The following is a 454247-nucleotide window of genomic DNA, read 5'->3' as shown; positions in this document are numbered from 1 at the left end:
CGAACCCAAAGGACCCTCGCCATGAACCGCATCAAGACCCTCGCCATCGCCGCCCTCGCCGTCGCCACCCTGTCGGTCGGCGTCGCCTCCCAGGCCGAAGCCGGCCCGTTCCACCGCCGCCACATCGGCTGGGGCGTCGGCGCCCTCGCCACCGGTCTCGTCGTCGGCGGCGCCATCGCCGCGGCCAACTCCCGGGCCTATGCCTCCGACTGCTACCTGACCCGCCGCTGGGTCGATGGCCCCTACGGCATGGAGCGCCGCACCGTCCGCGTCTGCGAGTGATCGGTCCCCATCATCCTCGCAACGCCAGCAGAACCCCGGTCGCAAGGCCGGGGTTCTCGCGTTCGTGAAGCCCGCCGCAATCTGTCAGCAGCCGCCGGTCGTAAGCCTCACAAGGGTCGACGGAACACCGCGACTGGGTCACATTGGCCATCCATCGTCCCAACCGCTTTTCCGAGTCGTCCCCGCGCGCCGCCGCCGTCGGGGCGCCGCCCCTTTCGTCCGGACCCATCCATTTCATGCTGCGCTATCTGGAAACCCGCATCGACCCGGTCGCCAATCCCCCGCATGGCGGGCCGCCCGCCGGCCTGCTCGCCTTTTTCTGGTATTTCATCGCCCAGGCGAAATGGCTCTTCGCCGCGCTCTTCGTCGTCGGCATGCTGGCGGCGGTGGTGGAGACCGCCATTCCCTATTTCATCGGCCGGCTGGTGGCGATCCTGACGGAGACGCCGCGCGAGACGCTGTTCGCCAGTGCCTGGCCAACCTTCGCCACCATGCTGGTGGTGGTCCTCGTGCTGCGGCCGCTGGTGCTGTTCCTGCAGCGGGCGATCTCCAACCACGGCATTTCCGGTCCGCTGAACACGCTGACCCGCTGGCAGAGCCACCATCACGTCATTCGCCAGTCCCTCGGCTTCTTCCAGAACGACTTTGCCGGGCGCATCGCCAATCACGTCATGCAGGCCGGCAGCGGCGTGAGGGAAACGGCGCTGGCCACCATGCGCTCGGTGCTGCACATCCTGTTCTACGGGGTGGCCGCGACGGGCCTGATGATGGCTCAGGACTGGCGCCTGGCGCTGCCCATCCTCGTCTGGTTCCTGCTCTATGTGACACTGCTGACGGCGCTCGTGCCGCGGCTGCGGGAAAAGGCGCGAACCGCCTCGGCCAAGCGCTCGGCGGTGACGGGCAAGGTGGTGGACGGCTACACCAACATCCAGACGGTGAAGCTCTTCGCGCGCACCGCGGACGAGGACCGCTACATCCGCGACAGCATGATGGAGATGAATTCGGCGTTCCTCGCCCAGCACCGCATCAACACGCTGTTCACGGTGCTGCTCAATCTCCTCAACGCCGCGCTGCTCGCCACGGTGGGGACGCTGGCCGTGGTGTTCTGGCAGGCGGGGCGGGTCGACATCGGCACGGTGGCCATGGTGCTGCCGCTCACCATCCAGATCATCAGCATGTCGGGCTGGGTGGCGGCGGAGATCCAGGGGATCTTCGAGAATGTCGGCGTGGTGCAGGAGAGCATGGGCTCGATCGCCCGGCCGCTGGCCATGCAGGACGCGCCGGGGGCCCGCCCGCTCGCCGTGGCCGGCGGCGAGATCGTCTTCGACCATGTGACGTTCGGCTACGGCCGCGCCGACCTGCCGGTGATCCGCGACCTGTCGCTGACCGTGCGGCCCGGCGAGAAGGTGGGCCTGGTCGGTCGCTCGGGGGCCGGCAAGTCGACGCTGGTCAACCTGCTGCTGCGCTTCCACGACGTGGAGAAGGGCGCCATCCGCGTCGACGGCCAGGACGTTCAGGCGGTCACTCAGGAGAGCCTCAGGCAGGCCATCTCGGTGGTGACGCAGGACACCTCGCTGCTGCACCGGTCCATCCGCGACAACATCATGTACGGCAAGGCCGGAGCCGACGAGGCGATGCTGGAGGCCGCGGCGGCGCGCGCCCATGCCGACGCCTTCATCCCGCTCCTGAAGGACATCAACGGACGGACCGGCTACGACGCCCATGTGGGCGAACGCGGCGTCAAGCTGTCGGGCGGCCAGCGCCAGCGCATCGCCATCGCCCGCGTCATCCTCAGGGACGCGCCCATCCTCATCCTGGACGAGGCAACGGCCGCCCTCGACAGCGAGGTGGAGGCGGCGATCCAGGACAGCCTCGGCGCGCTCATGGCCGGCAAGACGGTGATCGCCATCGCCCACCGCCTGTCGACGCTGCAGATCATGGATCGGCTGGTCGTGCTGGACGGCGGCCGGATCGTCGAGGAGGGAACGCACGAGGGCCTGTTGGCGAAGGGCGGGCTCTATGCCCAGCTCTGGGCGCGGCAGTCCGGCGGTTTCCTCGTCGAGCCGCGGCAGGCCGCCGAGTAGCGAGTCCGCTGCCGAAGCCTGCGGCAAATTGCTGCGCGCCAAAGGGCATCATGCCTTCCGCGCCATCAGATCGCCGCGCTGCCGTGGACAGCGCGCGAATCCGCGTTGACTTCCGCATCTGAAAACGCTCCGATCCCCGCTTCGCGCGCCGGAGGGACAATCCGGCCCGACCAGAGTGGCTCGCCCAGAACGTTTGCGAGGAGTGATTGCGATGAACGAGACCGAAATCCACGGCATGGTCGCCGAGGTGAAGGAGGGCAAGCTCTCCCGCCGCGGCTTCATGCAGCGCCTGGCTGCTTTCGGCGTCGCGGCGCCCACGGCCTGGCACATCCTCGACTTCCACGGCGTCGCCCAGGCCCAGTCGCTGACCGCCTACAAGCCGACCAAGGCCGGCGGCGGCGGGCCTCTGAAGATCCTGCTCTGGCAGGCGCCCACCCTGCTCAACCCGCACTTCGCGATCGGCACGAAGGACCAGGAAGGCTCGCGCGTCTTCTACGAGCCGCTGGCCGGCTGGGACAACGAGGGCAACCTCGTGCCCTTCCTCGCCGCCGAGATCCCGAGCCGCGAGAACGGCTCCGTCTCCGCCGACGGCCTCTCGGTCACCTGGAAGCTGAAGCCGAACGTCAAGTGGCACGACGGCAAGCCGTTCACGGCCGACGACTGCCTGTTCACGGCCGCCTATGCCGCCGACGCGGCGACGGCCGCCACCACGATCGGCACCTACAAGGACATCAAGGTCGAGAAGATCGACGACCTGACGATCAAGATCACCTTCCCGAAGCCGACCCCGTTCTGGGCCGACGCCTTCGTCGGCGCCGCCGGCATGATCCTGCCCAAGCACGTCTTCGAGCCGTTCAAGGGCGCCGCCTCGCGCGACGCGCCGGCCAACCTGAAGCCGGTCGGCACCAGCGCCTACAAGTTCATCGACTTCAAGCCGGGTGACATCCTGCGCGGCGAGCGCAACCCGGACTACCACATCCCGAACCAGCCGTTCTTCGACACGGTCGAGGTGAAGGGCGGCGGCGACGCCGTCTCGGCGGCCCGTGCGGTCATCCAGACGGGCGAGTTCGACTACGCCTGGAACATGCAGGTGGAGGACGAAATCCTCCTGCGCATGGAGCGCGGCGGCCGCGGCAAGGCCATTCCGGTCTCCAGCGGCAATATCGAGTTCATCATGCTGAACACGACCGATCCGTGGACCGAGGTCGACGGCGAGCGTTCCAGCGTGAAGACCAAGCATCCGACGCTGACCGATCCGGCCGTGCGCAAGGCGATCAACCTGCTGATCGACCGCGACTCGGTGCAGAAGTTCATCTACGGCCGCGGCGGCAAGGCGACGGCGAACTTCGTCAATGCCCCGCCGCGCTACGTCTCGCCGAACATGAAATACGAGTTCAGCATCGACAAGGCGAACAAGATCCTCGACGACGCCGGCTGGGTCCGGGGCGCCGACGGCATCCGCGCCAAGGACGGCAAGAAGCTGAAGTTCGTCTACCAGACCTCGATCAACGCCCCGCGCCAGAAAAACCAGGCGATCGTCAAGCAGGCCGCCCAGCGTGCCGGCATCGACATCGAGCTGAAGTCGGTGACGGCTTCGGTCTTCTTCTCCTCCGACGTCGCGAACCCGGATACCTATTCGAAGTTCTACTGCGACATCCAGATGTACACGACCACCATGCTCCAGCCTGACCCGGAGCGGTTCATGCTGCAGCTCGTCTCGTGGGAGATCGCCAACAAGGAGAACAAGTGGCAGGGGCGGAACATCTCGCGCTATTCCAGCAAGGAGGCGGACGAGGCCTTCCAGGAGGCGCAGAACTCGCTCGACCCGGCCCGCCGCACGGCGCTCTTCATCAAGATGAACGACATCTTCTGCGGCGAGAACATCCTCGTTCCGGTTCTCGCCCGCACCCGCATGGCGGCCTCCAGCAACAATCTGGTGGTTCAGCCCAGCGGCTGGGACCTGGACCTGTGGATGCTGAACGCGTGGTTCCGGCCCTGACGCCATCCGGCGTCAGGTCCCGCTCAAGAGGAACCAGGCACAGACTCCATGGGTACCTATCTCGTCAGGCGATTGCTCATCGCCCTTCCGAGCCTGCTCGGCATCAGCGTCGTGCTCTTCACGGTGCTGGCGCTGGCCCCCGGCGATCCCTTCGAGGAGATGGCCACCAACCCGAACATCCCTCCCGAAGTGCGTCTCGCACTTCGGGCGAAGTTCGGCATCGATGATCCGGTCTATATCCGCTACATCCGCTGGCTGACGGCGATGTTGCAGGGCGACTGGGGCTTCTCCTTCGCCAGCCGCGTCAACGTCGACACGCTGATCCTGCAACGCCTGCCTGCGACGATCTTCGTCATCGGCTCGTCGCAGATCCTGGCGCTGGCGATCGCCCTGCCGGTCGGCATCTATGCGGCGACGCGGCCCTATTCGATCTTCGACCAGATCGCCAACACCTTCGCCTTCATCGGCTTCTCGCTGCCGACCTTCTTCACCGGCCTGCTCTTCATCCTGGTCTTCTCGATCTGGCTGGATTGGCTCCCCTTCGTGTTCCGCACCGACATCGATGCGACGGGGTGGCGCTGGTACTGGGAGCAGATCAGGCAGGCCATCATGCCGGTCATGGTGCTCGGCCTGTTCCAGGCGGCCTCCTACACCCGCTACGTGCGCTCCGCCGTGCTCGACGTCATCCGTCTGGACTTCGTCACCACCGCGCGCGCCAAGGGGCTCGGCGAGAAGACCGTCGTCGTGCGCCACGTGGTGCGCAACGCGCTGATCCCCGTGGTCACGCTGGTCGCGCTGCAGATGCCCACCGTCTTCGGCGGCGCCATCGTCACCGAGCAGATCTTCCGCATCCCGGGCATCGGCTCGCTGCTGATCAGCGCCATCCTCGCCAACGACACCCCCGTCATCATGGCGGTGACCTTCGTCTTCGCCTGTCTCGTCGTGACCTTCAACCTGATTGCAGATGTCCTCTATGGCTGGCTCGACCCCCGCATCGCCTTCCGCTGATCCGGCGGTGGCCGAGATCGGAGCCGTCGTCACCGCCGAGCACGTCTCGCCGTGGGTCGACGCTTGGCGCAAGTTCCGTCGTCACAAGCTGGCGGTGGCGAGCAGCATCGCGCTGCTCACCATCATCGTGGCGGTGATCGTCGGACCCTGGCTGTGGCCGGTGTCCATCAACGACATCGATTTCACCGCCCGGCTCCAGCCCCCGTCCCGGGCCCATCCCTTCGGCACGGACGATCTCGGCCAGGACCTGCTGGCGCGCATGATCTATGGCGGGCGAATCTCGCTCGCCGTGGGTCTCGCCGCCATGTTGGTGGCCATCATCGTCGGCGTGATCATCGGCGCCATCGCGGGCATTTCCCGCGGCAGCGTCGACACGGCGCTGATGTGGCTGACGGACCTGTTCCTGTCGCTGCCGCAGCTTCCGCTGCTGCTGCTGATCATCTACCTGTTCCGCGACGCGCTGAAGGACATTTTCGGCGTCGAGATGGGCGTGTTCATCCTGATCGTCGTCGTCATCGGCGGCCTGAGATGGATGCCCGTGGCGCGCCTCGTCCGCGCCCAGTTCCTGTCGCTGCGCGAAAAGGAATTCGTCGAGGCGGCCCAGGCGCTCGGCGCCTCGAAGTCCCGTCAGGTGGTGCGGCACATCCTGCCGAACGCCATGGGGCCGGTCATCGTGGCGGCCACCATCGACGTCGCGGCGGCGATCATCGCGGAATCGACGCTGTCCTTCCTCGGCCTCGGCTTCCCGCCCGACATCCCGACCTGGGGACGCCTGCTGTTCGACGCCAAGGACTTCCTCGACTATGCGCCGCATTGGGCGCTGTTCCCGGGAGCCGCCATCTTCATCACCGTGCTGGCCATCAACTTCATCGGCGACGGCCTGCGCGACACCTTCGATCCGCGCCGGGTGCTCTAGCCCCCGAGCGACAGGGCAAACATGCCGGCCGCCGCGTTCCCGCGAGGGAGCGCGGCGGTCGTTGTTTCAGCCTCCCGCTGCGCCCTGGGTGTTGACGTAGAGCGCGTAAAGCCCGCGGCCCGTCGCCATGAACAGCCGGTTGCGGTGGCGCCCGCCGAAACAGACGTTGGCGCAGCGCTCGGGCAGGGCGATCCGCCCGATGGCCGTGCCGTCGGGCGCGAAGACCATGACGCCGTCGAGCTCGGGCGTGCCCATGCCCCAGCCGCACCACAGATTGCCGTCGATGTCGCAGCGGATGCCGTCGGGCGTGCCGCCGGGACCGGCATCGGCGAAGACGCGGCGATTGGCGATGGAGCGGCCGTCGGCGGCGACGTCGTAGGCGGCGATGAGCCGGTGCGGGGCGGCGCGCGACTCCACGAGGTAGAAGGTTTTCTCGTCCGGCGAAAAGCAGAGGCCGTTGGGGCCGGCGACACCCTCCGCGACGACGGCTATCTCCAGGCTCGCGGGATCGACCCGATAGACGTTCTGCGGCAGTTCGGGTTCCGCCACCGTGCCTTCGTAATGGCTGAGGAGGCCGAAGGCGGGATCGGTGAACCAGATCGAGCCGTCGGACTTCACCACCACGTCGTTGGGCGAGTTGAGGCGGCGGCTGTCGTAGTGGCTGGCGATGACGGTGAGGGAGCCGTCATATTCGGTGCGCACGACGCGGCGTCCGCCATGTTCGCAGGTGACGAGCCGGCCCTGCCGGTCGCGGGTGTTGCCATTGGCCTTGTTGCTGGGCGCGCGGAAAGGGGTGACGGCGCCGGTCTCCTCGTCCCACCTCAGGATGCGGTCGTTGGGAATGTCGCTGACCAGGAGGCAGCGCTGGTCGCCGATCCAGACCGGTCCCTCGCCCCAGCGCAGGCCGGTGGTGAGGCGTTCCACGGCGGCGTTGAACAGACGGTACTTGAGGAACCGCGGATCGAGAATCTCGATCGACGGATCCGGGTAAATGGGGCTCTGCTCCCACATGGCTGCGGCATCCTTTTCGGCGTTGTCTCCCGGCGCCACTGTCGAGCCGGGGCAGCAGCCGCGCAAGTCGGGCAGCGCAAGTCGGGCCGCGCAGCAAAAAGGGCGCCCGAGGGCGCCCTTTCGCTGATGCTACGCCGAAACAGGATCAGTCGATGACCTGCACGATGCGGCGGGTGCGCGGCTCGACGAGCACCGTGCGGTTGTTGACGACGGTGTAGCGGTACTCGGTCTGGCCGAAGCGGTCCGGAACCTCATAGTAGGTGACGCTCTCGGGCAGGGTGCGGCCGACGGCGACCTCGCCGTCATACTCGACCGACCGGTGGCGGCGCTCGACCACATACTCGCGGAACTGGGGACGGGTCGTCTCGGCGATGCCGCCGACGATCGCACCCGCCGCGCCGCCGACGACGGCGCCCACCGGGCCGCCGACGATCGCGCCGCCGACCGCGCCGGTCGCGGCGCCGGTGCCGACGCCCGGCGGAATGCCCTGCTCACGGGTCTGAGCGTGGGCGGGAAGGGCGAGGGCGAGGGCGAGGGAGCCCGCGAGGGCCGCGCCGATCAGCAGATGGTTCTTCATGATGTCCTCCGTAGAAGCTGCCGTGTTGGCATGGATGGACAACGCGTCTGCGTGATTTCCGTTCACCCGGGCCGATCACGGATCGTGACCGACTGCGACAGTTTGCCCGGACCCTCCGTCGTAAGACATGACGCGCTCGTCAGGTTTTGCATTGACTATGCGCGGCGCACCATGCAGCAATGCGCGCCAACGCACGGACAAAAGAACAGAGTGCATGGTGGGAACGACCGACGACATCATCCTCCAGACCCAGGGTCTGACGAAGGACTTCAAGGGCTTCACCGCAGTGAGCGAGGTCGACCTCGCGGTCCGGCGTGGGTCGATCCATGCGCTCATCGGGCCGAACGGCGCCGGCAAGACGACCTGCTTCAACCTCCTGACCAAGTTCCTCATCCCGACCCGCGGCACGATCACCTACAAGGGTGAGGACATCACCCGCGTGAAGCCGGCGGACATCGCCCGGCGGGGCCTCGTCCGCTCGTTCCAGATCTCCGCGGTCTTTCCGCATCTGACGGTGCTGGAGAACGTGCGCATCGCGCTGCAGCGCAAGCGCGGCGACAGTTTCGACTTCTGGAATTCCGAGCACGTGCTCAAGGAACTCGACGGCGAGGCGGCCCGCCTCGTGGAGGCCGTGGGCCTCGCCGAGTTCTCCCGCCATCAGGCGGTGGAGCTCTCCTACGGCCGCAAGCGGGCGCTCGAGATCGCCACCACCCTGGCGCTCGATCCCGAGATGATGCTGCTCGACGAACCGATGGCCGGCATGGGCCATGAGGACGTCGACCGGATCGCCGAGCTGATCCGCCGCGTCTCGGCCGACCGCACCATCCTCATGGTGGAACACAATCTCTCGGTCGTCGCCTCGCTGTCGGATCGCATCACGGTGCTGGCGCGCGGCAAGGTGCTGGCCGAGGGCGACTATGCCACCGTCTCGAAGGATCCGCGCGTGATCGAAGCCTATATCGGAGCCGGTCATGGCTGAGGCATTGGACATGACGCGCCCCGCCACCACCGCCCCGATGCTGGAAATCCGCGACCTGAACGCCTGGTACGGGGAATCCCACGTCCTGCACGGCGTCAACCTGGACGTCGCCGAGGGCGAGGTCGTGACGCTCCTCGGCCGCAACGGCGCTGGCAAGACGACGACGCTGAAGTCGATCATCGGCATCATCGGCAAGCGCACCGGCTCGATCCGCTTCCAGGGAGAGGAGACCGTGTCGATGTCGTCGCGCGCCATCGCGCGGCTCGGCATCGGCTACGTGCCGGAGGAGCGCGGCATCTTCTCCTCGCTCTCGGTGGAGGAGAACCTGATGCTGCCGCCGCAGGTGCGGCCCGGCGGCATGACGGTGGAGCAGATCTTCGAGCTCTTCCCCAACATCAAGGAACGTCTCACCAGCCAGGGCACCAAGCTCTCGGGAGGCGAGCAGCAGATGCTGGCGATTGCCCGCATCCTGCGCACGGGGGCGAAGTTCCTGCTGCTGGACGAGCCGACGGAGGGCCTCGCCCCCGTCATCATCGAGCAGATCGGCCGTACCATCGCGCGGTTGAAGCGCGAGGGCTTCACGATCATTCTCGTCGAGCAGAACTTTCGTTTCGCCCAGACGGTCGCCGACCGTCATTACCTGGTCGAGCAGGGCCGCGTGGTGGACATGATCCCGAACGCCGAGCTCGACCAGAACATCGACAAGCTGCACGCCCATCTGGGCGTGTGACCTGCGCAACAACAAGAAAAACCGACCCGAACGGACCCCTTTTGGAGGATACGACCATGACGACGTTTCGCATGAACCGCCGCTCCGTGCTTGCCGGCGCCGCGGCCACCGCTTTCACCGCGCGCTCCATGGCGCAGGCCCAGCAGCCTGTCTCCATCAAGATCGGCGTGCTGAACGACCGCTCCAGCATCTATGCCGACGTGACCGGCGAAGGCTCGGCTCTCGCCGCCCGCATGGCGGTGGAGGATTTCGGCGCCGCCGCCAAGGGCCTCAACGTCCAGATCGTTTCGGCCGACCACCAGAACAAGCCTGACGTCGGCGCCAACATCGCCCGCCAGTGGTACGACAACGACGCCGTCGACGTGATCGCCGACGTCCCGACCTCCTCGGTCGCTCTCGCCATCAACCAGATCACCCGCGAGAAGAACAAGGTCTTCATCAATTCCGGCGCCGCCACCTCGGACCTGACCGGCCCGCAGTGCTCGCCGAACACGCTGCACTGGACCTACGACACCTACATGCTGTCGCAGGGCACGGGCGGCGCGATGGTGAAGGCGGGCGGCGATACCTGGTTCTTCCTGACCGCCGACTACGCCTTCGGCCATGCGCTCGAGCGCGACACCACGGCCGTCGTCCAGAAGGCGGGCGGCCGCGTCGTCGGCGGCGTGCGCACGCCGTTCCCGTCGAGCGACTTCTCGTCCTTCCTGCTGCAGGCCCAGGCCTCGCGCGCCAAGGTCATCGGCCTCGCCAATGCCGGCGGCGACACGATCAACTCGATCAAGCAGGCGGCCGAGTTCGGCATCACCCAGGGCGGCCAGAAGCTCGCCGGCCTGCTGATGTTCATCAGCGACGTGCACGCCCTCGGCCTGCAGACGGCCCAGGGCCTGGTGCTCACCGAGTCCTTCTACTGGGACCTCAACGACGGCACCCGCGAGTTCTCGAAGCGCTTCGGCGCGCGTCACGGCGGCAAGATGCCGACGATGGTGCAGGCCGGCGTCTATTCCGGCGTGCTGCACTATCTGAAGGGCGCGGCGGCGACCAAGTCGAAGGATGCGGCCGGCGTCATCTCCTGGATGAAGGGCAACCCGACCAACGACCCGATCTTCGGCCCGGGCAGCGTGCGCGCCGACGGCCGCAAGATGCATCCGGCCTATCTGTTCGAGGTCAAGAAGCCCTCGGAGTCCAAGGGTCCCTGGGACTATTACAAGCTCGTGGCGACCCTGCCGGCCGAAGAGGCCTTCCGCCCGCTGACCGCCGGCGCCTGCCCGCTCGTTCGCGCCTGATCCAGTCCGCATCCGGGGCGCCGCACGGCGGCGCCCCGCTTCTCTCCGGGATTCGCAGTCCATGTTCGAGCTCATAGGCATTCCGCCCCAGGCCCTTTTCGGACAGCTCCTGCTGGGGCTGATCAACGGCTCGTTCTACGCGATCCTCAGTCTTGGCCTCGCCGTCATCTTCGGCCTCTTGAACATCATCAACTTCACCCACGGCGCGCAGTACATGATGGGCGCCTTCATCGCCTGGATGCTGCTCAACTGGGTGGGCATCGGCTACTGGCCCTCCCTGCTCCTGGCCCCCCTCGTGGCGGGCGTGTCGGGCGTCATCATCGAGCGGCTGTTTCTGCAGCGGCTCTACCACCTCGACCACCTCTACGGCCTCTTGCTGACCTTCGGCCTCGCCCTCATCATTCAGGGTCTGTTCCGCAACTATTTCGGCTCCTCCGGCCTGCCCTACCAGATCCCGGCGGAACTGCGCGGCGGCCAGAACCTCGGCTTCATGTTCCTGCCCAACTATCGCGGCTGGGTGGTCGTCGCCTCGCTCGTCGTCTGCCTGGCGACCTGGTTCGTCATCGAGAAGACCCGCCTCGGCGCCTATCTGCGCGCGGCGACCGAGAATCCGACGCTGACCCAGGCCTTCGGCATCAACGTGCCGCTGCTGATCACGCTCACCTACGGTTTCGGCGTCGGCCTCGCCGCCTTCGCCGGCGTGCTGGCGGCGCCGGTCTATTCGGTCAACCCCAACATGGGTGCCGACCTGATCATCGTCGTCTTCGCGGTGGTGGTCATCGGCGGCATGGGCTCGATCCTCGGCGCCATCGTCACCGGGTTCGGCCTCGGCATCATCGAGGGCCTGACCAAGGTCTTCTATCCGGAGGCTTCGGCCACCGTCATCTTCATCATCATGGCCATCGTGTTGCTCGTGAAGCCCGCCGGCCTCTTCGGGAGGACCGCCTGATGGCCGAGGTCACCATCGCCGCCCCCACGTCCGGCCCCGTCGCAGCCGAGAGCGCGGATCATTCGGCCCTCCATCGCATGCTGTTCATCGCCCTGGCGGCGGTGCTGGTGGTGCTGCCCTTCATCCCGGTGATCGGCTATCCGTTCTTCCTGATGAAGGTGCTGTGCTTCGCGCTCTTCGCCTGCGCCTTCAACCTGATGCTCGGCTATGGCGGCCTGCTCTCCTTCGGCCACGCCGCCTATTTCGGTTTCGCTTCCTACGTCGCCGCCTATACCGCCAAGCACTGGGGCCTGACGCCGGAGGTCTCGATCCTGCTCGGCACGGCCTCGGGCGCCGCCCTCGGCCTCGTCTTCGGCGCGCTGGCGATCCGCCGGCAGGGCATCTATTTCGCCATGATCACCCTCGCCCTGGCGCAGATGGTCTATTTCTTCTCGCTGCAGACCCCGGGATTCACGGGCGGCGAGGACGGCATCCAGGCGGTGCCGCGAAACAACCTGTTCGGCGTTCTGCCGCTCGGCAACGACACCATCACCTACTACTTCGTCGCCGTCATCTTCCTCGTCGGCGTGCTGCTGATCTACCGCATCATCCACTCGCCCTTCGGACAGGTGCTGAAGGCGATCCGCGACAACGAGGCGCGGGCCGTGTCGCTCGGCTACCGGGTCGCCCAGTACAAGCTCGCCGTCTTCGTCCTGTCGGCCTCGCTGGCAGGCCTCGCCGGCGCCACCAAGGCCATCGCGGTGCAGCTCGCCTCGCTCACCGACGTGCACTGGAGCATGTCGGGCGAGGTCGTGCTGATGACGCTGGTCGGCGGCATGGGCACGGTGTTCGGACCGATCATCGGCGCGGCGGTCATCATCTCGATGCAGAACTTCCTGGCCGGGCTCGGTGCCTGGGTGACGGTCGTGCAGGGCGTCATCTTCGTGGTCTGCGTGCTGGTCTTCCGCGAGGGCATCGTCGGCGTCATCGGCAAGTGGCTGAAGAAGCCGCTCTGACCGCTCGTTCGAAGCGAACGGGTGACATGGCTCCGCACCGCGTGCCGGCGGGCGGGAACGTGTCCTTGATGAACAACGTTAAGGCAAATGCCCCGACCTGCCTCGGCACGGTCGCGATTGCGCCGCCTTTGTTGGATGCGATACCGGTCTGAACCGCCGGTCCCGACCGGCGCGCACCTGACGATGTGGAGACGATCATGCACGCGATGAAACGCGCCCTGCTGGCGGGCACCATCCTGCCCGTCCTGGCGATCGGCCCAGGCTTCGGCGATACGCTGCGGCCCGAGGGCACGCTCCTCCTCGCGCAGATGCAGCCCCAGGGCGAGGGACAGGACCCGCGTCAGCGCCGGCCCGGCGGACCGCCGCCGCAGCAGGGCCGCCCGGCCGTGCAGCAGCCGCGCCCGCCCGTGGCGCCCGTACAGCAGCAGCCGCGCCCGCCGGTGCAGGCCGCCCCGCAGCGCCAGGCGCCCCCCATCCAGGCCGCGCCGCAGCGGCCGGCCCCGTCGTTCCAGCAGCGAGGCCCGGCCCAGGCGGCGCCGCAGCAGCAACCGCGTCCGCCCATGCAGGCGACGCCGCCGCAGCAGCCGCGCGTCGCGCCGCCCGCTGCCGTCCAGCAGCGCCCGCCGGTGGGCACGCCGCCCGGCCTGCGTCCGGGGCAGGGTCAGGGTCAGGGCCAGCCGCCCGCGGCACGCGGTGCCCAGCCCGGCTTCGGCGGCCGGCCGGCCGCCCCGCCTCCCGGTCTCGCCCAGCCGCAGCCCGGCCGCACGGCACCCCCTCCGGCCGCCACCGGCCAGCAGGCGACACCCCCCGCGGCCACCTCGCCCGTGCGGCCCGGCGGAACGCCCGGCGCCATCCGCCCCGCCGACGGTCGTCCGCCGTTCGGCGGAACGGCCCCGGGCCAGACGGCACAGCCTCCCGGTGGTCAGGCCACGCCCGGCCAGCCGGGCATCGGCCAGCGCGCGCCCGGCACCGTTCCCGGCCAGCCCGGCATCGGTCAGCGCGCGCCCGGCACCGTTCCCGGCCAGCCGCCGGTCGCCCAGCCCGGCACGGGTCAGCCGCCGACCCCGGGCCAGCCCGGCATCGGCCAGCGCGCGCCCGGCACGGTTCCCGGCCAGCCGCCGGTCGCCCAGCCCGGTACGGGCCAGCCGCCTACCCCGGGCCAGCCCGGCATCGGCCAGCGCGCGCCCGGCACCGTTCCCGGCCAGCCGCCGGTCGCCCAGCCCGGCACGGGTCAGCCGCCGACCCCCGGCCAGCCCGGCATCGGCCAGCGGCCCGGAATCGGTGGCCCCGGCCAGCCGCCGGTCGCCCAGCCCGGCACGGGCCAGCCGCCGACCCCCGGCCAGCCCGGCTTCGGCCAGCGGCCCGGAACCGGTGGCCCCGGTCAGCCGCCGGTCGCCCAGCCCGGCACGGGCCAGCCGCCGACCCCGGGCCAGCCCGGCTTCGGCCAGCGGCCCGGAACCGGTGGCCCCGGTCAGCCGCCGGTCGCCCAGCCCGGCACGGGCCAGCCGCCGACCCCGGGCCAGCCCGGCTTCGGCCAGCGGCCCGGAACCGGTGGCCCCGGTCAGCCGCCGGTCGCCCAGCCCGGCACGGGCCAGCCGCCGACCCCGGGCCAGCCCGGCTTCGGCCAGCGGCCCGGAACCGGTGGCCCCGGCCAGCCGCCCGGTGTCGGCGGCCCCGGAGGCTTCGCTGGCGGCCAGCCGCCGAGCGGTCCGCCCGAGCGTCGGCGCGGCTCCCGCATCGGCCCCGCCGGAGCGGCGGCCATCGGCCTCGGCGCCGGCGTCATCGGCGGCTTCATGCTCAATCAGGGCGCCCGCGCCGACGACGTCGGCGAGGTGCGCCAGCGGCGCCGCGAATTCACGCAGGACGGCGTGACCGTCATCCACGAGCCCGGCCGGACCATCGTCCGCGACGGCGAGGGCGTCTTCGTGCGTCACGACGAGACCGCGCGGTTCCGTGATCTGGGCGGTGATTTCCGCACCGAGCGCCGCGGCAACGAACTGGTGTCGATCTACGACCGCCCGGGCGGGATCCGGGTCATCACGGTCACCGACGAGCACGGCCAGCTCCTGCGGCGCATCCGCCGCTATCCGGACGGCCGCGAGGTCATCCTGATCGACAACTCGTTCAGGCCGCGTGCCCGCACCTTCGAGGAGCAGATCGTCGTTCTGCCGCCGCCGGAATATTCCATGCCGCCCGACCGCTACATCGTCGACGCCGACGAGGCTCCGCCGGAGGTGATCTACGAGGCGCTGACGGCGCCGCCGGTGCAGCGTCCGCCGCGGCGCTACACGCTGGACGAGGTGCGCTACAGCCCGACGGTGCGCGCCTATACGCGCAGCGTCGACCTCAACACGATCAACTTCGACACGGGATCGTGGGAGATCAAGCCGGACCAGATCCAGCGCCTCGACACCATCGCGGCGGCGCTCGGGCGGGCCATCACGGCCAACCCGAACGAGGTCTTCCTCATCGAGGGCCATACCGACGCGGTGGGCAACGACGTCGACAACCTGTCGTTGTCGGATCGCCGCGCCCAGGCCATCGCGACGGCGCTGACCCAGAGCTACAACATCCCGCCGGAGAACCTGACGACTCAAGGCTACGGCGAGCAGTATCTCAAAGTGCAGACGCAGGGGCCCTCGGCGGAGAACCGGCGCGTGACGCTGCGCCGGGTCACCGAGCTCCTCAACCAGCAGAACACCCAGGCGCCGCCGCAGTAACGGCGCGCCTGACGGCCACGACGAGCGGGCGCCGGCGGGCGCCCGTTTTCGTTTCAGGGGCGGTGGAGGTGGAGCCCGACCAGCGTCTCGCGGATCTGGAAGCCGAGGCGGGCATAGAGATTGGCGACGCCGACATTGGCGGCGGAGACGACGGTATCGACGCGGCGGATGCCCGCCTGTTTCAGGTGCAGCATGATCGCCGTCCAGAAGGGCAGGGCGAGAACCGCCTGATCCGGCTGCGTGCCGCCGAGGACGAGGTCGGCGGCGCCCTCCGCCGTGGTGAAGGCCATGAAGGCGGCGGGGCGGGGAGGTGGGCCGGTGACCAGCACCGTCGCCCGTCCGGCGAGGAGACCCTCCATCCAGTCGATCTGGCGGCGCGGGTTGACCGCGGGCGGGATGGCCGGGTCCTCGGCAAAACGGCCGAAGTTGAATGTCGCGGCGGCCTGGTCGAGGAGCGCGGGGTGATCCTCTGCGAGCGGCGCACGCAGCGCCAGTGGGCGGGTTCCGGCAGCGTCGAAGCGCGCGAGATTGGGATAGCGCAGGCGCAGGACGGTCTCGACATAGCGGAACCCGGCGGCCTGAAGCCGCGCGATCGCCTGGCGGCGGGCCGCATCGATCCGGGCCGTCACCAGGGCGGCGCCGCGCTCCTGGCAGGCGGCGTCGAGGGCGGCGAAAAGGTCGTCGTCATCCGTGCCGGCCCCGTTCTCGCAGGCGAGGGCGAGTTCGGTCACGTCCAGCGTCGGCCGGCCGAGGGCGCGGGCGTCCCAGGGCGTGTCCCTGAGCACGATCCGCCCGCCGCCGTCGCCACCGAGGGTGAGCGCCATGGTCAGAACGCGGTGCGGCGGAAGGCGGCCGGAAGATCGAGGACGATGTCGTCCGGGCCGAGGAGCCCTTCGGGCGGCGTCTGCATCAGGGCGAAGGCCTTGGGGGCCGGCGATGCGGCGCGGGGATCGCGGCGGCGGATGATGGCGGCGCGGATGCCCGGCGTCAGGCTTTCCAGCGTGTCGTCGGCGATCATGTCGTCGAGGACGAGGAGATGGCGCGCCTGGGCGCGGGCTTCGGCGACCAGGGTCTCGATGGCACAGAGGCCGGCGAGAACCGGCCGCATGTCCGGGTGGCAGCCGGGCTGCCCGTAGGCGCGCACGCGCCGGTCGAGATGGTAGGCATGGCTCCAGTTGCCGGCGTTGACGTGCAGGTTGATGGCCACCTGCATGCGCTTGATGGTGAAGTCCTGGAAGCGGCGGAGCAGCGGGGCCGACTGGACGGGGTCGGCGAGCGGGGCCGGCTCGATGAAGGAGGCGAAGAACTCGATGCCGCCGCGGAAGCGGTCCCAGCCGTCCATGGTCTCGCTGTTGCCGGAATGATTGACGCCGCCCTTCGAGATGGCGGTGACGCGGGCGAAGGGCTCCGGCGCGAAGAGCACTGAGCCGAGGGTGAGCGCCCGGGCGAGATGGGCGAAATAGTGGAAGACGAAGCCCGTCACCGGCTCGATGACGTCGTGCACCACGTCGGTGCGGATGATGAACCACTCGGGGAAGATGTGGTGGCCGAGGAGATAGTCGAGGCAAGCGGCGTGCTCGCCCTGCCGGAACAGGCGCTCGCCCGTGATCCGATAGAAGGTGCCTATCTCGGCGTTGTCGCGGGTCTCGTCAATGAGCATCCACGGCGCCTGAACCATGACGAGGTCGGGATCGGCGGCGAGGCGGCCGAGATAGTCGACGACGACGTCGGGCACCAGGAGGTCGTCGTCGCCGACCCAGATGGCGAACTGCCCGCGCGCCTGCCGCCAGGAATAGAGGAAGTTGCCGTAGGCGCCGATGTTCTCGCTCTGCCGGACCGAGCGGATGCGCGGGTCGGCCGCGGCCCAGCGCGCCACGATGGCGGCGGTGTCGTCGGTCGAGCAGTTGTCCGAGACGAGGATCTCGAAATCGATGCCGCGGGCGGTAAAGGCGTCGATGTGGTGGGTGAAGAAGCGGTCGAGATATTGCGCGCGGTTGTAGGTCGGCAGCGCGATGGTGACGAGCGGCCGCGCGGCGGGCTCGGCCTCCGTCCGCGACAGGTCTCGAGCGGCGCTGGCGGCCATGGGGCGGCTCCGGAGGGTCAGGCGGCGCGGCGGGCGTGCCGCTGGAGGATGGATTTCAGCGAGCGCGACACCCGCGCCGCGACGTCGCGGGTGACGTTGTAGCCGCTCGGCAGATTGATGCCGGTCGGCGAGACCGCATAGGCGACCGGGTTGCGCGTCGCGGCGCCGGCGGCCGAGGGCTGGCTGCGGAAGGCCGGCTGCCAGCTCAGCGGATAGAAGAAGGGGCGGGTGTCGATGCCCTCGGCGCCGAGTTCGGCGGCGATCTGCTGCTTGAGGAGGCCGAGCTTCGGGTCGAGGACGGCGGTGACCATCCAGTACGAGTTGAACACCTGGGCCGGCTCGGCATTGAGGGTCAGGCCGGGGGTCCCGGCGAGATCCTCGGCATAGAAGCGGAAGATGTCGCGCTTCCTGGCGATGAGTTCGTCGAGGCGCTCCATCTGGGCAATGCCCATGGCCGCCTGCATGGCCGACATCCGGTACTTGAAACCGACCTCCTCGGTGATGAGGGCGCGGGAGGTGGGATGGCGACCCTGGTCGCGCAGGATGTTGACGCGTTCGGCGAGGGCATCGTCGTCGGTGACGAGCATGCCGCCCTCGCCGGTGGTGACCGTCTTGGAGCCGTGGAAGGAGAAGACCGAGGCGCGGCCGAAGGCACCCGCCGGCTTGTCGCGGAAGCGCGAGCCGATGGCCTCCGCCGCATCCTCGATGAGGATGATTCCGGCGTCACGGGCGATGGCCTCGAGGCGGGCCCAGTCGGGCATGCCGCCATAGAGGTCGACGACGATGGCGGCCTTCGTCTTCTGCGTGATGGCGGCGGCGAGGCTCGCCGGCGACAGGCACCAGGAGACCGGGTCGATGTCGGCGAAGACGGGCGTGGCGCCGACCTGCACGACGGGGGAGGCGGTGGCGACCCAGGTGCATTCCGGCACGATCACCTCGTCGCCGGGGCCGATGCCGAGGCCGGCCAGCGCCAGGTGGATGGCGGAGGTGCAGTGGGCGAGGGAGATGGCGTGTTTCCGCCCCGTCTGCTCGGCCACCATGGCCTCGAAGCGCAGATTGTACTTGGCGTGGTTCTCGAACCAGGCGCTCCGGGCCGCCTCGGCGGTCAGGTCGATCTCGCGCTGGGTGATGGAGGGACCGGCGACGGGCACCCGCTCGCGCTTGACCGCCAGCGGGGCGGTGTCGCGCTCGCCGCGCCAGGTCAGGTCGGCGGCGAGGGCCCCGCCGTCGAGCAGGTGCTTCAGCCGCGCGAGGCGGACATAGCGCTGGCCGGTGAGGTCCTGGGGCGTGGTGCGGCCGGCGAGGGCGGCGACCAGCTCCTTGGCGCCGGAGGTGGCGGTGTGGAGGAAGCGGAAATCGGGGAAGGCACTCGCGAATTTGCCGAAGTCGACCCGGTAGGAGCGCGGGTCGATCGTGTTGCCCTCGGCGAAGGTCACCTTGGATCCCGGCACGGCCTCGGCGACGATGGTCGCGATGTCGCGGACGAGATGGTTCTCGTCGTTCTGGCCGATGTTGAAGGCGACGCCGCAGACCTTCGCCGCATCGGCGGCGAGGATGGCCGCGGCGGCGCGGGCGAGGTCGCGGACGTGGAGCAGCGGGCGCCAGGCGAGGCCGCTGGAGAGAAGCTTCACCTCGCCGGTGGACAGCGCTGACACGACGAGATTGTTGAGCACGAGATCGGTGCGCACCCGCGGCGAGAGCCCGTAGCAGGTGGCGTTGCGCATGAAGGTCGGCGCGAAGGTCGCGTCGGCGAGGGCGAGCAGGCCCTTTTCGCTCTCGACCTTGCTGGCGGCATAGGCGGTGAGCGGATTGACCGGCGCGGTCTCGTCGAGGAGCAGGTCGGGATTGCCGGCGCCGTAGATGGAGCAGGACGAGGCGAAGACGAAGCGGGCGACGCCGGCGGCCTTGGCGGCTTGCGCCAAAGCGATCGTCGCGTCGCGGTTGATGGCGGCGGTGAGTTCCGGGGCGAGGTCGCCCATCGGGTCGTTGGAGAGCGCGGCGAGGTGGAGGATCGCGTCGAAGCCGGCGAGATCGTCTGCCGTCACCTCGCGCACATCCCTCGCGATGGTGCGAACGGGATCGACCGGCACCATGCCCTCAGTGTGGCAGGGGGCGAAGAAGCCGGTGTCGAGGCCGGTGACCTCGTGACCCGCTTCCGCCAGGACGGCGGTCGCCACCGATCCGACATAGCCGGCATGGCCGGTGACCAGAACCTTCATCGCGCCCTCACGCCGCTGCCACGCTTCGGACCGGTTCATCGGTCCAGGTCTTCCAGGGAGCCCTGCCGCCGTCCCAGAGGCTCTGGAGCAGGCGCAGTTCACGCAGGGTGTCGACGCATTGCCAGAAGCCCTCGTGGCGATAGGCGCCGAGCTTGCCCTCGCGGGCGAGGCGTTCGTAGAGCGCCACCTCGAGCGAGCCTTCGTCGCCGTCGAGGGCGAGATAGTCGAAGACGCCCGGCTCGAAGACCGCGAAGCCGCCGTTGATCCAGCCCTCGCCGATCTGCGGCTTCTCGACGAAGCCGGCGACCTCGTCGCCGTCGAACCTCAGGCCGCCGAAGCGGGCCGGGGGGTGCACGGCGGTGATGGTGGCGAGGTGGCCCTGAGCGCGGTGCTGGTCGATGACGGCCTGCATCGGCACGTCGCAGACGCCGTCGCCATAGGTGACCAGGAAGGGCGCGCCGTCGAGATGGGGCTTGAGGCGCAGGATGCGCCCACCGGTGTTGGTGTCGAGGCCGGTGTTGACGATGCGGACGCGCCAGTTGTCGAAAGCGGGGCCCGAGCGGGTGACGCGGCCGCGGCGGGTGTCCACCGTCAGGTCGCCGGCCATGCGCACCTCGTCGAGGAAGAAGCGCTTGATGACGTCCGCCTTGTAGCCGCCGGCGATGATGAAGTCGTCGAAACCCTGCGCCGCATAGTGGCGCATGATGTGCCAGAGGATGGGGCGACCACCGATGTCGACCATCGGTTTCGGCTTCACGTCGGTCTCTTCCGAGATCCGCGTGCCGCGCCCCCCGGCAAGAATCACCACCCGCATCGACTGCCCCTGGTCCATCGTCGGCGCAGGATGGGCGGACATGGTAAACGACCGGTAAAGAGGGTGCCTCGCCCTGCGACCGTCAGGGCTGGACGGGGGCCGGGCTCCGGGCGGCGAGGGCGAGGGCCATCAGCTCGGCCTCCCGTTCCACCAGCAGCCGGGCGTGGTCGAGGGCGAGGGCGAAATCCTCCTCCAGGAGCGCGAACTGCATGCCGAGGATCAGCGGCCGGGCGCTGGGCATGGCCCCCAGGATCAGCTCCACCCTGGCGGCGAGATCGGCGTGGGAAATGGCGTCGAAGCCCTTCAGGAGCATCTCTTGCACGAGGAAGGCGATGCTCTTGCCGATGGTGTCGACCTCCTCGAGCCGCAGCAAGAGGCCGAGTTCGCGAGGGACGGGGACATCGGCGAGGGCGAGGGGCGCAGAACCGCCGGGCAAGTCGGCCATGAATCACCTGAAGTGTCTTCGGTGGAGATTTAAGTAATTTGTCAAGGTTAATAATCGGTAAACGCAGTATAGTTGCTGTGTCATTTACCATTAATTCCAGATCATTTCATGTAGCGAAAGAAAAAAGTCTTTTTTAATGGGCGCAGGACGACAGTTCCCGGGCCTTCGAGAATTGAAGGACCTCCCAGAATGCGGAGGCGTCATCGTCCACCCCTCAGAAGCAGGGGTCCCTAGGAAAGGGTACTACAATGTCTGACATCACCATCTCGCGCGGCGTCCGCTCGAACCTCCTCTCGCTCCAGAACATCGCGTCGCAGCGTGAGACGATCCAGGGGCGCCTCGCCTCGGGCAAGAAGGTCAACTCGGCCCTCGACAACCCGACCAACTTCTTCACTGCCGCTTCGCTGAACTCCCGTTCGAACGACCTCGGCGCGCTCTTGGACTCCATGTCCAACGGCATCAAGACCCTGGAAGCCGCCGACAACGGTCTGAAGTCGATCACCAAGACGGTCGAGTCGCTGCAGTCGGCCATCCGCCAGGCCCGTCAGGACAAGTCCTGGCAGGGCGAGAGCTACGCCTTCACCGCGACGTCCGGCACCGGCGACATCGTGTTCACGGGCGGCGCCGTCGGCACCACCGCGGTCACGGTCGCCGTCTCGGCCAACGCCACGGTCGACGACGTGGTCGCCTCGATCAACGGCAACTCGTCGCTGACGTCCAAGGTTCGCGCCTCGAACGACAACGGCAAGCTGCGCATCGAGAACCTGTCGACCTCGGACCTCACCGTCACCGACACGGCCGTCGCCACCACCGGCACCGGCGGCACGATCGGCGGCAACACGGTCCGCGCCGACCTCATCGAGCAGTTCAACGACCTGCGCCAGCAGCTCGACCGCACGGCGGAAGACGCCTCCTTCAACGGCATCAACCTGCTGCGCGGCGACGCCCTGTCGATCACGTTCAACGAGACGGGTTCGTCCTCGCTGAACATCCAGTCGAAGGACGGCGAGGCGATCAACGCGACCAACCTCGGCATCGACGCCCAGGCGACTTCGGTGGCCGACTCCGACACCAGCCTCGACGCGGTGCTGACGGACCTGTCGACGGCGCTCGGCTCGCTGCGGTCGCAGTCCTCGGCCTTCGGTTCGAACCTCTCCATGGTGCAGAACCGCCAGGACTTCACCAAGTCGATGATGAACACGCTGCGCGGCGGTGCGGACAACCTCACCCTCGCCGACCAGAACGAGGAAGGTGCCAACCTGCTCGCGCTCAACACCCGCGCGCAGCTCGCCACCTCGGCCCTGTCCTTCGCCTCTCAGGGCGACCAGCAGGTCCTCCAGTTCCTCCGCTGATCCCTCAGCCTTTCCACCTCGAAAGGGCGGCCTCCGGGCCGCCCTTTTTTCTTTGGGGCGCCGTTACGGCAGGCTGGCCGGACGCCCCGCATTTTAGTGCGACATTAAAACAATATTTTACGGCAACTGGACGGAAAATTAACGGTAACGGCCCATTGTGTCTCTCGCCTCCGAGGATCGGAGGTCCTTCCTGTTCGGAAGGTGCGTCAAGCCCCCGTGTGCTGGGGGACCCTAGAAAAGGGACACGAGTACCATGTCTGACATCACCATCTCGCGCGGCGTCCGCTCGAACCTCCTCGCATTGCAGAACATCGCCGCCGGCCGCGAGACCATCCAGAGTCGCCTCGCTTCGGGCAAGAAGGTCAACTCGGCCCTCGACAATCCGACCAACTTCTTCACGGCCTCTTCCCTCAACTCGCGCGGCAACGACCTCGGTGCTCTGCTGGACTCCATGTCCAACGGCATCAAGACTCTGGAAGCCGCCGACAACGGTCTGAAGTCGATCACCAAGACGGTGGAATCGCTGCAGTCCACCATCCGCCAGGCTCGTCAGGACAAGTCCTGGCAGGGTGAGAGCTACGCCTTCACCGCGACGTCCGGTACCGGCGACATCGTGTTCACGGGCGGTGCCGTCGGCACCACCGCGGTCACCGTCGCCGTCTCGGCCAATGCCTCGGTCGACGACGTCGTCGCCTCGATCAACGGCAACTCCTCGCTGACGTCCAAGGTTCGCGCCTCGAACGACAACGGCAAGCTGCGCATCGAGAACCTGTCGACCTCGGACCTCACCGTCACCGACACGGCCGTCGCCACCACCGGCACCGGCGGCACCATCGGCGGCAACACGGTCCGCGCCGACCTCATCGAGCAGTTCAACGACCTGCGCCAGCAGCTCGACCGGACCTCGGAGGACGCGTCCTTCAACGGCATCAACCTGCTGCGCGGCGACGCTCTCGCCATCACCTTCAACGAGACGGGATCCTCCTCGATCACCATCCAGTCGAAGGACGCCGAGGCGATCAATGCGACCAACCTCGGCATCGACACCCAGGCGACGTCGGTGGCCGACTCCGACGCCGATCTGGACGCGGTGCTGACCGACCTGTCGACGGCACTGGGCTCGCTGCGGTCGCAGTCCTCGGCCTTCGGTTCGAACCTCTCGGTGGTGCAGAACCGCCAGGACTTCACCAAGTCGATGATCAACACGCTGCGCGGCGGTGCGGACAACCTCACCCTCGCCGACCAGAACGAAGAGGGTGCGAACCTCCTCGCGCTCAACACGCGCGCGCAGCTCGCCACCTCGGCCCTGTCCTTCGCCTCGCAGGGCGACCAGCAGGTCCTCCAGTTCCTCCGCTGATCCCTCAGCCTTTCAAAGCTCCAAAGGGCGGCCTCCGGGCCGCCCTTTTTCGTTTCGCCCCGGGGGCGCACATGGTCCAACGGACCGTCAAGGATAACGTTGGGTAAGGAGACGTGGTAAAAAACTTCTGTCCGTATTCTCTTTTTTAACGATGTCCGTCGCAACATGCCCTCGCCTTCTAGAATTGAAGGCCCTCCCAGGATGTGGAGGTTGCGTATCGACCACCCCTCAGAAGCAGGGGTCCCTAGGAGAGGGCAGTATCCATGTCTGATATCACCATTTCGCGCGGCGTCCGCTCGAACCTTCTCGCGCTCCAGAACATTTCCTCGCTGCGTGAAACCATTCAGGGTCGCCTCGCCTCGGGCAAGAAGGTCAACTCGGCCCTCGACAACCCGACCAACTTCTTCACCGCGGCCGCCCTCAACTCGCGCGGCAACGACCTCGGTGCCCTGCTGGACTCCATGTCCAACGGCATCAAGACCCTGGAAGCCGCCGACAACGGTCTGAAGTCGATCACCAAGACGGTCGAGTCGCTGCAGTCGGCCATCCGCCAGGCCCGCCAGGACAAGTCCTGGAAGGGCGAGAGCTACGCCTTCACCGCCACGTCCGGTACCGGCGACATCGTGTTCACGGGCGGTGCCGTCGGCACCACCGCGGTCACCGTCGCCGTCTCGGCCAATGCCTCGGTCGACGACGTCGTCGCCTCGATCAACGGCAACTCGTCGCTGACGTCCAAGGTTCGCGCCTCGAACGACAACGGCAAGCTGCGCATCGAGAACCTGTCGACCTCGGACCTCACCGTCACCGACACTGCCGTCGCCACCACCGGCACCGGCGGCACCATCGGCGGCAACACCGTCCGGTCCGACCTGATCACCCAGTTCAACGACTTGCGCCAGCAGCTCGACCGCACGGCGGAAGACGCCTCCTTCAACGGCATCAACCTGCTGCGCGGCGACGCTCTCGCCATCACCTTCAACGAGACGGGATCCTCCTCGATCACCATCCAGTCGAAGAACGGCGAGGCGATCAACTCGACCAATCTCGGCATCGACGTCCAGTCCGCCGCGATCGCCGACTCCGACGCCAATCTGGACGCCATCCTGACGGACCTGTCGGCGGCGATGAGTTCGCTGCGGTCGCAGTCCTCGGCCTTCGGTTCGAACCTCTCGGTGGTGCAGAACCGCCAGGACTTCACCAAGTCGATGATCAACACGCTGCGCGGCGGTGCTGACAACCTCACCCTCGCCGACCAGAACGAGGAAGGCGCCAACCTGCTCGCGCTCAACACCCGCGCGCAGCTCGCCACCTCGGCCCTGTCCTTCGCCTCGCAGGGCGACCAGCAGGTCCTCCAGTTCCTCCGCTGATCCCTCCTCAGCCGGAGACATCGGAAGGGCGGCCCACGGGCCGCCCTTTTTTCTTTGGGGCGCCGCGTTAGAGCCCCGTTAACCATCTTCGCCAAAAGTGCGGCTGCAGATGGCCACGCACCGCGCGGCCCGCCCGCCCGTGGAGACCGCGATGGCCAGAGCCCTGGAATGGAGCCGTCCCCTCGACGAGCGGACGCTGCGCCACGCCGTCGACTATGCCACCAGTTCCGCCGAGGCGGCGCTCCGGCGCAACGAGGCCTCCATCGCGGTCAGGATCGCCCGCCAGCTCGGCCTCGCCCAGCCGGACGTCGCCGCCCATCGCGCGTTGCTCGACCGGGCGCTGGCGGCGCAGGGGGCGGCGGCCGATTTCGTCGCCCGCAACAGCGGCAGCAGCGACCCCGACACGGTGGACACGCTGGCGGCGGCGCATCTCTCCCTCGGGGACCTGATGACCGCCAGCCAGCTCTGGTTGTCGCTCGCGCGCAGCGATTCCAGCCGCGCCGACGCCTTCCTCAGTTTCGCCTGGTGCATGGCCCGGGCCGGCAATGTCGAAAACGCCGAACCGATCGTCGCGCATCTGTCGCGGCTGACCAGCCATCCGAAGATCGACGCGGTCGCCATGATGATCGCCATGGCGCGCATCGACTACGACGCGGCGCTCGCCCATGCGCAGAAGGCGCTGGCGGCGGACCCGGAGGCGCACGTCTGGCTGCCGCTCGGCCCGGTCTTCCGCAGCACGGGCGTGGCGAACGAAGCCTCCTTCGCTCTCGGCATGCGGCTCGAGGATCTCAGCGCCATCCTGCACTTGTATGAGGTTGGGCAGCACGTGCAGGCCGGCCGCAATCGCGAGGCGGTGGCGGGTGCCGACGTCGCTCTGGCTCTCGTTCCGGACGACCGCTGGGCGGCGATGTTCAAGATCATGGCGCTGATGGCCAGCGAGGACAAACTGGGAGCCGCCAAGGCGCAGGCCGATCTGGCCGCCGCCACCGGCGCACGTCTCGACGTGCTGACGCGGCTCGTCGATCTCCTCTTCGACGCCAGCGCCCACCAGCAGGTGGTCGATCTCGGCCGCATCGTGCGCGAGCGCCTGCCCCAGCACAGCGCGCTCCTCTCGACCATCGCGCACTCCGCCTCGCACGTGGTGGAGATGGACCTCGCCGCGGAAATTCTCGGCTCGCTGGAGCCGCTGGGCGAGACCATCGTCAAGGCGGGCCTGTCGCCCTTCATGGTGCTGGCCATGACCGACGACCCGGCGCTGCAGCGGATCGCCTCGGAACGGCGCGCGCGCATCCTTCCTGGGCCGACGGAGGCGCTGGATGTGCCGATGCCCGCGCCGCCGGCCCCGGGCGAGCGGCTGCGCATCGGCTACTTCTCCAACGACTTCCACAATCACGCGACCCTGAAGCTGCTCACCGAGGCGCTGGAACGCACCGACCGCAGCCGCTTCGAGGTGGTGGCCTATTCCTATGACGCTTTCCCGGAAGACGGAGAGCGCACGCGGCTCAAGGCGGCGGTCGATCGCTTCGAAGACGTCAACCTGCTGACGGAGACCGAGACCGCGAGCCTCATCCGCCGCGACGGCATCCACGTGCTCGTCGACCTCAAGGGCTATACGGGCGGCTCGCGGCTCAGCCTGCTGAAGTATCGCGCCGCGCCGATCCAGGTGAACTGGCTCGGCTATCCCGGCACCTATGGCCTCGCCGAGGCCGACTACATCATCGCCGACCCCTTCATCATCCCTCGCGGCGCCGAGGGCGACTATTCCGAGGCCGTGGTGCGGCTGCCGGACTGCTACCAGCCCAACCGGCGCAGCCGCACGGTGGTGGAGACGCCGACGCGGGAGATGGTCGGGCTGCCGGCGACCGGCTTCGTCTTCGCCTCGTTCAACCATGTCTATAAGGTCGGCGGCACGCTCTTCGCCGCCTGGATGGACATCCTGAAGGGCGTGCCCGGCTCGGTGCTCTGGCTCTTGTCGAAGGATCCGGTCATCGGCGAGCGCCTGCGCGCACGCGCGGAAGAGCACGGCGTCGATCCGACCCGGCTGGTCTTCGGGCCGGTGATGGACAACGAGTACCACCTCGCCCGCTACGGCCTCGTCGATCTCGCGCTCGACACCTTCCCCGTCGGCTCGCACACCACGGCGAGCGACGCCCTGTGGATGGGCGCGCCGCTCCTGGCGCTGTCCGGCCGCAGCTTCGTCTCCCGCGTCTCGGGCAGCATTTTGAGGGCGGCCGGCATGGGACAGCTCGTCGCCACCAGCTTCGACGAGTACAAGGCCAAGGCCGTCGCCATCGGCAACGATCCCGGCACGGCCAGGGCGCTGCGAGAGACGCTGGTGCGCGGCCGCGACAGCGTTCCGCTCTTCGACCCCGACCGCTTCGCCGAGCATCTCGGCCGCGCCTACGAGGGCATGGTCGAGATCTGGCGACGTGGCGAGGTGCCACACGCCTTTGACGTGACGTCGGTCGACGAGGCGCCGGCGCGGTCAGTGGAAGTCGCGTGATTTCGGCAGCACCCTGACGTCGCGCGGGTGGCGGCCGCCGCCACGCGGATATTGCGGCCGCGACACCTCGTCGGCGCGGGCGAGGCTGTCGCGCATCGGGTCCTCCGACAGGCGCTGGAGATCGGCCGTGCGGTCGATGATGTCCTCGGCCATGAGGTGGACGACGCCCTCGGGGCTGCGCTGCACCAGGCCCTCCACCATGAGCAGCCGCGCCCCCATGATGGCGCGGCGGAAGCGCTCCATCCGGCGGGCCCAGAGCACCACGTTGGTGATGCCCGTCTCGTCCTCCAGCGTGATGAAGACGGCGTTGCCCTTGCCCGGCCGCTGGCGGATGAGGACGACGCCCGCGACCCTCGCCCGCGCGCCGTTGGCGGCGGCGGTGATCTCCGCGCAGGTCGAGATGCCCTCGGCGGCGAGACGCGCGCGCAGGAACTGCAGCGGATGCGCCTTCAGCGACAGCCGCGCCGTCTGGTAGTCGGCGACGACGTGTTCCGAGAGCGGCATGGCGGGCAGCAGGGCGTCGGCCTCCTCGCCGAGCTCGCGGGCATCCGCCGCGGCGAAGAGCGGCAGCGGGCTGTCGTCGGGCAGGCGGCGTACCGCCCACAGCGCCTCGCGCCGGTCGAGGCCGAGGGAGCGGAAGGCGTCGGCATCGGCGAGGATGTGCAGCGCCCTTGCGGGCAGAGCGCAGCGGCGGGCGAGGTCCTCGATGCCGGCGAAAGGTCTTGAACGCGCCGCCACCAGCCTGTCGGCCCAGGCCTGGTGGAAGCCGTCGATCTGGCGGAAGCCGAGGCGCAGGGCGTGGCCGTCCCTGCCGGGTTCCAGGCCGTTGTCCCAGAGGCTGAAGTCGACGTCGACGGCGCGGACCTCGACGCCGTGCTCGCGCGCATCGCGGACGATCTGGGCCGGCGCGTAGAAGCCCATGGGCTGGGCGTTGAGAAGGGCGCAGGCGAAGATCGCGGGGTGGTGGCATTTGATCCAGGAGGAGATGTAGACGAGCTTGGCGAAGGAGGCGGCGTGGCTCTCGGGGAAGCCGTAGCTGCCGAAGCCCTTGATCTGGTCGAAACAGCGCTGGGCGAAGGCGGGGTCGTAGCCGCGCGCCACCATCCGTCCGGTCATCAGCGTCTCGAACCGGCCGATGGTGCCGACATTGCGGAAGGTCGCCATGGCGCGGCGCAGGCCGTTGGCTTCGTCTGCGGTGAATTTCGCCGCCACCATGGCGAGGCGCATGGCCTGTTCCTGGAACAGCGGCACGCCGCAGGTCTTGCTGAGCACCTGGTAGAGCTCGTCCGGCTCCCCGTGCCCCGGAGCCGGCGAGGGATAGACGACGGGCTCGATGCCCGCCCGCCGCTTCAGGTAGGGATGGACCATGTCGCCCTCGATGGGGCCCGGGCGGACGATGGCGACCTGGATGACGAGGTCGTAGAGATTGCGGGGCTTCAGCCGCGGCAGCATGTTGATCTGCGCCCGGCTCTCCACCTGGAAGACGCCGATGGAATCGCCGCGGCACAGCATGTCGTAGACGGCGGGGTCGCCCGGCGGCACGTTGAAGAGGTCGAGGTCCGGCCCGCCGGTGTCGCGCAGCAGGGCGAAGGCCTTGCGGATGCAGGTCAGCATGCCCAGCGCCAGCACGTCGACCTTCATCAGGCCGAGCGCGTCGATGTCGTCCTTGTCCCATTCGATAAAGGTGCGGTCGGGCATGGCGGCGGGGCCGATGGGCACCGTCTCGTCGAGCCGGGCGCCGGTCAGCACGAAGCCGCCGACATGCTGGGAGAGGTGGCGGGGAAAGCCGATGAGGCGCTCGGCGAGGCCGACGGCGCGGCGGATCAGCGGATTGGCCGGGTCGAGCCCGGCCTGACGGACGTAGTGGTCGCCGATGGCGGTGCCCCATGAGCCCCAGACCATGCCGGCGAGGCGGCCGGTGACGTCCTCGGTGAGGCCGAGGGCCTTGCCGACCTCGCGGATGGCGCTGCGCGGCCGGTAGCTGATGACGGTGGCGGCGATGCCGGCGCGCTCGCGGCCGTAGCGGGCATAGATGTGCTGGATGACCTCCTCGCGGCGCTCGTGCTCGAAGTCGACGTCGATGTCCGGCGGCTCGCGCCGTTCCGACGAGATGAAGCGGGCGAAGAGCAGGTCGTGGTCGTTGGGGTCCACCGCGGTGATGCCGAGCACGTAGCAGACGGCGGAATTGGCGGCGGAGCCGCGGCCCTGGCAGAGGATGCCCTTGTCCTCGGCGACGCGGACGATGTCGACGATGGTGAGGAAGTAGCGGGCATAGTCGAGGCTGGCGATGAGGGCGAGCTCCTCGGCGAGCAGCTTCTCGACCTTCGCCGGCACCGCGCCGCCGTAGCGGTGGACGGCGCGCTCCCAGGTGATCTTTTCCAGCCAGCCCTGGGGCGTCCAGCCCGGCGGCACGGGCTCCTCGGGATATTCGTATTTCAGCTCCGCCAGCGAGAACTCCATGCGCGCCAGCAGGTGCTGTGTCTCGGCGACGGCCTCGGGGCAGTCGCGGAACAGCCGCGCCATCTCCCGGCCCGGCTTCAGGTGGCGCTCGGCATTGGCGGCGAGGCGGAAGCCGGCCTCCTCAATGGTGACGCCCTCGCGGATGCAGGTGAGCACGTCCTGCAGGTCGCGCTGGGCGGGGTCGTGGTAGAGCACGTCGTTGACCGCGAGGAGCGGCACGCCCACCGCCTCGCCCAGGGCCTTGAGGCGGAAGAGGCGGCGGCGGTCCTCGCCGCTCCGGCCCATGGTGGCGCCGAGCCAGAGCTGGCCGGGGGCGGCCTCGTCGAGCACGCGCAGCGGCGCTTCGAGGCCCGCCTCGTCCTCGCCCGGCATCAGGATCAGCAGGAGGTCGCGGGTATCTGCGACGAGATCGTCGAGGGTGAGGCGGCAGTCGCCCTTGCCGCCGCGCAGGTTGCCGGTGGTGAGCAGGCGGCAGATGCGGCCCCAGCCGCGGCGGTTGGCCGGATAGGCGATGACCTCCGGCGATCCGTCGCAGAAGACGAAGCGGGTGCCGACGGCGAGGCGGAAGCGCTCCGCCGCTGCCTTGAAGGCCTCCGGCGAGAAGCCGAGGGCGCCGGCCTGGGGCATGTCGACCCAGACGAACTCGCCGGGCGAGGACCCCTCCTTGACCTTGTCCGGGGGGATGAGGCCGCCGGTGCGGATCTCCTTCAGGAAGGCGTGGGCGCGCACGACGCCGGCCACCGTGTTGCGGTCGGCGATGCCGATGCCGGAATGGCCGAGGGCGAGCGCGGTCAGCACCAGGTCGCGGGCGTGGGAGGCGCCGCGCAGGAAGGAGAAGTTGGTGTGGGTGGCGAGCTCGGCATAGGCCGTTTCAGGAAAGCTCATGGACACCTCATGCGAAGAGGCCATGGACGAACCAGCGCGGCGCGGTCGTCTCGGTGCCGTAGAGGCCCTGGCGGAAGACCCAGAAGCGGCGGCCCTCGCAGTCTTCGAGACAATAATAGTCGCGCGTCAGGGCGCTTTCGCCGTCGCGCCACCATTCGGTGGCGATGCGCTCGGGGCCTTCGGCGCGGGCGATCTGGTGGGTGGTGCGGCGCCAGTGGAAGGTGGCCGGCGGCCCGTCCGGCACCTCGGCCAGGGTCTCGATGGGCTGCGGCGGGTCGAAGAGCTGGAGCGGCCGGGTGAGGGGCCTGGCGGTGCGCATGACCGGCCAGGCCATGGTGGCGCCGACGGCGATGGCGGGGCGCATCGTCTCGGCGCGTTCGGGAATGTGGGAATGGCGGTCGACGAGGCGCACGACGCTGTCGCGGCCGAAGCGGGCGACAAGGCGGTCGATGAGGGCGACCGTCTCACGGTCGGCCTCGTCGCGGCCGTCGAGGCGGGCCTGGCGCTGCGCCTGCGCCTCCGTGCGCAGGACGGCGAGGCGGATGAGGTCGAAGCCGAAGCCGGGGTCGGTGGGGTCGTCGAGGAGGTGCATCTTCTCGGAGAAGAGACGGACGAGGGCCGCCCCGTCGCGGGTCGCCTCGCCCGTTTCCACGGCGATGCGGCGCACCACGCCGTCGGTGCGGAAGAAGCTCGCCTCGAACAGCCGCCCGCCCTCGCCGCGCTCCTCCAGCGTCGTGCCCGCCGTGCCGAGGATGAGGCCGAGGGCGCCGAGCAGGTCCTCGCGCCGGCCCACCGGCTCGGCGAAGCGGCGCTCGACCATGCAGGCGGCTACCGCGCGGCGCGGCGTCAGGCGGGTGTCCTCGCGGCCGGTGACGCGACGCAGCCGGGTCGTCAGCACAGCCCCGAAGCGGGCGACGAGGATGTCGCCCGGCCGTGCCGCGAGGTCGCCGATGGTCTTCAGCCCGGCACGGGTCAGGGCCAGGGCGACGGCGGGGTCGATGCCGAGGGCGATGACGGGCAGGGGCGCCACCGCGTCCCGCTCGCCGCCGGGGGGCACGCGCTCGCAGGTGGCGTAGCGCGCAAGGGCGGAGGCAGCCTCCGGCGTGCCGGCGATGGTGGCGCGCGCCGTCAGGCCTGCACCGGCGAGCCGACGCAGGAGATCGCTGCGCAGCGCCGCTTCCCCGCCGAAGAGATGGGCGCAGCCGGTGATGTCGAGCACGAAGCCCTCGGGCGGCTCCAGCGCCACCAGCGGCGTATAGCGGTCGGCGGCGTCGGCGAGGCGCTCCAGGAAGCGCTGGTCGGCGTCGCGGTCGTGCTCCATCGCCACCAGGGCAGGGATGCAGGCGCGAGCATCGGCGAGCTTCTGCCCCGGGGCGAGGCCGAGGGCGCGCGCTTTCGCATCCACCGCGGCGACGAGCAGGGCACCCCCCACCTTCTCGGTGAGGACGAGCGGGGCCTCATCCGGCCCGCCGGAGGGGGAGGGCGGGCGCTTGCGGCGCAACCGTTCGGTCGCCAGGAAGGGCATCCAGACGGCGAGGTAGCGCCGTCCGTTCGCGGAAGCGACGGTGTTCACGATCCCACTCCATGGGCCAGTCGCGGGGAGGAATGCCGGCCCGGTGGCGCAGCAGGGTGACGAGGAAGGCCGGCAGGCCCGGCAGGCCGCCCTCCGCCGCCTCCGAGGCCATGCCCCGCACCTGCCAGCGCGACTGGGCGGCGGAGGCTGAGGGCTCCGCGCCGGTGCGGGTGGCGACGACGGTGACGCCGCTTTCGGCGGCGGCCATGGACAAGCGTCGGCTGGCGGTGAGGTCGAGGATCTTCGGCGCGCCCCAGATTTCGGCGATGACGACGCCGACGGCGCCGCAGCGGGCGGCGTCGTGGGTCGCCTTCAGTGCCGCCTCCGCGTCCTTCGCCCGGACGAGGACGAGGCGGCCGGGATCGAGGCCGAGGGCGGCGATGCCGTGGCCGTAGGGGCGGCCGAACTCCTGGTCGAGCATGCGCTGGCGGATCCAGACGACGGGCGCGGAGGGCGCCGCGAGAATCCCCAGGGAGAGGGCGAAGCCGGTGGCAGCCGGGCCATGGGAGGGGCTCTCGGCGAAGACCTCGTGGAGAGCCGCCCGCGCCAGCCCGCCGCCCAGCGCGGCGTCGAGCCCGGCCGGACCGAGAGAGAAATGCGGCGACGCCGAGGGCAGGCCCCCCCGCTCGAGACGCGCAAGGGTGCCCTTCAGCGCCGCGAGGGTGTCGCGCCGCGCAGTCATGATTGTTCCTGTTTCGTTCTCTAAGAGAGAGACTCTGGGCGGGAGAGTCAAGGCGCCGGGATTCAACCGGGCCGCGAATGGGACAATCGGGAGCGGGGGGACCCGCGGTGCCGGCCGCGGGCCCTGCCGGGGCGGCTTCAGTGCAGGCGGAACTCGCTTCCCACGGCGCGCATCTCGCTCGGCCCGATCAGGTCCTTGTGCGCCACCGTCACCCGGTAGAGCTTGCCCTCCAGCTCGGCCTGCCAGAAGGCGAGGAAGCGCTTCAGTTCGGGAAAGCGGGGGGCGAGGTCATAGGCCTGCCAGACATATTCCTGGAGGATGGCCGGGTGGTCGGGAAGGCGGTAGAGAATGCCTGCCGTGGTCAGCCCGTAGCCCTCCATCTGGCGGGCGAAATCTGCCGATGCCATGCGTGAACCTCCTTTGCCGGATGACGAATCCCATCGCAACGCAACATCAGCGCCGAGGCAAGGGAAAAGTTCCATTTCATCATTGAAATCAGCCTGTTAGCACTCGTCTGAAAAAAGTGCTGACAGGGTCTTGCGGGCCCAAAAGCCCTTTCCTACCTCATCGCCCGGACGGGATGCCGGAGGCGCCGGGTGGTGACACGCGAGGCCCTCGCATCGGGTCCCGCCCATCCACATGCGATGATCAAGACCTGGAGGAACTCATGAAGTTTCGGCCACTGCATGACCGCGTCGTCGTCCGGCGCATCGACGCCGAGGAGAAGACCCGCGGCGGCATCATCATCCCCGACACCGCCAAGGAGAAGCCGCAGGAGGGCGAGGTGATCGCCGTCGGCCCGGGCGGGCGCAACGAGCGCGGCGAACTCGTGCCGCTGGACGTGAAGGCGGGCGACGTCGTGCTCTTCGGCAAGTGGTCCGGCACCGAGGTGAAGATCGACGGTGTCGACTACCTGATCATGAAGGAGAGCGACATCATGGGCATCGTCGAGGCTTCGGCGAACCTGAAGAAGGCCGCCTGAGCGGGGCCTTGTCCATCCATCAACCCTCAACGTCTCAATCCAAGGAGTGAGGAACCATGGCTGCGAAAGACGTGAAGTTTTCGCAGGACGCGCGCGAGAAGATGATCCGCGGCGTCGACATCCTGGCCAATGCGGTCAAGGTGACCCTCGGCCCCAAGGGCCGCAACGTCGTCATCGAGAAGAGCTTCGGCGCGCCGCGCATCACCAAGGACGGCGTCACCGTCGCCAAGGAGATCGAGCTTTCCGACAAGTTCGAGAACATGGGCGCGCAGATGGTGCGCGAGGTGGCGTCCAAGCAGAACGACGCGGCCGGTGACGGCACCACCACCGCCACCGTGCTCGCCCAGGCCATCGTCCGCGAGGGCGCCAAGTCGGTCGCCGCGGGCATGAACCCGATGGACCTGAAGCGCGGCATCGACCTCGCGGTAGAGACCGTCACCAAGGAGCTGGAGCGCAACTCCCGCAAGGTGACGAAGTCCGACGAGGTGGCGCAGGTCGGCACCATCTCAGCCAACGGTGACGCCTCCATCGGCAAAATGATCGCCGAGGCCATGCAGAAGGTCGGCAACGAGGGCGTCATCACGGTGGAGGAGGCCAAGAGCCTGGAGACCGAGCTCGACGTGGTCGAGGGCATGCAGTTCGACCGCGGCTACCTCTCCCCCTATTTCGTCACCAACACCGACAAGATGGTGGCCGAGCTCGAGGACCCCTACGTCCTCATCCACGAGAAGAAGCTGACCGGCCTGCAGGCCATGCTCCCCGTTCTGGAAGCCGTGGTGCAGACCGGCAAGCCGCTGCTGATCGTCGCCGAGGACGTGGAGGGCGAGGCTCTCGCCACCCTCGTCGTCAACAAGCTGCGCGGCGGCCTGAAGATCGCGGCAGTGAAGGCGCCGGGCTTCGGCGACCGCCGCAAGGCCATGCTCGAGGACATCGCCATCCTCACCGGCGGCACGGCGATCTCTGAAGACCTCGGCATCAAGCTGGAGAACGTCACCCTCAACATGCTCGGCCGCGCCAAGAAGGTCCGCATCGAGAAGGAGGCGACGACCATCGTCGACGGCGCCGGCTCCAGGAAGGACATCGACGCCCGCGTCGCCCAGATCAAGGCGCAGATCGAGGAGACGACCTCCGACTACGACCGCGAGAAGCTGCAGGAGCGCCTGGCCAAGCTCGCCGGCGGCGTCGCGGTGATCCGCGTCGGCGGCGCGACCGAGGTCGAGGTCAAGGAGAAGAAGGACCGCGTCGACGACGCGCTCAACGCCACCCGCGCGGCGGTGCTGGAAGGCATCCTGCCCGGCGGCGGCGTCGCCCTGCTGCGGGCCGCCAAGGCGCTGGAGGGCCTCAAGGGCGCCAACGACGACCAGCGCACCGGCATCGACATCGTCCGCAAGGCGCTGGAGGCTCCCATCCGCCAGATCGCCGAGAACGCAGGCGTCGAGGGCTCGATCGTCGTCGGCAAGGTCACCGACAAGGCCGACTACGCCCATGGCTACGACGCCCAGGGCGACACCTACGGCGACATGTTCGCCCTCGGCATCATCGATCCGACCAAGGTCGTGCGCACGGCGATCCAGGACGCGGCGTCCGTCGCGGGCCTGCTGATCACCACCGAGGCCATGGTCGCCGAGAAACCGAAGAAGGACGCGCCCGCCCCGGCCATGCCGGGCGGTGGGATGGACTTCTGACGAAGGCCATCGCCAGGCCGACACGGGGGCGTCGCGGGAGACCGCGGCGCCCTTTCGTTTCGCGGGAGGTGCGGGCAGGAGCAAAATGCCGCAGCCCTGCGCCACGTCTCCGCCCTGTTATGGCCTTGCTCTAGGAACGGTATCGCGTTCCAGTTTACCCCTCGCTTCCGGCCTGCGCCGCGACAGCCCCTCTGCCCCGGTTCGGAGCCGCCGCCAGTGATCGAAAGCCAGGACGTCGCCACGCGCCCGCAAGCCATGTCCGCGTCTTCGCCGCTGCGATGGCTGCGCATCGGCGCCCTGCTCGGAGGCTATGGCCTGATCCTCGTGCTCGGCCATTTCGCCGGCCGCTGGCTGCAGCAGCATCTCGGCTTCGACCCGATGAACCTGCAGGATCCCACCGCCCAGACGGTGCTCGTGGTCGGACTCGTGCTCTTCGTCGTCATGCTGGCCGTTCCCTTCGTGCCCGGCATCGAGGTGAGCCTGGCGCTCTTCGCCATCTTCGGCGCGGCGGTGGCGATGCCGGTCTACGTGGCCACGGTTGCCGCCCTGGTCCTCTCTTATGCCGCCGGCCGCTGCGTGCCGCTCGATCGGCTGGCCGCCTTCTTCGACTATGTCGGGCTGAGGCCGGCGAGCGAGATGGTGCGGCGGCTGGGCGCCATGACGCCGCAGCAACGGGTGGGGGCGCTGGCGGAGATCGCCCCGAACCGGATCGCCCGCCTGCTGGTGGACCATCGCGATCTCACCCTGGTCGCGGCCCTGAACATGCCGGGCAACGCCCTGATCGGCGGTGGCGGCGGCATCGCCCTCGTCGCCGGCATGAGCGGCATGTTCCGGCCGGACCGCTATCTCCTGGCCGTCGCGATCGCCGCCCTGCCGATCCCGCTGCTCATGGTGGCGGGCGGCCAGTTCCTGAAGTGAGCCGCGCCCTCCGGGCCACCGCCTCAATATTCGATTTCGGTGCCGATGCCGACCGCCGCGCGGCCGTCCGCCCCGAGCTCGGTCTGGATGCGGATGCGGCGGGTGAGGTCGATGTCGACGCCCACCGTGCTGTTCTCCGGCTTGGCGCCGGTCCGGATGCCGAGGCGGACACGCTCGTTGATGGCACGTGAGACGCCGACCGCCGGACCGGAAGCGCCCGTCGTGACGTCGAGATTGTCGACGCCGAGGGCGCGGCGCGTCGCCTCGAAGGCGTCCGAGCCGCCGCTTCCCGAGAGCACCGCCACCGCCTGGGCGAGCTGCACCGCCTGGAAGGGCGACAGGCCCGCCGCGGCGCGCTGGAACAGGAGGCGCGAGAGCACCTCGTCCTGCGGCAGGCTCGGCGTCGAGGAGAGCGTGAATTCCGGCTCGGTCGCCCGGCCGGTGATGCCGATGGAGGCGGTGATGTCGGTGGCCCGCGTCTCGGCGACGAAGTCGAGATCGGGCACCAGGTCGCCGCCGCCGAAGGTCAGGCGGCCGCGGGTGAAGTCGAGACGCTGGGTGAGCAGGGACAGCCGCCCCCGCCGAAGCTCGAAGGCGCCGTTGGCGCGGGCGTCGCGGGTGGTGCCGGCGAGCCGTAGCTGGCCGCCGAGCTCGGCGTCGATGCCGCGGCCGCGGACGAAGACGCGGCCCGGCGCGTCGAGGACGACGTCCAGCGTGGCGTTGAAGGGGGCGCCGCCGCGGCGGTTGGCCGCCGCCCGCTGACGGGCGATCTGGGCGAGACGGGCCCGCGTCTGGGGCGGCGGGCGGACGTGGCGGGCATCGCGCAGCGGTTCGACGGTGGAGGGCAGGCGGTCGGGCACGCGCACCTCGATGGTGGCGACGTCGATGCGCCCCGACAGTCGCGGCGTCGTCGCCAGCGGGCCGGACACCGCGAGGTTCAGGCTCGCGGTCAGCTGCACGATGTCGCTGGAGACGAGTTCGGCATTGCGCGCGGTGATGCGCAGGTCGGCCGGGAAGCCGCGCAGCGGGTCGGCGTCGATCCGTCCCGTGACCTGCACGGTGCCGCCGTTCTTCGCCCGGCCGGTCAGGCGCTCCACCACGATGTCGGTGCCACGCCCGGTGAAGCGGCCCTCGACGGCGGTGAAGGCGATGCCGTTGAGCGGGTCGGAGAAGGAGCCGCCGGACAGGGTGGCGGCGCCCTGGATGTCGGGGCTGGTGGCGGTGCCGCGCAGGGCGCCGTCGATGGCGAGGCGGCCGGTGATGCGCTGCCCGGAGCCGGCGATCTGGGCATTGGCGAGGGCGGCGTCGAGCGTGCCGCGCACGGTGACGTCGAGGGCGCCGGCCGGCGTCAGCGGCACGGAGCCGCCGAAGGTGAGGGCGATGGTGCGCCCGCCGGCGATGCGGGCGTCGATGGAAGCGCGCTCGCCCCGGGCCTCGCCGCGCGCCGTGATGTCGAGGGCCGGCACGCCGGCGTTGCGGGTGGCCGGCGCGCTGAAGCCGCGGACGGTGGCCTGGAACGGTCCGCGCGGCGCCGCGGCGGGGCCGCGCAGGGTGGCGCTCGCCTCCAGCGTGCCGCGCAGCCCGGTGCCCGGCATGAGGATGTCGGCGGCCGCCAGAGGCACGCGCCGCGCCGCGACGGTGGCGTCGAGCTCGGGACCGAAGGCCCCGGCGATCTCGATCTCACCCCCCTGCAGGGCGATGATCAGGCGCTCGGTGCGCACCTGACCGCCCTCGAAGGTCAGCGTCGCCGGACGGGCGAGGGCGATGCGCGCGCCGGATCGCGTCGCGGTGAAGGAGGCGAGGTCGAGGCGGTTGGGCGTGCCCGGCACGAGGCGGCCGGCGCTGGCGAGGGCGAAGCCGCGGGCACGGGCGGAGAGGGTGATGTCGGTGGCCTCGGGCGAGCCGGCGGCCTTCAGCTCGATGCGCTCGACGGTCTCGCCGGCGGCGACGAGACGGTCGATCGTCGCCTCGCCGTCGAGACGGGGGCGGCCGTAGAGATCCTCGGCGCGGAGGTCAGCCCGCAGGATGTTGAGGCTGGCGGCGCCGAAGACGAGGCGCTGGCCGTCGCTCTGGACGGTGACCGACTGCCGGCCGCCGGAGGCATCGGCGGTGACGGTGGCGCGCAGGCTGCCCGACAGGCGGGTCAGCACCAGGGGCGAGAGGTCGTCGAGATTGCCCGCCGTGACGGCGAGGCGGCCGGCGACGAGCCGATCCCCCCCGAGCCGGCCCTGGCCCTCGGCCGAGACCGAGCCGAGCCGGGCGTTCAGCCGGTCGAGAACCCAGGCGCTGCCCTCTTCCCGCGCGATGATGTCGGCGGTGAGCGGCTTGCCGTCGACGTCGCCGCCGGCGGTCACCGTGAAGGCGGGGGCCGAGCCGAGGGTGCGGGCGTCCACCACCAGCCGGAGGTCGCGGACCGGCCGGTTCATGGCGCGCAGGCTGGGCGCCGCGACGGTCAGGGCCACCGAGGGGTCGAGCATGTCGCCGGTGACGCGGGCGTCGGCCCGCGCGGCGCCGGCGAGCTGCCGGTCGACCTGCGACAGATCGGGCAGGGCGAGTGCCGCTCTGAGGTCGATACGCCCGTCGCCGAACGCGCCGTCGAGACCGGCGGTGACGTGGCGGCCGGCGAGCGTCACGCCTTCCAGCGTCATGACTTCGCGGCGGCGGATGATGGTGCCGGCCAGCGTCGCCTCGCGGCCGACGAGGCGGTCGGCGACGGGATCGCCGAGGCCGAGGCCGGTGGCGCGGCCGTTGAGCACGGCGCGGGTGAGCGCCAGGGACGGGTCGCCCGAGAGGGTCGCGGCGACATAGCCCTGCCCGGACAGGGGGCGGCCCGCGAGGCGGGACAAGGCGGCGAGGCGGAGGATGTCGGCCTGGGCCTGTCCCTCCAGGACCCGCCGGCCGGTGCGGCCGGTAAAGGCGAGGCGCAGGTTCGGCGAGGTGACCGAGAGGTCGGAGACCTCGGTGACCGCCTGTTCGTTGACGATGGCCCTGAGGGTCAGGACGGCGCGTCGGCCGATGGCTTCCGAGATGCCGCGGTCGGCGAGGGTGAGACCGTCGGCCTCTCCGTCCATGATGATGCGGTAGCGCGGCGAGCCCGGGCTTTCCGGCTCGGCGGAGAGCATGGCGGTGAGGCTGTCGACGGAGGCCGCCGGGGCCTGGAGCCCCTTCAGGTCGAGCTTGCCCTCGACGCGCGGCGCGTCGAGGGCGCCCATGGCGCTGGCGTCGAAGACGAGACGGGCGATGCGCGCGCCGCCGCGGGCGGTCGCGCCCTCGGTGTTGGGCAGGGCGCGGGCGCGGGCGGTGACGTTGAGCTCGTTGCGGGCGGTGAGATAGCCCTGCGCCGTCAGTTCGGCGAGCTGCGAGGCGAGGCGGAAGGCCTCGATGGCATAGCCGCCGTCGTCACCGAAGACGATGCGGCCCGACAGCCGGGTGTCGCCGGCGAAGACGGCGGAGACGGCGGCGGGGAACAGGCTCTCGATGCGGGCCTCGAGGTCGAGGCCGAGGCGGCGGATCTGGTCGTCGCGGGTGAGGACGGCCTCGCCGCGGGCGTTGACGTCGGGTCCGGCGTCGAAGCCGATGCGGCCGCGCCAGTTGTCGAGGTGACCGGCGCCGGCGACGTCGAGCTTGACCGGCGGCAGCCCCGGCAGGTTGGCGAGACGGGCGGCGATGCCCCCCGCCGGCTCGTCGTGCTGGAGCGACAGGTCGAGCTGCTGGGTGGCGGGAACGAAGGTGAGCTTCAGCGCCGACAGACCCGGCGCATCCACCCGGCGGATCTCCAGCGCGGCGTTGAGGCCTTCGGCCGGCGGGCCGAGGGAGGCGTTGCCGGTAGCGGTGAAGCGGGCGGCGACGCCGAGGACCGGCTCGCCGAGCCGGAACTCGCCGACCGCGAACTTGCCGATCTCCACCTTCAGCGGCAGTTCGGGCAGGAGCGGGCCGTCCGCCGCGGGCGGTGCGTTCGGATCGGCGACCGGCCGGCGCAGGAGCTCCACCGTGCCGATCTCGAGGTTCTGGATCTCGAGCCGGCGCGACAGCAGCGCCACGCGCCGCCAGATCAGGCGGATCGTGTCGATGCGCAGATAGACGCCCTGGCCGTCGGCGATGGTGACGTTGCGGATCAGCGCGTCGGAGGAGAGCGGGCCCTCGACGGCGCCGATGGTGACGGTCGAGCCCGGCGAGGAGAGCGTGCGCGAGATGAAGCCGGCGAGGACGCCCTGGTCCTCCTGGGCCTGCGGGCGCGTCGGGGCGAGCAGCACGCCGGCGACGACGAGGAGGGCGAGAAGGCAGAAGGCGGCGAAGGTGCGGGCGCGGGTCATCAGAAGGCCTGCCCGATGCTGACGTAGAAGGCATAGGGCCTCTCGCCCTGGCGGCGGGCGAGCGGCACCGCGACGTCGAAGCGGATGGGGCCGACGGCGGTGTAGTAGCGCAGGCCGAGGCCGGCGGCGTAGCGCAGCGGCGCCGAACCGTCGGGAACGGAGCCGGCATAGGCCTGGCCCATGTCGAAGAAGGGCACGATGCCGATGGTGTCGGTGAGCTTCACCCGCGCCTCGACGGAGGCCTCGAAGAGGCTCATGCCGCCGGTGACGATGCCGCCGAGCGTGCGGGGGCCGAGGCTCTTGTATTCGAAGCCGCGCACCGAGCCGCCGCCGCCGGCATAGAAGCGGCGCGAGGCGGGAATGGCGCCGATCGAGCCGCCGAGGATGGAGCCGAAGGCGACGCGGCCGGCGAGGATGGTGCGGGCGGCATCGTCGAGGGCGTAATAGGTCGAGGCCTGGATGCGGCTGATGACGAAGGCGTCGGGCGCGTCGCCGAAGCCGAGATAGGGCGTGACGGAGGCGGTGACGCGCACGCCGCGCGTCGGGTCGAGCGGCTTGTCGGTGGTGTCGTAGGAGGCGGCCAGCGGCAGTCCGAGCAGGCCGTAGTCGAAGCGGCCGAGCACGTCGGTGGAGCGGCCGATCTCGCCCTCGATGCCGGCGCGGACGTTGAAGCTGTCGGTGAAGCGGTGGCGGATCGCCGCCGTGCCGTTGACGACGTTGCTGGTGTAGAGCTCGGTCAGCTCGCGCTGGACGAAGGCGTCGACGAGCAGGTCGTTGCGCGTGCCCCAGAGCGCCGGCTTGAGGAAGGAGGCCGACAGGCGTCCGCCGATGTCGTCGGTGTTGAAGCCCCGCCGGTTGGAGCCGCCCGGCCAGTTCTGCGGGCCGGTGAAATAGAAGAGGTCGCCGTCGATGCGCAGGCGCTCGGCGCCGCCGAAGAGGTTGCGGTGGGCCCAGTAGGCCTTCAGGGCCGGACCGTCGATGGTCGAATAGCGCACGGAACCGCCGATGACCCGCAGGGGCCGCTCGGTGACCTCGACCTCCACGGGCAACTGGCCGTTGGCGTCGAGGGCGGTGCCCTCGCGCACGCGCACGCCGCCGATGGCCTCGATCCGCGCGACGGACCGGCGGATGTCGGCCATGGCGCGCCGCGAATAGGGGTCGCCGCGTTCGGCATAGATGAAGGAGCGCACCACGGCCGGGTCGACCTGCTTGGTGCCGGAGACGCCGATGCCGCCGATGCCGGCGCGGGCGCCCGGATCGACGAGGAGGGTCAGGTCGACGGTGCGGGCCGTGTGGTCGATGACCGGCGAGCGGCGGCCGACCTTGACGAAGGGGTGGCTGCGGTCGCGGAAATGGTCGGAGAGGGCGGCGGCCGCCTGGAGCACGTCGGCGGTGCGGGCGGGATCGCCGGGCGCGATGGTGACGACGCGCGGCGGCAGCTCGGCCGGATCGAAGGGCAGGTCGCTGCGCTGGTCGAGAACGGCCACTCGGTCGAAGCGGTAGAGCGGCCCCGGCTCGATCATCACCGCCACGGGAACCAGGGCGCGGCCGCGCAGGCTGTCGACCGTGGCGCGGACCGGGCCCGAGGCCGGCCTGTCGAGAGCGATGACCTGGCCGCCGACGACGATGGAGACGCGGGCGGCGTAATGGCCCGAGCCCCACAGGGCGTCGACGATGCGCGGGATGTCGGCCTCGGCGCGGCGCACCAGTTCGTCGCCGGTCTGCGGCGGCTCCTGGCGCAGGCGATAGAGGATGGAGACGTCGCGGACGGCGGTCAGGACGTCGGACTTGCCGTCCAGCCCCTGGACCTGCAGGTCGTAGGCGACCGCATTGGCGGTGACGGCGGGCTTGTCCTCGCCAAACAGGCCGAACGGATTGAAGGCACGGGCAGCCGTCGGCTGCGCCACGAGCGCGGCACCGACGAGAAAACCCATACCGATGCGGGATCGCTTCGTCCCGTCAGCCACCATTTCCGACCTTTCGGACGCGATACACAACGAAATTCCGGAGAAACGAAGGTCAGGTTCCCGCCGGCGTTGCGTCCGGGGAGACCTTACCCGTTCCTGGCGGGGGAAGTCGACCGTACGGACATGCCGTCGGGCGCGGTGCAACCGCGCATCGGACTGCTGCCATTCTCCCCCTCCCGCGGGCAGGCGGCAGCCCCTATGTTCCGCGCCATGAATAACATCATCAAGGTTGCCAATCTCTCAAAGCGCTACGCTTCCGGCTTCGAGGCGCTGAAGGGGATCGATCTCACCATCCGCAAGGGCGAGATCTTCGCGCTCCTCGGCCCCAACGGCGCCGGCAAGACGACGCTGATCTCCACCATCTGCGGCATCGTCCGGCCCTCCGAGGGCACGGTGACGGTCGGCGGCCACGACATCGCCGCCGACTACCGGGCCGCCCGCGCCATGATCGGCCTGGTGCCGCAGGAGCTGACCACCGATTCCTTCGAATCGGTCCGGGCCACCGTCACCTTCTCGCGCGGCCTGTTCGGCAAGCCGCCCGACCCCGGTCTCATCGAGCAGATTCTCCGCGACCTGTCCCTGTGGGACAAGAAGGACGCGAAGATCATGACGCTGTCGGGTGGCATGAAGCGGCGCGTGATGATTGCCAAGGCGCTGTCGCACGAGCCGGACGTGCTCTTCCTCGACGAGCCGACGGCGGGCGTCGACGTGGAGCTCCGGCGCGACATGTGGCAGCTCGTGGGAAGACTGCGCGAGCGCGGCGCGACGATCATCCTGACCACCCACTACATCGAGGAGGCCGAGGAGATGGCCGACCGGGTGGGCGTCATCTCCAAGGGCCAGATCATCCTGGTCGAGGAGAAGGCCGCGCTGATGGCCAAGCTCGGCAAGAAGCAGATGACGATCGAGCTGCAGAACCGCATCGAGGCGGTCCCCGAGGCCCTGTCGCCCTTCAATCTCGGCCTCGCCGACGGCGGCAATGCCCTCGTCTACACCTATGACAGCCAGGCCGAGCGCACCGGCATCACCGCCCTCCTGCAGGCGCTGGCGGAAGCGGGCCTCCGGCTGAAGGACCTCCACACGCGGCAGAGTTCGCTCGAGGAGATCTTCGTCAACCTCGTGAGCGACCGATGAACCTCCATGCGATCAAGGCCATCTACCTGTTCGAGATGGCGCGGACCTGGCGCACCCTGTGGCAGAGCATCGTCTCTCCCGTCATCTCCACGTCGCTCTATTTCGTCGTCTTCGGCGCGGCCATCGGCTCGCGCATGCAGGAGATCGACGGCGTCGCCTACGGCGCCTTCATCGTGCCGGGGCTGGTCATGCTCTCGCTGCTGACGCAGAGCATTTCCAACGCCTCGTTCGGCATCTACTTCCCGAAGTTCACCGGAACGATCTACGAGGTGCTGTCGGCGCCGATCTCCACCTGCGAGATCGTCGCCGGCTATGTCGGCGCGGCGGCGACGAAGTCGGTCATCCTCGGCCTGATCATCCTCGCCACGGCGGCGTTCTTCGTGCCGCTGCGCATCGAGCACCCGCTGTGGATGCTCGCCTTCCTGGTGCTGACCGCCGTGACCTTCAGCCTGTTCGGCTTCATCATCGGCATCTGGGCGGAGGGATTCGAACAGCTCCAGTTCGTGCCGATGCTGGTGGTGACGCCGCTGACCTTCCTCGGCGGCAGCTTCTATTCCATCGACATGCTGCCGCCGCTGTGGCGGACCATCAGCCTGTTCAACCCGGTGGTCTATCTGGTGAGCGGCTTCCGCTGGAGCTTCTTCGGCACGGCCGACGTCCATATCGGCGTCAGCGTCGCGATGACGCTGGTGTTCCTCGTGCTCTGCCTCGCCGGCATCGCCTGGATCTTCAGGACCGGCTACCGGCTGAAGGCCTGACCCCGGGGATCAGGCGCGGGCGATGGAGGAGAGCTTCTTCTCGTCGAGGACGCGCACGGCCTCCGGGACGATGAGGATGATGCCGTCGCGGGCGAGCTTGGTGAGCGTCCGGCTGACCGTCTCGATGGTGAGGCCGAGATAGTCGGCCATGTCGATGCGCTGCATCGGCAGCTGGATGGTGACCGAGGGCCCCTTGATGCGGGCCCAGCGCTCGCGCATGGCGACGAGGAAGGCGGCGACGCGCTCCTCGGCCGAGCGGCGGCCGATCAGCGTCATCTGTTCCTGCGCGATCACCAGTTCATGGGTGGCGAATTCGTGCAGCCGGCGCAGGAAATGCGGCTTGGCGGTGACGAGGCTGTCGAACTCGCGCCGGTCGAAGCGGCAGAGGGCGACGTCGTCGACGGCGTCGGCGGAGAAGCCGTAGCGGTTGTGCAGGGCGAGGCCCAGGAAATCGCCCGGCATGGCGAAGCCGATGATTTGGCGGCGGCCGTCGGAGAGGAGCTTGTAGAGGCGGACCACGCCCTCGGTGACGGAAAAGACCGATTCGGCCGCTTCGCCCTGGTGGATGAAGGTCGTCTTACCCTCGGCACGGGTGTGGTGGACGATGTGGTCCAGCTCGCCGAGCTCGTCGGCACCGAGCGCCGCGCAGACCGCGAGGGACCGGACCTTGCACGAGTCGCAGTAATTGTCGCCGGACTGTTTCCCGCACGCGTGGACCCGCGGCGGGGGCATCTCAATCGTTTCGGTCATGGCAGTGACCCTATGTGGGGGAACAAAGGCACTAACGTCATTTTTCATATTCACAAACTCATACACCCGAATTGATCCAGCGCAAGGACGGGACCTGAATGGCTTCTCATCCTCCGGATGTCCGTGCATTCTGGGAGCCTGCGCCTCGATGTTCAAAGGCCGCATCATCGAAGCGAACGAGGCCATGACCGTTTTCGGTCTGGTGCGTCTCTGTTACCCCGACATCGAGATCGACGCGTGGCGGCAGCACCTGGCGGGGCTGGGAACCGGCAAGCGCCGGCGCTCGGGCTGCGTGGTGGTCAACGACCAGCGCGGCTATGTGCACGCCGCCTGCCTCTATCGCGTCGCTCCCGACCCGCGCTCGGGAAGACGGCTGGAACTGTCCTATCTGTCGAAAGCGGAACTGCCGGCCAGCACCGCGCCCGACACGCTCTTCGACTTCGTGGACGAACTGGCGCGCGACGAGGGCTGCTCCAGCATCCTCATCGAGGATACCGCCAGCGGCGTGACGCCCGACAGGCTGGCGTCCTGGACCGACATCGACCGGGCGCTCGCGGCTCACAATTTCCGGCCGGGCTCCGTCGGGTTCGTCAAGACGGTCGAGCCGGTGGCATCCTGACCGGGCGCGGCGCGCGCCGAGTCGGGGATCGTGTCGTCGTCCATGATGGCCCGCCACGCCGCGCCGTCGAGATCGTCGTACTGGCCCGTCTTCAGGGACCAGAGGAAGGCTGCGAGGCCGAGCCCGCCGAGGCCCAGCGCCAGCGGAACCAGATAGACCAGAACGTCCATCGTTCATCTCCTCACAGCCGGCCGTGGCGCGCCCGGAGCGCGTTGGCGGTGACGATCACCGACGAGCCCGACATGGCGAGGGCAGCGATCAGCGGGGTGACCAGGCCGGCGATGGCGATGGGCACGGCGACGGCATTGTAGACCACCGCGATCCACAGGTTCTCCTTCATCAGCCGCAGGGCCGTGCGCGACACGGCGAGGGCATGGGCGACGGGCGCGAGCCGGTCGCCGAGGAAGACCGCGTCCGCGGCGGCCTGGGTCAGGTGGACGGCGGTGATCGGCGACATGGAGACATGGGCCCGGGCGAGGGCGGGCGCGTCATTGAGCCCGTCGCCGACCATCAGGACCCGGCGACCCGCCGTCTTCAGCGCGTCGAGGCGGGCGATCTTGTCGACGGGCTTCATGTCGCCCTGCGCGGCGGTGATGCTCAGGGCCTGCGCGACGGTGGCGACGGCCTCGGCCCGGTCGCCGGAGAGGATCTCCAGCTCGAACCCCGCCCGGCGCAGCGCCGCCGCGACCGCGACCGCGTCCGGCCGCAGCACCTGGCGGACGGCGAAGACATGGGCGGCATCGCCATGGCGGAAGGCGATGAGCGAGGCGTCGGGATGGGCGGCCGCGACCGCGGCGCCCTCCGTCTGAGCGTCGCAGAAGGCGAGGCTCCCGAGGCGGACATCGCGGCCGTCGACGAGGGCGCGCACGCCCTTGCCCGGTTCCTCCGTCGCCTCGTCGAGGGGTCGGGCATCGGGTACGGCGGCGGCGAGCGCCCGGGCGAGCGGGTGGTGGGAGGAGAGGGCGAGCCGGCCGGCGAGGGCGAAGGCCTCGTCGGAGAGGCCGGCCGGCCGGTCGAGGGCCGGGTCGGGCAGGGTGAGGGTGCCGGTCTTGTCAAAGACGACGGTGTCGACTTCGGCGAGCCGCTCCAGCGCGTCGCCGGACTGGAGCAGGACATGGGCCTTGAACAGGGCCCCGGAAGCGACGACCTGCACCGCGGGAATGGCGAGCCCGAGGGCGCAGGGGCAGGTGATGATCAGCACGGTGATGGCGATGATCAGGGCCGGCTGCCAGGCGAGGCCGGCGATGATCCAACCCACCAGGGTGGCGATGGCGGTGAGGTGCACCACCGGCGAATAGAGCGCTGCGGCGCGGTCGGCGAGGCGGCGGTAGGAGGAGCGCGCCTCGAGAGCGGTTTCCAAGAGCCGGCCGACCTCGTCGAGCAGGGTGCCGCGGGCGGCCGCCCGCACCTCCACCGTCAGGTTGCCGGAGGTGTTGAGGGTGCCGGCATAGACGGCGTCGCCGGGCCCGACCTCCTGCGGCAGGGTCTCGCCGGTGACCAGGCTCTGGTCGAGGGCCGAGCGGCCGGCGACGATGACGCCGTCCACCGCGACGCGCTCGCCGGGGCGGACGAGCACCGTCTCGCCGGCGGAGACCGCGGCGATGGGCACCTGGCGCAGGGTGCCGTCGGGCATGATCCTGACGGCCGTCTCGGCCCTGAGGGCGGCGATGTTGGCGGCGACGCTGCGGGTCTTGCGCCGCATCAGCTGCTCGAAATAGCGGCCGATGAGCAGGAAGAAGAGCAGCATCACCGCGCTGTCGAAATAGGCATGGGTGGCGTGGTGGGCGGTCTCCACCAGCGACATGCCGACCGCGAGGAGCACGCCGAGGGAGATCGGCACGTCCATGTTGAGCTGGCGGGCGGCGATGGCCATGCGCGCCGAGCGGAAGAACGGCCGGCCGGCATAGGCGACGGCCGGGACGGCGATGAGCGCCGAGAGCCAGTGGAAGAAGTCGCGCTGCTCCTGGGTGATGTCGCTGACGTTGCCCGACCAGACCGACACCGACAGCAGCATGATGTTCATCATGGCGAAGCCGGCGACGCCGAGGCACTGGAGCAGGAACCGCGCCTCGCGCGCCTCCTCGCCCTCGACGGCCTTGGGGTCGAAGGGGAAGGCGCGGAAGCCCATGGCGGCGAGGCGCTGGACGATGGCCTGCGGCGTGGTGGCGGCCTCGCGCCATTCGACGGTGAGGCGGCGGTGGGTGAGGTTGATGCGGGCGGTCTCGACGCCGGGCTCGCAGGCAAGGCCCTGTTCGATGACCGGCATGCAGGCGGCGCAGGTGATGCCGTCGACGGCGAAGTCCATGCGGGCCCGGCCGTCGCCAAGCGGCTCGACGAAGAGCGAGAGATCGGTGCCGGCGGACACCGGCGGGGGAGGGGCGGGCGCCGCGGCTTCGAGGCGCGACGGATCGGCGGTCAACGCGGCGGTCATGACGGCCTCAGGGCAGCATGACGCGGTTGCGCGACCGGTAGAGCGTCTCGCCGTCGCGCTCGACCTCGATGACGAGGTCGTGGGCGCCGGCGACGAGGCCTTCCGCCGTGCCGGTATAGAGTCCCGGTCCGGTGCGGACCACGTCGAAGCTGCGGTCGTTGGAGCGGCGGGCCGCATACTGGACCTGGGCCTTCACCGTGATGCGCTCCACCGGCGTGCCCTCGGGCTCGCGCACGGTGACGGTGACGGCGCCGATCCCGCTGGCGTCGCGGTCGACGCGAGCCTCCACCTTCCAGCCGCGCGCGTCGCGCAGGCGCGCGGCGGCGAGGTCGCGGTTGAAGCGCTGGCTCGCCCGGTAGGAGGAATCGGTGGTCAGGCCCGGCATGGTGTCGAGGGCGACCGAGAGCATCACCGCATTGACCGAGACGACCACGCCGAAGAAGGCGAGGAAGCCGAGGAAGACCATGCGGCCGGTGAGGCGGCGTTCGCGGGGCAGGGCAGGGGCGGCGGAACCGGACATCGGGGGGTCCTTCGGATCAGCGTGAGATGAAGTGGTCGGAGACGCTCACCTTCTCGCCCGAGCCGAGCTCGGTGATGCGGAAGGTGACGCGGCTCGATGCGGGCAGATCGGCCGGCTTGGCGGCGGTGACGTGGACGATGACCTCGCGGGTGGAGTCGGGGCCGACGTCGACCACCGGCCAGTCGCCGGAGGTCGTGGTGACGCCGACGGCGGTGAGCTTGGCGAGCGGCAGCTCGTCGACGGCGAGGACGAAGATCCGGTGCAGCGGCCGCTTGTTGAGGATCCGCACCGTGTAGCTGTTGCGCACCGAGCCGTCGGAGAGCTGGACGAAGAGCGGGTTGCGGTCGTGGAGCACCGAGAGATCGGTGAAGGAGCGGGTCATCAGCCCGTAGAGCATGACGAGGCCGACCGCCGCGATCATGGCGACGTAGAGCACCGTGCGGGTTCGGACGATGGGATAGACCTCGTCGAGGCCCTCGCGGCGGCGCTCGATGTTGACGTCGTTGTCGTAGGCGATGAGGCCGAGCGGCCGGTTCACCTTGGTCATGACGGAGTTGCAGGCGTCGATGCACAGGCCGCACTGGATGCAGCCGAGCTGGGCACCGTCGCGGATGTCGACGCCCGTCGGGCAGACCACCACGCACTGGCGGCAGTCGATGCAGTCGCCGGCCGGCTGCTCGGCCTGGCGCGCCTTGGCGGCGGCCTTGACCGACATGCGCGGCTCGCCGCGGTCGTAGCGATAGGTGACGTTCAGCGCGTACTGGTCGGTCAGCGCCGCCTGGATGCGGGGCCAGGGGCACATGTAGAGGCAGACCTGTTCCTTCATCAGGCCGGCGAGGGAATAGGTGGTGAAGGTGAGGATGCCGATCCAGACATAGGCGACCATCGGCGCCTGGAAGGTGGCGAGGTCCTTCACCAGGGTGGGCGCATCGGCGAAGTAGAGGACCCAGGCGCCGCCGGTCCACCAGGCGATCATCAGCCAGAGGACATGCTTGAGGATCTTGCGCCCCGCCTTCGCCGCCGACATCGGCTGGCTGTCGGCGATCATGCGCTCGCGCCGGTCGCCCTCGACCCAGCGCTCCACCGTGGTGAAGAGGTCGGTCCAGACCGTCTGCGGGCAGAGATAGCCGCACCAGACGCGGCCGGCGACCGCGTTCATCAGGAACAGGATGAGCGCGGCCATCACTAGGAGGCCGGTGAAATAGTAGATTTCCTGCGGCCAGATCTCGATGAAGAAGAAGTAGAAGCGGTTGTTGGCGATATCCACCAGCACCGCCTGGTCCGGCTGGTTGGGGCCGCGGTACCAGCGCACGAAGGGCAGGAAGTAGTAGACGCCGAGGCAGACGAAGAGGACCGCCCACTTGATGGTGCGCAGCCGCCCCTTGACGCTCTGCTGGTAGATCTCGCGCCGGCTCTCGTAAAGCGGCTCGTCCTCGGCGCCGACGGCATGGGGCTCCTCCACCTCGGCGGCGGACTTGCGGGCGGCAGGGCTGAGAAGGTCCGACATGGGGCGTCCCGGGGGGAAAGCATGCCACGCTGAGGCAGCATGACGGAACCATCTGCCAAACGGGCCGGGAAAGCCTTGACCTGCCTCAACAGGCAAGCTGGAAAAAGAAGAAGGTGCGCGCCGCTGCCACGGCGCGCACCCCCTATCCGCGCTGGACGAGGATCGGGCTTACTGCCCGCCACCCAACGCGTGGACGTAGACGGCGAGGGACTTCACCGTCGTCTCGTCGAGGCGGGTCACCCAGCCGGGCATGACGCCGCCGCGGCCCTGGGTGATCGTCTCGATGATGGTCTTCTCGTCCGAGCCGTAGAGATAGTTGCGGCTCGTCAGGTTGGGAGCGCCGAGGTCGCGGTTGCCGCGGCCGTCCTCGCCGTGGCAGGCGGCACAGTTGGCGATGAAGAGCTCCTTGCCCTTGGCGAGGTCGGCGTTCGGCCGGGTCGACTGGCCGGAGAGCGACCGGACGAAATTCGCCACGGTGACGATCTCGTCGGCCTTCAGGACCCCGTTCGGGCCGCCGAGGGGCGGCATCACGCCCTGGCGGGCACGATCGTCGCCGTTGCGGATGCCGAAGGCGATGGTCTGGTGGATGTCGCCGATGCCGCCGCCCCAGAGCCAGGTGTCGTCGCGCAGGTTCGGGAAGCTGCGCGAGCCGGTGGCCGAGAGGCCGTGGCAGGGCGCGCAATTGTCGCCGAAGGCGGCCTTGCCCTGGGCGAGGGCGAAGGTCAGCAGGGTCGGATCCTTGGAGATGTCCTCCAGCGGCGTGCGGGCGAGGGCGGCGGCCCGCTCGGCGCGCAGCGCCTTGAGGGCATCCAGCTCACGGGTCACGTCATGGCGCGAGGCATAGCCGAAGACGCCCTTGGTGTAGTTGGTCACCAGCGGCCAGGAGGGATAGACGACCCAGTAGCCGATGGACCAGACGATGGTGGCGTAGAAGATGTAGAGCCACCATTTCGGCAGGGGGGAGTTCAGCTCCTTGATCCCGTCCCACTCGTGGCCGGTGGTGCTGCGGCCTGTGGCGTGGTCGATTTCGGGTTGGACGGCCATGGTTCACTCCTCCCTCAGCGGGATCTTGGCGGCCTCGTCGAAGCGCGTCTTGTTGCGGGGCCAGAAGGCGTAGGCGGCGATCGCCAGGAACATGCCGACGAAGTAGAGGAGCCCGACGGTCTGGGCGAAGTTGGCAAGCGTGGAATAGGTGCTCATCGGATCCTCGCGGCTCAGCGGATGTTGGCGCTGGCGTCGTAGGTGCGGAAATTCACCATCGTGCCGAGCACCTGGAGATAGGCGACGAGGGCGTCCATCTCGGTGACCGTGCCGGCGGCGGCCGCAGTGGGATTGCCGCCGAAGGCGCGCGCCGTGGCGCCGGGATAGCGGGTCTGGAGGGCCTGCACGTCCGGGCTGTCCGGATTGACCTGCGCCCGCATGTCGGAGAGAGCGTTGGCGATCTGCTCCTGCGTGTAGGGCACGCCGCCGAGGCGGTTGGTGGCGAGATGGCCGGCGACCTGTTCCGGCCGGATCTCGTTCTGCGCCAGGAAGGCGTAGCCCGGCATGATCGACTGCGGGACGATCGAGCGGGGATTGGCGAGGTGAGCGACGTGCCACTCGTCCGAATACTTGCCGCCGACGCGGGCGAGATCGGGACCCGTGCGCTTGGAGCCCCACTGGAAGGGCTTGTCGTACATGCTCTCGGCGGCCAGCGAGTAGTGGCCGTAGCGCTCCACCTCGTCGCGCAGCGGGCGGATCATCTGGCTGTGGCAGTTGTAGCAGCCCTCGCGCACGTAGATGGTGCGGCCGGCCAGTTCCAGCGGGGTGTAGGGACGCACGCCCTCCACCTTCTCGATGGTGCTCCTGAGGTAGAAGAGCGGGGCGATCTCGACGAGGCCGCCGATGGCGACCACGACGAGGATGCCGACGGTGAGGATGATCGAGTTCTTCTCGAAGATGGCGTGCTTGTTCCAGAGCGACATGGTCTCTCTCCTCACTCGGCAGGCACGAGGGCGGGGGTCGCTTCAGGCTCTGCAGCCTCGCCCGCGCGCACCGTCATGATCAGGTTGTAGGCCATGATCAGCGAGCCGATGACGAACAGGGCGCCACCGAGAGCACGGATCACGTAGTAGGGGTGCATCGCGTCGACCGTCTCGATGAAGGAATATTCGAGGAAGCCGAGGGCGGTGTAGGCGCGCCACATCAGGCCCTGCATGATGCCGGCGACCCACATGGCGGAGATGTAGAAGACGATGCCGAGGGTCGAGACCCAGAAGTGCCATTCGACCAGCCGGTTCGAATAGAGCTGCTTCCTGTTCCACAGCCACGGGACGAGGCAGTAGACGGCGCCGAAGGAGATGTAGGCGACCCAGCCGAGCGCGCCGGAATGGACGTGGCCGATGGTCCAGTCGGTGTAGTGCGACAGGGAGTTGACCGCCTTGATGGACATGAGCGGACCCTCGAAGGTCGACATGCCGTAGAAGGCGAGCGAGACCACCATCATGCGCAGCACGGGGTCGGTGCGCAGCTTGTCCCAGGCGCCCGAGAGCGTCATCAGGCCGTTGATCATGCCGCCCCAGGAGGGCATCCACAGCATCACCGAGAAGGTCATGCCGAGGGTCTGGGCCCAGTCGGGCAGGGCGGTGTAGTGCAGGTGATGCGGGCCGGCCCAGATGTAGAGGAAGATCAGGGCCCAGAAGTGCACGATGGACAGGCGGTAGGAGTAGATCGGCCGCTCGGCCCGCTTCGGCACGAAGTAGTACATGATGGCGAGGAAGCCGGCGGTCAGGAAGAAGCCGACCGCGTTGTGGCCGTACCACCACTGGAACATGGCGTCCTGAACACCCGACCAGACGATGTAGCTCTTGGGCGAGAAGATCGAGACCGGGATCGCGGCGTTGTTGCCGAGATGGAGGACGGCGATGGTGACGATGAAGGCGAGGTAGAACCAGTTCGCCACGAAGATGTGGGGTTCCTTGCGCTTCCACAGGGTGGCGAGGAAGACGAGGAGATAGACGACCCAGACGACGGTGAGGAACAGGTCGGCGTACCACTCGGGCTCGGCGTATTCCTTGCCCTGGGTGATGCCGAGCAGGTAGCCCGTGCCGGCGATGACGATGAAGAAGTTGTAGCCGAGGATGACGAACCAGGGGGCGATCTCGCCGGCGAGGCGGGCCCGGCAGCTCTTCTGGACCACGTAGAACGAGGTCGCGAGCAGCACGTTGCCGCCGAAGGCGAAGATCACCGCCGAGGTGTGCAGCGGCCTCAGGCGGCCGAAATTGATCCAGGGCAGGTCGAAATTGAGTGCGGGCCAGGCGAGCTGGCTGGCGATGATGAGGCCCACCGTGAAGCCGGCGATGCCCCAGAACACGGCGGCCACCGTCGCGAACTGGACGGGCGCCATGTTGTAGTTCGGCTTGCCGTCGATCTCCTGCGGGATGGAGGCCGGACGCGCCATGTAGCGGTTGCCGAGGGCGAAGATCGCGCCGACCGAGCCGGCCGCGAAGAGATAGACGTGGAAGGAATAGGCCGGATCGACCGAGCCTGACGCGATGTACAGGCACAGGAGAGCGGTGGCGGCGAAGGCCACCATGCTGGTGATCTCCGGAACTGACAATGTCTTGTGGGCTTGACCCTGGCTCATCTCGTGCCCCTCGTCCTGCATGGCCGCAGGTCCGCCCAGACAGGCGATCCCGCATTGCACAGCACCTTTGGCAGGCGCAGCGGGGCGGACATTGATGTGCATCAAGACGTCGGGACGGGCGCCGGGCCGGTGGGGAATCGTTGATGTCGATCAACGCGCGGGCGGGGGCAACGGCGACAATTCCGGCTCAATGGCGGGCCTCTCCCCGCCTGTCCGGAGGTCCACCCCCATGACGTCCCCGACGACCGCTGCTGCCGCGGGCCGCGACTCATCTCCCGCCGCGCAGGTCATCCATCCGGCTTCGATGGGCAATATCGCCCTCGCCGAGAAGGCGGTCCCCCGCTACACGTCCTATCCCACCGCGCCGCATTTCACGCCGGCGGTGACCGCCGACACCTATCGCGACTGGCTCGGCAAGCTGTCGCCCTGCACCAGCCTGTCGCTCTACCTGCACGTCCCCTTCTGCGCCGCCATGTGCGCTTATTGCGGCTGCCACACCAAGGTGACCCGCCGCAGCGAGCCGGTGACGGCCTATCGCGACCATCTGCTCGCCGAGATCGACCTGGTGGCGCGGCTGACGCCGGCCCGCCAGGTTCGCCACCTGCATTGGGGTGGCGGCACGCCCTCCATGCTGGGCGAGGCCGGGCTGACCCTCATCGCCGACCGGCTGGCCCGGCGATTCCAGATCGGGTCGGAGGCGGAACACGCCATCGAGCTCGATCCGCGCCAGCTTGGCCGCGGCCTTGCGGCGGCGCTGAAGCGGGTGGGCGTGACGCGGGCGAGCCTCGGCGTGCAGGATCTCAATCCGCACGTGCAGCAGGCGATCGGCCGGGTCCAGCCGCTCGAGGTCGTGGCCGCGGCGGTGGAGGCGCTGCATGCCGCCGGCATCGACGCGCTGAGCTTCGACCTGATGTACGGCCTGCCGCACCAGAGCATGGCCGACCTGATGCGCACGATCGAGCTCGCGGCGGCGATGCGGCCGAGCCGCATCTCGCTGTTCGGCTATGCCCATGTGCCGTGGTTCAAGACCCACCAGCGCCTCATCGACGAGACCGCGCTGCCGGACGCGGTGGAGCGGTTCCGCCAGCAGACGGCGGCGCGGGAGGCGCTGCAGGCGCTCGGCTACGAGGCGATCGGCCTCGACCATTTCGCCCGGCCCGACGACGCCATGGCGGTCGCGGCGCGCGACCAGCGGCTGAAGCGCAACTTCCAGGGCTACACGACCGACGACGCCGAGGCGCTGATCGGCTTCGGCGCCTCGGCCATCGGCCGCCTGCCGCAGGGCTTCGTGCAGAACGCGCCGGATATCGGTGGCTACGAGCGGGCGGTGGCGGCCGGCGCACCGGCGACGGTGCGCGGCCTCGCCCTGTCGCTGGAGGACCGGGTGCGGGCGGATGCCATCGAGCGGCTGATGTGCGACTTCTCCGCCGATCTCGAGGCGGTTGCCCGCCGGCACGGGGTGGCGCGCGACTTCTTCGACCGCGACCTCGAACAGATGCGGCCGCTGGAGAGCGAGGGCCTCGTGTTGCGTTCGGACCGCACGGTCGTGGTCAGCGACGCGGGGCGCCCGCTGGTGCGTGTCGTCGCCTCGCTCTTCGACGCCCATCTCGCCAAGGCGGGCCGTCATTCCAGCGCCGTCTGAGCCGCCGGTTCCATCATGTCCCCCTCGTCCCTCACCTTCTTCGCCGGCGTCCTGATGGGCCTCGCCTCGAGCCTGCACTGCGCCGGCATGTGCGGCAGCATCGGCTCGGCCCTGATGCTGACGGTGCATCCGACCGGCGATGCGGCGCAGCGGGCGCGCACCCTGCTGCTCACCCAGTTCGGCCGGGTACTCGCCTATGCGGCGGCCGGCGGCATTCTCGGCACCTTCGGCTCCGGCATCGCCGGCGCCTTCGACCAGACGGCGGCCTATCGGGTGCTGCAATGGGCGAGCGCGGTGACCCTCGGCTGGATCGGCCTGTCGACGGCAGGGCTCATTCCCTCGCTCGTCGCCTTCGACCGGCTGGCGGCGCCCGTCGGCAACACGTTGATGACGCTGACCGCGCGCCATCCCGGCATCGGGGTCGGCGGCCCGGTGGCGCTCGGCGTCGTCTGGGGCTTCATGCCCTGCGCCATGGTCTACGGCGCGCTGTTCACCGCCATGCTGGCGGGCAGCGGCTTCGGCGGCGCGGGCCTGATGCTCGGCTTCGGCCTCGGCACCATTCCCGCGGTGATGGCCAGCGCCATGGGCGTCGCGACGCTGAAGGGGCTCGGCCGCAATCCGGCGGCCGCCATGGCGGTGGGCCTCGCCATCACCACTTTCGCGGTCGCCTCGGTGCTGATCGGGCCGGAGGGCGGCATCCTCTGCCTGCCGGCCCTGCGCTGACCTTTCCCTGCTTCATTTCGCCGGTTTGCGCCGCGGCCTGCGATGGCCGACACTGTCGCCATGGAGCCGCCCGTCGATCCCCGCCGCGGTGATGCCGAAGACGACGCTTCGAGCCCGGCCACCCGGTCCCTGATCAAGCTTGCCGGCTGGCTCTTCACCGAGATCAGCCTGCCCAAGCTCATCTTCGCATGGACCAGCCTCATGCTGGTGCCGGGGCTGCTGCTCGGCGCCGCACCGCTGGTGGTCACCGGCTGGGTGGACACGCTGTCGGGACGAATCACGGCGCTGGCGGGGTTCGGCTCGGTGCTGCTGCTCCTGCTGGTGGCGGTCGTCGGCTTCTTCGGCTGGCGGCCGCTGTACCGCTCGGCCGAACGCAGCTTCTGGTCGCTCAACGCCCTCGCCATCCAGCCGGGCTATGCCACCAGCCGCGAGGCGTTGCGCCATGTGGTCGAGCGCTTCTCCGCGCGCGCGGGCGAACCGGAGCGCCGCGCCCGCCTGCGCGCGCTCTCGGCGGTCGGCGCCGCGGCGCTGCTCGCCGTCCTCGCCGTCGGGGTCATCGTCCTCGTCTGGCCCTCGACCCGCTGGACGGCGGATTTCATCGACTTCGCCCGGCCGAACCGCCTCATCCGGCCGGCGCTCGCCAATGCCGTCGTCATCGTCGCCCTCTACATGGCGATCGCCTCGCTGAGCTGGGGCTATGCCGACGCCACCATGGCGACGCCGGAGGACCTCGGGGCCTTCGACCTGCCGGCGCCGGGCGGGCCGTCCTGGCGGGTGGTCCATCTCTCCGACCTGCACGTGGTCGGCGAGCGCTACGGCTTCCGCATCGAGAGCGGGCGGAGGGGACCGCGCGGCAACGGCCGGCTGGAGCGCATTCTCCAGCGGCTGGCGGCGATGCATGCCGAGGAGCCGATCGACCTCGTGATGGTGACCGGCGACGTCACCGATGCCGGCCGCTCGGCGGAATGGGCGGAGTTTCTCGACCGCGTCTGGCGCTATCCCGAGCTCGCCGAGCGCATGCTGCTGCTGCCCGGCAACCACGACCTCAACATCGTCGACCGCGCCAATCCCGCCCGGCTGGACGTGCCCTTCAGCCCGGTCAAGCAGCTCAGGCGCCTGCGCACCCTCTCCGCCATGGTGACGATCCAGGGCGAGCGGGTGCGCCTCGTCGACCGCGACCGCGGCGTGCTCGGCCACACGCTCGCCGCCGCGGCGGCCCGCAAGCAGCCTTTGATCCGGTCGCTGGCGGAGACGGCGAAGCTCGGCACCGCCGTGCAGTTCGCCACCTTCTGGGACAGCCTCTTTCCGCTGGTCATGCCGCCGAAGGACGACGAGGGGCTCGGCGTCATCCTGCTCAACTCCAACGCCGAGACGCATTTCTCCTTCACCAACGCGCTGGGCCTCGTCTCGCACGAGCAGGAGGCGGCGCTGGCCGCGGCGGTCCGCCAGTATCCGCGGGCGTCGTGGATCGTCGCGCTGCACCACCACGTCATCGAATATCCGCGTCCGGTGCGGGCCTTCTTCGAGCGGGTGGGGACGGCGCTGGTCAACGGGAGCTGGTTCGTCCGCCAGCTCGAGCCGCTGGGCGATCGGCTCGTGGTCATGCACGGCCACCGCCACGTCGACTGGATCGGGCGGTGCGGCAGCGTCAGGATCGTCTCGGCCCCCTCGCCGGTGATGATTGCCGACGAGATGGCGCCGAGCGTCTTCTACCTGCACCGGCTCTCCTCCGGCGCCGGCGTCCGCCTGAGGCTGGCGGAGCCCGAGAGAATCACCGTGCCGGCGGGGGCACCGGCTCTCGCACCGGTGCGGCAGGGGGCGGACGCGATGGGGTGGTTGAGCCTGCCCTAGCCGTCGGCCCGGGTCAGACGAACTGCACGGAGACGCTGCCGAGCGGGCCGAAATCGGCGTGCAGCGTGTCGCCCTTCGCCGCCCAGACCGGCCGGGTGAAGGAGCCGGACAGCATGAGGTGGCCGGGCTCCAGCACGGTGCCGAAGCGGCCGACCTTGTTGGCGAGCCAGGCGATGGCCATGGCCGGGTGGCCGAGGACGCCGGCGGCGAGGCCGGTCTCCTCGATCTCGGCGTTGCGGTAGAAGATGGCGCCGACCCAGCGCAGGTCCACCGCGTCGGGGCGCACCGGGCGGCCGCCGAGGACGATGCCGGCGGCGGCGCCGTTGTCGGCGACGGTGTCCTGAATCTTGCGCGGGTTCTGCACGCGGGCGTCGATGATCTCGATGGAGGGCACCACCCATTCGGTGGCGCGCAGCACGTCGACGAGGCCGATGCCGGGGCCCTTCAGCGGCTCCTTGAGGATGAAGGTCAGCTCCGGCTCGACGCGCGGCACGCAATAGTCCTCGAAACGGACCTTGGCGCCGTCGTTCAGCAGCATGGATTCGAGCAGGTGGCCGTAGTCCGGCTCGTCGATCTGCGAGGAGGCCTGCATGGCCTTGGAGGTCAGGCCGATCTTGTGGCCGATCAGGCGGTCGCCGCGGGCGATCTTGGTCTCGGTGACCAGCGAGGAGATGGCGTAGGAATCCGCGATCTGGATGTCCGGAAAGGTCTTGGTGAGCTGCAGGGCCGGGGTGCGGCACTCCTCGGCGGAGAGCAGGATTTCGGCCGCCTTGCGGCGATCGTCGTCGGAGAGCATGGGATCGGTCCTCGAGGTGGTCGGGCGGGCGCCGTCAGGCCTTCTCGGGGAAGAGGCCGGTGAGGACCTCGCCCGCGAGATTGAAGGCGGCGACGCCGCGGAACAGGGCGGCGACGGCGGCGGCGGCGTGGAGCTCATCCAGCGTCGCGCCCGCCTTGATCGCCGCCTTGGCGTGGTTGGTGGCGGCTTCCGACGTCTGGGTCAGCAGGATGGCGAAGGCCATGAGCTGGACCGTCTTCTGGTCCAGCGCATCGGGGGTGAGGGCAGCGATGCGCCAGTCCTCGATGGCGGCGACGACCCCGGGGTCGACGGCCATGCCGAGCTTCAGCCGCTTGGCGATGCGCGGCGGCGTGAAGCCGATCATGTCCTCGTAGCGCTTCTCCAGCTCGGCGAGGGTCGGAAGGTCGTCGCGGGTCTTGGCCATGGATGTCTCGCGGCTGAAGGGAGGGGAGGCCGTCGCCGTCACTGCGGCGTCAGACCGGCGGCCTTGACGATGGCCGACCACTTCTCGGTCTCGGCCTTGAGGAAGCGGCCGAAATCATCGCCGAAGACGGTTCCCGGCTCGGCGCCGAGTTCGGCGAACTTGGCGATGATGGCCGGCTCCTTGAGGACGGCGGCGGTGGTCTCGACCAGCACCTTCATGACGGCGGGCGGCGTGCCGGCGGGGGCGACGAGGCCGAACCAGGAGGAGGCCTCGAAACCGGCGACGCCGGCTTCGACCATGGTCGGCAGTTCCGGATAGAGCGAGGAGCGGGTGGCGCCGGCCACCGCGATCGCCCGGATCTTGCCGCCGGCGACCTGCGGGCGCACCGCCGGCATGTTGTCGAACATGAAGGGAATGTGGCCGGCGACGAGGTCGTTCATGGCCGGGGCGGCGCCGCGATAGGGCACGTGCTGGATGTTGATGCCGGCCAGCGACTTGAAGAGCTCGCCCGCCAGATGGTTGGTCGAGCCGGCGCCGGAGGAGCCGAAATGCAGCTTGCCCGGCTCGGCCTTGGCCAGCGCGATCAGCTCGGCGACCGTGGTGGCGCGGACCTGCGGATTGACGGCGAGCACGATCGGCACCGAGGCGGTGAGCGCAATCGGCGCGAAATCCTTCAGCGGATCGTAATTCATGCGCTGGAAGAGGGAGGGGTTGATGGCGAGCGGGCCGGGGGCGGCGAGCAGGAGCGAATAGCCGTCGGCGTCGGCACGGGCGATGGCCTCGCCACCGATATTGCCGCCGGCGCCGCCGCGGTTCTCGATGACGACGGGCTGCTTCCAGATTTCGGAGAGGCGCTGGCCGAGGATGCGGGCGATCACGTCGTTGGAGCCGCCGGCCGGGAAGGGCACGACGATACGGACGGCGCGGTCGGGGAAAGCGGCGGCGGGCAGGGCGCCGAGGGTGAGGGCGAAAAGCCCGGCCATGAGAGAAGCGAGCCAGCGGGTCATCGAGATCTCCTTCATAAGAATATCGATTATTATTGGATCATCGATTTTTATGGTACACCATGGGCCGGCCGGGTCAATGGCGCCGACGCGCCGGACCCCCAGGGCGGTTATCGCTCTGTAAATGACGTGAGGTGATGCATGGCCGCCCCTTCTGCCGCTGCGTCGGCGCCGAAATCCTGCCCGGGACCCGACCGGAATCCGCGCCGGCCGCGCTTCGCCGTGCCGCAGGGCGCCTGCGACACCCATGTCCACGTCTTCGGCCCGGCGGCGCAGTTCCCCTTCAGTCCGGCGCGCAGCTACACGCCCGAGGACTGCACGGTGGAGGATCTCTTCGCTCTGCATGAGGTGCTCGGCATCGACCGGGTCGTCATCGTCCACGGCGGCGCCCACGGCACCGACAACCGGGCGACGCTCGCCGCCCTCGACCGCGCGCCGGAGCGCATGCGCGGCGTCGCCGTCATTCCCTCGGGCCTGCCGCAGGCGGAGATCGAGGCCATGCACCGGCGCGGCATGCGCGGCTGCCGCATGTCGACCGTGGTGAGCGGCGGCGCGTCCTTCGAGCACCTGCCGCGCCTCGCCGCCGAGACGCGCGACTTCGGCTGGCACCTGGTGCTGCATTTCCACCGCGCGGAGGAACTGCTCGACGTGGAGCGGGAGCTGGTCGATTGCGGCAGCCCCTTCGTGCTCGACCACCTGGCGCGAATCACCGCTGCGGAGGGCGTCGGGTCAGAACCCTTCGCCGCGGTGCTGCGCCTTCTCGACACCAGCCGCTGCTGGGTGAAGCTCGCCAGCCTCTATCGCCTCTCCGCCGAGCCCTATCCGCACCGGGACATGCTGCCGCTGATCCACCGCGTCGTGGCGCATCGGCCGGACCGCATCCTGTGGGGCAGCAACTGGCCCCATCCGATCTGCCCGGTGCCCATGCCCAACGACGGCGACCTCGTCGATCTCATCCCGCTCTGGATTCTCGACGCGGATCACCGCAGGCTGGCGCTGGTCGACAACCCCGCGGCGCTCTATGGCTTCGCGCCCACCGACGACTGAGAGGCCGGCACGATGAGCCTTCGCGACGCGACGCCGACGTCTGCGGCGACCCTGACGACGACGCTGGCGGGGCAGTTGCGCGGCGCCATCATGCGCGGCGATTTCGAGCCGGGCTCCAAGCTCGTCCTCGACCGCATCCGCGCCCGCTACGGCGTCAGCCTCAGCCCGCTGCGCGAGGCGCTGTGCCGGCTGGAGAGCGAGGGGCTGGTGGAGGCCGAGGACCAGCGTGGCTACCGGGTCTCGCCCGTCTCTGCCGACAACCTGACCGAGGTCATCCGCCTCCGGGTGGAGCTCGAGGGCATGGCGGCGCGGGAGGCGATCCTTCACGGCGACGCCGCCTGGGAGGGGCGCATCCTCTCGGCGCTGCACCAGCTCGGTCGCTGCAAGCGCGGCGCGCGTTCGGTCGAGGAGCAGGAGGAGTGGGAGGCGCGGCACCGGGCCTTCCATGCCGAGCTGATCTCGGCCTGCCGCATGCCGCTGCTGCAGCAGTTCTGCGAGACGCTGCACGACCAGTCGGACCGCTACCGCCGCATCTTCCTGAAGGACCATGCGCCGGACCGGGACGTGCCGGCCGAGCATGCCGCCATTGCCGAAGCGATGATCGAGCGGCGCGCCGAGGACGCGGCGAAGCTGCTGCGCGAACATGTCGAGCGCACCGGTCGCAACATCCAGGCGGCGCTGCGCTCCCGCGCCTGAACCGCCTCAGGCGGCGACGGGTTTGAGGCCGAAGCCATGCCGGAGCAATTGCCAGCTCGCCGGGGCCGGGGAGCCGTCCGGATAGGCGCCGCCGGCCCGGCCGTCGAGGGTCGCGACCAGGCTCTCCTTGACCCCGAAGACCGCGTCGCTCTCCAGCCAGGGATCGCCGGGCATGAAGAGATGCGTCACCAGCGTCTCGTGGCCCGGCGCGGCGATGCGGAAATGGATGTGTGCGGGACGCATCGGGTGGCGCTTCGTCGCCTCCAGGAGCTGCCCGACGGGACCGTCATGGGGGATCGGATAGCTCGACGGCACGATGGTGCGGAAGCCGAAGCGCCCCTCGGCATCGGTGATGAAACGGGCGCGGAGAGAGGGCTCCTCGGTGCCCTTCTGGGCGTCGTAGAAGCCCTCGTCGTCGGAATGCCAGATGTCGACCGCGGCGCCTGCGATGGGCGCGCCGCCGGGCGAGGACACCGTGCCCTCGACGAAGAGGCGCTCGCCCGGCTCGTTCGCGGCGATGTCGGCGCCGTAGGGCGTGACGCGGTGCTCGCCGAGATAGAAGGGGCCGAGCACCGTCGTCTCGGTGGCGCCGTCCGGCATGCGGTGGTTGATGGCGTCCACCAGCATGGAGATGCCGAGCACGTCGGAGAGCAGGATGAACTCCTGCCGCTTGTCGTCGCACATGTGGCCGGTGCGGGTGAGGAAGCCGATGGCGGCGATCCATTCCGCCTCGGTCAGTTCCACCTCCTTCACGAAGGCATGGGCGTGGCGGACGAGGGCCTGGATCACCTGCTTCAGCCGGGGATCGTGGCACTCCGCGAAGCGGTTCACCACCTCGTCGGTCAGATTGTGTTCGTCGAAGGACAGCATGGCGGACCGTCAGCGCACGAGGATGGTCGAGAGGGGCGGGAAGATCGCGATGAGGAACAGCGCGATGCCCATTACCGTGACGTAGGGCATGGCACCCGCGAAGATGGTCTCGATCCCGACGCTGGGATCGCCCAGCGTCGCCTTGACGGTGAAGACCGAGATGCCGAAGGGCGGGGTCAACAGCCCCATCTCCACGGCGATGATGGTGACGATGCCGAAGTGGATGAGGTCGAAGCCCATGGCCGAGGCGATGGGCGCCCCGATGGGCACCATGATCAGCAGGATCGAGGTGGAATCCAGGATCATGCCCATGAGCAGGATGACCACGACGAAGGCGAAGAGGAAGCCGTAGGCGCCGAGGCCGAGATGCTGGACGAAGTCGCCGATGGCGTTGGGCACGCCGGCCATGGAGAGCATGCGCGAATAGAGGCTGGCGGCGATGAGCAGGAAGAGGATCGAGGCCGAGACGATGCCCGCCTCCTTCAGCACCCGCCAGAACTTCGGCCAGTCGAGACGGCGGCGGACGAGGGCGATGACGAGCGCGCCGGCGGCACCCACCGCACCCGCCTCGGTCGGCGTGAAGAAGCCGGTGTAGAGGCCGCCGAGGATGAGCACGACGAGGCAGGCGATGGGCACCGACTTCGCCAGCATCTCGCCGACCGGCATGGGTGGCACGTCTTCGACGTCGGAAGTGCCGGCATCGACGAAGATCTTGTGCGGCCAGACCGTGGCGTAGACCCAGATCATGACGGTGAAGCCGAGGGCGATGATGACGCCGGGAATGACGCCGGCGACGAACATCTTGCCGATCGAGACCTCGGAGAGGACGCCGTAGACGATCATCAGGAGGCTCGGCGGGATCAGCATGCCGAGGATGGAGGAGCCGGCGACCGTGCCGGAGGCGAAGCGCATGGTGTAGCCGTGGCGGACCATTTCCGGCACCGCCACCTTGGTGAAGACGGCCGCCGAGGCGATGGAGACGCCGGTGACCGCGGCGAAGACCGCGTTGGCCGCCACCGTCGCCATGCCGAGGCCGCCGCGGATACGGCGGAGCAGCGCCTGAGCGACCTCGAAGGTGTCCTTGCCGACGTCGGAGATCGACACCAGGAGCCCCATCAGCACGAAGAGCGGGATGGTGGCGAAGAGATAGTCCTGGATGCCCGAATAGGTGGCGAGCGCGGTGAAGCGGAAGGCGAGGTCGATGTTGTCGCGGATCAGCCAGACGCCGATGGCGCCGGTGCCGATGAGGGAGAGGCCGATGGGCAGGCCGAGGACGATGAGCGCCACCATGGCGCCGATGAGAACGAAACCGAGCGTGACGTCTTCCATGGGATCAGCCCCCGGCCGGTTTACGCCGGGCGCCGATCTCGGCGACGAACAGCATGATGTAGGCGAGGGCGCCCGCGACCCCGCCGAGAATGATGAGCCCGCGGAACGGCCAGGTCGGCACCGTGAAGAGGCCCTGGACGCCGAAGAATTCGCGGGAGGCGAGGGACGTCCACATGCCCGGCCAGGCGGCCCAGGCGACGAAGGCCATGACAGCGGCGCCGATGAGCAGGAACAGCGCCTCGACGGCACGCCCGACGGCGGGGGTGCGGTGCAGGACCCCGTCGATGAGGAAGTCGGCGCGGGTCATGCGCCTGGAATAGATCGTGGCGCCGATCTGCAGGAAGACGATGCCGACGATGGAATGGGCGGCGATCTCCGACACGCCGGTGATCGGCATGGAGAGGAAGGAGCGGCCGATCACGTCGGCGCAGATGAGCAGCATCAGGCCGAAGGTCCAGACCGTGCCGATGGCGGCGAGGGCGTCGAGCAGCATCCGGACGGGATCGAAGGGCTGGCGGGCCGCCTCGCGCTCGAGCGCCGCGACGTCGATGTCGTCGGCCATGGGGGTCTCCGGATGTCTGCGGACTGAAATGACGGGCGCCGGATGACCTCCGGCGCCCGGATGAGCGGATCAGGCGGAGGCTTCGCGGTCCCAATCGCGGCCCGGCGTGCCGCCGGCGGCGCGAATGGCGGCGAAGTAGGACTTCAGCACGTCGCGGGCGGCCGGGCCGGAGGTGTCGGCCCAGGTCTTGGCGATGTTGGGCAGGCCCGAGATCCAGCGCTTGCGCTCGGCGTCGGCCATGGTGGTGATGATCGAGCCCTTGGCGACCATCTCCTTCTCGGCCGCGTCGATGCGCGAGGAGACGTCCTCGATGTGCTTCTGGGTGGTGATCTTGCCGGCCTCCGCCACGGCCTTCTGGAAGGCGGCCGGCCAGCGGTCGTGGCGCTGCTTGTTGGCGGCGATGCCGCCGACATACATGGCGCCGACGTCGCATTTGCAGACGTATTTCGCCACCTCGTAGACGCGGGTCGGCAGGATGCCGACGAAGAAGGACAGGGCGCCTTCCGACACGCCGGTCTGGATGTCGGTGTAGTAGGTGGTGAGCGCCCCGTCGACCGGGGTGGCGCCGGTGCCGGTGAGCCAGTTGGCCGAGGTGCCGGGCGCCGAGATCTTGCGGTTCTTCAGGTCGTCGAGGGTGCGGACCGGGAAGGTCGACCAGATGTGGTAGGTGTCGGTGATGAACGAGGAGAGCGGCACCATGTTGAGGCCGTTCCAGTTCTGCTTGATGGCCGGAACCGTCTCGTTGAGCTTGTCGAAGGTGCGGGCGACGAGGCCGTGGTCGCCGGTGGTGAAGGGCGTGAAATAGCTGACGTTCTGGAGCGGCATGGTGGAGCCTTCCCAGAGCGTGCCGACGTAGCCGATGTCGGTGATGTTGTCGCGCACGGCCTCCATCGTGTCCTGGAACTTGTAGAGCGTGCCGCCATAGGACTCGCGCCAGTTGACGCGCACCTGGTTGCCGTTGTCGCGCAGATGCTTCTCGACCTCGGGCTGGAAGACGTTCTTCATCATCGCGACCCAGAAGTTCTGCACCGGGTGGCTCGCCGCGATGGTGACGTTGAGGCTCTGCTGCGCCGAGGCCTTGATGTTGAAGACGGGCAGGGTGGCGGCGCCGGCGGCGCCGGCCATGAATGTGCGCCTGGTGGTCGTCATCGTCGTTCCTTCCTTGGGGGCGGGGATCACGGGGATCCCCTGTTTCCTGGGTTGTTCTTGGCGGCCGGTTGGCCCGGCCTTTCACTTCGGGGAGCAGGCTAGCACCGCTTCCCCATGCTCATGCAATGGTTCCGAGCGCCCTCAGGATCCGGTCGGGAGTGAAGGGCTGGGCGAGGACCTTCGCGCCGAGGGGCGCGATGGCGTCGTTGATGGCGTTCATGATGGCGGCAGGCGCGCCGGCTGTGCCGGCCTCGCCCGCGCCCTTGGCGCCGAGGAGGGACTCCTTCGTCGGCGTCTCGACGTGGCCGACATGCATGTCGGGCATTTCGGCAGCCATGGGCACGAGATAGTCGGCAAGGGTGGTGGTGAGGAGCTGGCCGTCCTCGTTGTAGACGCAGTGCTCGTAGAGCGCGCCGCCGATGCCCTGGACGATGCCGCCGCGCACCTGTTCGTCGACGAGCATGGGGTTGATGACCCGGCCGCAGTCCTCGACGCACCAGTGCTCCAGCAGCTTCACCATGCCGGTTTCGACATCGACCTCCAGCCAGCTCGCCTGGATGCCGTTGGTGAAGGCGAAGGGATATTCCTTGGTGATGAAGTGCCGCGTCTGGACGAGCTCCCGGGCGAGGTCCTTGGGCAGCGTGTCGCCGCGGTAGTAGACGATGCGGCCGAGCTCGGCGAGCGGCATGCGTGCCTGTCCGGTCGCCTTGTCCACCACCTCGCCCATGACGATGTCGAGGCTCGCGCCTTGAGCCTGCAGCATGGCGCCGGCCACTTCGAGGATCTGCTCCTTCAGGGCGATGGCCGACTGCAGCGCCGCCTCGCCGCCGATGCCGGCGCCCCGGCAGGCCCAGGTGCCGCCGCCATAGGGGACGGTGCGGGTGTCGCCGGTGACGACCTTGACCTTCGAGACCGGCACGCCGACGCCGTGGGCGACGATCTGGGCGAGGATGGCTTCCGTGCCCTGGCCCTGTTCGGTGACGCCGGACATGGCGACGACCGACCCGTCGGGATCCATGCGCACGGTGCAGCCGTCCTGGGCCGAGATCTTGGCGCCGCCGATGCCGTACATGAAGGGCGAGGGGTTGGTCAGCTCGATGAAGCTGGCAAAGCCGAGGCCGCGATAGACGCCGCGCTTTCGCTGCTCGGCCTGGTCGGCGCGGATCTTGTCGACCGGCACCATCTCCAGGAGCTTGTCGAGCGAGGCGTGGTGCGACAGGCCCTCGAATTTCATGCCGGCCGGCGAGGTGCAGGGATAGGCGTCGTCGGGGATCAGGTTCTTCCGGCGGATGGCGACCTTGTCCATGCCGAGCGCCTCGGCCGCGAGGTCGACGAGACCCTCCGTCACGGTGGTGGCGATGGGGTGGCCGACGGCGCGGTACTGGCAGGTCGGCGCCTTGTTCTGCAGCACGACGGTGGTGGTGCAGCGGTAGTTGGCGAAGGCATAGGGGCCGCCACAGAGATTGACGACCTGGTTGCCCTCCACGGCGCTGGTGCGCGGATAGACCGAATAGGGGCCGATGCCGGTGAGATCGTCGATGTCGAAGGCGAGGAAGCGGCCCTCCGCATCGACGGCGAGGCGGCCGGTGATGCGGTGGTCGCGGGCGTGGATGTCGCTGCCGAAGGCCTCGAAGCGGTCGGCGATGAACTTCACCGGCCGGCCCATGATCTTCGACATGCAGGCGACCGCCATCTCGTCGGGATAGACGTGGACCTTGATGCCGTAGGAGCCGCCGACGTCCTTGCAGATGACGCGCACGTCGCTCTCGGCCATGCGCAGCTGCGTGGCGAAGACGTTCTGCATCATGTGCGGCGCCTGCGTCGAATGGTGGACGGTGAGCGTGCCGTCGGCGCGGTTGTAGTCGGCGATGATGGAGCGCGGCTCCAGCGTCACGCCGGTGTGGCGGCCGGTGTGAAAGGTCGCCTCGACGACCTTGTGGGCGGACGCGAAGGCGGCCGCGACGTCGCCGGTCTCGGCGGTGCGGGTGAAGACTAGGTTGTCGCCGAGCTCCGGGTGGATGACGACGGCGCCCGGCGCCAGCGCCGTCTCCATGTCGACCTGGGCCGGCAGCGACTCGAACTCCACGGCGAGGGCGGCCACGCCGTCCTCGGCCGCGGCGCGGGTTTCGGCGACGACCGCGACGACGGCCTCGCCCTGCCACGTCGCACGCTCGAGCGGCAGCGGATACTGCGGCGCCGACTTCATGCCCTTGAGGTGGGCGAGCACGGCCACCCAGGGGTCGCAGACCGCGGCGAGGTCGGCGGCGGTGAAGACGCGGACGACGCCCGGAACCTTCAGCGCCGCGCTCGTATCGATGGAGACGATGCGCGCATGGGCGTGCGGCGAGCGCAGGAAGGCGGCATGGACGAGCCGCGGCAGGGTCACGTCGTCGGTATAGGTGGCGCGGCCCTCGACCAGCTTGCGGGCGTTGGGGCGCGGCACGGCGCGGCCGATGTAGGAGTTCGGCAGGTCCTCGCGGGAGAGACCGAGGGACTTCGGCGTGACGATCTCGTTCATCGCACGGCCTCGCGGGTGCGGCGGGCCTTCAGGGTGTCCTCGACCGCGTCGACGATGGCCTGGTAGCCGGTGCAGCGGCAGTAGTTGCCGGAGATGTGCTCGCGAATCTCCTCGCGCGAGGCATTCGGGGCCTGCGTGAGAATGTCGGCGGCGGTGACCAGCATGCCCGGCGTGCAGTAGCCGCACTGGGCGGCGTTGCGGGCGACGAAGGCCTCCTGCAGATCGCGGATTTCGCCGCTGTCGGAGAGGCCCTCGATGGTCTCGACAACAGCGCCGTCGAGGCTCGCGGCGAGCACCAGGCAGCCGCGAACGGGTTCGCCGTCGACGCGGACGGTGCAGGCGCCGCAGACGCCGTGCTCGCAGGCGGTGTGGGCGCCGGTGAGGCCGAGTTCCGTGCGCAGGAAATCGACGAGATGCAGGCGGGTGTCAACGCTGCGGGCGACGCGTTCGCCGTTGACCGTCAGGGCGATGTCGATGCGGCGGTTCATGCGGCCTGCTCCGCCGGCGCGAGGAAGGACGAGAGCGCGCGGCCGGTGAGCACGCGGGCGAGGTGGCGCTTCAGTTCCGGTCCGCCGTGCAGGTCGCCCGGCGGGTCGAGGTCGTCCGCGAGGGCGGCCTTCGCGGCGGCGATGGACGTGCCGTCCAGCCGGCGGCCGGCGAGGGCGGCGGAGGCGCCCCGGGCGATCTCGGCCCCCGAGCCGACGCCGAAATAGACGAGGCGGGCGGCCTCCACCTGTCCGTTCGCCTGCATCGACAGAACGGCGGCGAGGCCCGCCATGGCGTAGTCGCCGGACCGGCGCGTCACCTCGACGATGGTCTGGCGGCTGGCGGGCGTCGCCATCGGAACCTCGACGGCGGCGATGATCTCGCCGGGCTGGAGGTCGGTGGAAAACAGGCCCTGGAAGAAGTCGGTGGCGGGAACCCGGCGCTCGCCGCCCTTGGAAGCGATGACGATGGTCGCGTCCAGCGCCACGACGCAGGCCGGCAGTTCGGCGGCGGGGTCTGCCAGCGCCAGGCTGCCGCCGATCGTGCCGCGGTTGCGGATGGCGGGATGGGCGATGAGCGGGGCGGCGGCGGCGAGGATCGGGGCGTGGGCGGCGACGAGCGGGTCACGGCCGAGGTCGGCGTGCCGCGTCAGCGCGCCGATGCGCAGGATGGAGCCGGCCACCGAGACGCCGCGCAGCGCCGCGATGCGGGTGATGTCGACGAGGCCGGAGGGTTCCGACAGGCGGAAGGACAGCGTCGCGAGCAGGCTCTGCCCGCCCGCCAGGATCTGCGCCTCGGGCCCGGCGGCGTCCAGCACCCGCCAGAGCTCGTCGAGGCTCTCGACGCGGGCATAGCCCATCGCCGGCCACTTCATGATACGTCTCCTCGCCTCGGCCGGCTGTCGTTGCCTTGCGGCGCAGCGGCTCGTATTCTTTAATTGGTCAAATGATCAACGACGCGGAGGCCGGGAGTCAAGTGCCTTTCCAGGACCGCCGCAGCGGGGAGGATCCATGATGGCGGACGACCTGGAGCTGACCGCGCGACGCCGGCGGCTGGCGCCGGAGGCCCGGCGTGAGCAGATTGTCGATGCGGCCGTCTGCTATTTCGCCGAGGTGGGGCTCGCCGGCACGACGCGCGACCTCGCCAAGCGTGCCGGCATCACCCAGGCGCTGCTCTACCAGTATTTCCGCAGCAAGGCGGACCTGCTCGAGGCCGTCTTCGCCCGCGTCTATCTCGACCGGATGGCGCCGCACTGGCCGGCCGTGCTGACGGACCGCTGCCGGCCGCTGCGCGAGCGCATGCTCAGCTTCTACGCCGAGTACACGGCCGCCATCTTCACCTACGAATGGATGCGCATCTTCATGGCGGCCGGCCTCGCCGGGGAGGCGCTCAACCGCCGCTATCTGGAACACGTGCGCGACGTGCTGCTGGCGCCGCTGATGGACGAGGTGCGCGCGGCGGCGCGGGGTGCGGCTCAGCCGGACATGGAGGACCTGTGGAACCTCCACGGCAGCATCGTCTATCTCGGCATCCGCCGGCACATCTACCATCTTCCGACGCCCGACGACGTCATGCCGGTGATCGAGCGGGCGATCGACCGCTTTCTCGCCGGCTTCGCCATCGGCGGGGCGCCATGACAGGCCGGACCCGATGACCACGCTCTTCGCCATCCATGCGCTCGACCGCGACGGCGCCTTGCCGGTGCGGCTCGCGCACTACGACGCCCACAAGGCCTTCCTCTCCGACACCTCGGCGCATGGCGTGCGCATCGTCATGTCCGGTCCGCTGATGAGCGACGACGGCGAAGCCATGATCGGCAGCCTGTTCCTCGTCGAGGCGCCGGACCGCTCCCATGTCGAGGCCTTCAACCGCGCAGACCCTTTCCACGCGGCCGGGATATGGCGGGCGGTGACGATCACGCGCTTCCTGCGCCGCCAGGGGTGAGGCGGCGCGCCGCCCTCAGCTGATCACGGAGGCGCTGGTGCGGCCGGTGAAGCGCGTCACGTCGGCCACCTGCGTGGCGATCTCCTGCACCTCGGCCAGCGCCTCGGCGGGGAGAAGACCGTGGTCGGCGCCGCGCGGGGCGAAGCGCTCGAGATAGACGCGCAGCGTCGCGCCGCGGGTGCCCGTGCCCGAGAGGCGATAGACGATGCGCGCCTCGTCGGCGACGATCTGCACGCCCTGTTTCGTTGCCGAGGACCCGTCGACCGGGTCGGTATAGGCGAAGTCGTTGGCATCGGTGACGGTGAGGCGGCCGGCGAGTTCGCCGGCCAGCGCCGGCAGCCTGCCGCGCAGGGTCGCCATCAGGTCCTCGGCGCCGGCGGTGTCGACCTCCTCAAAGTCGAGGCGCTGGTAGTAGTCGCGGCCATAGGCCTGCCAGTGGTCGCGCAGGACCTGGCCGACGGAGAGGCGTCGCTCCGCGAGGATGTTCAGCCACATCATGACGGCCCAGAGGCCATCCTTCTCGCGCACGTGGTTGGAGCCGGTGCCGGCGCTCTCCTCGCCGCAGATGGTGATGAGCCCGGCCTCGAGCAGGTTGGCGAAGAACTTCCAGCCCGTCGGGGTGACGTGGCAGTTCACGCCGAGGGCGGCGGCGACGCGGTCCAGCGCCCGGCTCGTCGGCATGGAGCGGGCGACGCCGGCGAGGCCGTCGCGATAGCCGGGGACCAGATGGGCATTGGCGGCGATCACCGCGAGGCTGTCGCTCGGCGAGACGACGAGGCCCCGGCCGATGATCAGGTTGCGGTCGCCGTCGCCGTCGGAGGCGGCGCCGAAATCGGCCTCCGACCGCCCGGCGACGAGGTCGACCAGGGCGGCGGCGTGGTGCGGGTTCGGGTCGGGATGCAGGCCGCCGAAATCGGGCATGGGCACCCGGTTCATCAGATGCGCCTCGGGCAGGCCGAGGCGGCGGTGGAAGAGCTCGGTGGCGTAGGGGCCGGTCACCGCGTTCATGGCGTCGAAGCGCATGGTGAAGCCGGAGCGGAAGAGCCCGGCGATGCGGTCGAAGTCGAAGAGGCCCTCCATCAGGCGGACGTAGTCGGCGACGCTGTCGATCACCTCGACCACGGTGGCGCGGATCTGGTGGCGGCCATCCTTCCCCAAGGGAATGTCGGGGATGTCGGCGATGGCGTAGCGCGCGCAGGTGCGCGTGCGCGCGTGGATGGCGTCGGACACCGCCAGCGGAATCGGCCCGCCGTGGGCGGCGTTGATCTTGATGCCGGAATCGCCCTCCGGGCCGCCGGGATTGTGGCTCGCCGAGAGGATGATGCCGGCCTTGGCCTTGCGAGCTCGGATCAGCGCCGATGCGGCCGGCGTCGACAGGAGGCCGCCGCGACCGACGACGACATGGCCGACCTCGTGCGCCACCGCCATCTTCAGGATGGTCTGGATGGCCTGATCGTTGAAGAACCGCCCGTCGCCGCCCACCACCAGCGTGGCGCCGGCGACGCCCAGCTCCTCGAAGGCGGACTGGATGAAGAGTGCGACGTAATGGGGCTGCATCATGTGGCCCGTCGGCTTGCGCAGGCCGGACGTGCCGAGGGTCTGGTCGAGATAGGGGCGGGCATCCACGGACTGGATCACGGAGGTCTCCAAGATGGCGGCAGACAGGAACGCGGCCGCCGCGCGGGGATACACCATTCCGCTACCGGCATGAACGGCTGCTGAAACGGGACGTCGGCAGCATCAACATCCGGCCGGGGTGTTGGGTTCCCGCGCGCTCAACCACGGCGCGTGATGCCATTCTGGCGTCCGCCGCGTTGCAGGATGGGAGGGCCCGGCGAGAGAGGAGACGGATATGCGCGTGATGGTGCTGGTGAAGGCGACCGAGGACAGCGAGAGGGGTTTTACCCCCTCGCCGTGGACGCTGGAGATGATGGCGGCCATGGGCCGCTTCAACGACGACCTTCAGGAGGCGGGCGTGCTGGTCGCGGGCGACGGCCTCAAGCCCTCGTCGGAAGGGCTGCGGGTGGCCTTCGACGGGCCGGAGCGCACGGTGACGGAGGGGCCCTTCGCCCCGGCCGGCGAACTCGTCGCCGGCTTCTGGCTGTGGTCGGTCCGCGACATGGACGAGGCCGTCGCCTGGGTGAAGCGTTGCCCCAATCCGATGCCGGGACCGAGCGTGATCGAAATCCGACCCCTTTACGAGGCGGCCGACTTCGGCGGGGCGGCCGGCGCCTGACCCTGGACCGCCCCGTGCGGCGCCGAGGGCCCGTGGCCGCGGGTCTTCCAGAGGGAGAAGACCACGCCGCCGGCGATGAGCGAGAGCGTCACGCCCAGCGAGATCGCGGGGTCGAGCTTGCCGACGATCTGGTTCCAGAAGATCTTGGCGCCGATGAAGACGAGCACGATGGCGAGGGCGTATTTCAGGTACTCGAAGCGGTGCACCATGGCGGCGAGGGCGAAATAGAGCGCCCTGAGGCCGAGGATCGCCATGATGTTGGCGGTGAAGACGATATAGGTGTCGGTGGTGATGGCGAAGATGGCCGGCACCGAGTCCACGGCGAAGACGAGGTCGGCGATGTTGATGACCACCAGGGCCAGGAACAGCGGCGTCGCGTAGCGCGCCATCTTGCCGGTCTCGGGATCCGGCTTGGTGACGAAGAAGTTGGCGCCGTGCAGCTCGGGGGTCATGCGCATGCGCTTCGACAGGAAGCGCACGACGGGGTTGGCGGACACGTCCTGCTCGCTCTCGCCCATCAGCAGCATCTTGATGCCGGTGGCGATGAGGAAGGCACCGAAGATGTAGAGCACCCACTCGTACTGCTGCACGAGCGCCGCGCCGAGCGCGATCATGATGCCGCGCAGCACGAGGACCGCCAGGATGCCCCAGAGCAGGGCGCGGTACTGGTATTTCGCGGGAATGGCGAAATAGCCGAAGATGATGGAGATGACGAAGACGTTGTCGATCGACAGCGCCTTTTCCAGCGCATAGCCGGTGAAATACTCGATGCCCGAGGTCGGGCCCATGGACCACCAGATCCAGATGCCGAAGACCACCGCGATGGCGATGTAGAAGGCCGAGAGGACGAGGCTCTCGGTGACGCCGAGCTCCTTGTCCTCCTTGTGCAGCACGCCGAGGTCGAAGACGAGAAGGGCGCCGACGAGGGCGAGGAAGATCAGCCAGAGCCAGGCGGGCTTGCCGAGAAAGTCGCCGGTCAGGAATGAGACGAGCAGTTCCATGAGGGAAACCTTTGCGTGAGGGCAGCCCGTGGCGCCGCGCGGGGCGTCCGGGCCGTCGTCGATGTCTGCCGATGCTTTGCCCGGCCCGGTCCGGGGCGCCGACGCGCCCGGAGGGCCGGATCGCCCGCGCCTCGCCTCAGTGGGAGAGGAGGACGGGCAGGGGCGGTCGCGACACGATGGTCCGCGTCGCGCCGCCGAGGATGAAGTCGCGCATGCGCGAATGGCCGTAGGCGCCCATGACGAGGAGCCCGAGGCCGTGGGTGGCGGCGTAGTCGCCGAGCACCTGGCCGATGGGACGGCCGGCGGCGGGCTCCGCGTCGATCACAGCCTCGATGCCGTGGCAGGCAAGGTGGCGTGCCAGGTCCGCCGGCGGCCGGCGGGCGGCGATGGCCTTCTCATCCGTCACGGTGACGATGCGGACCGTGCCGGCGGAGGCGAGGATCGGCAGGGCGTCGGCGACGGCGCGTGCCGCCGGGCGGCTGAAGTCCCAGGCGATGCCGACGGCGGCGAAGGGGGTGGCGTCCCGCGCCCGCGCTTCCGGGAAGACGAGGGCCGGGCGGCCCGAGCCGAAGATGACGCTCTCGGCGATCTGCTGCTGCCCGGTTTCCTCGCCGATGGCGATCATCGTGAGGTCGTGCGTCCGGGCGTGCTCCGACACCAGTGCGCCGAGCTGCGAGCGCTGGCCGGAATCGGTGACGTGACGGGCGGTGACGCCGGCCCGTCGCGCCGCCTCCTCGAACGCCGCGATGGTCGCCCGGGCGTCCGCCTCGCTCTTCCCCCGCTCCGCCGCCACCATGCCGGGCAGGTCGAGGAGGCTGTTGGCCAGAACGTTGCCGACATGGGGCAGTTCGACATGGACGGCGAGCGCCGTGGCCGACGCTCCGAGCGCGGCGGCGAAGCCCGTCGCCTGGTCGATGGCCGAAGCCGGTGTCGGCTCGGGATAGCTGTTCAGGGCGAACAGCAGGTCCTTGAAACCCATTGCGCAGTCCTCGCTCTCTCCCGGCGCCAGCGACCCGATGACGGGCCCTGCCGGAAGCGGGGGGAATATGGACTTGAACGATCATCGAAAAAAGCAGATTGTTTGCGTCGTTTTCATCGAAAAAATCTGCGTGTCGAGGGCGAGCCTCATGCTCAACTACAAGCAGCTCCACTATTTCTGGCGGGTGGCGAAGGCCGGGAGCATCGCCCGTGCGGCCGCCCAGCTCCGCCTCGCGCCGCAGACCATCAGCGCGCAGATCGGCACGCTGGAGGAGCAACTGGGCGCCAAGCTGTTCCGCCGGGTGGGGCGCGGTCTCGAGCTGACGCCGGCCGGGGACCTGACGCTGTCCTATGCCGACGAGATCTTCCAGATCGGTCGGGAGCTGGAGGCGAACCTGCGCAACCAGGCGGACAGCAAGGACATCCTGTTCCGGGTGGGGGTGGCTGACGTCGTGCCGAAATCCATCGCCTACCGGCTGCTGGCACCGGCGCTGGCGGGCGGCGCGCGGGTACGCCTCATCTGTCGCGAGGACAAGCTCGACCGCCTCTTCGCCGAGATCGCCACCCACAAGGTCGATCTGGTCATCGCCGACCGGCCGCTGCCCCATGCGCTTGGCGTCAAGGGCCACAGCCATTCCCTCGGCCGCACGGCGCTCGCCTTCTTCGCCACCGCCGATCTCGCCGCGCGCTACCAGCCGGGTTTCCCGCGCTCCCTGCACGGCGCGCCGATGCTGATCCCCGGCGACAGTTCCACCATCCAGATGGGGCTGACGCGCTGGTTCAGCGACCACCAGATCGAGCCGCGGATCGTCGGCGAGTTCGACGACAGCGCCCTGATGAAGGCCTTCGGCAAGGCCGGCACGGGCATCTTCCCGGCGCCGGCGATCCTCGCCGAGGAGATCGAGGAGCAGTTCGGAGCGACCATGATTGGCCGGGCCGAGGGCATCTGGACGCGGTATTACGCCATTTCGGTGGAGCGCAAGCTCAGCCACCCCGCCGTGCTGGCGATCAGCGAGGCGGCCCGCGCCGAGGAGGCCGGCTGAGCATCGCAGCGAATCGCATGCCGCAGGCGGCGCAAGGACCCGGCAGAAATTGCCGGCCGCTAGGCAGAAAATACCCATCTAACTATCTGAAAAAAAATAGCTTTTGGCGAAAATTCCGCGCCTGGTTTCGCGCCCTCGCCCGTTTGAGTATCAGGTGACACCCACGATCCGGGCGTCGCCGTTGGCCAGGGTGGGAGAATCGTCGTGTCTCTTGGGGCGGCATCTGTGGATCTGATGACCATCGGGGCACCGGTCATGACGGACGGTGACAGCGGAGAGAGAAAGGCCGGCATCCAGGCGATGCCGGCTTTCGTGCGTCCGCCCGATGCCGACGACCTGCTCCTGCGCCGCATCGGCTGCGGCGAGGAGGCGGCGTTCCGCGCCCTGGTGGAGCGTCACATCGACCGCGCCTATGCGCTGGCGCTGCGCATCCTGCAGAACGGCGCCGATGCCGAGGACGTGGTGCAGGAGACCCTGCTGAAGATCTGGAACAGCCGCGGATCGTGGGAGGAGGGCCGGGCCCGCTTCTCCACCTGGCTCTACCGGGTGGTGACCAACCGCTGCCTCGACATCCGGCGCCAGCCGCGGATGGAGGAGATGGAGGCCGCGCCCGAGGTTGCCGACGGCCAGCCCGACGCGCTCACCTCGCTCCACCGCCACGAGGTCAGCGACCTCCTCCAGAAGGCCATGGACCGCCTCCCGGACCAGCAGCGTGTGGCGATCATCCTGTCCTATTTCGACGACCTCGGGAACGCCGAGATCGCCGAGGTGATGGAGACGACGGTCTCCGCGGTGGAGTCCCTGCTCAAGCGCGGCCGCCAGGCGCTGCGCAAGTTGTTGAACAGGGCGGAACGCGATATCCGCCAGTCGTTTACCGACGATTAACCATAAACCTGTGGTCGAGCGTAAATCGTGCGCCTGAATTGGCGCGGGCCATCCGTTGAAGCTTCAGACGCGGACGGCCGCGTTGCAGCGCCTCGATGACGTGAGGCGTCGTGTAAGCCTTGCGAGGAGTACGACCTCATGCCCGTCATTTCGACGAACATCGCCGCCAATTCGGCCGTGCGTTACCTGAACGTGAATTCCGCCGACCAGACCTCGTCGCTGTCGAAGCTCGCCAGCGGCTCGCGCATCTCCCAGGCCTCCGACGACGCCGCCGGCCTCGCCATCTCGACGCGCATCACCTCCGACGTGACAACGCTGACCCAGGCCGCCACCAACGCCTCCCATGGTATCTCGGTGCTGCAGACCGCCGACGGCGGCGCCGCCAACATCTCCGACATCCTGCAGCGCATGAAGGCACTGGCCTCGCAGTCCGCCTCCGGCACCGTCACCGACAACGAGCGCGCCTATATCGACGCGGAGTTCTCGCAGCTGACGGAAGAAATCGACGGCATTTCCGAATCCACCCGCTACAACGGCCAGAGCCTCCTCGACGGTTCCAGCGCCTTCGCCGACGGCGTCACCGTCATGGTCGGCTCGGACGCCTCCGACACGATCACCGTGTCCATCGCCGAACTGACCTCCAAGGCGCTCGGCATCACCGCCGAGACGGACGAGGCGGCGGCCGACCTCGTGGGCGGCTCGACCGGCTTCGACGCCAGCGCTGGCGACGTCTCCTTCAAGATCAACGGCACCACCGTGACTCTGGAAGATGACGGCGGCACGAACGGCGACGGCGTCTATTCCGCCGACGACATCGCCACCGCCATCAACACCGCCCTCGGCAGCAGCAGCACGGTCTCCGCGTCGGTCGACGCCGCCACCGGTGCGCTGACCCTGTCGAACAGCGCGACGGGCTCGACCGCCGAGATCGAACTCACCGACTTCACCGGGCTGACTGCCAGCGACCTCGGCTTCACGACCACCTCCAGCACCGGCCGCGACGCGGGCGACACGCTGTCGGTGGCGACCCAGGACGGTGCCAATGCCGCCCTCGAGGCGCTCGACGAGGCGATCAACCTCGTCTCCAAGGCGCGCGCCGACATCGGCGCGACGGAGTCGCGTTTCTCCTTCCGCTCGGAATCGATCGCCACCAGCATCGAGAACCTCAGCGCCGCCAATTCGGCCCTCGAGGACGTCGACGTCGCCTCGGAATCCGCCAAGCTCGCCTCGGCGAAGGTGAAGACCCAGGCCGCCGTCGCCGCCGCCTCGCAGGCCAGCCAGATGCCTCAGGACCTCCTGAAGCTGTTGCAGTGACCACTGACACTTTTCACTGACGACGAGACCGGGAATCGGGGCGCAGCTCCGGTTCCCACTCCGGCGGAGGCGGCATCATGGCCAGCGTTTCGAGTTCGACGTCCAGCCTCCTCACCTCGGCCTATTCGAGCTCGACCACCGCGACGACGACATCGAGCAGCACCAGCTCGTCCGACAGCACCTCGTCATCGAGCAGCACCAGCAGCACGACCGACACAGACGACATCGACTGGGATGCGCTCATCGAGTCCGCGGTGCAGGCCAAGCTCACCCGCGCCGATACGATCGACGTCAAGATCACCGACAACGAGACGAAGATCGCGGCGTACCAGACGCTGCAGTCGCTGCTGACCGACATCAGCACCGCCGCCCAGGCCCTGCGCGCGCCCTCCGGCGTGCTCGACTCGCAGGACGACGCCTTCCTCAACCGCGCCGCCTATCTGACCGCCAACGGCGATGTCGACGCCTCCGCCTCGGTCTCGGTCTCGGTCGAGAGCGGCACCGAGGAAGGGACCTACGACCTGCAGATCCTGCAGCTCGCCAAGGCCCACAAGGTGGCGGGATCGTCCATGTCCAGCAGCAGCGAGGATCTCGGCCTGTCCGGCACGATGAGCCTCGGCGTCGAGGGCGGCGAGAGCGTCGAGGTCACCATCGACGAGGACATGACGCTGGCGGAGATCGCCGAGGCGATCAACGCGACCAGCGACGAGAGCGGCGTCAGCGCCACTATCCTGAAGGTCTCGTCGGATGCCTACCGGCTGGTCCTGTCCAGCGTCGAGACGGGGCAGACCATCACCGCCACCGACGGGTCCGGCGGGGTCCTCGCCTCGCTCGGGGTCGTCGACGAGGAGGGCGCCTTCACCGACGAGTTGCAGGCGGGGCAGGACGCGATCCTGGTCCTCGACGGCGTCCAGGTCACCCGTTCGTCCAACGACGTCGACGACCTCATCGACGGCATGACCTTCCGCCTCTACCAGACGACGCCGGAGGGCACGTCCATCGCCGTGGAGGTGGGGGCCGACGTCAGCGAGGTGAAGTCGGCGGTGCAGGCGCTGGTCGATGCCTACAACGCCTTCCGCGAGTACGCCGTCACCCAGCAGACGCTCACCAGCAGCGGCACGGCGTCGGAGGATTCGGTGCTGTTCGGCGACGGCACGCTGCGCTCGGCGACGCTTGCCGTCTACGACGCGCTGAACCAGACCATCGACGACACCGCCATGTCGCTGCTCGGCCTGACCTTCGACGAGAACAACTATCTGGAGCTGGACGAGACCGCGCTGGACGAGGCGCTGCTGAGCAATCTCGACGAGGTCGAGGCATTGCTCTCCTTCCAGATGGACGCCTCGTCGAGCAACGTGATGCTGCTCGCCCGCGGCACCTCCGCTCCCGCCGATTTCACGCTCGACATCGCCACAGATGCCGACGGCGCCATCGTCTCCGCCTCCGTCAACGGCGATTCCTCCCTCTTTACTGTCTCGGGAACGCGCATCATCGGCGCCGAGGGGACGGCCTATGAAGGCTTCACCTTCGTCTTCACCGGCGATGACGACCAGTCGATCGACATTTCCTTCAGCACCGGCATCGCCGAGCTGCTCTACAACGCCACCGAAGATCTGGCGGATACGACGGACGGCACGCTGCAGACGCTCATCGACAATCTGGAGAGCACCAACGACAGCCTCCAGTCGAAGAGCGACACGATCCGCTCGGCCGCGGAAACGTACCGGACCAACCTGACCAATCGCTACGCCGAATACCAGGCCGCCATCTCCGAGGCGGAATCCACCCAGGACTACCTGACCGCCCTGCTCGACCAGTGGAACAGTTCGTGATGACCCAGACCATGACCCGCGCCATCAGCGCCTACCGCACGACCTCCGCCAGCGTCCATCCGCTGGTCGCGGTGGTGAGGCTGTTCGACGAGATGCTCGTGCAGATCCGCCGCGGCGTCCAGGCGATCGAGGCGCGCCGGCACGAAGACAGTTTCATCGCCATCGCCAAGGCCGGGCTGGTCCTGCAGGGGCTCAGCCATAACCTGCGTTTCGACATGGGGGGCGACGTCGCCGAGACGCTGCTCTCGACCTACACCAAGAACTGCATCGCGCTGCATACGGCCTATGGCAAGCCGGATGCGGTGGCTCGCTATCGGACCATCGCGGCGGGGCTCGCCGAGCTGCGCGACGCCTGGGCGCAGGCGGCCGGCATGCGCACGCTTGCCGAGGAAGCGCAGATGGTGTCGGCCCCCGGGCCGCGGCGCTCCTGACCTGCAACTTGCCTCTCGCCAAATCAGCTTTGTTTCGCGTAACAATCCGACACGAGTCGTTGCAAGTCGTCACAGGCAGAAACGACCGCACACAAACGGGCGCCGCCGGGCGTCTCGGCGAGCGAAGGTCGGACACGGGCAGATCCCATGCAGCGCTTGGACTTCCAGGATGCCCTCGACCGCTTCGGCGCTGACCTCGGCCGCTGGCCGGCGGTGGAGCGTGCCCTCGGCGAGGCCCTGCTGCGCGAGGATCCCTCCCTTGGCGTGCTCGTCGCCGAGGCGCGCCGGCTGAAGGCCCTCGTCGCCTCCGCCCCGCCGGTCCGTGCGCCGGCCGGGCTCGCCGATCGGATCGTCTCACTCGCGACCGCCTCCGCGCCGCCGCTTCCGCGCGTCGCCTCGCCGCCGACGGCGGCCGGCTCTGCGCGCGAACGCCTGACGCCGGCGCTGCCGCAGCAGGTCCGCCGTCCCGGCGAAGGCTGAGTTCGGCCCCTCTTGACCTCCTGGTCTCCTCACGCCGCCTCACCCGCGGCGGCTGTTCGACGTGCCGGATCCGACGCACCGGGTCATCTTTCGTTAACTTTTGAAATCGCTGGCTTTTCATCCTTCGAGGCGCGGCAGAATCCGCGCCTGAAATCCCTGTCCCGACCGTTTCACTAGCGACGCCACACCACACGTCGTCGCCACGAAACCCCGGCCTCCGAGAAGGAGGACGGGCAACGGTCGAGGTCTGCCATGAGCATCAGTGCCCTCTCTTCCACCAGCACCACGAGTGCCACGAGCACGTCGTCGGCGTCCTCCTCGTCCTCGTCGAGCATGTCGAGCGACGATTTCCTGACGCTCCTGGTCGAGCAGTTGCAGAACCAGAACCCGCTCGACACCACCGACACGAGCGAGTTGATGAACCAGATGATGTCCTATGCCAGCTACGATCAGCAGGCACAGACGAACACGACGCTGAGCGAACTCTCCTCGACGGTGTCCAGCCTATCGTCGACCGTCTCCAGCATCGCCTCCAAGCTCGACATCTCGGCCTGAGGCGACGCCATGAGCCTCTCGGGCGCCCTCAATTCGGCGGTCTCCGCCCTGTCCGCGCAGAGCACCGCGCTGGCGATGATCTCCGACAACATCGCCAATGCCAGCACCTATGGCTACAAGACGGTGTCGGCGAGCTTCGAGAGCCTGCTGACGGGCACCTCGTCCTCGACCTACTCGTCCGGCGGCGTGGCGGTGAGCACCGTCCAGAACATCTCCATGCAGGGCCTGCTGACCTCCAGCACGACCTCCACCAACATGGCGATCGACGGCAGCGGCTTCTTCGTCGTCACCGACGGCACCGACAGCAGCAATACGTCCTACACCCGCAACGGCGCCTTCACGGTGAACGAGAGCGGCTACCTGACCAACGGCGACGCCTACCTCCAGGGCTGGCCGACCGACGCCGAGGGCAGCGTCACGAGCGGGACCACCGCCAGCGCGCTGGAATCGATCAACACGACTGCGGTCTCCAGCATCGCCGCGGCGACGACCGAGCTCAGCATGCAGGCCAACCTGCCGGCGGAGGCGGCAACCAACGCCACCTTCACCAGCGAGGTCGAAATCTACGATTCGCTCGGCACGTCCGCCAAGACCACGGTGACCTGGGAAAAGACCGGCGAGAACACCTGGACCGCCAGCTTCTCAAACCCCACCAGCACCGATGGAACGAGCACGCTGGGCACGGTGACGAGCGATCCCATCACCATCAGCTTCAACGAGGACGGCACGCTCGCCAGCATCTCGCCGAGCCCGCCGACGCTGACCATCGCCAACTGGACGACGGGCGCCGCCGACAGTTCGGTGAGCCTGGACATGGGCACTGCCGGCACCGTCACGGGTCTCTCGCAGCTCTCCTCCAGCGCCGAGACGCTCAGCGTCAGTCTGGAAACCGAGCAGGACGGCGTCAGCTTCGGCAGCCTCACGGGCATCTCCATCAGCGACGGCACCGTCTATGCGAGCTACGACAACGGCACGTCGCGGGCGATCTACAAGGTGGCGGTGGCGACCTTCAACAATCCCGACGGCCTCACTGCCGAGGGCAGCGGTGTCTATTCGGCCAGCACGGAGTCGGGCGGGGCCACGCTGAATGTCGCCGGCACGAACGGCGCCGGCACGGTGGTCGGGAGCAAACTGGAGGCCAGCACGGCCGATACCAGTACCGAGTTCTCCAACATGATGTCGGCGCAGCAGGCCTATTCGGCGGCGGCGCAGGTCATGTCGGCCGCGAACAAGATGTACGACACGTTGATCACGGCCGTCCGATGAGCCGTGTTCCGCAAGGCCGCGCCCCGGCGGACCCGCTGCTCGACAGGCTGGAGCGGGCAAGGCGCCACGCCGGCGCGCGTTTCGCGCCGGGCCGCGCGCCGTCGCCGGGCGACCGGGCGGCGCGGCTGGAGCTGGCCGCCCTCATCACCGACATCGACGCCCTCGTGCGCGACCTCAAGGTGGCGCGGGGCGTGGTGAGGGCGCAGCTCGACGCCCTCATCGCCAAGACACGCGCCGGTGACGCCTATCGCCGGACCGCCGCGCTGCGCTCCGCTGCCGGCGGGCGCGGTCCGGCCACCCAAGGACTGTTCCGATGACCTCCCTGACCCCTGACCAGATCGACGCCATGGTGATCCGCATCGTCACTCTCATCGACGCCATGACGGAGGTGATCCGCGAGGAGAACGCCCTGCTCGCCGAGGGCGTGCCCGCCTCCCGGACCGAGGCGGTGGGCCGCAAGGCCTCGCTCGCGGCCGAACTCGAGCAGTGGACCCTCGCCGTGCGCGAGCGGAAGCTGCGGCTCGAACAGGCCGACCCGGAGCTGCGTGGCTGGATGAAGCGGCGCGGCGCCGATCTGCAGGCCGAGATGAACGAGAACGTCACCCGGCTGGAGGCGGCGATCCAGGCGAGCCGCCGGCGCATCGAGGCGGTGATGCGGGCCATGCGCGAGCAGGTCACCGATCGCGGCGGCTATCAGGCCAACGGCCGCATGACCGCCCATGTCAGACCCGCGACGGCAGGCATGCAGGGCCGGCTCGTCTGAGCCGGCTCGCCCGGGCGGGCGGGGGAGGAAGCCATGTCCTTTTCGTCGATCCGGAGCATCGCGACCTCGTCGCTCTCCGCCGCTCAGTACCAGATGAGCGTCGCTTCCTCGAACGTCGCCAACGCCGACACGGAGGGCTACACCCGCAAGACCGCCACCCAGGCGGCTGTGGTCACCAGCGGCGTCGGCACCGGCGTCACGATCACCGCCGTGACGAGCAGTGTCGACAAATACCTGGTCAAGGACCTCGTCGGCGCGGCCAGCGAACTCGGCGCCGCCGAGGCGACCGCTTCCTTCACCGAGAGCCTGCAGGCGCTCTACGGTTCCACCTCCGGCAGCGAAGACGGCGGTACCTCGCTCGCCAACAGCCTGGTGAGCCTCGAATCGGCCATCGCCTCTCTCGCCGCCACCCCCGAGAGCGACACGCTCAAGGCCCAAGCGGTGGGCGCCCTCGACGCGGTGGCGTCGCAACTGCGCGAGACCTCGGCGGGCATCCAGGGTCTGCGGGCCGACGCAGACGGCCAGATCGAGGACTCGGTCACCAGCGTCAACGATGCGCTGAACACGATCGCCAGCCTCAACGACCAAATCGCCGCCGCCTCGGCGCGGGGGGAATCGACCGCCGACCTCGAGGATCTGCGCAACACGGCCCTGCAGACCATCGCCGGCGAGATGGACGTTTCCTATTACGTCAATTCCGACAACCAGATGCGGATCTACACGACCGGCGGCACAACGCTGCTGGACAGCAAGGTCCACGAACTCTCCTACGCCGCCGCCGGTACCGTCACGGCCGACACCGTGTTCGGCGCCATCACGGTGGACGGCAAGGACGTCACGTCGCAGATCACGTCCGGCGAGATCGGCGCCCTCCTGACGCTGCGCGACGAGACCCTGCCGGCCAGCCAGGACGAACTCGACGCGCTCGCGAGCGGGCTGATCGAACAGCTCAACGCCGCCTACAATGCCGGCAGCGCCGTGCCCGCGCCGGAGACCCTGACGGGGTCGACCTCCTTCACCGCCTCGGACTCCTTCTCCGCCACCGGTACGCTGCGCGTCGCGCTGACGGACGAGGAGGGTGCGCTTTCCTCCTACACCGACCTCGACCTCTCGGCCTATGGCAGCATCGACGAGGTCGTCTCCGCCCTCGACGCCGTCGACGGCCTGTCCGCCTCCCTCGACGCGGCGGGGCATCTGGTCCTGTCCTCGGACACGGCCGGGCTCGGCGTGAGTCTCGCCGATATCGACGTGTCGGTGGGCAGCGACGGCCAGGGTTTCTCCGCCACCTTCGGCATGAACGACCTCCTGACCGGCACGGGGGCGAGCAACGTCGCCGTGTGCAGCGACATTCTCGCCCAGCCGGGCACGCTGGCGACCGGCGGCCTGAGCACCGCCGCGACGCTGACGGCCGGCGACACCGTCGTCAGCAGTGGCGAGAGCGCCGTAGCGCAGGCGTTGAGCGAGGCGCTGACCGGCGAGACGAGCTTCGCCGCCGCCGGGCGGCTGGCCGCCGGCAGCAAGACCTTCGCCGATTATGCCTCCGCGGTCGTCGCCGATGCGGCCAGCCTCGCCACGTCGGCCTCCTCCGACCTCACGAACAAGGAGACGGTGCAACAGACGCTCTCCGACCTCTTCGCCTCGCAGACCGGCGTGAACCTCGACGAGGAGACGGCGCGGCTCAGCGAACTCGAGCAGCAATATTCCACCGCCGCCCAGCTCCTGCAGGTCCTGAACGCCATGTTCGACGCCCTGCTCGAGGCGGCGCAGTCGGCCTGACGGGGAGGGCGGCGCCATGGCCATGCGGGTCGCGACCTTCGCCATGAACGAGCGGATGCTCTCCGCCTCGCTCCGGACGCAGGCGAAGATGTCGGAAATGCAGATCCAGGAGGCGACCGGCCAGGTGTCGACGGACTATGGCGGTCTTGGAAACTCGGCCGCGCGGGTGCTCGATCTCGAGGTGTCGCTCGCCCGGTCCAAGACCTATGCCTCCGCCGCCGAGGAGGCCAACGGTCGCGTCCAGGTCATGTACGACCAGATGTCGACCATGACCGACCTCTTGACCGAGCTGCGTGGGCGCGTCACCGCCGCCATCGGCACCAACAGCACCGACACGTCCGACGAGAGCCTCGCGACCGCCGCCACGAGCGCGCTGGAGGATCTCGCGGGCCTTTTAAACGTGCGCTACGAGGGCCGCTATCTCTTCGCCGGCAGCGCGACCACCACGTTGCCCGTCGACCTCGAGAGCTACGATCCCGCGGATCTCACCACCGAGGACACCAGCTACTACCAGGGCAACGGCACCATCACCTCCGTCCAGGTGTCGTCGGAGCGGTCGATCGCCTATGGGGTGACGGCCGGCAATCCGGCTTTCGAGGAGATGATGCGGGCGGTGAGCGCGCTGTCGAAGGTCGACGGCAACACGACTGATGCGGAGATGGAGGAGATCTCGACGCTGCTCGTCTCGGCTCTCGACAAGGTGACGGCGGTCCAGTCGGGGCTGTCGCTCTCTTCGGCGGCGCTCGAGCGCGCCTCCGCGGCCGAACAGGAATACCAGTCCTACGTCTCGTCGTCGCTGACCGGCCTGACGGGCGTGGACGTGGCGGCCGTCACCGTCCAGCTCACCGCTTACGAGACGCAGCTCCAGGCCTCCTATGCGGCCGTGGCCAAGGTGCAGGGCCTGTCGCTGCTCGACTACCTGCGCTGAGACGCGCCCGCCGGCGGCAGGTAGCCGGCTCCCCGCACGAAGATGGCGATGGCGGCCTCGATCCGCGCGGCGCGGTCGGATCCCTCGCTGTGGGGGGCGCGATGCATCATGGCGCCGAACATCATGTCGAGGAGGACCCCGGCGGCGAGGCGCGGGTCGGGGACATCGAGAATGCCACGCGCCGCCTGCGTGGCGATCCAGGCGGCGAGGTCGGCATGGGCGACGCGCGGCCCGTGGGCGACGAGGATGTCGCGCAGTTCGGGAAAGGCCCCCGACTCCGCCATGATCAGCCGGATCAGCCCGTCGCGCTGCAGCGCCTCGGCCTCCGGGGTGTCGACGCGGAAGATCCGGCGGATAGCGACGTCGGGCGGGTCGTCGCCCTCATGCGGCAGGGCGAGCAGCGAGCGCCGGTGCTCCTCGACGAGGGCGGCCACGAGCTGCGCCTTGCTGGCGAAGATCTCGTAGAGCGTCTTCTTCGACAGGCGGGCGCGCCGCGCCACGCCGTCCATGGTGGTCGCTCCGTAGCCGGCCTCGTCGAGCAGGGCCCGCGCTGCACCCAGGGCCCGCCGGCGCTGGTCGTCGGGCGCGAGACGGCGAGGGCGGCCGCGCCGCGGCGCCGCGATAGGCTGTGGAGGATCGGCGAGACTCACGTCCTGACCCTTTCGTGATGAGGCCCATGCCCCTAGCGTCATTGACCATAGGCGATCGTTGCGATTAAATAAACTCACCAGTTTCTAATTGTTTCCGAGGCCATGGCTCCGCTCCGTTCCGCCTTGCATGCCATTCGGGGCGAGAGCCCCTCCGGCGCGTTCGCGCTCCCCATCCGCCGTCTGGTGCTGAGCCTGGCGGTCGCGGCGGGCCTCGGCGGCTGCGTCGTCGGACCGGACTACCAGATGCCGGGCACGGCGCTCTCGGCCCATCACGCCAATGCGCGGCGTGCCGCGCCGTTGCGGCCGGGCGAACTCACGGACTGGTGGAAGCGCTTCGGTGACCCGACCCTCGACGCGCTGGTGGCGGAAGCGCTCTCGGCCAATCTCGACGTCGCCGCCGCCAAGGCACGTATCCGCGAGGCACGCGCGACGCGCCGCCAGACGCTGGCCGGATTCTTCCCCCAGGTCGACGGCGGGGTCTCTTCCACCCATTCCCGCACGAGCGCCTCCTCCTCGGGAGCGAACGTCTCCTCGAACCTCTATCAGGCAGGCTTCGACGCGAGCTGGGAGCTCGACCTCTTCGGCCAGACGCGGCGCGGGGTGGAGGCCGCCGACCGCGGCATCGAGGCGGCCGAGGAGAGCCTGCGGTCGACGCTCCTCACCCTCGCCGGCGACGTGGCCCAGAATTACGTCGAGGCCAAGGGCTATCTCGCCCGCATCGGCCTGGCGCAACGCACGGCGGCGACCCAGCGGCAGACGGCGGCCCTGACGCGCGCGAAATTCGAGGCCGGCGCCTCCTCCGCGGTCGACGTCGCCAAGGCGGCGGCGCTGGCCAGCAGCACCACCGCCAACATCCCGACGCTGGAGACGGCCTTCGCCGCCTCCGCCCACCGCATCGCCGTGCTCATGGGCCGCGAGCCCGCCGCCGTCGTCGCGCGGCTGAGGCGCGGCGCCGCCATCCCCTCGCCGCGACGCAACCTGCCGCCGGGCGTTCCGGCGGACGTTCTGCTGATGCGGCCCGACGTGCGCCTCGCCGAACGCCAGCTCGCCCAGTCCACCGCCCGGATCGGCCAGGCGGAGGCGGCGCTCTATCCCAGCGTTTCGCTCACGGGGTCGCTGCGCACCAGCGGCATCCGCATCGGCGACCTCGGCAACGGCTCCTCGCTCGCCTGGTCCTACGGGCCCTCGGTCTCCATCCCCGTCTTCAATGCCGGCCGTCTCAGGGCCGCCGTGGAGGTGCAGGAAGCACAGCGCGACCAGTATCACGCCGCCTTCCACCAGGCGGTTCTGAATGCGCTGGAGGATGTGGAGAACGCCCTCGTCGGCCTCGCCCAGCAGCGGATCCGCTACGGCAGCCTGGCCGTCGCCGTGCGCAACTATCGCGAGGCGGGGCGGCTCGCCCGCGTCCTCTACGGGCAGGGCGCGTCGAGCTTCCTCGAGGTGCTCGATGCCGAAAGGTCGCTCTACGACTCCGAGGATGCGCTGCTGCAGAGCCAGGTGTTGATCGCGACGCGATTCATTTCCCTCGGCAAGGCCCTCGGGGGCGGGCCGGGCGGCGCCATCGACGCCTCACGGCCGCTCGTCGTCGACCGCGAGACCGGTCCGCGGCTGGCGCGCTAGTCGCAGACCCACCATTCCCCCCGTCCGGGAGCCCGGCCGCAGCCGGTGAACTGCTTTGAACCGCAAGCTCGTCCTCGTTCTCGTCCTTCTCGCCCTCGCTGGCGCGGCCTATGCGTTGCGCGACCGCCTCAACCCGCCATCGCCGGCCGCCACGCTGGTCACGGCGGCCGCCGCCACCGGAGACGTGGAGCTCACGGTGCTCGCCAGCGGCACGCTGAAGCCGGCGCGGCTCGTCGCCGTCGGTGCCCAGGTCTCCGGCCGCGTCGTTTCCATTCCCGTGCAGATCGGCCAGAGCGTGAAGAAGGGCGACCTGATCGCCGAGATCGATTCCCTCACCCAGCAGAACACGCTGAGCAGCGCGGAGGCGGCCCTCGCCAACACCCGCGCGCAGCGCGACGAGAAGGCGGTGATCCTCGCCTATGCGGAGCTGAAGCTGGAGCGCCAGCGCGCCATGCTGGCCCAGACGGTCGGCTCGCGGGCCGACTTCGAGACGGCCGAACAGACGGTGAAGCAGACCCGCACGCAGATCGCGCAGCTCGACGCCCAGATCGCCCAGGCGCAGGTCACGGTGGCCACCGCCCGGGTCAATCTCGGCTATACCCGCATCACCGCGCCGATCGACGGCACCGTGCTCTCGGTCACGGCCCAGGAGGGCCAGACGCTGAACGCCGCACAGACCACGCCGACGGTCGCCGTCCTCGGACAGGTCGACGTGATGACCGTCAAGGCGGAGATCTCCGAGGCGGACGTCGTGCGCGTCCGGGTCGGCCAGCCGCTCTACTTCACCATCCTCGGCGATCCCGACCGGCGCTTCGCGGCCAAGGTGGAGTCGATCGATCCGGCGCCGGAATCGATCAAGAACGACAGCAGCTTCGCCTCCACCAGCACGTCCTCGTCCACCAGCACGACGAGTTCCACCTCCTCCTCGGCCATCTATTACTACTGCCAGTTCAGCGTGCCCAATCCCGACGGGATCCTGCGCACCTACATGACCGCCCAGGTGGTGGTGCTGCTCGGCGAGGCGCGCGGCGTCGTGACCGTCCCCTCCGCGGCGGTGACCCCGGCCGCAGGTGACAAGCCGGCGAGCGTCAGGGTGGTGGACGCGGCCGGCCAGGTGGTGGTGCGGCCGGTGACCGTCGGCCTCGACAACAAGGTGAAGGCGGAGATCGTCTCGGGCCTCGCCGTCGGCGAGCGCGTCGTCACCGGCCAGCGGCTCGCGGCGACGGCGGCGCGGCAGGGCGGCGGGCCGCCGTCGCCGATGGGGTTCTGAGATGGACGAACCCCTGATCCGGCTGCGCAAGATCAGCCGCGACTTCCAGAGCGGCGAGCAGACGATCACCGTGCTGAAGGATGTCGATCTCGACATCCACCGCGGCGAGATGGTGGCCATCATCGGCGCGTCGGGTTCCGGCAAGTCGACGCTGATGAACATCCTCGGCTGCCTGGACCGGCCGACCCGCGGCAGCTACCAGATCGGCGGCCAGGAGACCGGCGCGCTGTCGCCGGACGACCTCGCCGACCTGCGACGCAACCATTTCGGCTTCATCTTCCAGCGCTACAATCTCCTCGACGAGCTCACCGCCCTCGGCAATGTCGAGATTCCCGCCGTCTATGCCGGGGTGGCGCGCAGCGAGCGGCACGCCCGCGCGGCGGCCCTGCTCGGGCGGCTCGGCCTCGCCGACCGCAGCGAGCACCGGCCGAGCCAGCTCTCGGGTGGCCAGCAGCAGCGCGTCTCCATCGCCCGCTCGCTGATGAACGGCGCGCAGGTGATCCTCGCCGACGAGCCGACGGGTGCGCTCGACAAGGCGTCCAGCGCGGAGGTGCTGCGCATCCTCGACGAGCTGAACGCCGAGGGCCACACCGTCATCATCGTCACCCACGACCCCAACGTGGCGGCGCGGGCCCGCCGCGTCATCGAGATCAGCGACGGCGAGATCCTTTCCGACACGACCACGGGCGAGGCGGCGGGGGCCGTCGCGCCCCCGGCCGCGGCCCCGCGCCGCGGGAGCGCGCTGGCGGCCCGCATCGACGGGCTGCGCGAGGCCTTCGTCATGGCGCTGGTATCGATGAACGCGCACCGGCTGCGCAGCGTTCTGACCATGCTCGGCATCATCATCGGCATCGCCTCGGTGGTCTGCATGGTGGCGCTGGGGCAGGGCTCGCGGCAGCGGGTCCTTGCCAACATCTCCGGGCTCGGCACCAACACGCTCGAGATCTTCCCCGGCACCAGCTTCGGCGACGTGCGCTCGGGCAAGATCAAGACGCTGGTGGTGGGCGATGCCCGCGCGCTCGAGGGCGAGGCCTATGCCGCCGCGGTGACGCCCACCGTCTCCACCTCGTCGACGGTGCGCTACCGTTCCATCGAGGCGAGCGTCATGGTCAACGGCGTCGGCGACCGCTACTTCGCCGTCAAGGGCACGAAGCTGAAGGAAGGGCGCTTCTTCGATGCCGACAGCGTGCGCCGCCTGACCCAGGACGTGGTGATCGACGAGAACACCGCCGAGCGGCTGTTTCCCGGCGGCAGCGGCGCCATCGGCCAGGTCATCCTCGTCGGCAGCGTGCCCTGCCGCGTCGTCGGTGTGGCGGCGCGCCAGCAGAGCGGCTTCGGCTCCAGCCAGAACCTGTCGGTCTTCCTGCCCTACACCACCGTCCAGTCGCGCTTCCTCGGCGACAGTTCGCTGCGCAGCATCACGGTCAGGGTGAGCGACGAGGTGGCGAGCGAGGTGGCGCTGGCGGCGGTGACCAAGCTGCTGCTGCAGCGCCACGGCCGGCAGGACTTCTTCATCCTCAACACCGACGACATCCGCCAGACGCTGACCCAGACCACCGAGACGCTGACCCTGCTGATCGCCTCCATCGCGGTGATCTCGCTGGTGGTCGGCGGCATCGGGGTCATGAACATCATGCTGGTCTCGGTGGTGGAGCGCACCAACGAGATCGGCGTGCGTCTGGCGGTGGGCGGGCGGCGGCGCGACATTCTCCAGCAGTTCCTCATCGAGGCGGTGCTGATCAGCCTGTTCGGCGGGGTGATCGGCGTGGTGACCGCGCTGTCCATCGGCGTCGCCTTCAACGCGCTGAGCCCGTCGTTCTCCCTGATCTATTCACCGGTCTCCATCGTGCTGGCCTTCGTCTTCTCCATGCTGATCGGCCTCGTCTTCGGCTTCCTGCCGGCGCGCAACGCGGCCAGGCTCGATCCGGTGGCGGCGCTGGCGCATTAGGGACATGGAGGGGGCGGACGGGGTGTCGCCTCGGCCGCCCGGCCGAGGTCACTGCCGCAGATGGGCCCTGGCCTGGAGCCGCAGACCGAAAATGGCCATCAGCATGCCGAACCAGACCACGCCGACCGTGTCGAAGAGGATGCTTTCCAGGCACCCCGCGAGGAGGCCGAAGATCCAGATGCGCGTGAAGAGCTCCGTCAGCCGGCGCGAGCCGCCGTTGCGTTCGGCCTGTCCGATGTAGCGCAGCGGCAGGACGATCAGGAACACCATCATCAGCAGCGCGCCCGGGATGCCGGCCGTCAGCAGCAGGTCGAGATAGCTGTTGTGGGCGTTGACGGCGTTGACCGCCCAGCTGAACTCCTCGCGGAAGCCGTGCATCAGATCGGTGTTGCGCCAGAAGGACTGATAGCCGTAGCCGAGCCAGGGCTTCTTCGGGATGTGTTCGAGGGCGAGGGACCAGACCTCGGTCCGCAGGGTGAAGGTGGGGTCGACGCCGAGCGACTTCACGAAGGCGGCGATCCGCTCCGACAGGGCGGAGCCGATGGTGAGAAGCCAGACGCAGGCGAGTGATCCCACGACGATGAGCGCCCGCGCATAGCGCAGCCGCACCACCAGGAAGGAGAGGGCGAGCGTCGCCGGCAGCATGGCGGCCGAGGTCTTGCTGCCGGTGAAGACGAGGAAGGTGCCGGCCAGCAGGACGAGGGGCAGTCCGACGAGCGGCCCCAGCACCCGCGTGACGTAGAGACCGAACAGGACGGCCACCACCATGACCGTGCCGGCGGTGTTCTTGTGGCTGTAGAGGCCGCGCCAGTCGCCCTCCAGCAGCGGCTCGAGCTCATCCGTGAACTGATGCACCGCGTAGCGGGAGAACAGGATCACCCCAACATAGCAGAGCGCCAGCACGATGCCCGTGCAGGCGGCCAGCATGGCGGCGAAGTGCCGTTCGTCGCGGGGCAGGATGAGCATGACGCTCGCGGCGGTGCAGACGATGGCCGCCATGGCGAGCCGCCGGACGGCGAAGAGGGGATCGGGGCTGGGCAGCGAGACCGCCAGCAGCCATGCGAAGATGAGGAACAGAAGGATCCGCGGCCGCAGGATCAGGGAATGGCGCCCGCAGGCGAGCACATAGCCGACAAGCAGCGACAGCATCGCCAGCGCGGCGATCTGGTTCGCGCGGTTCGACGCGACGCCCGACGCCGCCGCCTGATCCATGAAGGTGAGGTCGGGAAAGGGCCTGAAGGACACCCAGATGTAGAGGAAGGTGGCGCAGAACAGCACGGTGGCGGCCGCCAGCGGCAGTCGCCCGGCGACAGAGGCCGGCGCGAGGTCTCCGTGTCTGGCATGCGCCGGCGGCATGTTTCACCCGATGCACTGGAAGCCACGGCGGCGGCGCCACCGTTAACCATCCGTTTAGCAGCTTCGCGGCAGGCGCGCGCCCCTAAAGAAGGAGAGGGGGCCGGTCGGTGGGGTGAGGCGCCAGGCGCGGGCCCGTCGGCGGCCGCGACAGTCTCCAGCAGTGCCTCATCAAAGCGGTGCTTGGCCTGTTCGGCGGCGTGTTCCGGATTGGCCGCGGCGATCGCCATCGGGGTCGCCTTCAAAACGCTGAACCCGCCGCTCTCCCTGATCTATTCGCCCTCTGCCGTCATGCCGACCTTTGCTTTTCTCCATGCTGACCGGCCTGGGCTTCCGCTACCAGTCGGCGCGTAGCGCGGCGCGACTTGATCCGGTGGCGGGGCTTGGGCAGAGGGAGGCGCGGGCGGCCGCCACCTGGGGCGCAGGTGGGATCATAGCTAACGCTCAGATCAACGACGCGCCTAACACCTTACCGGGTTCATAAATCAATCTTGAGAGCCTTGTTGCTGAAACTATAGCGCTCGCCGACCGTCATCGCAGACATATCCAAACCCGGATCCACCATCGATGTGGTGAAAATGATCTGGTGGTCGGTCTCGATGCTCTCGCTGATTGCGGCGATTAGCCTCTGGAAGTTCTGGCTCCGCTGCTCCGTCATCCCCTTGTCTTCGATGTTGTCGAGGAGGAGGAAGCGCGGGTATCGCACGATCGGGCTGGTGCACGACACCCAGTGCAACGCCACGTGGAAGGCGTTGCGAATGACGGTCAGTGAGCTTGCCGAGAAGCCCGACTTGCCGTTCACCGTCACGCGATCCTCCGAAAAGTCGAAATACACGTCGCTCTCTTCAGTGAACTCCGCTTCGGTATGAATGTCTTTGGCAAGGATCGCCGCCGTTCGGCCCTGGATCAGGCGATAGACGCTGTCTTGGTGACGATCGCGCTGCTCTCGCCAAGTGACGATATTCTCTTTAAGCCGCGTGATGTCCTCGTTCAGCTCGGCCCTTGCCTGGGAGAGTTCGGCCAACTGCTGGGCGAGTTGGCGTTCACGCTGGAGCTCGATAAGTTCGCGTTCCGCATAGCCAAGGCGGCTGTTGAGACGATCAATCTGTGCATCGGCCTCGGTCAAATAGTTGCGGGTCAGGTTGAGATATTCGCTCGCCAAGGTATCCCGGACACCCGTGAGCTTTCCGACCTTGGCCTTGGCGGCAGCAAGGTCGTCCCGCCGCTTCGCTTGGAGTTGGTTCGATTCCTTAAGCTGCATCTCAAGTTCGTTCCGCATCCGCGCAAAACGCGATCGGTCGCTGGCAGGCTCTACGTCTGATCGGCAGAGTTTGCACTGGTGATCGTGGTCGGCGTCCCTCAACGGCGAGAAGCAACTCGGGCAGAACAGGAAATTTATCGGACCCAGTGCCGAACTTGCGACCTCGCCTTCCCGCAGCCGCGCTAGCGTTCTCTGGATCTCATCGATCAGCGTATCGGCATCGGCGATGTTGTAGGTCAGCTGCCCGATCAGTACCTGGAGGTCCGAGATGTCACCGTTGACCCGGTCCAGATCCACCTTGATCGTGGCGACAATGCTGGATTGCCCGGGTGCCAGCTGCCGCTCGTCGAACCGGTGGCCTTTAAGCGCCTGGATTTCCGTTAACATCGTAGCGATATCAGCCTCGAGGTTCCGACGGCGAGTCTCAACAAAGTCGAGGTTGAACGCTTCGCCGGCTGCCGTAAGCACACGATTCAGTGCGCCATACTGCTGGGTTGCTGCCTCGTACGCCTTCTCCTTTTCCCGCAATTTGAGCTGTGCTGGATAAAGGCGTGTGTCGAATACGCCGCAAAGTAAGTCACCCACGGCTTGGCGACGCAGGGCAGAATCATTGCGCTCCGCCCGAAAGATGCGATCGACAGGCGTCATCTGGTCGACATACATCAACCGCAGCAGCTGATGCATGGTAATGTTGCCTTCGGCCTCAGCAGGAACCTCTGGCATGTCCATGAGCCGGAACAGAACCTGGGTGAAGCTCTCGCGGTCGCTCATGCGACGGTAGCTGTACCTTTGCCAGCCGTCGGGCCCAGCACCATTCGCAGTTGTGAAGTCGCCGAAATAGATCCACATCGGCTGCTGCGATGCTTCGGCGATCTCTCGCCTCAGCGTCACGACCGAACCGTTCAGGACCACCTCGGCCAGTACCTGATCGCAGGAAGCTGCTTCAGGCTTCCACTGCGTAAGATCACCGCCAAGCGCATAGAAGATCATGTCCGCGATGGTCGATTTGCCGACGCTGTTTCCTTCTCCGGGCACGCCTCGGATGATGTTTACTCCAGTATGAAATTCTTCGTCATAGGCACGCTGGCCCCCCTTAAGGACGACCAGCCGTGACAGCCGTAAGCTGGGATCAAGCCGCATCATATCGATGCTCCAGCAATCCTGTCCGGTCTTTCAATCCGTCTTCGCCCGTTAGTGGGATGGCTGCCATGTCAACCGCCAGCATCTGAACTAGTGGCGCGTCCTCGACGGCGTCAGCGAACATACGCAGGAGTTCTGGCGGGATCTCTCGTCCGGTGCGAACCAGAACGCCCTCATCAAATTCGGCAGGCACTAGGAAGCCCTTGGCCGCAAGCGAGCGGGCGGTCGACTCATGGATTCCTCGTAGCTGTTGAATGAACATGCGCGGGGTAGGGACGCGAGTGTATTTCGAACCGAGCCTCCCAAAATCCCGCTTGCGCTTCGTCATACTGCGGGGAAGGCGCGCGGTTTCGAGCAAGTGCGGAAACAGGTAATAAAGGTCTAGGATGCGGAAAGTGTCCCACTTCATCTGCCGTTCGGGGTTGGCCTCTATCAGCCGGAGCATTCGAAACATGCCGTGGCTGAGATCGAATGCAGGATGATAAACCAACATTGTCAGTGCCAAATAAGATGGCAGTTGCCGGTTAGGAAATAAATCATGCCTCGGACTGTCGATGTTGCCGCGCCGTCATACTCGCTGCACATCTCAAGCTCGCTTACAACCGGCTTTACGACATGCACGTTCACAAGCAGGTCGATATCTTCGCGGCTGGCTCCCTTCGCGACGGCAGGTTTAACCCAAGTCTCGAACTCTTCGTAGATCTTGCCCATCAATGTCGCGTAGATGGTCTGGAACGTTTTTGAGAACATGTTCTTCCGAAGCTCAGCATAGACCATCTCCTTCATGACCTTGGCCATATCCAGCTGGTCCTGGCGATTCGCTGCCGTGAACTTTCCATCCAAACCAACGATTGTCTCATGTTCGACCGACCTCGTGAAGATCTGCAGCTGATCGATATAGTCCGTAAGCTCCTGGTCGTGTGCTGCTTCGTCGCGAAGCTTTCGATAGAGACGGTTCAAGGAGGATTCGGGTGGTGTTGACGCCTGCACAATGACCTTGCGGATCGACACAGTGGAGACGCTGCCGCCGGCTATATGCCCGCCCGCGTGGTTGCCTGACTGAACGACGGCCTTGCCAGAAGACCCGCTGGTCATTCACGCCCGGTGGTCACGTTGCCTGCAGCGATATGACCGCCGGCGAAGTTACCGGACTGCGCAACCGAGCCGTCGTTGGCGGCTGCTGTCGGAGCGCTAACGTTCCTTCTATTCCGGACATCGATGGCGAGCTTGAGCGAGAAGCCGGAAACCAAGCCCGCTAGAAAACTCGCAACCCCTATTGCCCATTCCATGAACATCTCTCCCATGACCAATAGCCTATCGCGAAGTCCAATCGGCTTCAACCATTAGGATACATCGGAAGCGGATCTGCATCCACTAGATGGGATCTAAATGGAGGGGGACGCGGCTTGTTCCCGAGTGGCGGTACCCGCGAAGCCAGACGAGTGCATTCGTGTGAAAGTCAAATGCGCCTTCAGAGGGGCACCTGACGTAGCGCCGCCCAGTCCTAACGCCGGCAGCCGGCACTCGCCCATTCATCGCGTCGGGAAAGACAATGGCGCGCCCGAAAGGATTCGAACCTCTGACCCCCAGATTCGTAGTCTGGTGCTCTATCCAGCTGAGCTACGGGCGCGCGCCGCATCCGAAAAGCGATGTGCCTCTCGAATGGAGGCGGTCGGATACGCTGTTTCGAAACCGATTGCAAGAGGGCCGGGCGGGGATCGAAACTTCTCCACCGCTCCGGCGGCCCTCGCGCCTCAGGCGAGCTTTCGCTGGGCCGATCGAGATCGGATGTTCTCCAAAGATGCGGCTGCAGCCCCGCCTCAGGCGCGCCTGCGCTGGGCGCGGCGGGCGGAGGCCAGATCGATGGGCCTGTCTGGGATGGTGATGCGGAAGGTGGCGCCGAGGGTGCCGTCGGCCAGCGTGATGGTGCCGCCGTGGGCGCGGACCAGCTCTGCGGCGATGGCGAGACCGAGGCCGGTGCCGCCGGGACGGGTCGAGCCCTGGAAGGCCTCGAACAGGTGCTGGCGGGCGCGCTCGGGGACGCCGGGGCCAGTGTCGGAGACCTCGATGACGGCCACCGCCCCCTCGCGCCGGCCGGCGATGCGGATGTGGTCGCGGGCGGGATCGTTGGGGGCGCGCGATTCGAGCGCCTGGTGGGCGTTGCGGGCGAGGTTGAGCAGGACGCGGAACAGGTGATCCGGGTCGGCGTCGAGGCTGATGTCGTCCTCCACCGCGTTGACGAAGCCGATGCGGGCGTCCTCGCCGAGGCCCATGGTCTCGCGCACCTCCTCGGCCAGCGCCGCCAGCTCCACCGGGCGGCGCTGCGGCGGGGCCTCGTGGGCGCGGCCGTAGGAGAGGGTCGACTGGCAGAAGGCGATGGCGCGGTCGAGCGCCTGGATCATCTTCGGCGCGAAGCGCTGCACGGTGGGGTCCGGCACGTTGGCGAGGCGGTCGGAGAAGAGCTGGGCCGAGGCGAGCAGGTTCCTCAGGTCGTGGTTGATCTTGGAGACGGCGAGGCCGAGGGCGGCGAGGCGCGAGCGCTGCGCCAGCATGTCGTGCAGGGAATGCTGCATGGACTGCAGCTCGTATTCGGCGACGCCCACCTCGTCCTTGCGGCCGGTGGGCACGATGGCGCGGCTGATGTCCTCGGGGTTCTCGCGGAAGGCGATCATCGTGTCGGTCAGGCGCCGCATGGGCCGCACGAACATCAGGTGCAGCGTGACGTAGACCAGCGCCGCGGAGACGGCGGAGATGAAGAGCGAATAGATCAGCAGCGTCTTGGAGAAGCGCAGCATGGCGTGGCGCAGCGGCGTCTCGTCCATGACGATCTCGACGAAATCGCCGGCACGGCGGGCCTCCCCCATCACCCGCATGGCGCGCCCGTCGCGCGCGAAGAGCGTGGCGAAGGCCTCGGGGATGGAGCGGAAGATCGGCTGGTTGCGCATGTCGATGGTGACGTCGACGTCGGGCAGTTCGTCGGAGGCGGCGAGCAGGCGGCGCGCCGGCCCGGTCTTCAGCGCCACCGCCTTGGCGCCGGCGCTGTCCAGGAGCTCGCGCACCAGCCCCTCGGGCACCATCCCGCTGGGCGCCGCCTCGAGCACGAGGGCGGCGGTGCGGCCGGCGGCCAGGCGGTCGTCCAGCCAGGAATTGCGGAAATTGGCGACGGCCGGCACGTAGATGAGGACTTCGGCGACGAGGATGAAGAGCGTCGTCAGGATCAGCAGCTTGCCGGACAGGCCGACGCCGCGCGATGGCACCGGCGCGGCAACGTCGAGCGCCGCCGGGTCGATGCCGGCGGGCTGGCCCGCCGCCTCCCGCGCCTGACGATCATCCGAAGTCTCTGCCATCCGGCGTCCCGTTGCGGCCCTGTCTCAGCCGAGCCAGCGTAACAGACGGATGGTCCGCCTGATCCACGGATTCGACAAGCGATTGCTGAAATAGGCGAGCGCGGTGCGTTTGCCTATGTCGCTTACGCCGGGATAGGGCAACTGGATGGCGGCGAGATCATGAACGCCGAGCCCCTTGCCCATGGCGAGGGCGATGGGCGCGGCGATGGCCGGGGCTTCGGCGGCGAGGATCGCGGCGCCGAGAAGGCGCCCCTTCGCCGAGACGATGAGCTTCACGTGGCCCTCGGGCGAGCCCCCGACATGGGCGGCCGGGCTTTCGCCGATGGGCAGGCGCAGCACGCGGCAGCGCGGATCGCGGCGGCGCGCCTCCGCCTCGCCGCTGCCGATCTCGACGAGAGCCGGAGAGGTGGCGACGGAGCGTATGGGCAGGAGGTCTCCCGCGCGCACCGCCCGGCGCAGCAGGATGTGCGGGGCGAGCAGGGCGGCCTGCCGTTCGGAGAGGCCGGCGTCGGCGGCGGGATCGCTCGCCTCGCCGATGGCAAGGATGCGGCGGTTGGCGGTCGCCAGCGCCCCATCGACGGCGATGCCGGCCGGTCCGTGCGTCACGCCCGCCGCCTCGAGGTCGAGGCCGTCCAGGGCGGGCAGACGCCCGGCCGAGGCGAGGACGTGCGAGGCGGCGAGGGCGCCGTCCTCGCCGCCTCGGCTGGCGGTGAGCACGATGCCCTCGTCCCGGCGCTCCAGGCCGGTGACGCGAGCCTGTTCGAAGAGCGTCACGCCATCTGTGAGCAGTCGGTCGCGCAGGGCCGCCGCCATGTCGGGATCATGGCCGGGCAGCAGGTTCTCCGGAGCGAAGAGCGTCACCCGTGCGCCGAGGCGCCGGACGCCTTGGGCCAGGGTCAGGGCGGCGGCGTCGCCGCCGACGACGGCGAGGTGGACGGGCAGGGCATCGAGATCCCAGACGGTGTCGGGCGTCAGCACCGGCACCGCGTCGAGGCCGGGAACGGCCGGCAACCGGGGCGCCGATCCAAGGGCGAGGACGAAGCGGCGGGCCTCGACGGCGCGCCCGCCGGCCGCGAGGCTGCGCGGCCCGGTGAAGGTCGCGGTGCCCTCGATGACCCGGATGCCGGCCGAGGCGAGGCGACGGGGCGCGCCGTTCACCGCCTGCGAACCGACCGCTGCCGTGATCCGGCGCTTGACGTCGGACCAGGTGCCCGACGCGTCGCCCGCCGTCGCCGTGCGCAGGACGGCGAGGCGCAGCGCCAGGTCCTGAAGGGTCAGGCCCCCGCCCGGCGGAAGCACGACGGCGACGGACGTCCCGGCCGCGGCCAGGCCCATGGCGAGGGAGAGCCCGCCGGGATCGGCCCCGACGATGCACGTGTCCACGGTTTCGAGGGGCAGGAGGGAAGAGGGGCTGCTCATGACACATTTGTGGGACGCTGGGCGGGCGGTGTCGAGAGCGGGCGGCGGCGGGCCTGCCCTTTCGTCATCGCGCCGTCGTCCGCCTGTCGGGGCGGCGTCACGCGTGCTGGGCAAAAGGGCGGCGTCACCCCTCGCGAGGAGTTCCCATGCGCGCTCTCGTCCTGCTCGCCGGCCTGATGGCCGCGACCCCCGCCTTCGCCGATGCGGAATTTCCCGCCTCGCTCGCCGGTCACGCCATCCTGCCCGCCGACACCTTCATCGCCCCGCCGGCAGACGCGCCGGCCGACCTGCAGGTCTCCGGCAAGTTCACCGGCGCCGCTCGGGTCGATGCCCTCGGCACCGTCATGGGCCGCTCGGCCGGGCGGCCCACCGGCCTGTCGGTGCCGTTCCGCGGCCAGCCGGTGCAGGGCCATTCCGGCATCCGCCGCATGGCGGACGGCACCTACTGGGTGCTGACCGACAACGGCTTCGGCAACAAGCGCAACTCGCCCGACGCCATGCTCTTCCTCAGCCACTACCGCATGGATTTCGAGAAGGGGACGATGGAGCGGATCGCCACCGTGTTCCTCTCCGACCCCGACAGGAAGGTGCCGTTCCGCATCGCCAACGAGGCGACGGAGCGTCGCTACCTGACCGGCGCCGACTTCGATCCCGAGAGCTTCCAGATCATCGGCGGCAAGATCTGGATCGGCGAGGAGTTCGGCCCCTATCTCATCCGCGCCGACATGACCGGCAAGATCGAGGCGATCTTCGAGACCATGGTCGACGGTCAGGTCGCCCGCTCGCCGGATCATCCCGCCGTGATCACCCCGAACGTTCCGGGCGGCGCCGTCGACTTCCGCGTCCGCCGCTCGAAGGGCTTCGAGGGCATGGCCGCCTCGCCCGACGGCCGCTTCCTCTATCCGCTGCTGGAAGGCGCGCTGTGGGACCCGGCTACCCGGGCGCTGGAGCAGGTCGACGGGCGCGAGTATCTCCGCATCCTCGAGTTCGACGTCGCCGCGGGCCGCTACACCGGCCGCCACTGGAAGTACGTTCTCGACGCCAACGGCCTGTCGATCGGCGACTTCAACATGATCGACGCCACCACCGGCCTGATCATCGAGCGTGACGACAACGAGGGCGTGGCGGAGCGGGCCTGCCCGGCGGGCCAGCGCGCGGAAAACTGCTTCCACGCCCTGCCGCGCATCAAGCGCGTCTGGAAGATCGAGATGACGGATGCCAATGCCGGCGGCCCCGTGCGCAAGATCGGCTTCATCGACCTCCTGGCGATCCGCGACCCCGACAAACGCTCGCGGGTGCCGCTGTCGGGCGGTCACTTCCAGATGCCGTTCTTCACCATCGAGAACGTCGACGTGGTCGATGCCGACCACATCATCGTCGGCAACGACAACAACCTGCCCTTCTCGTCGAGCCGCGACCCCAACAAGGCCGACGGCAACGAGATGGTCCTGCTGCGCGTGCCGGAATTCCTGCGCGCCCGCTGAGCCCGCCGGGCGACCCATGAAGGCCCGGCTTCGGCCGGGCCTTTTCGTTCAGGCGGAGAGGGGCGCGGTCTTCGTCATGCGCGTGATGTTGCGCCGGACGGCGAAGATGCGGCCCCAGGCGTCGCCCTTCAGGTCCTGCCGGTAGCCCTGGTAGCCGAGCAGGTCGTCCCAGGCGAATTCCTCGTCGTGGAGGAGATCGAACTCGGCGGCGAGCGTCGCGCGGATCTGCTCGCGGTTCTTGCGGTTCTGGAACTCCAGCAGGACGAGCGAGGTGCGCGACAGGTCGAGATGGGCGAGGACCTCGCCCTCACCGCCCTCGATGTCGATCTTGACGACGTCGGCGGAGGGCAGAGACGCCGGATCGACCACGTCGACCTCGTAGGTCTCGACGAGCGTCCCTTCCGCGAAGGTGTCGCCGGAATAGGCGGCGAGCCCGGATTCGCCATCTCCCGCGAAGCGGCTGTGGAAGGTCGCCTTCGTCTGGCCGCCGGGAAACAGCGCGGCGTTGACGATGGTAATGTCGCGGCGGCCGGCGGTGTTCCGCCTCAGGAACTCGAAAGTGCCGGGATGGGGCTCGAAGGAGCGCACGTGGCTGCCCGGCCAGCGGGCCGAGGACCAGAGCGCGAAGGAGCCGACATTGGCGCCGATGTCGAGGATGTCGAGGCCGACGCCGTCGTAATCGGCCTCGTACTCGCCCTCCAGCACGTGACGGATCGCCGCCTCCATCGGTTCGGGGCAGTCGAGGGACATGGGGATGCGGGCGACATAGCGACTCACGGGCGCGGCTCCTGACGATGCGGTCGGCCGTCGTCCTATCACGATTTCGTCAACGGTGCGGCGATGCCGTCAGACGAGGCTGGTGCGGCTGGCGCCGGCGATGACGGCGAGCAGCCGGTCGGCGGCGGGCTCGATCGCGCCGTCGTTGACGATGACCACATCCGGGTCGACCGGGGTCGAGACCTGGCGCACGACGCGGGCGGCCGCATCGCCGTCGGAAGCGCGCGAGCGGGCGGCGACGCGGGCCTGCAGCACCTCGGGGGGTGCCGTGATCTCCACGACGGTGACGTTGCGATAGCGCTGGCGGGCCGCCGCCAGCACCTCGCGGGAGACATTGCAGACTGCGGTGCGGCCGCCATAGATCGCGTGGTCGACCACCGCGGGAATGCCGTAGCGGTGGCCGTGGGCCGACCAGGTCAGGGCGAATCCACCCGCCTCGGCGATGCGCGCGAAGGTCGCCTCGTCCGCCTCGACGTTGTCCTCCGCCGCAGAGGGCGGCCGGGTAACGATGCGGCGGGGAAAGAGCACGGCCTCGTCGGCCGCCAGCCGGTTGCGCACGGCGGCGATGAGCGTATCCTTGCCGGCGCCGCTCGGCCCCACCACGAGGACGAGCCGTCCCGGCCCGATGGGCCTCTGCTCGGCCACCGGCCGTCCTTCTCCGCGTAGCCCCGGAGCCATGTCAGGCGATCCTGCGGCCCGTGCGCCAGACCTCGCGCACCACGGGCTTGGCGCCGATCATGGCGACACGGACGAGATCGGCGCGCTTGCCCACAGCGATCTCGCCGCGGTCGGTCATGCCGGTGGCCAGCGCCGGCTTCAGCGTCACGGTCTGGATGGCGCCGGCAAGGCCGCCCATGGCCGGCACGTCGGCGAGCCCGAAGGCGCCGTGGATGAGGCTGATCGGCACGTAGTCGGAGGAGAGGATGTCGAGGACGCCCGCCTCCGCCAGTTCCACCGCCGAGACGTTGCCGGAATGGGAGCCGCCGCGCACGACGTTGGGCGCGCCCATCAGCACCGAGATGCCGGCGGCGTGGGAGGCGCGTGCTGCCTCCACGGTCGTCGGGAACTCGGCGATGGACACCCGGTCGGCGACGGATTCGGCGACGTGGTCCTCCAGCGTGTCGTCGTGGCTGGCGAGCGCGATGCCTGAGCGGTGGGCGAGGGCGACGAGCCCGCGCTTGTTCGGCTCGCCGATCTCGTCGGCGCGGGCGCGGCGGTTGGCGAAGAGCCGGTCGAGATCGCTCTCCGACAGGCCGGTCTTGCCGCGGTAGTAGGTGCGCAGCTTCTCTTCGTCGCGGAACTGGCGCTGGCCCGGCGTGTGGTCCATCAGCGACATCAAGCGCACGTCGAAGCGGGCAAGATAGCTCTCGGCCTCTTCCACCACCCCGCGCGAGGGGATCTCGCAGCGCAGGTGCGTGTGGTGGTCGGAGCGCAAGAGCCCCGTGGCCTTGGCCGTCGCGATGGCCTCGGAGAGATCGAGCAGGCCGTCGGCCGTGGTCGGCCGGTCATCGTCGGAGCCGATGCGCAGGCTGTCGAACACGGTGGTGATGCCGGAGGCGGCGATCTGCGCGTCATAGGCGAAGACGGCCGAGAGCGGGTCCCAGTGAACCTTGGGGCGCGGCTGGTAGTGCGGTTCGAGGTGGTCGGTGTGGAGTTCGACCAGGCCGGGAATGAGGAGGTCCTCGCCGAGGTCGGCGGCATCCGACCGTCGGGTGTCGGCTTCGATGGCGGTGATGACGCCGTCCTCCACCACCACGGTCGCGGCGATCTCGCGGTCGGCGAGAACCACGCGGCGGGAGAAGAGGGTCAGCGATCCGATGTCGTCCGGCGTGGTCATGGTCGTCCTCATGCGGCGCTCGCGGCGAAGCGCGTGACGTCGACGATGCGGGTGGCGACCCGCTCGCGGACGTCGTCGTCGTGGAAGATGCCGACGATGGCGGTGCCGGCGGCCTTCTTGGTCTCGATCAGGTCCACCACCGCTGCGCGATTCCGGGCGTCGAGGGAAGCCGTCGGTTCGTCCAGCAGCAGCAACGGATGGTCGGCGATGAAGCCGCGGGCGATGTTCACCCGCTGCTGTTCGCCGCCCGAGAAGGTGGCGGGGGGCAGCGACCACAGCCGCTCCGGCACGTTGAGCAGGGTCAGGAGCCGGCGGGCGCGGGCCTCGGCCTCCTCGCGGGAGAGGCCGAAGGCGGTCGCGGCCTCCGCCACGACAGTGAGCGCGGGAACCCGGGGAATGACGCGCAGGAACTGCGAGACATAGCCGATGGTGTTGCGCCGCAGCGCCATGACGCGGCGCGGGGCGGCGGTGGCGACGTCCACGGTCTCGGACCCGTCCACCACGCGGATGGCGCCGGCATCGGCGCGGTAATTGCCGTAGATCATCTTCAGGATCGACGACTTGCCGGCGCCCGAGGGACCCCCGAGCACGACGCATTCGCCGGGGGCGACGTCGAGGGAGATGCCGGAGACGACCGGGATCACCAGCCCGCCCTGCAGGTGCATGGTGAAGCTCTTGGCCAGGCTGTCGAGGGAGAGGAGGGGCGCGGTCATGTCCGTCTCACGGCTGCAGGATGGAGGAGACGAGGAGCTGGGTATAGGGCTCGCGCGGGTCGTCGAGCACCTGGTCGGTGAGGCCGGTTTCGATGGCGCGGCCGTCCTTCATGACGAGAATGCGGTGGGACAGGAGGCGGGCGACCGCGAGGTCGTGGGTCACCACCACGGCGGCGAGGCCGAGATCGGCGACGAGGCCGCGGACGAGGTCGAGGAGGCGCGCCTGCACGGAGACGTCGAGCCCGCCGGTCGGCTCGTCCATGAAGACGAGGCGCGGCGCCGTGACGAGGTTGCGGGCGATCTGCAGGCGCTGGCGCATGCCGCCCGAATAGGCGGTGGGACGGTCGTCGATGCGGTCCGCATCGATCTCGACGCGCTCCAGCCAGGTCTCGGCCTCCTCGCGGATCTTCCCGTAGTGCCGCCAGCCGACCGCCATCAGCCGCTCGCCGACATTGGCGCCGGCGGAGACGCCCATGCGCAGGCCCTGTTCGGCGTGCTGGTGGACGAAGCCCCAGTCGGTGCGGAAGAGGAAGCGCCGTTCGGCCTCGGAGAGGGTGAGGATGTCGCGGGTGACGCCGTCGCGCATGCGGTAGAGCACGCGGCCGGCGGAGGGTTCGAGCTGGCCGGAGAGGAGCTTGAGGAGCGTCGACTTGCCGGAGCCGGATTCGCCCACCACGGCGAGGACCTCGCCGGGGAAGAGCTCGAAGCCGACGTCGCGGCAGCCGATGCGGGCACCGTAGAACTTCGTCAGGCTCTCGGCTGTGAGAAGGGGCGTGTCGGTCATGGCGTCGCTCATTCCGCAGCTCCCGCGATCGCCGCCGGAGCCTCGCCGAGAAGATCGCCGCGATGGCCCTCGGCGCGCCGCTCCTCGCAGTGGTCGGTGTCGGAGCAGACGAACATCCGCCCGCCCGCATCGTCGGTGATGACCTCGTCGAGATAGGTGTGCGTGGCGCCGCAGAGGGCGCAGGCATGGTCGAACTTGGTCGGCTCGAAGGGATGGTCCTCGAAATCGAGCGAGACAACCTTGGTGTGCGGCGGCAGGGCGTAGATGCGCTTCTCGCGGCCGGCGCCGAAGAGCTGCAGGGCGGCGCAGTCGTTCATCTTCGGATTGTCGAATTTCGGCGTCGGCGAGGGGTCCATCACGTAGCGGTCCTCGACCTTCACCGGATAGGCGTAGGTGGTGGCGATGTGGCCGTGGGTGGCGATGTCCTCGTAGAGCTTCACATGCATGAGCCCGTAATCCTCGAGGGCGTGCATGACGCGCGTCTCGGTCTCGCGTGGCTCGAGGAAGCGCAACGGCTCGGGGATCGGCACCTGGTAGACCAGGACCTGATCGGCGGTCAGCGTCTTCTCGGGGATGCGGTGCCGGGTCTGGATGATGGTGGCCTCGGCCGTGTGGGTCGTCGTCTCCACGCCCGAGGTCTTCTCGAAGAACTTGCGGATGGAGACGGCGTTGGTGGTGTCGTCGGCGCCCTGGTCGATGACCTTCAGGCGGTCGCTCGCCCCGAGGATCGCGGCGGTGACCTGCACGCCGCCGGTGCCCCAGCCGTAGGGCATCGGCATTTCGCGGGAAGCGAAGGGCACCTGATAGCCGGGAATGGCGATGGCCTTGAGAATGGCGCGGCGGATCATCCGCTTCGTCTGCTCGTCGAGATAGGCGAAGTTGTAGCCGGAGGCGGTCTGGTGGACGGTCATTCTGCGGCCTCCTTGAGGGGCTCGCCGCCCGCCTGCCGTTCGGCGATCTCCCGCCGCATCTGGCGGATGAGGCCGAGCTCGGCCTGGAAGTCGACATAGTGCGGCAGTTTCAGGTGCTCGACGAAGCCGGTCGCCTGCACGTTGTCCGAGTGCATCAGCACGAATTCCTCGTCCTGGGCGGGTGCCTTCACCTCCTCGCCGAGCTCTTCTGCGCGAAGAGCTCGATCGACCAGGGCCATGCCCATGGTCTTCCGCTCGCAATGGCCGAAGGCGAGCCCGTAGCCGCGGGTGAACCGCGGCGGTTCGGTGGCCGAGCCCTTGAACTGGTTGACCATCTGGCACTCGGTGACCGTGATCTCGCCGAGCGGCACGGCGAAGCCGACATCCTCGGCGACGAACTCCACCTCCACCTCGCCGAGGCGGATCTCGCCGGCGAAGGGATGGGAACGGCCGAAGCCGCGCTGGGTGGAATAACCGAGCGCGAGAATGAACCCTTCATCGCCCCGGGCGAGGTTCTGCAGGCGCAGGTCGCGGCCGGCGGGCAGGTCCAGGGGCTCGCGGGTGAGGTCTGGCACCGGCGCGTCCGGATCGCCCGGCGGGTTGCGCTCGATGAGGTCGTCGGCGCCGAGGAGGTCGGTGACGCGCGGCATGGCGGTTTCGCCGGCCGGCGCGTGGGCGGGCTCGGGGACGTCCGCGCCCGCCTCCAGCAGGAAATCGACGAGGCGGTGGGTGTAGTCGAAGGTCGGCCCCAGCACCTGGCCGCCGGGAATGTCCTTGAAGGTGGCGGAGACGCGGCGCGCCACCTGCATGGCGCCGGTGTCGACGGGTTCGCTGGCGCCGAAGCGCGGCAGGGTGGTGCGGAAGGCGCGGACGAGGAAGGCCGCCTCCACGAGGTCGCCGCGCGCCTGCTTGATGGCGATGGCGGCGAGGTCGCGGTCGTAGAGCGAGCCCTCCGTCATCACCCGGTCGACCGCGAGGGTGAGCTGTTCGCGGATCTGGGCGGGCGCGACCTCGGGCACCGCCGGGTCGCCGCGCCGGGCATGGGCGAGGAGGCGGTGGGCGTTGTCGATGGCGCGCTCGCCGCCCTTGACGGCCACATACATGGGTCAGGCCTCCACGACAGTGACGCGGGTGGTACGGGGGAGGGCGGCGACGCCCTCGGGACCGGCGAGGACGAGGTCGACCCCGCGCGGGAAGAGCGCATGGTTGGCCGCGAGGCGGTCGGCGATGTCGGCGGGCAGGCCGGCGACGGCGAGATGGGCGTGGCCGGAGATGCCGGGACCGGCGAGACGGAAGCGGGTGGCGGCCCCGGAGAGCGCCTCCACCTGCACGATCAGCGTCGTCGAGCGGTCGGGATAGACGTCCGTGCCCTGGGCGAAGCCGGCAAGGTCGGGCAAGGCGGCGGTGTCGGCGACAAGGGCGAAGGCGGCCTGCGAGGGCGAAGTGCCGATGCGCGCTCCGGTGTGGAAGGCGAGCCAGGCAGCGACGTCCGGCGAGGCGGCCAGCGGGCCGTCGAGCCAGAGCGGCGTCTCGTAGTCGGCGAGCGCCACGGCGACAGCGGCGGCGACAGGCGACAGCGGCGTCGGGGCGCCGGCGAGGCCGTCGACAGGCTGGAGCGTGCCGGGGCGGGCCATGGCGTTCATCACCGCCCGGAAGGTCTTCTGGGCGTCGTGGACCGGATCGGCGAAGGCGCGGGCGAGGGCCATCAGTTGTCTCCGCGCACCATGGTGAAGAAGTCGACGCGGGTGGCGGCGGCGCGCTCCCGCTTCGTCACCGCCTCAGCGGCGATGCGGTCGCGGACCGGGGCGAGCAGGGTCTCGACGGCTTCGCGGGTGGCGGGCGCCTGCCAGAGGGCGTCCGCCAGCGCCGCGAGCCGCGCCTTCTCCCGGTCGCGGCCGAGCACGTGGCCGAAGCCGATCACGCCCCCGGGGAGCGAGATGGCGGCGCGGGTCACCGTCGCCTCGCCGAGGTTGAAGGGGGCGCCGTCGCCGCCGATGCGTCCGCGCACCATGACGAGGCCGATCTCGGGTGCGCGCAGGACCTCCGCGCCCTCGCCGGCCAGGGTTTCCAGCGCCGCCAGTTCGCCGACGGTCGCGCGGGCGACCGTCGCCATGGTAGCCTTGCGGGCCGTCTGCAGTGAATCGGTGGGTTCGGAACGGTCTGTCATGATTTGTATATTCGTCTAGACGATTATGGTTTTATGACAGTTCGGGTTCCGGGGCAAGCCGCTTGCGGCGCCGGGGCGGACCGGGTGATGGGACAGGCGTGCATATCGGCCGCCAGCCGTGACAGGCGAATGACGGGAGGGGCAATGCTGGCGCGGGGCAGGGGAGTGACGGTCTGGCGGCAGATCGCCGAGGCGATCGAGGCCGAGATCGCCGGCGGCGGCCTGGTTCCGGGCACGCGCCTGCCGACCGAGGCGGCGCTGACCGAACGCTTCGGCGTCAACCGCCACACGGTGCGCCAGGCGGTGAAGTCGCTGGTCGACAAGGGGCTCGTCCGGGTCACCCAGGGCTCGGGCACCTATGTGGAGGCGAAACCCCTCTCCTACCCGATCAGCACCCGCACGCGCTTCTCCGAGATCGTCGTCGGGCAGGCGCGTGATCCCGCCGGTCGTCTCCTGGGGCACAGGCAAGCCGGCGCCAGCCTCGAGATCGCCGAGGCGCTGGACCTGTCGCCCGAGGATCCGGTGATGCTCATCGAGAGCGCGCATTTCGCCGACGGGGTGCCGATCTCCTGGGCTCTCGCCGCCTTCCCCCTCCCGCGCTTCGCCGAGGTGCCGGAGGTCTATGGGGCGACAGGGTCGATCACGGCGGCGCTCTCGGCCTGCGGCGTGCCGGACTATCGCCGCGCCTCGACCCGCATCGGTGCGGCCGTGGCCGACGCCACGGATTCGGCCCGGCTGGAGATCGCGGAAGGCCGGCCCGTCCTCGTCATCGACAGCATCAACGTCGACCCCGACGGCGTGCCGATCCAGTGGGCGCGCTCGCATTTCTGCGCCGACCGCGTCCGCCTGACGGTGGGCGGCTAGGGCCGGCTCAGGGCGCCCCGCGCTCTCCGATGAGGGCGAAGCGCAGCCGCGTCGAGACCTGGTCGATGATCGCGACGGTGACGAGGATCATCAGGATCAGCGCCGAGACGTGCTGATATTCCAGCACGCGGATCTGCTCGGCCAGATGCAGGCCGATGCCGCCGGCGCCGACGATGCCGATGATGGTCGCCGAGCGCGTGTTGCTCTCGAAGAAATAGAGCACCTGGCTGCCGAAGATCGGCAACACCTGGGGCAGGATGGCGAAGCGGATGCCGTGCAGCTTTCCGCCGCCGGTGGAGGAGATGCCCTCGGAGGCCTTGCGGTCGGCGGCCTCGATCGCTTCGGAGAAGAGCTTCGAGAACAGGCCGACATTGGCGCAGAGCAGGGCGAGCACGCCGGCGAAGGGGCCGAGGCCGACCACGCTCACCCAGATCAGCGCCCAGATCAGCTCGTCGACGCCGCGGATGGTGTCGACGATGCGGCGCGAGAGGAAATGCACGACGACGTTGGGCACGACGTTCTTCGCGGCGAGGAAACCGACCGGCAGGGCGAGCATCGCCGCTGTGAAGGTGCCGAGGAAGGCGATGGCGACCGTCTCGGCAAGGGCGTGGAGATAGACGAAGAACTTCGCCCAGGTGCCGGTGGAGGGCGGCAGCATGAACCAGAGGAACTGGCCGAGCTTGCCGACGCCGGTGACGAGCTTCGCCGCATCGAAATCGAGCACGACGAGCCCGTAGGCGAAGAGGCCGGCGAGGAGGGCGAGGATCAGGCCGGTGCGGATCCTTCGGGCGGGTGAGGGGCGGAAAATCTCGGGGTGGCGCTGGATGAGCCCGTCGCGGTCGGCACGGGCTGCGAGGCGCAGCGGATGGTCGGTCGTCGGCATGGTCATGAGCGGTTGTCCATGCCGATGAGGTGATGGCGCAGCCGCTCTGTGGCGAGGTCGATGACCATGACCGTGGCGATGATCAGCACCAGGATGGCGGAGACGTCGGAATAGTAGAACTTGCGGATGGCCTCGACGAGGTCCTGGCCGATGCCGCCGGCGCCGACGAAGCCCATGACGGCGGCGCCGCGCACGTTCACCTCGAAGCGCAGCAGGGCGTAGCTGGCGAAGTTGGAGAGCACCTGCGGCACCACGGCGAAGCGCATGCACTCCGCCCAGGTGGCGCCGGTGGCGGTCAGCCCGTCCACCGGCTTCATGTCGATGTTCTCGGCCACCTCGGCGAACTGCTTGCCGAGCGCACCGAAGGTGTGGATGGCAATCGCCAGCACCCCCGGCACCGGGCCGAGGCCGAAGGCGACCACGAAGATGAGGGCGAAGACGATTTCGGGCACCGTGCGGCAGAATTCCAGCCAACGCTTCGCCAGGAAGCCGATGGTGGAATTGGGCGTGAGGTTGCGGGCGGAAAGGAAGGCGAAAAGTAAGCCGCCGATGGCGCCGGTGAGCGTGCCGACATAGGCGATCAGCAGCGTCTCCCAGAGGAGCTTCATCCACTTGTCGAAGCCCCACATCCATTCGACGGGGTCGAACAGGACGAAGCGGCCGGCGGCGGCGCCCTGCTCGAGGGTGAAGATGCGGCCGAGATAGTCGGTGAAGCGCCAGAGATTGGTGAAGAAGGTCGTCGGGCGCACCTCGGCCACGATCCCGGCCACGACATAGGCGAGCGCGAAGAGCGCGAGGCCGAGGACGAGCTGGCGACGCTTGGCGGAGACCGCCTCGGCATAGGCGCTGCCGAGGGCGGCGAGCTGGTGGTCGGGCAGGCGGGGAACGGCGCTGGACATGGTGAGGGATCAGCTCCGCCGCCGGCGCATCTGGTCGATGAAGCGCGAGAGATCGATCATCACCTGATAGTCCTCGGTCCTGACGGGAACGTAGCTGGTGGCGGTGCCGTCGCTGATGCGCAGGAAGGCCTCGCGGTCGGTAGCGGCGGCCTCGACGAAGGCGCGGCGCACCGCCTCACGGAGGGCTTCCGGCGCCGAGCGCATCATGGTGATGGGCGAGCCGGGAATGAGGTCGGAACGGAAGATGATGCGGTAGTCCTCGGCACGGGCCATGGACTTGGCGACCATGCGCAGAAGGTTCGACTCGCGCTCGGTGTTCCACCAGTTGAAGGCGGCGTCGCAGGTGCCCTGGCCGAGGCCGATCACCGCGTTCTCGTGGCTCCCGGAATAGACGATCTTGCCGAAATGGGCCTCGGGGTCGATGCCGAGCTTGTTCATGGCGAAGCGCGGCACGTTGTTGCCGGAGGCCGAATTGGGGTCGACGAGGCAGAGGTTCCGGCCCCGGAGGTCCGCAAGGCTCTGGGCCGGGTCGGCGGCGCGCACGTAGAGCACCGAATAGTAGCCGATGGCGCCCTGGGAGTTGGCCATGGTCACGAGCGGCTCGACGCCGTTCTGGGTGACGATGGCGGCGCGGGCATAGGCGGCCGGGCCCATATGGGCGAAGTGGACCTGTCCGGCGCGCAGGCTCTCGATCACCGCGGCATAGTCGCTGGCGACCCTGAGGGTCACCTTCACGCCGAGGGCCTTCGACAGGTAGGCCATGAAGGGGGAATAGCGGTCGAGCACGCCCGAGGAATTCTCGGACGGAATGATCGAGAAGACGAGTTCGGGATGGGTGCGGCGCCAGTCCTCCGCCTGCCCGAGGGCCGGCGCGGCGAGGGTCAGACTGGCGGCGAGGGCCAGGGCGAGCCGGCGCGAGAGCATGGCGGATGTCCTGGGCGTGTCTTCGGAACGACGAGGGGCTCCCGCGCGGCGGGAGCCCCGGTTCATGCCGTCAGGAGCGGGCGCGGCGCATCTGATCGACGAACTTCTGAAGTTCCACGACGGGGATGTAGTCCTGATGCGTGACCTTCTGGAAGCCGCGGTCCTTGCCGTCGGAGAGGCGGTCGAAGGCGGCCTTGTCCTTCTGCGGAGCCTCGAGGAAGGCCTTCAGGATGGCGGCCTTGGCGTCTGCCGGCAGCGCGGTGAGCCAAGCATAGGGCGACCCCGCGATCAGGTCGGACTTGAAGATGATCTTGAAGTCCTCGTTGCGCACCATGTTCTTGTTGACCATGCGCGAGAAGTTCGAGTCCTGCTCGGAGTTCCACCAGTTGAAGGCGGCGTCGCAGGTGCCCTGGGCCACCGCCGTGATGGCATTCTCGTGGCTGCCCGCATAGACGACGCGAGCGAAATGCTGGTCCGGATTGGCGATGCCCATGCGGCTCATGGCGAAGCGCGGCACGTTGTTGCCCGAGGTCGAGTTGGGGTCGACGAGGCAGAGATTCTTGCCCTTCAGGTCCTGGATCGAGGCGGCGGTGCTGTTGGCCTTCACATAGAGCACCGAATAGTAGCCGATCGAGCCGTCGGAATTGATCGTCGTGACGAAGGGCTCGACGCCGCCGTTGGTGACGGTGTGGGCGCGCACATAGGAGGAGGGGCCATAATACCCGAGATGGATCTGGCCGGCACGCTGGCCCTCGATCACCGCGGCATAGTCGTTGGCGATGCGGAGCGTCACCTTCACGCCGAGCTCCTTCGACAGGTAGGCGTTGAACGGCGCCATGCGCTCGGTGAGGCCCGAGGCGTTCTCTGCCGGCACGACGGCGAAGACGAGCTCGGGAAAGCGCGTCTGCCAGGCGCCCTGGGCGGAAGCGGCAGCGGAGGCGAAGGGAAGGCCGGCGAGGCCGGCGACGATCTGGCGGCGGTCAAACATGGGATGGTCTCCGGGACCCGGGGTGGATGAGGGAATGCGTCAGGCGAAGGCCGCCGCCGGCAGGGCCGGGGCAGGGACGGGAACGGGCGTGTGGCCGTCGAGGACGTCGCCGGATTCGATGCCGTAGAGGTCGCGGGCGACGTCGTCGGTGAGGTCAGCGGGCGCGCCGTCGAAGACGACACGACCCTGGGCCATGCCGACCAGCCGGTCGCAATAGGACCTGGCGAGGTCGAGGGAATGGAGGTTGCAGACGACGGTGATGCCGTAGTGCCGGTTGATCCGCTGCAGCGCATCCATGACGATGCGGGTGTTGCGCGGGTCGAGCGAGGCGATGGGCTCGTCGGCGAGGATGATCTTCGGTTCCTGCACCAGGGCGCGGGCGATGGCGACGCGCTGCTGCTGGCCGCCGGACAGGCTTTCGGCACGCTGCGCGGCGAGCGAGGCGATGTCGAACTGCTCCAGGGCGGAGAGGGCGATGGCCTTGTCCTCGGCGCTCCAGAGCTTGAGCAGCGAGCGGGTCTGTCCCACATGGTTGAGACGGCCCATCAGCACGTTGGTCAGCACGTCGAGGCGGCCGACCAGGTTGAACTGCTGGAAGATCATGGCGCAGGACTGGCGCCAGTCGCGCAGCGCCGCCCCCGAGAGGGCGGTGACGTCGCGGCCTTCGCAGAGGATGCGACCGGAGGAGGGTTCCTGCAGGCGGTTGATCATGCGCAGCAGGGTGGACTTGCCGGCGCCCGAGCGGCCGATGATGCCGACGAAGGCGCCGCGGGACACATCCAGCGAGACGTCGTCCACCGCGATCTTCGCCCCGAAGCGTCGCGACAGCCCGTCGATCGTCAGCATCCGCCAGCTCCCGGTGAACAGCGAGGCGGCAAAGGGACGAGCCTTCGCCTGCCCAGCGCTCTAGGCCAGCCGAATTACAGTCGTGTGACAGGTTTCGGGCAGAAGGCGGCCGCGCGATTTCTGGGGAATACAGCGGGGCCGTCATGCGCCCGTCATCATCGCGTCATCCGTGGCGGGGACGTGCGGCCCGCGCACGCAGCGCAGACAGGATTATGCCGCCATGAGCAAGCTGGGTCCCGAACCCTCGATCCATCCCACCGCCAACGTGCGGGACAGCCGGCTCGGCGCCTATACGGAGGTCGGCGCCCGCACCGTGATCGCCGAGACGGAGATGGGCGACTATTCCTACATCGTCCAGGACGGGCAGATCGACATGTCGACCATCGGCAAGTTCTGCTCCATCGCCTCCCATGTGCGGATCAACCCCGGCAACCACCCGATGGAGCGGGCGAGCCAGAGCCACTTCCTCTACCGCGCCTCGCGCTATTTCGACGGCGAGCCGGACGAGGCGGGCTTCTTCGACTGGCGTCGATCCCATGCCGTGACGATCGGCCACGACGTCTGGATCGGCCATGGCGGCGTGGTGCTGGCGGGCAAGCATGTCGGGACCGGCGCGGTGGTGGCGGCGGGCGCCATCGTGACCAAGGACGTGGCGCCCTACACGGTGGTGGGCGGCAATCCGGCGCGGGTGATCAAACGTCGTTTTTCGGAAGCGGTCGCCGAACGGCTGGAAGCGCTCGCCTGGTGGGACTGGGACCACGAGCGGCTGCGGCAGGCGCTGCCGGACTTCCGCACGCTGCCGGTGGAGGCTTTCCTCGAGAAGCATGGCGGCTGAGCCGCGTCGGCCTTCCTAGCGTCATGTGTGCGGTGCAGCATTGATCCATGTCGTCGCGCCCGGCGGGTGATCACGACGAGATGGCGGCGCCGGTCTTCCTGCGCCGCCGTCCTGTGCCTAGAGTGCGCCCCCGGCCTCTGCCCCCTCGCCCCGACGGAGACCCGCCATGTCCCTCTATCGTCTCGACCGGTTCTTCGCGCCGCGCTCCGTCGCCGTCGTGGGCGCCACCGACCGGCCGCACTCGATGGGGCAGGCACTGATGGCCAACATGAAGCGCGCCGGGTTTACCGGCCAGCTCCTGCCGGTCAATCCGAAACACGGGAGCGTGGCGGGCCTCGCCGCCTTCCCCTCCCTCTCCAGCCTGCCGGTCGTGCCCGACCTCGCCGTGCTGGCGACGCCTGGGCCGAGCGTGCCGGCGCTGGTGGAGGAGGCGGCGCGGCTCGGCGTGCCGGCGGCGGTGGTCATCTCCGCGCTCGACCGCAAGGGATACGAGGCGGCGAGCGGCCGGCTCGGCGCCGCGGTGCGCGAGAAGGGGATCCGTCTCGTCGGGCCCAACTGCTTCGGCGTCATCGCGCCCCATGGCGGCGTCGATGCGAGCTTCGCCTCGCGGCGGACGCGGCCGGGCTCGCTGGCACTGGTGTCGCAGTCGGGTGCCATCGCCGCGGCGCTGCTCGAGTGGGCGGAGGTGCGGCATATCGGCTTTTCCGGCGTCGTCACGCTCGGCGACCAGCTCGACGTCGATACCGGCGACTGCCTCGACTATTTCGCCGCCGACTATCGCACGCGCGCGATCCTCGTCTACATCGAGGCGATCAAGGACGTGAGGAAGTTCATGGCCTCCGCGCGCGCGGCCGCGCGCTCGAAGCCGGTCATCGTCCTGAAATCGGGCCGCAGCCTCCAGGCGGCGAGCGCTGCGAAGTCCCACACGGGCGCGCTCGCGGGCGCGGACGACGTCTACGCCGCGGCCTTCGCGCGCGCGGGCCTCGTGCGAGTCAACGACCTCGACGAACTCATCGCCGCCGCCGAGACCCTGTCGCGCTATCCGACGTTCTCCGGCGACCGGCTCGGCATCGTCACCAACGGCGGCGGGCTCGGCGTGCTCGCCGTCGACGCGCTGGTGGATCACGGCGGCCGGCTCGCCGGCCTCGGCACGGCGACGAAGGCGACACTCGACGCCGCCATGCCGCCGACCTGGTCCGGCGGCAATCCCATCGACATCATCGGCGACGCCGACGCGCCCCGCTACGCCGCTGCCATGGAGGCCGCCCTCGACGACCGCGAGATCGACGCGGTGCTGGTGATGAACTGCCCGACGGCGCTGCTGCCGAGCCTCGACGCCGCCGAGGCGGTGGCCGGCGTCATCACCGCCCGCAAGGCCCGCGGCGGCCGCATGAAGCCGGTCTTCACCGTCTGGCTCGGCGACCAGGAGGCGGCCACCGACCTCTTCGCCAAGGCCGGCCTGCCGAGCTATCCGACGGAATCGGAGGCGGTGCGCGGCTTCATGCACATGGTGCGCTACCGGCGCGGCCAGGACGCGCTGATGGAGACACCGGAAAACGCCGAGATCGTCTCGCCGGAGGACCTCGCGGCGCTACGGGGGGAACTCGACGCGGCGGTGAAGGCGAGCAAGCGCTGGCTCGACCCGATCCTCGTCGACCGCATCCTCACCGCCTACGGCATCCCGACCGTGCCGGTCGCCGCAGCGGCCTCGGCCGGCGAGGCGGGCGATTTCGCCGAGCCCTTCCTGAAGGCAGGCCAGGCCATCGCCGTGAAGATCCTCTCCCCCGACATCACCCACAAGTCCGACGTCGGCGGCGTCAGGCTCGGGCTCGCCACCCGCGCGGCGGTGGAGGCGGCGGTCAGCGAGATGCTCTCCCGCGTCGCCGCCGCCATGCCGAAGGCGCGGATCGACGGCGTCATGGTCCAGCCGATGATCCACCGCCCCGGCGCCATCGAGCTCATCGCCGGCCTCGCCGACGATCCGACCTTCGGCTCGGTGATGCTGTTCGGCCGCGGCGGCAAGGCCGTCGAGCTCATCAAGGACCGCGCCCTCGCGCTGCCGCCGCTCGACATGCGCATCGCCCGGGACATGATCGCCCGCACCCGCATTTCGAAGCAGATGGCCGGCTATCGCGACGTGCCGCCCGTGGACACGCCGAAGGTGGCCGAGATCCTGGTGCGGCTGTCGCAGCTCGCCGCCGACCTGCCGCAGGTGGCCGAGATCGACATCAACCCGCTGCTGGCGGATGCCTCCGGCATCCTCGCCCTCGACGCCCGCATCGCCGTCGGCGCGCCGAAGGCGAGGGGCCTGGTGCGCGGCGGCCATCCGCGCTTCGCCATCCGCCCCTATCCGAAGGAATGGGAGCAGGACCTCGTCACCGAGAGCGGTTTCGCCTGCAGGGTGCGTCCCGTCCGCCCCGAGGACGAGCAGCTGTTCCGCTCGTTCTTCGAGCGGGTGAACCCGGACGACGTGCGCCAGCGCTTCTTCGCCCCGGTGAAGGAATTCTCCCACGCCTTCATCGCCCGCCTCACCCAGATCGACTATGCCCGCTCGATGGTTCTGGTGGCCCTCGACCCGACGGGGGGCGACATGCTCGGCGCGGTTCGGCTCCACGCCGACCCGGACAACGAGAACGCCGAGTATGCGATCTTCGTGCGCTCCGACCAGCAGGGCCGCGGCCTCGGCCTGTCGCTGATGAAGATGATCATCGCCTATGGCCGCCGGCAGGGAACGAAGCGCATCTACGGCCAGGTGCTGGCCGAGAACGTCCGCATGCTGGCCCTGGCCCGCGACCTCGGCTTCGTGGTCGGCCCCGATCCCGACGACCACGCCCTGCAGAAGGTGGTGCTGGAGCTCGGCGAGGGGGGATAGATTTCGCGGCAAAGCCAGGCGGCGCCTGGATTCGGGTGGAAAGTTATCATGCAGCGTCACGCTGGGTGGTAGGATTTCGGTCAGGTTGGGGAGGTGCGCCGGAAGCCCTCTCGTCGCTCAATCGCCGGACGGGTTTCAGCGTCCCCGTCATCCCCGGCGAGGCCGAAGGCCGGCTGATGGGGCCATTGCGCCCTGTTCCCTTGCATCGGCGCAAGCCCGACTTGGGCGCAGGCGGCTTGTCTCGGCCGGCCAACGGGACGAGGCTCATACCCGCCCCGTTTCCCCGAAAGGAGCTTTCCCATGACCACCGCCGCCATCGACGTCGTCGACAACCCCGAGGCCCAGCAGTTCCAGGCGCGCATCGACGGCCATCTGGCCTTCGCCGAATACCGGCTGATCAAGGGCGCCATCATGTTCACCCACACGGAGGTGCCCTCCGCCCTCGGCGGGCGCGGCATCGGCTCGGCGCTGATCCAGGCCGGGCTGAAGGCGGCACGGGAGCGCGATCTCAAGGTCATGCCGGTCTGCCCCTTCTTCGCCGCCTGGTTCGGCAAACATCCGGAGGACCGCGACCTGCTGCACCCCTCCTACAAGACGGCCCTCGGTCTCTGAGCCGTCCCTTCGGCCGATGGCCGGGGGGAGCCGCCCGTGGCAGTGTCGCCGAACCCGCGACCCTGCCGGAGAGCCGCCATGCCCCGCCACGCGCCCTCGACCCGCCTCGCGACCCACGAGGTGACGAACCAGCCGCCGGATTTCGCCGGCCGCAACCTCTTCACCAGCGACCCCGTGCTGCGCCACTGGGCGCTGCGCGAGGGAGGCGACTGGGTCGACGGGCCCCTGACGGCGCTCGGCGCCGCCGTGGGCTCGGAGGAGGTGCTGGCCTTCGGCGAGGAGGCGAACCGCTATCCGCCGGAACTCACGGTTTTCGACCGCTATGGCCGGCGCATCGACGAGGTGCGCTTCCACCCGAGCTACCACCGGCTCATGGACCTCGCCATGGCACACCGGATCCATTCCATCGCCTGGGCCGAGGAGCGGCCGGGCAACCACGTGGCCCATGCCGCGCTGCTCGCCCTGTTCACCGAGGCCGAGCAGGGCACGATGTGCCCGATCTCCATGACCTATGCGAGCGTGCCGGCGCTGCGCCACCAACCCGACGTCGCCGCCGCCTGGGTGCCGAAGATCGTCGACGGCACCTATGACGCGCCGCTGAAGCCCATCGCCGAGAAGCGCGGCGTCACCGTCGGCATGGCGATGACCGAGAAGCAGGGCGGCAGCGACGTGCGCGCCAATACGACCCGCGCCGTCCGCGACGGCGAGGCCTTCCGCCTCACCGGCCACAAATGGTTCTGCTCGGCGCCAATGTGCGACGCCTTCCTGACGCTGGCGCAGACGGAGAGGGGGCTCTCCTGCTTCCTGGTGCCGCGCATCACGCCGGACGGCGAGCGCAACAACCTCCACGTCATGCGGCTGAAGGACAAGCTCGGCAACAAGTCCAACGCCTCCTCCGAGATCGAGTATCACGACACCCATGCGGTGCTGCTCGGCGAGGAGGGGCGCGGCGTCTCCACCATCATCGAGATGGTGCACCACACCCGGCTCGACACCATCGCGGGCACGGTCGGCATCATGGGCATGGCGCTGGCGCAGGCGCGGCACCACGTGGCGAACCGCCGCGCCTTCCAGAAGACCCTGATCGACCAGCCGGCGATGCGGGCGGTGGTGGCCGATCTCGCGCTGGAATACGAGGCGGCGGTGGCGCTGACCATGCGGGTGGCGCGGGCCTTCTCCGGCACGGGGGAGGGCGAGCGGGCCTTTGCGCGCCTGGCGGTGGCGGTGGCGAAATACTGGCTCACGAAACGCAACCCGAACTTCGTCTACGAGTGCATGGAGTGCCACGGCGGCGCCGGCTACGTCGAGGAAAGCCCGCTGCCGCGGCTGTTCCGCGAAAGCCCGCTCAACGCCATCTGGGAGGGGTCCGGCAACGTCATTGCGCTGGACATCCTGCGGACGCTCGGCCGCGAGCCGGCGGCGCGGGAGGCCTTTGCGGCGGAGGTGACGGCGGCACGGGGGCAGAGCCCGGTGCTGGACGGGGCGATCGAGGAGCTCTTCGGGATGCTGCGGCGGGTGCCGGCCGAGGCCGAGGCGCGGCGGGTGGCCGAGCGCATGGCGCTGGTGCTGCAGGGGGCGCTGCTGGTGCAGGGAGCGCCGGCGGCGGTGGCGGAGGCCTTCATCGCCACGCGGCTCGGGGCCGAGGGCGGCCGCAGCTTCGGGGTGCTGCCGGCGGGAGCCGACGTGGACGGGATCGTCGCCCGCGGCGCGGGGTAGGGGCGGTTGCCTCGGCGGGGCCCGGCCGCGGAATGCCCCACCCGCACCCTCCCCGCCGTCGCGGGGAGGGGACGTCGACGTCGCGGCCGCTTCGCGTCGGACAGACCTCGCCCCGGCGACCTAAGTTCCGGCGGGGAAGACTTGTGTGGGCGACATTCGTCCCACTCGAAGGGCCGGGCCTGGCACACGCCCGACGGCATGGGCGCGAGGCGGTAGTCTCCCTCTCCTCGCGCAGCGAGGGGAGGGTACGGGTGGGGCCATTTTGGTGGCAGGGCTCTCCCCCTCCCCCGCATCGCTGGCGCTCGTCGACGTCTCCTCGCCGGGGAGAGGTGAAGCGGCGGGGAGGCGGCGTCGCATACATCAATCGTGAACGGTGCGGGAGTGCGGCGGCCTTGACCGCCTCCGCCGCTTCGGGCATCGCTCCCGCTGCGATTGACGCGGCGCAGCAAGCCGCGGCCTCGCCGGCCACGAGGCTCTGGACATGAACAGCGTTCCGCAGGCGGTGGAGTTCGACGTCGACGACGAGGAGACCTTCGTCCCGGCGCTGGGCGAGACCCATTCGACGCGGGCCAAGCAGATCCTCAAGGCCCATCCGGAGATCCGCGGGCTGATCGGCCGCAATCCCTGGACGGCAGCGATCACCGCCGCCTATGTCGGCGTACAGATCGCCGTCGCCGTCGCCTTCGGCTGGGCGGGCGCCTCGTACTGGTGGCTGGCGCTGATCGTCGCCTACGGCTTCGGCGCCTTCCTCAACCACGGGCTCTACGTCGTCGTCCACGACGCCACCCACAACCTGATCTTCCGCAGCCGCCTCGCCAACCGGCTGGTGCTGCTCGCCGCCGACGTTCCGCAGGTCCTGCCGGGGGCCATGGGCTTTCGCGCCTGCCATCTCGCCCATCATTCCCATCTCGGCGAGATGGACGGCGACACCGACATTCCGCACGAATGGGAGGCCCGGCTGATCGGCCATTCCACCTGGCGCAAGGCGCTGTGGTTCCTGTTCTTCCCCGTGTTCCAGGTGCTGCGGGTGACGCGGGTGAGGGGGGTCGCCACCTTCGACCGCTGGACGCTGGCGAACTGGGCGGTGAACTTCGGCTTCGCCGCGCTCCTCGGCTGGCTCGCCGGCTGGACGGCGGTGCTCTATCTGTTCGCCTCGTTCTGGTTCGCCATCAGCCTGCATCCCCTGGGCGCGCGCTGGGTGCAGGAGCATTTCACCGGCGACGAGGAGCACGACACGGCCAATTATTACGGCCCGCTCAACGGCGTGGCGCTCAACATCGGCTATCACAACGAGCACCACGACTTCCCGTCGATCCCGTGGAACCGGCTGCCCGAGGTGACGCGGATCGCCCCGGAATTCTATCTGAACCTGCCGAGCCATTCGTCGTGGACGCGGCTGCTCGTGACCTTCATCACCGATCCCGCGCAGTCGCTGTGGACGCGCACGGTGCGGCCGGAGCCGGGCGGCGCCTGAAGCCGGCGCCGGTGGCCTAGTCCATCGGGCCGAATGGCGCTTCGCCGCAGGCCGCCCCAGGGTGCCCCATGGGCAACCACGGTCCGCGCGCACCGGCGCGCCGGGTCGACACGGCAAGGGCTAGGGACTTCCATGCTGCGCGTGATCATCGTCTTCGGACTGCTGGCCGTCGTCGGCGGCATCGCCACCTGGCGGCCGGACCTCGCGGAGAAGGCCTATCACCAGGCCCAGGCCTTCATGGCGCCGAAGCCCGCCGAGACGCCGCAGGCGCAGGGACGCCGCCCCGCCGGCGGCCCGCCGGTCGCCGTCACCATGGCGCGCGCCGAGAAGCGCCCCATGCCGATCGTCATCGAGGCGGTGGGCACGGTGCAGCCGATCGCGGCGCTGCAGATCAAGTCGCGGCTCGACAGCCAGGTGATGGCCGTCCACGTGGCCGAGGGCGCGGCGGTGAAGGAGGGCGACCTGCTGTTCAGCCTGGACGACCGGGTGCTGAAGGCGCAGCTCGCGCAGCTCGAGGCGCAGATCCTGCGCACCAAGGCCCAGCTCGAACAGGCGCTGCGCGACCGCGACCGCGCCATCGACCTGTCGCGCCGCAGCGTCGGCACCGAGGTGGCGCGCGACAACGCCATCACCAACGTCAAGTCGGTGGAGGCCCAGCTCGCCTCCGACGAGGCGAGCCGCAACAACGTCCAGACCCAGCTCAGCTACACGCAGATCCGCGCGCCGATCTCCGGCCGCATCGGCTCGATCGCCGCCAAGGTCGGCACCTCCGTGCGCAACGCCGACACGACGGCGATGGCGACGATCAACCAGATCGATCCCATCCACATCGCCTTCGCCGTGCCGCAGTCGGTCTTCTACGAGATGCGGGCGATGCTCGGCGACGACCCGTCGCGCATCAAGGTGGAGGCGAGCGTCGGCGGCCGTATCTCCACCGGCGGCATCGCCTTCGTCGAGAACCAGGTCGACCTGACGACCGGCACGGTGACCGCCAAGGCGCGGATGGAGAACGGATCCGAACAGCTCTGGCCGGGCTCCTTCGTGCCGGTGAAGGTGACGCTCGGCGTGCAGGACGACGCGGTGGTGATCCCCGCCGTGGCCCTGCAGGTGGGGCAGAACGGCCCCTATGTCTTCGTCGTCCGCGACGGCAAGGCGGCGGTCGTCACGGTGCAGGTCGCCCGCACCCTTGGCGACCTCGCCATCCTCGCCGACGGTCTGGCGGGAGGCGAGCAGGTGATCACCTCAGGCCAGCTTCGGATCGCCAACGGCACGCCGGTGGCGGCGCGCCCCGCCGGCACCGCCGAGGGCGCCGCCCAGCCGCGCGCCCCGCAGAGCTGAGGAGACAGGGCCATGCTCTCGGAGCTCTGCATCCGCCGTCCGGTCATGACCATCCTGCTGATGGTCTCCTTCCTCGCCGCCGGCATGTTCGGCTACCGGCAGCTGCCGGTGGCGGCCATTCCGCGCGTCGAGTTCCCGACCATCCAGGTGAGCGCCCAGTTGCCCGGCGCGAGCCCGGAGACCATGGCCTCCTCGGTGGCGCTGGTGCTGGAGAAGCAGTTCTCCACCATCGCCGGCGTCACCTCGATGACCTCGACCTCCTCGCTCGGCAACACCTCGATCGTGCTGCAGTTCGACCTCAACCGCTCCATCGACGGCGCGGCGCTCGACGTGCAGTCGCAGATCTCCACCGCCATGCGGCGCCTGCCGGCCGAGCTGACGACGCCGCCGAGCTTCAGGAAGGTCAATCCCGCCGACCAGCCGGTCATCTTCCTCGCCATCTCCTCCGACGTCGCCCGCCTCTCCGACGTCGACCGCTTCGCCAATTCCTCCATCCTGCCGCGCATGGCCTCGCTGCCCGGCGTCGCCCAGGTGCTGATCTACGGCACGCAGAAATATGCCGTGCGGGTGCGGGCCGACCTCGAACAGCTCGCCGCCCGCGGCCTCACCCTCACCGACCTGCAGAACGCCCTCGCCAACGCCAACTCCAACCGCCCGGTCGGATCGGTGAACGAGGGCGGCCGCGCCGCCATCCTCGACGCGACCGGGCCGATCACCCGCGCCGCCGATTACGGGCCGGTGGTGGTCGCCTGGCAGAACGGCGCGCCGGTGCGCGTCTCCGACGTCGCCTCGCCCATCGACGGGGTGGAGAACGACCGCATCGCTGCCTGGCTCGACGGCAAGCGCGCCATCGTCCTCGCCGTGCAGCGCCAGCCCGACGCCAATACGGTGGACGTGGTCGACCGCGTCAGGGCGCTGCTGCCGCAGATCCAGGGGGAGGCCCCGGCCTCCTACAACATCACCGTCCTCAACGACCGGTCGAAGTCGATCCGCGAGTCGGTGGCGGACGTGGAGTTCACGCTGGCCCTCGCCGCCCTGCTCGTCATCATCGTCATCTGGTTCTTCCTGAAGAGCTGGCGGGCGACGCTGATCCCGGCCCTGGCACTGCCGATCTCCATCGTCGGCACCTTCGCGGTCATGCACGTGCTCGGCTATTCCATCGACAACATCTCGCTGCTCGCCCTCACCCTGGCGGTGGGCTTCGTGGTCGACGACGCCATCGTCATGCTCGAGAACATCATGCGCTACATCGAGGAGGGCATGGATCCCTTCAAGGCGGCGCTGGTGGGCTCGCGCGAGGTCGGCTTCACCATCATCTCCATGACCATCTCGCTGGTCGCCGTCTTCATCCCCGTCCTGTTCATGGGGGGCGTCGTCGGCCGCATGTTCGCGCAGTTCGGCGTCGTCATCTCCACGGCGATCCTGATCTCCGGCATCGTCTCCCTGACGCTCACGCCGATGCTCTGCTCGCGCGTGCTGAAGCCGATCGACCACCACGCCAAGCCGATCTTCCTGCTGCGCTGGTTCGAGGCCTTCTTCTCGGCGATGACGCGCGGCTACGGCTGGTCGGTGCGCAAGGTGGTGGGCATGCCGGTGATCATGATCGGCATCACGCTCGGCACCTTCGCCCTCACCTATGTCCTCTTCCGCGACATCCCCAAGGGCTTCTTCCCGACCGAGGACAACGGCCTCATCACCGCCGCGACGGTCGGCCCGGACGACGCCTCCTTCGAGGCCATGGTGGCGCGCACCCAGGCGCTCGCCGCCGCCATCCGCACCGATCCCGACGTGGCCATGGTCATGGCCAATGCCGGCGGCGGCAACGCGGCCAACACGCAGAATGCCGGCCGCCTGTTCATCACCCTGCGCGACAAGCCGGAGCGCAAGGATTCGATCCAGGTGGTCATCGCGCGCCTGCGCCGCATCGCGGCCCAGGTGCCGGGCATCCAGATCTTCTTCGTGCCTGTCCAGTCGATCAATGTCGGCGCCGTGCAGAGCCGCTCGCAGTACCAGTACACGCTGACCGCGGCCGACCTCGACCTGCTGCGCCAGTATGCGCCGCTGGTCGAGCAGCGCATGCGCACCCTGCCGGGCATCCTCGACGTCAATTCCGACCTGCAGATGCGGGCGCGCTCGACCTCGGTGGAGGTCAACCGCGACGCCGCCTCGCGCCTCGGCGTGACGGCGGACCAAATCCGCTCGACGCTCTATTCGGCCTTCGGCTCGCGCCAGGTGTCGACCATCTACGCCTCGGAGGACACCTACCAGGTGATCCTGGAGGCGGACCCCAAATACAACGATACCGCCAACATGCTGCGCCGCCTGACGGTGCGCTCGTCCTCGGGGGCCATCGTGCCGCTCGACGCGGTGGCGAGCCTGCGCGAACAGCCGACGGCCCTGACCGTGGGCCATCTCGCGCAGCTCCCGGCGGTGACCATCTCGTTCAACCTGCCGCCGGGCGTCGCCCTGTCGCAGGCGGTGACGCTGATCGAGGGGGCCGCCCGCGAGGTGGGCCTGCCGGCGAACATCGCCACCAGCTTCCAAGGGACAGCGCAGGTGTTCCAGCAGGCGGTCGCCAACCAGGGCCTCCTGCTGTTCGCCGCCGTACTGGTGATCTACATCATCCTCGGCATCCTCTACGAGAGCTTCATCCACCCGCTGACCATTCTGTCGGGCCTGCCCTCGGCCGGCATCGGCGCGCTGCTGACGCTGCAGCTCACCGGCTTCGACCTCTCGGTCATCGCCATGATCGGCCTCGTCATGCTCATCGGCATCGTCAAGAAGAACGCCATCATGATGGTCGACTTCGCCATCGAGCGGCGCAATGCCGGGGCCTCCGCCAAGGAGGCCATCGTCGAGGCGGCGGTGCTGCGGTTCCGCCCGATCATGATGACGACGCTCTGCGCCATCCTCGGCGCCGTTCCCATCGCCATCGGCCATGGCGCGGGCGCGGAGCTGCGCATGCCGCTCGGCGTCGCGGTGGTCGGCGGCCTCGCGGTCTCGCAGCTCCTGACGCTCTACATCACGCCGGTCGTCTATCTCATGTTCGACGGGCTGTCGGGGCTCATCTCGCGGCGCGGCAGCGTCGGCGAGCCGGCTCCGGCGTCGGCGCCCGCCGGTGCGGTGCACGGTCAGCCGGCGGAGTGATCCGGCCGGCGACACGACAGGTTCGCGGGGCCGTGATGGGCCCCGTGCGGCGCGCGCATTGACAGCGATCCCGCGCGGGCCCTAGGGCTTGCGTCCATGTCGCGTATCGCCGTCATCGCCGACGACCACGGAATGTACCGGATGGGCCTCGCCTTCACGCTGAAGGACAGGCTCGGCTTCGACACCGTTGAAGAGGCCGCCTCGCTGGACGAGGCGCTCGCCCGGCTCGGCGAGACGGAGGGCATCGCCCTAGCGCTGTTCGACCTCTCCATGCCGGGCATGCAGAGCGCTGCATCGCTGGCCGCGGTTCGCGAGTGCTATCCCGACCTGCCCATCGCCGTGGTCAGCGGCTCCGACAACCGGTCCGACGTGCTCACCGCGCTCGCCGCCGGTGTCAACGGCTTCGTCCCCAAGGGCCTGCGGGACGACGACCTGGTGGCGGCGCTGAAGTCGATCCTCGGTGGGTCCATCTACGTGCCGGCGAGCCTGGCGCAGGGCGCCGCCGCCGGGACCGAGGCCGGCGCCGGCACCATCGACCTCGCCCGCCTGACGCCGCGCCAGCGCGACGTTCTGGGCCTTCTGGTGGAGGGGCGGTCCAACAAGGAGATCGCCCGGGCGCTCGACCTCGGCCACGGGACGGTGAAGATCCATCTGGCCGCGGTGTTCCGCCATCTCGGCGTGTCGAACCGGGCCGCGGCGGTGGCGGTCGCCGCGCCGCTGCTGGCGCGCGGCTGAGCCCTCAGCCCACCAGCCGCGCCAGCGCCGCACGCAGAACGGGAACCGCCACGGGCTTGGTGAGCCACGGCGTGCCGCTGGCCTGAAGCCGTGCCAGGGTCTGCGGATCGGTGGCGCCGGTGACGATCAGGGCGGGCCGGGCGAAGGCGCGATCCCGCCGCCAGCACTCGATCAGCTCGAGCCCGTCGACTCCGCGCTCGAGCTGGAGATCGATGACGGCAAGGTCGACCGCCCGCCCGCCGGCGAGCGCCTCGGTGGCCTCGGCACTGCTGCAGGCGGCGGTGACGGTGGCGCCGTCGTCGCGCAGGGTGCGGGCGAGAGCGTCGACGATCATCGGCTCGTCGTCGAGCACGAGGATGTGGCGGCCGGCCAGCGACAGGTCCGGCTGCACGGCCGGCGCCTCGACGAGCGGCAGAGCTCTCGCCGCGAGCGGCAGTTCCACGCGGAAGACCGTGCCGCGGCCGTGGCGGCTCGTCAGCAGGATGCGGTGGCCGAGCAGGGCGCAGAGGCGCCGGACGATGGACAGGCCGAGGCCGAGGCCGTCGTTCTGGCCGTGGGCGGCGGCCTTGGTGCGCTCGAACTCCTCGAAGACGCGCTCGCGGTCCTCTTCCGGCACGCCCGGCCCGGTGTCGTGGATTTCCAGCACGGCCATGTCGCCGCGCCGCCTGACGCCGACCAGGACCTTGCCGGAGGCGGTGAACTTCAGCGCGTTGCCGACGAGGTTGCGCAGGACGGTCTCGATGAGGATCGGGTCGGAGACGACGGCGAGGCGGGAGGGAACGAGGCGGAATTCCAGGCCGTGGGCGGCGGCCTGGGCGCGGAAGCCGGCGGCGACGCGCTCGAGGAGGTCGCCGATGACGAAGGTGCGCGGTTCGGCGACGACGATGCCGGCGTCGAGCCGGGAGACGTCGAGCAGGGCGTTGAACATGTCCTGCAGAGAGCCCAGCGTCGTCTCCATATTGGCGACGAGGCGGCGCGGCTCCTCGCCCTGCACCCGTCGCGAGAGGGCATTGGCGAAGAGCGAGAGGGCGTGCAGGGGCTGGCGCAGGTCGTGGCTGGCGGCGGCGAGGAAGCGTGACTTGGCGGCGGTGGCGGCGACCGCGTCGTCGCGGGCTGCGGACAGCGCCCGGTTGGCCGCCTCGAGTTCGGCGGTGCGGACGGCGACGCGATGCTCCAGCGTGTTGGCGAGGTGTTTCAGCGCCTCCTCGTTGTCGGCGAGGCGGTCGATCATGCCCTGCAGCGAGGCGGCGAGGGAGACGATTTCGCGGGAGGAGGATTTCGGCACCTCGATCTCGACGCCGTCCAGGGCCTCGGCGAGGCCGACGCGGTCGGCGCGGGCGGCGATGGCCTGGAGGGGGCTGGCGATGCGGCCGGCGACCCACCAGCCGGCGGAGAGCACCATGAGGCCGACCAGGCCGCCGGCGGTGATGATCTGGCGGCGCAGCTCGTCGACGGGCGCGAAGGCGACCGCGGCGCTGGAGGTGACGACGATCTGCCAGCCGAGGCCCTCGATGCCGCGGCCGCCGGAGGCGCGGCTGGTGCCGATCACCATGGTGCGGCCGTCGGGCAGGGTGTCGATGGCGAAGCCGTCGGGGCGCTGGGCGATCTGGCGGGCGAGGGTGGCGCCCAGATGGTTCTGGTCGCCGATGACGGTGCGGCCCTCGCGGTCCAGCACGATGACCTCGAGGTCCGACTGGCGTCCCTGCGAACGGTCGAGCAGCGAGCGCCTGAGGTGGCCGAGCCAGTCCCAGCTCACCAGCATGCCGAGGACGCCGACCGAACCGCCGGAGGCGTCGCGGACATTGACGCCGATCTCGACGACGCGCTCGCCGGGCGTCGTCTGGATCGTCGGGCGCTCGGGCTCGCCGGGGGCCGGCGACGGGCGCTCGCGCGCCGCGGCGAACCAGCGCCGATCCGTCACGTCGGCCGCCTCGTTGGCACCGCCCGAGCCGACGGTGACGCGGCCGGAGAGATCGGCGAAGCCGACCCAGACGATCTCCTCCACGTTGCCCTTCAGCCTGTCGAGGATGACGCGCTTGCCCGGATAGGCGCTGGCGGGGTTGGTGAAGGCGGGCAGGGTCGAGAGCGTGCGGGCCGAGCGCCAGCGCTCGAAGACGTCGCTCTCCAGCGCCTCGCGCATATAGGCGGCGAGATCGCCGAGCGAGCGGCCGATGGAGCGCTGCGCCTCGCGGGTGGCGGTCCAAACTACCACGGCGGTGACCGAAAGGATGAGGGCTGCCGTCAGCACCGCCAGCGTGCCGGTGAGGATGCCGCGCAGGCCCGGCCGGGTCAGGGAGGTCGCATAGGTCGCCATGGCCGCACTGTCTGCCCTTCGGGACAGGGCGGCAAGGGGGCGCTACTCCGCCGCCAGCACTCCGGCACCGCCGGCGAGGTCGCGGGCACCGGCGACGATGAGACCGGTGGCGAGGTCGGCATAGGCCTCGCGCGACATCGGCCCGTCGGCGCGGAACCACATGCAGTGCCAGTTGAGCATGCCGAAGAGCGACATGGTGACGGGGGTCAGGCGGGGCGAGCCGTGAAGCTCGGGAACGGCGGCGAGGAGGGCGTCGGAGAAGATGGCGACGAGCTCGCGTTCCACAGCCATGAGCGAGGCCTGTGCTTCGGCGGGCAGGCGCGAGAGCTCGTTGATGTGGATCTTGTGGAGGGCGTCGGTCTGCCGGTAGCCGTCGAGCAGGGCCTGGGCGACGGCGCGCAGCCGGCCGTCCGGCGTCGCCCGCCGCGCCGCCCGGCGGACCCGCTGGGTGAGGTCCTCGATATGGTCGGCGATGATGGCGACGAGCAGATCCTCCTTGCTCGCCACGTAGTGGTAGACCAGCGGCTTGGACATGGCGCAGGCGCGGGCGATGTCGCCGATCGCGGTGCGGTCGTAGCCTTTCTGCGCGAACAGCAAGGCCGCCGCCGCGCGGATCTGGCGGCGCTTGTCCTCGAAATCGGCGGCGCGGGGGCGCGGCATGGGTCAGCCCGTCGGTCGGCCGGGGGAGCCGGCGGCGAGCCGATTGAAATGCCCCCTCCGCCCGGGTGTCAACGCGGGCGAAGGGAGGGGGCGCGCCTCAGAACCGGACGGTGGTGAAGAAGCGCACGCCGCGGCCCGGCATCAGCACCTCGTCCTTCTTGAAGGACACGTGGTTGCGGATGTCGGCGTTGAGCAGGTTGGTGCCGACGAGGCCGAAGGTGAGGCTCTGCGCGCCCCGGCCGGGCTTCAGGTCCATGCGGTAGCTGATCTCGGCGTTGAGCAGGTTGTAGCCGGCCGTGGCCGTCTCCTCCGCGGCGATCTGGTTCTGGGCGAAGGCGTGCAGCAGGCTGACGCGGGCGAACCAGTTGGCGTCGCGCCAGAACAGGCCGCCGCCGAGGCGGTGCGGCGGGATGCGCGGCACGTTGGTGCCGTCGGCGAAGGTGGCGCGGACGAAGTCGTACTGGCCCTCGACGCCGAAGGTGCCGCCGGCGATCTCGCCGAGGTCGACCTGGCCGCGCAGCTCGACGCCGTAGAAGGTGGCGTCCTGCTGGGAGAACACGAGCTGGCGCAACTCGGTGCCGCCGCCCGAGCCGCAGGTGGCGAAGTCGTCGTCGCAGGTCAGGCCCGTGAGGCGCTTGTAGATGAAGCCGGAATAGCGGGTGTAATAGGCGGTGGCGTCGACGCGCCAGGCGCCCTGCGCCCGGCGCAGGCCGAGTTCGATGGTCTGCGCCCGCTCCTTGGACAGGTTGGGATTGCCGATCTCGAAGGTGCCGGAGGCCTCGTGCGGCCCCTTGGAATAGAGCTCCTGGGCCCGCGGGGCGCGCTCCACATATTGCCCGGTGAGGCTCGCCACCCAGCCGCCGGGCAGGGTCTGCAAGAGGCCGAGGCTGGCGCTCATCGGCGTGAAGTTGCGCACCGCACCGAACTCGACCGGCGCGCCGCCGGCGGGATCGAACCCGGCCGGGAAGAGCGAGGCGGTGCCGGAGACGCGCGCCTGCTCGATGCGGGCGGCGGCCTGGAGGCGCGTCGTCTGGGTCAGGGCGAGTTCGTTGAAGAGGAAGACAGCGGCGGTGCGGGTGTTGGTCGGCGCGAGCAGGCCGCCGGCCTCGCCCGACGTGCCGAGGCTCTGGGCGCCGAACTGCACGCCGACGGTGGTGTTGAGCGTGCCGAGCCCGGTCTGGAACGGCCGGAACGCCGTCTCGACGCGGCCTTCCAGCTCCTGGTTGCGGAAGGTGGAGGCGGTGGCGAAGGAGCCGAGCTCGAGCGCCTGCTCGTTGTGGCGGTAGAGCGAGCCGCCGAGCCAGAAGCGGACGTTGTCGACCACCGAGCCGTCGAAGCGGATCTCGCCCCTGGAGGCGAGGCGCGTCTGGATCATGTCGATGCGCACCCGGTCCGGCGCCGAGCTGGCGCCGGGAATGCCGTAGAGCGAGCGGAACTGCGAGATGGCGGCGCCGATATAGCCCTGGTCGAAGAAGTAGGAGGCGCCGAAGGAGCCGCCGAAGGTGCGGGCGAAGGAATTGTCCTGGCGGCCCTGCGGGGTCGCGTAATCGCCGGCATTGCGGCCGAAGACGTCGGCCGAGAAGGCCCATTGGCCGGACGAGCCGCGGACGCGGGCGGCGCCGTCGATGCCGCGATCCACGGAGGAGAGGCCGCCGGTCATCATGCCGGAGACGCCGGGCGGGCCGAGGCGGGTCGGGATACGCTCGTTGGTGACGTTGACGACGCCGCCGATCGCCTGCGAGCCGAAGCGCAGCGCCGCCGGGCCGCGGACCACCTCGATGCGCTCGGCGGCGAGCGGATCGATGGGCACGGCATGGTCCTCGGAGAGGTCGGAGACGTCCTGGGCGCCGATGCCGTTCTCCTGGACGCGGATGCGGGCATTGTCGAGGCCGCGGATGATCGGCCGGCTGGCGCCGCCGGGGGCGAAGCTCGATCCGGTGACGCCCGGCGTGGTGGCGAGCTGGTCGCCGAGCGTGCCGCCGCCGTTGCGGCGGATTTCCGCCTCCGGGATCACCGTGACGGGGACGAAGGCGCGGTCGATCACCTGCAACTGGCCGTCGGTGAGGCCGAGGTCGCGCGTCGCGCCGTCGGGATTGCGCGGCGCCTCGATCAGGATCTCGGGCAAAGCCGTCTGTGCCGCGGCCGGCGTGACGGCCACGGCGAGGATCAGGAGGCTTGCCGACGAGAGGGCGAGACGGGCGGGGCGCATGACAACTCCGGCGCAATGCAATGTTACAACGTAACTTAATCCGGTCCGCCGCCGCCGCTGTCAAGCGCTCTCCGCACGGGCCGGCGCGGAGCAGCCTGCCGGTGTTGCTTTTCAGTCCTGAAACGGCAGCGGCGGCACGGGCCGCCCGGCTGAAACCGCGGCGAGCCACAAGCCTCCCCGAACGCGGGCCGTCGCCCGCACCCGGAGATCATCCCATGACCACCCTCATGCTGCGCCAGGCGAACCGCCGCCGCGTCCTCGCCTCCCTCGCCGCCGGTGCGGCCGTCATCCCCTTCGCGCTCGGCCCGGCGCTGGCGCAGCCCGCGGCCGCCGTCACTCTCTTCAACGTCGTCGGCCCGCGCGACACGATCGTGGTCGGCCTGACCGCGGCGGAGACCGCGGCGCTCGGCAGCGGCAATCCGGTCGAGGCGCTGGCGCGCAAGATCGCCGCCGAGGGGCAGATGACCGTCTGGCAATATGGGGTGCGCCGCGGCGACGGCGGCGCGCTGGTGATGGCGCCGACGGGCAAGGTGGCGCTCATGGCCGCCGGCATCGTGCGCATCGAGCCCTATCGCGCCGCCCATCCGGTGGTGGCGCCGCAGGGCTGAGGCCTTCGTCGCCGCTCCTGTGTGCGTTGTCATCTCGTCAGCCGGCCTGCATCGGCCGAGTGCGTCCTTCGAGGCTCGGGCCTTGCCCTCGCACCTCAGGATGAGGAACTTGGCGATCGGCATCGGGGTGCGGCTGCAGTGCACCAGTGGGACTCACCGGGATCGGTGCAGTTCACAACCCTCCTCATCCTGAGGTGCGAGCCCCGGCAATGCGCCAGCATGTCCGGAGGCGAGCCTCGAAGGACGCACTTGCGCCCATGCAAGGCACCGCCACTCATTTCCGAGTGCTTGCGCGCTCGCCTACCGGTCCGCGACCTGGAAACCCTGCCAGTAGGGGTCGCGGTGGTCGACGAAGATGGTGTTGATGCCGGTGACGCGGGCCCAGCCCTCGATGGAGGGGATGATGGCGTCGAGGCCACCAACCTTCGCCCGCCCCTCGATCCGTCCGGTGAAGGTCGAGCCGATGATGGATTCGTGGACGAAGGCCTCGCCCTCCTTCAGCCGGCCGGTGGCGGCGAGATGGGCCATGCGGGCCGAGGTCCCGGTGCCGCAGGGAGAACGGTCGATGGCCTTGTCGCCGTAGAAGACGGCATTGCGCGCCGTGCCGCCGTTGCGGGGCGCGCCGGTCCACAGGACGTGGGTCAGGCGGTCGAGTGCCGGGTTCTCCGGATGGACGATGGCGTGGCGGGCGTTGAAGGCGCGGCGCAGGAGCCCTGAGAAGCGGATGACCTCGGAGGGCTGGAGGTCGTCGAGGTCGGCGTAACCCGGCTGCGGCTCGACGATGGCGTAGAAGTTTCCGCCATAGGCGACGTCCACCGTGAGCGTGCCCAGGCCCTCGACCTCCACCTCGTAGCCGCGCCCGAGCAGGAAGGACGGCACGTTGGTGAGGCGCACGCTCTCCACATAGGGTCCGTTCTGCACGTAGCGCGCCTCGACGAGGCCGGCCGGCGTGTCGAGCATCAGCACGCCCGGCGTCTTCGGCGTCACGAGGCCGTGCTCGATGATGGTGGTGACCGTGCCGATGGTGCCGTGGCCGCACATGGGCAGGCAGCCCGAGGTCTCGATGAAGAGGATGCCGACGTCGCAGTCGGGCCGCGTCGGCGGATAGAGGATCGAACCCGACATCATGTCGTGGCCGCGCGGCTCGAACATCAGGCTGGTGCGAATCCAGTCGTGGCGGGCGAGGAAGTCCTGGCGGCGCGCGAACATGGTGTCGCCGGCGAGTTGGGGGATGGAGCCGCCGGTGACGATGCGGACGGGATTGCCGCAGGTATGGCCGTCGATGCAGGTGAAGGTGAAGCGGGTCATGGCGGCAGGATCCCCTCGTCTCTGTGCACGAGGGTATGCGGCCCCGCAGCCTGCCGTGCAACCGCGTCTCAGGAGGGGTTGAGTTGCAGCGTCGCCGGCAGCGGCGGGCCCGCGGTCGGCACGATCGAGGGCGAGGGTCCGACCGCCGTGCCGGCCATGACGACCGAAGGGGCGCCGCGACCCTTGGCCGTGTAGAGAGCAGCGTCCGCGGCTGCCAGCAGGCTGGTCGCCTCGCCGCCCTGCTCGGGAGCGAGGGCGACGCCGACGCTGACGCCGATGACGCAGTCGTGCCCGTTGACGCTGTAACTGCGGGCGATCTCGCAGCAGAGGTTGTGGCCGAGAGCGATTGCGCCGGCGCGGTCGAGCCCGTCCGCGAGCACGACGAACTCGTCTCCGCCGAGACGGGCGGTGACGTCTCCTGCCCGGACGGTGGCATTGATCTGCTCGGACACCAGTTGCAGCAGGCGGTCGCCGGTGCCGTGGCCGAAGGTGTCGTTGACCTGCTTGAAGCCGTCGAGGTCGAGGTAGAACAGCGCGAGCCCCCGGGGACGCTCCCGGGTCAGGCGTTCGCCGAGCTGGGTGATGAGGTGGGCGCGGTTGCAGAGGCCCGTCAGGTCGTCGTGGGTCGCCCGGTGGCGGTTCTCCTGCTCGGCGACCATGGCGGAAACGACCGTCGCGTTCATCTGGAACGCCGACACGCTCATGGAGAACAGGAAGAGGGGGACGAGGAGCGTCACGCCGAGGAGGGCCGACTCGCCGGACATGAGCGTGGCGACAGGCATCGGCGAGAGCGAGAGCGCGATCATCGTGGAGGCGAGGCGGGGGGCGGCGAAGTTGCGGAAGCAGATGCCGCCGACCATGGCAGCCGCCGGGACACAGGCGATGGTGGCGATGAGCCAATCGCCGGAGAGGATCGCCATGAGGCAGCCGAGGCCGAGATTGGCGCTCCAGGCCAGGGCCATGACGATGTGGAGGTCGGTATAGGTGCGCTCGCCGCGTCGCGCCGCGCGCCGGCCGTGGACGAGCACGCCGAGGCGCACGGCGCAGATGACGGCCTCGACCATCAGCCAGGCGATGAACCAGACGCTGGGCTTGAAGACGACGACGCTGAGGGGGCCGACCACCGTGGCGATCAGCCCGCCGAAAAAGACGGGAAGATTGCCGAACAGCTCCGCGACCAGCCGTTGCCGGATGGTGTCGGGCGTGCCCTCTGGAACAGCAGCGAGCCAGCGCGTCAGGCGCCAGGTCGGTGCGGAAAAAACGACGTCATCAGTCTGCATTCGCGCAACTCCGCCAGGGTTGGGCGGACTGATGACGGACGCGCCTCAACGCCGCGTAAATAGCGGTATAAAAAAACCGGCATAGGCGCGTGATCGAACTGGTAAAATAGTAGCCCATCAGCCGGCGCGGGCGAGATGGTGGTCGTGGGGCCCGGCGCCGGCCCGCCGCATGGCCTCCCAGAGCGAGCGGGTTTCGCCGTCGACCTCGCTGGCGAGGGCGACGGAAGCTTTGCCGCGGGCCTTGGCGACGTAGAGAGCGGTATCGGCCCGCGTCATCAGCGTGTCGGCGTCGGCGCCGTCGCTGGGTGCGAGGGCTACGCCGATGCTGACGCCGATGCGCGCGGTACGGCCATCGGCTAGCGGATAGGGTGCGGAAATCGCCGAGAGCAGAAGGCGGGCGAGGCCGAGGGCCTGGAGTTCGCTGCCGCCGGCGGCGAGCACCACGAATTCGTCGCCGCCGAGACGGCCGGCCGTGTCGCCCTGCGAGAGGCTCTCGCGCAGTCGCTCGGCCGCCATGGCGAGCACCCGGTCGCCGACGAGGTGGCCGTGGGTGTCGTTGACCGCCTTGAAGCCGTCGAGGTCGAGATAGAGGAGGGCGAAGGCCTCCTCCTGTGCCGCAGCGCGGGCGAGGCGCGCGTTCAGGTCGTCGGCGAGGCCGTTGCGGTTGGCGAGGCCGGTGAGCGGGTCGAGCCGGGTGCGCAGGAGATGTTCCCGCTCCGCCATCATGGTGGCGACGAGGATGCGGTGGAGCTGGAAGGCCGCCATGCTCATGGCGACGAGCAGGGCCGGGGCCTGGACGGCCGAGACGAGCAGGATCGGGTTGCCGGAGAGGAGGGCACCGGTGGTCGCCGGCAGCAGCGCGCCGGCGATGACGGCGGTGGCCAGGCGCGGGGCGCCGACATAGCGGAAGCACATGCCGCCGACCATGCCGGCGGCGGAGATGCAGACGACGATGGCGGTGGGCCAGTCGCCGGTGAGCAGGATGAGGCAGGCGCCGAGGCCGGTGGTGAAGCCCCAGGCGACGGCGAGGACGATGCTGAGGTCGGTGAAGGTGCGTCCGCCCCGGCGCGCGGCGCGGCGGGCGTGCAGCATGACGGCGAGGCGGGTCAGGGAGATGACGACCTCGAGGACGCACCAGGCGATCAGCATCGGCGCGGGATGCCACAGCGTCACGAGGACGGCGATGGTCATGGTGTTGGCGACGCCGCCGAGGAAGATGGGCATGGCGCCGAAGAGGGTGGCGACGAGCGCGGCGCGCACGTCGTCCGGCACCGGCTGGCCCGAACTCGCCAGCCAGCGGGTCAGGCCCCACCGCGGGGGGCTGAAGATCGGTTCGGCGTCGGCCATTCCACCCTCGGTTGTCGTGTATTCGACCACGCTACAACCGAAGAATGGGTTAATCCTAACCGTGGCGCCCGCCCCTGTCGGAGCGGGCGCGCCGCGGCGATCGTCAGGCGGCGACCTTCAGGCCGACGTCGGGCAGTTTCGGGCGGTTGGCGAGGGCCTTCGCCATCATCGCCTGCACCTCGGCCGCCTCGTGCGGCAGCAGGGCGAGGCGCGGCGGACGGGTCAGCGCGGTGCCGCGACCCATGATGTGCTCGCACAGCTTGATGCACTGGACGAGGTCGGGCCGGGCGTCGAGGTGGAGCAGGGGCATGAACCATTCGTAGAGCGGCATGGCCTCCTTGAAGCGGCCGGCCTTGGCGAGGCGGAACAGCGTCTCGCCCTCGCGCGGGAAGGCGTTGGACATGCCGGAGACCCAGCCGACCGCGCCCATGGCGACGCTCTCGACGATGACGTCGTCGAGGCCGGCGAAGAGCACGAAGCGGTCACCGACCATGTTGCGGGTGTCGATGAAGCGGCGGGTGTCGCCGGAGGAGTCCTTGAAGCAGACCACGGTCTCGACGTCGGCGAGGGAGACGAGGATGTCGGGGGTGACGTCGTTCTTGTAGATCGGCGGGTTGTTGTAGAGCATGACCGGCAGGTCGGTGGCGGTCGCGACCGTGCGGAAATGCTGCGCCGTCTCGTGCGGCTTCGAGGAATAGACCAGCGCCGGCATGACCATGATGCCGTCGATGCCGATGCGGGCGGCTTCCTTGGCCGTCTCCACCGCGAAGGCGGTGGTGAACTCGGCGATGCCGCAGAGGACCGGCACGCGGCCGGCGGCGACGGATTTTGCCGTCTCCATGATCGCAATCTTCTCGCGCCGCTCGAGCGAGGTGTTCTCGCCGACCGAACCGCAGACGATGAGGCCGGACACGCCGTCGCGGATCAGGTTGTCCATCACCTTGGCGGTGGCGTCGATGTCGAGGGAGAGGTCGTCGTGGAACTGGGTGGTGACGGCCGGGAAGACGCCTTCCCAGGAAATGCGGGGTGCCATGGGGTTTTCTCCAGATGATCGGTCGTGGCGCGGCGGCGTCAGGCGCCGCCGGCGGTGATGGGGGAGGCTCGACGGCCCGTCACCCCCGGCGAGGCCGAAGGCCGAGGGAAGGGGGTCCAGGGGCCGCGAACGCGAGCGCTGCAACGCCTGGATCCCCTTCCCCTCCCTCGCTCACGCTCGGTCGGCCGGGGATGACGGACGGTGTTGGTGCGGCTCAGAGCGCCGCGCCGGCCTTGCGCAGGTCGGCAAGGATGGGGGCCTTGGGCAGCCAGATCTTGTCGAACTCGGCGACGACGGCCGCGGCGTCCTTCGGATCGGCGTTGCGGAAGGGGATGCCGGTCGCCTTGAACTGGTCGACGAGCTTCGGCTCGTTGCCGGCGAGTTCGTCGATCTGCTGGTCGAGGGCTCCTTTCACCGTCCTGGTGATGAGCTCGCGGTCGGCGGCCGAGACCGTCTGCCAGACGCGGCCGGAGACGAGGGCGATGACCGGCATGAAGACGGCGTTCATCTGCAGGATCGACTTCGACGGCTTGTCGAAGCGCTGGTTCCAGGAGAACTCGAGGTCCGCCTCCAGGCCGTCGACCTGGCCGTTGGTCATGGCGTCGAAGACCTGCGGCGTCGGGATCGGGGTCGGGGCGGCGCCGAGAAGCTGGTAGAAGTCGCGATAGACCGGGGTCGGGTTGATGCGCAGCTTCATGCCGCGGATGTCGGCGACCTTGGAGATGTCCTTGGCCGCGAAGACGGCGCGCATGCCGGTGATGCCCCAGGCGAGGCCGATCGTCCCGGTCTCGCGGGGAAGCACCTCGAAGAGCTTCATGGCGACGGGATCGCGCACCAGCTTGGCGATCTTCGGGGTGGAATCGACCACGTATGGCGCCGTGATGGCGGCGATGGTGGGCACGCGCGAGCCGAGCTCGGCGGCCATGATCCAGCCCATGTCGAGGGCGCCCGACTGCATCTGCTGCAGCATGGCGGCTTCGTTGCCGAGCTGGCCGGAGTGGAAGACGGTCAGCGTCAGGCGGCCGTTGGTGGCGGCCTTCAGGTCCTCGCCGACCTTCAACGCGGCGCGGTTCCAGGGGTGGCCGGCGGGGGTGAGGATGCCGAGGCGGAACTCCTTGGCCTGGGCCAGCGCCAGCGAAGGAGCGGCCAGCGGCAGGGCGGCGCCGGCGGCGAGGAGATGGCGGCGGGAGAGGGTCATGGTCATGCTCCTGAGGGGTTGGAGGGAGGCATTCACTTGATGAGGGCGAGGGACAGGAAGGGGTAGAGCGAGAGCAGGATCAGCAGGATGCAGCTCACCCCGAAGAAGGGCATGGTGACGAGGAACATCTTCCCCGGCTTGGCGCCGGTGACGGCGGCGGCGACGAAGAAGCACAGGCCGACCGGCGGAGAGAGCAGGCCGAGGACCAGGTTGATGACCACGACGACGCCGAAATGGCGGGGATCGATGCCGTAGACCTCGGTGGCGATGGGCAGCAGGATCGGCACGGTCATGATCAGGCCCGGTACGCCGTCGATCACCGTGCCGATGACCAGGAGGATGACGTTGGTCAGCAGCATGAAGGAGACGGGGTCCTTCGCCACCGTCTGGATCCAGGCGGCGGTCTCCTGCGGCACCTTCCCGTAGATGAGGATCCAGGAGAAGACGGCGGCCGCCGCCACCAGGAACAGCACGATGGCGGAATAGACGCCGGCGCGCAGCATCATCTCGGGCAGGCGGGAGAAGGAGAACTGCTTCGTCCAGAAGCGGCCGACGAGCGCGGCGGCGACGGCGCCGACCGCGGCGGATTCGGTGGCGTTGGCGAGCCCGCCGAGGATCGAACCGACGATGACGACGGGAATGGCGAGCGTCGGCGCCGCATCGAGGATGGTGGCGATGCGCTGGCGCGCGGTGCGCTTCTCGGCCTTGGGGTAGTTGTAGACATAGCCCATCAGGGCGATGACCGCGAAGAAGAGGACGGTCAGCAGCACACCGGGGACGATGCCGGCGATCAGCATGTCCGAGACCGAGACCTGCGCCAGCACGGAATAGACGACGAACATGACCGAGGGCGGGATGATCGGCCCGAGCATGCCGCCATAGGCGGTGAGGCCGGCGGCGAAGGTCTTGTCGTAGCCCTGCTTCTCCATCTCCGGCACCATGATCTGCGACATGATCGCGACCTGCGCCGTGGCGGAGCCGAGGATGGAGGCGACGAACATGTTGGCGAGGATGTTGACGTAGGCGAGCCCGCCGCGGACCGAGCCGATCACGGCCATGGCGAGGTCGACGATGCGCTTGGTGATGCCGCCGCCGTTCATGATCTCGCCGATCAGGATGAAGAGCGGGATGGCGATCAGCCCATAGCTGTCGACGCCGCCGAACATCTGCAGCGGATAGGACTGGAACAGCAGCGGGTTGCCGGAGGCGATGATGTAGACGATGCCGGCGAGGCAGAGGCACAGGCCGATCGGCACGCCGACCAGCATGACCGCGAGGAAGGCGGCGGAGGTGATCATCAGTTCACCCCGTCCACGTCGGAGAGCACAAACCCCTTGAGGGCGGCGGGCGGCACCAGGCCGAGATCCTCGACGAGGTTGGCGAGGCCGTGGATGGTCATCGACAGCGCGAAGATCGGCAGGATCAGATAGAGCATCCAGGTCGGCCAGTTCAGCGTCTGGGTGCGCTCGGTGTAGAGGAAGTTGAAGGTCTCGCCGGCGAAGGCGCGGGCGTCGAAGCCGGCCCGGGCGATGCCGACCGGGTCCATCCACAGCCAGCACATGGCCGCCAGCGACAGGCCGAAGACGACGACCATGCCGGTGGCGATCACCTTCGCCGTCTTCTGTCCGCGCTCCGACAGGCGCTCGGTGAGCATGGAGACCGCGAAGTCCAGCCGCAGCCGCGTCATGGCGGAGGCGCCGATGAAGGTGAGCCAGACGACGGAGTAGATCGCCGACTCGTCCACCCAGTAGATCGGCCTGCCGCTGTAGCGGGTGACGACGTTGAGGAGGATCAGCCCGGCCAGGAGGAACATGAACCCCATGATGGCCAGGCGCTCCACCGCCAGCAGGGTGGCGGAGAGGGACTGCAGGGCCTCGGCGGGCGCGATCATGCGCCTGGAAGACATGGCCTGGTTCGCCATCGGTGCATCCCCGATGTGTTTTGCTCTGGAACTTTGGTATCGTAGATTTTATACAATTAGCGAGTCAATGCCTTCGGACCGACTTTCTCGCCACTTTGCCGATGCCGCGTCGCGGCACCGGTGCTGCACCTGCGACGGATGGGCAAGCGGGGAAATTCATGGTCCGATGGCGCGTTCGGGGGTTTTCAGAATCGGATGTCAGCACCGCTCAAGCACCGCACGCTGTCGGCCGCCATCGTCGACCGGCTGCGCCAGGCCATTCTGGCGGGCGAGCATCCCGCCGGCACGCAGCTCCGCCAGGACGCGCTGGCCGAGACCTACGGGGTCAGCCGCATTCCCGTCCGCGAGGCGCTGTTCCAGCTCGAGGCGGAAGGCTTCGTCCGAATCGTCCCGCACAAGGGCGCCATCGTCTCGGAACTGTCGCTCGACGAGGTCAACGACGTCTTCGATCTGCGCTGCCTGCTCGAGCCACGCCTCCTGGCGCAATCGGCGCCCCGATTCGCGGAGGGCGATTTCGCCGTGCTCGACGCCATCCAGTCGCGCTTCGTGGCGGCGATCGCCGCCGGCGATGTCGGCCAGTGGGGCGTCATCAACGCCGAGTTCCACATGGCGCTCTACACCAAGGCGCGGCTGCCGCGGACCCAGTCCATCGTCGCCGCGCTGTTGCAGACCAGCGACCGCTACACCCGCGTGCAACTGTCCAACACGGCGGCCATGGGCATAGCCGAACAGGAACATGCCGCCCTGATCGGGCTGTGCCGCGCCGGGCGGTTCGACGAGGCCTGTTCCTTCCTCGAACGCCATATCGGCGCGGTGAGGAGCGACCTGCTGCGGGTGCTGGTGCGATCGGGCGCCGCGGGCACAGCGGAGAATTGACGGCACGCGGCACTGGAATGGCTGCCAAGCGTCAACCATATGTCACGACATGGTGGTTTGACGTTGACGTTCCGTGACGCTTTCTGTACCGGGATGCAGTCGCGACGAGGCCTCCGGCAACCCGGGGCGCGCCTCCCGCCTGCGACGACCCTCCACCGCCCCTGAACCAGACTGAACGAACCAAGGATCACTGCCCTTTGTCCATCCATACCCAGAACGGCCTGTCCGAACGCCTTGAGACCGCCCAGAAGGCTAAGCAGGCACTGTTGGAGAAGTTCCGTTCGCGCCCGGGTCCGGATGATCCGGAGTTCCAGAAGCGCCAGGCCGAGCGCCGCGCCATCGCCGAAGCCCGCGCCGCGCGCGAAGCCGCCAAGGAAGCCATCCGTCGTGCCGAGGCCGAGCGCCTGGCCGCCGAGGAGGCCGCCCGCAAGGAAGCCGAGCGCATCGCGGCCGAAGAGGCCGAGCTGAAGCGTCTCGAGGAAGAAGAGGCCCGCGCCAAGGCGCGTCCGAAGCAGATCTATCGCGAGATCGCGGCCTATGCCGAGGCCCGCGCCAAGGCGGCTGCCCGGGGTGGCCGCCGCTGAGTCGGGCCCGGCCCGTCTGACGACTCCAGGGCCGCCCGCCAGGCGGCCCTTTGCTTTTCGGCGCCACCCGGCGCCTGCGCGGTCATGTCCCCTGGAACTCTGGGGGCTTCCGGCCGTTGCTAAGACCGCGCCCCGCATCGGCGCGTCACCCGGGGATTCCTCCACATGGCCGAGACGGGCATTTTCGGCATCGACGGCACGCCGTCGGTCGCCGTGCTGGCCAACAGCCGATCGGGCTTCGGCGGCCGGGGCAGCCGGGCGGTCGAGGCGATCGTCGCCGCCATCACCGGCCGGGGCATCTATCCACGCATCTTCATGGCCGGCGGCGGCCGCCTGTCGGAGGCGATCGCCGCCTGCAAGGCGCAGGCTCCCGACATCGTCGTGGTGATGGGCGGCGACGGCACCATCCTGGCTGTCGCCGAGGCCTTCTGCGACACGAAGACGGCGCTCGCCATCATTCCCCAGGGCACCGTCAACCAACTGGCGCGCGATCTGCTCATTCCGCTCGATCCGGTGCTCGCCGTCGGCGCGCTGGTGGAGGGCGAGCGGCGCGCCATCGACGTCGGCATGGTCAACGGCAAGCTGTTCCTCTGCACCAGCGTCATCGGCCCGCTGGCCAAGCTGCAGCGCTACCGCGAGGAGGCGCGCGGCCGCATGGGCGCCACCATGCTGTCCTTCCTGCGCACCGGCATGAAGGCGATGACCCTGCGGCCGGCGGCTCTCGCCCTCCGCGACGACCGTAGTTCCTGGACCGAGGAGACGCGCGGCGTCATCGTCTCGGTCAATCCGCTGGCCGAGATCGTCTCGCGCGTGCCCTTCCGCGAGAGGCTGGATGCCGGGCTCCTCGCTGTCTATGCGGCGCGGGAGCGGGGCTACCTGACGCTGTTCAAGCTGGCCGCCTCCATCTTCGGAGGGAGAGCGCGCAATGATCCCGACATCGCCTATCGCGAGACGCCCGTCCTCACCATCGACGCCCGCCGCCAGTGGCTGACCATTCTGAACGACGGCGAAATCAGGCGCGTGAAGACGCCGTTGCGCTTTGAGGTGAAGCCGGGCTCCCTCGCCGTCATCGTGCCGCGGCCGCCGGACCCGCCGGCATGACGCTCTCGTCATGACGGTGGTGGCGCACATCTCCGACATCCATTTCGGCCGCGAACTGCCAGGCGTGGTGGAGGCGCTCCTCGCCGACCTCGCCGCCGCCTCACCCGACGTGGTGGTAATCAGCGGCGACATGACCCAGTTCGCCAGCCACGGCGAGTTCACCGCCGCCCGCGCCTTCCTCGACCGCATCGTCGCGCCCTATCTGGTGGTTCCGGGCAATCACGACATCCCGACCATCCCGCTGTGGGAGATGGTGTTCCGGCCCTTCCGCCGCTGGCGGCGCTACATCACCGAGGGCCTGGCTCCGGAATGGTCCGGCGGGACCGTGCTGGTGAAGGGCATCAACAGCGCCCGGCCCTATGGCCCCTATCTCAACTGGTCGCGCGGGCGCATCGCTCCGGCGCAGATCGAGGCGGTGGCGACCGCCGAACGCGACCCGCGGGCCCTCGTCGTCACCGCTCACCACCCCGTCGCCTATGGCGACGACACGGAGCACGATTACGATCTGGTGACGCGGGGCGAGCTGCTGCTGGCGACGATGGCGCGGCGCCCGCGCAGCCTCCTCCTGCTCGGCCACCGGCACCGGGCCTACGCGAGCCTGTGGAATCCTGCCGAGGGCGAGCGCACCGCGGTGACCGGCACGTCGATGGCCCGCGACGACGTGCTCATCGTCCATGCCGGCACGGCCACCTCCGACCGGTTGCGCGGCCAGGTCAACAGCTGGAACCTCATCACCCTCGCCGAGCAGGGCGTCGGGATCGAGGTGCGCCAGTTCGCCGCTAACGCCTGGGGCACGGCCTCGCGGCTCGCCCTGCTCTGGCCGGAGCGCGAGCCGGAGGTGGTGGGACGTTGAGGCTTGAGCCTTCAGCGCACCAGGATGTTGCCGTCGACGGTCTTGATGTCGCGCAGGCCGCAGAGCGCCATGGTGATGTCGAGCTCCTTGCGGATGATCTCGATGGCGGCGGTGACGCCCTCCTCGCCGTTGGCGCCGAGGCCGTAGAGGAAGGCGCGGCCGATATAGGTGCCCTTCGCCCCCAGTGCGATGGCCTTGATGACGTCCTGGCCGGAGCGGATGCCGCCGTCCATGTGGACCTCGATCCGCGAGCCGACCTGCTGCACGATGCCCGGCAGGGCCTCGATGGAGGACATGGCGCCGTCGAGCTGGCGGCCGCCGTGGTTCGAGACGATCAGCGCATCGGCGCCGGAGCCCAGCGCCAGCTCGGCGTCCTCGGCGTCGAGGATGCCCTTCAGGATGAGCTTGCCGCCCCAGCGGTCCTTGATCCACTTGACGTCGTCCCAGTTGAGCGCCGGGTCGAACTGCTCGGTGGTCCAGGAGGAGAGCGAGGACATGTCGTCGACGCCCTTGGCGTGGCCGACGATGTTGCCGAAGGTGCGCCGCTTGGTGCCGAGCATGCCTAAGCACCAGCGCAGCTTGGTGGCGAGGTTGATCAGGTTCTTGAGGGTCGGCTTCGGCGGGGCGGAGAGGCCGTTCTTGATGTCCTTGTGGCGCTGGCCGAGGATCTGCAGGTCGAGGGTGAGGACGAGGGCCGAGCAGCCCGCCTTCTTGGCGCGGTCGATCAGGTTCGCCGCGAATTCGCGGTCGCGCATCACGTAAAGCTGGAACCAGAAGGGCTTGCCGGTGGCTTCGGCGATGTCCTCGATGGAGCAGATGCTCATGGTCGACAGGGTGAAGGGGATGCCCGCCTTGTTGGCGGCGCGGGCGGCAAGGATCTCGCCGTCGGCGTGCTGCATGCCCGTGAGGCCGGTGGGGGCGAGGGCCACCGGCATGGACACGGGCTGGCCGATCATCTCGGTGGCCAGCGTGCGGTTGCGCATGTCCACGGCCACGCGCTGGCGCAGCTTGATCTTGGCGAAGTCGGTCGTGTTGGCGCGATAGGTGCTCTCGGTCCAGGCGCCGGAATCGGCGTAGTCGTAGAACATGCGCGGGACGCGCCGCTTGGCGAGGATGCGGAGATCTTCGATGCTGGTGACGACTGACATCCGAGCCTTCTCTGGGGATCTGGGGATGCGGGGAAACCGGGGAGCGTCACCGGTCTAGCACCGGCGGTCCGTCGCGACCAGACGCCGCGGCGGTCAGCCTGTGCAGCGCTGCGGCGCGGCGGCGTCGAGGGAGAGGCCCGCGAGGCCGTGGCGGATCAGCGAGGAGTTGCGGTAGCGCCGGTCCCAGGTGACCTCGCGCCCGACCCAGTCGGGAAGGGTGATGACCTCGTCGGCCCGCTCCAACTCGACCTCGGCGACGACGAGGCCGGCAAGCGCGCCCTCGAAGGCATCCACCTGCCAGAGCTTGCCGGCATGGACGATCTCGTGGCGCTTCTTGACGATGGGAGGCTCGGGGCAGAGGCGCAGCATGGCCTCGGCATCCGCCAGCGGCACGGCATATTCGAACTCGTCGCGCACCAGCCCCTCGGCCTCTCCCTTGATGGTGAGGGTCGCCGCGCCGTCCTGGATGCGGATGCGCACCGAGGCCGGGTCGGCGGCGAGATAGCCCTGGGCGATGGCCCGCACGCGCGGCGCCGCCTTCCAGCCGTTCCCGACGACCAGGAACTTGCGCTCGATCTCGGTGGCCATGCCGTCTCCCGCGCCGCGACGGGCGACATCAAGCCCGAGGAAACGTTCCGGCGCAACGGCGACCTTCGATGCGCCGCTGGCTGCCCTGCGGCGGGCGGGCTCGCCTCGCCGCACGGCCGGTGGTCTGATGGACCGGCCACGGCGCGACGGCGCGGCGGACAAGAGCCCGGAACAGGGCCGGCATCGGGAGGACGATCCATGGACTTTCGCGAACTCGCATCGGGCCTGCTCTTCCCCGAGGGGCCCGTCATTCTCGCCGACGGCACGGTGCTGCTGGTCGAGATCGGCCGCGGCACGGTGACGAAGGTCGCTCCCGACGGCACGGTGAGCCATCTCTCCCGTCAGGGCGGCGGCCCGAACGGCCTCGCGCTCGGGCCGGACGGCAAGCTCTACATCTGCAACAACGGCGGTTTCAAATGGACGCCGCCGGGGGATGCCCGCGGTCTCCTGCCCATCGGCCAGGCGGACGATTATTCCGGCGGGAGGATCGAGCGGCTGGACCTTTCCACCGGTGCGCTGGAGGTGCTCTACACCGCGACCGAAGCCTGCCCGTTCAAGGGCCCGAACGACATCGTCTTCGATGCCGAGGGCGGCTTCTACTTCACCGATCTCGGCAAGGCGCGGCCGCGCGACATGGATCGCGGCGGCGTCTATTACGCCAGGGCCGACGGCTCCTTCATCACCGAGCTCGCCCATCCCATGGTGACGCCGAACGGCATCGGCCTGTCGCCGGACGGGTCCGTCCTCTATGTCGCGGAAACCGAGACGGCGCGGCTCTGGGCCTTCGACCTCGACGGGCCGGGCAAGATCCGCCGCCATCCCTTCCCCTCGCCGCACGGCGGGCGGATCGTGGCGGGGATCGGCGGCTACAACCGCTTCGACTCGCTCGCCGTGGACGCCGACGGCAATGTCTGCGTGGCGACGCTGGTGAACGGCGGGATCACCGTCATCGCGCCGGACACGGGTGCGTTCAGGCACATTCCGGTGCCGGGCGAGCGCTGGGTGACCAACATCGCCTTCGGCGGGCCGGAGCTGCGCACCGCCTATATCACCCTGTCCTCGACGGGCCGGCTGGTGGCGACGGAGTGGGAGACGTCGGGGCTGATGCTGAACTTCCAGCAGGCGTGAGGGGGAAGAGTTGCCTGAGGCCTGATGGGTTTGCTTCGCTCTGCACGGCAGAAGTGCGTCCTTCGAGGCTCGCCTCCGCAGATGCTGGCGCACCGTCGGGGCTCGCATCTCAGGATGAGGGACGTCGTGAACTGCACCGCGGGAAAAAGGCGGGATGGTTGGGCTGCCTTCGGCCTTCATGCCAAGCACAAACGCTCCTCATCCTGAGGTGCGAGCGTCAGCGAGCCTCGAAGGACGCACTTGCCTGATGCAAGGCGCGGGTCGCCCTACAGCCGCTTGAACCGGTGCCCCACCGCCACCTCGCCGAAGCGCACGCGGTGGGGGTGCAGACCGGGGGGCAGGTGGGCGCGGAAATGGCGCATCAGGTCCTCGCGCGTCAGGCTTTCGCCAGGGCGTAGCTGCACCGTCACCTCGATGTGCTCGCCGGTGATCGGGTTGCGCCCGCCCCAGGCGCTGGCGAGGTCGACGGAGGGGTGAAGGAGCGCCACGCGCTCGATCTCGCCCGGCAGGATCTTCTGGCCGCCGACATTGATGACGTCGCTGGTACGGCCGACGATGCGGACGAGATCGCCCTTCGTCTCCACCACGTCGCGGGTGTCGTACCAGCCGTCCTCCGAGAAGGGCGAAGGGGCGTTGAGGTAGCCGATCATGCGGTTCGCGGCGCGGATCTCCAGCACGCCGTCGGGCCTGACCCGCGTCTCCACGCCCTCGCCGCCGACCTTCATGAACAAGCTGTCGCGCGCCTCGGACTTCACCCGGAGAATGCCGAGTTCGGACATGCCGTAGGTCTGGCGGAAGTCGACCGCCGGCAGGGTCGCGCAGAGCGCCGAGAGCGTCGGCTCGTCCATGCGCTCTGTGCCGTAGGTGACGACGCGCAGCGCCGAGCCGGAAAGGCGGGGAAGGAGACCGCTCATCAGCGCCATGCGCAGGAAGGTCGGGGTCGTCGGCAGCAGCTCGACGCCGTGGGCGACGATCTCGGCGATCACCGCCTCGGCGGTGCGCTTCGAGGGTACGACGATCAGGCCGTTGTTGAACAGCGTGTGGAGGAGCGTGTTGATGCCGCCGATATGGTCGAACATCAGGAAGCTCATGGTCACCAGCGCCTCGCGCGGGGTGCGGAAGCGGGCGAGGAAGGGCGCGAAGTCGTGGAGAATGGCCTTGGGCCGTCCCGTCGTGCCGGAGGAGAAGAGCACGAGGCCGGCATGGCCGCGGGCGCGCAGCTCGGCGAGCATCGGGTGGTCGAGGCCGGCCTGGGGGCGGCGGGTCACCGCGCCGCCGTCGATCACCACGTTCACATGGGCGGCGTCATGGAAATAGGGATGATCGGCGGCCGTCTGGCGGGTCAGCGGCACGATGACGGCCCCGGCATCGACGAGGCGCAGGAGGGTGGCGACGCTGTCCGGCTCGAAATCGCCGACGAGCGCGACAACGTCGCCGGGCTGGATGGCCGACAGGTCCGGACCCTTCGCCGCGACGATGTCGGCGAAGGCGAGACTGCCGGCCGCTGCGACGAGAAAGGGCCGGTGCGGGTCGGCCTGGCGGGCGAGGATCTCGTCGACGAGCCCGGTCATCACGCCCCGCCGACGGAGAGGACCTGGCCGGAGATCATCGCGGCCGCGTCGGAGAGGAGGAAGGCGGCGATGTTCCAGACATCGTCGGGCGTGCCCTTCCGCTGCACCACCTGGCGGCGGACGATGCGGTCGATGGCCTCGGCCGGCACCTTGGCGATCAGGTCGGTGTCGATCGGCCCCGGCGCAATGCAGTTGACGGTGACGCCGAAGCCCGCGACCTCGCGGGCGAAGGTGCGTGAGAAGCCTTCGACGCCGGCCTTGGAAGCGACGTAGACGGCTTCGCCGGCAAGGCCCAGCGGCACGGCGATGGTGGAGAAGTGAATGATGCGCCCGGCCTTGGCGCGCACCAGCGCCGGCGCGAAGGCCTGGGAGACGTGAATGGCGCCCATCAGGTTGGTGGCGATCACCTTCTGCACGGTGGCCGGCGGCGTCATCAGCGCGAGGTTCATGGAGGCGATGCCGGCGGCGTTGACGACGCCCCAGAGCGGCGTCTCGCGCGGCAGCGAAGCGGCCACCGCCTTCACCGCGGCGGCATCGGCCACGTCGCAGGCATGGATGGGGAAGGGCGCCTCGACCTCTGTCCGGGCGATGCCGATGACGTCGTAGCCGGCGGCGAGCGCCCGCTCGGCGATGGCGCGGCCGAGGCCGCGGCTCGCGCCGGTGACGAGGAGGGTGCGCCTCACGCGCCGTCCACCATCTGTGCGCCCATGTGGGCTGCGAGCGTGCCGATGGTGCGGAAGGGGCTGCGGGAGGAGGAGAAGGCGGCGTCGTTCATCCAGTCGAAGGGCTTGCCGAAGCGCTCGCCGGCAAAGTCCTCCAGCCCCAGCATGACCTCCAGCAACCCTTGCGAATCCACCACGGCCCTTTCGCCGATGAGCGGGGATGCCGCGTCGTAGCCCGCAGCGTCCTCGCCGGTGATGAAGGCGACGAGCTCGCGGATCTTCATTTCGATGTCGCGGGCCGCCGCGTCTGCCGTCATGTCCTGCCCCGATTCGCCCGGGGCCCATCATAGTCGATCCGCGCCGCCGCCGCTGCAGGGCGGTCAGCCGCCGGGGACCCTCACGCACTGCCGAAACAGGTGCTCGTACCAGAAGCGGTCGGCATGGTCGGAGACGAAGGCGACGCGGGTCTGTCCCTCCTCGGTCAGCACCGACACGGCGGCGATGGTGTGGTCGTTGAGGTCCATCACCTTGATCAGGGTGCCGCCGATGAGCGGCGACCGCCTGACGAGCGGGTTGCGCGTGTTGAAGAGGCTCTCGACGCAGGAGGCGATATAGGAGGGCGGCAGGTCCGAGTGGACGGTCAGCGGCCCCTGCGTCGCATAGTTCGACGCGCAGCCGCCGAGGACGAGCGCCGCGACGGCGCCCGCCAGACCTTTCGCCGTTCGACGGGTCCGCGGTTGGGGCATGACGGATCAACGCGGCGGGTGCCGGGGTGTTCCCGCCTGACCGGTCCCGCTAGCGCATCAGCTTGGGCAACCAGAGGATCAGCGGCGGCCAGGCCATGGCGATCACCAAGGGAATGAGCTGGATCATCATGAACGGCGTCACGCCCCGGTAGATGGTGCCGATGGTGACGTGGGGCGGGCAGATGCCCTTGAGGTAGTAGAGCGACGCCCCGAAGGGCGGCGAGATGAAGGATGTCTGCAGGTTCACCGCCACGAGAATGCCGAACCAGATCAGCGTCTCCTCGCGTGACAGCCCCATGCCGAAATCGAGGTCGGCGACGATGGGCGCGACGAGCACGATCAGGATGAAGGTGATCTCCACCCACTCCAGCACGAAGCCGGCCGGATGCAACCGGCTGCGGTCCGGCGGGTCGCTCCGTTCCGTCGGCCAAGCTCTATCTCCGGAGCTCCACAAACAGAAGCGGCTTCGGCCGCGACCCCGGGACGATGCCGGCTCCCGGCGGGTGGCGGTGGGCGGCCGGTTCGAACTCGGCTGGGCGGGGCAGGAGAGCCCGTCCTTCCACCAGGGCCGCGCCGGCATCGGCTACGCAGTGCTGCGCGTCGCCGGGCATGAGGATCTGCCCGACGTCCTCGGCTTCGCCTGAGGGGTCTGCGGTTCAGCCGGCCGCTCGCCGTTCCGGTGTCCGGCGGTCCCCTGCGATCCGGGCGATGCGCGACTCCAGACGCCGGGCATCGGTGACGGCGTCATAGGTCTCGGCACGGCCGCGACCACCCTCCTTCGCCCAGTAGAGCGCCTTGTCGGCGCTGGCGAGAGCTTCCGCCAGGGTCTCTCCGTCGGCGGGGCAGAGCGCGCCGCCGATGCTGGCGCTCAGGTCGATGCGCCTGTCCGACCAGGTCATGGGCCGGGCCAACTCGGCCGCGAGCCGCGTGCAGAAGGCGGCGAGAGCGCGTTTGTCGGCCATGGGACCGGTGATGAGCGCGAATTCGTCACCCCCGAGCCGCGCGGCGAGCCGGCAGTCGGAGCCGAGCGCCGACAGCCGGTCCGCGGTCGTGGCGATGGCGGCATCCCCGGCGGCATGGCCGAGCGTGTCGTTGATGGTCTTGAAATGGTCGAGGTCGAGCAGCACCACCCCGAACATCTCGCCCGGCGTGCCGCGCGCTTCCGCGAAAGCGGCCTCGAAGCTCCGCCGGTTCGGCAGGCCGGTGAGCGCATCGGTCATGGCGGCGTGCCGTGCCGTCGCCTCCAGGCCGAGGAGCCGACGCAGAAGACGGCGCAGGCCGCCATAGGCCGAGGCCGAGACGAGGAGGAGGAGAAGGACGGAGATCACCAGCACCGGCAGGAAGGCTTCGAGGACGCGAGCGCCCGGCCGGTCCGGTATCCAGCTCATTGCGCCCACGGGCCTGCCGTCGCGGTCGTTGAGCGCCAGCCGGGCGGTGCCCGGTTCAGGTACCGCGCCGTCGGCGGCGACCTCCAGGGCGGGAAGGGACGCCAGACGCGCGAGGCTCTGGGTGGTTGCCGCGTCGAAGGGCGTCACATGGACCAGAACCGGAACGGGAAGCTCCATCTCGGTGCGGGCGAGCGCGGGGGCGATGGCGATCGCCGTCACGAGCGCCGGCGCCTGCCCGAGCCGGACGAGGTAGTGGCTGTAATGTCCCCGATGCAGGTCGCCTTGCGCCTGGGTTTTCAGGTCCCGATCGAGATCGGCCTGCAACCGGAGCAGCAGGGGCTGCACCGCCGCCAGCATGTCCTCCGCCACGTCGGACATTCCGGCCCTGCCGTTGCCCTTGGCCGCCATCACCCGGCCGTCCCGGCCGAGGAGAAAGCCCATCTCCCGGGCATCGAGGACCGTGGCCGGCCAGAAATGGTCCTCGATCCAGCGGAGATCGGGGGCGCCGGACACGGCGTGGTACAATTGCTGAAGGTTGGCGATGACCAAATGCTCGGCGGCGGTGGTCTCGCCGAGCAGCACGATGGCGCTGGTCAGCCGGCCCGCCTCGCGCTGGTAGGAGCGCTCGTCCACGGCTTCGACGATGCGCCAGACGTCATGGGTGAACAGACCGATGGCCACCGCGACCACGGCGGTCATCGCGAGCCTGAGCTTGGCGACGGCCGAGAGCCGTTGCGCGGGAAGCGAGCTCGTCATGACGATGCGGCCTCTGAAGAAGGGACTTAGGCCGCCAACAATCCACGAGCGGAATTAAGGGAGGATCAATGAGGTTGGTCGCGACGCAAGTCAGGGGTCGGCCTGCGCGCCGCCTCCCTGCACCGGGCTCGCGCGGTCAAGGCATGTCGCTCGAGACCACGAACACGACGATGTCGATACATCGCGCCAGCGCCTCGATCACCTCGCAGAGCGCCGTGCCGACCTGCACGGTCAGCCCCCCGGCCCGCGTGTTCTGCACGATGAAGTCGCGATGATCCAGCAACTGATGCCGCAGCCTCAGCAACTGGTCGACCGATATGTCGAGGCCGGCATCGGGGAGGGACGGCGCGGGAGACCGTAGCGGCGGGAAGGGAATGATGGCGGCGGCCATGGCTGCTGTCCTGATCGGGAGGCGACGAGGGGCCTGCGGCGCCGGAGGTTCCGGCGCCGCCATGGTCGGATGTCACGCCGCCCGGACGGTCGCCAGGAAGCGTTGCAGCTCGGTGGAGAGCCTCGCCGAGTTCTGCGACAGCTCGGAGGCCGACGTCAGGACCTGGGACGCCGCGGCGCCGGTGCTGGAGGCCGCCTGGCTGACGCCCTCGATGTTGGACGAGACCTCGCTGGTCCCGGCCGAGGCCTGCTGCACGTTGCGGGCGATCTCGCTGGTGGCCGAGGTCTGTTCCTCGATGGCCCCGGCGATGGACGTGGAGATGCTGTTCATCTCGCGGATGGTCGCGCCGATCGCCGTGATCGCATCCACCGCGGTGGTCGAGGCGAGCTGGATCTGGGCGATCTGTGCGCCGATCTGGGCGGTCGCCTTGCTCGTCTGTTCGGCGAGCAGCTTGACCTCGGAGGCGACGACCGCGAAGCCGCGGCCCGCCTCGCCGGCGCGGGCCGCCTCGATGGTGGCGTTCAGCGCCAGGAGGTTGGTCTGGCCGGCAATCTCGTTGATGAGGTTGACGATCTCGCCGATGGCCTGGGTCGATTTCGCCAGTTCCGCCATCTTGGTGGAGGTCTCGCCGGCCTCGACGACGGCCTGGCCGGCGATCTGGGTCGACTTGGCCACCTGCGAGGCGATCTCCCGCACCGAGACCGACATCTCCTCCGCCGAGGCCGCGACGGTCTGGACGTTGGCCGAGGTCTGTTCCGAGGCCGTGGCGACGGCCGAGGACTGGATGGAGGTCTCCTCGGCGGCCGAGGTGAGGGTCTGCGCGGCCGCCTCCAGTTCGGTCGCGGCGGAGGACACGGCCGCGACGATCCCGCCGACGGCCTGGTCGAACTGGTCGGCGAGCTGGTTCATCGTGGCGCGCTTCTCGTCGGCGGCGCGGGCGGCGGCGGCGGCCTGCTCGGCCTCGAGCCGCAGCTTCTCCTCGCCGTTCTGCTTGAAGACCACGGCGGCGCGGGCGACGTCGCCGACCTCGTCCTTGCGCTCGGTGCCGGCGATGTCGACGGCAAACTTGCCCGAGGCGAGGGTCTGCAGGGTCTCGACGATGGCCCGGATGGGCCGGGCGATGCCGAACTGGCCGATGAAGAAGCCGAGACCGAGGCCCAGGGTGATGCCGATGGCGGCGATCGCCACCATCAGCGTGGAGCTGCGCTGATACTCGGCGGTGGCGGATTGCGAGACCTTGCTGACGTGGCTGTCGAGTGCCTCCGCAAGTGTCCGCACCGTTCCACGCAGACGGGCCACGACGTTGCGGCTGCTCTCCACCGATTCCCGCACGAGGCGCATCTCGGCCGACATGTCGAAGCTGCGCACCCGCGAGGCCTTCTCGAAAGTATCACGCAATTCACGCTCGTAGTCGGCGAAGGCGGCGTCGATTTCGGCCAGTTTCGGGCGCATTTCAGCGGGCAAGCTGCGCTCGATGCGCGCCCGACGTTCGCGATAGGCCTTCATCTCTTCCTCGACGGCCGCACGGGCCGCGCGCACGTTGTCGGCGCGGGCATCGGCGGAGATGTCGACCTCCGCGCGGTTCATGGCGAGGACGTTGGCGTTCATGCGCGCCGCGAGCAGGGCGTTGTCGGCGGCCGATTCCATCACGTCGGTCGCGTCGTTGAGGGAACCCAGCGACCGCGCGCCGACGAAGGCGATGGCGGCGGAGACGATGGAGAGGATCGCAATGACCGACAGGATCTTCGTCAGGATGCGTAGATTGCTCAAGAATGTCACGGTGGCCCCCAAGCGCTCGTGTCTGATCTCGTCCACGGACCCGAAGGGCGGGCCCGGCAGCTGACCTCCAGCGGCGCGGGCAGTGGAGCGGGGGGCGCGTTAACCAGCCATTTACCATGCGGCTCGCGCATAGCTGCGAGCTGACCATTTTTGCTGCACCAGGCTACCCCCGTTTCAAGTTGTGGATTCCGGCGGCGAACGACATTCCGCCGTGCGCGGAGCCGTGCGCGGAGCCGGGCACAGAGACGGCGAGGAGAAGGCAAATCGTCATACAGTCCATTCTTGCGCCGCCATCGGCCGGGAGACACGAACGTCCCCGGGAACGTAGGGGAATATCCAGATCAAGATTTGCGATATCTGAGGGCATCGCTCATGATTCAGGCGCCTTCCGCCGCACGCCTTGGCGCGAGCATGGCGCGACGAGAATGTGACTGAACGATCACTTTTGTCGTAACGTCAGTATTGTCACGGCGTTAGCACGGGTGCGGCGCGTGGAAATGAATGAATCCACGGCAATGTCGCGCAAGCCCGCGCGTAGGCACGGGTATCCCCCGAGCAGGAATTCGAGCACCCTCGATGGTAGGTGGACACGCCCGCGGCAAGGTGATGTCTGCCGCCCGTCCGGCGTCGTCGACATCCTCAGCTATGGCTTCAGCAGTACAGATTCCCAAGAATATCTCGTCACGAGACCTGTTATCGAAGGTCGAGTCGATCGGTCGTTTCGGAATTTGGGTCTATGACGTTGCGTCGGGCCAAGCGCATTGTTCGTCCGGCGTCCATCACATCCTTGGGGCGGCGCCGCTGAACCGGCCCTTTCACCCCTCCTCGATCACCCGGATGGCTCATCCCCGCGATGCCGGGTCCGCGGTCGACGTCTTTTCGCTATCGCTGCGCGGTACGCCTTCGCAGCAGACCTTCCGCATCGTGCGCGCCGACAGGACCGTCCGCTGGATCCACACGCTGGCCGAGCCCGTGCTCGGCGACAACGGCCTGGTGGCGAGTGTCGTCGGCATCGTCACCGACGTGACGGCGCAGGAGGAGGCGGCGCGGCTGCTCGCCCTCAACGAGCGGCGGCGGCACGGCCTGTTCGATCACCTGGCCATGAGGACGTGGAGCGTGGATGCGACCGGCCGACCCATCGACGGCGCGCCCTTGGCCGGCCCGGCGCCCGGCCGCCGTTCATCGCCGGAGGAACCGCGTCCCGACGCGTCTTTCGAGGACGCCCTCCTGCTCGACAAGGTGCGCGGCGCCATCGCCCAAGGGCGCCCCTTTTCCCTCTGCCACCTGGTGCTCGACGAACGTCACCGCCGGCGCATGCCGCTTCTCCTCGGCGGCGCTCCCATCCTCGACGACGAGGGGCAGGTCCTCGAATGGCACGGCTTCACCTTGCGCATGAAGGCGGGCGGCATGCCGCAGGTGAACATCCGGCACATCGAGCCCCAGCACGTGCGGGCAGCACGCGCATTGATGAAATGGTCGGTGCAGGAACTGGCCCGCCGCGCCGGCGTCTCCGTCTCCACGGTGCAGCGGCTCGAATCGGACACGAGTTCCCGACCCAGCGACCCGCTGGTGACCCGGATCATCGAGGCCCTGCGCGAGGGCGGCGCGACCCTGTGCTATGGCCCTTCGGGCAATATCTGCCTGCTGGACGGTTAGCGCGCCGCACAAACGGAAAACCCGCCGGATTGCTCCGGCGGGTTTTCCGTCTGTGACGCTGCCGCCAGTATCCATCCAGCTTGACGTTCGTTGTGGCCCCTCTCGCGGTTTGCAGGCAAACGGCTGCCGGGCAAGGGATGCGATGCTCCACAACGTCGCGCTGAAGGACCTTCTGGGAAAGAGGTGGTGACGCTTGGCTAGCCGAGCGGAGAGCCGTCGCGAACGGCGTTCGTGTAAAGCCACTTGGCTCTGCCACATGACGATGAGGTGCAAAACGACGCGCGACCTGGTTGCCGCAGCGCTCGCAGCAATGAGGAATCGTCTTCAGCAAAGACTGATGTCATCAGGATCCGCCGGCCCCGTGCAGGCCGCCGGCGGACCAAGTTGCCGTGCTGAACCCATATGGCCGGCTACGCGTTGATGTGCCATGACAATTCGAGGCCCCAAGACGGCGCGGTCCGACCCTGATCCCGGTCTCGTTTGCGAGTTCGCACTGACGCCATCCATCCCTCGTCAGAGAACGGTGGACTGAAGCAGCGTCACGCCTCAAGAGCGGACATTGAGCGCCGCCCGCGGAGCGGGCATCCAACGTCCTTCAGGAGGTGATTGGTTCTTGGCGCGGTTGCACCGGTGAGGGGACCTGACCTGCAATCGTCCGTTACAATGCCGCGACGACCCGATACATGGGTCAGGTTAGACCTAAAGACCCGATCGAAGGACTTGCCGTTCTTGGAAACACCCGCCAGACCGGACGCCGACTTTGCGTCGCTCCTCGTCGTGGATGACGACGGGGAGATCCTGTCGCTCGTGGCGAAATTCCTTCGGAGCAACGGTTTTCGCGTTCACACGGCGCGCAACGGCGTCGAGATGACGGAGATGCTTGGCCGCACCTCGATCGACCTCATCGTCCTCGACCTGATGCTTCCCGGGACCGGCGGCCTCGACCTCTGCCGCAACCTGCGCCGCACCTCCTCGATCCCGGTGGTGATGCTGACGGCCAAGGGCGACGACATCGACCGCATCATCGGGCTGGAGGTCGGCGCCGACGACTACCTGCCGAAGCCGTTCAATCCCCGGGAACTCCTGGCGCGCATCAATGCGGTCCTTCGCCGGTCACGCAGCGCCAGCCCATCCGCGGATCGGACCGGTCGCGGCTTTGCCTTCGACGGCTGGAGGCTCGACACGCTGAAGCGCGAACTGACCAATCCGGCGGGCGTGGTCGTCGATCTGTCGACCGGCGAATATGACCTGTTGTTGGCCTTCCTGGAGGCCCCGCAGCGGGTGCTGTCGCGGGACTTCCTTCTCGACGCCGCCCGCAACCGCACCGCCGAGGCCTTCGACCGCACCATCGACGTGCAGGTCAGCCGGCTTCGTCGCAAGATCGGCGGACCGGCGGATCTCATCAAGACCGTGCGCGGCGCCGGCTACATGTTCACTGCCGATGTCTCGCGCTTCTGAGCCCGGGCCGCCGTCTCGGCTCGCCAACGTGATGGCGCGCTTCGACAGCCTGACGGCGCGAACCGTGCTGGTCGTCCTGCTCGGCATCGGCATTGTGCATCTCGTCAGCCTCTGGACCTACCAGATCAGCCTCGACCGCGAGGCGGCGCTGTCCAGCGATGCGCGGCTGGCCGACCGCCTGCTCGCCATCAAGCGGGCCGTCATGCGGGTGCCGCCGGGGGAACGCGAGGCAGTCGCCCACGACCTCTCCGGCGGGTCCGTGGATGCGCACTGGAGCCGGACGGAGCATGCGGTGGCTGGCGGCGCCGACGCAGCCCGATGGGACAGCCTCGGCCGGCGGCTCCGCGAGATCCTGCCCGAACTTGCGGAGGACGGGCTCGTCATCGGCGCGAACCGCCGCGGCGCCGACGATCCCCATCTGGCGATGATCTCCATACGGTTGCCCGACCAGAGCTGGGTCAATGTCGGTCTGGTGGCGCCGCCGGTGCATGCCTCGGGCTCCCATGGCACCCTCCTCTCGACGTCGCTCATGGCGCTCGGCGCCCTCCTCGTCTCGGTCCTGCTCGTCGGGTGGCTGACGCGGCCTCTGTCGCTTTTTGCGGAAGCCGCGAAAGGCTTCTACCGCAACCGCTCCGTCACACCCCTGCCGGAGACCGGCCCGCGGGAGGTGCGCGACCTCGCCGCCGCCTTCAACGACATGCAGCGACGCATCGCCTCCCTGATCGAGGACCGCACCCAGGCCCTGGCCGCCGTGTCGCACGACCTCAAGACGCCGATCACCCGGCTGCGCTTCCGCATCGAGGACCTGGACGATCCCGGCGCCCGGAAGGCGATCGCGGCCGACCTCGATGACATGGAGCGGATGATCGACCAGACGCTGGCCTTCCTGCGCGGCGAGCGGGCGGACGAGGAGGTCCGCAGCGTCGATCTCGTGGCGATCCTGCAGACGATCACCGACGACATGACGGATCGCGGCCGCCATATCGGCCTCGGCGGGCTGTCGTCGGCGGTGATCGCCGGCCGGCACCTGGCGCTGAAGCGCGCCTTCGGCAATCTCGTCGAGAACGCCGTCAAATATGCCGGAGAGGTCGACGTGACGGTGGAGCGGGAGGCAGACCGCTTCGTGGTGACGATCAACGACGACGGCCCCGGCATCGCGCTGGCCGACGTGGACAGGGCCATGTCGCCCTTCGTGCGGCTCGAACCCTCGCGCAACCAGTCGACCGGCGGATTCGGCCTGGGCCTGCCGATCGCCAAGGCGATCATCGAGGGACATGGCGGCACGATTGCCCTCGGACAACGCCCCGCGGGTGGCCTCGCGGTCACCGTCTCTCTTCCCGAGGGCGGCCCGGTGCCCTGATACAAACTGTAACGGTCGCGCAATGCGAGGTGACGGCCGCGCCGCTAGTCGGGAGTCATGAGACTCCACGCATCACCTGGCCTCTGGCTTCTTCTGCTGACCCTCGCCATCGGCGGCGACGCCCTGCCGGCCCGTGCGCATGAGGGCCACGATCACGGTGCGCCGCCGCCGCCCGTTTCCGCCACCATTGCGCCACGCGCCGACGCCTCGTCAGAGGACTTCGAGATGGTCCTCGTCGCCCGCGACGGCCGGTTGCAGATCTATCTCGACACCTTCCGCGGAAACGAGCCGGTGGCCGACGCCGCAATCGAGGTCGACGGACCGGACGGCACCGTCAAGGCAGAGCCGGACGGAGCCGGCGGCTATGGGCTGCCCGCGCCCTGGCTCGCCCGCCCCGGCGACTACGCCCTCGCCATCACCGTGCAGGCGAGGGGACTGGTGGACGTCCTTACCGCCTCGCTGACCATCCCCGCGCCGCCCGCCGAGACGCCGGCGGCGGACCGGCGCTGGGGGGGCCTCATCGACAGCGCCCTGGCGGCAGACCTGCGCAACCGGCTGGCGGACGGCGGAATGACGATCTACGGCGCTCTGGTGGCGGCCTTCGCGGCCGGCTTCCTCGCCGCCCTGCTCGTGCGCCGCCGCTCGCGCGTCGCCGTGGTCGCCCTGGTCGCGGCGTTGGCCGCCCCGCACGACAGTCACGCCGCCTCTCCGACGGCCGCGCCACCTGGATCGGCGGCGGCCGCGGCGCCCCGCGACATCGCCCAGCGATTCCCGGACGGAGCGCTCTTCGTGCCGAAACCGACCCAACGAATTCTGGCCATCCGCACGCTCTTCACCGAGGAGCGCACCTATCCGCGCAGCGTCCAGATGCCCGGCCGCGTCATTCCCGACCCAAACCGTGCCGGCTATGTGCAGGCCTCCGTCGCAGGCCGGCTCATCCCGCCCCCCGGCGGTTTCCCGCGGCTCGGGGCGCGTGTTGCCGCTGGCGACGTCCTCGCCCTCGTCCAGCCGGCGATCAATTCCGCCGACGCCACCACCCAGCAGCAGCAGGCGCGCGAGCTGGACCAGCAGATCACACTGGTCGAACGTCGCCTCGAGCGGCTGCGGCAGATCCAGTCGGTGGTCGCCCGCGCCCAGATCGAGGATGCGGAGCTGGAACTGGCGGGTCTGCGCCTGCGCCGCGCCAATCTCGACCGCGCCCCGCGCGAGCCGGAGAAGCTCGCGGCACCGGTGAGCGGCGTCGTCGCGTCGGTCCAGGCCATTGCCGGACAGATCGCCGATCCCGGGACAGCCATCTACCTGATCATCGATCCCGATGCCCTGTGGGTGGAGGCGCTCAGCTACGAGGTGCACGCCCTCGCCACCGAGGCGTCGGGGCGGATGGCGAACGGCGGCACGCTCACGCTTCACCATCGCGGCAGCGGCCTTGCCGACCGCAACCAGGCGGTGCCGGTCCAGTTCAGCATCGAGAGCGGATCGGGCGCGCTTCGCCCCGGCCAGTTGCTGACCGTCCTGGCCCGGTCCACCGAGGAACGCCGCGGCATCGCGCTTCCCCGCACCGCCGTCGTGCGCGGCGCCAATGGCCAGTCCATCGTCTACGAGCACTCCAACGCCGAGCGCTTCGTGCCGCGGGAGATCCGCGTCGCGCCGCTCGACGGCGAGCGTGTCCTCGCGATCTCGGGCATCGAGCCGGGCCGGCGCATCGTCGTGCAGGGTGCCGAGCTCCTGAACCAGATCCGCTAGGGCGCCGCCATGTTCAACGCCCTCGTCACCCAGTCCCTGCGGAACCGGCTCTTCGTGCTGGCGGCTGCCGCCATCCTCATCGCCTTCGGGACGATGACGGCGATGCGCCTGCCCGTCGACGTCTTCCCTGACCTCAACCGCCCGACCGTGACCATGATGACCGAGGCGGAGGGACTGGCGCCGCCGGAGGTGGAGCAACTCGTCACCTATCCGATCGAGACGCAGATGAACGGCCTGCCGGGTGTCTCCCGGGTGCGCTCCACCTCGGGCATCGGCCTGTCCATCGTCTATGTCGAGTTCGACTGGGGCACCGACATCTTCCGCAACCGCCAGCAGATCGCCGAGCGGCTGTCGCTGATCCAGCCGCAACTGCCGACGGGGGTCGCGCCGCAGATGGGCCCGATCAACTCCATCATGGGCCAGATCATGCTGGTCGCCGTGACCGGGCCGGAGACGGTCTCCCGCATGGACCTGAGGGAGCTCGCCGACTTCACCATCCGGCCGCGGCTGCTAGCCATCCCGGGCGTCGCCCAGGTGATCCCCATCGGCGGCGAGGTCCGCCAGTTCCGCGTCTCGCCGAACTCCGCCGCGATGCGGGCGTCGGGCGTCAGCTTCGAGCAGGTGGAGCGCGCCCTTTCGCAGTTCGGCACCAACACCGGCGGCGGCTTCACCGACCAGTACAGCCGCGAGTTCCTCATCCGCAACGTCGGCCGCAGCCGCAGCCTCGACGACCTTCGCAGCGTCGTGGTCGCAAGCGTCGCCGGCCAGCCGGTACTGCTGGGGCAGGTGGCCGAGGTGGGCTATGCCGCGCGGGTGAAGCGGGGCGAGGCGGGCTATCAGGGGCGGCCGGCCGTCATCGTCTCCATCGAGAAGCAACCGGGCGTAGACACGATCCGGCTTACGGCGACCATCGAGCAGGCGCTGCGCGACATCGCCGCGACACTGCCGGGCGGCATCCGCGCCGATCAGGTCCTGTTCCGGCAGGCCACCTTCATCCAGACCTCCATCGACAATGTCATGAAGGTGCTGGTCGAGGCCATCGCCGTGGTCGCGATCATCCTCTTCGTCTTCCTCCTCAACGTGAGGACGACGGTCATCTCGCTCACCGCGATCCCCGTTTCCATCCTGATGACCGCCATCGTCTTCCAGGTCATGGGGATGTCGATCAACACGATGACGCTGGGAGGCCTCGCCATCGCGATCGGCGAACTGGTCGATGATGCGGTGGTGGACGTGGAGAACATCCTCAGGCGGCTGCGCGAGAACCGCGAGGCGGGCAATCCCCGCTCGGCCTTCGCCGTGGTCGTCGCGGCGAGCCAGGAGGTCCGCTCGGGGATCGTCTACGCGACGATGATCATCGTCCTCGTCTTCGTGCCGCTCTTCGCCCTGTCGGGCATCGAGGGCCGTCTCTTCGCGCCGCTCGGCCAGGCCTACATCATCTCCATCCTGTCGAGCCTCGTCGTCGCCGTCACGCTGACCCCGGTCATGGCCTACTATCTCCTGCCCCGCATGCGGCGGCTGGACGAGCGCGAAAGCTGGCTGATCCGCAAGCTCAAGGCCGGCAACCGCATCCTCCTCGACGGGGCCTTCCGCCGCCCCCGGCTTCTGATGAGCGTCACGCTCGCGGGCGTCGTGGCGGCCGGGGCGCTTGCCGCCCAGCTGCCGCGCGCGTTCCTGCCGCCCTTCAACGAGGGCACCCTCACCATCAACATGCTGTTCAATCCGGGAATTTCGCTGGCCGAGAGCCACCGGGTCGGGCTGATCGCCGAGCGGCTGATCCTCGATGTGCCGGAGGTGGAGCGCGTCGGCCGGCGCACCGGCCGGGCCGAACTCGACGAACACGCCGAGGGCGTCCATTCCTCGGAGATCGAGGTGGCGCTGAAGCCGGGCCGCCCGAAGGACACCATCATCGCCGACATCCGCTCCCGGCTCGCCGTGCTGCCGGTGGCGACCAATATCGGCCAGCCCATCTCCCACCGCCTGGATCACATGCTCTCGGGCGTGCGGGCACAGATCGCGCTGAAGATCTTCGGCGAGGATCTCGACACTCTGCGCTCTCTCGCGGAGGACATGCGGCAGAAGCTCGCGGCCATTCCCGGCATCGTCGACCTCCAGGTCGAGCGCCAGGTCCGGGTGCCGCAGCTCGAGGTCATCGTCGACTATCGCCGCGCCGCGCTCTACGGCATCCAGCCGGCCGCCGTGACCGAACAGCTCGAGCGGCTGTCGAATGGTCGCGTCGTCTCGCGCATCATCGACGGCAATCGCCGCTTCGACGTGGTGCTTCGCCTCGACGACGTCCAGCGTACCACCCAGGGTCTCGCCGACCTCCTGATCCAGACGCCCGCCGGCTGGGTTCCGGTTCGCCAGTTCGCCGATATCGTCGAGACCGACGGCCCCAACCAGATCCTGCGGGAGAACGGCCGTCGCCGCGTGGTCGTTCTCGCCAATGCAGAGGGCAGCGCCGACATGGCCGCCGTCGTCGCCAGGGTCCGCGAGGTCATGGCCGCAACGACCCTGCCGCCCGGCTTCTTCGCCAGCCTCGAGGGCACCTTCCAGGCGCAGGAAGAGTCGATGCGGACCATCGGCCTCCTGTCGATCGTCTCCCTCGCCATGATCTTCGCCATCCTCTTCGCCCGCTACCGGTCAGTGATCTTCGTCGCCATCATCATGACCAGCGTGCCGCTCGCCCTCATCGGCTCGGTGGTGGCGCTGTGGATCGCCGGCCAACCGCTGTCGGTCGCCTCGATGATCGGCTTCATCACCCTCACCGGCATCGCCGCCCGCAACGGCATCCTGAAGATCAGCCACATGATCAACCTGGCGATCCAGGAGAACATGCCCTTCGGGCGCGACCTCGTCGTCCGCGGCAGCCTTGAGCGCCTGACGCCTGTGCTGATGACGGCCCTCTCGGCCGGAGTGGCGCTCATCCCGCTGATGATCGATCCGACCGCCCCCGGCAAGGAAGTGCTCCATCCGGTCGCAGTCACGATTTTCGGCGGCCTCGTCAGCGCCACCCTGCTCGACACCCTTCTCACGCCGACCCTGTTCCTGCGCTACGGCCGTGCTTCCCTCGAGCGCCTCGTCGCCGAGTCCCGCCTCGCGAGCGCCGAGCAACTGCCGCAGGACCGCACGGCCGAATCGTTCTGAACCATCGTCAGCAAGGAGCTATCGCCATGTACCGTCTGCTCGCCGTCGCCCTCGCCGCTCTCCTCCTGTCCACCAGCGCGCAGGCCCATGCTCCCCAGGCCGGCCCCAACGGTGGCAAGGTCATCCATGCGGGCGCGAACTACCATGTCGAACTCGTCGCCTCGGGAACGACCGAGGTTGTGCTGCACCTCACCGACATGAACGACAAGCCCATCGCCGCCGACGGGTACCGTGCGACGGCGATCCTCGTCGTCAACGGCCAAACCATCCGGTTCCCGATGCAGCCGGGCGGCGGATCTCGCCTCGTCGGCACGGCTCCGGTCGCCGTTCCCGCTGGCGTCCGTGGCGCGGTGCAGATCACCACGCCGCAGGGCGCGACCGTACAGGCACGCTATTGACCGCTCCCCACCATCTGCATCCGACGAGAAGGAACCTTGTCATGACGTCGCGTATTGTATTGCCCGCTCTGGCCGGCTCCCTGCTGCTCGCCGCCGCAACCATGGCGATGGCCCAGCAGCATGGCCACGGACACCATGGCCAGGGCCATCACGGCCAGGCATCGCCTGCCCCGCAGGGAGGCGCCGGCGCTCCAGCAGCCCCCCATCAGCACGGCGGGGCGGCGAGCGCTCCCGCCACCGGCGAGCATCCGTCAGTCGCGGCGTACCGGGCGGCCAACGACCGCATGCACCGCGACATGGACATTCGCTTCTCGGGCAATGCCGACGTCGATTTCGTCCGCGGCATGATCCCCCATCACCAGGGCGCCATCGACATGGCCAAGGTCGTCCTCGAACACGGCAGGGACGAGCAGGTCCGCAAGTGGGCGACGGATGTCATCCGCGAGCAGGAGCGCGAGATCGCCGAGATGCGGGCATGGCTGGCGAGGAACGGCCAGCAGTAACGACACGGCGCCACCGTCCGCCTTCGTGCTCGGTGACATGCTTCCGCCGAGCCGAATCCGTTTCAAGGGAGTGCTTTCCGGTGCGCTGGTTCCCCAGGCGCCGCGCTCCCTCGATCGGAAGGCAGACGCCGCATCGTCGGCCGCATGCGCCGAAGTGACCCCGCGCACAGTTCGGGATTGCCCCATCGTCCCCGGCATTGGAGCCTTGCGCCAAGACCGCGGCCGCGCTCCCCATCACCCGGCCGCTGCACAGCCAGAGGTGTTCGCGACGGCGCCTTGACCTTCCCACTATGGGAAGGATGCGACGGACGCCTTTTGCCGACAGGGCGGCACCTCAGGACGTCCCCGAATAGGAAGGCGACTGGAAATATAGCAATGCATTGACATTTATCGGCCTCGGGGTATCGTCCCCCCGTTGCGCTGTTTCCAACCCCCGGCAGGCCCGCTCGCATGATCCTCGATGAAGAGCAGAGCCAGATCCGGGACGTGGCGCGGCGGTTCGCCCGCGAACGGCTGTTGCCGGCCTACCAGCAGCGCGAGACAGACGCCTGCGTGGAACGCGAAGTGATTGAGGAGATGGGCGCGCTCGGCCTGATCGCGCCGGAGCTTCCCGAGCATCTTGGAGGCCTCGGTCTACCCAGCGTCACCAGCGGCCTCATTGCCGAGGAGATCGGCTATGGCGACATCAATGTGGCCTATGTCCAGATTCTCGGCTCGCTGAATGGCGCGATCATCGCTCAGCATGCGTCCCCGTCGCTCGCGTCGGAATGGGTCTCACGAATCGTCTCCGGTCGGTCCATCGTCTGCATTGGGCTGACCGAACCCCGGGGCGGCTCTGACGCGGCCAACCTCGCACTGTCAGCGCGCCGCGATGGCGACCATTATGTCCTCAAGGGTGAGAAATCGTCGATCAGCATGGCCGACCAGGCCGACGCCATCGTGCTGTTCGCACGCACGGGCAAGCCCTCCGACGGCGCCCGCGGCGTGAGCGCCTTCCTCGTGCCCATGGATACCCCCGGCGTGTCGACCTCGCGCTTCACCGATCTCGGATCGAAGGCGATCGGTCGCTCCTCCGTCTTCTTCGACGATGTGCGCATCCCCGTGTCGCACCGTCTCGCCGACGAGGAATCAGGCTTCATCCAGGTCATGCAGGGCTTCGATTTCAGCCGCGCCCTCATCGGTCTTCAATGTGTCGGCGCGGCCCAGGCCTCGCTCGACGAGAGCTGGGCCTATGTCCAGCAGCGGGAGGCCTTTGGCGCTCCACTTGCGAAGAACCAGGGCATCACGTTCCCTCTGGCCGAGGGCGAGGGTCACATCGCCGCCATTCGCCAATTGTGCCTGCACACGCTGGCGCTGCGCGACGCCAGCCAGCCTCATACGTCGGAGGCGGCCATGTGCAAGTGGCTCGCCCCGAAGACGGCGGTCGACGTCATTCATCAGTGCCTCCTGACCCACGGCCATTACGGCTGGTCCCTCGACCTGCCCCATCAGCAGCGGATGCGGGACGTCATGGGGCTCGAGATCGGAGATGGCACTGCGCAGATCATGAAACTCATCGTGTCCCGGGAGAAATTGCGGGCCGCACACAGCTGACCGACGACGGGCCGCCCAAGAGCCCGCGTCAATCGGAGGAAACACCATGTTGGTGACGAATGACGTGCTCGCCCGCCGGCGCAGCGCGGCGGGATCCTTCTGGCCCAATCGGACACTGCTCGACCATCTCGCGCACGCTGTCGCCGCGACGCCTGACAAGGTCGCGGTCGTGGCGACCCGCAGCGAGACCGGCGCGGCCCGCCGCATCAGCTATCGCGATCTCGACCTTATGTCGGGAGCCGTGGCGGGCGCCCTGGCAGCCCGCGGCGTCGGGCGTGGCGATGTCGTGTCGTTCCAGCTGCCGAACTGGTGGGAGTTCACTGTCCTTCACCTCGCCTGTCTGAAGCTGGGCGCTGTCTCCAACCCGCTGATGGTCATTTTCCGAGAGCGCGAACTCACCTTCATGCTGGGGCTTGCCCGTTCGAAGGTCCTGGTCGTGCCCGCCTCGTTCCGGGGCTTCGACTATCCCGCCATGGTGGCGGGCATCCGCTCGGACCTGCCCGGCCTCGCGCATGTCTTCGTGGCGGGAGCTAGCGGACCAGACGCCTTCGACCAGCTTCTTGGCGGCGCGCCGCAGCCGCCTGCGGCCCTGCCCCCCGATGACGTCATCCAGCTGCTCTACACCTCCGGCACGACCGGGGAGCCCAAGGGCGTGATGCATACGTCCAACACCATGCTCTCCAACCTCGGCCCCTTCGCCAAACGGCTTGGGCTGTCGGCCGATGCCATCATCCACATGCCTTCGCCGATGGCGCACCAGCTCGGCTTCATGTACGGCCTCGTCCTCCCCGTCATGCTGGGTGCGACGGCCGTCCTCCAGGACATTTTCGTGGCCGAGGAGATGGCGCGGCAGATCATCGGCGAGCACGCCACCTTCACGATGGGCGCCACGCCCTTTCTCAACGACCTTACCGAACATGTCGCAGCCTCCGGCATAGGCACGCCGAGCCTGAGGATCTTCGTATCGGCCGGCGCACCGATCCCGCGGGCGCTCGTCACCAAGGCCCGGGCGACCCTGGGTGCTGCCATCGTGTCTGCCTGGGGCATGTCGGAGAACGGAGCGGTCACCACCACCCGGCCCGAGGATCCCGAGGAAAAGACGACGATGACCGACGGCGTTGCGCTGCCCGGCATGGAGGTGCGCGTGCTCGATGCCTCCGGCGCCGTCGCGCCCGCTGGCGAGGAGGGACAACTGCAGGTGCGCGGCTGCTCCAATTTCATCGGCTATCTGAGGCGTCCCGAGCTCGACCCGAAGGACACCGACGGCTGGTTCGACACCGGCGATCTCGCCCGCATGGACGAGGCCGGCTACATCCGCATCGCCGGGCGCTCCAAGGACATCATCATCCGCGGCGGCGAGAACATTCCGGTCGTCGAGGTCGAGGGTCTCCTGTTCAAGCACCCGGCCGTCGCGGCGGTTGCCATCGTCGGCTACCCGGACGAACGGCTCGGCGAACGCGCCTGCGCCTTCGTGGTGCCGCGCGATGGGCAATCGTTCAGCTTCGAGGCTATGGCGGCCTATCTCGCCGAGCAGCGGATGGCGAAGCAGTACATCCCTGAGCGGCTTGAGATCGTCAGCGAACTCCCGCGCACGCCCAGCGGCAAGATCCAGAAATTCAAGCTTCGCGAGACCGTGCGCAAGGCCTGATCGCGGCTCGGCAGCACCGACCAACCACAACAATCGAGGGAGGACAGCATGATCAATCGACGGAAACTGATCGCCGGCGGCCTCGGGGCTGCGGCCCTGGCACCGATGAAACTGCGCGCCCAGACCGACCGGACGATCCGGATCGGCGTGATTACCGACATGTCGGGCGTCTATAAGGATCTGTCAGGACCGACATCGGTCGCCTGCACGCGGCAGGCGGTGGAGGAGTTCACCGGCGCGAACCCGGATATCAAGGTCGAGGTCCTCGTCGCCGATCACCAGAACAAGGCCGATGTCGGCCTGTCGCTGATCCGGCAGTGGTTCGACCAGGCCGGCGTCGATATCATCACCAATGTCGGCAACACCTCGATCGCCCTCGGGTCGCGCAGCGTCATCGAGGAAAAGGACAAAGTATCCCTCGTCACGGTGGCCGGAAGCTCGGACCTTACCGGCAAGAGCTGCAGTGCCAACATGGTTCATTGGAGCTGGGACTCCTGGTGCCTTGCGCACTCGACGTCGACTTCTCTGGTGCGCAACGGTGGCGACAAATGGTTCTTCATCACGGCTGATTACGCCTTCGGCCACGCGGCGCAGGCGGACGGGACGCGCTTCGTCGAAGCGGCCGGCGGCAGCGTCGTCGGTTCTGTCCGATATCCTTTCGGCACGACGAATGATTTCTCGTCGTTCCTGCTGCGCGCCCAATCGAGCGGGGCCAATGTCATCGCCTTCGCCAATGCCGGCGCGGAGCTGATCGCCTGCCTGAAACAGGCGCAGGAGTTCGGCATCGGCCAGGATGGCAAGCAGCGCCTGGCGTCGATGATCTGCTTCATCACCGACATCCAGGGCATGGGGCTGCCGGTGGCCAAGGGACTGGCCCTCACCGAGACGTTCTATTGGGACCTCAACGATCGCACCCGTGCCTTCACCAACCGGGTGCGTCCGAAGCTTGCGGCCGGTGCCATTCCGAACATGAGCCAGGCGGGGGACTATTCGGGAGTGCTGCACTATCTCAAGGCGGTGAAGGCGCTGGGCGTTGATCGCGCCAAGGCCTCGGGGAGGGCGGTCGTTGCGCAGATGAAGGCAATGCCGACCGACGACGACTGCTTCGGTACCGGCAGCATCCGCATGGATGGCCGCAAGATCCACCCGGCCTATCTGTTTACGGTCAAGGCTCCCGCGGAGAGCCGCGGTCCCGGCGACGTCTACAAACTGGTCTCGCAACTGCCGGCCGAACAGGCATTCCGTCCGCTCACCGAAGGCGGATGTGCGCTGGTCCGGGCCTGATGGCTTTCGCTGCTCAGGCCCCTTCGGCCTGGGCAGCATCCTCCTCGACGCCAAGCGCGGCGAGCCCGTCCTTGAGGCGGTCGAGCAGGCGGTAGAGCGCCAGCTGCTCTTCCGGTGACAATCCCGCCAGCGATGCCTCGTAGAACTCGCCGATGGCGACCAGCATCTCGTCCCATATGGCGACGCCCTTGGCGGTGAGGCGGCTTCGCCGGCTCCGGCCATCGGCCGCATCCTTCACCTTCTCGATCCAGCCCCGCGACTCCAGCCTGTCGAGCACAGCCGACAGGTTCTGACGGCTGAGCATCAGGAAGCCGATCAACTCCTTCACGCTCATGCCCTCGTTGCGCACGCGCGGCCGCGCCAGCGCACCCATGACCGCCCATTGCTGTGTCGTGCTGCCGAAGCTCGCCACCGCCTTGGTGCCGTTCTTATGCATCAGGTTAGAGCTCTGATAGAGCCGAAAAAACAGGCGGTTGGCGACATCGAAACGGAGGATGTCCACGGTATGGGCGGCGTCAGTCTTGAGTTTCAAATTCAGCCTCCCGACCGATATAGCAATGTATTGCTATTTCTAGTCGACACGGTATGGTCGATCCATTCTCGACGCAATCGGAACCTGCGCCATGACGGATTTCAAGGGTAGGACGGCGATCGTCACCGGCGGTGGCGGCGGCATTGGCTCGGCGACCTGCCGGAGACTGGCCGCGCGTGGCGCGGCGGTCGCCGTCTTCGATCGTGACGAGGCGGCGGCACGGGCGGTTGCCGACGCGATCGTTGCCTCCGGCGGCACGGCGCACGCCTTTGTCTGCGACATCACCGACCGGCCCGGCGTCGACGCGGCCGTTTCGGAGACCGAGGCAAGTCTCGGCCCCATCTCGATCCTGGTCAACAATGCCGGCTTCGACATCTTCAAGCCGTTTCTCCAGACAAGCCCTGCGGAATGGGAACGGCTCATCGCCGTCAATCTGACCGGCGCGCTCCACATGCACCATGCCGTACTCCCTGGCATGGCCGACCGCAAACACGGTCGCATCGTCAACATCGCCTCGGACGCGGCCCGTGTCGGCTCGACCGGGGAGGCGGTCTATGCGGCCTGCAAGGCGGCACTGCTCGGCCTGACCAAGACGCTCGCCCGCGAGCATGCCCGCGACGGCATCACCCTCAATGTCGTCTGCCCCGGCCCGACCGACACCAATCTTTTCGAAGAATTCCGCAAGGGCGCGTCAAATCCGGAGAAGCTGATGGAGGCTTTCCGGCGCTCCATTCCTCTCGGACGCATCGGCAAACCCGATGATCTGCCGGGTGCCATCTGCTTCTTCGCCAGCGACGACGCCGCCTATGTCACGGGACAGGTCCTGTCCGTGTCCGGTGGCCTGTCGATGGCTGGTTAAAAACACAGCCACAGAACCGGAGGTCAAGAGATGTCCGCTGAGCCCGCAGCCTACACCGACATTCTCTACACGGAGCGGCCCGATGGCGTGGCCTTCATCACCATCAACCGACCCGATCGCTACAACGCCTTTCGCGGCCGGACGGTCGAGGAGCTCATCGACGCCTTCCAGCGGGCAGGCTGGAATCGCGACGTCGGCGTGATCGTCCTGTCGGGGGCAGGGGACAAGGCGTTCTGCACCGGCGGCGACCAGGGCGCCCATGACGGCCAGTATGACGGCCGCGGCACGATCGGTTTGCCGATCGAAGAGCTCCAAGCGCTGATCCGCGATGTGCCGAAGCCCGTGATCGCGCGCGTGCAAGGTTTCGCCATCGGTGGCGGTAATGTCCTCGCGACCCTTTGCGACCTGACGATTGCATCGGAGCGTGCCCAGTTCGGGCAGGTCGGGCCGAAGGTGGGATCCGTGGATCCGGGATTCGGCACCGCCTATCTGGCGCGCGTCGTTGGTGAGAAGAAGGCCCGCGAGATCTGGTACCTGTGTCGCCGCTACACGGCCGACGAGGCCGAGCGCATGGGCCTCGCCAACTGCGTCGTCCCCCATGACGAACTCGACGCCGAAGTCGACCGCTGGTGTGCTGAGATCATGGAAAAGAGCCCGACGGCCCTGTCGATCGCCAAGCGGTCCTTCAACGCCGACAGCGAGAACATCCGCGGAATCGGTTCGCTCGGCATGCAGGCCCTGAGCCTCTATTACGACACGGACGAGTCGAAAGAGGGCGGCAAGGCCTTCCGGGAGAAACGAAAGCCTGACTTCCGGCGGAGAGGCTGAGTCGGCACAGCTCTGTCTGTGGCTGCGCCAACGTCCTCTTCGCGTTTCCAATGCGGGCATTGCTTGGGGACCGGGCTCTCGCAGGTGGTTGTTCAAGCGCCCGGCCCTATGGCTCCAAGAGTCTCTGCCAAGGTCGGTGGAGATGAAGCGCAGCAGCGGGGTGGCGGTTCGGTAACACCGCGCCGATCGGAAGGGCAGTGGGAACACCGTCGTCTGACCGGTCGCAAGGGCCCGCTGGGGTCATGTGGGGCCGGCCGCGACCGGGTCAGTTGCAAGATGCTGCTGCGCCAGCTTTTCTGACGGGCCAGGATCGGCCCGGTCAGACAACATGTTAATCGCTTCTCTCGACGTACAGCTCTCCGTTGCCGACACCGCCTATCGGCAGATCCGTGAGGATGTTCTGTTTGGCCGCCTGAAGCCTGGCCAGCGTCTGAAGCTCGACCGCCTGCGCGCCGAGTACGGCACGAGCGTCTCCACCCTCAGGGAAATCCTCAACCGGCTGGCATCCGAGGGCCTCGTCGTCGCCGAGGGACAGAAGGGCTTTGAGGTCGCGCCCGTGTCGGTTGCGGACCTCAAGGAGGTCGCGGAGATGCGGCTCTTCCTCGAGCACCATGCCCTCGAACTGTCCTTTGCGAAGGGTGACCTTGAATGGGAGGGCCGGGTGGTCGCCGCCCACCACAAGCTGGCCCGAATCGAGCAGTGCCTGCTCACCGGAGAGAATGCCGATCCCGCCGAGTGGAAGCGCTACGACTGGGAGTTTCACCACAGTCTGGTGTCTGCTTGCGGATCGGCGGAACTCCTCGATATCCATGCGGGGGTCTACGACAAATACCTTCGCTACCAGATGGTCGTCGGCATCTTCCGCGGCGATGTCGCCGCGCGTGAGCATGCAGACCTTCTCGCGGCGGCGTTGGCGCGTCGGACCGGCGAGGCCAAAGCGATCCTGGCCACCCACATCCGCGCCTGCGTCGATGCCATCGAGGCGCGCGAGGTGCTCCCCCCGGCGCGGGTCGCAGCATGAGCCCTGATCTCTTCACCTCGGCCGGCGAAAGCGCCTACAAGCGCATCCGCACCGACATCATCACGGGACGCCTCGCACCGGGGCGACGGCTGCGGCTTGACGCGCTCCGACACGACTATGGCGCCAGCATCAGCACGCTGCGAGAGACGTTGAACCGCCTCGTCTCCGAGAAGCTTGTCGTCGCCGAGGGACAACGCGGTTTCGAGGTCGGCCCGATCTCGGCCGCCAATCTCCGCGAGATCGCCGCGCTCCGGCAGTTGCTCGAATGCCATGCCCTGCGCCAGTCCTTCGCCCAGGGCGATCTAGAATGGGAAGCGCGGGTCATCGCGGCCCATCACAAGCTGGCCCAGATGGAAGCACGGATGGCCAGCGGCGACCGCACCGATACAGATCTGTGGAAGCGCTACGACTGGCAGTTTCACCAGGCGCTCGTCTCGGCCTGCGGCTCGCAAGTGCTGATGCACGCCCACGCGGCCATTTTCGAGCGCTACCTGCGCTACCAAATGATCGCCCTGAGCTATCGCGGCGCCATCGCCGCCGCAGAGCATCTGGCGATGAAGGATGCGGCCCTGCGCCGGGATGCGGATGAGGGGTGCGCGCTCCTCGAACGGCACATAGCGGGGGGCGTCGACCATGCCTTGGCGACAGGGGTGATTTCCTGAGTCTATGATGTTTTCTTGAATCTCATATGAAATCGGCTATGACTGATGGCCTCGATGCTCCCACGAGGGCGGGGCGACCCCCATGCATGTCAAGCTCGGCCTGATCGGCGACAAGATCCAGACCTCGCGGTCTCCCGACCTTCATCGCCTCGCAGGCCGCCTTTGCGGCCTCGATGTCAGCTACGACCTGCTCATTCCCCCGGCCCGCGCCGAGACCTTCGATTCCGTCCTCGATCATTGCCGCACGGGCGGCTATCGCGGCATCAACGTCACCTTTCCCTACAAGGAGCGCGTGCTGTCGCAACTGGTCGCGCCGGGGCCGGAGCTTGTGGCGCTCGGCGCCTGCAACACCGTCGTCTTCGATGCCGATGGTCCTCGCGGCGCCAACACCGACTGCACCGGCTTTGGCTCCGCCTTTCGCCACCGCTTCGGCGAGGCCTCGCCCGGCGTCGTTGCCATGGCGGGAGCCGGCGGCGTCGGCAAGGCCATCGCCTTCGCCCTGGTCACGCTGGGGGCGAGCGAGGTCAGGCTCTGCGACGCCGATCGCGGCAAGGCCGAGGCGCTCGCCGCAACCCTCGCGCCGCGTGCCGAGGGTACCCGCATCGTTCTCTGCGACGACATGACAGAGGCAGCCGAGGGGGTCGACGGCATTGTCAATGCCACGCCCCTCGGCATGGCAGGCGTCGGCGGCAACGCCATTCCGGATGCGGCACTTGAGGGAGTCGGTTGGGCCTTCGATGCGGTCTACACACCCGAATGGACCGAGTTCCTCAGCCGGGCGCGCGAGGCCTGCCTCGACATTCTCAGCGGGTACGAGCTCTTCCTGTTCCAGGGCATCGACGCCTTCCGCATCTTCACGGGGCACGAGGTCGATGCGGAAGCCTTGCGCCGCGAACTCGCAGGCGCGGCGCTGAGGGAGGCGTCCTGATGCTCACCTCCATCGCGACGGTATCGGTCAGCGGCACGCTTCCGGAGAAGATCGCTGCAATCGCCGCTGCCGGCTTCGACGGGCTCGAGCTCTTCGAGCAGGACCTGCTCGTCACCGACGAGACGCCGGCGACGGTCCGGCGCATGATCGAGGATCATGGCCTCGCCCTGACCCTCTACCAGCCGTTCCGGGATTTCGAGACGCTGCCAGAGCCCTATCGGGCGGCCGTCTTCGATAGGGCCGAGCACAAGTTCGACCTCATGCAGCAACTGGGCGCCGACCTCATGCTGGTCTGCTCCAGCGTCTCTCCGCAGGCTCTCGGCGGCATCGAGCGTGCGGCGGCGGATTTTCGCGAACTCGGCGAGCGGGCCGCGCGGCGGGGCCTCAGGGTGGGCTATGAGGCGCTGTGCTGGGGCCGCCACGTCAGTGACCATCGCGACGCCTGGGAGATCGTCCGCCGGACCGACCACCCGGCCATCGGCCTCGTCCTCGACAGCTTCCACTCGCTGGCGAAGGGGATCGATTCCGAAACGATCCGCTCCATCCCCGGCGACCGCATCTTCATCGTTCAGCTCGCCGATGCGCCGCTCATCCACATGGACCTGCTGCACTGGAGCCGCCACCTGCGCAACATGCCGGGCGAGGGCGACCTGCCGGTCAAGGATTTCGTCAAGGCGATCTATGCGACGGGCTATCAGGGCTACCTCTCGCTCGAGATCTTCAACGACCAGTTTCGCGGCGGATCGGCGCGCGTCGTCGCCAAGGACGGCCACCGCTCGCTCATCCACCTGATGGACCAGGTCTCGCGAGAGAGCCCGACAGGCCGGACCCCGGCGCGTGTCCTGCCCGACCGGTCCGTCGTGCATGGCGTCGAGTTTGTCGAGTTTGCCGCCGACGAACGCCGCGCGGACGCACTCGCGTCGACCTTGCACACTCTTGGTTTCCGCCGGACCGGGCGGCATCGCTCCAAATCCGTCGATCTGTTCCGCCAGGGCCAGATCAACCTGGTGGTGAACACCGAACAGGCCGGGCAGGCGCGCTCCGCTTTTCTCGCCCATGGCACGGCCGCCTATGCCATCGGGCTGCAGGTGGACGATGCACAGGCGACGCTGGCACGGGCCGTGGCACTGGGCGCCGAGCCTTTCGACCAGGACCCGAACCCCGGCGACATCCGCCTGCCGGGCATCCGCGGCATCGGCGGGAGTGTCATCTATTTCATCGATCGCTCGCCCGATCTCGTCCGGCTGTGGGAGCACGAGTTCGTCAACGTCGCCGACGGTGCCGTCTCCATCGATGCGGGGCTCGAGCGCATCGACCATGTCGCCCAGACCATGTTCGTCGACGAGTTGCTGACGTCGCTGCTGTTCTACACCTCGCTCTTCGACGTCCGGAAACTTCCGATGGTCGACGTCGTCGATCCCGGCGGTCTCGTTCGCAGCCAGGTCATCGAGAACGCGCGGGGCGGGCTGCGCCTGACGCTCAACGGCGCGGAGAACCGGCGGACGCTCGCAGGGCATTTCGTCAGCGAGCTCTTCGGCGCCGGCATCCAGCACATCGCATTTTCCACCGGCGATATCAGGCGTACGGCGCAGGCACTCGCCGCCAACGGCTTTGAACCCCTTCGGGTCTCGCCCAACTACTACGCCGATCTCGCCGCGCGTTTTGGCCTGCCGGCGGTCGAGCTCGAGGCGCTGCAGGCGGCGGGCATCCTCTATGACCGCGACCCCGGCGGAGAGTTCTTCCAGCTCTACGGCCGCACCGGCGGTGATGGCTTCTTCTTCGAGGTGGTCGAGCGCCGGGGCTATGCGGGCTACGGCGCCTTCAATGCGCCGTTCCGAATCTCTGCGCAAAAGCGGCATCTGGCGCCGACGACCCTGCCCCGGCTGCTGGCTCGGGAATGACCATATGAGAATTCACGAATCATCCGATGAAACGGGGACTGTCTGTTGCGTCGGGATGAGGATCGGGCGATAATGTCGAAGACGAGCCCCGAAAAGAGGGCCAAGGGAGGAATGATGATGAGCATCGATCGTCGACTGTTCATGGCGGGCGCCGCGGCTGCCGGCCTCGCCGGCTCCGCCACGGGCGCCATGGCCCAGGCCAAGCCAAACCTGCGCTTCTCCGCGGTGTTCTCAGAGCAGGACATCCGAGCCGACATGGTCAAGCGCTTCGCCGAGGCCATCAAGAACGACTTCACGCTGCAGCCCTACTACGGCGGGACGCTGTTCCGGCAGGGAACCGAACTGGTCGCCATGCAGCGCAACAATCTGGAGATGGGCAACATCGCGCCGCAGGACATCTCCAACCAGATCCCGGCCTGGTCGATCGTCACTTCGGCCTACCTCTTCAAGGATGCCGATCATCTGAAGCGCGTCTTCGCCAGCGACGTCGGCCGCGACCTCAAGAAAATGGCCGAGGAGAAGCTGAACATCCGCATCCTCGGGCCGACCTATTTCGGCGCCCGGCAGGTAGGCCTGAAGCCGAAGACCCGGATCACCACGCCGGCCGATATGGCCGGCATCAAGCTGCGCATGCCCGGCGGCGACGCCTGGCAGTTCCTCGGACGCTCGCTCGGCGCCAACCCGACGCCGATGGCTTATGGCGAGGTCTATACGGGCCTCCAGTCCGGCGCCGTTGACGGGCAGGACAACCCGCTGCCCAACGTGCAGAACATGAAGTTCTACGAGGTGATGTCGCAGATCGTGCTGACCTCGCACCTCGTCGGTTTCGACCTTTTGTGCATCACCAATCGCGCCTGGAACGCCATGAACGCCCAGCAGCAGGCGGCCTTCCAGCGCGCCGCCGACGCCGCCATCGACTGGAGCACGGCGGAACACGTCAAGCGGGAAGGCGAGCTCGTCGACTTCTTCAAGAAACAGGGCCTCGACGTCTACACGCCCAACCTCGCCGCCTTCCGCGAGCATGCGCAGAAGATGTACCTTGCCTCGGATCTGGCAAAGTCCTGGGTGCCGGGCATGCTGGAGAAGATCAACGCACTCTGACGCGGCCTGCCGCGGAAACTTCCCTCAACCGCGCTGCGCGGGCCGGAGGCGCTCCCCGTGAAGTCCACTCTCCACAGCTGGGCGCAATGGCTCGCGCGGCGTGCGGAAAACGTCGCCGTGCTCATGCTGGCGGCGCTCTTCCTCGCCTTTCTGATCCAGATCGCCTTTCGCTATCTCTTCAACCTGCCGATCGGCTGGACCCACGAGATCAGCGTCATCCTCTGGCTGTGGCTGGTTCTCTGGGGGGCCGCCTTCGTCCTGACTGAGCGCGAGGAGATCCGCTTCGACCTCCTCCATGCGGCGGTCGGGCGGCGGGTCCGACGGGTCATGGGAGTGGCGACCGCGCTCGCCGTCGTCGTGCTCTACGGCACGGCGCTGCCGGCCATGGTCGACTACGTGTCCTTCATGAAGGTGGAACGCACCGCCTACATGAAACTGCCCTTCTCCTGGGTCTATGCGATCTACATCGTCTTCGCGGTCGCGGCGATCATCCGTTACCTCTGGCTCGGCTTCGCGGCCCTGCGGGGCGATGAACCCGGGGATGACGACCCGACCAAGATTGGATCGGGCATATGAGCATCGCCTTCCAATGCGCGGTGGGGCTCATCATCGCCCTGTCGCTGTTCGGCCTGCCGATCGGCCATGCCATGATCGCCGGATCGATCCTCTATCTGCTGGTCGCTGGACAGGACCTCAGCATCGCCGCGGAGCAACTGCTCAACGGCATGTACACGAACTACGTCATCCTGGCGGTGCCGCTGTTCATCCTCGCCGCCGAACTGATGAACATCGGCTCGATGACCGAGCGCCTGCTGAAGTTCTGCGACGCGCTGGTCGGGCGCTTCCGGGGCGGTCTCGCCCAGGTCAACATCGTCCAGAGCGTCATCTTCGCGGGCATGTCGGGTTCGGCCATCGCCGATGCCGCCGGCACCGGGCGGATGATGCAGGCGATGATGACCAAGGACGGCAAGTATCCGCCGGCCTTCGCCGCCGCGCTGACCGCCGCGTCCTCGGTCATCGGCCCGATCATCCCGCCGTCGATCCCGATGGTGCTCTATGCCCTCGTCTCCGATGCCTCGATCGGCTTCCTCTTCCTCGGCGGCGTCATTCCAGGCCTCCTCCTCGGGCTGAGCCAGATGGGCATCGTCGCCGCCACGGCGCGGCGGCGGAACTTCCCCGTCGAGGCGCCGGTGCCGGTGCGGGCGCTGCCGGGCATCACCTGGCGCGCGCTGCCCGTCATCCTCATGCCGGTGGTGCTGCTCGGCGGCATCTATGGCGGCGCCACCACGCCGACCGAGGCCGCGGCCGTCGCCGCCGCCTATGCCCTGGCAATCTCAGTCATTCTCTATCGCAGCGTTAGCTTTCCCGACTTCTACCGCTCGCTCGCCTACAGCGCCCGCACCACCGCCTCCATCGGCATGCTCATCGCGGGCGCGCTCGTCTTCAATTACGTCGTCACCATCGAGAACATTCCAAACGCGCTGCGGGTGCTGCTGACGAGCTGGGACCTTTCGCCGCTCACCTTCCTCATCATCGTCAACGTCCTGCTTCTGGTGCTCGGCTGCCTGCTCGAGGGCACCACCATCCTGCTCATCATCGTGCCGGTGCTGATCCCGACCGCCAAGGCCCTCGGCATCGACATGGTCCATTTCGGCGTGGTGGTGGTCATCAACATCATGCTGGGGCTGATCACGCCGCCCTATGGCCTTCTGCTGTTCATCATGAAGCAGATCGCAGAGGTGCCGCTGCGTGATCTCGTGCGGGAAACGCTGCCCTTCCTCTGGGCGATGATCGGCGCGCTGGCCCTCATCACCTACTTCCCTTCCCTGGTCCTGTGGCTCCCCCGTCTGCTCGGCTACCAGGGCTAGCCCCGTGCGGCGCCGCGGCGCCGCTTCCGACGTCTGCCAGGACTGATCCCATGACGCTGCGCATCACCATCCTCAACGGCCCGAACCTCAACCTCCTCGGCACGCGCGAGCCGCACATCTACGGGCACACCACGCTCGCCGAGATCGAGGCCATGTGCGTCAAGCGGGCAGGAGAGCTCGGCCTCGACCTCACCTTCCGCCAGTCCAACCACGAGGGCGTCCTCGTCGACTGGATCCAGAAGGCCCGCGAGACGGCCGACGCCCTCATCATCAACCCAGCGGCCTATTCGTTCCGGTCGGTGGCGCTGATCGACGCGATGAAGGCGCTCGGCAAGCCGATCATCGAGTTGCATGTCTCGAACATCCATGCCCGTGACGAGTTGCACCGCCATTCCATCACATCGACTGCCGCGACCGCCGTCATCTGCGGTCTCGGCCCCTACGGCTACGTCGCCGCCCTCGATGCGGCCGTCCACCTCGCGGGTGGCGGTCGATGATGATGGGCCAGGGGTTCCTGGCGATCTGGAGTGATGTCCCGGTCGAGCGGGAGACGGATTACCTGCACTGGATGACGCGCGAGCACGCGCAGGAACGGCTCGCCATCCCGGGATTTCGCAATGTGCGCCTGTTCCGGAGCACCAGCACCGAGCATCGCCGCTTCTTCATCCTCTACACGCTGGACCATGGGGGGGTGATGGCAAGCGCCGCCTATCTGGCGCGCCTCAACAACCCGACGCCCTGGTCACAGCGCATCATGCCCATCCTGAAGAATTTCCGGCGTGGAGGCGGCCGCGTCGAAGCCCGCGAGGGCCGCGGTCATGGCGCCGTGATCGTCCCGCTCCTTGCCCATCAACGCCCCGCCGTCGCTCCGGTTCAATTCCCCGAAATCGTCGCCCGCGACCGAATTGTGGCGGCATCGCTTCTTCACTCCGATGCCGGCGCAACCCAGATCCAGACGGGCGAAAAACAGCTCCGATCCCACGATCATGGTTTTGACATGCTCACGCTCGTCGAGGCGCTTGATGCTGACGCGCTGAGGGCGCTGCTCACCGACGAGGCGGAGATTTTCGAACAGATATTTGCCCAGGACGGCACGCAGTCCAAACTCTGGCCGTAGCCGCCCCGAATGCCGACATTCCACACGTCAGCTTGGGGCCCCAGCGGCTATTCAGCCGGCCTGTAAGTGTGAAAGTCTGATTCCCACTATCGCCGCTCCTGCATCGGTGCGCCTGCCTCTTCGTTCACCTGAGCTGCTGTGTCGCAAATTCGTCACCGGTGGGGGCCGCCCATGACAGATTCCGGTTTGGCCAAGTTGCTAGAAAGTAGCTAGCGAGAGCGCCTCACAGCTCGCAGCCCTAATGTGTCGACTGCCCCAAAAGAAAAACCCCCGCCAAACCAGAGGTTTGGCGGGGGTTTTGAATGGTGGGCACGACTGGGATCGAACCAGTGACCCCTACGATGTCAACGTAGTGCTCTCCCGCTGAGCTACGCGCCCTTTGGCGATCCGGGGACCGCGAAAGCGAGGCGCACCGTATAGCGGGGGTCGCGCGAGCGTGCAAGAGGATCGCGCGGCCCAAATGCGCCGCTGTGGACGAGGCTTCAGGCGGCCTGCTGGAGCATCTTCTCGACCTCGTTGACGAGGTCGCGCAGGTGGAAGGGCTTGGAGAGGATCTTGGCGTCCTTGGGGGCCTGCGAGTCCGGCTGCAGGGCCACGGCGGCGAAGCCGGTGATGAACATCACCTTGATGTCGGGGTCGAGTTCGGTGGCGCGGCGGGCGAGCTCGATGCCGTCCATCTCAGGCATGACGATGTCGGTGAGCAGGAGCTCGAAGGGTTCCTCGCGCAGGCGGTGATAGGCGGACAGGCCGTTGTCGAAATGGGCGACGTCGTAACCGGCGGTCTGCAGCGCCTTGACCAGGAACCGGCGCATGTCGTTGTCGTCTTCGGCCAGCAGAATCTTGCCCATGCTGAATGCGGTCCTTCGTCCGTCCGTCGTCCGGGAGGCGGTGTACCGAACCCGGTGCCGCTTGTGCCTCATCAAGCACGAAGATGGTAAATGTGCGGTGAATTTCCACAGGCCGGGCCGGCTCAGGCCGCGGGCGGCGCCGTACCGCCGCCCGCCCGCAGGAAGTCGACGAAGGCGCGCAGCGGCGCCGGCATGTGGCGGCGGCTGGGATAATAGAGGAACGGGCCGGGGAAGACCTGCCACCAGTCCTCCAGGACGGGCACGAGGCGGCCGGCGGCGAAGTCGGCCGCCACCGCCTCCTCGAAGCTGGAGAGGATGCCGAGCCCGGCGCGGGCGGCGGCAAGCTCGAGGTCGATGGACGAGGCGAGGAGCGGCCCCTTCACGGCGACGCGGACGATCTTGCCGGCCCGTTCGAACTCCCACGGCAGCATGGCGCCGCTGGCGAAGCGGTGCCGGATACAGCTGTGGTCGGTGAGGTCGCGCGGGTGGCGGGGCGTGCCGCGGGCGGCGAGATAGGCGGGAGCGGCGCCGGTGACGAAACGCTGGCGGCGGGGGCCGAGCGGCACGGCGATCATGTCGCGTTCGAGCCTTTCGCCGTAGCGCACGCCGGCGTCGAAACCGGCGGCGAGGACGTCGACGAAGGAATCCTCCGCCAGCACGTCGAGGGTGATGCCGGGATGGGCCTGAAGGAAGGGCACCGCGATGTCGGGCAACAGGGCGCGGGCGACGATGATCGGCACGTTGAGGCGCAGGGTGCCGGTCGGGCTGTCGCGCAGGCTGTTGACGTCGTCCAGCGCGGCGCGGATCTCCTCCATCGCCGGCCCCAGACGTTCCAGCAGGCGGCGGCCGGCTTCGGTGGGGGTGACGGAGCGCGTGGTGCGGTTCAGCAGGCGCAGTCCTAGCCGCGTCTCGAGCCGCGCCACCGCCTCGCTCAGGCTCGAGGCCGACGTGCCGCTCACCGCCACGGCGCTGCGGAAGCCCCGGGATCTGGCGACGGCGGCGAAAGCCTGGAGATCGGCGAGATCGGCCCTGTCCATTGTTCGAATATCCGCACAAACCGTTTCGGTCGTCATGGATTATCGAACGGAGGCGACCGCGGCAATGTCCCCGTCATCACGGCGCGTCGGCGCCGACCGGGAGATATGACGATGAACCTTCGCAAGCTCGGGGCTACCGGCCCCACAGTGTCCGCCATCGGCCTCGGCGCCATGGGCATGTCCGGCATGTACGGACCCTCCGATCGCCGGGAGAGCATCGCCACCGTCCATGCGGCGATCGATGCCGGCGTGACGTTGATCGACACGGGCGACTTCTACGGCATGGGCCACAACGAGATGCTGCTGGCGGAGGCGCTGAAGGGCGTGCCCCGCGACAGCTACCAGCTCAGCGTCAAGTTCGGCGCCCTGCGCGACGCCGTGGGAGGCTGGAACGGCATCGACGGCCGGCCGGCGGCGGTGAAGAACTTCGTCGCCTATTCGCTGCAGCGTCTCGGCGTGGACCATATCGACATCTACCGCCCGGCACGGCTCGATCCGGACGTGCCGGTGGAGGAGACGGTGGGGGCCATCGCCGACCTCGTCGCGGCGGGCCAGGTGCGGCACATCGGGCTGTCGGAGGTCGGCGCCGGCACCATCCGCCGGGCGGCGGCGGTGCACCCGGTCTGCGACCTGCAGATCGAGTACTCGCTGGTTTCGCGGACGGTGGAGGCCGAGATCCTGCCGACCCTGCGCGAGCTGGGCATCGGCATGACCGCCTACGGCGTGCTGTCGCGCGGCCTGATCAGCGGCCACTGGCAGGCGGCGCCGACGGGCGCCGGCGATTTTCGCGCCCACAGCCCGCGCTTCCAGCCGGGCAATGTCGAGGCCAACCTCCGCCTGGTGGAGGCGCTGCGCGCCGCCGCCGCGGCGCGGGGCGCCACCGTCGCCCAAGTCGCCATCGCCTGGGTCGCCTCGCGCGGGGAGGACATCGTGCCGCTGGTCGGCGCCCGCCGATGCGACCAGCTCGCCGAATCCCTCGGCGCGGCGGAGCTCGCCCTGTCGCCCGAGGACCTCCAGCGGATCGAGGCCGCCGTCCCCGCGGGCGCCGCCGTCGGCGAGCGCTATCCCGCACACGCCATGGCCGCGCTCGACAGCGAAGACCGGGGCGTCTGATCCCGGCTCGCGTCTCTGGCCTGCCGCCGAAGCGGGTTCACAGTCCGCTGCGCCCCGCGCTAAGGTGCGGGGCATGCAGCACGACGGACGCGCGATGACCGAAGCCGAGATCTGCGACATCGACCCGGCCTTCGAGGCGATCGAGCCGGCCGAGACGCGCGCCCCCGTCATCTTCAACTCCCCCCATTCCGGCCGGGTCTACCCGCCGCATTTCATCGAGCAGGTGCGGCTCGACCTGCCGCTGCTGCGCCGTTCGGAGGATACCGGGGTCGACGCCCTCTTCGCCGGCGTGGTGGAGCGCGGCATGCCGCTGATGCGCGTCCATTTCCCCCGCTCCATGGTGGACGTGAACCGCGAGCCCTACGAACTCGACCCGCGCATGTTCGACGGGCGGCTGCCGACCTTCGCCAACACCCGCTCCATGCGCGTGGCGGGCGGGCTCGGCACCATCCCGCGGGTCGTCGGCGAGGCGCAGGAGATCTATGCCCGCCGCCTGCCGGTAGACGAGGCGCTGGTGCGCATCGAGACGCTCTACAAGCCCTATCACCGGGCGCTGCGCCGCCTCATCGCCTCGGTGCACCGGGCCTTCGGCGAGGCGCTGCTGGTCGACTGCCACTCCATGCCGTCGATGGCCCCGGTGCGCGAGGACCGCCCGCGCGCCGACATCGTCATCGGTGACCGCTACGGCACGAGCTGCTCGCCCGCGGTCGGCGATCTCATCGAGGGGGTGCTGCGGGCGCGCGGCTACAACGTGGTGCGCAACAAGCCCTATGCCGGCGGCTTCATCACCGAGCATTACGGCCAGCCGCAGACCGGCGTCCACGCCGTGCAGATCGAGATCAACCGGGCCATCTACATGGACGAGCGGACCTATCGCCCGACCGCCGATTTCGCCCGCCTGCAGGCCGACCTGATGACGCTCGCCGAGGCGCTGGCGCGGCTTCCGCTGGACCGCGCCGGCGACTGGCGCATCGCTGCGGAATAGCCACGGCAGCTCCGTCATTTTTGCATAACGACACTTTTTGCGCGGTCCGGAGCGGAATCGTCTTGCCGGCTCCACGGGGCGACTGATCGCTTGATCAGGGTGCGGCGCACAACGAGTCGCGGCTGTTTTCGATTGTATACGATGCCGGGCGCAGACCTTCCGTGTCACGGAAACGACCGGTTACATCGTTGAAAACGCAACGGAAATTCCGGCGGCGCCAAAGAAAGAGGCCGCTCACTTTCGTGAGCGGCCCAAGTCTAGGGAGGAAACGCCCAAGGAGGGCTGCGGGGCATCGCGAGGCGATACCGCGCTGCAACAATATGCCTAGGCTCTCCGGAAAAGGCAAGAAGGCTGTCCCTTTTTTTTGCGGCCGTCGTTCGGCGGATGGGGCGTCTCGCCTCAGGCCCCGGGACGGCGGGGTTCCGGGGCAGTGAGATAGACCAGCGTCGCCACCGCGAGGAGCACCGCCTGGATGGCGAAGGCGACCTGGAAGGCGGCGACCGGATAGACCGCCGCACCGTCCGCCACCTGCTTCACCGCGAGGCCGGTGAGCCACTGGGTGACGAAGGTGCCGCTCATCGTGCCCATGTTGATGAAGGACAGGCCCCGCCCGGTGATGTCGGGGGGAAAGAGCGATTTCGAATGGGCGACGAGGACGGGCGTGAAGGCGCAGGAGAAGCCGAGAAGCGCGACGAGCGTCGAGGCCCGGGTGGAGCCGTTATGGCCGGTGGCGATCAGCGCCGCGAGCAGCCCCAGCGTCAGCACTGCACCGGCGACGGCCAGCGGCTTGTAGGCGCCCGTCAGCCGGTCGGCCGAGCCCCAGGCGAGGGTGCCCACCACCTGGGCGATGGCCATGACGAAGAGGGTGCGGCCCTGCGCCGCGAGGTCGGCGCCGTGGACATGGGCGAGATAGGGGCCGCCCCACAGGCCGATGAACAGGGCGAAGGTGGAGAAGGTGGAGAAGGACATCAGGAAGAGCGGCCCGAAGCCGGGCGTGCGCATCACCGCGCCGACCCCGGCAAAGGCCTGCGCCAGCGTCTCCGCCGGCCTGCCGGCGAGACGGCCGGTGGCGCCGCCGCGCACGCCGAGCACGATGCCGGCGAGGAGCAGGGCCGAAACGAGGCCGGCGAGGAGGAAGGCCGAGCGCCAGCCGAAGGCCGCGGTCATCCAGCCGAGGGGGGCGGTGGCGAGGATGGTGCCAAGGCTGGAGAAGGCGATCTGGAACCCTGCGAGGCTGGCGAAGACGCTCGGCGGAAAGGCGCGGGCATAGATGACCAGCGGCGCCATGAAGAAGGTGGAGCAGCCGATGCCGAGGAGCAGGCGCCCGGCGATGAGGCCGGCCTGGCCCTCAGCCTGGGCGAAGACCAGCGCGCCGGCGACGGTGAAGAGGCCGGAGGCGAGCAGGGCGACGCGCGGCCCCCAGCGGTCGATGACGATGCCGACCGGGATCTGGCAGAGGGCGAAGATGAGGAAGAAGGAGGAGGCGACGAGACCGAGCTGGTCCGGGTCGAGCCCGAGCTCGGCCGCCAGCGTCGTGGCGATGACGCCGACGGAATTGCGGAAGAACTGGCTCAGCGCCGTGGCGGTGGCGAGCACGCCGACGAGGGCGACGACGGCGGGGCGCGTGAGGCCGGCGGAGCTGGCGCCCCCTCGCTTGGCTTGTTCTGGCAACGTCGTCCTCCGGGGCTGGGAAACTGCCCTCGCCGCCGCCCGGCGGCAAGGGCGGCGCCGGCACGTCAGGAACCCCGCCGGCGCATGGAACCGGGCGGTTGCCCCCCGGCGGCCCCGTGCCTATAGGTCTCACCCCTGCATGGCGAGGAGACGAACCGTGAGCGCTGTGGATTTCGAGAGCTTCGTGCGCGAGCTCGCCCGCCTGTCGGGTGAGGCGATCCTGCCCTTCTTCCGCACCGCCATCGGCGTCGAGAACAAGGCCGGACTAGGCCATTTCGACCCCGTCACCGAGGGCGACCGGGCCGGCGAGGCGGTGATGCGCCAGATGATCAAGCGCACCTTTCCGGACCACGGCATCATCGGCGAGGAATATGGCGAGGAGAACGCCGGGGCCGAGAACGTCTGGATCCTCGATCCGATCGACGGCACCAAGGCCTTCATCGCCGGCATTCCGGTCTGGGGCACGCTGATCGGCCTCGCCCGCCACGGCGCGCCGGTCTTCGGCATGATGCACCAGCCCTTCATCGGCGAGCGCTTCTGGGGCGACGGTGCCGGCGCCCGCTACGAGGGCCCCGCCGGCAACCGCAGCCTCATGGTCCGCCCCTGCGAGGGGCTGGAGGCGGCCACCATCATGACGACGTCGCCGCGCCTCTTCGATTCGGAGACGCGCGGCCGCTTCGACGCGGTGGAGGCGCGCTGCCGCACCTATCGCTACGGCGCCGACTGCTACGCCTATTGCATGCTGGCGGCCGGCCATGTCGACCTCGTGGTGGAGGCCGGCCTCAAGCCCTACGACATCGTCGCGCTGGTGCCGATCATCGAGGGCGCCGGCGGCATCGTCACCACCTGGGACGGCGGCCCGGCCAGCGCCGGCGGCCGCATCGTCGCCGCGGGCGACCGGCGGGTGCACGAACAGGCCCTGGCGATCCTCAACGCCTGAGCGTCAGAGGAACGGCATCTCGCCGGGCACGAAGGCGTCGAAGGCGGCCCAGAACTGGCTGCGGATCTCGTCGCGCTCCTGCATCAGCTCGTGCAGCGCGCCGGGAACCACCACCACGCCGCCGGTCTTCAGCCGGTGGGCGAAGTCCTCCACGGCAGGCGTGTCGACGAGGGGGTCGCGGGCAGCACCGATGATCAGCATGGGCTGGCGCATGCCGCGGGTATAGAGCGGATGGGCGAAACGCCCGGTGACGGCGAGGGCCTCGCGGACCCAGGCGACGGTCGGCGCGCCGAGGCCGAGCCTCGCATCGGCCTCGGCATAGGCGGCGACACGGGCATAGCGCACCGGGTCCGAGGTGACGGGGTTGCCCTCGAAGGGCTTCAGCGCCACGGGTCGGGCCGAGCCGCCGGGAACGATTCCGCCGCCGAGCCCGGCGAGGCTGAGGGCCGCCAGAACGGGGCGGATGAGGCCCGGCCGCTTCACCTGGGCGAGCGCCACCATGGGCGCGGCCAGCACCATGCGGTCGAACCAGGTGCGGCCGTCATGGGCGGCCTCGATGAGGATGGCGCCGCCCATGCTGTGGCCGAGGGCGTAGAAGGGCGGCCGGCAATCGGGCAGGCCGACGATCGCCATGACCGCCTCGAGGTCGATCTGATAGTCGGAAAAGCGGCGGATATGGCCCTTGCGCCCGTCGGCGAGGAGACGCCCGGAGCCGCCCTGGCCGCGCCAGTCGAAGGCGAGGACGCCGAAGCCGCGCTCGCGCAACTCGTCCACCACCTCGAAATATTTCTCGATGAACTCGGCCCGGCCCTGGCAGATGACCACCGTGCCGCGCCGCGGCGCCCCCGTCGCCTCCCAGCGCGCGTAGCGGATGGGCACGCGGTCCGTGGTGGTGAGGGTGCCGGCCCGCACGCCCGCGGGAACCGGCCTGTCGGGCAGCGCTACCAGATCCATCGGGAACGAGGGCTCGCAAATGACGAAGCGGGAGCATCACCATGCCCCCGCCGCGCTAACATCGCCTGAACGGATGCGGTTCAGCGCAGGATGCGCATGTCGCGGCCGGTATAGGGATCGCGCTCCCAGCCGGGTGCCGGCGGACGGCGCGGGCGGTAGCCGCCGTCGTCGTAGGACCGGCGCGGCGGGGGGCGATAGCCGCCATCGTCGCGCCAGCCGCGGCGCGGCCCCTCGTCCCAGCCGCCGCGACCGTATCCGGGCGGGCAGGGGCGGGGCCGCCAGTATTCGGTCTGCACGCCGCTCAGCGCGTCGGTGTAGACGCCGCGCACGGGCGGGCCACAGCCCTGGACCGGCACCACATAGCCCGACCCGACGGGCGGGAGCGGGGCAAGCGGCATGGCCCCGGCAAGGGCCGGCGCGGCAGCCAGGGCTGCCATGGCAAGGACGAGCCGTCTCACGGGGATCTCCTCTGTTGTCGTTGCCGCAATTGTTCGGCAATCGGGCCGCTTCCGCAACGTCGATGTTGCGGGCGGATCACTGCGGCGCGGATGCGGTCGCCGCCCGTTCCGTCCAGGCCCGCCAGGACGCGGCGCGGCGCGGCGCACGGCGTTCGCCGATCACCCTGAGGCCGATGATCTCGCCGTTGCGGGCGTCCATCACCAGCCGCAGCCGCTGGCCGTGCTTGTCGCTGCCATGGGCGAGATAGGTGCTGCCGCGCCGCACCGGCGGCTCGCTGACGGCATAGCCGCGGGCGGAGAGCCGGCCCGTCACGTCGCCCGCCGAGAGGGTCGCCTCGGCCCGCGCGTGGCCGCTGGTGCAGGCGATCACGGCGACAAGGAGCGCCATGCCGACGGAGCCGGCGAGCGCCCCGAGGGCGAGGCCCGGCAGGAAGGTGGCGCGCGGCGCGCGGCCCGAGAGGCGCAGCGCGCCCGAGGCGAAGGTGGAGGTCATCTGGGCCATGCGGGTCTGTCCCGATCCCGGTCTGCCGTGGAATGAGGCCACGGCCATCTTGGGGAGAGATTGCGCGCCGGCGGCTGAACCGCCCCGGAAGCCTCCATTCACCCGATCTTCATCCGGTGAAGCTTGCCGCAGGCCCTCTTGCGCGGCCCGAATAGCGTTCCTAACTCTGGTCTCGTGCAGGCCCGACGCGGCTGCACGTCACGACAGGCCCGGCCGTGCCGGCGGGCCGCAACTCTGGTGTCGCTTGAAGGAGGACATCCCATGCGCAGCTTCGATCTTGCTCCGCTCTATCGCTCGACCGTCGGTTTCGACCGCCTCTTCTCCATGCTGGACCAGGCGTCCGGCCTCGAGGCTCCCTCGCCGACCTATCCGCCCTACAACATCGAGCGCACGGGCGAGAACGCCTATCGCATCACCGTCGCGGTCGCCGGCTTCACCGACAAGGACCTCTCCATCGAGGTCAAGGAGCAGGCGCTGACCATCCGCGGCGAGAAGACGGCCGGCGAGGCCGAGGCGAAGCCCGACTATCTCCACCAGGGCATCGCCGCGCGCGCCTTCGAGCGCCGCTTCCAGCTCGCCGACCACGTCTCGGTGAAGGGCGCCGCCCTCGACCACGGCCTGCTTCACGTCGATCTCGTCCGCGAGATTCCGGAGGCCATGAAGCCCCGGCAGATCCCGATCAACGGCGGCGCCGCGCCGCGGGTGATCGAGAGCTCGGCGAACCGCCAGGCCGCCTGACCCGCATCGGAATGACGGCAGGGCCGCCCTCCAACGGCCCCTCCTGAGATGCACGAACGCCCCGGTGAGGCATCACCGGGGCGTTTCGTCGTGGGGCGGGACGTCGGGATCGTCAGTTCGACGACGGGGGCGTCACCTGGCGCACGCCGGGGGTGGCGGCCGGGCCGCCGGTGGGCGGCAATTGTTCGCCGTTGGGGCCGAGGAAACGGCCGTCGATCAGCACGCCCTCGCTCTCGCCGGGCTTCTGCGCGGTTTCGGCGGAGGGAGCAGTCTCGCTGCGCTGCGGCTCGGCCGGAACGGACGGCACGGCCGAGGGGTCCACGGTGGGAGCCGCCGGGGCGGCCGGCATCGGATCGGGCACGGCCTGCGGGAGAGAGGCGGCCGGGGCGGGAGCGTCCGGGGCCGGGGCCTCGGGCGCGGCGACGGCGGGCGGAGCCGGCCCCACCTGCGGGGCAGGGGGCGTGGGCGCCGGGGGCTCGGCCTGAGGCGGTAGCGCCGCGGTCGGCGGCTCGGGTGCCGGCTGCTCCGCCTGCGGCGGGGTGGCGGCAGGCGGCGTGAAGGGCTGGGTCGGCTGGACGCTCAGCGGCGAGGGCGGGGCCGCCGGCGGATCGACACGGCGCGGCAGGCTCGCCGCCGGCGGCGGCGCGGCTGGCGTCTCGGCGGCGGGAGGCTGGGCCACCGGCGGCACCGGCGGGACCACCTGCGGGCGCGGCGTCAGGTCGCCGTCGATGTTCGGTCGCGGCGTCGGCACCGGCACGACGCGGGCGGTGATGTTGGGCGCCGGGCGGGCCGGGCGCTCCGGACGCTCGAGGCCGTCGGGATCGAGCCGGCCCTCGCGCTGGAGCGGCGGGCGCGGGGCGTCGCCGAAGCTCGGCCGCTCGTCGGACCAGACGGGCGGGGTGGGGAAGCGCTGGCCGCCGGGCTCCAGCTCGCGGATGTTGATGGGCGCGCCGGTATAGGCGTGGATGGTGACGCGGGCGCGCTGGCCGGCGCCACCCACGGTCTCGACGACCCAGACACGGCCGGCGAGGCGCGGCCGGCTGATGGCGCGGTAGCCCATGGACCGGGCGATGGCGATGGCTTCGGAGGCCGGCAGGACGTCCTCGACCTCCGGCACGACGTAGCGGCGGCGATAGACCGGCGGCTCGTCGTCGTAGTCGTAGACGCGCGGCGGGCCCCAGCCGCCCCAGTATTGCACCTGGACGGCGGCGGCGGGAGCGGGCGCGGCGGCGATCCCCGCGGCGAGCGGTCCCGCGGAAGCCTGGCCGAGACCGGTGGCGAGGGCGGCGGCCGCCGCCGTCATGAACAGTGAATGGCGCACGCGATCGTGTCCTTCTTCCCCCTCGAGCCCCGAGCATAAGGTTTCGGCAAGGAGAACGGCGATTTCAGGGCGGGCGCGTGTCGCTTCTTGTCGGTTGCGCTCACTCCGCCGCGAGGGGGGCGGCGGCGCGGGCCGCCACCGCGAGGAAGCGGTCGATGTCCTCGTCCCGCGTGGCGAAGGAGGTGACGAGGCGCATCATGACCTCGCCCGGGCGGGCGCGCTCGGCCTCCGGCAGGCCCTTGTCCGGCCAGGGATAGAAGGCGGCGCCCTCGGCCTTCAGCGCGTCGACGATCTCCTGCCGGAAGATGGGGAAGAGACCGTTGGCCTCGGGCTTCAGCGGCAGGCGGATGCCGGGAATGGCGGCGAGCCCATCGGCGAGGCGCGCCGCGGCGCGGTTGGCGTCGCGGGCGAGGTCGAGCCAGTGGCCGCCGTCGAGGAAGGCCTCCATCTGGGCGGCGAGGAAGCGGTGCTTGGAGAGGAGATGGCCGGCGCGCATGCGGCGGCGGACCATTTCGGCGCTCTTCGCGGGATCGAAATAGATCAGCGCCTCGCAGGCGAGGCCGCCGCCCTTGGTGGTGCCGAAGGAGAGCACGTCGACGCCGGCCTTCCAGGTGATCTCGGCCGGCGAGCAGCCGAGGGCGGCCACGGCATTGGCGAAACGCGCGCCGTCCATGTGGACGCCGAGGCCGTGGCTCTTGGCGATGGATGAGAGCGCCGTCACCTCGGCGACGGAATAGACCTGGCCGAGCTCGGTCGACTGGGTGATGGAGAGGGCGTGGATCGGCGCGTTGTGCGGCACGCGGCGGCCGAGGCCGGCGATCGCGGCCTCCAGCGCCTGCGCGGTGATCTTGGCGCCGCGGCCGGGAATGCCGACGAGCTTGGCGCCGCCGGTGAAGAACTCCGGCCCGCAGCACTCGTCCTCGATGACGTGGCTCTCCTCGTGGCAGAGCACGATGCCCCAGGGCGGGGTCAACGTGGAGAGGGCGAGGCCGTTGGCCGCCGTGCCGGTGGCGACCATGTAGACGCCGACATCGCGCTCGAAGAGGTCGCAGAGCTTCTGCACCACGGCCTTGGTCGCGTCGTCGTTGCCGTAGCCGAGGCGCGCCCCGCCGTTGGCGGCGGCGATCGCCTGCATGACCTTGTCGGAGGCGCCGAGGCCGTTGTCGCTGGCGAAGAACATGCAGGGCTCCGGATGTCGATGAGATGCTGACCCATCACAAGCCGGTCAGGCCTTCCGCCGCAAGGGGGAAGGGCGCATGAGCGGGGTGTGGGGAGAGGTGAGGATCGTGGGGCGCTCGACCGCCGGAACGGAATGCCGCCCTTTCCGCGTCATGCCCGGGATGAACCCAGGCATGACGGTGGAGGAAACGGCGCAGCCGACCCCCAATGGGTCTTCTGCTGGAGGGCGAACCAAATGCCCCACCCGCACCCTTCCCTCTGGCGAGGGGAGGGAGACCATGATGTCGCGGCTTGACGTCAGATCAGGAGGCTCGCCCAGCCGAAGAGAGCGCTTGGCAGCTGGGCCAGGCTCGACCCCTCAGAGAAGGCGCGAGGCAGAGGTCTCCCTCCCCGCGTAGCGGGGAGGGTAAGGGTGGGGATCCTTCGGGATCTGGCTCCACGGGGCATTCAGACGGACAGGACCGTCGAGCCGTCCCCGCCGCTCAGCGCGGCAGGGTGGTGACGCCGACGAGGTCCTTGTCGATGGCGTGGGCGGCCTGACGACCCTCGCGGATCGCCCAGACGACCAGGCTCTGGCCGCGGCGCATGTCGCCGGCTGCATAGACCTTGTCCACCGAGGTCCGGTAGTCGTTGGTGTTGGCCGCGACGTTCTTGCGGGCGTCGAGCTTCACGCCGAGGCTCTCGACCATGCCCTCGTGGACCGGGTTGACGAAGCCCATGGCGAGCAGGACGAGGTCGGCCTTGAGCTCAAACTCGGAGCCGGCGATCGGCTGCATCTTCTCGTCGACGCGGACGCATTTCAGGCTCTTCACCCGGCCGTTCTGGCCGGTGAACTCCGTGCTCATCACGGCGAAGTCGCGCTCGGCGCCTTCCTCGTGGCTGGAGGAGGTGCGCAGCTTCAGCGGCCAGAGCGGCCAGACGAGAGCCTTGTTCTCCTTCTCCGGCGGCTTCGGCATGATCTCGAGCTGGGTGACCGAGAGGGCGCCCTGGCGCACCGAGGTGCCGATGCAGTCGGAGCCGGTGTCGCCGCCGCCGATGACGACGACGTGCTTGCCGGAGGCGAGGATCGGCTCGTTGGTGCCGATGGGCTCGCCGGAGACGCGGCGGTTCTGCTGCGGCAGGAAGTCCATGGCGAAATGGACGCCCTCGAGGTCGCGGCCGGGGATCGGCAGGTCGCGCGGCTTCTCCGAACCGCCGGTGAGCAGCACCGCGTCATAGGTGGCGGTGAGCTCCTCCACCGGGCGGGTGACGCCGATATGCTCGTTGTAGTGGAAGGTGACGCCCTCGGCCTCCATCTGGTGGATGCGGCGGTCGATGAGCCGCTTCTCCATCTTGAAGTCGGGGATGCCGTAGCGCAGCAGGCCACCGGCCTTGGCGAACTTCTCGTAGACGTGGACGTCGTGGCCGGCGCGGGCGAGCTGCTGGGCCGCGGCGAGGCCGGCGGGGCCGGAGCCGACCACCGCGACCTTCTTGCCCGAACGCGTCTTCGACGGCTCCGGCGTGATCCAGCCCTCGTTCCAGGCGCGGTCGACGATGGCGCATTCGATCGTCTTGATGGTGACCGGCGTGTCCTCGATGTTCAGGGTGCAGGCGGCCTCGCAGGGGGCGGGGCAGATGCGGCCGGTGAATTCGGGGAAGTTGTTGGTCGAGTGCAGGTTGATGGAGGCCTCGCGCCAGCCGCCGTTGTAGACGAGGTCGTTCCAGTCGGGGATCTGGTTGTTGACCGGGCAGCCGTTGTGACAGAACGGAATGCCGCAGTTCATGCAGCGCGCCGCCTGGTTGCGGGTGCCTTCCTCGCTCAGCGGGATGACGAATTCACGGTAGTGGCGGATGCGGTCGCCGGCCGGCGCATAGCGCCGGTCCTGACGGTCGATCTCCAGAAAGCCGGTTACCTTCCCCATTGTCTTATTCTCCTGCCAGCGCGAGCGGACGCTGGGCCTGTTCCATTTCCTGAAGGGCGCGGCGGTATTCGACCGGCATCACCTTCCTGAATTTGGGCAGCATCTCCGACCAGCGGTCGAGGATGTCCCGGGCGCGCCGGGAGCCGGTGTAGCGGGCGTGGTTGGCGATGAGCTGGTGCAGGCGCTCGGCGTCGAACCGGCTCATGTCGCTCATCACGTCGACGCGGCCGTGGCTGTCGAGCCCGCCGGTCTGGTGATAGACGCGCGACAGGAGGTCGTCCTCCTCCGGCACCGGCTCCAGCTCGACCATGGCCATGTTGCAGCGGCGGGCGAAGTCGCCCTCCTCGTCCAGCACATAGGCGATGCCGCCGGACATGCCGGCCGCGAAGTTGCGGCCGGTCTGGCCGAGCACGACCACGACGCCCCCGGTCATGTATTCGCAGCCGTGGTCGCCCGTGCCCTCCACCACCGCGATGGCGCCGGAATTGCGCACGGCGAAGCGCTCGCCGGCGATGCCGCGGAAGTAGCACTCGCCCTCGATGGCGCCGTAGAGCACGGTGTTGCCGACGATGATCGAGTTGTCGACGTCGAGGCTGGTGGCCTCGGCCGAGGGATAGACGATGAGCCGACCGCCCGAGAGGCCCTTGCCGACATAGTCGTTGGCCTCGCCCTCGAGCTCTAGCGTGACGCCGCGGGTGACCCAGGCGCCGAAGCTCTGCCCGGCGGTGCCCTTCAGCTTCACGTGGATCGAGTCGTCGGCGAGCCCGGCATGGCCGAAGCGCGTGGCGACCTCGCCCGACAGCATGGCGCCGACCGAGCGGTTGACGCTGCCGATGGCGGTCTCGATGACCACAGGCTTGCCCTCGGTGAGGGCCGGCATGGCCTCGGCGATGAGCTTGCGGTCGAGAACCGCCTCGAGGTGGTGGTCCTGCGTCTCCGAGTGGAAGACGCCGACCTCGGCCGGCACGTCCGGCTTGTGGAAGAGGCGCGAGAAGTCGAGCCCCTTGGCCTTCCAGTGGTCGATCGCCTCGCGGCGGTCGAGCATCTGCATCTGGCCGACCATCTCGTCGATGCTGCGGTAGCCCATGGAGGCCATCAGCTCGCGCACTTCCTCGGCGACGAAGAAGAAGTAGTTGATGACGTGCTCGGGCTGGCCCTTGAAGCGCTTGCGCAGCACCGGGTCCTGGGTGGCGACGCCCACCGGGCAGGTGTTGAGGTGGCACTTCCTCATCATGATGCAGCCGGTGGCGATGAGCGGCGCGGTGGCGAAGCCGAACTCGTCGGCGCCGAGCAGGGCGCCGATGACGACGTCGCGGCCGGTCCTCAGGCCGCCGTCCACCTGCACCGCGATGCGCGAGCGCAGGCGGTTCAGCACCAGGGTCTGGTGGGTCTCGGCGAGGCCGATCTCCCACGGCGAGCCGGTGTGCTTGATGGAGGTCAGCGGCGAGGCGCCGGTGCCGCCCTCGAAGCCGGAGATCGTCACGTGGTCGGCGCGCGCCTTGGCGACGCCGGCGGCGACCGTGCCGACGCCGACCTCGGAGACGAGCTTCACCGAGACGTCGGCGCGCGGGTTGACGTTCTTCAGGTCGTAGATGAGCTGCGCCAGGTCCTCGATCGAATAGATGTCGTGGTGCGGCGGCGGCGAGATGAGGCCGACGCCCGGCGTCGAGTGGCGCACCTTGGCGATGACCGCGTCGACCTTGTGGCCGGGCAACTGGCCGCCCTCGCCGGGCTTGGCGCCCTGGGCCATCTTGATCTGCATCATGTCGGAATTGACGAGATATTCCGTCGTGACGCCGAAGCGGCCGGAGGCGACCTGCTTGATGGCCGAGCGCATGGAGCGCCCGTCCGGCAAGGGCTGGAAGCGCTCGGCCTCCTCGCCGCCCTCGCCCGTGTTGGACTTGGCGCCGATGGCGTTCATGGCGAGCGCCAGGGTGGTGTGGGCCTCGCGCGAGATGGAGCCGTAGGACATGGCCCCGGTGGCGAAGCGCTTGACGATGGCGGCGGCCGGCTCGACCTCGTCGAGGGGCACGGGCACGCGGCCCACCTCCTCGGCGGTCTTGATGCGGAACAGGCCGCGGATCGTCTGAAGCCGCGAGGTCTGCTCGTTGATGAGGCGGGCGAACTCGCGGTAGCGGTCCTGGCTGTTGCCGCGCACCGCGTGCTGGAGCGCCGCCACCGTCTCCGGCGACCAGACGTGGTCCTCGCCGCGGATGCGGTAGGCATATTCGCCGCCGACCTCGAGGTTGGCCTTCAGCGTCGGATCATCGGAGAAGGCCGCGGTGTGGCGCGAGACCGTCTCCTCGGCGACCTCCGGCAGGCCGACGCCGCCGATGCGGGTGGCGGTGCCGGTGAAGTACTTGGCGACGAAGTCGTCGGCGAGGCCGACGGCGTCGAAGATCTGCGCGCCGCAATAGGACTGGTAGGTCGAGATGCCCATCTTGGACATCACCTTCATGATGCCCTTGCCGATGGACTTGATGAAGCGCTTGACCACCTCGTGAGCGTCGACTTCCGGAGGCAGCTCACCCTTCTCGTGCAGCTCCTCCATGGTCTCGAAGGCGAGATAGGGGTTGATCGCCTCGGCGCCGTAGCCGGCGAGGCAGCAGAAGTGATGCACCTCGCGCGCCTCGCCCGTCTCGACGACGAGGCCGGCGGCGGTCCTCAGACCCTTGCGGATCAGGTGGTGGTGCACGGCGGCGGTGGCGAGCAGCGCCGGGATCGGGATGCGGTCCGGGCCGACCATGCGGTCGGACAGGATGATGATGTTGTAGCGGCCGTGGACGGCGGCTTCCGCGCGGTCGCAGAGGAGCTGCAGCGCCTCCGCCATGCCGGCGGCACCCTTGGCGGCGGGATAGGTGATGTCGAGGGTCTTCGTGTCGAAGGAATCCTCGCGGTGGCCGATGCAGCGGATCTTCTCCAGATCCTCGTTGGTGAGGATCGGCTGGCGGACCTCCAGGCGCTTGCGGCGGGAGGTTCCGTCGAGGTCGAACAGGTTCGGCCGCGGCCCGATGAAGGAGACGAGGCTCATGACGAGCTCCTCGCGGATCGGATCGATCGGCGGGTTCGTCACCTGGGCGAAGTTCTGCTTGAAGTAGGTGTAGAGGAGCTTGGACTTCGACGAGAGCGCCGAGATCGGGGTGTCGGTGCCCATCGAGCCCACGGCCTCCTGGCCGGTGGTGGCCATGGGCGCCAGCAGGATCTTCACGTCCTCCTGGGTGTAGCCGAAGGCCTGCTGCTTATCGAGCAGCGGCACGTCGGTGCGCGAGGCGCGCGGCTCCACCGGCGGCAGGTCCTCGAGGATGAGCTGCGAGCGCTCCAGCCACTCCTTGTAGGGGTTGGAGGCGGCGAGCTGGGCCTTGATCTCCTCGTCGGAGATGATGCGGCCCTCGGCGAGGTCGACGAGCAGCATCTTGCCAGGCTGCAGGCGCCACTTGCGCACGATCTCGCTCTCCGGAACGGGCAGCACGCCCATTTCGGAGGCCATGATGATGCGGTCGTCCTTGGTGACGAACCAGCGGGCGGGCCTGAGGCCGTTGCGGTCGAGCGTCGCGCCGATCTGGCGGCCGTCGGTGAAGGCGATGGAGGCCGGGCCGTCCCAGGGCTCCATGATGGCGGCGTGGTATTCGTAGAAGGCGCGGCGCTGCTCATCCATGCTCTTGTTGCCGGCCCAGGCCTCGGGCACCAGCATCATCACCGCATGGGCGAGCGAGTAGCCGCCCTGGACGAGGAACTCGAGCGCGTTGTCGAAGCAGGCGGTGTCCGACTGGCCCTCGTAGGAGACCGGCCAGAGCTTGGAGATGTCGTTGCCGAAGAGCTCGGAATCGACGCTGGCCTGGCGCGCCGCCATCCAGTTGACGTTGCCGCGCAGCGTGTTGATCTCGCCGTTGTGCGCGACCATCCGGTAGGGGTGGGCGAGCGACCAGGCGGGGAAGGTGTTGGTCGAGAAGCGCTGGTGGACGAGGGCGATGGCGCTCTCGAACGTCTCGTCGTGCAGGTCGGGGAAATAGGAGCCGAGCTGATCGGCCAGGAACATGCCCTTGTAGACGATGGTCCGGCACGACAGCGAGACGGGGTAATAGCCCTTCGTGCGCGCGTCGTTCATGTCATAGACGAGGTTCGAGATGACCTTGCGCAGCACGAAGAGGCGGCGCTCGAACTCGTCCTCGTCGGCGACGTCGGCGCCGCGGGCGATGAAGATCTGCCGGTGCAGCGGCTCGGTCGGCTTGACGCTCTCGCCGAGGGAGGAGTTGTCGGTCGGCACCTCGCGCCAGCCGAGCAGCACCTGGCCCTCGTCGGCGACGACCTTCTCGATCGCCTCGCGGACGATGGCCTGGCCCTCGGGGTCGCGCGGGAAGAAGATGAAGCCGACGGCATAGTGGCCGGGCGCGGGCAGGTCGAAGCCGAGCTTGGCCGCTTCCTTGCGGAAGAAGGCGTCGGGGATCTGCACCAGCATGCCGGCGCCGTCGCCGGCGCGCGGGTCGGCGCCCACCGCGCCGCGATGCTCGAGGTTGAGCAGAATCTGGATGCCGTCCTGGACGATCTTGTGGGACTTGCGGCCCTTCATGTCGGCGATGAAGCCAACGCCGCAGGCATCCTTCTCGTTCAGCGGGTCGTAGAGGCCCTGCGCGGCGGGCAGGCCAGGGTCGATCACGGCGCGCGTGCGGTTTTTGACGCGGGCGGGCACATTGGCTTTCGTGGCGCGATTCGTCCGCGCCCCGATCTCCACACCCGACATCGCACCAATCCGCTGCGTGCTCATCATCCACCTCGTTCTGCGGCGCGCGCGCCGCGGTTCGTGCCCTCGATCGTGACACGGGAAGCCGGCACTGGCGACGGAGGACATCCGCAACCGGTCCGGCATGCAAACTCGGGGCCTCACGTCCTCCCCGACGCCCCTGTTCCGGGGTCATTCTGGATAGGGCAGCGATGCTGACCTTTCTCAAGCCGTTATTTGACAGATTTCAAAGAGCCGCACAAGCGCCAATACGTCCCGCAGGCCGGGATGGGATCATGTTTATTGCCGTGCCCCGCGCAAGGCCGGTCGAAATGGATAAAATCTCCGATCTCCGCGCAATTTTATGACTATGGCCGCGGGGCCTGGGGGGCCGGAGGCGCGCCCGCGGGAGCTGCTGCGGGCGCTGCCGGGGCGGGCGTGCGGGGCCAGCGGAAGTCGTCGATCCGGCCGGCGACGGCGGGCGGCGCCTCGCCGCGCACCAGGACCGAGGCGGCGATGCCGGCCGGCGGACGGGCGCCGGCGGCGCCGGCGAGCTGGGCGGGTTCGGATGCGGCCGGGGCGGCGGCGACACCGGCGGGCAGGGTCGGCGTGCCGTGCAGGGTGAGGACCGGCCCCGCGGCGGGGCGCGGCGCCACCGGCAGCGGCGCATCGGGCAGCGCCGCCTGCGGCTGGCCGGCCGGGTCCGTGCCGCCGGAGGGCAGGGCCGGGGTGATCCGCCCGAGCAGGTCGCGGCGCAGGTCCTGCTCGAGGAAGAGGGCGAGCTTGCGGGCGCCGGCGACGGTGAAATGCACGCCGTCGGCGGTGCGCAGGCGGCGGATCTGGCCGGCGAAGTCCGGGCCGAACTGGGTATAGGCGCCGTGCTCGTCGATGAAGCCGTTCCAGACGTCGACGAAGTTGACGCCGTTCTTCTCCGCCCGCTCCTTGTAGATGGCGTTGAGGAGCTGCATGTGCGCCGAGGTGCGCTGGCCGCGCAGCGGCGGCACGCCCACCCAGTAGACCGGCACGCCGCGCGCCTTCATCGCCTGCATCACCTGGTCGACCCGCTCGGCATAGAGGCCGCGCCAGCGCTCGTTGTCGGGATCGATGGAGTCGCGCTCGATCCGGATCGACTGGCGGTCGTTGGAGCCGAGCATCATGACGATGAAGTCGACTTTCTCCTGGCCGGCGAGCGTCTCCGGCACGGCGCGCACCCAGTCGTGGAATTCGGGCCGGGTGAGGCCGGAGGACAGGCGGGTCTTGTCCACCACCCCCAGCTCGGGGACGTCCTCGAAGGCTTCCTCCAGCCCATAGGCCAGCCATTCCGCGAGATTGTCGCCCATGACGAGGACGAAGGTGGTGGGGCCTGAGGGCGCGGCGGCGGGGGCGGCGGGATCAGTCGCCGCGGCAGGGGGCGCCGCCGCCTGGTCGCGCGGCGGGCGGACCGACTCGGACGGCCGCGCGGCGCGCGGCGCCGAGGGACGCGACCCCTGCGGAACGGTGATGATACGGGGGCGCTGGTCGCGCGGGGCGAAGAGATGCGGATAGCGGTCGTCGACATAGGACGACTGGGCATGGGCCTCGGGAGCGAGCGCCGGCAGGGCGGAGCCCGCCGCCAGGGCGAGGCATGCCCACAAAACCAATCGCTGCAACCCGGCCACGGTCATCCCGCTCTCCGTCCGAAACCACGCCAGTCTAGCACCGGTCGGGATTTCGGGGACAACAGGGGGCGCGAAATCGGTCAAGCCCGCGGCAATTCACGGTAAAATAACCGACGGGGCCGGATTCTGTCCCCGGCCTCAGCCGCCGCGGCGCAGCCGCTGGAGCAGGGCGGCGGTGGGGAAGCCGTCGGCCGGCATGCCGGCGCGGGCCTGAAAGCGCTGCAGTGCCTCCCGGGTTCCGGCGCCGAGCTTGCCGTCGACGGTTCCGGTATAGAGCCCCACCTGGGCGAGGCGCTGCTGCAGCTCGATGCGCTCCTGCTGGGAGAGCGCCCGCTCGGCCGTCGGCCAGGCCTGGGCGAAGCCGCCGCCGCCGCGCAGCCGGTCGGCGAGATGGCCCACCGCCATCGCGTAGTTTTCCGAGTTGTTGTACTTCATGATGACCCGGAAGTTCGGGAGCATCAGGAAGGCCGGGCCGCGGGCGCCGGCCGGCAGGTGCAGGAAGGCCGGGTCCGACTTGCGCGGAAAGGCGCGGCCGCCGACGCGGCGCACGCCCCGCGCCTCCCACTGGGCGATGGTCTGCGGCCGGTCGCGCCCGGCGAGGGTGAAGTCGAGCCCCTGCGGCACGACCACTTCGTAGCCCCAGCCTTGACCTGCCTGCCAGCCTTCGGCGCGCAGCAGGTTGCCGGTCGACATCAGCGCGTCGGGCACCGAGCCCAGGAGGTCGATGCGCTGCGATCCCGTGCCGGAGCGGGCGGCGCGCAGGAAGGTGGAGGGCATGAACTGGGTGTGGCCGAAGGCTCCGGCCCAAGAGCCGCGGAAATTCGCCGGCGAGACGTGGCCCTGATGGATGATCTGCAGGGCGGCGACGAATTCGCCGCGGAAGAAGTCCTGGCGGCGGCCGTAGCAGGCGAGGGTCGCCGTCGCCCTGACGACGCTGGTATTGCCCTTCGATTTGCCGAAGCTCGTCTCGATGCCCCAGATCGCCGCGATGACGTGGCGGTCGACGCCGGTCTCGCGCTCGGCCCGGTCGAAGGCGGCGCGGTGGGTCTGCAGCATGCGCCGGCCCTCGGCGACGCGGTTCGCCGCCACGAGGCCGTTGATGTACTCCCAGGGCTGGCGGGAGAATTCCGGCTGCCGGTCGAGCAGGGCGAGGATGGAATTGTCCGGCGTCAGCCCGGTGGTCGCCTGCTGGAACACCTGCGGCAGCACGCCACGGGCGCGGGCCTGCTGTTCGAGGCCCCGGAGGCAGTCGGAGAAGCTTCCCTGGGCCGCCGCCGGAGCCGCTGCTGCGAGGGCGGCGACCATCGTCAACACCGCCGGAGAGAAATGTCCGCTGATCATGCCAAGCGCCTCACGTCCCGAACCCCCGCTGAGGCTCCAGTGGAACAACGTGCATGCTTGACGAACAGTTAAGCCACGGCCGGCGGCACGGGTCCAGAGGCTTCAGACGCGCTCCAGGCGCAGGTCCACCTCCGCCTCCACGTAGTGCCATTCCTCGGTGGCCCGGAGCCGCGACACCATGTGCTCGAAGGCCTCGGCGTCGGCGGGGGCATATTCGAACCAGGTGAGGAAATCGAAGGGGCCGCCGATGTCGCGGCAATGGTGCAGCCGCCGCGCCACCTGCGGCAGATAGTCCAGGCCGATGGCGGTGTGGTGCGAGCGCTCCTCGAAGACGGCGCGCCGCTCGTCCTGGGCGAGGGCCCACCAGGCGGCGGACTTGCGGATCGGAATGAGGGCGGCACGGGTCGCCGCCGGCCTGCCGAGCCCCTCCTGGCGGGCGGCGAGGGTGGCGGCTTCGGCGCGGGTCGCATAGCGCGTGTTGCTAGTGACGCCGGTGAGCGTCCAGACCCCCTCCGGCGCCGCCGAGGCGGCGGTGACGGCAAGGCGCGGCGCCGCGCCGAGGGCGGGGCCGGTCACCGCCGTGCAGGACAGGATGCGCCAGGCGCCGGTCTCGCCGGCGGTGAAGGCCACGGTCTGGGGATGCATGTCGCCACCTCGTCTGGCGCTGCCGCATTCAAGCGGCGTGCCAGAAAATCCGCATCATCCCCGGCGCAGCCGTTCCAGGAAGGCGCGGTCCGCCTCGCCGGTCTGCTCCATGCCGAAGCGCCCCTGCATGGTGCGGACCGCCGCCTTGGACTTGTCGCCGAGGATGCCGTCGACGTCGCCGAGGTCGAATCCGAGCCGGTTGAGACGGGTCTGGATCTCCTCGCGGTCGGCATGGGTGAGCCCGCCCTCGCCCGGCGGCCAGGGCTTGGAGAAGCGGCCGGCTCCCTTGATGCGGTCGCCGAGATGGGCAACCGCCAGGGCGTAGGAATCGGCGTTGTTGTAGCGCTTGATGACGTTGAAGTTGCTGGTCACCAGCAGGTGGGGTCCGCCCTCTCCCGCCGGCTTCCAGAGGGAGGCCTGGGCGCCGCCGGACATCGGGCCGCCGCCGATGCGGCGCACGCCCGCCGAAGCCCAGCCGTCCAGGCTCCTGCGCTGCGAGCGGTTGCCGGGAAGGCCCGGCGCGTGGACCTCGAAGCCCCAGGGCACGCCCGGCGTCCAGCCGTTGCGGCGCAGATAGTTGGCGGCCGAGCCCATGGCGTCGGGGATGGAGGTCCAGATGTCGCGGCGCCCGTCGCCGGTGAAGTCGACGGCGAAGGCGTGGAAGCTCGTCGGCATGAACTGGACGTGGCCCATGGCGCCTGCCCAGGAGCCGATCATGTTCTGCGGCGTGGTGTCGCCCGCCTGCAGGATGCGCAGGGCGGCGATCAGCTCACGCCGGAAGAACTCGGCGCGGCGGCCGGCGGCGGCCAGCGTCGCCATGGCCTGGATCACGTAGTGCTCGCCGCGGGCGGTGCCATATGAGGTCTCGTTGCCCCAGATCGAGCAGACGATCTCGGCCGGCACGCCGAAGCGGCTCTGCACGGCGGAAAAGGTGGCGCCGTGCTGGGAGAGGGCGGCGCGGCCGTTGTTGACGCGCTTGTTGGAGGCGCGCACGTCGACATAGTCGCCCAGCGTCCGGCGGAATTCCGGCTGGCGCTGCGACAGCTCGATGACGCGCGGATTGGGCTGGACCCCGGCGAAGGCGCGGTCGAAGGCGGCGCGCGACACCCCGGCGGCCGAGGCGGCGGGCCAGAGGCCGGCGACGAAGGCCTCGAAGGAGCGCGCCTCGGCCTCACTGCCGAAGGCGGGGAGGGCGAGGGTGCCGGCGGCGGCGACGAGGGCGCGGCGGGTGATGAGGTTCATGTCGGCTCCCGGAGGTCCGGCGGGGGAGCGCCGGTTTGATCAAGCGCATGGAGGGCCTGATGAGTCGCGCGGAAAGATAGCGCGGTTATGGCAGACGGGCATCCCGGCCGCGCCGGATGGATCGTCACAGGCCGGAACGAAGGTGCCCGCGGACGGTTTGTCGAGGGACCGAATGGAGGAGACGACATGAGCGAGATCAGGATTCCGCGCGATGCGCTGGTTTTCGTCGGCGACGGAACCAAGGCCCTCTTCCTGCGCAACAAGGGCGATGCCGAGCTCGTCAACCTGGTGGTCGAGCGCATCTTCGAACAGGACAACCCGGCGACCCGCGACCAGGGGACGGACCGCCCGGGCCGCTCCTTCGCCAGCGCCGGCACCCATCGCAGCGCCATGGAGGAGACGGACTGGCACCAGTTGGCCGAGGACCGCTTCGTCGGCGAGGTGGCCGACACGCTCTACAAGCACGCCCATGCCGGCCGCTACCAGTCGCTGATCGTCGTGGCGCCGCCGAAGGTGCTCGGCAGCCTGCGCAAGGCTTTCCACAAGGAGGTGAGCGACAAGGTGAGCGCCGAGGTGCCGAAGGAGCTGACCTCGCATCCGATCCACGAGATCGAGAAGCACCTCGCCGCGTGACGACCGGCGCGGGGGCTAGCCGCCCCCGGAGGCGGCGCGCAGCGTCATCGCGGTGTCCGCCGGAACCGCCAGCGCCGGCGTGTCGGGACCGCAGGTGCGGTTCCGGCCGCTGCGCTTGGCGCGGTAGAGGCGCTGGTCGGCGGTGGCCACCAGCTGCTCCCACGTCTGATCAGCGTCCGGCAGGCGCACCGCGACACCGAAACTGGCGGTGACGACCATCCGGGGCGCCCCCGGCACGGAGAGACGCGACAGCGCGCGGCGCAGTCTTTCGGCGAGCGCCATGGCCAAGGCGTCCGTCGTATCGGTCAGCAGCACGATGAACTCCTCGCCGCCGTAGCGGGCGAAGGGGGCCGTCGCGTCGAGTTCGGGCGCCAGGTGACGGCCGATGGCGGCGAGGACCGCGTCTCCCGCGGCATGGCCCTGGCTGTCGTTGATGGCCTTGAAATGGTCGATGTCGAACAGCAAGACGCCGACGGCACGAGCCTCCGCGTCTGCCGAGGCGAGGCTGTCGAGGGCCAGCTCGTTGACGGCGCGGCGGTTGAGCAGGCCGGTCAGCATGTCGGTGCGTGAGAGGTGGCGCAACTGCTCGGTGAGACGCCGCTGCTCCTCTTCCAGTTCGACGCGCCGGCGCTGCTGCGCCCTGAGCAGGTCCAGCCCCTCGAACATGCCGCGCACCTCGGCGCTGACATGGGCCATGACCGGCGGGCCCGTCAGGTCGCCGTGGGCGATGGCGATGATCTGCTGGCGGGCGGTGATGAGCGGCAGGAACAGGCCGTCGCGGAAGGCAATGCCGATGACGGCGAGGGCGATGATGACGACCAGCGTCAGCAACAGGGAGGCGAGGACGAAGCGGGACGCTTGGTCGCGGAGCTGGTCGATGGTGGTCTGCGACCGTTCGGCGATGAGCTCCCGCAGGTTCTCCACAGGTCGCATGCCCGGGACATAGGCGCGGGTGAAGGTGGCGGCATCGGGTGCGGCGGCGGGCTGGAGGGAGGCGACCGCCCGGGCATAGGGCAGGGCCTCGCCGAAATAGACCTGGTTGACGGTGCCGACGACGGCGTCGACCTCGCCGCCCTTGAACAGGGCGCCGGCGAAGCCGCCGAGGAAGCGGCGCATGTCCTGCAGCCTCGTCTGGGTCTCGGCGATGTTGGCCTCGAACCGCTCCCTCAGGGAGCCGTCGGAGGTCAGCAGCATGACGACGTAGGAGCCGAGGCGGCCGGCATCCTCGCGCATCCGGCCCGCGACGTTGTTCAGCACGACATGGGCGGCGATTTGCGGGGTGTCGGCGACGACGGCGCGGCCGAGCTGGTCGCGCAACGCGATGGCGGCATCGGCGGCGGCGAACATCATCTCGATGGCGAAGGCGACGTCGTTTCCTACGCGCTGGCCGGGAGGAGTTGAAATCACGGCGTCCACTGCGGCGCGGCCCTGGCCGAGCCTGAGGTGGAGTTCGGCCTGCAGGTGCTGGACCTCGGCCGCGGCGGCGCGTTCGCCGGCAAAAAGCGCCTCGACGCCGGCAATCTTGCGGTCGGTGTCGGCTCGCTTGGCGGCAAGGGCGGCCGCGAGGGCGGCCCGGTCGCCGTCCGCGCCGCCCATGGCGCTGTTGGCCGGGCCGCGCTCGGCGGAGACGGCGTTGGCGGCGACGAGCACGGCGTTGTAACGGGCGAGCTGCTCGCCGCCGTGGCGGTAGCGCTCGTGGTCGGCGAGGTTGCTGCGCAGCGACATGCCGCCCAGAGCCAGACAAGCCGCAGCGGCGAGGATGCCGCCGAGCCATTGCAGGTGCTGGATCTTGAAGGGCAAGGGCGGTGACCGTGGGCTAGGGGGGGCCGAGGCGGTGGTCGGACGGCTGTAGCATGCAGGCGCTAAACAATTCTGAACCTGCCGTACCCCGGTGCCGCCGGCGCGGCCGCCTTTCATTCTCCGTGTTTCGGGACTATCAGAACCCGTCGGGGAGTCCCGCGCGCCCGGGTGCGCGTGACGACACCCCGACCCGTTCCAGCTAAACTGCCGGACCGAATCGCGCGCGCGGCTGCCGGGACGGCGCCGCGCCTGCTGAAGGAGAGACCGAGGCTCATGGCCGAACCTGTTCGCACCGAGATCAACGAAGCCGATTACGGCGCCGACAGCATCAAGGTCCTCAAGGGCCTCGACGCCGTGCGCAAGCGGCCCGGCATGTATATCGGCGACACTGACGACGGCTCGGGCCTGCACCACATGGTCTACGAGGTGGTGGACAACGCCATCGACGAGGCGTTGGCCGGCCATGCGACGGAAGTCACCGTGACGCTCAACGCCGACAATTCGGTGACGGTCACCGACAACGGCCGCGGCATCCCGACCGACCTGCACCCGACCGAGGGAATCTCCGCGGCCGAGGTCATCATGACCCAGCTCCATGCCGGCGGTAAGTTCGACCAGAATTCCTACAAGGTCTCCGGCGGCCTGCACGGCGTCGGCGTCTCGGTGGTCAACGCCCTCTCCACCTGGCTGAAGCTGTCGATCTGGCGCGCCGGCAAGGAGCATTTCGTCGAGTTCCGCCACGGCGACCCGATCGCCCCGCTGATCGAGATCGGCCCGTCGAACGGCAAGCGCGGCACGGCGGTGACCTTCCTCGCCTCCACCGACACCTTCACCATGGTGGAATACGATTTCCCGACCCTGGAGCACCGGCTGCGCGAGCTCGCCTTCCTCAATTCGGGCGTGCGCATCGTTCTGACCGACCGGCGCCACGCCGAGGAGAAGCGCGTCGAGCTGTTCTACGAGGGCGGGGTCGAGGCCTTCGTGCGCTATCTCGACCGCAACAAGACGCCGCTGGTGCCGAACCCGATCATGCTCAAGTCGGAGCGCGACGGCATCACCGTGGAGGTTGCCCTGTGGTGGAACGACAGCTACCACGAGAACGTCCTCTGCTTCACCAACAACATCCCGCAGCGTGACGGCGGCACCCATCTCGCCGGCTTCCGCGGCGCGCTGACCCGGCAGGTGACGAACTATGCCGAGTCCTCGGGCGTCACGAAGAAGGAGAAGGTCGACCTCACCGGCGACGACTGCCGCGAGGGCCTGACCGCCATCGTTTCGGTGAAGGTGCCGGATCCGAAGTTCTCCTCGCAGACCAAGGACAAGCTGGTCTCCTCGGAAGTCCGCCCGGTGGTGGAGAGCATCCTCAACGAGGCCTTGTCGACCTGGTTCGAGGAGCATCCGGCCGAGGGCCGCACCATCGTGCAGAAGGTGGCGGAAGCCGCCGCCGCGCGCGAGGCCGCCCGCAAGGCGCGCGAGCTCACCCGCCGCAAGACCGCCCTCGACGTCGCCTCGCTGCCCGGCAAGCTCGCCGACTGCCAGGAGCGCGATCCCGCCAAGTCCGAACTCTTCATCGTCGAGGGTGACTCGGCCGGCGGCTCGGCCAAGCAGGGGCGCGACCGCGCCTTCCAGGCGGTGCTGCCGCTGCGCGGCAAGATCCTCAACGTCGAGCGCGCCCGCTTCGACAAGATGCTGTCGTCGGAGATGATCGGCACGCTGATCATGGCGCTCGGCACCGGCATCGGCCGCGACGAGTTCAACATCGACAAGCTGCGCTACCACAAGATCATCCTGATGACGGACGCCGACGTCGACGGCTCGCACATCCGGACGCTGCTGCTGACCTTCTTCTTCCGGCAGATGCCGGAGATCCTCGAGCGCGGCCACGTGTTCATCGCCCAGCCGCCGCTGTTCAAGGTGAGCCGCGGCAAGAGCGAGACCTACATCAAGAACGAGCGCGCCCTGGACGATTACCTCGTCAACGGCGGCCTCGAGGACAGCCTGCTGGTGCTCGGCACCGGCGAGATCTGTGCCGGCGCCGACCTCGCGGCCATCGTCGAGGAAGCACGTCAGGTGAAGAACCTGATCGGCGCCGTTCACTCCCGCTACAGCCCCTCGGTGGTGGAACAGGCCGCCATCGCCGGCGCCCTCAACGCCGAGATCATGAAGGACCCGGCGCGGGCGCAGGAGCTGGCGGTGAAGATCGCCCAGCGGCTCGACGCCATCTCCGACGAGATCGAGCGCGGCTGGGAAGGACATTTCGACGGCGAGCGCTACCGCTTCCAGCGCACCGTGCGCGGTGTCGCCGAGGTCGCCATGCTCGACGCGGCGCTGATCTCCTCGCTGGAGGCGCGCAAGCTCGACGAGCATTCCGCCCGTCTCGGCGTCGTCTTCGACAAGCCCGCGAAGTTCCGCCGCAAGACCCAGGAGACCCAGGTCGACGGACCGATCTCGCTGTTCGAGATGGTCAAGGAGGCCGGCGCCAGCGGCATAAAGCTGCAGCGCTACAAAGGCCTTGGCGAGATGAACGCCGAGCAGCTCTGGGAGACCACCCTCGACCGCAACGCCCGCTCCCTGCTGCAGGTGAAGGTCAAGGAGGTCGACGAGGCCGACGACATTTTCGTCAAGCTGATGGGCGACGTGGTGGAGCCGCGCCGCGCCTTCATCCAGGACAACGCCCTGAGCGCTACCGTCGACGCCTAAGGCCGGCCGCTACGCCAAAGCCCGTCCGCGCGGCCATGCCGCGCGGTCACGGCGTCGCGCCGCCATCTCCCGAGGCGAGCAGGACGAGGAGGCAGATGCCGAAATAGATCAGGGGCACCGTGTAGCGCAGATTGCGGCGCGCCTCGATCAGCAGAGCCGGGTAGCGCCGGGCGATCGCCGAGCCGTGCTGGTTGAGCAGCAGGTCGAGCAGAAGGACGAGGACGAGGTAGAAATATCCCATCGAAATCATCGTCGCGATGGGCGAGTTCATCGAGATGGAGCCGGGAAAGCTCGATTCGAACGTGAAGCTTAGAGCCGCGAGCGCCAGCAGCGAGGAGAACACCATCGGTGCGCGCTGGGTGTTGGAGATCACCCGCTCCGGTGCCCAGAGGAGAAAGAGCGACAGCGACATGATCGCGAAGTAGGGGACGAAGACACGCAGGACGTAGCGCTGCCAGTTCCGCCAGACCTCCGCCGCCACGGTGAGGCGCGAATAGGGGCGGGCGTTCCAGCCGTAGAACGTGTCCTGCCGGAAGCCGAGCCTGACGGGGATCCAGTTCACCGCCGAGATCACCGGAGCAAGGCTGGAATACTGCCGGTCGAACTCGGTCGTCGTCAGGACCACCTCCGCCGCCGGGTGGCGCGGCGGGACGAAACTGAGGGTGAGCGCCTGCCGGTCGAACGGAAAGGCTCCCATCGCGACCTGGACGCGGAAATCGGCGTCGAACCGGCGCAGCAGCACGACACGGCCGTCGTGGAACAGCGACAGCGACACGGTCTTGGTGCGCGGCACGCCGATCATGCTCTCGATCACCAGATCCGGGGACCACATGGTCCGCAGGCGTTCCTCCGCCTCCGGTCCGACCAGATCGATCCGCTCGCTGCCCCGCTCGACCCGGTCGAAGCGGATCGCCGGATCGAACCATCGCTGCGTGAACTCGACGGAGGCTCCGACCTCCCCCAGGACTTCGTGAAAGCGCGTGATGTTCAGCACGCGCACGGCGAGGCGGACCTGAACCGGAAGCTCGACGCCTTCGGGCAGCGCCGCCTGCGCGAGGGCGGGACGGTCCGTCGTCGCCAGCGCGGCGAGCCCGATCGACAGAAGCGCGAGGAGGCACATCAGAGCCCGCGGCGTCACGCCGAAGCTCCCTGGCTCTTGGCCGGGTCTGCGGCATCGGCGCGCCGGTTCGCGAGGCTGTCGAAGGCGGTCAGGGCCCGGCGCAGCTCGCGGGCTCCGCCCAGTTTCGGCGGTTCCGGCGGTGTGAGGGATGCTTCGAGCTTCTCGGCATAGTCCACGACCATCTGCAGAGGCCCGAGAATGAAGGCGCGGAGCGAGACCATGACGACGGAGAAGGCGATGATCGCGCCGGCCAGCGCGACGAACCCGAAGATCAGCGCGTCCCTTCGGTAGGCGGCGTGGAGCGCGGAAAAGTCCTTTGCGCCGACCATGCCGCCGATCATGCGCCCGCTGAAGTCGAGCAAGGGTTCGATGACGACGCCCCATCGATCCGGGCCGATGGTCGCCTCGAACTGGACGGAATCGCGGCCGAGGCGGAAGCCGGCCGCATTGGCGACCGACGCGAACAGGCGCGAGTCCGTCGAATCCTTCAGTTGAACCTCGTCGCCCCCGCCGGCCTTTCCGGCGTGCTGGGTCATCGCGGTCGAGACGAAGATGCCGATCTCCGCGCCGCTTCCGATCTTCACGCTCTGCAGAAGGGACCGCAGGTCGAAGCCGATCTCGGCCGTGCCGACGAATTCGCCTCCGCGATGGACCGGCGCAACGCCACGCAGCGCCAGGATTCCCGTCGGGCCGATCTCGATCCCGCGCTGGCCACGCCGGGAGCGGTTCGCGGCGACGACGATCGGCCTGATCGCCGAGACGTCGTCGTTGGAGCGGGAGGGATCGTGCAGCCGGATGAGCGTGCGCAACCCGGCGGTCTGGAACTGCATGATCTCCAATCCGGCCTCGGCGCGCAGGAAGCCGAAGGTCTCACGGAACCGATCCAGCACGGCTTGACCGTTCGAACTCGCCATCGCCTCTCGCAGCTCGTTCTGGCGGGCCATCGCCTCGACCTCGATCAATGCATAGGCGCTGCTGCGATCGAGCGCGGTGCGCAGCAACACGCCGACCGTGTTCAATTCGCTGCGCTGGCGGGCGACCAGGTCACGCTGTGCGGCGAGGAGGGCGAGCGCGCTCAGGGTGCTGAGGAGCGCGGCGAGAACCGCGGCCAGGATGAGCGAGAGCCGGGTCGAGAAGGCCATGGGACGAACATTCTTCGATCGAGTCACGGAGCGGCCCGGCGGCCGAAGAGGCCGAGAGCCGAGGTGAGCGGCTAGGGCTCGAAGCCCGGCGGCTTCTTCGCCCAGGGCGCGTTGCGGAGAATTTCGGAGCGGCCGTGCTCGAACAGCGCATTCATGTAGGTCCGATCGAACGGCTTTTCGTTCGAAAGCGTGAAACGGCTCGTCACGTGCGCCAGGTTGAAGTCGACGCTGTCGCGCCGGTTGACGAGGTACATGCGATAGATGTCGCCCATGGAATTGGCGGCGATCATGGTCGAGATCGACCTCTGGGCGAGGGGCACGAGGCCGCGCTCGACCTGCACGGGCCGTTCCAGCGTCCGGCCGTTGCGAATGATCCAGGCGACGCGGCGACGGGCGCCCACATCCCGCGGCAGATCGCGCAGCGGCACGTTGGCGGGATAGAGGAACGCCTGGGTGGTGGCGCCGCCGTCGACATGCAGTTCCTGTCGCCTTTGCCCCCCCACCTCCACGTCGATGGGAACGGGTGGGAAGAACGCGGGAATGGAGGCCGAGGCCAGAAGCACCTTGCGGATTGCCTCCCCCGCAGCGGGATGGCCGCTCGCGGCGATGGCTCCGATGTTCCAGACGACCGGCTGGCCGAGGTCGAGATCGGTGGTGCCGATCAGGAGGAGCCGCCCGCGCCGGTACTCGTTGCCGATCTTGTCGATCATCTCCTGGGTGACGTGACGGGCGATCAGTCGCGCGAGAGGGGCGGTGTCGGCCAGCGAGTCGCTGGTGAGGACGGCGAGGGCCTGCCGCTGCACGGCGATGTCGGTCTGGTCGACCGCGGTATAGACCGCCTTCAACGGCTCGTCATAGTCACGGCCGAGGAAGGCGAACGGCGCGATCAGGGCGCCCGTCGACACGCCCGTAACGAGAGCGAACTCCGGCCTGTCGCCGCGCTGGGACCAGCCATACAGGATGCCGGCGCCGAAGGCGCCGTTGTCTCCCCCTCCCGACAGGGCCAGCATGTGCTCCGTGTCGAGGCGGCGGCCGCGGCTGCGGGCGAGACGCCGCTCGGCCGCCAGCCACACCTCGCGGAATCGCGCGGGCTCCGTCGTCAGGTGAAACCGTGAATCGGGAATGCCGAGGAAAGCGACGGAGAGGGCCTGGTCGCCCGGGACGGCCGGAAGCCGGTCGTGGGTCGTACAGGCGGCAGCGCTTCCCAGAACGAACGCCAGCGCGAGGGCGCGAAAAAAGGACCCGAACATGGATGACCGGCACGTTATGAGCATGTAACAAGGTCAAGCGAAGAGAACGGGGCGCGAATGCGCCGCCGCATCTTGCGGTGAACTTGACGAACCCAAGCAAATCCGCGTTGCGCTGTCTTGACCTAAAGCGAAGGACCGGGGACAAATCGCAACCGCTCCGCCCGTTCATGGGGCGACGGTCCTCTCGGTTCGACGATGGTCTCATCCTCGCCTGCCTTCCTGCACGTCTCGACGGTCGCTCATCCCGGCAGGGAGAGTGTCGAAGCCTGGCGGGAGCTGTTCGGGCATGCGATCTGCGGGCTGGATATCGAGCCCCTCGGCAACCGGCCCTTCGTCTCGAAGGCGGTCGTGCGCGTGCTGCCGGGCCTCGGCGTCGCACAGGGCATGTCGTCCGGCGCCCATTACTGGCGGCCTTCCCACCGGATCAACAGCGACGATCTCGTCTTCGTGGTGAACCACTCGGGGCACGATCTGGCGCGGATGGAGCGGCGGGAACAAACCCTGTCGCCGGGTCAGGCCATCCTGTTCGCCGCCGATCGTGTCGGCGGCACGACCAATGCCGGGACGTCGCGCTTCACCACCCTGCGCATCCCCCGCCCGGTGGTGCCGGGCGCCGACGACAGCATTCTGCGCATCGTCGCCCCCGACAACGAGGCGCTTAGTCTCCTCGGCGCCTATCTCGGCGTGCTGGGTGACGCGGAAGCGCTCGCCGCGCCGGACACCCAGGAACGGATCGTCGGCCATGTCCACGACCTCATCGCCATGGCGGTGGAGGTGCCCGGCAAGGGTCCGCCTGCGGAGGAGCGAGGCGGAGTCGCGGCGGCGCGGCTGCGGGCCATCAAACGGGACATCGCGACGAACGCCGCCGACATGGAGCTCGATGTCGGGCAGATCGCCGCGCGCCATCGCGTGACGCCCCGCTACGTCCAGATGCTGTTTGCCCAGACGGGCACCCATTTCTCCGAATATCTGCGCACCTGCCGCCTCGCTGCAGCGCACCAGATGCTGCGCGCCGCGGCCCATCGCAGCAAGAGCATCGGCGACATTGCGCTCGATGTCGGGTTCGGCAACATCTCCTACTTCAACCGGGCGTTCCGGCGGGAGTTCAACGCGTCACCATCCGACGTGCGTGCCGGCGTTCGGACGGACCCGTGAAGCCCCGCATTGGGAGCGGACCCTTCGACCGGGCCGCAGGACCCGGTCGGTGGCCGGAACGGTCAGTAGCGCGCCGAGATCGGCTGCCGGTGGCCGTGGTGATGCGGGTGGCGGTACGGATGCTCGGCATGGGCGCGGCCGACCGGCACCCACCGTTCGGTGGCGGGGGCGACCTGAACCCGGCGGGCCACGACCCCGTACTGGGCCGGCTCGACCGCCGTCGCGACGCTCTCCGGCCGGACCACGACCGTGCGGGCGACGGTGCCGTAGCGGGCGGGAACGTGCTCGTGGACGATCCGCTCCGGTCGCACCATCACCTGCCTGGCGACGGTGCCGTAACGGGCAGGCTGGGTGGTCTGGCAGAGAACCTCGCGCCCGTGGGCATCGCGGCGATAGGTCCAGCCGCGGCTCGCGGGAGCGAGCTGCACGGTCTCGTGAACCACCCGGTACTCGGCGGGTATGCGGCGGGCCAGCGTCATGGCGGGGCTGACCTCGACGGTCTGGTGGACGACGCCGAGCTGCGCCGGGACGCGGTAGGCGACCGTACGGGCCGGACGGGTCTCGACGGTTTCCTGCACCAGGCGGTACTGGGCCGGCCGGACCTCGCGGCGATAGCAGGTCTCGCAGGTGCCGGACGCGACGGCGGGTCCGGCGACCGAAAAGGATATGGCGGCGACCGCGCCAATGGTGAACCAACGCATGGGCTACTCCCTCCATCCGGCCCCAGGTCAGATCGCCCGCAAGGGGCGGGCGTGCCGGGCCGGCTTCCCTCCTCTGGTCACATCATACCGCAATCAACAAGACCGTCGCGGAATTTACCCTAAGGATCGACGTTAACGCGCGGCGGGAGGAGGGCTAAACCTCCTGTTAAGCCTTCCGGCAGGAAGGGTCGCGCAAAAATGTCGCATTAAGGTCCGGGGGGTAGACAGGTCGGGCGGAAACCGTCTTGCCCGCAGGAGCCCTCCATGGCCGAATTCGACGTCGCGATCGTAGGCGCTGGGGCCGGCGGCGCGCTCGCCGCCGCGATGCTCGGCCGCGCCGGCCATCGCACCTGCCTCATCGATCCGGCGCGCCAGGTCGGATCGCAGTTCCGCTGCGAGAAGCTCGAGGCCGCCCATATCGGCGCCCTGCGGCGCGCCGGCCTCCTCGCCGAGATCGCAGCCCAGGGCGAGCGCTACGACACGATCTGGATCGCCCGGCAGGGCCGCCTGGTGGAGCGCCGGCCGCGGACCGAATACGGCTTCGATTATGCGCAACTGGTCACCGCCCTGCGCGGTGCCGTGCCGGAGACGGTCGCGCGCATCGCCGACCAGGTGACGGCCGTGACGCCGGGGGCGGAGGCCTCGACCCTGGCTCTGTCCGAGGGCCGGACGCTGAGCGCGCGGCTGGTGGTTCTGGCGACCGGCCTCCAGCCCGCTCTGGCCGAGAGCATGGGCATGACCCGCCGGGTGGTGAGCGCCAGCCACTCCCTCTCCATCGGCTTCGACGTGGCACCCGTCGGCCGCGCCCACTTCGATTTCGAGGCCCTGACCTATTTCGGCGAGCACCCCGAGCACAGGGTCTCCTACATCACCTTCTTCCCCCTGCACGACCGTATCCGCGCCAATCTCTTCGTCTACCGCGACAGGGGCGATCCCTGGCTGGATCGCCTGCGCAGCGACCCCGTCGCCGCCATCCACGAGGTGCTGCCGCGGCTTCGCCGGCTGACCGGCGAGTTCGCGGTGCTCGATACGCCGCGCATGCGTCCCGTCGACCTCGTCGATACGGTGGGCCTGGACAAGCCGGGCGTCGTGCTGATCGGCGACGCCTTCTCGACGGCCTGCCCGGTGAGCGGGACCGGTGCCGCCAAGGCGCTGGTCGACGCCGAGCGGCTGTGCAACGGCTTCGTCGCCGACTGGCTGCGGCAGCCCGAGATCACCGCGGCCGACGTCGCCCGCTTCTACGTGGACCCCGAGAAGGTCGCGAGCGACCAGTTCTCGCGCAACCTCTCCCTGTCCGCCAAGCGGCTGGCGCTCGAGCCGAGCCTCGCCTGGGAGGCCTACCGGTGGGTCCGCTTCGCCGGATCGATCGGGCGCAACGCCGTGTCGGCGCTGCGCCACCCCCACGGCTCCCACCGCGTGGCGAGATCCTGATGAGCGCGATGGCCCTCCACCTGCGCGAGCCCCTGGCCGCCGACGCGGCCGCACCGGTCGCAACCTGGGCCGGCTACGCGCTCCACCGCGCGGCCTCGCTCCCCTCCCTGGAGGCGGACTGGCGCCGGCTGGAGGCTTGCGGCGGCACCACCCTGTTCCAGAGCTACGCCTATGTCGACGCCTGGGTGGCGCTCGCCGCCGCCGGGCACGGGGAGACGCCGATCTTCTTCACGGGCAGCCGCGACGGTCTCGTCTGCTTCATCCTGCCCATGGCCATCACCCGCCGCGCGGGGGTTCCGGTTCTCGGCTGGCTCGGGCAGGCCCATGCCAATTACGGCATGCCCGTCGCCGCACCCGGCACCTTCGCCTCCGCCGACGGCGACGTCGACGCGCTGATCCGGCAGGTCGCCGCGCTGGCCGGGGCCTCCGTGGTCCATCTCGACAGGCAGCCGGAGGAATGGGCCGGGAGCGCCAATCCCTTCGCGACCGGGCACGGCAGCCGGCGGGGAGCCAACGACACCTTCGTTCTCCGCCTCGGCGAGGATTACGCGGCGCTGCACGGCCGCCTGTTCTCCTCGCGCACCCTGTCGAGCCTGAAACGCAAGCAGCGGAAGATGGAGGAGCTCGGAGCGGTTGCCTTCGACGCACCCGCCGAGCCCCCGCGCCGCCATGCCATCATCGACTGGTTCTGTACCGAGAAGCGGGAACAACTGGCGCGGACCGGCCGGGCGAGCCCCTTCGACGATCCCCAGATCCAGGCTCTCTACAAGACGATGGCCGAGGACGAGGCGATGTTCCAGGCCGACGAGCTGGTGGTGGGCGGCGAGCGCGTCGCCGTGGGGCTGACCGCCTATCACACCGGCGTCGCCACCCTCATCAACACCGCTCATGTCGGGGGCACCTTCGCCCGCTTCTCGCCGGGCACCCTGCTGATGCACCACATGGTGGCGACGGCCCATGCCAAGGGGGCGCGCACCTATGATTTCGGCCCGGGCGAACTTCCCTACAAGCTCGAATGGGGCCCGCAGATCATCGGCCTGAGGTCCACGACGCTCACGGTCCACTGGAGCGGGCTCGCGCTCGCCGCCGTGCTGCGTACCATGGACTGGGCCAAGTGCCGGGTGAAGCGCGACCCGCGGCTGATGGCGCTCGTCCAGCGCCTGCGACAGCTTCGTTCGACCCCGCGTTCCTGAAGCGCCGCGCAGGCCCTCGGACGGAGAGGAACGGCGCGATCCGTCCCTTCCCCGACCCGCCGCCGCGGCCGACGCCTGAACGCCTGGACGCGCCGGTTCAGGCTTCCTCCGCTTCCAGCCTGTCCGCAACGAGCCCACCCCGTTCCTCGGGCGCGAGCGCCGGGGCCACCATGCGCTTCAGTCCTGCGATGGCCCCGACCGGTTGCGGCCGGCCGAGCAGGTAGCCCTGGGCCTCGTCGCATCCCTCGCGGGCCAGCAGGTCGAGCTGGTCCGCGGTCTCCACGCCCTCCGCCAGCACGGGCACGTCGAGGCTCCGACCGAGCGCCAGGATGGCCCTCACGATGGCCTTGGCCTGGGGGCTCGTCTCCACCTCGGTCATGAAGGACCGGTCGAGTTTGATCTTGTCGAAGGGGAAGGAGCGCAGGGTCTCGAGCGAGGAATAGCCGGTCCCGAAATCGTCGATCGCCACGGTGACGCCGAGGGCCTTGATGTCCCGCAGCGTGGCGAGGGCACGCTCCCTGTCGGCGATGATGGTCGATTCCGTGATCTCGAGCTCCAGCCGCTGCGGCGACAGGCCGGTCTCCGTGAGGATGGCGGCGAGACGGGCGACGAAATCGGGCTGGCTGAGCTGGAGCGGCGAGAGATTGACGGCGATCTTGCAGGCCGAGGGCCACCCGGCGGCCTCACGGCAGGCGGCCCGGAGCACCCAATCCCCGAGGGGCAGGATGGCGCCGCAGCTTTCGGCGAGGGGGATGAAGTCGGCAGGCGGCACGTTGCCTCGTTCCGGGCTCTGCCAGCGCAGCAGCGCCTCGTAGCCGGTGACCTCACCGGTCGCGACCGCCTTCTGCACCTGGTAGTGCAGGCGGAACTGGTCCTGCGCGATGGCGGTCCACAGATCCTTGGTGAGCGCGCGTCGCTGGCGCACCTGCTCGTCCATTCGGGCCTCGTAATAGGCCGTCGTCTGGCCGATCGTCGCCTTGGCGCGATACATGGCGAGATCCGCATTGTTGACGAGCTGGTCGCGGCTCGTGGCGTCGTCCGGGTAGATTGCGATGCCGATGCTGGCGCCGGCGGGGATCACGTCTTCGCCGACGATGATGGTTCCCGACAGGGCGGTTTCCAGGCGCTGGGCGAAATCGGCCAGTTCGTCCTGGGTCTGGAAGCGCTTGAAGGCCGCGAATTCGTCGCCGCCGAACCGTGCGGCCATCTCGCCGGGAGCGAGGCATGCGCCGAGCCGGTCGGCCAGGGCTTGAAGCATCTTGTCGCCGACGGCGTGGCCGCGCAGGTCGTTGACCTCCTTGAACTTGTCGAGATCGATGCCGACCACGGCGATCCTGCCTGAGCCCTCGGCGAGGGCCGCGTCGAGCGCGGCGTTGAAGCTCAGCCGGTTCGGCAGTCCGGTCAGCGCATCGTGGCGGGCCATATGGGCGATGCGCGCCTCGGAGCGGCGGCGCTCCGTCACGTCCTCGCAGGTGGTGACCCAGGACCCGTCGCCGATGGGCCAGTGGGACAGCGAGATGATGCGGCCCTCGCCGAACTGTTCGGTGAGCGTCTCCGGTTCGCCACGGCGGATGATGGCGAGATGACGATCGGCCATCTCTTGCGCCGTAGCCTCGTCCGGGCAGACGAGGCGGCAGATGTCGCGGAAGGACTGTCCGGCGACGCAGGGAGAGTCCACCCAGGCGAAGATGGTGGCGAGGCGACGGTTGCGCAGGATCAAGCGACCGCCGGCGTCGAACAGGCACAGGCCCTGCGACATGTTCGAGAGGGCGAGGTCGAGCCGGCGGGTGCTTTCCTTGAGCTCGTCCTCCCAGGATTTGCGTTCGGTGATGTCGCGGCAGATCTTGGCGAAGCCGACCAGTTCTCCGGCCTCGCCGTGAATGGCGTCGATCACCACATGGGCCCAGAACCGGGTTCCGTCCTTGCGCAGGCGCCAGCCCTCCTGTTCGAAACGTCCCTCGGCCCGCGCCGTGGCGAGCGCGGCCTCGGGAAGGCCGGCCTTGCGGTCCTCGGGGGGATAGAAGCAGGAGAAGTGCCGGCCGACGATCTCCGCGGCGGCATAGCCCTTGGCGCGGCGGGCCCCCTCGTTCCAGTTGGTCACGGTGCCGTTCGGGGCGAGCATGTAGAGCGCGTAGTCGGTGACCCCCTCCACCAGGATGCGGAACATGCGCTCCTGTTCGGCCTGGGCGGCGCGGCTGCGCCGCGACATCACCGCCGTAAACAGCGCGAAGGCCAGGACCAGCATGGCGCAGAGGCCGACGGCGAGAGCGAGGGATTGCGGCGCCAGGGTCGCGGCGGAGATCGGACGGGCCGGATCCGGGGTGACGGTGATGGCGCCCATGCCGGTGAAGTGCAGCGAACAGACCGCGAGGGTGAGCAGCAGGGCGCCCTGCCATTTGCCCAGACGGTCGCGACGGCGGGCGGCGAGGAAGGCGGCGGCCGAGAGGCCGGCGCCCGCCAGCACCGACACGGCCACGAGGTCTCCGGCCCAGTCCATGCGGCCGGGAATCTGCACCGAGGCCATGCCGAGATAGTGCATGGTGGCGATGCCGAGGCCGACGACGACACCGCCCGTGGCGGTGCCGGCCGGGCCGGGGACGGAGAGAGCAACGCTCATGCCGGCCGCGGTGATGAGCACCGCGACGGCGAGCGAGGCGGCGGTGAGGCCGATGTCGTAGCCGATGACGACGCCGGGGTCGTAGGCGAGCATGGCGATGAAATGGGTCGCCCAGACGCCGAAGCCCGCCGTGCCGCCCGCCGCGGCGATCCAGCCGAGACGGCTGCGGCCCTGCGAACCGTGCGCCAGGCGCCCGATGTCGATCACGGCGTAGCTCGAGACGAGGCAGACGAGGGCGGCCATTCCGACAAGCCACACATTGTGCGCGTCGGCGAGGCAGGTCAGGACACGGTACATCGGGGGAAAAGCACCTGTGAGTTTCCCCAGAGCTAGCGGGGCACACCTTAAGGAAAACTCTCGGCTGCCGGCCGCCCCGCCGCAGGGTTAAGACCCGGCTAAGCGCCCCGGCCGCGATGACGCGCGGCGGGCCGGCTTGACTTCGGCCCGCGCCTCTCTGTAAGTAACCAGTCAGTGAATTAAGGCTCCGGTGAGAGCCGTCGGGAGAGACGCTCATGGTTCGGGTGACGATGGCAGGGCGGCGCCGATGAGCGCGCCGCGCATCCGCCTGTCCGATGTCGAAGCCTTCGCGCGCTGGACGCCCTTCGTCCGGCCGTTCCGCTTCGGCGCGGTCACAGTGGAGGGCGCCTTCCAGGCTTTCGTGAGCGTGGTCGTCGAGGTCGAGGGCCATGGCCGCGCCACCGGCATGACGGCCGAACTGATGCCGCCGAAATGGTTCGACAAGCGGCCGGGACGCAGCCCGGGCGACACGGTGCGGGACCTCGTGGCGAGCCTCTCCGAGGCCGTCGCCCGGGCGAACGCCATCCGCACCTCCGACACGGCCTTCGGCCATCACGCGGCGCTGCACGAGAGGCAGATCGCCTGGGCCCGCGCGGCGGACGTCACCCCGCTCTCGGCGGCGTTCGGCGTGGCGCAGGTGGACAAGGCGGTGCTGGACGGGCTGTCGAAGGCGCTCGGCCGCAGCTTCGTGGCGGTGCTTGCGGGCAATGCCGCCGGCATCGACACGCGGTTGACGCCGGACCTCGCGCAGGCCGCCGTCGAGGCGCGCCTCGCAGCGCTCTCGCCCGCCCGGAGCATCGCCCTGCGCCACACGGTCGGGTTGATGGACCAGATCGACGGGCCGGACAGCCTCGCCGGCGAACTCGACGCCGCTGATCTCCGCTTCTTCAAGATCAAGCTCGGCGGCGATCCCGCGACCGACTGCCGGCGGCTCGCCAAGATCGCGGGCCTGCTGGACGGGCGCGGCATCGACTACCGCGTGACGGTGGACGCCAACGAGCAATATGCCCCGGACGCGCTCGCGGACCTGCTGATACGGGCGGATGCCGAGCCGCGGCTCGCCGGCCTCATGGCGCGGCTCCTGTTCATCGAGCAGCCCTACGACCGGCGCGTCACCTTCGAGCAGGGGCTGAACGCGGGCGTCGCGGCACGCGGCGTGATCATCGACGAGGCGGACGATGCCTACGACGCCTTCCCGCGGGCCAGGGCACTCGGTTACAGCGGCGTCTCCTCCAAATGCTGCAAGGGCTTCTACAAGGCACTGCTGAACGCCACGCGCGCCGCCGTGTGGAACGAGGAGGCCGGGGAGGGGCGTTTCCTGGTCTCGGCCGAGGACCTGACCTGCCAGCCGGGCCTCGCCGTGCAGCAGGACACAGCCTTCGTCGCCGCCCTCGGCCTGACCCACGTGGAGCGCAACGGCCACCACTACGTCGACGGCTTCGGCCCCGCGCCCGAGACCGAGGCGCAAGCCTTCCGTGCGGCCCATCCCGGTCTCTATGCCGCGACCGACCGCGTCCGCCTGGCGGTCGCCTCCGGCCGGCTCGATCTCTCATCGCTGGACTGGCCGGGCTTTGCCTCGGGCGCAATGCCGGACCTTTCCTCGCTCCAGCCCCTTTCGATCGTTTTCGCAGAAGGACAACCCGCATGACCAGGACTCTCGGCGTCGTGATGCACGGCGTCACCGGCCGCATGGGCACGAACCAGCATCTGGTGCGCTCCGTCGCGGCGATCCGCGCCCAGGGCGGCGTGCTCATGTCCGACGGCACGCGCGTGCAGCTCGACCCGATCCTCATCGGCCGCAACGCCGACAAGGTGGCCGCGCTCGCCAAGGCCAACGGCGTGGAGCGCTGGTCGACCGACCTCGACGCGGCCATCGCCGATCCGAAGAACCAGATCTTCTTCGACGCCGCGACGACGCAGATGCGGCCGACCCTGCTGGAACAGGCGATCAACGCCGGCAAGCACATCTATTGCGAGAAGCCGATCTCGACCAATCTGCCGGAGGCGCTGCGCATCGTGAAGCTCGCCCGCGACAAGGGCGTCAAGAACGGCACGGTGCAGGACAAGCTGTTCCTTCCCGGCCTGATGAAGCTCAAGTCGCTGCGCGACTCGGGCTTCTTCGGCAAGATGCTCTCGGTGCGCGGCGAGTTTGGCTACTGGGTCTTCGAGGGTGACTGGCAGGCGGCGCAGCGGCCCTCGTGGAACTACCGCAACGAGGACGGCGGCGGCATGATCCTCGACATGGTCTGCCACTGGCGCTACGTGCTCGACAACCTGTTCGGTCAGGTTCAGTCGGTATCGTGCCTCGGCGCCACCCATATCCCCGAGCGCTGGGACGAGAACGGCAAGCCCTACAAGGCGACCGCCGACGACGCGGCCTATGCGACCTTCGAGCTCGAGGGCGGCGTCATCGCCCACATGAACATGAGCTGGGTGACGCGCGTCTATCGCGACGACCTCGTCACCTTCAACGTCGACGGCACGCTGGGTTCGGCGGTGGCGGGCCTGCACGACTGCATGATCCAGCCGCGCAACGCGACGCCGCGCCCCGTCTGGAACCCGGACCAGAAGCAGACGATCGACTTCCGCTCGACCTGGCAGAAGATGCCGGACAACCAGGTCTACGACAACGGCTTCAAGACCCAGTGGGAGATGTTCATCCGCCACGTGGTGGAGGACGCGCCCTATTCCTACACGCTGATGGAAGGCGCCAAGGGCGTGCAGCTCGTGGAATGCGCGCTGCAGAGCTGGAAGGAGCGCCGCTGGATCGACGTTCCGAAGCTGACGGTGTGAGGTCGATGGAGCGCGGCCCGGTGGGAGCCTCCGCCGTCACCCCCGGTGAGCCCCAAGGGCGAGGGAAGGGGGTCCAGGAGCGGCGTGCTGCAACCCCTGGATCCCCTTCCCCTCGGCTTCGCCTCGGCCGGGGATGACGGACTGAGCGGCGGGTCCGGCAAGGGGCTCTCCGATATCAACTGAGAAGGAGCGGACCATGCTCGACAAGCCGAAGACCGCCGCCAGCGTGCGGCTGCCCACCGCCGGCGGCGGGATCGAGACCTACCGGCTCTCGGTGCCGAAGGCCTTCCCGGACAGGATCACACGGCCGCTGAACCGGGTGGCGCTGGCGGCGACCCACATGGTCGCCGACCCCTTCGCCGACAACGATCCCTGGCTGACCAACGCCATCGACTGGGACCGGACCATGGCCTATCGCGACTATCTCTGGGGCCTCGGCCTCGGGGTGGCGGAGGCCATGGACACGGCGCAGCGCGGCATGGGCCTCGACTGGGCCGGCGCGCTCGACCTCATCGCCCGCTCGGTGCGGCAGGCGAAGGCGACGCCGGGCGCGGTGGTGTTTTCAGGCGCCGGCACCGACCATCTCGATCCAGCCCAGGCGCGCTCTGTGGACGACGTCATCGGCGCCTACGAGATGCAGTTCGAGGCCATCGAGGCGCTCGGCGGGCGGATCATCTTCATGGCCTCGCGGGCGCTCGCCCGTGTCGCCAGCAGCCCCGACGACTACGGTCGCGTCTATGACCGCATCCTGTCGCAATCGGCCCAGCCGGTCATCATCCACTGGCTCGGCGACATGTTCGATCCGGCGCTCGCCGGCTACTGGGGCACGCCCGACCTCGACGCTGCCATGGATACGGCCGTCGATGTCATCAACCGCAATGCCGGCAAGGTCGACGGCGTCAAGATCTCCCTCCTCGACAAGGACAAGGAGATCTCCATGCGCCGCCGGCTGAACCCGGCGGTGAAGATGTATACCGGCGACGACTTCAACTATGCGGAGCTGATCGCCGGCGACGAGAAGGGCTTCTCCCATGCCCTGCTCGGCATCTTCGACGCCATCGCCCCGGCCGCCGCGGGCGCGCTCTCGGCGCTGGCGGACGGCGACACCGCCACGTTCCACGACATCTTCGCGCCGACCGTGCCGCTGTCGCGGCACATCTTCAAGGCGCCCACGCGGTTCTACAAGACCGGCGTCGTCTTCGTCGCCTATCTCAACGGCCACCAGGACCATTTCACCATGGTCGGCGGCCAGGAGAGCACGCGCTCGACCCGGCACCTCGCCGAACTCTTCCGCCTCGCGGACCAGGCCGGGATCTTCCGCGACGCCGACATGGCCGCGGCGCGGATGGCGGCGGTGATGGCGACGCGTGGGGTGGCCTGACCCGATGCGCGATTTCTCCACCGACCATTCCCTCCTCTCCATCAACACCGCGACGGTGAGGAAGCAGGGCGATCTCCTCGCCATCATCGAGGCCTGCGCCCGCCACGGCATCCAGGCCATCTCGCCCTGGCGCGACCAGGTGGCGACGGTGGGGCTCGACGCCGCCGTGGCGGCGGTCAAGACCCACGGCCTGAAGCTCTCGGGCTACTGCCGGGGCGGCATGTTCCCGGCCGATGCGTCGAAGCGGCAGGAGGCGCGTGACGACAACCGCCGCGCCGTGGACGAGGCCGCCGCGCTGGGAGCGGCCTGCCTGGTGCTGGTCGTCGGCGGCCTGCCGCATTACTCCCGCCCCGGTTCCGCCGTCTCGCACGACCTTGCGGGAGCGCGGGCACAGGTCGAGGACGGCATCGCCGAGCTGCTGGACTACGCCCGCGCGGCGCGGATGCCGCTCGCCATCGAGCCGCTGCACCCGATGTATGCGGCCGACCGGGCCTGCGTGAACACGCTGGAACAGGCTCTCGACATCTGCGACCGTCTGGACCCCGGCCGGAGCGGGGCGCTCGGAGTCGCGGCGGACGTCTATCACATCTGGTGGGACCCGAACCTGTTCTGCGACATCCGGAGGGCGGGGCGCGAGCGGCTGCTCGCCTATCACGTCTGCGACTGGCTGGTGCCGACCCGCGACCTCCTCACCGACCGCGGCATGATGGGCGACGGGGTCATCGAGCTGAAAAAGATCCGGGCGGCGGTGGAGGCGGAGGGCTTCGCCGGCTTCTCGGAGGTCGAGATCTTCTCCGAACTCGACTGGTGGCAGCGGCCGATGGACGAGGTGCTGGCGACCTGCATCGAGAGGCACAAAAGCGTGGTGTGAGGGCAACCCCTGATCGTGCCTCCGGACGTCACCCCCGGCGAGCCCGAAGGGCGAGGGAAGGGGGTCCAATCCTGGACGCTCCGCGCGCTTGAAAACCTGGATCCCCTTCCCCTCGCGTCGCTCGGCCGGGGATGACGGGCATTGCCGCTGAGACGGGCTGCGCGGACATCGTCCGGTGGCTAGGCCTTCACGCCCCGCAGCACGAAATCCACCACATGGGCCCGCCGCGCCGCGATGGAGACGGGGTCTTCCATGTCGGCGTCGAAGATCACCGACAGCGTGTAGATGTTGGAGAAGAAGAAGTAGCAGATGCCGATGATGGTGATCCACAGCTGGCGGGCGTCGAGCCCGGCGCGGATCGAGCCGTCTGCGTGGCCGCGGGCGATGATGCGGCCGATGGCGTCGATGACGGGGGAGTTCATGCGGTTCACCTGGCCTGACTTCTTCAGCACCTTGGCCCGCTGACGGTTCTCGGTGGCCAGCAGGTTGATGAAAGTACGGTCGCGCACGAAGCTGTCGAAGGTGAACTCGGTGAAGCGGGTGAGCGCCTCGACCGGCGTGAGCTGGTCGAGCTCCAGCTTCTGCTCGGCGGAGCGGGCGCGCTCGTAGGCCGCTTCGAGGACGGCGAGATAGAGCAGCTCCTTCGACGAGAAGTAGTGGTAGATCATGCGCTTGTTGATGCGCGCACGGTCGGCGATGTCGTCGGTCTTCGCCCCCTCGTATCCCCTGTTGGCGAATTCGCGGGTGGCGACGTTGAGGATGCGCGCGCGCGTGCCGGCGCTGTCGCGCCTGCGCACGGGCTTCGCCGCGCTGGTCTCGTCCGTCACGCTCTTGCCGTCGGGCATCCGCGATTCCTTGCCCGATTCGGCTCTGGCCCGACACTGGCACGCCGCGCCGGTCCGGTCACGGCGCGCCGTCCAGGGCCTCCATGAGGCCGCGCACATAGCCGGCGGCGCGGGCGGCACAGGCCTGGCCGTCCGGCTCGTAGATGAAGGGCTCGACCGCGATGTCGCCGCCGTAGCCGGTCTCGCGCAGCGCCCTCAGCACGCCGGCGAAGCGGTCCTTGCCCTCGCCGGGGCCGCGGCGGTTGGCGTCGTTGAACTGGACGTGGCCGATCAGGCCCGTCGGCAGCCAGCGCCGCACGAGATCGGAGACCGCTTCGGCCTCGTGGGCGGAGGCGGCGGAGGTGTCGATCATGGTGCGGAAGGCGGGATGCCCGATTTCTTCCACCATGCGCGCCGCCTCTGCGACGGTCTGGACGAAGACGTTGTCCGGCGGTGCGAGAGGCTCCAGGCAATAGGTGAGGCCGCGGGCTTCGGCCTCTGGCGCCAGCCCGGCGAAGAGGTCGCGCGCCCGCGCCCAGGCATCCTCCTGCGACTGCCCCTCGGCCGGCCGCCGCTGCGCCGGCGATCCGTGCACCATGACGCGGGCGCCGAGGCCCGCCGCGAGGTCGAGGAGGCCGCGGATGACGTCGCGGGTGCGGCTACGCACGGCGTCGTCGGGGCTGGTGATGGAGAGACCCTGCGGCGTCACCAGCAGCCAGTGGAGGCCGGTGACGGCGAGGCCGTGGTCCTCCATGGTCCGACGCATCGCCGCGACCTCGGCGCCGGCGAGGCGGTGCGGCTCTTCGGACAGCGTGAACGGGGCGATCTCCAGCCCGTCATAGCCGACCGCCTTCGCGAAGGCGCATTGCCGGGCGAGGTCGAGGGGCTGCAGCACTTCGTTGCAGAGGGACAGGCGCATGCGCGGATTTCATCATCGGTGACGGAGACATGCACCCTGCATCAAGGCAGCGCGTCCTTCGAGGCTCGCGCCCGGACGATGCTGCCGCATCGCCGGGGCTCGCACCTCAGGATGAGGGGGGGTGGCGACTTGCAGCGGGGCCGGATCAAGCGCCTCGCCCCAGTCCCATGCGAACGATGGGCAAGCCTCGACCTCCCTCATCCTGAGGTGCGAGCGAAAGCGAGCCTCGAAGGACGCACTCCTCTGATGCCAGCCATCGCCGGAGAGCGTCTCACTGGATGCGGATGTTCGCCTCGCGGATGACGTCGCCCCATTTCTTGACGTCGGCGGCATGGACGGCGCGCAGCGCCTCCGGCGTGCGCTGGGCCTCCACCGGCGCCTCGGCACCGAGCTGGAGGAAGCGCTCCCGGGCGGTCGGGTCGTCGATGGCCTTGCGCAGGGCGGCGTTGAGCGCGGCGACGACAGGGGCTGGGGTGCCCTTCGGGGCGAAGACGGCGTTCCACACCACCATGTCGACGCCCTCCATGCCGGCTTCCTTGGCCGTGGGCACGTTGGGCAGCACCGGCGAACGGGTGGGGGCGAGGACGGCGAGCGGCGTGATCGTGCCGCCCTGGACCTGGCTCATCAGGCTCGTCACCTGGTCGCAGATGTAGCCGACATTGCCGGCGACGAGGTCCTGGATGGCGGGGCCGGTGCCGCGATAGGGCACCAGGGTCGGCGACACGCCGAGCTTCTGGTTGAGCAGGGTGCAGGCGAGGTGCGACGTCGAGCCGACACCGGCATTGCCGTTGTTCACCGTCGTCGCATTGGCCTTCAGGTGGGCGGAGAACTCGGCGAGCGTCGTCGCCGGCAGCTTCTTGGCGGAGACCAGCATGATCGGCGCGGAGGCGGCGATGCCCACAGGCTCGAAATCGGTCAGCGGGTTGAAGGCGAGATTGGGATAGAGCGCCGGCGAGAAGCTCATCGTGCTCATCGGCCCCATCAGGATGGTGTGGCCGTCGGGCTCCGCCCGGGAGACGCGCGCCGCGCCGGTGGTGCCGGCGGCTCCCGCCACGTTCTCCACCACCACCTGCTGGCCGAGGCTCGCCGACATGCGCTCGGCGACGAGGCGGGCGACGATGTCGGTCGGCCCGCCGGGGGCGAAGGGCACCACCATGGTGATGGGGCGCGAGGGGAAGGTCTGGGCGGCCGCGGGGGCCACGGCGGCGGTTGCGAAAAGGGCGGCGAGCGCCAGCCTCCTGGTGATCACGGTCATCCTCCCGAATGCGGGATGCGTCGTCGCATCTCTTAGGGAAGGACGATAGCCAGCGCTCTGGCCAGCGTCAATCAAGTATGTAACCAGTGAGTGACTTGTGGCGTCCCGCGGCTTCGTCGCGCTCCCCGCTGCGGGGACCGGCGTCGGCCGGGCTGAGGCGGGGGCGCCACGCCTCAGTAGCCGCGCGCGCGGTCGACGAGGCCCGGCAGCGGCTCGCCGCGGCGGTGGCGGGCGATGGTGTCGAGGACGAAGCGCACCGCCGTTTCCGGATGGGTCATGCTGGCGATGTGCGGGGTGAGGATGATCTTCTCGTGCCGCCAGAAGGGATGGCCGGCCGGCAGCGGCTCGGGTTCGGCGACGTCGAGCATGGCGGCGGCGATCTGCCCGCCGTCGAGGGCGGCGAGGAGGTCGTCCTGCACCAGATGGCCGCCGCGGCCGACATTGACCAGCATGGCGCCGGCGGGAAGGGCGGCGAAGAGGCTGGCATTCAGGATGCCACGGGTCTCCGGCGTCAGCGGCAGCAGGCAGACGAGGATGTCGGTGCGAGCGAGGAAGGCGGCGAGGCCCTCGGCGCCGGTGTAGCAGTCGACGCCCGCGATCCGGCGGGGCGAGCGGTTCCAGCCGGCGAGCGGAAAGCCGAAGACCTTCAGGCGCTCCAGCACCCCTTGCCCGAGCTGGCCGAGGCCCATGACGCCGACACGCCGGCGGGCGGCGGCGGTGATCTGGATCTCCTTCCAGACCTCGCGCCGCTGCTGGTCGAGGAAGCGCGGCAGGTCCCGGTGCAGCGCCAGCACGGCGAGCGAGACATATTCGACCATGCTCTCGGCGATGTGCGGCTCCAGCATGCGCACCAGCGGCACGTGGGCGGGCACCTTGGTGAAGTCGAACTGGTCGACGCCGGCGCCCACCGAGAAGACGAGTTCGAGGTTGGGAAAGGTGCCGGCGATGTCGTCGGGCGGCACCCATGTCGCGAGGTGGCGCACGCTCGCGGGGTCGGGCTGATCCGGCCAGACATGGAAGGGCACGTCCGGGGCGAGGGCCGCGAAATGGCGCGCCCATTCCGCGCCGCGGACCGGGTTGGCCTTGTAGAGGAAGCTCATGGCCGCCTCAGAACAGGCCGACGGGGGCGAGCGGGCGACCGTCGACGAGACGCTCATAGGAATAGGCGCCGGGGTCGATGAGCGGGGCGTCGCCGGTCACCACGTCGGCGGCGAGGCGTCCGGCGCCCGGCCCGATGCCGAAGCCGTGGCCTGAGAATCCGGTGGCGAGAAAGAAGCCGGGGAGCTTGTCGACGGCCGAGATGACGGGGATCGTGTCCGGCGTGGTGTCGATGGTGCCGCCCCAGGCCTCGGCGATCTGGATGCCCTTCAGGTCCGGGTTCGCCGTGATGAGGGCGGCGAGGGCCTCCTCCACCAGGGTCATGTCGGGAGCGGGATCGCGCACGCGTTCGGCCTCGAAGGGCGAGGGCCGGTCGAGCGGCCAGTTGGTGCCGCGCAGGAGCTGGTCGAGGAAGGGTTTGCCGAAGGAGATCTTCAGCCCCTTCCGCCGCTGCCGGTAGGTCGGCAGGAAGGTGCGGGCATAGCGGATGAGGTCGGGCGTCAGCTCCACCGTGCCGCGGCCGCGGAGCGCCAGCGTCAGGCCACCGTCGAGCCGTCGCCGGATGCAGAAGAAGTCGGTGCCGAGCGCCCCGTCGGTGATCTCGGGGGCCGGCGTGGTGCGGCAGGCGGTGGCGTTGACGAGGCCGACCGGCAGGTCGATGCCGTGGCGGCGGCAGAAGAGCGAGGACCAGGCACCGCCGGCCAGCAGCACCGATGTGGTGCGGATCGTGCCCTTCTCGGTGACGACGCCGCCGACCCGGCCGCCCGCCGTCTCGAGGCCGCGGGCGGCGCAGGCCTGGTGGATGGTGACGCCATGCTTGCGGGCTGCGGTGGCGAGAGCCGGCACGGCCATGGAGGGCTCGGCGCGACCGTCGCTCGGCGTATGCAGGCCGCCGACCCAGGTGTCGGCATTGCCGGGAAGGCGCTCCTGCACCTCGGCGGGGGTGAGCACGGTGGAATGCACCTGCATCTCGCGGGCGATCTCCGCCCATTTCTCCCAGGCGGCGAGTTCGGCCGGGTTCTTGGTGAGGAACAGCACGCCGGTGCGGCGGAAGCCGGCGTCGCGGCCGGCGTCGATCTGCATCTCCTCCCACAGCCGCAGCGCCTCGCGCGCCAGCGGAATCTCGGCGCGGGCGCGGCCCTGCTGGCGGCACCAGCCCCAGTTGCGGCTCGACTGCTCGCAGCCGACATGGCCCTTCTCGACGAGAGCGACGGAGTGGCCCTTCTTCGCCAGGTGATAGGCGGCCGAGACGCCGATGACGCCGCCGCCGATGACCACGACGTCGGCGCTTTCGGGAAGGCGGTCGTCGCCCTGGATGCGGTCAAGCGGCGGTGACATGGGATGGGCTCCTGGCAATCGTCCGGTCAGTGAATGTCGAGGCGGGGGTCCAGCGCGTCGCGCAGGCCGTCGCCGAGGAAGTTGAAGCTGGTCACCGCGAGGGTGATGGCGACGCCGGGCGCGATGGCGAGCCAGGGCGCGCTCGTCATGTAGATCTGGGCGTTGTTCAGCATGTTGCCCCAGCTCGCGGCCGGCGGCTGGATGCCGTAGCCGAGATAGCTGACATAGGATTCCAGCAGGATCGCCTTGGCGACGTTGAGGGTCGCCGCCACGACGATGGCCGCCATGGCGTTGGGCACCAGTTCCTTGAACATGATGCGCAGGTTGGACGAGCCGAAGGCGATGGCCGCCGCGGTGAAGTCGCGTTCACGCAGGGCCCGGATCTGCGCCTCGACGATGCGGGCGACGCTCATCCAGGCGGTGACCGAGATGAGGATCGTCGTGGCGACGATGCCGGGCTCGATGAGGGCCGCCAGCGCCAGCAGCAGGAAGATGGTGGGGAAGCACAGCACCGCGTCGACGAAGCGCATGAGCGCGGCGCCGAGCACGCCGCCGTAGAAGCCGGCGAAGGTGCCGATGACGATGCCCACCGCCATGGCGATGACCATGGCGACGATGCCGATGGTGAGCGACACGCGCCCGCCCATCATCAGCCGCGCCAGCACGTCGCGGCCGAGCTCGTCGGTGCCGAGCACATGGGCGCCCGAAAGCGGCGGGGCGAAGCGGTGCATGATGTCGATGAACTTGTCGTCGAAGGGCAGCAGGAGGGGCCCGAAGACCGAGCCGAAGACCAGCAGCGCGATGATGACGGCGCCGGCCATGGCGAGGCGATGGCGGCGGAAGCGCTGCCAGGCGGCCCGGGCGGGGGTGACGTGGACGGGGTCCGTGGCGGGGATGGCGGTCACGGTTCAGCCCACCCGTATCCGCGGATCGACCACGGCATAGAGCATGTCGGCGATGAGCGAGCCGATCAGCACCATGGTGGCCGAGAACATGAGGATGCCCATCACCACGGGGTAGTCGCGGTAACCGATGGAATCGAGAAAGAGCCGGCCCATGCCGGGCCATGTGAAGACCGTCTCGGTGACCAGTGCGCCGCCGAGCAGGGTCGGAAACTGCAGGCCGGCGACCGTGATCATCGGCAGCAGCGCGTTGCGCAGGGCGTGTTGGGAGAGGATGCGCCATTCGGGCAGGCCCTTGGCGCGGGCCGTGCGGATGTAGTCCTGGTTGATGACGTCCAGCATGGAGGAGCGCATGAAGCGGCCCCACATGGCCGTCTCCACCAGCGCCAGCACGAGAGCGGGCGCGATCAGGTGGTGCAGCATGTCGAGGAGCGATCCCTCCTCGCCGACGGTGTGGCGGTTGCCGGAAGGCAGCCAGCCCAGATTGACCGAGAAGACGTAGATGGCGATGAGCCCGAACCAGAAGGTCGGGATCGACAGGGCCACCATGGCGCCGACGGTGGCGAACTGGTCGAAGATGGAATAGCGGCGGATGGCGCCGAGGATGCCGATCCAGCAGCCGACCACCACGGCGATGAGCGTCGCGGTCGCCATCAGCTCGAAGGTGGCGCCGAGATGGGCGCCGATGATCTTCAACACCGGCTCGCCGTCGCGGTAGGAGACGCCCCAGTCGCCGCGCAGCATGCGCCACAGCCAGTCGGCATATTGCACCGGCAGCGGCCGGTCGAGGCCGAGCTGGCGGGTGATGCGGTCGAGGTCCTCCTGCGTCATCTGCGAGGACAGGGCGAACTGCGACAGCGGCCCGCCGGGCGCGAGGTGGAGAATGGCGAAGCCCAGCATCGAGACGATGAAGAGCAGCAGCACCGCCTGTCCCAGCCGGTTGACGACGTAGCGTGCCATGTCAGGCGGGTCCTCCCCGCCGCCGCGTCAGGCCCAGTACCATTCGCGGATGTTCCAGCAGTTGGTGGAGGTGTTGGCGTTGGGGCGGAAGCCGCGGAGATTGGCCTTCATGCCCTCGGCGATGATCCCCTGGAACAGCGGCAGGATGGCGAGGTCGTTGCGGATGATGGTCTGCAACTGGCCGTAGCTCGCCTTGCGCTCGGTGAGGTCGAACTGCCGGGCGCCGAGGGCGAGGAGGCGGTCGGCCTCGGGGTTCTGGTACTGGTAGGTGTTGAAGCCGCGGCCGCCCTTGGCGGGAATCGCGCCCGAGCCGAAGCGCGGGGTGACGTCGGGATCGGCGCCGAGCATGAAGTTCACCGAGACCAGCGCCGAGTTGAACTTCGACTGCTGCCAGAACTCGCCCCACATGACGGCGGGCGGCATGTTCTGGATGCGCATGGCGGCGCCGATGCCGCGCCAGTCCTGCATCAGGAGTTGCTGGGTCTGCTCGCGGACGGCGTTGCCGGAGGTGGTGGAGTTGGTGAACTCGAGCCGCACGCCGCCCTTGGCGCGCACGCCGTCGGAGCCGCGCGCCCAGCCCGCCGCGTCGAGGAGCGCATTGGCCTTGGCGGGGTCGTAGGCATGGGCCGGCAGGCCCTTCTGGAACGACCAGCCCTGCTGCGGCACGAAGGTCTCGGTCGGCGTCGGCAGGCCGTAGTTGAGGGCGTCGATGATCGCCTTCTTGTTGATCGCCATGTAGAGCGCCTCGCGCACCGTCCTGTCGGCGAGCGGGCCGAAGTCGAGGTTCGGCGCGATGTGCTCCACCGAGGAGGTGGAGGAGACGACCACGGTGCGGTCGCGCAGGGTCTTCGCCTCGCGGACGAAGTTCGGCAGGATGCCCTGGATGCCGGTGTAGTCCACCTGACCGGTGCGGAACTGGGTGTAGAGGACCGTCAGGTCGGAAATGTACTTGAAGATCAACCGTTCAACATAGGGGCCCTTGCCGTGATAGGCGGGGTTTGCCGCGAGCAGGATGTTGTCGCCGGGCGTGCGCGAGCCCCAGCGGAACGGGCCGGTGCCGACGGGAGCGTTGTTCATCGGCGAGGTGTTGGGATCGGCGGCCTTCTCCATCACGTGCTTCGGCACGAGGAAGGTCAGCGACAGGATCGACAGGTAGGGCGAATAGGGCGTTTCCATCCGCCAGTGGATCTCGTCGGGCGAGACCACCGTGATGTCCTTGACGAGGCTGTGGCCGACGCGGTTGCGCACCCGGAAATTCGGGTTGTTGATGAGCTCCAGCGAATATTTGACGTCCTCGGCGGTGAAGGCCGTGCCGTCGTGCCATTTGACGCCGGTCCGCAGTTTGATCTTCCAGGTCAGGCCGTCGGCGGAGAGGCCGCCATTGGCCACCGTCGGCACCTCGCGGGCGAGATCGGGGACGAAGTTGCCCTCGGCGTCGATGTACCAGAGCGTCGAGAAGAGCTGCCACCAGACCGCCTGGTCGACCTCGATGCCGGGCATCAATGGGTTGAAGACGGTCGGTTCCTGCGACAGTGCGGCGACGATCTGCCCGCGTGGGCGGTCGGGCGGCGTCGAGGGGCGGGTGCCCTGGGCGAAGAGCGTGCCGGGGGCGGCGAGGCCTGCGGCGGCGCCGGCACCGAGAACCATGAGGACGCGGCGGCTGGGGCCGGTGATCGGAAGCACTGCTTTGACGCCGTTGGTCTCGTCGCTCATCATCGCCCCCTCAGGTGACGCCCGGCATGGCTCGCCCGTTCGCCGGAGGTCGTCCGGCGCCCGGCGGATCCTGTCCGCAGCGTTCAATGGTCTTGAATTGTCGCGACCAAACTTCAACACTGCTAAACAGAGCTGTCAATGGCACGGGGCGGGCCTCACGCCTGTCAGGGAAGAGGATCACCCCTGCATTTGCGCGTGGCAGGATGGGCTCCCTGCCATCCGGGCAAATGGGAGAAGGATGTCGCATGAGCGGTCGCAGCAGCGCAGGGCGGGCAGGGGCGGCGCCTGAGGACATGGCTGTCGCGGAGCCCCCCGCAGCGACGATTGCCGACGACGGCGACCAGCGCCTCGGCGAGACCATCCGCCTGATGCGCCAGCGCGCCGGCCTGTCGATCCAGGAGGTGGCGAAGCGGACGGGCCTGTCGACCGGCATGATCAGCCAGGTGGAGCGGGCGCTGGCGACGCCGTCCGTCCGCACGCTCAGGCTGCTCAGCATCGCCCTCGGCGTGCCGATCTCGTATTTCTTCGAGGACCACGAGCCGGTTTCGCCGGCCCGCTACATCGTGCGCAAGAACGACCGCCGGCTGCTCAGGCTCACCGCCAGCGGCGTGGTCAAGGAGGCGCTGACGCCGGCCGAGACCGGCGAGATCGAGTTCTACGAGCTGACCCTCAATCCCGGCGGATCCTCGGGCACCGACTTCGTGCGCCACACGGGCGAGAAGGCGGGTTACGTGCTGGCGGGCAAGCTGCGGCTGTGGCTCGACCACGAGGCCCATGTGCTGGAGCCCGGCGACAGCTTCCGTTTTCCGTCCACCGTGCCCCACATGTTCGACAATCCCTCCCAGCAGGTCGCCCGCGTCATCTGGGTGACGACGCTCGGTCCGCGCTGATCCGGCCCTCAGGGCGCGAGGTCGTGGATGCGCACGCCCGGCACGACGCGGGCGGCGATGTCGCAGAGATGGCGGTGGTGGGTGAAGTAGATCACCTGGCCGATGGCGCCCATCCGCCCGAACAGGCGGAACGCCTCTTCCGACCGCATCTCGTCGAAGGTCTCCATGATGTCGTCGGCGATGAAGGGAACCGGGGGGCGGACCGCCGCGAACTCCTCGTAACCGGCCAGCCTGAGGGCGAGATAGAGCTGGAAGCGCGTGCCCTTGGAGAGGTCCTGCGCCGCCTTCGAGCCGCCGTCGCGGGAGAGGGCGATCAGCACCTCGCGGTCCTTGTCGGCCCGCGTCGTCAGGCCGAGATAGGCCTCGCGGGTGATGAGGCGGAAGGCTTCGGAGGCGCGTTGCATCATCGAGCTGCGGTGCCTGTCGCGATAGGCGGTGAGCGCCTGGTCGACCAGCATCCGTCCGGCGCGCAGGCGCAGGAAGCGCAGCGCCAGGTCCTCGATCTCCAGGATCACCACCCGCCGCTCCGCCTCGATGCGGGCCACGGCATCGTCGCCGCCGATGGCCTGGAGCCGCTCGGCGGCGAGGCTCTTCGCGGCATAGAGGTCGCGCGCCTGTGCCTCGGTCCGGTCGAGGGTCGCCTCGATCTCCGCCGCTTCCGTCGCGAGCGCTTCGGCGTCGAGACGATCCAGCCTCTCCAGCGCCTCCTCGATCCCGGAGGCGCGCATCTCGCCGGCGATACGGTCGGCGAGATCCTTGGCCCGGCCGGCGAGGGCGTCGCGGCGCGCGCAGGTCTGCAGGCAGGTGCCGACCGCCACGAGATCGTCGACGCCGAAGAAGGTGAGGCGGGCGTCCCGCTCGGCCTCGTGCGCCCAGACCTCCGCCTGCAGGGCCTGGCGTTCCTCCCTGAGCCCGGCGAGCTTGCCGTGCATCTCCCGCCGCATCGTCTCTTCGATGCGCGCCTGCTCGTGGCGCCGCATCAGCATCTCCGCCGCGGCGAGCGCCGCCGGCTCCTCGAAGGGTTCGCCCAGCGCCTGGTGGATCAGCCCCAGTTCGGTGACGAAGCTGCGGCAATCCTCCTCCATGGCGGCGATGCGGTGGGCGATGTCGTCGCGCGCCTTCAGGGCGGCGGGCAGGCCGCCGGCAAGGTCGAGGATGGCGCGGACGGCTCCGGTGCTGCCGCCGCGGTCCGCGAACCAGGTCGCGGCGAGAGCCGCCTCCCAGGCGTCGGCCCAGGTCTGCATGGCGGCACGCGCCGCCTCGGCGCGGCGGGTGCGCGTGTCGAGGTCGCGCTGCCGGTCCCGCATGGCGTCGGCGGCGGCTTCGGCCTGTCGCGCCCGCTCGGCATTCGCCTTCAGCGCCGCCTCGGCGGCCTGGACGAGGGCGGGGAGGGGAAATGCTCCCGGCGTCAGGCCGATGGCTGACAGAGCCTGGGAGAGGCCGCGTCGTGCCGTGTCCTGCTCGGCGCGCGCCGCGGCGAGGCGCGTCTCCGCCTCCTGCAGGCGGTCGTGAGCCTCCAGCGCGGCACCGCGGCGGGCGGCCCAGCGTTCCGCGGCGTCGAGCCAGGCGGCGAGCGGCGCATCCTCGGGGAGCGCCTCCGGCACGGGGTGGCGGGCGCGGACCGTGCGGCGGAGGGCCGCCAGCGCCCCGTCCGCCGCCGCGAGGGCCTCGGTCTCGCGGTCGAGAGCGGCTTGCCGTGTCGAGACGGTGACGGCGTGGGTCCGCATCTCGGCGAGCCGGTCGGCATGGGCGGCGCGGGCGTCGGCGACGGCGTCGGCGGCCCGCATGGCGGCCTCGAAGGCCGCCGCCGTCTGGCGCCCGAGATCGCCGAGATGGGCGGCCCAGGCCGTTTCCCGCTCCGCCCTGAGCGCCATGGCGGCGGCGTCGTCGACGAGGCCGGCGGCGCTGCGCAGAGCGTCGCGCGCGGCGGCGGCCTGATCGCGCTCGGCGGTGAGGGACTGGGCCTGCCGGCGGCAGCGCGCCGCTTCCGCCTCGAGCTCCGCGGCCGAACGCCGCCAGGCGGCGATCTCCGCCGGCTCCGGCATGGCGAGGGCCGCCAGGACGGCGGGTTCGCCGGTCCAGGGCCGGAGGGTGGTCAGGGCGGCCTCCAACGCGCGGCGGTCCTTGTCGGCCTCCCGCTCGAGCATAGCCTCGCGCGCTGCGAGGTCGCCCTGCCGCAGCGGCGCGAGCGCAGTCTCCAGAGCGGCCACCGCTTCAGGTGCCAGGGCGGTTCCGGCCTGGACGAGGCGGCGATGCTCGTCCTCCGCGCGCAGCAGCGCCTCGCGGGCGTCGTCGACCTCGCGCGCGGCGCTCGCCAGCCCGGCGGCGACGCCGGACTGTTGCTCGATCAGGTCGCGGAGCTGGCCCATCAGCGCCGCCGGCAGGGCGAGAGCCGCCGGGTCGGCCTCGCCCGGCCGGCCGAGGGCGGCGGCGGTGGCGGCGAGTTCGCGGTCGGCCTCGGCGAGGGCGCGCCGGCGCTTCGGCAGGTCCTCGGCGGCGGTGCGATAGCGGGCCGTCGCCTCGGCGAGGCGCGCCAGCCGGTCGCCGAGGGGATGCAGCGCCGCCTCGGGCTGCGGCCTGTCCAGCTCCTCGGCGAGGGCGGCGATCTGGGCGTCGAGCCCGCGCGCGCGGGCGGAGAGCTCGGCCTCGCGCGCGCGGAGCGCGGGCATGTCCGCGGACCAGTGCGCGGGCGGGCGCGGCAGGCCGGCGAGCGGCTCGAGTTCGACGAGGAGGCGGTCCCGCTCCGCGCGCAGGGGCAGCGCGCGGAGAATGCGCGCGAGTTCGTCCGCGCGGGCGCGCGCGATCCCGAGGTCCCGCGCCGCGGCGGCATAGGCCTCGTCCGCGCGCGCGAGGGCCTCCGCCAGACGGGCATGTTCGGAGGCCTGGACGTCGATCTCGTCGCGGCTCGCCTTTAGTTCGGTGAGCCGGCGCTTGAGGGCGGCGATGCGCGTCGTGCTCGCCCGCTTGCGGAAGATGCCGTCGGCCTCGGCGCTCACCGCGTCGAGCTTGCGCGAGAGGTCGGCGAGGCCGCTGCTGGCGGAGAACAGCAGCTCGCCGATGTCGCCCTGGCTGTCGAGGATCGCCTCGCCGCCGAGCTCCAGCGTCTCGTCGTCGAGCGAGAACATCATCCGGTAGCCGTCGCGGGTGAGGCCGCCGAGCGGGGCGGCGAGCAGCGCCGGCGGCAGCGGTTCGCCGCGGAGGTCGCGCAGGGAGTTGCTGCGCTGCTTGATGCGCCGCACCTCGTGGACGGCGCCGTCGACGTCTAGCACCGCCCCCACCTCCATCGAGGCATATGGATGCAGGAAGGCGTAGCGGCTCTGCTCCTGGATGCCGAAGAGCACGTCGAGATAGCCGTTGAGCGAGGTGGACTTGCCGGCCTCGTTCGGGCCGTAGACGATGTGGAGATCGGGGCCTTCCGCGGGCTTAGGGCCGAAGTCGATCGCCCGGTCGGTGAAGCGGCCGTAGCGGACGAGGTCGAGGCGCTGCAGCCGCATCACCGCTCTCCGCCGGCGTCGGCCTCGAGCCGCGCCAGCACGTCCTCGCCGGCCTCCCCGATGAGCGTCTCGACGAAGGCCTCGAACTCCTCCTCCGAATTGCCGGTGAAGCCGCGGGCATCGCCCGGCAGGTCGTCGCGCAGGTCGCGGACGAGGTCGCGCACCGCCTCGCGCAGGCCGTGCCGGCCGAGGGCACCGCCGCGCAGGAGGTCCGCGAGTTCGCGCACGGGATCGGCGGATCCGGGCTCTGCCGCCTGTTCCGGCGCCGCGACGGCGAGTTCGATCCTGTCGATCCAGGTCCGCCCAGCCGTCTCGACGCGCTGCTCGATCTCGGCGGTGAGCAGGTCACGGTCGCGCCGCAGCCGCCAGGCGAGCGGCGTCGCGCCGGAGAGCATCAGCCGCCCGACGAGATGGGGCGCCTCGGTGCGGTCGCGCTCACGGCCGATCGCCAGTTCGACGGCGTCGACGGCCTCGCGCCAGGTGGCGATGCCGCCGAGATCGACGGGAATGCGCTCGAACTGGGCGATGCTCGTCGGCCATTCCTCCACCGTGATGCTGCGGTCGTCGCCGATGGTGACGAGGGAGACGGATTTGGGGCCGGATTCGTTGATGTCGCGTCCCTGCGGCATGCCGGGCATCACGACGGCGCGCGCGCCGGCATGCTGGGCGCGTGCATGGACGTGGCCGAGCGCCCAGTAGTCGAAGCCGGATTCGTGCAGGTCCTTCACGGCGCAGGGCGCATAGGCGTCGTGGCCGGGCGCGCCGGCGAGGCTGGTGTGCATGATGGCGACGTTCACCGCATCCGCCACCGGGGCGCGGAATTTCGGCACCAGGCTCTCGGGCGCATGGGGCCGGGCGAAGCTGATGCCGTGGACGGCGATGTCGATCCCCTTGCCGGTGATCTCGACCGTCTCGCCGCGTCCGCCGAAAACCTTCACGCCCGGCGGCAGGATCAGCTCCTGGGTTATCTTGGACAGCGCGTCGTGGTTGCCGCGCACCTTGAAGACGGCGATGCCCGCCTGGTCGAGCCGAGCGAGCTGGGTGGCGAGGAAACGCGCCGTCTTCATCGAGGTCTGGTCGCCGTCGTAGAGGTCGCCGGCGATCACCAGGGCATCCACCTTCTGGTCGAGGCAGAGGTCGACGATGGCGACCAGCGCCTGCCGGGTCGAATCGCCGACGAGCGCGGCGAGCGCCGGATTGCGCAGCGCCAGCGATCGCAGGGGCGAATCCAGGTGGATGTCCGCTGTGTGGACGAAGCGGAATGGCAAGGCGGTGTCCTCGGGAGCCGTCGCGGAATCGGCCGCCGACCTTGCCCGTTCGCGGCTCCGGGCTCAACCGGCGGCTGCGACACCGCCTGCCGCCGCTGCCCCTGCGGCGCAATGTCGCCCATCCGCGTCACCCGGGGAACACATCCCACCATCATCTGTTGGAGAGGGTCGGCATGCCCTCCGCCGGGTGCCCGACGCCTCCTGCCCGCCGCCGGCCCCGAGGCCGTCGCCGGCGCGACCCCTTCCCGCCCGACGCGGTCGCGCAGCAGCGTCTCCCCCGAGAGGACTTCATGACCGTATCGACCGTGCGGCGTTCCGCCCTCGTCCTGTTCTTCCTCGTCCTGGCCGCCGCCAGCGTCTGGTGGATGCAGCCCGCCTTCCTCGGCCTGCCCGGCGGTGCGGCGGAGACGGCGCGGCCCGCCCGCCCGGCCGGGCAGGCCCTGCCGGTGGAGGTGGCGCGGGCGGCGCGCGAGCGCGTCGCCGACCAGGTTGACGCCATCGGCACGCTGGCGGCCAACGAGCAGGTCAACATCGCCCCGGAGGTCGCCGGGCGCATCGTCGCCTTCCATTTCCGCGAGGGTCAGCGGGTGGAGGCGGGCGCGAAGCTGGTCGAGCTCGACGCCACCATCGCCAATGCCGAACTCCGTCAGGCGGAAGCCAATCTCTCGCTGGCTCAGGACGTCTTCGACCGCAGCCAGACCCTGGTGCAGCGCGGCGCCGGCACGCAGGTCGCCCTCGAACAGGCGACGGCGCAGCTCGCGGTGGCGCGCGCCAACGTGGCGGCCGCGGAGTCGAAGCTCCGGCAGCTCACCCTCACGGCGCCCTTCTCGGGCGTCGTCGGCCTGCGCAGCATCAGCGTCGGCAACATCGTGCCGGCGGGACAGGCGATCACCACCCTGACGCAGCTCGATCCGATCAAGCTCGATTTCTCGATCCCGGAACTGTTCATCGGCGCGGCGACGGCCGGCCAGACCGTGGACGTGCGGGTCGACGCCTTTCCCGACCAGCGCTATCGCGGCGAGGTCTATGCCATCGATCCGGTGATCGACGCGGCCGGGCGGGCGCTGCGGCTGCGCGCCACCATCGCCAATGCCGACGGGGCGCTGCGGCCGGGCCTCTTCGCCCGGGTCTCGCTCACCACCGCCGTGCGCGAGGATGCGGTCGTCATTCCCGAGGCCGCCCTCGTCGCCTCGGCGTCGGGGCGCGATCTCGCCGTCTACGTGGTTCGCGACGGCCGCGCCGTGATGACGACCGTCACGGCCGGACGCCGTTTCGACGGCAAGGTGGAGGTCACCCGGGGCGTCGCGGCGGGCGACATGGTCGTCATCGCCGGCCAGATCCGCCTGCGCGACGGCGCGGCGGTGAACGTCATCGATGCGCCGCGACCGCCGGCCGCGGAGCCCCCCGCCTCCGCGGGTCCCACCGCCTCGGTCCGCCCGGAGCGGCGGCCATGAACCCCTTCGCCGTCTTCGTCCAGCGTCCGGTCTTCTCCACCGTCCTGAGCATCCTCGTCGTGCTGATCGGCGCGGTCTCCTATTCGCGCCTCGCCGTGCGCCAGTTCCCCAACATCGACGAGCCTATCGTCTCGGTCCGCACCACCTATCAGGGGGCGAGCGCCGAGATCATGGAGACGCAGGTGACGCAGGTGCTGGAGGATTCCATCGCCGGCATCGAGGGCATCGAGATCATCACCTCGGCGAGCCGCCAGCAGACCAGCAACATCTCCGTGCGCTTCCGGCCCGAGATCAATCCGGACGTCGCGGCCTCGGACGTCCGGGACCGGGTGTCGCGGGTGCGCGGGCGCCTGCCCGACGAGATCGAAGAGCCGATCATCGCCAAGGTGGAGGCCGACGCCCAGCCGGTCATCTACCTGTCGCTGACAGGGCAGGGGCTGAGTGCGCTGGAACTGACCGATTTCGCCAGCCGCTTCATCGTCGACCGGTTGCAGACGGTCACCGGCGTCTCCGAGGTGCGCATCCTCGGCCAGCGCACCTTTGCCATGCGGATCTGGATCGACCGGGCGCGGCTCGCCTCCTACCAGCTCACGGTGCAGGAGGTGGAGGCGGCGCTGCGGGCGCAGAACGTCGAGATCCCGGCCGGCCTGATCGAGAGCCGGTCGCGGGAGTTCACGGTGCTCACCCAGACGGGCCTGACGACGCCGCAGCAGTTCCGCGCCATCGTGCTGCGCGAGCAGAACGGCGCCGTGGTGCGTCTCGGCGACGTGGCGAAGGTGGAGATCGGCCCGCGCGACCAGCGCACCTCGGCCTGGTTCGGCGGCGTCCCCTCGGTGACCCTCGGCATCGTCAAGCAGGCCACCGCCAATCCGCTGGACGTCTCTGCCGGCGTGACGCGGGCGCTGCCGGCCATTTCCGACGATCTGCCGCCGGCCATGCGCCTCGCCGTGTCCTTCGATTCCTCCGTCTTCATCGCCCGCTCGATCAGCGCCGTCTACGTCACCATCGCCGAGGCGGTGGTGCTGGTCGTGCTCATCATCCTCCTCTTCCTGCGCTCGTTCCGCGCGACGCTGATCCCGCTCGTCACCATCCCGATCTCGCTGATCGGCGCCTTCGCGCTGATGCTCGTCTTCGGCTTCTCGGTGAACACGCTGACGCTTCTGTCGCTGGTGCTCGCCATCGGCATGGTGGTGGACGATGCCATCGTCGTGCTGGAGAACATCTACCGCCATATCGAGGAGGGCATGGCGCCTGTCGCCGCCGCCATGCGCGGCATCCGCGAGATCGCCTTCGCCGTCGTCGCAATGACGCTGACGCTGGTCGCGGTCTATGCGCCCATGGCCTTCGCCACGGGCCGCATCGGCAAGCTCTTCGTCGAGTTCGCGCTGACGCTGGCGGGCGCCGTCGTCGTCTCCGGCTTCGTCGCCCTGACGCTCACCCCGATGATGTGCGCCAAGCTGCTGCGCCGCCAGGAGAGCCACGGGCGCATCTACATGATCCTCGAGCGCGGCTTCGTCGCCATGACCTCCGGCTATCGCCGGTCGCTCCAGGCGGCGCTCTCCGCCCGCTGGCTGGTGATCCTCATCGCGCTGGGATCGGCGGGCATAGGCGCCTGGTCGTTCACGCTGCTGCGCTCGGAGCTTTCCCCCGTCGAGGACCAGGGCTCGATCCGCGCCCAGGGCACGGCGCCGGAGGGCGCGACGTTGAGCTTCACCGCCGAGCAGGCGCGGCGCATCGAGCCGGTGCTCGCCGCCATCCCCGAGGTCCAGGCCTATTTCTCCATCGTCGGCTTTCCCGACGTGACCCGCGCCATCGTCATCGCGCGGCTGAAGCCGTGGGAGGAGCGCAGCCGTTCGCAGCAGGAGATCGTCACCGAGATCAACCGCGAGCTGGCGAAGATTCCGGGCGTTCGCATGTTCGCGGCCAATCCGCCGGCGCTCGGCGGCGGCCGGCAGGGCAGCCCGGTGGAGTTCGTCATCCGCACCTCGGAACCCTATGCGAAGTTGAAGGAGTATTCCGACCGGCTGCTGGAGGCGGCGTCGGCCTCGCCGGCGCTGGCCAATCTCGACACCGACCTGATCCTCAACAAGCCGCAGATCCGCGTCGACATCGACCGCCAGCGGGTCGCCGACCTCGGCCTGTCCATCGAGGTGATCGGGCGGACGCTGGAATCGCTGCTCGGCGGCCGGCAGGTGACCCGCTTCACCCAGAACGGCGAGCAGTACGACGTGATGGTGCAGGTGGCGGACGCCGAGAGGGCGACGCCGGACGTGCTCAGCGCCATCTACGTTCGCTCGGCGCGCGGCGAGATGGTGCAGCTCTCCAGCGTGGTGACGGCGACCGAGACCATCGCCCCGCGCGAGCTCAACCGCTTCAACCAGTTGCGCGCCGCGACCATCACGGCGACGCCGGCGCCCGGCTATACGCTCGGTGACGCGCTGACTGCGCTCGAGACGGCGGCGCGTGAGGTGCTGCCGCCGACCGTTCAGATCGACTACGGCGGCCAGAGCCGCGAGTTCCGCCAGTCCGGGGCCAGCATCGTTCTGGTCTTCCTGCTGGCGCTCGGCTTCATCTATCTGGTGCTCGCCGCCCAGTTCGAGAGCTTCGTCGACCCCTTCGTCATCATGGTCTCGGTGCCGCTGTCGATCACCGGAGCGCTGGCGACCCTGTCGCTGACCGGCGGCTCGCTCAACATCTACAGCCAGATCGGTCTGATCACGCTGATCGGTCTCATCACCAAGCACGGCATCCTGATCGTCGAATTCGCCAACCAGTTGCGCGAGGAGGGCCGCGAGAAGGGCGAGGCCCTGGTGGAGGCGGCGATCCTCAGGCTCCGCCCCATCCTGATGACGACGGGCGCCATGGTGCTGGGCGCGGTGCCGCTGGCGCTCGCCTCCGGGGCCGGGGCGGAGAGCCGGTCGCAGATCGGCTGGGTCATCGTCGGCGGCATGACCTTCGGCACGCTGCTGACCCTCTACGTGGTGCCGGTCGCCTACAGCCTCCTGTCGCGCGCGCATACGCCCGCCGAGCCGGCGGCGGAAGGCGCCGCACAGCCGGCGGAATAGCGGGGCTCAGTAGAGGTTGGTCGTGTAGGCCGCCTCGAGCCGGGTGTTGGCGGCCTCGGCGTCGACGCCCTGGATCTGGTCGGCGAGGATGGTGCCGAGCAACGGGAAGTCCTGGCGGCTGACGCGCTTGTCGGGGTTCCACAGGTCGGCGCGCAGCAGCGAGCGGCCGCAGTGGAAATAGACCTGCTCGACGTCGATGCGCAGGGCCGAACTCGGCACGATCCGGCCCTTGATCGCCATGGCCTGGAGGAGCGCGGGGTCGGTGACGATGCTGGCCTTGCCGTTGACGCGCAGCGTCTCGCTCAGTCCCGGAACGAAGAACAGCAGCCCGACATCGGGGCGCGCCAGGACGTTCTGCAGCGTGTCGAGGATGTTGTTGCCGCGGCGGTCGGGCAGCAGCAGGGTCTTCTCGTCCAGCACCGTGACGAAGCCGGGCCCGTCGCCACGGGGCGAGCAGTCGGTTCCCGTGGCGCTGGTGCTGGCGATGGTGAGGAAGGGCGAGAGGGCGATGAAGCGCCGGCCATGGTCGTCGAGCCGGTCGAGAATCTTCTTCATCGTCATGTCAGCGGGCTGGTCATAGACCTGACGCAGCTCGTCCGTGCCGGTGATCGCGGTCTTCGCCTCGTTCATCTGCTCATCTCCCTCGCCTGTCCTGGCCCTGCCCGCATAGCATCGCAGCCGCCGCCGCGGCAGGGGCACCGGCGGGCGGCAGGCCGTCGCGCTCGGACGGATGGCCGGGGCGACGCGGGCCGGGGCTTCGTGCTAGGCCTCGCACGCAGCACGAGGACGGGACCAGCAGCCATGGCGAAGGAACAGCAGCGCGTCGCACTCGTCACCGGCGCCGCCCAGGGCATCGGCCTCGCCGCAGCGTCCCGCTTCCTCGCCGACGGCTGGTCGGTTGCCATGCTCGACGTCAACGGCACCGTGCTGGCCCAGGCGGCGGCCGGCCTCGGCGCGCCGGAGCGGATCCTCGCCGTGACCGCGGACGTGTCGAAGCCCGCCGACGCCGAACGCGCCCTCGCCGCCGTGAAGGAGCGGTTCGGGCGGCTCGACGCCCTCGTCAACAATGCCGGCATCGCCCATTTCGGGCCGCTGATGGAGACCTCGCTCGAGGCCTGGAGCGAGGTCATGGCGGTCAACCTCACCGGTCCCTTCCTGATGACCAAGGCGGCGGTGCCGCTGATGCGCGAGACCGGCGGCGCCATCGTCAATATCACCTCGATCTCCTCGCTGCGCGCCTCGACGCTACGCGTCGCCTACGGCACGTCCAAGGCCGGGCTCGGCCATCTGACGAAGCAGATGGCGGTGGAACTCGCCAGCTACGGCATCCGCGTCAACGCGGTGGCGCCGGGCCCGGTCGACACGGCCATGGCGAAGAAGGTTCATTCGCCGGAGATCCGCGCCGACTACCACGACGCCATTCCGCTCAACCGCTACGGCCTGCCGGAGGAGCTGGCGGACGCCATCGTCTATCTCTGCGGCCCCGGCGCGAGCTACGTCACCGGCCAGACCCTGGCGGTGGACGGCGGCTTCGACGCCGCCGGCATCGGACTGCCGACGCTCCGGCGCAGCCAGAACGGCTGAAGCGCGGCGGGAACCTTCGGCCTCCCCGGACATTGTGAAACCTCGGGCACCCTGCCGCATCGAGGGGGCGGACGGGCCTGTGGGACGCGGCGCACGGCCCCCGGCCTCCCGGGGGCGCGGGGCGACAGCCAGCCGCCGTCCCAACCAGGGTCCTCCTCCGCCTGCATGAAAGGGCCGCGCCGGTGAGCCGCGACCAGATCGTCATCCTCGTCATTCTCGCGATCGCCATCGGCATGTTCCTGTGGGGGCGGGTGCGCCACGACATGGTGGCGCTGGGGGCGCTGCTGGCCTGCGTCGCGGCCGGGCTGGTGCCGGGCGATCAGGCCTTCGCCGGCTTCGGCCACCCCGCCGTGATCACCGTCGCCGGCGTGCTGGTGCTGAGCAGCGCGCTGCAATCCACCGGCGCGATCGACGTGCTGGCGCGGCGGGTCCTGCCGCAATCGGCGAGCCCGGCGGTGATGATCGGTGCGGTCAGCGCCTTCGCGGCACTGCTGTCCAGCTTCATGAACAATGTCGGCGCGCTGGCGCTGATGATGCCCTTCGCGCTGCAGGTCGCCGCGCGGCTGTCGCTGCCGCCGGGCAGAATCCTGATGCCGCTCGCCTTCGGCTCCATCCTCGGGGGCATGACGACGCTGATCGGAACGCCGCCGAACCTCATCGTCTCCGGCTTCCGGCAGCAGGGCGGCGGCGCCAGCTTCGCCATGTTCGACTTCACGCCCGTCGGGCTCTCGGTGGCCCTCGCCGGCATCGCCTTCATCGTCCTCGGCGGGTGGCGGCTCGTGCCGGCACGCCAGCGGGCCGGCGCCGACAGCTTCGAGACCGGTGCCTACCTCACCGAGGCGCGGGTGACCGAGGGGTCGAAGGCGGCGGGCATGACGCTCCGCGAGGTCGAGAACGCCCTCGCCGAGGCCGACGCGCAGATTCTCGGCCTCGTCCGCAACGAGCGCCGCATTCCCGCTCCCCATCCCTATCGCGAGGTGCGCACCGGCGACGTGCTGGTCATCGAGGCCGAGCCCCAGGCGCTCACCAACGCCCTCACCAGCCTCGGGCTGGCGCTGGAGGAGGCGGTGGCGCCGCCGCCCCTGGAGGAGACGCAGAAGGCATCTCTCGCCGCGGCGACCGCCGAGGAGGCGGTGGCGGAGCCGCAGGTGGCGAAGCGCTCGGCCGATGCCGACGCGATCGCCTCCGAGCCGCCCACGCGCCTGCAGTCGGAAGAGGTGGCGCTGATGGAGCTCGCAGTCCGGCCGCGTGCCGAGATCACCGGGCGCTCGGCCAGTTCCATCCGCCTGCGCACCCGCTTCGGCATCAATCTGCTGGCGGTGTCGCGCCAGGGCAAGCCGTCGCGCGCCCGGCTGCGCACCATGACCATCGCCGAAGGCGACGTTCTGCTGGTGCAGGGGCCGCCCGAGGTGATCCTCGAATTCGCCAACCGGTTCGGCTGCGTGCCGCTGGCCGAGCGCGCCCTGCGCATCCCCCAGCCGCGCCAGGCCTTCATCGCCTCCCTCGTCATGGCCGCGGCGGTCGGCATCGCCGCTTTCGGCCTCATGCCGGCGGCGGTCGCCTTCGCCGGCGGGCTGCTGGGGGTGGCGGTGACCGGCGTCGTGCCGGTGCGGCGCATCTACGACGCCATCGACTGGTCGGTGATCGTGCTCCTCGCCGCGCTGATCCCGGTGGCGGGGGCCCTGGCGACCACGGGCACGGCCGACGTGATCGCCCAGAGCGTGGTTGGGACGCTCGCCGGCGACAGTCCGCTCATCGCCCTCGCGGTGATCCTCATCGTCACCATGACCCTGTCCGACTTCATGAACAACGCCGCCACGGCCGCGGTCATGTGCCCGGTCGCCATCGGCACGGCGTCGCAGATGGGGGCGCAGGCCGACCCCTTCCTGATCGCCGTGGCGGTGGGCGCCTCCTGCGCCTTCCTCACCCCCATCGGCCACCAGAACAACACGCTGATCCTCGGGCCGGGCGGTTTCCGCTTCGGCGACTACTGGCGCCTCGGCCTGCCGCTGGAGATCGTCGTGCTGGTCGTGGCGATCCCGACCATCGCCTTCTTCTGGCCGCTGCGCTGAGCGCTTAAGCCCGTCAGGCCGCGACCCGCGCTCCCGAGGCGATGGTGGGGGGTGCAGCGTTGAGCTGCTCGACGGCGAAGCCCGCGGCGGCCTTGTAGCCGGCCATGAAGGCCGTGCGCTCGGCGGCGGGAACGACGGCGTCGATGTCGTCGAAGGTGCCGCCGCAGCGCTCGTCGACGAGGTTGAGCAGGCCGAAGGGGCCGGCGCCGCGGTTGCGCAGCACCACCTGCGAGATGGGACCGCAGAGCTTCTCGTCATAGGCGGCGAGCGCCTCGGCGTTGACGCCGTGGGCAACCATGGAGGCGCCGAGGACCCGGGCGTCGACGATGGCCTGGCTCGCCCCGTTCGACCCCGTCGGATACATGGCGTGGGCGGCGTCGCCGAGCAGCACCACCGGCCCGTCCCGCCAGGTCGGCACGGGATCGCGGTCGATCATCGGGTTCTCGTAGACCTTGTCGGCGCCGCGGATGAGGGCTGGGACGTCGAGCCAGTCCCAGCGCCAGTCGGCGAAGTGGTGGGCGAAATCGTCGATGCCGACCTCGCGGAACCAGCCGCGCTGCTTCCAGCCCTCGGAATTGTCGACCACCACCTCGGCGATCCAGTTGATGGTGGCGAGGCCGTCGGCGTCGGGCGGCGAGATGGGATAGATCACCACCCGATGGCGATGGGTGCCGAGACCGATGAAGGAGGCGCCGGTGCGGATCGGCCGGCCGCGGCTGGTGCCGCGCCACATCAGCGCGCCTCCCCAGTGGATCGGCGGCTGGTCGGGATGCATCTGCGCGCGGACGGCGGAGTGGATGCCGTCGGCGCCGACGAGCAGCGTCCCGTGCTCCTCCGAGCGGCTGCCGTCCGCCGCCTCGACGAAGGCGGTGACGCCGCCGTCCTGCTTGCGGTAGCCCTTGACCTGCCGGCCGAGCCTGACGGCCCCGGGGCCGAGGCGCTCCACCACCTTGTCGTGGAGCAGCATGTGCAGGAGGCCGCGATGGACGGCGTATTGCGGCCATTTGTAGCCGGCGAGCAGGCCGCGCGGCTCGGCATAGATGTCGTTGCCGTTGAGGCCGACCAGCGCCCATTCCTTCGCCGGCAGGCCGACCCGGTCGAGATCGGCCTCGCCGATGCCGAGGTCGCCGAGCTCGCGCACGGCATTGGGCTGCAGGTTGATGCCGACCCCCAGGGGGCGCATCTCGCGTGCCGCCTCGAAGACGGTGCAGGGCACGCCGATCTGGTGCAGGGTCAGCGCGGTGACGAGGCCGCCGATGCCGCCGCCGGCGATGATGACGGTATGGTCGGTCATGACAGCTCGGCTCGCCAGGACGAAGGGACTGTCGGCGACCTCAACGCCGCCGCTCGCCATCGCCCTTAGCGATTTCCGGCGCGCGCGGCCAGTCCCTCATGCGCGGTGGGGCGTGAAGTCGCGGATCAACGGCGCGAGCTCGATGTCGTCGATGAGGCCCGCCGCCTCCGCCAGATCCATCCAGCGGCGCTCCCGGCGCTTGCGCTCCGGCCATGCGGAGTTCTGGCGTTTGACCTCCAGCGAGAAGACGTCGACGCGGCAGCGCGCCACCGCGCCGGAGGCGAGAACCTTGTCGTAGTGGTAGGAGCCGATGGCGCGCTTGCCGATCTTGCCCTCGACGCCGGCCTCCTCGGCCGCCTCCTGCGCCGCCACCTTGTGGGCGGGCCGCTTGCCCATGGGCCAGCCCTTGGGAATGATCCAGCGCCGCGTGCTGCGCGAGGTGATGAGCAGCACCTCGAGCCCGCCCTCCGACGTGAGGCGGTAGGGCAGGGCGGCGAATTGCAGGCGGTTCCGCTCGATGGGCCCGGCGTGCCCGAGACCGACCGACACGCCGTCGGCCTCCTCGCCCGCTTCCGTCGTCTCCCGGCGGTCCACCGCATGCATGATGAAAAGTCCCTCCCGTCGCCTGGTGGCGGCGACGATCACCGATGGCAGCGCCACATGGCCAGCTTAAGGCGGGCGATCGGGTATTCTGTTACAGATTCGTCATGGAATGTCCCATCGCACTGTGATGGAACGAGAATATCCCTAGGGGGCGCCGGCCTGTTTCTTTCCGCCTTTCCGCCGGCCGCCAGGCGGGCTGATGACGATCCGCAGGTCGAACCGCGGCAGCGTGGAGCGGTTGCAAGCGTGTCGGCACAGACCTGGACGGGACTTCGTGCCCTGTTGCCCTTCCTCCCCGCGGCCGCATGGCGTATGGCCCCCGGCAACACCAGTCACCGGGCAGTCCACGCGTATGATTCGACTCGAGAGCATCGGAAAGCAGAACGGCAAGCAGATCGTCTTCATCGAGGCTTCCGCCGCCCTGCAGCGGGGCGAGAAGATCGGCCTCGTCGGCCCCAACGGCGCCGGCAAGACGACCCTGTTCCGCATGATCACCGGCGAGGAGCCGCCGGACGAGGGCCAGGTCTCCACCGACCGCGGTGTCACCATCGGCTATTTCAGCCAGGACGTCGGCGACATGGCGGGCCGCAGCGCGGTGGCCGAGGTGATGGACGGTGCCGGCCCGGTGAGCGAGGTCGCCGCCGAGCTCAAGGCGCTGGAGGCGGCCATGGCCGATCCCGACCAGGCCGACCGCATGGACGAGATCATCGCCCGCTACGGCGAGGTGCAGGGCCGCTTCGAGGAGCTCGACGGCTATGCGCTGGACGGGCGGGCGCGCGAGGTCCTCGCCGGCCTCGGCTTCACCCCGGAGATGATGGAGGGCGATGTCGGCAAGCTCTCCGGCGGCTGGAAGATGCGCGTGGCGCTCGCCCGCATCCTCCTGATGCGGCCCGACGTGATGCTGCTCGACGAGCCGTCGAACCACCTCGACATCGAGAGCCTGATCTGGCTGGAATCCTTCCTCAAGGGCTTCGAGGGCGCGCTGATGATGACCTCGCACGACCGCGAGTTCATGAACCGCATCGTCGGCAAGATCATCGAGATCGACGGCGGGTCGCTCACCACCTATTCCGGCGACTATGCCTTCTACGAGCAGCAGAGGGCGCTCGCCGAGAAGCAGCAGCAGGCGCAGTTCGAGCGCCAGCAGGCCATGCTCGCCAAGGAGATCGCCTTCATCGAGCGGTTCAAGGCGCGGGCCTCCCACGCCGCGCAGGTGCAGAGCCGGGTGAAGAAGCTCGACAAGATCGACCGGGTGGAGCCGCCCCGCCGGCGCCAGACCGTGATGTTCGAGTTCCAGCCAGCGCCGCGCTCGGGCGAGGACGTGGTCTCCCTCAAGGGCGTCCACAAGCGCTACGGCAGCCGCACCATCTACGAGGGGCTGGACTTCCAGGTGCGGCGGCGCGAGCGCTGGGCGATCATGGGCGTCAACGGCGCCGGCAAGTCGACGCTTCTGAAGCTCGTCGCCGGTGCGACCGAGCCCGACGACGGCACGGTGGCGCTCGGCGCCAGCATCAAGATGGGCTACTTCGCCCAGCACGCCATGGAGCTGCTGGACGGCGAGCAGACCGTGTTCCAGTGGCTGGAGGAGTCGTTCCCTCAGGCCGGCCAGGGCTCGCTGCGGGCGCTGGCGGGCTGCTTTGGCTTCTCCGGCGACGACGTGGAAAAGCGCTGCCGGGTGCTCTCCGGCGGCGAGAAGGCGCGTCTCGTCATGGCGCGGATGCTCTACGACCCGCCGAACTTTCTGGTGCTCGACGAGCCGACCAACCACCTCGACATGGCCACCAAGGAGATGCTGATCAAGGCGCTGGCCGGCTACGAGGGCACCATGCTCTTCGTCTCGCACGACCGGCATTTCCTCGCCGCCCTCTCCAACCGGGTGCTGGAACTGACGCCGGAGGGCATCCACGCCTATGGCGGCGGCTACATCGAGTATGTCGCCCGGACCGGCCAGGAGGCGCCGGGCCTCAGGAGCTGACCGGAGCGGCGCGCCGGCCTATGGTCCGGCGACACGATGGGGGACGCGATGGCCGACCACGAGATCTTCGAGCTGAAGTCCTTCACGCTGCAGCGGGGCCTGACCCTGCCGCTGGCGCGCCTCGCCTACAAGACCTACGGCACGCTGAACGCCCACCGCAGCAACGCCGTCCTCTATCCCACCTCCTACGGCGCCCATCACAGCGACATCGACTGGCTGATCGGGCCCGGCCGGGTGCTCGACCCGGAACGCTGGTTCATCGTCATCCCCAACCAGTTCGGCAACGGGCTCTCCTCCTCGCCGAGCAACCTTCCCGAGCCCTTCGGCCTCGGCCGCGATCCCGTCTTCACCCATGTCGACAACGTCGCGGCGCAGGAGCGCCTGCTCCGCGAGGTCTTCGGCATCGAGCGCCTCGCCCTCGTCTATGGCTGGTCGATGGGCGGCCAACAGGCGCTGCACTGGGGCGCGCTGCATCCCGACCGGGTCGGCGCCATCTGCGCCGTTTGCACATCGGCGCGCACCAGCCCGCACAATCGGGTCTTTCTGGAGGGCATCCGGGCCACGCTCACCACCGACGCCGCCTGGCGCGACGGCCGGTTCACCGAGCGGCCGGTGAAGGGCCTGCGCGCCTTCGCCCGCGTCTATGCCGGCTGGGCCATGAGCCAGGCCTTCTACCGGGAGGAACTGTGGCGCACGGTCGGCTTCGCCTCGCTCGAGGACTTCCTGGTGCGGAGCTGGGAGGCGAATTTCCTGAGGCGCGAGCCGTCCGACCTCCTGTCGATGATCGAGACCTGGATGGCCTCCGACATCTCCGACAATGCGGTGTACGGCGGTGACCTCACGCGGGCACTGGGGGCGATCACGGCGCGGTCCATCATCATGCCGTCGGAGACGGACCTCTATTTTCCCGTCGAGGACAGCGCCATCGAGACGGCGCAGATGCCGAACGCCGAACTGAGGCCGATCCCGTCGATCTGGGGCCACCGCGCCGGCAACCCGTCGCTCAACCCCGAAGACGAGGCGGTGCTGCGCCGGGCGGTGGCGGATCTCGTCGGCGGCTGAGCGCGAGCGGTGGCCGGCCATTCGCCGACGCCGATGGCCAAGGGCGCAGTCGCGCGGCATGGTGTGCCTCCCATCAGGGAAGGAACGCCGATGATCTACGAACTGCGCATCTACAACTGCCTGCCGGGCCGCCTGCCCAAGCTGCTCGCCCGCTTCCAGAACCACACGCTGAAGCTCTGGGAGAAGCACGGCATCCGCCAGGCCGGCTTCTTCACCACCGTCATCGGACCGTCCAACAACGACCTGACCTATCTGGTGGCCTGGGAGTCCATGGCCGAGCGCGAGGCCAAGTGGGGCGCCTTCCAGCAGGACCCGGCCTGGATCGCGGCGCGCAACGAGAGCGAGGCCGACGGGCCGATCCTGGCCAACGTCGCCAGTTCCTTCCTGACGCCGACGGCATTCTCCTCCGTGAAATGAGGCGGACGGGGCGGGCTCTCGCGAACCCGCCCCAAAGCCTCACTCGGTGGTGAAGCGGGTGGTGCCGGCGGACCGGTTGTAGAAGATGGTGACGCGGCTGACCTGGCAGAGGTTGATGCCGCGGAACTCGGCCGTCTCCTGGTCGTCGTAGACCACCTTGATGTCGAACATGCACTGCGAGGTGTTGCGGGCGAAGCGGACGTTGAGCTGCTGGCCGTTTTCCAGCGAATCGTCGCCCATCAGGTCTTCTTCCCAGCTGTTGACGTTCGAGGCGCTGACATAGACCTCGTCGATCGTGTAGCCGGTCCGGTTCACCAGGACGAAATCCTGCTGGGCTTGGGCGCGCGCGTCGCCGGGCGCCATCGAGAGGCTGAGCGCGGCGAAGGCCGCGAGGAGGAAGGCTCGCATGAGGGGATCTCGAAATCCGCCGGCGGTGCGACGGCGGAGGGAGGAAGGGAGTGCACCGGGCGCGGACCCTGCGCCGACACCTTTCCCAACGTCAACGGGCGGCGCCGCCCGCCCGATGGCCTAGGCCATCGCGCCTCGTGCCGGGATACCGGCAGCCCCTCGTGACGCGGCTCAGCGTCCCGTCTCGAGCACGATCGGCTGGCCGTGCGGCGTCGCCTCGGCAGCGCGATGCCAGGCGGCGGTGGTGTCGTCGATGGCTGGCGCCGTGGTGACTCCGCGGGCGATCATCAGCCGCTCCAGCGCCCGCAGCCAGTGGCTGTAATAGGTCTCGCCGGTGTCGGGGTCGCCGGCGGCCTGGGCGGCGCGGATCTCCGCCGAGAGCGTTTCGGCCCATTCCGGCCAGGTGAACAGTCCCTTCGCGTGCAGGGTCACGGCGAGGGCGAAGGCATGGGCCTCCCAGGGCTCGCGGAAGACCGGCCCCTCGGCATCGCAGGGGATGTGGGGAAGGGCAGCGAGGTCGGGTGCGGGGAGGCTCGTCATGCCGGGCTCAGATAGCTGTCCCAGGCGTCGACCGAGACGCTGGAGGCGGGATCGGCCTCGGCGCCGAAGAGCTCCGGCCCGTCGAAGCGGACGGTGTAGAGCCATTCGGGCGCTTCACCCGTGCCGGTGGCGTTGACGTCGGCGAAGACATGGACGCCGTGGAGATGGGTCACCGTGCCCGTCTTGCCCTGGGCGTAGCGCGGCAGGCGCGTGTGGCCCTTCGGCGCGGGCATGGTGGCGGTCCTGACGCGGTCGCCGACGGCGAAACGGGCGGGGCTCGTCGCCTCCCGCTCGGTGGGGCCGCCGCGGGCCAGCACGGCGGGGACCCTGTCGGCGGTCAGGACCCGCGTCACCGGCTTCGCCGGATCGACGGCATGGCCGGCGGCGAGATCGGCCGCCGTGACGAGGCCGCGGTCGGCCATCAGGCGCTCGAGGCCGCCGGTCCACACCTCGTAATAGCTCATGCCGAGATAGCCCGGCTGCTGCTCGCGGGCGGCGCGCGACTGGTCGATGTTCCAGGAGCCGGTGGCGCCCATGGCGAGGGTGATGGCGAGGGCGCGGGCCTCCCAGGGGGCGTGGAAGAGCGGCTCGTCGCGTTCCGGCACGACGGGGCCGAGGCCTTTGCGGCCACCGAGATCGGCATAGGTCACATAGGTCATGCCGAGGCTCCCGCAGTCAGCGGCAGGCCGGTGCCGATCATGGAGTCGCGGGTGACGAGGGCGGCGAGCCTGGCCTCGTCCCAGCCCTCGGTGCCGGCGGGGCGCTCGGGGACGACGAGGTAGCGGATCTCGGCAGTGGAATCCCAGACCTTGATGGCCTTGCCCTCCGCCAAGGTCACGCCGAAGTCGGCGAGGACGCCGCGCGGATCGCGCACCGCCTTGGCCCGGTAGGGCGCCGACTTGTACCAGACCGGCGGCAGGCCGAGCACCGGCCAAGGGTAGCAGGAGCAGAGCGTGCAGACGACCATGTTGTGGGTATCGGGCGTGTTCTCGACCGCCACCAGATGCTCGCCCTGGCGGCCGGCATAGCCGAGTTCGGCGACGGCGGCGGTGGCATCCGCCATCAGGCGCGCACGATAGGCCGGATCGACCCAGCTCTTCGCCACCACGCGGGCGCCGTTGTGCGGGCCGACCTTCGTCTCATAGGTCTCGATCAGCACGTCGAGGGCGGCCGGATCGACATAGCCCTTCTCGACCAGGATGGTCTCCAGCGCCCGGACCCGGGCGTCCATGGGCGAGAGCTCGCTGTGGTCGTGGTGATGGTCGTGATGGTGATGGTCGTGGTGATCGTGATCGCTCATGGCACGCCTCTCGGACCGCCGGAGGCTAGCGTGACCCCGGCGTCAGGGAAAGGCGGCCGCCACGGGCGACCGCCGTCGCAGGACGACATGGCTCAGGCCTTGGGCGCCCGGGCCATTTCCTCGGCGCGCAGGTCCTTGCGCAGGATCTTGCCGACATTGGACTTCGGCAGTTCGCTGCGGAACTCCACGAGCTTCGGCACCTTGTAGCCGGTCAGGTGCTCCTTGCAGAAGGCGCGGATCTCGTCGACCGTCACCTCGGCGCCCGGCTTCTTCACGACGAAGGCCTTCACCGCCTCGCCCGCCGCGCCGTCGGGCACGCCGACAACCGCGACCTCGAGGATGGCGGGGTGCTTGGCCAGCGTGTCCTCGACCTCATTGGGGAAGACGTTGAAGCCGGAGACCAGCACCATGTCCTTCTTGCGGTCGACGATGCTGAAATAGCCGTCCTCGTCCTGGATGGCGATGTCGCCCGTGTAGAGCCAGCCGTCGCGCACGGTGCGGGCGGTCTCCTCGGGCTTGCGCCAGTAGCCGGCCATGATCTGGGGTCCGCGGGCGATGAGCTCACCCGGCTGGCCGGCCGGCACTTCCTTGCCCTCGTCGTCGACGCATTTGATGTCGGTGGAGGGGACGGGAACGCCGATCGTGCCCTCCTTCACCGCATCGAGCGGATTGAAGGTGAGCACGGGGGAGGACTCGGTGAGGCCGTAGCCCTCGACCACCGGCGTGCCGGTGACCTCGCGCCAGCGCTTGGCGACGGCGTCCTGCAGCGCCATGCCGCCGGCGCAGGAGCTCTTCAGGGTCTTGGGCGGGTTGTCGCGGAACCAGGGCTCGTTGTTGAGGCCGTTGAACAGCGTATTGACGCCGGTCATCGTCGAGATCGGAAACTTCTCGAAGGCCTTCTGCAGGTTGGTCAGCGGCCGCGGATTGGGCACCAGTACGTTGTGGGCGCCCAACACCCAGTAACCGAGCATGTTCACCGTGAAGGCGAAGATATGGTAGAGCGGCAGCGCCGTGAGGATGGTCTCCTCGCCCCGCACCATGTTCGACGCGACCATTTCCAGCGACTGCGCCATGTTCATGACGAGGTTGCCGTGGGTCAGCATGGCGCCCTTGGAGACGCCGGTCGTGCCGCCCGTATATTGCAGCACCGCGAGCGTATCGAGCCCGACGGTCTCGGCATAGGCGGAGACCTTGACGCCCGCCTTGCGGCTCTCGCCCGCGGCGAGGGCGGCGCGGAAGGTGGTGTGTTCCACCGGCACCGGCTTCACCGACTTGTCCTTGTACTTCTGTACCAGGCCGACCAGCGTGCCCTGCAGCCAGGGCATGAAGTCGGTGATCGAGGAGACGACGACGTTGCGCACCTTGTGCCGCGAGAAGGCGGCAGGCAGCTTGTCGGCGAACATGTCGATGATGACGAGCAGGTCGGGATCGCCGTCAGCGAAGACGTTGCCCATCTCCTCCGCCGTGTAGAGTGGATTGATGTTGATGAGGACGCAGCCGGCCTTGAACACGCCGAAGGCGACGATCGGGAAGGCCAGGGCGTTGGGCGTCTGCAGGGCGACGCGGGCGCCGGGCTCCAGCTTCAGCACCTCGCGCAGATAGACGGCGAAGTCGTCGGAGAGCCGGTCGATGTCGGCATAGGAGAGCGAGCCGCCCATGCCGTTGGGCAGGCAGAGCGAGAAGGCGGTCTTGGCCCCATAGGTGCGCGCGACGGAACGGACCATGGCGGCGAGGTTGGGATGCGGGGCCTCGTCGATCGTGTGGCGCATGCCGACCGAATAGAACTTCGTCCACGGCCTCGCGGGCGCGCTGTCGACGTGGGTCATGCCATCCTCCCGGTATCGTCTTTGGTCTCAGCCTATAATCCAATGCCGCTGGGGCCGCCAGCCGGCTTGATGCCGCGCCGGGACGAGGTCGCGCGCCGCCGGATCAGCGCAGCTTGCCCGCGGCGCGCAGCACGAAGCCGATGACCTCCGCGACGGCCCGGTAGAGCTCCTCGGGGATATGGTCGTCGATGGCGACGCCCGAAAGAGCCTCGGCCAGCAGCGGATTGCCCTCCACCGCCACGCCGTGCTCGCGCGCCGTGGCGATGATCTTCTCGGCGATGAGGCCGCGGCCGGAGGCGGTGACGCGCGGCGCCGCGTCCTTGCCCATGTCGTATTCCAGCGCCACCGCGACGGCGGGGCGGGGCGGGCTCTCCTCGCCGCTCATGACGAGCGGTCCAGGCGGTGGCGCGGCCGCTCGGAGGGCTGGCGCGGATCGGGCGGTGCGCCGGCGGCGATGGTCAGCCGGTCGATGGTGAAGGCGGAGGCGGCGAGGGCGTCGGAGAGGCCGGCGCGCTGGGCGTCGAGCGCGGCCGCGACGCCCTGCCTCTCGGCCCAGAGCTGGATGCCGACCCGGCCGTCGTGCCAGCGCACGGCGGCATGGATCGGCCCAAGCGGTTCGGCGTCGAGGGAGAAGCGCATGGTCCAGTCGCCGCCCTTGCGGGGGGCTGCCGGCCCCTCTTCCGGCTCGTCGCGATCGCGCTGAATCTGGAACTGGACGACGGCGGTCTCGACGCCGACGCGCATCGGCACCTCCACCGTCGCCAGGGCGAGGGGCTCGGGACGAACCACCTCGCGGGTGTCGGGAAGGGAGGCCGCCTGGAGGAGCGTGATGCGGGAGAGGGCGGCCTCGGTGCGCTCGGTGAGGAGACCCGCCACCTCGGCCGGCGTGGAGGCCGGGCCGAGGAGGCTGTCGCGCGCCGGTTGGCCGTGGGGCAGGGCGCCGCGCAGCGGTGGTCGCTCGTGGCCCGCCGGCTTCGGCACGCCCTGGCCCTCGGCGGGATCGAGTTCGGCGGTCCAGCCGGCGAGGGCGGTCTGCAGGCGCTGGAGCGAGGCCTTGAGGTCGGGAGGCAGCGGCATGCCGGGCGGCAGGGCGGCGAGGCGGGCCTCGAGCTGCGTGCCCGCATCGGCGAGGGCTGCGGCGAGGCCCGCGGGGGTTGCCAGGGTCTCGGCCGGGACGCGGAAGCCGAGCACCTCGGCCATGGCGCGGGCGACGGCCGGCGGGATCGGCGTGCGCGTGCGGCCCTGGGCGACGGCGGTCAGGTCGGCGAAGAGGCCGGCCATGCTGTCCTGCCGTCCGGCGGCGGCCCGCACGCCCTGGACCAGGGCCTCGCGCAGCGCCTTCGGCGGCGAGGCGCCGTCCTCGGCGGATTCGGCCTGGTGCGCCGGGTCGGACGAGGCCCGCGCGGCGAGTGCCACCTGCGCCCCGTCGGCGAGGCGCGGTGCCGCGGGCGCGACGAGGCCGCGGGCGAGGAGGTCGACGAGGGCCGCCGCCACGGTTCCGGCGGGCGGCGGCGCGGGAGCGGTCAGGGGCGCGGCGGCGGGCGCCGCGGCGGCCGCCAGCGCGGGGGCGGCGCGCGGCGCGGCGGCTGCGGGCTCGGCGAGGGTGATCCTGACGCCCTGGCCGCCGCGCTCGACCGTCAGCGTCACCTCGGTGCCCGGCACCAGCGGCTGGCTGGTCTTGACGTCGAGCGTGCCCGTGCCGACGGCGAGGCGCGCCATGCCGTCGGCGAGCATGGCGGCGACGCGGGCGGCCACGGCTTCGCCGGGCCGGGCGCCGACCGCTTCCAGGGCCGCGTGCAGCTGCACGGGTTCGACGGGTGCCACCGCTTGAGTGGGCCTGATGCTCTCCACGCTCACGGCGGTTCTCCCCGCGCGTTCTCAGGATGCGAGCCTGCCGGACAAATCATGACCGATTCGGAAAGGCCGATCTTGACTCGCGTTGCGATCCGCACCGAAATCGCCGTGAAACCCGTCCGTCCGGCCTGCTCGCGGCGCGCAGGCGCGGGGGGACGAGCCGACCGCGGAGCGGCGGCGACAGAGTGAGGGCGTCTTCCATGCTTCATCAGCCGCGTCGCTGGCTTCCAGGCCTGCTGCCGCTCGCCCTCCTCGCCGGCGGCTCGCTGTGGTGGAAACAGGGCGCCATCGAAGCCGATCTCGCCAGTCGCGCGACCCAGGCGATCGCCGCCACCTCGACCGTCGACGGCAAGCCCTGGGCGAGCGTCGCGGTGCGCGGACGCGATGCCGTGATCACCGGCACGGCGCCGGCGCTGGAGGCCGCGGCGGCGGCCGAGACCATTTCCGAGGGCCAGTTCGGCGTGCGCCGGGCGGACGCGGCCAACGACTTCCTGCCCGCCGCCAATCCCTTCGGCTGGTCGGCGCGGCGGCAGGACCAGACGATCATCCTCTCCGGCCAGGTGGCGCCGGACGGCTCGCGGGCCCGGCTCGTCGAGGCGGCCCGCAAGGCGGTCTCCGGCGCCGAGGTCTCCGACCTGATGACCCTCGCCCGCGACATTCCGGCGACCGCCACGCGCGCCGCCGAGATGGGGCTGGAGCAGCTCGCCCGGGTCAGCGCGGGATCGGCGACGCTGAGCGGCACCGCCTTCCGCTTCACCGGCACGGCGGGCGACGCGGCCACCAAGGCGCTCATCGAACAGGCGCTGTCGGCCCTGCCGCAGGGGATCACCGGCGGCGGGGTCAACGTGTCCGTGCCCGGCCCGGCCGCGCCGCAGGCGCCGCCGCCGCGGGCGATCCTGCCGCCGGAGGCCGACTGGACGGCGACCAAGAGCGCCGACGGCGCGATCCGCCTCGAGGGATCGATCGGCTCGCCCGAGGCCCGTGACCGCATCCTCGCCGCCGCCCGTGCCTCCACCACCGGGCCCGTCACCGACGGCATGACCATCATCGCGGGGCTTCCGGCCAACCTGGAAGCCAAGGCGCTCTCGGCCCTCGATCAGTTGAAGGGCCTCGCCAGCGGCACGGCGAAGATCGCTGGAACGGTCTATTCGTTCACCGGCGTCGCCGCCGACCCGCAGGCGTTCGACCGGCTGGCGGCGGCGGTGCGCGGCGCCGGTGACGGCTTCACCATGGGCGATCTCATCGTCGCGCCGCCGGTGGTCTCGCCCTTCAGCTGGAGCGCGCGGCGGACGCCCGAGGCGCTGACGTTGCAGGGCTTCGCGCCGTCGGAGGCGGCGAAGGCCGCGGTCCTCGCGCTGGCCCGCCGGCTTGCCGGCAACACCGCCGTCGTCGACGAGATGCGGCTCGCCGGCGGTTTCCCCGACGGGGTCGACTTCGCGGCGCTGACGCAGGCGGCGCTCGCTCAGCTTTTCAGGCTGAACGAAGGCTCGGCGCAACTGACCGGCAACCGTCTGACGCTGGCCGGCCGGGCGCCGGACGCCGCCTCGGCCATGGAGGTGCGGCAGGCACTCGCCGCGCTTGGTCCGCCCGTCGTCGCCATCACCGACCTCGCCTTGCCGCCGGCGGAGATTCCGCCACCGCCGCCCGCGCCGCCGCTCTCCGACGACCTCGCCCCGCCCCCGGCCGCGCGGCTCGAGACGCTGGCGCCGGCGGTACAGCAATTGCCGCTGCCGGTCGTGCCGCCGCCGCCGCCCTCGGTGGAGGCCATGGCCCCGCCGGTGCAGGAACTGGCGCTGCCGATGGTACCGCCCGCGCTGCCGCCCGCGGGCGTGATGGCGCAGGCGCCGTCCGCCGCCACGTCCGGGGCCTCGGGTGCCGGCACCGCGGCAACCGCCGCCGCGTCCGCACCGGCTGCGGCGCCGTCGTCCTCGGCTCCCCCCTCCTCGGCTCCCCCCTCCTCGGCTCCCGCGTCCTCGGCGCCCACGCCGACGGCGAGCGCCACCTCCGTCGCGGGATCGGGCGGCGCGGCGTCGACCACCGCCAGCCCGGGCCTCGCGCAAGGCGGGCCCGCCGCCATGCCGCCACCGCCCGCACCGGCACCGGTCTGGCTGCCGCCGCCCGACTGCGGCGCGATCGTGCAGACGGCGCTCGAGGGCGACCGCATCCTCTTCGACTACTGGAAGGCCGAGCAGCGCGCCGAGCACGGTCCGGTGCTCGACCGGCTCGCCACGGCCATCAAACGCTGCGGCGAGGGCGTCCGCATCGAGGTGGCCGGTCACACCGACAGCCACAACTGGACCGGACAGAACCAGAAGCTCTCCGAGGACCGGGCCGCGGTGATGCGCGACGAGCTGGTGCGCCGGGGCGTCGAGGCGGGCCGGCTGATCGTGGTCGGCCATGCCGCCACCCGGCCCGTCGCGTCCAACGAGACGGAAGAGGGCCGCGCCCTCAACCGCCGCGTCGAGTTCCACGTCCGGCCGCGGCCGTGAGGAGAGGGTGATGCCGTATCTCGTCCAGACCTTCGCCGTCCCGCTCCTCATCGCCCTCGCCGGTGGCCTCGCCGTCGGCTGGATCACCTCCGACAAGGAGGACGAGGGCCCGAGCGGTCTCGCTGCCGCGGCCATGGTGATCTTCGCGCTGATGGTGGTCGCCGCCGCCCTGAACTGGGTGCCGGGCCGCCCGGGCCTGTGGCTCGACACGGCGGTGCTGTTCGGCGCCGCCTATCTGACGGGCTGCATCGCGGGGGCCTTCGCCCGCGTCTTCACCGACAAGGTGGAGGAGACGGTCACCTCGCCGCTCGGCGACATGGTGGGGGCGGCGACGTCGGCGACGGGAGCGGTGAAGGCGGTCGCGGAGGCGACGACCTCCGTGGCGCGGCTGGTGGGCGATGCCGCCGAGCGCCGCAACGCCGCCGCCGCGGCCGCGCCCCAGGCTGCGTCAGGCGGCGCCCAGGCCGCGGCGGAGGCCATGGCGCAGGGCACCAAGCCCCACGGGCTCGCCGGCCCGCGCGGCGGCCGGCCGGACGAACTGGAGCTGATCAGGGGGGTCGGGCCGCAGAACGAGGCGCGGCTGCATGCGCTCGGCGTCTTCCACTTCGACCAGATCGCCGCCTGGACGCCGAAGGAGGCGCAGTGGGTCGGCGGCTATCTCGCCTTCCCCGGCCGCATCGAGCGCGAGGACTGGATCGGCCAGGCGAAGGTTCTGGCGGCGGGCGGCACGACCGCCCATGCCGATCGCGTCAGGAGCGGCGACATCGCCAGCACGCCGGACGGCAAGCCGCCGGCCGCCTGAGCGGCGGGCGGCCCGGCCGCGTCAGGTGAGGTAGTGGACGCCGGCAGCGATGATCAGCGTCCAGACGACGAAATTGGCGGTGATGGTGGCCAGGACGGCCTGGGACGGCGACATGGGCGACCTCATCGAACATTTGCTGTCGTGACGGGAACGAGCCCCTCCGTCTCCCTTCTCACGGAGCGGACCGTCGCGTCGACGACATGATGAAGGCAGGGTTAACGGCCCGTCCCGGCGCGGGGCGCGGGATCAGACGCTGCCGACCGTCTTCAGGCGCACGCGCGGATGGATTTCCGCCTGGCTGAGGACCGGCGTCTGGGCGCGGAAGCGCTCGACGATGGAGCGCACGAAGGGCCGGATGCCCGGGCTGGTGAGCAGCACCGGCGCCTCGCCCATGCGGGCCGCGTCCTCGAAGGAATCGCGCACCAGCATGATGAACTCGGAGAGCTTGGACGGCTGCATGGCGAGCTGGCGGTCGTCGCCCTGGCCGACGATGGAATCGGCGAAGGCCTGTTCCCAGACGGGCGAGAGCGCGATGAGGGCGAGGCCGCCGTCGTAGCCGGCATACTGGGCGCAGAGCTGGCGGGCGAGGCGGGAGCGCACGTGCTCGGCGATCTGCGCCGGCGAGCGGGTGAAGGCGACCGCCTCGGCGATGCCCTCCAGAATGGTCGGCAGGTCGCGGATGGAGACACGCTCGGCGAGCAGGGTCTGCAGGACGCGCTGGATGCCGGAAATGGTGATCTGGCCGGGGACGAGGTCCTTGATGAGATCGGCCTGATCCTTGGGCATTTCCTTGATGAGCTTCTGCACCTCAGAATAGCTGAGGAGGTCGGAGACGTTGGCCTTGAGGATTTCGGTGAGGTGGGTGGAGAGCACGGTCGCGGCGTCGACCACGGTGTAGCCGCGCACGCTCGCCTCCTCCTTCAGCGCCGCGTCGACCCAGGTCGCCGGCAGGCCGAAGGTCGGCTCGGTGGTGTGGACGCCGGGCAGGTCGACCTGGCCGCCGGCGGGGTCCATGACCATGTACTGCATCGGCCAGATCTGCCCCTGGCCGGCATCCACCTCCTTGACGCGGATGATGTACTGGTTGGGCGGGAGCTGGACGTTGTCGAGGATGCGCACCGAGGGCATGACGAAGCCCATGTCGGCGGCGAGCTGGCGGCGCAGCGCCTTGATCTGGTCGGTGAGCCGATCCGAGCCGCCCTCGGACTGGACGAGCGGCAGGAGCCCGTAGCCGAGCTCGATCTTGAGGTCGTCGATCTTGAGGACCGCGGAGATCGGCTCCTCGGCGGGCGGCGCGGCGGCCGCCGCCACCTCCGCCGCCCCGGCGGCCTCGGCGACGCGGGAGAGGCGCTTGGATTCCTCGCCGAGCGTATAGGCGGCCCAGCCGGCGAGACCCGCGAGGCCGGCAAAGGGCAGGAAGGGGATGCCCGGCAGCAGGGCCATGGCGCCCATGACGCCAGCCGACAGGCCGAGCGCCTTCGGATAGCCGGTGAGCTGCTTCATCATCGCCTGGTCGGCCGAGCCGGTGACGCCGGCCTTGGAGACGAGCAGGCCGGCGGCGGTCGAGATGACGAGGGCCGGGATCTGGCTGACGAGGCCGTCGCCGACGGTGAGGATCGTGTAGGTTCGCGCCGCCTCGAGGAAGGGCATGCCCTGCTGCGCGACGCCGATGATGAGGCCGGCGATGACGTTGATGAAGGTGATGAGCAGGCCGGCGATGGCATCGCCCTTCACGAATTTCGAGGCGCCGTCCATGGCGCCGTAGAAGGCGCTCTCGTCCTCCAGGTCCTTGCGGCGCGTCTTGGCGGTCTTCTCGTCGATGAGGCCGGCCGAGAGATCGGCGTCGATCGCCATCTGCTTGCCGGGCATGGCGTCGAGGGAGAAGCGCGCGGCGACCTCGGCGATGCGGCCCGAGCCCTTGGTGATGACGATGAAGTTCACGATCACCAGGATGGCGAAGACGATGATGCCGATCACGAAGGATCCGCCCATCACGAAGTTGCCGAAGGCCTCGATGACGTGACCCGCCGCGGCGGTGCCCTCGTGGCCGTGGGACAGGATGAGGCGGGTCGAGGCGAGGTTCAGCGACAGGCGCAGCATCGTGGCGATGAGCAGCACGGTCGGGAAGGATGAGAACTCCAGCGGTTTGTGGATGAACAGGGCCGTCATGAGGATCATGACAGAGGAGATGATCGACACCGCCAGCATCAGGTCGAGGACGATGGCCGGCAGCGGGAAGATCAGGATGATCAGGATGCCGATGACGCCGGCGGCCATCCACAGGTCGGGACGGCGCAGCCAGTCGGCCATCTGCCCGACGGACATGCCGCTGGCGTTCGATGGCTGTGGTCCGGCTGCCGCCACGTCGCTCATGCACAATCCCCGGCCGCAGGCGCGCGCGGCCCGCGTTGACGTTCCTGGGCAAGAATTGCCGGGTGGATGGTTAACGGGTGGTTACCGCCGCACCGCGGAGCGGGCGCTTGTCGCCGGAGCCGTGGGATGCGAAAGCTTCACGCCCGCGCCCAATGCCCCGAGGGAGCCCGCGAATGGCTGATTTCCGTCTGTCCGGCGCCGGCGGCACGCCCGGCGGCCTGATCCCCTTCTTCGTCGGCCTCGGCATGACGATCGCGGGGGCCTATCTCCTCACCAACCAGGTCTCCGTCCAGGGCGGATCCTGGACGCTCGGCGGCTATTCGGCCTTCGGCCTGTCGCTGCTGCCCATTCTCTTCGGCATCGGCATGCTGTTCTTCGACGGCTCCTCGCGCCTGGGCCTGCTGCTGCTCTTCGCCGGTATCGTCATCATCGCGGCGGGCATTCTCGTCAACCTCTCGATCTATTTCGTGCCGACGAGCCTGTTCAACACGCTCATGATGCTCGGCCTGACGGCGGGCGGAGTCGGTCTCGTCCTGCGCTCGCTGCGGTAAATTCGACACTCCGCCCCAAAACGCACGGCCGCGTTAACCATCCGGTAACCACCCACCCGGCAAATCTTGCCCAGCGACCGGCCCGATGCCGCGTCGCGCAGGACCTGACGGGCTGGTGGCGTCTTGAACGGCATTCTGGAGTTCATGAAGAAACTGGGGGCGCCCCGCCTCGCGGCGATGGGAGCGGTGTCGCTCGGCCTCGTCGGCTTCTTCGTCTACATCATCCTCCGGATGAGCCAGCCGCAGATGGCGCTGCTCTTTTCCGACCTGACGCTGGAGGATTCCGCGCAGATCGTGAAGGAGCTGGAGCGCCGGCAGGTGAAGTTCCAGCTCCGCAGCGAAGGCGCCCAGGTCTTCGTGCCGCAGGAACAGGTGGCCCGCGTCCGCCTGCAGCTCGCCGAGAGCGGCATGCCGCGCGGCGGCGGCGTGGGTTACGAGATCTTCGACAAGGGCGACGCGCTCTCGTCCACCTCCTTCGTCCAGAACATGAACCAGCTCAGGGCGCTGGAGGGCGAACTGGCTCGCACCATCCGCGGCATCGAGCGGGTGCAGTCGGCGCGCGTCCACCTCGTCCTGCCGGAGCGGGCGCTGTTCTCGCGCGAGCGCACCGAGCCCTCGGCCTCCATCGTGCTCCGGGTGCGCGGCGGGCTGGAGCCGCAGCAGATCAGGGCGGTGCGCCACCTCGTCGCCTCGGCGGTGAGGGGCCTGTCGCCGCAGCGCATCTCCATCGTCGACGAGGGCGGCCGGCTGCTCGCCGACGGCGCGGGCGACGCCTCCGGCATGATGGGCTCCACCGTCGACGAACGGAAGGCCGGCCAGGAGCGCCGCCTGCGCGAGCAGGTGGAGAGCATCATCGCCTCGGTGGTGGGACCGGGCCGGGCCCGCGTCCAGGTCGCGGCGGACATGGACTTCAACCGCGTCACCCAGACCTCCGACGATTTCGACCCGGAGCGGCGCGTCGTCCGCTCGACCCAGACGCGCGAGGAGCAGTCCAGCTCCAACGAGGGTCGCGGCGACGGCCAGGTGACCGTCGGCAACGAACTGCCCGGGGCCAACCAGACCGGCGGCGGCGCCAACGCCTCCCGCGAGGCGAGCCGCAAGACCGAGGAGACGGTCAATTACGAGATCGCCCGCACCCAGCGCACGGAGGTGATCGAGGGCGGCCGCATCAAGCGCGTCTCGGTGGCCGTGCTGGTCGACGGCATCTATGCCCGCGATGCCCAGGGCAACGTCAACTACCAGCCGCGCTCCGCCGAGGAGCTGGAGCGGATCGGCGCCCTCGTGCGCTCGGCCATCGGCTTCGACCAGCGCCGCGGCGACCAGGTGGAGATCGTCAACCTGCGCTTCGCCGAGGCGCCGCAGCTCGCCGCTCCCGAGGCCGAGCGGCCTTGGTGGATGGTGTACGAGTTCACCAAGGAGGACATCCGCTACGCGATCGAGCTGGCGGTGCTGCTGCTGGTGTCGCTGCTGGTCATGCTCTTCGTGGTCCGGCCGCTGCTGCGCCGCATCATGACGCCCGACGAAGCGCCGGCGGCGGCGCTGCCGGCCGGCCCGTCCGGCGCGGCGGCGGCCTCCGAGTCCTCGTCGGGCGGCGAGCAGGGCGAGCGCTCCGACGGCTCTGCCGTGGTGAAGGCGCCGCCGCTGGCGCCGGGGCTCGAGAGCGCCACGATGAAGATGATCGAGATGGCCCAGATCAAGGGCGAGGTGCACCAGGCCTCGCTCGCGAAGGTCGGCGAACTGGTCGAGAAGAACCCGCACGAGACCGTCTCGATCATCCGCCAGTGGCTGAACGACGGTGAGCCGAAATGACGATGGCGCAGATCGAACGCGAGGCGGAGTTTGGCAAGGCCCTGGCGGCCCTGTCCGCCGACGGGCGCATCAACACCCTCGCCGCCAAGGGCCTAACCGGCCAGCAGCGCGCCGCCATCCTGATGCTGACGCTCGGCGACAAGGTGTCGTCGCGCATCTGGAAGTTGCTTGACGACGAGGAGATCCGCGTCCTGTCCATCGCCATGTCGCAGCTCGGCACCGTCGAGCCGGAGGTGGTGGAGAGCCTGATGCTGGAATTCGTCGGGCGGCTGTCGGCAGCCGGCGGCCTGATGGGTAATTACGACGCCACCGAGCGGCTGCTGTCGCAGTTCATGCCCTCCGACCGCGTCGCCATCCTGATGGAGGAAATCCGCGGGCCGGCCGGCCGCAACATGTGGGAGAAGCTCTCGAACGTGCAGGAGCAGGTGCTCGCCAACTACCTGAAGAACGAGTACCCGCAGACGGTCGCCGTCGTCCTGTCCAAGATCAAGCCGGAACATGCGGGGCGGGTGCTCGCCATCCTGCCGGAGGAATTCGCCCTCGACGTCGTCGGCCGCATGCTGAAGATGGAGGCGATCCAGAAGGACGTGCTGGAGCGCATCGAGCAGACGCTGCGCACCGAGTTCATGTCCAACCTCTCGCAGACCTCGCGGCGCGACAGCCACGAAGCCATGGCGGAGATCTTCAACTCCTTCGACCGCCAGACCGAGACGCGCTTCATCACCGCGCTGGAGGAGCAGAACCGCGACTCCGCCGAGCGCATCAAGAGCCTGATGTTCACTTTCGACGACCTCGCCAAGCTCGACGCCGGCTCGGCGCAGACCCTGGTGCGTCAGGTGGACAAGGACAAGCTCGCCATCGCGCTCAAGGGCGCGAGCCAGACCATGCGCGACTTCTTCCTGGCGCAGATGTCCACCCGCGCCGCGAAGATGCTGCAGGACGACATGCAGGCGCTGGGTCCGATGCGCCTGAAGGACGTGGACGAGGCACAGGGCGTGCTCGTCAACCTCGCCAAGGATCTCGCCGCCAAGGGCGAGATCATGATCTCCAAGAACCGCGCCGACGACGAACTGGTCTTCTGAGGACATGCACGTGGCGGCACCGGTCAAATATCTCTTCGAGACGGAATTCGGGCAGGAGGCGAAACGCGCCGCCGAGCCGCGGATCACCCTCGCCGAGCACCAGCAGCTCGTCGCCCAGGCGCGCCAGGAGGGCCATGCCGCCGGCTTCGCCGCGGGCGAGGCCAAGGCCATGGCGGCGATCGAGCGGCAGCGGGCGCTCGCCCTCGGCCAGCTCGGCGACCGGCTGGCGGGGGCCGCCGCGGCGCTGTCCGGGCTCGAAGGCCGGCTGGAGGCCGAGGCCATCGACATCGCCGTGGCGGTGGCCCGCAAACTCTCCGACGCGCTGGTCGCGCGCGAGCCGCTGGACGCCGTCCGCGACCTCGTCGCCGACTGTTTCGCCAACCTGCGCAGCGCGCCGCATCTCGTCGTCCGGGTCAACGACGACCTGCTCGAGGACGCCCGCACCGAACTGACGAAGCTCGCCGCCGAGCGCGGCTTCGACGGCCGCCTCGTCATCATGGCCGAGCCCGCCATCGCGCTCGGCGACTGCCGCATCGAATGGTCCAGCGGCGGCATCATGCTCGACCGTGAAGAGACCGCCCGCCGCATTGCCGAGGCGGTCGGCCGCTACATCGCCTCCACCTCCGGTACCCCCGAGGCCCTGTCATGAGCACTCCCACCGATGGCGGCATGCCGCTGCCCGACCTCGAGAACGACGGCATGGACGTGGTCCCCGGCTCCAATGCCGGCATGGACGGCGGCGATGCGGGCGATGACGGCTCCAAGGACGCCACCGACCTGGAAGCGGTCTTCGACGTGCCCGTCAACGTCTCGGCCGTGCTCGGCCGCTCGCGCATGGACGTGGGCGAGCTCCTCAAGCTCGGGCCCGGCACCGTCCTCGAACTCGACCGCAAGGTGGGCGAGGCCATCGACATCTACGTCAACGACCGTCTCGTCGCGCGCGGCGAAGTGGTGCTCGTCGAGGATCGCCTCGGCGTGACCATGACGGAAATCATCAAAGCCGAGCGCTGAAGGAACCCGAACGATGCGACTGCTGATCGTCGGAACACTCAAGGGGCAGCTCTCCATCGCCACCAAGATGGCCGTGGACAAGGGCGCCGCCGTCACCAATGCCGAGGACATCGAGACGGCGCTGCGCGTGATGCGCGCCAAGGGCGCCGATCTCGTCATGGTGGACGTCGCCATGGACGTGAGGGCGCTGGTGCAGGCCTTCGCGGACGAGATGATCGCCGTGCCGATCGTCGCCTGCGGCACCTCCAACGACGCCCGCGCCGCGGTGGCCGCGATCCATGCGGGGGCGAAGGAATACATCCCGCTGCCGCCGGATCCGGAGCTCATCGCCGCGGTGCTGGCGGCGGTCGCAGACGACGCCAAGCAGCTCATCTACCGCGACGAGGCCATGGCCCGCGTGGTCCAGCTCGCCAACCAGGTTGCGGGGTCCGACGCCTCCATCCTCATCACCGGCGAGAGCGGCACCGGCAAGGAGGTGCTGGCGCGCTACGTCCACACCAAGTCGAACCGGGCCAAGGCCCCCTTCGTGGCGGTGAACTGCGCCGCCATTCCCGACAACCTCCTGGAGAGCGAGCTCTTCGGCCACGAGAAGGGCGCCTTCACCGGCGCCGTGGCGCGCCGCATCGGCAAGTTCGAGGAGGCCAACGGCGGCACGCTGCTGCTCGACGAAATCTCGGAGATGGACATCCGCCTGCAGTCGAAGCTCCTGCGCGCCATCCAGGAGCGCGTGATCGACCGCGTCGGCGGCACCCGGCCGGTGCCCGTCGACATCCGCATCCTCGCGACCTCCAACCGGACGCTGGCGGAGGAGGTGCGCAAGGGCACGTTCCGCGAGGATCTCCTCTACCGCCTCAACGTCGTCAACCTGAAGCTGCCGCCGCTGCGCGAGCGCCCGGCCGACATCCTCGAACTCGCCGGCCATTTCGCCAAGAAATATGCCGAGGCCAACGGCATGGCGCCGAAGCCCCTCTCGGCCGAGGCCCGCCGGCAACTCACCGTTGCCCGCTGGCCGGGCAACGTGCGCGAGCTGGAGAACACCATGCACCGCGCCGTGCTGCTCTCGTCGGGCCCGGATATCGGCGTCGACGCCATCCGCACGCCGGACGGCGCCCGGCTCGACGAGCGGCGCGGGCCGGATGCGGTGGCGGCGCAGGCGGCGATCGCGGCGGAGGCGGTCACCCGCGGCCTCGTCGGGCGCACCGTCGCGGACGTGGAGCGCGACCTCATCCTCGACACGCTCGGCCACACGCTCGGCAACCGCACCCATGCGGCCAATATTCTCGGCATCTCCATCCGCACGCTGCGCAACAAGCTGAACCAGTATGCGGACGAGGGCCACGCCATCCCGCCGCCGCCGCAGGGCGAGGCGCGCTACGAGATGCGCTACGGCTGAGGCCTCTCCCCGCCCTTGGCGAAAGGGCGGGCGCCGCGACACCGGTCCGAGCAGAAGCGGACCTCGTCCCAGACGCGCGCCCATTTCCTTCGCCAGGCGAAGGGCCGGCCGCAGGCGGCGCAGGTCTTCTGCGGCAGGTCCGCCTTGCGGATCATCTTCGCCATCGCCGTCCTTCCGTCTGAACCGCTGCCCCGCGCAGGCCGTATCCGCTCCACAGGGCCCGTGCGGGCCAGCAGGGCAAAAGCGGCATCATGGCGGACACCTTCCTCATCTACGGCGGCACGGGCGGCATCGGATCGGCCCTGGCGCGGCGCCTGCGCGGCCGGGGCCACGCCGTCCATCTGGTGGCGCGGGACCGCGACCGGCTGGAGGCGCTGGCCGCGGAGATCGGCGCCACCTTCTCCGTCGCCGACGTCGCCGACCCCGCCGCCATCACCGCGGCCGCGACGGAGGCGGGCGACCGGCTCGCCGGCCTCGCCTATTGCGTCGGCTCGATCAACCTGAAGCCGGTGGCGCGGCTGACCGACGCCGATTTCACCCGTGATTTCGAGGTCAACGCCCTCGGCGCCGTGCGGGCCGTGCAGGCGAGCCTCCCGGCCCTGAAGGGCCATGAGGGACCGACCTCGTCGATCCTCCTGGTCTCGACGGTGGCGGTGGCCCAGGGCTTCGCCGCCCATGCCTCGGTGTCGATGGCCAAGGGCGCGGTGGAGGGCCTCACCGTGGCGCTCGCCGCCGAACTCGCGCCGAAGATCCGCGTCAACTGCGTCGCGCCCTCGCTGACCCGCACGCCGCTCGCCCGTGGCCTCACCTCCAACGAGACCATGGCGAACGCCATCGCCGCCCTGCACGCCATCCCCCGCCTCGGCGAGCCGGACGACGTCGCCGCCCTCGGCGCGCTGCTGCTCGACTCCGAGGCCGGCTGGATCACCGGCCAGATCATCGGCGTCGACGGCGGCCGCTCCATGCTGCGGACGAAAGGCTGACGATTGGCGACCCTGCGGCTCATCCTCGGCGACCACCTGACCCGCGACGTCGCGGCCCTCGACGGCCTCGCGGCCGGCGACGTGGTGCTGATGGTCGAGGTGGCCGAGGAGACGACCTATGTGCCGCACCACAAGCAGAAGATCGTCTTCGTCCTCTCGGCCATGCGCCACTTTGCGGAGGAGCTGCGGCAGGAGGGGGTCGCCCTCGATTATGTGCGCCTCGACGACCCCGCGAACACCGGCAGCTTCACGGGCGAGGTGAAGCAGGCGCTGAGGCGCCACGCCGTCGACCGCATCGTCGTGACCGAGCCCGGCGAGTGGCGCGTGCGGGCGAAAATGGAGGACTGGCCGGCGGAGACCGGGCTGCCTGTCGAGATCCGCGACGACGACCGGTTCCTCTGCTCGCGCGGCCGCTTCGCCCGCTGGGCGGAGGGGCGGAAGAGCTTCCGGATGGAGTTCTTCTACCGGGAGATGCGTCGCGAAACGGGTCTCCTGATGGCGGAGGAGGACAAGCCGGTCGGCGGCCAGTGGAACTACGACGCGGAGAACCGCAAGGCGCTGCCGAAGGGCGCGCGGCCGCCGCGGCGGCTGCGCTTTTCCCCCGATGCAGTGACCCGGGAGGTGATGGACCTCGTCGCGCAGCGCTTCGCCGGACATTTCGGCGATCTCGAGCCCTTCGGCTGGGCGGTGACCCGCAACGAGGCGCTGAAGGCCCTCGACCATTTCATCGCCGAGGCCTTGCCGTTCTTCGGCGACGTGCAGGACGCGATGAAGCGCGGCGAGCCCTTCCTCTATCACGGGCTGCTGTCGCCGTATCTGAACGTCGGTCTTCTGACGGCGCGGGAGGTCTGCGTCGCCGCCGAGACGGCCTTCAAGCGCGGGGCCGCCCCCCTCAACGCGGCGGAGGGGTTCATCCGCCAGATCCTCGGCTGGAGGGAATATGTGCGCGGCATCTACTGGCACCAGATGCCGTCCTATGCGGAGACCAACGCGCTGGGTGCCGATCGGCCGCTGCCCTGGTTCTACTGGTCCGGCGAGACCGACCTCGCCTGCATCGCCGAGGTGGTGGGCGAGACGCGCCGCAACGCCTATGCGCACCACATCCAGCGCCTGATGGTCACCGGCAATTTCGCCCTCCTCGCCGGCATCCGTCCGGCCGAGATCGAGGCCTGGTATCTGGCCGTCTACGCCGACGCCTTCGACTGGGTGGAGCTGCCAAACGTCCACGGCATGGTGATGTTCGCCGACGGCGGGCTCCTCGCCTCCAAGCCCTATGCGGCGTCGGGCGCCTATATCGACCGCATGTCGGACTATTGCGCCGGCTGCGCCTACGACCCGAAGATCAAGGTCGGGGAGGGGGCCTGCCCCTTCAACCTGCTCTACTGGCACTTCATCGACGCCAACGCGGAGACCCTGAAGGGCAATCCACGCATGGCCATGCCCTATCGCACCTGGGAGGGCATGGACGGTGGGCGAAAGGCGCGGATCCTGACCGAAGCGCAGGCGTTCCTCGACGGGCTCTCGGCCGAGCCTGGTGCCACATCGCGGCCGGCGCAGATGACGCTCGACGTCTGAACGCAAACCGCCATCCGCCATCCGTCAGGGCTTTCGCCCAGCGGGATGATCGGCTTTGATGCGACGTGTCGATACACGACACGAAACAATTGGCCCCGGAACGCTCACCATGTCGCTTCCCGCTTCGCTCGCCAGCCGCCTGCAACTGCCGGCCATCGGCTCGCCGCTGTTCATCGTGTCGAACCCGGACCTCGTCATCGCCCAGTGCAAGGCGGGCATCGTCGGCTCGTTTCCGGCGCTGAACGCCCGGCCCGGCCCGGTGCTGGAGGACTGGCTGAAGCGCATCACCGAGGAACTCGGCGCCTATGACGAGGCCCATCCGAACGCGCCCTCGGCGCCCTTCGCGGTGAACCAGATCGTCCACAAGTCGAACGACCGGCTGATGCACGACGTCGAGCTCTGCGTGAAATACAAGGTGCCGGTGGTCATCACCTCGCTCGGCGCCCGGCCGGAGCTGAACGACGCCATCCACTCCTACGGCGGCATCACGCTGCACGACATCATCAACATCACCCATGCCAAGAAGGCGCTGGAGAAGGGCGCCGACGGCCTCATCGCCGTCGCGGCGGGCGCCGGCGGCCATGCCGGCACCCTCTCGCCCATCGCGCTGATCCAGGAGATCCGCGAGTTCTTCGACGGGCCGCTGGCGCTCTCCGGCGCCATCGCGACGGGCCGGGCGATCCTGGCGGCGCAGGCGCTGGGCGCCGACCTCGGCTATATCGGTTCGGCCTTCATCGCCACCAAGGAGGCCAACGCGACGGAGGCTTACAAGCAGGGGATCGTCGAGGGCACCGCCGGCGACATCGTCTATTCGAACCTCTTCACCGGCGTTCACGGCAACTATCTGCGCGCCTCCATCGTCAATGCCGGGCTCGATCCGGACAACCTGCCGGAGAGCGATCCCTCCAAGATGAGCTTCGGCTCCGGCGGCTCGGAGAAGAGCAAGGCCTGGCGCGACATCTGGGGCTCCGGCCAGGGCATCGGCGCCATCAAGGCGGTGGAGAGCGCCGGCGATCTCATCGCGCGGCTGAAACGGGAATATGCCGACGCCTACAAGGGCCTCGCCGCCGTCACCTCCTGGCCGCAGCGCGCGGCCCAGCGCCTCGCCGGCTGATCCACAGGCGGCTTGACGCGGCGCGCCGCCGCGTCATCCTCTCTGCACCCCCCGAAACCCGCCGGCCTCGACGCCGGCGGCGTCATGCCATGCGGGGAGGACCACCATGACCGACACGACGTCGCCGGGGATTGCGCCACGGCCGCGGGAGCCCGTGGTCAGGGCGGCAACGATCGAGGACATCAAGGCGGCTCTGGAGGCCGGCTGGACCGACCTCAAGGCGGCGCCTGCCCAGGGCCTGTTCTTCGGCGCCATCTACTGGCTCGGCGGCCTTGCGCTCATGATCCTGCCCGCCCGGTTCGGCTATGCCTGGGCGGTCTTCCCGCTCGCCGCCGGCTTCGCCCTCATCGGCCCCTTCGTGGCGGTCGGGCTCTACGAGGTGTCGCGGCTGCGCGAGGCCGGCGTCACGCCGACATGGGGCGCGGTGCTCGCCACCGTCTGGCGGCAGGGCGGGCGGGAGCTCTCCTGGCTCGCCTTCCTCACCATCTTCATCTTCATCATCTGGATGTACCAGGTGCGCATGCTCTATGCGCTGTTCTTCGGCTTCGCCAGCCTCGACCCGGTGCTCTTCGCCAAGGCCCTGTTCCTCACAGCCGACGGCTGGACCTTCCTTGCCGTCGGCACCGCGGTCGGCGCGGTGATGGCGCTCTTCACCTTCTCCATCACGGTGATCTCCTTTCCGCTGCTGCTCGACCGGGACCTCGACATCGTCACCGCCATCATCACCTCGGTCAGGGCGGTGCAGGCGAGCCCGCAGGTGATGCTGGGCTGGGGCGTGGTGACGGCGGCGGCGATCTTCCTCGCCATGGCACCGGCCTTCGCCGGGCTTCTGGTGGTGCTGCCGCTCTGGGGGCATGCCACCTGGCACCTCTATCGCAGGCTCGTCAGCTTCGCGGCGGACTGACCCGCGACACCACGTACGGTTCCTGTGGCAAAGTTCTTGCGTCGTCCCGCTCCGTGACAGTCCGGCCGCCCCCCGTTGCGGCCCTTCCCGCGGAGCCAGACCCATGATCACCCGACGCGCAGCCACCGCCGGCCTCGGCCTCGCCCTCTTCGCCCCGGCCGTCAGGGCGCAGGCCCTGACCCCCATCAAGTTCACGCTGGGCTGGAAAACCCAGGGCTCGGACGCGCCCTATTTCGTCGCCCGCGACAAGGGCTATTTCCGCGAGGCGGGCCTCGACGTCACCATCGACCAGGGCGAGGGGTCGGGTGCCACCGTCACGCGGATCATGGGAGGAGCCTATGATGCGGGCTTCGGCGACATCAATGCGATCATTCAGAATGCAGCGACGCGCCCGGCCGACACTCCGGTCATGGTCTATCAGATGTGGAACCAGCCGCCCTTCGCGCTGGTCGCCAAGAAGTCGAGCGGCATCGCCACGGTGAAGGACCTCGAGGGCCGCAAGCTCGGCGGCGCGCCCGGCACCCCGACGACGCGGCTGCTGCCGGTCTTCGCCAAGGCCAACAATCTCGACATGGCCAAGCTCACGGTGACCAGCATGGCGCCGAACCTGCAGGAGCCGATGCTGATCCAGGGCCAGATCGACGCGGCGCTGGTGTTCAACATCACCAGCTATTTCAACCTGGTGCTGAACCGCCAGGACCCGGACAAGGACTTCGTCTGGTTCGCCTTCGGCGACCACGGCCTCGACCTCTATTCCAACGGCATGATGGTGTCGCAGAAGCTCCTGAAGGACAATCCGAAGGCGGTGGCGGGCCTGGTCAAGGCGGTGAACCGCGCCAATGTGGAGGTCGCCGCCGACCAGAACATGGGCATGGCTGCGGTGCGCAACTACGACGGGCTGGTCAACATTCCCGTCGAGAAGCGCCGCCTGCAATATGCCTTCGACAAGCTGATCATGTCGCCGGAGCTGAAGGAGATCGGTGCCGGCGACGTGAAGGACGACCGCCTCGCCCGCGCCATCGGCATGGTGGTCACCGGCTACGAGCTGACCCGCACGCCGGCGCCGGCGGAAATCTTCAACCGGTCGTTCCTGCCGGCGCGAGCCGAGCGCGAGATGGCCTACAAGATGACCTGAGGCAGCTTTCGCCACGCGTCTTTCACGTCATGCCCGGGCCTGGCCCGGGCATCCACGCATGCTACGCCGACGACGATGGCCAGATCCCGGATGACCGGGACGAGCCAGGCCATGACGGGTGGCGTGGTGCCGTCCTTCAAGCTCCCCGCGACCCTGGCACGATCCCCTCGGGAAGCGCCGCGACATGGTCGGCGACGGCTCCCGCCGTCGTCAGCCAGACGTCGTCGCGCCGCGCTGCGATATGGGCGAGGGCGCGCCGCAACTGCCGCAGCCGGTAGGGCTGGCCGACGATGTAGGGATGCAGCGCGATGCCCATGACCAGCGGCATGGCCCGCGACTGCTCCAGCATCTCGTCGAACTGGTCGATGATCATGTCGGCGAACTGGCTGGCGGAATCCTTGCGCGCCACGATGGCGGGGATGTCGTTGAGCTCCTGCGGATAGGGGACGGAGAGGATGCGCCCGCCGCCGCGGGTAGAAAACCAGACCGGCTGGTCGTCCTGGCACCAGTCGAGGAGATAGCCGTAGCCGTTCTCGGCGAGGAGATCGGGCGTCACCGGGCTCTGGGAGATCCACGGGCCGAGCCAGCCCTTCGGCGCCTTGCCCTCGGCGGCGGCGATGACCGCGCTCGTCTCGGCGATGAGGGCGGCCTCGCTCGCCTCGTCGAGAATGCCCTGCCGCTCGGAATTGGTGCGGCCGTGGCCGAGGATCTCGTCGCCGCGCGCGCGGAAGGCCTCCATTACCTCCGGGCAATAGCCGTAGATGGAGGAATTGACGAGCACCGAGGCGGGCATGGCGAGGGCGTCGAAGAGCTCGATCATGCGCCAGACGCCGACGCGGTTGCCGTAGTCGCGCCAGGCGTAGTTGAGCACGTCCGGCTGCGGGCCGCCGGGGGCGAGCTCGGCGCCGAGGCCCGTGCCGAAGGCGAAATGCTCGAGGTTGACGCCGAGATAGACGGCGAGCCGTTTGCCGCCGGGCCAGTCGTAGACGGGGCGGCGGGTGATGGCGCTGTAGGCATAGCGCCCGTGGGAGGGCAGGTCCGGCGGCGTGGTCGGATGGGTCATGGTCGGCGAGGCGCTCCGGCGGGAACCACAGGGTGGCGAAAGGCCATGGGGGTTTGCAAGCGCCGTGCCGCAGCGGCGGCATGTGGACCACCCGTGCGCCGGGATTGCCTTCGCCGGGCACATGGGGATGATCGGCCGGCCCCTCGCACCGGATGATCCATGACCGCCTTTCCCGCCCTGTCCGACATCACCATCGGCTTCGGCCATTCCGCCTACCGGCTGGGCGAGGAGTTCGCCCGCCGCAACACCGGCATCCGCTTCGAGGAATTCCGGTCGGCCGCCGAGTTCCACCAGCGCATCGGCGATTTCGACGTGGTCTGCGTCTCGGCCTTCTGGCGCAATGCGCCGCTGGAGAACGCCGGCAGGCTGCGCTTCATCCAGTCGGTCAGCGCCGGCATCGACGTCTTCGGCCTCGACGCGCTGAAGGTGAAGGGCGTGCGCCTCGCCAGCGCCCAGGGGGCGAACGCCATCGCGGTGGCCGAACACGCCATGGGCCTGACGCTCGCGCTGTCGCGGATGATCCACACGGCCCGCGACAACCAGGCGCGCAAGCACTGGCGCGGCATGATCTCCGACCCCGCCGCGCGCGAGGACGAACTGGCGGCCAAGACCATGCTCATCATCGGCCTCGGCGGCATCGGCGGGCGCCTCGCCCGCTTCGCCAAGGCCTTCGACATGCGCGTCGTCGGCCTCAAGCGGGACACCTCGGTGAAGGTCGAGAACGTCGACGCGCTGGTCGGCCCGGCCGACCTCGACCGGGCGCTCGGCGAGGCCGACGTCGTGGTGCTGACCTGCCCGCTGACCTCGGAAACCGAGGGCCTCATCAACGCCGCGCGGCTGAAGGCGATGAAGCCGACCGCCCATCTCATCAACTGCGCGCGCGGCAAGGTGGTGGATGAGGACGCCCTGATCGCGGCGCTGAAGGCGGGCACCATCGCCGCGGCGGGCCTCGACGTGACGCGCGAGGAGCCGCTGCCCGAGGGCTCGCCCCTCTGGACCATGGAGAACGTGCTGATCACGCCCCATACCGGCGGCGAGACGGCCTCCTACGAGCGGCGTGTGATCGATCTGCTGGTGGAGAACATCGGCCGGCTGTCGCGTGGCGAGCCGCTGGTGAACGGCATTCTCTGAGGCCGGTCCGCCGCCGGCTCACCTTTCCAGGTTGCCTTTCCCAAGGGGATGCACCCACACTCGGCGGCTATGATTCTCTCCCGAGGTCGAGGTCGATGGCTGGCGACCGTCGCGGGGGTGGCGATGGCCCTCGCCGCTCCGGCAGGTGGTCCACGGCCTGCCGCGGCCCAGTCGGTGACGACGCTCACCTACCAGATGCCCGGCGGCAACCGCACCGTGCTGGTGACCGATTTCGCCCAGGGACGCCCGGCACCGCTCGTCATCGTGCTGCATGCCGCGGAAGGCTCGTCGGAACAGATTCGCCGCTATCTCACCTGGGACGTGATCGGCAAGCGCGAACGCCTCCTCGTCGTCTATCCACAGGGTGTCAGGGGCGGCTGGAACGACGGCCGGCCGGCCGACGGGCGACGCTTCAACCCGCTCGCCCGCGTCGACGACGTGGGCTTCATCCGCAACATGGTCGCCGACCTCAACAACAAGGGACGCATCGACCGGCGACGTGTCTATCTCATCGGCGTCTCGGCAGGCGGCCACATGACGAACCGGCTGATCTGCGAGGCGAGCGACCTCTTCGCCGCCGCGGCCCCGCTGCTCGCCACGCTCGCCGCGCGCTGGACCTTCCACTGCGCCGGCCAGCCCATGCCGGTGCTGATGGTCAACGGCACGGAGGATCCGATCACCCCCTGGGGCGGGCGCCCGGGTGGCGTCGATCCCGACGCCGCGCTGTCCTCCGTCAACGCCACCTTCGCCTTCTTCCGCAGCCGCAACGGCTGTGTCTCGGCCGGCGAGCGGCCGCTTCCGGAACAGGAAACCTCGGACAATTCCCGGGTGCACCTGGCCGAGGGAACGGGCTGCCACCATGCGACGCGTCTCTACCGCGTCGAGGGCGGCGGCCATCACACGCCGACGGGCCTGGAGCGGCGGCAACGCCCGCCGATCGGCGCGCTGCTCGGCCAGCAGAACCACGACATCGAGACCGACGAGGAGATCTGGGCCTTCTTCGCCGAGAAGCGGCGGCCCTGACGGGATCAGGGGACGAGCTGGGCCTTGACGGCGGGCCAGCGGATCTCGGCGCGGTCGAGCGCCTGTTCCGGGTCGGCGGCGAAGGCGTCCCGGTTCGCCTCGGAATGGAAGACGTAGAGGCGGTCGCGATAGAGCACCCAGACAGAGGGGTGGCCGGCGGTCGGCATTCCGTTGCCGATGGCGACGGGGTCGTAGCCGCCGAAGCGGGGCTCGTAGATCGCCGGGTCCTGCATGAACGCTTCGCGGTTGCCCTCGTTGACGAAGCGCCAGGTGGCTCCCGACCAGGAGAGTTCATAGGTGGGCAAGCCCTGCCGCGGCTCCCGCTCGGTGAAATAGGCGACGGGGTCGAAGCCGTAGATGGCGAGGCCGGTCAGGCGGTCGGTGACGATGCGTTCGGTGGTGGCGGCGCGGCTGCCGGACTCGCTCGTCATGCCGATGAGCACGGCGATGCCGGCATAAAGGCCGGTGATCGCGAGGGTCCAAGCGAGCGGGCGCAGGAATTGCCTCAACACCGACATGATCTCACCCGATTCTCGTCCCTCAAAGTCTCTGGACCATGCTTCCAGAGGGTAACTTCTTCCTTACCGCGACCGGCTAAATCCCGGTCTGGTGACCAGATGGTTACCATCTGCCGCTAGCCTGGATCAAACCGCCCGGGGGCCGTCCGGCCCCGGACCCTTTCGAGAGGTGAGCATGCGCCATCCCACGTCCTTCGACCGCCGCACGATCGTCGCCGGCCTCGGCGCGTCGTTCCTCGTCGGCCTCAGCCAGGACGCGCTCGCCCAGCGCTCCTACGATTCGCAGACGCCGCAGACCTTCTCGGGCAACGAGGTGGTCTCGGCCGGCCACCGCTTCTTCGGCGGCACCAGCCGCGGCCTCGCCAATCTGGTCGAGCGGGCGACGCGCCAGTGGGGCCGTCCGAGCGCCTATATCCTGGGACAGGAGGGCTCGGGCGCCTTCGTCGCCGGGCTGCGCTACGGCGAGGGCATGCTCTACACCAAGGGCGGCAGCGACGCGAAGGTCTACTGGCAGGGCCCCTCGCTCGGCTTCGACTTCGGCGGCGACGGCGCGCGCACGATGATGCTGGCCTACCGGGTCCGCGACGTGTCCGATCTCGAGCGCCGCTTCGTCGGCGTCGACGGCTCGGCCTATCTGGTCGGCGGCCTCGGCATGACGGCGCTGGGGGCCGACAACATGCTGGTGGTGCCGATCCGTACCGGCGTCGGCGCCCGGCTCGGTGTCAATGGCGGCTATCTGAAGTTCACCGCGCGCCCGACGTGGAACCCCTTCTGATCCGGGGTGACGAGGGCAGGCGCCGGACCTCGTGACTGACGCAGCGGCCGTGGCACTTTCCGCGGCCGTTTCGGCATGGCACAAGGGTGCTGGCCCGCGAGCAGGGGGAGACGCGCCATCGTGACCATCGAGACCGCCATGGTCTTCGTCCTGGGTTTCGTTGTCGCCGCACTCCTCTCGCTGGCGCTGATGGGCGCCGTCTGGCGTCGCGCGGTCCGCCTGACGACCCGCCGGGTGGAGAGCGCCGTCCCGCTCTCCATGGCCGAGATCAAGGCGGACAAGGACCAGGTGAGGGCCGAGGCCGCTCTCGCCATCCGCCGGGTGGAGATCGAGGCGGAGAAGCTGCGCGAGGCCGCCAACCTCCACACGATCGAGATCGCCCGCCGCACCGAGACGATCCGCGACCTCGGTCTGGAGCTCGATTCGCGGGCGGCACGCATCGCCGGGTTGGAGGGGGACAAGGCGCGCCTCGAGGGAGAGATCGCCGCGCTCCAGGCGACCGTGGCGGACAAGGCCGAGGAGATCGCCGCGGCCGGCCGTGACATCGCCGCCCGCGAGGCGGCCTTCGCCGCGCTCACCGCCGAGCACGAGGCCAAGGTGGCCGAGAGCGACGGCCAGCGGGTGGAGATCGTGGCGCTGCGGACCCAGGTCGACAATCAGCGCAATCAGATCGGCAAACTCTCGGCCGATCTCGCGGCCGCCGAGGCGGATCTCGCCGGCCATCGCATGTCCTATGCCGAGACGTCCAATCTGCTCACCTCCGAACGTCAGCGCCTCGCCGACCTCCAGGCCACGCTCCGCAAGGAGCAGGAGACCCAGGCGGCGCTGAAGGCGGACCTTGCCGAGACCGGCCGGAAATACGCCGAGACCGCGACGCAGCTCTCCGCCGAGCGCAAGCGCGCCGGCGAGCTGGCGGGCGAGGTCAAGGCGCTCCAGACCCGGCTGGCGGCGGAGGAGAAGCGGGCGGCAAAGCTCGAAGGCGAACGCGACGGGCTGCGGCAGGCGTTGGCGGAAGAAACGGAACGGGCGGGGCGCGAGCAGACGGCGCGCGATGCCGCGGAGCGCAGCCTCGCCAGGGTCGAGGCCGAACGCGACCGCACCCGCCGGGAGGTGGACGAGGTGAAGGAGCGCAGCGCGGAGACCGCACGCAAGCTGCAGATCGCGGCGGAGACGGCCTTGGCGGAAAAGAACGTGCTGGAAGGATCGCTCGCCAAGGTGCGCGAGGACCGCACCCGCATTCAGCGCGAGGTGGCGGCCCTGACGAAGCTCGCGGAGGGCGCTGCGGCGCGCGGGGCCGGCGAGGATGCCGATCTGCGCGCCCGCATCGACGACGTGGCGATCGAGGTGGCGCGGGTCACCGCCATGCTGGAGGGCCCCGGCTCGCGGATCGACCAGATCCTCGCTGCGAGCCCTTCGGGGCCGGGCGGCCGGCGGCGGCGAAACGATCTGCCGCTCGCCGACCGCATCCGGGCGGTGCTGGAGGCGAGCCGCGGCAACCAGGCCGCGGAATAGCGCCTCCGGCGATCAGGAGCCGCGGCGGCCGTAGCGGGCGACGCGCTCGATCTCGCCGCGCTGGATGCCCATGTCCTTGAGGAGGGCAGGGCCGACCTCGTTGAGATCACGGATGGCGCGGCGGATGCGCAGGTGCTCGCGGACTGCCGCGACGAGTGTCGAGACGCCCGCGGCGAGGCGACCGGTGACGGCAACCGGGGTCGAGAGGGCAGGGGACAGGGGGCTGGCGGACAGCGACATGGAAGGCTCCAACGGTTCGGTTCGGATGGGTCTCTTGTCTCGCGCTGCGGTTGCTGCAATGCGGGATCGAACCGTTGGTGATGTTTCAATTGTAGATGGTTCAATGGGCGCGCATCAAAAAACGTGATGCGTGCCATCAGCGTCGTACGGCCCTGGCCTCGCTGGACGGCAGCGCCGGCGCCGACGCACCCGGCGCCGGACCGCCGGCGATCACTTGCGCGAGAAGCTCTGGCGGATCTCCTCGAAGCTCTCCTTCATCCGGTCCTGGATGACGCGGACGGCCTCGGCGTTCGACTTCTGCATCAGTTCGGCCATGTCGCGGGTATTCCTGACCGCCGCTTCCATGGCGCGCTTGGCGAATTCACTCTGCGCCGCCATCATCTCCTGGGCGCTGCCGGGCAGCTTGAAATTCTCGGCGGCGGCCTGGATCTCCTTCACCGCGGCCTCGACGATCTCCTTCTGCTTCGCGGCGATGGCGGTGGCGCCTTCGGCCGCGGCCTTACCGCTGGCGGCGAGCGCCTCGAGGTTCTTGCGGTGGTGCTCGACGATCTTGTCCATGTCGACCGCCGGGACCTTCATGTCCTCGCCGAGCTTCCGGAACATGTCGAGCAAGGCTTGGGGGGTCTGGGTCATGGCTGGCTCCGCTACGAGGACGTGGTGACGGCAAAGGGCGCAGGCCCGGCATGCCGGGCGCCGGGGGAGACCCCGACACTAGGCCCGGCCGGTGACCGTATCAAGAAGCCCGCAGCAGCACCTCGATCGTGTGCAGGACGAGGCCGGCGAGGCCGCCGATCAGGGTGCCGTTGAGCCGGATGTATTGCAGGTCGCGGCCGATGTTCAGTTCGATCAACCGGATGAGCTGGCGCAGGTTCCAGGACTTGACCTGGTCGGCGATGAAGCGCGAGGCGCCGCTCTTCTGCTGCTCGACGAGGGTGGAGAGCGCCACGACGAAGCCCTCGTTCATCTCCGCCTTCATGCGCGGGTCGGCGGCGAGCTTGGCGCCGATCTCCGTCAGGATCGCCGTCATCTGCGCCTCGATGCGCGAATGCGGCGAGGCGACGTCGCGCTCTACGAAGGCGATGATGTTGCGCCACAGCTCCTGCGCCACGTCGCGCAGCTCCTGGCGGCCGAGCACGTCGTGCTTCAGCTTCTCGGCGCGCTCCGCATAGTCGGGGCTGTCGCGCAGGCTGGTGATGAAGCCCTGGACGAAGCGGTCGAATTCCTGGCGCAGGGCGTGGTCCGGATCGTCTCTCACCTCGTCGAGGAAGGTGGATGTGGATTTGAGGATGCGGGAGAGGAGATAGGCGTCGGCCTTGAAAAGGTTGAAGAGGGTCGGCAGCTCCTTGCGGATCTTGTCGCGGATGCCTTCGATCGTCGCCGGATCGTTCAGGATGCGCTCGATCGCGCCGATCAGCTCGTCGAGCAGGCGCTGGTGGCGGCGGTCGGCGGTGACCGCGCCGAGGAGCTGGGCCGCGAGGGGGCCGAGTTTCAGGGCATTGACCTGATCCGTGAGGCGTTCGGCGAGAAACTCCTTCATCCGCGACTGGTCCATGCCGGCCACCGCCTTCGGCAGCAGGTTGACGGCGAAGCGCGAGAGGCTGGCGCTCTTGGCGGGATCGGCCAGCCAGGCGGCGATGAGGGCGGCGAAATCCACCTCGCGCAGCTTGGCGCCGACCGGGCCGGGCGCGAGGAAATTGGTCTCGACGAACTTGCCGAGGCTGTCGGCGATCCGGTCCTGGTTCTTCTGGATGATGGCCGTGTGCGGGATGGGAAGCCCCATCGGGTGCTTGAACAGGGCGACCACCGCATACCAGTCGGCGAGGCCACCGATAGTGGCGGCCTCGGCGAAGGCGGCGACGAAGCCGAAGGCGGGATGGCGGTGCTCGAGCAGCTTGGCGCCGATCATCACCGTGATGCTGAGGGCGAGAAGGGCGGTGGCGACGACCTTGGCGCGGCGCAGGGCCGCCTGCTTCTCCAGGTCGCGGGCGGAGAGCGGACCATCGTCACGATCGAGCCGCGTCGGTTCGGCCGGCGGGGATGAAGCCATGCGATGTCTCTCCGGGGCGGTGACAACGGTCAAATAGTCGGCCGGTGCGGCGGGAAAAAGGGCGGCGAGCGGGTCGGACAGCCGACGTCATGCTGCATCGCACAATAAATGTTGCAACGCAGCATGTTTCGCCGTATATAGAAGGCCTCCACCGTGCCGACCGGGCGGTGGGCCATGGCTCAGACGAGAATGGAGACCTCTCGATGTTCGACCAGACGATGAAGACCGCGGCCGAGGCCGCGATGACGCAGATGAAGCAGGCCATCCAGGGCTTCGCCGCTGCCCCCGCCACCTTCCCCGTTCCCCCCGCCATGCGGGACTTCGCCGCCCGCGGCGCCGAGTCCGCCAAGGCCGGCTTCGCCGAGGCCGAGGCCGCCACCCGCAAGGCCGCAGCCGGCGCCGAGACGCTGATCACCGCCTTCGCAGGGGCCGGGGCCGATCTCGCCCGTTCGGCGGTCGCCGGCGCCGTCGCCAACGCCACCATGACCATGGATGCCGTCCAGACCGTTCTCGGCGCGCCGAACCTCCAGGACGCCTTGCAGCGCCAGGGTGAGTTCATGAAGGCCTTCGGCGAGGCCAATCTCGCCCGCGCCGAGGAGGCCCTCGCCCGTGCTCGCGACGTGGCGGCCGAGGGCGTGCGGACGATCCAGGCGGAGGCGCAGGCATTCGCGGGCTCCCGCGCGGCCTGATCACTCCGTTCCGTTTCCCCAAAAAGACGAAGGCCCGCCGGAGAGCATCCGGCGGGCCTTTTTCATGTCCGTTGAGAGGGCGCGGTCAGGCCGGGGCGAGCGTGTCAGCCTCGCCGTGGTGGCGTGGCTCGGCGAGAGCGGGCTCGCTGGCGATGGCGACGAGGCCCGTGATCTCGCCGCCCTCGGCGGTGAAGCGGGCGCCGAACTTGCGCGCGAGGGCGCGCATGGCCCGGTTGCCCGCCGTCGAGGTGATGCGCAGCTCCGGAAAACGCGAATAGCGTGCCGCCGCCATCACCGCCTCGAACAGGCGCGTGCCGATCCCCAGATTGCGGAATTCCGGCTCCACCGAAAAGGCGATATCGGCGGGCTCGCTGGCGCAGGGCGGGTGCAGCTCGGCACTGCCGCGCACCTCGCCGCCGCGGTCGACCCAGGCGAAGACGCGGGTCCTGCCGGCGAAGCAGCGGGTCGAATAGGCCGTGATGAAACGGTCGTCCGCGACGCCGTTGAAGCGCTCGCGCCGTCCCTGAGGATCCAGCCGGTGAAGGTGGTCCCGGTGCAGCGCGGCGTCGGAGCCGGTGAGTTCGCGGATCGTGCCGAGCGCGTTGAAGGCTCGTGCCATGGTGATCTCCTCGTGAATCGTCGTCCCGAGGCGTTCACATCCCTAGAAGTCGTTACATTGTGCGGTGCAGCATGAATGTCAATGGGGCCGATGCAGGGCGGCCCTGCCGGACAGGGCGGCGCCCGTCGGCGCCGCCGCCTCAGCGGCTCGACTGGGCGCGGCGAGGGGCGGGCCGGGCCGGCTGGGCCGGAGCCCCGGCGGCGGGCGGATCGCTCCATTCGGCAGGTGCGGCGATGCGGACGGCGGCATCGGGCTCGGTCTTCGGCGCGAAGGTCTGGACGGCGAGGCGCGCGGCGACCAGCGTCTGGGCGTCGAGGCGGGCGGCCACCTCGTCGCGCTTCTTGCCCGCATCCTGGTCGCCGCCGGCGGCCGCCAGGGCGAACCACTTGTAGCTCTCGGCCAGGCTCTGGTCGACGCCGAGGCCGCGGGCATAGAGGATGCCGAGATTGTACTGGCTGTCGGCGACGCCGTGCTCCGCGGCGCGGCGGAACCACTGGGCCGCGGTCTTGTAGTCGGGGCGCGGCGCCGCCTGCCCCTGGGCGTACATGACGGCGAGGTTGTGCATGGCCTTGGCGTTGCCGGCCTCGCCGGCCCGCTCGTAGAGCCGGCGGGCGCGCTCGTAGTCGCGCAGAACGCCGGTGCCCTTCTCATAAAGGCTGCCGAGGCGGTACTGGGCCGGCACGACGCCGGCATCGGCGGCGCGCTGGTACCACTTGGCCGCTTCCGCCGCGCTGACGGCGACGCCGCGACCCTCGAGGTGGCGGGTGCCCATTTCATAGGCGGCGAGCGGATCGCCGGCTTCGGCGGCGGCCTTCAGGGGGGCGGGCAGGGTGAGGGCGCGGCCGGTGCGCGTGTCCACCGGCTGCCAGCCCGAGGGTGACACGGTCATGCCGGGGGGCGGGGTGCGGGCGGCGGTGACGGAGCCGGTCGTCTCGGGGGCGGAGGTGTCGCCCTCGGGCTCGGCGGGGGCCGGATCGGTCGCCGCAGGCGTGGCGGTCGGCGGCGTCAGCTCGGCGGGTGTGGAACTGGTGGAGGCCGGCGCGAAGCTCGCGCCCGGGGCGGCGGCCGGGGTGGCGGCGATAGGCGCCGCCGCCGGAGCCTCGATCGAGGCCGCGGGCGCCGCCGCGCGCGGGGTGCCGGTCGCGTCCATCAGGCTGCGGATCTTCGGCATGGTGGCGATGCCGGCGGCGAGCACCAGCAGGGCGGCGGCGATACCCATCAGGATGGTCTTGCGGTTGACGGAGACGACCGGCCTGGCCTCCGCCTCCGGCCCGTCGGGGGTCATGACGACCGGCTCCGGCGCGGCGACGGGGGGCGCGGCCTCCTGGCTCACGGCCTTGCTGCGCCAGCGGGGCTTCTTCGCCTCGGGGGCAGGCAACTCGACCTCGCCCTGGGGCTTGGGCGCACCGCGGAACCTCGCGAAGAAACCGGCCTTTGCGGGCTCCTCGGGCTCGGGGCGCAATGCCGGATCGACGGCGGCGGCGCGGGCGGCGCGACGGGCGGCGGCGATGAAATCGGTCTTGCTGCCACCCGCGGGGGCGGCGCCGGGGGCGGGCGGGCGCACGCGGGGGGCGCCGGATCCCGGCTCCAGCGGCAGGTCGACGCTGCCGGGCGGGCGGCTCGGCGCCGCCTGGCGGGACACGGGCGCGGCGGATCGTTCCGCGACCACGGTGGCGGCTGCCTTGGGACGGGCGATGGCGGGTTCGGCGGCGACCGGGGCGAGCGGCGGCGAGGGCGCCATCGGGGTCTCGGCCGGCTCGATCTCGGCGATGCGCCGCGCCACGCGTTCGAAGGTCTGCTGGACGGCGTCGACCGTCTCTGCGCCCCGTGGATCGGGGGCGAGCCGCGCCTTGCGGACCTCCGCGATCTCGCGGCGGAGCGCCTCGATCTCCTCGTCCGAGCCGCTGGCGGGGGCCGTGGCCAGTGCCCTGCGCGCCGCCTGTTCGGCGGCCTCGATGGCACCGGCGCGCATTTCCTCCATCTGCACGAAGAGGTCGGAGAGGCCGCGCTCGATGGTGCCGAGCTGGGCGAAGCGGCCGTCGGCGGCATCGATCTTGGCAGCGAGGGAGAGGATGTGCCGCTCGATCTCGGCCAGGGCCTTCGGGTCCTCGGGACGGGCGTGGCTGTCCTCGAGCTTGTCGGCGAGGCGGCGCAGGGCCTCTTCGAGCTGGGGATTGGAGGCGGCGGTGGCCGGCCGGGGAGCCGCGGCGAGGCGCTCGGCGATCTCCTCGATGCGCGCCTCGATGGCGGAGGTGATGGCCTCGACGTCGCTGCCCGGGCGGCGCTGATCGGCGAGTTCATCGATGCGGCGCCCGAGGGCGGCGATCTGGTCGCCGAGCGCGTCGATGGCGTCGCGCGACACGGTGTCGGCGAGCATGGCGCGGATGGCGCTCGTCTCGGCGGCGAGGGTCTCGATGACGCCGCTGCTGAGGCCGCGGGTCGCCAGGCTGTCGACGCGCATCGACAGCGCCTTCAGCTCCTCGGCGATGCCTTCCGCCGGCATCAGCCGGGCGAGGGCCTGTTCGAACTCCTGGACCAGGGTCTCCAGCGGCTCGGCTGCAAGGCCCTGGGCGCGGGCGGCGTCGAGGCGCGCGCCGAGCCCTTGCACCTCGGCCTCGAGGGAGGCGACGGCGCGGCGCGGCGCGAGGTCGGAGAGCTGGTCGGCGATGGCGGCGATGTCCGAGCGCAGCTCGGCGACGGCGCGGTCGTACTGGCCGGTCTCGCGCTCGGCGAATTCGCGCCGCATCTGCTCGACGCGGCCGGAGAGGGACTTGATCTCGTCGTGCAGCCCGTCGGCTGGCGCGGCTGACATGGCGTCGATGCGCTTGCTCAGCCGGCCGATCTCGCCGGCGAGGGCGTTGGTTTCCGAGGGGCGGGGCGGCTGCGGCCGCGGCTGGCCCAGGACCTGTTCGATCTGCCGGGACAGGGCGTCGAGGCGGGCGGCGATGGGGGCCATGTCGGGCGACATGCCGGCCATGGGCGGCGCTTCGGCCGGACCGACGGGCGCCGTCGCCCGGGCGGGAGCCTCCCGCTCGCCGCCGGCGAGGACCTTCTGACGCGCGGCGATCTCTGCGACGGCGGACTCGATATCGCCGCGAAACGAGCGCGGAGGCATCATCATACCTGCGGTCGCCTCGGAATGGCGCGGGGCAGGCATGTCCAGATTGCGGATCGAGCGGGCGATCGCGTCAAGTTCGGCGGTGTGGTCGGACCGTTCGGCGGGCTGGGCCAGGGCTGCACGCGGCGGCGGCGCCGGGGCGGGAACGGCGCGGGCGCTGCCCAGCCGCTCGACGGCCTCGATGGCGGCGGCGGAGCGCCGCTCGGAGATCTCGGCGAGCCGCGCGACCGCGTCGAGAGCGCGGACGATGTCGCTGTTGTCGCCGCGGGCGGGCGGAGTTTTGGGAATGGCGGTCTCGGATTCACGGCGGGTGACCGCGTCGAGACGCTGGGAAATGGACTCCAGGCGGCGCGTGACGGTGGACAGGCCCGTATCGACCTGGGCTGCGGCCGCAGCCTCGGCGGCCTGTTCGGCGATGGCGCTGTTGAGCCATTCGCCGAGCGACATGCCGGAGCGGCGGGCCGCTTCCTTCGCGGCCTCCCTCGCGTCCTGATCGACGCCCTTGACGCTCCAGGGAACGGTGTGTCGCATGACGGATCCACACGCTTGGCCACATGGGGCCGCAACCATCCATCGCTGGACGGACGGTCGCGGTCGGGGCATCCTCCGACGCGAATCCTCGAAGCGCCGGACGAACAGTCCCGTCCCGCAATCTTGGCCTTCATGGTAAATGGGGGGTTAACGGCGCGTTTTTTTGTTCGCGGAGCCGTCCGGGCGTTAACTGTTAAACTGCTGGTAAGCGATTATAGGTGTTGCTGGGGGGCAGGTGTGGCCCTGTCCTAACGGTAAGTAACAGATCGGTATGTCACGCACTCTCGCCTCACGCGCGCAATTTCCGATAATGGATGTCCCATCCACGAATGAGGTTTCCTCCCGAGCGAGGATGGAGCAGAATATGGAACGGAAGGCATTTATGACTCGCAAGAATGACGATGACGTCTTTTGGATCGAGGACGATGCCGAGGCCGCCAAGGCTGGCCCGGCGGTCTACACGATCGGCGATCTGGCTCGCGAGTTCGACGTCACGCTTCGTGCCCTCAGATTTTACGAAGACAAGGGCCTTCTCTCGCCGCGCCGCGAGGGGCTGGCTCGCCTCTACAGCGCCGCGGACCGCGTGCGGCTGCAGCTCATCCTGAAGGGCAAGCGCCTCGGCTTCACCCTCGCCGAGATCGCCGAGATGGTGGAGGCCCACGAGCGCAACGACGCCGGCCCCGACCAGCAGCTCAAGCTCTCGCGCGAGAAGTGCATGGAGCAGATCGCCCATCTCGAGCAGCAGAAGCGCGAGATCGAGGAGGCGATCGTGGAGCTGAAGCGCACCCACGACACCCTCACCCAGATGATCGACCGGACCCGCTGACGGGTTCCCTCGGGGGCCGCCGCGGCGGCTCCCGGTCTTGTTGCCGGAGCCTGCGCCTGCGCGGTCCCGACCTTGTGATGGCGCCCCGCCCTTGCCCGCGCCGCGCCGACCTGTCATGCGCTGGCGGCCTCTGAGGTCGCACGGAATCGCCCATGCCCACCAGCTCGAAATCCGCCACGTCGGGCGCCGCGCGCCGGACCGCCCTGTCGCTGTCGAAGAACCGCATCAAGATCCTGCTGCTGGAAGGGATCTCGGACACGGCGGTGGGCGTGCTGGAACAGGCGGGCTACACCAACATCCAGCGCCTGCCGAAGGCGCTCGACGGGCCGGCCCTGACCAAGGCGATCCGCGGCGTCCATCTGCTCGGCATCCGCTCGCGTACCCAGATCACGCCCGAGATCCTCGCCGCCGCCGATCGCCTCATCGCCATCGGCTGTTTCTCGGTCGGCACCAACCAGGTGGACCTCGTCGCGGCGAACCGCGCCGGCGTGCCCGTGTTCAACGCGCCCTTCTCCAACACGCGCTCGGTGGCGGAGCTGACCATCGCCGAGATCGTCATGCTGCTGCGCCGCATCTTCCCGAAGTCGACCAAGGCGCACGAGGGCGCCTGGGACAAGTCCGCCATCGACAGCTACGAGATTCGCGGCAAGACCCTCGGCATCGTCGGCTACGGCAATATCGGCTCGCAGCTCGCCGTGCTGGCGGAAGCCATGGGCATGCGCGTCATCTATTTCGACCACACCGACAAGCTGCGCCACGGCAACGTGGAGCCCGCCGACGACCTCCTCGACCTGCTCGGACGCGCCGACGTCGTGTCGCTGCACCTGCCGGAGACGCCGGCCACCCAGGGCATGATCGGGGCGCGCGAGATCGCCGCCATGAAGAAGGGCGCCTATCTCATCAACAATGCGCGCGGCACGATCCTCGACCTCCAGGCCCTCGCCGAGGCGCTGAAGTCGGGCCATCTGCGCGGCGCGGCGGTGGACGTCTTCCCCGTCGAGCCCTCCTCCAACGCCGAGCCCTTCGTCTCGCCGCTGCAGGGCCTCGACAACGTCATCCTCACCCCGCATGTCGGCGGCTCGACGGAGGAGGCACAGGAGCGCATCGGCGCCGAGGTGTCGCGCAAGTTCATCGAGTATTCCGACGTCGGCTCGACCTGGGGGGCGGTGAACTTCCCGCAGGTGCAGCTTCCCGTGCGGCCCGCCGGCACGCGCTTCATCCAGGTCCAGCGCAACCTGCCGGGCGAGCTCAGGCGCCTCAACGACGTCTTCGCCGGCCGCTCCATCAACATCGCCGCCCAGTATTACCAGACCGACGGCGAGATCGGTTACGTCGTGCTGGACGCCGACGGGGCTGTGGCCGATGCCGAGGCGGTGCTCGAGCAGATCCGCGAGCTTCCCGGCACGATCCGGGCTCGCCTGCTCTATCGCGGCAGCTGAGCCGCCGGGGTTCTGGCCCCGGACTTGCTCCTCCGTATGCAACAACCGCTTCGGCGGCCGGTTCTGCCTGTTTTTCGGGCAGCGCTGGCGGCGGCGCTTGCAGGGAGGGGGACCATGCCAGCCGAGGAACTCACGACGGAGGCCGCGGGCGCGCTCATCGACGCCATGGCGCCGCTGGTCGGCCTCACCGTCGCGCCGGACTACCGGCCCGGCGTGATCCTCAACCTGCAGATCGCGATGCGGCTCGTCAGGGTCGCGGAGAGCGTGCCGCTCGACGACCACGACGAGCCGGCCGCGGTCTTCGAGGCCTGAGATGAGTGACCTGACGCAGCTCACCGCCGCCGCCCTCGCTCGAGGCGTGCGCAGCGGCGCCTTCACCGCCCGCGCCGTCGCCGAGGCCCATCTCGCGCGCATCGCGGCCCATGACGGCAAGGTGGGTGCCTTCACGGCCGTCACCGCCGAGAGGGCTCTGGCGACAGCCGACGCCGTGGACGCCAAGCGGCGGGGAGGGGCGCCGCTCGGGTCGCTCGCCGGCGTGCCCTATGCGGTGAAGAACCTCTTCGACGTGGCGGGCCTGCCGACGCTGGCGGGCGCGAAGATCAATCGCGACCATGCACCCGCGGCGCGCGACGCGGCGCTGATCGAGAGGCTGTCGGCGGCGGACGCCGTGCTGCTCGGTGCCCTCAACATGGGCGAGTACGCCTATGACTTCACCGGCGAGAACGCCCATGACGGCCCCTCGCGCAACCCGCACGACCTGACCCGCATGACCGGCGGCTCCTCGGGCGGATCGGGTGCGGCGTCGGCGGCCGGCTTCGTGCCGGTGACGCTCGGCTCCGACACCAACGGCTCGATCCGCGTGCCGTCCTCGCTCTGCGGCCTGTTCGGGCTGAAGCCGACCTTCGGGCGGCTGTCGCGGGCGCGCTCCTTTCCCTTCGTGACCAGCCTCGACCACCTGGGGCCGCTGGCGCGCTCCACCGCCGACTGCGCCGCCTTCTACGACGCCATGCGCGGGCACGATCCCGACGACCCGGTCTCGCAGGACCGGCCGGCGCCTGCGCTGACTCCGGAGGTCGATGCCGGCATTGGCGGCCTCCGGATCGCCCGCGCCGTCGGCTATTTCGACAGGATGCAGGAGGATGCCGCCCGCAGTGCCACGGCGAAGGTTGCGAAGGCCCTCGGCGCCGGCACGGTCGAGATCCCCTTCGTCGAGGCGGCACGGGCCGCTGCCTTCGTCATGACCTGCTCGGAGGGCGGGGCGCTGCACCTCGAACGCCTGCGCACGCGGGCGGCCGATTTCGACCCCGACACCCGTGACCGGCTGATGGCCGGGGCGCTGCTGCCGGCGGCGCACGTGGCCACGGCGCATCGGGTGCGGCGGAAGTATCGCGACGCCATGCGGGCGCTGTTCCGCGAGGTCGACGTGATCATCGCCCCGGCGACACCGGTGCGCGCCCCTTCGCTCGGACAGAAGACCTTCACCCTCGACGGGCAGACGGTGCCGGTGCGCGCCAATCTCGGCCTCTTCACCCAGCCCTTCTCCTTCATCGGCCTGCCGGTGATGAGCGTGCCGGTGTGGACCGCGGGCGAGGCCCTGCCCATCGGCGTGCAGATCATCGCCCCAGCCTGGCGGGAGGACATCGCGGTGCGGGTCGCCGGCCATCTGGAGCGGGCCGGGCTCGTCTCGTCCCGGGTCGCGGCCCTCGGCTGAGCGATGAAAAAGCGTTACGTCTCGTTCACCATGACGCCGACAATTGTCCGGAACGGCGAGGCAGGGCGGGACCGGATGGCGGGGCGGCGGGTTCATCCCGCAGTTCCGGGGAGCATTCTATGCCTCGCATCCTGCTTTTCACCACGACCCTTCTCACGGCCTGCGCTGTGGCCGCCATCGTCGCCGCCGCCGATCCGTCGGGCGGCATCGTCATCGCTCACATCACCGCCGCCGGGGCGCTCCCCTGATCGCGGCACCCGTCCGGGAGACCTGCCGTGATCATCAACGACCCTGCCGTCCACGCGGAAGTTAGCGCCGCCTTCGCCGCCTATGAGAAGGCGCTGACCACGAACGACGTGGCGACCCTCGACGCGCTGTTCTGGAACTCCGAGCACACGATCCGCTACGGGATCGGCGAGAACCTCTACGGCTACGGCGAGATCGCCGCCTTCCGCTCGGCCCGCTCGCCGGTGGGACTTGAACGGCGGATCGAGCGGACGGTCATCACCACCTATGGGCAGGACATGGCCACCGCCTCGACGCTGTTCCACCGCGAGGCCATGGGGCCGGAGAAGATCGGCCGGCAGATGCAGACCTGGGCGCGCATGCCCGAGGGGTGGCGGGTGGTCGCCGCCCATGTGAGCATCATCCCGACGCCCAAGGCCTGAGCCCCGCGCAGGGCCGTCTCGGCCCTTCGGCACATTTACAGCCCGTCCTCGCATGGTAGCGTTCGCGCATCGCGGCGCCCGAACCAACGGGCGCGCACAGCATCCGAGGACACGCCATGGACAGTTTCTCGCCGGCCCGCACCACGCATTCCTGGCGCCTCAACGTCTCCTGCGATCCGCTGGTGCTGACGGAGGAGGCGCGCCCCGAGCCAAAGGGCCGCGAGGTGCTGATGAAGGTCAGCCATTGCGGCGTCTGCCATTCGGACATCCACATCCGCGAGGGCAAGTACAACCTCGGCGGCGGCCGCTCGCTGAACCTGTCGGACCGCGGCCTGAAGTTGCCGCTGACCCTCGGCCACGAGATTCTCGGCACGGTGGAGGCGGTCGGACCCGAGGTCACCACGGTGAAGCCGGGCGACCGGCGCCTCCTCCACACCTGGATCGGCTGCGGCCAGTGCCCGCTCTGCAAGTCGGGTGACGAGAACCTCTGCGCCCAGCCGCAGTTCCTCGGCGTGCAGGCGCGCGGCGGCTTCGCCGAGCACGTGCTGGTGCGCGACGAGGAGTTCCTCGTGGACGTCGAGGATCTCGATCCGGCGCTGGCCGCCACCTATGCCTGTTCCGGCGTGACGGTGTTCAGCGCCGTCAACAAGATCCGTCCGCACCGGGAGGGTGAGAAGATCGCCGTCTTCGGCATCGGCGGCCTCGGCCAGACGGCGCTGCAGCTCCTGAAGGCGCTCGGCATGGGGCCAGTCATCGCGGTCGATCCCTCACCGGAGAAGCGGAAGATCGCCGAGCAGATCGGCGTCGCCGCGACCCTCGATCCGAACGCGCCGGACGCGGCGAAGCAGCTCGCCGACTTCGCCGAGGGCAAGCTCGCCGCGGCGCTCGACTTCGTCGGGGCGGAGGGTACGACCAGCCTCGCCATCAACGGCCTGCGTAAGGGCGGCCAGCTCGTCATCGTCGGGCTGTTCGGCGGCGAGCTGCGCTATCCGCTGCCCTTCATCCCGATGCGCGCCATCTCCATCCGCGGCTCCTATGTCGGCTCGCTGAAGGAGCTGAAGGAGTTCGTCGCCCTCGTCCGCAAGGTGAAGCTCCCCGCCATCCCGATCGAGACCCGGCCGATGAGCCAGGTGAACGAGGCGCTGCACGATCTGGAAGCCGGCAAGGTCGCCGGCCGCATCGTGCTGGAAGCCGAGCCCGCCTGATCCGGCGGCGGCGAATGGCTCATCTCACCGGCGTCGCCGTCACCCCCTTCGGCAAGCATCCCGGCCGCGGCCCGGTCGACCTCATGGAGGAAGCGGCGCTGTCGGCGCTCGCCGATGCCGGTCTGCCGCGCGAGGCGGTCGACGGTCTCGTCTCCGGCTATGCGACGACCTATCCGCACCTGATGATGGGTACGGTCATGGCCGAGCGGCTCGCCATTCGCCCGCGCCATGCCCATCAGGCGCAGGTGGGCGGGGCGACGGGTGCGGTCGGCATCATCCTCGCCCGCCACCTCATTGCGGCCGGCGCCTGCCGGCACGTGCTGGTCGTGGGGGGCGAGAACCGGCTCACGGGACAGAGCCGGGATGATGCGGTGAAGACGCTGGCGGGCGTCGGCCATCCCGTCCACGAGGTGCCGCTGGGTGCCTCGATTCCCGCCTATTACGCGCTGGTGGCGGCGCGCCACCTGCACGAGACGGGGGCGAGCGAGGCGGACCTCGCCGAACTCGCCGTGCTAATGCGCCGCCATGCGGCGGCCCATCCCGGCGCCCAACTGACGAAGCCGATCACGGTCGCCGACGTCATGGCCTCGAAGCCGATCGCCACGCCGCTGAAATTCCTCGACTGCTGCCCGATCTCGGACGGCGCTGCCGCGGTGATCGTCTCCGCGGAACCGCTGCAAGGGGCGGCGATCCGGATCGCCGGCTGGGGCGAGGCCCATACCCACCAGCACGTCTCGGAAATGCCCGACGACCTCGGCCTCGGGGCGAAGCTGGCGGCCGCCCAGGCTTTCGACACCGCCGGCCGGAGTGCGGCCGACATGCGGCTTCTCGGCCTCTACGACAGTTTCACCGCCACGCTTGCCGTCTTCCTCGAGGCGCTCGGCTTCGCCGCTCCGGGACGGGCGGGGCCGGCGGCCCACGACGGGCGGTTCTCCCGCGAGGGGCGCTATCCGCTCAATCTCCACGGCGGGCTGATGTCCTACGGCCATCCCGGCGTCGCCGGCTTCCTCGCCCATGTGGTGGAGGTCGTCCGGCAGATGCGCGGCGAGGCGGGCGAACGGCAGGTGGCCGACGCGCCGCTCGCCTATTGCCACGCCGACGGCGGCGTCTTCTCCAGCCATGCCGGCTTCGTGCTGGAGCGGACGGCATGAGCGGCGTGGCCATCCAGTCCTGCGGCGCCTGCGGCCGCTCCTGGCAGTTTCGGCGGGCGGCCTGCCCGGCCTGCGGCTCCTCATCGGTGGCTGAAGCCGAGGCGGGGGGAGGGGGCACGGTCTGGTCGGTGACGACGGTGCTGCGGGCGCCGCTCCCCGAACTCGACGTCCCCGGCGGCTACGGCATCGCCCTGGTGACGCTGGACGAGGGGCCGCGCATCATGTGCCGGGCGGAGGCTGGGATTTCCATCGGCGACCGCGTGCGGGTGGCGCTTGGCGAGGACGGCCTGCCGCGCGCCTCTCGCGCCTGATCAGAACTTGAAGACGCTGGCGGCGGCCGACTTGCTCGCTTCCTTGACGCCCATATCCATCTCCAGGCGAGCGATCTCGATCTTGAGGAGCGCGATGCGCTCGGCCAGTTCATGGACCGAGAGGGCCGAGAGGTCCTGTCCCAGGACATGGGCGGGCGGCTTCGGCCGCGGCTTCAGGTCGTCGTCGAACATGGTGGCGTCCTCCTCGCGGACTGGCATTGGACCTGGCCAGAGGCTACACCGTCTCACCCCCCGCTGTCGAAACCGGACACCCCGATGACCGCACTCCCCCCGACCATGACCGCCATCGCCATCCCCGTTCCGGGCGGCCCTGACGCTCTCGTGCCGCAGACGCGGCCGGTGCCGACACCTGGGTCCGGCGAGGTGCTGGTGAAGATCGCGGCGGCCGGCGTCAACCGGCCGGACGTGCTGCAGCGCTCCGGCGGCTATCCGCCGCCGAAGGGCGCCTCGGACATTCCCGGCCTCGAATTCTCCGGCGAGGTGGTCGCGCTCGGCGACGGCGTGACGCGCTTCAAGGTTGGCGACAAGGTCTGCGCCCTCGTCGCCGGCGGCGGCTATGCCGAATATGCCGTGGTGCACGAGAGCAACGCGCTGCCCGTGCCGAAGGGCCTCTCCATGGTCGAGGCGGCGGGCATCCCCGAGACCTTCTTCACCGTCTGGTCCAACGTCTTCGACCGGGGCGGCCTGCAATCCGGCGAGACCATCCTCATCCACGGCGGCACGTCGGGCATCGGCGTCACCGCCATCCAGCTCGCCAAGGCCTTCGGCGCCACCGTCATCACCACGGCGGGCTCGGACGAGAAATGCGCCGCCGCCAAGGCGCTCGGCGCCGACCACGCCATCAACTACCGCACCACCGACTTCACCGCGGCGGTGAACGAGATCACGGGCAAGCGCGGCGCGCAGCTGATCCTCGACATGGTGGGCGGCGACTACGTGCAGAAGAACCTCGACTGCGTCGCCGCCGACGGGCGCATCGTGCAGATCGCCTTCCTGCACGGCTCGGAGATCAAGGCCGACATCCGCTGGATCATGCTGAAGCGCGTCACCTTCACCGGCTCGACCCTGCGCATCCGCGACATCGCCTTCAAGGCGGCGCTGGCGGACGCGCTGAGAGAAAAGGTCTGGCCGCTGCTGGAGAGCGGCAAGGTCAAGGTGGTGATGGATTCGACCTATCCGCTGGCCGAGGCCTCCAAGGCCCATGCCCGCATGGAAGGCAGCACCCATGTCGGCAAGATCGTGCTGACGGTGTGAGGCGCCTCAGCGCCGCCCGACGGCGCTGCGGTGATGGGCGTGGGTGATGGCGATGGCGAGGGCGTCGGCGGCGTCCATCGTCTTCGGGTCGGCCTTCGGCAGCAGGATGCCGATCATCATGTGGATCTGGTTCTTCTCGGCGTGACCGGCGCCGACGACCGACTTCTTGACCTTGTTGGGCTCGTATTCGGCGACCGGTATGCCCGCCAGGGCCGGCACCACCATGGCGATGCCGCGGGCCTGGCCGAGCTTCAGGGTCGCGCCCGCGTCCTTGTTGACGAAGGTCTGCTCGACCGCCGCCTCGTCGGGCGACCATGCGGCGAGCACGTCGGAGATCCCCCGGTGCAACTGGGCGAGACGGGGACCGAGCTCCGCCTTGTCGTCGGACGTCACCGTGCCGCAGGCGACGAAGGCGAGGCGGTTGCCGGTCACGTCGATCACGCCCCAGCCGGTGCGGCGGAGGCCGGGATCGATGCCCAGAATGCGAATCGTGCCGTTCATGGCGGCAATCTAGCCCATCTGCAGGCGAGACCCGCGCGGGCGCCGGTTCCTGAACAGGTGAATTCCCCGTAAGCGACGTGAAAACCCCGGAAACGCTCGAAGGCCGCCCCCCTTGGACCTCCTCGCCGCCCTCGGCTCGCCGCCGCCGATCGCCGTCGTCGTCGCCGCCTTCTTCGCCGGCACGGTGCGCGGCTATACCGGCTTCGGCTCGGCCATGATCTTCATGCCGGTCGCCGGCGCCTATCTCGGCCCCAAGGCCGCCATCGGCATCATGTCGATCATCGACGCGGTGATGCAGCTCGCCATGATCCGCTCGACCTGGCGCCATGCCCGCTGGGGCGAGATCGGGCCGCTCTTCGTCGGCTATGTGGTGGGCCTGCCGCTGGGCGTCTGGCTGCTCGTCACCATCGATCCGACGCCGGTGCGCTGGGTCACCTCGCTCTCCATCGTGCTGGTGCTGACGCTGCTTCTGACCATCGGTCGCATCGAGCGTTCGCCGGGCCTGCCCGCCACGCTCGGCACGGGTCTCGCCTCCGGGCTCATCTCCGGGCTCGCCAGTCTCGGCGGCATGGTGCTGTCGCTGTTCTGGCTGGCGGGGCCGAGCCACAATGCCGGGGTGCGCGGCTCCTCCGTCGCCTTCTTCGTGCCAGCCTCGGTGATTTCCATCACCCTGCTGGCGCTCGCCGGCATCTATACGCCCGAAGTGTTCCGCGCCGCCGCCTGGACCATCATTCCCTACGGCGTCGGCATCGGGATCGGCTCGCTGCTGTTCGAGCGGGCCGACCCCCGGATGTTCCGCCCCGTCGCCTTCGCGGTGATCGCGACCGCGGCGCTCACCAGCCTGCCGCTGCTCGACAGGCTGCTGCGCTAGGCGAGGCTCAGCGGCGCCCCTGCGCGCTGACGCAGGCGTTGAGCTCGTCCCAGAGTCCACGGAATCCGGCGATCGGCACCACCGACATGCCGTCGGGGCCCTCGACGAACATCTCGCGCAAGTTCGTCTCGACCATGGTCCGGCCGATGGGCGGCGGGACAGTGAAGGCGAGCCGGCCCTCGGAATTGACCGAGCCCGGCACGGTCTCCCGGTCGCGGCCGGCGCGGAGCACGACGTTGGCCCGGGTTCCGGGAGGAGCCGTGGCGCGGTCGGCCGGGGTCGACATGGTCATGTCGAGCTGGGCGTTGAGACCGATGCGGATCTCGCCGCTGTCGCTCTGCCGCACGGCCCGGCAGGTGCTGAAGCCGGCGGGCGTCGAAGAGGCGTCGATGGTCCATGGGCCGGACCGGCCCCAGGGCGTGCGCGTCAGCTGGCCGGACGCCGGAGCCGCCTGCGGCGGACGCGGGTCGGACGCCATGGGTGCGGCCGGGGGAGGCGGCGATGCGGGTGCGCCCGCGCCGGCAGCACCGACCGCACTGGCCGGCGTGATGAAGAAGGCCGTCTGCGCGGCACGCGGACGGCGGTGGTGGCAGGGCTCGGCGAGGATGGCCGTGCGCCGGCCGCGCTGCGGACCGACATAGAGGCAGTAGCCGTCGCGCTCCTCGCGGTTGTCCTCGGTGAGTGCCACGATCAGCCGGCGGCCACGGTTGTAGGTGTAGAACTGGCCTACGCCGTCGGGCGTGCAGTCGCGCAGGATGGCGTCGAAGGGCGCATCGCCCGCCCCTGTCGTATCACCCACGCACAGGTTCGGCCGCGCGGCCGGCCTGATGCGTTTCGCCCGCTCGTCGAAGACGAATTGCGCAGCCGGGCTGTCGCAGCGCCCCAGAACGAGATTGTCGTAACCGCCGTCGCGGTTGCGCTCGCTGACGATGCAGCCGTGATGCGGCTCCGGATTCTCGAAGATGGCGAAGACCACGGCATTGCCGGGCGACTGTGCCGACGCTGTCGCCGTCAGACACAGGATGGCGGCCGCTGCCGCCGCAAATTGCTTGACCATGTCAAACCCCTCCGTCCGGCCCGGCAGGGTCTCCTGCGGCGCATGGACTGGTCGAATAGTACCGTTCCGATATGAACGGCAACTGAAACGAATTGTAAGGGTTTACGCGGGGTATCGCGGGTTGAGCCGGCGGCGGAGCAGGCCGCCGGCCGAAGGACCGTCAGCCGGCCATCTTCGCCATGAGCGCCTCGGACAGCTCGAAGTTCGAATAGACGTTCTGCACGTCGTCGTTCTCGTCGAGATTGTCCATCAGGCGCAGCAGCTTCTCGCCGGTCTCGTCGTCGACGGCGACGGCGGTCTGCGGCTTCCAGGTGAGCGCGGTCTTGTTCGGTTCGCCGAACTTCGCCTCGAGGGCCTTCGCCACCTCGGCGAGGGCGTCGGCGGCGGTGGTGATCTCGTGACCGGTCTCGGAGGAGACGACGTCTTCGGCGCCGGCCTCGATGGCGGCTTCCAGCATGTCGTCGGCGGAGGCCTTGTCGGCGGCGAACTCGATGGTGCCGACCCGGTCGAACATGAAGGAGACGGCGCCGGTCTCGGCGAGGTTGCCGCCGGACTTGGTGAAGTAGGAGCGCACCTCCGAGGCGGTACGGTTGCGGTTGTCGGTCAGCGCTTCGACGATGACGGCGACGCCGCCGGGCCCATAGCCCTCGTAGCGGATCTCGTCGTAGTTCTCGCCGTCGCCGGCGGTGGCCTTGTTGATCGCCCGCTGGATCGTGTCCTTGGTCATGTTCTCGGCGCGGGCCGCGAGAATGGCGGCGCGCAGGCGCGGGTTCATGGCCGGGTCCGGCTGGCCCATCTTGGCCGCCACGGTGATTTCGCGCGCCAGCTTGCCGAACAGCTTCGAACGGGCCGCATCCTGGCGGCCCTTGCGGTGCATGATGTTCTTGAACTGTGAATGCCCGGCCATATGCCCCTCTCGGCGGTGGTCAGCCGGTGTCGGGGGCGCAGTCGAAAAGCGCGCCGCGCAGAGCGCCGGCTACAGGTCGGCGCGACTTATAGGCGGGCGGCACGCTGAAATCCAGCGTGCCGGACCGGTGATCAGCGACGGATGCCGAAAGCGCTCGCCAGAAGGTCGATCTGGCCGGAAATGGGGTTGACCTGGGCCTCGGCCTCGGCCGCCTGCTGCGAGAACAGCACCCGGTCCATGTGGACGATGCGCTCCTGCAGCCGCATGGCCTTGCCGATCAGCACGCCGAGCGAGGGCGGCAGTTCGTCGATGATGGAGGCCGGGGTCGGCGCGCCGACGGAGGACAGGCGCACCTTGGACTTTTCCTGCGCCGCCTGTTCCTGGGTGAGTTCGCCCTCGTTGACCGCGCGCTGCAGCAGCAGCCAGGAGGCGAGCTGCATCAGGCGGGTGGTCAGGCGCATGCTCTCGGTGGCGTAGGCGAGGGCCGGCCCGCGGTCGAGGGCGCGGCTCTCCTCGCGGCCGGGGCCGTCGAGATAGGCGGCCGTCTCCTCCACGAGGCTCATACCGTCGCGGAACAGGTCCTTGAAGGCGGGGGAACTGGCGAGGCGCGCCCCGAAGGCGACTGTCGGCTCGGCCATGGACGGAACGCTCTCATGCGACATCACGCAACAACTCCCTCAGGACCCGTGTGTGCCGCCGTACCCGCGCTCCTGTAAAGCTTTTGCTTAAGGAAAGGTAAACGGGAGGACGGCAGGCAGCTCTCGGCTCGATGCAGCAAGGGCGGTGCCAGCCCGGGCCGTCCCGCGACGGGACAGCCGGATGGCCTCGAGGTCATCAGACGACGAAATCGCGGCGCTGCCAAGGCGGCCTGTATCGGCGGCCGGTGCGCGGACAAAAAAAGGCCGCCCGGAGGCGGCCTTGAAGTGGAATACAGGGAGGCGTCAAACAGAGTGGACAGGAGCCACTCGCGTCCAGCGAACTGAACGATTTCCTTGATAAAGGAGAAAGGTTAACCCTGAGTTAACCTGCGCCGGTGCAGGGGGCGATTCTTCGCGCCGCAGCATGCGGTTCGCGCGGGCAAGGAGCGACGGGTCCGCGGGCTTGACGGACGGCGGAAAATGCGGTGCCTCGGTCGCTGCGCCCAGCGCCGCAACCGAGACCTTCCGGGGACCCGTCTCATGCTCGATATCGACCTCGCCATCCGCGGCGGCACCGTCGTCACGGCCTCCGACACGATCCGCTGCGACGTCGGCATCAAGAACGGCAAGGTGGCCCTGCTCGCCGAAACCATCACCGAGGCGGCCCGGACAATCGATGCCTCGGGCCTCATCGTCATGCCCGGCGGCATCGACAGCCACGTCCATCTCGACCAGCCCTCCGGCCCGGACGTGACCATGGCCGACGGTTTCGAGAGCGGTACGCGCTCGGCGGCGGCCGGCGGCAACACCACCATCATCCCCTTCGCCATGCAGGTGAAGGGCGAGAGCCTGCGCGCCTGCGTCAGCGACTATCACAGGAAGGCCGAGGGCAAGGCCTATATCGACTACGGCTTCCACCTCGTGGTGTCCGACCCGACGCCGACCGTCTTGAACCAGGAGCTTCCCGCGCTCTTCGCCGACGGCTGCACCTCGTTCAAGGTCTTCATGACCTACGACGACCTCGTGCTCTCCGACCGCCAGTTGCTGGAGGTCTTCGACGTGGCGCGTCGCGAGCAGGCGCTCGTCATGGTTCATGCCGAGGGCTACGACAACATCAAGTTCCTGACCGAGCGGCTGGAGGCGGCCGGCAAGACCGCGCCCTATTATCACGGCCCGTCGCGCCCCCAGGTGATCGAGCGGGAGGCCACCCACCGCGCCATCAGCCATGCCGAACTGCTCGACGTGCCGATCATGATCGTCCACGTCTCCGGCCGCGAGGCGATGGAGCAGATCCGCTGGGCCCGCCAGCGCGGCCTCAAGGTCTATGCCGAGACCTGCCCGCAATACATCACCCTGACCGAGGACGACATGAAGGGCCTGAACATGGACATGTCGGGCGCCAAATATGTCTGCTCGCCGCCGCCGCGCGACACCGACAGCCAGAAGGCCATCTGGGAAGGGCTGAAACAGGGCGTGTTCCAGACCTTCTCCTCCGACCATTGCCCGTTCTTCTACGACAGCCCGCGCGGCAAGCTGAACGAGAAGGGCCGCACCTCCTTCAAGTGGGTGCCGAACGGCCTGCCGGGCGTGGAGACGCGCATGCCGGTGCTCTGGTCGGAAGGGGTGTCCAAGGGCCGCATCACCATGAACGAGTTCGTGGCGCTGACCTCGACCAACCACGCCAAGCTCTACGGCCTCTACCCGAAAAAGGGCACGATCGCGGTGGGGGCGGATGCCGACATCGTGCTCTGGGACCCGAACCGGAAGGAGACGATCCGCCAGGAGATCCTGCACCACGGGTCGGACTACACGCCGTGGGAAGGCTTCGCCGTCACCGGCTGGCCGGTGATGACCATCGCCAAGGGCAGGACCGTGGTGGACGACGGCAAGGTCGTCGGCGCCATGGGGGCGGGGTCCTTCATCGCCCGCGACAAGAGCCCCTACGCGCTGCCGGCGGGGGCGTGACGAGGACGGCGTGAGCGGGTGGGGCCATCCAGCCCCTTCGCTCCGCGGCTCTTGCCACGCCCCGGCCTTTCGGCGTGGGATGAGACGCCCGAGGGGGAAACCATGACCGCATTCGAGACGATCCGCGCCCGCGCCGCGCGCCGCAAGGGCGGCGAGGCGGTGCTCGCGAGCCTGCTGCCGGCCGTGCCGGACCGCTCCGCCCTCGCCACGGTGACGGACGATCGCGTCCTCGCCGAAATGACGAAGCGCATCTTCTGCGCCGGCTTCGTCTGGGGCGTCATCGAGAAGAAGTGGCCGGGCTTCGAGGAGGCCTTTCTCGGCTTCGTGCCGCAGGCGCTGTCCTTCCAGCCCGACGAGTTCTGGCACGATCTCGCCCGCGACGGCCGCATCGTGAAGAACCCGCAGAAGATCAAATCGGTGCGCGAGAATGCCGGTTTCGTCGGCGCCATCGCCAAAGAGCACGGCTCGTTCGGCGCCTTCCTCGCCGGCTGGCCGGCGGACGACCAGATCGGGCTCCTCGACCTCTTGGGCAAACGCGGCGCCCGCCTCGGCGGCAAGACCGGCCAGTATTTTCTCCGCTTCATCGGCTGGGACGGCTTCGTCACCTCGCAGGACATGGTGGCGGCCTTGCGCGACGCCGGCCTCGACATCGCCGCCGACCCGACCTCCAAGGCGGATCTGAAAAAGGTGCAGGCCGCGGTGAACGCCTATGCGGCCGAGACGGGCCTGCCGCGCACCCACATCTCCCGAATCCTGGCCTTTTCGGTGGGCGAGAATTACGCCGTCGAGCGGCTGGAGGCGCTGATGGGGGAGTGAGGGGCAGGGCGTGGGCACGCTTCGGCGCTCCCTCGTGATCCTTGACCGGAGGGCCGCATGCGCCTATCCCGGTCGGCGGGACATGCCCCCCCAACGGGGCACGCCCATCTGTGAGGATGGAGATCCAAATGGCGACAACCGCCCCGACCGCGCTTCCGCGCGCCAATACCTTTTCGTCCGGCCCCTGCGCCAAGCGCCCCGGCTGGTCCCTCAAAGCTCTGGCTGACGCGCCCCTCGGGCGGTCTCACCGCGCCAAGATCGGCAAGGCGAAGCTGAAGCTCGCCATCGACCTGACGCGCGAGGTGCTGCAGGTGCCCGCCGGCTACCGGATCGGCATCGTGCCGGCCTCCGACACCGGCGCGGTGGAGATGGCCATGTGGTCGATGCTCGGCGCCCGCGGCGTCGACATGGTCTCCTGGGAGAGCTTCGGCGAGGGCTGGGTCACCGACGTGGTGAAGCAGCTCAAGCTGACCGACGTCCGCACGATCAATGCGCCCTATGGCGAGCTGCCGAACCTGAAGAAGGTCGACACCAAGACGCGTGACGTCGTGTTCACCTGGAACGGCACGACCTCGGGCGTGCGCGTGCCGAACGCCGACTGGATCGCGGCCGACCGCGAGGGCCTGACCATCTGCGACGCGACGTCTGCGGCCTTCGCCCAGCGGCTCGACTGGGACAAGCTCGATGTCGTCACCTTCTCCTGGCAGAAGGTGCTTGGCGGCGAGGCGGCCCACGGCATGCTCATCCTCTCCCCGCGCGCGGTGGAGCGGCTGGAGACCTACAAGCCGGCCTGGCCGCTGCCGAAGATCTTCCGCATGACCAAGGGCGGCAAGCTGATCGAGGGCATTTTTGAAGGTGAAACCATCAACACGCCTTCGATGCTCTGCGTCGAGGACTATATCGACGCGCTGAAGTGGGCGCAGAAGGTCGGCGGTCTCGACGGTCTGGTGAAGCGCGCGGATGCCAACGCCCGCGTCATCGCCAAGTTCGTCAAGGAGAACGACTGGATCGACTTCCTGGCGGTCAAGCCGAAGACGCGCTCGAACACCTCGGTCTGCCTGAAGTTCACCGACCCCGCCGTCACCGCGCTGCCCGCCGACGCTCAGGCGGCCTTCGCCAAGGGCGTGGTGGCGACGCTGGAGAAGGCGGGCGCCGGCCTCGATCTCGGCCATTACCGCGACGCGCCTCCCGGCCTCCGGATCTGGTGCGGCGCGACGGTGCAGGCGCGCGACCTCAAGGCGCTGATGCCCTGGATCGCCTATGCCTTCGCGACCGAGAAGGCGAAGCTGAAGAAGGCGGCCTGAGGCTGCCGATAAACCCTCTCCCCCTGCGGGAGAGGGTGCCCGCGGCAGCGGGCGGGTCAGGGGGGATGCCCCCGTCCTCACCCGTGACCGGGCGCTGCGCTTGCCTATGCGACTGCCCCTCATCCGGCTGCTCCGCAGCCACCCTCTCCCACAAGGGGAGAGGGTCGGTCGGAGCCGTTCCTTCTTTTTTCGCGCCCCACGGCGCTCCCTCTCCCGATGCGGAGAGGCTCATGCGGAGCATGACCCCATGACCAAACCCCGCGTTCTCATTTCCGACGCCCTGTCGCCCGCCGCCGTCCAGATCTTCAAGGATCGCGGCATCGAAGTCGACTTCCAGCCGGCCCTGGGCAAGGACAAGGACAAGCTCGCCGCGATCATCGGCGACTATGACGGCCTCGCCATCCGCTCGGCGAGCAAGGTGACGCCGGCGATCCTCGCCAACGCCAAGAGGCTCAAGGTGATCGGCCGCGCCGGCATCGGTGTCGACAACGTCGACATTCCCGCCGCGACGGCCAAGGGCATCATCGTGATGAACACGCCCTTCGGCAATTCGATCACCACCGCCGAGCATGCCATCGCGATGATGTTCGCCATCGCCCGGCAGATCCCCGACGCCGACCGGACCACGCAGGCCGGCCTCTGGGAGAAGAACAAGTACATGGGCGTCGAGCTGACCTCGAAGACGCTCGGCGTCATCGGCTGCGGCAACATCGGCTCCATCGTCGCCGACAGGGCGCTCGGCCTCAAGATGAAGGTCATCGCCTTCGATCCCTACCTGTCGCCGGAGCGCGCCGTGTCCATCGGTGTCGAGAAGGTCGAGCTCGAGGACCTGCTCCGCCGTGCCGACTTCATCACGCTGCACGTGCCGATGACGGCGCAGACGAAGAACGTCCTCTCCCGCGAGGCGCTGGCGAAGACCAAGAAGGGCGTGCGGATCATCAACTGCGCCCGCGGCGGCCTCGTCGACGAGCAGGCGCTGCGCGAGGCGCTGGATTCCGGCCATGTGGCGGGCGCGGCCTTCGACGTCTTCTCCGAGGAACCGGCAACCGCCAACCCGCTGTTCGGCCATCCGAACGTCATCTGCACTCCGCACCTCGGCGCCGCGACCACCGAGGCGCAGGAGAACGTCGCCCTGCAGGTGGCCGAGCAGATGTCCGACTACCTCCTGTCGGGGGCGATCACCAATGCGGTGAACTTCCCGTCGATTTCCGCCGAGGACGCGCCGAAGCTGCGCCCCTTCGTGGCGCTCGCCGAGCGGCTCGGCTCCTTCCTCGGCCAGCTCACGGAAGCCCCGATCAAGGGCATCCGCATCGAGTACGAAGGCAAGGTCGCCGACCTCAACGTGCGCCCGCTCACCGCCGCGGCGGTGACCGGCGTGCTGCGGCCCTTCCTCTCCGACATCAACATGGTCAACGCCGTGCCGATCGCCAACGACAAGGGCATCACGGTGGATGAGGTGAAGCGCGAGGCGCCCGGCGGCAATCTCGAGAGCCGCATCATGATCACGGTGGAGGCCGAGGACATGCCGCGCCACGCCGCCGGCACGGTGCTCGCCGACGGCAAGCCGCGCATCGTCGAGATCCGCGCCATCGCCATGGACGCGGAATTCGCTCCGCACATGCTCTATGTGCGCAACGACGACAAGCCGGGTTTCATCGGGCGGTTCGGCTCGCTCCTGGGCGATGCCGGGGTCAACATCGCGACCTTCAACCTCGGCCGCGACAAGCCAGGCGGTGACGCCATCTGCTTCGTCGCGGTGGACGAGCGCATCTCCGACGAGCTGCTCGGCAAGATCCACGAGATCCCGCAGGTGAAGCGGGCGCGGCGCCTGGCGTTCTGAGGGGTGTGCTCCCACCATCCCCTCTCCCCGACGGGGAGAGGGGGCTTCGACGTTGCGCTGCGTTCCAGTCGGCCCTGCCAAGCCCATCCGTTGGCACGCAGCCTCGACGCGGGAGAGGGCAGGGTGAGGGGCTTTGGTGGTCACGCGGCGCGCCTGCAAAAGACCCCGCCCGCCCCGGCCTGCGCTACACTCGGCCACACCGATTCGCCGGAACCTGACCCATGTACGTCCTCGCCCGTCTCTCCTTCGGCTTCGTCGTCGGGGCGCTGGCCGTGATCCTCGCGCTCCAGGGCGCCATCTGGCTGATGGGTCAGGCCGGCATGGCCGCCGTCCAGCTCTTCCCGATGCGGGCGCCGTTGCCGGCGAGCCTCCCCGGCCTCACCCAGCCGGCCATCATCGGCGGGCTCTGGGGCCTTCTCTTCATCCTGATCTGGGACCGCTGGGGCCGCGACGGCATCGTCAAGGGCGCCGCCTTCGGCACCCTGTTCGGCCTCGTCGGCCCGGGCCTGGTTCTATGGGTCGTCTGGCCGGCGCTGCAGGGCGCGGCGCTGTTCGAAGGCGGCAATGCCGGCCGCATCGCCGCGGGCGCGATGCTGGCGGTGGCCTTCGGCATCGGCCTCGCCTGGATCGGCCAGATCCTCAACGGCTACATGCGCTACGCCGTGCGCTGATCAGCGCTTGCCGCTCTCGGCGATGGCGATGCCGCCGAGGACCAGCAGCAGGGCGACCGCGTGGTACCAGGCGAAGACCTCGCCGAGGATCAGCGGGCCGAGGATGGCTGACCAGACCGGGACGAGATTGACCCACAGCCCGGCCCGTCCGGGCCCGATCAGTTCCACCCCGCGCATGAAGAAGAGCTGGGCTACGAAGCCCGGCAGCACCGCGACATAGAGGATGATGAGCCAGCCGTTGAGGTCCGGCCAGAGCGCCGTGCCGTGCACCGTCTCGGCGGCGAGCAGCGGCAGCGAGGAGACGAGCGCCACCAGGGCCAGCGCCATGAAGAAGGGCCGGGCGGAGATCGGCGGGCGGTTGCGCAGTGCCACCGTATAGGCGGCATAGCCGAGACAGGCGACCAGCATCAGCAGATCGCCGAGGTTGAAGGCGAGGCCGGTCAGCACCGCGATGTCGCCGCGGGCCGCCAGCAGCGCCACGCCAACGATGGTGACGACGATGCCGATGCCCTGCAGCGGCGTCACGGCGGTACGGTGGACGAGATAGGCACCCGCCAGCACCATGACCGGGATCGAGCCCTGGATGATGCCGATGTTCACCGCCGTGGTGTATAGCGCGGCGAGGTAGAAGAGCGCGTTGAAGCCGGTGAAGCCGACGACGCCCATGATCGCGAGCCACTTCCAGTGCGCGCGGATCTGCGGCCACTCCCGGACGAAGGCGCCGCCGGCAATGGCGATCATCAGCGACAGCGTGCCGACCCAGCGCAGGGTCGTCAGCATCATCGGGGAGACGTGGCCGATGGCCAGGCGGCTGGCGATGGCATTGCCCGCCCAGATCAGGGTCGTGGCGGCGAGAATGAGATAGGGACGGTCATAGAGACGCATGCGCGCGGAAAACCCTGATGGACGGCCACTATAGACGGCAGGGCGGCGGGCGGAAGCGGGTCCGGCGCAGTCGAGCAATGCCCCCGCGGGGGAGGGTGGACGGACGAATGGCGGGAGTCGTCCAGTCTTTGCGACAAATTCGGGCGATATCCGCTATCTCCATGTTTTAAAGGCGTTTTCTCTTTCATCTTTCTGTCAAGCAGAGGTCATAGAAGTATCGCGCAGCGGCCCTATCCAGAGGCTGCATCCCTTGTCCGACCCTGCGCAGACCTGCGCTGGACGAGGTTCCTCCAAGGACAGGAGCATCCTGTGAAACTCTCCCTCTTTCTTTCCGCCGCGGTCGTCGCGATCGGCGGTGTCATGGCGGCGGCCCCGTCGGCCGAGGCCCGCGACCGCATTCAGGTGACCGGCTCGTCGACCGTTTTCCCCTTCACCACCGCCGTCGCCGAGCGTTTCGGCCAGCGTAGCGGCAAGGCTCCGATCGTCGAATCCACCGGCACGGGCGGCGGCATGCGCCTCTTCTGCGCCGGCGTCGGTGTCAACACTCCGGACGCGGCGAACGCCTCGCGGCGCATCACCGCCTCCGAGTTCGACACCTGCCGCAAGAACGGCGTCACGCCGATCGAGATCGTCGTCGGCTTCGACGGCATCGTCGTCGCCAATTCCAAGCAGGGCCCGGCCGTCCAGCTGACGCTCGAGCAGATCTTCCTGGCTCTCGCCGCCAAGGTGCCGAACGCCCAGGGCCAGCTCGTCGACAACCCGAACAAGAACTGGTCGGACATCGCGCCGAACCTGCCGAACGCCAAGATCGAGGTTCTCGGCCCGCCGCCGACCTCGGGCACCCGCGACGCCTTCAACGAGCTCGCCATGCTCGAGGGCTGCAAGGCCATCCAGAAGCGCATGAACATCCAGATCGACAGCAAGGCCTGCCAGCAGGTTCGCGCCGACGGCGCCTTCGTCGAGGCCGGCGAGAACGACAACATCATCGTCCAGCGGCTTGTCGCCAATCCGGCTGCCTTCGGCGTGTTCGGCTATTCCTTCCTGGAGGAGAACCGCGACAAGATCCAGGGCGCCCGGGTCAACGGCGTCGAGGACACGGTGGAGAACATCTCGTCGGGCAAGTACCCGCTGTCCCGCTCGCTCTACTTCTATGTGAAGAAGGAGCATATCGGTGTCGTCCCGGGCCTCCAGGACTTCATCAACGAGTATGTCTCCGAGCAGGCCATGGGTGAGGACGGCTACCTGGAGAAGAAGGGCCTCGTGCCGCTGCCGGCCGCGCGCCGCGAAGAGGTCTCCCGCGCCGCCCGCGCGGCGACGGGGCTCACGGGTCTCTGAGCCACGGATAAGCGGGGAGGGCCCGGCCATGCCGGGCCCTTCTCCACTGCAAGGCGAGCCGTTCCGGTGCGGGCGGCGATGAACGGACGCAAGCGATGTTCCTGACACTGTTCGGCATTCTGGTGGCGATCGCCATTGCCTGTCATCTGGCTGGCCGGCGCCGCTCCATCGCGCTCGCCGGCTCGAACTACGCCGCCCTCCATTCCCTGCCGGGCTATTACGGCGCCTGGCTGGCGATCATGACGGTGGGTCCCGCCCTCATCGTTCTCGTCGTCTGGTCGATCGCCGCGCCGAACGTGCTGCGCGCCATGGTACTCTCCCAGTTCTCGGCCCAGCTCGCGACGTCCAGCATCGCTCAGCTCGACGGCTTCTGGCGCGATATCCAGGCCATCGCCTTCGGCGGCACCGCCGGTATTCGCGACGCGGTGCGGATGGATGCCGCCGCCGTCCTCTCGTCCCGCGCCGCCACCAGCACGACGATGATGATCGCGCTCATGGCCGCGGTCGGCGTCGCCGGCTTCGTCTATGCCTGGAACGCCATCGCGCCGGCCTTCCGCGCCCGCCACCGGGTCGAGTCCGTGGTGAAGGTGCTGCTCGCGGTGTCGGCGACCATCGCCATCCTGACGACCATCGGCATCGTCGTGTCGCTGATCGCGGAATCGATGCGCTTCTTCTCGATGGTCAGCCCCATCGACTTCCTCTTCGGCCTCACCTGGACGCCGCAGCAGATGGCCTTCCGCGCCGACCAGGTCGGCGGCACGGCCGCCTTCGGCTTCATCCCGCTGCTCACCGGCACGCTGCTCATCACCTTCATCGCCATGGTGGTTGCGGCCCCCCTCGGCATCATGGCGGCGGTCTATCTCTCCGACTACGCCACGCCCCAGGTGCGCGCGGTGGGCAAGCCGGTGCTCGAAATCCTCGCCGGCATCCCCACCGTCGTCTACGGCTTCTTCGCCGCCCTGACGGTGGCGCCCTTCATCCGCAATTCCGGCCATGCCTTCGGCCTCGACGTCTCCTCGGAGAGCGCGCTGGCCGCCGGCGTGGTCATGGGCATCATGATCGTGCCCTTCGTCTCGTCGCTCTCCGACGACGTCATCAACGCAGTCCCGCAATCGCTGCGCGACGGCTCGGCCGGCCTCGGCGCCACCAAGTCGGAGACGATCCGCAAGGTGGTGCTGCCGGCGGCGCTGCCGGGCATCGTCTCGGCGCTGGTGCTGGCGGTGTCCCGCGCCATGGGCGAGACGATGATCGTCGTCATGGCGGCGGGCCTCGCCGCCAACCTGACGCTGAACCCCCTGGAGGCGGTCACCACCATCACGGTGCAGATCGGCACGCTGCTGACCGGTGACCAGGAATTCGACAGCCCGAAGACGCTCGCAGCCTTCGGCCTCGGCCTCGTGCTCTTCGTCATCACCCTGTCGCTCAATCTCGTCGCACTGCGCGTCGTCAACAAATATCGGGAACAGTATGACTGACGTCTCGCTGCCTCGGGTTTCCACCGACATCCACACCAACGACCAGGCACAGGCGCGGCTGAAGGCGCGCTACCGTTCGGAGTTCCTGTTCAAGTCGCTCGGCCTCGGCGCGGTGCTGGTGGCCGCCGGGTTCCTCGTCATCTTCCTGTCGACGATCATCACCCAGGCGATCCCGGCCTTCACGCAGAACTACCTGAAGGTTTCCGTCGAGCTGAAGCCGGAAACGTTCAACCCGCGCAACGCGACGGGCGCCGAGCTGACGACGGCCGTCGGGGCGGCCAACTTCGACGCGGTGGTGAACGGCGCCGTGCGGGGCTATTTCCCGGCCGCCACCGACCGCACGTCGCGGCGCGCCCTGGGCAACCTCGTCTCCTCCGGCGCGCCCTCCATCCTGCGCCGCGACATCGTCGCCAATCCCGGGTGGCTGGGAACCACGCGGCAGTTCTACCTGCCGCTCGACGACAGCGCCGACCTCTACTTCAAGGGCCAGACCACCGACACGGAAGTGACCAAGGGGCTCGGCGAGCTCGGCGTGTCCGGCACCTCCGGGCAGGTCCAGCTCTCCTCGACGGTCACCAACTTCCAGCCGCTGCTCGCCGCCATCAAGACGCAGCTCACCATCGTGCGATCCAACCTGCAGCGGGATCTCGCCGGCAAGGAGCGCGTCGCCGCGGGCCAGGAACGCGACATCGCCGCGCTCGCCCGCGCCGCGGAGACGGCGAACGGCCCCGCGCGCGACAATCTGCTGGGCCGGGTCGAGACCGAGCGCCGCCAGCTCGCGGCGACGCAGAACGACATCACTCAGCTGCGCCAGCGCATCGAGACCCTGACGCAGAGGATCAGCGGCGCCGACAGTGTCGAAACCCTCGACAACACCGTGTCGAGCTATCTCGTCCGCATCAACGGCGGCGTGATCAAGCTCGCCCAGGTGCAGAGCGCCAACGCCACCGGCGAGGTCCTGATCCCGCCGTCCTCGACCGACGTCGCCCGTCCCGGCGCCTGGGAGATCGTGCGCATCGTCCAGCCGGAATCCAACCGCCGCATCACCGACCGGGAGATCGCCTATCTGGAATCGCTGAAGGAGCGCGGACTCGTCGAGCGCCGCATCTCCCGCGAGTTCTTCTTCGGCGGCGCCTCCCGCGAGGCGGAGCTGGCCGGCGTCTGGGTCGCCATCGTCGGCTCGTTCCTGACCCTGCTCATCACCCTCGGCCTGTCCTTCCCCGTGGGCGTGGCGGCGGCGATCTATCTCGAGGAGTTCGCGCCGAAGAACCGCTGGACCGAGATGATCGAGGTCAACATCAACAACCTCGCGGCGGTCCCCTCCATCATCTACGGCCTGCTCGGCCTGGCGGTGTTCCTCAACGTGTTCGGCATGCCGCGCTCGGCCCCGGTGGTCGGCGGCTTCGTGCTCGCCCTGATGACGCTGCCGATCATCATCATCGCCTCGCGCGCCGCCATCCGCGCCGTGCCGCCCTCGGTAAAGGAAGCGGCCCTCGGCGTCGGCGCCTCGCACCAGCAGGCGGTGTTCCACCACGTGCTGCCGCTCGCCATGCCCGGCATCCTCACCGGCACCATCCTCGGCATGGCCCACGCCCTCGGCGAGACCGCGCCGCTCTTGATGATCGGCATGGTGGCCTTCGTCGTCGACAGCCCGCGCGGCTTTACCGACGCGGCGACTCTGCTGCCGGTGCAGATCTTCATGTGGGCCGACTTCCCCGAACAGGCCTTCCAGAACAAGACGGCGGCTGCCATCGTTGTGCTGCTGTTGTTCCTCATCGTCATGAACGCGGCCGCCGTGTTCCTGCGCAAGAAGTTCGAGCGCCGCTGGTGATCGGCCGGGCGCCCACGACAAAAGGATGACGTCGATGAACTCGCTTCCCACCTTCGAGACGACGGCGGCCACCACCGCCGTTCCGACGGCGGCGGTGCACCCGAAGATCACGGGCCGCAACGTCAACGTCTTCTACGGCGAGAAACACGCCATCAAGGACGTCAACGTCGACATTCCCGAGCGCTCGGTCATGGCCTTCATCGGCCCGTCGGGCTGCGGCAAGTCCACCTTCCTGCGCTGCATCAACCGGATGAACGACACCATCCCGATCTGTCGGGTGACGGGCGACATCCGCATCGACGAGCTCGACATCTACGACCGCAACCTCGACGTCGTGCAGCTGCGCGCCCGTGTCGGCATGGTCTTCCAGAAGCCGAACCCGTTCCCGAAGTCGATCTACGAGAACGTCGCCTACGGCCCGCGCATCCATGGCCTGGTCAAGAGCAAGACCGACCTCGACGAGGTCGTGGAGACGGCGCTGAAGAAGGCGAGCCTGTGGAACGAGGTGAAGGACCGCCTGCAGGAATCCGGCACGGGTCTGTCCGGCGGCCAGCAGCAGCGCCTCTGCATCGCCCGCGCCATCGCCGTGTCGCCCGAGGTGATCCTGATGGACGAGCCCTGCTCGGCCCTCGACCCCATCGCCACCGCCAAGATCGAGGAGCTGATCGACGAGCTGAAGCAGAACTTCACCATCGTCATCGTCACCCACTCGATGCAGCAGGCGGCCCGCGTGTCGCAGCGCACCGCCTTCTTCCACCTCGGCATCCTCGTCGAGGAGGGGGCCACCGACCAGATCTTCACCAATCCGGTCGACACCCGCACGCGCGACTACATCACCGGCCGCTTCGGCTGAGGCCGGCCGCCGCCGCGATTCGGCCCTGCGGCGGCCCGATTCGGGCCGCCAGCTTGGGGCTCCCGTAACGGAGCACCAGCCGATGAAGCCGCAGCGCCTCGCCGTCCTGACCCTCATCCTCGTCGCCCCCGCGACCGGCGCCGCCGCCGCGGAGTTCCGGCCGTCCTCGCGGATCGACGCCGTCACCGTCTTCCCCGACGGCGCCGGCATCACCCGCCGCTTCGCCGTCGACCTTCCGGCGGGCGAGCACACGCTGATCCTCGACGACTTGCCGCTCGCCGCCGATGCCGGCTCCCTGCGCGTGGCGGGGAGCGGGGAGGGGACGCTCACCGTCGGCTCCGTCGACGCCCGCCAGGCCCGGCCGACCGAGCGGGTCGATCCGCAGGCGGTGCAGCGGCTGGAGGCGCTGCGCGACGAGCGCCTCGCCCTCGACGATTCCATCGCCGCCGAACGCATGCGCAAACGCGCCGCCGAGGCTCTGGTTGCCCCCGCGACGCTGGCGGCGGGAGACCGCGGCCTCGACGTCGCGGCAGCCAGCCAGGCTCTCGCCGCCGCGCACGAGGTGACGCTCGCCGCCGACCGCGCGATCCGCCGCGCCGAGCAGCGCCAGCGCGGCCTCGACCGCGAGATCGCCGAGACCGAGGCGGGACTGAAGAGCCAGCCGCCGCGGCGCCTGGAGGCGCGGGTGGCGGTGGAGGCGGCGGCGCCGTTCCGGGGCGAGCTCACCCTCACCTATGCGGTCCGCGAGGCCCGCTGGAGCCCGGTCTATGACGCGCGGCTGGTGACGACCGGCGCGAAGCCGTCCCTCGACCTCGTCCGCCGCGCCGAGATCCGCCAGCGGACCGGCGAGGACTGGGCTGACGTGGCCCTCACCGTCTCCACGGCACGGGTGGCGCGGGGCGGGAGCGTGCCGGTCCTGCCGCCGCTCGTCGTCCGCTATCTCGAACCGGAGGCGATGCGGGAGCGAGCAGGCGGTGCGCCGCCGACTCTCGCGGCGCCCGCAGCGCCGGCCAGTCGTGCGCAGGCGGACGGCAGCGGCCCGCTGGCGGCGCGGATCGCCGAGGCGGAGGCCGCCGTCGACATGGGCGGCTTCCGGGCGAGCTTCGCCGTGCCCGGCCGCGCCACCATCGCCACCGGCGACGGGGCCCGCGCCATCCGCATCGCCTCGGGCACCATCGCACCCGACCTCGTCTCGCGCGTCGTGCCGAGCCTCGACACCACCGCCTTCATCGAGGCGCGGTTCCGCCACGGCGAGGACGTGCCGCTCATGCCCGGCCGCGTGACCCTCTACCGCGACGGCGTCTTCGCCGGCCGCACCACGCTCGCCGCCGCCACCCGCGAAGACGAGGTGAAGCTGGGCTTCGGGCCGGACGACCTTGTGCGGGTCGAGCATCAGGTGGTGCGGCGCACGGACGGCTCCTCCGGCCTCATCTCCACCGCGAAGACGGAGGAGCGGGAGTTCAGAATCCTGCTGCGCAACGGCGCCCAGGTGGCCCGCCGGGTGGTGGTGGAGGATCGGGTGCCGGTGGCGGAGGCGCAGGACATCGTCGTCGAATCGCTCGCCGGGGTCACAGTGCCGACGGCGCGCGACGTGGACGGCCGCCGCGGCATCCTCGCCTGGACGGTGGATCTCGCCCCCGGCGCGACCCGCGAGATTCGCCATGGCTGGCGGCTGCGCTGGCCGTCGGAACGGCGGATCCAGCCCGTCCAGGGCCGCTCCTGAGCCCGCTGCGGGACGCGGCGGCCATGCGGCCGCCGCCGATCGGCCCACCCCCACCACCCTTGCCACCCCGGCGGCGATCCTTTATCCGCACAGTGCAAGGGCCCCGGCGCGCGAGGGATGCGCTGCCGGGGTTTGCCTTGCCGTGGAGGGTTTTGGACCATGGCGAACGTGGTTGTCGTCGGCTCGCAGTGGGGCGACGAGGGCAAGGGCAAGATCGTCGACTGGCTGTCGAGCCAGGCGGACGTGGTCGTCAGGTTCCAGGGCGGGCACAATGCCGGCCATACGCTGGTGATCGACGGCGTCACCTACAAGCTGTCCCTGCTGCCGTCCGGCATCGTGCGTCCCGGCAAGCTCTCGGTCATCGGCAACGGCGTGGTCATCGACCCGCATGCCCTGGTGGCCGAAATCGAGCGCGTCTCGGCCCAGGGCGTCGCCATCGGCCCCGAGACGCTGCGCATCGCCGAGAACGCCTGTCTCATCCTCTCCCTGCATCGTGAGCTCGACCAGCAGCGCGAGAGCGCCAACGCCGGAACGAAGATCGGCACGACCGGCCGCGGCATTGGCCCTGCCTACGAGGACAAGGTGGGCCGCCGCGCCATCCGCATGACGGACCTGACCGATCTCGGCTCGCTGATGCCGAAGATCGAGCGGCTTCTGGCCCATCACAACGCGCTGCGCCGCGGCCTGCGCCTGCCCGAGATCGAGGCCCAGGCGCTCTATGACGAACTCTCCGGCGTCGCCCCGAAGGTTCTGCCCTATGTGACGACGGTCTTCGACCTGCTGGACGATGCCCGCCGCGCCGGCAAGCGCATCCTCTTCGAAGGCGCGCAGGGCACGCTGCTCGACATCGACCACGGCACCTATCCCTTCGTCACCTCCTCCAACACGGTCGCGGGCCAGGCCGCCATCGGCTCGGGCATGGGTCCGAGCGCGATCAACTACGTGCTCGGCATCACCAAGGCCTATACGACCCGCGTCGGCGGCGGCCCCTTCCCGACCGAGCTCGAGGACGAGAACGGCCAGATCATGGGCGACCGCGGCCGCGAGTTCGGCACCGTCACCGGCCGGCGGCGGCGCTGCGGCTGGTTCGACGCCGTGCTGGTGCGCCAGGCGGTCAAGACCAACGGCATCGACGGCATCGCCCTGACCAAGCTCGACATTCTCGACGTGTTCAAGGAGATCAAGGTCTGCGTCGCCTACGAGCTGGACGGCAAGCGGATCGACATCCTGCCCGCCAACCAGGAGGCCCAGGCCCGGGCCACGCCCGTCTACGAGACGATCGAGGGCTGGGATTCCACCACCATGGGCGCCCGCTCCTGGGGCGAGTTGCCGGCCCAGGCGATCAAATATGTCCGTCGCATCGAGGAATTGATTGGCTGTCCCGTCGCGTTACTATCGACGAGCCCGGAACGGGACGACACGATTCTGGTGCGCAATCCCTTCGAGTAAGAGTTAGAGGGGCAAGAAGCGAGTTTCGATGGCCGATTATACGCCCCTCATTTCCCGCGCCGTTGGGGCACTGGCGGAGAACACCGGCGAAGCGCGGCGTGGCGTTTACGACCGCGCGCGCGCGGCATTGCTGGCGCAGCTGCGTAACATGAACCCTCCGCTGCCGGAGGAGCACATCACGCGCGAGCGCATGTCCCTCGAGGACGCGATCCGCAAGGTCGAGCTGGAGAACTCCGCCGACAGCCTCGACGCCATGCTGGAGCGCGAATTCGCGTCGCTCGGCAAGGCGACGCCCCGCCCCGAGGCGATCTCCATCGCCGGGGCCCGCACCGTCAGCGACGCCGCCCACGACGCCGAGACCCTCGGCGATGCGGCCGCCCACGCGCACCGCTCGGCGCGCGACCAGCTCTCCGAGCCCGAGGCCGCGGGAGAGGCGGAGCGCATCGAGCCGGCCCTCGGCCGGCAGGGGCCCTTCACCGACGCCAACGAGACCGGACAGGCGCCGATCCGCCCGCGGGTCGCCGTGCTGGGCGAGGATGAGGAGAAGCCGGCCCGCAAGGGCGGCGGCGCCATCGCCATCGTGCTCGTGCTGCTGCTCCTCGGCGGCGCCGGCGCCCTCGGCTGGTATGTCGCCAGCAACCATCCCGATCGCCTGCCCTTCGGCACCGCGAGGGCCCCGGCCACGCCGCCGGCTCCCGCCCCGGCGTCCGCGCCCGCTCCGGCCGCCGATCCCGACCGCCCGAAGGCGACCGACCGCGTCGGCGGTGATACGTCCGCCCCGGTGACGCCCGCGGCGCCGCCCGTGGCGGCGGCACCGCCCGCCGCGACCCCGCCGGCCGCTCCGGCCGCGCCGCGCCAGGTGGTGCCCGTCGATCCGCCTGCCACCGCGCTGCCGCCGGCCTCCGCCGATTCCAGCGACACGCCGCCCGCTGCCGCCGCGCCGGCTCCCGAGACGACGCCCGCTCCCGCCCCGGCTCCTGCCGCCGAGGCTCCCGCGGCTCCGGTTCCGGCTCCCGCACCGGCGCCGCCCGCGGCCGCGCCGCCTGCCGCCCCCGCTCCCGCAGCGCCCGTCCCGCCCGGGCAGGCCCAGCGCGCCGCCCTCTTCGAGGAGACGCCGGGCAATGCCGCGGGAACGCTGATGCAGGGATCGGTGATCTGGCGCACCCAGACGGTGAGCGTCGGCCCGGGCCAGCCGCCCGACATCGCCCTGCTCGGCGAGGTGTCGATCCCCGAGCGCCGGATGACGGTGACCATCACCATCCGCCGCAACCTCGACCAGACGCTGCCGGCAAGCCACACGATCGAGGTGCTCTACGCCTTGCCGCGCGACTTCCAGTTCGGCGGCGTCGCTGAGGTTCCCGGCGTGCTGATGAAGGTGTCGGAGCAGGCCCGCGGCGTGCCGCTGGTCGGCCAGGCGGTGCGCGTGACCAACGGCTTCTTCTTCATCGGCCTGTCGGGCTTCGACATGGACCGCAACACCAACATCCAGGCGCTTAAGACGCGGCCCTTCTTCGACATTCCCATGCGCTACGATTCCGGCCGCCGCGCCATCCTGACCATCGAGAAGGGCGCGGCGGGCGACAGGGCTTTCGAGGAGGCCATGCAGGCCTGGGGACAGTAGGCGCCCGCTTCATCGCCGCGGACAAAAAAAGGGAGGCCTCGCGGCCTCCCTTTGCGTTTCCGGTCGTCCGCCCCGGTCAGCGGGCGGCGATCTGCGCCGGCTGGGCGGCGGGGCGCTCGATCTCGCGGATCGACTTCACCACGGCGTCCTGCACCTTCTCGAAGGCGCGGACCTCGATCTGGCGTACCCGCTCGCGGGAGACGCCGAAGCGCTCGGCGAGCTCCTCCAGCGTGATCGGGTCGTCCTTGAGGCGGCGCTCCTCGAAGATGATGCGCTCACGCTCGTTCAGCACGCCGAGGGCGCGGGTGAGGGCGAGCCGACGGTTGTCGGTCTCCTCCTCGCGGGCGAGCACGGCCTCCTGGCTGTCGGAATCGTCAGCCAGCCAGTCCTGCCACTCGCCGTCGCCGTCCTCGCGGACGGGAGCGTTGAGCGAGGCGTCGCCGCCGAGCCGGCGGTTCATGTCGATGACGTCCTGCTTCTCGACGCCGAGCTTGGTGGCGATGACCTCGACCTGGTCGGGCCTGAGATCGCCGTCCTCGAGCGCCGAGATGGAGCTCTTGGCCTTGCGCAGGTTGAAGAACAGCTTCTTCTGGTTCGCCGTGGTGCCCATCTTCACCAGCGACCAGGAGCGCAGGATGTATTCCTGGATCGAGGCCTTGATCCACCACATGGCATAGGTGGCGAGGCGGAAGCCCTTGTCGGGCTCGAACCGCTTGACCGCCTGCATGAGGCCGACGTTGCCCTCGGACACCACCTCGCCGATCGGCAGGCCATAGCCGCGATAGCCCATGGCGATCTTGGCGACCAACCGGAGGTGAGAGGTGACGAGCTTGTGCGCCGCCTTGCTGTCGCCGTGTTCGCGCCAGCGCTTGGCGAGCATGTACTCCTCCTGCGGCTGAAGCATGGGGAACTTGCGGATCTCGTCGAGATACCGCGACAGCCCCGCCTCGGCGGAGAGGATGGGAAGAGACGCAGTCTGAGCCATATGGGCCCTCCTTCTCTTTGGCTCCCGGACCATCCGGCAAGCCCCGAGCCGCCCACCCCGAAGCCCGGGCGGCCCGTTGATCCGGCAGCGTCAGCCGCCCCGTGATCGCATGTCATCCTGTGCAACAATCATGGCGGAACGTTGACAAATGCCTGCCACGATCGGAAGAAACCGGTTTCATCCTTGCGTTTGCGCAAGAAGCTTGGGGCCATCCGCTGATGAAGATGATACGAAACGACCTGTCGTGTCGTTACACGATGGTGTGAAATCCCGGTGCCCTCCGGAGGGAGCCGGCCGCGACTCATCGGGTAACCCCCGGGGCGGGGCCGGGTTCCTGAGCCGGATCAGGGACGGCGCAGCGCCGCCACCAGCCGGGCGAGGTCCGCGGGCAGGGGGCTCTCGAAGCGCAGGGTCTCGCCGGTGGCGGGGTGGGCGAAGCCGAGCACGGCGGCGTGCAGCGCCTGGCGGCCGAGCACCTCCAGGGCGGCGCGGGCCGCCTCGCCGAGCTTCGCCGCCTTGGTGCGGAAGCCGCGGCCATAGGTCTCGTCGCCGAGCAGGGGATGGCCGGCATGGGCCATGTGGACGCGGATCTGGTGGGTGCGGCCGGTCTCCAGCCGGCAGCGGACCTGCGACACCAGACCGCCGGCGAAGGTCTCCTCCACGGTGACGTGGGTGATCGCCTGGCGGCCGGACGGGCGGACGGCGATCTTCTCGCGCGCGTGAGGGTCGCGGTCGAGGGGGGCGTCGATGGTGAAGGCCTCGCGCGCGGGCGCGCCCCAGGCGAGCGCCACGTAGGCGCGCTCGAGCGGGCCCGTGCGTCCGTGGTCGGCGAACTGCGCGCTCAGCGCCGCATGGGCCTGGTCGGTCTTGGCGACCACCAGCAGGCCGGACGTGTCCTTGTCGAGGCGGTGGACGATGCCGGGCCGGCGCACCCCGCCGATGCCCGAGAGGCTGTCGCCGCAATGGGCGATGAGCGCGTTGACCAGCGTGCCGGTCCAGTTGCCGGCGCCCGGATGGACGACGAGGCCGGCCGGCTTGTCGATGACGATGAGATGCGCATCCTCGAACACGACGGCGAGGGGGATGTCCTCGCCCGTCGGCGTCGGGTCCTCCGGCTCCGGCACGGCGACCGTGACGCGGTCGCCCAGATTGACCCTGTGGCTCGCATCCGTCATGGTCCGGCCGCCGATCCGGACGTGCCCGGCCTCGATGAGCGCCTTCAGGCGCGAGCGCGACAGGTCGGCGAGGCGGCGCGCCAGAAGGCGGTCCAGGCGCTCGCGCGCCACGTCCGCCTCCACCATGGCTCCGGGCTCCCCCGTCACGCCCGCCATCCCCTGTCCCTCGTTTCCGAACCGCAGCACCCGATGACCAGCACGCCGCCCGACACCGACCCGAACGAGGCCGCCAGCGAAGCCGTCGTCGCCCGCATCCGCCGCATCTCGGTGATCTCGTTCCTGGTCATGATCCTCGGCGTCGGCAGCGTGCTGGCGGTCATCGTCTACCGGCTGATGACGGTTCCGCCGGCCGGGCCGCTCCTGTCCGGCGCCGTGCCCGCCGAGGCGGGCCGGATTGTCTCCGCTGTGGCCGCCGACCGCAGCCTCACCGTCACCTACCAGCGCGACGACGGCGCCCTCGTCGTCATCTACGACCTCCGCAGCCTGAAGGAAACCCACCGCATCACCCTCGGCGGGCCGCAGGTGCCGCGGCCCTGAGGCCGGGGCTCGCCGATTATCCGCCGGACCCGCATCAGGGGTGCTTGACCCGCCGGCGGCTTTGCGATTAAGAAGCGCCCTCCGCAGCGCGAGCAGCGGTCCGCTCCCTTCGTCTAGCGGTCTAGGACGTCGCCCTCTCACGGCGAAAACAGGGGTTCGAGTCCCCTAGGGAGCGCCAGCAATTCTAAAGACTTAACGCGTCTTTGAGGCCGGCCCCACATTCCGATCCCACACTGGTCGCGATTTTCGTTGCATCGACTCGCGTGGCCGGCGCTGATGATGAGGGACCCAGACGGCCTATCCGTCGTTTTGGTGTATGGTCCGATGGTCACCAACCTAGGATAGTTTGTTATCGATTGGGGGCTAGTCTGAGGCTCCGAGCACCCAGCACCAGCCATGGCCGAGAGCGTTTTTGTTCCTGTTGTCCCCGCAGTGCTCGCATGGGCTCGGCATTCTGCGTCTGTGAGCGCAGAAGAGGCGGCCAAGGCTGCGGGCGTTACCGTTGAGCGTCTCCAAGCCTGGGAATCCGGCGAGGAACAACCGACCCTGCCGATGCTGAAGAAGTTGGCTGACAAGTTCAAGCGGCCTCTGGCCGTAATGCTGTTGCCGCGCCCACCTGCCGGCTATCAGCCTCTGCGAGATTTCAGGCGCACCGCGACTGGGGTCGTTGGGGAATTGCCTCCGCGCGTCGCCTACGAAATTCGCTTCGCACATGAACGACGAGAGGCGGCGCTGGACCTCGCTCGGGATGTCGGGCCGCTACCCGATCGCTTTGTCGAAAGAGCACACGTGTCCGATGACCCCGAAGTGGTCGGCGCGCGTGTTCGCGAGTTCCTGGGTATCGACGCGGCAACGCAGTTGGTCGCGGCGAGGCAGAACCGGGTGTTCGAGCTTTGGCGCGGGGCGATCGAGGGCAGGGGCGTTCTCGTTTTCACGATGAGCGGTGCTCATGCGCCTCTAGTCCGTGAAGTTCGAGGTTTCGCCATCCCCGCGGATGTCTTCCCCGTTGTTGCGGTCAATGGGCGGGATAAGACGAACGGTCGGACTTTCACCCTGCTGCACGAGTTCGCACACCTCCTTCTTCGGGAGGGCGTGGTCGAGAACGCCTTGGCTCCCGTCCGCGGCATGCCGGCTCCCGTTCGTGCGATCGAGCGGTTCTGCAATGCGGTTGCCGCATCCGCGCTCATGCCGCCCGAGATTGTTGCGGCCGAAGGTCAGCGGCTAGGGAAGGATGCAGACTCCGAATGGCAGGACGCCGAGATGTCCGACATTGCTGGCCTGCTGGGGGTCAGTAGGGAGGCGCTGCTTCTGCGTATGGTCGAGAGGGGCTTCGCGTCTCGCCGCTTTTACACACACAAGCGGCCAGTGTTCGACACAGAGTATGAGGCGTTTGACGAGCCGTCCGCCGTGAAGAAAGAGGTTCGCATCCCGCCGCCCAATTTGGTCCTGGGCCGATATGGCAGTCGGTTCACCCGCTTGGTCCTCGACAGCTACCGCGAGCGCCACCTGACCATGAGCGCAGCCGCGGGGTTACTGGGTGTCCAAGCCAAGTATATCTCCGACGTTGAACGGCTGGCTTCGCGGGCAGCATGACGGGGGCGGTGCCGATCTACTGCGTGGATACGAGCGCTTTCATTGCCGCTTGGGTTGAACGATACCCGATCGACACGTTTCCGCCTCTCTGGGACGAGTTGGCGACGCTCATCGCCGCCGGACGTCTCATCGCGCCTGAGGCAGTGCAGGACGAGTTGGACAAGAAGTCCAAAGACCTCCTTGATTGGTTCGAGGCGGCCGGCTCACCGTTTGTGAAGACCGACGCCGCGCTCATCGCGGAGGCGATGCGAATTCTACAGATGCACGAGCGGCTCGTGATGGAGAGCAAACGGGCTTCTGCGGCCGATCCGTTCGTGATCGCGCTGGCGCGGACACGGGGCTGTATCGTCGTCACCGAAGAGCATGGCGGAACAGCCGCCAAGCCCAAAATCCCGTTCGTGTGCAACGGGTATGGTGTTCCGTGCCTTAGTCTCCTGGACTTGCTTAGGACCGAAGGAATCGTGATCGGCGGCAGACGCCGGTGACCACGTCGCCGCGAACTTCGGAAGATTGACGTTCGCGATGGGCCCCCTCTACCGGGGCGAAGAGAACGAAACCTTGGAAGCTCTGGTCGCGGGTGGCGTGCGCTTCCTGGTGATCGATGGCGCGGTGCAATTCCACGGCGTTGACCAGTGTCGTGACGATCTGGACGTTCTTCTGGAGCCGAGACGATAACGCGGGCCGGTTCGCCGGCGCCGTTCGCAAATGGATGCCGCCTTCAGCGGCGAGCGTTGTCCCGATCGCACTCCCGAACCTGCATTTCCGGCTCGGGGCGCCCTGGGTTGTGGACTTCTGGTTCTATTGAACGAGCCATGCACAGGTAACCACTCAGCGAATGCGCCGCGTCGGTTCCAGCCTGGTGGATTGGGCAGCTTCGCCCTCTCAGGCGGCCCCTAGGGAGCACCAAAAGCGCTTGAGTTCTCATCCTAATCACAGACCGCGCGCCGCCCGTCCGCCCCCCCTCACAGAGCCTCCAGCACCGCCCGCTTGAACGTCATCCGCTCCGCCTTGAAGTCGGTGGCGAAGCTTTCAGCATAGGGCGGCTGGGGCTGGCAGGAAAGGGTGACGATGACGACGTCGGCACGGGCGTTGACGTAGAGCGTCTGGCCGGCGAAGCCGACGGCGACCATGGCCCCGTCCGGGTCGATCCACCAGCTGTAGCCGTAGCCGTCGGCGCCATAGGCGTTGGTGGCCGGGTCGAGGGTGAAGGCGCGGGCGCCGGCGGCCTCGATCCAGCCCTCCGGCAGGACGCGCTCGCCGTCGATGACGCCGCCGCGCAGCAGGAAGCGGCCGAAACGGCCGAAATCGCGCAGGGCCATGCCGGCGCGGCTGCCGCCGATCTCCTGCCCGTTCTCGGATTCGAGGGTGTAGAAGGCGTCGAACTCCATGCCGAAGCGCGACCAGATCTTGCGCGACATGTAGTCGGCGAGGGTCGATCCCGTCGCCGCCGAGAGCAGGGCGCCGAGCACGTAGGTGTCGCCGGTATTGTAGTTGAAGACGGTGCCGGCCGGGTGCAACCGCTCGACCTCGCGCATCAGGGCGAGGACCCCGCCGGGCACCTTGTCGCCGAGGGACTTGCTGTAGCGGTTCACGTGGGAGCCGCGGTCCGTGTAGTCCTCGTTCCAGGCGACGCCCGAGGACATGGTGATGAGGCTGCGGATGCTCACCGCGTCATAGGCGCTGCCGGCAAGCGCCGGCAGATTGCGCGAGACCGGATCGTCCAGGCTGGCGATGGCGCCGTCCTGGACGGCGGCGCCCACCAGGGTGGAGGTCAGCGACTTGATCATCGACATGGAGGACCAGCGCAGGTGCTCCTCCAGCCCGAGCGCATAGCGCTCGAGCCGGATGGTGTCGCCCTTCAGGACCAGCAGCCCGGCGACGTGGTTGCGCAGCATGTAGTCTTCCACCCCCCGGCTCGCGCCGCCGGGCCCGTAGGCCGGGGTGATCTCCGCACCCCGCTCCAGCGAGAAGACATGCGCGCCGCGGGCGATGCGGCGCGTGGCGAACATGCGGTCGACGTTGCGGTAGGCATGGGCCTGCCATGTCGGGGCGAGGAGGAGGAAGTCCTCCCCCCGCGGCACGACGGAGCGCGGGAGGGCGATGTCGCTCATGTGCGGCGCACCCCGTAGAAGAGCGGCAGGCCCTTCTGAACGCCGGTGAGGTTGCTGCGATAGGCGGTCTGCTGGAAGTAGAGGCCGGTGGGCGCATAGGGCAGGGTGTCGAAGGCGACGCGCTGGATCTCGGCGCAGATGGCGGCCTGAGCCTCGACGGTGGGGGCGCGGAACCAGGCGGAGCGCAGTTCCTCGAGCTTCGGGATGTCCGACCAGCCGAAGATGGCGGAGGTGCCGCTGCCGCGCAGGAAGTTGTTGCTCGAGGGATTGAGCAGGCCGACGCCGGCGGTGAAGGTGCCGATCAGGTGCCAGCCGCCCTTGCTCGCCTCCTGCCGGTTGTTGGCGCGGGCCAGCACCGTGCCCCAGTCCATCACCTGCATGTCGATGGTGAAGCCGGCCTTCTGCAGCGCGTCGGTGACCACCTCGCCCTGGGTCTTGATGGTGGCGATGTCGCCGGGCACGAGAAAGACCAGGGGCTCGCCCTTGTAGCCGGCCTCGGCGAGCAGGCGGCGCGCCGTCGCCGGGTCCGGCGGCTCCTTCAGCGCGTCGATACCGACCGTGCTCGCCATGGGCGTTCCGGGCAGGAAGAAGCCGACCTTGTCGCGCCAGCGATCCTTCTCCTCGCCGATCACGGCGGTCATCACGTCGCGCTGGCTGATGGCGGCAAGGGCGGCGCGGCGGATGAGGACGTTGCTGGTCGGCGCCTGCAGGAAGTTGAAGCGGATGACGCCGGCCGAGCCGAAGGTATCGATCTGGTCGAGCTTGATGTTGCGGTTGCCCGCCAGCAGCTTCCAGTAATCGGAGGCCGGCTGCTCCCACCAGTCGATCTCGCCCTTCTGGAGGGCGGCCGCCGCGGTGGCGACGTCGGGCATGACGTGCCATTCGACGCGATCGAAATGGGCGACCTTGGGGCCGGCGAGCGCGCTGGTCTGGCCGCCCGCGCGGGGCACGTAGCCGCCGAACTTCTCGTAGACGAGGCGGCTGCCGGGAACCCGCTCCTGCGGCAGGAAGCGATAGGGGCCGCTGCCGACCATCTCGGTGACCTGCACCGTCGCCTCGGTGCGGGCCAGCCGCTCCGGCATGATCACGGCGTTGTTGGTGCCGAACTTGCCGAGGGCGTCCGGCAGCATGGGGAAGGGCACCTTCAGGCGAAAGCGGACGGCCCGGTCCGAGACGGCGGAGAGCTCGTCCGTGATGCCGGCGAGGACCTGGCCGACGTTGTCGCGCTTCCACCAGCGCTGGATGCTGGCGACGACGTCGCGGGCGAGGACCGGGGAGCCGTCGTGGAAGCGCAGGCCCTCGCGCAGGGTGAGCGTCCATTCGAGGCCGTCGCGCTCCACCCGATGGCCCTCCACCATCTGCGGCTGGGCGCGGTTGTTCTCGTCCGCGCCGTAGAGCGTGTCGAAGATCAGGAAGGCGTGGTTCCGCGTCACGTAGGAGACGCTCATGATCGGATCGAGGATCGCCACATCCGACTGGGGAGCGAACTTGAGCACCGAAGCCCCCTGCGCCCGCCCGACCGCGGGTATGCTGAGCGCCGTCGCCATGCCTGCCAGAAATCCACGTCGCGTCGTCATAGCCGTTCCCCTTCGTGTGGTGACGAGTGCCTCTTCAGACAGTGCTTCCGGCCGCGTGCGGCAATGCCGGAAGGTCGATATCGAGCAGGGCCGAGCTCAGGCCCTTGCCGTGAGGGTCGAGGGCGAGCGAGCGGGTCACCCCGCCGCCGAGACTGCCCGCGACGACGAAATTCAGCGCGCCGAGCAGCGGAAGCTCGTAGCGGGCGACGGGGCCCGCGCCGATGCCGGCGAAGAGCGCCGCCACGCGCTCGGCGGTGACGTGACGGACCAGCAGGGGGTAGTCGGCCTCGTCATAGGCGATGACCGATATGGTGGAGACGTTGCCCTTGTCGCCGGTCCGGGAGTGAGCGATCTCGCGCAGCTTCATGACGGTCAGGCCTCGAAGAGGGTGAGCTGCGGGGCGACGTGATGGTCCGGCACGAGGGCCGAGGCGATGGCGACGACGGGGCGCACCGACTTCCAGCCGCCGCCGCCGCCCGCCGGGCCGTTGGTGTAGAGCGCCTCGACCTCGGCACCGACCGCGGCCGCGGCTTCCGCCGTATCGGTGCGGCCGGTGACGCGAATGCGGATCTCATAGGGGGCTCCGCCCCGGGAGAGGTCGGTGCCGTGGAGGGCGTCGACGCCGATCAGGTCGAAGCGGGCCTCCTTCAGGGGGATTGCGGTGAGCGCCAGTCGCTCGCGGACGATGGCGAGGGCGAGGCGCCCCCGTTCGACCGAGCCGGGGCCGGCGTAGGACATCTGCCCCTCGCCGATGAAACCGTCGGCATAGCCGACCGACACCTTGAGGAGCCCGGTGCGGGCCGTGCCGGTCCCGCCGGTGACGGCGACGCGGTCGGGGCCGAGGCTCGCCACGCGCACGCCGGTGAAGTCGGCAACCACGTCCGGCTGCAGGTAGCGCGCGGGGTTCTCGATCTCGTAGAGCAGTTGCTCCTTCACCGTGGCCGACGTCACGGCGCCGCCGGTGCCGTCCAGCTTGGTGACGACGAGGTTGCCGTCCTCCCCCACCTCGCCGATGGGGAAGCCGAGCCTGGCGAGGCCGGCGACGTCCTTCAGGCCGGGATCGGCGAAATAGCCGCCGGTGATCTGGCCGGCGCATTCCAGGAGGTGGCCGACCAGAACGCCCTTGCCGAGCATGTGCCAGTCGTCGGCCCGCCAGCCGAATTCATGGACGAGGGGCCCCAGGAACAGGGCGGGATCGGCGGCGCGGCCGGTGATCACCACGTCGGCGCCGACGGCGAGGGCTTCGGCGATGGGGGCGGCGCCGATATAGGCGTTGGCCGAGATGATGCGGTCGCCGAGGTCGGCCAGCCGGCCGCCTTCGTCGAGGGCGAGGTCGGTTCCCTTCAGACGGTCGACGATGTCGTCGCCGGTGACCGCCGCAATCTTCAGCCCCGAGAGGCCGAGCTCGCGGGCGATGTCGCGGACGCGCGCGGCGGCCGCCAGCGGGTTGGCGGCGCCCATATTGCTGACGATGCGGGTTCCCGCCCTCCGGCAGGCGGGCAGGACCGCCCGCATCCGCCGCTCGAGAAGGCCGTCGTAGCCGGCCGCCGGATCGGCGAGGCGCGCCTGCTGGGCGAGAGCGATGGTGCGCTCGGCCAGGCACTCGAACACCAGATAGTCGAGCCGCCCGCGCTCGGCGAGCTCCACGGCGGGCTCGATCCGATCCCCCGCAAAACCCGCGCCCGCACCGATCCTGACCACTCGCATGGGCCGCATGGTCCGCCGCCGGCAGTCATCCCACAATTGAAATGATGCAATCGGTTCGATAGCGTTCAGCTATGGATTTCAATCTCCGGCAGATCCGCGCCTTCGTGGCGGTGGCGCGTCTCGGCAGTTTCACGCGGGCGGCGGCGCTGCTGCACGTGGCGCAGCCGACGCTGACCGTGCAGATCCGGAAGCTGGAACAGGCGCTGGCCGTCCGGCTGTTCGACCGGACGTCTCGCTCCGTGCAACTGACCCAGACCGGGCGTGACCTGCTGCCGACCCTCGCCCACCTCGTCCAGGATCTCGACGGCCTGATGAACGGCGTGCGCAACCAGGGCGCCGGCTATCAGGGCATGGTGCGGATCGCCGCCCTTCCGACCGCGGCGGCGGCGCTGCTGCCGCCGGCCATCAAGTCGTTCCGGGATGCCCACCCCGGCGCCGAGTTCCGCGTTCGCGACGTGATCGCCCGCCGGGTGCTGGCGCTCGTCGATGCGGAGGACGTCGATCTCGGCATTGCCGGCGGCACGGCCGGCAGCGCCGCGGTGGACGTCCTTCTGTCGATCGAGGACCGGATGCACGCGGTCTTTCCCGAGGGCCATCCGCTGGCGGCGGCGGCCACGGTCACGCCGGACCTGCTGGTGCGCCACCCCCTGATCATGCTGGACCCGGATACGAGCGTGCGTGCCGTGGTGGAGGCGGGGTTCCACGCCGCCGGCCTGATCCCCGTCGCGGCGGGCGAGGCCACCTACATGATGACCGCGGTGGGCATGGTGCGGGCAGGGCTCGGCATCACCATCCTGCCGTCCTCGGCGCAGGAGATCCGAGTCGCGCCCGGCATCGCGTCGCGGCCCATCGAGGCCGTGGGCTTCGTCCGGCAGATCAGCCTGGTGAAGAAGGCGGGCCGGACACTGTCGCCGGTCGCCGGCCATTTCGCACGGCATCTCGTTGCCACCTGCGAGCCGGCGGCGGCTGCGGCCTGAACGGCAGGGCCGGGATCCCCCAGGCGGCGCGGTCCACGGACCTTGCGATGTCACGCCGCACCGACCCCGGGAGCGGGGGCTTGCCAACGCGGGAAAACTAGAACATAATGAGAACAAATGGGAGATTGAGCGATGAGTGCAGCACGCAGCATGGCGATGGATGGTCCCGAGACGGACGCGGAGGTGGAGGCGGTCCTGGCGGAGTTCGACGGCGACGTCAGGCGGGCGATCCGGGCCCTTCTCGACGACATCGCGGCGCTGGCCGAGGACAGGGCGGGAGGACGCAACTTCCTCAAGGCCTACGGCCATCTCGAACTGGTAAGGTGAGGTGAGGTGAGGACGGCGGCGCGGTGGCTGCCGATGAACCTTCCCGGTGCGGGCGGCAACCCATGAAGGAGGCGCTGCGGCGCGATCCGACAGGGAGCATCCGCGATGACATGGTCACAACCGGCAGCCGGAGCCTCGCAGATGCCGGTCACGCCGGCCCGTGAAGGCGGTGGGCAGGGCCGTCCACCCCGGGCGCCACTCTCGGGGCCGCAGGGCGGATGGATGCGCGCTTTCCTGCGCGAGGGGCTCTAGGCGGGCAGGAGGCGCTAGCGATGGCCGTTGCCGGGAATGGCAGGCTGGGCGCAGTTGCGGTGGCCGGCCTCGATGCAGGCGAGAACCCGCGAGCTCGCCCGGAGTTCGGTCATGACGTGGTAGGTGGCGAGGCCGAGGCAGAGGACCACGGCGGCGGCGACGATGTTCTGGCGCGTGCGCACCCGCTCGTCCCAGGCGTTGAAGCCGGGCCTTTCGGGCTCCTGGCGCTGGTGCTCGATGCTCCAGGTCGGGGCCCTTCGGAACAGCGCCGGTCTCGGGTCCGGCTGCCTCTCACCACCATCCATCGGCTCATGTCCTCGCCGCGAAGGGAACCCTCGCGGTCCCCTCCCGGTTCCCGCAGGCCGGCCCGATGATAGCCCCATTCGCGCCGCCCGTCGAACCGCTGCAGAGCCTCCGGCGGGCACCCCGGCTCCTGTTTAGCTCCGGCGGGGCGGTGAGGCTGGGGATGGCGGAGGCCGGCGATCTGGCGAAGGCGGCCCGGCCATGGCATTGATCACAGCCGCCCAGCGCCCCGGAGGCCATGATCCCGTTCGTTCACAAGCGCCGCACCTATCTCGTGACCGGCTACGAGCCGCTGCCGCCGGCCGCCCATCATCATCGCTTCCAGCGCGAGATCGGCCGTTTCGAGACGACGTGGTCGCTGTCGGCGGCCGTCGGTGCGGCCGTCGAATCGGCGGGCGCCCCGGTGACGTCCTGGCCGGTGACGGTGTCCGGGCCCGATTTCACCGTCGAGACGGACGTTCGCCTGCTGCGTTGGGACGACCTCGTGGCCGAGGACATGGACCTGCCGGTGTGGCGGCGCCTGCCGCGCTATCTCCTCGCCGCCGCCGACATGGTGGCGACCGGCACCTTCTTCCGCTACGCCGCCGCCTACTGGCGCTATGCGCTCTTCGCCGCCTATCCGCTGGTCCTGCTGCTGGTCTTCGCCGCCGCGGGCTGGCTCCTTCCGGCGCTGCCCGGTCTCCTGGGCTGGCCGCTGCCGGGCTGGCTCAGGTTCGCCGGCGGCGTCGCAGTCTTCGCCGCCCTGCTGGCGGCGGCGGGTCCGCGGCTGCAGCTGACCTATATGCTGAGCGACTGGATCTTCGCCCGCGACATGATCCGCCGGCGGCGGCCGGCCATCGCGGCACGGGCCGAGGCTTTCGCCGACGACATCCGGCGGGGCCTCGCGGCGGAGGACGTGGACGAGGTGGTGATCGTGGCGCACAGCCTCGGGGCCGTGTGGATGATCGACGCGGTGGCACGGGTGCTCGCCGGCGGATCGCGCGCGTCGACGCCCCTCGGCCTCGCCGGGGTCGGCTCCTCAACCCTGAAGATCGCCCTCCATCCCGCCGCCGGCTGGCTGCGCGACCAGGTGCGGCGCGTCGCCGACGCCTCCGAGGTCACCTGGGCCGAATACGACAGCCACGTCGACTTCATCTGCTTCTACAAGAACAACACGGCCGAAGCCCTCGGCCTGCCCGCCACCGGCCGCCCGGTGCGCCGGTCGATCCGGCTCTCGCGCATGCTGTCGCCGCAGACCTGGCGGCGGTTCCGCGGCAATCTGCTGCGCATCCACCGGCAATACGTGATGGGCAACGAGCAGCGCTACGCCTATGATTTCCACATGATCGCCTGCGGGCCGTTCCGGTTCGCCGACATCGTCCGCCACGGGTCCAGCCTGCCCGGAGCCCTCGGTCCCGACGGTTCGCTCGGCGCGGCGACCACGCCCTTTCCCCACACCGCCGAGGAACCGCCCGCCCGATGACCCGTCTCATGGCCGAGATCATCTTCCTCGTCGGCGTCTTCGGCTGGGGCGCCATCCGCATCCCGCACGAGGTGAAGAACAAGCGCAAGAACCGCATCCACGTCAGCGCGGTCGACCGGCGCGAGCGCGTTCTGCTGCTCATTTCGCTCACCGGCCTCGGCATCGTGCCGATCACCTATTGCCTGACGGCGCGGTTCGGCCTGCTGCGCTTCGCCGATTATGGTTTCTCGCCCGCCCAGGCGTGGGCAGGAGCGGCCGTCTTCGCTGCGGCGCTGGCCCTGTTCCTCGCCACGCACCGCCAGCTCGGCCGCAACTGGTCGCAGACGCTGGAGCTGCGCGAGGGCCATACGCTCGTCACCCACGGGGTCTACCGGCTGGTGCGGCACCCGATGTATTCGGCCTTCTTCCTGTGGGCGCTGGCCCAGTTGCTGCTGCTGCAGAACTGGATCGTCGGCCCGGCCGGCTTCGTCGGCTTCGGCCTGCTCTACGCCTTCCGCATCGGCCGGGAGGAGGCGATGATGCACGAGGCCTTCGGCGCCGACTATGCCGCCTATGCGGCGCGAACCCGGCGGATCATTCCCTACCTCTACTGAAGCGCCGGCACCGCGGGAGGCGCCGCACAGGCCGCCGGAGCAGGTGGAATGTCGGCCGTGCCGCCGTGACGGCGCCGCATTCAGCGCCCTTTAACCACGTTGGGGCAGGGTGACGCCGCTCCCGGCAGGAACCGGGAAAGGGGCCCGGACGTTGAAGGGCGTCCTTGATATCGAGGTTGACGATGAGCCTGTCGAAGCGCTTGGGATGTGTGGCGCTGGCCCTCTCGGGCTTCCTGCTGGCGGGGTGCCAGACGACCGCCGGTCCTGACGGCCACGGCGCGACGGTGCAGATGGCGCGGGACGACGGGCGCGGCGAACTGGCCACCGCGGCGATGCGCCAGCGGGCGCAACTGCCGCCCCGGATCTATCTCATGCGCGGGCTCGCCAACGTCTTCTCCCAAGGCATGGACGATCTCGGCGACAAGCTGCGCGCCCGCGGCTACAACGCCACCGTCCACGAATATGGTGCCTGGCCCAGCATCGCGGCGGAGATTCTCACCGCCCAGCGCGCGACGGGCGGCCGCTTCCAGGCGGTGGTGGTGGGCCATTCCCTCGGCGCAAACGCCCTCACCGAACTCACCAACACCCTGGCGCAGAACGGCGGCAGTCTCGCCCTCGCGGTCGCCTTCGACCCCACCGTGCGGCAGCAGGTCTCGGGCGGTGCGCGGCGCTACATCAACCTCTACCAGTCGGACAACGGCTGGGGAACGGTGGTGGGAGCGGCGCCCGGCTTCCGCGGCCGGCTGGAGAACATCGACCTGCGCGGCCGCCCCAACGTCACCCATTTCAACATCGACAAGGACCCCGGCCTGCATGCCCAGGTCATATCCTGGATCGGCCAGGCGGTGGGCGGCCCGCGGCGGGGCGGGCGTCAGGCCGCGGCGCGCTGATAGTCCTTGATCGCCGAGAAGGTGATGCCGGGCGCCCGCTCCTCCTCATAGCGCAGCGAGAAGGCGCTGGAGGCCATGTAGACCGGGGCGCCGTCGAGGTCGCGGGCCATGGACGAGCCGTGGCTCTCGACGAAGGCGTTCAGCTTCGCCGGATCGTCCGACGTGATCCAGCGGCAGACCGAGAACTGGCAGGGATCGAAGTCGACCGGCAGCGTGTATTCCGCCGCCAGCCGCTCCTTCAGCACGTCGAGCTGCAGGGCACCGACGACACCGACGATGGCGGGCGAGCCGTCATGCGGCACGAAGAGCTGGACGACGCCCTCCTCGCCCATCTGCTGCAGCGCCTCGCGCAGCTTCTTGGCCTTCATGGCGTCCTTCAGCTTGACGCGGCGCAGCTGCTCGGGCGCGAAGCTCGGCACGCCCTTGAAGACGATGTCCTCGCCGTCGGTCAGCGTGTCGCCGATGCGCAGCGTGCCGTGGTTGGGAATGCCGACGATGTCGCCGGCATAGGCCTCCTCGGCGAGCTGGCGGTCCTTGGCGAAGAAGAACTGGGGCGCGTTCAGCGGCATGGGCTTGCCGGTGCGCACCAGCTTGGCCTTCATGCCGCGGGCGAGCTTGCCCGAGCAGACGCGCAGGAAGGCGATGCGGTCGCGGTGGTTCGGGTCCATGTTCGCCTGGATCTTGAAGACGAAACCGCTCATCTTCGCCTCGTCGGCGAGCACGGTGCGAGTCTCGGCCACCTGCGCGCGGGGCGCCGGCGCATAGGCGATGAGCGCGTCGATGAGGTCCTGGACGCCGAAGGTGCGCAGGGCCGAGCCGAAATAGACCGGCGTCATGTGGCCCTCGCGATAGGCGTCGAGGTCGAAAGGCTTGGCGCCCTCCTTGGCCAGCAGCGCGCTCTCGCGCCAGGCTTCGGTGCCGACCGGCAGCATCTCGTCGAAGATGGCGGCCTCGGGGCCGTTGACCTTGATCGGCTCTTCGTCACGGTCGATGCGGCGGACGTGGTTGTGCACGAGGTCGTAGGTGCCGGCGAATTCGCGGCCGACGCCGATCGGCCAGGTCATCGGCACGGTGTCGAGGGCGAGGGCCTTCTCCACGTCGTCCATGAGTTCGAAGGGGTCGCGGCTCTCGCGGTCCATCTTGTTGACGAAGGTGATGATCGGGATGTCGCGCAGGCGGCAGACCTCGACGAGCTTGCGCGTGCGGTCCTCGACGCCCTTGGCGCCGTCGATGACCATGATGGCGGAATCCACTGCCGTCAGCGTGCGGTAGGTGTCCTCGGAGAAGTCCTCGTGGCCCGGCGTGTCCAGGAGGTTGAAGACGCAGCCGCCATATTCGAACGTCATCACCGAGGTGACGACCGAGATGCCGCGCTGGCGCTCGATGGCCATCCAGTCGGAGGACGTCTGCCGGCGGCCCTGCTTGGCCCTCACTTCGCCGGCGAGCTGGATGGCGCCGCCGAACAGCAGCAGCTTCTCCGTCAGCGTGGTCTTGCCGGCGTCGGGGTGGGAGATGATGGCGAAGGTGCGCCGGCGCGAGGCCGGGCTGCCGGAGCCGTTGGGGCTTGAGGGAGCGGTCATGGCCGGGGGTTTAGCCATGCGCGCCGTGCCGGGTCAATGCGGCGAGCCCTGCATCGTGCCATCTCGACGCAGCGTCATGGCCGCCTATAGTCGGCAGAGGCGGGCATGTCCCCGCGTCCGGAGAGCCCCATGGTTCCGTCGTTCCCGTCTCTCGCCGCCGCTGCCGTTGTCGCTCTCGCCACCGGCCCCGCCTTCGCCCAAGCGCCCGCCCTGCCGCCGGGGCCGCCGGTCGCCATCCAGATGGTGACGCAGCTCTCGCCCTCCATCCCGCAATATACCCGCGTCGACATCCCCATGCTGCGCGAGGCGCTGCCGCAGCGCTCCGGTGGGCGCATCCGCGTGACCCTGGCGAGCTGGCCGGAGCGCAACCTCTCCGGCCCCGACCTCATCCGCGTGCTGCGCTCGGGCCAGATCGACCTCGCCGGCCTCGCCCTGCCGACGGTCGCCGGCGACGTGCCGCTGCTCGACATCATCGACATGTCCGGCCAGAACCCCTCGCACGAGCAGGGCCGGCGCATCGCCCACGCCATGCTGCCCACCCTCAACAAGGAGCTGGAGCGCGTCGGCATCAAGATCGTCGCCTTCTATCCCTTCCCCGGCCAGGTGCTGTTCTGCCGTGATCCCGTCACCAGCCTCGCCGATCTGAAGGGCCGGCGCGTGCGCACGCCCGGCGGCTCGCAGAACGACTTCATCCAGTCCATCGGCGGCCAACCGGTGGCGATCGGCTTCCCCGAGGTCTATTCGGCCCTGGAGCGCGGCGTCGTCGACTGCGCGGTGACCGGCACGGCCACCGGCAACGGCGCCCGCTGGTACGAGGTGACGCGCCATCTCTATACGCTGCCGATCCAGTGGGGCGTCGCCGCCTATGCGGTGAACCTTGCCTGGTGGAACCGGCTCGATCCCGCCGTGCGCGACTTCCTGCAGGCGACCATGAACGAGGTGGAGGAGGCGCAGTGGAAGCTCGGCGCCGAGCTCACCGAGGACGGCATCCAGTGCAATGCCGGCAACGCCGCGGGCTGCAAGATCGGCCACGTGGTCACCAACCGGCCCATGACCATCACGCGGGAGACGCCGGCCGACGTGGCGCTGCTGCGCGAGGCCATGCAGAAGGTGGTCCTGCCTGCCTTCGTGAAGCGTTGCGGCGCGCGCTGCGGCGAGATCTACAACCAGATCGTCTCGCCGATCAGCGGCATCACCTATACGCCGCAGTGAGCCGATGATCCGCCTCCTCGATCCCGCCGGCTTCCAGACGGTCCCCTGGAAGAACGGCGGCGGCACCGCCACCGACATCGCCGTCAGCCTCGGGGCCGACGGCGAGCCGGACTGGCGCGTCGGCACCGCCGCCATCCTGAAGGACGGGCCCTTCTCCGACTACGCGGGCGTGACGCGGACCTTCACCATCGTCGCGGGAGCGGGCGTTCATCTCGACTTCCAAGGGGAGGGCACCCGCACCCTCGGCCGCGACCAGCCGACGCGTTTCGCCGGGGCGCCGGCACCCTTCTGCCGCCTGCGCGACGACAAGCCCGCCACCGCCTTCAACCTCTTGACGCGGGACGGGGAGGCGGGGGGCGAGGTCGCCATCCGCCGCGGGCGCGGCGCCGAGGACCCTGTCGCGGCGGCGCCGGTCGTGGTGCTCTTCGCCGTCGAGGAGGCCTGGAGCGTGACGGCCGACGGCGAGACGGTCGTGGTGCACCAGGGCGCGGCGGTGCAGGTGGAGGGTGCGCAGGCGATCACCGTGTCCTCGGCCCCCGGCGGCCGGGCGGCGGTTGTGACGATCGGGCGGGGCTGAGCGTCGCCGGGCCGAAGAGGCAGGGCCCGGGAACCCGTTGATCCATTGGAATGCCCCACCCCGACCCTCCCCGCTGGCGCGGGGAGGGGGGGACTACCGCGTGACGGCCTGTTTGGCTCGTGGAGCCTGGCGCGGCCGTTTTCCGATCGACGAACGGCCGGTCGTGCTTGGTCCGACCCACCCGTCAGGATCCGTCGGCCGAAGTCCCCTTCTCCTCGTGCAGCGAGGGGAGGGTGAGGGTGGGGCATTCTGGACAACCCTCAGGACGGACGCGGCGCGCCGCCGCCTCACCCGATTTCGACGATCTCGACCTCGCCGCCACCGACAAGGGCGACGTCGCCGACCTGCTTGCCCATCAGGGCGCGGGCGACCGGCGAGACGTAGGAGATGGTGCCGTCGGCCGGCTCGGCCTCGTCCTCACCGACGATGCGGAAGGTCTGGCGGCGGCCGTCGTCGCGGTCGAAGGTGACGCGGCTGCCGAAATGCACCTTGCCATCGGCGGGCGGCGGGCCGACCAGTTCGGCGCTGGCGTGGCGGGCGGAATAGTAGCGGGCGTCGCGGCTGGCACGGGCGAGGGCGAGGCCGGTGGCGTCCTCGCCGGCGTCGCGGGCCTCCTGCACCGCGGCCTTGGCCGCCGCGAGGGCCGCCTCCAGCGCCGCCATGCCCTCGGCGGTGACGAGATTCGGATGCGGCGAGATCGGCCTGTCCTGCAGGTTGGCTTCGGTGCCGTCGCGGTCGTTTTCCTTGGTGAAGGCGACGCTCATGGCGGACGGCCTCCTTTCGTGTCATGGGTGGACGGACGGGCGGGGGCCGGCGCGTCGGCGCCTGCCGCCCTCTCACCTGCAGATGGCGTTCGATGGCCGGCGCTGCAACCTTGACACCCGGGCCCCGGCACCGTATAGCCCGCGCCTTCTCTTCTTCGACGCGCCGTCCGTCGGGTCCTCCGATCCCAGGCGCTCGTCCCATCCGAGGATCGCCGCCATGAAGGTCCGCAATTCGCTGAAGTCGCTGCGCGGTCGCCATCGCGACAACCAGATCGTGCGCCGCAAGGGCCGCGTCTACGTCATCAACAAGACCCAGAAGCGCTTCAAGGCGCGGCAGGGCTGAGGACGGCTGACGCCGCCTCCCGGGCGACCCGACGCGGCTCACGCCGTCGTCATCGTCCCGACATTGACCGTCGCCGCGTCGTGGCCCACCTTGGGCACATGATGCGCGCGGCGGTTTTTCTTTGCCTGCTCCTGTCGGCCTCGCCCGTGGCGGCGCAGGTCACCGGCCCGACGCCCGCCGGCCCGGCGGCCGAGGCGACCCCTGCGGCCAATGCGCCGCCGCCTTCCTTCGCCTCGGAGCGTGCGCGCCGGCTGGACGAGCTCTACAGCCGCCTGCGCGAGGCGGACGGGGCGCGCCAGGCCCGCGCCATCGAGGCGCAGATCGGCATGATCATGGCGCAGTCCGGGTCGGACACCGCCGACCTCCTGATGGCGCGCGCCCAGCAGGCCGTGCAGCAGCGTCAGGCCGACCTCGCGCTGTCGCTGCTCGATTCGGTCATCGACATGTATCCGGAGACGGTGGAGGCCTGGAGCCGCCGCGCCACGCTGCACTTCGCCCGCCGCGAGCTCGGCCGCGCCCTCACCGACATCGAGCACGTGCTGCGCCTCGAGCCGCGCCACTACGGCGCGATGGTCGGCCTCGGCATGATGCTGCAGCAGCTCGGCGAGGACAAACAGGCGCTCGCCGCCTTCAAGAAGGCGATGGAAATCAATCCGCACATCGAGCGGGTGCCGCAGATCATCCAGCGGCTGCAGCCGAAGGTGGACGGCGTCGAACTCTGACGCGCCGATCCGCCAGCGCCTCTGCGGCGTAGAATCCGCCATGGCTCTCCTTTCGACCCTCGCCGCCGCCGCGCTTCCGGCCGCCCTCGCCGGGTGGACAGGGTTCAGCGCCCGCGCCATATCCCGCGCCTTCCCGCCGGAGGGCCGCTTCGTGCCGACGCGGGCGGGGCGGATGCACGTGATCGACAGGGGCGAGGGCGACGTGCCCGTGCTCTTCCTGCACGGCGCCTCCGGTTCCGCGCTCGCCTGGCGGCCGGCCTTCGGCGACCGGCTCGGCTCCCTCGGCCGGACCCTGCTGGTCGACCGGCCGGGCCACGGCTTCTCCGAGCGGCAGGCGGGACGCGCCGCGGCGCGGCTCGATCATCAGGCCGGAGCGCTGGTGGACGCCCTCGACGCCCTCGGCGTCGCGCGGGCCGTCGTCGTCGCCCATTCCTGGGCGGGGGCGCTCGCCTGCCGGCTCGCCCTCGACCATGGCGACCGCGTCGCCGGCCTCGTGCTGATCGCGCCGGCGACCCATCCCTGGCCCGGCGGCGTGCACTGGTACTACCGGGTGGCCGCGAGCCCCGTGCTCGGGCCGCTCTTCGCCTGGACGCTCGCCCTGCCGGCGGGCCAGGCGCTGATGGCGCGCAGCATCGCCGGCGTCTTCAGCCCGCAGCCGATCGAAGCGGACTATGCCGAGAGCGCCGGCATCCCGCTGGTGCTCAGGCCGGCGCAGTTCATGGCCAATGCCGAGGATGTCGCCGGGCTGCTGGCCCAGGTCCGGGAGCAGGCGCCGCGCTACGGCGCCATCGCCTGCCCGGTGACGGTGATCTCCGGTGACAGGGACGGGGTCGTCTGGACCCACCTCCATTCGACCGGCCTCGCGCGGGACATTCCGCAGACGAAGCTCATCGTGCTCCCCGATGTCGGGCACGGGCCGCACCATGCCGATCCGGGTCTGGTCGCGGCGGAGATCCGGGCGCAGCAGCAGGCGGCGGGGCGGGAGGCGCGTGCCGATCTCGCGGCACGGCCGGTGTCCTAATCGTCCACCGTCTCCGCCCCGACGAAGGCGATGCGCAGCATGTTGGTGGCGCCGGGGGTGCCGAGCGGCACGCCGGCCACCACGATGATGCGCTGGCCGGGCTTGGCGAAACCGTCCTGGAAGGCGAAGCGGCAGGCGCGGCTCACCATGTCGTCGAGGTCGCGGGCGTCCTGGGTGACGACGCAGTGGACGCCCCAGAGCAGGGCGAGCCGGCGGGCGGTGGCGATCTTCGGGGTGAGGGCGATGGTGATCGGCTTCGGCCGCTCGCGGGCGACGCGCAGCGCCGTCGAGCCGGACATGGTCCAGCAGACGATGGCGGAGAGGTCGAGGGTCTCGGCGATGTCGCGGGCTGCGAGGGCGATGGCGTCGGCGCCGGTGGCCTCCGGCTCGGCGCGCTGGCCCTGGATGACGGCGCGATAGGTCGGGTCCGCCTCCACCTCCTCGGCGATGCGATTCATCATCGAGACCGCCTCCACCGGATACTGGCCGGCGGCGCTTTCGGCGGAGAGCATGATGGCGTCGGCCCCCTCGAAGACGGCGGTGGCGACGTCGGAGACCTCGGCGCGGGTCGGTACCGGGGCGGTGATCATGCTCTCCAGCATCTGGGTGGCGACGACCACGGGCTTGCCGGTGCGGCGGGCCTGGCGGGTGATCTGCTTCTGGATGCCGGGCACCTTGGCCATGGGCATCTCGACGCCGAGGTCGCCGCGCGCGACCATCAGGGCGTCGGCGATATCCATGATCTCGGCGAGGCGCGCGACCGCCTGCGGCTTCTCGATCTTGGCCATGACGGCGGCGCGGCCGCGCGCCACCTTCTTCACCTCGGCGACGTCCTCCGGCCGCTGCACGAAGGACACCGCGATCCAGTCGACGCCGGCGTTCAGCGCCGCGTCGAGGTCGGAGCGGTCCTTGTCGGTGAGGGCGGAGACGGGCAGGTCGGTGTCGGGCAGGCTGACGCCCTTGCGGTCGGAGAGCTTGCCGCCGACGACGACGCGGCATTCGGCGCGGGTCGGCGTGCACTTCACCGCCTGCAGCGTCACCTTGCCGTCGTCGAGGATGAGGCGGTGGCCGGGCTCCAGTGCCGCGAGGATTTCCGGATGGGGCAGGTGGACGCGCGAGACGTCACCGGGCTTCTTGTCGGAATCCAGCACGAAGGAGGAGCCGTTCGCGAGCGTCACCGGCCCGTCCTTGAAGGTGCCGACGCGCAGCTTCGGCCCTTGCAGGTCGGCGAGGATGCCGATGGGCCGCTGCTGCTCCTGCTCGATGGAGCGGATGGTCTCGACGAACTCCCGCAGCTTGTCGTGCGGGGTGTGGCTCATGTTGATGCGGAAGACGTCGGCGCCGGCGGCGAACAGCGCGGCGATCTGGTCGCGGCTGGTGGAGGCCGGCCCGAGGGTTGCGAGAATCTTGGTCCGGCGCTGGCGTCGCATCTGCTGTCGTCTCCCTGCCGCCGATCCTAGACCGGTTCGCAGGCCGGGCGCGAGGGGGCGGGCCGGGGGAGGGGCCGATGCCCTCGTCGGCAGGCGATCAGGCGTGGCCGGATTCGCTCGACAGCATGGCGGGGTCGATGCCGATCTTGCGCATGGCGCGCTCGTATTTGGTCTCGACGTCGGGGCCGAAGATGAGGTCGGGATCGGCCGGGCAATGCAGCCAGCCGTTGGACTGGATCTCGTTCTCCAACTGCCCTGCGCCCCAGCCGGCATAGCCGAGGGCCAGGATGGCGTTGGCCGGGCCGTCACCGCTGGCGAGGGCCTTGAGGATGTCGAGGGTGGCGGTGAGGCAGATGCCCTCGTCGATGGGGAGGGTCGAGTTCTCGATGTAGAAATCGGAGGAGTGCAGCACGAAGCCGCGGCCGGTCTCCACCGGGCCGCCGCGCAGGACGCGGATGGAATCGACCCGCTCGGGCAGCATGATCTTCTGCGTCTCGGGGATGATGTCGAGCTGCACCAGCAGGTCGGAGAAGGCGAGATTGGTGGCGCTCTGGTTGACCACGATGCCCATGGCGCCGTCGGAGGAATGGGCGCACAGGTAGATGACGGTCCGCGAAAACCGCTCGTCGCGCATGGTCGGCATGGCGATGAGCATCTGACCGTCGAGATAGCCGCGGACGCTGTCGCGCCCTCCACGTCGAGGATTTGCTGCCATGTCCCACGCTAACCCGGAATCGTGCCGAATGCCACCCTCGGGGGCGCCCGCAGCCCTGCCCGATATGCATCTTCAACGGAACGTCAGTGGTCAAAACGGGTTCCGGGGGCTACATGGAACGGATGCTGGACCGCCGCGCCCTCGTCTCCGCACTGGCCCTGGCGGCTGCGGTCAGGCCCGCCGCCGCGTCGCCCTCCGCCTCGCCCTGGTCGCGTGATTCGAAATCCGCCGTGCGGCTGGTGCGTGGCGGGTTCGACGGCAAGGTGCATCGCGCAGGCGTCGAAATCACCCTCGATCCCGGCACCAAGACCTATTGGCGCACCCCCGGCGATTCCGGCGTGCCTCCGGCCTTCGACTGGTCGGGCTCCGACAATGTCGCCGACGTGGCGCTGGCCTGGCCGGCGCCGATGCGCTTTCCGGACGGCAACGGCTTCTCCATCGGCTACAAGTCCGCGGTCGTCTTCCCGCTGCGGGTGACGCCGCGGGAGGCGGCGCGCCCGGTGCGGCTCGCCCTCAAGCTCGACTACGCGGTCTGCGACCAGATCTGCATCCCCGCCAAGGCGGAGGCCCGGCTCGCCCTCCCGCCCGGCCCCGCCGAACCCGCCATGGCGGCGAAGCTCGCGGAGTTCGAGGCTCGGGTGCCGCGGCCGGGCGCCGAGGGGCTGTCGCTCGCCGTGGAGCGCGTCGAGCGCGGCGGCGACCATCCCGTCGTCGTGCTGCGCGCCGGGGTTGACGCGGCGGCGGCGGCGGACCTCTTCGTCGAGGGGCCGGACAGCCGCTGGGTGCTGCCGCTGCCGGAGCCGGTCGACACGGCGGGGCCTGAGCGGCGCTTCCGCCTCGTCATGGACGGCGCGCCGCGCGGCACCGAGCCCCTCGGCCAGGAACTCACCTTCACCCTCGTCTCCGGGGCACGGGCGCTGGAGACGCGGCTGACGCCGCGCTGACGCCGCGCCCTCGACGCCCGGCGGGCGAGGCACTAAGTGTGGGTGGTATTCCGTGCGGTTTCGGGCCGCCGGTTCCACGCACGAATCTTCAGGAGTTCCCCATGACGATCCAGGTCGGCGACAAGCTGCCGGAAGCGACCTTCCGCACCATGACCGCGGACGGCCCCGCCGCCCGCACCACCGCGGAGGTTTTCGCCGGCAAGACCATCGTTCTCTTCGCCGTGCCGGGCGCCTTCACGCCCACCTGCCACAAGAACCACCTGCCGGGCTTCGTCTCCAACGCCGAGGCGATCAAGGCCAAGGGTGTGGACGGCATCTACGTCACCTCGACCAACGACGTCTTCGTGCTCGACGCCTGGCAGAAGGCGACCGGCGCGGTGGACAAGGTCGGCATCCTCGCCGACGGCAGCGCCGACTTCGCCAAGGCGGTGGGCCTGGAGAACGACATGTCGGGCTTCGGCATGGGCATGCGCACCAAGCGCTATTCGATGATCGTCAAGGACGGCGTCGTCACCTCGCTGAACATCGAGGACGGTCCGGGCAAGGCCGACGTGTCGGGCGCCGAGGCCCTGCTGAAGCAACTCTGATCCAGCGAAGGCGGGCCCTCTCGCCCCCTGCGATCGCCTCCACTGTAAGGCTCCTTCCCCTCCCCCCCCGCTTGCGGTGGGGAGGGCATTTGAGGGCGTCGCGCCCTCTAGAAGACGTCCGGCGTCGGTTCAGACCCCGACCACCAGCATGAGCGCCAGCGGGATCGTCTGCTGAGCCGTGAGGCCGATGCGAGCGGCGACGGTTTCGCGGACGCGGCGGGCGAGGCCGAACACCTTGCGCGTCGCCTTCAGCGGGAAGGTGATGGCCGAGGGCAGGCTGTCGCGGCAGATGGCGTGCTTGCGCACGTAATGGGGCACATGCCAGGTCGCCCATGTGCCGGCGCGGAACAGGGCCGCATCGCCGGGACGCAGGGTGCGGGCGGGCGCGCCGTCGCCGGAGACGACGACCTCTCCCTCGATGATGTGGACGATCTCGTCGCCGCCGAAATACCAGCGGAAGGTGCCGGCCGTGCAGTCCCAGACCATGGCCGAGGTCGTGCCGTCGGAGGAATCCGACCAGTGGCGACAGCGGGCGACGGGGCGGCCCTCCAGCACCCATTCGGGGCGGATCGGGGCGGCGTCGAGGTCGAGATCGGCGAGGCTCGCGGCGGAGAAAGGCGGCCTGGTCATGGTCGTCTCCTGTGTCAATCCGGGACGTGTCCCCCGGTCGAAACACAGAGTTGCAAAATACCTGCCGATTCTCACGTCCCCGTGATCAGCGCCGGACCGGCTTGAAGGGGGCCATGCCCTCGCGGGCGAGCTCGTCGGCCCGCTCGTTCTCGGGATGGCCGGCATGGCCCTTGACCCAGTGCCAGGTAATCTCGTGGAGGTCGGCGACGTCGTCGAGCCGCTGCCAGAGCTCGGCGTTCTTCACCGGCTTCTTGTCGGCGGTCCGCCAGCCGTTGCGCTTCCAGCCATGAATCCAGGTCATGATGCCGTTCTTCACATATTGGCTGTCGGTGTGCAGATCGACCTGGGAGGGACGCTTCAGCGCCTCGAGGGCGCTGATGGCGGCCATCAGCTCCATGCGGTTGTTGGTGGTGACCGCCTCGCCGCCGCTGAGTTCCTTCATCGTCTCGCCGAAGCGCAGGATGGCGCCCCAGCCGCCGGGCCCGGGATTTCCCGAGCAGGCGCCGTCGGTGAAGATCTCGACGCGGCGGGGGGCCGCTTTCACCAGACTGTTCATGCCAGGCCATATTCGGTGGGAGAGGCGACCTTCTGATGGAAGCGCAGCTTCTTCAGATATTCGATGGGGTCCTTCGGCGTCACCACGGCGCCGGGCGGCACGTAGAGCCAGTCGACCAGACGGGTGAGCAGGAAGCGCAGGGCCGAGCCGCGGGCGAGCAGCGGCAGCGCCGCCGTCTCATCGCCGCTGAGCGGGCGCACCGCCTGATAGGCCGCGATCATGGCCGAGCCCTTGGCGAAGTCGAATTCGAAATCGGCCGAAAAGCACCAGGCGTTGAGGCAGATGGCCAGGTCGTAGGCGAGGATGTCGTTGCAGGCGAAGTAGAAGTCGATCAGCCCGGACAGTTGGTCGTGCAGGAAGAAGACGTTGTCGTTGAAGAGGTCGGCGTGGATGACGCCGGTCGGCAGGCTCTTCGGCCAGGATCGCTCGCAATGGTCGAGTTCGGCGGCGATCGTGGCGGCAAGGCCAGGCGCGACCGTGTCGGCGCGCGCGCCGGCCCTCTCGGCGAGCGGCCTCCAGCCCGGCACGGAGAGAGCGTTGACGCGGGTGAGCGCGAAGCCCTGTCCGGCGAGGTGGAGCTGGGCGAGGGCCCGGCCGACGGCGGCGCAATGGTGGACCTGCGGGCGGCGGATCCACATGCCGTCGAGAAAGGTGACGATGGCGGCGGGGCGGCCGGCGAGCTCGCCGAGGGTGGCGCCGTCCTTCATCCGCACCGGCTGCGGGCAGGTGAGGCCGCGTGCCGCGAGATGTTCCATCAGGCCGATGAAGAAGGGCAGGTCGGCCGGATCGACGCGCTTCTCGTAGAGCGTCAGGATGAAGCTGCCGCCGGTGGTATGGAGCAGGAAGTTGGTGTTCTCCACCCCCTCGGCGATGCCCTTGAAGGACAGGAGCTCCCCGATGTCGTAGCGCGCGAGATGGGCCGAGAGCTCCTCGGCGGTGACATCGGTATAGACGGCCATGGGGAAGGCTTTCAGGCGGCCGCGTCGGGGCGCAGCTGGCGGGGCAGGGGGAAGAAGACGCTCTCGTCGGCGGTGGAGACGGTCTGGACCGAGACGGTGTAGCGCTCGGCGAAGGCCTCGATGATCTCCTCCACCAGCACTTCCGGGGCCGAGGCGCCGGCGGTGATGCCAAGGGAGGCGATGGCGCCGAAGCGCGTCCAGTCGATCTCGGCGGCGCGCTGGACCAGGTCGGAGACGGCGCAACCCTCCCGCTCTGCCACCTCGCGCAGGCGTTGGGAATTGGAGGAGTTTGGCGCGCCGACGACGATCATCGCCTCGACCAGGGGGGCGACCCGCTTCACCGCCTCCTGGCGGTTGGTTGTGGCGTAGCAGATGTCTTCCTTGTGGGGGCCGACGATGGCCGGGAAGCGTTGGCGCAGGCAGTCGACGATCTCGCGGGTGTCGTCCACCGACAGGGTGGTCTGGGTGACGAAGGCGAGAGCCTGGTCATCGCGCGGGGTGAAGGCGCGGGCATCCTCCAGCGTCTCGATCAGGGTGACCGCGCCGGGCGGGAGCTGGCCCATGGTGCCGACGACTTCGGGATGGCGGGCATGGCCGACGAGCACCACCTCGCGGCCGCGGCGGTGGTGGATCTCCGCCTCGCGATGCACCTTGGTGACCAGCGGGCAGGTGGCGTCGATGGCGAGAAAGTTGCGCTCCTGGGCGCTCGCCGGCACGGATTTCGGCACGCCGTGAGCGGAGAAGATGACGGGGGCGGCGGTGTCGGGGATCTCGTCCAGCTCCTCGACGAAGATGGCGCCCTTGGCCTTCAGCCCGTCGACGACGAAGCGGTTGTGGACGATCTCGTGGCGCACATAGACGGGCGGCCCATAGAGCTTCAGCGCCTGCTCGACGGCGTCGATGGCGCGCACGACGCCGGCGCAGAAGCCGCGCGGCGAGCACAGAAGGATTGTGAGCAGGGGCTTGGACACACAGCTCTCCGGATCGGGGTGTCCCGGTTTCGGGGGAAGCGCCGCGCCTGTCAAGGCGACGGCCTCAGGCGGCCTGCGCGGGCCTGGGGACGCGGCAGCCGCACGCGGCGGAAGACGGCGACGATCTCGTGCCTTGTGCAGGGAATGGCGCCGAGCGCGATGGCGCGGCGGCGCTCGAAGCCGGTGAGGTCGTAATGGGGCGCGCTGGTCTTCGGCGGGCCCTGGTAGATCAGCCGGTGAACGCCCATGGCGCGGGCGAAGCGGTGTAGTTCCTCCTCGCTGTCGGCGAGGAGGTGGCACCACTTGAGCCCCTGCCAGGGCCAGATCGGGTCGTCCACATAGACCGCCACGGCGCGCCTCAGGCGGCGAGAAGGCCGGCGGAGCCGAGGGCGGCCTGCTGGCGGGCGGTGACGGCCTCCAGGCTGAACCGGTCGATCTCCTCGTTGAACATCCGGTAGAAGTTCAGCTCGGCCTTGAGATGCAGGAAGACGCCGCCGAGACCGATGGCGGCGCGGTCCATCAGCACGAATTCCTGCGGGATGGTGACGGGCCCCTTCTCCTTCAGCGCCTTGTGGACGGTGAAGGCCTCGCGGCGACCGTACTGGCCCGGCGCGACGCCGTCGGCGATGGAGCGCACGCGGTCGTCGAGCAGCGGCCCGTAGATGAAGCGGGCCCACATGTTGAGGATGTCGACGAGGTCGCGGCTCAGGTTCTTGAACCCCCAGGTCTCGTAGGCGTGGACGACGCGGGCCTCGTCGTTCTCCTCGAGTCCCTTGTAGAGGTCGATGACGGCACCGATGAAGCGCGGCGGGAAGATGCGCACGCAGCCGTAGTCGAGAAGGTTGATGCCGCCGGGTTCGCCGTCCTGATCGAAGACAGTGTAATTGCCGAGGTGCGGGTCGCCGTGGATGACGCCGATGGCGGTGAAGGGATGCCACCAGGCGCGGAACATGGCGGTGGCCAGCCGGTTGCGGATGTCCAGCGGCCGGTCGACATGGGACAGCATCTTGGTGCCGTCGAGCCAGGAGAGGGTGAGGAGCCGGCCGGTGGAGAGCTCGTCGCGCACGTCCGGCACACGCACCAGCGGCTCGTCGGCGAGAACCTCCCGGTAGAGCGCCGCGTGCTTGGCCTCGCGGCGGTAATCGAGCTCCTCGCGGACGCGGGCGCCGATCTCCTTGACGATCTCGCGGGTGTCCACCGCCGGGTCCATGCGGCGGTGGATGGCGAAGAGCACTTCGAGCTGGGCGAGGTCGGCCTCCACGGCCGACTGCATGTCGGGGTACTGGAGCTTGCAGGCGAGCGCCATGCCGTCATGGGCGGTGGCGCGGTGGACCTGGCCGAGGGAGGCGGCGGCGGCGGGCATCTTGTCGAAGGCGGCGAAGCGCTTCTCCCAGTCGGGGCCGAGCTCGGCCATCATGCGGCGCTTGACGAAGGCGGGCCCCATGGGCGGGGCTTCCGACTGCAGCTTCTGCAACTCCTCGGCATATTCGGGCGGCAGCACCTCGGGAATGGTGGCGAGGAGCTGGGCGACCTTCATGATCGGCCCCTTGAGGCCCCCAAGCGCGCGGGTGAGGTCGGCGGCGTTCTTCTCGCGGTCGAGGCCGGCGCCGAAGAACCGGGCGGCGGCGATGGAGGCGGCGGCGCCCGCCACGTTGGTGCCGACACGGGCGTAGCGCGACAGGCGACCGGTCAGGCGATTGGCTTCATCGTCGCGCGGCGGCATGCGGGCTCCCGGGGAAGAGGTGGAGAGCCTGAGATAGTGCGGCAGGTGCCGGGTTTCGAGGGGGCGGCCGGTCAGGTCGGCCAGTTGTCGCGGATCCAGCGCGTCAGGCCGTCCTCACCGACCTCGCCGGCGGCGAGGGCTAGGATGATGGCGGTCGCCTCTGCCGGAGGCGGGGCGAAGGCGATGTCGTTGAGGCCGAGAAACACGATGATTGCCGCGAAGGCCGCCCTCTTGTTCCCGTCAACGAACGGGGGATTGCGGGCGATGCCGAAGGCGTAGGCCGCTGCGAGCGCCGCGAAATCCTCCTCCCCGTAGCCGAACTTGTTGACCGGACGGCCGAGCGCCGATTCGAGCATGCCGAGGTCGCGAATACCTTCCGGCCCACCGAACAGCGCCAGTTGCTCGGCGTGAACATCGATGATGTCGACGTCCAGCCAGACCGGCTCGTTCATTTGGCGAGCGCCTTGAAGGTGTCGGCATAGTCCCGGAAAGCCTTCCGGGCGATGCCCATGGCCTTCACGTGCTTGGGATCATAGGGCGACAGTTTGATCGTCCGCTCCGTCTGCTCGATCACGTGCAGCTTATCCCCCTCCTGCAGGTTGGTACGCGCAAGCAATTCCTTCGGCAGGATCACGCCGATGGAATTGCCGATCTTGCGAACCTGCAGGACGAAGCCTTCCTGCTCCACCTTCCGCGGCTGTTCGTTCATGGCATCCTCCCGTGTTGTACAGAATGTATAACACGGGAAAGGCAGCCGGGTCACCCGGCCTCCACTACCCCGATGCGTTCGCTTTCAACTGCTCAATGAGCCCGTGGACGTCGCCGAGTACCCAGAGGTCGCGCACCTTGTCGCCCTCGAAGGTGAAGAAGGGGGCGCCGGCCCAGGCGACATGCTTGCCGGTCGGCGCGAAGCCGAACATCTCCTGGCGGTGATAGCCGTGGAAGCGCAGGCGCCCGGCGACCTTGTCGCCCTGCTCGACCAGGTCGAGAATGTCGCTGGTGTAGCTGCCGAGCGCGCCGGTGACGAAGTCGACATAGCCGGCGAACTGCTCGTGCCCCACCAGCACCGGCCCCAGCGATCCCCGGAAGGTGAAGTCCTTGTGGAAGATGCCGGGGATGAGGCTCTTGTCCGCGTGGTCCCACATCTCCTTGTAGAAGCGGGTGACGACGGCGATCTGGTGGGACATCAGGCTTCCATGGCTTCGAGTTCGTCGATCAGGCGGGCGATGACGCCGAGGCCGCCTTGCCAGAAGGCGGGATCGCGGGCGTCCAGCCCGAAGGGCGCCAGCAGTTCGGCATGGTGCTTGGTGCCGCCGGCGGCGAGCATGGCGAGATAGCGCTCGGCGAAGCCCGCATCGGCCTTCTCGTAGACCGCATAGAGAGAGTTCACCAGGCAATCGCCGAAGGCATAGGCATAGACGTAGAAGGGCGAGTGGATGAAGTGCGGGATATAGGCCCAGAAGGTCTCGTAGCCCGGCTTCAGCTCGATGGCAGGTCCCAGGCTCTCGGCCTGAACGCTCATCCAGGCCTCGGAGATCGCGTCGGCGGTGAGTTCGCCGTCGCGGCGGGCGGAGTGGATCTTCCGCTCGAAGGAATAGAAGGCGATCTGGCGCACCACCGTGTTGATCATGTCCTCGACCTTGGAGGCGATCAGCGCCTTCTTCTGGACGGGGTCGGTGGTGGCTTTCAGGATCGCCTTGAAGGTCAGCATCTCGCCGAAGACCGAGGCGGTCTCGGCGAGGGTGAGCGGTGTCGGCGCCATCAGGGCGCCGTTCGGTGCGGCGAGCACCTGGTGCACGCCGTGGCCGAGCTCGTGGGCGAGGATCATCACGTCGCGCGGCTTGCCCTGGTAGTTGAGCAGTACGAAGGGATGGGCGGAGGGAACGGTCGGGTGGGCGAAGGCGCCCGGTGCCTTGCCGGGCCTGACCGGCGCGTCGATCCAGCCCTCGTCGAAGAAGCGGCGGGCGATGCCGGAGAGCTGCGGCGAGAAGCCGGCATAGGCTGACAGCACCGTGTCGCGCGCCTCGGTCCAGAGAATCGTGCGCTGCTCGACCTTCGGCAGCGGCGCGTTGCGGTCCCAGTGCGGCAGGGACTCCTTGCCGAACCAGCGTGCCTTGAGCCTGTAGTAGCGGTGGGACAGGGCGGGATAGCTTTCGCGCACTGCCGCGACGAGGGCGTCGACCACCTCGCGCTCGACGCGGTTGGCGAGGTGGCGGGAATCCGCCACGTCCTCGAAGCCGCGCCAGCGGTCGGAGATCTCCTTGTCCTTGGCCAGCGTGTTGGTGATCAGCGCGAAGGTGCGCAGGTTCTCCTTGAAGGTCGCGGCGAGGGCTTCCGAGGCCTTGCGGCGATTGTCCTCGGCGGTGTCCTGCAACAGGTTCAGCGCCGGCTCCAGCGGCAGCTTCTCGCCGTCGATCTCGAAGCGCAGGCTCGCCATGGTCTCGTCGAACAGGCGGTTCCAGGCGGCGCGCCCGGTCATGTTCTTCTCGTGGAAGAGCTTCTCGGTCTGATCGTCGAGCTGGAAGGGCTTGTCCTTGCGGATGTCCTCCAGCCAGGGCCGGTAGCGGGCGAGGGGAGGCACGGTCAGCGCCTGGTCGATCAGCGCATCCTCGATGCGGTTCAGCTCGAGGGTGAAGAACAGCAGGTGCGACGAGGTCGCGGTGATCTTCTCCTGGATGTCGCCGTAGAACTTCGCCCGCGCCGGATCGGTGGTGTCGCCGGCATAGACGAGGCCGGCATAGGAGGCGATGCGGCCGAGCAGGTCCTCCAGCGCCTCGAAGCGCGTGACGGCCTCGGCGAGGCCGGCGGCGGCGCCGGCACCGCGGGCGATCTCCTCAAGCCGGCCCTTGTAGGCGGCCTCGAAGGCGAGGGCCTCGGTCTCGCCGCGGTAGAGGTCGTCGGCAAGGGCGGGCGCATCCATGCCGGCATAGAGCGCGGTCAGGTCCCATTCGGGCAGGGCGCCGAGCGCTTCCCCGCGCTTGTCGCGTGCGGCCGCGTTCTTCGAGCCGGCGTCGTTGACTGAACGGCGCATGGAAGCCTCCTGGCGGTCGAACCCTCGTGAGGCTGGTATGGGCAATGCCACCGGCAGGATCAACGTGGCGCTTCGTCGAACGGGCGATCCGGGCCACGGCCGTTGCGCATGAGCAACGCCGCAGGCCGATACCGGCGGCCGGGGGCCGGCGCCATCCGAGGCCGATCGTGCCGCGCCGACGTCACGAGAGCCGGTGCCATCTGGGCGCGGCGCGCGTGCCATTCAGCGCGGGGAGTGGTCCCTCACCCCGCCGCGGCGAAACGGGTAGCGGCGCGATCGCCCTCGGCCAGCTTGCGGAAGCGGACGAGGGTATAGACGCCGAGCAGCGCGACGCGGCGGCGCTCGGCCACCTCCACCCCGCCATGGGCCTCGGCCCAGGCCTGCAGCCGCTGGAAGGGAAACTCCGGCCTCAGGCCGAAGGTGTGGGCGTGCTTGGCGAACCAGCGCTCGACGGCGGCGGCGAGGCCCCGCTCGGAATAGAGGTGGTTGACGAGGATGATCTCGCCGCCCGGCTTCAGCACCCGGGCGCATTCGTCCAGCACCCGCTCGGGCCGTTCGACCAGGGTGATGACGAACTGCGCCACGACAGCGTCGAACATGGCGTCGGGATAGGCGAGGTGGTGGGCGTCCATGACGTTCACCTCCTTCACATGGGGGAAGGCGCCCGAGGCCATGCGCTCGCGCGCCCTGGCGATCATCGGTTCGGAGAGGTCGATGCCGTAGACCTCGTGGCGGGCGTCGTAGTCCTGAAAGGACAGGCCGGTGCCGACGCCGACCTCAAGGATGCGCCGGCCGGCCTGCTTCGCGGCGGCGGTGGCGGCGCGGCGGCCCTTCTCGAAGACGGGCCCGCAGACGGCGTCGTAGATCGGCGCCCATCGTGCATAGGCCCGTTCCATGGTGTCGCGGTCGAGATCTCCGGCCATCCGGCGCCTCCGTCTGCTCGTCGGGCCGGCGGGTTCCGAATCGCGGTGCCGGGCCGGCATCCAGCGAGGGCTAGCAAGGCTCCACGACGGTTGGACGACAGCGGCCGGCGTCGCGTCGCCGCGCCTGTCACAAAAGCGCAAGGCGAATCTGGTCTTGCTGCCCGCACCAAAGGGGATCAGCGGCCGGGAGCCGGACGATGGTGCAGAAGCGGCACAGGGCCATTTTCATCTCGGATGTCCATCTCGGCGCCCGGGGTTCGCAGGCGGCCCTCCTCATCGATTTCCTCCGGCACAACGACGCGGACGTCATCTATCTCGTCGGCGACATCGTCGACGGCTGGCAGTTGAGGCGTGGCTGGTACTGGCCGCAGGCTCACAACGACGTGGTGCAGAAGCTGCTCCGGGCGGTGCGCAAGGGTAGCCAGATCACCTATCTGCCCGGCAACCACGACGAGTTCATGCGCGACTATTTCGGCACGCATTTTGGCGGCATCGAGGTCATGGACCAGATCGTCCACGAGGCGGCGGACGGGCGCCGGTTCCTGGTCATCCACGGCGACGCCTTCGACGTGGTGGTCATGCATGCGCGCTGGCTCGCCCATCTCGGCGACTGGGCCTACGACGCGGCGCTCTACTGCAACCGCTGGCTCAACTTCGTGCGCCGGCGCATGGGCCTGACCTACTGGTCGCTCTCCGCCTGGGCCAAGTTCAAGGTGAAGAAGGCTGTGAACTTCATCGGCGCCTTCGAGGAGGCTCTGGCGGTCGAGGCACGGCGGCAGAAGGTCGACGGCGTCATCTGCGGCCACATCCACCACGCCGCCATCAAGGACCAGTCGGGCATCCGCTACATGAACTGCGGCGACTGGGTGGAGAGCTGCACCGCCCTCGTGGAGGGCTATGACGGCCGCTTCGAGATCATCCGCTGGACGGAGCTCGTCGCCGCCCCGGCACTTGTCGACAACGACCGGGCCGAGCCGGACATCCCCGTCGTCCTGCCGGGCCGCTCGCGGGTGAATGCCTGATCCGGAGGCCCCGATGCGTCTCGCCATCGCCACCGACGCCTGGGCGCCGCAGGTCAACGGGGTGGTGCGCTCGCTCACAGAGACCGCCGCGGCGCTGGCGGGGCTCGGGGTCTCGGCGCAGTTCGTGACGCCGGAGGGCCTGCCCACCTGGCCCTTGCCGACCTATCCCGACATCCGCCTGGCGATCGGCGCGGGACCCGCCATCGCCGCGCGGCTCGACGCCATGAGCCCGCAAGCGCTGCACATCGCGACGGAAGGGCCGGTCGGCCACGCGGCGCGGCGCTGGGCGCTGGCGCGGGGGCTTCCCTTCACCACCAGCTATCACACCCGCTATCCCGAATACGTGCGGGCGCGGGCGCCGATCCCGGAGGCGCTGACCTATGCCTGGCTGCGCCGCTTCCACGGCGCGGCGACGCGCACCCTGGTGCCGACCGAGACGATGCGGCGGGAGCTCGCCGGCTGGGGCTTCGCCAACCTGGCAATCTGGTCGCGCGGTGTCGACACCACCTTGTTCCGGCCGCGGGAACGCGCGAGCCTGGACCTGCCGGGGCCGGTCATGCTCAGCGTCGGACGGCTGGCGGTGGAGAAGAACCTCGAGGCCTTCCTGTCGCTCGACGTGCCGGGGACCAAGGTCGTGGTCGGCGACGGCCCGCAGCGCGCCGAGCTGGAGAGGCGGTTCCCCGAGGCGGTGTTCCTCGGCGTGAAGACGGGGGAGGACCTCGCGGCCACCTATGCGGCCGCCGACGTCTTCGTCTTTACCAGCCGCACCGACACCTATGGCAACGTCATGCAGGAGGCGATGGCCTCGGGCGTGCCGGTGGCGGCCTTCCCGGTGCCCGGACCCCTCGACGTCGTCACCGATCCGGCCGTCGGCGTGCTCGACGAGGATCTCGCGGCGGCGATCGCCGGCGCCCTCGTCCTCGATCGCCGCGCCTGTCGCGCGGTTGCCGAAACCCGCACCTGGGACGCCGCCGCCCGCCAGTTCGCCGCCGCGCTCGCCCCTTTCGCCGCCGCCGCCCGCGCCGCCTGATCCGTCGGGGGGCAACCCGTTAGAGCGGCGTTAACCGGCCCTTAAGCGGCGCCCACCACCCTCTCCCGAATCGAGACATCCGCATCCCCGGGAGTGCATGCCGTGACGACCATCCTCATCTGCGACGACGATCCGGTACAGCGCCGTCTGGTCGAGGCCATGGTCCGCAGGTTCGGCTATGAGCCGCGCCTGTGCGAAAACGGCGAGCAGGCGCTGCAGGTACTCGCCGCCGACGGCGATTCCATCGATCTCGTCCTGCTCGACCTCGTCATGCCCGAACGCGACGGCATGGGCGTGCTCGCCGCCATGCGCGAGGAGGGCATCGTCAAGCCGGTCATCGTCCAGACCAGCCAGGGCGGCATCGACACGGTGGTCAACGCCATGCGGGCGGGAGCGACCGACTTCGTCGTCAAGCCGGTGGGCGCCGAGCGCCTCGCCGTGTCCATCAAGAACGCGCTGAAGACCGAGGCCCTCGTCGCCGAGGTGCAGCGCCTGAAGCGCAAGGCCGAGGGCACGCTCACTTTCAAGGACATCATCACCCGCTCGCCGCGCATGCAGCCGCTATTGAAGATGGCGGAGAAGGCCGCCTCCTCGATGATCCCGGTGATGATCGAGGGCGAGAGCGGCGTCGGCAAGGAGCTGCTCGCCCGCGCCATCGCCGGCTCCGGCGAGCGGCGGTCGAAGCCCTTCGTCGCGGTCAATTGCGGCGCCATCCCGCAGAACCTCGTCGAGAGCATCCTGTTCGGTCACGAGAAGGGCGCCTTCACGGGGGCCACCGACAAGCACACCGGCAAGTTCGTCGAAGCCCATGGCGGCACGCTCTTCCTCGACGAGGTGGGCGAACTGCCGCTGGAGACGCAGGTGAAGCTGCTGCGCGCCATCCAGGAGGGCGAGGTCGATCCGGTCGGCGCCAAGCGGCCGGTCAAGGTCGACATCCGCATCATCTCGGCCACCAACCGCGACCTCATCCAGGCGGTGAAGGACGGCCGGTTCCGCGAGGATCTCTATTACCGCCTCTGCGTCTTCCCGATGACCCTGCCGCCGCTGCGCGAGCGCGCCGAGGACATTCCCGATCTCGTCCGCCACTTCCTCGCCCGCATCGCGGCGGAGGAGGGCAAGCGCATCCGCGGGGTCCAGCCGGCGGTGTTCGGCCTGCTCGGCGCCTATCCCTGGCCGGGCAACGTCCGCCAGCTCGAGAACGCGGTGTTCCGCGCCGTGGTGCTGTGCGACGGCGACGAGCTCTCCATCGCCGACTTCCCGCAGATCGCCGCCCAGGTGGACGGCTACGAGGTGGTCGTGCCGCTGGCTCCCCCGGTGGTGGTCGCATCGCCGGCGCTGCAGCCGGCGATCGCGCCGCAGCCGGCCATGATCGTGCCCGGGGCTTCCATCGCGCTGGTCGATGCGGCCGGCCATGTCCGCCCGATGGAGGAGATCGAGACCGAGGCGCTGAAATTCGCCATCGACCACTACCGCGGGCAGATGTCGCAGGTCGCCCGGCGGCTGGGGATCGGTCGGTCCACGCTCTACCGCAAGCTCAAGGATCTCGGCCTGGACGAGCCGGCTGACGCGGCAGAGGAGGTGTGACTGCAAATCCTCGCAGAGCCCGATATTCGCGGCGATGAGGCGAACGTGGCTTGATCGGAACCGAGGCGCATGATCGAAAAACGCTACGTGCAGAAGGGGGCGGTCCGTGCCGGATTCGCTCGCAGGACCGAGGGGACCACGATGCATTGGCAGTCGGCTTTCCTTGCTTGCGCCCTGATCGGCTCAGGATCGCTGGCAACGGCACAGGCCGAACCGGCCCAGCGCTTCCGTCTCGCCGACTGGGAGGTCGAACAGGCCATCCCGCGCCCGCCGCTCGACGCGGTCGGACCGGTGGCGGCGCGTGACTTCGGCCTTGAAGCCTTCCCGCCCTCGCCGATCCTCGCCGAAGCTCCCAACGCCGACGACGAGGCCCCCGAGACGGCGCGCGCCCCCGAGGTGCCGCAGCCGACGGAAGCCGATTTCGCCGCCATCCCCGACGATCCGCCGAGCCTCCTCGAGGAGGGCCAGCCCGACCCCGCCATCACGGTGGAGCGCGTCGCCCAGCAGTTGCGCATCATCCTGGCGCGTCCCGGCGGCGACCGCGCCCTGCAGCAGCAGCTCAACCCCTTCTATGCCGGCCGCGGCTACCAGCCGCTCTTCGTGCGCGACGGCGTGGTCGCGGAACGCGGTCAGGCGGCCTTGACCCGGCTCGGCCAGGCCGGCGAGGACGGTCTCGATCCCGCCGCCTACCGCATCCAGCTTCCCACCGGCCCGCGCACCGCCGAGAGCGTCGCTCGGCTCGAACTGGCGCTGGCCCGTGCCGTGGCGCTCTACGCCTCCCACGCCTCGGGCGGCCGCACCGATCCGAAGCGCCTGTCCGGTTATTTCGACGTGTCGCCGCCGCGCATCGAGACGACCGCGGCGCTGGAGAGCGTCGCCCGCGCCGAGAACGTCACCGCCGCCATCGACGGCTTCAATCCGCCCCATCCCGGCTTCCGCCGCCTGCGCGCCAAGCTCGTCGAGATGCGCGGCGAGCGGCGCGAGATGACCACCACCGAGGCGACGCGCCGCCACGCGCTGCGCGAGCGCGACCTCATCGCCAACCTGGAGCGCTGGCGCTGGCTGCCGCGCCAACTCGGCGAGACCCATATCTGGGTCAATTCCACCGAGGCGCAGGTCAACGTCGTGCAGGGCACGCAGGTCGTCCACAGCACCCGCGCCGTGGTCGGGCGACCGGAGACCCAGACGCCCGTCTTCTCCGACGCGATGAGCTTCATCGTGCTCAATCCGTCCTGGCACGTGCCGATCTCGATCGTGCGGCGCTCCATGCTCGGGCCGGCCAGCCGCAACGGCGGCGGCTATTTCGCCCGCCGCGGCATCCAGGTGACGCAGGGCGGCCGGGTCGTCGACGCCTCGACCATCAACTGGGCCTCGGCCAATGTCGGCCGCTACACGTTCCGCCAGCCGCCGGGCACGGCCAACGCCCTCGGCCGCATGAAGTTCATGTTCCCGAACCGCCACGCGATCTACCTGCACGACACGCCCTCGCGCGGCGATTTCGGCCGGTCCAACCGCACGCTCTCCAACGGCTGCGTCAGGGTGCAGAATCCCGAGGAGCTGGCGGCGCTGCTGCTCGGCATCGCCCTGCCCGGGGAGAACTGGACGATCGGCCGGATGCGCAGCCTCTATGGCGGCGGCGAGCGCTCCGTGCGCTTCCGCCAGGCGATTCCGATCCATCTCGTCTATTTCACGATGACGGTGGATTCGACCGGCGCGCTGGTTGAGCTTCCCGACGTCTACGGCCACAATGCGCGAGTCAGGGCCGCGCTTTCAGGCGGGCGCGGTTAAGGGTCGATTGACCACGACGGCAACGGAGCCGGGGGAGTTGGCATGATTTCGCCACTTTTCCTGCCTACCGGTCACGCATCCGTGAGCGGCGTCGTGGTTGTCGATCCGTTGACGAAACTCAGGGTTCTTTAACCGATCCTGACGATGATACGTTCACCATGAGCCGCGCCGGAAGGGCTCACGTACCGTCCTTCGTTCAACGATAGAGCCCCGTCATAGTGTCCTCAGCCCAACGCTCAGTTCCCGGCCGTCTGTCGCGCGTCACGCTGCGCACGGCCGCTACCTTCGCCCTGAGCCTCGGCTGCCTCATCACCATCAGCAACTCGACCCAGACGGTCGTCGCCAACGGCGACACGCGCACCCTGTCGATGCTGCACAAGCATACGGGCGAGCAGATCCTCGTCACCTTCAAGCGCAACGGCCGCTATGACCAGGACGCGCTGAACAAGCTCAACTGGTTCCTGCGCGACTGGCGCCGCGACGAGCCGACGCGGATGGATCCGCATCTCTTCGACATCGTCTGGGAGGTCTATCGCTCGGTCGGCGCCCAGTCGCAGATCCACGTCGTCTCGGCCTATCGCTCCGCCGGCACCAACGCCATGCTGCGCCGCCGCTCCCGCGCCGTCGCCCAGCAGTCGCGCCACATCAGCGGCCAGGCGATGGACTTCTACATTCCCGGCGCCTCGATGACGCGGGTGCGCGAGGCGGGCATGCTGCTCCAGCGCGGCGGCGTCGGCTTCTATCCTGGCTCGGCCAACCAGTTCGTCCACATGGACACCGGGTCCGTCCGCCACTGGCCGAAGGTCTCGCGCGATTATCTCGCCCGCCTCTTCCCCGACGGCCGCACGGTCCACATTCCCGCCGACGGCCGGCCGATGGCCGGCTTCGACACGGCCCTCGCCATGGTGCGCTCGCGCGGCGGCACCGCCTCGCGCTTCTACAATTCGCGCGCCGACGAGAGCGCCACTTTCGACGACGACAGCGAACGCGGTGGCGTGATCCGCCAGCGCAGCAACTCGATGGGCCTCTTCGCCGGCCTGTTCGGCGGTGGCGAGCAGCAGCGCCGCCCGGCCGCACCGCCGCCGGCGGCCGCGCCGGTCCAGGCGCCGCCCGTCGCCGCAGCCCCGCAGCCGGCTCCGGCCGTCGCGGCGCCCGCCGCCCCCGTCCCGACCACGATCAACCAGCCGCCGCCGGGCCGCCCGGTGCAGATCGTCTCCAACCCGCCGCCGCGAATGCTGATCGCCCAGGCGCCCGTGCCGCTGCGCGCGCCGCCCGCCGCCGAGCGCATGCGCGGCTCGGCCGAGGAGGAGGACGCCGCCGAGCGCCTCGTCGCCGCGCCGCTGCCGGCGGCCCGCCCCGCCATTCCGGGCGAGGCTCCCGCCCCGGCCACGGCCGTCGCCGCGCTCGCCCCGCAGCCCGCCGCCCGGCCCGCCGTCCTTGCCGAGCCCGCGACGGTGGCGCAGGCGCCGCTGCCGCCCGCCCGTCCGCAGGTCCTCGCCAGCGCCGCACCGGCCCCGGCTTCCGCCCCGGCGCTGCCGCCGCTCATCACCACCGGCGAGCAGCGCGGCCGTGCCCCGGCCGAGGGCGCCCCGGCCATCGCGCTGGCCTTCGCCTCGCCGTCGCAGCCCGTCACCCTGCCGGCCGCTCCGGCCCTGCAGGGCCCGCAGCCGCAGCACCCGCAACCCCAGGCGCGTCCGGCGCCGGTGCAGCGGACCGCCGCCGCTCCGCCCGCCCGCCAGGCGGCACGTCCCGCCCGTCCGGCCCCGGCGCCGGCCATGGTGGCTCCCAATGCCGAGAGCGCCGGCGGCACGGTGGTCTTCGCCCGCCAGCCGGCCGAGCGCGCCGCGGCCGTCGCGGCCATGCATGCTCCCGACCCGCGGGCCCAGCGCCTGATCCAGCAGCCGGTCCAGGTGGTCGCCATGACCTTCTCCGCCTCGGCCCCGGCTACCGTGCCGACCCAGCGCTTCTCGGGTCAGGCGGTTTCCACGCTGCGGACGATCGACTTCGCCGCGCCGACGCCGCAGCGCGGCGCCTTCCTCTCCCGCTGATCCGGCCGCGGGCGCCGATGCGCCCCTGACCTGCACGCCGCACCATGGCGGGGCGTGCCCATCCGTTGCATGGTCCGCGCCCCTCCGGCCCCCGGCCGGAGCCGATCACAGTGCCGGACCGGCCGCGCGCCCCGGACGAGACGGGACGCCATGGACCCCATTCGCCTCATTCCGCCGGCCCTGGCCATCCTCTGGGGCCTCAACTGGCCCGCCGTGAAGATCGGCCTGTCGGAAGTGCCGCCCTTCGCGCTGCGCATGGGCGGCATGGGCGCCGGCGGGCTGATCCTGCTGGCGGCGGCGCTCCTCACCGGCCGTTCCCTGCGGTTCGCGCGGAGCGACGTGGTGCCGCTGCTGGTCGGCGGCCTCCTCAACATCACCGTCTTCAATCTCGCCGTGGTCTTCGCCCAGCTCGCCACCACGACCTCGCGGGCGGCCATCCTCACCTTCACGACGCCGCTCTGGGCCATCGTGCTCGCCTATTGGGTGCTGGGGGAAAAGCTCGACCGCACGCGCGTCACGGCGCTGGTCGTCGGCCTCGCCGGCATCGCGGTGCTGGCCTCGCCAATCTTCACCGGCACGGTCAATCCGCTCGGCGTGCTGTTCCCGGTAGTGGCGGCGCTGAGCTGGGCGGCGGGCTCAGTCTATCTCAAGCGCCGGCCGTACCGGGCGGACCGCATGGTGGCGATCGGTTATCAACTGCTGCTGGCGGGAAGCGTCGCGGCGGTCGGCTTCGTCGTCAGCGGCGAGACCCTGCCGGGGAGCCTGTCGGCGTGGACGGCCTTCGCCATCGCCTATCACGTCGTCGGGGCGACGGCGTTGGCCTATGTGCTGTGGTTCACGCTGCTCGACCGGCTGACGGTGGGAGCCGCCTCGATGACCACCTTCGCCATTCCGGTGGTCGGCGTCGTCGGCGCCATGGTGCTGGTCGGCGACCGGCCCGGCCTGCTCGACTATGTCGGCTTCGCCGCGGTCATCGCCGCGGCGGGCCTTGCCACTTTCGGACCGAAGCGGGCCTGAAGGCCGGCCTCAGGCCATGCCGAGGGCCTGCTTGTAGAGCTCGAGGATCGCTTCCTCCTCCATGCGCTCGTCGCGGTCCTGTTTGCGCAGGGAAATGATCTTGCGCAGCACCTTGGTGTCGAAGCCGTTGGCCTTGGCCTCGCCGTAGACGTCCTTGATGTCGTCCGACAGCGCCTTCTTCTCCTCCTCGAGGCGCTCGATGCGCTCGATGATGGATTTGAGCTGATCGGCTGCGACGCTTTGGGTATCGACCATGTGCGGCTCCAGGGGCGAGGGCGGAGGGAGCCGCACTCGTTCGCGAATTCGCGCCGCCCGGTCAAGCGGCGCGGCGCTTGTCCACAGGCCCGCCGGCCCCTATGGAACGGGGACGAGCCCGTGACATGACAACCCCGCTTCCCACGCTCACGCCCGCGCCGGGCGCCTCCCGTGCCGGCACCTCCCGGGCCGGCGCCTTCCTGGCGCTCCTGGCGGGGGCGACGGCGCTCGGGGTCTCGCCGGTCTTCGTGCGGCTCGCCGATGTCGGCCCCTTCGCCTCGGCCTTCTGGCGCGCGGCGCTGGCGCTGCCCGTCCTCTACCTGTGGATGCGGATCGGGGATCGCGGCGGCAAGGAGCGCGCCGGGCTGACCCTGCCGGGCGTCCTCGCCGGCCTGTTCTTCGCCGGCGACCTGTTCTTCTGGCACCTGTCCATCCTCAACACCTCCATCGCCAACTCGACCTTCCTCGCCACGACCGCCCCGGTCTGGGTCATCCTCGTCGCCTGGCTGTGGTTCAAGGACCGCGTCTCCGGGGCGACTCTCGCGGGCCTCGCCCTGTGCATCGCCGGCGGCGCGGCGCTCGTCGGCGACAGCCTGCAGGTCGACCGCTCGCGCCTGTCCGGCGACCTCTATGGCCTCGCGACCGGCGTCTTCTTCGGCCTCTATTTCCACGCCATCCGGGCCGGGCGGACGACCCACGGGGCGGCGCGGCTGACCCTCCACTCCACTGCCGTGACGGCCCTCGTGCTCTTCGCCGTCGCGTTGGTACTGGAGCCGCGCATCCTGCCGCAGAGCATGCAGGGCTGGCTCGCGGTGCTGGCGCTCGGCATGCTCACCCATGCGGCGGGGCAGGGGCTCCTGTCGGTGGCACTCGGCACGCTGCCCACCGTCTTCTCCTCGCTGGTGATCTTCCTCGAGGCGGTGATCGCCGCGCTCTTCGCCTGGGCGGTGCTGGGCGAGGCGCTGAGCCTGGCGCAGGTCGCCGGCGGCGCCGCGATCATGCTGGGCATCTGGGTGGCGCGGCCGCGATGAGAAGCCGGCCGGCGACGGGGGCTCTTCTGGCGGCGCTCGCTTGCGCCACCGCCCTGCCGGCAAGGGCACAGCCCGCCACCGTCGAGACCCTGGAACAGGCGATCTGCCGGCTGATCGAGGCCGGCGCCCGCCGGCACGACCTGCCGGTCCATTTCTTCACGCGGCTGATCTGGGTGGAGAGCCGCTTCCGCATCCGCGCCGTCAGCCCGGCCGGGGCGCAGGGCGTCGCCCAGTTCATGCCGGGGACGGCGCGCGAACGGGGCCTCGCCGACCCCTTCGATCCCGAACAGGCGATCGCGGCGTCGGCGGCGCTCCTCGCCGACCTCCGCCGCCAGTTCGGCAATCTCGGCCTCGCCGCGGCCGCCTACAACGGCGGGCCGACGCGGGTGCAGACCTTCCTCGACGGGCGGGGAGGGCTGCCGCTCGAAACCCAGAACTACGTTTTCCAGATCACGGCGCGCACGGCCGAGGACTGGGCCGAGGATCGCCGCCGCGGCGTGGTGCCGCAAGCCGGGCTGCAGGACCAGCCGCCGCAGAACTGCTTGATGGTGACGGCACTGCTCCGGCGGCCGGGCGAGCTCCTCGCGGGCATCCAGGGGCCCTTCGCGCCCTGGGGCGTGCAGCTCGCGGGCAATTTCTCGCGGGCGGTGGCGCTCGCCGGCTACCAGCGGGCGAAGGGGCGGCTCTCAGGCGTGCTCGGCGACGTGCAACCGCTGGTGCTCGGCCAGCGCCTGCGCAGCCGCGGACGCGCGCTGTTCTTCCGGGTCAGGGTGCCGGTCGAGACGCGGCCGGCGGCGGACGCCCTCTGCAACCGCATCCGGGCGGCGGGAGGCGCCTGCATCGTGCTGCGCAACTGACGCGCCGCGGTGGACGGCTGGATTTGCGGCCGGCCGTTTCGTTGACAGTGCCGGTGGTATCAAGGAAAAGCCAAAGAGCTGGATGACAAGGCGCTGATGACTCGTCTCTCCCCCCGCGCATTCTGCCTCCTCGCCGCCCTGGCGTCGGGCGCGATATGGCTCGGCGGCACGGCGCCCGCCGCCGCGGACCTGCGCCTGTGCAACACGACGGGAAGCCGGGTGGGCGTCGCCATCGGCTACAAGGACGGCGAGGGCTGGACCACCGAGGGCTGGTGGAACGTGCCGGCCAGGTCCTGCGAGACCATCCTGCGCGGGCCCCTGGTGGCGCGCTACTACTACCTCTACGCCGTCGACTACGACCAGGGCGGCGAGTGGTCGGGCCGGGCCTTCATGTGCTCGCGCGACAAGGAGTTCACCATCCGCGGCATCGAGCAGTGCCTGGCGCGCGGCTACGACCGTCTCGGCTTCTTCGAGGTGGACACCCAGGACCAGCGGCAATGGACGGTGCAGCTCACCGACGACAGCCAGCGTCCGCCGCAGTCCGCGCCGCCCATGGCGGCGCCGGTCCCTCCCGCCAGCCCGCAGCGCCGGCCCGACCCGACACCGGCCTCCTCGGGCCCGCGCCCGACGCCGCTGCCCAATGCGCCGGCCGGATCGGGTGGCGGCGGGGCCGCCGTCCAGGGCGGCGTTCCCGCCTTCACCGCGCCCCGCTGATGCGGCGAAATTAGGCGCTTCGGGTGCGTTGCAAGACCACGATCCATGCGCTACCCCAAGCGGTGAGAAGTGGCTGTCTTTCAGGAGTTGAACCATGGCCTCCGAACCGCGCGTCGACGGCATCGCACCGATGGACTATGCCGAGCACGAGCGCACCTACGCCTTCTTCACCGGGCTGACGAAGTGGGGCACGGTCTCTCTCGTCATCCTGATGATCCTGATGGCGATCTTCCTGCTCTGACGGGCGAGGCACGCCCGTTTCCGGGGGGCAGCGGGTGCCGCACAGGTTGACATGACGCCCCTCGGAGCGGCCCCGCGCAGGGCGGACCGGAGGAGCAGTTGATGCGGATCGCGATCCCCAGGGAGACGGAAGGCGGCGAGCCGCGCGTCGCCGGCACGCCCGACACGGTGAAGCGCCTGATGGCGCTGGGCGCCGAGGTCGTGGTGGAACCCGGCGCGGGCCTGTCCTCCGGCATCATCGACGCGGACTATGCGGCCGCCGGCGCCAGTCTCTCCGCCGATGCGGTCAAGGGCGCGGACGTCGTCCTCAAGGTGCGCCGTCCCTCCGCCGCCGAGCTCAAGGGCTACAAGGCGGGCGCCGTGGTGCTCGCCACCATGGACCCTTACGGCAACGAGGCGGCACTCGGCGCCATGGCCGCGGCCGGCGTCTCCGCCTTCGCCATGGAGCTGATGCCGCGCATCACCCGTGCCCAGGTCATGGACGTGCTGTCGAGCCAGGCGAACCTCGCCGGCTATCGTGCCGTGATCGACGGCGCCGGCGAGTTCGGCCGCGCCCTGCCGATGATGATGACCGCCGCGGGCACCGTTCCCGCCGCCAAGATCTTCGTGATGGGCGCCGGCGTCGCCGGCCTCCAGGCCATCGCCACGGCCCGCCGGCTCGGCGCCGTGGTCACCGCCACCGACGTGCGCCCCGCCGCCAAGGAGCAGGTGGAGAGCCTCGGTGCCAAATTCGTCGCCGTGATGGACGACGAGTTCAAGCAGGCCGAGACCGCCGCCGGCTACGCCAAGCCGATGTCGGCGGAATATCAGGCCAAGCAGGCGGCCCTGGTCGCCGAGCACATCGCCAAACAGGACATCGTCATCACCACGGCGCTGATCCCGGGCCGTGCCGCGCCGCGGCTCGTCACCGCCGCCATGGTCGCCTCGATGAAGGCGGGTTCGGTCATCGTCGACCTCGCCGTCGAGCGCGGCGGCAACGTCGAGGGCGCCAAGGCCGGCGAGATCGTGGTGACGGAGAACGGCGTGAAGATCGTCGGCCACGCCAACGTGCCCGGCCGCCTCGCCGCGACCTCCTCCTCGCTCTATGCCAAGAACCTCTTCGCCTTCCTCGAAATCATGATCGACAAGGCCGCGAAGGCCCTCGTCGTGCCGTGGGACGACGAACTGGTGAAGGCGACGCTGCTGACCCGCGACGGGGCGGTGGTGCATCCGAACTTCCAGTCCGCGGCGCCTCCGCCGCCGGCCCCCGCCGCCGCCGCACCGGCGGGCGAGGACCCGGCGCCGGCCAAGCCGAAGCCGGCGCCGAAGAAGTCCACCAAGGCCTGATCCGAGGGGAAACGAATGACGACGCTGACGCCAGACCAGGCCCTCGAACGGGCCCGCGCCGCAGCCGAGGCGGCGCGCATCGCCGCCGAACAGGCGCGGCTCGCCTCCGAACAGGCCACCGCGGTCGCCGACCAGATCGCCACCGTGGCCGGCGCCGCCGTCCACAGCGCCACCGGCGGGGCGATCGACCCGACGGTCTTCCGCCTCACCATCTTCGCCCTCGCCGTCTTCGTCGGCTATTACGTGGTGTGGTCGGTGACGCCGGCCCTGCACACGCCGCTGATGTCGGTCACCAACGCCATCTCCTCGGTCATCGTCGTCGGCGCGCTTCTCGCGGTCGGCGTGCAGGTCATGGACTCCGGCACGGTGATGGCCCGCATCTTCGGCTTCATCGCGCTGGTCCTCGCGGCGATCAACATCTTCGGCGGCTTCCTCGTCACACAGCGCATGCTTGCGATGTACAAGGCGAAGGACAAGCCGGCGACGAGCAAGGGCTGAACCGATGTCGGCGAACCTCGCAGCCCTCCTCTATCTCGTCTCGGGCGTCCTCTTCATCCTGAGCTTGCGCGGCCTGTCCAGCCCGTCCACCTCGCGGCAGGGCAACCTCATGGGCATGGTCGGCATGACCATCGCCGTGCTGACGACGCTGGCCTATGCGCGGCCCGCGGGCATCGGCGCCTGGATCCTGGTCCTCGCCGGCCTCGGCATCGGCGGCGGCATCGGCGCGGTCATTGCCCGCCGGGTGCCGATGACCTCGATGCCGCAGCTCGTCGCCGCCTTCCACTCGGGCGTCGGCCTCGCCGCCGTCTTCGTGGCGGCCGCCGCGCTCTATGCGCCGACGGCCTTCGACATCGGCTCGCGGGGCGGCATCAAGGGCCTGTCGCTGTTCGAGATGGGCCTCGGCGCCGCCATCGGCGCCATCACCTTCACTGGCTCGGTCATCGCCTTCCTGAAGCTCGACGGGCGGATGAGCGGCAAGCCGATCATGCTGCCGCAGCGCCACCTCATCAACATCGCGCTGGCCGCGGCCATCGTCGTGCTGATGATCGTCTTCATGCGGACGGAGAGCACGCTCGCCTTCTGGCTGATCGTCATCCTCTCCTTCGTCGTCGGCGTGACGCTGATCATCCCCATCGGGGGCGCCGACATGCCGGTGGTCGTGTCGATGCTCAACTCCTATTCGGGCTGGGCGGCGGCGGGCATCGGCTTCACGCTGGGCAATACGGCGCTGATCATCACCGGCGCGCTGGTGGGCTCGTCGGGCGCCATCCTGTCCTACATCATGTGCAAGGCGATGAACCGCTCCTTCATCTCCGTCATCCTCGGCGGCTTCGGCGGCGAGGATGCGGCGGCCGGCGGTTCGGCCGAGGCGCGGCCCTACAAGGCGGGCTCGGCCGAGGACGCCGCCTACATCATGAAGAACGCCCAGAAGGTCATCATCGTGCCGGGTTACGGCATGGCGGTGGCCCAGGCGCAGCACGCCCTGCGCGAGATGGCCGACCTCCTGAAGAAGGAGGGGGTGGAGGTGAAATACGCCATCCATCCGGTCGCCGGCCGCATGCCCGGCCACATGAACGTGCTGCTGGCGGAAGCCAACGTGCCCTATGACGAGGTCTTCGAGCTCGAGGACATCAACTCCGAATTCGCCCAGGCGGACGTCGCCTTCGTGATCGGCGCCAACGACGTGACCAATCCGGCGGCGAAGACCGACAAGACCTCGCCGATCTACGGCATGCCGGTTCTCGACGTCGAGAAGGCCGGCAACATCCTGTTCGTGAAGCGCGGCATGGGCGGCGTCGGCTATGCCGGCATCGACAACGACGTGTTCTATCGCGACAACACGATGATGCTGCTCGCCGACGCCAAGAAGATGGTGGAGAGCATCGTCAAGGCCCTGGGGCATTGACCTCCAGCCCCTCGGTTGAGGGGCCGCCGCCGGATGATCTAGGATCGGAGCGGGGCTGTCGGGCCCCGCTTCTTTTTTGGGAGGCACCATGCTCTTCATGGTCATCGAGCGCTTCGCCGGCTGCGATCCGGTCCCGGTCTACCGGCGGGTGCGCGACAGCGGGCGTTCGCTGCCCGAAGGGCTCATCTATGTGGGGAGCTGGATCGAACCGAACTTCGACCGCTGCTTCCAGCTCATGCAATGCGACGACCTGCGCCTGCTGCAGGAATGGGTGCTGTCCTGGCGCGGTTCCGGCATCACTTTCGAGATCGTTCCGGTGGTGTCGAGCGACGAGACCCGCGCGGTCGTCGCGCCCCACCTCGACGGCGCCGTTCCATGAGCATCGCCATCCGCCCCTATGCGCCCGCCGACCGCCAGGCGGTGATCGGCCTCGTGCATCAACTCAACCTCTTCGAGGACGGCATCTCGGCCGACCGGGCGCGCGATCTCAAGGCGGCGGAGGCCTGTCTGGAGAGCGACCTCAGGCGTGTGGGACGCGACGGGGGGGCGCTGATGGTGGCGCTCGACGGGGCGGAGCCGGTGGGGATGATGTGCTTCGTGCTGGAGCCGCCGCAGCCTTATCTCCGGGCCGATCTCGGCCGGGTCGGCTGGGTGACGGAACTCGTCGTCGACGAGCGATACCGGGGGCAGGGGATCGGCACGGCCCTGCTCGAGGAGGCCCAGCGGCTCGCCCGCGGCCACGGCGTCAGGCGGCTGATGATCGGCGCCATCGTCGGCAACACGATCGCGCGCAAGGCCTATGAGCGTTTCGGGTTCCGGCCGGCGGTGATGGAGCTGGCGAAGGACCTGGAATGAGGTCGGGCAACGCTTGATTCAGGCAATACCCCACCCGCACCCTCCCCGCCGCGCGGGGAGGGGCCTTCCACTCCCGCGGCTGATCCGCAGCGGGTGCGCCAGGCACGAGGGTTGACGATCTGGCGCGGCGCCGTAGTCCCCCTCTCCTCGCGGCAGCGAGGGGAGGGTGAGGGTGGGGCATTCCCGATTCCCGGAGCGGGCAGAAACCCGCTCGATCAGTTGAACAGGCGGTAGGTCTGTCCGGCGCGACCGCCGAGGCGGGCGAAGCCCTCGCGGGCGCCGGGATGGTTCTCCTCGACGCTGATCGCCTTGGTGTAGGAGCCGAGGGCCCGCTCGGTGTCGCCGGTGCGCTCCAGCGCCTGGCCGCGGGCGACCCAGAGGTCGGGATTGCGCTGGTCGAACTGCACCGCCTCGTTGAAATCGTCGAGGGCGAGCTTGTTCTCGTTCAGGGCGAGATAGCTCAGGCCGCGGCCGTAATAGGGCTCGGCATTGTTGGGGGCGAGGCCGAGGGCCGTGGTGAAGTCCTCCACCGCCTGGCGGTGGTTGCCCTGCGCCGCCCAGACCAGGGCGCGGTTGTGATAGGCCTGCGCGTTGGATCCGTTGATCTGGATGGCGCGGTTGTAGTCCGCCAGCGCCTCGGCGTGGCGGTTCTGCGTCCGGTAGACGTTGCCGCGGCCGATATAGGCGGCGGCGTAGTTGGCGTCCGCGGCGATCGCCCGGTTGTAGTCGGCGAGGGCGAGGTCGGCGCGGCCGCTCTGGCGATGGACGAGGGCGCGGTTGGACAGCGCCTGGGCGTAGTTCGGATCGATCTGGATGGCGCGCGAGAAGTCGGCCAGCGCCTCGGCCCGGCGGCCGGTGCGGGCGAGGACCGTGCCGCGCATGTTGAAGGCCTGGGGATCGTTGGGGTTGCGCTGCACCACGTCGCCCAGCGAGGCGAGGTTGGCGGTCGAGCCGATATAGCTCGACTCCACGTCGTCACCGCCGGTCTGAGAACCGACGGAGGTGACGCCACCGGTCGAGCTGCAGCCGCCGAGGGCAAGGCCCGCGGCGAGAACGAGGAGCCGCGGAAGGTGGGCCGTCGCGTGGGCCGAACGTGTCATGTCCCATCGTCCTATCATCGGCCTGAGCGGCGAGGCGGTCCGCCACAGGCGGGCCCGGAATCGAACCGGCCCGCGATGATCTTTCGTCGCGGGCCTGTCAAAAATACGGCGGAGCCTAAGGTCAGTTCGGTCAGCGGGCGCCGGCGGCGGCGCGGACCTTCACCGGCTTGGCGGGGATCAGACCCTCGCGCTGGGCCTTCTTGCGGGCGAGCTTGCGGGCGCGGCGCACGGCCTCGGCCTTCTCGCGCGCCTTCTTCTCGGACGGCTTCTCGTAGTGGCCGCGCAGCTTCATCTCGCGGAAGATGCCTTCACGCTGCATCTTCTTCTTGAGCGCCTTGAGCGCCTGATCGACATTGTTGTCGCGAACAAGAACCTGCACGCCGATGATCCTTCAAGCCATCTGGATTCGAGGTCGAGCAAGACCCCCACGGAGGACCCGTGCGGAGACATCATGCCCAAAGAAGACAGGCGCGTAACAGAATCCGCTCGCGCTGTCCATGGTCTTTCGAGCTTTCCGCCGAATTTTGAAGTCCTCGTTTGCGTCGGGGAAGCGGCGCGGCTATATCGGTCGTGATTTCCCGATCCGTTGATCGATACGAGGCGGTCGCCTCGGCCCGGACCCCAAGGCCCGGGCACGGGAGCCCTCACGCTCCCGCCCCGGCCGCAGCCTCCGTCCGATCGACCCACAAGAGGCACGCCATGACCCAGCTTCTCATGCCCAAGGCGACAGCCGTCTGGCTCGTCGACAACACCGCGCTGTCCTTCGAGCAGATCGCCGCCTTCTGCACCCTGCATCCGCTCGAGGTGAAGGCGATCGCCGACGGCGAGGCCGCCCAGGGCATCAAGGGTGCCGATCCCATCATCACGGGACAGCTGACCCGCGAGGAGATCGCCAAGGCGGAGAAGGATCCGGCCTATCGCCTGAAGCTCGCCCCGCCCAAGGTGAAGCTGCCGGAGGTCAAGTCGAAGAAGGGCCCGCGCTACACGCCGGTGTCGCGCCGCCAGGACCGTCCGAACGCCATCCTCTGGCTGGTGCGCAACCATCCCGAGCTGAAGGACGCGGCCATCATGCGCCTCGTCGGCACCACCAAGCCGACCATCGCCGCGATCCGCGACCGCACCCACTGGAACTCGCAGACGCTGACTCCGATGGACCCGGTGACGCTGGGCCTGTGCTCGCAGATCGACCTCGACTTCGAGGTCAACCGTGCCGCCAAGGAGCGCGGCCCTGTCGACACCACGCCCGAGCAGACCCTGCTGCCCGCCGACCAGACGACGTCGGCGCCGGCCAAGTACGATCCCTTCGAGCGTGACGAGGCGCCCAAGCGCGAGGAGCGCTACGACGCCGAGAAGGTCTTCGCGAACCTCAAGTCCCTGCGCGACGACGACGACGAGGGCTGAGACCTCCCTTTTCCCGCCGCGCCCGACGTTGTAACCGGGTTCGCCCCACCTTCCGGGGCGGGCACGATTCGCATTCCGGAGACCGATCCATGGCCGATGCAGCACGCAGCCCGATCTCGCTCGAAGGGCTCGACCTCGCCGCCCTGGTGGCGAGCCGCGTCTGCCACGACGTCATCTCGCCGGTGGGCGCCATCGTCAACGGCCTCGAACTGATGGAGGACGGGGCCGACCAGGCGACGACGGAACTCGCCCTCGACCTCATCCGCAAGAGCGCCAAGACCGCCTCGGCCCGCCTGCAGTTCTGCCGTATCGCCTTCGGCGCGGCGGGTTCGGCGGGGTCGGCCATCGACACGCGCGACGCCCACCAGGTGGCGACGAACTTCCTCAACGACGACCGCACCAGCATCGACTGGCACATCCCCCCGGCCTTCCTGCCGAAGAACCGGGTGAAGCTGTTGCTCAACCTGCTGATGCTGGCGGCCGGGGCCATTCCGCGCGGCGGCGTGATCAAGGTGGAGATGACGGGCGAGGGCGACACCGCCGGCTTCGCCATCCTCGTCACCGGCCTCAACGCGCGCGTGCCCCCGCATGCCGCCGAGCTGCTCGCCGGCATCCCCGCCAACGAGCAGGGCACCATCGACGCCCATGCGATCCAACCCTATTACGCCGGTCTCCTGGCCCGTGCCGCGGGCATGACGGTGCGTATCGAAAAGGTCGAGGACCGGGTCGAGATCAGCGCCTCCTGAGAATGCGCCGAATTTTCTGTAAATTGATTAACCTCTTGTGAGGCAAACGCTTCTTCCGTCTGTACATTCGTTCCGACGGTAATTTCGCTTCAGCAAGCCTTAACCCTTTTCCCCGACACTCGGGAACATGAGGCAAGCCGTGATGTGGCTGGCCGGTGTTCTACAGTCCGGGTTGGGCGACATGGATGACTTGCTGCGCGAATTCCTGACGGAAACCAACGAGAGCCTCGATGTGGTGGACGTCGAGCTTGTCCGGTTCGAGCAGGACCCGAACAACGCCGCTATCCTCGGCAACATCTTCCGCCTCGTCCATACCATCAAGGGAACCTGCGGATTCCTGGGTCTTCCCCGTCTGGAAGCGCTCGCCCACGCCGCCGAGACCCTCATGGGCAAGTACCGTGACGGCGCCCCGGTGACCCAGCAGGGCGTCACCCTCATCCTCTTCACCATCGACCGCCTGAAGGAGATCCTCGGCGATCTCGAAGGCGCCGGCGCCGAGCCTGAAGGCGACGACGGCGACCTGATCTCCCAGCTCGAAGCCATGTCGATGGCCGCCGAGACCGCCCCCGCCGCCCAGAAGGCGCCGGAGCCGGCGCCCGCCCCAGCCCCCGCCGCCTCGGGCCAGACGCTGGAGCGCGCCCTGAGGCCGGGCGAGGTGTCCCTGGACGAGCTGGAGCGCGCCTTCCGCGAGACCGAGGCCGAAGTGGCGGCCGCGCCGCTGCCCGAGGTCGCCGCCCCGCCCGTCGCTCCCGAGCCGGCCAAGGTCGAGGTCAAGAAGCCGGCGGCCCGCGCCGCCAAGCCGGCCGCCGCCGCCGGCGAGGAAGACGGCGAGGGCGTCAAGGGCCAGCAGACGCTGCGCGTCAACGTCGACACGCTCGAGCAGTTGATGACCATGGTCTCGGAACTGGTGCTGACGCGCAACCAGCTCCTCGAGATCGTCCGCCGCCACGAGGATTCCGAGTTCAAGGTGCCGCTGCAGCGGCTCTCCAACGTCACCGCCGAGCTGCAGGACGGGGTGATGAAGACCCGCATGCAGCCGATCGGCAATGCCTGGCAGAAGCTGCCGCGCATCGTCCGCGACCTCGGCAACGAACTCGGCAAGCAGATCGACCTGGAGATGCACGGCGCCGAGACCGAACTCGACCGCCAGGTGCTCGACCTGATCAAGGATCCGCTCACCCACATGGTGCGCAACTCCGCCGATCACGGCTTGGAGCCGACCGAGCAGCGCCGCCTTGCCGGCAAGCCGGAGAAGGGCACGATCAAGCTCTCCGCCTATCACGAGGGCGGCCACATCGTCATCGCCATCTCCGATGACGGCCGCGGCCTCAACACCGACCGCATCCGCAAGAAGATCATCGAGCAGAACCTCGCCAGCGAGGCCGAGCTCGAGAAGATGACGGAAGCGCAGATCCACAAGTACATCTTCGCGCCCGGCTTCTCGACCGCTGCTGCCGTGACCTCGGTCTCCGGCCGCGGCGTGGGCATGGACGTGGTCCGCACCAACATCGATCAGATCGGCGGCACCATCGACCTGAAGTCGGTGCCCGGCGAGGGCACGACCGTCACCATCAAGATCCCGCTGACGCTCGCCATCGTCTCGGCGCTGATCGTCGAGAGCGCCGGCGACCGCTTCGCCATCCCGCAGCTCTCGGTCATCGAGCTCGTCCGCGCCCAGCAGAACTCGGAGCATCGGATCGAGCGGATCAAGGACACCCCGGTCCTGCGCCTGCGCAACAAGCTGCTGCCGCTCGTCCACCTGCGCCAGCTCCTCGGCATCGCCGGCGGCGAGCCGCTGGACGAGACGGCCGGCTTCATCGTCGTCACCCAGGTCGGCAGCCAGACCTTCGGCATCGTGGTGGACCAGGTGTTCCACACCGAGGAAATCGTCGTGAAGCCGATGTCGTCGAAGCTGCGGCACATCACCATGTTCTCCGGCACGACCATCCTCGGCGACGGCTCGGTGATCATGATCATCGACCCCAACGGCATCGCCTCGGCCATCGGCACCGACGTGTCGGCCGCCACCAACGAGACCGAGGCCGACGCCCGCCGCGGCAACGAGCGCCAGCTCATCTCCATGCTGGTCTTCCGCGCCGGCTCGCGCGAGCAGAAGGCCGTTCCGCTCTCCCTCGTCACCCGCCTTGAAGAGGTGGCGGTGGACAAGATCGAGCAGGCTCACGGCCGACACCTCGTCCAGTACCGCGGCGCCCTCATGCCGCTGGTTTCGGTGTCGGGCTACATGGAGCTCAAGACCGAGGGCAGCCAGCCTCTCCTGGTCTTCTCCGACTCCGGCCGCTCCATGGGCCTCGTCGTCGACGAGATCGTCGACATCGTCGAGGACGCCCTCAACATCGAAGTCTCGGCCGACGTTCCGGGCCTGCTCGGCTCGGCGGTCATCAAGGGCCAGGCGACGGAAATCCTCGACATCGGCCACTACCTGCCGCTGGCCTTCGAGGACTGGTTCAAGCGCAAGGAGATGCGCATCGAGGCGCTGACCCGCAAGCTGCTTTTCGTCGACGACTCTCCCTTCTTCCGCAACATGCTCACGCCCGTCCTGAAGGCGGCCGGCTACGACGTGGTCACTGCGGCGGGGGGCTCGGAAGGGCTCGACATCCTGAAGAACGGCGACAAGTTCGACGTCGTCGTCTCGGACATCGAAATGCCGGAGATGAACGGCTTCGAGTTCGCCGAGGCCATGCGCTCGGACAAGCGCTTCGCCTCCACCCCCGTCATCGCGCTGTCGTCGCTCACCAACCCGGCCGCCATCGAGCGGGCGCGGGTGGCCGGCTTCCACGACTATGTCGCCAAATTCGACCGTCAGGGCCTCATCGCGGCGCTGAAGGAAACCTCCAACGAAATCGCCCAGGCGGCGTAAGTCACTTTGCGTGAGGATCTGTCCATGCAGACCACCAGCGACGACGTCACGGAATATGTGACCGTGCTGATCGGCGGCCAGTTGTTCGGCCTGCCCATCTCCCGCGTGCAGGACGTGTTCATGCCGGACCGGCTGACGCGCGTGCCGCTGTCCCACCCGGACATTGCCGGCGTGCTCAACCTGCGCGGCCGCATCGTCACCGCCATCGACATGCGCATCCGCCTCGGCCTGGCGCGCGAGAAGGACGCCAAGCCCGCCATGGCTGTCGGTATCGAGTCGCGCGGCGAGAGCTACGGGCTGCTGATCGACTCGGTCGGCGAAGTGCTCAAACTCTCGCCCGAGAGCCGCGAGCAGAACCCGATCAACCTCGACCCTCGTTGGTCCCGCGTGTCGGCCGGCGTTCATCGCCTGGACGGCCAGCTGATGGTCATTCTCGACGTCGATTCCGTGCTCGCCATGGGCGGCGAGCAGATGGCTGCCTGATAGTGTTCAAAGCGTAGGACCAAGCCGATGAAAACCTGCCTCGTGGTCGACGACAGCTCGGTGATCCGCAAGGTCGCCCGGCGCATCCTGGAAGGCCTCGGCTTCGCCATCGAGGAGGCCGAAGACGGGCAGAAGGCGCTGGAATTCTGCTACGGCACCATGCCGGAGGCGATCCTCCTGGACTGGAACATGCCGGTCATGGACGGCTACGAGTTCCTCAGGGAGCTGCGCAAACTGCCCGGCGGGCAGGCGCCGAAGGTGGTCTTCTGCACCACCGAGAACGACGTTGCCCATATCGCCCGGGCGATGCATGCGGGGGCGAACGAATACATCATGAAGCCCTTCGACAAGGACATCGTCGAAGCCAAGTTCGCCGAAGTCGGCCTGATCTGATCCGTCGCGGCGCAAGCCGTCCACTCCCGCGTTCAAGTTCCGAGTACCGGCGTTATGAGTCTCGCGTCATTCAAGGCAGCCCCAGGAGGGGCGGTGCCCACTGCCAGCGACCCCATCAAGGTGATGGTGGTCGACGATGCGGTCGTCGTCCGCGGCCTGGTCGGTCGCTGGATCGCCGACGAGAGCGACATGACGCTCGTCGCCTCGCACCGCTCCGGGCGTGAGGCCGTCGCCGACATCGCGAAGAAAAGCCCCGACGTCGTCATCCTCGACATCGAGATGCCGGACATGGACGGCCTGACGGCGCTGCCGCTGATCATCGCGGAGAAGCGCGACGTCATGGTGCTGATGGCCTCGACGCTGACGCGCCGCAACGCCGAGATCTCGCTGAAGTGTCTCTCCCTCGGTGCCGCCGACTACGTGCCGAAGCCTGAGACCAATGCCGGCGTCACCACCTCGCCGGCCTTCAAGCGCGAGATCCTGGACAAGGTCCGCGCCCTCGGCCGCCGCCGCAAGATTGCCGGCAAGGTGTTTCGCGCCGCTTCCTCGGGGGGCAGCGCTCCGGCGGCGCCTGGCCGCGTCGCCGCGCCTTCCATCGCCCCGCAGTCGATCGGCTTCAACGAGCCGAACTTCAAGCTGCGGCCTTTCGGCACGACCATCCCGAAGGTGCTCACCATCGGGTCCTCGACCGGCGGGCCCCAGGCGCTGACGACCGTGCTCAAGGCGCTCGGCTCCTTCCTCGACCGCGTGCCCGTGCTCATCACCCAGCACATGCCGCCGACCTTCACCACCATCCTCGCCGAACATGCCTCCAAGGCCTCGGGGCGCCCCGCCGCCGAGGGGCGCGACGGCGAGCCGGTCCTGGCCGGCCGCATCTATGTGGCGCCGGGCGGCAAGCACATGGTGGTCAAGAAGACCGGCGGCACCACCGTCATCCATCTGGAGGACGGTCCGCCCGTCAATTTCTGCAAGCCGGCGGTGGACCCGCTGTTCACCTCGGTGGCCCAGGCCTGGGGTGCCCAGACCTTCGCCTGCGTGCTGACCGGCATGGGCCATGACGGCGCGCACGGCGCCGGCGACATCGTCGCCGCCGGCGGCAGCGTCATCGCCCAGGACGAGGCGACGAGCGTCGTGTGGGGCATGCCGGGAGCGGTCGCCCAGGGCGGCCATGCCTCGGCGGTGCTGCCGATCGACCAGATCGCCCCGAAGATCATGCGTGTTTTCTCCGGAGACCGGTCGTGACCCCGCTCGATTACGACTTCCTGCGTGGCTTCCTGAAGAGCCGGTCGGGCCTGGTCCTGTCCAACGACAAGCAATATCTGATCGAGAGCCGGCTGATGCCGATCGTGCGCAAGCACGGGATGACCGGAATCGGCGACCTCGTCCAGAAGCTCAAGGCGCCCGGCGCCGAGTCGCTGGCAGCCAAGGTCACCGAGGCGATGACCACCAACGAGAGCTTCTTCTTCCGCGACAAGACCCCCTTCGATCATTTCAAGGAGGTCATGCTGCCGGCCATGCTGAAGGCACGCGCCGCCAAGCGCCACGTGCGCATCTGGTGCGCCGCCGCCTCGACCGGCCAGGAGCCCTATTCGCTGGCGATGATCCTCAAGGAGATGGGCGCGCAGGTCGCCGGCTGGCGGTTCGAGATCATCGGCACCGACCTCTCGGGTGAGGTGCTGGAGCGCGCCAAGGCCGGCGTCTACAGCCAGTTCGAGGTGCAGCGCGGTCTGCCGATCCAGATGCTGCTGAAGTATTTCGTCCAGAACGGCGACCAGTGGACCATCTCGCCGGAGATCCGGTCGATGGTGCACTACCGGACGCTGAACCTCTTGAACGACTTTTCGGCGCTCGGGCAGTTCGACATCGTCTATTGCCGCAACGTGCTGATCTATTTCGACCAGCCGACCAAGATCGACGTGCTGAACCGCACCGCGCGCATCACCGCACCGGACGGCTACCTGCTCCTCGGTGCGGCGGAGACGGTGGTGGGCCTCACCGACTCGTTCAAGCCCATCGCCGACCGTCGCGGTCTCTACGCGCCGGCGGTCAAGGCTCCCGCGGCGGCCCCGGCGGCGGCCGGCAAGGTTTTCGCGGTGGCGGGCGGCCGGCCGGTCTGACCGGCTCCGCAACCGGAACGTGACCAAGGGCGCCGCGAGGCGCCCTTCGTCTTGGTGCCGGTCGATGATGGAGCTCGTCCGCCGCGCCCGCGGCGGCGCCAGGCAGTCGGACGACATGATCAGCGATCCCTTCTTCTACGTCGTCGCCGTGCCGGCGGTCATTCTTTACGGCCTGTCGAAGGGCGGGTTCGGCGGCGTCGCCATCCTCTCCATGCCGCTGCTGTCGCTGGCGATCTCGCCAATCCAGGCCGCCGCCATCATGCTGCCGGTGCTGATGGTCCAAGACGTGGTGACCGTCTGGAGCTACCGGCGCACCTGGGACCGGGCGACGCTCATCCATCTCGCCCCGGGAGCGCTCGTCGGTATCCTCGCCGGCTATCTCTTCGCCGCGCAGGTTTCGGAGCCGGCGGTCCGCATCATCGTCGGGGTGATCGCGGTGGCCTTCTGCCTCGACCGCTGGCTGCGGCCTCACCCCGCCGGCGGCGCCAGGCCGCAGAACTGGCTCTCGGGGACCCTGCTCGGCACGCTGAGCGGCTATACGAGCTTCGTGATCCATGTGGGCGGCCCGCCCTTCAACATGTATGCCCTGGCCCGCGGCCTGCCCCGCGACGTCTTCGTCGGGACGGCCGGCCTGTTCTTCGCCGCGGTGAACCTCGTCAAGGTCGCGCCCTTCGTGGCGCTGGGCCAGCTCACGCCCGGCAACCTCGCCACGGCGGCAACCCTGTTCCCGCTGGCCGTGCTCGCCAATATGGGCGGGATCTGGCTGGTCCGGCGGATGCCGACCGGGCTGTTCTACCGGATCATCTATATCCTCACCTTCGTCGTCGGCTGCGTGCTGCTCGCCGGCGGGGTGAGGGCGGTGCTCTAAGGGCGGCAACGAAAAAGGGCCGCCCGAAGGCGGCCCTTTCCGTGATCGGTCCTTGCGGACCGGATGATCAGTAGCGAGCGACGACAGCCGACGGGCCGGTCGAGAACAGGTAGTTGATGCCGAGCTTCACCGTGTGGATGTCGGTGCGGACACGGTCGTTGGCCGTGATCACGTTCCGGCGATCGCCGAAGCCGTAGTACATGTACTCGACCTTGGCGGTCCAGTTCGGGGTGAAGGCGTACTCGACGCCGGCACCGAGGGTGTAGCCAGCGCGCGTGGAAGACGCCGAGAACGTCGCAGGCACCGACGCGTCGAACACGCGGTCCTGGAAGGTCGCGATGCCGAGACCGCCCGTGACGTAGAACAGGGCGCGGTCGGCGGCGAAGCCGGCGCGGGCACGAACCGACGACAGGAACGGGATCGAAGCACGGTAGGTGTCACCGCCGCCGAGGTCGTAGGTACGACGCATGCCGCTGGCGGCGACGTCGGCCTCGAGACCGAAGACGAACTGGTTCATCTGCCAGTTGTAGCCACCCTGGATGCCGCCGAACACGCCGTTGGCGGTCGTGCTGCCGTTGGCGAAGGTGCCCGTGAAGTCGGTGTAGCGGGCCTGGCCCCAGCCGAAGCCGACGTGGGCGCCGAGGTAGAAGCCGGTCCAGGAGAAGGACGGGGCGTAGACGGCGGCGGCGACCGGAGCGCGCGGGGCACCGAGGTCGGCGGCCTGGGCGCCGGTGGCGAGAGCGGCGATAGCGGCGCTCGCAAGGAGGAATTTCTTCATGGGGACAGTTCCTTGTGTCATTTTCGGCCGTGGGCGACCCACTGCCATGCCTCTCGATGCCGTTGTCTGCGATGCCCCGGCGACCCCCTCCTTCGCCGCGACATCGCGTTTAACGATGACCTCGGGATACAGGCCAATGGTTACAAATCAACTCCCATCCGTGTGAACGCGGGGGCTTCCAACACGGTGGCACGCACGCGGCGCTCGGCTGTGTCCTGGCTGCAACAATTGCCGTTACGGAAGGCGGTATCATGATGCAACCTTTTGACAATATGGCGAAAATCGGGCGGGCCGGGGCGCGGTATCTCCGTGCCGAACGGAGGGCGTTGAACCCCGGCGACTCGCCGCCTACCGTCTCAGGCCGGAAACGCCTGCAGCATGAAGGAGGCCGCCATGAGCGCCTATGATCGCGACCTCGACAAGAATCCCGCAAACTACCAGCCGCTGACCCCGCTCAGTTTCCTGGAACGGTCGGCGCGGGTCTTTCCGGATCATCCCGCCATCGTCCATGGCCGCATCCGTCGCAGCTATCGCGACTTCTACGCCCGGTCCCGGCGCCTCGCCTCGGCGCTGGCGAAGGCGGGGGTCGGCAAGAACGACACGGTGGCGGTGATCTGCGCCAACACGCCGGCCATGCTGGAGGCCCATTACGGAGTGCCCATGTGCGGGGGCGTGCTCAACACGCTCAACACCCGCCTGGACGCGCCCATCATCGCCTTTTCGCTGGACCACGGCGAGGCCAAGGTCTTCATCGTCGACCGGGAGTTCTCCAAGCTCGCGAAGGAGGCCCTGGCCCTCGCCAAGGTGAAGCCGCTCGTCGTGGACTACGACGATCCCGAATATGACGGGCCGGGCGAGCGCATCGGTTCCGTCGAGTACGAGGACTTCATCGCCGGCGGCGATCCGGACTATGCCTGGCAGCGGCCGGCCGACGAGTGGGACGCCATCGCGCTCAACTACACCTCGGGGACGACCGGCAATCCGAAGGGCGTCGTCTCCCACCACCGCGGCGCCTATCTCCTGGCGCTGGGCAACATCGTCACGTGCGGCATGGCCAAGCACCCAGTCTATCTGTGGACGCTGCCCATGTTCCACTGCAACGGCTGGTGCTTCCCCTGGTCGATCTCCGCGGTGGCGGGCACCCATGTCTGCCTGCGCTGGGTGCGGGCCAAGGCCATGTACGACGCCATCGCCGACCAGGGCGTGACGCATCTCTGCGGCGCTCCGATCGTCATGAGCCTGCTGCTCAACGCGCCGGCCGCGGAGAAGCGCGAGATCGGCCGCACCGTCTCCTTCTTCACCGCCGCCGCGCCGCCGCCGGAGGCGGTGCTCGCGGCGATGAAGGCGGCGGGATTCGACGTGACCCACCTCTACGGCCTCACGGAGACCTACGGGCCCTCGGTGATCAACGACTGGAACCGCGACTGGGACGGCCTGTCGAGCGCCGACTATGCGGCCAAGAAGGCGCGGCAGGGCGTGCCCTATCCGGTTCTCGAGGGTATGACGGTGATGAACCCGGAGACCATGGAGCCGGTGCCGGCCGACGGCGTCACCCTCGGCGAGGTGATGATGCGCGGCAACGTGGTGATGAAGGGCTATCTCAAGAACCGCAAGGCGTCGGACGAGGCCTTCGCCGGCGGCTGGTTCCACTCCGGCGACCTCGGCGTGCTCTATCCCGACGGCTATATCCAGCTCAAGGACCGCTCCAAGGACATCATCATTTCCGGCGGCGAGAACATCTCCTCCATCGAGGTGGAGGACGTGCTGTTCAAGCACCCGGCCGTGCAGGCGGCCGCCGTCGTCGCCAAGCCCGACGACAAGTGGGGCGAGACGCCCTGTGCCTTCGTCGAGCTGAAGCCGGGAATGAGCGCCACGGCCGAGGAGATCATCGCCTGGTGCCGGCAGAACCTCGCCGCCTTCAAATGCCCGCGGACGGTCATCTTCACCGAACTGCCGAAGACCAGCACCGGCAAGATCCAGAAGTTCGTGCTCAGGGAGATGGCGAAGGGGGCGTGACTTTATAGTTGCGCCTTGATGCGGTGCACGTAAAAATAGCGGCCTCTGGTGAGAGGGGCGCCAATGCGTGTGTATTGTTCCGTGCGAGCCGGGCTCTGCTTGCTCGTCGTATGGGCCGCGATGTTGGCGACTGGAGCCCAGGCTCAAGAAACCCCGGCATTTCGTTGCTCAGCTGGTGTCGTAGCAGGCATCGACGAGGTGTTCTCCAACGGCAGAAACTTCAACCGCGAGAAGGTGGGACAATCCTATCCAGTATTTGCCGCTGCCAGCTACGATGTCTACGTGGACCAAGCAACGGGACAGCGGAGACGTTTCGTCGTCGCCGACAATGACAGCGCCGTCCGTGGCAATTTCGGGCAAACCGGATGGCAGTTTGTCGAACGATATGACGACAACAACCGAAGCGGTCTTGTCTATGACGTATATTACAAGGATGAAGGAAACCGAGTTTTATATCTCGTGGCTTATCGAGGTACGGAAGGTGTTAGAGACTGGATCGCCAATTTCTCTTGGCTCACACAGTGGTTCAACGTCAATGATCAGTACAGGTTGGCACGCGTACGTTTCGCATCCATTGTAGCTGCAGCGCATCGACATTCAGGTGGACGTCCTCTGGCATTCATTACAACCGGACATTCCTTGGGTGGCGGCCTTGCCCAGCACATAGCCGGGCGTTATCCGTGTGTATCTGCCGTCGTTTTCAACTCGTCGTTTGTCACCAATGACCTGCTCTTTGGCGGCATCAAGCCCACGGTGGTGCAAATCTACGAGGATAACGACGTCTTTTCATTCCTGTCGTCAAAATCGGACAATCAAGGGCCGGTCCTTAGGTATAGAATGAATGCGAGCACGCGTGGCGAGTTTCAACACTCGATGGAGCGGCTCGCCGCCGGAATTATGCGGACTACACTAGCGTGCCGGCTGAGATCGGATTGTGAGGTGCGCGGTTCGATCGATCTGGCAGCCACGCTATACTGTCGTCGATACTTATCCCTGCGGCAAAGAACCGATACTGTGTGCAGAGCAAGGTGATCGTCTCGGCGAGGCGTATTTGTTCAGTTGCCCGGCCCCCCTTGAATCGCGGCGCCCGCCCGCGCAGGCTTCCGTGATCGAGAGCGCCCGGGGCAAGGGCGCCCGCGACGGGGGAAACGCATGGATGCCGACGTCATCGTCGTGGGGGCGGGGCTCGCCGGCCTCGTCGCGACCGCCGAACTCGCCGATGCCGGCAAGCGGGTCATCCTCCTCGACCAGGAGGGCGAGCAGAACATCGGCGGGCAGGCCTTCTGGTCCTTCGGCGGCCTGTTCTTCGTCGACAGCCCCGAACAGCGGCGGATGGGCATCCGCGACAGCCTCGACCTCGCCCGGCAGGACTGGGAGGGCTCGGCCGGCTTCGACCGGCCCGAGGACGAATGGGGGCGGCGCTGGGCCGAGGCCTATCTCGACTTCGCTCATGGCGAGAAGCGCGCCTGGCTCCACGCCCAGGGCATGCGCTGGTTCCCGCTGGTCGGCTGGGCGGAGCGGGGCGGGGGCCTGGCCACCGGCCACGGCAATTCGGTGCCGCGTTTCCACGTCACCTGGGGCACGGGCCCGGCCGTCATCGCACCCTTCGAGCGGCGGGTGAGGGCGGCGCAGGCGCGCGGCCTCGTCGACATGCGGTTCCGCCACAAGGTCGATGCGCTGACGACCAGCGGCGGCGTGCCGGACGGCGTCGCGGGCGAGATCCTCGCGCCGACGACCGTGGCGCGGGGGGCCGAGAGTTCACGCGAGCCGGTCGGCTCCTTCGCGCTGAGGGCCCAGGCGATCCTCGTCACCTCCGGCGGCATCGGCGGCAATTTCGACCTCGTGCGCAAGAACTGGCCGGCTCGCCTCGGCACCCTGCCGGACTTTCTCGTCTCCGGCGTGCCGGCCCATGTCGACGGCCGCATGCAGCTCATTACCGAAGCCGCCGGCGGGCGGATCGTAAACCGCGACCGCATGTGGCACTATGTCGAGGGCATCCGGAACCACGATCCGATCTGGCCGCACCACGGCATCCGCATCCTCCCCGGCCCCTCCTCGGTCTGGCTGGACGCGACGGGCAGGCGCCTGCCGGCGCCGAACTTCCCCGGCTTCGACACGCTCTCCAGCCTCGAACACATCGTGAAGACCGGCCACGGCTATTCGTGGTTCGTGCTCTCGCGCGCCATCATCAAGAAGGAGTTCGCGCTCTCCGGCTCGGAGCAGAACCCTGATCTCACCAACAAGTCGATCACCGGCATCCTGTCGCGCCTCGGCAAGGGCCTGCCGCCTCCCGTCCAGGCCTTCATGGACAAGGGCGCCGACTTCATCGTCGAAACCGACATCCGCGCGCTCGGACGGCGGATGAACGCCCTCGTCGGCACCGATCTCATCGATCCCGAGGCGCTGGAGCGGGAGATCGCCGCGCGCGACCGGGAGATCGACAACCCCTTCGCCAAGGATATGCAGGTCATCGCCATCCGCGGCATGCGCGGCTATCGCGGCGACCGGCTGATGCGGACCGCCCCTCCGCACAAGATCCTCGACCCCCGGAACGGGCCGCTGATCGCGGTGAAACTCAACATTCTCACCCGCAAGACGCTGGGCGGCCTGCAGACCGATCTCGACGGGCGGGTGCTGCAGGACGGTGGCGACGCCCTCGGCAACGTCTATGCGGCCGGCGAGGTGGCCGGCTTCGGCGGGGGAGGGGTCCACGGCTACCGGGCGCTGGAAGGCACGTTCCTCGGCGGCTGCCTGTTCTCGGGCCGCACCGCCGGGCGGGCGATCGCGAGGGCGGTGGCATAGGTTGGGCGCTCGCCGATTCCTTTCAACCGGAACCCCACATGCACGGCATCCACGACTTTTGGCTCTTCGTTCTCGCCGGCCTGCTGCTCAACGTCACGCCCGGTCCCGACATGGCCCTGGTCATGGGTCGTGCCATGCGAGACGGCGCCCGGGCCGGCGCCGTGGCGGCCCTCGGCATCGGTGCCGGCGCCTTCGTCCATATCGCCTCGGCGGCCGTGGGGCTGTCGGTACTGATCGCGAGTTCGGCCCTCGCCTTCACCGTCGTCAAATGGCTCGGTGCTGCCTATCTCGTCGTCGTCGGCCTGAGGATGCTGCTGGCAACCCCGGCGGCCGGGGTGATGGGGGCGACGCATCTGCCGCCGTCATCGCTGCGGACCGTCTTTCTGCAGGGGTTTCTGACCAACGTGCTGAACCCGAAGGTCGCGTTGTTCTTCCTCGCGTTTCTTCCCCAGTTCATCGACCCTGCCGCGCCGTCCAAGGCCGCAGCCTTCATCGCGCTCGGTCTCGTGTTCAATCTGACCGGGACCGGATGGAACCTGGCTGTCGCTTGGGCTGCCTCGCGCATGGCGCGGCTCTCGGCCTTCACCGCGGTCCGCGCCTGGCTTGACCGCGTTCTCGGAGCCCTGTTCCTCGGCCTCGGCATCCGTCTGGCCTTGGCCGAGCGCTAGAATGCAAAAGGCCCTCCCGCGGGGGAGGGCCTTCCGGCTTCGTGGAGGAAGACAGATCAGGCGGCGCGGATGGTCGCCAGGAACTTGTCCAGCTCGGTCTTGAGCGAGCCGGCCTGGGCCGAGAGCGTGTCGGCCGCCGACAGGACCTGACTGGCCGCGGCGCCCGTCTCCGACACCGCATGGGAGACCCCGACGATGTTGGTGGAGACCTCGCCGGTGCCGGCCGAGGCCTGCTGGACGTTGCGGGCGATCTCCTGCGTCGCGGCGTTCTGCTCCTCCACCGCGCTGGCGATGGTGGCCGAGACGGCGCTGATCTCGCGGATGACGCTGGCAATGCCGTTCATGGCCTCGGCGGACTGCCCGGTGGCCTGCTGGATGCCGCTGATCTGCGAGGCGATCTCGGTGGTCGCCTTGGCGGTCTGGTCGGCGAGGCTCTTCACCTCGGCTGCGACCACGGCGAAGCCCTTGCCGGCCTCGCCCGCCCGCGCCGCCTCGATCGTGGCGTTGAGTGCGAGGAGGTTGGTCTGGGAGGCGATGTTGTTGATGAGTTCGACGATCTCGCCGATCTTCTGCGACTTGGCGGCGAGTTCCTGGATCATCTGGGCCGAGGAGTCGGCCTTGGCGACGGCGCTGGTCGCCATGCCGGCCGACTGCTCGACGCGGCTGCCGATCTCCCGCACCGAGGCCGAAAGCTCCTCGGTGGCCGAGGCGACGGTCTGGACGTTGGTGGAGGCTTCCTCCGAGGCGGCGGCGACGGCGCCGGCCTGACCCGACGCCTCCTCGGCGGCGTTGGAGAGCGTCTGGGCCGCGCCCTTCAGCTGCGCCGCGGCGGAGGAGACATGGGTGACGATGCCGCCGACGGCGCGGTCGAAATCCTCGGCCATGCGGTGCATCAGAGCCTTCTGTTCCTCCTCGCTGCGGGCCTTGGCGGCCTCCTGCTCCTCGCGCAGGTGCAGGGCCTCGAGGCCGTTGGCCTTGAAGGTTTCCGCGGCGCGGGCGATGTCGCCCACCTCGTCCTTGCGCTGGGTGCCGGGGATGGCGACGTCGAAGCGGGCATTGGCGAGGTCGTCGAGGCAGTTCGTGAGCTGGCGGATCGGCGAGGAGATGCCCATGCGGCCGATCAGGAGGCCGAAGACCGCGCCGATGACGAGGGCGGCCACGGCGATGCCGAGGAGCAGCGTCTGCATCTGGTCGGCCATCGCGTAGGCGGCCTTGGAGGTCTCCTCCGCCCGGGCCTGTTGCAGCTGGGTCAGCTCCCGCAGGGCGACGCGCGCGGCCATATAGGCGTCCGCCGAGGCGAGGGCCGAGCGGGCGATATCATCCTGCTGCTCCAGGGTGGGCATGCCGGTCACGCGGGCGGCGAGTTCCATGGTCTGCTGGACCATCGGCAGGTATTTCTGCAGCGCCGCCTCGGCCTTGGCGACGGAGGCGAGGATCGCCGGGTTCGTCGCCTGCCGGAGAGCCGCCAGGCGGGTCTGGATCGCCTTCAGGTCCTCCTCGACGATCGCAGCATTGGTTGCGATGGTTTCCCGCTTGGGGTCGGTGGCGATGTAGAACTGTGCCCTCGACAGGGCGGCGAGGCCGCGGTTCACCACCACGGCATCGAAGGCCCGGCTGGAGACGGTCGCAGCCTGGGCGCTCTCCGTCTGCAGTTGTTCGATGGCGTAGTAGCCCAGCGCTCCGATCACGATGGTGATGATATTGAGCGACATCACCAGGCCGAGAACCTTGGCCGAGATGCTGAAACGTCCGAGTATCGACATGGAAGTTGGCCCTGTGGCGCAGATGAGACGACCATCAGGACATGAGGCCGGCAGGGTTAACGTTTCCATACGGAATGGTGCGCTGCGGTATCCCGCGGTTGCATGGCTGGATTCTGCAATCGCCTTGACTCTGCGGCAGCCGATCCGTTCCGCTACGGAGCGCCGCCGTCCGACGAAAGTCTGCCGCCGCCTGTGTCCCTCGTCCGGGGGCAAGGTAGTTGCGTCGCGCCGGTCGCCGGTGGCAAATGCGCGAACCCCCGAGACGAACAGCGGCCGGAACGGACCTCAGGGTCCGGCCAGAGCCGCCTCGAGGCGAGGAGATGCCCCATGGATGCCCGAGCCCCCTCCCGCTACGGTGAGGTCTATGCCGCCTGGAAGGCCGATCCTGCCGGCTTCTGGGGCGAACAGGCCAAGGCCGTCGACTGGATCACGCCGCCGCGGGCGGTGTTCGATCCGGACCAGGGCGCCTATGGCCGCTGGTTCGTCGGCGGCGTCTGCAACACCTGCCACAACGCCGTGGACCGCCACGCCGCGAGCCGCCCCGACCAGGCCGCCATCATCTACGATTCCCCGGTCACCGGCACGAAGCGCCGCATCAGCTACGCCCAACTCAAGGAGGAGGTGGCGACCTTCGCCGCCGTGCTCCAGGACCTCGGCGTGGAGAAGGGCGACCGCGTCATCGTCTACATGCCGATGGTGCCGGAGGCGGCGATCGCCATGCTCGCCTGCGCCCGCATCGGCGCCATCCATTCCGTGGTCTTCGGCGGCTTCGCGGCCAAGGAGCTCGCCACCCGCATCGACGACTGCCACCCGAAGGTCATCGTCTCCGCGTCCTGCGGCATCGAGGGGTCGAAGGTCGTGGCCTACAAGCCGCTGCTCGACGGCGCCATCGACCTCTCCGTCGCCAAACCGCAGGCCTGCGTGATCCTGCAGCGGCCGCAGGCCGACGCCTCCCTGGTGCCGGGTCGCGACCACGACTGGGCCGGGCTCGTCGCCCATGCCCGGGCCGCCGGGCGGCAGGCCGACTGCGTGCCGGTGGCCGCCACCGACCCGCTCTACGTGCTCTACACATCCGGCACCACGGGCAAGCCGAAGGGCGTGGTGCGCGACAACGGCGGGCACATGGTGGCGCTCGCCTGGTCAATGGCGAACCTCTACGGCATGCGGCCCGGCGACGTGTTCTGGGCAGCCTCCGACGTCGGCTGGGTCGTGGGCCATTCCTACATCGTCTATGCGCCGTTGATCGCCGGCGTCACCTCCATCCTCTACGAGGGCAAGCCCGTCGGCACGCCCGACCCCGGCGCCTATTGGCGGGTGATCTCCGAGCACGGGGTCAACGCGCTGTTCACGGCCCCGACCGCCTTCCGCGCCATCAAGAAGGAGGATCCCAACGCCGAGCACCTGAAGCGCTACCAGTTGCCGACCTTCCGCACCCTGTTCCTGGCGGGCGAGCGGGCCGATCCCGACACGGTGGTCTGGGCGGAGACGATTCTCGGCGTGCCGGTGATCGACCACTGGTGGCAGACGGAGACGGGCTGGTGCATCGCCGGCAACCCGGTCGGCCTCGGCGCGCTGCCGGTGAAGCCGGGCTCGCCCACGGTGCCCATGCCGGGCTACGACGTGCGCATCGTCGATGAGGGCGGGCGCGACCTGCCGGCGAACACGATGGGCTCCATCGTGGTGAAGCTGCCGTTGCCGCCCGGCTCCTTCCCAACCCTGTGGCAGCAGGAGGAGCGCTTCCGCGAGAGCTATCTCGCCCAGTTCCCGGGCTACTACTCGACCTCGGATGCCGGTTTCGTCGACGACGACGGCTATCTCTACATCATGGGCCGCACCGACGACATCATCAACGTCGCCGGTCACCGCCTGTCGACGGGCGGCATGGAGGAGGTGCTCTCCTCCCATCCCGACGTCGCCGAATGCGCCGTCATCGGCATGGCCGACCAGCTCAAGGGCGAGGTGCCCTGCGGCTTCGTGGTGCTCAAGGCGGGCGTCAACAAGCGGCCCGACGAGGTGGAGAAGGAGCTCGTCGCGCTGGTGCGCGAGAAGATCGGCCCGGTCGCCGCCTTCAAGCTCGCCATCGCCGTCTCGCGCCTTCCGAAGACGCGCTCGGGCAAGATCCTGCGTGGCACGATGAAGAAGATCGCCGACGGCGGCGAGTGGTCCATGCCGGCGACCATCGACGACCCCGCCGTGCTGGCCGAGATCGAGGAGGCACTGAAGGACAGGCGCTGAGGAGGCGTCGCCGACGCAGATGACAAATACCGGCGGCTGCTGCACGCTCGATGCCATCCGAATCGGAGGGTTGCATGCGGTGGTCTCTGCGCGGCGCGGTTTTGGCCTGCGTCCTCTTCGCCGCCGCCCCTGCCGCTGCACAGCGGCCGGCGCCGTCGAGCGGCAGCGCCGCCTATGACCGGCTCGATCTGAAGACGCCGGAATCGGCGCTGCGCACCTTCCTGACCGCCTATCGCCGCGGCGATTACGTCACGGCCTTCTGGGTGCTGACGCCCATCAGCCAGACCGCCTTCTACACCCATCTCGCGCGGTTCGATCTCAGCCGGGTGGCGCGTGTGCCGGCCTCCAGCGCCTACATGCACGCGGCCGAGATGATCCCCGCCCCCAGCCAGATGGACCAGACGGACATCAGTTTCGTCTTCGCCCACGCCATGACCGTGGCGCGGCGACTCGATCTCATGCCGCTCAATCTCGCGGGCATGCCGGAGGACATGTCGCCTGCCAACATGCCGCGGCTCGGCAACCGAATCCAGCTGACGGACGGCAAAGTGGAGTTTTCGGTGCCGCTGCAGGCCTACCGGTCGCCCGTCGTGTTCCGCATGGTGCAGGCAGCCCATGGCCGCTGGCGGCTGGAACAGATCCTGCCACCGGGCGGTGCCGTGGATTCGCTGCCTTTCGGCCTGCCGACCGAATAGCCGGCAGGGAAGGGCGCGCTCAGAGCCCCTCGAACAGCGCCGTGGAGAGATAGCGCTCGGCGAAGCTCGGGATGATCACCACGATGGTCTTGCCGGCATTCTCCGGCCGCTTGCCGAGCTCCAGCGCGGCGTGCACGGCGGCGCCGGCGGAAATGCCGGTCGGAATGCCCTCGGTGCGGGCGAGTTCGCGCGCGAGGGAGAAGGCCTGGTCGTTCGATACCTGCACCACCTCGTCGATCACCTCGCGGTCGAGGATGTCCGGAACGAAGCCGGCGCCGATGCCCTGGATCTTGTGCGGGCCGGGATTGCCGCCCGAGAGCACGGGCGAATCCGTCGGCTCGACGGCGACGACCTTCACGCCGGGCTTGCGGCCCTTCAGCACCTGGCCGACGCCGGTGATGGTGCCGCCGGTGCCGACGCCGGAGACGAAGATGTCGACACCGCCCTGGGTGTCGTTCCAGATCTCCTCGGCGGTGGTGTGGCGGTGGATCTCCGGGTTCGCCGGGTTCTTGAACTGCTGGGGGATGACGGCGTTGGGGTTTTCGGCCGCCAGTTCCTCCGCCTTGGCGACGGCGCCCTTCATGCCCTTGGGGCCCTCGGTCAGCACCAGTTCGGCACCGAGCAGCGCCAGCATCTTGCGCCGCTCGACCGACATGGTCTCGGGCATCACGAGGACGAGGCGGATGCCGCGGGCCGCCGCGACGAAGGCGAGCGCAATTCCGGTATTGCCGGAGGTCGGCTCGATGAGCACCGTGTCGGGGGTGAGCTTGCCGGCAGCATCGAGGGCATCGATCATCGCGACGCCGATGCGGTCCTTGACCGAGGCGATGGGATTGAAGAATTCGAGCTTGGCGAGGATGGTCGCCCCGGCGCCATGGGCCTTTGCCAGGCGGTCGAGGCGGACGAGCGGTGTGTCGCCGATGGTCTCGGTGATGGAGGCGTAGATCCGCCCGCGTCCGGGCTTGCGGGTCTTGTCGGGCGAGACGTGCGCGGTCATGGAGGGCTCCCTCTGCTAGGCCCCAAATCTAGCCCCCATAAGAAGGAATTTCTACGAGACAGGCCTGTCATCACCAAATAAGGGCGACTGTTTCTCCATGGCGGGGCTTCTTGGAAGGATTTCATCTCGATTCGGTGCGGCGGAGCAGGTCCGTCTCTCGCATGGGTGGTCTTCCCTGCGGCTTCTCGACGCCAGCGGCAGCCGCCGCCACATTCGTGGTCGAGGAGGTTCGTCCATGACCGACACGCATTCACGGCCCAACGCCGTGCGCGCCACCGATGTTCCGCCGCGCACCAAGCCCTCCAATTATCCCGAGCCATTCTTCTCCCGCATGGCGGGTCGATCCAAGCGCCAGCTCGGCCACCTCTTCGGCCTGACCAATTTCGGGGTGAACCTGACGACGCTCGCGCCCGGCGGCGTGTCGGCGCTCCACCACCGCCACACGACCCAGGACGAGTTCATCTACGTGGTGGAAGGCGAGATCATCCTCGTCACCGATGCGGGGGAGACGCGCCTCACGTCCGGCATGTGCGCCGGCTTTCCGAAAGGCGGCACGGCCCATCACCTCGCCAACCGCTCGGCGGGGGAGGCGAGCTATCTGGAGATCGGCGACCGCAGCCCCGACGACGTGGTGACCTATCCGGACGACGACATCGCCGCCACCCTGGCGCCGGACGGCCGCTGGGTGTTCACCCACAAGGACGGCACGCCCTATTGACGGCGGGGGGCGTCGGCGGATCGTGCCCTGTCAGGTGCCGCCGCCGGCCCCGAGACGACAAAAAGCCCCGCGCGGTTTCCCGGCGGGGCCCTCGTCGTCTGGCGGCATTTCATCCGTACTCGCCAGACTATCGGTATGCTGTTTGCCAGTCGGTGGTGACGGGCTTGTGACGTGGTTGCGGCGAAATTATTGCGCCGCGCCCGCTCAGGCGGGGATGCGCTCCTCGGCCTCGTTGGGCTCGCGCAGCACGTAGCCGCGGCCCCAGACCGTCTCGATGTAGTTCTTGCCGTCGGAGGCGTTGGCGAGCTTCTTGCGCAGCTTGCAGATGAAGACGTCGATGATCTTCAGCTCGGGCTCGTCCATGCCGCCATAGAGGTGGTTGAGGAACATTTCCTTGGTCAGGGTCGTGCCCTTGCGCAGCGAGAGGAGCTCCAGCATCTGGTACTCCTTGCCGGTCAGGTGGACGCGCTGGCCGGAGACCTCGACCGTCTTCTGGTCCAGGTTGACCAGCAGGTCGCCGGTGGTGATGACCGACTGGGCGTGGCCCTTGGAGCGGCGCACGATGGCGTGGATGCGGGCGACGAGCTCGTCCTTGTGGAAGGGCTTGGTCAGATAATCGTCGGCGCCGAAACCGAGGCCGCGCACCTTGTCCTCGATGCCGGCGAGACCGGAGAGAATCAGGATCGGCGTCTTGACCTTGGCGACCCGAAGCGACTTCAGCACTTCGTAGCCCGACATGTCGGGAAGGTTGAGGTCAAGAAGAATGATGTCGTAGTCGTAGAGCTTGCCGAGGTCGATGCCTTCCTCGCCGAGGTCCGTCGTGTAGACGTTGAAGCTCTCGGACTTGAGCATCAGTTCGATGCTCTTCGCGGTGGCGCTGTCATCTTCGATCAACAGAACGCGCATGCCCATCCCCTTCCGCTGACCCAAAACCGGCCATTCCGCCACAGATGACGAAACAGCCGCTCGGCAAAGCGATCCCGTGCCTCCGCCGCCGCGCGGAGGGCGCTTGGGATCCGTCCCCGTTCACTGATTCGACGTTACGCCCTAATGGTTAACAAACTGTGATTCGCAGGGGCAAGAGTCCTCGCAAAATATTTCTGCGACTCACTCCAACCCTCTGCCGAATCGACCATTTCGGCCGTCTCGTCGTCTCCGGTTCCTGCCATCCCGCGGCCAGGGCCCATCGTGGGTCGTTCCAAATGAACCCTCGGCGGCCGCGGATGCCTTTAATCGGCTGATAGGGATCATTAACGGGGCGGGTTAAGGAAGGGTTACCCGCGAGGGCGCAATGCGGGCGCCGGTTGCCTTTACTTTGACTCGCATTGGCCCGTGATCGTTAAACTTCGGCGGCTTTTCGGGCCCATCGCGGCGGCAAGGGGCCCCAATCGGCAGCTCTCCGGGGAAGGGACAGGCGCTGACGATGGGCAGGTTCTACCGGGGTCATGGTTAACGGCGGGTAAAGATTGCCGGGGGATCCTCGCAATTCGCCACATCGTTGGTAGCGGGCGGCGGCGGACCCGGCAAAATCTGCCGCATGGTGTTTACCGGAGCCCGTCCGTTAACGCTTCATTGACCATGACGGCGGGAATGTGGGGGCCCGTCACGGATTTCTCATTCATGCGCGCCCTCGCCGACCACATCGCCGACATCGATTCCGTCTCCATCTACGGCCGCGTCTCGGGCGTGCGCGGCCTGATGATCGAGGCGGCGGGGCCGATCCACGCCATGTCGGTCGGCGCGCGGGTCACGGTGGAGACGGGCTCCCGGCCGATCCCTTGTGAGGTCGTGGGCTTTGCCGGCGACCAGGCGCTGCTCATGCCCTTCGCCGGGCTCGAGGGCGTCAGACGCGGCTGCAAGGCCATGGTGTCGCTGGCCCCCGCTGCGGTGAGGCCCAGCCAGGGCTGGCTCGGCCGGGTGGTCAATGCGCTGGGTGAGCCTATCGACGGCAAGGGCCCGCTGCCGCAGGGCGGCTTTCCCATGCCGTTCCGCGCCGATCCGCCCTCGGCCCACACGCGCCGGCGCGTCGGCGCCCCGCTCGACCTCGGGGTGAGGGCGCTCAACACCTTCCTCACCTGCTGCCGGGGCCAGCGCATGGGCATCTTCGCCGGCTCCGGCGTTGGCAAGTCGGTGCTGCTGTCGATGATCGCCCGCAACGTCGAGGCCGACGTCTCGGTGATCGGGCTGATCGGCGAACGCGGCCGCGAGGTGCAGGAGTTCCTGCAGGAGGATCTCGGCGCGGAGGGCCTCGCCCGCTCCGTCGTCGTCGTCGCGACCTCGGACGAGCCGGCACTGATGCGCAAGCAGGCGGCCTATCTCACCCTGTCCATCGCCGAATATTTCCGCGATATGGACCAGCAGGTCATGCTGATGATGGATTCGGTGACGCGCTTCGCCATGGCTCAGCGCGAGATCGGCCTCTCCGCCGGCGAGCCGCCCACCGCCAAGGGCTATACGCCCACCGTCTTCTCCGAACTGCCGCGGCTGCTGGAACGCGCCGGGCCGGGTCCGGGGGAGGGCGCCATCACCGCCATCTTCACCGTGCTGGTCGACGGCGACGACCACAACGAACCGGTGGCGGACGCGGTGCGCGGCATTCTCGACGGCCATATCGTCATGGAGCGCTCCATCGCCGAGCGCGGGCGCTATCCCGCCATCAACGTGCTGAAGAGCGTGTCGCGCACCATGCCGCGCTCGGCCGATCCGCAATACTGGCCGGTGATCCAGAAGGCCAAGCGGACCCTCGCCACCTATGCCGACATGGAGGAGCTGATCCGGCTCGGCGCCTATCGCCAGGGCTCCTCCGCCGAGGTCGACGAGGCGATCCGCCTGCAGCCGGCGCTGGAGGCCTTTCTCGGCCAGCGCAAGGAGGAGGTCGCCCATATCGGCGAGGGCTATCGCCGGCTCGCCCAGATCCTGGACGGTGCGTCGGCGTGATGGGTCGGGGAAATTCCCCAATGAATGGCGCGACTTATGAACGCTTGTTTACCATGAATCGTGCTTTCCGGAAACGGAATCTCAACCTCGTGGGCCTAGCTTCAGTTTTCATTAGGGGTAAGGCAGCCGGCTTCCGGGTGCCGCGGACGACCGTGGGGCATGTGTGTGTCCCGCGGAATAAGGGGACTTCTGGGAGTACGAGTCGATGAAGTCGCGAGAGACGTTGATCCGCCTGAAGCGCTTTCAGGTCGACGAAAAGCGCCGCCAGGTCGCGCAGATCGAGATGATGATCGCCGAGTTCGAGCGCATGGCGAACGAACTCGACCGTGAGATCGTGGCCGAGCAGACCCGGGCCAATGTGCATGACCCGGCGCACTACGCCTATCCGACCTATGCCAAGGCGGCGCGCCAGCGGCGCGACAATCTCATGGGCTCGGCAGGCGAACTGAAGGGCCAGCTCGACGACGCCAAGGCGGCGCTCGCCGAGGCCTTCGAGGAGCTGAAGAAGGTCGAGATCCTCGACGAGCGCGAGAGCGCCCGCGACCGTGCCGCCGACGCGGTGCGCGAGCAGGCGGAAATGGACCGCATCGGTCTTTCCAGACGTGGCGCCTATCTCGGCGCTTGAGACGCCGGGATATGGCGGGTTTGCGCAAGGCGCGGTGAAAGCCGCGCCTTTCGCATGTCCAGAAGGTCAGGCGACGGGGCGCCGCTCCACCGCAACCTGAAAGGCGCCGGGCTCGCCTTTCACGGTCACGAGGTTCCAGGCGGCCGGCTCGGCCCGCCCGCCCGGCGCGGCGGAGGCCGAGGGCACGCCTATGACCGGAATGGGGCCGGCCGGCCCGCGGATCTCGCGCAGTGTGCCCTGGTGGGTATGGCCGTGGAGCACCGCCTCAGCGCCGACCTTCGCCAGCATGGCCGCGAGCTCCCGGTGGTCGCCGAGGCGCTTCTGGAAGCCGATCTCGAAGGGCGGGTGGTGGATGAGGACGAGGCGGGCGAGGCCCTGCCGGCCAAGCGTCTCCAGCTCGTCCGCGAGCGCCGCGATCTGCCGGTGCCCGAGGAGGCCGGTTGCCAGGAAGGGCGGCGTCGGCACCCCGCTGTTGACGCCGACGAGGGCCACGGGCCCGCGCACCCGCGTGTAGGGGAAGGCATAGCCGCCGTCCGTCTCGGCGACGCCGTCACCGAGAAACCAGGGCCGCCAGTGATGGACGATGCCGGGCACCGTCTCGCGCATATAGGCGTCGTGATTGCCCGGCACGAAGCTGACCCGCTCCGGCGGCCCGATGCGCCAGAGCAGCGTCCGGGCGGCCGTATATTCATCGGGGAGGCCGAGATTGATGAGGTCGCCGGTGACCGCGACATGGTCCACCCCAGCGCGGACGACGTCGTCGAGCAGCCGGTCGAGAACGTCCATCCGGTGATGGGTCGCGCGGTTGCGCCGCCAGTTGAGATAGCCGGTCAGGCGCTTGTTCATCAGCGCCCGCCAGCCGGGTTCCGGCAGCGGGCCGATATGCGGGTCGGAGAGATGGGCGAGGCGGAACATGCCTCACCCTATGCGTGAGCGGTGCGGTGCCTGTCCAGCGGCCCCGTAGGGAGCGCGGTCAGAGACGGGTGCGGCTCAGCTGCGGGCGTACCAGATGCCGAGGGCGGCGGCGGTGGCGCCGTCACGGATCTCGAGCGAAGGCTGCCAGTGGAAGGTCGGACGACGCTTCAACAGCGAGGTGAGGAGGGAAATGAGCATGGAACGCTCCCGAATTGGGCGCGCTGCCCAAGTGTGCAGCGCAACATGATGCGGAAATAGGCTTCGAGGCCGCCCTTTTGAAGTGCTTGCGCCGCAAGGCCAGCCATGCATTTTTGATCGCGGTCCTTCATGGTTCCGCAATGTTTCATTCGCGACAGTGATGGAAACGCCGATGTTCCTGCTCAGCCCCGACCGGCGCTCCCCGCTGACACCCTTGCTCCATCTCTACTGGCGCTTCACCCGCGGCATGACGCTGGGGGTGCGCGCCTGCGTCGTCGATGCAGGGGGACGCATCCTGCTCGTCCGGCACAGCTACACCCCCGGCTGGCACTTTCCCGGCGGCGGGGTCGAAGTCGGCCAGACGGTAGAGGAGGCGCTGGCGGTGGAATTGCGGGAGGAGGCCCATGTGGCCCTGCGGGGCGATCCGGCCTTCGTCGGGCTCTACCTCAACGCCCGGACATCGCCGCGCGACCATGTCGCGCTGTTCCGGGTCGAGGCCTTCGAACAGACCTCGCCCTTCGTGCCGACGCGGGAAATCCTGGAGGCGGCGTTCTTTCCGCGCGACGGGCTGCCGGAGGGCGTCACCCGCGGCACGCGCGAGCGCATGGCCGAACTGTTCGACGGCCGCCCGCGCAGTCCCCACTGGTGAGACTCAGCGCGGCCGACCGGCCAGCAGCGCCGCGATGGCGGCGACGAAGACCAGCGCCGCCAGGCCGTGGACGAAGGGCGCGTCTCCCGCCCCGGAACCCGCCGGGGCGAGTTCACGCACCAGGCCGAACAGGGCGGGAGCGAAGGCATAGAGGCCCTGGCCGAGGGCGGCCGTCAGCGCGACGACCCGCGGCACGTCCACGCGGGCGAATTCGGTCTGGGCGATGAGCGGCGGCAGGTAGACGAGATTGCCGATGCCGAGGCCGAAGAGGGCGACGCCGCTCCAGATCAGCCAGGGATCGGTGCCGCGGGACAGGAGGAGGGCGCCGCAGCCGGCGACCTGGACGGCATAGCTTGCCGCGGCGACGAGTCGGCGGTCGGCATCGGCCGGCATCACCCAGGAGAGGACGGTGCGGCCGGCGACGGCCGCGAGGGTGGAGGCGGCCATGGCGATGCCGGCCCTGACTTCCCCCAGAGCCGGTACGACGAGCGAGAAGAGATGGGCGAGCAGGCCCGCCTGGGCGAAGAGGCCGAGCGCCGTGGCTGCGGCGAGGCTGATGAAGCGGCGGTCCCGCCACAGCGCGGCGGCGGGCAGGGCGGGATGGTCGGGCGCCGCTAAGGCGGCCTCGGCCGCGGCTTCGCCGTCGCCGTCCGGGCGCTGGCCGAGCGAACCGGGCGAATGCACGAAGACCCGGCCGGCGAGGATCCAGAGGATGGCGATCACCAGCGCGGCGATGATCGCGGCGGCGAGCGGAAAGCCTGCGACCTGGATGGCGAGCACCCAGAGCGGCGACATGAGGATGCCGCCGAAGCTGGCGCCGTTATAGGCCCAGGCGAGTGCCTTCGGCCGGTTCCGCGAGAACCAGGGGGCGACGATGGCGTTGACCGCCGCGGCGCCGAGGGTCGCCCAGCCGAGGCCGCTGACGAGGGCGGCGAGAAAGAGCTGCCACGGGGCGCTCGCCAGGCTCCAGCCGAGGACGCCCAGGGCGAGGGCGACGGCGCCCGCCCGCGTCACGCGGGCGAGGCCCCAGCGGGCATGCAGCGCCGGGAGGTTGGCGACCGTCAGCGCGCCGGCGAGGTAATGGGTCGTGACGGCGGCGGCGACGAGGCCGAGCGGCCAGCCGCGGGTCTGATGGATGACGTGGAGATAGATGGGCGGCCCATAGAAGCCGAGACCCCAGCCGCAGACGGCGAGCGTGAAAGCGCCCCAGACCACCGTCCAGCCGAAAAAACCCCGCTTCGCCACGTCCTGCATGCCGCCCATCCCCACCGAACGCCCGCCACCCTGCCCGAGCGGGCCGGCGGGACGGTTCGGTGCCCATCGAAGCTTGCCACGAAAAGCGGTGCGGCGGATGGCGGGCCCCGATGCGGGCGCAGGAGGGTGACGGCCCGCCTGCGCCATGCTAAGCGCCTTCGCATGGGCAGAGAAATTCCGCGGATCGAGCGACGACGACGGCCGGCATGACTGCCTGAAGCCCCTGATTCCGTTCGCCCGCTGCCGTTGGACGCCCGCTCCATGACCGACCTGTCGCTCGACCTCGCCCTCGAGACACCCTCCGATCACGCCGCCATCGAGCGGCTCCACGAACGCGCCTTCGGCCCCGGCCGCTTCGCGCGCACCGCCTTCCGCCTGCGCGAGGGCGTGGACCCCTATCATTCGCTCTGCTTCACGGCGCGGGTCGGCACGCTGCTGGTCGGCTCCATCCGCCTGTCGCCGGTCGAGATCGGCCGCGGCGTGGCGGCTGTGCTGCTCGGGCCCATCACCATCGACCCGGCCTTCCAGGGCAAGGGCATCGGCGGCGCTCTCATGCGGCGTGCCATGGAGACCGCGCGGCGCGAGGGCCACCGCCTCGTCATGCTCGTGGGGGATGCGCCCTATTACGAGCGCTTCGGCTTCATCGTCGTCCAGCCCGGAAGGCTCGCCCTTCCCGGTCCGGTCGATCCCGGCCGCCTTTTGGTGGCGGAACTGGTGCCGGGCGCCTTCGACGGCGTCGCCGGCCGGGTGCGGGGCGGCCGCGTTCCGGCCTAAGGCGGGGCGGGTTTCAGCCGATCGATCGCGGGCCGCACAAATCGAGCGGTCGCGCTCGGCTCGAGCTGCGACGGAACCCGGGACTACCGCGTCGCGCCCGGCCTCGAGAGAACAGGGTCTCGCGAAACCGCCAGTCATGCCGGACGCGTCCGGCCTCCGGCTGCTGCGGGCGAGTTCGGCTGGACCTGCGGCGAAACCCTGGAACACGTCACCCTCCCGCCGCCGAAGCGAGGGGAGGGTGAGCCGTCAGTCAGGCCGGACGATCAATCCCAGCGGCGGCGGCGCCAGCCGCGGCCCGGAGGCGGTCCACGGCGGCGCCAGCCCCGACCGGGGGGCGGACCGCCGCGCCAGCCCGGACCGAAACCGGGCCGACCGGAGTCCCAGCCGCGGCGGCGCTGGCCCGGCGGGCCCATGCCGTCCGGACCCCGGCCGCGGCCCTGGGCCATGGCCGGACCGGCCACAGCCGCGACGGTGACCGCCGCCGCCAGGGCAGCCAAGAGGTTTCGTCTGTTCATCGTGCTCTCCTTGTAACCACCGGCGCCGAATATCGGCCCCGGTCATGCGAAATCCGCCGCCACCCGCAGGGGTGACGGCGGATCCCGATGTTCGATCGGCGGCGTCATGGCCGCCGGCGGGCTCACATGCCCCGACCCTTGTCGGTGCGCTGGCCCTGCTCGTTGTTCTGCTGACCGCCCTGCTGGCCCTTCTGGCCGCCCTGCTGCTGCTGCTGGCCGCCGCGCTCGGAGCCGTGGCCCTGATCCTTCTGGCCGCCCTGGTTCGGGTTCTGCTGATTGGGGTTGGTCATTGTCGTTTCCTCCATTGTCCCTCAGCCTTACGGGATCAACCGCCCGGCGGCGCTCGAGTTCCGCCCGACAGGTCGTGGTCGTCGGACGGCAGGCATGCGGAGCGGGCATTGCCAGGCGGTCCCCCGGCGCGCAGGCTGCCGCCCCGCCCCGCGAGGTGGCGGCCATTCCTGCTTCGGGAGAGACCCATGATGTTGCGCCGCGCCTTTCTCATCGCCCTGGCGAGCCTTCCCGTCGTCGCCGTCGCCGCGCCGGAGGCCGAAGCCTCGTGGCTGAGCCAGGGCGCGCGCCGCGCCGGCCGCGCCGTCACCCGCACGGGTCGCGCCGCCAACCGCGGCGTCACGCGTGCCGGCCGCGCCGTCGGCCTCGGCTCGCGGCGCACCCGCCGGAATGTCTCGCGCGGGGAGCGCCGGGTGGCGCGCCGGGTGTTCGGGAGGCCGCGCCGCTGAGGAACCGCGGTCGGATGGCGCCGGCAGACTCTCGTCTACGGCGAACAGTGGCCGCCCGGCCTCGTTCTCCGCGACGCCATCGGCTGTTTCCGCCGGCGTGACCGTGCAGGTCTGCCGGCCGCCGCCGGGCTGGCTCGGCTGCGGCGAATATGGCGTCTGTCCTTCCCGGCCGAACGGGCGGCCGGAACGGACAGGACGAATTCGGGCAGATGGGCATGGGTCGCTGGGGCGAGGTGGGCGTGCTGGCGGTCGCCCGCATGTCGATGGGCGCGCAGTTGCAGGTCGTCGGCGCGCTCGGGCCGCTGCTGATCGGGACGCTCGCCGCGGACTGGGCGGCGCTCGGTTCGCTGATCGGCGCCTATTCGCTCGCCGGTATCGTCATGGCACTTCCGGCGGGGATGCTGCTGGCGCGTCTCGGCGACCGGCCCGTCGTCCTGGCGGGAGTGGGCCTCATGGGCCTCGGCGGGATGATCCTCGCCATCTCCCCTGATTTCAGCACCGCCATCGCCGGACGCCTCGTATCCGGCGTCGGCGGCACCTTGCTGACCATCGCCGGCGCCAAGATGGTGCTCGACCGTTTCACGGGGCCCGCCGTGGCCATGGCGATGGGCATGATGCTCATGGCTTGGCCTTTCGGCATCGGCCTCGCCCTGCTCGTCATTCCGCTCTTCGGCGAGGAATGGCGGCTCGGCCTGTGGTGGTCGGCCGGCTTCTGCATCCTCGCCTTTCTCCTGCTGGTCGTGACGATCCGTCGTTCCCGCACGGTGGCGGGGCAGCCGCCGCGACTGTCCCTGCACCGGCACGAATGGCTGCCGCTGCTGGCACTCGGCGTCGTGTGGGCCGGCTACAACGCCGCCTTCGCCGTGGCCGTCGGCTTCACTCCGGCCTTTCTGGTCGCCGGCGGGGCGAGCCGCGCCGAAGCCGGCATGCTCGCCTCGCTGATCGGTTTTTCCATCCTGCCGCTTCAGCCGTTCGGTGGCGCCCTGGCGGAGCGTCTCGGCCGGCCGATGCTCGCCACCGTCGCCTGTATCGTCGGCATGGTCGCAGCCCTCGCCGCGACCGCCCTCGGTGCGCCGGCCTGGCTGACGCTGCCGCTGTTCGGCCTGCTGGCGGCGCCACCCTCCAGCCTCATCATGGTGTTCGCCGGCAAGGTCCTTTCGGCCGAGACGCGCGCCTTCGGAATGGGTGTTCTTTACACGCTCTTCTATCTGGGGCTGGCGCTGCTGCCGCCCGTCGCAGGCTGGGTGCGTGACCTCACAGGGTCAGCCGGCGCACCGCTTCTGGCGGCGGCCGGCTTCCTCGCCTTCTGCCTGATCGGTCTCGCGGTTCACGCCGCAGCGACGCGCACCGTCCCTGCGGCGGCACGATAGGCGCCCCGGACCCGGCACGGGGGCCGCGGCAGGCTAGCGCCCCTCGCGGGCCCAGACGGCGGTGAGGGCTCCGAGCATCAGGACGAGGCCGAGCAGGCCGGCGAAGGCCGGCAGGATGCCGATGCCGCGGACGACCGACGCGTCGCGTTGGCGGATGCCCATCCAATCCTCGCCGCGCAGCGAACTCGCCGAGCGCGTCGGCACGATGCGCGGGATGGACAGGCTGCCGGTCTCGGAAATGCGCCAGAGGCCACCGCCGGTGGCGCGCACCAGCGGCTCCAGCAGCCGCGTGGTGGAGGTCACGTCTGTGAACTCGCGCGGATTGGGCGGGCCGACGTTGATGAGGCGGGTGAGCCGGCCGGCCTGGGCGCGCCAGAGGCCGAGCTCGGTGATGTCGACCTGGCCGCGCCACAGGCCCGGCTCGGCGTCCTGCATGGAGACGGTGAGGCTGTCGCCGGAGGGGCGCGTCAGGGTCACGGTCTCGGGCCGCTCGGCCATGGTCTGCAGTTCGACGGCGAGCTGGCGGCCGCGCACGGCGAGGCGCAGGCTCTCCTCCTCCAGCTCCGGCTCCTTCATCAGCCAGTGCGACAGGCGGCGCAGCAGCTCGAGATGCGGCCCGCCGCCCTCGTAGCCGCGCGCCCAGAGCCAGATGTGGTCGGAGAGGAGGAGCGCGACGCGCCCCTCACCCTGCCGCGTCAGCATGAGGACCGGGCGCTGGTCCGGGCCGTCCATGACAGTGGTGGCGCCCTGCGCCGGCTGGCGGCTCTCGATCAGGCGGAACCAGCGGCTCCATTGTGGATTGCCCTCGGCGACCATGCCCGGCAGCGAGCGCGTGACGGGATGGCGGCGGCCCTGGTCGGAGACGCGGGCGTGGAAGGGGCGCTCCATCACCTCGCCGGTGGGGGCGGCGGGGAGGATGCTCTCCAGCGGCGTGTCGTTGATGGAGGCGGAGGTGGCGTGTTCGGGACCTGCGGCGATGAGCAGGGCGCCGCCGTTGCGCACGTAGCGGGCGATGTTCTCGAAATAGATCAGCGGCAGCACGCCCTGCTGGGCGTAGCGGTCGAAGATGATGAGGTCGAACTCGCGGATCTTGATCTGGAAGAGCTCCCGCGTCGGGAAGGCGATGAGCGACAGCTCGTTGATCGGCGTGCCGTCCTGCTTCTCCGGCGGACGCAGGATGGTGAAGTGAACGAGGTCGACGCCGGCATCGGACTTGAGGAGGTTGCGCCAGGTGCGCTCGCCGGCATGGGGCTCGCCGGAGACGAGCAGCACGCGCAGCTTCTCGCGGATGCCGTCGATGACGACGACGGCGCGGTTGTTGATGGGGGTGAGCTCGCCCGGCAGGCCGTCCACCTCGATCTCGACGATGTTGGCGCCGGCATGGGTGATCTGGACCGAGACGTTGGTCGTGGTGCCGGTGGTGACGGTGCGCCGCTCGACCACCTCGCCGTCGCGGCTGATCGTGACGGCGGCCTGGGCCACCGCGCCGCCGGTGCCGTTGTCCTCGATGCGGAAGCCGACGGTCTGGCTCTGCTGGACGATGCCGAAGCGCGGCGTCTGGGTCAGCACGACGCGGCGGTCGCGGTCGGTGGAGCGGCCGGTGACGAGGGCGTGGACCGGCGCGGTGAAGCCGATGGCGGAGGCCTGGGCGGGCACGTCGTGGACCTGGCCGTCGGTGACGAGGATGGCGCCGCCGATGCGCTCGGCCGGCACGTCGGAGAGGCCCTGGCGCAGCGCCTCGAAGAGGTGGGTGCCGTCGGTCTGGCCGTCGGAGGCGCCGGCGTCGATCCAGCGCACCTCGAAGCCGGGCGAGCGGGCGAAGGAGCGCTCGATGGCGGCCTTGGCCTCCTCCGTCATGCGGGTGCGGTCGGCGAGGGACTGGCTCGCCGAGCGGTCGAGCACGACGGCGACCACCGACTGCAGCGGGTCGCGGTCCTCCTGGGTGAAGACGGGATTGGCCAGGGCCATCAGCGCCAGGGCCATGGCGGCGACGCGCCACCAGGCGCCGCGGGAGCGCGAGGCGACGAGCAGGCCCGCGACGAGGATCGCGGCGAGGGCGGCGAGGGCGAGGGCCCAGAGCGGGACGATGGGGGACCAGACGATGCCGAGGGTCATCGCGTCAGTTCCCCAGTCGTTCGAGCAGGGCGGGGACGTGGACCTGGTCGGTCTTGTAGTTGCCGGTCAGGGCATACATGACGAGGTTGACGCCGAAGCGGAAGGACAGCTCGCGCTGGCGCGCCTCGCCCTGAACGGGGAGCAGCGGATTGCCCTGGCGGTCGATGGCCCAGGCCGAGGCGAGGTCGTTGGCGGTGATGACGATGGGCGAGACCGAGTCGGAGGCCCGTGCCGGACGCGCCGCCTCGTCGTCGCCCGCCGGCGGGATGGCCTCGACCCAGGTGACGCCGTCGGCATAGCGGCCGGGAAACTCGCGCAGGATGAAGAAGGCGCGCGCCAGCACGTGGTCTCGCGGCACCGCCTCGAGCTCGGGGATATCGAGGCCGGCGAGGATGCGGCGCAGCGTCGCCTGGGCCGGGCTCGCCTGGCCGGGGCGCGCGGTGAGGGCGTCGCGGGTGTCGAAGATCACCATGCCGCCCTGTTTCATGTAGGCGTCGAGCTTCAGCAGCGCCTGGGGCGCCGGCTCCTCGGCCCCCGCCACCACCGGCCAGTAGAGGACGGGGAAGAAGGCGAGTTCGTCGCGGGCGATGTCGACGCCCTGCGGCTGGGCCGGCTCCAGCGCGGTGCGCGCCGAGAGGAAGCGGGTGAGGCCCTCCAGCCCGGCGCGGGAGACGTCGTCGACCTCGCGCGAGCCGGTGACGACATAGGCGAGGCGGGTGGACTGGGTGGCGCGGATGGCGGCGTCGTCCGCCGGATTGCCGGTGGAGATGATCGGCCGCTCCTGGCTGCGGCGGGTCTGCGCCTCGGCCGGCTGGCCGGCGAGTGCGAGGGCGCCGCCGGCAAGGAGGAGCCAGGCGGCCGTGCGGCCGCGCCGGCCGGCCATGAGCTGGGCGAGGCCGCCGGCGATGAGAAGGACGATCAGGCCGTCGGCGAGAAGCAGGATCAGGGCGGTCACCACCAGCGGGGAACGGAGATCGACGGGTTCACCCAGACGATACCGCTCGATCGTGGCGTTGAGGGGGCCGACGTCGAGCCGCTTCAACCGCTCCTCGGGCCCCAGCGTGTTGACGGCGATGGTGCCCTCCTGCGGCCCGTAGAAGCCCGGCGGATAGTCGAAGGTGGCGGGCTCGCGCCAGTCGGCGGGGATAGGCCGGGCGGTGGCGGGCGGGCGGACGAAGCCGCCGAAGCCGTCGAGCACGCGGGTGGGGGCGACCCGCTCGCTCGCCCGGGGCTGGCCGGGCACGGCGGCGAGGCCCTCGGCGGCCGGGCGGCCGGCGGCGGAGAGGCCGGCGATGCGCTTCAGCATGTCGACGAAGGCGCCGGAGATCGGCAGGTCGGACCAGGACGTGTCCGCGGTGACATGGAAGAGGATGAGCAGGCCCTGGCCGCGCTTCTCGGCGGTGACCAGGGGCGTGCCGTCGGCGAGCTGCGCCCAGGTCTTGTCGGCCAGGAGCCCGTCGGGTTCGGCGAGCACCTGGCGGCGCACGCGCACGTCCGCCGGCACCGCAATGTCGGCGAAGGGGCTCTCGCGGCCGAAGGGGGCGAGGGCCTGCGGCGTCTCCCAGGACAGGGCGCCGCCCAGCTGGCGGCCGCCGCGCCGCAGCCGGACCGGCACGAGGTCGTCGTTCTGGGCTCCCGCGAGGCGCGTGCCGGCGAAGCGCAGCAGAATGCCGCCGTTGTCGATGAAGCGATTGAGGGCGTCGCGCGCCACGGGGGTCACCGTGCCGACGTCGGTCAGCACGATCATCGGCACGCGCCCCTCGATGAAGCGGATGATGGCCTCTGAAGGCGAGGCGCCCTCGACGGTGCGGATGTCGGCGAAGGGGTCGAGCGCGCGGCCGAGATAATAGGTCGGCGACAGGAGCGGTTGGGCGACGTCGGTGCTGGCGCCCGAAACGACGCCGATGGTGCGCCGGGCCCAGCGCGAATCGACGAGCTGGACCGCGCCGGCCGAGCGCTCGGAGAGGATGTCCATCCGGGTGATCTCGTTGCGGATCTCCACCGGCAGTTCGAAGCGCACGTCGGCCTCGGTCTTGCCGTCCTCGAAGGCGAAGGCCGCCTCGCCGAGCGGCAGGCCGCGGCTGTCGAGGGCGCGGACGCGGCCCGGCCGGGCGGGACCGCCCTCCGGGCGCAGGACCTTGGCGTTGAAGCCGCCGGCGGTGTTGGTGGCACCGGCGAGTGCGAGGGGAGGGGGCGTGCCGCCCTCGAAGACGGTGACGCTGCGGCCCCGCACCAGCGGTGCGAGCTGGCTAACGAAGGCTTCGCCGCGGCCGGTATCGGTGCCATCGGAGAGCCATACGATCTCCGCCTCCGGCTGGGCGCCGAGGAACTTCTGCAGCGCCGGCAGGATGGCGGTGCGATCCGGCGTATGGGGCTGCGGCTCGAGGGAGCGCAGACGCTCGCGGACCGAGGAGGGCGTCTCCAGCGCGATGTCGATCACCGGGCGGGCGGTGGGCACGAGCGCTATGGCACGGCCGGCGCTTTCGGCAGAGGCGACGATCTCGCCGGCCACCCGCTGGCGCTGTTCGAAGGAGGCGGCCGAGGGCCAGCCGTCGTCCATCAACAGAAGAACGGGACCGCGGCCGCCGGAGGTCGCCGCCGGCGGGTTCCACAGGGGACCCGCCATGGCGAGGATGATGATCGCGGCGAGCAGCAGCCGCAGCAAGGTCAGCCACCAGGGGCTGTTCGACGGCGTTTCCTCCTTCGGCGCGATGTCCATGAGGATGCGCGTCGGGGGAAAGCGGACGCGGCGCGGGCGCGGCGGCACGAGGCGCAGCAGCCACCAGAGCGCCGGCAGCGCAGCGAGGGCGAAGAGCACCAGGGGCGAGGCGAAGGCGAGGGGCAGGCCGAGCATCAGGCGCCCCCGATCCGCGGAGCCGCATCGCGCGAACCCGGCCCCATGCGCTGGTGCAGGGCGAGGATGGCGGTCGCCGGAGGCTGGTCGGTGCGGTGAATGCCGAAGCTCCAGCCGCGGCTGTCGCAGTCCTGGCGCAGCGCCGCGCGGTGCGCGGCGAGGCGCGCCACGTAGTCGTCCCGCCAGGTTTCGGCGCGGCCCGCGGTGATGGTCAGGCTGTCCTCCAGCTCCTCGAACTCGACACGACCCTTGTACGGGAAGGTCTCCTCGATCGGATCGTTGATCATCAGCACGTGGCCGCGGGACCCGGCGGAGGCGAGGCTCTTGATCTCGTCGCGGAAGGTCTCCAGCGGCACCAGGCAGTCGGAGAGGATGACGACCTCGGAGAGGCGCGAGACCGGCGCGCGAGGCGGCAGGCTGGCGGCGGCGAGGTTGGGCACGGCGAGGAGGGCATCGGCCATGCGGTCGATGATGGCGCGGCTCGCGGTCGGCCTCATGATGCCGGGAATGCCGACGCGTTCGCCGCCGCGCACCATGATCTCGGCCAGGGCGAAGGCGAGGACGATGCAGCGGTCGCGCTTGGTCTCCCAGGCGAGGGGCGAAACGAACTGCATGGAGGCCGAGCAGTCCGGCCAGATCCAGACGGTGTGGGCCGCCTCCCATTCGCGCTCGCGGACGTAGAGGTGCTGGTCGCGCCCCGAGCGGCGCCAGTCGATGCGGCTCGCCGGCTCGCCGCTGGAGAAGCGCCGGAACTGCCAGAAATTCTCACCCGATCCGGCGCGGCGGCGGCCGTGCAGCCCGTGCACGACGGTGGAGGCGACGCGCCGCGCCTCCAGCACCAGCCGCGGCAGGGCGGCCGCCAGCATCTCGCCGTCGCGCATCAGGCGCCCGGCGTGATCCTCGCGACTGTCCGTCCGGCCGAGGTCGAAAAGGGCCATGGATCAGCCGATCGGCTTGACCAGGGCGGCGATGGTCTTCTCCACCGTCAGCCCGTCGGCGCGGGCGGAGAAGGAGAGCGCCATGCGGTGCTTGAGGACCGGCTCGGCGAGGGCCACCACGTCGTCGATGGAGGGGGCGAGCCGCCCGTCGAGCAGGGCGCGGGCGCGCACCGCCAGCATCAGCGCCTGCGAGGCGCGCGGGCCCGGGCCCCATGCGATGGCGTCGGCGAGTTCGCCCTTGGCGGCGCCGGGACGGGCGGAGCGGACGAGCTGGAGGATGGCCTCGACGACCGACTCGCCGGCCGGCAGGCGGCGCACCAGGCGCTGGGCGGCCATCAGGTCCTCGGCGGTCAGCGCCTGCTTGGGCCGCGATTCCTCGGAACCGGTGGTGTCGAACAGGATCTTCCGTTCGGCCTCGAGATCGGGATAGTCGACGTCGATCTGCATCAGGAAGCGGTCGAGCTGGGCCTCGGGTAGGGGATAGGTGCCCTCCTGCTCCAGCGGGTTCTGGGTGGCGAGGACGTGGAACGGCCGCGGCAGGTCGTAGGTCTCGCCGGCGACCGTCACGTGGTGCTCCTGCATGGACTGGAGCAGGGCCGACTGGGTGCGCGGCGAGGCGCGGTTGATCTCGTCCGCCATGAGGAGCTGGGTGAAGACCGGGCCCTTCACGAAGCGGAAGGCGCGCTTGCCGCCGGCCGCCTCCTCCAGCACCTCGGAGCCGAGGATGTCGGAAGGCATCAGGTCCGGTGTGAACTGGATGCGGCGGGCGTCGAGGCCGAGCACCGTGCCCATGGTCTCGACCAGCTTGGTCTTGGCGAGGCCGGGCAGGCCGACGAGCAGCGCATGGCCGCCCGAGAGAACGGTGATGAGGGCGCGGTCGATGACGGACTGCTGGCCGAAGATGACCGCGGAGATGTTGCCGCGGGCCGCGCGCACCTGCGCGGCGGTGGTTTCCGCGGCGCGGACGATGGCGTCTTCCATGCGTTCGGCGGTCTCGGCGGTCATGGTCACTCCCTTCGAGGCTGCGTTTTCGTCGCAGTGCATCATGGCCCATGCGTTGCGACGGGGATAGTCGAGACTTACGTTCGTCACAGGCTTCGAGCGAAAGTCGGGCCTTTTTGAGAAGTCTTTCACTCAATCGTGAGGTGCAGAGGGTGACGACCGCCATGACCCCGCCGGCCGGGCTCGACGCCATCGCCGCCCAGGTGAAACGGGGCGGCGGCGGGGCGCCCGTGCACCTGTGGAACCCGCCCTTTTGCGGCGACCTCGACATCCGGATCGCGGCGGACGGCACCTGGTACTACATGAAGTCGCCGATCGGCCGGATGCCGCTCGTGAAGCTGTTTTCCTCGGTTCTGAAGCGGGAAGACGGGCGATTCTTTCTCGTCACGCCGGTGGAGAAAATCGGGATCACCGTCGACGACGCGCCCTTCACCGCGGTGGAGATGCGGGCCGAGGGCGAGGGGAGGGAGCGGCGCCTCGCCTTCCGCACCCAGGTGGACGACTGGATCGAGGTGCGCGACGAGCATCCCCTGCGCTTCGAGAAGGAGACCGGGACGGAGGGCGTCAAGCCCTACCTGCACGTGCGCCGCGACCTCTGGGCGCTGGTCTCCCGCGCGCTCTTTCACGATCTCGCGAGCCTCGGCGAGGTCGCCTCCCACGAGGGGCGGGACTGGTTCGGCGTCTTCATTGCGGGGCGCTTCTATCCCATGGTGGAAGCGACCGAGATCGAGGGCCTGACGTGATTCCCCTGTCGACCGACGAATTCAGCACGGTCGTCACCCGCCGGCTGTCGCTCGCCGTGCCCTCCGTGCGGCAGGACCTGTTCGGCGCCCTCGGCAACGGCCCCGACCTTGGCGACCACACGGTCAACGAGGGGCGCCCGGCCCGCCCGGCGGCGGTGCTGGTGCCCGTCGTGGCGCGGCCGGTGCCGACCATCCTCTTGACCCAGCGTTCCAGCGACATGCCGGATCATTCCGGCCAGATCGCCTTTCCCGGCGGCAAGATCGAGCCGGGGGACGCAACGCCGCTCGACGCCGCGCTCCGCGAGGCGGAGGAGGAGGTGGGGCTGGCGCGGGCCCATGTGCGCCCGCTCGGCTATCTCCTGCCCTTCCACTCGCGGACCGGCTATCTGATCACGCCGGTGGTCGGGCTGGTGACGCCGCCCTTCGAGCTGACGCTCAACCCGCGGGAGGTGACGGACGCCTTCGAGGTGCCGCTCGCCTTCCTGATGGACCCGCGCAACCACCAGAAGAAGTCGCGCGACTTCAACGGCCAGACGCGGCACTTCTACGCCATGCCCTTCGAGAACCGTTACATCTGGGGCATCACCGCCGGCATCCTCCGCAACCTCTGGGAGCGCCTCAGCGAGGATGCTGTGGCGGGGGACGGGGCATGAGGATCGTCGTCAATCTCCTGCTCTTCGTCCTGCCCTTCGTCCTCTATATCGGCTGGCTGCACCTGAAGGAGAAGAGCCCCTTCCTGAAGGAGCACTGGGAACGCCGGCCGGTGATCTGGCTCGGCCTGTTCGGCATCGTGCTGGGCGGCGGCTACTTCCTCTACCACCTCGCCTATCAGGTGCGGGACCCCAACGTGATCTACCGCCCGGCGCGGGTGGAGAACGGCGTCTTCCATCCCGCCCGCATGGAGCGGCGCGGCGACCAGGCACCGCGATGAAGCCGCTCGCGGACCTGCCGGACTGGCTCGCCGGGGGCAACGTGCCGCGGCTGATCGGGGCCCTCGCGGTGGACGGCGACGCGGTGCGGGCGGTCGGTGGGGCGGTCAGGAACTGGCTGGTCGGCATGCCGCCGGGGGACGTCGACCTCGCCACCACGGCGGAGCCCGGCACCGTCGCGGCGCGGGCGGCGCGGGCCGGTTTCAAGGTGGTGCCGACGGGCATCGACCACGGCACCGTCACCGTGGTGGTCGAGGGCACCGGCTACGAGGTGACGACGCTGCGCGAGGACATCGCGACGGATGGACGCAGGGCCGTCGTGCGGTTCGGCCGCGACTGGCGGGCCGATGCGGCGCGGCGCGACTTCACCATCAATGCCATGAGCCTTTCGGCGGAGGGCGAGCTCTTCGACTATTTCGGCGGCCGCGACGACCTCGCGGAGGGGAGGGTCCGGTTCATCGGTGACGCGCGGGCGCGCGTGCGCGAGGACCGGCTGCGCATCCTCCGCCTGTTCCGCTTCCACGCCACCTACGCGCGCGGAGAGATCGACCGCGAGGCGCTCGCCGCCTGCATCGCCGAGCGGGAGGGGCTCGCCGACCTCTCGCGCGAGCGCCTGCGCGCGGAGATCATGAAGCTCGTCGCCGCCCCGCGCGCGGGCGCGACATGCCAGGCCATGGCCGATTGCGGCCTCCTCGGCCGGGTGCTCGGGGGCGTGACCACGGCCGCCGCCCTGGACCGGCTCGCCGCCGTCGAGCGCGCCCTCTCCATCGGCCCCGACCCCGTGCAGCGCCTGGGGTTGCTGGCGGTCCTCACGCGCGAGGACGCGCTGCGCCTGCGCGAGCGCCTCGCCCTCTCCAATGCCGAATTCCGCCGCCTCGACGGCATCGGCCACGGCTGGCGCATCGATCCGGCCGCCGGGGAGGCCGCCGCGAAGAGGCTCCTCTACGCGGTCGGCCCGCGCGGCTTCCGCGACCGGGTTCTGGTCGGCTTCGCCCGCTCCGGCGCGCCGCCTGACAATCCGGCCTGGCGCGCCCTCGTTGCCCTTCCCGAGCGCTGGACGGCGCCGCACTTCCCTGTGTCGGGCGAGGAGCTGCAGCGACGTGGCCTCGCCCCGGGACCGGATATCGGGGCCGTCCTCGCCGAGGTTCGCGAGCGCTGGATGGCCGCGGATTTCCCGGCGGGCCGGGCGGCCGTGGGCGCGCTGGTCGACGCCGCCCTCGCCGGATTTGTAACGGGTAAGCAACAGTCGGAACGGCCCCCCGATCGCGAGTACTAGCAACCATCTCTCGCCAATTAATTGATGGGCAAGTTTTTTTTGATTGATTCGATCGGTAAGCCGGTCCTCCCCGACCAGCCCCCCGATTGGTTCTTCTGTCGATATGACGCGCGTGCAGGGCAAGTCATCGAGCGACATGATGCGCGAGCTGCCCGTCGAAATTTACGTTTCGATGGTCGATGCGCTCTACGAGGACGTGCGCTCGCTGCTGCTGGGGATCGTCGCAGCCCTCGCGGGCACCGTCTACACGGCCTATCTCACCGGCCACCCGCTGCTCGTCTGCTTTCCCTTCGCCATCGTCCTCATCGGCGCCGTGCGCACGATGCGCATGATGGCCTACAGGCGCGTGCGCACGGAGGTGGTGACCTACGAGCAGGCGCTGCGCTGGGAGCGCGAGTACACGGTCGGCGCCAATCTCCTGGTTTTCACCATCGGCATCTGGTGCTTCGCGACCTTCAACCTGACGCAGTCGATGGCGGCGCACCTGTTCTGCGTCTCGGTGGCACTGTCCTACATGGTGGGCGTCACCGGCCGGAACTTTGCCAACGGCCCCTTCGTCGACAACCAGATCGCCCTTCTCTGCGCGCCCCTGGTGCTGGGCATGGTGATGACGGGGGTCTGGGACTATCTGATCCTGGCCTGTTTTGCGGTGCCCTTCTTCGGCAGCGTGCGCAGCATTGCGCGCCGCCTCAGGGACATCCTGCTCAACGCCATCATCGCCAAGCGCGACGTGTCGCTGCTCGCCGACCGCTTCGACACCGCCCTCAACAACATGCCGCACGGCCTCGCCATGTTCGACGCCGACGGCCGGCTAGTGGTGGTCAACCGCCGCTGGGCGCAGATTCTGCCGCTCGATCCCGACAGCCTCGCCCCCGGCGCCAGGGCCCGTGCCATCGTCGCCGCCTATGTCGATCTCGGCATCCTCAGCGAGCGTGACGGCGGCCGGGTACTCGACGCCGTGGCCCGGCGCGTCGACGGCCTGGCGCGCGAACAGTTCGAGCTGCAGGCCAACGGCTGCAACGTCGACCTGACCTTCCAGCCCATGGAGACCGGTGGTCTCGTGGTCGCCATCGAGGACATCACCGAGAAGCGCCGGACCGAGGCGCGGATCGCCCATATGGCGCGCCATGATGCCCTGACCGGACTGCCGAACCGGTCGCTGTTCCAGGAGCGGCTGGAAACGGCCCTCGCCATGACCGCCGACGACGACATGCTGGCCGTACTCTTCGTCGACCTCGACCACTTCCAGCAGGTCAACGACACACTCGGTCATACGGTGGGCGACGCGGTGCTGGTGGCGGTCGCCGACCGCCTGCGCTTCGCCGTGGGCGAGAACGACGTGGTGGCCCGCTTCGGCGCCGACGAATTCGTGGTGCTGCAGAGCGGTGGCCGCACCGTCAACGACGTCACCACTCTCGCCGCCCGCATCATCGAGACCATCAGCGACATCACGCAGATCGACGAGAAGCCCATCGCGATCGGGGCCTCGGTCGGCATCGCCCTGGCGCCGCGCGACGGCCGCGATCCGGACCAGCTGCTGAAGAGCGCCGACATGGCGCTCAGCCGCGCCAAGGCCGGCGGCCGCGGCATCCTGCATTTCTATGAAGAGGAGATGGATCGCCAGGCCCAGGCACGCCGGGCGATCGAGATGGATCTGCGCAAGGCGATCCAGAACGAAGAGCTGGCGGTCTATTTCCAGCCCATGCTGAACCTCAAGTCGCTGACCATCACGACCTGCGAGGCGCTGGTGCGCTGGCCGCATCCGGTGCGCGGGATGATCTCGCCGGGCGATTTCATCCCCGTCGCCGAGGAGACGGGTCTCGTCATCGAGCTTGGCCGACAGGTCATGCGCAAGGCGGCCCAGGCCTGCGTCGCCTGGCCGGACCGGGTGCGCGTCTCGGTCAACCTCTCCTCCGTCCAGTTCGAGCGTGACGACGTGGTGGCACTCGTCGCCGAAACGCTGAAGGCGACAGGCCTTGATCCGGACCGTCTCGAGCTCGAGATCACCGAGACCCTGCTGCTCAAGGACTCCGCTGCCGTCCTCGACAGCCTCAACAGGCTGCGGGCCATGGGCGTGCGGCTGGCGCTCGACGATTTCGGCACCGGCTATTCGAGCCTCAGCTACCTGCACAAGTTCCCGATCGACAAGGTCAAGATCGACCGCTCCTTCGTGCGCTCCATCACCACCGACCGGAAGGCCGCCAAGCTCCTGCGCGGCGTCACCCGCCTCGGATCGGAACTCGGCCTGTCGGTCGTCGTCGAAGGCGTCGAGACGCTGGAGCAGCTCAAGCTGATCGACGCGCCCGGCGTCGTCAGCGAGGTCCAGGGCTTCATCCTCAGCCCGGCGATCCCGGACGCGCAGCTCACCGCGCTGATGGGCCGGTCGGGCAAGGACCTGCTGCGCCGCGCCGCGTGAGCGTCGCTATACTGACGTTACGTCATCTATACTCACGACCATGACTGTGCGAGCCGCGCAGAGCCGCTGCCGATCCTCGGGCCGCGTCACGCCGCCTGCGGGCTGAAAACGCGGCCTCGTCCGCCCGTCGGCGCCGGAATTCCCTCGTTTTTGCTGTCGAATACCCGCTTTCTGGTTCGCCGGGCGGCGCGGTGGGCCGGAGCCGCGGCGGATCACGCGGCGGCGCGGCAGAGTAAAAATATCTCCGACATGGCGGTATCATCATAACGTTTCGTGTATTTAATTGTGTTTCCGCGCCTGCGTTAACGATGATTTAACCAAACGCTTTCCAGACGTTAAAAAAGCATTAACATCATTCCCACTGGCGGCGAAGTTCAGCGCATCTCGTGGGGCATGGCAGATGACAACGGCGAATGCTGACGGCTCGTTCTCGCGCAACGTCGCCGACCTGATCGCGCGGGTGACCTACCGGCGGATCGAGGCGGAGGAGGATCGCCGGGCGGTCTATCGCCTCCGCTACGACTGCTACCTGCGCGAAGGAGCCATCGCCGAGAACGAGACGGGGCTGTTCGAGGACGAGCTCGACCGGGCGCCCAACGTCTCGATCTTCGGGCTCTATCTCGACGGCCAGCTCGCGAGCTCGATCCGCGTCCACGTCGCCACCCCGGAGGAACCGATCGCGCCGGCCCTGGCCGTCTTCGGCGACATCCTGGGCCCGCGGATCGCGGCGGGGGAGACCATCGTCGACCCCACCCGCTTCGTCGTCGATCACGAGTCCTCGCGGCTCCATCCCGGCCTGCCCTACGCGACCGTGCGCATGGGCATGCTCGCCTCCGAACACGCGGAGGCGGACTACGCGCTGGCGACGGTGAGGACGGAGCACCGGGCCTTCTACCGCCGCCTCTTGTTCATGGAACCGGTCGGCGAGGCGCGCTACTATCCGAACCTGAAGAACCCGATCAACCTGATGGGCGTGTCGTTTCCGCTGATGCGGCAGAGCGTCTACAAGCGTTATCCGTTCATGGCCTCGACGCGCGAGGAGCAGGAGCGCCTGTTCGGACCGCGGCGGAGCCGCGTCAAGGTGGCGGTGGCCGGAGCGGCCGCCGCGGCCTGACACACCGGGAGGCGAGGGCCATGAGATCCGGCGGCCGCAGACCCTTCGACGCATTCCGCCGGGCGCCGGGGTCGGCGAGCCGCGAATCCGACGGCTGGAAGCGCGAGACCTTCGTGCTGCCGCGCGATGCGGCCCGCATCAAGGCGCGGGAAATCCTCGACCGGTTTCCCCGCGCCGCCTATCTGACCGAGGTCGAGTTCTGGCGCGAACTGGAGGACGGGCGCATCGAGTTCACGATGCGCCGCCTTCCGACGTCGGACTGAGGACCCCTCAGGCCGCAGCCTCTTCCTCTTCCTCGTCCTTCTCGTCGTCGTCGCCATCCTCGTCGTCCTCACCCTCTTCCTCCTCGAGGTCGAGGGCCTGCAGGGCGACGAGCGGAATGGCCTCACGGAAGAGGTCACCCTCCTCGCCGAGCCAGATGCAGGTGGCCTCGTCGTCGCCGATGGCGGTGACCGTCAGCGGCTGGCCGCCGGACTTCAGGGTAACGATATCGCCGGGTGTGAACGTCATGGGTGCCTCCTTAGGGTGCGAGGCAAACCCTAGCGGTGCTCCGTGACGGGCCCATCACAGCGGCGGCCGGCGAGGGACGTCCCTCGCCGTCCCCGTCAGGCGCGCCGCCGCGACAGGCTCGCCATCAGGCTGCGGATGCCCTCCGTCCAGGGTGGGCATTCGGTCGAGAGCCGCACCCGGTTGGTCAGGCTGCCGAGGCCGTCGCTGGCGATGGTGACGATGTCGCCGAGCCTGTGGGTGAAGCCCTTGCCGGCCTCGCCGCGGTCCTTGATCGGCGCGAAGAGCGTGCCGCAATAGAGCACGAGCCCGTCGGGATATTGGTGGTGCGGGCCGATGGCCTGGCGCGCCAGGTCCTCGACGTCGCGCGAGATGGCCGCCATGTCGCTGCGGCCGTCGAGCACGAAGCCATCCTCGCCGGTGACGGTGAGGGCGATCTTCATGGACCTGACGTGGTCGATGCCGAAGGTGCCGTCGAACAGGCGCACGAAGGGACCGAGGGCGGCGGAGGCGTTGTTGTCCTTCGCCTTGCCGAGGAGCAGGGCCGAGCGGCCCTCGACGTCGCGCAGGTTGACGTCGTTGCCGAGGGTGGCGCCGACGATGCGCCCCGTCGAGGCGATGACCAGCACCACCTCGGGCTCCGGGTTGTTCCAGGTAGAGATCGGGTGGATGCCGACATCGGCGCCGGTGCCGACGGAAGAGAGGACCGGGGCCTTGGTGAAGATCTCCGCGTCGGGACCGATGCCGACCTCGAGATATTGCGACCAGAGCCCGCGCTCCTGCAGGTGCTTCTTGAGGGCGGCGGCCTCCGGGGAGCCGGGTTTGAGGCCTTTCAGCTCGCCGCCGATGATGGCGCCGATCTCCTCGCGAATGGCGGCGGCGCGCTCCGGCACGCCCTTGGCCTGTTCCTCGATGACGCGCTCCACCATGGAGATGGCGAAGGTGACGCCCGCCGCCTTCACCGCCTGCAGGTCGACGGGGGAGAGGAAGAAGGGCCTCGACGCGTCGCGACCGTCGGGCGGGGTGTTGGCGAGCAGGGTGGCGAGGTCGCCGATGCGCTCGCCGGCGGTGGCGGCCACCGCCTTCGCCGGGTCTGCCGTATCGAAGAGGTCGGCGGTGGTCGGGAAGGCGCTCGTGAGGTCGAAGACGCCCTCTGCGCGGATCGCGACCACGGAGGGCCCGAGGCCCGGCCGGAAGACGCGGCCGACGAGGGTTCCCGCCGTGCCGTCGGCGGGAAGGGTGGTGGCGGCGGAGAGGGCGAGGGCGGTCATATGCAGCGTCCTCCATCCACTTCCAGCACGACGCCGGTGAGGAAGTTGCCGGGATCGGCGGCGAGGAACAGCGCCGCGTCGGCGATGTCCTTGGGCGTCGACAGGCGGCCCATGGGGATGGAGGCGATGAACTTCTTGCGCATCTCCGGGGTGTCCTCGCCCATGAACATGCCGAGGAGAGGCGTGTCGCCGGCCACCGGGGCGAGGGCGCAGACGCGGATCTTGTCGGGGGCGAGTTCCACGGCCATCGACTTGGTGAGCAGGTTCACCGCGCCTTTGGAGGCGTTGTACCAGGCGAGGCCCGGGCGCGGCCGGATGCCGGCGGTGGAGCCGACATTGATGATGGCGCCGCCGCCCTGGGCGCGCATGGGCGGGACGACCGCGTGGGCGAAGTGGAAGATCGACTTCACGTTGACGTCGAAGACGCGGTCGAAGGTCTCCTCGTCGACCTCCAGCATCGGGCGGTTGCGGTGGGAGGTGCCGGCGTTGTTGACCAGCACGTCGACCCGGCCGAAGCGCTCCAGCGTCTTGGCCACGGCGCGCTGCACGTCCCTGGCCTTGGAGACGTCGCACTTCATGCCGAAGGCCTTGCGGCCAAAGGGCTTGGCCGCCGCCTTGGCGCCCTCCTCGTTGAGGTCGAGGACGACGACGCGCGCGCCCTCCTTGGCGAAGGTCTCGACGATGCCGAGACCGAAGCCCTGCGCGCCGCCGGTGACGATGGCGACCTTGTCCTTGAGACGCATGGTTTCCCCCTAATGCGTGGATGCTTGGTGCGGCGACCGGGCGGTCAGCCGTGGTTGATGACGACGGTCTTGGAGGCGGAGAACTCGTAGAGCGCCTCGAAGCCCTTCTCGCGGCCGTGGCCGGACTTCTTGACGCCGCCGAAGGGCAGCTCGATGCCGCCGCCGGCGCCGTAGCCGTTGACGAAGACCTGGCCGCAGCGCATGGCGCGGGCGACCCGCATGGAGCGCTTCGCGTCGCGGCTCCAGACGCCAGCGACGAGGCCGAAATCGGTGCCGTTGGCGAGGCGGACGGCGTCCTCCTCGTCGTCGAAGGGAATGGCGGAGAGGACCGGGCCGAAGACCTCGTCGCAGGCGAGGCGGTTGGAGCGCGGCACCGGGCCGAACAGGGTGGGCGCGACGTAGTAGCCGTTGGGCGGCAGGTTCGGCGCGAGCTGGCCCTCGGCGAGGACCGGAATGCCGTCGGCGCGGGCGCGGGCGAGGAAGTCCTCGACGCGCTTCTTCTGGCCGGGGGTGATCATCGGGCCGCAGTCGAGATCCATGTCCCAGGCGCCGACGCGCACGGTGCGGAAACGCTCGGCGACGCGCGCGACGAGCTCGTCATAGGCGGGGCGCTCCACCAGCATGCGGGAACCTGCCGAGCAGGTCTGGCCGCCGTTCTGGATGATGGCGTTGACGAGGCTCGGCACCGCCGCGTCGAAGTCGGCGTCCTTGAACACCACCTGGGGCGACTTGCCGCCGAGCTCCAGGGTGCAGCCGATATGGTTCTTCGCCGCCGCCGCCTGGATCAGCGTGCCCACCTCCGGAGAGCCGGTGAAGGAGATGAAGTCGATGCCGCGATGGGAGGAGAGGGCCGCGCCCGCCTCCTCGCCGAGGCCGGTGACGAGGTTGAGCACGCCCGGCGGGAAGCCGACCTCGAGGGCCAGCTCGCAGATGCGGATGAGGGAGAGGCAGGCGTCCTCCGCCGGCTTCACCACGCAGGTGTTGCCGCAGGCGAGGGAGGCGGCGACGGAGCGGCCGAAGATCTGCGCCGGATAGTTCCAGGGCACGATGTGGCCGGTGACGCCGTGGGGGTCGCGGACGACGGCGACGGTGTAGCCGTTGAGGAAGGGGATGGTCTCGCCGTGCACCTTGTCGGCGGCGGTGCCGTAGAACTCGAAATAGCGGGCGGCAGCGGTGATGTCGGCCTTGCCCTGGCGGGCCGGCTTGCCGGTGTCGACGCTCTCGAGGAAGGAGAGCTCGTCGTGGTTGGCGAGGATGGCTTCGCCCAGCTTGCAGAGCAGGCGGCCGCGCTCGGTGGCGGTCATGCGGCCCCAGGGGCCCTCCTCGAAGGCCTTGCGGGCGGCGGCGACGGCGCGGTCGACGTCCTCGGCGCCGCTGCGCGGCATCTGCGTGAGGACCGCGCCGTCCGAGGGGCCGACCACGTCGAGGGTGGCCCCGCCGAGCGCCGCGACGCTCCGGCCGTCGACCACGTTGAGATAGTTCGGCGCGACGGCGCGGGTGGCGGCGATGGTCTGGGTGCTCATGCTTCGGCTCTCGTGATGGTCGTCGGCCTCGGGCCGCGGCAATTCGGGCGCGCACGCTAGCCTCCCGCACCCCCTCTCCGGAAGGGGGGCGTCGCATGGGAGCCTTTACGCACGGCCGTCAGAAGCGGGCGGCGAACTGGGCGAGGCCGAGCACGCCACCGATCCCGACGGCGATGCCGAGCAGGAAGAGGACGAAGGCACCGAGGCCGGAGAAGCGGACGCCCTCGCGTGCGACGGCAGGCGGCGGGGCAGGAGCAGGCGCGGGATCCGCGGAGGCCTCCCCGGCCGGCGCGGACCCGCCGACTGCACGCGGTGCGGCGAAAACCGGCGGCAGGTCGGCCGGGGGCAGGGCCGGATAGTCGAGGACGGGCGGCATCGCCAGCAGCCGCTCGCGCTCGATCAGCCGGCGGGCGATATAGGCGGTGATGCGCTCGGCGACCTGATCGGGATCGGCGCTCTCGATCATGACGCGGCGGCCCTCGCGCGTGTCCTGCAGGAAGCGGTAGCTGCGCTTGTCGCGGGCCATCTCGACGAAGGCGATCATGTCGATCCACAGGCGCGGCGTGGCGCCGGGGGTGACCGCGACGTCGAACAGGTCGACGCCGCGGGGAATGTCGGCGAGCACCGGCTTCAGCCGGTCGTGCAGGATGTCGAGGCGGGCGATGTCGGCCTCGCGCAACGCGACGACGACGCCGGTGCGCTCGGCCTCGTCGATGCGGATGGCGCGGATCGTCTCGGCCAGGCCTGGGCGGGTGGATGCTGGCTTGGGGTCCACTGGAACCTCACAGAGGCATTGCCGGCAGGCCGGCTAGGGTTAACGCCCATATAAGCATGCTCCCGCCGCCGGCCCAAGCCGCCGCAGAACGCCGGGGATGCGAGAGTTCGTGCTGCTCGACTCGCCAACGACGGTGTTGAAAATGCCCAGTTCCGCAGGGCGCCATTGCTTCCATGGCCCGCTATCTGCGCGTGCCGAAGCGATGACCTTGCGCGACTCGGTGCCGATAATGAACCAGTGGCCGGACACGAGGCTCCGCGTCGGAATCCTCGGATTTCACGTCGAACGGACATTGAATTCGCCGGACGGGGCGGCACCTTCACATGCACAGTTCGTCTCCACCATGCCGTCCGTGTCGGCGTGAGCTACCTCTTCACGACCGGCCCGTCTGCTTTTTGGGCTCCGATTCGACGGCCGATGCTTCGGCGATCGGTTGACCTCGGCCTCGACCAGACCGTTCGGTCGGCTGTCCGCCATGACCACTCCACAGGCGCCATGTGAAATCTGTGGCGGCCGAGCAACACCCCGCTTTCAGGAGGTATTCCGGTCCTCGACCGACGGTCCGGGTGGGGGTATCACCTGCTCAGATTGTTGGTGAGGCCGCATGCGCCTTCACTCGCAGGCCCGCAGTTTTCGAGGACCATTTGATGAAGACGTTCATTCTCGCCACCACCGCCCTCGTGGCCTTCGCCGCCGGCGCCCAGGCCGCCGACCTCGGCGTGCCGCGCGCGCCTGTCGCGGCGGCTGTCGTCGCCCCGGTCTTCAACTGGACCGGCTTCTATCTCGGCGCCCAGATTGGCTATGGCTGGCTGAACGGCTCATCCACCTTCGACAACGGCGCGCCGACCCTCCCGGTGCGATCGAACGGCGTTTTCGGCGGCGTTCATGCCGGTTACAACTACCAGATCAACAATGCCGTCCTCGGCTTCGAGGGCGACATTGAGATCTCGGGCATTCGCGGGATCCGGACCGATCTGACCGGGGGCACGTCATCTGGTCGCTTCGACGACCGCTGGCAGGGTTCGCTGCGCGCGCGCGCCGGTGTCGCCGTCGACAGGGCTCTCCTCTACGTGACCGGCGGCCTCGCGTTCGCCCAGTTCGGTCTGTCGGGTGGTCCGGCTGGTGGCCAGCTCCAGGGCTATAACATGACCCGCGCCGGCTGGACGCTCGGCGCCGGCGTCGAGTATGCCTTCGCCCCGAACTGGACCACGCGCCTCGAGTACCGTTATGCGAATTACGGCAGCGTTGCCCGTGACCTGGCGCCGCTTTATCCGTTCGTGATCCAGCGGACGTCGCTGCAGGCGCACACGGTCCGTCTCGGCGTGAGCTACCTCTTCTCGACCGGCCCGTCGGCCGTCGTCGCACGCTACTGATCTGACGCATCAACGTCGGAGGGACGAGCGGGCCGCCTTCGGGCGGCCCGTTTGCGTTTCGGCGCCTCGCACGGAAGGCCAGATGAGCGGAGCCTCGGCGTCCGGGTAGAGGTGCCTGCCGCATGGTCTGCCGGACCGTCGGCGGACACGGCGATGGTCCGCCGTCGCTACGGCCCGTCCCTGACCCTGCGTGAGTGGCTTTGAGGCGACACCTCAGGCTTCGTGAGTCCTGGCTCACCCACCTCCCTACCAGTCGACAATATCGGGCTACCAGAGCGGGAATTTCGCGGGTTGCGCCCGCGAAAAGGCGGTGTCACCCGTGGAATTGTTTCGTGCAACGGGAACCGCCTTGGGGGCAAGGGGTTCTGAACTCTGGTAGCCGGGGTCTCGTCCCCGCGCTCTTCAAGGGACGACACAGATGAAAAAGCTGCTCCTTGCCGGCGTCGCCGCCGCTGCTCTCTCCACCACCGCGATCTCGTCCGGCGCGCTCGCCGCCGATCTCGGCTCGCCGCGCATGCCGGTGGCCGAGACTGCGGTCGTGGTTCCCTCCGCCTTCAACTGGTCGGGCTTCTACGGCGGCGTCCACGTCGGCTACGGCTGGGGCCGGTCGAACTGGGGCTTCAGCCCTTCGGGCACCTCGGTCTCGCCCTCCATGGACGGCGTCTTCGGCGGCGGCCAGCTCGGCTTCAACTATCAGATCAACAACATCGTGCTCGGCATCGAGGGCGACGCCTCCGCCGCCGACCTCAGCGGCTGGAGCTCCTGCCCCAACGCCGCCTTCACCTGCGCCTCGCGCGCCAACTTCCTCGGCTCGATCCGCGGCCGCGTGGGCTGGGCATGGGACCGCACGCTGATCTACGCCACGGGCGGTGTCGCCTTCGGCCAGTTCCGCCACCGGACCTATGACGCTCCGACCGTCACCCAGGTCGGCGGCTACAGCAACTCGCGCGTCGGCTACGCTCTCGGTGCCGGCCTCGAATATGCCTGGACCCCGAACGTCACGACCAAGCTCGAGTACATGTACTACGACTTCGGTTCCTCGACGCAGCTCCCGGGCCCGGGCTCGCTCGACCCGACCGGCTTCGACAGCACGCGGATCCGCAACAACGTCCACACCGTCAAGATCGGCCTGAACTATCTGTTCTCGACCGGTCCGGGCGCGGTGGCCCGTTACTGATCGCCGGCTTCGTCGATCACGCGAAAGGGCTGCCCTCGGGCAGCCCTTTTTCGTTGGGGATGGACGGCAGGCCGCCGAGCTGGCGCAGCGCCTCGCCGGCCACCATGGCGGTGGCCACGGCGACGTTCAGCGATCGCATGGCAGGCCGCATGGGAACGACGATGCGCCCGTCGGCGCAGGCGTGCACCGCGTCGGGAACGCCGGCCGATTCGCGTCCCGCCATCAGCACGTCGCCGGCGCGGAAGGCGAAGTCCGGATATGGGAGGGCGCCCCGCGTGGTCATCAGCACCAGACGCCGGCCTTCGCCGCGCCGCCAGGCCTCGAAGGCAGCGAAGTCGTCGTGGCGCCTCCAGACGACATGGTCGAGATAATCCATGCCGGCACGGCGGAAGGTCTTGTCGGAGACGGGAAATCCGGCGGGTTCGACGATGTCGACGGCGACGCCGAGGCAGGCCGCAAATCGCAGGATGGTGCCGGTGTTCTGGGCGATGTCGGGCTGGTAGAGGGCGATACGGATCATGGCCACAGGGTGCCCGACGGACGGGGCTTTACGGAAGAGCCCGCGTGGCGGTTCACCGGATCAGACGAAGGTGCGATGCGGCGCAATGCCATGTTCACAAGGGCGCACTGGACATCACCTTATAACGGTGCGAATAAGCGACGCCGATCAAGGTTCCCGCGCGGATTCCACCAGGCCCTTCAGGGCCGTTTCGGCGTGGCGGCGCCGCCCCTGAAGGCTGCCGCGCGTCGGGTCAGGTGGCGCGGCAGCGCTCTTCGCGCGGTCGGCGCGATCAGGCCTTCGTGACGGGCCGACGAGCGAAAGGACGACGAGAAGTGGCAAGCGTTCAACATTCCGAGGGTGATCGCCGCGATTTCCTCTACCTGGCGACCGGCGCGGCCGCAGCCGTCGGCGGAGCGGCGGCGATCTGGCCCTTCATCAGCCAACTGGCGCCTGATGCCGGAACAGTTGCCGCCGGCGCGCCGGTGGAGATCGACCTCGCCGCCATTCCCGAAGGCGGCCAGATCAAGATCCTGTGGCGCGGTAAGCCCTATTTCGTGCGCAACCGCACCGAAGCCGAGATAAAGGCGGCCGCGGACGTCGACGTGAAGTCGCTGCGCGACCCGCAGCCGGACTCGGCGCGCGTCAAGGAAGGCCACGCCAAGTGGCTGATCACCGCCGCCAACTGCACCCATCTCGGCTGCGTGCCGCTCGGCAACCAGGGCGACTACGGCGGCTGGTTCTGCCCCTGCCACGGATCGCATTTCGACACGTCGGGCCGCATCCGCAAGGGTCCCGCCCCGACCAATCTTCCCGTTCCGCAGTACACCTTTGTTAGCGACACGCGCATCCGCATCACGGGTGCGGCGGCCACCGCCTGACGCCCGGATCCAGAGGTATCTCGACCATGCAGGGTCATTCGCACTACGTACCCACCTCGGGCATTGGCAAGTGGATGGACACCCGTCTGCCCCTGCCGCGGCTGGTCTATGACAGCTTCATCGCCTATCCGGTGCCGCGCAACCTGAACTATTTCTACACGTTCGGCGCCATCCTCTCCTTCATGCTGGTGGCCCAGATCGTCACCGGCGTGGTGCTGGCGATGCACTACACCGCCCATGTCGACCTCGCGTTCAACTCGATCGAGAAGATCATGCGCGACGTCAATTACGGCTGGATGATCCGCTACCTGCACTCCAACGGCGCCTCGATGTTCTTCATCGCCGTCTACGTGCACATGTTCCGCGGCCTCTATTACGGGTCCTACAAGGCCCCGCGCGAGGTGCTGTGGATCCTCGGCGTCATCATCTACCTCCTGATGATGGCCACCGCCTTCCTCGGCTACGTGCTGCCCTGGGGCCAGATGTCGCTGTGGGGCGCCGTCGTCATCACCAACCTGTTCTCGGCGATCCCGCTGGTCGGCCCGACCGTCGTGGAGTTCCTGTGGGGCGGCTACTCGGTCGACAACCCGACCCTCAACCGCTTCTTCTCGCTGCACTACCTGTTGCCGTTCATGATCGCCGGCGTGGTCGTCCTGCACGTCTGGGCGCTGCACGTCACCGGCCAGAACAATCCGACCGGCGTCGAGGTGAAGGACGTGAAGAAGGACACCGTGCCCTTCACGCCCTATGCGACGCTGAAGGACGCGGTCGGCCTGATCTTCTTCATGATCCTGTTCATGTGGTTCGCCTTCTTCCAGCCGAACTATCTCGGCCACGCGGTGAACTACGTGCCGGCCGACCCGCTGGTGACGCCGCCGCACATCGTGCCGGAGTGGTACTTCCTGCCCTTCTACGCGATCCTGCGGGCCATCACCTTCGACATCAACCTCATCATCTTCACGATCCCCTCGAAGCTCGGCGGCGTGCTGGCCATGTTCGCGGCCATCGCCGTGCTGGCCTTCCTGCCCTGGCTCGACACGTCGAAGGTGAAGTCCACCGCCTACCGGCCGCTGCACAAGCAGTTCTTCTGGGCCTTCGTGGTGGTCTGCGTGATGCTCGGCTGGCTCGGCTCCAAGCCCGCGGAGTATCCCTACACGGTGTTGTCGCTGATCTTCACCGGCCTGTACTTCGCCTATTTCCTCGTCGTGCTGCCGCTGCTCGGTCTGTTCGAGACGCCGCGCCAGCTTCCCGCCTCCATCGCCGACGCGGTGCTGGCGAAGACGAAGAAGGCCGGGGCGCCGGTGACGGCCGGGGCTGCGGCTGCGCCGCAGACCAAGGGCTGAGGCGAGAGAGAGCTTAAGGATCCACGATGATGAAGCGTTTCTCTCTCCGCATGGCGGCGGCCGGTCTCACTGGCCTGGTCATGGCCTCGCTCGCTCCGGCCCAGGCCGCCGAGCAGCTCAACCCGCCGCGCTACACTTGGTCGTTCGCCGGCATTTTCGGCACCTTCGACCGGGCGCAGCTGCAGCGCGGCTTCCAGGTCTACAAGGAGGTCTGCGCCGCCTGCCACAGCGTCAACCTCCTGTCCTTCCGCAATCTCGCCCAGCGCGGCGGTCCGGAGTTCTCCGCCGCCCAGGCGGCCGCCATCGCGGCGGACTGGATGCACAAGGTGCGCGAGATCGGCGACGACGGCCAGCCGGCCGAGCGCACGCCGCGCGTCGCCGACCGCATCCCCGGCCCGTTCCCGAACGTCAAGGCGGCCGAGGCGGCCAATGGCGGCAAGGCGCCGCCGGACCTCACGCTGATGCCGAAGGCGCGCTCCTACGAGCGCGGCTTCCCCTGGTTCCTGACCGACATCGTGACGCTCTACCAGGAGCACGGCGCCGACTACGTGAAGGCGTTCCTGACCGGCTACGAGGACGGCCACGAGACGCCGCCGGGCACCCACTACAACAAGTACTATCCCGGCAACTTCGTCGGCATGCCGAACGTGCTGCAGGACGGCCAGGTGAGCTATTCGGACGGCTCGCCGGCGACCCGCCAGCAGTATGCCGCCGACGTCACCGCCTTCCTGATGTGGGCCGCCGAGCCGCACATGGAGGCCCGCAAGCGCATCGGCTTCCAGGTCATTCTCTTCCTGCTGGTGCTGGGCGGCCTCGCCTATTTCACCAAGAAGAAGGTCTGGAAGAACATCGAGGGACACGCCTGAGGGCGCGCCCGACGGGACTTGACGAGGGGCCGCGCGAGCGGCCCTTTTTCATGGCGCGCGCCGTCACACGGGCGTCGCGGGAATCCGGTCCGTGCGGACCGGCAAGCGGATGGGAGAGCCAGGATGACCAGGGCCGTGCTCGGCGTGATCGGAGGCTCCGGCATCTACGACCTGCCGGGTCTCGAAGGCCTTGAGGATGTCGCGGTCGCCTCGCCCTGGGGCGAGCCGTCGGACGTGCTGCGCCGCGGCCGCATCGGCACGACCGAGATCGTCTTCCTGCCGCGCCACGGCCGCGGCCATCACTACAGCCCCTCGGACATCAACTATCGCGCCAATATCGACGTGCTGAAGCGGGCGGGCGTCACCGACCTCGTCTCGCTGTCGGCGGTCGGCTCGTTCAAGGGCGAACTGCCGCCCGGCCATTTCGTCCTGGCGGACCAGTTCGTGGACCGCACCTATCTGCGCCCGTCGAGCTTCTTCGGGCGGGGCTGCGTCGCCCATGTCGCCTTCTCGCACCCGGTGGCGCCGCTGCTGCAGAAGCGAATCGCCCGGGCGGCGGAGGCCGAGGGCATCGCCCACCAGGTGGGCGGCACGGCGGTGTGCATGGAGGGGCCGGCCTTCTCGACGCTCGCCGAGAGCCTGTTCCACAAGGGCCAGGGCTGGGACCTCATCGGCATGACCTCGATGCCCGAGGCCAAGCTCGCCCGCGAGGCGGAGATCTCCTACGCCTTCGTCGGCATGGTCACCGATTTCGACGCCTGGCACGAGGAGGTCGGACCCGTGGACGTGTCCCAGGTCATCCACCACTTGCATTCCAACGCCGACAAGGGCCGGCGCCTGGTGGCGCGACTCGCCCGCGACTTTCCGGCCGACCACGAGCCGTGCCCGATCCATTCCGACCGGGCGCTGGAACACGCCGTCATCACCGCCCCCGAGCACCGCGATCCGGATCTCGTGGCGAAGCTCGACGCCGTCGCTGGCCGGGTCCTGGGGCGCTGACGGGTCAGAGCCAGCCGAAGGGCCCGCCCATGAAGCCGTAGCGCCAGGCGCCGAAGCCGAAAAAGAGGATGGCGCCGATCAGCTTCACCACCAGGGCGACGGCGATGAGGGCGGGGATGGCGGCGAGCGCCGCCTTGAAGAAGAAGCCGACCAGCCGGGTGAAGGGCACGTCGATCGCCGTGACGGTGATCGGGGTCGGCTGGTAGGTGACCGGGGCGGCCGGTGCCTGCGGCATGGTCATCGTGTCTCTCCGTCCGTTGCGGTCGTTAGCGCCGTTGCTTCCCGCGCGCCTCGCCGTACCGCTAGAGTTAGAAAGGGCGCGGGGTCCGCGCCAATGAATTCGCGGTAAGGTTTCACCGCCGACGGAGAAAACGCATGGTCGAGGACGAGGAACTGAAGGCGTCGGTGAGGACGATCCCGGACTATCCGAAGCCCGGCATCATGTTCCGCGACATCACCACGCTGCTCGGCAATGCCCGCGCCTTCCGGCGGGCCGTGGACCAACTCGTCCATCCCTATGCCGGCGGCAAGATCGACAAGGTGGCCGGCATCGAGGCCCGCGGCTTCATCCTCGGCGGCGCGGTCGCGCACCAGCTCTCCGCGGGCTTCGTGCCGATCCGCAAGAAGGGCAAGCTTCCGCACCAGACGGTGCGCATGGCCTATGCCCTGGAATACGGCACCGACGAGATGGAGATCCACGTGGACGCCATCCGGCGCGGCGAGAAGGTGATCCTCGTCGACGACCTCATCGCCACCGGCGGGACGGCGGAGGGCGCGGTGAAGCTCTTGCGCCAGATCGGCGCCGAGGTGGTGGCGGCATGCTTCATCATCGACCTGCCGGACCTCGGAGGCGCCGACAGGCTGCGCGCCATGGACGTGCCGGTACGGACGCTGATGGCCTTCGGCGGGCATTGAGCACGGGCCGGGCCCGCCTCACAGCGGCACGAAGACCGAGCCGTCGAACGAGAACACCAGTTCGCCGTGCTGGTTCTCGCCGGTGTTCAGCGAGAAGACGATGCCCCAGCCCGGCCGGGAGGCGAGGGGGCGCTTGGAAACATATTCGGTGTAGTAGGTCACCGTGTCGCCGGCCCGCACCGGGCGGGGCCATTTGAGGTTCTTGAAGCCGCCGGAGGGGCCGTTCCATTGCGGCGGCAGGCCCTGCGCCGCCCGTTCCGCGGCGATCCGCTGGGAGTGTTCCACCCGCATGCGCATCCAGACGCTGCCCGTATGCCAGCCGGAGGCGACGAGGCCGCCGAAATGGGTCGCCTTGCCGCCTTCCTCCGAGAGGTGGAAGGGCTGGGGGTCGTAGTTGCGGGCGAAGGCGATGATGGCCTCTGCGGTGAAGGTGTAGGAGCCGAGCCGCTCGCGCTCGCCGAGGACGATGTCGTCGTACATGTCAGGCCGCGTCCTGGCTGCGCCGGGCGAAGAAGATCGGGTTGGTCTGCTCCATCACCACCTCGCCCTTCTGGTTCATCAGCTCGAAGCGGAAGCGCACGACGCCGCGGTCGGGTTTCGAGGCGGAGGGGCGGGCGTCGAGGATGGTGCGGCGAACGGAGAGCACGTCGCCGGGGAAGACCGGGCGGATCCACCTCACCTCGTCGATGCCGGGCGAGCCGATGGAACTCGAGCCGTCCATGAAGTGGTCGAACATCATCCGCATGAGGATCGAGCAGGTGTGCCAGCCGGAGGCGGCGAGGCCGCCGAGCATGGAGGCGCGCCCGGCCTCCTCGTCGAGATGGAAGGGCTGAGGGTCGAACTGCCGGGCGAAGTCGATCACCTCCTCCTTGGTGACGCGGTAGGCGCCGAAGGTGGTGATCTCACCGGAGACGAAATCCTCAAAGGCGGGATAGGGCTTGGCTGTCATGGCGGCATCCGGCGCGGTGGCTGTTCCGCCTTATGCCGGAAACGGCGGGCTTCGTCCCGCTGGACCTTCGGCAGGGAGGGGGCGTGGGGGGCGCCCATTACGCTGCCCGTCATCCCCGGCCGAGCGAAGCGAGGGGAAGGGGATCCAGGAAGTTGCAGGGCGAATCCCTTCCACGCGAGCCGTCCGCAGCGCTGCGGACGCGCCATCGGCCCCTGGACCCCCTTCGCTCGGCCTTCGGCCTCGCCGGGGGTGACGGATGGCGCGATGCGTCACGAGCGGGGCCGGTGCCCCCCGCCCTCAGTTGGCGAAGCGGAAGTGCAGCACGTCGCCGTCGGCGACCACGTACTCCTTGCCTTCGAGGCGGAGCTTGCCGGCATCGCGCGCACCGGCCTCGCCGCCCAGCGCCGTGTAGTCGGCGAAGGCGATGGTCTCGGCGCGGATGAAGCCCTTCTCGAAGTCGGAATGGATCACGCCGGCGGCGCCCGGCGCCTTGGTGCCCTTGGTGATGGTCCAGGCACGCGCCTCCTTCGGCCCCACGGTGAAGTAGGTGACGAGGGAGAGGAGCTCGTAACCGGCGCGGATGACGCGGTTGAGACCGGGCTCTTCGAGGCCGACGGCTTCCAGGAAGTCCTTCTGGTCCTCGGCCGGCATGACGGCGATCTCGCTCTCGATCTTGGCGGAGACGACGACGGCCCGTGCGCCTTCCTCCTTCGCCCGCTCGAAGACCTTCGCCGAGAAGCCGTTGCCCTTGTCGGCGGAGGCCTCCTCGACGTTGCAGACGTAGAGCACCGGCTTGGAGGTGAGGAGGTTCAGCATTTCGAAGGTCTTGGCCTCCTCCGGCTTCACCTCGGTCATGCGGGCGGGGCGGCCGTCGCGCAGATGGACGAGGGCGCGGTTGATGAGGTCGACCTGCTCCTTGGCCTCCTTGTCGCCGCCCTTCGCCTTCTTCTCGAGGCTGACGACGCGCTTCTCGAGGCTCTCGAGGTCCGCCAGCATGAGCTCGGTCTCGATGGTCTCGATGTCGGCGATCGGGTCGACCTTGCCCTCGACATGGGTGATGTCGCCGTCCTCGAAGCAGCGCACGACATGGGCGATGGCGTCGACCTCGCGGATGTTGGCGAGGAACTGGTTGCCGAGGCCCTCGCCCTTGGAGGCGCCGCGCACGATGCCGGCGATGTCGACGAAGGTGATGCGGGTCGGGATGATCGTCTGCGACTTTCCGATGGCGGCGAGCTGGTCCAGGCGCGGATCCGGCACCGCGACGTCACCGACGTTCGGCTCGATGGTGCAGAAGGGATAATTGGCCGCCTGCGCCGCAGCGGTCTGCGTCAGGGCGTTGAAGAGGGTCGACTTGCCGACGTTCGGCAGGCCGACGATGCCGCATTTGAAGCCCATGGGAGGTCCGATCTGAAGCTGTGGCGCCTTGTCGAATGCGAGGCGGGGGGTGTCAAGGGAGGGGTCAGGCTTTCGGCGCGTCCTTGGCCTCGCCGGGCCGCTTCACCTCGGTCCAGCCGCGTCCCTCCATGGCGAGGTGGATACGGTTCTGGAAGGCGGGGTCCTCGCCGGCGGCCAGCATCTCCGCATTGTCGGCACAGGCGTCGCACAGGTCCTCCACCCAGGGCATCTCGGCCTTGGCGAAGTCGTTGAGGACGTAGGAATGGACGAGCGCCTTGTCGCCGGGATGGCCGATGCCCATCCTGACGCGGCGATAATCGTTGCCGCACTGGGCGGTGATGGAGCGCAGGCCGTTGTGACCGGCATTGCCGCCGCCGGTCTTCACGCGGAGCCTGGCGGGGGGAAGGTCGAGTTCGTCGTGGAAGACGATGACGTCGCCGAGGGGGATCTTGAAGAAGCGCATGGCCTCGCCGACGGCGCGGCCGCTCTCGTTCATGTAGGTGCCGGGCATCAGCAGCAGCACCTTGTGCGAGCCCACCGCCCCTTCCGCGCAGAGCCCCTGGAAGCGCTGGCGCCAAGGGCCGAAGCGGTGGCGGCGATGGATCGCCTCGGCCGCCATGAAGCCGATATTGTGCCGGTTGTTCTGGTATTTCGCCCCGGGATTGCCGAGGCCCGCCATGAGGATCATCGCGCCGGGTCCGTCACGGGCCGAAGGCCCTGCTCGAAACGACGAGGGGCGCCCCGCTTGAGGGCGCCCCGGTGCGGAAACGTCCGGGGCCGGGGCCCCGACGCATCACTTCTTGGCGGCGGGAGCGGCCGGAGCCGCCTCGGCGGCCGGTTCCTCCTCGGCCGCGACCGGAGCGACGATCGACAGGATCGTGGCGTTCTCCTTGCTCGCGGGGCGGGTGCCGGCCGGCAGCTTGACGTCGTCGATGTGGACGGTGGCGCCCATGCCGAGCTCCGAGATGTCGACGTCGACACCGTCGGGGATGTTGTCGGCGTTGCAGAGCAGCGTCAGCGAGTGGAGCACGAGGTTGACCGTGCCGCCGAGCTTGACGCCCGGGGAGACTTCGGCGCCCTTCACGTGGATCGGAATGTCGACGCTGATCTCAGCACCGGCGCCGAGGCGCAGGAAGTCGACGTGGACCGGCGTGTCCTTGACGGGATCGAGCTGGTAGTCGCGCGGGATGACGCGGTGCTTCTCGCCGTCGACCTCGAGGTCGAACACGGTCGACTTGAAGTGACCGGCGTAGATGCGCAGGTGAAGGGTCTTGTAATCGAGCGAGATCAGAACGGGGGGCTTCTTGTCCCCGTAGATCACACCGGGCACGCGGCCCTGACGACGTTCGGCGCGTGCGGCCCCCTTGCCGCCCTTCGCGCGGACCGTCGCCGACAACGTCTCGTTGGCAGCCATGGTCTCAGTTCTCCAAAAGAAAAGGCCCGCGGCGGGAGCCTCCAGGGGTGCGGAGATGCCACGGGACGGGCGGCCTATAGCCGAAAAGGGGGATAGGGGCAAGCGGGAGGGCCGGCGCCACCTCCAGGGAGACCGTGCTGCAACAATGGGTCGGGGGCGGCGCAACCGGATGGACACGCGGTACCCCCACAGTCGAGGCTGCGGACATTCGGCGTCGGGCCGGAGCGATCCGCGGCAGTGCCCGGCGGGGCAGGGGGTATGACATGCGGACGGCGATGATCCTCGGGATGGTTCTGGCGGCGACGGCGACGGGGGCCGAGGCGGGGCCGGTCTTCGAGCGGCTGTCGGGCCGGGCGGCAGCGGGCGATCCTTGTTTCGCCCGTGCCTACGACGCCGACCATCTCAGGCGCAACCCGCGGCAGAAGGTGGTGCGCATCCACCTGGCCCGCGAGCGCGTTGACGTGGCGGACGAGAACAATCCGCAGCGCTTCACCGTCCGCATCGGATTCCGCCTGCGCGTCGACAGGGACAGCTACGAGACCAACGCCGTGTGCACCGGCGACGGCCCGGCGGCCGACTGCACGGGCGAGGGCGACACGGGCGCCTTCCGCCTGGCCCTCGCCGGCGAGGCGCTGCGCATCGAGGTGGAGCGGCTCGAGGTGGAGGGGGCGCGCGGCTCGAGTCCCGACCTCGCCGTCAGCGACGACCGGGTCTTCCTGCTGAGGCCTGCCGCCGCGTCCGCCTGCGCGGCGCGGTGAGGCCTCACTCGTCCCGGCCGAGAACGCCGTTGAGGGCGGCGGTCAGGTTCTCCAGCGACAGCGGCCGATAGGTGAACACCACCTTGCTCGTGCCGGCCGGGACCTCGACGCCGCGGAACAGGATGTCGGCGCGCAGCAGCGGCTTGCGCTCGCCGTTCACCTCCACCTCCCAGCCGGGATACCAGGGCTCGTGCAGGGTGAGCACCGTGGAGACGCGGGCGTCCACGGCGATCTCGACGCGGTCCGGGCGCCAGGCAGTGATCTCGGCCTTGCCGGGCGAGCGGATCATCTGCTGCAGGGCAGGGGCGAGGATGTTGGCGGGGCGGGGAGACGTTCCGGATACCGCCGCCGCCGCGCCGGCGGACGCCACGGCGCGGGCCGGGCTGAGCTCGTCGTCATCGTCGATCATCACCTCGGACGTGCCGTTCAGCCGCGGGAACTGGCCGGCATCGACGAAGGCGTCGGCATCGGCGACGCGCACGACGCTGGCGAGAGCGACGCGGGGGGCCGCGTCCGGCAGGCGGTAGATCCAGGCGGTGGGCCCGGCCATGATCGTGTCGACCGTCGACCACTGGGCGAGGTGCGGCATCAGTTCGATGGGCCGGTCGAGCACGATGTATTCGATGCCCAGCAGTTTGCCGAGGTCGCAGCTATAGCCGGGGAAGGAGGTGGGGAAGCGGCGGTGGAAGACCGTGTAGGGGCTCTCGCCGGGCGCCACGAGCCGGTCGTAGGAGCCGATGCGCAGCGGGTTGTAGCCGTTGGTGGCCTCCAGGCCATAGACCATGGCGGCGTTCTGCCAGGGGCCGCCGAGACCGACGATCTCCACGCGCGGGCGCGCGGCGGCGCCATGGCGCTTCATCTCCCGGGTGAGCGTGGCGATGATCTGCGCGTCGCGGCCGGCGGGCTTCTCGAGGAAGGCGTAATAGGCGCGCGGCTCGGCATTCATGGACGAGCCGGCGTTGCGCGTCACCAGTTCGCCGGCCGTGAAGGCGACGGCGAGACTGGCGGCGGCGAGGCGCAGGCGCGGGGTCTTCGGCCAGGCGAGGAGCACCACGAGGGCGACGTAGATCGGCGCGACCTTGGCGATGGCGAGCGCCGAGTCCCAGCCCTTGCCGGAGAAGGTGGAGAAATGCACCGCCCAGGCGAGCACAGCCACCACGGCGAGGGCGAGGGGCACGGCGACGAACCGGTTCAGCTTCGGCAGGCCGTTGCGCACGTAGTCGGCGACCAGGAAGCCAGACAGATAGGCGAGCGCCAGGACGACGATGAAGAGGCCGCCGACCGGACGGCGGAACTGCGACACGCCCGGCGCATACTGGAACAGCAGCGGGAAGAGCGGCGTGTAGCGGCCCAGCGCATAGCACAGCGCGACGAGGGCGATGGCGGCGAAGACGCGGCGGCCCGAGGCGACGATGCGGCCGCCGGCGATGCCGTGCCAGAGCACGAGGAGCGCGGTGAGCGAGCCGGCGAAGAGATAGTTGAAGGCACGGTCGGTGCTGTCGAGGCCGGGGCGGGTGCCGTGGCCCGGCCCCCAGTCGCCGCGCGAACTCGGCTGCAGCGAGCCGAGGACGTCGGGCGCAATGAAATTGGCGAAGTTCACCGGGTACCAGGACGATGTCAGCGCATAGGCGAGGTCGATCGCCGGCCGGTTGGAGAAGGCCGCGAACTGGGCGGTGAGCAACAGCGGCACGGCCATCAGCGCGGCACCCAGCACCGCCATCAGCAGGAGGAGCGGCAGGCGGGAGAGCAGATAGCGCCCCGGCTGCGGCTGGATGACCACCTGCCGAACCGCCATGACGGCGATGATCACGCAGAGCAGCATGGGCGTCTGGGTGCGGCCGAGGGCGATGACGACGGCGACCACGGTGAAGCCGACGGCGGCCAGCACCGAGCGGCGGTCGAGTGCCACGTCGAGGAGCAGCACCGCCAGGGGGAAGAGGCCGAAGGCGGTGATGATGCCGACATGGTTCATGCGGCCGGAGACGACGCCGCCGAGCATGAAGATGCAGGCCGCCAGCACCGAGGCCGCCGGCGGCCAGCCGAGCCGCCTGCCGTGGACGACGAGGGCGAGCCCGCCGACCAGGAGATGGGCGAAGACGATGAAGTCGAACGCGAACATCGAGGGTTCGGCGTCGAACCAGGCCCAGATCAGGAAGGGCGGCTGGAAGATCAGCGATTGCGGGTCGGCGATGCTGGGGTGGCCGGCATAGTGATAGGCGTTCCAGAACGGCGTGGCGCCGGAATGGAGGGCCGAGGCGAGGAAGCGGAAGAAGGCGTAAAACTGGTTCTTCGAATCCCACGGCACCACGAGATCGTAGAGCCACCATTGCATCCAGGCGGCGGTCCAGACGGCGGTGACGGCGAGGAGGGCCGCCCACAGACCGGCACGCGGCGAGCGCGCCAATCGGCGGAGCCGGCCCGTTGCGGGGGAGGGAAGGATTGGGGACGGCGCGCCGGGACCCGTGGCACCAACCATGACTTGCGACGACACTGCCTGCCCCCCGGGACCAGATGACGGTCCGCGCAACTCACTGAAACGTGATCACCCGTCCATTTCAAGTGATTTGTCTGCGCTTGGTGGCCAGAAACCACAGGCGAGATTTACCGGACGTGAACAGACCCGTGGCTTGCGACGCGGCGCCGGGGGGGTGATAAGCTCGCCCCATGTCGACCGTCGAGCGCGCCCGATCCACCCATGGCGGCCTCAGGGGCCTGATCGCCAACACGGCATCGGGGCTCGGCGCCCTGGCGGAGCGCTTCGGCCGGCGCTTCAACGACCTCATGCCGAAGGGGCTCTATGCCCGCTCGCTGATCATCGTCATCGCGCCGATCGTCATCCTGCAGTCGGTCGTCGCCTATATCTTCATGGAGCGGCACTGGCAGCTCGTCACCCATCGCCTCTCGGCGGCGGTGACGCAGGACATCGCCGCCCTCATCGACATCCAGCGCACCTATCCCCAGGACCGTGACTACGCCACGTTGCGGCGCATCGCGCGCGAGCGCCTGAGCCTGATGGTGGAGATCCTGCCGCCGGAGCCGCTTCCGCTGCCCGGACCGCGGCCCTTCTTCGACGTGCTCGACGCGGCCCTGTCGCGGGAACTCGCCCTGCAGGTCGGCCGGCCGTTCTGGGTCGACACGGTCGGCAATTCGGCGCTGATCGAGATCCGCATCCAGCTCGAGGACGGCAAGATCATGAAGGTCTTCGCCCGCCGCGGCATGGCCTATGCCTCCAACAGCCACATCTTCCTCGTCTGGATGGTGATCGCCTCGCTGGTGCTGATCGGCATCGCCATCCTGTTCCTGCGCAACCAGATCCGCCCGATCCAGGCGCTGGCCTCGGCGGCGGAGGATTTCGGCAAGGGCCGCGACGTCGCCGGCTTCCGGCCGCGCGGGGCGAGCGAGGTGCGCAAGGCGGCGCTCGCCTTCATCGAGATGCGCCGCAGGATCGAGCGGCAGATCGACCAGCGCACCACCATGCTCGCCGGCGTCAGCCACGACCTGCGCACCATCCTCACCCGCTTCAAGCTGGAACTGGCGCTGCTGCCCGAGGGGCCGGAGACCGAGGCGCTGCGCCGCGACGTCGACGAAATGGGGCGGATGGTCGAGGGCTACCTGTCGTTTGCGCGCGGCGATGCCGGGGAAGCCCCGGCCATGACGGACATCGAGGCGTCGCTGCGCGACATCGGCGCCGATGCCGAGCGCACCGGGGCCAAGACCACGGTCACCTTCCACGGCATGTCTACGGTCAAGGTTCGGCCCGACGCCTTCCGCCGCTGCATCTCCAACCTCGTCGTCAACGCGGCGCGCCACGGCGACACCATCGCCCTGTCCGGACACCGCGACCACCGCTGGCTGACGGTCACCGTCGACGACGACGGGCCGGGCATTCCCGCCGACCGGCGCGAGGACGTGTTCAAGCCCTTCCTCAGGCTCGATGATGCGCGCAACGTGGACGACGGGGGGTCGGGTCTCGGCCTCGCCATCGCCCGCGACATTGCGCGGTCCCACGGGGGCGAGATCACCCTGTCGGACAGCCCGCTGGGGGGATTGAGGGTGACGGTGCGCGTGCCGGTCTGAAGCGGCTCAGGCGGCGGCGGAAAGGTCCTCACCCATCCAGCGGCGCTTCGCCGCCAGCACCGCGTCATGGGCGAAGAGCGACAGGTGGCCCGCGGTGATCGCCGCCGACAGCGCCATGCCGAAGAGCCAATAGCCGGGCATGGACGAGAGCGCATTGGTGGGCGAGGGGATGCGCGAGGCCTGGTCGAGCAGCGGCTGGGCGAGAACCGACAGGACCACGAGGCCCGCCACACCTGCCATGACGATGGCGGTGGAGCGGATGTTGGCGAGCGGCACGCTCGGGCCGAGGAGCGGGCGCAGCGCGCCGACGAGGACGAGGGTCAGAACCACGGCCCAGGAGACCGCGTGCATGCCGGCATAGACCTGCGCCTCGAAGACGCGGTTCGCCGCGAGAAGTACGTCGATGCGGGCGGCGAGCGTGTCCGGCGACATCCAGAAGATCGCGAGGCGGTAGTGCGGAACGGGCTCGATCAAGCCCCAGCCGGTGGTGAGGGCGGCAAGGCCCGCCGCTGCGAGATAGATCCCGCAGAAGGTGATGACGAGGCGTCTCATGCCGTACTCCCGAACTCCCGATCGGACCCTAGGAGCGAGGCTGTGCGGCGGCAACGACAAGGTTAAGAACTGGTTAACGGCCGATCCCGTATCGGGCGTTCGGCGGGATTGCGGGCCGGGCGTAGAGGCCTAGCCTGTGGACGAGAACAGGAGAGCGCCCATGTCGACCGCCGGTCCGTCCGCCCATGCCTCCCTGCCCGCCGCCATCCGCCGCTGGCACGAGATCGCCGTGGCGCGGGACGTGGCGGGGCTCGAGGCCCTGCTCGCCGAGGATGCAGTGTTCGAGAGCCCGGTCGTCCACACGCCCCAGGCCGGCAAGGCGCTGGTGACGCGTTATCTCGCAGCGGCCTTCGACGTCTTGAACAACGAGGCCTTCCACTATCCGAACCAGTGGTTCGGCGAGACGTCCGCGGTGCTGGAATTCGCCACCGAGATCGACGGCATCACCGTCAACGGCATCGACATGATCAGCTGGGACGCGAGCGACCGCATCACCCACTTCAAGGTGATGATCCGGCCCCTGAAGGCGATCAACCTGGTGCACGAGAAGATGCGCGAGCGGCTGATGGCGATGGGGCCGCGGCCGGCCTGAACGGATCAGCGCAGGCAGGCGGTAGCGGCGGAGACCGCCTGGCCGGCCGGGCGGAACTTCAGCACGGTGGAGCCGCCGAGGAGCTGGCCGTTCGGCACCCAGTCGCCCGCGACCGTCATGGCCGGCGGGTTGGCTGTGCAGAGGCAGGCGCCACAGTAGGTCACCGGGCGGGAGCCGAGGGACTGGGCGGGCGACTGGCCCGCCGAGGAGGCCTGGGCGGAGGCGGCGAAACCTGCCGCGAGGACGAGGGCGGCGGTGGCGGTGCGGATGAGGGACATGGTCTGTCTCCTGGTCGGCGGCGCTGGTTTCTCCGGCCGCTGGACGATGAACTTGACCATGGGTCTCGGCGGGGCCCCGAAAGGTTCAGGGTCGCGGCGACTTTTTTCGCGCTGGAGAAGGTGTCAGCCCGCGGGGCTGGCGCGCCGGCAGGCAGACGCCGCCTGGAGAGCCGGATGGCGGGGATGGTAGCGCAGGGTCACGCGGTCGCCCATGCGGCCGGAGGGACGCCAGTCGCCTGGCACGCTCATCTCGGGCCTGTCCTCGTCGCAGAGGCAGCCGGTGCAATAGAGGACGGCAGTGGCCTGATGACGCGGCGCGTCGCCGGCAAGGCCCATGGCCCCGGCGACGGCGAAGCCCGCGGCGGCGAGCGTGGAGAGAGGCGAGAGAGGCATCGGAACGACCCTTCCGGTGCGTTGACCGCCATGACAACAGCGCGAAAGGGTTAAGGTTCCCTTATTCCGCTGCGCGTGTGTTGGACATCCCGGCGAGAGGCGCCGTGTCGCCCGGGATCGTCACGAAGAGAGGCCCTGGAGCCACCCACTTGGACATGGGTCGCAGCGGCCGGCGGGAAGGTTCACGAAAAAAAAAGCCCGCCCCGGGGAGGGGCGGGCTCGCTGGGATCGCCGGGATGAGGCTCAGCGCAGCTCGGCGCAGAACTTCTGGATCTTCTCGCAGGCGGAGGTCAGCACCTCGGTCGATTCCGCGTAGGAGAGGCGGAAGGCCGGGCCGAGGCCGAAGGCCGAGCCGTGGACGATGGCGACGCCCTCGCTCTCGACTAGCTCCATGGCGAAGTCCTCGTCGGTGGCGATCACCTTGCCGGCGGAGGTCTTCTTGCCGATCACGCCCTTCAGCGAGGGGTAGACGTAGAAGGCGCCCTCGGGCGTCGGGCAGGAGAGGCCGTTCGCCTGGTTGAGCATGGAGACGACGAGGTCGCGGCGCTGCTCGAAGGCCTTGCGGCGCACGGGGATGTAGTCCTGGGTGCCGTTGAGGGCCTCGACGGCCGCCCACTGCGAGATGGACGACGTGCCCGAGGTCTGCTGGCCCTGGACGAGGTCCATCGCCTTGATCAGGTGCTCGGGGCCGGCGGCATAGCCGATGCGCCAGCCGGTCATCGAATAGGCCTTCGACGTGCCGTTCATGGTGAGCGTGCGCTCATAGAGCGCCGGCTCGACCTGGGCCGGGGTGGTGAAGGTGAACTCGCCGTAGACGAGGTGCTCGTACATGTCGTCGGTGAGGATCCAGACCTGCGGGTGCTTCAGCAGCACGTCGGTCAGCGCCTTCAGCTCCTCGCGGGTATAGGCCGCGCCCGTCGGGTTCGACGGCGAGTTGAAGATGAACCACTTGGTCTTCGGCGTGATCGCCTTGTCGAGGGCCTCGGCGGTGAGCTTGTAGTTGGTCTCCGGGCCGGCCGAGACGAAGGTCGGGGTGCCGCCGCAGAGCGCGACCATCTCCGGATAGGAGACCCAGTAGGGGGCGGGGATCAGCACCTCGTCGCCGGGGTTCAGCGTCGCCAGGAAGGCGTTGAACAGCACCTGCTTGCCGCCGGTGCAGACGATGGCCTGCTGCCACTTGTAGTCGAGGCCGTTCTCGCGCTTGAACTTGGCGACGATGGCCTGGCGCAGCTCGGTGATGCCGGAGACGGGCGTGTACTTGGTCTTGCCTTCGGCGATCGCCTTGACGGCGGCCATCTTGATGTTGTCCGGCGTGTCGAAGTCCGGCTCGCCGGCGGAGAGCGAGATGACTTTCTTGCCCTGCGCGTTCAGGTCACGGGCCTTCTGCGCCATGGCGATGGTGGCGGAAGGCTTCACGCGCTTCAGGGCGTCGGCAAGAAAGGCCATGGGTCGACTCCGTCGAGTTTGAAAATCCCCGAAGGCGCGTTATGACCACGGCAATCCTATTCCGCGGCGCCTCGGCGTTCCGGCGGGACGTTTAGTCGCGCCGCAGGGGGCGAACAAGCGAAAAACATTCATAGAAGCCATCATCCCGGAGGGACCCCGTGACCACCATCCCCAAGACCTCGCGACGCGTCGTCGTCCTCGGCCTCGGCGCGCTCGGCGCGGCGCCGGCGATCGTCCGTTCCGCCTCGGCCCAGACCTGGGCGCCGAGCCGGCCGATCCGGCTCGTCGTCGCCTATCCGGCCGGCGGCCCGACCGACGGCATCGCCCGCATCGTGGCCCAGGATCTGTCGACGAGCCTCGGCCAGCAGGTGGTGGTGGAGAACGTCGGCGGCGCCTCGGGCGCCATCGGTACGCGGCAGGTCGCCCGGGCCGATGCGGACGGCCACACGATCACCTTCGGCAACAACCAGACCCACGGGAACAACATGTTCCTGATGAAGGAGCCCGGCTACGACGCGGTGAAGGACTTCGCGCCGCTGGCGGGGGCGGGCGCCTTCGAACACATCTTCGTCGTCAAGAACGACCTGCCGGTGAAGACGATCCCTGAGCTGATCGCGCTGGCCAAGTCCAAGCCCGGCGAGCTCAATTACGGCTCGACCGGCGTCGGCTCGGGCTCGCACCTGTCCACCGAGCTCTTCATGGTGCGCACCGGCATCAAGATGACCCACGTGCCCTATCGCGGCGCCGCGCCGCTGGTGCAGGACATCGTCGGCAACCGCATCGACGTCGCCAACTCCACCATGGCCAGCGTCTTCACCCAGATCCAGGCCGGCACGCTGCGCGCCATCGCCATCGGCTCGCCGAAGCGCAATCCGCAGCTTCCCGAGGTCGCGACGCTGCGCGAGCAGGGCGTGACCAATGCCGATGCCGAGAGCTGGACGGGCTTCTTTGCGCCCGTGGCGACGCCGCAGCCGGCCCTCGACCGCCTGTCGAAGGAGATCCTCGCCTCGCTCGCCAAGCCGCCGGTGGTGGAGGCGATCACCAAGCTCGGCTTCACCATCACGGCGCGCGACCCCGCGGCGTTCCGGCCCTATCACGCCCAGGAGATGCAGACCTGGGCCGAGATCATCCGCGCCGCCAACATCCAGCCCTCTGGTTGAAGCCCCGGCCGGCTAACCATGTCTTAGCGCCTTGCTGCGATGGTGCCCCGGTCTTGCAACCGGGGCATTCATGCTGGCCTCCCTCCGCAGCGGCGACTGGCTTACCGAAGAGCGCGCACGCGTCTATGCGCTGATGATCGCGCTGTTCGGCGCCGTCTCGCTCGCCTTCATCTGGACGACCGGTGGGCCGATGACGGACCGGTTCGGCCGGCCGATCGCGACCGATTTCTCGGGCATGTGGACGGCGGGGCGGATGCTGCTCGGCGGCGACCCGCTCGGTCTGTTCGATCCGGAAACTCACTTCGCCTTCCAGCGGCAGGTCTTCGCCAACCCCGATGTCGACGTCTACGGCTGGCACTATCCGCCCTTCTTCCTCGCGGTCGCGGCGCTGATGGGGTCCGTGCCCTATGTGCCGGCCCTGATCGCCTGGCAGGCCTCGACCTTCGCGCTCTATCTCGCGGCGGTGAGGGCCATCGCCCCGCCGCACCGGGCGCTGCTGGCCGTCGCCGTCGGCTTCCCGGCCGTCTTCGTCACGCTGGGGCACGGCCACAACGCCTTCCTCACCGCCGGCCTGCTCGGCTTCGGCCTGCTTCTCCTGCCGACCCGCCCGGTCGTCGCCGGAATCTGCATCGGCCTCCTCGCCTACAAGCCGCAGTTCGGCCTCGTGCTGCCGGTCGCCATGGTGCTCGGCTGGCATGTCCGGGCCGTTGTCGCGGCGGGCGCCACGGTCCTCGCCATGGCCGCGGGCGTCACGCTCTGGCTCGGCCCGGAGGTCTGGACGGCGTTCCTGAAGGGCGCCGTCTTCACCCGCGAGGTCATTCTCGAACAGGGCATCACCGGCTGGGCCAAGATCCAGTCGACCTTCTCGGCCCTGCGGTCCTTCGGCGCGCCGCTGCCGCTCGCCTACGGCGCGCAGTTCGCCGTCACCGGGCTCGTCGTCGCGACCCTGGCGCTCGCCGCCTTGCGGCGGGCCGACCACCGCCTGCTCGCCGCCATGACCGCCACCGGCGCGCTGCTCGCGACGCCCTATTGCCTCGACTACGACATGACGATCCTCGCGGTCGCCGTGGCCTTCACCGCCGCCCACGGCGCGGAAAAGGGCTTCGGCCCTTACGAGAAGAGCCTCCTCGCCGGGGTCTGGCTGCTGCCGCTCGTCGCCCGGCCGGGCATGATGGTGACCGGCATCCCGATCGGCGTCCTGGTCATGGCCCTGTTCTTCGGCGTCCTCGCCCATCGGGCGCTCGGCGCCGACCTCCTCCGCCTCTCCGCCCGCTGGAGCCCCGCCCGTGGCTGAACCGCAGAAGCGCGCGTCCCGCTCCCCCGCCTCCGCCGCCCCCGCCGCGGGCAGCCCGGCCCGCGCCCTCATCGACGATCTCGCCCGCCGTCTCGCGGTCGAGGCGGCACGGCCCTCCGTCGCCGTCCTGCTGCCCTGCTACAACGAGGCGGCGACGATCGCCGCCACGGTCGGCGCCTTTCGTGCCGCGCTGCCCGAGGCGACCGTCTACGTCTACGACAACAACTCCACCGACGGCACGGCGGAGGCCGCGGGCGCCGCCGGCGCCGTGGTCCGCCACGAGCCGTTCCAGGGCAAGGGCAACGTCGTCAGGCGCATGTTCGCCGACGTCGACGCCGACATCTACGTCATGGCCGACGGCGACATGACCTATGACCCGACGGCGGCGCCCGGCCTCGTCGACCTGCTCCTCCGCGACCAGCTCGACATGGTGGTCGGCGCGCGCGTCGACAGCGAGGAGGCGGCCTACCGGCGCGGCCACCGCTTCGGCAACGCCCTGTTCAACCGCATCACGACCGCGATGTTCGGCTCGCCCTTCAAGGACATCTTCTCCGGCTACCGGGTCTTCTCGCGCCGCTTCGCCAAGTCCTTCCCCGCCTCGTCTTCCGGCTTCGAGATCGAGGCCGAGCTCACCGTCCACGCCATCGATCTGAAGCTGCGCACCGGCGAGGTGCCGCTGCCCTACGGCAAGCGCCCGGAGAACTCGCATTCCAAGCTGAAGACCTACCGGGACGGCGCCCGCATCCTCTGGACGCTGGTCAACATGTACCGTGCGGTGCAGCCGCTGCGTTTCTACGGCCTGATCGCCGGCGTGCTGGCCCTCGCGAGCCTCGGCCTCGCCGCGCCCATCGTCCAGACCTATCTCGAGACCGGCCTGGTGCCGCGCTTTCCCACCGCCATCCTGTCGGCGGCGGTGATGCAACTGGCCTTCCTCATGCTGGTCTGCGGCCTCGTCGTCGACGCCGTGTCGGGCGGACGGCGGGAGATGAAACGGATGCGATATCTCGACCTGCCGGCGCTCTCCTGCGAGCCGGCCGCGGCCCGGCGTCCCGGCGGCTGACAATCCCGCTGCGTTCGCTATAACGAACGTATGACCCTCGTCCTCCACGCCATGCAGCGGTCCGCCAATTGCTACAAGGTGCGCCTTCTCCTGGCGCATCTCGGGCTGCCTTTCGTGCTGAAGGACGTGGACATCCTGCGTGGCGACACGCGCACGCCCACCTTCCTGGCGATGAACCCTCTCGGGCGCGTCCCCGTGGTCCAGCTCGGCGCCACGACCGTCCTTGTCGAATCCAACGCCATCCTCATGTATCTCGGCGAGGGGACGGATTTCGTGCCCTATGACAAGGTCGAGCGCGCCGTGATGATGCAATGGCTGTTCTTCGAGCAGAACGCCCATCACCCCTCCATCGGCGAGGCGCGCTTCTGGATGTCGCTGGTGCCGGGCGGGCGCGAGCTGAAGCGCGACCTCATCGACGACTGGATGGAGCGGGCGGAGGCGGCGCTGTCGCGCATGGAGACGCAACTGGCGACGACGCCCTACATCGCCGGCCACCGCCTGACGCTGGCGGACCTCGCGCTCTACGCCAACACCCATCTCGCCCACGAGGCTGACCTCGACCTCGCGCTGTTCCCGGCGGTGCGCGACTGGACGGGGCGGATCGCCGCGCTTCCCGGCCATGTCGGCATGGACTGGCGACCGGCGCCGCTCCAGGCAGCGGGTGCCCCATGACGGTCAGGGTCCAGCGCGAGGATTTCGACCTCGGCGCCGAGGTGAAGCGGCTGACGGCCGGGCGCGTCGACGTCGGCGCCGTCGCGACCTTTACCGGCCTGTGCCGTGGCCGGACCGGCTCGGACACCGTCGGGGCGATGACGCTCGAGACCTACGAGGCGATGGCGCTCGCCGAGTTGCAGCGGATCGAGGAGGAGGCACGTGGCCGCTGGCCGCTGGCCGACGTCCTGGTGGTCCATCGCTACGGCCGCATGGAGCCGGGCGACAACATCGTGCTGGTGGTGGCGCTGTCGGAGCACCGGCAGGCCGCCTTCGCCGCCGCGGAGTTCATCATGGATTTCCTGAAGACGCGGGCGCCGTTCTGGAAGTTCGAGGAGACGGGCGGGGAGGGCGGCTGGGTCGCCGCCAAGGACGTCGACGACGCGGCGGCCGACCGCTGGTCGCAGGACTGAGCCAAGCCGCCAGGCGGCTCACAAAGGCCGCTTCGAACGTCGCCGCTAAAGTGCTATGGCATCCCCCATGCGCTTCCCCCCATCGTTCCTGGACGAGATCCGGCAACGCCTCCCGGTGTCGGAGGTGGTGGGAAAGCGCGTCAAGCTGAAGAAGCAGGGCCGCGAGTGGCGCGGCCTGTCGCCCTTCAACGCCGAGAAGACGCCGTCCTTCTACGTCAACGACCAGAAGGGCTTCTACCACTGCTTCTCCTCCGGCAAGCACGGCGACCAGTTCCGCTTCCTGATGGAGACGGAAGGGGTGAGCTTCCCCGAGGCCGTGGAGCGGCTGGCGGGGGAGGCGGGCCTCGCCCTGCCGAAGGTCTCGGTGGAGGAGGTGCAGCGCGCCGAGAAGGCCAAGACCCTCTACGACGTCATGGAGCTCGCGGCGAAGTTCTTCGAGGCACAGTTGCAGGACCGCGCCGGCGCCAAGGCCCGCGGCTACCTCGCCGGCCGCGAGCTGCGCGCGCCGACCCAGGTGAAGTTCCGCATGGGCTATGCGCCCGGCGCGCGCTTCGCCCTGAAGGAGCATCTCGGCGCCAAGGGTGTCTCCGTCGCCGACATGATCGCGACGGGGCTGCTGGTGCACGGCGACGACATTCCCGTGCCCTACGACCGGTTCCGCGACCGCGTCATGTTCCCCATCACCGACCTGCGCGGCCGGGTGGTGGCCTTCGGCGGCCGGGCGCTGGAAAAGGACGTGCCGGCGAAATATCTGAACTCGCCGGAGACCGACCTCTTCCACAAGGGGTCGCTGCTCTACAACGCCTTTTCCGCGCGCGAGGCCGCGCACAAGAGCGGCCGCGTCATCGCCGTCGAGGGCTATGTCGACGTCATCGCCATGGTGATGGCCGGCTTCGGCGAGACGGTCGCCCCGCTCGGAACGGCGCTGACCGAGGGCCAGCTCGACCTGTTGTGGAAGATGGCGCCGGAGCCGGTGCTGCTCTTCGACGGCGACAAGGCGGGCCGGCGCGCCGCCTACCGTGCCATCGACATCGCCCTGCCGCTGCTGAAGCCCGGCCGCAGCCTGCTCTTCGCCGCCCTCCCCGAGGGCCAGGACCCGGACGACCTCATCCGCTCCTCCGGCCGCGAGGCGATGGACGCGGTGCTGGCGCAGGCCCAGCCGCTGGCGAGCATGCTGTGGCAGCGCGAGACCGAGGCCGGCGTCTTCGGCACGCCGGAGAAGCGCGCGGCGCTGGAAGCCCGCTTCGCCGAGGTGGTGTCGACGATCGGCGACGAGAACGTGCGCCGGCATTACCGCGACGACGTGTTCGGCCGGCTCTCGGACCTGTTCCGGCCGATGCAGCGCGAACGGCGCGGCGGCGGGCAGGGGGGCGGTGCCAGGGGCGGCGGGCGCGGTTTCTCGCCCTTCGCCGTGCCGGACCACCGGCCTTCGCCGGCGCTCGCCTCCAGCGCGCTGGTCAGGGGGCCGCGCGCCGCCCTGCCGATGCGCGAAGCGCTGATCCTCACGGCCCTCCTCAACCATCCCTGGCTGATCGACGGGCAGGAGGAGGACATCGCCGCCCTGGACCTGCGCCACCCGCAGGCGGAGACGCTGAAGGCGGCCTTGCTCGACGTCCACGCCCAGGGCGTCGAGGGGGAGGAGGAGGCCTATCGCACGGCGCTGGCGGCGGACGGGCACGGGGCGTTGGTCGATCAGGTCCGCGCCTCGGTGTCGACGGGGGCGGTCTGGGGCGCCATGCCGGGGGCGGCAAAAAGCGACGTCGAGGTGACGTTCGGCCAGCTCTTGGCCTTGCATCGCAAGAAGCAAGCGCTAATTAAGGAAATCCGGGATGCCGAGCGAGCCTTCGGCGACGACCCGACCGAAGCAAACGAACACTGGCTCCTGGACGCCAAGCGGCGGGAGGCGGAGCTCGTGGGGACCGAGGCCCTGGTGGAGGGTTTCGGCGCGCAATCCGGGCGGGGAGGTCGCAGCGCTTGACTTGTGTCGGCAGAACGAACGGATCAGGACCGCGCCGCGGCAACGGGGCGGCAGGTCATGGTTCACCACGTCTTAAGGGTGAGGGCCTTAGGGCGGGGATGTCGGAATTGACGGGGGCGCGCTAGAGAGCGAGCGCAGCCCCTTTTTTGGCGTTGAGGCGGGCCTTGAACCCGTCGCCGGCGCGTCATGCGGGCCGCTTGCGGTTCGTGAGCGATGGACGGTCTAGATGGCAACCAAGGCAACCGAGAAACCGGAAGGTGCGGATCAGGAGACGGAAGGCCCGGACGGCCCGCTCCTGGACCTCTCCGACGCCGGCGTCCGGGCGATGATCAAGCGTGCCAAGAAGCGCGGCTATGTGACCATCGACGAAATCAATGCCGTGATGCCTGCGGCCTCGTTCACCTCGGACCAGATCGAGGACATGAACGCCATGCTCTCGGAAATGGGCATCAACGTCGTCGACAACGACGATGCCGCCGAGGACGGTGAGGGAGAGGAGCAGGCCGAGGCCGACGAGCCGGACGGCGAGCTGCAGGAGGCCTCTCCGCGCGCCGTGGTGAAGTCCGAGCGCGCCTCCGAGCCGCTGGACCGCACCGACGACCCCGTGCGCATGTATCTGCGCGAAATGGGCTCGGTGGAGCTGCTCTCCCGCGAGGGCGAGATCGCCATCGCCAAGCGCATCGAGGCCGGCCGCGAGGCCATGATCGCCGGCCTCTGCGAGAGCCCGCTGACCTTCCAGGCCATCATCATCTGGCGGGACGAGCTCAACGAGGGCAAGATCTACCTGCGGGACATCATCGACCTCGAGGCCACCTATGCGGGCCCCGACGCGAAGAACGCGCCGATGGTGACCGAAGGCGAGGCGCCGATCGCCCCCCAGGCCGAAGGCGACGGCGAAGGCCTGCCGCCGGGCGCCGAGGGCGACCTGGACGAGGACGACATGGAGAACGCCGTGTCGCTCGCCGCCATGGAGGCGGAGCTGAAGCCGAAGGTGCTCGAGATCTTCGACACCATCGCCGACGAGTACAAGAAGCTGCGCCGCCTGCAGGACCAGAACGTCGAGAACCGGCTGAACGACACCAAGCTGTCGCCGAGCCAGGAGCGCCGCGCCAAGAAGCTGCGCGAGGACCTGGTCGACCACGTGAAGTCGCTGTCGCTCAATTCGGCGCGCATCGAGGCGCTGGTCGAGCAGCTCTACGACATCAACAAGCGGCTCGTGGGCTATGAGGGGCGCCTCCTGCGTCTCGCCGAGAGCTACGGCGTCGACCGCATGTCCTTCCTGAAGGAATATCAGGGCTCCGAGCTCGATCCGAACTGGATCCGGCGCGTGGCCTCTCTCGGTGCGCGCGGCTGGAAGAGCTTCGTCGCCGAGGAGAAGGAGACGGTGAAGGAGATCCGCGCCGAGATCCAGGCGCTGGCGACCGAGACGGCGCTGGAAATCGGCGAGTTCCGCAAGATCGTCCAGATGGTGCAGAAGGGCGAGCGCGAGGCCCGTCAGGCCAAGAAGGAAATGGTGGAGGCGAACCTCCGCCTCGTCATCTCCATCGCCAAAAAGTACACGAACCGCGGCCTGCAGTTCCTCGACCTCATCCAGGAGGGGAACATCGGCCTGATGAAGGCGGTCGACAAGTTCGAGTACCGCCGCGGCTACAAGTTCTCGACCTATGCCACCTGGTGGATCCGCCAGGCGATCACCCGCTCGATCGCCGACCAGGCCCGCACCATCCGCATCCCCGTGCACATGATCGAGACGATCAACAAGATCGTCCGCACGTCGCGGCAGATGTTGCACGAGATCGGCCGCGAGCCGACCCCGGAGGAGCTCGCCGAGAAGCTCGGCATGCCGCTGGAGAAGGTGCGCAAGGTCCTGAAGATCGCCAAGGAGCCGATCTCCCTCGAGACGCCGATCGGCGACGAGGAGGATTCACACCTCGGCGACTTCATCGAGGACAAGAACGCCATCCTCCCCATCGACGCGGCGATCCAGAGCAATCTGCGCGAGACGACGACGCGCGTGCTGGCATCGCTCACGCCGCGCGAGGAGCGCGTGCTGCGCATGCGCTTCGGCATCGGCATGAACACCGACCACACGCTCGAAGAGGTCGGCCAGCAGTTCTCGGTGACCCGCGAGCGCATCCGCCAGATCGAGGCCAAGGCGCTGAGGAAGCTGAAGCATCCGAGCCGGTCCAGGAAGCTGCGCAGCTTCCTCGACAACTGACGCCGAAAGCCTGCCTGCGAGGAACGTCGACATGACGGAACACGCGGCGGATCATGGCAGAACAGACAACGGCGGCTCATCGGGCCGCCGTTCGCGTTCCCTCTTCCGGGTGCCGCGGAACTCGCCGCTCTGGGGACGCCTCGGCCGCTCCATCGCCATCTGGTTCTGCCTGATGCTCTTCGGCCTCACCGTGGGCATGGCCGGCTATTCCGGCTTCGAGGGCATGGGCTGGCGCGATTCCTACCTCAACGCCGCGATGATCCTCTCCGGCATGGGCCCTGTGACAGAGCTCAAGACCGATGGCGGCAAGCTCTTCGCCGGCACCTACGCCATCTTCTCCGGGCTGGTCATCGTCCTTGCCACGGGCGTGGTGCTCTCGCCCATCGTCCAGCACGTGCTGCACGTCTTCCACGCCGACACGGACGACGACGAGCGGAAGGGGTAAGTGCAACCAGCCTCGTCAGGATTCATCCTGAGGTTGTATTGTCTGTCGCCTCGGCGTGAACTCGCGGTCTCTCCCGTGAGGTTGCCATGGCAGAGCCCCGCCCGATCCACGCCACCGCCCGAGGGCAGTCGACCTTCGACTGCCCGTGCTGCGGACGGCTGTCCCGGACGATCTGGGGTGAGATCCATCACGATAACGGAGGCGCAGTTGCCGTCTACTATTGCCGATGGACGGTGGGGGACCCCGGACACGATGCCGGAATCGATCTGGTCATGGGCGAATGGGGCGATGGCACCACGCCCGACGACCGCTTCCTGCTCAGCATGCTGTTCCGGCGCGCCGCTAACAGCTTCATGGTCGTGGATGCGGCTCCCGGGCTTGAGAAATTCAAGGACCTCGCCGCCCGTGCCGTCTCCCGTGACCAGGTCATCGGCTATCCGGTCGCGCGGTACGCATTCATGATCGTCGACGCGATCGGGGACGACGACCCCCGTGTCGCCGACCTCGTCGCCGCCTGCTGACCTCACATCCCCTTCACCAGCGCGACCAGCTGATCGAGCGCCGTGCCCCAGCCCGAATGGAAGCCCATGTCGTCGTGCTGCTTCTTCGCCTCGGGGTCCTTGTGGAGGGCCCGGGCGGTGTAGAGCGTGCCCTTCGCCGTCGCCTCGATGGAAATCACCCCGGTCATGAAGGCGCTCCCCGTGGGGCGGAAGCCCGGGCCGAGGGCGTCGGTGAAGACGAACAGCCTTTCCGGGATCACGTGAAGCACGCAGCCGGTGCTGTCGTGCTTCTCCCCGTTCGGCCCCTCCATCACCGTGCGGAACCCGCCACCGGGGCGGACGTCCAGCTCGCAGAGCGTCGTGCGCCAGGGAGCGGGCGTGAACCACTTCATCAGCAGCGCAGGCTCGGTCCAGGCGCGCCAGACGAGCTGCGGCGGCACGTCCACCTCGCGGCGGAGCTCCAGGTCGAGGGCGGGATCGAAGACGAAATGGGGTTCGGGGGTCATGGGCATGTCTCCTCGGCTGCTTGTTGGGGGGAAGGTGATCAGGCGGACCCGTCGCGCGGCTCGTCCTTCAGTGTGGCGAGCAGGGCGTCGAGCTGGTCGAGGCGGCAGGTCCACAGGCTGCGCTGCGCCTCGAGCCAGTGTTCCGCCGCGGCGAGCGGTTCCGGCTTCAGCCGGCAGGTGCGCACCCGGCCGCGCTTCTCCGTGGCGACGAGGCCGCACTCCTCAAGCAGCTTGAGGTGCTGGAGGAAGCTCGGCAGGGCCATGGAGAAGGGGCGGGCGAGGTCACTGACCGAGGCCGGGCCGCGGCCCAGCGCCTCCACCACCGCCCGGCGGGTCGGGTCGGCGAGGGCGCGGAACGTGTCGTCGAGGCGGGCGGGCGCTGCGTTCATGGGAGGAGGCTACCCAGCGCTAACACTTAGGTCAATACCTAAGTTTTGGATCAAGGCGGTTCCTGGCTTGCCAAGGGGCGGGCGGCTCGGGCCTGATCGTGGCCGATGCCGCGGAGTGCGCCCATGTCCCTCGAATTCCTGCTGACCACCCTGATCATCGTGGCCTCGCCCGGCACGGGCGTCATCTACACGCTGGCGGCCGGCCTTTCGCGCGGCTCCCGGGCGAGCGTGCTCGCCGCCTTCGCCTGCACGCTCGGCATCGTGCCGCATCTGGTGGCCGCGATGCTGGGCCTTGCCGCGCTGCTGCACACCAGCGCGCTCGCCTACAATGCGGTCAAATATGCCGGCGTCGCCTATCTGCTCTGGATGGCCTGGCAGACGCTGCGCGAGGACGGCGCGTTGAAGGTGGAGGCCGCCGACGACCGGCGTTCCTCTTGGCGAGTGATCCTCGACGGCATCGCCATCAACGTGCTGAACCCCAAGCTGTCGATCTTCTTCGTCGCCTTCCTGCCCCAGTTCATCCCGGCGGGCGAGGCGGCTCCGCTGCAGCGCATGCTGGAACTGTCGGGCGTGTTCATGGCGATGACCTTCGTGGTCTTCGCCGTCTACGGCCTCTTCGCCGCCGCGATGCGGGAGAAGGTGATCTCCCGGCCGGCGGTCATGGCCTGGATGCGACGGATCTTCGCCGGCGCCTTCGTGGCCCTCGGCGCGCGGCTCGCCCTGCAGGAGAAGTAAGGCCTCGGCAGAACGCAAAACGGCGGGCCGAAGCCCGCCGCCGCAGAGATCATGTCTGGCCGGATCAGTTCCGGTCGGGGCGGCCCGGGCCGCCGCCGGGACGACCGCCGCCACCGAAGCCGGGACGCGGACCGCCGCCACCGCCGCCCATGCCCGGGCGCGGACCACCGCCACCCGGCGAGGTCATTCCGGGCCGGGGACCGCCGCCACCGCCGCTCATGCCGGGGCGCGGGCCCCCGCCGCCGGGCGAGCCCATGCCGGGACGACCGGCTCCGCCCGTGCCCCAGCCGCCGGGGCGCGGACCGCCGCCATCCCAGCCCGGACGAGGACGGCCCGGGGGGCGCCAGTCGGGCCTGTCAGGCCGCGTGGGCGGACGCCAGTCAGGCCTGTCGGGCCGCGTGGGCGGACGCCAGTCGGGACGACCGGGACGATAGGGCGGACGAAAGCCGGGCCGGTAGGGGCCGTAGTAGCCGGGAGACCCGTAGAAATAGGGCGGCTCGACATAGACTGGCGGCGGCTCGACATAGACGCGCGGGGGCGCCTCGACCACGCCGCCGTCCTCGTCGAGGAGGCTGCGGGCGACATAGCCGGTCAGGCCGCGATAGACGACGCGGCACCAGGAGCCGGTGCAATCCGCGACGTCGACCGGGGCGCCGGCGGGAAGGGTGGTGATGCGCTCGTACTGCGTGCCGGGGCCCGCGCGCATGTTGACGGCGCCGGTGGTCACCGCATCCTGGGCACTCGCCGCCGTTGCGCCGAGCCCGACGATCAGGGTGCCGGCAAGGGGAAGCAGCCGTCTGAGACCGAAGGCCATGGGGTATCCTTTCTCGTGCCGGTGCGCCGCGTCGCGGGCTCCGGCGCTCCGGACACTGAGGCCGGAACGGTGAACCCGGTATGAACCGGCGGCGCCCGCCGATGTTCCGCAGGCGAGGGGATGCACCGCGACCGGTCGTTTCCCCGGCGCGCGGGAGAGGCTATCAAGGAGGCCGCGGGCGCAGGGCCCGCGCGAGGCGAGGCGCACCATGTCCTTTCTGAAATCGCTGTTCGGCTGGGGCTCGTCCGCCGCCCCGCAGGAGGAGGCGCCCGCCGCCTCGCTGGAGCACAAGGGCTTCACCATCACCGCCGCGCCGTTCCGCAACGAGGGGCAGTTCCAGACGGCGGGCACCATCACCAAGACGGTGGACGGCGTGCCGAAGGAGCACACGTTCATCCGCGCCGACCGCCACGCCTCGATGGAGGACGCGGTGACCTTCTCGCTGGCCAAGGGCCGGCAGATCGTCGACGAGCAGGGTGAGCGGCTGTTCCGCTGAACCGGCCGGGATCAGGGCACGAAAAAAGGGCCCGCGAGGGCCCTTTGTCGTCGGCGGAGCGCAGAGGAGGCTGCGGCTCAGCGCGTGCCGGTGTCGGCGGCGGGCGGAGCGGCGAGCGGGCCCGGCGAGGCGCCGAACTTCGGCTTGCGGTCCGGGCGCGGCTTCGGCTTCGGGGCGGCGATGAGGCCGTCGCGCTGGGCCTGCTTGCGGGCGGCCTTGCGGGCGCGGCGAATGGCCTCGGCCTTCTCGCGGTTCTTCCGCTCCGACGGCTTCTCGAAGGACTTCCGCTGCTTCATCTCGCGGAAAATACCCTCGCGCTGCATCTTCTTCTTCAGAACGCGCAAAGCCTGGTCGACATTGTTGTCGCGGACGAGAACCTGCATGTCTTCTCCCGGTCGGATCGTGGTTGCGAGGGCTCAGGCCGTCTTGGCCGGAGCATCCTTCTTGCGCCAGAGCTGGAAGCCGAATTCGGCAATGCCGTTCTCGATGGCTTCGCGCTTCAGGCCGTGGGGTGGTTTCTGGTCACCGCGGATCACGCCGATGCTGGTCCACGGGGCGAATTTCTCGGGCAGCTTGCCGCCCGTGTGGTCGGAGGCGAAGCCGTAGAGCTTGTCGTTGCTCCCCGACCTGAACATGAAGAGCCTCGGGCGTTCGGAATTCATCACGCGTCCTCGATCGCCACAGGGCCGACGGAAGGCCGGCCGATAAACGGGTTCGGAGCCGCGCGATCCGGGGAACGGTGCGGCTCCGGGTCTTCAAGCATTCGCGGTTCCGCGCCGCCGATACATCCACGGCGGCGGGGACCGATGCCCTGAAATCAGTCGACAGCCTTCAGGTTGTCGGCCGACGACTTGCCCGAGCGGCGGTCGGCGACGACTTCGAAGGAGATCTTCTGGCCTTCGTTGAGGCCGTAGAGGCCAGCGCGCTCGACGGCGCTGATGTGGACGAACACGTCAGTGCCGCCACCGTCCGGCTGAATGAAGCCGAAGCCCTTCTGGGAGTTGAACCATTTCACGGTTCCGGTCTGCATGGGGTATCCTTTCGCGAAGCGAGCAGAGATCGACGACTCGCGTCACGCACGAGCAGTTCGGGTCACGTTTTCGAAGATTTTTGATCAGCGGTGCGCCGCATTGCTGGCGCGGGGCCAAAAAAGAACGGCCGAAACGTCCATCAGAGATACGCGCTTCGGCGGGCAAATGCAACAAGGAACTTTCCAGGGGAGCCGAAGACCCTATGGCTGATGGCCGCAAACGGCTGATTTGCCGCCGTTTCTCTCGCCGTCGGGGCAAATTGTCTCGCGCCGGCGGCAGCCCGCTCCAGGGGCGGGAACCGAGTTGTGCGGGCCCCGGAAGGCTGGCTCAATCGGCGCGCAGTCCCTACACGGAATCACCCATGCCCCGCCCCCTTCGCCAGATCGACGCAGCGCCACGCGGCCAGCTGACGGTGCGCATCAGCGCCATGCCGGCCGACACGAACGCCAACGGCGACATTTTCGGCGGCTGGGTGATGGCGCGGATGGACCAGGCGGGGGGCATTGCCGGGGTGGAGAGGGCGCAGGGGCGCGTCGTCACGATCGCCGTGGAGGCGATGACCTTCATCCGCCCGGTGCGGGTGGGCGACGTGCTGGAGGTCTATACGGAGGTCTTCCACATCGGCCGCACCTCGATGAAGATCCATGTCGAGGCCTGGGCGCAGCGCTTCCGCACCACCGAGCGGGAGAAGGTGACCGAAGCGACCTTCGCCTTCGTCGCCATCGACGAGGATGGTCGTCCCCGGCCGGTGCCGGCG

414 protein-coding genes, 3 tRNA genes and 6 pseudogenes (1 of these 423 cut by a window edge) are annotated in these 454247 nt (G+C 69.5%); 227 read left to right on the top strand and 196 right to left on the bottom strand.

Annotation, left to right across the window (positions count from 1 at the left end; genetic code table 11):
* Positions 1-21: 21 nt before the first annotated feature.
* The 5 genes from C6569_RS13585 to C6569_RS13565 all read left to right on the top strand — a co-directional run bounded on the left by C6569_RS13585 (position 22) and on the right by C6569_RS13565 (position 6289).
* Positions 22-282 carry a hypothetical protein gene (locus C6569_RS13585; protein WP_106749358.1) on the top strand — a complete coding sequence of 87 codons (261 nt, stop codon included), beginning with the start codon at positions 22-24 and terminating at the stop codon, positions 280-282.
* 236 nt (positions 283-518) lie between these two features.
* The gene (locus tag C6569_RS13580) at positions 519-2366 is read left to right on the top strand and encodes an ABC transporter ATP-binding protein (protein ID WP_106751039.1); all 1848 of its coding nucleotides are present in this window, start codon (positions 519-521) and stop codon (positions 2364-2366) included.
* A gap of 211 nt (positions 2367-2577) precedes the next feature.
* A complete protein-coding gene (locus C6569_RS13575) occupies positions 2578-4365 on the top strand; it encodes a peptide ABC transporter substrate-binding protein (protein WP_106749357.1) in 1788 nt (595 codons plus the stop codon).
* A gap of 48 nt (positions 4366-4413) precedes the next feature.
* On the top strand, positions 4414-5373 hold the full coding sequence (locus C6569_RS13570) for an ABC transporter permease (RefSeq protein WP_106749356.1): 960 nt from the start codon (positions 4414-4416) through the stop codon (positions 5371-5373).
* Entirely contained in the window at positions 5339-6289 is a 951-nt protein-coding gene (locus C6569_RS13565; protein ID WP_106749355.1) for an ABC transporter permease, read from the top strand. Before C6569_RS13570 ends, C6569_RS13565 begins: the two co-directional genes overlap by 35 nt.
* 66 nt (positions 6290-6355) lie before the next feature.
* Here the strand turns inward: C6569_RS13565 and C6569_RS13560 are convergent, their stop codons facing one another.
* Both C6569_RS13560 and C6569_RS13555 read right to left on the bottom strand, forming a co-directional pair.
* Positions 6356-7300: an SMP-30/gluconolactonase/LRE family protein gene (locus C6569_RS13560; RefSeq protein WP_106749354.1), complete on the bottom strand. Its 945-nt coding sequence runs from the start codon at positions 7298-7300 to the stop codon at positions 6356-6358.
* Positions 7301-7445: 145 nt separating this feature from the next.
* Entirely contained in the window at positions 7446-7877 is a 432-nt protein-coding gene (locus C6569_RS13555; protein ID WP_106749353.1) for a DUF1236 domain-containing protein, read from the bottom strand.
* A gap of 214 nt (positions 7878-8091) precedes the next feature.
* On the opposite strand from C6569_RS13555, the gene C6569_RS13550 reads away from it, so the two are divergent.
* The 6 genes from C6569_RS13550 to C6569_RS22245 all read left to right on the top strand — a co-directional run bounded on the left by C6569_RS13550 (position 8092) and on the right by C6569_RS22245 (position 15533).
* Positions 8092-8856: an ABC transporter ATP-binding protein gene (locus C6569_RS13550; protein ID WP_106749352.1), complete on the top strand. Its 765-nt coding sequence runs from the start codon at positions 8092-8094 to the stop codon at positions 8854-8856.
* Positions 8849-9586, top strand: coding sequence for an ABC transporter ATP-binding protein (locus C6569_RS13545; RefSeq protein WP_106749351.1), 738 nt, complete (start codon positions 8849-8851; stop codon positions 9584-9586). Before C6569_RS13550 ends, C6569_RS13545 begins: the two co-directional genes overlap by 8 nt.
* A gap of 56 nt (positions 9587-9642) precedes the next feature.
* Positions 9643-10869, top strand: coding sequence for an ABC transporter substrate-binding protein (locus tag C6569_RS13540; protein WP_425440674.1), 1227 nt, complete (start codon positions 9643-9645; stop codon positions 10867-10869).
* 61 nt (positions 10870-10930) lie between these two features.
* Positions 10931-11818 carry a branched-chain amino acid ABC transporter permease gene (locus C6569_RS13535; protein WP_106749350.1) on the top strand — a complete coding sequence of 296 codons (888 nt, stop codon included), beginning with the start codon at positions 10931-10933 and terminating at the stop codon, positions 11816-11818.
* The gene (locus C6569_RS13530; protein WP_106749349.1) at positions 11818-12813 is read left to right on the top strand and encodes a branched-chain amino acid ABC transporter permease; all 996 of its coding nucleotides are present in this window, start codon (positions 11818-11820) and stop codon (positions 12811-12813) included. Before C6569_RS13535 ends, C6569_RS13530 begins: the two co-directional genes overlap by 1 nt.
* Positions 12814-13010: 197 nt before the next feature.
* Positions 13011-15533 carry an OmpA family protein gene (locus C6569_RS22245; RefSeq protein WP_245898100.1) on the top strand — a complete coding sequence of 841 codons (2523 nt, stop codon included), beginning with the start codon at positions 13011-13013 and terminating at the stop codon, positions 15531-15533.
* A gap of 53 nt (positions 15534-15586) precedes the next feature.
* Here C6569_RS22245 and C6569_RS13520 read toward each other — a convergent pair whose 3' ends face one another.
* Genes C6569_RS13520 through C6569_RS13495 form a run of 5 tightly spaced genes read right to left on the bottom strand, consistent with a single transcriptional unit; the run spans position 15587 to position 21094 of the window.
* On the bottom strand, positions 15587-16357 hold the full coding sequence (locus C6569_RS13520) for a GNAT family protein (protein ID WP_106749348.1): 771 nt from the start codon (positions 16355-16357) through the stop codon (positions 15587-15589).
* Positions 16358-16359: 2 nt separating this feature from the next.
* The gene (locus C6569_RS13515) at positions 16360-17616 is read right to left on the bottom strand and encodes a glycosyltransferase family 2 protein (RefSeq protein ID WP_106749347.1); all 1257 of its coding nucleotides are present in this window, start codon (positions 17614-17616) and stop codon (positions 16360-16362) included.
* Positions 17617-17633: 17 nt separating this feature from the next.
* The gene (locus C6569_RS22090; protein WP_215905753.1) at positions 17634-19835 is read right to left on the bottom strand and encodes a bifunctional SDR family oxidoreductase/aminotransferase class I/II-fold pyridoxal phosphate-dependent enzyme; all 2202 of its coding nucleotides are present in this window, start codon (positions 19833-19835) and stop codon (positions 17634-17636) included.
* A gap of 7 nt (positions 19836-19842) precedes the next feature.
* Positions 19843-20691, bottom strand: coding sequence for a glucose-1-phosphate cytidylyltransferase (gene rfbF, locus C6569_RS13500; RefSeq protein ID WP_342750228.1), 849 nt, complete (start codon positions 20689-20691; stop codon positions 19843-19845).
* 40 nt (positions 20692-20731) lie between these two features.
* Entirely contained in the window at positions 20732-21094 is a 363-nt protein-coding gene (locus tag C6569_RS13495) for a flagellar biosynthesis repressor FlbT (RefSeq protein WP_106749346.1), read from the bottom strand.
* 248 nt (positions 21095-21342) lie between these two features.
* Here C6569_RS13495 and C6569_RS13490 point away from each other — a divergent pair, with 248 nt between their 5' ends.
* The 4 genes from C6569_RS13490 (at position 21343) to C6569_RS13475 (ending at position 27673) form a co-directional block, all read left to right on the top strand.
* Complete coding sequence (locus C6569_RS13490; protein WP_106749345.1) at positions 21343-22446, top strand: flagellin N-terminal helical domain-containing protein; 1104 nt, start codon at positions 21343-21345, stop codon at positions 22444-22446.
* Positions 22447-22699: 253 nt separating this feature from the next.
* On the top strand, positions 22700-23803 hold the full coding sequence (locus C6569_RS13485; protein WP_106749344.1) for a flagellin N-terminal helical domain-containing protein: 1104 nt from the start codon (positions 22700-22702) through the stop codon (positions 23801-23803).
* A 263-nt stretch (positions 23804-24066) separates the two neighbouring features.
* Positions 24067-25170 (top strand): flagellin N-terminal helical domain-containing protein, encoded by a 1104-nt coding sequence (locus tag C6569_RS13480; protein WP_106749343.1) that lies wholly within the window; start codon positions 24067-24069, stop codon positions 25168-25170.
* A gap of 151 nt (positions 25171-25321) precedes the next feature.
* Positions 25322-27673: a tetratricopeptide repeat protein gene (locus C6569_RS13475; protein WP_146144804.1), complete on the top strand. Its 2352-nt coding sequence runs from the start codon at positions 25322-25324 to the stop codon at positions 27671-27673.
* Here C6569_RS13475 and C6569_RS13470 read toward each other — a convergent pair.
* From C6569_RS13470 to C6569_RS13455, 4 genes are all read right to left on the bottom strand, one after another.
* Positions 27656-31018 carry an error-prone DNA polymerase gene (locus tag C6569_RS13470; protein ID WP_106749341.1) on the bottom strand — a complete coding sequence of 1121 codons (3363 nt, stop codon included), beginning with the start codon at positions 31016-31018 and terminating at the stop codon, positions 27656-27658. The two genes, C6569_RS13475 and C6569_RS13470, sit on opposite strands and share 18 nt — an antisense overlap.
* A 7-nt stretch (positions 31019-31025) precedes the next feature.
* A complete protein-coding gene (locus C6569_RS13465; RefSeq protein WP_342750227.1) occupies positions 31026-32591 on the bottom strand; it encodes a Y-family DNA polymerase in 1566 nt (521 codons plus the stop codon).
* The gene (locus C6569_RS13460) at positions 32476-33273 is read right to left on the bottom strand and encodes an ImuA family protein (protein WP_106749339.1); all 798 of its coding nucleotides are present in this window, start codon (positions 33271-33273) and stop codon (positions 32476-32478) included. Before C6569_RS13460 ends, C6569_RS13465 begins: the two co-directional genes overlap by 116 nt.
* A 137-nt stretch (positions 33274-33410) precedes the next feature.
* Positions 33411-33680: an usg protein gene (locus C6569_RS13455; protein ID WP_106749338.1), complete on the bottom strand. Its 270-nt coding sequence runs from the start codon at positions 33678-33680 to the stop codon at positions 33411-33413.
* 260 nt (positions 33681-33940) lie between these two features.
* Here C6569_RS13455 and groES point away from each other — a divergent pair, with 260 nt between their 5' ends.
* From groES to C6569_RS13440, 3 genes are all read left to right on the top strand, one after another.
* The gene (groES, locus tag C6569_RS13450; RefSeq protein ID WP_106749337.1) at positions 33941-34255 is read left to right on the top strand and encodes a co-chaperone GroES; all 315 of its coding nucleotides are present in this window, start codon (positions 33941-33943) and stop codon (positions 34253-34255) included.
* Between the two features lie 56 nt (positions 34256-34311).
* Positions 34312-35940, top strand: coding sequence for a chaperonin GroEL (gene groL / locus C6569_RS13445; RefSeq protein WP_106749336.1), 1629 nt, complete (start codon positions 34312-34314; stop codon positions 35938-35940).
* Positions 35941-36195: 255 nt separating this feature from the next.
* Positions 36196-36858, top strand: a complete 663-nt coding sequence (locus tag C6569_RS13440; RefSeq protein ID WP_146144803.1) for a hypothetical protein — start codon at positions 36196-36198, stop codon at positions 36856-36858.
* 23 nt (positions 36859-36881) lie between these two features.
* Here the strand turns inward: C6569_RS13440 and C6569_RS13435 are convergent, their stop codons facing one another.
* Positions 36882-41171 (bottom strand): translocation/assembly module TamB domain-containing protein, encoded by a 4290-nt coding sequence (locus C6569_RS13435; protein WP_106749334.1) that lies wholly within the window; start codon positions 41169-41171, stop codon positions 36882-36884.
* On the bottom strand, positions 41171-43105 hold the full coding sequence (locus C6569_RS13430; protein WP_245898099.1) for an autotransporter assembly complex protein TamA: 1935 nt from the start codon (positions 43103-43105) through the stop codon (positions 41171-41173). The genes C6569_RS13435 and C6569_RS13430 overlap by 1 nt, the downstream gene beginning before the upstream one ends.
* A 243-nt stretch (positions 43106-43348) precedes the next feature.
* Between C6569_RS13430 and C6569_RS13425 the strand changes: the two genes are divergently transcribed.
* Together C6569_RS13425 and C6569_RS13420 are read left to right on the top strand one after the other, a co-directional pair.
* Entirely contained in the window at positions 43349-44272 is a 924-nt protein-coding gene (locus C6569_RS13425) for an ABC transporter ATP-binding protein (protein WP_106751034.1), read from the top strand.
* Positions 44269-45030, top strand: coding sequence for an ABC transporter permease (locus C6569_RS13420; RefSeq protein ID WP_106749332.1), 762 nt, complete (start codon positions 44269-44271; stop codon positions 45028-45030). The genes C6569_RS13425 and C6569_RS13420 overlap by 4 nt, the downstream gene beginning before the upstream one ends.
* Positions 45031-45039: 9 nt before the next feature.
* Here the strand turns inward: C6569_RS13420 and C6569_RS13415 are convergent, their stop codons facing one another.
* Positions 45040-45762, bottom strand: a complete 723-nt coding sequence (locus C6569_RS13415; protein ID WP_106749331.1) for a helix-turn-helix domain-containing protein — start codon at positions 45760-45762, stop codon at positions 45040-45042.
* Positions 45763-45964: 202 nt separating this feature from the next.
* Here C6569_RS13415 and C6569_RS13410 point away from each other — a divergent pair, with 202 nt between their 5' ends.
* On the top strand, positions 45965-46399 hold the full coding sequence (locus C6569_RS13410; protein WP_146144802.1) for a hypothetical protein: 435 nt from the start codon (positions 45965-45967) through the stop codon (positions 46397-46399).
* Positions 46400-46431: 32 nt separating this feature from the next.
* On the opposite strand, the pseudogene ccoS reads toward C6569_RS13410, so the two are convergent.
* The 8 genes and pseudogenes from ccoS to ccoN all read right to left on the bottom strand — a co-directional run.
* Positions 46432-46569 (bottom strand): annotated as a pseudogene (gene ccoS, locus C6569_RS22240) (cbb3-type cytochrome oxidase assembly protein CcoS); the annotation flags it as partial.
* A gap of 11 nt (positions 46570-46580) precedes the next feature.
* Positions 46581-48764, bottom strand: a complete 2184-nt coding sequence (locus tag C6569_RS13400; protein WP_425440718.1) for a heavy metal translocating P-type ATPase — start codon at positions 48762-48764, stop codon at positions 46581-46583.
* Positions 48765-48837: 73 nt separating this feature from the next.
* Positions 48838-49350 carry a FixH family protein gene (locus C6569_RS13395; protein ID WP_106749327.1) on the bottom strand — a complete coding sequence of 171 codons (513 nt, stop codon included), beginning with the start codon at positions 49348-49350 and terminating at the stop codon, positions 48838-48840.
* 16 nt (positions 49351-49366) lie between these two features.
* Positions 49367-50857 (bottom strand): cytochrome c oxidase accessory protein CcoG, encoded by a 1491-nt coding sequence (gene ccoG, locus C6569_RS13390; protein ID WP_106749326.1) that lies wholly within the window; start codon positions 50855-50857, stop codon positions 49367-49369.
* Between the two features lie 168 nt (positions 50858-51025).
* A complete protein-coding gene (ccoP, locus tag C6569_RS13385; protein ID WP_106749325.1) occupies positions 51026-51901 on the bottom strand; it encodes a cytochrome-c oxidase, cbb3-type subunit III in 876 nt (291 codons plus the stop codon).
* Between the two features lie 3 nt (positions 51902-51904).
* On the bottom strand, positions 51905-52057 hold the full coding sequence (locus tag C6569_RS13380; RefSeq protein ID WP_106749324.1) for a cbb3-type cytochrome c oxidase subunit 3: 153 nt from the start codon (positions 52055-52057) through the stop codon (positions 51905-51907).
* A 14-nt stretch (positions 52058-52071) separates the two neighbouring features.
* Positions 52072-52821, bottom strand: coding sequence for a cytochrome-c oxidase, cbb3-type subunit II (gene ccoO / locus C6569_RS13375; protein WP_106749323.1), 750 nt, complete (start codon positions 52819-52821; stop codon positions 52072-52074).
* Positions 52822-52832: 11 nt separating this feature from the next.
* Positions 52833-54482, bottom strand: coding sequence for a cytochrome-c oxidase, cbb3-type subunit I (gene ccoN, locus C6569_RS13370; RefSeq protein WP_106751033.1), 1650 nt, complete (start codon positions 54480-54482; stop codon positions 52833-52835).
* Between the two features lie 229 nt (positions 54483-54711).
* Between ccoN and hemN the strand changes: the two genes are divergently transcribed.
* Genes hemN through C6569_RS13355 form a run of 3 tightly spaced genes read left to right on the top strand, consistent with a single transcriptional unit; the run spans position 54712 to position 58698 of the window.
* Positions 54712-56124: an oxygen-independent coproporphyrinogen III oxidase gene (gene hemN, locus C6569_RS13365; protein ID WP_245898097.1), complete on the top strand. Its 1413-nt coding sequence runs from the start codon at positions 54712-54714 to the stop codon at positions 56122-56124.
* Between the two features lie 15 nt (positions 56125-56139).
* A complete protein-coding gene (locus C6569_RS13360; protein WP_106749322.1) occupies positions 56140-56847 on the top strand; it encodes a sulfite exporter TauE/SafE family protein in 708 nt (235 codons plus the stop codon).
* Positions 56848-56889: 42 nt separating this feature from the next.
* A complete protein-coding gene (locus tag C6569_RS13355; RefSeq protein ID WP_245898096.1) occupies positions 56890-58698 on the top strand; it encodes a metallophosphoesterase family protein in 1809 nt (602 codons plus the stop codon).
* A gap of 13 nt (positions 58699-58711) precedes the next feature.
* Here C6569_RS13355 and C6569_RS13350 read toward each other — a convergent pair whose 3' ends face one another.
* The 3 genes from C6569_RS13350 to C6569_RS13340 are packed head-to-tail and all read right to left on the bottom strand — an operon-like array spanning position 58712 to position 60925.
* Positions 58712-59494 carry an FAA hydrolase family protein gene (locus tag C6569_RS13350; protein WP_106749320.1) on the bottom strand — a complete coding sequence of 261 codons (783 nt, stop codon included), beginning with the start codon at positions 59492-59494 and terminating at the stop codon, positions 58712-58714.
* A 34-nt stretch (positions 59495-59528) separates the two neighbouring features.
* On the bottom strand, positions 59529-59918 hold the full coding sequence (locus tag C6569_RS13345) for a carboxymuconolactone decarboxylase family protein (protein WP_106749319.1): 390 nt from the start codon (positions 59916-59918) through the stop codon (positions 59529-59531).
* A gap of 38 nt (positions 59919-59956) precedes the next feature.
* Complete coding sequence (locus tag C6569_RS13340) at positions 59957-60925, bottom strand: Bug family tripartite tricarboxylate transporter substrate binding protein (protein WP_245898095.1); 969 nt, start codon at positions 60923-60925, stop codon at positions 59957-59959.
* Between the two features lie 138 nt (positions 60926-61063).
* Here C6569_RS13340 and C6569_RS13335 point away from each other — a divergent pair, with 138 nt between their 5' ends.
* Positions 61064-61969 (top strand): amidohydrolase family protein, encoded by a 906-nt coding sequence (locus C6569_RS13335; protein WP_106749317.1) that lies wholly within the window; start codon positions 61064-61066, stop codon positions 61967-61969.
* Positions 61970-61981: 12 nt separating this feature from the next.
* Positions 61982-62665, top strand: coding sequence for a GntR family transcriptional regulator (locus tag C6569_RS13330; RefSeq protein ID WP_106749316.1), 684 nt, complete (start codon positions 61982-61984; stop codon positions 62663-62665).
* Between the two features lie 6 nt (positions 62666-62671).
* Here C6569_RS13330 and C6569_RS13325 read toward each other — a convergent pair whose 3' ends face one another.
* From C6569_RS13325 to C6569_RS13295, 7 genes are all read right to left on the bottom strand, one after another.
* Positions 62672-63535, bottom strand: coding sequence for an intradiol ring-cleavage dioxygenase (locus C6569_RS13325; RefSeq protein ID WP_106749315.1), 864 nt, complete (start codon positions 63533-63535; stop codon positions 62672-62674).
* A 9-nt stretch (positions 63536-63544) separates the two neighbouring features.
* A complete protein-coding gene (locus C6569_RS13320; protein WP_106749314.1) occupies positions 63545-64864 on the bottom strand; it encodes a TRAP transporter large permease in 1320 nt (439 codons plus the stop codon).
* Positions 64865-64868: 4 nt separating this feature from the next.
* The gene (locus tag C6569_RS13315; RefSeq protein ID WP_106749313.1) at positions 64869-65426 is read right to left on the bottom strand and encodes a TRAP transporter small permease subunit; all 558 of its coding nucleotides are present in this window, start codon (positions 65424-65426) and stop codon (positions 64869-64871) included.
* A 69-nt stretch (positions 65427-65495) separates the two neighbouring features.
* A complete protein-coding gene (locus tag C6569_RS13310) occupies positions 65496-66575 on the bottom strand; it encodes a C4-dicarboxylate TRAP transporter substrate-binding protein (RefSeq protein WP_106749312.1) in 1080 nt (359 codons plus the stop codon).
* A gap of 118 nt (positions 66576-66693) precedes the next feature.
* The gene (locus tag C6569_RS13305) at positions 66694-69093 is read right to left on the bottom strand and encodes a xanthine dehydrogenase family protein molybdopterin-binding subunit (protein ID WP_106749311.1); all 2400 of its coding nucleotides are present in this window, start codon (positions 69091-69093) and stop codon (positions 66694-66696) included.
* Entirely contained in the window at positions 69090-69581 is a 492-nt protein-coding gene (locus tag C6569_RS13300; protein ID WP_106749310.1) for a (2Fe-2S)-binding protein, read from the bottom strand. Before C6569_RS13300 ends, C6569_RS13305 begins: the two co-directional genes overlap by 4 nt.
* A complete protein-coding gene (locus C6569_RS13295; RefSeq protein WP_106749309.1) occupies positions 69578-70453 on the bottom strand; it encodes an FAD binding domain-containing protein in 876 nt (291 codons plus the stop codon). The genes C6569_RS13300 and C6569_RS13295 overlap by 4 nt, the downstream gene beginning before the upstream one ends.
* A 136-nt stretch (positions 70454-70589) precedes the next feature.
* On the opposite strand from C6569_RS13295, the gene C6569_RS13290 reads away from it, so the two are divergent.
* A complete protein-coding gene (locus C6569_RS13290) occupies positions 70590-71216 on the top strand; it encodes a TetR/AcrR family transcriptional regulator (RefSeq protein ID WP_215905752.1) in 627 nt (208 codons plus the stop codon).
* Positions 71217-71229: 13 nt separating this feature from the next.
* Positions 71230-71523, top strand: coding sequence for a YciI family protein (locus tag C6569_RS13285; RefSeq protein WP_106749307.1), 294 nt, complete (start codon positions 71230-71232; stop codon positions 71521-71523).
* A gap of 15 nt (positions 71524-71538) precedes the next feature.
* Here the strand turns inward: C6569_RS13285 and C6569_RS13280 are convergent, their stop codons facing one another.
* On the bottom strand, positions 71539-73161 hold the full coding sequence (locus C6569_RS13280; RefSeq protein WP_215905751.1) for an alpha-D-glucose phosphate-specific phosphoglucomutase: 1623 nt from the start codon (positions 73159-73161) through the stop codon (positions 71539-71541).
* A 214-nt stretch (positions 73162-73375) separates the two neighbouring features.
* On the opposite strand from C6569_RS13280, the gene C6569_RS13275 reads away from it, so the two are divergent.
* Entirely contained in the window at positions 73376-73759 is a 384-nt protein-coding gene (locus tag C6569_RS13275) for a YciI family protein (RefSeq protein ID WP_106749305.1), read from the top strand.
* On the opposite strand, the gene C6569_RS13270 is transcribed toward C6569_RS13275, so the two are convergent.
* Positions 73720-74760 carry a TerC family protein gene (locus C6569_RS13270; RefSeq protein WP_106749304.1) on the bottom strand — a complete coding sequence of 347 codons (1041 nt, stop codon included), beginning with the start codon at positions 74758-74760 and terminating at the stop codon, positions 73720-73722. The genes C6569_RS13275 and C6569_RS13270 overlap by 40 nt on opposite strands.
* Positions 74761-74896: 136 nt before the next feature.
* A complete protein-coding gene (locus C6569_RS13265) occupies positions 74897-75739 on the bottom strand; it encodes a universal stress protein (protein WP_106749303.1) in 843 nt (280 codons plus the stop codon).
* Positions 75740-75869: 130 nt separating this feature from the next.
* On the opposite strand from C6569_RS13265, the gene nhaR reads away from it, so the two are divergent.
* The 7 genes and pseudogenes from nhaR (at position 75870) to C6569_RS13235 (ending at position 81723) form a co-directional block, all read left to right on the top strand.
* Positions 75870-76781, top strand: a complete 912-nt coding sequence (gene nhaR, locus C6569_RS13260; RefSeq protein ID WP_215905750.1) for a transcriptional activator NhaR — start codon at positions 75870-75872, stop codon at positions 76779-76781.
* Positions 76782-77015: 234 nt separating this feature from the next.
* On the top strand, positions 77016-77666 hold the full coding sequence (locus C6569_RS13255; RefSeq protein WP_106749301.1) for an RNA polymerase sigma factor: 651 nt from the start codon (positions 77016-77018) through the stop codon (positions 77664-77666).
* Positions 77667-77804: 138 nt separating this feature from the next.
* Positions 77805-78285 (top strand): annotated as a pseudogene (locus tag C6569_RS22500) (flagellin N-terminal helical domain-containing protein); the annotation flags it as partial.
* Positions 78285-78980: a flagellin gene (locus tag C6569_RS22495; RefSeq protein ID WP_425440717.1), complete on the top strand. Its 696-nt coding sequence runs from the start codon at positions 78285-78287 to the stop codon at positions 78978-78980. The pseudogene C6569_RS22500 and the gene C6569_RS22495, both read left to right, overlap by 1 nt.
* Positions 78981-79234: 254 nt before the next feature.
* Complete coding sequence (fliD, locus tag C6569_RS13245; protein WP_215905749.1) at positions 79235-80812, top strand: flagellar filament capping protein FliD; 1578 nt, start codon at positions 79235-79237, stop codon at positions 80810-80812.
* Positions 80812-81243: a flagellar export chaperone FliS gene (locus C6569_RS13240; RefSeq protein WP_106749298.1), complete on the top strand. Its 432-nt coding sequence runs from the start codon at positions 80812-80814 to the stop codon at positions 81241-81243. The genes fliD and C6569_RS13240 overlap by 1 nt, the downstream gene beginning before the upstream one ends.
* Before the next feature lie 147 nt (positions 81244-81390).
* Positions 81391-81723, top strand: coding sequence for a hypothetical protein (locus C6569_RS13235; RefSeq protein WP_181313747.1), 333 nt, complete (start codon positions 81391-81393; stop codon positions 81721-81723).
* A 173-nt stretch (positions 81724-81896) separates the two neighbouring features.
* Here the strand turns inward: C6569_RS13235 and C6569_RS22235 are convergent, their stop codons facing one another.
* The gene (locus C6569_RS22235; protein WP_245898374.1) at positions 81897-82058 is read right to left on the bottom strand and encodes a hypothetical protein; all 162 of its coding nucleotides are present in this window, start codon (positions 82056-82058) and stop codon (positions 81897-81899) included.
* On the opposite strand from C6569_RS22235, the gene C6569_RS13230 reads away from it, so the two are divergent.
* The 6 genes from C6569_RS13230 to C6569_RS13205 are packed head-to-tail and all read left to right on the top strand — an operon-like array spanning position 81982 to position 87011.
* The gene (locus tag C6569_RS13230; protein WP_245898337.1) at positions 81982-82278 is read left to right on the top strand and encodes a flagellar hook capping FlgD N-terminal domain-containing protein; all 297 of its coding nucleotides are present in this window, start codon (positions 81982-81984) and stop codon (positions 82276-82278) included. The genes C6569_RS22235 and C6569_RS13230 overlap by 77 nt on opposite strands.
* Positions 82279-82287: 9 nt before the next feature.
* Positions 82288-83544, top strand: a complete 1257-nt coding sequence (gene flgE / locus C6569_RS13225) for a flagellar hook protein FlgE (protein WP_106749296.1) — start codon at positions 82288-82290, stop codon at positions 83542-83544.
* Positions 83541-83861: a hypothetical protein gene (locus tag C6569_RS13220; RefSeq protein ID WP_106749295.1), complete on the top strand. Its 321-nt coding sequence runs from the start codon at positions 83541-83543 to the stop codon at positions 83859-83861. Before flgE ends, C6569_RS13220 begins: the two co-directional genes overlap by 4 nt.
* Complete coding sequence (locus tag C6569_RS13215) at positions 83858-84307, top strand: flagellar protein FlgN (protein ID WP_106749294.1); 450 nt, start codon at positions 83858-83860, stop codon at positions 84305-84307. Before C6569_RS13220 ends, C6569_RS13215 begins: the two co-directional genes overlap by 4 nt.
* 33 nt (positions 84308-84340) lie before the next feature.
* Positions 84341-86083 (top strand): flagellar hook-associated protein FlgK, encoded by a 1743-nt coding sequence (flgK, locus tag C6569_RS13210; RefSeq protein WP_106749293.1) that lies wholly within the window; start codon positions 84341-84343, stop codon positions 86081-86083.
* Between the two features lie 16 nt (positions 86084-86099).
* Positions 86100-87011: a flagellin gene (locus C6569_RS13205; protein ID WP_106749292.1), complete on the top strand. Its 912-nt coding sequence runs from the start codon at positions 86100-86102 to the stop codon at positions 87009-87011.
* Here C6569_RS13205 and C6569_RS13200 read toward each other — a convergent pair.
* Positions 86999-87661, bottom strand: coding sequence for a TetR/AcrR family transcriptional regulator (locus tag C6569_RS13200; RefSeq protein WP_181313746.1), 663 nt, complete (start codon positions 87659-87661; stop codon positions 86999-87001). The genes C6569_RS13205 and C6569_RS13200 overlap by 13 nt on opposite strands.
* Positions 87662-87763: 102 nt before the next feature.
* On the opposite strand from C6569_RS13200, the gene C6569_RS13195 reads away from it, so the two are divergent.
* The 3 genes from C6569_RS13195 to C6569_RS13185 are packed head-to-tail and all read left to right on the top strand — an operon-like array spanning position 87764 to position 92499.
* Positions 87764-89281, top strand: coding sequence for an efflux transporter outer membrane subunit (locus C6569_RS13195; protein ID WP_106749290.1), 1518 nt, complete (start codon positions 87764-87766; stop codon positions 89279-89281).
* Positions 89282-89336: 55 nt separating this feature from the next.
* Entirely contained in the window at positions 89337-90551 is a 1215-nt protein-coding gene (locus C6569_RS13190) for an efflux RND transporter periplasmic adaptor subunit (protein WP_106749289.1), read from the top strand.
* A gap of 1 nt (position 90552) precedes the next feature.
* Positions 90553-92499 (top strand): MacB family efflux pump subunit, encoded by a 1947-nt coding sequence (locus C6569_RS13185; protein ID WP_106749288.1) that lies wholly within the window; start codon positions 90553-90555, stop codon positions 92497-92499.
* Between the two features lie 48 nt (positions 92500-92547).
* Here the strand turns inward: C6569_RS13185 and C6569_RS13180 are convergent, their stop codons facing one another.
* The 8 genes from C6569_RS13180 to C6569_RS13150 form a co-directional block, all read right to left on the bottom strand.
* Entirely contained in the window at positions 92548-93855 is a 1308-nt protein-coding gene (locus C6569_RS13180) for an O-antigen ligase family protein (RefSeq protein ID WP_106749287.1), read from the bottom strand.
* Between the two features lie 475 nt (positions 93856-94330).
* Positions 94331-96256, bottom strand: a complete 1926-nt coding sequence (locus tag C6569_RS13175; protein ID WP_146144801.1) for an ATP-binding protein — start codon at positions 96254-96256, stop codon at positions 94331-94333.
* Entirely contained in the window at positions 96243-96746 is a 504-nt protein-coding gene (locus tag C6569_RS13170; protein ID WP_106749285.1) for an ABC-three component system middle component 5, read from the bottom strand. Before C6569_RS13170 ends, C6569_RS13175 begins: the two co-directional genes overlap by 14 nt.
* 2 nt (positions 96747-96748) lie before the next feature.
* Positions 96749-97348, bottom strand: coding sequence for an ABC-three component system protein (locus tag C6569_RS13165; RefSeq protein ID WP_146144800.1), 600 nt, complete (start codon positions 97346-97348; stop codon positions 96749-96751).
* Positions 97345-97557 (bottom strand): hypothetical protein, encoded by a 213-nt coding sequence (locus C6569_RS21735; RefSeq protein ID WP_146144799.1) that lies wholly within the window; start codon positions 97555-97557, stop codon positions 97345-97347. Before C6569_RS21735 ends, C6569_RS13165 begins: the two co-directional genes overlap by 4 nt.
* A 249-nt stretch (positions 97558-97806) precedes the next feature.
* Positions 97807-97883, bottom strand: a tRNA-Arg gene (locus C6569_RS13160).
* A gap of 190 nt (positions 97884-98073) precedes the next feature.
* Positions 98074-99600, bottom strand: a complete 1527-nt coding sequence (locus C6569_RS13155; protein WP_106749283.1) for a sensor histidine kinase — start codon at positions 99598-99600, stop codon at positions 98074-98076.
* Between the two features lie 24 nt (positions 99601-99624).
* A complete protein-coding gene (locus C6569_RS13150) occupies positions 99625-101019 on the bottom strand; it encodes an FAD-dependent oxidoreductase (RefSeq protein WP_106749282.1) in 1395 nt (464 codons plus the stop codon).
* Positions 101020-101165: 146 nt separating this feature from the next.
* Here C6569_RS13150 and C6569_RS13145 point away from each other — a divergent pair, with 146 nt between their 5' ends.
* The gene (locus tag C6569_RS13145; RefSeq protein WP_106749281.1) at positions 101166-102503 is read left to right on the top strand and encodes an esterase-like activity of phytase family protein; all 1338 of its coding nucleotides are present in this window, start codon (positions 101166-101168) and stop codon (positions 102501-102503) included.
* Positions 102504-102551: 48 nt separating this feature from the next.
* Here the strand turns inward: C6569_RS13145 and C6569_RS13140 are convergent, their stop codons facing one another.
* The 9 genes from C6569_RS13140 to phnG form a co-directional block, all read right to left on the bottom strand.
* Entirely contained in the window at positions 102552-103280 is a 729-nt protein-coding gene (locus tag C6569_RS13140) for an FkbM family methyltransferase (RefSeq protein ID WP_106749280.1), read from the bottom strand.
* A gap of 69 nt (positions 103281-103349) precedes the next feature.
* The gene (gene phnN, locus C6569_RS13135; RefSeq protein WP_106749279.1) at positions 103350-103958 is read right to left on the bottom strand and encodes a phosphonate metabolism protein/1,5-bisphosphokinase (PRPP-forming) PhnN; all 609 of its coding nucleotides are present in this window, start codon (positions 103956-103958) and stop codon (positions 103350-103352) included.
* A 1-nt stretch (position 103959) separates the two neighbouring features.
* Complete coding sequence (locus C6569_RS13130) at positions 103960-105117, bottom strand: alpha-D-ribose 1-methylphosphonate 5-triphosphate diphosphatase (protein ID WP_106749278.1); 1158 nt, start codon at positions 105115-105117, stop codon at positions 103960-103962.
* An 8-nt stretch (positions 105118-105125) separates the two neighbouring features.
* Positions 105126-105830, bottom strand: coding sequence for a phosphonate C-P lyase system protein PhnL (gene phnL, locus C6569_RS13125; protein WP_106749277.1), 705 nt, complete (start codon positions 105828-105830; stop codon positions 105126-105128).
* 7 nt (positions 105831-105837) lie between these two features.
* On the bottom strand, positions 105838-106626 hold the full coding sequence (gene phnK, locus C6569_RS13120) for a phosphonate C-P lyase system protein PhnK (RefSeq protein WP_106749276.1): 789 nt from the start codon (positions 106624-106626) through the stop codon (positions 105838-105840).
* Positions 106623-107525, bottom strand: a complete 903-nt coding sequence (locus tag C6569_RS13115; RefSeq protein WP_106749275.1) for an alpha-D-ribose 1-methylphosphonate 5-phosphate C-P-lyase PhnJ — start codon at positions 107523-107525, stop codon at positions 106623-106625. Before C6569_RS13115 ends, phnK begins: the two co-directional genes overlap by 4 nt.
* A complete protein-coding gene (locus C6569_RS13110) occupies positions 107522-108628 on the bottom strand; it encodes a carbon-phosphorus lyase complex subunit (RefSeq protein ID WP_106749274.1) in 1107 nt (368 codons plus the stop codon). Before C6569_RS13110 ends, C6569_RS13115 begins: the two co-directional genes overlap by 4 nt.
* Positions 108629-108631: 3 nt before the next feature.
* Positions 108632-109231: a phosphonate C-P lyase system protein PhnH gene (gene phnH, locus C6569_RS13105; protein ID WP_106749273.1), complete on the bottom strand. Its 600-nt coding sequence runs from the start codon at positions 109229-109231 to the stop codon at positions 108632-108634.
* Positions 109231-109692, bottom strand: a complete 462-nt coding sequence (phnG, locus tag C6569_RS13100; RefSeq protein WP_106749272.1) for a phosphonate C-P lyase system protein PhnG — start codon at positions 109690-109692, stop codon at positions 109231-109233. Before phnG ends, phnH begins: the two co-directional genes overlap by 1 nt.
* 129 nt (positions 109693-109821) lie before the next feature.
* On the opposite strand from phnG, the gene phnF reads away from it, so the two are divergent.
* On the top strand, positions 109822-110556 hold the full coding sequence (gene phnF / locus C6569_RS13095; protein ID WP_106749271.1) for a phosphonate metabolism transcriptional regulator PhnF: 735 nt from the start codon (positions 109822-109824) through the stop codon (positions 110554-110556).
* A gap of 7 nt (positions 110557-110563) precedes the next feature.
* On the opposite strand, the gene phnE (C6569_RS13090) is transcribed toward phnF, so the two are convergent.
* The 5 genes from phnE (C6569_RS13090) to phnC all read right to left on the bottom strand — a co-directional run bounded on the left by phnE (C6569_RS13090) (position 110564) and on the right by phnC (position 115096).
* Positions 110564-111445: a phosphonate ABC transporter, permease protein PhnE gene (gene phnE, locus C6569_RS13090; RefSeq protein ID WP_106749270.1), complete on the bottom strand. Its 882-nt coding sequence runs from the start codon at positions 111443-111445 to the stop codon at positions 110564-110566.
* Entirely contained in the window at positions 111442-112338 is an 897-nt protein-coding gene (gene phnE / locus C6569_RS13085) for a phosphonate ABC transporter, permease protein PhnE (RefSeq protein WP_106749269.1), read from the bottom strand. The genes phnE (C6569_RS13090) and phnE (C6569_RS13085) overlap by 4 nt, the downstream gene beginning before the upstream one ends.
* Before the next feature lie 9 nt (positions 112339-112347).
* Positions 112348-113262, bottom strand: a complete 915-nt coding sequence (phnD, locus tag C6569_RS13080; RefSeq protein WP_106749268.1) for a phosphonate ABC transporter substrate-binding protein — start codon at positions 113260-113262, stop codon at positions 112348-112350.
* 70 nt (positions 113263-113332) lie between these two features.
* Positions 113333-114250, bottom strand: coding sequence for a phosphonate ABC transporter substrate-binding protein (gene phnD / locus C6569_RS13075; protein WP_106749267.1), 918 nt, complete (start codon positions 114248-114250; stop codon positions 113333-113335).
* A 39-nt stretch (positions 114251-114289) separates the two neighbouring features.
* Positions 114290-115096, bottom strand: a complete 807-nt coding sequence (phnC, locus tag C6569_RS13070) for a phosphonate ABC transporter ATP-binding protein (protein ID WP_106749266.1) — start codon at positions 115094-115096, stop codon at positions 114290-114292.
* A gap of 220 nt (positions 115097-115316) precedes the next feature.
* On the opposite strand from phnC, the gene C6569_RS13065 reads away from it, so the two are divergent.
* The 8 genes from C6569_RS13065 (at position 115317) to C6569_RS13030 (ending at position 127825) form a co-directional block, all read left to right on the top strand.
* Complete coding sequence (locus C6569_RS13065; protein ID WP_106749265.1) at positions 115317-115931, top strand: LbetaH domain-containing protein; 615 nt, start codon at positions 115317-115319, stop codon at positions 115929-115931.
* Between the two features lie 166 nt (positions 115932-116097).
* Positions 116098-118803, top strand: a complete 2706-nt coding sequence (locus C6569_RS13060; RefSeq protein ID WP_106749264.1) for a bifunctional acetate--CoA ligase family protein/GNAT family N-acetyltransferase — start codon at positions 116098-116100, stop codon at positions 118801-118803.
* A gap of 300 nt (positions 118804-119103) precedes the next feature.
* A complete protein-coding gene (locus tag C6569_RS13055; protein ID WP_106749263.1) occupies positions 119104-119415 on the top strand; it encodes a GNAT family N-acetyltransferase in 312 nt (103 codons plus the stop codon).
* A 78-nt stretch (positions 119416-119493) separates the two neighbouring features.
* Positions 119494-121131 (top strand): acyl-CoA dehydrogenase family protein, encoded by a 1638-nt coding sequence (locus tag C6569_RS13050; protein ID WP_106749262.1) that lies wholly within the window; start codon positions 119494-119496, stop codon positions 121129-121131.
* Between the two features lie 481 nt (positions 121132-121612).
* On the top strand, positions 121613-122605 hold the full coding sequence (locus C6569_RS13045; protein WP_106749261.1) for a fatty acid desaturase: 993 nt from the start codon (positions 121613-121615) through the stop codon (positions 122603-122605).
* A 132-nt stretch (positions 122606-122737) separates the two neighbouring features.
* A complete protein-coding gene (locus C6569_RS13040; protein ID WP_181313745.1) occupies positions 122738-123943 on the top strand; it encodes an efflux RND transporter periplasmic adaptor subunit in 1206 nt (401 codons plus the stop codon).
* A 12-nt stretch (positions 123944-123955) separates the two neighbouring features.
* A complete protein-coding gene (locus C6569_RS13035; RefSeq protein ID WP_106749259.1) occupies positions 123956-127090 on the top strand; it encodes an efflux RND transporter permease subunit in 3135 nt (1044 codons plus the stop codon).
* A 96-nt stretch (positions 127091-127186) separates the two neighbouring features.
* Positions 127187-127825, top strand: coding sequence for a response regulator (locus C6569_RS13030; RefSeq protein ID WP_106749258.1), 639 nt, complete (start codon positions 127187-127189; stop codon positions 127823-127825).
* Positions 127826-127829: 4 nt separating this feature from the next.
* On the opposite strand, the gene C6569_RS13025 is transcribed toward C6569_RS13030, so the two are convergent.
* From C6569_RS13025 to C6569_RS13015, 3 genes are all read right to left on the bottom strand, one after another.
* Positions 127830-130139 (bottom strand): hybrid sensor histidine kinase/response regulator, encoded by a 2310-nt coding sequence (locus C6569_RS13025; RefSeq protein WP_106749257.1) that lies wholly within the window; start codon positions 130137-130139, stop codon positions 127830-127832.
* A 42-nt stretch (positions 130140-130181) separates the two neighbouring features.
* Positions 130182-130799, bottom strand: coding sequence for a TetR/AcrR family transcriptional regulator (locus tag C6569_RS13020; protein WP_106749256.1), 618 nt, complete (start codon positions 130797-130799; stop codon positions 130182-130184).
* A gap of 97 nt (positions 130800-130896) precedes the next feature.
* Positions 130897-133008: a TonB-dependent receptor gene (locus C6569_RS13015; RefSeq protein WP_106749255.1), complete on the bottom strand. Its 2112-nt coding sequence runs from the start codon at positions 133006-133008 to the stop codon at positions 130897-130899.
* Between the two features lie 215 nt (positions 133009-133223).
* Here C6569_RS13015 and C6569_RS13010 point away from each other — a divergent pair, with 215 nt between their 5' ends.
* Complete coding sequence (locus tag C6569_RS13010) at positions 133224-133616, top strand: hypothetical protein (RefSeq protein ID WP_106749254.1); 393 nt, start codon at positions 133224-133226, stop codon at positions 133614-133616.
* Between the two features lie 300 nt (positions 133617-133916).
* Here C6569_RS13010 and C6569_RS13005 read toward each other — a convergent pair whose 3' ends face one another.
* The 7 genes from C6569_RS13005 to C6569_RS12975 all read right to left on the bottom strand — a co-directional run bounded on the left by C6569_RS13005 (position 133917) and on the right by C6569_RS12975 (position 141688).
* Positions 133917-134924 (bottom strand): 4-hydroxyproline epimerase, encoded by a 1008-nt coding sequence (locus C6569_RS13005; RefSeq protein ID WP_106749253.1) that lies wholly within the window; start codon positions 134922-134924, stop codon positions 133917-133919.
* A 68-nt stretch (positions 134925-134992) separates the two neighbouring features.
* Positions 134993-136204 carry a sensor domain-containing diguanylate cyclase gene (locus C6569_RS13000; protein WP_106749252.1) on the bottom strand — a complete coding sequence of 404 codons (1212 nt, stop codon included), beginning with the start codon at positions 136202-136204 and terminating at the stop codon, positions 134993-134995.
* A gap of 117 nt (positions 136205-136321) precedes the next feature.
* Positions 136322-137551 (bottom strand): GGDEF domain-containing protein, encoded by a 1230-nt coding sequence (locus C6569_RS12995; protein ID WP_106749251.1) that lies wholly within the window; start codon positions 137549-137551, stop codon positions 136322-136324.
* Positions 137552-137654: 103 nt separating this feature from the next.
* Positions 137655-138584 (bottom strand): dihydrodipicolinate synthase family protein, encoded by a 930-nt coding sequence (locus C6569_RS12990; protein ID WP_106749250.1) that lies wholly within the window; start codon positions 138582-138584, stop codon positions 137655-137657.
* 214 nt (positions 138585-138798) lie between these two features.
* Complete coding sequence (locus C6569_RS12985) at positions 138799-139782, bottom strand: TRAP transporter substrate-binding protein (protein WP_106751031.1); 984 nt, start codon at positions 139780-139782, stop codon at positions 138799-138801.
* Positions 139783-139814: 32 nt separating this feature from the next.
* The gene (locus tag C6569_RS12980; protein WP_106749249.1) at positions 139815-141080 is read right to left on the bottom strand and encodes a TRAP transporter large permease; all 1266 of its coding nucleotides are present in this window, start codon (positions 141078-141080) and stop codon (positions 139815-139817) included.
* A complete protein-coding gene (locus C6569_RS12975) occupies positions 141080-141688 on the bottom strand; it encodes a TRAP transporter small permease (protein ID WP_181313744.1) in 609 nt (202 codons plus the stop codon). The genes C6569_RS12980 and C6569_RS12975 overlap by 1 nt, the downstream gene beginning before the upstream one ends.
* 210 nt (positions 141689-141898) lie before the next feature.
* Between C6569_RS12975 and C6569_RS12970 the strand changes: the two genes are divergently transcribed.
* From C6569_RS12970 to C6569_RS12955, 4 genes are all read left to right on the top strand, one after another.
* Entirely contained in the window at positions 141899-142579 is a 681-nt protein-coding gene (locus tag C6569_RS12970) for a GntR family transcriptional regulator (RefSeq protein ID WP_106749247.1), read from the top strand.
* A gap of 197 nt (positions 142580-142776) precedes the next feature.
* Positions 142777-143163: a DUF6481 family protein gene (locus C6569_RS12965; protein ID WP_106749246.1), complete on the top strand. Its 387-nt coding sequence runs from the start codon at positions 142777-142779 to the stop codon at positions 143161-143163.
* Between the two features lie 165 nt (positions 143164-143328).
* Positions 143329-144264: a diacylglycerol/lipid kinase family protein gene (locus tag C6569_RS12960; RefSeq protein ID WP_106749245.1), complete on the top strand. Its 936-nt coding sequence runs from the start codon at positions 143329-143331 to the stop codon at positions 144262-144264.
* A gap of 10 nt (positions 144265-144274) precedes the next feature.
* Entirely contained in the window at positions 144275-145117 is an 843-nt protein-coding gene (locus C6569_RS12955; RefSeq protein ID WP_106749244.1) for a metallophosphoesterase family protein, read from the top strand.
* Between the two features lie 11 nt (positions 145118-145128).
* On the opposite strand, the gene C6569_RS12950 is transcribed toward C6569_RS12955, so the two are convergent.
* Together C6569_RS12950 and C6569_RS12945 are read right to left on the bottom strand one after the other, a co-directional pair.
* Positions 145129-146265, bottom strand: a complete 1137-nt coding sequence (locus C6569_RS12950; RefSeq protein ID WP_106749243.1) for an alpha-hydroxy acid oxidase — start codon at positions 146263-146265, stop codon at positions 145129-145131.
* Between the two features lie 93 nt (positions 146266-146358).
* Positions 146359-146853: a CYTH domain-containing protein gene (locus C6569_RS12945; protein WP_106749242.1), complete on the bottom strand. Its 495-nt coding sequence runs from the start codon at positions 146851-146853 to the stop codon at positions 146359-146361.
* Between the two features lie 198 nt (positions 146854-147051).
* Between C6569_RS12945 and C6569_RS12940 the strand changes: the two genes are divergently transcribed.
* A complete protein-coding gene (locus C6569_RS12940; protein ID WP_106749241.1) occupies positions 147052-147981 on the top strand; it encodes an SMP-30/gluconolactonase/LRE family protein in 930 nt (309 codons plus the stop codon).
* A 266-nt stretch (positions 147982-148247) separates the two neighbouring features.
* Here the strand turns inward: C6569_RS12940 and C6569_RS12935 are convergent, their stop codons facing one another.
* The 5 genes from C6569_RS12935 to C6569_RS22220 all read right to left on the bottom strand — a co-directional run bounded on the left by C6569_RS12935 (position 148248) and on the right by C6569_RS22220 (position 151351).
* Positions 148248-149552, bottom strand: coding sequence for an ANL family adenylate-forming protein (locus tag C6569_RS12935; protein ID WP_106749240.1), 1305 nt, complete (start codon positions 149550-149552; stop codon positions 148248-148250).
* Positions 149552-150235, bottom strand: a complete 684-nt coding sequence (locus tag C6569_RS12930) for an SDR family NAD(P)-dependent oxidoreductase (RefSeq protein WP_106749239.1) — start codon at positions 150233-150235, stop codon at positions 149552-149554. Before C6569_RS12930 ends, C6569_RS12935 begins: the two co-directional genes overlap by 1 nt.
* The gene (locus tag C6569_RS22085; RefSeq protein WP_106749238.1) at positions 150232-150531 is read right to left on the bottom strand and encodes a hypothetical protein; all 300 of its coding nucleotides are present in this window, start codon (positions 150529-150531) and stop codon (positions 150232-150234) included. Before C6569_RS22085 ends, C6569_RS12930 begins: the two co-directional genes overlap by 4 nt.
* Before the next feature lie 63 nt (positions 150532-150594).
* Positions 150595-150960, bottom strand: coding sequence for a hypothetical protein (locus C6569_RS12920; RefSeq protein WP_106749237.1), 366 nt, complete (start codon positions 150958-150960; stop codon positions 150595-150597).
* Between the two features lie 49 nt (positions 150961-151009).
* Complete coding sequence (locus C6569_RS22220) at positions 151010-151351, bottom strand: TRAP transporter large permease subunit (protein ID WP_245898093.1); 342 nt, start codon at positions 151349-151351, stop codon at positions 151010-151012.
* 118 nt (positions 151352-151469) lie between these two features.
* Between C6569_RS22220 and C6569_RS22415 the strand changes: the two genes are divergently transcribed.
* Positions 151470-151604, top strand: coding sequence for a hypothetical protein (locus C6569_RS22415; RefSeq protein ID WP_281260355.1), 135 nt, complete (start codon positions 151470-151472; stop codon positions 151602-151604).
* A gap of 12 nt (positions 151605-151616) precedes the next feature.
* Here C6569_RS22415 and C6569_RS12910 read toward each other — a convergent pair whose 3' ends face one another.
* From C6569_RS12910 to C6569_RS12900, 3 genes are all read right to left on the bottom strand, one after another.
* Positions 151617-153104 carry a GGDEF domain-containing protein gene (locus C6569_RS12910; protein WP_106749235.1) on the bottom strand — a complete coding sequence of 496 codons (1488 nt, stop codon included), beginning with the start codon at positions 153102-153104 and terminating at the stop codon, positions 151617-151619.
* 136 nt (positions 153105-153240) lie between these two features.
* Positions 153241-153495 (bottom strand): hypothetical protein, encoded by a 255-nt coding sequence (locus C6569_RS12905; protein ID WP_106749234.1) that lies wholly within the window; start codon positions 153493-153495, stop codon positions 153241-153243.
* 72 nt (positions 153496-153567) lie between these two features.
* The gene (locus tag C6569_RS12900; RefSeq protein ID WP_146144798.1) at positions 153568-155274 is read right to left on the bottom strand and encodes a methyl-accepting chemotaxis protein; all 1707 of its coding nucleotides are present in this window, start codon (positions 155272-155274) and stop codon (positions 153568-153570) included.
* Between the two features lie 606 nt (positions 155275-155880).
* Between C6569_RS12900 and C6569_RS12895 the strand changes: the two genes are divergently transcribed.
* From C6569_RS12895 to C6569_RS12850, 10 genes are all read left to right on the top strand, one after another.
* Complete coding sequence (locus C6569_RS12895) at positions 155881-156930, top strand: helix-turn-helix domain-containing protein (RefSeq protein WP_181313742.1); 1050 nt, start codon at positions 155881-155883, stop codon at positions 156928-156930.
* A 663-nt stretch (positions 156931-157593) separates the two neighbouring features.
* On the top strand, positions 157594-158388 hold the full coding sequence (locus tag C6569_RS12890) for a response regulator (protein WP_106749231.1): 795 nt from the start codon (positions 157594-157596) through the stop codon (positions 158386-158388).
* Positions 158372-159748 carry an ATP-binding protein gene (locus C6569_RS12885; protein WP_106749230.1) on the top strand — a complete coding sequence of 459 codons (1377 nt, stop codon included), beginning with the start codon at positions 158372-158374 and terminating at the stop codon, positions 159746-159748. Before C6569_RS12890 ends, C6569_RS12885 begins: the two co-directional genes overlap by 17 nt.
* 57 nt (positions 159749-159805) lie before the next feature.
* Positions 159806-161491, top strand: coding sequence for an efflux RND transporter periplasmic adaptor subunit (locus C6569_RS12880; protein ID WP_106749229.1), 1686 nt, complete (start codon positions 159806-159808; stop codon positions 161489-161491).
* A gap of 9 nt (positions 161492-161500) precedes the next feature.
* A complete protein-coding gene (locus C6569_RS12875) occupies positions 161501-164638 on the top strand; it encodes an efflux RND transporter permease subunit (RefSeq protein ID WP_106749228.1) in 3138 nt (1045 codons plus the stop codon).
* 26 nt (positions 164639-164664) lie between these two features.
* On the top strand, positions 164665-165036 hold the full coding sequence (locus C6569_RS12870; RefSeq protein ID WP_181313741.1) for a hypothetical protein: 372 nt from the start codon (positions 164665-164667) through the stop codon (positions 165034-165036).
* Positions 165037-165077: 41 nt separating this feature from the next.
* Positions 165078-165539, top strand: coding sequence for a CopM family metallochaperone (copM, locus tag C6569_RS12865; RefSeq protein ID WP_245898092.1), 462 nt, complete (start codon positions 165078-165080; stop codon positions 165537-165539).
* Positions 165540-165989: 450 nt separating this feature from the next.
* Positions 165990-167132 carry an acyl-CoA dehydrogenase family protein gene (locus tag C6569_RS12860; protein WP_106749226.1) on the top strand — a complete coding sequence of 381 codons (1143 nt, stop codon included), beginning with the start codon at positions 165990-165992 and terminating at the stop codon, positions 167130-167132.
* Positions 167133-167178: 46 nt separating this feature from the next.
* Positions 167179-168780 carry an AMP-binding protein gene (locus C6569_RS12855; protein WP_106749225.1) on the top strand — a complete coding sequence of 534 codons (1602 nt, stop codon included), beginning with the start codon at positions 167179-167181 and terminating at the stop codon, positions 168778-168780.
* A 48-nt stretch (positions 168781-168828) separates the two neighbouring features.
* On the top strand, positions 168829-170064 hold the full coding sequence (locus C6569_RS12850; protein ID WP_106749224.1) for an ABC transporter substrate-binding protein: 1236 nt from the start codon (positions 168829-168831) through the stop codon (positions 170062-170064).
* A gap of 13 nt (positions 170065-170077) precedes the next feature.
* On the opposite strand, the gene C6569_RS12845 is transcribed toward C6569_RS12850, so the two are convergent.
* Positions 170078-170566, bottom strand: a complete 489-nt coding sequence (locus C6569_RS12845) for a MarR family winged helix-turn-helix transcriptional regulator (protein ID WP_215905748.1) — start codon at positions 170564-170566, stop codon at positions 170078-170080.
* A 121-nt stretch (positions 170567-170687) separates the two neighbouring features.
* Between C6569_RS12845 and C6569_RS12840 the strand changes: the two genes are divergently transcribed.
* From C6569_RS12840 to C6569_RS12790, 11 genes are all read left to right on the top strand, one after another.
* Positions 170688-171455 carry a glucose 1-dehydrogenase gene (locus C6569_RS12840; protein ID WP_106749223.1) on the top strand — a complete coding sequence of 256 codons (768 nt, stop codon included), beginning with the start codon at positions 170688-170690 and terminating at the stop codon, positions 171453-171455.
* A 30-nt stretch (positions 171456-171485) separates the two neighbouring features.
* Positions 171486-172283 (top strand): 2-ketocyclohexanecarboxyl-CoA hydrolase, encoded by a 798-nt coding sequence (gene badI / locus C6569_RS12835; protein WP_106749222.1) that lies wholly within the window; start codon positions 171486-171488, stop codon positions 172281-172283.
* 328 nt (positions 172284-172611) lie between these two features.
* The gene (locus C6569_RS12830) at positions 172612-173304 is read left to right on the top strand and encodes a GntR family transcriptional regulator (RefSeq protein ID WP_106749221.1); all 693 of its coding nucleotides are present in this window, start codon (positions 172612-172614) and stop codon (positions 173302-173304) included.
* Complete coding sequence (locus C6569_RS12825; RefSeq protein ID WP_106749220.1) at positions 173301-173966, top strand: GntR family transcriptional regulator; 666 nt, start codon at positions 173301-173303, stop codon at positions 173964-173966. The genes C6569_RS12830 and C6569_RS12825 overlap by 4 nt, the downstream gene beginning before the upstream one ends.
* Positions 173967-174048: 82 nt before the next feature.
* Entirely contained in the window at positions 174049-174894 is an 846-nt protein-coding gene (locus tag C6569_RS12820) for a shikimate dehydrogenase family protein (RefSeq protein ID WP_106749219.1), read from the top strand.
* On the top strand, positions 174894-176795 hold the full coding sequence (locus tag C6569_RS12815) for a bifunctional sugar phosphate isomerase/epimerase/4-hydroxyphenylpyruvate dioxygenase family protein (protein ID WP_106749218.1): 1902 nt from the start codon (positions 174894-174896) through the stop codon (positions 176793-176795). Before C6569_RS12820 ends, C6569_RS12815 begins: the two co-directional genes overlap by 1 nt.
* 111 nt (positions 176796-176906) lie before the next feature.
* Positions 176907-177896: a TRAP transporter substrate-binding protein DctP gene (dctP, locus tag C6569_RS12810; protein WP_106751028.1), complete on the top strand. Its 990-nt coding sequence runs from the start codon at positions 176907-176909 to the stop codon at positions 177894-177896.
* Positions 177897-177953: 57 nt separating this feature from the next.
* Complete coding sequence (locus tag C6569_RS12805) at positions 177954-178472, top strand: TRAP transporter small permease (RefSeq protein WP_245898091.1); 519 nt, start codon at positions 177954-177956, stop codon at positions 178470-178472.
* Entirely contained in the window at positions 178469-179764 is a 1296-nt protein-coding gene (locus tag C6569_RS12800; protein WP_106749217.1) for a TRAP transporter large permease, read from the top strand. The genes C6569_RS12805 and C6569_RS12800 overlap by 4 nt, the downstream gene beginning before the upstream one ends.
* 50 nt (positions 179765-179814) lie before the next feature.
* A complete protein-coding gene (locus C6569_RS12795) occupies positions 179815-180261 on the top strand; it encodes a type II 3-dehydroquinate dehydratase (RefSeq protein WP_106749216.1) in 447 nt (148 codons plus the stop codon).
* Complete coding sequence (locus C6569_RS12790; RefSeq protein WP_146144797.1) at positions 180258-180881, top strand: DUF4286 family protein; 624 nt, start codon at positions 180258-180260, stop codon at positions 180879-180881. The genes C6569_RS12795 and C6569_RS12790 overlap by 4 nt, the downstream gene beginning before the upstream one ends.
* A gap of 303 nt (positions 180882-181184) precedes the next feature.
* On the opposite strand, the gene C6569_RS12785 is transcribed toward C6569_RS12790, so the two are convergent.
* From C6569_RS12785 to C6569_RS12775, 3 genes are all read right to left on the bottom strand, one after another.
* Positions 181185-181259 (bottom strand) — tRNA-Val (locus C6569_RS12785).
* A 104-nt stretch (positions 181260-181363) separates the two neighbouring features.
* Positions 181364-181729, bottom strand: coding sequence for a cell cycle two-component system response regulator CpdR (cpdR, locus tag C6569_RS12780; protein WP_106749214.1), 366 nt, complete (start codon positions 181727-181729; stop codon positions 181364-181366).
* A 122-nt stretch (positions 181730-181851) separates the two neighbouring features.
* Complete coding sequence (locus C6569_RS12775) at positions 181852-182766, bottom strand: LysR family transcriptional regulator (RefSeq protein ID WP_106749213.1); 915 nt, start codon at positions 182764-182766, stop codon at positions 181852-181854.
* A 111-nt stretch (positions 182767-182877) separates the two neighbouring features.
* Between C6569_RS12775 and C6569_RS12770 the strand changes: the two genes are divergently transcribed.
* Both C6569_RS12770 and C6569_RS12765 read left to right on the top strand, forming a co-directional pair.
* Positions 182878-183879: an aldo/keto reductase gene (locus tag C6569_RS12770; RefSeq protein WP_106749212.1), complete on the top strand. Its 1002-nt coding sequence runs from the start codon at positions 182878-182880 to the stop codon at positions 183877-183879.
* A 94-nt stretch (positions 183880-183973) separates the two neighbouring features.
* Positions 183974-184864 carry an N-formylglutamate amidohydrolase gene (locus tag C6569_RS12765; RefSeq protein ID WP_106749211.1) on the top strand — a complete coding sequence of 297 codons (891 nt, stop codon included), beginning with the start codon at positions 183974-183976 and terminating at the stop codon, positions 184862-184864.
* Positions 184865-185263: 399 nt separating this feature from the next.
* Here the strand turns inward: C6569_RS12765 and C6569_RS12760 are convergent, their stop codons facing one another.
* Positions 185264-186535 carry an MFS transporter gene (locus C6569_RS12760; protein WP_106749210.1) on the bottom strand — a complete coding sequence of 424 codons (1272 nt, stop codon included), beginning with the start codon at positions 186533-186535 and terminating at the stop codon, positions 185264-185266.
* A gap of 157 nt (positions 186536-186692) precedes the next feature.
* Here C6569_RS12760 and hisN point away from each other — a divergent pair, with 157 nt between their 5' ends.
* Positions 186693-187475, top strand: a complete 783-nt coding sequence (gene hisN, locus C6569_RS12755) for a histidinol-phosphatase (protein ID WP_106749209.1) — start codon at positions 186693-186695, stop codon at positions 187473-187475.
* Between the two features lie 3 nt (positions 187476-187478).
* Here the strand turns inward: hisN and C6569_RS12750 are convergent, their stop codons facing one another.
* The 3 genes from C6569_RS12750 to C6569_RS12740 all read right to left on the bottom strand — a co-directional run bounded on the left by C6569_RS12750 (position 187479) and on the right by C6569_RS12740 (position 189389).
* On the bottom strand, positions 187479-188429 hold the full coding sequence (locus tag C6569_RS12750) for an alpha/beta fold hydrolase (protein WP_106749208.1): 951 nt from the start codon (positions 188427-188429) through the stop codon (positions 187479-187481).
* 80 nt (positions 188430-188509) lie between these two features.
* On the bottom strand, positions 188510-188887 hold the full coding sequence (locus C6569_RS12745) for a hypothetical protein (RefSeq protein WP_146144796.1): 378 nt from the start codon (positions 188885-188887) through the stop codon (positions 188510-188512).
* Positions 188888-188963: 76 nt separating this feature from the next.
* A complete protein-coding gene (locus C6569_RS12740; RefSeq protein ID WP_106749206.1) occupies positions 188964-189389 on the bottom strand; it encodes a hypothetical protein in 426 nt (141 codons plus the stop codon).
* Positions 189390-189650: 261 nt separating this feature from the next.
* Between C6569_RS12740 and C6569_RS12735 the strand changes: the two genes are divergently transcribed.
* Complete coding sequence (locus C6569_RS12735; protein WP_106749205.1) at positions 189651-190127, top strand: Hsp20 family protein; 477 nt, start codon at positions 189651-189653, stop codon at positions 190125-190127.
* A gap of 112 nt (positions 190128-190239) precedes the next feature.
* Here the strand turns inward: C6569_RS12735 and C6569_RS22410 are convergent, their stop codons facing one another.
* The 8 genes from C6569_RS22410 to C6569_RS12695 form a co-directional block, all read right to left on the bottom strand.
* On the bottom strand, positions 190240-191448 hold the full coding sequence (locus tag C6569_RS22410; protein ID WP_106749204.1) for a PepSY domain-containing protein: 1209 nt from the start codon (positions 191446-191448) through the stop codon (positions 190240-190242).
* Between the two features lie 100 nt (positions 191449-191548).
* Positions 191549-192628, bottom strand: a complete 1080-nt coding sequence (locus C6569_RS12725) for a threonine aldolase family protein (protein WP_106749203.1) — start codon at positions 192626-192628, stop codon at positions 191549-191551.
* 481 nt (positions 192629-193109) lie between these two features.
* Positions 193110-194528 carry a glutamate synthase subunit beta gene (locus C6569_RS12720; protein WP_106749202.1) on the bottom strand — a complete coding sequence of 473 codons (1419 nt, stop codon included), beginning with the start codon at positions 194526-194528 and terminating at the stop codon, positions 193110-193112.
* Between the two features lie 4 nt (positions 194529-194532).
* Positions 194533-199293: a glutamate synthase large subunit gene (gene gltB / locus C6569_RS12715; RefSeq protein WP_425440673.1), complete on the bottom strand. Its 4761-nt coding sequence runs from the start codon at positions 199291-199293 to the stop codon at positions 194533-194535.
* Between the two features lie 320 nt (positions 199294-199613).
* A complete protein-coding gene (locus C6569_RS12710; protein WP_106749200.1) occupies positions 199614-200909 on the bottom strand; it encodes an SGNH/GDSL hydrolase family protein in 1296 nt (431 codons plus the stop codon).
* A gap of 132 nt (positions 200910-201041) precedes the next feature.
* The gene (locus C6569_RS12705) at positions 201042-202244 is read right to left on the bottom strand and encodes a lytic murein transglycosylase (protein ID WP_106749199.1); all 1203 of its coding nucleotides are present in this window, start codon (positions 202242-202244) and stop codon (positions 201042-201044) included.
* A 102-nt stretch (positions 202245-202346) separates the two neighbouring features.
* Entirely contained in the window at positions 202347-202889 is a 543-nt protein-coding gene (locus C6569_RS12700; protein ID WP_106749198.1) for a chlorite dismutase family protein, read from the bottom strand.
* 54 nt (positions 202890-202943) lie between these two features.
* On the bottom strand, positions 202944-204131 hold the full coding sequence (locus tag C6569_RS12695; RefSeq protein ID WP_106749197.1) for a lytic murein transglycosylase: 1188 nt from the start codon (positions 204129-204131) through the stop codon (positions 202944-202946).
* A 186-nt stretch (positions 204132-204317) separates the two neighbouring features.
* On the opposite strand from C6569_RS12695, the gene C6569_RS12690 reads away from it, so the two are divergent.
* Positions 204318-204764: a baeRF12 domain-containing protein gene (locus C6569_RS12690; protein WP_106749196.1), complete on the top strand. Its 447-nt coding sequence runs from the start codon at positions 204318-204320 to the stop codon at positions 204762-204764.
* Positions 204765-204779: 15 nt separating this feature from the next.
* On the opposite strand, the gene C6569_RS12685 is transcribed toward C6569_RS12690, so the two are convergent.
* Positions 204780-206564 carry a GGDEF domain-containing protein gene (locus C6569_RS12685; protein WP_106749195.1) on the bottom strand — a complete coding sequence of 595 codons (1785 nt, stop codon included), beginning with the start codon at positions 206562-206564 and terminating at the stop codon, positions 204780-204782.
* A gap of 273 nt (positions 206565-206837) precedes the next feature.
* Here C6569_RS12685 and gyrB point away from each other — a divergent pair, with 273 nt between their 5' ends.
* On the top strand, positions 206838-209264 hold the full coding sequence (gyrB, locus tag C6569_RS12680) for a DNA topoisomerase (ATP-hydrolyzing) subunit B (protein WP_106749194.1): 2427 nt from the start codon (positions 206838-206840) through the stop codon (positions 209262-209264).
* Between the two features lie 46 nt (positions 209265-209310).
* Here gyrB and C6569_RS12675 read toward each other — a convergent pair whose 3' ends face one another.
* From C6569_RS12675 to C6569_RS12665, 3 genes are all read right to left on the bottom strand, one after another.
* Entirely contained in the window at positions 209311-210402 is a 1092-nt protein-coding gene (locus tag C6569_RS12675; RefSeq protein WP_181313740.1) for a ligand-gated ion channel, read from the bottom strand.
* On the bottom strand, positions 210399-211526 hold the full coding sequence (locus C6569_RS12670) for a cache domain-containing protein (protein WP_106749193.1): 1128 nt from the start codon (positions 211524-211526) through the stop codon (positions 210399-210401). The genes C6569_RS12675 and C6569_RS12670 overlap by 4 nt, the downstream gene beginning before the upstream one ends.
* A 71-nt stretch (positions 211527-211597) precedes the next feature.
* On the bottom strand, positions 211598-212776 hold the full coding sequence (locus C6569_RS12665; RefSeq protein WP_181313739.1) for a patatin-like phospholipase family protein: 1179 nt from the start codon (positions 212774-212776) through the stop codon (positions 211598-211600).
* A 195-nt stretch (positions 212777-212971) separates the two neighbouring features.
* On the opposite strand from C6569_RS12665, the gene C6569_RS12660 reads away from it, so the two are divergent.
* Complete coding sequence (locus C6569_RS12660) at positions 212972-213931, top strand: AraC family transcriptional regulator (protein WP_106749191.1); 960 nt, start codon at positions 212972-212974, stop codon at positions 213929-213931.
* Positions 213932-213993: 62 nt separating this feature from the next.
* Here C6569_RS12660 and C6569_RS12655 read toward each other — a convergent pair whose 3' ends face one another.
* Entirely contained in the window at positions 213994-214632 is a 639-nt protein-coding gene (locus C6569_RS12655; RefSeq protein ID WP_106749190.1) for a hypothetical protein, read from the bottom strand.
* Between the two features lie 264 nt (positions 214633-214896).
* On the opposite strand from C6569_RS12655, the gene C6569_RS12650 reads away from it, so the two are divergent.
* A complete protein-coding gene (locus C6569_RS12650; protein WP_106749189.1) occupies positions 214897-216063 on the top strand; it encodes an FAD-dependent oxidoreductase in 1167 nt (388 codons plus the stop codon).
* Entirely contained in the window at positions 216063-217256 is a 1194-nt protein-coding gene (locus C6569_RS12645; RefSeq protein WP_106749188.1) for a GNAT family N-acetyltransferase, read from the top strand. The genes C6569_RS12650 and C6569_RS12645 overlap by 1 nt, the downstream gene beginning before the upstream one ends.
* 97 nt (positions 217257-217353) lie before the next feature.
* Here C6569_RS12645 and C6569_RS12640 read toward each other — a convergent pair whose 3' ends face one another.
* Positions 217354-220170, bottom strand: coding sequence for a bifunctional diguanylate cyclase/phosphodiesterase (locus C6569_RS12640; protein ID WP_106749187.1), 2817 nt, complete (start codon positions 220168-220170; stop codon positions 217354-217356).
* 247 nt (positions 220171-220417) lie between these two features.
* Between C6569_RS12640 and C6569_RS12635 the strand changes: the two genes are divergently transcribed.
* The 4 genes from C6569_RS12635 to C6569_RS12620 all read left to right on the top strand — a co-directional run bounded on the left by C6569_RS12635 (position 220418) and on the right by C6569_RS12620 (position 225215).
* Entirely contained in the window at positions 220418-221818 is a 1401-nt protein-coding gene (locus tag C6569_RS12635; protein ID WP_106749186.1) for an enolase-like domain-containing protein, read from the top strand.
* Positions 221815-222963: a Gfo/Idh/MocA family protein gene (locus tag C6569_RS12630; protein ID WP_106749185.1), complete on the top strand. Its 1149-nt coding sequence runs from the start codon at positions 221815-221817 to the stop codon at positions 222961-222963. The genes C6569_RS12635 and C6569_RS12630 overlap by 4 nt, the downstream gene beginning before the upstream one ends.
* A gap of 196 nt (positions 222964-223159) precedes the next feature.
* A complete protein-coding gene (locus C6569_RS12625) occupies positions 223160-224344 on the top strand; it encodes a dihydrodipicolinate synthase family protein (RefSeq protein WP_106749184.1) in 1185 nt (394 codons plus the stop codon).
* A gap of 4 nt (positions 224345-224348) precedes the next feature.
* Entirely contained in the window at positions 224349-225215 is an 867-nt protein-coding gene (locus tag C6569_RS12620; RefSeq protein WP_106749183.1) for a sugar phosphate isomerase/epimerase family protein, read from the top strand.
* A 179-nt stretch (positions 225216-225394) separates the two neighbouring features.
* Here the strand turns inward: C6569_RS12620 and C6569_RS12615 are convergent, their stop codons facing one another.
* From C6569_RS12615 to C6569_RS12580, 8 genes are all read right to left on the bottom strand, one after another.
* Positions 225395-226060: a TetR/AcrR family transcriptional regulator gene (locus C6569_RS12615; RefSeq protein WP_106749182.1), complete on the bottom strand. Its 666-nt coding sequence runs from the start codon at positions 226058-226060 to the stop codon at positions 225395-225397.
* 58 nt (positions 226061-226118) lie between these two features.
* Positions 226119-226958, bottom strand: coding sequence for a sugar phosphate isomerase/epimerase family protein (locus C6569_RS12610; RefSeq protein ID WP_106749181.1), 840 nt, complete (start codon positions 226956-226958; stop codon positions 226119-226121).
* 271 nt (positions 226959-227229) lie between these two features.
* Entirely contained in the window at positions 227230-228213 is a 984-nt protein-coding gene (locus tag C6569_RS12605; protein WP_106749180.1) for a tripartite tricarboxylate transporter substrate-binding protein, read from the bottom strand.
* Positions 228214-228386: 173 nt separating this feature from the next.
* Positions 228387-229313, bottom strand: coding sequence for a 2-hydroxyacid dehydrogenase (locus C6569_RS12600; protein ID WP_106749179.1), 927 nt, complete (start codon positions 229311-229313; stop codon positions 228387-228389).
* 7 nt (positions 229314-229320) lie between these two features.
* A complete protein-coding gene (locus C6569_RS12595; RefSeq protein ID WP_106749178.1) occupies positions 229321-230649 on the bottom strand; it encodes an NAD(P)/FAD-dependent oxidoreductase in 1329 nt (442 codons plus the stop codon).
* Positions 230650-230675: 26 nt separating this feature from the next.
* Positions 230676-231554, bottom strand: a complete 879-nt coding sequence (locus tag C6569_RS12590; protein ID WP_106749177.1) for an ABC transporter permease — start codon at positions 231552-231554, stop codon at positions 230676-230678.
* Between the two features lie 3 nt (positions 231555-231557).
* Positions 231558-232511: an ABC transporter permease gene (locus C6569_RS12585; RefSeq protein ID WP_106749176.1), complete on the bottom strand. Its 954-nt coding sequence runs from the start codon at positions 232509-232511 to the stop codon at positions 231558-231560.
* A gap of 27 nt (positions 232512-232538) precedes the next feature.
* Positions 232539-234224 carry a peptide ABC transporter substrate-binding protein gene (locus C6569_RS12580; RefSeq protein WP_106751025.1) on the bottom strand — a complete coding sequence of 562 codons (1686 nt, stop codon included), beginning with the start codon at positions 234222-234224 and terminating at the stop codon, positions 232539-232541.
* A 245-nt stretch (positions 234225-234469) separates the two neighbouring features.
* Between C6569_RS12580 and C6569_RS12575 the strand changes: the two genes are divergently transcribed.
* Positions 234470-235114, top strand: a complete 645-nt coding sequence (locus tag C6569_RS12575; protein ID WP_245898089.1) for a cupin domain-containing protein — start codon at positions 234470-234472, stop codon at positions 235112-235114.
* An 8-nt stretch (positions 235115-235122) separates the two neighbouring features.
* Here the strand turns inward: C6569_RS12575 and C6569_RS12570 are convergent, their stop codons facing one another.
* Positions 235123-238608 carry an AAA family ATPase gene (locus C6569_RS12570; RefSeq protein ID WP_106749174.1) on the bottom strand — a complete coding sequence of 1162 codons (3486 nt, stop codon included), beginning with the start codon at positions 238606-238608 and terminating at the stop codon, positions 235123-235125.
* The gene (locus C6569_RS12565; RefSeq protein WP_106749173.1) at positions 238608-239876 is read right to left on the bottom strand and encodes a metallophosphoesterase family protein; all 1269 of its coding nucleotides are present in this window, start codon (positions 239874-239876) and stop codon (positions 238608-238610) included. Before C6569_RS12565 ends, C6569_RS12570 begins: the two co-directional genes overlap by 1 nt.
* Before the next feature lie 290 nt (positions 239877-240166).
* On the opposite strand from C6569_RS12565, the gene C6569_RS12560 reads away from it, so the two are divergent.
* Both C6569_RS12560 and C6569_RS12555 read left to right on the top strand, forming a co-directional pair.
* Positions 240167-241330, top strand: a complete 1164-nt coding sequence (locus C6569_RS12560) for an efflux RND transporter periplasmic adaptor subunit (protein ID WP_181313738.1) — start codon at positions 240167-240169, stop codon at positions 241328-241330.
* Positions 241327-244395 (top strand): efflux RND transporter permease subunit, encoded by a 3069-nt coding sequence (locus tag C6569_RS12555; protein WP_106749172.1) that lies wholly within the window; start codon positions 241327-241329, stop codon positions 244393-244395. Before C6569_RS12560 ends, C6569_RS12555 begins: the two co-directional genes overlap by 4 nt.
* A 6-nt stretch (positions 244396-244401) precedes the next feature.
* Here C6569_RS12555 and C6569_RS12550 read toward each other — a convergent pair whose 3' ends face one another.
* Positions 244402-245025, bottom strand: coding sequence for an MSMEG_1061 family FMN-dependent PPOX-type flavoprotein (locus C6569_RS12550; protein WP_106749171.1), 624 nt, complete (start codon positions 245023-245025; stop codon positions 244402-244404).
* A gap of 171 nt (positions 245026-245196) precedes the next feature.
* On the opposite strand from C6569_RS12550, the gene C6569_RS12545 reads away from it, so the two are divergent.
* Entirely contained in the window at positions 245197-245979 is a 783-nt protein-coding gene (locus tag C6569_RS12545; protein ID WP_106749170.1) for an SDR family NAD(P)-dependent oxidoreductase, read from the top strand.
* Positions 245980-246161: 182 nt separating this feature from the next.
* Complete coding sequence (locus C6569_RS12540) at positions 246162-248051, top strand: SLC13 family permease (protein WP_106749169.1); 1890 nt, start codon at positions 246162-246164, stop codon at positions 248049-248051.
* A 13-nt stretch (positions 248052-248064) separates the two neighbouring features.
* Here the strand turns inward: C6569_RS12540 and C6569_RS12535 are convergent, their stop codons facing one another.
* Entirely contained in the window at positions 248065-249345 is a 1281-nt protein-coding gene (locus C6569_RS12535; RefSeq protein ID WP_106751023.1) for a flavin-dependent oxidoreductase, read from the bottom strand.
* 96 nt (positions 249346-249441) lie between these two features.
* Complete coding sequence (locus tag C6569_RS12530) at positions 249442-249948, bottom strand: NUDIX hydrolase (RefSeq protein ID WP_181313737.1); 507 nt, start codon at positions 249946-249948, stop codon at positions 249442-249444.
* A 352-nt stretch (positions 249949-250300) separates the two neighbouring features.
* Here C6569_RS12530 and C6569_RS12525 point away from each other — a divergent pair, with 352 nt between their 5' ends.
* The 3 genes from C6569_RS12525 to C6569_RS12515 all read left to right on the top strand — a co-directional run bounded on the left by C6569_RS12525 (position 250301) and on the right by C6569_RS12515 (position 253402).
* Positions 250301-251923 (top strand): ABC-F family ATP-binding cassette domain-containing protein, encoded by a 1623-nt coding sequence (locus C6569_RS12525; protein ID WP_106749168.1) that lies wholly within the window; start codon positions 250301-250303, stop codon positions 251921-251923.
* Positions 251924-251971: 48 nt separating this feature from the next.
* A complete protein-coding gene (locus C6569_RS12520) occupies positions 251972-252985 on the top strand; it encodes an alpha/beta fold hydrolase (protein ID WP_106749167.1) in 1014 nt (337 codons plus the stop codon).
* A gap of 90 nt (positions 252986-253075) precedes the next feature.
* Positions 253076-253402: an NIPSNAP family protein gene (locus tag C6569_RS12515; protein WP_106749166.1), complete on the top strand. Its 327-nt coding sequence runs from the start codon at positions 253076-253078 to the stop codon at positions 253400-253402.
* Positions 253403-253441: 39 nt separating this feature from the next.
* On the opposite strand, the gene C6569_RS12510 is transcribed toward C6569_RS12515, so the two are convergent.
* The 7 genes from C6569_RS12510 to fliK form a co-directional block, all read right to left on the bottom strand.
* Positions 253442-253810 carry a hypothetical protein gene (locus C6569_RS12510; protein ID WP_106749165.1) on the bottom strand — a complete coding sequence of 123 codons (369 nt, stop codon included), beginning with the start codon at positions 253808-253810 and terminating at the stop codon, positions 253442-253444.
* Positions 253811-253981: 171 nt separating this feature from the next.
* Positions 253982-254350, bottom strand: coding sequence for a nitrile hydratase accessory protein (locus C6569_RS12505; protein ID WP_106749164.1), 369 nt, complete (start codon positions 254348-254350; stop codon positions 253982-253984).
* Positions 254347-255009 (bottom strand): nitrile hydratase subunit beta, encoded by a 663-nt coding sequence (gene nthB, locus C6569_RS12500; protein WP_106749163.1) that lies wholly within the window; start codon positions 255007-255009, stop codon positions 254347-254349. The genes C6569_RS12505 and nthB overlap by 4 nt, the downstream gene beginning before the upstream one ends.
* Positions 255006-255650, bottom strand: a complete 645-nt coding sequence (gene nthA, locus C6569_RS12495) for a nitrile hydratase subunit alpha (protein ID WP_106749162.1) — start codon at positions 255648-255650, stop codon at positions 255006-255008. Before nthA ends, nthB begins: the two co-directional genes overlap by 4 nt.
* Positions 255651-255742: 92 nt before the next feature.
* Positions 255743-257476 carry an AMP-binding protein gene (locus C6569_RS12490; RefSeq protein ID WP_106749161.1) on the bottom strand — a complete coding sequence of 578 codons (1734 nt, stop codon included), beginning with the start codon at positions 257474-257476 and terminating at the stop codon, positions 255743-255745.
* Positions 257477-257579: 103 nt separating this feature from the next.
* Positions 257580-257861 carry an EscU/YscU/HrcU family type III secretion system export apparatus switch protein gene (locus C6569_RS12485; RefSeq protein WP_106749160.1) on the bottom strand — a complete coding sequence of 94 codons (282 nt, stop codon included), beginning with the start codon at positions 257859-257861 and terminating at the stop codon, positions 257580-257582.
* Positions 257858-259333 carry a flagellar hook-length control protein FliK gene (gene fliK / locus C6569_RS12480; protein WP_146144795.1) on the bottom strand — a complete coding sequence of 492 codons (1476 nt, stop codon included), beginning with the start codon at positions 259331-259333 and terminating at the stop codon, positions 257858-257860. Before fliK ends, C6569_RS12485 begins: the two co-directional genes overlap by 4 nt.
* A gap of 197 nt (positions 259334-259530) precedes the next feature.
* On the opposite strand from fliK, the gene C6569_RS22405 reads away from it, so the two are divergent.
* Both C6569_RS22405 and C6569_RS12470 read left to right on the top strand, forming a co-directional pair.
* The gene (locus tag C6569_RS22405) at positions 259531-261819 is read left to right on the top strand and encodes an OmpA family protein (protein WP_106749158.1); all 2289 of its coding nucleotides are present in this window, start codon (positions 259531-259533) and stop codon (positions 261817-261819) included.
* Positions 261820-261829: 10 nt separating this feature from the next.
* Positions 261830-262621 (top strand): hypothetical protein, encoded by a 792-nt coding sequence (locus C6569_RS12470; protein WP_106749157.1) that lies wholly within the window; start codon positions 261830-261832, stop codon positions 262619-262621.
* A gap of 246 nt (positions 262622-262867) precedes the next feature.
* Here the strand turns inward: C6569_RS12470 and flhA are convergent, their stop codons facing one another.
* Positions 262868-264946, bottom strand: a complete 2079-nt coding sequence (gene flhA, locus C6569_RS12465) for a flagellar biosynthesis protein FlhA (RefSeq protein ID WP_245898088.1) — start codon at positions 264944-264946, stop codon at positions 262868-262870.
* A 221-nt stretch (positions 264947-265167) separates the two neighbouring features.
* On the opposite strand from flhA, the gene C6569_RS12460 reads away from it, so the two are divergent.
* The 6 genes from C6569_RS12460 (at position 265168) to flbD (ending at position 270840) form a co-directional block, all read left to right on the top strand.
* Complete coding sequence (locus C6569_RS12460; protein ID WP_215905747.1) at positions 265168-265545, top strand: hypothetical protein; 378 nt, start codon at positions 265168-265170, stop codon at positions 265543-265545.
* 144 nt (positions 265546-265689) lie between these two features.
* Complete coding sequence (gene fliF / locus C6569_RS12455) at positions 265690-267354, top strand: flagellar basal-body MS-ring/collar protein FliF (RefSeq protein WP_425440672.1); 1665 nt, start codon at positions 265690-265692, stop codon at positions 267352-267354.
* Between the two features lie 11 nt (positions 267355-267365).
* Entirely contained in the window at positions 267366-268436 is a 1071-nt protein-coding gene (gene fliG, locus C6569_RS12450) for a flagellar motor switch protein FliG (protein ID WP_425440716.1), read from the top strand.
* A 10-nt stretch (positions 268437-268446) separates the two neighbouring features.
* Positions 268447-269085 (top strand): FliH/SctL family protein, encoded by a 639-nt coding sequence (locus C6569_RS12445; protein ID WP_106751021.1) that lies wholly within the window; start codon positions 268447-268449, stop codon positions 269083-269085.
* The gene (gene fliN, locus C6569_RS12440) at positions 269082-269447 is read left to right on the top strand and encodes a flagellar motor switch protein FliN (RefSeq protein WP_106749152.1); all 366 of its coding nucleotides are present in this window, start codon (positions 269082-269084) and stop codon (positions 269445-269447) included. Before C6569_RS12445 ends, fliN begins: the two co-directional genes overlap by 4 nt.
* Before the next feature lie 13 nt (positions 269448-269460).
* Positions 269461-270840: a sigma-54-dependent transcriptional regulator FlbD gene (gene flbD, locus C6569_RS12435; RefSeq protein ID WP_106749151.1), complete on the top strand. Its 1380-nt coding sequence runs from the start codon at positions 269461-269463 to the stop codon at positions 270838-270840.
* Here the strand turns inward: flbD and C6569_RS12430 are convergent.
* Positions 270831-271004 carry a DUF2256 domain-containing protein gene (locus C6569_RS12430; protein ID WP_106749150.1) on the bottom strand — a complete coding sequence of 58 codons (174 nt, stop codon included), beginning with the start codon at positions 271002-271004 and terminating at the stop codon, positions 270831-270833. The genes flbD and C6569_RS12430 overlap by 10 nt on opposite strands.
* Positions 271005-271091: 87 nt before the next feature.
* Here C6569_RS12430 and C6569_RS12425 point away from each other — a divergent pair, with 87 nt between their 5' ends.
* The 5 genes from C6569_RS12425 to C6569_RS12405 all read left to right on the top strand — a co-directional run bounded on the left by C6569_RS12425 (position 271092) and on the right by C6569_RS12405 (position 276551).
* Positions 271092-271823 (top strand): SDR family NAD(P)-dependent oxidoreductase, encoded by a 732-nt coding sequence (locus C6569_RS12425; RefSeq protein WP_106749149.1) that lies wholly within the window; start codon positions 271092-271094, stop codon positions 271821-271823.
* Positions 271824-271826: 3 nt separating this feature from the next.
* Positions 271827-273398, top strand: a complete 1572-nt coding sequence (locus tag C6569_RS12420; RefSeq protein ID WP_106749148.1) for a cryptochrome/photolyase family protein — start codon at positions 271827-271829, stop codon at positions 273396-273398.
* A gap of 109 nt (positions 273399-273507) precedes the next feature.
* Positions 273508-274512: an NAD(P)H-dependent flavin oxidoreductase gene (locus tag C6569_RS12415; RefSeq protein WP_106749147.1), complete on the top strand. Its 1005-nt coding sequence runs from the start codon at positions 273508-273510 to the stop codon at positions 274510-274512.
* Between the two features lie 106 nt (positions 274513-274618).
* Positions 274619-275416 carry a DUF2189 domain-containing protein gene (locus C6569_RS12410; protein WP_106749146.1) on the top strand — a complete coding sequence of 266 codons (798 nt, stop codon included), beginning with the start codon at positions 274619-274621 and terminating at the stop codon, positions 275414-275416.
* Positions 275417-275519: 103 nt separating this feature from the next.
* Positions 275520-276551: an ABC transporter substrate-binding protein gene (locus tag C6569_RS12405; RefSeq protein ID WP_106749145.1), complete on the top strand. Its 1032-nt coding sequence runs from the start codon at positions 275520-275522 to the stop codon at positions 276549-276551.
* 136 nt (positions 276552-276687) lie between these two features.
* Here C6569_RS12405 and C6569_RS12400 read toward each other — a convergent pair whose 3' ends face one another.
* A complete protein-coding gene (locus tag C6569_RS12400; protein WP_106749144.1) occupies positions 276688-277614 on the bottom strand; it encodes a polysaccharide deacetylase family protein in 927 nt (308 codons plus the stop codon).
* 159 nt (positions 277615-277773) lie between these two features.
* Here C6569_RS12400 and C6569_RS12395 point away from each other — a divergent pair, with 159 nt between their 5' ends.
* Positions 277774-278745 carry a D-2-hydroxyacid dehydrogenase gene (locus tag C6569_RS12395; RefSeq protein WP_106749143.1) on the top strand — a complete coding sequence of 324 codons (972 nt, stop codon included), beginning with the start codon at positions 277774-277776 and terminating at the stop codon, positions 278743-278745.
* A 123-nt stretch (positions 278746-278868) separates the two neighbouring features.
* Complete coding sequence (locus tag C6569_RS12390; protein ID WP_181313736.1) at positions 278869-279768, top strand: CE1 family esterase; 900 nt, start codon at positions 278869-278871, stop codon at positions 279766-279768.
* Between the two features lie 5 nt (positions 279769-279773).
* Here the strand turns inward: C6569_RS12390 and C6569_RS12385 are convergent, their stop codons facing one another.
* Complete coding sequence (locus C6569_RS12385) at positions 279774-280286, bottom strand: YHS domain-containing (seleno)protein (protein ID WP_245898087.1); 513 nt, start codon at positions 280284-280286, stop codon at positions 279774-279776.
* Positions 280287-280461: 175 nt separating this feature from the next.
* Between C6569_RS12385 and C6569_RS12380 the strand changes: the two genes are divergently transcribed.
* Both C6569_RS12380 and C6569_RS12375 read left to right on the top strand, forming a co-directional pair.
* Complete coding sequence (locus C6569_RS12380) at positions 280462-281061, top strand: DUF1134 domain-containing protein (RefSeq protein WP_106749141.1); 600 nt, start codon at positions 280462-280464, stop codon at positions 281059-281061.
* Between the two features lie 120 nt (positions 281062-281181).
* On the top strand, positions 281182-282573 hold the full coding sequence (locus C6569_RS12375; RefSeq protein ID WP_106749140.1) for a coiled-coil domain-containing protein: 1392 nt from the start codon (positions 281182-281184) through the stop codon (positions 282571-282573).
* Between the two features lie 12 nt (positions 282574-282585).
* Here the strand turns inward: C6569_RS12375 and C6569_RS12370 are convergent, their stop codons facing one another.
* From C6569_RS12370 to C6569_RS12360, 3 genes are all read right to left on the bottom strand, one after another.
* Positions 282586-282813, bottom strand: coding sequence for a YjiS-like domain-containing protein (locus C6569_RS12370; RefSeq protein WP_106749139.1), 228 nt, complete (start codon positions 282811-282813; stop codon positions 282586-282588).
* Between the two features lie 210 nt (positions 282814-283023).
* Positions 283024-283446: a phasin family protein gene (locus C6569_RS12365; protein WP_106749138.1), complete on the bottom strand. Its 423-nt coding sequence runs from the start codon at positions 283444-283446 to the stop codon at positions 283024-283026.
* Between the two features lie 100 nt (positions 283447-283546).
* Positions 283547-284860 (bottom strand): DUF445 domain-containing protein, encoded by a 1314-nt coding sequence (locus C6569_RS12360; RefSeq protein WP_106749137.1) that lies wholly within the window; start codon positions 284858-284860, stop codon positions 283547-283549.
* Between the two features lie 203 nt (positions 284861-285063).
* Between C6569_RS12360 and C6569_RS12355 the strand changes: the two genes are divergently transcribed.
* The gene (locus C6569_RS12355) at positions 285064-285549 is read left to right on the top strand and encodes a hypothetical protein (RefSeq protein ID WP_106749136.1); all 486 of its coding nucleotides are present in this window, start codon (positions 285064-285066) and stop codon (positions 285547-285549) included.
* An 85-nt stretch (positions 285550-285634) separates the two neighbouring features.
* On the opposite strand, the gene C6569_RS12350 is transcribed toward C6569_RS12355, so the two are convergent.
* A complete protein-coding gene (locus C6569_RS12350; protein ID WP_106749135.1) occupies positions 285635-286168 on the bottom strand; it encodes a GNAT family N-acetyltransferase in 534 nt (177 codons plus the stop codon).
* A 139-nt stretch (positions 286169-286307) separates the two neighbouring features.
* Entirely contained in the window at positions 286308-289817 is a 3510-nt protein-coding gene (locus C6569_RS21970) for an SEL1-like repeat protein (RefSeq protein WP_106749134.1), read from the bottom strand.
* 382 nt (positions 289818-290199) lie between these two features.
* Between C6569_RS21970 and C6569_RS12340 the strand changes: the two genes are divergently transcribed.
* From C6569_RS12340 to C6569_RS12305, 9 genes are all read left to right on the top strand, one after another.
* Complete coding sequence (locus C6569_RS12340; RefSeq protein ID WP_106749133.1) at positions 290200-290643, top strand: MerR family transcriptional regulator; 444 nt, start codon at positions 290200-290202, stop codon at positions 290641-290643.
* A gap of 152 nt (positions 290644-290795) precedes the next feature.
* Positions 290796-292082 carry a phosphoglycerate dehydrogenase gene (gene serA, locus C6569_RS12335; RefSeq protein ID WP_106749132.1) on the top strand — a complete coding sequence of 429 codons (1287 nt, stop codon included), beginning with the start codon at positions 290796-290798 and terminating at the stop codon, positions 292080-292082.
* Between the two features lie 114 nt (positions 292083-292196).
* Positions 292197-292394 (top strand): DUF4089 domain-containing protein, encoded by a 198-nt coding sequence (locus C6569_RS12330; RefSeq protein WP_181313735.1) that lies wholly within the window; start codon positions 292197-292199, stop codon positions 292392-292394.
* A 1-nt stretch (position 292395) separates the two neighbouring features.
* Positions 292396-293793 (top strand): AtzE family amidohydrolase, encoded by a 1398-nt coding sequence (locus C6569_RS12325; protein WP_106749130.1) that lies wholly within the window; start codon positions 292396-292398, stop codon positions 293791-293793.
* 119 nt (positions 293794-293912) lie between these two features.
* A complete protein-coding gene (locus tag C6569_RS22400; RefSeq protein WP_281260351.1) occupies positions 293913-294041 on the top strand; it encodes a hypothetical protein in 129 nt (42 codons plus the stop codon).
* Between the two features lie 27 nt (positions 294042-294068).
* Positions 294069-294461, top strand: coding sequence for an oxalurate catabolism protein HpxZ (gene hpxZ / locus C6569_RS12320; protein ID WP_106749129.1), 393 nt, complete (start codon positions 294069-294071; stop codon positions 294459-294461).
* Positions 294462-294577: 116 nt separating this feature from the next.
* A complete protein-coding gene (locus C6569_RS12315) occupies positions 294578-295666 on the top strand; it encodes an alcohol dehydrogenase (RefSeq protein ID WP_106749128.1) in 1089 nt (362 codons plus the stop codon).
* 14 nt (positions 295667-295680) lie between these two features.
* Positions 295681-296817 carry a thiolase family protein gene (locus C6569_RS12310; RefSeq protein ID WP_106749127.1) on the top strand — a complete coding sequence of 379 codons (1137 nt, stop codon included), beginning with the start codon at positions 295681-295683 and terminating at the stop codon, positions 296815-296817.
* Positions 296814-297128 (top strand): Zn-ribbon domain-containing OB-fold protein, encoded by a 315-nt coding sequence (locus tag C6569_RS12305; protein ID WP_106749126.1) that lies wholly within the window; start codon positions 296814-296816, stop codon positions 297126-297128. The genes C6569_RS12310 and C6569_RS12305 overlap by 4 nt, the downstream gene beginning before the upstream one ends.
* Here the strand turns inward: C6569_RS12305 and C6569_RS12300 are convergent, their stop codons facing one another.
* Positions 297129-297320, bottom strand: a complete 192-nt coding sequence (locus C6569_RS12300) for a DUF1192 domain-containing protein (protein ID WP_106749125.1) — start codon at positions 297318-297320, stop codon at positions 297129-297131.
* An 84-nt stretch (positions 297321-297404) separates the two neighbouring features.
* Here C6569_RS12300 and C6569_RS12295 point away from each other — a divergent pair, with 84 nt between their 5' ends.
* Positions 297405-298403, top strand: a complete 999-nt coding sequence (locus C6569_RS12295; protein WP_106749124.1) for an NAD(P)H-quinone oxidoreductase — start codon at positions 297405-297407, stop codon at positions 298401-298403.
* A 6-nt stretch (positions 298404-298409) separates the two neighbouring features.
* Here C6569_RS12295 and ruvC read toward each other — a convergent pair whose 3' ends face one another.
* Positions 298410-298904 (bottom strand): crossover junction endodeoxyribonuclease RuvC, encoded by a 495-nt coding sequence (gene ruvC, locus C6569_RS12290; protein ID WP_106749123.1) that lies wholly within the window; start codon positions 298902-298904, stop codon positions 298410-298412.
* Positions 298905-299016: 112 nt separating this feature from the next.
* Here ruvC and C6569_RS12285 point away from each other — a divergent pair, with 112 nt between their 5' ends.
* Positions 299017-299775 carry a sulfite exporter TauE/SafE family protein gene (locus C6569_RS12285; protein ID WP_181313734.1) on the top strand — a complete coding sequence of 253 codons (759 nt, stop codon included), beginning with the start codon at positions 299017-299019 and terminating at the stop codon, positions 299773-299775.
* 7 nt (positions 299776-299782) lie between these two features.
* Here the strand turns inward: C6569_RS12285 and C6569_RS12280 are convergent, their stop codons facing one another.
* The 3 genes from C6569_RS12280 to rcdA form a co-directional block, all read right to left on the bottom strand.
* Positions 299783-300832: an RICIN domain-containing protein gene (locus C6569_RS12280; protein WP_106749121.1), complete on the bottom strand. Its 1050-nt coding sequence runs from the start codon at positions 300830-300832 to the stop codon at positions 299783-299785.
* A gap of 160 nt (positions 300833-300992) precedes the next feature.
* On the bottom strand, positions 300993-301739 hold the full coding sequence (locus tag C6569_RS12275) for a YebC/PmpR family DNA-binding transcriptional regulator (RefSeq protein ID WP_106749120.1): 747 nt from the start codon (positions 301737-301739) through the stop codon (positions 300993-300995).
* 131 nt (positions 301740-301870) lie between these two features.
* Positions 301871-302377, bottom strand: coding sequence for a protease adaptor protein RcdA (gene rcdA, locus C6569_RS12270; RefSeq protein ID WP_245898086.1), 507 nt, complete (start codon positions 302375-302377; stop codon positions 301871-301873).
* 540 nt (positions 302378-302917) lie between these two features.
* On the opposite strand from rcdA, the gene hydA reads away from it, so the two are divergent.
* The 5 genes from hydA (at position 302918) to C6569_RS12245 (ending at position 308973) form a co-directional block, all read left to right on the top strand.
* Positions 302918-304342: a dihydropyrimidinase gene (gene hydA, locus C6569_RS12265; RefSeq protein ID WP_106749118.1), complete on the top strand. Its 1425-nt coding sequence runs from the start codon at positions 302918-302920 to the stop codon at positions 304340-304342.
* Positions 304343-304444: 102 nt separating this feature from the next.
* Complete coding sequence (locus C6569_RS12260) at positions 304445-305158, top strand: DNA-3-methyladenine glycosylase I (RefSeq protein WP_106749117.1); 714 nt, start codon at positions 304445-304447, stop codon at positions 305156-305158.
* 128 nt (positions 305159-305286) lie between these two features.
* Positions 305287-306462 carry a phosphoserine transaminase gene (locus C6569_RS12255; RefSeq protein ID WP_106749116.1) on the top strand — a complete coding sequence of 392 codons (1176 nt, stop codon included), beginning with the start codon at positions 305287-305289 and terminating at the stop codon, positions 306460-306462.
* Positions 306463-306709: 247 nt separating this feature from the next.
* Positions 306710-308302 carry a phosphoglycerate dehydrogenase gene (gene serA, locus C6569_RS12250; protein WP_106749115.1) on the top strand — a complete coding sequence of 531 codons (1593 nt, stop codon included), beginning with the start codon at positions 306710-306712 and terminating at the stop codon, positions 308300-308302.
* 221 nt (positions 308303-308523) lie between these two features.
* Complete coding sequence (locus tag C6569_RS12245) at positions 308524-308973, top strand: hypothetical protein (protein ID WP_106749114.1); 450 nt, start codon at positions 308524-308526, stop codon at positions 308971-308973.
* Here the strand turns inward: C6569_RS12245 and C6569_RS12240 are convergent, their stop codons facing one another.
* On the bottom strand, positions 308974-309858 hold the full coding sequence (locus C6569_RS12240; protein ID WP_106749113.1) for a DMT family transporter: 885 nt from the start codon (positions 309856-309858) through the stop codon (positions 308974-308976).
* A 309-nt stretch (positions 309859-310167) separates the two neighbouring features.
* Between C6569_RS12240 and C6569_RS12235 the strand changes: the two genes are divergently transcribed.
* From C6569_RS12235 to C6569_RS21965, 8 genes and pseudogenes are all read left to right on the top strand, one after another.
* Positions 310168-311193 carry a substrate-binding domain-containing protein gene (locus C6569_RS12235; RefSeq protein ID WP_245898085.1) on the top strand — a complete coding sequence of 342 codons (1026 nt, stop codon included), beginning with the start codon at positions 310168-310170 and terminating at the stop codon, positions 311191-311193.
* Between the two features lie 95 nt (positions 311194-311288).
* Positions 311289-312668: a phosphate ABC transporter permease subunit PstC gene (gene pstC, locus C6569_RS12230; RefSeq protein ID WP_106749112.1), complete on the top strand. Its 1380-nt coding sequence runs from the start codon at positions 311289-311291 to the stop codon at positions 312666-312668.
* Positions 312661-313107 (top strand): annotated as a pseudogene (locus C6569_RS22205) (DUF3333 domain-containing protein); the annotation flags it as partial. The gene pstC and the pseudogene C6569_RS22205, both read left to right, overlap by 8 nt.
* 681 nt (positions 313108-313788) lie before the next feature.
* Positions 313789-314499: pseudogene (pstA, locus tag C6569_RS22200) on the top strand (phosphate ABC transporter permease PstA); the annotation flags it as partial.
* 34 nt (positions 314500-314533) lie between these two features.
* Positions 314534-315352, top strand: coding sequence for a phosphate ABC transporter ATP-binding protein PstB (pstB, locus tag C6569_RS12220; protein WP_106749110.1), 819 nt, complete (start codon positions 314534-314536; stop codon positions 315350-315352).
* A gap of 82 nt (positions 315353-315434) precedes the next feature.
* Complete coding sequence (locus C6569_RS12215) at positions 315435-317075, top strand: mucoidy inhibitor MuiA family protein (RefSeq protein WP_106749109.1); 1641 nt, start codon at positions 315435-315437, stop codon at positions 317073-317075.
* A gap of 159 nt (positions 317076-317234) precedes the next feature.
* A complete protein-coding gene (locus C6569_RS12210; protein ID WP_106749108.1) occupies positions 317235-318524 on the top strand; it encodes an adenylosuccinate synthase in 1290 nt (429 codons plus the stop codon).
* Positions 318525-318672: 148 nt separating this feature from the next.
* Positions 318673-320145, top strand: a complete 1473-nt coding sequence (locus C6569_RS21965) for a hypothetical protein (RefSeq protein ID WP_181313733.1) — start codon at positions 318673-318675, stop codon at positions 320143-320145.
* Between the two features lie 76 nt (positions 320146-320221).
* Here the strand turns inward: C6569_RS21965 and rpoH are convergent, their stop codons facing one another.
* On the bottom strand, positions 320222-321130 hold the full coding sequence (gene rpoH / locus C6569_RS12200; protein ID WP_106749106.1) for an RNA polymerase sigma factor RpoH: 909 nt from the start codon (positions 321128-321130) through the stop codon (positions 320222-320224).
* A gap of 344 nt (positions 321131-321474) precedes the next feature.
* Complete coding sequence (locus C6569_RS12195) at positions 321475-322461, bottom strand: RluA family pseudouridine synthase (protein WP_106749105.1); 987 nt, start codon at positions 322459-322461, stop codon at positions 321475-321477.
* 33 nt (positions 322462-322494) lie between these two features.
* On the opposite strand from C6569_RS12195, the gene C6569_RS12190 reads away from it, so the two are divergent.
* From C6569_RS12190 to C6569_RS12175, 4 genes are all read left to right on the top strand, one after another.
* Entirely contained in the window at positions 322495-322842 is a 348-nt protein-coding gene (locus tag C6569_RS12190) for a hypothetical protein (protein WP_106749104.1), read from the top strand.
* 102 nt (positions 322843-322944) lie between these two features.
* Positions 322945-323020, top strand: a tRNA-Glu gene (locus tag C6569_RS12185).
* Between the two features lie 218 nt (positions 323021-323238).
* On the top strand, positions 323239-324435 hold the full coding sequence (locus C6569_RS12180) for an XRE family transcriptional regulator (RefSeq protein ID WP_106749103.1): 1197 nt from the start codon (positions 323239-323241) through the stop codon (positions 324433-324435).
* Between the two features lie 8 nt (positions 324436-324443).
* Positions 324444-324920 (top strand): DUF4411 family protein, encoded by a 477-nt coding sequence (locus tag C6569_RS12175; RefSeq protein WP_181313732.1) that lies wholly within the window; start codon positions 324444-324446, stop codon positions 324918-324920.
* A 477-nt stretch (positions 324921-325397) separates the two neighbouring features.
* On the opposite strand, the gene C6569_RS12170 is transcribed toward C6569_RS12175, so the two are convergent.
* The 4 genes from C6569_RS12170 to C6569_RS12155 are packed head-to-tail and all read right to left on the bottom strand — an operon-like array spanning position 325398 to position 329830.
* Entirely contained in the window at positions 325398-326546 is a 1149-nt protein-coding gene (locus tag C6569_RS12170) for a serine hydrolase domain-containing protein (protein WP_106749101.1), read from the bottom strand.
* Positions 326543-328123, bottom strand: coding sequence for an ABC transporter substrate-binding protein (locus tag C6569_RS12165; RefSeq protein WP_106749100.1), 1581 nt, complete (start codon positions 328121-328123; stop codon positions 326543-326545). Before C6569_RS12165 ends, C6569_RS12170 begins: the two co-directional genes overlap by 4 nt.
* A 34-nt stretch (positions 328124-328157) precedes the next feature.
* Positions 328158-328490 (bottom strand): AtuA-related protein, encoded by a 333-nt coding sequence (locus tag C6569_RS12160; RefSeq protein WP_106749099.1) that lies wholly within the window; start codon positions 328488-328490, stop codon positions 328158-328160.
* Between the two features lie 5 nt (positions 328491-328495).
* Positions 328496-329830: an acyclic terpene utilization AtuA family protein gene (locus tag C6569_RS12155; protein ID WP_106749098.1), complete on the bottom strand. Its 1335-nt coding sequence runs from the start codon at positions 329828-329830 to the stop codon at positions 328496-328498.
* 71 nt (positions 329831-329901) lie between these two features.
* Between C6569_RS12155 and C6569_RS12150 the strand changes: the two genes are divergently transcribed.
* Together C6569_RS12150 and C6569_RS21715 are read left to right on the top strand one after the other, a co-directional pair.
* Positions 329902-330807, top strand: a complete 906-nt coding sequence (locus C6569_RS12150; protein WP_106749097.1) for a LysR family transcriptional regulator — start codon at positions 329902-329904, stop codon at positions 330805-330807.
* Positions 330808-330939: 132 nt separating this feature from the next.
* Complete coding sequence (locus tag C6569_RS21715) at positions 330940-331134, top strand: hypothetical protein (protein ID WP_146144793.1); 195 nt, start codon at positions 330940-330942, stop codon at positions 331132-331134.
* Positions 331135-331400: 266 nt separating this feature from the next.
* Here C6569_RS21715 and C6569_RS12145 read toward each other — a convergent pair whose 3' ends face one another.
* Positions 331401-331691 (bottom strand): hypothetical protein, encoded by a 291-nt coding sequence (locus C6569_RS12145; protein WP_106749096.1) that lies wholly within the window; start codon positions 331689-331691, stop codon positions 331401-331403.
* A 236-nt stretch (positions 331692-331927) separates the two neighbouring features.
* On the opposite strand from C6569_RS12145, the gene C6569_RS21710 reads away from it, so the two are divergent.
* From C6569_RS21710 to C6569_RS12130, 3 genes are all read left to right on the top strand, one after another.
* Entirely contained in the window at positions 331928-333151 is a 1224-nt protein-coding gene (locus C6569_RS21710; RefSeq protein ID WP_146144792.1) for a hypothetical protein, read from the top strand.
* Entirely contained in the window at positions 333148-333744 is a 597-nt protein-coding gene (locus C6569_RS12135) for a protein-S-isoprenylcysteine O-methyltransferase (RefSeq protein ID WP_106749095.1), read from the top strand. Before C6569_RS21710 ends, C6569_RS12135 begins: the two co-directional genes overlap by 4 nt.
* Before the next feature lie 182 nt (positions 333745-333926).
* On the top strand, positions 333927-334634 hold the full coding sequence (locus C6569_RS12130; RefSeq protein WP_146144791.1) for a hypothetical protein: 708 nt from the start codon (positions 333927-333929) through the stop codon (positions 334632-334634).
* On the opposite strand, the gene C6569_RS12125 is transcribed toward C6569_RS12130, so the two are convergent.
* On the bottom strand, positions 334616-336214 hold the full coding sequence (locus C6569_RS12125; protein ID WP_106749093.1) for a peptide chain release factor 3: 1599 nt from the start codon (positions 336212-336214) through the stop codon (positions 334616-334618). The two genes, C6569_RS12130 and C6569_RS12125, sit on opposite strands and share 19 nt — an antisense overlap.
* A 129-nt stretch (positions 336215-336343) precedes the next feature.
* Here C6569_RS12125 and C6569_RS12120 point away from each other — a divergent pair, with 129 nt between their 5' ends.
* Both C6569_RS12120 and C6569_RS12115 read left to right on the top strand, forming a co-directional pair.
* Complete coding sequence (locus C6569_RS12120; protein WP_106749092.1) at positions 336344-337426, top strand: TRAP transporter substrate-binding protein; 1083 nt, start codon at positions 336344-336346, stop codon at positions 337424-337426.
* 4 nt (positions 337427-337430) lie between these two features.
* Positions 337431-338003 (top strand): HutD/Ves family protein, encoded by a 573-nt coding sequence (locus C6569_RS12115; RefSeq protein ID WP_106749091.1) that lies wholly within the window; start codon positions 337431-337433, stop codon positions 338001-338003.
* Positions 338004-338290: 287 nt separating this feature from the next.
* On the opposite strand, the gene greA is transcribed toward C6569_RS12115, so the two are convergent.
* A complete protein-coding gene (gene greA, locus C6569_RS12110) occupies positions 338291-338767 on the bottom strand; it encodes a transcription elongation factor GreA (RefSeq protein WP_106749090.1) in 477 nt (158 codons plus the stop codon).
* A gap of 217 nt (positions 338768-338984) precedes the next feature.
* Here greA and ykgO point away from each other — a divergent pair, with 217 nt between their 5' ends.
* The 3 genes from ykgO (at position 338985) to C6569_RS12095 (ending at position 340853) form a co-directional block, all read left to right on the top strand.
* Entirely contained in the window at positions 338985-339110 is a 126-nt protein-coding gene (ykgO, locus tag C6569_RS12105; RefSeq protein WP_106749089.1) for a type B 50S ribosomal protein L36, read from the top strand.
* Positions 339111-339211: 101 nt separating this feature from the next.
* Positions 339212-339832 carry a tetratricopeptide repeat protein gene (locus tag C6569_RS12100; RefSeq protein WP_146144790.1) on the top strand — a complete coding sequence of 207 codons (621 nt, stop codon included), beginning with the start codon at positions 339212-339214 and terminating at the stop codon, positions 339830-339832.
* 40 nt (positions 339833-339872) lie between these two features.
* Positions 339873-340853: an alpha/beta fold hydrolase gene (locus tag C6569_RS12095; RefSeq protein WP_106749087.1), complete on the top strand. Its 981-nt coding sequence runs from the start codon at positions 339873-339875 to the stop codon at positions 340851-340853.
* On the opposite strand, the gene pyk is transcribed toward C6569_RS12095, so the two are convergent.
* Positions 340850-342283 carry a pyruvate kinase gene (pyk, locus tag C6569_RS12090; protein WP_106749086.1) on the bottom strand — a complete coding sequence of 478 codons (1434 nt, stop codon included), beginning with the start codon at positions 342281-342283 and terminating at the stop codon, positions 340850-340852. The genes C6569_RS12095 and pyk overlap by 4 nt on opposite strands.
* A gap of 97 nt (positions 342284-342380) precedes the next feature.
* Positions 342381-342998 carry a YqgE/AlgH family protein gene (locus C6569_RS12085; RefSeq protein ID WP_106749085.1) on the bottom strand — a complete coding sequence of 206 codons (618 nt, stop codon included), beginning with the start codon at positions 342996-342998 and terminating at the stop codon, positions 342381-342383.
* Positions 342999-343111: 113 nt separating this feature from the next.
* Between C6569_RS12085 and C6569_RS12080 the strand changes: the two genes are divergently transcribed.
* The gene (locus tag C6569_RS12080) at positions 343112-343942 is read left to right on the top strand and encodes a protein-disulfide reductase DsbD domain-containing protein (RefSeq protein ID WP_106749084.1); all 831 of its coding nucleotides are present in this window, start codon (positions 343112-343114) and stop codon (positions 343940-343942) included.
* 101 nt (positions 343943-344043) lie between these two features.
* Positions 344044-344529, top strand: coding sequence for a peroxiredoxin (locus tag C6569_RS12075; RefSeq protein ID WP_106749083.1), 486 nt, complete (start codon positions 344044-344046; stop codon positions 344527-344529).
* A 129-nt stretch (positions 344530-344658) separates the two neighbouring features.
* Here the strand turns inward: C6569_RS12075 and C6569_RS12070 are convergent, their stop codons facing one another.
* From C6569_RS12070 to C6569_RS12020, 11 genes are all read right to left on the bottom strand, one after another.
* Entirely contained in the window at positions 344659-345159 is a 501-nt protein-coding gene (locus C6569_RS12070) for a cupin domain-containing protein (protein WP_106749082.1), read from the bottom strand.
* 85 nt (positions 345160-345244) lie between these two features.
* Entirely contained in the window at positions 345245-345703 is a 459-nt protein-coding gene (rnhA, locus tag C6569_RS12065; RefSeq protein WP_245898084.1) for a ribonuclease HI, read from the bottom strand.
* An 8-nt stretch (positions 345704-345711) separates the two neighbouring features.
* On the bottom strand, positions 345712-346674 hold the full coding sequence (locus C6569_RS12060; protein WP_106749080.1) for a homoserine kinase: 963 nt from the start codon (positions 346672-346674) through the stop codon (positions 345712-345714).
* Positions 346675-346685: 11 nt separating this feature from the next.
* Positions 346686-347645, bottom strand: coding sequence for a 4-hydroxy-3-methylbut-2-enyl diphosphate reductase (gene ispH / locus C6569_RS12055; protein WP_106749079.1), 960 nt, complete (start codon positions 347643-347645; stop codon positions 346686-346688).
* Positions 347646-347695: 50 nt separating this feature from the next.
* Positions 347696-347995, bottom strand: coding sequence for a DUF4031 domain-containing protein (locus tag C6569_RS12050; RefSeq protein ID WP_106749078.1), 300 nt, complete (start codon positions 347993-347995; stop codon positions 347696-347698).
* An 8-nt stretch (positions 347996-348003) separates the two neighbouring features.
* Positions 348004-349368: an ABC1 kinase family protein gene (locus C6569_RS12045; protein ID WP_106749077.1), complete on the bottom strand. Its 1365-nt coding sequence runs from the start codon at positions 349366-349368 to the stop codon at positions 348004-348006.
* A 71-nt stretch (positions 349369-349439) separates the two neighbouring features.
* Complete coding sequence (locus tag C6569_RS12040; protein ID WP_106749076.1) at positions 349440-349820, bottom strand: type II toxin-antitoxin system death-on-curing family toxin; 381 nt, start codon at positions 349818-349820, stop codon at positions 349440-349442.
* A complete protein-coding gene (locus C6569_RS12035; RefSeq protein ID WP_106749075.1) occupies positions 349817-350077 on the bottom strand; it encodes an AbrB/MazE/SpoVT family DNA-binding domain-containing protein in 261 nt (86 codons plus the stop codon). Before C6569_RS12035 ends, C6569_RS12040 begins: the two co-directional genes overlap by 4 nt.
* Positions 350078-350141: 64 nt before the next feature.
* The gene (locus tag C6569_RS12030; protein ID WP_106749074.1) at positions 350142-350555 is read right to left on the bottom strand and encodes an ester cyclase; all 414 of its coding nucleotides are present in this window, start codon (positions 350553-350555) and stop codon (positions 350142-350144) included.
* The gene (locus C6569_RS12025; protein ID WP_106749073.1) at positions 350555-352399 is read right to left on the bottom strand and encodes a M3 family oligoendopeptidase; all 1845 of its coding nucleotides are present in this window, start codon (positions 352397-352399) and stop codon (positions 350555-350557) included. The genes C6569_RS12030 and C6569_RS12025 overlap by 1 nt, the downstream gene beginning before the upstream one ends.
* A gap of 242 nt (positions 352400-352641) precedes the next feature.
* Entirely contained in the window at positions 352642-353322 is a 681-nt protein-coding gene (locus tag C6569_RS12020; RefSeq protein WP_106749072.1) for a class I SAM-dependent methyltransferase, read from the bottom strand.
* A 197-nt stretch (positions 353323-353519) separates the two neighbouring features.
* On the opposite strand from C6569_RS12020, the gene C6569_RS12015 reads away from it, so the two are divergent.
* From C6569_RS12015 to C6569_RS11990, 6 genes are all read left to right on the top strand, one after another.
* The gene (locus tag C6569_RS12015) at positions 353520-354344 is read left to right on the top strand and encodes a UDP-2,3-diacylglucosamine diphosphatase (protein ID WP_106749071.1); all 825 of its coding nucleotides are present in this window, start codon (positions 353520-353522) and stop codon (positions 354342-354344) included.
* A gap of 13 nt (positions 354345-354357) precedes the next feature.
* Positions 354358-355374: a glycosyltransferase family 4 protein gene (locus C6569_RS12010; RefSeq protein ID WP_106749070.1), complete on the top strand. Its 1017-nt coding sequence runs from the start codon at positions 354358-354360 to the stop codon at positions 355372-355374.
* Positions 355375-355533: 159 nt separating this feature from the next.
* Positions 355534-356958 carry a sigma-54-dependent transcriptional regulator gene (locus C6569_RS12005; RefSeq protein WP_245898332.1) on the top strand — a complete coding sequence of 475 codons (1425 nt, stop codon included), beginning with the start codon at positions 355534-355536 and terminating at the stop codon, positions 356956-356958.
* A gap of 141 nt (positions 356959-357099) precedes the next feature.
* Positions 357100-358746 carry a L,D-transpeptidase family protein gene (locus C6569_RS12000; RefSeq protein WP_146144789.1) on the top strand — a complete coding sequence of 549 codons (1647 nt, stop codon included), beginning with the start codon at positions 357100-357102 and terminating at the stop codon, positions 358744-358746.
* Between the two features lie 218 nt (positions 358747-358964).
* A complete protein-coding gene (locus C6569_RS22395) occupies positions 358965-360794 on the top strand; it encodes a peptidoglycan L,D-endopeptidase MepK (RefSeq protein WP_281260347.1) in 1830 nt (609 codons plus the stop codon).
* Between the two features lie 150 nt (positions 360795-360944).
* Positions 360945-361811: a DMT family transporter gene (locus C6569_RS11990; protein ID WP_215905746.1), complete on the top strand. Its 867-nt coding sequence runs from the start codon at positions 360945-360947 to the stop codon at positions 361809-361811.
* A gap of 9 nt (positions 361812-361820) precedes the next feature.
* Here the strand turns inward: C6569_RS11990 and C6569_RS11985 are convergent, their stop codons facing one another.
* Positions 361821-362066 (bottom strand): DUF2312 domain-containing protein, encoded by a 246-nt coding sequence (locus C6569_RS11985; protein WP_106749067.1) that lies wholly within the window; start codon positions 362064-362066, stop codon positions 361821-361823.
* Positions 362067-362191: 125 nt separating this feature from the next.
* Here C6569_RS11985 and C6569_RS11980 point away from each other — a divergent pair, with 125 nt between their 5' ends.
* The 9 genes and pseudogenes from C6569_RS11980 (at position 362192) to C6569_RS11940 (ending at position 368995) form a co-directional block, all read left to right on the top strand.
* Positions 362192-363097 (top strand): DMT family transporter, encoded by a 906-nt coding sequence (locus C6569_RS11980; protein ID WP_245898083.1) that lies wholly within the window; start codon positions 362192-362194, stop codon positions 363095-363097.
* Positions 363094-363954, top strand: coding sequence for a lytic transglycosylase domain-containing protein (locus tag C6569_RS11975; protein WP_106749065.1), 861 nt, complete (start codon positions 363094-363096; stop codon positions 363952-363954). Before C6569_RS11980 ends, C6569_RS11975 begins: the two co-directional genes overlap by 4 nt.
* Before the next feature lie 96 nt (positions 363955-364050).
* On the top strand, positions 364051-364668 hold the full coding sequence (locus tag C6569_RS11970; RefSeq protein WP_106749064.1) for a DUF1036 domain-containing protein: 618 nt from the start codon (positions 364051-364053) through the stop codon (positions 364666-364668).
* Between the two features lie 94 nt (positions 364669-364762).
* Positions 364763-364894: pseudogene (locus C6569_RS11965) on the top strand (aa3-type cytochrome c oxidase subunit IV); the annotation flags it as partial.
* A 116-nt stretch (positions 364895-365010) separates the two neighbouring features.
* Complete coding sequence (locus C6569_RS11960) at positions 365011-366234, top strand: Re/Si-specific NAD(P)(+) transhydrogenase subunit alpha (protein ID WP_106749062.1); 1224 nt, start codon at positions 365011-365013, stop codon at positions 366232-366234.
* Positions 366235-366249: 15 nt separating this feature from the next.
* On the top strand, positions 366250-366732 hold the full coding sequence (locus C6569_RS11955; RefSeq protein ID WP_106749061.1) for a proton-translocating transhydrogenase family protein: 483 nt from the start codon (positions 366250-366252) through the stop codon (positions 366730-366732).
* A 4-nt stretch (positions 366733-366736) separates the two neighbouring features.
* Complete coding sequence (locus tag C6569_RS11950; RefSeq protein ID WP_106749060.1) at positions 366737-368140, top strand: NAD(P)(+) transhydrogenase (Re/Si-specific) subunit beta; 1404 nt, start codon at positions 366737-366739, stop codon at positions 368138-368140.
* A gap of 88 nt (positions 368141-368228) precedes the next feature.
* Entirely contained in the window at positions 368229-368519 is a 291-nt protein-coding gene (locus C6569_RS11945; RefSeq protein WP_106749059.1) for a DUF3303 domain-containing protein, read from the top strand.
* Positions 368516-368995, top strand: coding sequence for a GNAT family N-acetyltransferase (locus C6569_RS11940; RefSeq protein WP_106749058.1), 480 nt, complete (start codon positions 368516-368518; stop codon positions 368993-368995). Before C6569_RS11945 ends, C6569_RS11940 begins: the two co-directional genes overlap by 4 nt.
* 215 nt (positions 368996-369210) lie before the next feature.
* On the opposite strand, the gene C6569_RS11935 is transcribed toward C6569_RS11940, so the two are convergent.
* Both C6569_RS11935 and rpsU (C6569_RS11930) read right to left on the bottom strand, forming a co-directional pair.
* Positions 369211-370095: a tetratricopeptide repeat protein gene (locus tag C6569_RS11935; protein ID WP_106749057.1), complete on the bottom strand. Its 885-nt coding sequence runs from the start codon at positions 370093-370095 to the stop codon at positions 369211-369213.
* A gap of 130 nt (positions 370096-370225) precedes the next feature.
* The gene (rpsU, locus tag C6569_RS11930; protein WP_106749056.1) at positions 370226-370474 is read right to left on the bottom strand and encodes a 30S ribosomal protein S21; all 249 of its coding nucleotides are present in this window, start codon (positions 370472-370474) and stop codon (positions 370226-370228) included.
* 320 nt (positions 370475-370794) lie between these two features.
* Here rpsU (C6569_RS11930) and C6569_RS11925 point away from each other — a divergent pair, with 320 nt between their 5' ends.
* The 8 genes from C6569_RS11925 to C6569_RS11890 all read left to right on the top strand — a co-directional run bounded on the left by C6569_RS11925 (position 370795) and on the right by C6569_RS11890 (position 378981).
* On the top strand, positions 370795-371496 hold the full coding sequence (locus C6569_RS11925; RefSeq protein ID WP_106749055.1) for a DUF1013 domain-containing protein: 702 nt from the start codon (positions 370795-370797) through the stop codon (positions 371494-371496).
* An 89-nt stretch (positions 371497-371585) separates the two neighbouring features.
* The gene (gene chpT / locus C6569_RS11920; protein ID WP_106749054.1) at positions 371586-372242 is read left to right on the top strand and encodes a histidine phosphotransferase ChpT; all 657 of its coding nucleotides are present in this window, start codon (positions 371586-371588) and stop codon (positions 372240-372242) included.
* A 181-nt stretch (positions 372243-372423) separates the two neighbouring features.
* Positions 372424-375120 carry a hybrid sensor histidine kinase/response regulator gene (locus C6569_RS11915; protein ID WP_106751017.1) on the top strand — a complete coding sequence of 899 codons (2697 nt, stop codon included), beginning with the start codon at positions 372424-372426 and terminating at the stop codon, positions 375118-375120.
* A 24-nt stretch (positions 375121-375144) separates the two neighbouring features.
* Complete coding sequence (locus C6569_RS11910; protein WP_106749053.1) at positions 375145-375603, top strand: chemotaxis protein CheW; 459 nt, start codon at positions 375145-375147, stop codon at positions 375601-375603.
* 27 nt (positions 375604-375630) lie between these two features.
* On the top strand, positions 375631-375996 hold the full coding sequence (locus C6569_RS11905; protein ID WP_106749052.1) for a response regulator: 366 nt from the start codon (positions 375631-375633) through the stop codon (positions 375994-375996).
* A gap of 54 nt (positions 375997-376050) precedes the next feature.
* Positions 376051-377238, top strand: a complete 1188-nt coding sequence (locus C6569_RS11900) for a protein-glutamate methylesterase/protein-glutamine glutaminase (protein ID WP_215905745.1) — start codon at positions 376051-376053, stop codon at positions 377236-377238.
* On the top strand, positions 377235-378113 hold the full coding sequence (locus C6569_RS11895; protein ID WP_106749051.1) for a CheR family methyltransferase: 879 nt from the start codon (positions 377235-377237) through the stop codon (positions 378111-378113). The genes C6569_RS11900 and C6569_RS11895 overlap by 4 nt, the downstream gene beginning before the upstream one ends.
* 64 nt (positions 378114-378177) lie before the next feature.
* Positions 378178-378981, top strand: a complete 804-nt coding sequence (locus C6569_RS11890; protein WP_245898082.1) for a sulfite exporter TauE/SafE family protein — start codon at positions 378178-378180, stop codon at positions 378979-378981.
* Between the two features lie 67 nt (positions 378982-379048).
* Here C6569_RS11890 and C6569_RS11885 read toward each other — a convergent pair whose 3' ends face one another.
* Positions 379049-379759: an outer membrane protein gene (locus C6569_RS11885; protein WP_181313731.1), complete on the bottom strand. Its 711-nt coding sequence runs from the start codon at positions 379757-379759 to the stop codon at positions 379049-379051.
* A gap of 393 nt (positions 379760-380152) precedes the next feature.
* On the opposite strand from C6569_RS11885, the gene C6569_RS11880 reads away from it, so the two are divergent.
* The 4 genes from C6569_RS11880 (at position 380153) to C6569_RS11870 (ending at position 385245) form a co-directional block, all read left to right on the top strand.
* The gene (locus C6569_RS11880; RefSeq protein ID WP_245898081.1) at positions 380153-381775 is read left to right on the top strand and encodes an acyl-CoA synthetase; all 1623 of its coding nucleotides are present in this window, start codon (positions 380153-380155) and stop codon (positions 381773-381775) included.
* 99 nt (positions 381776-381874) lie between these two features.
* Complete coding sequence (locus tag C6569_RS21705; RefSeq protein WP_146144788.1) at positions 381875-382807, top strand: Tle-like phospholipase domain-containing protein; 933 nt, start codon at positions 381875-381877, stop codon at positions 382805-382807.
* 120 nt (positions 382808-382927) lie between these two features.
* Positions 382928-384577: an FAD-binding dehydrogenase gene (locus C6569_RS11875; protein WP_106749048.1), complete on the top strand. Its 1650-nt coding sequence runs from the start codon at positions 382928-382930 to the stop codon at positions 384575-384577.
* A gap of 38 nt (positions 384578-384615) precedes the next feature.
* Positions 384616-385245 (top strand): LysE family translocator, encoded by a 630-nt coding sequence (locus tag C6569_RS11870; RefSeq protein WP_106749047.1) that lies wholly within the window; start codon positions 384616-384618, stop codon positions 385243-385245.
* A gap of 56 nt (positions 385246-385301) precedes the next feature.
* Here C6569_RS11870 and C6569_RS11865 read toward each other — a convergent pair whose 3' ends face one another.
* Positions 385302-387008 carry a methyl-accepting chemotaxis protein gene (locus C6569_RS11865; RefSeq protein WP_181313730.1) on the bottom strand — a complete coding sequence of 569 codons (1707 nt, stop codon included), beginning with the start codon at positions 387006-387008 and terminating at the stop codon, positions 385302-385304.
* 327 nt (positions 387009-387335) lie between these two features.
* On the opposite strand from C6569_RS11865, the gene C6569_RS11860 reads away from it, so the two are divergent.
* Both C6569_RS11860 and C6569_RS11855 read left to right on the top strand, forming a co-directional pair.
* The gene (locus C6569_RS11860) at positions 387336-389243 is read left to right on the top strand and encodes a propionyl-CoA synthetase (RefSeq protein ID WP_106749045.1); all 1908 of its coding nucleotides are present in this window, start codon (positions 387336-387338) and stop codon (positions 389241-389243) included.
* A gap of 74 nt (positions 389244-389317) precedes the next feature.
* Positions 389318-389938 (top strand): hypothetical protein, encoded by a 621-nt coding sequence (locus C6569_RS11855; protein WP_106749044.1) that lies wholly within the window; start codon positions 389318-389320, stop codon positions 389936-389938.
* 19 nt (positions 389939-389957) lie between these two features.
* Here the strand turns inward: C6569_RS11855 and cysK are convergent, their stop codons facing one another.
* Positions 389958-390935 (bottom strand): cysteine synthase A, encoded by a 978-nt coding sequence (gene cysK, locus C6569_RS11850; RefSeq protein ID WP_106749043.1) that lies wholly within the window; start codon positions 390933-390935, stop codon positions 389958-389960.
* Between the two features lie 235 nt (positions 390936-391170).
* Here cysK and C6569_RS11845 point away from each other — a divergent pair, with 235 nt between their 5' ends.
* Positions 391171-391653, top strand: coding sequence for a cupin domain-containing protein (locus C6569_RS11845; protein ID WP_106749042.1), 483 nt, complete (start codon positions 391171-391173; stop codon positions 391651-391653).
* Between the two features lie 204 nt (positions 391654-391857).
* On the opposite strand, the gene ctrA is transcribed toward C6569_RS11845, so the two are convergent.
* A complete protein-coding gene (gene ctrA / locus C6569_RS11840) occupies positions 391858-392559 on the bottom strand; it encodes a response regulator transcription factor CtrA (RefSeq protein ID WP_106751014.1) in 702 nt (233 codons plus the stop codon).
* 714 nt (positions 392560-393273) lie between these two features.
* On the opposite strand from ctrA, the gene fliI reads away from it, so the two are divergent.
* The gene (fliI, locus tag C6569_RS11835) at positions 393274-394590 is read left to right on the top strand and encodes a flagellar protein export ATPase FliI (protein ID WP_106751013.1); all 1317 of its coding nucleotides are present in this window, start codon (positions 393274-393276) and stop codon (positions 394588-394590) included.
* Between the two features lie 205 nt (positions 394591-394795).
* Positions 394796-395215: a flagellar export protein FliJ gene (gene fliJ / locus C6569_RS11830; protein WP_106749041.1), complete on the top strand. Its 420-nt coding sequence runs from the start codon at positions 394796-394798 to the stop codon at positions 395213-395215.
* A gap of 66 nt (positions 395216-395281) precedes the next feature.
* Here the strand turns inward: fliJ and C6569_RS11825 are convergent, their stop codons facing one another.
* Complete coding sequence (locus C6569_RS11825; protein WP_106749040.1) at positions 395282-396130, bottom strand: metallophosphoesterase family protein; 849 nt, start codon at positions 396128-396130, stop codon at positions 395282-395284.
* Between the two features lie 75 nt (positions 396131-396205).
* On the bottom strand, positions 396206-396328 hold the full coding sequence (locus tag C6569_RS22390) for a hypothetical protein (protein ID WP_281260346.1): 123 nt from the start codon (positions 396326-396328) through the stop codon (positions 396206-396208).
* A gap of 172 nt (positions 396329-396500) precedes the next feature.
* On the opposite strand from C6569_RS22390, the gene C6569_RS11820 reads away from it, so the two are divergent.
* Positions 396501-396977 (top strand): NUDIX domain-containing protein, encoded by a 477-nt coding sequence (locus C6569_RS11820; protein WP_106749039.1) that lies wholly within the window; start codon positions 396501-396503, stop codon positions 396975-396977.
* Between the two features lie 3 nt (positions 396978-396980).
* Here the strand turns inward: C6569_RS11820 and C6569_RS11815 are convergent, their stop codons facing one another.
* Positions 396981-398231: an MFS transporter gene (locus tag C6569_RS11815; protein WP_106749038.1), complete on the bottom strand. Its 1251-nt coding sequence runs from the start codon at positions 398229-398231 to the stop codon at positions 396981-396983.
* 261 nt (positions 398232-398492) lie between these two features.
* Between C6569_RS11815 and C6569_RS11810 the strand changes: the two genes are divergently transcribed.
* Positions 398493-399005, top strand: a complete 513-nt coding sequence (locus C6569_RS11810) for a GNAT family N-acetyltransferase (protein ID WP_106751012.1) — start codon at positions 398493-398495, stop codon at positions 399003-399005.
* Positions 399006-399642: 637 nt separating this feature from the next.
* On the opposite strand, the gene C6569_RS21960 is transcribed toward C6569_RS11810, so the two are convergent.
* On the bottom strand, positions 399643-399810 hold the full coding sequence (locus C6569_RS21960) for a hypothetical protein (protein WP_181313729.1): 168 nt from the start codon (positions 399808-399810) through the stop codon (positions 399643-399645).
* Between the two features lie 186 nt (positions 399811-399996).
* Between C6569_RS21960 and C6569_RS11805 the strand changes: the two genes are divergently transcribed.
* A complete protein-coding gene (locus C6569_RS11805; RefSeq protein ID WP_106749037.1) occupies positions 399997-400257 on the top strand; it encodes a hypothetical protein in 261 nt (86 codons plus the stop codon).
* 209 nt (positions 400258-400466) lie between these two features.
* Positions 400467-401627, top strand: a complete 1161-nt coding sequence (locus C6569_RS11800; RefSeq protein WP_181313728.1) for an MFS transporter — start codon at positions 400467-400469, stop codon at positions 401625-401627.
* 33 nt (positions 401628-401660) lie between these two features.
* On the opposite strand, the gene C6569_RS11795 is transcribed toward C6569_RS11800, so the two are convergent.
* From C6569_RS11795 to C6569_RS11780, 4 genes are read right to left on the bottom strand one after another with little or no spacing between them, the layout of a single operon-like run.
* Positions 401661-403742: a hypothetical protein gene (locus C6569_RS11795; RefSeq protein ID WP_106749035.1), complete on the bottom strand. Its 2082-nt coding sequence runs from the start codon at positions 403740-403742 to the stop codon at positions 401661-401663.
* A gap of 4 nt (positions 403743-403746) precedes the next feature.
* Complete coding sequence (locus C6569_RS11790) at positions 403747-406596, bottom strand: DUF4159 domain-containing protein (protein WP_106749034.1); 2850 nt, start codon at positions 406594-406596, stop codon at positions 403747-403749.
* On the bottom strand, positions 406596-407477 hold the full coding sequence (locus C6569_RS11785; protein ID WP_106751011.1) for a DUF58 domain-containing protein: 882 nt from the start codon (positions 407475-407477) through the stop codon (positions 406596-406598). The genes C6569_RS11790 and C6569_RS11785 overlap by 1 nt, the downstream gene beginning before the upstream one ends.
* Before the next feature lie 60 nt (positions 407478-407537).
* A complete protein-coding gene (locus C6569_RS11780) occupies positions 407538-408539 on the bottom strand; it encodes an AAA family ATPase (RefSeq protein ID WP_106749033.1) in 1002 nt (333 codons plus the stop codon).
* Between the two features lie 161 nt (positions 408540-408700).
* On the opposite strand from C6569_RS11780, the gene C6569_RS11775 reads away from it, so the two are divergent.
* From C6569_RS11775 to C6569_RS11745, 7 genes are all read left to right on the top strand, one after another.
* Complete coding sequence (locus tag C6569_RS11775) at positions 408701-409279, top strand: DUF1285 domain-containing protein (protein ID WP_106751010.1); 579 nt, start codon at positions 408701-408703, stop codon at positions 409277-409279.
* A gap of 5 nt (positions 409280-409284) precedes the next feature.
* Positions 409285-409932, top strand: coding sequence for a CoA pyrophosphatase (locus tag C6569_RS11770; protein WP_425440715.1), 648 nt, complete (start codon positions 409285-409287; stop codon positions 409930-409932).
* Entirely contained in the window at positions 409929-410210 is a 282-nt protein-coding gene (locus C6569_RS11765; RefSeq protein WP_106749031.1) for a DUF6111 family protein, read from the top strand. Before C6569_RS11770 ends, C6569_RS11765 begins: the two co-directional genes overlap by 4 nt.
* Positions 410207-411484 (top strand): CCA tRNA nucleotidyltransferase, encoded by a 1278-nt coding sequence (locus tag C6569_RS11760; protein WP_106749030.1) that lies wholly within the window; start codon positions 410207-410209, stop codon positions 411482-411484. Before C6569_RS11765 ends, C6569_RS11760 begins: the two co-directional genes overlap by 4 nt.
* A 112-nt stretch (positions 411485-411596) precedes the next feature.
* Positions 411597-413900: a putative bifunctional diguanylate cyclase/phosphodiesterase gene (locus C6569_RS11755; RefSeq protein ID WP_181313727.1), complete on the top strand. Its 2304-nt coding sequence runs from the start codon at positions 411597-411599 to the stop codon at positions 413898-413900.
* Between the two features lie 400 nt (positions 413901-414300).
* Positions 414301-415014: an N-acyl amino acid synthase FeeM domain-containing protein gene (locus tag C6569_RS11750; RefSeq protein WP_106749028.1), complete on the top strand. Its 714-nt coding sequence runs from the start codon at positions 414301-414303 to the stop codon at positions 415012-415014.
* 20 nt (positions 415015-415034) lie between these two features.
* Positions 415035-415277 carry a hypothetical protein gene (locus C6569_RS11745; protein WP_106749027.1) on the top strand — a complete coding sequence of 81 codons (243 nt, stop codon included), beginning with the start codon at positions 415035-415037 and terminating at the stop codon, positions 415275-415277.
* Positions 415278-415284: 7 nt separating this feature from the next.
* Here C6569_RS11745 and C6569_RS11740 read toward each other — a convergent pair whose 3' ends face one another.
* The 5 genes from C6569_RS11740 to C6569_RS11720 all read right to left on the bottom strand — a co-directional run bounded on the left by C6569_RS11740 (position 415285) and on the right by C6569_RS11720 (position 419833).
* Positions 415285-415524 carry a YodC family protein gene (locus tag C6569_RS11740; protein WP_106749026.1) on the bottom strand — a complete coding sequence of 80 codons (240 nt, stop codon included), beginning with the start codon at positions 415522-415524 and terminating at the stop codon, positions 415285-415287.
* A 95-nt stretch (positions 415525-415619) separates the two neighbouring features.
* The gene (locus tag C6569_RS11735) at positions 415620-416792 is read right to left on the bottom strand and encodes a fumarylacetoacetate hydrolase family protein (RefSeq protein WP_106749025.1); all 1173 of its coding nucleotides are present in this window, start codon (positions 416790-416792) and stop codon (positions 415620-415622) included.
* A complete protein-coding gene (locus C6569_RS11730; protein ID WP_106749024.1) occupies positions 416789-417535 on the bottom strand; it encodes a glucose 1-dehydrogenase in 747 nt (248 codons plus the stop codon). Before C6569_RS11730 ends, C6569_RS11735 begins: the two co-directional genes overlap by 4 nt.
* A 44-nt stretch (positions 417536-417579) precedes the next feature.
* Positions 417580-419058 (bottom strand): aldehyde dehydrogenase family protein, encoded by a 1479-nt coding sequence (locus C6569_RS11725; protein WP_106749023.1) that lies wholly within the window; start codon positions 419056-419058, stop codon positions 417580-417582.
* A gap of 118 nt (positions 419059-419176) precedes the next feature.
* Entirely contained in the window at positions 419177-419833 is a 657-nt protein-coding gene (locus C6569_RS11720) for a hypothetical protein (protein ID WP_106749022.1), read from the bottom strand.
* Positions 419834-420480: 647 nt separating this feature from the next.
* On the opposite strand from C6569_RS11720, the gene C6569_RS11715 reads away from it, so the two are divergent.
* The gene (locus tag C6569_RS11715; RefSeq protein WP_106749021.1) at positions 420481-421206 is read left to right on the top strand and encodes an outer membrane protein; all 726 of its coding nucleotides are present in this window, start codon (positions 420481-420483) and stop codon (positions 421204-421206) included.
* 418 nt (positions 421207-421624) lie between these two features.
* On the top strand, positions 421625-422383 hold the full coding sequence (locus C6569_RS11710) for an outer membrane protein (RefSeq protein WP_106749020.1): 759 nt from the start codon (positions 421625-421627) through the stop codon (positions 422381-422383).
* A 16-nt stretch (positions 422384-422399) separates the two neighbouring features.
* On the opposite strand, the gene C6569_RS11705 is transcribed toward C6569_RS11710, so the two are convergent.
* Entirely contained in the window at positions 422400-422903 is a 504-nt protein-coding gene (locus C6569_RS11705; RefSeq protein ID WP_106749019.1) for a tRNA (cytidine(34)-2'-O)-methyltransferase, read from the bottom strand.
* 314 nt (positions 422904-423217) lie between these two features.
* Here C6569_RS11705 and petA point away from each other — a divergent pair, with 314 nt between their 5' ends.
* The 4 genes from petA to C6569_RS11685 all read left to right on the top strand — a co-directional run bounded on the left by petA (position 423218) and on the right by C6569_RS11685 (position 426971).
* Positions 423218-423763, top strand: a complete 546-nt coding sequence (gene petA / locus C6569_RS11700) for a ubiquinol-cytochrome c reductase iron-sulfur subunit (protein ID WP_106749018.1) — start codon at positions 423218-423220, stop codon at positions 423761-423763.
* A 26-nt stretch (positions 423764-423789) separates the two neighbouring features.
* Complete coding sequence (locus C6569_RS11695) at positions 423790-425106, top strand: cytochrome b (RefSeq protein ID WP_106749017.1); 1317 nt, start codon at positions 423790-423792, stop codon at positions 425104-425106.
* Positions 425107-425135: 29 nt separating this feature from the next.
* Positions 425136-425972 carry a cytochrome c1 gene (locus tag C6569_RS11690; RefSeq protein WP_245898079.1) on the top strand — a complete coding sequence of 279 codons (837 nt, stop codon included), beginning with the start codon at positions 425136-425138 and terminating at the stop codon, positions 425970-425972.
* A 123-nt stretch (positions 425973-426095) separates the two neighbouring features.
* Positions 426096-426971 (top strand): S-methyl-5'-thioadenosine phosphorylase, encoded by an 876-nt coding sequence (locus C6569_RS11685; protein ID WP_106749015.1) that lies wholly within the window; start codon positions 426096-426098, stop codon positions 426969-426971.
* A gap of 4 nt (positions 426972-426975) precedes the next feature.
* Here the strand turns inward: C6569_RS11685 and C6569_RS11680 are convergent, their stop codons facing one another.
* Positions 426976-427212 (bottom strand): hypothetical protein, encoded by a 237-nt coding sequence (locus tag C6569_RS11680; RefSeq protein ID WP_106749014.1) that lies wholly within the window; start codon positions 427210-427212, stop codon positions 426976-426978.
* A gap of 134 nt (positions 427213-427346) precedes the next feature.
* Between C6569_RS11680 and C6569_RS11675 the strand changes: the two genes are divergently transcribed.
* Positions 427347-427886: an adenine phosphoribosyltransferase gene (locus C6569_RS11675; RefSeq protein ID WP_106749013.1), complete on the top strand. Its 540-nt coding sequence runs from the start codon at positions 427347-427349 to the stop codon at positions 427884-427886.
* A gap of 18 nt (positions 427887-427904) precedes the next feature.
* Here C6569_RS11675 and C6569_RS11670 read toward each other — a convergent pair whose 3' ends face one another.
* The 5 genes and pseudogenes from C6569_RS11670 to C6569_RS11650 all read right to left on the bottom strand — a co-directional run.
* A complete protein-coding gene (locus tag C6569_RS11670) occupies positions 427905-428366 on the bottom strand; it encodes a MaoC family dehydratase (RefSeq protein WP_106749012.1) in 462 nt (153 codons plus the stop codon).
* A gap of 1 nt (position 428367) precedes the next feature.
* Positions 428368-428835 (bottom strand): MaoC family dehydratase, encoded by a 468-nt coding sequence (locus C6569_RS11665; RefSeq protein WP_106749011.1) that lies wholly within the window; start codon positions 428833-428835, stop codon positions 428368-428370.
* A gap of 297 nt (positions 428836-429132) precedes the next feature.
* The gene (gene ychF / locus C6569_RS11660) at positions 429133-430230 is read right to left on the bottom strand and encodes a redox-regulated ATPase YchF (RefSeq protein WP_106749010.1); all 1098 of its coding nucleotides are present in this window, start codon (positions 430228-430230) and stop codon (positions 429133-429135) included.
* A 64-nt stretch (positions 430231-430294) separates the two neighbouring features.
* A complete protein-coding gene (gene pth, locus C6569_RS11655) occupies positions 430295-430918 on the bottom strand; it encodes an aminoacyl-tRNA hydrolase (RefSeq protein ID WP_106749009.1) in 624 nt (207 codons plus the stop codon).
* A gap of 27 nt (positions 430919-430945) precedes the next feature.
* Positions 430946-431644, bottom strand: a pseudogene (locus tag C6569_RS11650) (50S ribosomal protein L25/general stress protein Ctc); the annotation flags it as partial.
* A 263-nt stretch (positions 431645-431907) separates the two neighbouring features.
* On the opposite strand from C6569_RS11650, the gene C6569_RS11645 reads away from it, so the two are divergent.
* Positions 431908-432402 (top strand): hypothetical protein, encoded by a 495-nt coding sequence (locus C6569_RS11645; RefSeq protein ID WP_146144787.1) that lies wholly within the window; start codon positions 431908-431910, stop codon positions 432400-432402.
* Between the two features lie 4 nt (positions 432403-432406).
* On the opposite strand, the gene C6569_RS11640 is transcribed toward C6569_RS11645, so the two are convergent.
* The gene (locus tag C6569_RS11640; RefSeq protein WP_106749006.1) at positions 432407-434806 is read right to left on the bottom strand and encodes a YfhO family protein; all 2400 of its coding nucleotides are present in this window, start codon (positions 434804-434806) and stop codon (positions 432407-432409) included.
* 260 nt (positions 434807-435066) lie between these two features.
* On the opposite strand from C6569_RS11640, the gene C6569_RS11635 reads away from it, so the two are divergent.
* Positions 435067-436479, top strand: coding sequence for an ATP-binding protein (locus C6569_RS11635; RefSeq protein WP_106749005.1), 1413 nt, complete (start codon positions 435067-435069; stop codon positions 436477-436479).
* 6 nt (positions 436480-436485) lie between these two features.
* Here C6569_RS11635 and C6569_RS11630 read toward each other — a convergent pair whose 3' ends face one another.
* Positions 436486-437031: a hypothetical protein gene (locus tag C6569_RS11630; RefSeq protein WP_106749004.1), complete on the bottom strand. Its 546-nt coding sequence runs from the start codon at positions 437029-437031 to the stop codon at positions 436486-436488.
* Between the two features lie 160 nt (positions 437032-437191).
* Here C6569_RS11630 and C6569_RS11625 point away from each other — a divergent pair, with 160 nt between their 5' ends.
* Positions 437192-437623 carry a nuclear transport factor 2 family protein gene (locus C6569_RS11625; RefSeq protein WP_106749003.1) on the top strand — a complete coding sequence of 144 codons (432 nt, stop codon included), beginning with the start codon at positions 437192-437194 and terminating at the stop codon, positions 437621-437623.
* 5 nt (positions 437624-437628) lie between these two features.
* Here C6569_RS11625 and C6569_RS11620 read toward each other — a convergent pair whose 3' ends face one another.
* The 3 genes from C6569_RS11620 to C6569_RS11610 all read right to left on the bottom strand — a co-directional run bounded on the left by C6569_RS11620 (position 437629) and on the right by C6569_RS11610 (position 439740).
* On the bottom strand, positions 437629-437901 hold the full coding sequence (locus tag C6569_RS11620) for a hypothetical protein (protein WP_106749002.1): 273 nt from the start codon (positions 437899-437901) through the stop codon (positions 437629-437631).
* A gap of 123 nt (positions 437902-438024) precedes the next feature.
* Positions 438025-438294, bottom strand: a complete 270-nt coding sequence (locus tag C6569_RS11615; RefSeq protein ID WP_106749001.1) for a hypothetical protein — start codon at positions 438292-438294, stop codon at positions 438025-438027.
* Between the two features lie 243 nt (positions 438295-438537).
* Complete coding sequence (locus C6569_RS11610; protein ID WP_106749000.1) at positions 438538-439740, bottom strand: pyridoxal phosphate-dependent aminotransferase; 1203 nt, start codon at positions 439738-439740, stop codon at positions 438538-438540.
* Between the two features lie 158 nt (positions 439741-439898).
* On the opposite strand from C6569_RS11610, the gene C6569_RS11605 reads away from it, so the two are divergent.
* From C6569_RS11605 to C6569_RS21700, 9 genes are all read left to right on the top strand, one after another.
* Positions 439899-440900, top strand: coding sequence for a Bug family tripartite tricarboxylate transporter substrate binding protein (locus C6569_RS11605; RefSeq protein WP_106748999.1), 1002 nt, complete (start codon positions 439899-439901; stop codon positions 440898-440900).
* Positions 440901-440970: 70 nt separating this feature from the next.
* Positions 440971-442194, top strand: coding sequence for a glycosyltransferase family 87 protein (locus tag C6569_RS11600; RefSeq protein ID WP_106748998.1), 1224 nt, complete (start codon positions 440971-440973; stop codon positions 442192-442194).
* Between the two features lie 70 nt (positions 442195-442264).
* Positions 442265-443254, top strand: a complete 990-nt coding sequence (locus C6569_RS11595) for a glycosyltransferase family 2 protein (protein ID WP_106751009.1) — start codon at positions 442265-442267, stop codon at positions 443252-443254.
* 30 nt (positions 443255-443284) lie between these two features.
* A complete protein-coding gene (locus tag C6569_RS11590) occupies positions 443285-443926 on the top strand; it encodes a glutathione S-transferase family protein (RefSeq protein WP_106748997.1) in 642 nt (213 codons plus the stop codon).
* The gene (locus tag C6569_RS11585) at positions 443923-444378 is read left to right on the top strand and encodes a molybdenum cofactor biosynthesis protein MoaE (protein WP_106748996.1); all 456 of its coding nucleotides are present in this window, start codon (positions 443923-443925) and stop codon (positions 444376-444378) included. Before C6569_RS11590 ends, C6569_RS11585 begins: the two co-directional genes overlap by 4 nt.
* Before the next feature lie 67 nt (positions 444379-444445).
* On the top strand, positions 444446-446356 hold the full coding sequence (dnaG, locus tag C6569_RS11580; protein ID WP_106748995.1) for a DNA primase: 1911 nt from the start codon (positions 444446-444448) through the stop codon (positions 446354-446356).
* Positions 446357-446582: 226 nt separating this feature from the next.
* On the top strand, positions 446583-448574 hold the full coding sequence (gene rpoD / locus C6569_RS11575) for an RNA polymerase sigma factor RpoD (protein WP_106748994.1): 1992 nt from the start codon (positions 446583-446585) through the stop codon (positions 448572-448574).
* Between the two features lie 31 nt (positions 448575-448605).
* Complete coding sequence (locus C6569_RS11570; RefSeq protein WP_106748993.1) at positions 448606-449019, top strand: hypothetical protein; 414 nt, start codon at positions 448606-448608, stop codon at positions 449017-449019.
* Between the two features lie 86 nt (positions 449020-449105).
* The gene (locus C6569_RS21700) at positions 449106-449540 is read left to right on the top strand and encodes a hypothetical protein (RefSeq protein WP_146144786.1); all 435 of its coding nucleotides are present in this window, start codon (positions 449106-449108) and stop codon (positions 449538-449540) included.
* Between the two features lie 2 nt (positions 449541-449542).
* On the opposite strand, the gene C6569_RS11560 is transcribed toward C6569_RS21700, so the two are convergent.
* Together C6569_RS11560 and C6569_RS11555 are read right to left on the bottom strand one after the other, a co-directional pair.
* Positions 449543-450025, bottom strand: a complete 483-nt coding sequence (locus C6569_RS11560; RefSeq protein ID WP_106748991.1) for an SRPBCC family protein — start codon at positions 450023-450025, stop codon at positions 449543-449545.
* A 38-nt stretch (positions 450026-450063) separates the two neighbouring features.
* On the bottom strand, positions 450064-450414 hold the full coding sequence (locus tag C6569_RS11555) for an ArsR/SmtB family transcription factor (protein ID WP_106748990.1): 351 nt from the start codon (positions 450412-450414) through the stop codon (positions 450064-450066).
* Between the two features lie 123 nt (positions 450415-450537).
* Between C6569_RS11555 and C6569_RS11550 the strand changes: the two genes are divergently transcribed.
* Positions 450538-451149 carry a LysE family translocator gene (locus tag C6569_RS11550; protein ID WP_106748989.1) on the top strand — a complete coding sequence of 204 codons (612 nt, stop codon included), beginning with the start codon at positions 450538-450540 and terminating at the stop codon, positions 451147-451149.
* 64 nt (positions 451150-451213) lie between these two features.
* On the opposite strand, the gene C6569_RS11545 is transcribed toward C6569_RS11550, so the two are convergent.
* Positions 451214-451963 carry an SH3 domain-containing protein gene (locus tag C6569_RS11545; protein ID WP_106748988.1) on the bottom strand — a complete coding sequence of 250 codons (750 nt, stop codon included), beginning with the start codon at positions 451961-451963 and terminating at the stop codon, positions 451214-451216.
* Between the two features lie 208 nt (positions 451964-452171).
* On the opposite strand from C6569_RS11545, the gene C6569_RS11540 reads away from it, so the two are divergent.
* Positions 452172-452459 carry an HlyU family transcriptional regulator gene (locus tag C6569_RS11540; protein ID WP_106748987.1) on the top strand — a complete coding sequence of 96 codons (288 nt, stop codon included), beginning with the start codon at positions 452172-452174 and terminating at the stop codon, positions 452457-452459.
* A 77-nt stretch (positions 452460-452536) separates the two neighbouring features.
* On the opposite strand, the gene rpsU (C6569_RS11535) is transcribed toward C6569_RS11540, so the two are convergent.
* From rpsU (C6569_RS11535) to C6569_RS11525, 3 genes are all read right to left on the bottom strand, one after another.
* Positions 452537-452842: a 30S ribosomal protein S21 gene (rpsU, locus tag C6569_RS11535; RefSeq protein WP_106748986.1), complete on the bottom strand. Its 306-nt coding sequence runs from the start codon at positions 452840-452842 to the stop codon at positions 452537-452539.
* A 33-nt stretch (positions 452843-452875) separates the two neighbouring features.
* On the bottom strand, positions 452876-453094 hold the full coding sequence (locus tag C6569_RS11530; protein ID WP_245898078.1) for a hypothetical protein: 219 nt from the start codon (positions 453092-453094) through the stop codon (positions 452876-452878).
* Positions 453095-453276: 182 nt separating this feature from the next.
* Complete coding sequence (locus C6569_RS11525) at positions 453277-453489, bottom strand: cold-shock protein (protein ID WP_106748984.1); 213 nt, start codon at positions 453487-453489, stop codon at positions 453277-453279.
* 362 nt (positions 453490-453851) lie between these two features.
* On the opposite strand from C6569_RS11525, the gene C6569_RS11520 reads away from it, so the two are divergent.
* Positions 453852-454247, top strand: the 5' portion of a protein-coding gene (locus tag C6569_RS11520; RefSeq protein WP_106748983.1) for an acyl-CoA thioesterase. Its footprint extends 6 nt past the window's final position; 396 of the gene's 402 nt are visible here — the first part of the coding sequence; the start codon lies at positions 453852-453854; the stop codon falls past the right edge of the window.

Origin of the sequence: Phreatobacter cathodiphilus (genome assembly GCF_003008515.1) — a bacterium.
In the GTDB taxonomy this organism is placed as follows: Bacteria; Pseudomonadota; Alphaproteobacteria; order Rhizobiales; family Phreatobacteraceae; genus Phreatobacter; species Phreatobacter cathodiphilus.
This window is presented reverse-complemented; position numbering and strand designations above follow the sequence as displayed.

Coding starts and splice junctions, on each gene's coding strand:
- C6569_RS12910 (WP_106749235.1), bottom strand. CDS start 153,104: ATGACGAGCTCGCTTCCCGCGCAACGGCTCTCGGCCGTCGCCAAGCTC.
- C6569_RS13415 (WP_106749331.1), bottom strand. CDS start 45,762: ATGCCCCCGCCGCGGGTCCACGCGTGCGGGAAACAGTCCGGCGACAAT.
- C6569_RS13515 (WP_106749347.1), bottom strand. CDS start 17,616: ATGGCCGCCAGCGCCGCTCGAGACCTGTCGCGGACGGAGGCCGAGCCC.
- C6569_RS13490 (WP_106749345.1), top strand. CDS start 21,343: ATGTCTGACATCACCATCTCGCGCGGCGTCCGCTCGAACCTCCTCTCG.
- C6569_RS21700 (WP_146144786.1), top strand. CDS start 449,106: ATGGCAGAGCCCCGCCCGATCCACGCCACCGCCCGAGGGCAGTCGACC.
- C6569_RS13300 (WP_106749310.1), bottom strand. CDS start 69,581: ATGAACCGCCGCATCGACATCGCCCTGACGGTCAACGGCGAACGCGTC.
- C6569_RS11615 (WP_106749001.1), bottom strand. CDS start 438,294: ATGCCTCTCTCGCCTCTCTCCACGCTCGCCGCCGCGGGCTTCGCCGTC.
- C6569_RS11825 (WP_106749040.1), bottom strand. CDS start 396,130: ATGTTCCGCCTCGCCCATCTCTCCGACCCGCATATCGGCCCGCTGCCG.
- C6569_RS12275 (WP_106749120.1), bottom strand. CDS start 301,739: ATGGCCGGGCATTCACAGTTCAAGAACATCATGCACCGCAAGGGCCGC.
- flbD (WP_106749151.1), top strand. CDS start 269,461: ATGCGACTGCTGATCGTCGGAACACTCAAGGGGCAGCTCTCCATCGCC.
- C6569_RS13545 (WP_106749351.1), top strand. CDS start 8,849: ATGGCTGAGGCATTGGACATGACGCGCCCCGCCACCACCGCCCCGATG.
- C6569_RS11910 (WP_106749053.1), top strand. CDS start 375,145: ATGCAGACCACCAGCGACGACGTCACGGAATATGTGACCGTGCTGATC.
- pth (WP_106749009.1), bottom strand. CDS start 430,918: ATGATCCTCATGGCGGGCCTCGGCAATCCCGGGGCGAAATACCAGAAC.
- pyk (WP_106749086.1), bottom strand. CDS start 342,283: ATGCGACGCCAGCGCCGGACCAAGATTCTCGCAACCCTCGGGCCGGCC.
- rcdA (WP_245898086.1), bottom strand. CDS start 302,377: ATGGCCGAGCCGACAGTCGCCTTCGGGGCGCGCCTCGCCAGTTCCCCC.
- C6569_RS11890 (WP_245898082.1), top strand. CDS start 378,178: ATGATGGAGCTCGTCCGCCGCGCCCGCGGCGGCGCCAGGCAGTCGGAC.
- C6569_RS11945 (WP_106749059.1), top strand. CDS start 368,229: ATGCTCTTCATGGTCATCGAGCGCTTCGCCGGCTGCGATCCGGTCCCG.
- C6569_RS11800 (WP_181313728.1), top strand. CDS start 400,467: ATGGGCATGGGTCGCTGGGGCGAGGTGGGCGTGCTGGCGGTCGCCCGC.
- phnE (WP_106749270.1), bottom strand. CDS start 111,445: ATGACCATGCCGACGACCGACCATCCGCTGCGCCTCGCAGCCCGTGCC.
- C6569_RS12940 (WP_106749241.1), top strand. CDS start 147,052: ATGGACTTTCGCGAACTCGCATCGGGCCTGCTCTTCCCCGAGGGGCCC.
- C6569_RS12015 (WP_106749071.1), top strand. CDS start 353,520: ATGGTGCAGAAGCGGCACAGGGCCATTTTCATCTCGGATGTCCATCTC.
- C6569_RS13155 (WP_106749283.1), bottom strand. CDS start 99,600: ATGGCAGAGACTTCGGATGATCGTCAGGCGCGGGAGGCGGCGGGCCAG.
- C6569_RS12595 (WP_106749178.1), bottom strand. CDS start 230,649: ATGTCACCGCCGCTTGACCGCATCCAGGGCGACGACCGCCTTCCCGAA.
- phnG (WP_106749272.1), bottom strand. CDS start 109,692: ATGACAGACCGTTCCGAACCCACCGATTCACTGCAGACGGCCCGCAAG.
- C6569_RS12000 (WP_146144789.1), top strand. CDS start 357,100: ATGCATTGGCAGTCGGCTTTCCTTGCTTGCGCCCTGATCGGCTCAGGA.
- C6569_RS12705 (WP_106749199.1), bottom strand. CDS start 202,244: ATGATCAGCGGACATTTCTCTCCGGCGGTGTTGACGATGGTCGCCGCC.
- C6569_RS12355 (WP_106749136.1), top strand. CDS start 285,064: ATGTTCGACCAGACGATGAAGACCGCGGCCGAGGCCGCGATGACGCAG.
- C6569_RS11765 (WP_106749031.1), top strand. CDS start 409,929: ATGAGGATCGTCGTCAATCTCCTGCTCTTCGTCCTGCCCTTCGTCCTC.
- C6569_RS12545 (WP_106749170.1), top strand. CDS start 245,197: ATGGCGAAGGAACAGCAGCGCGTCGCACTCGTCACCGGCGCCGCCCAG.
- C6569_RS13345 (WP_106749319.1), bottom strand. CDS start 59,918: ATGGCCAAGACCCGCGACGACCTTCCGACCCTCGCCGAGCTGGAGAAG.
- C6569_RS13285 (WP_106749307.1), top strand. CDS start 71,230: ATGACCACGCTCTTCGCCATCCATGCGCTCGACCGCGACGGCGCCTTG.
- C6569_RS11590 (WP_106748997.1), top strand. CDS start 443,285: ATGACCCTCGTCCTCCACGCCATGCAGCGGTCCGCCAATTGCTACAAG.
- C6569_RS21970 (WP_106749134.1), bottom strand. CDS start 289,817: ATGCGACACACCGTTCCCTGGAGCGTCAAGGGCGTCGATCAGGACGCG.
- dctP (WP_106751028.1), top strand. CDS start 176,907: ATGATGATGAGCATCGATCGTCGACTGTTCATGGCGGGCGCCGCGGCT.
- C6569_RS12905 (WP_106749234.1), bottom strand. CDS start 153,495: ATGGCCGCCGCCATCATTCCCTTCCCGCCGCTACGGTCTCCCGCGCCG.
- C6569_RS13425 (WP_106751034.1), top strand. CDS start 43,349: ATGAATAACATCATCAAGGTTGCCAATCTCTCAAAGCGCTACGCTTCC.
- C6569_RS13430 (WP_245898099.1), bottom strand. CDS start 43,105: ATGGGTTTTCTCGTCGGTGCCGCGCTCGTGGCGCAGCCGACGGCTGCC.
- C6569_RS12920 (WP_106749237.1), bottom strand. CDS start 150,960: ATGCCCCAACCGCGGACCCGTCGAACGGCGAAAGGTCTGGCGGGCGCC.
- C6569_RS13150 (WP_106749282.1), bottom strand. CDS start 101,019: ATGAGCAGCCCCTCTTCCCTCCTGCCCCTCGAAACCGTGGACACGTGC.
- pstB (WP_106749110.1), top strand. CDS start 314,534: ATGAACTCGCTTCCCACCTTCGAGACGACGGCGGCCACCACCGCCGTT.
- C6569_RS11705 (WP_106749019.1), bottom strand. CDS start 422,903: ATGATCCGTATCGCCCTCTACCAGCCCGACATCGCCCAGAACACCGGC.
- C6569_RS12765 (WP_106749211.1), top strand. CDS start 183,974: ATGACCGAAGCCGAGATCTGCGACATCGACCCGGCCTTCGAGGCGATC.
- hemN (WP_245898097.1), top strand. CDS start 54,712: ATGACGTCCCCGACGACCGCTGCTGCCGCGGGCCGCGACTCATCTCCC.
- C6569_RS11680 (WP_106749014.1), bottom strand. CDS start 427,212: ATGACCATGCCGCAGGCACCGGCCGCCCCGGTCACCTACCAGCCGACC.
- C6569_RS11690 (WP_245898079.1), top strand. CDS start 425,136: ATGAAGCGTTTCTCTCTCCGCATGGCGGCGGCCGGTCTCACTGGCCTG.
- C6569_RS21960 (WP_181313729.1), bottom strand. CDS start 399,810: ATGACCAACCCCAATCAGCAGAACCCGAACCAGGGCGGCCAGAAGGAT.
- C6569_RS12415 (WP_106749147.1), top strand. CDS start 273,508: ATGTCGCTTCCCGCTTCGCTCGCCAGCCGCCTGCAACTGCCGGCCATC.
- C6569_RS13240 (WP_106749298.1), top strand. CDS start 80,812: ATGACCCAGACCATGACCCGCGCCATCAGCGCCTACCGCACGACCTCC.
- C6569_RS13130 (WP_106749278.1), bottom strand. CDS start 105,117: ATGACCACGCCGGACGACATCGGATCGCTGACCCTCTTCTCCCGCCGC.
- C6569_RS11950 (WP_106749060.1), top strand. CDS start 366,737: ATGTCGGCGAACCTCGCAGCCCTCCTCTATCTCGTCTCGGGCGTCCTC.
- C6569_RS12315 (WP_106749128.1), top strand. CDS start 294,578: ATGGACAGTTTCTCGCCGGCCCGCACCACGCATTCCTGGCGCCTCAAC.
- C6569_RS21715 (WP_146144793.1), top strand. CDS start 330,940: ATGAGTGCAGCACGCAGCATGGCGATGGATGGTCCCGAGACGGACGCG.
- C6569_RS12535 (WP_106751023.1), bottom strand. CDS start 249,345: ATGACCGACCATACCGTCATCATCGCCGGCGGCGGCATCGGCGGCCTC.
- gyrB (WP_106749194.1), top strand. CDS start 206,838: ATGGCCGAACCTGTTCGCACCGAGATCAACGAAGCCGATTACGGCGCC.
- C6569_RS13520 (WP_106749348.1), bottom strand. CDS start 16,357: ATGGCGCTCACCCTCGGTGGCGACGGCGGCGGGCGGATCGTGCTCAGG.
- rpsU (WP_106748986.1), bottom strand. CDS start 452,842: ATGCAGGTTCTCGTCCGCGACAACAATGTCGACCAGGCTTTGCGCGTT.
- C6569_RS12010 (WP_106749070.1), top strand. CDS start 354,358: ATGCGTCTCGCCATCGCCACCGACGCCTGGGCGCCGCAGGTCAACGGG.
- gltB (WP_425440673.1), bottom strand. CDS start 199,293: ATGATGAGCACGCAGCGGATTGGTGCGATGTCGGGTGTGGAGATCGGG.
- C6569_RS12950 (WP_106749243.1), bottom strand. CDS start 146,265: ATGTCAGTCGTCACCAGCATCGAAGATCTCCGCATCCTCGCCAAGCGG.
- C6569_RS13355 (WP_245898096.1), top strand. CDS start 56,890: ATGGCCGACACTGTCGCCATGGAGCCGCCCGTCGATCCCCGCCGCGGT.
- C6569_RS12570 (WP_106749174.1), bottom strand. CDS start 238,608: ATGCGGCTGCAGCGCCTCGACCTCGTCCGCTACGGCCGCTTCACCGAC.
- fliJ (WP_106749041.1), top strand. CDS start 394,796: ATGAAGTCGCGAGAGACGTTGATCCGCCTGAAGCGCTTTCAGGTCGAC.
- C6569_RS12895 (WP_181313742.1), top strand. CDS start 155,881: ATGTCTGCCGCCCGTCCGGCGTCGTCGACATCCTCAGCTATGGCTTCA.
- C6569_RS11900 (WP_215905745.1), top strand. CDS start 376,051: ATGAGTCTCGCGTCATTCAAGGCAGCCCCAGGAGGGGCGGTGCCCACT.
- C6569_RS13460 (WP_106749339.1), bottom strand. CDS start 33,273: ATGACTGCGCGGCGCGACACCCTCGCGGCGCTGAAGGGCACCCTTGCG.
- C6569_RS22090 (WP_215905753.1), bottom strand. CDS start 19,835: ATGAAGGTTCTGGTCACCGGCCATGCCGGCTATGTCGGATCGGTGGCG.
- C6569_RS12560 (WP_181313738.1), top strand. CDS start 240,167: ATGACCGTATCGACCGTGCGGCGTTCCGCCCTCGTCCTGTTCTTCCTC.
- C6569_RS12935 (WP_106749240.1), bottom strand. CDS start 149,552: ATGACCGGGCTCGTCGACGAGATCCTCGCCCGCCAGGCCGACCCGCAC.
- C6569_RS11675 (WP_106749013.1), top strand. CDS start 427,347: ATGGTCGAGGACGAGGAACTGAAGGCGTCGGTGAGGACGATCCCGGAC.
- C6569_RS12325 (WP_106749130.1), top strand. CDS start 292,396: ATGAGTGACCTGACGCAGCTCACCGCCGCCGCCCTCGCTCGAGGCGTG.
- C6569_RS12635 (WP_106749186.1), top strand. CDS start 220,418: ATGAGCGCGCCGCGCATCCGCCTGTCCGATGTCGAAGCCTTCGCGCGC.
- C6569_RS12255 (WP_106749116.1), top strand. CDS start 305,287: ATGGCGACAACCGCCCCGACCGCGCTTCCGCGCGCCAATACCTTTTCG.
- phnC (WP_106749266.1), bottom strand. CDS start 115,096: ATGCTGACGATCGACGGGCTGTCGCGACGCTTCGGGGCGAAGATCGCG.
- C6569_RS13310 (WP_106749312.1), bottom strand. CDS start 66,575: ATGACGACCACCAGGCGCACATTCATGGCCGGCGCCGCCGGCGCCGCC.
- C6569_RS11865 (WP_181313730.1), bottom strand. CDS start 387,008: ATGTCGATACTCGGACGTTTCAGCATCTCGGCCAAGGTTCTCGGCCTG.
- C6569_RS11870 (WP_106749047.1), top strand. CDS start 384,616: ATGCACGGCATCCACGACTTTTGGCTCTTCGTTCTCGCCGGCCTGCTG.
- C6569_RS22405 (WP_106749158.1), top strand. CDS start 259,531: ATGCTTCATCAGCCGCGTCGCTGGCTTCCAGGCCTGCTGCCGCTCGCC.
- rfbF (WP_342750228.1), bottom strand. CDS start 20,691: ATGTCCGCCCATCCTGCGCCGACGATGGACCAGGGGCAGTCGATGCGG.
- C6569_RS12960 (WP_106749245.1), top strand. CDS start 143,329: ATGGCCGAGACGGGCATTTTCGGCATCGACGGCACGCCGTCGGTCGCC.
- C6569_RS12305 (WP_106749126.1), top strand. CDS start 296,814: ATGAGCGGCGTGGCCATCCAGTCCTGCGGCGCCTGCGGCCGCTCCTGG.
- C6569_RS12660 (WP_106749191.1), top strand. CDS start 212,972: ATGGTCTCATCCTCGCCTGCCTTCCTGCACGTCTCGACGGTCGCTCAT.
- C6569_RS13440 (WP_146144803.1), top strand. CDS start 36,196: ATGTCCGCGTCTTCGCCGCTGCGATGGCTGCGCATCGGCGCCCTGCTC.
- C6569_RS13330 (WP_106749316.1), top strand. CDS start 61,982: ATGAGCCTTCGCGACGCGACGCCGACGTCTGCGGCGACCCTGACGACG.
- C6569_RS12360 (WP_106749137.1), bottom strand. CDS start 284,860: ATGGCTTCATCCCCGCCGGCCGAACCGACGCGGCTCGATCGTGACGAT.
- C6569_RS11985 (WP_106749067.1), bottom strand. CDS start 362,066: ATGGTCGATACCCAAAGCGTCGCAGCCGATCAGCTCAAATCCATCATC.
- C6569_RS12770 (WP_106749212.1), top strand. CDS start 182,878: ATGAACCTTCGCAAGCTCGGGGCTACCGGCCCCACAGTGTCCGCCATC.
- C6569_RS12490 (WP_106749161.1), bottom strand. CDS start 257,476: ATGACCCACGTCGACAGCGCGCCCGCGAGGCCGTGGACGAAGTTCTAT.
- C6569_RS12630 (WP_106749185.1), top strand. CDS start 221,815: ATGACCAGGACTCTCGGCGTCGTGATGCACGGCGTCACCGGCCGCATG.
- C6569_RS12390 (WP_181313736.1), top strand. CDS start 278,869: ATGGCCCTCGCCGCTCCGGCAGGTGGTCCACGGCCTGCCGCGGCCCAG.
- C6569_RS12525 (WP_106749168.1), top strand. CDS start 250,301: ATGATTCGACTCGAGAGCATCGGAAAGCAGAACGGCAAGCAGATCGTC.
- phnL (WP_106749277.1), bottom strand. CDS start 105,830: ATGACCGCGCCCCTCCTCTCCCTCGACAGCCTGGCCAAGAGCTTCACC.
- C6569_RS12555 (WP_106749172.1), top strand. CDS start 241,327: ATGAACCCCTTCGCCGTCTTCGTCCAGCGTCCGGTCTTCTCCACCGTC.
- fliN (WP_106749152.1), top strand. CDS start 269,082: ATGAGCACTCCCACCGATGGCGGCATGCCGCTGCCCGACCTCGAGAAC.
- C6569_RS12665 (WP_181313739.1), bottom strand. CDS start 212,776: ATGTTCGGGTCCTTTTTTCGCGCCCTCGCGCTGGCGTTCGTTCTGGGA.
- C6569_RS13380 (WP_106749324.1), bottom strand. CDS start 52,057: ATGAGCACCTATTCCACGCTTGCCAACTTCGCCCAGACCGTCGGGCTC.
- C6569_RS13580 (WP_106751039.1), top strand. CDS start 519: ATGCTGCGCTATCTGGAAACCCGCATCGACCCGGTCGCCAATCCCCCG.
- C6569_RS13495 (WP_106749346.1), bottom strand. CDS start 21,094: ATGGCCGACTTGCCCGGCGGTTCTGCGCCCCTCGCCCTCGCCGATGTC.
- C6569_RS12815 (WP_106749218.1), top strand. CDS start 174,894: ATGCTCACCTCCATCGCGACGGTATCGGTCAGCGGCACGCTTCCGGAG.
- C6569_RS11975 (WP_106749065.1), top strand. CDS start 363,094: ATGAGAAGCCGGCCGGCGACGGGGGCTCTTCTGGCGGCGCTCGCTTGC.
- C6569_RS12955 (WP_106749244.1), top strand. CDS start 144,275: ATGACGGTGGTGGCGCACATCTCCGACATCCATTTCGGCCGCGAACTG.
- C6569_RS13165 (WP_146144800.1), bottom strand. CDS start 97,348: ATGACCAGCGGGTCTTCTGGCAAGGCCGTCGTTCAGTCAGGCAACCAC.
- C6569_RS12580 (WP_106751025.1), bottom strand. CDS start 234,224: ATGAGCGACGAGACCAACGGCGTCAAAGCAGTGCTTCCGATCACCGGC.
- C6569_RS13455 (WP_106749338.1), bottom strand. CDS start 33,680: ATGGCATCGGCAGATTTCGCCCGCCAGATGGAGGGCTACGGGCTGACC.
- C6569_RS13015 (WP_106749255.1), bottom strand. CDS start 133,008: ATGCGCCCCGCCCGTCTCGCCCTCTCGTCGGCAAGCCTCCTGATCCTC.
- C6569_RS13050 (WP_106749262.1), top strand. CDS start 119,494: ATGCCCCGCCACGCGCCCTCGACCCGCCTCGCGACCCACGAGGTGACG.
- C6569_RS13180 (WP_106749287.1), bottom strand. CDS start 93,855: ATGCCGCCGGCGCATGCCAGACACGGAGACCTCGCGCCGGCCTCTGTC.
- C6569_RS13060 (WP_106749264.1), top strand. CDS start 116,098: ATGTCCCTCTATCGTCTCGACCGGTTCTTCGCGCCGCGCTCCGTCGCC.
- phnD (WP_106749268.1), bottom strand. CDS start 113,262: ATGCTCTCGCGCCGGCTCGCCCTGGCCCTCGCCGCCAGTCTGACCCTC.
- C6569_RS12135 (WP_106749095.1), top strand. CDS start 333,148: ATGACCCGTCTCATGGCCGAGATCATCTTCCTCGTCGGCGTCTTCGGC.
- C6569_RS11805 (WP_106749037.1), top strand. CDS start 399,997: ATGATGTTGCGCCGCGCCTTTCTCATCGCCCTGGCGAGCCTTCCCGTC.
- C6569_RS12840 (WP_106749223.1), top strand. CDS start 170,688: ATGACGGATTTCAAGGGTAGGACGGCGATCGTCACCGGCGGTGGCGGC.
- C6569_RS12655 (WP_106749190.1), bottom strand. CDS start 214,632: ATGCGTTGGTTCACCATTGGCGCGGTCGCCGCCATATCCTTTTCGGTC.
- C6569_RS12300 (WP_106749125.1), bottom strand. CDS start 297,320: ATGTTCGACGACGACCTGAAGCCGCGGCCGAAGCCGCCCGCCCATGTC.
- C6569_RS11670 (WP_106749012.1), bottom strand. CDS start 428,366: ATGTACGACGACATCGTCCTCGGCGAGCGCGAGCGGCTCGGCTCCTAC.
- fliI (WP_106751013.1), top strand. CDS start 393,274: ATGCGCGCCCTCGCCGACCACATCGCCGACATCGATTCCGTCTCCATC.
- C6569_RS11540 (WP_106748987.1), top strand. CDS start 452,172: ATGTCCTTTCTGAAATCGCTGTTCGGCTGGGGCTCGTCCGCCGCCCCG.
- groL (WP_106749336.1), top strand. CDS start 34,312: ATGGCTGCGAAAGACGTGAAGTTTTCGCAGGACGCGCGCGAGAAGATG.
- C6569_RS12670 (WP_106749193.1), bottom strand. CDS start 211,526: ATGGCCTTCTCGACCCGGCTCTCGCTCATCCTGGCCGCGGTTCTCGCC.
- C6569_RS12260 (WP_106749117.1), top strand. CDS start 304,445: ATGACCGCATTCGAGACGATCCGCGCCCGCGCCGCGCGCCGCAAGGGC.
- C6569_RS13475 (WP_146144804.1), top strand. CDS start 25,322: ATGGCCAGAGCCCTGGAATGGAGCCGTCCCCTCGACGAGCGGACGCTG.
- C6569_RS12995 (WP_106749251.1), bottom strand. CDS start 137,551: ATGGCCGACGCCGAACCGATCTTCAGCCCCCCGCGGTGGGGCCTGACC.
- C6569_RS12885 (WP_106749230.1), top strand. CDS start 158,372: ATGTCTCGCGCTTCTGAGCCCGGGCCGCCGTCTCGGCTCGCCAACGTG.
- ccoP (WP_106749325.1), bottom strand. CDS start 51,901: ATGGCCGTCCAACCCGAAATCGACCACGCCACAGGCCGCAGCACCACC.
- C6569_RS12975 (WP_181313744.1), bottom strand. CDS start 141,688: ATGTCTTCCAGGCGCATGATCGCGCCCGCCGAGGCCCTGCAGTCCCTC.
- C6569_RS12075 (WP_106749083.1), top strand. CDS start 344,044: ATGACGATCCAGGTCGGCGACAAGCTGCCGGAAGCGACCTTCCGCACC.
- C6569_RS12820 (WP_106749219.1), top strand. CDS start 174,049: ATGCATGTCAAGCTCGGCCTGATCGGCGACAAGATCCAGACCTCGCGG.
- C6569_RS13185 (WP_106749288.1), top strand. CDS start 90,553: ATGGACGAACCCCTGATCCGGCTGCGCAAGATCAGCCGCGACTTCCAG.
- C6569_RS12025 (WP_106749073.1), bottom strand. CDS start 352,399: ATGCGCCGTTCAGTCAACGACGCCGGCTCGAAGAACGCGGCCGCACGC.
- C6569_RS12245 (WP_106749114.1), top strand. CDS start 308,524: ATGTACGTCCTCGCCCGTCTCTCCTTCGGCTTCGTCGTCGGGGCGCTG.
- C6569_RS12985 (WP_106751031.1), bottom strand. CDS start 139,782: ATGACCCTCTCCCGCCGCCATCTCCTCGCCGCCGGCGCCGCCCTGCCG.
- C6569_RS12160 (WP_106749099.1), bottom strand. CDS start 328,490: ATGAAGCTGCGCGAGATCGCTCACTCCCGGACCGGCGACAAGGGCAAC.
- C6569_RS11620 (WP_106749002.1), bottom strand. CDS start 437,901: ATGTCCCTCATCCGCACCGCCACCGCCGCCCTCGTCCTCGCGGCAGGT.
- C6569_RS11530 (WP_245898078.1), bottom strand. CDS start 453,094: ATGTTCAGGTCGGGGAGCAACGACAAGCTCTACGGCTTCGCCTCCGAC.
- C6569_RS12795 (WP_106749216.1), top strand. CDS start 179,815: ATGACGCTGCGCATCACCATCCTCAACGGCCCGAACCTCAACCTCCTC.
- C6569_RS13540 (WP_425440674.1), top strand. CDS start 9,643: ATGACGACGTTTCGCATGAACCGCCGCTCCGTGCTTGCCGGCGCCGCG.
- C6569_RS11715 (WP_106749021.1), top strand. CDS start 420,481: ATGAAGACGTTCATTCTCGCCACCACCGCCCTCGTGGCCTTCGCCGCC.
- C6569_RS11610 (WP_106749000.1), bottom strand. CDS start 439,740: ATGGCCTTTCTTGCCGACGCCCTGAAGCGCGTGAAGCCTTCCGCCACC.
- C6569_RS11740 (WP_106749026.1), bottom strand. CDS start 415,524: ATGACGTTCACACCCGGCGATATCGTTACCCTGAAGTCCGGCGGCCAG.
- C6569_RS12365 (WP_106749138.1), bottom strand. CDS start 283,446: ATGACCCAGACCCCCCAAGCCTTGCTCGACATGTTCCGGAAGCTCGGC.
- C6569_RS11735 (WP_106749025.1), bottom strand. CDS start 416,792: ATGACCGCCCTCGCCCTCTCCGCCGCCACCACCCTTCCCGCCGACGGC.
- C6569_RS13340 (WP_245898095.1), bottom strand. CDS start 60,925: ATGACCCGCTGGCTCGCTTCTCTCATGGCCGGGCTTTTCGCCCTCACC.
- C6569_RS12860 (WP_106749226.1), top strand. CDS start 165,990: ATGATCCTCGATGAAGAGCAGAGCCAGATCCGGGACGTGGCGCGGCGG.
- phnK (WP_106749276.1), bottom strand. CDS start 106,626: ATGAGCGACGCCATGACCGACACGCCCCTTCTCACAGCCGAGAGCCTG.
- C6569_RS12030 (WP_106749074.1), bottom strand. CDS start 350,555: ATGTCCCACCAGATCGCCGTCGTCACCCGCTTCTACAAGGAGATGTGG.
- C6569_RS13290 (WP_215905752.1), top strand. CDS start 70,590: ATGATGGCGGACGACCTGGAGCTGACCGCGCGACGCCGGCGGCTGGCG.
- C6569_RS13175 (WP_146144801.1), bottom strand. CDS start 96,256: ATGATGCGGCTTGATCCCAGCTTACGGCTGTCACGGCTGGTCGTCCTT.
- chpT (WP_106749054.1), top strand. CDS start 371,586: ATGGCCGATGCAGCACGCAGCCCGATCTCGCTCGAAGGGCTCGACCTC.
- ccoG (WP_106749326.1), bottom strand. CDS start 50,857: ATGTCGGACCTTCTCAGCCCTGCCGCCCGCAAGTCCGCCGCCGAGGTG.
- C6569_RS12100 (WP_146144790.1), top strand. CDS start 339,212: ATGCGCGCGGCGGTTTTTCTTTGCCTGCTCCTGTCGGCCTCGCCCGTG.
- C6569_RS11645 (WP_146144787.1), top strand. CDS start 431,908: ATGCGGACGGCGATGATCCTCGGGATGGTTCTGGCGGCGACGGCGACG.
- C6569_RS22085 (WP_106749238.1), bottom strand. CDS start 150,531: ATGACGGCAGACGCGGCGGCCCGCGACATCGAAATGAAGATCCGCGAG.
- C6569_RS11970 (WP_106749064.1), top strand. CDS start 364,051: ATGACTCGTCTCTCCCCCCGCGCATTCTGCCTCCTCGCCGCCCTGGCG.
- C6569_RS22400 (WP_281260351.1), top strand. CDS start 293,913: ATGCCTCGCATCCTGCTTTTCACCACGACCCTTCTCACGGCCTGCGCT.
- ychF (WP_106749010.1), bottom strand. CDS start 430,230: ATGGGCTTCAAATGCGGCATCGTCGGCCTGCCGAACGTCGGCAAGTCG.
- C6569_RS12600 (WP_106749179.1), bottom strand. CDS start 229,313: ATGAGCTTCCTCTACAAGGCCAACCCGGTCCGCGGCGCGGAATGGGCG.
- C6569_RS12505 (WP_106749164.1), bottom strand. CDS start 254,350: ATGACGAGCCTCCCCGCACCCGACCTCGCTGCCCTTCCCCACATCCCC.
- C6569_RS13005 (WP_106749253.1), bottom strand. CDS start 134,924: ATGACCCGCTTCACCTTCACCTGCATCGACGGCCATACCTGCGGCAAT.
- C6569_RS13020 (WP_106749256.1), bottom strand. CDS start 130,799: ATGCCGCGCCCCCGCGCCGCCGATTTCGAGGACAAGCGCCGCCAGATC.
- C6569_RS11745 (WP_106749027.1), top strand. CDS start 415,035: ATGAGATCCGGCGGCCGCAGACCCTTCGACGCATTCCGCCGGGCGCCG.
- C6569_RS11570 (WP_106748993.1), top strand. CDS start 448,606: ATGACGGAACACGCGGCGGATCATGGCAGAACAGACAACGGCGGCTCA.
- C6569_RS12070 (WP_106749082.1), bottom strand. CDS start 345,159: ATGACCAGGCCGCCTTTCTCCGCCGCGAGCCTCGCCGATCTCGACCTC.
- C6569_RS13550 (WP_106749352.1), top strand. CDS start 8,092: ATGGTGGGAACGACCGACGACATCATCCTCCAGACCCAGGGTCTGACG.
- C6569_RS12400 (WP_106749144.1), bottom strand. CDS start 277,614: ATGACCCATCCGACCACGCCGCCGGACCTGCCCTCCCACGGGCGCTAT.
- C6569_RS11585 (WP_106748996.1), top strand. CDS start 443,923: ATGACGGTCAGGGTCCAGCGCGAGGATTTCGACCTCGGCGCCGAGGTG.
- C6569_RS13025 (WP_106749257.1), bottom strand. CDS start 130,139: ATGGCGACCTATGCGACCTCCCTGACCCGGCCGGGCCTGCGCGGCATC.
- C6569_RS21710 (WP_146144792.1), top strand. CDS start 331,928: ATGATCCCGTTCGTTCACAAGCGCCGCACCTATCTCGTGACCGGCTAC.
- C6569_RS13535 (WP_106749350.1), top strand. CDS start 10,931: ATGTTCGAGCTCATAGGCATTCCGCCCCAGGCCCTTTTCGGACAGCTC.
- C6569_RS13410 (WP_146144802.1), top strand. CDS start 45,965: ATGACCGTTTTCGGTCTGGTGCGTCTCTGTTACCCCGACATCGAGATC.
- copM (WP_245898092.1), top strand. CDS start 165,078: ATGACGTCGCGTATTGTATTGCCCGCTCTGGCCGGCTCCCTGCTGCTC.
- C6569_RS12430 (WP_106749150.1), bottom strand. CDS start 271,004: ATGGCGAAGATGATCCGCAAGGCGGACCTGCCGCAGAAGACCTGCGCC.
- C6569_RS12970 (WP_106749247.1), top strand. CDS start 141,899: ATGTCAGCACCGCTCAAGCACCGCACGCTGTCGGCCGCCATCGTCGAC.
- C6569_RS13215 (WP_106749294.1), top strand. CDS start 83,858: ATGACCTCCCTGACCCCTGACCAGATCGACGCCATGGTGATCCGCATC.
- C6569_RS12340 (WP_106749133.1), top strand. CDS start 290,200: ATGACTCGCAAGAATGACGATGACGTCTTTTGGATCGAGGACGATGCC.
- C6569_RS12405 (WP_106749145.1), top strand. CDS start 275,520: ATGATCACCCGACGCGCAGCCACCGCCGGCCTCGGCCTCGCCCTCTTC.
- C6569_RS11980 (WP_245898083.1), top strand. CDS start 362,192: ATGACAACCCCGCTTCCCACGCTCACGCCCGCGCCGGGCGCCTCCCGT.
- C6569_RS12790 (WP_146144797.1), top strand. CDS start 180,258: ATGATGATGGGCCAGGGGTTCCTGGCGATCTGGAGTGATGTCCCGGTC.
- hydA (WP_106749118.1), top strand. CDS start 302,918: ATGCTCGATATCGACCTCGCCATCCGCGGCGGCACCGTCGTCACGGCC.
- C6569_RS13320 (WP_106749314.1), bottom strand. CDS start 64,864: ATGGAAGACGTCACGCTCGGTTTCGTTCTCATCGGCGCCATGGTGGCG.
- C6569_RS11635 (WP_106749005.1), top strand. CDS start 435,067: ATGTCGACCGTCGAGCGCGCCCGATCCACCCATGGCGGCCTCAGGGGC.
- C6569_RS12240 (WP_106749113.1), bottom strand. CDS start 309,858: ATGCGTCTCTATGACCGTCCCTATCTCATTCTCGCCGCCACGACCCTG.
- C6569_RS13220 (WP_106749295.1), top strand. CDS start 83,541: ATGAGCCGTGTTCCGCAAGGCCGCGCCCCGGCGGACCCGCTGCTCGAC.
- C6569_RS13000 (WP_106749252.1), bottom strand. CDS start 136,204: ATGCAGACTGATGACGTCGTTTTTTCCGCACCGACCTGGCGCCTGACG.
- C6569_RS13115 (WP_106749275.1), bottom strand. CDS start 107,525: ATGACCGTCCACCAGACCGCCTCCGGCTACAACTTCGCCTATCTCGAC.
- C6569_RS13045 (WP_106749261.1), top strand. CDS start 121,613: ATGAACAGCGTTCCGCAGGCGGTGGAGTTCGACGTCGACGACGAGGAG.
- C6569_RS11630 (WP_106749004.1), bottom strand. CDS start 437,031: ATGAGACGCCTCGTCATCACCTTCTGCGGGATCTATCTCGCAGCGGCG.
- C6569_RS12980 (WP_106749249.1), bottom strand. CDS start 141,080: ATGATCACCTCCGCCGCCTTCCTCGCGGTCATGCTGGTCGGCGTGCCG.
- C6569_RS12350 (WP_106749135.1), bottom strand. CDS start 286,168: ATGGCACGAGCCTTCAACGCGCTCGGCACGATCCGCGAACTCACCGGC.
- C6569_RS12005 (WP_245898332.1), top strand. CDS start 355,534: ATGGTCCGCAGGTTCGGCTATGAGCCGCGCCTGTGCGAAAACGGCGAG.
- C6569_RS11780 (WP_106749033.1), bottom strand. CDS start 408,539: ATGACCGCCGAGACCGCCGAACGCATGGAAGACGCCATCGTCCGCGCC.
- C6569_RS13555 (WP_106749353.1), bottom strand. CDS start 7,877: ATGAAGAACCATCTGCTGATCGGCGCGGCCCTCGCGGGCTCCCTCGCC.
- phnN (WP_106749279.1), bottom strand. CDS start 103,958: ATGGCTCCGGGGCTACGCGGAGAAGGACGGCCGGTGGCCGAGCAGAGG.
- C6569_RS11560 (WP_106748991.1), bottom strand. CDS start 450,025: ATGACCCCCGAACCCCATTTCGTCTTCGATCCCGCCCTCGACCTGGAG.
- C6569_RS13315 (WP_106749313.1), bottom strand. CDS start 65,426: ATGGCCGACGACATCGACGTCGCGGCGCTCGAGCGCGAGGCGGCCCGC.
- C6569_RS11725 (WP_106749023.1), bottom strand. CDS start 419,058: ATGAGCACCCAGACCATCGCCGCCACCCGCGCCGTCGCGCCGAACTAT.
- C6569_RS13420 (WP_106749332.1), top strand. CDS start 44,269: ATGAACCTCCATGCGATCAAGGCCATCTACCTGTTCGAGATGGCGCGG.
- C6569_RS12210 (WP_106749108.1), top strand. CDS start 317,235: ATGGCGAACGTGGTTGTCGTCGGCTCGCAGTGGGGCGACGAGGGCAAG.
- C6569_RS12155 (WP_106749098.1), bottom strand. CDS start 329,830: ATGCGAGTGGTCAGGATCGGTGCGGGCGCGGGTTTTGCGGGGGATCGG.
- C6569_RS12575 (WP_245898089.1), top strand. CDS start 234,470: ATGAGCGGTCGCAGCAGCGCAGGGCGGGCAGGGGCGGCGCCTGAGGAC.
- C6569_RS13350 (WP_106749320.1), bottom strand. CDS start 59,494: ATGCTCTCCGACGACGATCGCCGCAAGGCGGCCGAAATCCTGCTCTCC.
- C6569_RS13275 (WP_106749305.1), top strand. CDS start 73,376: ATGCGCGTGATGGTGCTGGTGAAGGCGACCGAGGACAGCGAGAGGGGT.
- C6569_RS12170 (WP_106749101.1), bottom strand. CDS start 326,546: ATGAGCGACATCGCCCTCCCGCGCTCCGTCGTGCCGCGGGGGGAGGAC.
- C6569_RS12585 (WP_106749176.1), bottom strand. CDS start 232,511: ATGGCACGCTACGTCGTCAACCGGCTGGGACAGGCGGTGCTGCTGCTC.
- C6569_RS12690 (WP_106749196.1), top strand. CDS start 204,318: ATGAGCGAGATCAGGATTCCGCGCGATGCGCTGGTTTTCGTCGGCGAC.
- C6569_RS12610 (WP_106749181.1), bottom strand. CDS start 226,958: ATGCGCCTGTCCCTCTGCAACGAAGTGCTGCAGCCCCTCGACCTCGCC.
- C6569_RS12710 (WP_106749200.1), bottom strand. CDS start 200,909: ATGACCGTGGCCGGGTTGCAGCGATTGGTTTTGTGGGCATGCCTCGCC.
- C6569_RS13145 (WP_106749281.1), top strand. CDS start 101,166: ATGCGCGCTCTCGTCCTGCTCGCCGGCCTGATGGCCGCGACCCCCGCC.
- C6569_RS12510 (WP_106749165.1), bottom strand. CDS start 253,810: ATGCGAGCCTTCCTCCTCGCGGCCTTCGCCGCGCTCAGCCTCTCGATG.
- C6569_RS11550 (WP_106748989.1), top strand. CDS start 450,538: ATGTCCCTCGAATTCCTGCTGACCACCCTGATCATCGTGGCCTCGCCC.
- C6569_RS13270 (WP_106749304.1), bottom strand. CDS start 74,760: ATGGAACTGCTCGTCTCATTCCTGACCGGCGACTTTCTCGGCAAGCCC.
- C6569_RS12150 (WP_106749097.1), top strand. CDS start 329,902: ATGGATTTCAATCTCCGGCAGATCCGCGCCTTCGTGGCGGTGGCGCGT.
- C6569_RS12850 (WP_106749224.1), top strand. CDS start 168,829: ATGATCAATCGACGGAAACTGATCGCCGGCGGCCTCGGGGCTGCGGCC.
- C6569_RS11915 (WP_106751017.1), top strand. CDS start 372,424: ATGGATGACTTGCTGCGCGAATTCCTGACGGAAACCAACGAGAGCCTC.
- C6569_RS13485 (WP_106749344.1), top strand. CDS start 22,700: ATGTCTGACATCACCATCTCGCGCGGCGTCCGCTCGAACCTCCTCGCA.
- C6569_RS12330 (WP_181313735.1), top strand. CDS start 292,197: ATGCCAGCCGAGGAACTCACGACGGAGGCCGCGGGCGCGCTCATCGAC.
- C6569_RS12020 (WP_106749072.1), bottom strand. CDS start 353,322: ATGGCCGGAGATCTCGACCGCGACACCATGGAACGGGCCTATGCACGA.
- C6569_RS13335 (WP_106749317.1), top strand. CDS start 61,064: ATGGCCGCCCCTTCTGCCGCTGCGTCGGCGCCGAAATCCTGCCCGGGA.
- flgE (WP_106749296.1), top strand. CDS start 82,288: ATGAGCCTCTCGGGCGCCCTCAATTCGGCGGTCTCCGCCCTGTCCGCG.
- C6569_RS12080 (WP_106749084.1), top strand. CDS start 343,112: ATGGAACGGATGCTGGACCGCCGCGCCCTCGTCTCCGCACTGGCCCTG.
- C6569_RS12035 (WP_106749075.1), bottom strand. CDS start 350,077: ATGAACGAACAGCCGCGGAAGGTGGAGCAGGAAGGCTTCGTCCTGCAG.
- C6569_RS11855 (WP_106749044.1), top strand. CDS start 389,318: ATGCGGTGGTCTCTGCGCGGCGCGGTTTTGGCCTGCGTCCTCTTCGCC.
- C6569_RS12310 (WP_106749127.1), top strand. CDS start 295,681: ATGGCTCATCTCACCGGCGTCGCCGTCACCCCCTTCGGCAAGCATCCC.
- C6569_RS12625 (WP_106749184.1), top strand. CDS start 223,160: ATGCTCGACAAGCCGAAGACCGCCGCCAGCGTGCGGCTGCCCACCGCC.
- C6569_RS13585 (WP_106749358.1), top strand. CDS start 22: ATGAACCGCATCAAGACCCTCGCCATCGCCGCCCTCGCCGTCGCCACC.
- C6569_RS13205 (WP_106749292.1), top strand. CDS start 86,100: ATGGCCATGCGGGTCGCGACCTTCGCCATGAACGAGCGGATGCTCTCC.
- C6569_RS12130 (WP_146144791.1), top strand. CDS start 333,927: ATGAGCCTGTCGAAGCGCTTGGGATGTGTGGCGCTGGCCCTCTCGGGC.
- C6569_RS13360 (WP_106749322.1), top strand. CDS start 56,140: ATGTCCCCCTCGTCCCTCACCTTCTTCGCCGGCGTCCTGATGGGCCTC.
- C6569_RS11845 (WP_106749042.1), top strand. CDS start 391,171: ATGACCGACACGCATTCACGGCCCAACGCCGTGCGCGCCACCGATGTT.
- C6569_RS12460 (WP_215905747.1), top strand. CDS start 265,168: ATGGCTGATTTCCGTCTGTCCGGCGCCGGCGGCACGCCCGGCGGCCTG.
- C6569_RS13480 (WP_106749343.1), top strand. CDS start 24,067: ATGTCTGATATCACCATTTCGCGCGGCGTCCGCTCGAACCTTCTCGCG.
- flhA (WP_245898088.1), bottom strand. CDS start 264,946: ATGTCCGTCGGGCAGATGGCCGACTGGCTGCGCCGTCCCGACCTGTGG.
- C6569_RS12830 (WP_106749221.1), top strand. CDS start 172,612: ATGTTAATCGCTTCTCTCGACGTACAGCTCTCCGTTGCCGACACCGCC.
- C6569_RS12700 (WP_106749198.1), bottom strand. CDS start 202,889: ATGCATCCCCAGACCGTGGCCTTCACCGCCGGCGAGACCGGCGCCTGG.
- serA (WP_106749132.1), top strand. CDS start 290,796: ATGCCCACCAGCTCGAAATCCGCCACGTCGGGCGCCGCGCGCCGGACC.
- C6569_RS12880 (WP_106749229.1), top strand. CDS start 159,806: ATGAGACTCCACGCATCACCTGGCCTCTGGCTTCTTCTGCTGACCCTC.
- C6569_RS11760 (WP_106749030.1), top strand. CDS start 410,207: ATGAAGCCGCTCGCGGACCTGCCGGACTGGCTCGCCGGGGGCAACGTG.
- C6569_RS13035 (WP_106749259.1), top strand. CDS start 123,956: ATGCTCTCGGAGCTCTGCATCCGCCGTCCGGTCATGACCATCCTGCTG.
- C6569_RS12085 (WP_106749085.1), bottom strand. CDS start 342,998: ATGGCAGCAAATCCTCGACGTGGAGGGCGCGACAGCGTCCGCGGCTAT.
- fliF (WP_425440672.1), top strand. CDS start 265,690: ATGAAGAAACTGGGGGCGCCCCGCCTCGCGGCGATGGGAGCGGTGTCG.
- ctrA (WP_106751014.1), bottom strand. CDS start 392,559: ATGCGCGTTCTGTTGATCGAAGATGACAGCGCCACCGCGAAGAGCATC.
- nthA (WP_106749162.1), bottom strand. CDS start 255,650: ATGAGCGATCACGATCACCACGACCATCACCATCACGACCATCACCAC.
- C6569_RS11990 (WP_215905746.1), top strand. CDS start 360,945: ATGGACCCCATTCGCCTCATTCCGCCGGCCCTGGCCATCCTCTGGGGC.
- phnD (WP_106749267.1), bottom strand. CDS start 114,250: ATGTTTGACCGCCGCCAGATCGTCGCCGGCCTCGCCGGCCTTCCCTTC.
- nthB (WP_106749163.1), bottom strand. CDS start 255,009: ATGACCTATGTGACCTATGCCGATCTCGGTGGCCGCAAAGGCCTCGGC.
- C6569_RS11935 (WP_106749057.1), bottom strand. CDS start 370,095: ATGACACGTTCGGCCCACGCGACGGCCCACCTTCCGCGGCTCCTCGTT.
- cysK (WP_106749043.1), bottom strand. CDS start 390,935: ATGACCGCGCACGTCTCGCCCGACAAGACCCGCAAGCCCGGACGCGGG.
- ruvC (WP_106749123.1), bottom strand. CDS start 298,904: ATGAACGGCACGATTCGCATTCTGGGCATCGATCCCGGCCTCCGCCGC.
- C6569_RS13170 (WP_106749285.1), bottom strand. CDS start 96,746: ATGTTGGTTTATCATCCTGCATTCGATCTCAGCCACGGCATGTTTCGA.
- C6569_RS11685 (WP_106749015.1), top strand. CDS start 426,096: ATGACCAGGGCCGTGCTCGGCGTGATCGGAGGCTCCGGCATCTACGAC.
- C6569_RS21735 (WP_146144799.1), bottom strand. CDS start 97,557: ATGGGAGAGATGTTCATGGAATGGGCAATAGGGGTTGCGAGTTTTCTA.
- C6569_RS13435 (WP_106749334.1), bottom strand. CDS start 41,171: ATGACCCGCGCCCGCACCTTCGCCGCCTTCTGCCTTCTCGCCCTCCTC.
- C6569_RS13195 (WP_106749290.1), top strand. CDS start 87,764: ATGGCTCCGCTCCGTTCCGCCTTGCATGCCATTCGGGGCGAGAGCCCC.
- C6569_RS11710 (WP_106749020.1), top strand. CDS start 421,625: ATGAAAAAGCTGCTCCTTGCCGGCGTCGCCGCCGCTGCTCTCTCCACC.
- C6569_RS12990 (WP_106749250.1), bottom strand. CDS start 138,584: ATGGCACCCCGCATTTCCTGGGAAGGCGTCTTCCCGGCCGTCACCACC.
- C6569_RS13325 (WP_106749315.1), bottom strand. CDS start 63,535: ATGCTGTCCTTCGACGAACACAATCTGACCGACGAGGTGGTGAACCGC.
- C6569_RS12605 (WP_106749180.1), bottom strand. CDS start 228,213: ATGACCGTGATCACCAGGAGGCTGGCGCTCGCCGCCCTTTTCGCAACC.
- C6569_RS12890 (WP_106749231.1), top strand. CDS start 157,594: ATGCCGCGACGACCCGATACATGGGTCAGGTTAGACCTAAAGACCCGA.
- C6569_RS11790 (WP_106749034.1), bottom strand. CDS start 406,596: ATGCTCGGCCTGCCCCTCGCCTTCGCCTCGCCCCTGGTGCTCTTCGCC.
- C6569_RS22245 (WP_245898100.1), top strand. CDS start 13,011: ATGCACGCGATGAAACGCGCCCTGCTGGCGGGCACCATCCTGCCCGTC.
- serA (WP_106749115.1), top strand. CDS start 306,710: ATGACCAAACCCCGCGTTCTCATTTCCGACGCCCTGTCGCCCGCCGCC.
- ykgO (WP_106749089.1), top strand. CDS start 338,985: ATGAAGGTCCGCAATTCGCTGAAGTCGCTGCGCGGTCGCCATCGCGAC.
- C6569_RS13040 (WP_181313745.1), top strand. CDS start 122,738: ATGCTGCGCGTGATCATCGTCTTCGGACTGCTGGCCGTCGTCGGCGGC.
- C6569_RS13470 (WP_106749341.1), bottom strand. CDS start 31,018: ATGAGCTTTCCTGAAACGGCCTATGCCGAGCTCGCCACCCACACCAAC.
- C6569_RS13575 (WP_106749357.1), top strand. CDS start 2,578: ATGAACGAGACCGAAATCCACGGCATGGTCGCCGAGGTGAAGGAGGGC.
- C6569_RS12380 (WP_106749141.1), top strand. CDS start 280,462: ATGCGCCATCCCACGTCCTTCGACCGCCGCACGATCGTCGCCGGCCTC.
- rpoH (WP_106749106.1), bottom strand. CDS start 321,130: ATGGCTCAGACTGCGTCTCTTCCCATCCTCTCCGCCGAGGCGGGGCTG.
- C6569_RS11555 (WP_106748990.1), bottom strand. CDS start 450,414: ATGAACGCAGCGCCCGCCCGCCTCGACGACACGTTCCGCGCCCTCGCC.
- dnaG (WP_106748995.1), top strand. CDS start 444,446: ATGCGCTTCCCCCCATCGTTCCTGGACGAGATCCGGCAACGCCTCCCG.
- phnE (WP_106749269.1), bottom strand. CDS start 112,338: ATGTCCAGCGCCGTTCCCCGCCTGCCCGACCACCAGCTCGCCGCCCTC.
- C6569_RS12945 (WP_106749242.1), bottom strand. CDS start 146,853: ATGGCCACCGAGATCGAGCGCAAGTTCCTGGTCGTCGGGAACGGCTGG.
- C6569_RS12550 (WP_106749171.1), bottom strand. CDS start 245,025: ATGAACGAGGCGAAGACCGCGATCACCGGCACGGACGAGCTGCGTCAG.
- C6569_RS13570 (WP_106749356.1), top strand. CDS start 4,414: ATGGGTACCTATCTCGTCAGGCGATTGCTCATCGCCCTTCCGAGCCTG.
- C6569_RS12725 (WP_106749203.1), bottom strand. CDS start 192,628: ATGTTCTTCGCCAGCGACAACGGCCTCGGCGCCTCCGACAAGGTCATG.
- C6569_RS11775 (WP_106751010.1), top strand. CDS start 408,701: ATGACCCCGCCGGCCGGGCTCGACGCCATCGCCGCCCAGGTGAAACGG.
- C6569_RS12120 (WP_106749092.1), top strand. CDS start 336,344: ATGGTTCCGTCGTTCCCGTCTCTCGCCGCCGCTGCCGTTGTCGCTCTC.
- C6569_RS13560 (WP_106749354.1), bottom strand. CDS start 7,300: ATGTGGGAGCAGAGCCCCATTTACCCGGATCCGTCGATCGAGATTCTC.
- C6569_RS12875 (WP_106749228.1), top strand. CDS start 161,501: ATGTTCAACGCCCTCGTCACCCAGTCCCTGCGGAACCGGCTCTTCGTG.
- C6569_RS12870 (WP_181313741.1), top strand. CDS start 164,665: ATGTACCGTCTGCTCGCCGTCGCCCTCGCCGCTCTCCTCCTGTCCACC.
- C6569_RS13030 (WP_106749258.1), top strand. CDS start 127,187: ATGTCGCGTATCGCCGTCATCGCCGACGACCACGGAATGTACCGGATG.
- C6569_RS11940 (WP_106749058.1), top strand. CDS start 368,516: ATGAGCATCGCCATCCGCCCCTATGCGCCCGCCGACCGCCAGGCGGTG.
- C6569_RS12855 (WP_106749225.1), top strand. CDS start 167,179: ATGTTGGTGACGAATGACGTGCTCGCCCGCCGGCGCAGCGCGGCGGGA.
- cpdR (WP_106749214.1), bottom strand. CDS start 181,729: ATGGGCAAGATTCTGCTGGCCGAAGACGACAACGACATGCGCCGGTTC.
- C6569_RS12165 (WP_106749100.1), bottom strand. CDS start 328,123: ATGACGACGCGACGTGGATTTCTGGCAGGCATGGCGACGGCGCTCAGC.
- C6569_RS12800 (WP_106749217.1), top strand. CDS start 178,469: ATGAGCATCGCCTTCCAATGCGCGGTGGGGCTCATCATCGCCCTGTCG.
- greA (WP_106749090.1), bottom strand. CDS start 338,767: ATGAGCGTCGCCTTCACCAAGGAAAACGACCGCGACGGCACCGAAGCC.
- C6569_RS11955 (WP_106749061.1), top strand. CDS start 366,250: ATGACGACGCTGACGCCAGACCAGGCCCTCGAACGGGCCCGCGCCGCA.
- C6569_RS13395 (WP_106749327.1), bottom strand. CDS start 49,350: ATGTCCGGTTCCGCCGCCCCTGCCCTGCCCCGCGAACGCCGCCTCACC.
- C6569_RS12215 (WP_106749109.1), top strand. CDS start 315,435: ATGAAGCCGCAGCGCCTCGCCGTCCTGACCCTCATCCTCGTCGCCCCC.
- C6569_RS12720 (WP_106749202.1), bottom strand. CDS start 194,528: ATGGGGAAGGTAACCGGCTTTCTGGAGATCGACCGTCAGGACCGGCGC.
- C6569_RS11750 (WP_106749028.1), top strand. CDS start 414,301: ATGACAACGGCGAATGCTGACGGCTCGTTCTCGCGCAACGTCGCCGAC.
- C6569_RS11810 (WP_106751012.1), top strand. CDS start 398,493: ATGACCGACCTGTCGCTCGACCTCGCCCTCGAGACACCCTCCGATCAC.
- flgK (WP_106749293.1), top strand. CDS start 84,341: ATGTCCTTTTCGTCGATCCGGAGCATCGCGACCTCGTCGCTCTCCGCC.
- C6569_RS12650 (WP_106749189.1), top strand. CDS start 214,897: ATGGCCGAATTCGACGTCGCGATCGTAGGCGCTGGGGCCGGCGGCGCG.
- C6569_RS12145 (WP_106749096.1), bottom strand. CDS start 331,691: ATGGATGGTGGTGAGAGGCAGCCGGACCCGAGACCGGCGCTGTTCCGA.
- C6569_RS12180 (WP_106749103.1), top strand. CDS start 323,239: ATGGCCGAGAGCGTTTTTGTTCCTGTTGTCCCCGCAGTGCTCGCATGG.
- ccoO (WP_106749323.1), bottom strand. CDS start 52,821: ATGTCGCTCTGGAACAAGCACGCCATCTTCGAGAAGAACTCGATCATC.
- C6569_RS12520 (WP_106749167.1), top strand. CDS start 251,972: ATGGCCGACCACGAGATCTTCGAGCTGAAGTCCTTCACGCTGCAGCGG.
- C6569_RS12190 (WP_106749104.1), top strand. CDS start 322,495: ATGACCAGCACGCCGCCCGACACCGACCCGAACGAGGCCGCCAGCGAA.
- C6569_RS11880 (WP_245898081.1), top strand. CDS start 380,153: ATGAGCGCCTATGATCGCGACCTCGACAAGAATCCCGCAAACTACCAG.
- C6569_RS12825 (WP_106749220.1), top strand. CDS start 173,301: ATGAGCCCTGATCTCTTCACCTCGGCCGGCGAAAGCGCCTACAAGCGC.
- rpoD (WP_106748994.1), top strand. CDS start 446,583: ATGGCAACCAAGGCAACCGAGAAACCGGAAGGTGCGGATCAGGAGACG.
- C6569_RS12515 (WP_106749166.1), top strand. CDS start 253,076: ATGATCTACGAACTGCGCATCTACAACTGCCTGCCGGGCCGCCTGCCC.
- C6569_RS13265 (WP_106749303.1), bottom strand. CDS start 75,739: ATGGGTTTCAAGGACCTGCTGTTCGCCCTGAACAGCTATCCCGAGCCG.
- badI (WP_106749222.1), top strand. CDS start 171,486: ATGTCCGCTGAGCCCGCAGCCTACACCGACATTCTCTACACGGAGCGG.
- C6569_RS11525 (WP_106748984.1), bottom strand. CDS start 453,489: ATGCAGACCGGAACCGTGAAATGGTTCAACTCCCAGAAGGGCTTCGGC.
- C6569_RS12485 (WP_106749160.1), bottom strand. CDS start 257,861: ATGAGCGGCGAGGAGAGCCCGCCCCGCCCCGCCGTCGCGGTGGCGCTG.
- C6569_RS12775 (WP_106749213.1), bottom strand. CDS start 182,766: ATGGACAGGGCCGATCTCGCCGATCTCCAGGCTTTCGCCGCCGTCGCC.
- C6569_RS13530 (WP_106749349.1), top strand. CDS start 11,818: ATGGCCGAGGTCACCATCGCCGCCCCCACGTCCGGCCCCGTCGCAGCC.
- C6569_RS11665 (WP_106749011.1), bottom strand. CDS start 428,835: ATGACAGCCAAGCCCTATCCCGCCTTTGAGGATTTCGTCTCCGGTGAG.
- C6569_RS12370 (WP_106749139.1), bottom strand. CDS start 282,813: ATGTCGCTGTCCGCCAGCCCCCTGTCCCCTGCCCTCTCGACCCCGGTT.
- C6569_RS12530 (WP_181313737.1), bottom strand. CDS start 249,948: ATGCATGCGGTGGACCGCCGGGAGACGACGGAAGCGGGCGAGGAGGCC.
- C6569_RS12045 (WP_106749077.1), bottom strand. CDS start 349,368: ATGCCGCCGCGCGACGATGAAGCCAATCGCCTGACCGGTCGCCTGTCG.
- C6569_RS12410 (WP_106749146.1), top strand. CDS start 274,619: ATGACCGACACGACGTCGCCGGGGATTGCGCCACGGCCGCGGGAGCCC.
- C6569_RS13295 (WP_106749309.1), bottom strand. CDS start 70,453: ATGAAGTGGCCGGCGATGGGCTATGCCCGCGTCGAGAGCCTCGACGAG.
- C6569_RS12280 (WP_106749121.1), bottom strand. CDS start 300,832: ATGGTCAAGCAATTTGCGGCGGCAGCGGCCGCCATCCTGTGTCTGACG.
- C6569_RS11860 (WP_106749045.1), top strand. CDS start 387,336: ATGGATGCCCGAGCCCCCTCCCGCTACGGTGAGGTCTATGCCGCCTGG.
- C6569_RS13255 (WP_106749301.1), top strand. CDS start 77,016: ATGACCATCGGGGCACCGGTCATGACGGACGGTGACAGCGGAGAGAGA.
- pstC (WP_106749112.1), top strand. CDS start 311,289: ATGTTCCTGACACTGTTCGGCATTCTGGTGGCGATCGCCATTGCCTGT.
- C6569_RS11875 (WP_106749048.1), top strand. CDS start 382,928: ATGGATGCCGACGTCATCGTCGTGGGGGCGGGGCTCGCCGGCCTCGTC.
- C6569_RS12385 (WP_245898087.1), bottom strand. CDS start 280,286: ATGTCGGTGTTGAGGCAATTCCTGCGCCCGCTCGCTTGGACCCTCGCG.
- C6569_RS11925 (WP_106749055.1), top strand. CDS start 370,795: ATGACCCAGCTTCTCATGCCCAAGGCGACAGCCGTCTGGCTCGTCGAC.
- C6569_RS12470 (WP_106749157.1), top strand. CDS start 261,830: ATGCCGTATCTCGTCCAGACCTTCGCCGTCCCGCTCCTCATCGCCCTC.
- C6569_RS12695 (WP_106749197.1), bottom strand. CDS start 204,131: ATGAACCTCATCACCCGCCGCGCCCTCGTCGCCGCCGCCGGCACCCTC.
- C6569_RS12740 (WP_106749206.1), bottom strand. CDS start 189,389: ATGGCCCAGATGACCTCCACCTTCGCCTCGGGCGCGCTGCGCCTCTCG.
- C6569_RS13305 (WP_106749311.1), bottom strand. CDS start 69,093: ATGAACGAGATCGTCACGCCGAAGTCCCTCGGTCTCTCCCGCGAGGAC.
- C6569_RS11885 (WP_181313731.1), bottom strand. CDS start 379,759: ATGAAGAAATTCCTCCTTGCGAGCGCCGCTATCGCCGCTCTCGCCACC.
- C6569_RS22235 (WP_245898374.1), bottom strand. CDS start 82,058: ATGCTCGACGAGGACGAGGAGGACGCCGACGACGTGCTCGTGGCACTC.
- C6569_RS11960 (WP_106749062.1), top strand. CDS start 365,011: ATGCGGATCGCGATCCCCAGGGAGACGGAAGGCGGCGAGCCGCGCGTC.
- C6569_RS12645 (WP_106749188.1), top strand. CDS start 216,063: ATGAGCGCGATGGCCCTCCACCTGCGCGAGCCCCTGGCCGCCGACGCG.
- phnH (WP_106749273.1), bottom strand. CDS start 109,231: ATGGCCCTCGCCCGCGCCTTCGCCGATCCGGTCCACGACGCCCAGAAG.
- C6569_RS11625 (WP_106749003.1), top strand. CDS start 437,192: ATGTCGACCGCCGGTCCGTCCGCCCATGCCTCCCTGCCCGCCGCCATC.
- C6569_RS13065 (WP_106749265.1), top strand. CDS start 115,317: ATGAGCAAGCTGGGTCCCGAACCCTCGATCCATCCCACCGCCAACGTG.
- C6569_RS11785 (WP_106751011.1), bottom strand. CDS start 407,477: ATGCGCGACGGCGAGATGCTGGCGGCCGCCCTGCCGCGGCTGGTGCTG.
- C6569_RS12395 (WP_106749143.1), top strand. CDS start 277,774: ATGACCGCCTTTCCCGCCCTGTCCGACATCACCATCGGCTTCGGCCAT.
- C6569_RS11600 (WP_106748998.1), top strand. CDS start 440,971: ATGCTGGCCTCCCTCCGCAGCGGCGACTGGCTTACCGAAGAGCGCGCA.
- C6569_RS12125 (WP_106749093.1), bottom strand. CDS start 336,214: ATGACCGCTCCCTCAAGCCCCAACGGCTCCGGCAGCCCGGCCTCGCGC.
- C6569_RS12295 (WP_106749124.1), top strand. CDS start 297,405: ATGACCGCACTCCCCCCGACCATGACCGCCATCGCCATCCCCGTTCCG.
- C6569_RS12640 (WP_106749187.1), bottom strand. CDS start 220,170: ATGTACCGTGTCCTGACCTGCCTCGCCGACGCGCACAATGTGTGGCTT.
- C6569_RS13110 (WP_106749274.1), bottom strand. CDS start 108,628: ATGTATGTGGCCGTCAAGGGCGGCGAGCGCGCCATCGACAACGCCCAC.
- C6569_RS22390 (WP_281260346.1), bottom strand. CDS start 396,328: ATGCTCATTTCCCTCCTCACCTCGCTGTTGAAGCGTCGTCCGACCTTC.
- C6569_RS13010 (WP_106749254.1), top strand. CDS start 133,224: ATGACCACCCTCATGCTGCGCCAGGCGAACCGCCGCCGCGTCCTCGCC.
- C6569_RS21965 (WP_181313733.1), top strand. CDS start 318,673: ATGAACCCTCCGCTGCCGGAGGAGCACATCACGCGCGAGCGCATGTCC.
- C6569_RS13055 (WP_106749263.1), top strand. CDS start 119,104: ATGACCACCGCCGCCATCGACGTCGTCGACAACCCCGAGGCCCAGCAG.
- C6569_RS12735 (WP_106749205.1), top strand. CDS start 189,651: ATGCGCAGCTTCGATCTTGCTCCGCTCTATCGCTCGACCGTCGGTTTC.
- C6569_RS12620 (WP_106749183.1), top strand. CDS start 224,349: ATGCGCGATTTCTCCACCGACCATTCCCTCCTCTCCATCAACACCGCG.
- C6569_RS11820 (WP_106749039.1), top strand. CDS start 396,501: ATGTTCCTGCTCAGCCCCGACCGGCGCTCCCCGCTGACACCCTTGCTC.
- C6569_RS12750 (WP_106749208.1), bottom strand. CDS start 188,429: ATGGATCTGGTAGCGCTGCCCGACAGGCCGGTTCCCGCGGGCGTGCGG.
- C6569_RS12615 (WP_106749182.1), bottom strand. CDS start 226,060: ATGCCCGACGGCAAGAGCGTGACGGACGAGACCAGCGCGGCGAAGCCC.
- C6569_RS11545 (WP_106748988.1), bottom strand. CDS start 451,963: ATGGCCTTCGGTCTCAGACGGCTGCTTCCCCTTGCCGGCACCCTGATC.
- C6569_RS12095 (WP_106749087.1), top strand. CDS start 339,873: ATGGCTCTCCTTTCGACCCTCGCCGCCGCCGCGCTTCCGGCCGCCCTC.
- ccoN (WP_106751033.1), bottom strand. CDS start 54,482: ATGAGCCAGGGTCAAGCCCACAAGACATTGTCAGTTCCGGAGATCACC.
- C6569_RS11695 (WP_106749017.1), top strand. CDS start 423,790: ATGCAGGGTCATTCGCACTACGTACCCACCTCGGGCATTGGCAAGTGG.
- C6569_RS12425 (WP_106749149.1), top strand. CDS start 271,092: ATGGCGGACACCTTCCTCATCTACGGCGGCACGGGCGGCATCGGATCG.
- phnF (WP_106749271.1), top strand. CDS start 109,822: ATGACGGGAGGGGCAATGCTGGCGCGGGGCAGGGGAGTGACGGTCTGG.
- C6569_RS11795 (WP_106749035.1), bottom strand. CDS start 403,742: ATGACCCTCGGCATCGTCTGGTCCCCCATCGTCCCGCTCTGGGCCCTC.
- C6569_RS13565 (WP_106749355.1), top strand. CDS start 5,339: ATGGCTGGCTCGACCCCCGCATCGCCTTCCGCTGATCCGGCGGTGGCC.
- C6569_RS12060 (WP_106749080.1), bottom strand. CDS start 346,674: ATGGCCGTCTATACCGATGTCACCGCCGAGGAGCTCTCGGCCCATCTC.
- groES (WP_106749337.1), top strand. CDS start 33,941: ATGAAGTTTCGGCCACTGCATGACCGCGTCGTCGTCCGGCGCATCGAC.
- C6569_RS11815 (WP_106749038.1), bottom strand. CDS start 398,231: ATGCAGGACGTGGCGAAGCGGGGTTTTTTCGGCTGGACGGTGGTCTGG.
- C6569_RS12115 (WP_106749091.1), top strand. CDS start 337,431: ATGATCCGCCTCCTCGATCCCGCCGGCTTCCAGACGGTCCCCTGGAAG.
- C6569_RS12040 (WP_106749076.1), bottom strand. CDS start 349,820: ATGAACGAGCCGGTCTGGCTGGACGTCGACATCATCGATGTTCACGCC.
- C6569_RS11730 (WP_106749024.1), bottom strand. CDS start 417,535: ATGCGTCTCAAGGACAAGGTCGCCATCGTCACCGGCGGCGCGCAGGGC.
- C6569_RS13235 (WP_181313747.1), top strand. CDS start 81,391: ATGCAGCGCTTGGACTTCCAGGATGCCCTCGACCGCTTCGGCGCTGAC.
- C6569_RS11905 (WP_106749052.1), top strand. CDS start 375,631: ATGAAAACCTGCCTCGTGGTCGACGACAGCTCGGTGATCCGCAAGGTC.
- C6569_RS12195 (WP_106749105.1), bottom strand. CDS start 322,461: ATGGCGGGCGTGACGGGGGAGCCCGGAGCCATGGTGGAGGCGGACGTG.